At 62.0% G+C, this 445,164-nt stretch carries 430 protein-coding genes, 5 tRNA genes, 4 pseudogenes and 1 riboswitch (2 of these 440 running past the window's edge); of the genes and pseudogenes, 252 read left to right on the top strand and 187 right to left on the bottom strand.

The window, feature by feature from the left end:
• Together fabI and ACSQ3L_RS25430 are read left to right on the top strand one after the other, a co-directional pair.
• A protein-coding gene (fabI, locus tag ACSQ3L_RS25435) for an enoyl-ACP reductase FabI (RefSeq protein ID WP_292185271.1) crosses the window boundary here: on the top strand, positions 1–571 show its 3' portion. It extends 248 nt beyond the left edge of the window; only the last 571 of its 819 coding nucleotides appear in the window; its start codon lies off the left edge, out of view; its stop codon occupies positions 569–571.
• A gap of 46 nt (positions 572–617) precedes the next feature.
• Positions 618–1,205 (top strand): histidine phosphatase family protein, encoded by a 588-nt coding sequence (locus ACSQ3L_RS25430; RefSeq protein ID WP_436162407.1) that lies wholly within the window; start codon positions 618–620, stop codon positions 1,203–1,205.
• Positions 1,206–1,269: 64 nt separating this feature from the next.
• Here the strand turns inward: ACSQ3L_RS25430 and ACSQ3L_RS25425 are convergent, their stop codons facing one another.
• A complete protein-coding gene (locus ACSQ3L_RS25425; RefSeq protein WP_436162406.1) occupies positions 1,270–1,524 on the bottom strand; it encodes a DUF1344 domain-containing protein in 255 nt (84 codons plus the stop codon).
• Positions 1,525–1,804: 280 nt separating this feature from the next.
• On the opposite strand from ACSQ3L_RS25425, the gene aroC reads away from it, so the two are divergent.
• Both aroC and ribB read left to right on the top strand, forming a co-directional pair.
• A complete protein-coding gene (gene aroC / locus ACSQ3L_RS25420; RefSeq protein WP_436162405.1) occupies positions 1,805–2,920 on the top strand; it encodes a chorismate synthase in 1,116 nt (371 codons plus the stop codon).
• Between the two features lie 77 nt (positions 2,921–2,997).
• Positions 2,998–4,098: a 3,4-dihydroxy-2-butanone-4-phosphate synthase gene (gene ribB, locus ACSQ3L_RS25415; protein WP_436162404.1), complete on the top strand. Its 1,101-nt coding sequence runs from the start codon at positions 2,998–3,000 to the stop codon at positions 4,096–4,098.
• Between the two features lie 148 nt (positions 4,099–4,246).
• Here ribB and ACSQ3L_RS25410 read toward each other — a convergent pair whose 3' ends face one another.
• Positions 4,247–5,470, bottom strand: a complete 1,224-nt coding sequence (locus ACSQ3L_RS25410; protein ID WP_436162403.1) for an MFS transporter — start codon at positions 5,468–5,470, stop codon at positions 4,247–4,249.
• Positions 5,471–5,590: 120 nt separating this feature from the next.
• Between ACSQ3L_RS25410 and ACSQ3L_RS25405 the strand changes: the two genes are divergently transcribed.
• Positions 5,591–6,199: a TetR/AcrR family transcriptional regulator gene (locus tag ACSQ3L_RS25405; protein WP_436162402.1), complete on the top strand. Its 609-nt coding sequence runs from the start codon at positions 5,591–5,593 to the stop codon at positions 6,197–6,199.
• A 96-nt stretch (positions 6,200–6,295) separates the two neighbouring features.
• A complete protein-coding gene (locus ACSQ3L_RS25400) occupies positions 6,296–7,279 on the top strand; it encodes a hypothetical protein (RefSeq protein ID WP_436162401.1) in 984 nt (327 codons plus the stop codon).
• 104 nt (positions 7,280–7,383) lie between these two features.
• Here ACSQ3L_RS25400 and bluB read toward each other — a convergent pair.
• Positions 7,384–8,013 (bottom strand): annotated as a pseudogene (bluB, locus tag ACSQ3L_RS25395) (5,6-dimethylbenzimidazole synthase); the annotation flags it as partial.
• Positions 8,014–8,061: 48 nt separating this feature from the next.
• Positions 8,062–8,241: riboswitch (cobalamin riboswitch) on the bottom strand.
• A gap of 121 nt (positions 8,242–8,362) precedes the next feature.
• Here bluB and ACSQ3L_RS25390 point away from each other — a divergent pair.
• From ACSQ3L_RS25390 to ACSQ3L_RS25365, 6 genes are all read left to right on the top strand, one after another.
• A complete protein-coding gene (locus ACSQ3L_RS25390) occupies positions 8,363–9,289 on the top strand; it encodes a histone deacetylase family protein (protein WP_436162400.1) in 927 nt (308 codons plus the stop codon).
• 3 nt (positions 9,290–9,292) lie between these two features.
• Positions 9,293–9,544, top strand: coding sequence for an exodeoxyribonuclease VII small subunit (locus ACSQ3L_RS25385; protein ID WP_436162399.1), 252 nt, complete (start codon positions 9,293–9,295; stop codon positions 9,542–9,544).
• 109 nt (positions 9,545–9,653) lie between these two features.
• Positions 9,654–9,920, top strand: a complete 267-nt coding sequence (locus tag ACSQ3L_RS25380) for a DUF2277 domain-containing protein (RefSeq protein ID WP_027035955.1) — start codon at positions 9,654–9,656, stop codon at positions 9,918–9,920.
• A gap of 38 nt (positions 9,921–9,958) precedes the next feature.
• Positions 9,959–10,879, top strand: a complete 921-nt coding sequence (locus tag ACSQ3L_RS25375) for a pirin family protein (protein ID WP_436162398.1) — start codon at positions 9,959–9,961, stop codon at positions 10,877–10,879.
• Between the two features lie 142 nt (positions 10,880–11,021).
• Positions 11,022–12,935, top strand: a complete 1,914-nt coding sequence (dxs, locus tag ACSQ3L_RS25370) for a 1-deoxy-D-xylulose-5-phosphate synthase (protein ID WP_436162397.1) — start codon at positions 11,022–11,024, stop codon at positions 12,933–12,935.
• Between the two features lie 149 nt (positions 12,936–13,084).
• Entirely contained in the window at positions 13,085–13,372 is a 288-nt protein-coding gene (locus ACSQ3L_RS25365) for a hypothetical protein (protein WP_436162396.1), read from the top strand.
• Positions 13,373–13,439: 67 nt separating this feature from the next.
• Here ACSQ3L_RS25365 and ACSQ3L_RS25360 read toward each other — a convergent pair whose 3' ends face one another.
• Positions 13,440–14,588 (bottom strand): GNAT family N-acetyltransferase, encoded by a 1,149-nt coding sequence (locus ACSQ3L_RS25360; protein WP_436162395.1) that lies wholly within the window; start codon positions 14,586–14,588, stop codon positions 13,440–13,442.
• Positions 14,585–15,580, bottom strand: coding sequence for a sterol desaturase family protein (locus tag ACSQ3L_RS25355; RefSeq protein WP_436163524.1), 996 nt, complete (start codon positions 15,578–15,580; stop codon positions 14,585–14,587). The genes ACSQ3L_RS25360 and ACSQ3L_RS25355 overlap by 4 nt, the downstream gene beginning before the upstream one ends.
• A gap of 322 nt (positions 15,581–15,902) precedes the next feature.
• On the opposite strand from ACSQ3L_RS25355, the gene ACSQ3L_RS25350 reads away from it, so the two are divergent.
• Positions 15,903–16,667, top strand: coding sequence for a TlyA family RNA methyltransferase (locus tag ACSQ3L_RS25350; RefSeq protein ID WP_436162394.1), 765 nt, complete (start codon positions 15,903–15,905; stop codon positions 16,665–16,667).
• A complete protein-coding gene (locus ACSQ3L_RS25345) occupies positions 16,664–17,905 on the top strand; it encodes a class I SAM-dependent RNA methyltransferase (protein ID WP_436162393.1) in 1,242 nt (413 codons plus the stop codon). The genes ACSQ3L_RS25350 and ACSQ3L_RS25345 overlap by 4 nt, the downstream gene beginning before the upstream one ends.
• Before the next feature lie 67 nt (positions 17,906–17,972).
• Here the strand turns inward: ACSQ3L_RS25345 and ACSQ3L_RS25340 are convergent, their stop codons facing one another.
• From ACSQ3L_RS25340 to ACSQ3L_RS25320, 5 genes are all read right to left on the bottom strand, one after another.
• Positions 17,973–18,362 (bottom strand): type II toxin-antitoxin system VapC family toxin, encoded by a 390-nt coding sequence (locus ACSQ3L_RS25340; protein ID WP_436163523.1) that lies wholly within the window; start codon positions 18,360–18,362, stop codon positions 17,973–17,975.
• Positions 18,349–18,624 (bottom strand): AbrB/MazE/SpoVT family DNA-binding domain-containing protein, encoded by a 276-nt coding sequence (locus ACSQ3L_RS25335; RefSeq protein WP_436162392.1) that lies wholly within the window; start codon positions 18,622–18,624, stop codon positions 18,349–18,351. The genes ACSQ3L_RS25340 and ACSQ3L_RS25335 overlap by 14 nt, the downstream gene beginning before the upstream one ends.
• 73 nt (positions 18,625–18,697) lie before the next feature.
• Entirely contained in the window at positions 18,698–20,110 is a 1,413-nt protein-coding gene (tldD, locus tag ACSQ3L_RS25330) for a metalloprotease TldD (RefSeq protein WP_436162391.1), read from the bottom strand.
• An 85-nt stretch (positions 20,111–20,195) separates the two neighbouring features.
• Positions 20,196–20,687, bottom strand: coding sequence for an N-acetyltransferase family protein (locus ACSQ3L_RS25325; protein ID WP_436162390.1), 492 nt, complete (start codon positions 20,685–20,687; stop codon positions 20,196–20,198).
• 11 nt (positions 20,688–20,698) lie between these two features.
• Positions 20,699–21,223, bottom strand: a complete 525-nt coding sequence (locus ACSQ3L_RS25320; RefSeq protein ID WP_436162389.1) for an invasion associated locus B family protein — start codon at positions 21,221–21,223, stop codon at positions 20,699–20,701.
• Between the two features lie 376 nt (positions 21,224–21,599).
• Between ACSQ3L_RS25320 and coxB the strand changes: the two genes are divergently transcribed.
• From coxB to ACSQ3L_RS25255, 13 genes and pseudogenes are all read left to right on the top strand, one after another.
• Positions 21,600–22,499 (top strand): cytochrome c oxidase subunit II, encoded by a 900-nt coding sequence (gene coxB, locus ACSQ3L_RS25315; RefSeq protein WP_436162388.1) that lies wholly within the window; start codon positions 21,600–21,602, stop codon positions 22,497–22,499.
• Positions 22,500–22,537: 38 nt separating this feature from the next.
• Complete coding sequence (gene ctaD, locus ACSQ3L_RS25310) at positions 22,538–24,190, top strand: cytochrome c oxidase subunit I (protein ID WP_436162387.1); 1,653 nt, start codon at positions 22,538–22,540, stop codon at positions 24,188–24,190.
• A gap of 75 nt (positions 24,191–24,265) precedes the next feature.
• Positions 24,266–25,210 carry a heme o synthase gene (locus ACSQ3L_RS25305; protein WP_436162386.1) on the top strand — a complete coding sequence of 315 codons (945 nt, stop codon included), beginning with the start codon at positions 24,266–24,268 and terminating at the stop codon, positions 25,208–25,210.
• Between the two features lie 2 nt (positions 25,211–25,212).
• Positions 25,213–25,371, top strand: coding sequence for a hypothetical protein (locus ACSQ3L_RS25300; protein WP_013532777.1), 159 nt, complete (start codon positions 25,213–25,215; stop codon positions 25,369–25,371).
• Positions 25,371–26,003 carry a cytochrome c oxidase assembly protein gene (locus ACSQ3L_RS25295; RefSeq protein ID WP_436162385.1) on the top strand — a complete coding sequence of 211 codons (633 nt, stop codon included), beginning with the start codon at positions 25,371–25,373 and terminating at the stop codon, positions 26,001–26,003. The genes ACSQ3L_RS25300 and ACSQ3L_RS25295 overlap by 1 nt, the downstream gene beginning before the upstream one ends.
• A gap of 1 nt (position 26,004) precedes the next feature.
• Entirely contained in the window at positions 26,005–26,886 is an 882-nt protein-coding gene (locus ACSQ3L_RS25290; RefSeq protein WP_436162384.1) for a cytochrome c oxidase subunit 3, read from the top strand.
• Positions 26,887–27,013: 127 nt separating this feature from the next.
• Positions 27,014–27,172: pseudogene (locus ACSQ3L_RS25285) on the top strand (L,D-transpeptidase family protein); the annotation flags it as partial.
• A gap of 21 nt (positions 27,173–27,193) precedes the next feature.
• On the top strand, positions 27,194–27,580 hold the full coding sequence (locus tag ACSQ3L_RS25280; protein ID WP_436163522.1) for a DUF983 domain-containing protein: 387 nt from the start codon (positions 27,194–27,196) through the stop codon (positions 27,578–27,580).
• The gene (locus ACSQ3L_RS25275) at positions 27,577–28,332 is read left to right on the top strand and encodes an SURF1 family protein (protein WP_436162383.1); all 756 of its coding nucleotides are present in this window, start codon (positions 27,577–27,579) and stop codon (positions 28,330–28,332) included. The genes ACSQ3L_RS25280 and ACSQ3L_RS25275 overlap by 4 nt, the downstream gene beginning before the upstream one ends.
• An 88-nt stretch (positions 28,333–28,420) precedes the next feature.
• Entirely contained in the window at positions 28,421–29,431 is a 1,011-nt protein-coding gene (ispH, locus tag ACSQ3L_RS25270; protein ID WP_436162382.1) for a 4-hydroxy-3-methylbut-2-enyl diphosphate reductase, read from the top strand.
• A gap of 5 nt (positions 29,432–29,436) precedes the next feature.
• Positions 29,437–30,399: a homoserine kinase gene (locus tag ACSQ3L_RS25265; RefSeq protein ID WP_436162381.1), complete on the top strand. Its 963-nt coding sequence runs from the start codon at positions 29,437–29,439 to the stop codon at positions 30,397–30,399.
• Between the two features lie 11 nt (positions 30,400–30,410).
• The gene (gene rnhA / locus ACSQ3L_RS25260; protein WP_436162380.1) at positions 30,411–30,941 is read left to right on the top strand and encodes a ribonuclease HI; all 531 of its coding nucleotides are present in this window, start codon (positions 30,411–30,413) and stop codon (positions 30,939–30,941) included.
• A gap of 40 nt (positions 30,942–30,981) precedes the next feature.
• The gene (locus ACSQ3L_RS25255; RefSeq protein ID WP_436162379.1) at positions 30,982–31,566 is read left to right on the top strand and encodes a histidine phosphatase family protein; all 585 of its coding nucleotides are present in this window, start codon (positions 30,982–30,984) and stop codon (positions 31,564–31,566) included.
• Between the two features lie 4 nt (positions 31,567–31,570).
• Here the strand turns inward: ACSQ3L_RS25255 and ACSQ3L_RS25250 are convergent, their stop codons facing one another.
• From ACSQ3L_RS25250 to ACSQ3L_RS25240, 3 genes are all read right to left on the bottom strand, one after another.
• Entirely contained in the window at positions 31,571–32,047 is a 477-nt protein-coding gene (locus ACSQ3L_RS25250) for a DUF2938 domain-containing protein (protein ID WP_436162378.1), read from the bottom strand.
• Between the two features lie 82 nt (positions 32,048–32,129).
• Positions 32,130–32,612, bottom strand: coding sequence for a peroxiredoxin (locus ACSQ3L_RS25245; protein ID WP_436162377.1), 483 nt, complete (start codon positions 32,610–32,612; stop codon positions 32,130–32,132).
• Positions 32,613–32,696: 84 nt separating this feature from the next.
• Positions 32,697–33,503, bottom strand: coding sequence for a protein-disulfide reductase DsbD domain-containing protein (locus ACSQ3L_RS25240; protein ID WP_436162376.1), 807 nt, complete (start codon positions 33,501–33,503; stop codon positions 32,697–32,699).
• 171 nt (positions 33,504–33,674) lie between these two features.
• Between ACSQ3L_RS25240 and ACSQ3L_RS25235 the strand changes: the two genes are divergently transcribed.
• Entirely contained in the window at positions 33,675–34,283 is a 609-nt protein-coding gene (locus ACSQ3L_RS25235; RefSeq protein WP_292185166.1) for a YqgE/AlgH family protein, read from the top strand.
• A gap of 5 nt (positions 34,284–34,288) precedes the next feature.
• Here ACSQ3L_RS25235 and ACSQ3L_RS25230 read toward each other — a convergent pair whose 3' ends face one another.
• The 4 genes from ACSQ3L_RS25230 to thrC are packed head-to-tail and all read right to left on the bottom strand — an operon-like array spanning position 34,289 to position 40,497.
• On the bottom strand, positions 34,289–37,177 hold the full coding sequence (locus ACSQ3L_RS25230) for an EAL domain-containing protein (protein WP_436162375.1): 2,889 nt from the start codon (positions 37,175–37,177) through the stop codon (positions 34,289–34,291).
• A gap of 3 nt (positions 37,178–37,180) precedes the next feature.
• On the bottom strand, positions 37,181–37,777 hold the full coding sequence (locus ACSQ3L_RS25225; protein ID WP_436162374.1) for a GNAT family N-acetyltransferase: 597 nt from the start codon (positions 37,775–37,777) through the stop codon (positions 37,181–37,183).
• 15 nt (positions 37,778–37,792) lie between these two features.
• Entirely contained in the window at positions 37,793–39,085 is a 1,293-nt protein-coding gene (locus ACSQ3L_RS25220) for a M16 family metallopeptidase (RefSeq protein ID WP_436162373.1), read from the bottom strand.
• A 14-nt stretch (positions 39,086–39,099) separates the two neighbouring features.
• Entirely contained in the window at positions 39,100–40,497 is a 1,398-nt protein-coding gene (thrC, locus tag ACSQ3L_RS25215; protein ID WP_436162372.1) for a threonine synthase, read from the bottom strand.
• 128 nt (positions 40,498–40,625) lie between these two features.
• Here thrC and ACSQ3L_RS25210 point away from each other — a divergent pair, with 128 nt between their 5' ends.
• Positions 40,626–41,354, top strand: a complete 729-nt coding sequence (locus tag ACSQ3L_RS25210) for a hypothetical protein (protein WP_436162371.1) — start codon at positions 40,626–40,628, stop codon at positions 41,352–41,354.
• 26 nt (positions 41,355–41,380) lie between these two features.
• On the opposite strand, the gene ACSQ3L_RS25205 is transcribed toward ACSQ3L_RS25210, so the two are convergent.
• From ACSQ3L_RS25205 to ACSQ3L_RS25195, 3 genes are all read right to left on the bottom strand, one after another.
• Positions 41,381–41,665: a type II toxin-antitoxin system RelE/ParE family toxin gene (locus ACSQ3L_RS25205; RefSeq protein WP_436162370.1), complete on the bottom strand. Its 285-nt coding sequence runs from the start codon at positions 41,663–41,665 to the stop codon at positions 41,381–41,383.
• A complete protein-coding gene (locus tag ACSQ3L_RS25200; protein WP_436162369.1) occupies positions 41,665–41,901 on the bottom strand; it encodes a CopG family ribbon-helix-helix protein in 237 nt (78 codons plus the stop codon). Before ACSQ3L_RS25200 ends, ACSQ3L_RS25205 begins: the two co-directional genes overlap by 1 nt.
• A gap of 267 nt (positions 41,902–42,168) precedes the next feature.
• Entirely contained in the window at positions 42,169–42,858 is a 690-nt protein-coding gene (locus ACSQ3L_RS25195) for an HAD family hydrolase (RefSeq protein WP_436162368.1), read from the bottom strand.
• Between the two features lie 163 nt (positions 42,859–43,021).
• On the opposite strand from ACSQ3L_RS25195, the gene ACSQ3L_RS25190 reads away from it, so the two are divergent.
• Complete coding sequence (locus ACSQ3L_RS25190) at positions 43,022–44,155, top strand: site-specific DNA-methyltransferase (protein WP_292185146.1); 1,134 nt, start codon at positions 43,022–43,024, stop codon at positions 44,153–44,155.
• Positions 44,156–44,376: 221 nt separating this feature from the next.
• Here the strand turns inward: ACSQ3L_RS25190 and ACSQ3L_RS25185 are convergent, their stop codons facing one another.
• On the bottom strand, positions 44,377–44,988 hold the full coding sequence (locus ACSQ3L_RS25185) for an HAD family hydrolase (RefSeq protein WP_436162367.1): 612 nt from the start codon (positions 44,986–44,988) through the stop codon (positions 44,377–44,379).
• Positions 44,981–46,183, bottom strand: a complete 1,203-nt coding sequence (gene mutY / locus ACSQ3L_RS25180; protein WP_436162366.1) for an A/G-specific adenine glycosylase — start codon at positions 46,181–46,183, stop codon at positions 44,981–44,983. Before mutY ends, ACSQ3L_RS25185 begins: the two co-directional genes overlap by 8 nt.
• 54 nt (positions 46,184–46,237) lie before the next feature.
• Between mutY and ACSQ3L_RS25175 the strand changes: the two genes are divergently transcribed.
• The 5 genes from ACSQ3L_RS25175 (at position 46,238) to ACSQ3L_RS25155 (ending at position 53,022) form a co-directional block, all read left to right on the top strand.
• Positions 46,238–46,738: a DUF721 domain-containing protein gene (locus tag ACSQ3L_RS25175; protein ID WP_436162365.1), complete on the top strand. Its 501-nt coding sequence runs from the start codon at positions 46,238–46,240 to the stop codon at positions 46,736–46,738.
• Positions 46,739–46,901: 163 nt separating this feature from the next.
• Complete coding sequence (locus tag ACSQ3L_RS25170) at positions 46,902–47,645, top strand: DsbA family protein (protein ID WP_436162364.1); 744 nt, start codon at positions 46,902–46,904, stop codon at positions 47,643–47,645.
• Positions 47,646–47,750: 105 nt separating this feature from the next.
• Complete coding sequence (gene smc, locus ACSQ3L_RS25165) at positions 47,751–51,209, top strand: chromosome segregation protein SMC (protein ID WP_436162363.1); 3,459 nt, start codon at positions 47,751–47,753, stop codon at positions 51,207–51,209.
• A 401-nt stretch (positions 51,210–51,610) separates the two neighbouring features.
• Positions 51,611–52,114 (top strand): SRPBCC domain-containing protein, encoded by a 504-nt coding sequence (locus ACSQ3L_RS25160; RefSeq protein ID WP_436162362.1) that lies wholly within the window; start codon positions 51,611–51,613, stop codon positions 52,112–52,114.
• 95 nt (positions 52,115–52,209) lie between these two features.
• Complete coding sequence (locus ACSQ3L_RS25155; protein WP_436162361.1) at positions 52,210–53,022, top strand: SDR family NAD(P)-dependent oxidoreductase; 813 nt, start codon at positions 52,210–52,212, stop codon at positions 53,020–53,022.
• A gap of 68 nt (positions 53,023–53,090) precedes the next feature.
• On the opposite strand, the gene ACSQ3L_RS25150 is transcribed toward ACSQ3L_RS25155, so the two are convergent.
• The 3 genes from ACSQ3L_RS25150 to ACSQ3L_RS25140 form a co-directional block, all read right to left on the bottom strand.
• The gene (locus ACSQ3L_RS25150) at positions 53,091–55,181 is read right to left on the bottom strand and encodes an O-antigen ligase family protein (RefSeq protein WP_436162360.1); all 2,091 of its coding nucleotides are present in this window, start codon (positions 55,179–55,181) and stop codon (positions 53,091–53,093) included.
• A gap of 157 nt (positions 55,182–55,338) precedes the next feature.
• Positions 55,339–55,413: transfer RNA gene (locus tag ACSQ3L_RS25145), tRNA-Gln, on the bottom strand.
• 130 nt (positions 55,414–55,543) lie between these two features.
• A complete protein-coding gene (locus ACSQ3L_RS25140; RefSeq protein WP_436162359.1) occupies positions 55,544–55,888 on the bottom strand; it encodes a VOC family protein in 345 nt (114 codons plus the stop codon).
• A 223-nt stretch (positions 55,889–56,111) separates the two neighbouring features.
• Between ACSQ3L_RS25140 and ppdK the strand changes: the two genes are divergently transcribed.
• The 3 genes from ppdK (at position 56,112) to ACSQ3L_RS25125 (ending at position 60,927) form a co-directional block, all read left to right on the top strand.
• Positions 56,112–58,790, top strand: a complete 2,679-nt coding sequence (ppdK, locus tag ACSQ3L_RS25135; RefSeq protein ID WP_436162358.1) for a pyruvate, phosphate dikinase — start codon at positions 56,112–56,114, stop codon at positions 58,788–58,790.
• A gap of 122 nt (positions 58,791–58,912) precedes the next feature.
• Entirely contained in the window at positions 58,913–60,016 is a 1,104-nt protein-coding gene (locus tag ACSQ3L_RS25130; protein WP_436162357.1) for a glycosyltransferase family 9 protein, read from the top strand.
• Between the two features lie 164 nt (positions 60,017–60,180).
• Positions 60,181–60,927, top strand: coding sequence for a polysaccharide deacetylase family protein (locus tag ACSQ3L_RS25125; protein WP_436162356.1), 747 nt, complete (start codon positions 60,181–60,183; stop codon positions 60,925–60,927).
• Positions 60,928–61,042: 115 nt separating this feature from the next.
• Here ACSQ3L_RS25125 and ACSQ3L_RS25120 read toward each other — a convergent pair whose 3' ends face one another.
• Entirely contained in the window at positions 61,043–61,432 is a 390-nt protein-coding gene (locus ACSQ3L_RS25120; protein ID WP_436162355.1) for a DUF427 domain-containing protein, read from the bottom strand.
• 137 nt (positions 61,433–61,569) lie between these two features.
• Positions 61,570–61,926 carry a hypothetical protein gene (locus ACSQ3L_RS25115; protein WP_013532740.1) on the bottom strand — a complete coding sequence of 119 codons (357 nt, stop codon included), beginning with the start codon at positions 61,924–61,926 and terminating at the stop codon, positions 61,570–61,572.
• A gap of 180 nt (positions 61,927–62,106) precedes the next feature.
• Here ACSQ3L_RS25115 and ACSQ3L_RS25110 point away from each other — a divergent pair, with 180 nt between their 5' ends.
• Entirely contained in the window at positions 62,107–63,735 is a 1,629-nt protein-coding gene (locus ACSQ3L_RS25110) for a fatty-acid--CoA ligase (protein ID WP_436162354.1), read from the top strand.
• 80 nt (positions 63,736–63,815) lie between these two features.
• Positions 63,816–64,601, top strand: coding sequence for a DUF1499 domain-containing protein (locus tag ACSQ3L_RS25105; protein WP_436162353.1), 786 nt, complete (start codon positions 63,816–63,818; stop codon positions 64,599–64,601).
• Between the two features lie 24 nt (positions 64,602–64,625).
• On the opposite strand, the gene ACSQ3L_RS25100 is transcribed toward ACSQ3L_RS25105, so the two are convergent.
• Positions 64,626–65,534, bottom strand: a complete 909-nt coding sequence (locus ACSQ3L_RS25100) for an MBL fold metallo-hydrolase (protein WP_436162352.1) — start codon at positions 65,532–65,534, stop codon at positions 64,626–64,628.
• A 124-nt stretch (positions 65,535–65,658) separates the two neighbouring features.
• Here ACSQ3L_RS25100 and ACSQ3L_RS25095 point away from each other — a divergent pair, with 124 nt between their 5' ends.
• Positions 65,659–66,249, top strand: a complete 591-nt coding sequence (locus ACSQ3L_RS25095) for a biotin transporter BioY (protein WP_436162351.1) — start codon at positions 65,659–65,661, stop codon at positions 66,247–66,249.
• A 72-nt stretch (positions 66,250–66,321) separates the two neighbouring features.
• Here ACSQ3L_RS25095 and ACSQ3L_RS25090 read toward each other — a convergent pair whose 3' ends face one another.
• A complete protein-coding gene (locus tag ACSQ3L_RS25090) occupies positions 66,322–66,561 on the bottom strand; it encodes a hypothetical protein (RefSeq protein WP_436162350.1) in 240 nt (79 codons plus the stop codon).
• A 454-nt stretch (positions 66,562–67,015) separates the two neighbouring features.
• Between ACSQ3L_RS25090 and ACSQ3L_RS25085 the strand changes: the two genes are divergently transcribed.
• The 25 genes from ACSQ3L_RS25085 to ACSQ3L_RS24965 all read left to right on the top strand — a co-directional run bounded on the left by ACSQ3L_RS25085 (position 67,016) and on the right by ACSQ3L_RS24965 (position 94,840).
• Complete coding sequence (locus ACSQ3L_RS25085) at positions 67,016–68,338, top strand: sugar transferase (RefSeq protein WP_436162349.1); 1,323 nt, start codon at positions 67,016–67,018, stop codon at positions 68,336–68,338.
• A gap of 43 nt (positions 68,339–68,381) precedes the next feature.
• Positions 68,382–68,588 (top strand): hypothetical protein, encoded by a 207-nt coding sequence (locus ACSQ3L_RS25080; protein WP_436162348.1) that lies wholly within the window; start codon positions 68,382–68,384, stop codon positions 68,586–68,588.
• Positions 68,588–69,613: an NAD-dependent epimerase gene (locus tag ACSQ3L_RS25075; protein WP_436162347.1), complete on the top strand. Its 1,026-nt coding sequence runs from the start codon at positions 68,588–68,590 to the stop codon at positions 69,611–69,613. Before ACSQ3L_RS25080 ends, ACSQ3L_RS25075 begins: the two co-directional genes overlap by 1 nt.
• 50 nt (positions 69,614–69,663) lie before the next feature.
• Positions 69,664–70,551: a glycosyltransferase family 2 protein gene (locus ACSQ3L_RS25070; RefSeq protein ID WP_436162346.1), complete on the top strand. Its 888-nt coding sequence runs from the start codon at positions 69,664–69,666 to the stop codon at positions 70,549–70,551.
• Positions 70,548–71,816: a lipopolysaccharide biosynthesis protein gene (locus tag ACSQ3L_RS25065; RefSeq protein ID WP_436162345.1), complete on the top strand. Its 1,269-nt coding sequence runs from the start codon at positions 70,548–70,550 to the stop codon at positions 71,814–71,816. The genes ACSQ3L_RS25070 and ACSQ3L_RS25065 overlap by 4 nt, the downstream gene beginning before the upstream one ends.
• Positions 71,809–72,051, top strand: a complete 243-nt coding sequence (locus ACSQ3L_RS25060) for a hypothetical protein (protein WP_436162344.1) — start codon at positions 71,809–71,811, stop codon at positions 72,049–72,051. Before ACSQ3L_RS25065 ends, ACSQ3L_RS25060 begins: the two co-directional genes overlap by 8 nt.
• A gap of 5 nt (positions 72,052–72,056) precedes the next feature.
• Complete coding sequence (locus tag ACSQ3L_RS25055; protein ID WP_436162343.1) at positions 72,057–72,866, top strand: class I SAM-dependent methyltransferase; 810 nt, start codon at positions 72,057–72,059, stop codon at positions 72,864–72,866.
• A 13-nt stretch (positions 72,867–72,879) separates the two neighbouring features.
• Complete coding sequence (locus tag ACSQ3L_RS25050; protein WP_436162342.1) at positions 72,880–74,001, top strand: glycosyltransferase; 1,122 nt, start codon at positions 72,880–72,882, stop codon at positions 73,999–74,001.
• Positions 73,998–75,140: a glycosyltransferase family 4 protein gene (locus ACSQ3L_RS25045; RefSeq protein WP_436162341.1), complete on the top strand. Its 1,143-nt coding sequence runs from the start codon at positions 73,998–74,000 to the stop codon at positions 75,138–75,140. Before ACSQ3L_RS25050 ends, ACSQ3L_RS25045 begins: the two co-directional genes overlap by 4 nt.
• A 588-nt stretch (positions 75,141–75,728) precedes the next feature.
• On the top strand, positions 75,729–75,956 hold the full coding sequence (locus tag ACSQ3L_RS25040; protein ID WP_436162340.1) for a hypothetical protein: 228 nt from the start codon (positions 75,729–75,731) through the stop codon (positions 75,954–75,956).
• A 138-nt stretch (positions 75,957–76,094) separates the two neighbouring features.
• Positions 76,095–76,589 carry a hypothetical protein gene (locus ACSQ3L_RS25035; protein WP_436162339.1) on the top strand — a complete coding sequence of 165 codons (495 nt, stop codon included), beginning with the start codon at positions 76,095–76,097 and terminating at the stop codon, positions 76,587–76,589.
• A gap of 79 nt (positions 76,590–76,668) precedes the next feature.
• Positions 76,669–77,445 (top strand): polysaccharide biosynthesis/export family protein, encoded by a 777-nt coding sequence (locus ACSQ3L_RS25030; protein WP_436162338.1) that lies wholly within the window; start codon positions 76,669–76,671, stop codon positions 77,443–77,445.
• A gap of 39 nt (positions 77,446–77,484) precedes the next feature.
• Positions 77,485–79,863 carry a GumC family protein gene (locus ACSQ3L_RS25025; protein ID WP_436162337.1) on the top strand — a complete coding sequence of 793 codons (2,379 nt, stop codon included), beginning with the start codon at positions 77,485–77,487 and terminating at the stop codon, positions 79,861–79,863.
• Positions 79,751–81,010, top strand: a complete 1,260-nt coding sequence (locus tag ACSQ3L_RS25020) for a tetratricopeptide repeat protein (RefSeq protein WP_436162336.1) — start codon at positions 79,751–79,753, stop codon at positions 81,008–81,010. The genes ACSQ3L_RS25025 and ACSQ3L_RS25020 overlap by 113 nt, the downstream gene beginning before the upstream one ends.
• A gap of 20 nt (positions 81,011–81,030) precedes the next feature.
• The gene (locus ACSQ3L_RS25015; protein WP_436162335.1) at positions 81,031–82,335 is read left to right on the top strand and encodes an O-antigen ligase family protein; all 1,305 of its coding nucleotides are present in this window, start codon (positions 81,031–81,033) and stop codon (positions 82,333–82,335) included.
• 147 nt (positions 82,336–82,482) lie between these two features.
• Positions 82,483–83,364, top strand: coding sequence for a glucose-1-phosphate thymidylyltransferase RfbA (gene rfbA / locus ACSQ3L_RS25010; RefSeq protein ID WP_436163521.1), 882 nt, complete (start codon positions 82,483–82,485; stop codon positions 83,362–83,364).
• Positions 83,365–83,919, top strand: a complete 555-nt coding sequence (gene rfbC / locus ACSQ3L_RS25005) for a dTDP-4-dehydrorhamnose 3,5-epimerase (RefSeq protein ID WP_436162334.1) — start codon at positions 83,365–83,367, stop codon at positions 83,917–83,919.
• A gap of 31 nt (positions 83,920–83,950) precedes the next feature.
• The gene (rfbB, locus tag ACSQ3L_RS25000) at positions 83,951–85,021 is read left to right on the top strand and encodes a dTDP-glucose 4,6-dehydratase (protein WP_436162333.1); all 1,071 of its coding nucleotides are present in this window, start codon (positions 83,951–83,953) and stop codon (positions 85,019–85,021) included.
• Complete coding sequence (rfbD, locus tag ACSQ3L_RS24995; protein ID WP_436162332.1) at positions 85,018–85,923, top strand: dTDP-4-dehydrorhamnose reductase; 906 nt, start codon at positions 85,018–85,020, stop codon at positions 85,921–85,923. The genes rfbB and rfbD overlap by 4 nt, the downstream gene beginning before the upstream one ends.
• On the top strand, positions 85,920–88,547 hold the full coding sequence (locus ACSQ3L_RS24990; protein ID WP_436162331.1) for a glycoside hydrolase family 99-like domain-containing protein: 2,628 nt from the start codon (positions 85,920–85,922) through the stop codon (positions 88,545–88,547). Before rfbD ends, ACSQ3L_RS24990 begins: the two co-directional genes overlap by 4 nt.
• A gap of 7 nt (positions 88,548–88,554) precedes the next feature.
• Positions 88,555–90,243 carry a rhamnan synthesis F family protein gene (locus tag ACSQ3L_RS24985; protein ID WP_436162330.1) on the top strand — a complete coding sequence of 563 codons (1,689 nt, stop codon included), beginning with the start codon at positions 88,555–88,557 and terminating at the stop codon, positions 90,241–90,243.
• 88 nt (positions 90,244–90,331) lie between these two features.
• Positions 90,332–91,111: an ABC transporter permease gene (locus tag ACSQ3L_RS24980; protein ID WP_436162329.1), complete on the top strand. Its 780-nt coding sequence runs from the start codon at positions 90,332–90,334 to the stop codon at positions 91,109–91,111.
• Positions 91,101–92,501, top strand: a complete 1,401-nt coding sequence (locus ACSQ3L_RS24975; RefSeq protein WP_436162328.1) for an ABC transporter ATP-binding protein — start codon at positions 91,101–91,103, stop codon at positions 92,499–92,501. Before ACSQ3L_RS24980 ends, ACSQ3L_RS24975 begins: the two co-directional genes overlap by 11 nt.
• 168 nt (positions 92,502–92,669) lie before the next feature.
• The gene (locus tag ACSQ3L_RS24970; protein WP_436162327.1) at positions 92,670–93,473 is read left to right on the top strand and encodes a sulfotransferase family protein; all 804 of its coding nucleotides are present in this window, start codon (positions 92,670–92,672) and stop codon (positions 93,471–93,473) included.
• Complete coding sequence (locus ACSQ3L_RS24965; RefSeq protein WP_436162326.1) at positions 93,470–94,840, top strand: sulfatase; 1,371 nt, start codon at positions 93,470–93,472, stop codon at positions 94,838–94,840. Before ACSQ3L_RS24970 ends, ACSQ3L_RS24965 begins: the two co-directional genes overlap by 4 nt.
• A gap of 162 nt (positions 94,841–95,002) precedes the next feature.
• On the opposite strand, the gene ACSQ3L_RS24960 is transcribed toward ACSQ3L_RS24965, so the two are convergent.
• On the bottom strand, positions 95,003–95,734 hold the full coding sequence (locus tag ACSQ3L_RS24960; RefSeq protein ID WP_436162325.1) for a methyltransferase domain-containing protein: 732 nt from the start codon (positions 95,732–95,734) through the stop codon (positions 95,003–95,005).
• Positions 95,735–95,738: 4 nt separating this feature from the next.
• A complete protein-coding gene (locus ACSQ3L_RS24955; protein WP_436162324.1) occupies positions 95,739–96,503 on the bottom strand; it encodes a class I SAM-dependent methyltransferase in 765 nt (254 codons plus the stop codon).
• Positions 96,504–96,780: 277 nt separating this feature from the next.
• On the opposite strand from ACSQ3L_RS24955, the gene ACSQ3L_RS24950 reads away from it, so the two are divergent.
• The 3 genes from ACSQ3L_RS24950 to ACSQ3L_RS24940 all read left to right on the top strand — a co-directional run bounded on the left by ACSQ3L_RS24950 (position 96,781) and on the right by ACSQ3L_RS24940 (position 100,484).
• Entirely contained in the window at positions 96,781–98,769 is a 1,989-nt protein-coding gene (locus ACSQ3L_RS24950; RefSeq protein ID WP_436162323.1) for an SDR family NAD(P)-dependent oxidoreductase, read from the top strand.
• 120 nt (positions 98,770–98,889) lie between these two features.
• Positions 98,890–99,822, top strand: a complete 933-nt coding sequence (locus ACSQ3L_RS24945; protein WP_436162322.1) for a glycosyltransferase family 2 protein — start codon at positions 98,890–98,892, stop codon at positions 99,820–99,822.
• Between the two features lie 122 nt (positions 99,823–99,944).
• Positions 99,945–100,484 carry a sugar transferase gene (locus tag ACSQ3L_RS24940; RefSeq protein ID WP_436162321.1) on the top strand — a complete coding sequence of 180 codons (540 nt, stop codon included), beginning with the start codon at positions 99,945–99,947 and terminating at the stop codon, positions 100,482–100,484.
• Positions 100,485–100,510: 26 nt separating this feature from the next.
• Here the strand turns inward: ACSQ3L_RS24940 and ACSQ3L_RS24935 are convergent, their stop codons facing one another.
• Both ACSQ3L_RS24935 and ACSQ3L_RS24930 read right to left on the bottom strand, forming a co-directional pair.
• Positions 100,511–101,446, bottom strand: a complete 936-nt coding sequence (locus ACSQ3L_RS24935) for an NAD-dependent epimerase/dehydratase family protein (protein ID WP_436162320.1) — start codon at positions 101,444–101,446, stop codon at positions 100,511–100,513.
• Positions 101,443–102,765, bottom strand: a complete 1,323-nt coding sequence (locus tag ACSQ3L_RS24930; protein ID WP_436162319.1) for an O-antigen ligase family protein — start codon at positions 102,763–102,765, stop codon at positions 101,443–101,445. The genes ACSQ3L_RS24935 and ACSQ3L_RS24930 overlap by 4 nt, the downstream gene beginning before the upstream one ends.
• A 488-nt stretch (positions 102,766–103,253) precedes the next feature.
• Here ACSQ3L_RS24930 and cysD point away from each other — a divergent pair, with 488 nt between their 5' ends.
• The 3 genes from cysD to cysQ are packed head-to-tail and all read left to right on the top strand — an operon-like array spanning position 103,254 to position 106,895.
• Positions 103,254–104,159: a sulfate adenylyltransferase subunit CysD gene (gene cysD / locus ACSQ3L_RS24925; RefSeq protein ID WP_436162318.1), complete on the top strand. Its 906-nt coding sequence runs from the start codon at positions 103,254–103,256 to the stop codon at positions 104,157–104,159.
• Positions 104,160–104,161: 2 nt separating this feature from the next.
• Positions 104,162–106,099, top strand: coding sequence for a sulfate adenylyltransferase subunit CysN (gene cysN / locus ACSQ3L_RS24920; RefSeq protein ID WP_436162317.1), 1,938 nt, complete (start codon positions 104,162–104,164; stop codon positions 106,097–106,099).
• A gap of 10 nt (positions 106,100–106,109) precedes the next feature.
• Positions 106,110–106,895 carry a 3'(2'),5'-bisphosphate nucleotidase CysQ gene (cysQ, locus tag ACSQ3L_RS24915; RefSeq protein WP_436163520.1) on the top strand — a complete coding sequence of 262 codons (786 nt, stop codon included), beginning with the start codon at positions 106,110–106,112 and terminating at the stop codon, positions 106,893–106,895.
• Between the two features lie 159 nt (positions 106,896–107,054).
• Here the strand turns inward: cysQ and ACSQ3L_RS24910 are convergent, their stop codons facing one another.
• The 4 genes from ACSQ3L_RS24910 to ACSQ3L_RS24895 all read right to left on the bottom strand — a co-directional run bounded on the left by ACSQ3L_RS24910 (position 107,055) and on the right by ACSQ3L_RS24895 (position 111,038).
• Complete coding sequence (locus tag ACSQ3L_RS24910) at positions 107,055–108,197, bottom strand: DegT/DnrJ/EryC1/StrS family aminotransferase (protein WP_436162316.1); 1,143 nt, start codon at positions 108,195–108,197, stop codon at positions 107,055–107,057.
• A gap of 248 nt (positions 108,198–108,445) precedes the next feature.
• The gene (locus ACSQ3L_RS24905) at positions 108,446–109,369 is read right to left on the bottom strand and encodes a carbohydrate kinase family protein (RefSeq protein WP_436162315.1); all 924 of its coding nucleotides are present in this window, start codon (positions 109,367–109,369) and stop codon (positions 108,446–108,448) included.
• Positions 109,366–109,812 carry an RbsD/FucU family protein gene (locus tag ACSQ3L_RS24900; protein ID WP_292182043.1) on the bottom strand — a complete coding sequence of 149 codons (447 nt, stop codon included), beginning with the start codon at positions 109,810–109,812 and terminating at the stop codon, positions 109,366–109,368. Before ACSQ3L_RS24900 ends, ACSQ3L_RS24905 begins: the two co-directional genes overlap by 4 nt.
• The gene (locus ACSQ3L_RS24895) at positions 109,812–111,038 is read right to left on the bottom strand and encodes an ROK family protein (RefSeq protein ID WP_436162314.1); all 1,227 of its coding nucleotides are present in this window, start codon (positions 111,036–111,038) and stop codon (positions 109,812–109,814) included. The genes ACSQ3L_RS24900 and ACSQ3L_RS24895 overlap by 1 nt, the downstream gene beginning before the upstream one ends.
• Positions 111,039–111,306: 268 nt before the next feature.
• On the opposite strand from ACSQ3L_RS24895, the gene ACSQ3L_RS24890 reads away from it, so the two are divergent.
• The 10 genes from ACSQ3L_RS24890 to bglA all read left to right on the top strand — a co-directional run bounded on the left by ACSQ3L_RS24890 (position 111,307) and on the right by bglA (position 127,531).
• Positions 111,307–112,284, top strand: coding sequence for a sugar ABC transporter substrate-binding protein (locus ACSQ3L_RS24890; RefSeq protein ID WP_436163519.1), 978 nt, complete (start codon positions 111,307–111,309; stop codon positions 112,282–112,284).
• Positions 112,285–112,443: 159 nt separating this feature from the next.
• A complete protein-coding gene (locus ACSQ3L_RS24885; RefSeq protein WP_292641466.1) occupies positions 112,444–113,505 on the top strand; it encodes an ABC transporter permease in 1,062 nt (353 codons plus the stop codon).
• Positions 113,506–113,507: 2 nt separating this feature from the next.
• On the top strand, positions 113,508–114,290 hold the full coding sequence (locus tag ACSQ3L_RS24880) for an ATP-binding cassette domain-containing protein (protein WP_164762554.1): 783 nt from the start codon (positions 113,508–113,510) through the stop codon (positions 114,288–114,290).
• A gap of 235 nt (positions 114,291–114,525) precedes the next feature.
• The gene (locus ACSQ3L_RS24875) at positions 114,526–116,988 is read left to right on the top strand and encodes a glycogen/starch/alpha-glucan phosphorylase (RefSeq protein ID WP_436162313.1); all 2,463 of its coding nucleotides are present in this window, start codon (positions 114,526–114,528) and stop codon (positions 116,986–116,988) included.
• Between the two features lie 107 nt (positions 116,989–117,095).
• Positions 117,096–119,309: a 1,4-alpha-glucan branching protein GlgB gene (gene glgB, locus ACSQ3L_RS24870; protein WP_436162312.1), complete on the top strand. Its 2,214-nt coding sequence runs from the start codon at positions 117,096–117,098 to the stop codon at positions 119,307–119,309.
• A 51-nt stretch (positions 119,310–119,360) separates the two neighbouring features.
• Positions 119,361–120,626 (top strand): glucose-1-phosphate adenylyltransferase, encoded by a 1,266-nt coding sequence (glgC, locus tag ACSQ3L_RS24865; protein ID WP_436162311.1) that lies wholly within the window; start codon positions 119,361–119,363, stop codon positions 120,624–120,626.
• A 3-nt stretch (positions 120,627–120,629) separates the two neighbouring features.
• Positions 120,630–122,075, top strand: coding sequence for a glycogen synthase GlgA (gene glgA / locus ACSQ3L_RS24860; protein ID WP_436162310.1), 1,446 nt, complete (start codon positions 120,630–120,632; stop codon positions 122,073–122,075).
• A 3-nt stretch (positions 122,076–122,078) separates the two neighbouring features.
• Entirely contained in the window at positions 122,079–123,707 is a 1,629-nt protein-coding gene (locus tag ACSQ3L_RS24855) for an alpha-D-glucose phosphate-specific phosphoglucomutase (RefSeq protein WP_436162309.1), read from the top strand.
• Positions 123,708–123,915: 208 nt separating this feature from the next.
• Positions 123,916–125,919 carry a glycogen debranching protein GlgX gene (gene glgX / locus ACSQ3L_RS24850; RefSeq protein ID WP_436162308.1) on the top strand — a complete coding sequence of 668 codons (2,004 nt, stop codon included), beginning with the start codon at positions 123,916–123,918 and terminating at the stop codon, positions 125,917–125,919.
• Positions 125,912–127,531 carry a beta-galactosidase BglA gene (gene bglA / locus ACSQ3L_RS24845; protein ID WP_436162307.1) on the top strand — a complete coding sequence of 540 codons (1,620 nt, stop codon included), beginning with the start codon at positions 125,912–125,914 and terminating at the stop codon, positions 127,529–127,531. The genes glgX and bglA overlap by 8 nt, the downstream gene beginning before the upstream one ends.
• A gap of 9 nt (positions 127,532–127,540) precedes the next feature.
• Here the strand turns inward: bglA and ACSQ3L_RS24840 are convergent, their stop codons facing one another.
• The gene (locus tag ACSQ3L_RS24840) at positions 127,541–129,307 is read right to left on the bottom strand and encodes a hypothetical protein (protein ID WP_436162306.1); all 1,767 of its coding nucleotides are present in this window, start codon (positions 129,305–129,307) and stop codon (positions 127,541–127,543) included.
• Positions 129,308–129,754 (bottom strand): TadE/TadG family type IV pilus assembly protein, encoded by a 447-nt coding sequence (locus ACSQ3L_RS24835; protein ID WP_436163518.1) that lies wholly within the window; start codon positions 129,752–129,754, stop codon positions 129,308–129,310. It lies immediately after the preceding gene.
• A 283-nt stretch (positions 129,755–130,037) separates the two neighbouring features.
• Between ACSQ3L_RS24835 and ACSQ3L_RS24830 the strand changes: the two genes are divergently transcribed.
• The 4 genes from ACSQ3L_RS24830 to ACSQ3L_RS24815 all read left to right on the top strand — a co-directional run bounded on the left by ACSQ3L_RS24830 (position 130,038) and on the right by ACSQ3L_RS24815 (position 135,454).
• Complete coding sequence (locus tag ACSQ3L_RS24830; protein WP_436162305.1) at positions 130,038–131,630, top strand: peptide ABC transporter substrate-binding protein; 1,593 nt, start codon at positions 130,038–130,040, stop codon at positions 131,628–131,630.
• Between the two features lie 165 nt (positions 131,631–131,795).
• The gene (locus tag ACSQ3L_RS24825) at positions 131,796–132,719 is read left to right on the top strand and encodes an ABC transporter permease subunit (RefSeq protein WP_436162304.1); all 924 of its coding nucleotides are present in this window, start codon (positions 131,796–131,798) and stop codon (positions 132,717–132,719) included.
• Positions 132,712–133,833, top strand: a complete 1,122-nt coding sequence (locus ACSQ3L_RS24820; protein WP_436162303.1) for an ABC transporter permease — start codon at positions 132,712–132,714, stop codon at positions 133,831–133,833. The genes ACSQ3L_RS24825 and ACSQ3L_RS24820 overlap by 8 nt, the downstream gene beginning before the upstream one ends.
• Before the next feature lies 1 nt (position 133,834).
• Positions 133,835–135,454, top strand: a complete 1,620-nt coding sequence (locus ACSQ3L_RS24815; protein ID WP_436162302.1) for an ABC transporter ATP-binding protein — start codon at positions 133,835–133,837, stop codon at positions 135,452–135,454.
• A 24-nt stretch (positions 135,455–135,478) separates the two neighbouring features.
• On the opposite strand, the gene ACSQ3L_RS24810 is transcribed toward ACSQ3L_RS24815, so the two are convergent.
• From ACSQ3L_RS24810 to ACSQ3L_RS24795, 4 genes are all read right to left on the bottom strand, one after another.
• The gene (locus ACSQ3L_RS24810) at positions 135,479–135,823 is read right to left on the bottom strand and encodes a hypothetical protein (protein WP_436162301.1); all 345 of its coding nucleotides are present in this window, start codon (positions 135,821–135,823) and stop codon (positions 135,479–135,481) included.
• A gap of 273 nt (positions 135,824–136,096) precedes the next feature.
• Positions 136,097–136,531 (bottom strand): hypothetical protein, encoded by a 435-nt coding sequence (locus ACSQ3L_RS24805; RefSeq protein WP_436162300.1) that lies wholly within the window; start codon positions 136,529–136,531, stop codon positions 136,097–136,099.
• 6 nt (positions 136,532–136,537) lie between these two features.
• Positions 136,538–136,753 (bottom strand): hypothetical protein, encoded by a 216-nt coding sequence (locus tag ACSQ3L_RS24800; protein WP_436162299.1) that lies wholly within the window; start codon positions 136,751–136,753, stop codon positions 136,538–136,540.
• Positions 136,754–137,407: 654 nt separating this feature from the next.
• Positions 137,408–137,484 (bottom strand) — tRNA-Pro (locus ACSQ3L_RS24795).
• Between the two features lie 200 nt (positions 137,485–137,684).
• Between ACSQ3L_RS24795 and ACSQ3L_RS24790 the strand changes: the two genes are divergently transcribed.
• The 3 genes from ACSQ3L_RS24790 to ACSQ3L_RS24780 all read left to right on the top strand — a co-directional run bounded on the left by ACSQ3L_RS24790 (position 137,685) and on the right by ACSQ3L_RS24780 (position 142,278).
• Entirely contained in the window at positions 137,685–139,205 is a 1,521-nt protein-coding gene (locus tag ACSQ3L_RS24790) for a phosphomannomutase/phosphoglucomutase (protein WP_436162298.1), read from the top strand.
• Between the two features lie 11 nt (positions 139,206–139,216).
• Positions 139,217–141,454 carry a mannose-1-phosphate guanylyltransferase/mannose-6-phosphate isomerase gene (locus ACSQ3L_RS24785; RefSeq protein ID WP_436162297.1) on the top strand — a complete coding sequence of 746 codons (2,238 nt, stop codon included), beginning with the start codon at positions 139,217–139,219 and terminating at the stop codon, positions 141,452–141,454.
• A 176-nt stretch (positions 141,455–141,630) separates the two neighbouring features.
• The gene (locus ACSQ3L_RS24780) at positions 141,631–142,278 is read left to right on the top strand and encodes a glutathione S-transferase family protein (RefSeq protein ID WP_436162296.1); all 648 of its coding nucleotides are present in this window, start codon (positions 141,631–141,633) and stop codon (positions 142,276–142,278) included.
• 9 nt (positions 142,279–142,287) lie between these two features.
• On the opposite strand, the gene betB is transcribed toward ACSQ3L_RS24780, so the two are convergent.
• From betB to betI (ACSQ3L_RS24755), 5 genes and pseudogenes are all read right to left on the bottom strand, one after another.
• Positions 142,288–143,751: a betaine-aldehyde dehydrogenase gene (betB, locus tag ACSQ3L_RS24775; protein WP_436162295.1), complete on the bottom strand. Its 1,464-nt coding sequence runs from the start codon at positions 143,749–143,751 to the stop codon at positions 142,288–142,290.
• A gap of 57 nt (positions 143,752–143,808) precedes the next feature.
• Entirely contained in the window at positions 143,809–145,461 is a 1,653-nt protein-coding gene (gene betA / locus ACSQ3L_RS24770; protein ID WP_436162294.1) for a choline dehydrogenase, read from the bottom strand.
• A pseudogene (locus ACSQ3L_RS24765) lies at positions 145,454–146,457 on the bottom strand (threonine/serine dehydratase). Before ACSQ3L_RS24765 ends, betA begins: the two are co-directional and overlap by 8 nt.
• Entirely contained in the window at positions 146,454–147,983 is a 1,530-nt protein-coding gene (gene betC, locus ACSQ3L_RS24760) for a choline-sulfatase (protein WP_436162293.1), read from the bottom strand. The pseudogene ACSQ3L_RS24765 and the gene betC overlap by 4 nt, the downstream one beginning before the upstream one ends.
• Positions 147,980–148,570, bottom strand: coding sequence for a choline-binding transcriptional repressor BetI (gene betI, locus ACSQ3L_RS24755; RefSeq protein ID WP_292182115.1), 591 nt, complete (start codon positions 148,568–148,570; stop codon positions 147,980–147,982). The genes betC and betI (ACSQ3L_RS24755) overlap by 4 nt, the downstream gene beginning before the upstream one ends.
• A gap of 200 nt (positions 148,571–148,770) precedes the next feature.
• Between betI (ACSQ3L_RS24755) and ACSQ3L_RS24750 the strand changes: the two genes are divergently transcribed.
• Both ACSQ3L_RS24750 and ACSQ3L_RS24745 read left to right on the top strand, forming a co-directional pair.
• Positions 148,771–149,937: an acetyl-CoA acetyltransferase gene (locus tag ACSQ3L_RS24750; protein ID WP_436162292.1), complete on the top strand. Its 1,167-nt coding sequence runs from the start codon at positions 148,771–148,773 to the stop codon at positions 149,935–149,937.
• A 28-nt stretch (positions 149,938–149,965) separates the two neighbouring features.
• Positions 149,966–150,970 (top strand): asparaginase, encoded by a 1,005-nt coding sequence (locus ACSQ3L_RS24745; protein ID WP_436162291.1) that lies wholly within the window; start codon positions 149,966–149,968, stop codon positions 150,968–150,970.
• On the opposite strand, the gene ACSQ3L_RS24740 is transcribed toward ACSQ3L_RS24745, so the two are convergent.
• The gene (locus ACSQ3L_RS24740; protein ID WP_436162290.1) at positions 150,963–152,339 is read right to left on the bottom strand and encodes a TIGR03808 family TAT-translocated repetitive protein; all 1,377 of its coding nucleotides are present in this window, start codon (positions 152,337–152,339) and stop codon (positions 150,963–150,965) included. The two genes, ACSQ3L_RS24745 and ACSQ3L_RS24740, sit on opposite strands and share 8 nt — an antisense overlap.
• A gap of 121 nt (positions 152,340–152,460) precedes the next feature.
• On the opposite strand from ACSQ3L_RS24740, the gene greA reads away from it, so the two are divergent.
• Positions 152,461–152,934 carry a transcription elongation factor GreA gene (greA, locus tag ACSQ3L_RS24735; protein ID WP_436162289.1) on the top strand — a complete coding sequence of 158 codons (474 nt, stop codon included), beginning with the start codon at positions 152,461–152,463 and terminating at the stop codon, positions 152,932–152,934.
• Here greA and ACSQ3L_RS24730 read toward each other — a convergent pair.
• The 4 genes from ACSQ3L_RS24730 to ACSQ3L_RS24715 all read right to left on the bottom strand — a co-directional run bounded on the left by ACSQ3L_RS24730 (position 152,931) and on the right by ACSQ3L_RS24715 (position 157,172).
• Positions 152,931–153,320, bottom strand: a complete 390-nt coding sequence (locus ACSQ3L_RS24730; RefSeq protein ID WP_436162288.1) for a type II toxin-antitoxin system death-on-curing family toxin — start codon at positions 153,318–153,320, stop codon at positions 152,931–152,933. The two genes, greA and ACSQ3L_RS24730, sit on opposite strands and share 4 nt — an antisense overlap.
• Positions 153,317–153,538 (bottom strand): AbrB/MazE/SpoVT family DNA-binding domain-containing protein, encoded by a 222-nt coding sequence (locus ACSQ3L_RS24725; RefSeq protein WP_436162287.1) that lies wholly within the window; start codon positions 153,536–153,538, stop codon positions 153,317–153,319. Before ACSQ3L_RS24725 ends, ACSQ3L_RS24730 begins: the two co-directional genes overlap by 4 nt.
• Positions 153,539–153,612: 74 nt before the next feature.
• The gene (gene scpA / locus ACSQ3L_RS24720; RefSeq protein WP_436162286.1) at positions 153,613–155,733 is read right to left on the bottom strand and encodes a methylmalonyl-CoA mutase; all 2,121 of its coding nucleotides are present in this window, start codon (positions 155,731–155,733) and stop codon (positions 153,613–153,615) included.
• A complete protein-coding gene (locus ACSQ3L_RS24715) occupies positions 155,730–157,172 on the bottom strand; it encodes a methylmalonyl-CoA mutase subunit beta (protein WP_436162285.1) in 1,443 nt (480 codons plus the stop codon). The genes scpA and ACSQ3L_RS24715 overlap by 4 nt, the downstream gene beginning before the upstream one ends.
• A 280-nt stretch (positions 157,173–157,452) precedes the next feature.
• Between ACSQ3L_RS24715 and ACSQ3L_RS24710 the strand changes: the two genes are divergently transcribed.
• The gene (locus tag ACSQ3L_RS24710; RefSeq protein WP_436162284.1) at positions 157,453–159,000 is read left to right on the top strand and encodes a helicase HerA-like C-terminal domain-containing protein; all 1,548 of its coding nucleotides are present in this window, start codon (positions 157,453–157,455) and stop codon (positions 158,998–159,000) included.
• A 229-nt stretch (positions 159,001–159,229) separates the two neighbouring features.
• Here the strand turns inward: ACSQ3L_RS24710 and ACSQ3L_RS24705 are convergent, their stop codons facing one another.
• On the bottom strand, positions 159,230–159,640 hold the full coding sequence (locus ACSQ3L_RS24705) for a DUF1761 domain-containing protein (protein WP_436162283.1): 411 nt from the start codon (positions 159,638–159,640) through the stop codon (positions 159,230–159,232).
• 88 nt (positions 159,641–159,728) lie between these two features.
• On the opposite strand from ACSQ3L_RS24705, the gene ACSQ3L_RS24700 reads away from it, so the two are divergent.
• Complete coding sequence (locus ACSQ3L_RS24700) at positions 159,729–160,364, top strand: TetR/AcrR family transcriptional regulator (RefSeq protein WP_436162282.1); 636 nt, start codon at positions 159,729–159,731, stop codon at positions 160,362–160,364.
• 393 nt (positions 160,365–160,757) lie between these two features.
• Here the strand turns inward: ACSQ3L_RS24700 and ACSQ3L_RS24695 are convergent, their stop codons facing one another.
• Together ACSQ3L_RS24695 and ACSQ3L_RS24690 are read right to left on the bottom strand one after the other, a co-directional pair.
• The gene (locus ACSQ3L_RS24695; RefSeq protein ID WP_436162281.1) at positions 160,758–161,582 is read right to left on the bottom strand and encodes a L,D-transpeptidase; all 825 of its coding nucleotides are present in this window, start codon (positions 161,580–161,582) and stop codon (positions 160,758–160,760) included.
• A gap of 176 nt (positions 161,583–161,758) precedes the next feature.
• Positions 161,759–162,421 carry a haloacid dehalogenase type II gene (locus tag ACSQ3L_RS24690; protein WP_436162280.1) on the bottom strand — a complete coding sequence of 221 codons (663 nt, stop codon included), beginning with the start codon at positions 162,419–162,421 and terminating at the stop codon, positions 161,759–161,761.
• A gap of 157 nt (positions 162,422–162,578) precedes the next feature.
• On the opposite strand from ACSQ3L_RS24690, the gene ACSQ3L_RS24685 reads away from it, so the two are divergent.
• From ACSQ3L_RS24685 to ACSQ3L_RS24670, 4 genes are all read left to right on the top strand, one after another.
• On the top strand, positions 162,579–163,457 hold the full coding sequence (locus ACSQ3L_RS24685) for a branched-chain amino acid aminotransferase (RefSeq protein WP_436162279.1): 879 nt from the start codon (positions 162,579–162,581) through the stop codon (positions 163,455–163,457).
• 107 nt (positions 163,458–163,564) lie between these two features.
• Positions 163,565–164,164 (top strand): superoxide dismutase, encoded by a 600-nt coding sequence (locus ACSQ3L_RS24680; RefSeq protein ID WP_013532667.1) that lies wholly within the window; start codon positions 163,565–163,567, stop codon positions 164,162–164,164.
• Between the two features lie 156 nt (positions 164,165–164,320).
• Complete coding sequence (locus ACSQ3L_RS24675) at positions 164,321–164,758, top strand: c-type cytochrome (protein ID WP_436162278.1); 438 nt, start codon at positions 164,321–164,323, stop codon at positions 164,756–164,758.
• A gap of 9 nt (positions 164,759–164,767) precedes the next feature.
• The gene (locus ACSQ3L_RS24670) at positions 164,768–165,721 is read left to right on the top strand and encodes a c-type cytochrome (RefSeq protein WP_436162277.1); all 954 of its coding nucleotides are present in this window, start codon (positions 164,768–164,770) and stop codon (positions 165,719–165,721) included.
• On the opposite strand, the gene ACSQ3L_RS24665 is transcribed toward ACSQ3L_RS24670, so the two are convergent.
• From ACSQ3L_RS24665 to ACSQ3L_RS24655, 3 genes are all read right to left on the bottom strand, one after another.
• On the bottom strand, positions 165,718–166,251 hold the full coding sequence (locus ACSQ3L_RS24665) for an SET domain-containing protein (protein WP_436162276.1): 534 nt from the start codon (positions 166,249–166,251) through the stop codon (positions 165,718–165,720). The genes ACSQ3L_RS24670 and ACSQ3L_RS24665 overlap by 4 nt on opposite strands.
• A gap of 110 nt (positions 166,252–166,361) precedes the next feature.
• A complete protein-coding gene (locus tag ACSQ3L_RS24660; protein WP_436162275.1) occupies positions 166,362–166,988 on the bottom strand; it encodes a LysE family translocator in 627 nt (208 codons plus the stop codon).
• A complete protein-coding gene (locus ACSQ3L_RS24655; protein ID WP_436162274.1) occupies positions 166,985–169,108 on the bottom strand; it encodes a S9 family peptidase in 2,124 nt (707 codons plus the stop codon). The genes ACSQ3L_RS24660 and ACSQ3L_RS24655 overlap by 4 nt, the downstream gene beginning before the upstream one ends.
• A gap of 117 nt (positions 169,109–169,225) precedes the next feature.
• On the opposite strand from ACSQ3L_RS24655, the gene ACSQ3L_RS24650 reads away from it, so the two are divergent.
• Together ACSQ3L_RS24650 and ACSQ3L_RS24645 are read left to right on the top strand one after the other, a co-directional pair.
• Complete coding sequence (locus tag ACSQ3L_RS24650; RefSeq protein WP_436162273.1) at positions 169,226–169,594, top strand: SH3 domain-containing protein; 369 nt, start codon at positions 169,226–169,228, stop codon at positions 169,592–169,594.
• Positions 169,595–170,009: 415 nt separating this feature from the next.
• Positions 170,010–170,435 carry a MucR family transcriptional regulator gene (locus ACSQ3L_RS24645; protein ID WP_013532660.1) on the top strand — a complete coding sequence of 142 codons (426 nt, stop codon included), beginning with the start codon at positions 170,010–170,012 and terminating at the stop codon, positions 170,433–170,435.
• 166 nt (positions 170,436–170,601) lie between these two features.
• Here the strand turns inward: ACSQ3L_RS24645 and ACSQ3L_RS24640 are convergent, their stop codons facing one another.
• Together ACSQ3L_RS24640 and ACSQ3L_RS24635 are read right to left on the bottom strand one after the other, a co-directional pair.
• The gene (locus ACSQ3L_RS24640) at positions 170,602–171,030 is read right to left on the bottom strand and encodes a SufE family protein (protein WP_436162272.1); all 429 of its coding nucleotides are present in this window, start codon (positions 171,028–171,030) and stop codon (positions 170,602–170,604) included.
• Between the two features lie 101 nt (positions 171,031–171,131).
• Positions 171,132–171,485 (bottom strand): DUF5330 domain-containing protein, encoded by a 354-nt coding sequence (locus ACSQ3L_RS24635; protein WP_436162271.1) that lies wholly within the window; start codon positions 171,483–171,485, stop codon positions 171,132–171,134.
• Between the two features lie 536 nt (positions 171,486–172,021).
• Between ACSQ3L_RS24635 and ACSQ3L_RS24630 the strand changes: the two genes are divergently transcribed.
• The 3 genes from ACSQ3L_RS24630 (at position 172,022) to ACSQ3L_RS24620 (ending at position 175,016) form a co-directional block, all read left to right on the top strand.
• Positions 172,022–173,770, top strand: coding sequence for a PAS domain-containing sensor histidine kinase (locus ACSQ3L_RS24630; RefSeq protein ID WP_436162270.1), 1,749 nt, complete (start codon positions 172,022–172,024; stop codon positions 173,768–173,770).
• Positions 173,745–174,542, top strand: coding sequence for a peptidoglycan-binding domain-containing protein (locus ACSQ3L_RS24625; RefSeq protein ID WP_436162269.1), 798 nt, complete (start codon positions 173,745–173,747; stop codon positions 174,540–174,542). Before ACSQ3L_RS24630 ends, ACSQ3L_RS24625 begins: the two co-directional genes overlap by 26 nt.
• A 126-nt stretch (positions 174,543–174,668) precedes the next feature.
• Complete coding sequence (locus tag ACSQ3L_RS24620) at positions 174,669–175,016, top strand: DUF1491 family protein (protein ID WP_436162268.1); 348 nt, start codon at positions 174,669–174,671, stop codon at positions 175,014–175,016.
• Here the strand turns inward: ACSQ3L_RS24620 and ACSQ3L_RS24615 are convergent.
• From ACSQ3L_RS24615 to ACSQ3L_RS24545, 15 genes are all read right to left on the bottom strand, one after another.
• Positions 174,994–176,031: a hypothetical protein gene (locus tag ACSQ3L_RS24615; RefSeq protein ID WP_436162267.1), complete on the bottom strand. Its 1,038-nt coding sequence runs from the start codon at positions 176,029–176,031 to the stop codon at positions 174,994–174,996. The genes ACSQ3L_RS24620 and ACSQ3L_RS24615 overlap by 23 nt on opposite strands.
• A gap of 434 nt (positions 176,032–176,465) precedes the next feature.
• On the bottom strand, positions 176,466–177,035 hold the full coding sequence (locus ACSQ3L_RS24610; protein WP_436162266.1) for a DUF1254 domain-containing protein: 570 nt from the start codon (positions 177,033–177,035) through the stop codon (positions 176,466–176,468).
• A complete protein-coding gene (locus ACSQ3L_RS24605) occupies positions 177,028–177,612 on the bottom strand; it encodes a DUF1214 domain-containing protein (protein ID WP_436162265.1) in 585 nt (194 codons plus the stop codon). The genes ACSQ3L_RS24610 and ACSQ3L_RS24605 overlap by 8 nt, the downstream gene beginning before the upstream one ends.
• A 102-nt stretch (positions 177,613–177,714) precedes the next feature.
• Complete coding sequence (locus ACSQ3L_RS24600; protein ID WP_436162264.1) at positions 177,715–179,868, bottom strand: transglycosylase domain-containing protein; 2,154 nt, start codon at positions 179,866–179,868, stop codon at positions 177,715–177,717.
• A 204-nt stretch (positions 179,869–180,072) separates the two neighbouring features.
• Positions 180,073–181,317 carry a Zn-dependent hydrolase gene (locus ACSQ3L_RS24595; protein WP_436162263.1) on the bottom strand — a complete coding sequence of 415 codons (1,245 nt, stop codon included), beginning with the start codon at positions 181,315–181,317 and terminating at the stop codon, positions 180,073–180,075.
• Positions 181,314–182,156 (bottom strand): BtpA/SgcQ family protein, encoded by an 843-nt coding sequence (locus ACSQ3L_RS24590; RefSeq protein WP_436162262.1) that lies wholly within the window; start codon positions 182,154–182,156, stop codon positions 181,314–181,316. The genes ACSQ3L_RS24595 and ACSQ3L_RS24590 overlap by 4 nt, the downstream gene beginning before the upstream one ends.
• A complete protein-coding gene (locus ACSQ3L_RS24585) occupies positions 182,153–183,064 on the bottom strand; it encodes a ribokinase (RefSeq protein WP_436162261.1) in 912 nt (303 codons plus the stop codon). The genes ACSQ3L_RS24590 and ACSQ3L_RS24585 overlap by 4 nt, the downstream gene beginning before the upstream one ends.
• A 2-nt stretch (positions 183,065–183,066) precedes the next feature.
• The gene (locus ACSQ3L_RS24580; protein WP_436162260.1) at positions 183,067–183,837 is read right to left on the bottom strand and encodes a glutamine amidotransferase; all 771 of its coding nucleotides are present in this window, start codon (positions 183,835–183,837) and stop codon (positions 183,067–183,069) included.
• A 31-nt stretch (positions 183,838–183,868) separates the two neighbouring features.
• Positions 183,869–184,957, bottom strand: a complete 1,089-nt coding sequence (locus ACSQ3L_RS24575) for a phosphotriesterase family protein (protein ID WP_436162259.1) — start codon at positions 184,955–184,957, stop codon at positions 183,869–183,871.
• 1 nt (position 184,958) lies between these two features.
• Positions 184,959–185,978, bottom strand: coding sequence for an ABC transporter permease (locus ACSQ3L_RS24570; RefSeq protein WP_436162258.1), 1,020 nt, complete (start codon positions 185,976–185,978; stop codon positions 184,959–184,961).
• Entirely contained in the window at positions 185,975–186,775 is an 801-nt protein-coding gene (locus tag ACSQ3L_RS24565; RefSeq protein WP_436162257.1) for an ATP-binding cassette domain-containing protein, read from the bottom strand. The genes ACSQ3L_RS24570 and ACSQ3L_RS24565 overlap by 4 nt, the downstream gene beginning before the upstream one ends.
• Positions 186,776–186,869: 94 nt before the next feature.
• A complete protein-coding gene (locus ACSQ3L_RS24560) occupies positions 186,870–187,811 on the bottom strand; it encodes an ABC transporter substrate-binding protein (RefSeq protein WP_436162256.1) in 942 nt (313 codons plus the stop codon).
• Between the two features lie 141 nt (positions 187,812–187,952).
• Entirely contained in the window at positions 187,953–188,570 is a 618-nt protein-coding gene (locus tag ACSQ3L_RS24555; RefSeq protein WP_436162255.1) for a cupin domain-containing protein, read from the bottom strand.
• Positions 188,571–188,731: 161 nt separating this feature from the next.
• On the bottom strand, positions 188,732–189,664 hold the full coding sequence (locus tag ACSQ3L_RS24550) for a dimethylarginine dimethylaminohydrolase family protein (RefSeq protein ID WP_292642029.1): 933 nt from the start codon (positions 189,662–189,664) through the stop codon (positions 188,732–188,734).
• A complete protein-coding gene (locus ACSQ3L_RS24545) occupies positions 189,651–191,273 on the bottom strand; it encodes an amidohydrolase (protein ID WP_436162254.1) in 1,623 nt (540 codons plus the stop codon). Before ACSQ3L_RS24545 ends, ACSQ3L_RS24550 begins: the two co-directional genes overlap by 14 nt.
• Before the next feature lie 84 nt (positions 191,274–191,357).
• On the opposite strand from ACSQ3L_RS24545, the gene ACSQ3L_RS24540 reads away from it, so the two are divergent.
• The 5 genes from ACSQ3L_RS24540 (at position 191,358) to ACSQ3L_RS24520 (ending at position 196,441) form a co-directional block, all read left to right on the top strand.
• Positions 191,358–192,242 carry a LysR substrate-binding domain-containing protein gene (locus ACSQ3L_RS24540; protein ID WP_436162253.1) on the top strand — a complete coding sequence of 295 codons (885 nt, stop codon included), beginning with the start codon at positions 191,358–191,360 and terminating at the stop codon, positions 192,240–192,242.
• Between the two features lie 259 nt (positions 192,243–192,501).
• Positions 192,502–193,596 (top strand): ABC transporter ATP-binding protein, encoded by a 1,095-nt coding sequence (locus ACSQ3L_RS24535; protein WP_436162252.1) that lies wholly within the window; start codon positions 192,502–192,504, stop codon positions 193,594–193,596.
• Between the two features lie 67 nt (positions 193,597–193,663).
• Positions 193,664–194,779: an ABC transporter substrate-binding protein gene (locus ACSQ3L_RS24530; protein WP_436162251.1), complete on the top strand. Its 1,116-nt coding sequence runs from the start codon at positions 193,664–193,666 to the stop codon at positions 194,777–194,779.
• A 25-nt stretch (positions 194,780–194,804) separates the two neighbouring features.
• Positions 194,805–195,638, top strand: coding sequence for an ABC transporter permease (locus ACSQ3L_RS24525; RefSeq protein WP_436162250.1), 834 nt, complete (start codon positions 194,805–194,807; stop codon positions 195,636–195,638).
• Positions 195,638–196,441, top strand: a complete 804-nt coding sequence (locus ACSQ3L_RS24520) for an ABC transporter permease (RefSeq protein ID WP_436162249.1) — start codon at positions 195,638–195,640, stop codon at positions 196,439–196,441. Before ACSQ3L_RS24525 ends, ACSQ3L_RS24520 begins: the two co-directional genes overlap by 1 nt.
• Here the strand turns inward: ACSQ3L_RS24520 and ACSQ3L_RS24515 are convergent.
• Positions 196,438–197,499 (bottom strand): glycosyltransferase family 2 protein, encoded by a 1,062-nt coding sequence (locus ACSQ3L_RS24515; protein ID WP_436162248.1) that lies wholly within the window; start codon positions 197,497–197,499, stop codon positions 196,438–196,440. The genes ACSQ3L_RS24520 and ACSQ3L_RS24515 overlap by 4 nt on opposite strands.
• Positions 197,500–198,021: 522 nt before the next feature.
• Here ACSQ3L_RS24515 and ACSQ3L_RS24510 point away from each other — a divergent pair.
• The 9 genes from ACSQ3L_RS24510 (at position 198,022) to ACSQ3L_RS24470 (ending at position 206,023) form a co-directional block, all read left to right on the top strand.
• Positions 198,022–198,429: a DUF3168 domain-containing protein gene (locus tag ACSQ3L_RS24510; RefSeq protein ID WP_436162247.1), complete on the top strand. Its 408-nt coding sequence runs from the start codon at positions 198,022–198,024 to the stop codon at positions 198,427–198,429.
• 175 nt (positions 198,430–198,604) lie between these two features.
• Positions 198,605–198,904, top strand: a complete 300-nt coding sequence (locus ACSQ3L_RS24505; protein WP_436162246.1) for a hypothetical protein — start codon at positions 198,605–198,607, stop codon at positions 198,902–198,904.
• Between the two features lie 91 nt (positions 198,905–198,995).
• A complete protein-coding gene (locus tag ACSQ3L_RS24500) occupies positions 198,996–199,661 on the top strand; it encodes a response regulator transcription factor (RefSeq protein WP_023812809.1) in 666 nt (221 codons plus the stop codon).
• Positions 199,645–201,078 carry an ATP-binding protein gene (locus ACSQ3L_RS24495; RefSeq protein WP_436162245.1) on the top strand — a complete coding sequence of 478 codons (1,434 nt, stop codon included), beginning with the start codon at positions 199,645–199,647 and terminating at the stop codon, positions 201,076–201,078. The genes ACSQ3L_RS24500 and ACSQ3L_RS24495 overlap by 17 nt, the downstream gene beginning before the upstream one ends.
• Positions 201,079–201,206: 128 nt before the next feature.
• Positions 201,207–201,644: a hypothetical protein gene (locus ACSQ3L_RS24490; RefSeq protein WP_436162244.1), complete on the top strand. Its 438-nt coding sequence runs from the start codon at positions 201,207–201,209 to the stop codon at positions 201,642–201,644.
• Between the two features lie 323 nt (positions 201,645–201,967).
• Entirely contained in the window at positions 201,968–203,101 is a 1,134-nt protein-coding gene (ccmI, locus tag ACSQ3L_RS24485; RefSeq protein ID WP_436162243.1) for a c-type cytochrome biogenesis protein CcmI, read from the top strand.
• Between the two features lie 8 nt (positions 203,102–203,109).
• On the top strand, positions 203,110–203,553 hold the full coding sequence (gene ccmE / locus ACSQ3L_RS24480) for a cytochrome c maturation protein CcmE (RefSeq protein WP_292185892.1): 444 nt from the start codon (positions 203,110–203,112) through the stop codon (positions 203,551–203,553).
• Positions 203,554–203,576: 23 nt separating this feature from the next.
• The gene (locus ACSQ3L_RS24475; protein WP_436162242.1) at positions 203,577–205,562 is read left to right on the top strand and encodes a heme lyase CcmF/NrfE family subunit; all 1,986 of its coding nucleotides are present in this window, start codon (positions 203,577–203,579) and stop codon (positions 205,560–205,562) included.
• Positions 205,559–206,023, top strand: a complete 465-nt coding sequence (locus ACSQ3L_RS24470; protein WP_436162241.1) for a cytochrome c-type biogenesis protein — start codon at positions 205,559–205,561, stop codon at positions 206,021–206,023. Before ACSQ3L_RS24475 ends, ACSQ3L_RS24470 begins: the two co-directional genes overlap by 4 nt.
• Here the strand turns inward: ACSQ3L_RS24470 and ACSQ3L_RS24465 are convergent.
• Positions 206,020–206,328, bottom strand: a complete 309-nt coding sequence (locus ACSQ3L_RS24465) for a type II toxin-antitoxin system RelE/ParE family toxin (RefSeq protein ID WP_436162240.1) — start codon at positions 206,326–206,328, stop codon at positions 206,020–206,022. The two genes, ACSQ3L_RS24470 and ACSQ3L_RS24465, sit on opposite strands and share 4 nt — an antisense overlap.
• Positions 206,325–206,594 (bottom strand): CopG family ribbon-helix-helix protein, encoded by a 270-nt coding sequence (locus ACSQ3L_RS24460; protein ID WP_436162239.1) that lies wholly within the window; start codon positions 206,592–206,594, stop codon positions 206,325–206,327. Before ACSQ3L_RS24460 ends, ACSQ3L_RS24465 begins: the two co-directional genes overlap by 4 nt.
• A gap of 194 nt (positions 206,595–206,788) precedes the next feature.
• Between ACSQ3L_RS24460 and ACSQ3L_RS24455 the strand changes: the two genes are divergently transcribed.
• From ACSQ3L_RS24455 to ACSQ3L_RS24435, 5 genes are all read left to right on the top strand, one after another.
• Positions 206,789–208,339 (top strand): Do family serine endopeptidase, encoded by a 1,551-nt coding sequence (locus ACSQ3L_RS24455; protein WP_436162238.1) that lies wholly within the window; start codon positions 206,789–206,791, stop codon positions 208,337–208,339.
• Between the two features lie 325 nt (positions 208,340–208,664).
• Positions 208,665–209,339 (top strand): response regulator transcription factor, encoded by a 675-nt coding sequence (locus ACSQ3L_RS24450; RefSeq protein ID WP_378923024.1) that lies wholly within the window; start codon positions 208,665–208,667, stop codon positions 209,337–209,339.
• A 7-nt stretch (positions 209,340–209,346) separates the two neighbouring features.
• Positions 209,347–210,822 (top strand): ATP-binding protein, encoded by a 1,476-nt coding sequence (locus tag ACSQ3L_RS24445; RefSeq protein WP_436162237.1) that lies wholly within the window; start codon positions 209,347–209,349, stop codon positions 210,820–210,822.
• Positions 210,822–213,770: a bifunctional [glutamine synthetase] adenylyltransferase/[glutamine synthetase]-adenylyl-L-tyrosine phosphorylase gene (locus ACSQ3L_RS24440; RefSeq protein WP_436162236.1), complete on the top strand. Its 2,949-nt coding sequence runs from the start codon at positions 210,822–210,824 to the stop codon at positions 213,768–213,770. The genes ACSQ3L_RS24445 and ACSQ3L_RS24440 overlap by 1 nt, the downstream gene beginning before the upstream one ends.
• Before the next feature lie 153 nt (positions 213,771–213,923).
• Positions 213,924–214,403 carry a hypothetical protein gene (locus ACSQ3L_RS24435; RefSeq protein ID WP_436162235.1) on the top strand — a complete coding sequence of 160 codons (480 nt, stop codon included), beginning with the start codon at positions 213,924–213,926 and terminating at the stop codon, positions 214,401–214,403.
• Positions 214,404–214,448: 45 nt separating this feature from the next.
• Here the strand turns inward: ACSQ3L_RS24435 and ACSQ3L_RS24430 are convergent, their stop codons facing one another.
• On the bottom strand, positions 214,449–216,770 hold the full coding sequence (locus ACSQ3L_RS24430; RefSeq protein ID WP_436162234.1) for a PAS domain-containing sensor histidine kinase: 2,322 nt from the start codon (positions 216,768–216,770) through the stop codon (positions 214,449–214,451).
• 385 nt (positions 216,771–217,155) lie between these two features.
• On the opposite strand from ACSQ3L_RS24430, the gene ACSQ3L_RS24425 reads away from it, so the two are divergent.
• Positions 217,156–217,461 carry an addiction module antidote protein gene (locus ACSQ3L_RS24425; protein WP_127270971.1) on the top strand — a complete coding sequence of 102 codons (306 nt, stop codon included), beginning with the start codon at positions 217,156–217,158 and terminating at the stop codon, positions 217,459–217,461.
• A gap of 24 nt (positions 217,462–217,485) precedes the next feature.
• Here the strand turns inward: ACSQ3L_RS24425 and pepN are convergent, their stop codons facing one another.
• Positions 217,486–220,131 carry an aminopeptidase N gene (pepN, locus tag ACSQ3L_RS24420; RefSeq protein ID WP_436162233.1) on the bottom strand — a complete coding sequence of 882 codons (2,646 nt, stop codon included), beginning with the start codon at positions 220,129–220,131 and terminating at the stop codon, positions 217,486–217,488.
• 156 nt (positions 220,132–220,287) lie between these two features.
• On the opposite strand from pepN, the gene ACSQ3L_RS24415 reads away from it, so the two are divergent.
• A complete protein-coding gene (locus ACSQ3L_RS24415; RefSeq protein WP_436162232.1) occupies positions 220,288–222,594 on the top strand; it encodes a xanthine dehydrogenase family protein molybdopterin-binding subunit in 2,307 nt (768 codons plus the stop codon).
• On the top strand, positions 222,591–223,568 hold the full coding sequence (locus ACSQ3L_RS24410; RefSeq protein WP_436162231.1) for a DMT family transporter: 978 nt from the start codon (positions 222,591–222,593) through the stop codon (positions 223,566–223,568). Before ACSQ3L_RS24415 ends, ACSQ3L_RS24410 begins: the two co-directional genes overlap by 4 nt.
• A gap of 396 nt (positions 223,569–223,964) precedes the next feature.
• On the opposite strand, the gene ACSQ3L_RS24405 is transcribed toward ACSQ3L_RS24410, so the two are convergent.
• The 3 genes from ACSQ3L_RS24405 to ACSQ3L_RS24395 all read right to left on the bottom strand — a co-directional run bounded on the left by ACSQ3L_RS24405 (position 223,965) and on the right by ACSQ3L_RS24395 (position 226,639).
• Positions 223,965–224,777 (bottom strand): helix-turn-helix domain-containing protein, encoded by an 813-nt coding sequence (locus ACSQ3L_RS24405; RefSeq protein ID WP_436162230.1) that lies wholly within the window; start codon positions 224,775–224,777, stop codon positions 223,965–223,967.
• A 292-nt stretch (positions 224,778–225,069) separates the two neighbouring features.
• Complete coding sequence (locus ACSQ3L_RS24400; RefSeq protein WP_436162229.1) at positions 225,070–225,945, bottom strand: uracil-DNA glycosylase; 876 nt, start codon at positions 225,943–225,945, stop codon at positions 225,070–225,072.
• 49 nt (positions 225,946–225,994) lie between these two features.
• Positions 225,995–226,639 carry a hypothetical protein gene (locus ACSQ3L_RS24395; RefSeq protein WP_436162228.1) on the bottom strand — a complete coding sequence of 215 codons (645 nt, stop codon included), beginning with the start codon at positions 226,637–226,639 and terminating at the stop codon, positions 225,995–225,997.
• 10 nt (positions 226,640–226,649) lie between these two features.
• Between ACSQ3L_RS24395 and ACSQ3L_RS24390 the strand changes: the two genes are divergently transcribed.
• The 3 genes from ACSQ3L_RS24390 (at position 226,650) to ACSQ3L_RS24380 (ending at position 229,279) form a co-directional block, all read left to right on the top strand.
• A complete protein-coding gene (locus ACSQ3L_RS24390) occupies positions 226,650–226,796 on the top strand; it encodes a hypothetical protein (RefSeq protein ID WP_436162227.1) in 147 nt (48 codons plus the stop codon).
• Between the two features lie 63 nt (positions 226,797–226,859).
• Positions 226,860–228,539, top strand: coding sequence for an electron transfer flavoprotein-ubiquinone oxidoreductase (locus ACSQ3L_RS24385; protein ID WP_436162226.1), 1,680 nt, complete (start codon positions 226,860–226,862; stop codon positions 228,537–228,539).
• Between the two features lie 140 nt (positions 228,540–228,679).
• Positions 228,680–229,279: a DUF922 domain-containing protein gene (locus ACSQ3L_RS24380; protein WP_436162225.1), complete on the top strand. Its 600-nt coding sequence runs from the start codon at positions 228,680–228,682 to the stop codon at positions 229,277–229,279.
• A gap of 4 nt (positions 229,280–229,283) precedes the next feature.
• Here the strand turns inward: ACSQ3L_RS24380 and ACSQ3L_RS24375 are convergent, their stop codons facing one another.
• The 5 genes from ACSQ3L_RS24375 to ACSQ3L_RS24355 form a co-directional block, all read right to left on the bottom strand.
• Positions 229,284–230,321, bottom strand: coding sequence for an endonuclease/exonuclease/phosphatase family protein (locus tag ACSQ3L_RS24375; protein ID WP_436162224.1), 1,038 nt, complete (start codon positions 230,319–230,321; stop codon positions 229,284–229,286).
• A gap of 63 nt (positions 230,322–230,384) precedes the next feature.
• On the bottom strand, positions 230,385–231,848 hold the full coding sequence (locus ACSQ3L_RS24370) for an AMP nucleosidase (RefSeq protein ID WP_436162223.1): 1,464 nt from the start codon (positions 231,846–231,848) through the stop codon (positions 230,385–230,387).
• 108 nt (positions 231,849–231,956) lie between these two features.
• Complete coding sequence (locus ACSQ3L_RS24365; protein ID WP_436162222.1) at positions 231,957–232,151, bottom strand: hypothetical protein; 195 nt, start codon at positions 232,149–232,151, stop codon at positions 231,957–231,959.
• Positions 232,152–232,191: 40 nt separating this feature from the next.
• The gene (locus ACSQ3L_RS24360; protein ID WP_023812838.1) at positions 232,192–232,350 is read right to left on the bottom strand and encodes a hypothetical protein; all 159 of its coding nucleotides are present in this window, start codon (positions 232,348–232,350) and stop codon (positions 232,192–232,194) included.
• Between the two features lie 219 nt (positions 232,351–232,569).
• Complete coding sequence (locus tag ACSQ3L_RS24355; RefSeq protein ID WP_436162221.1) at positions 232,570–232,911, bottom strand: DUF2147 domain-containing protein; 342 nt, start codon at positions 232,909–232,911, stop codon at positions 232,570–232,572.
• Positions 232,912–233,359: 448 nt separating this feature from the next.
• On the opposite strand from ACSQ3L_RS24355, the gene ACSQ3L_RS24350 reads away from it, so the two are divergent.
• Both ACSQ3L_RS24350 and ACSQ3L_RS24345 read left to right on the top strand, forming a co-directional pair.
• Positions 233,360–233,626: a sel1 repeat family protein gene (locus ACSQ3L_RS24350; RefSeq protein WP_010915070.1), complete on the top strand. Its 267-nt coding sequence runs from the start codon at positions 233,360–233,362 to the stop codon at positions 233,624–233,626.
• 451 nt (positions 233,627–234,077) lie between these two features.
• Complete coding sequence (locus ACSQ3L_RS24345) at positions 234,078–235,199, top strand: ABC transporter substrate-binding protein (protein ID WP_109662624.1); 1,122 nt, start codon at positions 234,078–234,080, stop codon at positions 235,197–235,199.
• Between the two features lie 275 nt (positions 235,200–235,474).
• On the opposite strand, the gene ACSQ3L_RS24340 is transcribed toward ACSQ3L_RS24345, so the two are convergent.
• Positions 235,475–235,885, bottom strand: coding sequence for a hypothetical protein (locus tag ACSQ3L_RS24340; RefSeq protein WP_436162220.1), 411 nt, complete (start codon positions 235,883–235,885; stop codon positions 235,475–235,477).
• A gap of 76 nt (positions 235,886–235,961) precedes the next feature.
• Between ACSQ3L_RS24340 and ACSQ3L_RS24335 the strand changes: the two genes are divergently transcribed.
• Positions 235,962–236,174, top strand: a complete 213-nt coding sequence (locus ACSQ3L_RS24335) for a hypothetical protein (RefSeq protein ID WP_436162219.1) — start codon at positions 235,962–235,964, stop codon at positions 236,172–236,174.
• A gap of 79 nt (positions 236,175–236,253) precedes the next feature.
• Here the strand turns inward: ACSQ3L_RS24335 and ACSQ3L_RS24330 are convergent, their stop codons facing one another.
• The 7 genes from ACSQ3L_RS24330 to ACSQ3L_RS24300 all read right to left on the bottom strand — a co-directional run bounded on the left by ACSQ3L_RS24330 (position 236,254) and on the right by ACSQ3L_RS24300 (position 243,261).
• Positions 236,254–238,215, bottom strand: coding sequence for an acetyl/propionyl/methylcrotonyl-CoA carboxylase subunit alpha (locus ACSQ3L_RS24330; RefSeq protein WP_436162218.1), 1,962 nt, complete (start codon positions 238,213–238,215; stop codon positions 236,254–236,256).
• Between the two features lie 286 nt (positions 238,216–238,501).
• Positions 238,502–238,870 carry a hypothetical protein gene (locus tag ACSQ3L_RS24325; RefSeq protein ID WP_436162217.1) on the bottom strand — a complete coding sequence of 123 codons (369 nt, stop codon included), beginning with the start codon at positions 238,868–238,870 and terminating at the stop codon, positions 238,502–238,504.
• A gap of 120 nt (positions 238,871–238,990) precedes the next feature.
• Positions 238,991–239,518 carry an O-acetyl-ADP-ribose deacetylase gene (locus ACSQ3L_RS24320; protein ID WP_436162216.1) on the bottom strand — a complete coding sequence of 176 codons (528 nt, stop codon included), beginning with the start codon at positions 239,516–239,518 and terminating at the stop codon, positions 238,991–238,993.
• Position 239,519: 1 nt separating this feature from the next.
• Positions 239,520–241,127 carry a carboxyl transferase domain-containing protein gene (locus ACSQ3L_RS24315; RefSeq protein WP_436162215.1) on the bottom strand — a complete coding sequence of 536 codons (1,608 nt, stop codon included), beginning with the start codon at positions 241,125–241,127 and terminating at the stop codon, positions 239,520–239,522.
• Between the two features lies 1 nt (position 241,128).
• Positions 241,129–242,292 carry an isovaleryl-CoA dehydrogenase gene (locus ACSQ3L_RS24310; RefSeq protein ID WP_436162214.1) on the bottom strand — a complete coding sequence of 388 codons (1,164 nt, stop codon included), beginning with the start codon at positions 242,290–242,292 and terminating at the stop codon, positions 241,129–241,131.
• On the bottom strand, positions 242,261–242,905 hold the full coding sequence (locus ACSQ3L_RS24305; RefSeq protein ID WP_436162213.1) for a TetR/AcrR family transcriptional regulator: 645 nt from the start codon (positions 242,903–242,905) through the stop codon (positions 242,261–242,263). The genes ACSQ3L_RS24310 and ACSQ3L_RS24305 overlap by 32 nt, the downstream gene beginning before the upstream one ends.
• Before the next feature lie 71 nt (positions 242,906–242,976).
• Complete coding sequence (locus ACSQ3L_RS24300; protein WP_436162212.1) at positions 242,977–243,261, bottom strand: acylphosphatase; 285 nt, start codon at positions 243,259–243,261, stop codon at positions 242,977–242,979.
• A gap of 165 nt (positions 243,262–243,426) precedes the next feature.
• On the opposite strand from ACSQ3L_RS24300, the gene ACSQ3L_RS24295 reads away from it, so the two are divergent.
• Positions 243,427–244,419: a bifunctional helix-turn-helix transcriptional regulator/GNAT family N-acetyltransferase gene (locus tag ACSQ3L_RS24295; RefSeq protein ID WP_436162211.1), complete on the top strand. Its 993-nt coding sequence runs from the start codon at positions 243,427–243,429 to the stop codon at positions 244,417–244,419.
• 29 nt (positions 244,420–244,448) lie between these two features.
• Here the strand turns inward: ACSQ3L_RS24295 and ACSQ3L_RS24290 are convergent, their stop codons facing one another.
• A complete protein-coding gene (locus ACSQ3L_RS24290; protein ID WP_436162210.1) occupies positions 244,449–245,561 on the bottom strand; it encodes a pyridoxal phosphate-dependent aminotransferase in 1,113 nt (370 codons plus the stop codon).
• 108 nt (positions 245,562–245,669) lie between these two features.
• On the opposite strand from ACSQ3L_RS24290, the gene ACSQ3L_RS24285 reads away from it, so the two are divergent.
• Positions 245,670–247,349: a tetratricopeptide repeat-containing sulfotransferase family protein gene (locus ACSQ3L_RS24285; protein WP_436162209.1), complete on the top strand. Its 1,680-nt coding sequence runs from the start codon at positions 245,670–245,672 to the stop codon at positions 247,347–247,349.
• A 170-nt stretch (positions 247,350–247,519) separates the two neighbouring features.
• On the opposite strand, the gene ACSQ3L_RS24280 is transcribed toward ACSQ3L_RS24285, so the two are convergent.
• From ACSQ3L_RS24280 to ACSQ3L_RS24270, 3 genes are all read right to left on the bottom strand, one after another.
• Positions 247,520–248,683: a porin gene (locus tag ACSQ3L_RS24280; protein WP_436162208.1), complete on the bottom strand. Its 1,164-nt coding sequence runs from the start codon at positions 248,681–248,683 to the stop codon at positions 247,520–247,522.
• 125 nt (positions 248,684–248,808) lie between these two features.
• Positions 248,809–249,051: a GIY-YIG nuclease family protein gene (locus ACSQ3L_RS24275; protein ID WP_436162207.1), complete on the bottom strand. Its 243-nt coding sequence runs from the start codon at positions 249,049–249,051 to the stop codon at positions 248,809–248,811.
• Positions 249,052–249,228: 177 nt separating this feature from the next.
• Positions 249,229–249,319 (bottom strand) — tRNA-Ser (locus tag ACSQ3L_RS24270).
• Between the two features lie 452 nt (positions 249,320–249,771).
• Between ACSQ3L_RS24270 and ACSQ3L_RS24265 the strand changes: the two genes are divergently transcribed.
• Together ACSQ3L_RS24265 and ACSQ3L_RS24260 are read left to right on the top strand one after the other, a co-directional pair.
• Positions 249,772–250,938, top strand: coding sequence for a porin (locus ACSQ3L_RS24265; protein WP_436162206.1), 1,167 nt, complete (start codon positions 249,772–249,774; stop codon positions 250,936–250,938).
• 241 nt (positions 250,939–251,179) lie between these two features.
• Positions 251,180–252,265, top strand: coding sequence for a tyrosine-type recombinase/integrase (locus ACSQ3L_RS24260; protein WP_436162205.1), 1,086 nt, complete (start codon positions 251,180–251,182; stop codon positions 252,263–252,265).
• A 59-nt stretch (positions 252,266–252,324) separates the two neighbouring features.
• Here the strand turns inward: ACSQ3L_RS24260 and ACSQ3L_RS24255 are convergent, their stop codons facing one another.
• The 3 genes from ACSQ3L_RS24255 to ACSQ3L_RS24245 form a co-directional block, all read right to left on the bottom strand.
• Entirely contained in the window at positions 252,325–253,224 is a 900-nt protein-coding gene (locus tag ACSQ3L_RS24255) for an alpha/beta fold hydrolase (protein ID WP_436162204.1), read from the bottom strand.
• A gap of 261 nt (positions 253,225–253,485) precedes the next feature.
• Entirely contained in the window at positions 253,486–254,649 is a 1,164-nt protein-coding gene (locus tag ACSQ3L_RS24250) for an IS4 family transposase (RefSeq protein WP_436158411.1), read from the bottom strand.
• Between the two features lie 194 nt (positions 254,650–254,843).
• The gene (locus ACSQ3L_RS24245) at positions 254,844–256,916 is read right to left on the bottom strand and encodes a lytic transglycosylase domain-containing protein (RefSeq protein WP_436162203.1); all 2,073 of its coding nucleotides are present in this window, start codon (positions 256,914–256,916) and stop codon (positions 254,844–254,846) included.
• Positions 256,917–257,164: 248 nt separating this feature from the next.
• On the opposite strand from ACSQ3L_RS24245, the gene dapA reads away from it, so the two are divergent.
• The 3 genes from dapA to ACSQ3L_RS24230 are packed head-to-tail and all read left to right on the top strand — an operon-like array spanning position 257,165 to position 259,277.
• A complete protein-coding gene (gene dapA / locus ACSQ3L_RS24240; RefSeq protein ID WP_436162202.1) occupies positions 257,165–258,046 on the top strand; it encodes a 4-hydroxy-tetrahydrodipicolinate synthase in 882 nt (293 codons plus the stop codon).
• Between the two features lie 25 nt (positions 258,047–258,071).
• Complete coding sequence (gene smpB / locus ACSQ3L_RS24235) at positions 258,072–258,551, top strand: SsrA-binding protein SmpB (RefSeq protein ID WP_013532594.1); 480 nt, start codon at positions 258,072–258,074, stop codon at positions 258,549–258,551.
• Positions 258,552–258,566: 15 nt separating this feature from the next.
• Positions 258,567–259,277, top strand: coding sequence for a glycoside hydrolase family 25 protein (locus ACSQ3L_RS24230; protein WP_436162201.1), 711 nt, complete (start codon positions 258,567–258,569; stop codon positions 259,275–259,277).
• Positions 259,278–259,301: 24 nt separating this feature from the next.
• Here ACSQ3L_RS24230 and ACSQ3L_RS24225 read toward each other — a convergent pair whose 3' ends face one another.
• Positions 259,302–259,958 carry a uracil-DNA glycosylase gene (locus tag ACSQ3L_RS24225; RefSeq protein WP_436162200.1) on the bottom strand — a complete coding sequence of 219 codons (657 nt, stop codon included), beginning with the start codon at positions 259,956–259,958 and terminating at the stop codon, positions 259,302–259,304.
• A gap of 11 nt (positions 259,959–259,969) precedes the next feature.
• Positions 259,970–260,551, bottom strand: a complete 582-nt coding sequence (locus tag ACSQ3L_RS24220) for a LabA-like NYN domain-containing protein (protein ID WP_056580489.1) — start codon at positions 260,549–260,551, stop codon at positions 259,970–259,972.
• A 328-nt stretch (positions 260,552–260,879) separates the two neighbouring features.
• Between ACSQ3L_RS24220 and rpoZ the strand changes: the two genes are divergently transcribed.
• The 14 genes and pseudogenes from rpoZ to ACSQ3L_RS24150 all read left to right on the top strand — a co-directional run bounded on the left by rpoZ (position 260,880) and on the right by ACSQ3L_RS24150 (position 275,776).
• Complete coding sequence (gene rpoZ / locus ACSQ3L_RS24215; RefSeq protein ID WP_436162199.1) at positions 260,880–261,281, top strand: DNA-directed RNA polymerase subunit omega; 402 nt, start codon at positions 260,880–260,882, stop codon at positions 261,279–261,281.
• 211 nt (positions 261,282–261,492) lie between these two features.
• Complete coding sequence (locus tag ACSQ3L_RS24210) at positions 261,493–263,721, top strand: RelA/SpoT family protein (RefSeq protein WP_436162198.1); 2,229 nt, start codon at positions 261,493–261,495, stop codon at positions 263,719–263,721.
• 30 nt (positions 263,722–263,751) lie between these two features.
• Positions 263,752–264,330, top strand: coding sequence for an orotate phosphoribosyltransferase (gene pyrE, locus ACSQ3L_RS24205; protein WP_436162197.1), 579 nt, complete (start codon positions 263,752–263,754; stop codon positions 264,328–264,330).
• A gap of 10 nt (positions 264,331–264,340) precedes the next feature.
• Positions 264,341–264,724 carry a VOC family protein gene (locus tag ACSQ3L_RS24200; RefSeq protein WP_436162196.1) on the top strand — a complete coding sequence of 128 codons (384 nt, stop codon included), beginning with the start codon at positions 264,341–264,343 and terminating at the stop codon, positions 264,722–264,724.
• Positions 264,725–264,982: 258 nt separating this feature from the next.
• A complete protein-coding gene (locus tag ACSQ3L_RS24195) occupies positions 264,983–265,582 on the top strand; it encodes a DUF2062 domain-containing protein (protein ID WP_436162195.1) in 600 nt (199 codons plus the stop codon).
• Positions 265,579–265,992, top strand: coding sequence for a holo-ACP synthase (gene acpS / locus ACSQ3L_RS24190; RefSeq protein WP_292185926.1), 414 nt, complete (start codon positions 265,579–265,581; stop codon positions 265,990–265,992). The genes ACSQ3L_RS24195 and acpS overlap by 4 nt, the downstream gene beginning before the upstream one ends.
• 78 nt (positions 265,993–266,070) lie before the next feature.
• Positions 266,071–266,820 (top strand): signal peptidase I, encoded by a 750-nt coding sequence (gene lepB / locus ACSQ3L_RS24185; RefSeq protein ID WP_436162194.1) that lies wholly within the window; start codon positions 266,071–266,073, stop codon positions 266,818–266,820.
• Entirely contained in the window at positions 266,820–267,575 is a 756-nt protein-coding gene (rnc, locus tag ACSQ3L_RS24180) for a ribonuclease III (RefSeq protein ID WP_436162193.1), read from the top strand. Before lepB ends, rnc begins: the two co-directional genes overlap by 1 nt.
• Positions 267,572–268,498, top strand: coding sequence for a GTPase Era (gene era / locus ACSQ3L_RS24175; protein ID WP_436162192.1), 927 nt, complete (start codon positions 267,572–267,574; stop codon positions 268,496–268,498). Before rnc ends, era begins: the two co-directional genes overlap by 4 nt.
• A 5-nt stretch (positions 268,499–268,503) precedes the next feature.
• Positions 268,504–269,395: pseudogene (locus ACSQ3L_RS24170) on the top strand (aminoglycoside phosphotransferase family protein).
• 731 nt (positions 269,396–270,126) lie between these two features.
• Positions 270,127–271,221 (top strand): porin, encoded by a 1,095-nt coding sequence (locus ACSQ3L_RS24165; RefSeq protein WP_436162191.1) that lies wholly within the window; start codon positions 270,127–270,129, stop codon positions 271,219–271,221.
• 402 nt (positions 271,222–271,623) lie between these two features.
• Positions 271,624–272,400 carry a DNA repair protein RecO gene (gene recO, locus ACSQ3L_RS24160; protein WP_436162190.1) on the top strand — a complete coding sequence of 259 codons (777 nt, stop codon included), beginning with the start codon at positions 271,624–271,626 and terminating at the stop codon, positions 272,398–272,400.
• Positions 272,397–272,915 (top strand): PaaI family thioesterase, encoded by a 519-nt coding sequence (locus tag ACSQ3L_RS24155; RefSeq protein ID WP_436162189.1) that lies wholly within the window; start codon positions 272,397–272,399, stop codon positions 272,913–272,915. Before recO ends, ACSQ3L_RS24155 begins: the two co-directional genes overlap by 4 nt.
• A 113-nt stretch (positions 272,916–273,028) precedes the next feature.
• Complete coding sequence (locus ACSQ3L_RS24150) at positions 273,029–275,776, top strand: DUF2339 domain-containing protein (RefSeq protein ID WP_436162188.1); 2,748 nt, start codon at positions 273,029–273,031, stop codon at positions 275,774–275,776.
• Positions 275,777–275,825: 49 nt separating this feature from the next.
• On the opposite strand, the gene ACSQ3L_RS24145 is transcribed toward ACSQ3L_RS24150, so the two are convergent.
• Together ACSQ3L_RS24145 and ACSQ3L_RS24140 are read right to left on the bottom strand one after the other, a co-directional pair.
• A complete protein-coding gene (locus tag ACSQ3L_RS24145) occupies positions 275,826–276,221 on the bottom strand; it encodes a hypothetical protein (protein WP_436162187.1) in 396 nt (131 codons plus the stop codon).
• Positions 276,214–276,465 (bottom strand): prevent-host-death protein, encoded by a 252-nt coding sequence (locus ACSQ3L_RS24140; protein ID WP_436162186.1) that lies wholly within the window; start codon positions 276,463–276,465, stop codon positions 276,214–276,216. Before ACSQ3L_RS24140 ends, ACSQ3L_RS24145 begins: the two co-directional genes overlap by 8 nt.
• 349 nt (positions 276,466–276,814) lie before the next feature.
• Between ACSQ3L_RS24140 and ACSQ3L_RS24135 the strand changes: the two genes are divergently transcribed.
• The 7 genes from ACSQ3L_RS24135 to ACSQ3L_RS24105 all read left to right on the top strand — a co-directional run bounded on the left by ACSQ3L_RS24135 (position 276,815) and on the right by ACSQ3L_RS24105 (position 282,001).
• On the top strand, positions 276,815–277,057 hold the full coding sequence (locus tag ACSQ3L_RS24135; protein ID WP_436162185.1) for a type II toxin-antitoxin system VapB family antitoxin: 243 nt from the start codon (positions 276,815–276,817) through the stop codon (positions 277,055–277,057).
• Positions 277,057–277,473: a type II toxin-antitoxin system VapC family toxin gene (locus ACSQ3L_RS24130; protein ID WP_436162184.1), complete on the top strand. Its 417-nt coding sequence runs from the start codon at positions 277,057–277,059 to the stop codon at positions 277,471–277,473. Before ACSQ3L_RS24135 ends, ACSQ3L_RS24130 begins: the two co-directional genes overlap by 1 nt.
• A gap of 162 nt (positions 277,474–277,635) precedes the next feature.
• On the top strand, positions 277,636–278,154 hold the full coding sequence (locus ACSQ3L_RS24125; protein ID WP_436162183.1) for a sigma-70 family RNA polymerase sigma factor: 519 nt from the start codon (positions 277,636–277,638) through the stop codon (positions 278,152–278,154).
• Positions 278,151–278,942 (top strand): anti-sigma factor family protein, encoded by a 792-nt coding sequence (locus ACSQ3L_RS24120; RefSeq protein ID WP_436162182.1) that lies wholly within the window; start codon positions 278,151–278,153, stop codon positions 278,940–278,942. The genes ACSQ3L_RS24125 and ACSQ3L_RS24120 overlap by 4 nt, the downstream gene beginning before the upstream one ends.
• 203 nt (positions 278,943–279,145) lie before the next feature.
• Positions 279,146–280,243, top strand: a complete 1,098-nt coding sequence (locus tag ACSQ3L_RS24115) for a peptidase C39 family protein (RefSeq protein ID WP_436162181.1) — start codon at positions 279,146–279,148, stop codon at positions 280,241–280,243.
• 5 nt (positions 280,244–280,248) lie between these two features.
• Positions 280,249–281,712: a RimK family protein gene (locus ACSQ3L_RS24110; RefSeq protein WP_436162180.1), complete on the top strand. Its 1,464-nt coding sequence runs from the start codon at positions 280,249–280,251 to the stop codon at positions 281,710–281,712.
• A gap of 16 nt (positions 281,713–281,728) precedes the next feature.
• Positions 281,729–282,001 carry a DUF3303 domain-containing protein gene (locus ACSQ3L_RS24105; RefSeq protein WP_436162179.1) on the top strand — a complete coding sequence of 91 codons (273 nt, stop codon included), beginning with the start codon at positions 281,729–281,731 and terminating at the stop codon, positions 281,999–282,001.
• An 18-nt stretch (positions 282,002–282,019) separates the two neighbouring features.
• Here the strand turns inward: ACSQ3L_RS24105 and ACSQ3L_RS24100 are convergent, their stop codons facing one another.
• Positions 282,020–282,931 carry a LysR substrate-binding domain-containing protein gene (locus ACSQ3L_RS24100; protein WP_436162178.1) on the bottom strand — a complete coding sequence of 304 codons (912 nt, stop codon included), beginning with the start codon at positions 282,929–282,931 and terminating at the stop codon, positions 282,020–282,022.
• Between the two features lie 114 nt (positions 282,932–283,045).
• Here ACSQ3L_RS24100 and ACSQ3L_RS24095 point away from each other — a divergent pair, with 114 nt between their 5' ends.
• Positions 283,046–283,936 carry a fatty acid desaturase family protein gene (locus tag ACSQ3L_RS24095; protein ID WP_436162177.1) on the top strand — a complete coding sequence of 297 codons (891 nt, stop codon included), beginning with the start codon at positions 283,046–283,048 and terminating at the stop codon, positions 283,934–283,936.
• Between the two features lie 12 nt (positions 283,937–283,948).
• Here the strand turns inward: ACSQ3L_RS24095 and ACSQ3L_RS24090 are convergent, their stop codons facing one another.
• From ACSQ3L_RS24090 to ygfZ, 3 genes are all read right to left on the bottom strand, one after another.
• Entirely contained in the window at positions 283,949–286,087 is a 2,139-nt protein-coding gene (locus tag ACSQ3L_RS24090) for a putative bifunctional diguanylate cyclase/phosphodiesterase (RefSeq protein WP_436162176.1), read from the bottom strand.
• A 165-nt stretch (positions 286,088–286,252) separates the two neighbouring features.
• Complete coding sequence (locus tag ACSQ3L_RS24085) at positions 286,253–286,888, bottom strand: hydrolase (protein ID WP_436162175.1); 636 nt, start codon at positions 286,886–286,888, stop codon at positions 286,253–286,255.
• A 34-nt stretch (positions 286,889–286,922) separates the two neighbouring features.
• Positions 286,923–287,783 (bottom strand): CAF17-like 4Fe-4S cluster assembly/insertion protein YgfZ, encoded by an 861-nt coding sequence (ygfZ, locus tag ACSQ3L_RS24080; RefSeq protein WP_436162174.1) that lies wholly within the window; start codon positions 287,781–287,783, stop codon positions 286,923–286,925.
• A gap of 75 nt (positions 287,784–287,858) precedes the next feature.
• Between ygfZ and ACSQ3L_RS24075 the strand changes: the two genes are divergently transcribed.
• Positions 287,859–289,217, top strand: a complete 1,359-nt coding sequence (locus ACSQ3L_RS24075) for a dihydroorotase (RefSeq protein ID WP_436162173.1) — start codon at positions 287,859–287,861, stop codon at positions 289,215–289,217.
• A 25-nt stretch (positions 289,218–289,242) separates the two neighbouring features.
• The gene (locus ACSQ3L_RS24070; protein WP_436162172.1) at positions 289,243–289,470 is read left to right on the top strand and encodes a hypothetical protein; all 228 of its coding nucleotides are present in this window, start codon (positions 289,243–289,245) and stop codon (positions 289,468–289,470) included.
• A gap of 41 nt (positions 289,471–289,511) precedes the next feature.
• Here the strand turns inward: ACSQ3L_RS24070 and ACSQ3L_RS24065 are convergent, their stop codons facing one another.
• From ACSQ3L_RS24065 to ACSQ3L_RS24050, 4 genes are all read right to left on the bottom strand, one after another.
• Positions 289,512–290,288, bottom strand: coding sequence for a hypothetical protein (locus tag ACSQ3L_RS24065; RefSeq protein ID WP_436163517.1), 777 nt, complete (start codon positions 290,286–290,288; stop codon positions 289,512–289,514).
• Between the two features lie 82 nt (positions 290,289–290,370).
• A complete protein-coding gene (locus ACSQ3L_RS24060) occupies positions 290,371–290,628 on the bottom strand; it encodes a hypothetical protein (protein ID WP_027164925.1) in 258 nt (85 codons plus the stop codon).
• A 361-nt stretch (positions 290,629–290,989) separates the two neighbouring features.
• Positions 290,990–291,367, bottom strand: a complete 378-nt coding sequence (locus ACSQ3L_RS24055; protein WP_436162171.1) for a TIGR02301 family protein — start codon at positions 291,365–291,367, stop codon at positions 290,990–290,992.
• 42 nt (positions 291,368–291,409) lie between these two features.
• Positions 291,410–291,844, bottom strand: a complete 435-nt coding sequence (locus ACSQ3L_RS24050) for an NUDIX hydrolase (protein ID WP_436162170.1) — start codon at positions 291,842–291,844, stop codon at positions 291,410–291,412.
• 148 nt (positions 291,845–291,992) lie between these two features.
• On the opposite strand from ACSQ3L_RS24050, the gene ACSQ3L_RS24045 reads away from it, so the two are divergent.
• Complete coding sequence (locus ACSQ3L_RS24045; protein ID WP_436162169.1) at positions 291,993–292,754, top strand: SOS response-associated peptidase; 762 nt, start codon at positions 291,993–291,995, stop codon at positions 292,752–292,754.
• 69 nt (positions 292,755–292,823) lie between these two features.
• On the opposite strand, the gene ACSQ3L_RS24040 is transcribed toward ACSQ3L_RS24045, so the two are convergent.
• Positions 292,824–292,979 (bottom strand): hypothetical protein, encoded by a 156-nt coding sequence (locus ACSQ3L_RS24040; protein ID WP_109662740.1) that lies wholly within the window; start codon positions 292,977–292,979, stop codon positions 292,824–292,826.
• A 392-nt stretch (positions 292,980–293,371) separates the two neighbouring features.
• On the opposite strand from ACSQ3L_RS24040, the gene cysS reads away from it, so the two are divergent.
• The 9 genes from cysS (at position 293,372) to ACSQ3L_RS23995 (ending at position 301,215) form a co-directional block, all read left to right on the top strand.
• Positions 293,372–294,808, top strand: a complete 1,437-nt coding sequence (gene cysS, locus ACSQ3L_RS24035; protein ID WP_436162168.1) for a cysteine--tRNA ligase — start codon at positions 293,372–293,374, stop codon at positions 294,806–294,808.
• A 178-nt stretch (positions 294,809–294,986) separates the two neighbouring features.
• On the top strand, positions 294,987–295,394 hold the full coding sequence (locus ACSQ3L_RS24030; RefSeq protein ID WP_436162167.1) for an endonuclease domain-containing protein: 408 nt from the start codon (positions 294,987–294,989) through the stop codon (positions 295,392–295,394).
• Positions 295,391–295,777, top strand: a complete 387-nt coding sequence (locus ACSQ3L_RS24025; protein WP_436162166.1) for a VOC family protein — start codon at positions 295,391–295,393, stop codon at positions 295,775–295,777. Before ACSQ3L_RS24030 ends, ACSQ3L_RS24025 begins: the two co-directional genes overlap by 4 nt.
• A 6-nt stretch (positions 295,778–295,783) precedes the next feature.
• Positions 295,784–296,275 carry a GFA family protein gene (locus ACSQ3L_RS24020; protein ID WP_436162165.1) on the top strand — a complete coding sequence of 164 codons (492 nt, stop codon included), beginning with the start codon at positions 295,784–295,786 and terminating at the stop codon, positions 296,273–296,275.
• Positions 296,272–296,748 carry a GFA family protein gene (locus ACSQ3L_RS24015; RefSeq protein ID WP_436162164.1) on the top strand — a complete coding sequence of 159 codons (477 nt, stop codon included), beginning with the start codon at positions 296,272–296,274 and terminating at the stop codon, positions 296,746–296,748. The genes ACSQ3L_RS24020 and ACSQ3L_RS24015 overlap by 4 nt, the downstream gene beginning before the upstream one ends.
• A complete protein-coding gene (pip, locus tag ACSQ3L_RS24010; protein WP_436162163.1) occupies positions 296,745–297,704 on the top strand; it encodes a prolyl aminopeptidase in 960 nt (319 codons plus the stop codon). The genes ACSQ3L_RS24015 and pip overlap by 4 nt, the downstream gene beginning before the upstream one ends.
• Positions 297,705–297,901: 197 nt before the next feature.
• Positions 297,902–299,518: a citramalate synthase gene (cimA, locus tag ACSQ3L_RS24005; RefSeq protein WP_436162162.1), complete on the top strand. Its 1,617-nt coding sequence runs from the start codon at positions 297,902–297,904 to the stop codon at positions 299,516–299,518.
• Between the two features lie 83 nt (positions 299,519–299,601).
• Positions 299,602–300,519, top strand: coding sequence for an EamA family transporter RarD (gene rarD / locus ACSQ3L_RS24000; protein ID WP_436162161.1), 918 nt, complete (start codon positions 299,602–299,604; stop codon positions 300,517–300,519).
• Positions 300,520–300,528: 9 nt separating this feature from the next.
• Positions 300,529–301,215: a glutathione S-transferase family protein gene (locus ACSQ3L_RS23995; RefSeq protein ID WP_436162160.1), complete on the top strand. Its 687-nt coding sequence runs from the start codon at positions 300,529–300,531 to the stop codon at positions 301,213–301,215.
• Between the two features lie 17 nt (positions 301,216–301,232).
• Here the strand turns inward: ACSQ3L_RS23995 and ACSQ3L_RS23990 are convergent, their stop codons facing one another.
• Together ACSQ3L_RS23990 and ACSQ3L_RS23985 are read right to left on the bottom strand one after the other, a co-directional pair.
• On the bottom strand, positions 301,233–302,231 hold the full coding sequence (locus tag ACSQ3L_RS23990; RefSeq protein WP_436162159.1) for a transporter: 999 nt from the start codon (positions 302,229–302,231) through the stop codon (positions 301,233–301,235).
• Positions 302,232–302,409: 178 nt separating this feature from the next.
• Positions 302,410–302,700 carry a muconolactone Delta-isomerase family protein gene (locus tag ACSQ3L_RS23985; RefSeq protein ID WP_436162158.1) on the bottom strand — a complete coding sequence of 97 codons (291 nt, stop codon included), beginning with the start codon at positions 302,698–302,700 and terminating at the stop codon, positions 302,410–302,412.
• 110 nt (positions 302,701–302,810) lie between these two features.
• On the opposite strand from ACSQ3L_RS23985, the gene ACSQ3L_RS23980 reads away from it, so the two are divergent.
• Positions 302,811–303,707 (top strand): LysR substrate-binding domain-containing protein, encoded by an 897-nt coding sequence (locus ACSQ3L_RS23980; RefSeq protein ID WP_436162157.1) that lies wholly within the window; start codon positions 302,811–302,813, stop codon positions 303,705–303,707.
• A 125-nt stretch (positions 303,708–303,832) separates the two neighbouring features.
• Here ACSQ3L_RS23980 and ACSQ3L_RS23975 read toward each other — a convergent pair whose 3' ends face one another.
• Positions 303,833–304,444 (bottom strand): TIGR00730 family Rossman fold protein, encoded by a 612-nt coding sequence (locus ACSQ3L_RS23975; protein ID WP_436162156.1) that lies wholly within the window; start codon positions 304,442–304,444, stop codon positions 303,833–303,835.
• A 124-nt stretch (positions 304,445–304,568) separates the two neighbouring features.
• Between ACSQ3L_RS23975 and ACSQ3L_RS23970 the strand changes: the two genes are divergently transcribed.
• The 4 genes from ACSQ3L_RS23970 to ACSQ3L_RS23955 all read left to right on the top strand — a co-directional run bounded on the left by ACSQ3L_RS23970 (position 304,569) and on the right by ACSQ3L_RS23955 (position 309,077).
• Complete coding sequence (locus ACSQ3L_RS23970) at positions 304,569–306,062, top strand: LysM peptidoglycan-binding domain-containing protein (RefSeq protein WP_436162155.1); 1,494 nt, start codon at positions 304,569–304,571, stop codon at positions 306,060–306,062.
• A gap of 295 nt (positions 306,063–306,357) precedes the next feature.
• Positions 306,358–306,690, top strand: coding sequence for an ArsR/SmtB family transcription factor (locus ACSQ3L_RS23965; protein WP_436162154.1), 333 nt, complete (start codon positions 306,358–306,360; stop codon positions 306,688–306,690).
• A gap of 20 nt (positions 306,691–306,710) precedes the next feature.
• Positions 306,711–308,591, top strand: coding sequence for an ABCB family ABC transporter ATP-binding protein/permease (locus ACSQ3L_RS23960; protein WP_436162153.1), 1,881 nt, complete (start codon positions 306,711–306,713; stop codon positions 308,589–308,591).
• Between the two features lie 138 nt (positions 308,592–308,729).
• Positions 308,730–309,077, top strand: a complete 348-nt coding sequence (locus tag ACSQ3L_RS23955) for an antibiotic biosynthesis monooxygenase (RefSeq protein WP_436162152.1) — start codon at positions 308,730–308,732, stop codon at positions 309,075–309,077.
• Between the two features lie 55 nt (positions 309,078–309,132).
• On the opposite strand, the gene ACSQ3L_RS23950 is transcribed toward ACSQ3L_RS23955, so the two are convergent.
• The gene (locus tag ACSQ3L_RS23950; RefSeq protein WP_436162151.1) at positions 309,133–310,005 is read right to left on the bottom strand and encodes an SMP-30/gluconolactonase/LRE family protein; all 873 of its coding nucleotides are present in this window, start codon (positions 310,003–310,005) and stop codon (positions 309,133–309,135) included.
• Positions 310,006–310,390: 385 nt separating this feature from the next.
• Here ACSQ3L_RS23950 and ACSQ3L_RS23945 point away from each other — a divergent pair, with 385 nt between their 5' ends.
• The 3 genes from ACSQ3L_RS23945 (at position 310,391) to ACSQ3L_RS23935 (ending at position 313,278) form a co-directional block, all read left to right on the top strand.
• A complete protein-coding gene (locus ACSQ3L_RS23945; RefSeq protein WP_436162150.1) occupies positions 310,391–311,647 on the top strand; it encodes a DMP19 family protein in 1,257 nt (418 codons plus the stop codon).
• Between the two features lie 110 nt (positions 311,648–311,757).
• Positions 311,758–312,456, top strand: coding sequence for a phosphatidylserine decarboxylase (locus tag ACSQ3L_RS23940; protein WP_436162149.1), 699 nt, complete (start codon positions 311,758–311,760; stop codon positions 312,454–312,456).
• Between the two features lie 3 nt (positions 312,457–312,459).
• The gene (locus tag ACSQ3L_RS23935) at positions 312,460–313,278 is read left to right on the top strand and encodes a CDP-alcohol phosphatidyltransferase family protein (protein ID WP_436162148.1); all 819 of its coding nucleotides are present in this window, start codon (positions 312,460–312,462) and stop codon (positions 313,276–313,278) included.
• Between the two features lie 3 nt (positions 313,279–313,281).
• Here the strand turns inward: ACSQ3L_RS23935 and ACSQ3L_RS23930 are convergent, their stop codons facing one another.
• The 4 genes from ACSQ3L_RS23930 to ACSQ3L_RS23915 all read right to left on the bottom strand — a co-directional run bounded on the left by ACSQ3L_RS23930 (position 313,282) and on the right by ACSQ3L_RS23915 (position 317,679).
• Positions 313,282–313,875 (bottom strand): TetR family transcriptional regulator, encoded by a 594-nt coding sequence (locus ACSQ3L_RS23930; RefSeq protein WP_436162147.1) that lies wholly within the window; start codon positions 313,873–313,875, stop codon positions 313,282–313,284.
• An 82-nt stretch (positions 313,876–313,957) separates the two neighbouring features.
• The gene (locus ACSQ3L_RS23925; RefSeq protein ID WP_436162146.1) at positions 313,958–314,758 is read right to left on the bottom strand and encodes an SDR family oxidoreductase; all 801 of its coding nucleotides are present in this window, start codon (positions 314,756–314,758) and stop codon (positions 313,958–313,960) included.
• A gap of 149 nt (positions 314,759–314,907) precedes the next feature.
• Positions 314,908–317,130 carry an AMP-binding protein gene (locus ACSQ3L_RS23920; RefSeq protein WP_436162145.1) on the bottom strand — a complete coding sequence of 741 codons (2,223 nt, stop codon included), beginning with the start codon at positions 317,128–317,130 and terminating at the stop codon, positions 314,908–314,910.
• Between the two features lie 141 nt (positions 317,131–317,271).
• Positions 317,272–317,679 carry a tautomerase family protein gene (locus tag ACSQ3L_RS23915; protein WP_436162144.1) on the bottom strand — a complete coding sequence of 136 codons (408 nt, stop codon included), beginning with the start codon at positions 317,677–317,679 and terminating at the stop codon, positions 317,272–317,274.
• A gap of 113 nt (positions 317,680–317,792) precedes the next feature.
• Between ACSQ3L_RS23915 and ACSQ3L_RS23910 the strand changes: the two genes are divergently transcribed.
• Positions 317,793–318,650 carry a LysR substrate-binding domain-containing protein gene (locus tag ACSQ3L_RS23910; protein ID WP_436162143.1) on the top strand — a complete coding sequence of 286 codons (858 nt, stop codon included), beginning with the start codon at positions 317,793–317,795 and terminating at the stop codon, positions 318,648–318,650.
• Positions 318,651–318,812: 162 nt separating this feature from the next.
• On the opposite strand, the gene ACSQ3L_RS23905 is transcribed toward ACSQ3L_RS23910, so the two are convergent.
• The 3 genes from ACSQ3L_RS23905 to ACSQ3L_RS23895 form a co-directional block, all read right to left on the bottom strand.
• Positions 318,813–319,739 carry a DMT family transporter gene (locus tag ACSQ3L_RS23905; protein WP_436162142.1) on the bottom strand — a complete coding sequence of 309 codons (927 nt, stop codon included), beginning with the start codon at positions 319,737–319,739 and terminating at the stop codon, positions 318,813–318,815.
• A gap of 60 nt (positions 319,740–319,799) precedes the next feature.
• On the bottom strand, positions 319,800–320,687 hold the full coding sequence (locus tag ACSQ3L_RS23900) for a DMT family transporter (RefSeq protein ID WP_436162141.1): 888 nt from the start codon (positions 320,685–320,687) through the stop codon (positions 319,800–319,802).
• A 180-nt stretch (positions 320,688–320,867) separates the two neighbouring features.
• Positions 320,868–322,385 carry a S10 family peptidase gene (locus tag ACSQ3L_RS23895; RefSeq protein ID WP_436162140.1) on the bottom strand — a complete coding sequence of 506 codons (1,518 nt, stop codon included), beginning with the start codon at positions 322,383–322,385 and terminating at the stop codon, positions 320,868–320,870.
• 153 nt (positions 322,386–322,538) lie between these two features.
• On the opposite strand from ACSQ3L_RS23895, the gene ACSQ3L_RS23890 reads away from it, so the two are divergent.
• The gene (locus tag ACSQ3L_RS23890) at positions 322,539–323,246 is read left to right on the top strand and encodes a response regulator transcription factor (protein ID WP_436162139.1); all 708 of its coding nucleotides are present in this window, start codon (positions 322,539–322,541) and stop codon (positions 323,244–323,246) included.
• Positions 323,247–323,261: 15 nt separating this feature from the next.
• Here ACSQ3L_RS23890 and ACSQ3L_RS23885 read toward each other — a convergent pair whose 3' ends face one another.
• On the bottom strand, positions 323,262–324,365 hold the full coding sequence (locus ACSQ3L_RS23885) for a polyamine ABC transporter substrate-binding protein (protein WP_436162138.1): 1,104 nt from the start codon (positions 324,363–324,365) through the stop codon (positions 323,262–323,264).
• A gap of 40 nt (positions 324,366–324,405) precedes the next feature.
• The gene (gene aguA / locus ACSQ3L_RS23880; RefSeq protein WP_436162137.1) at positions 324,406–325,512 is read right to left on the bottom strand and encodes an agmatine deiminase; all 1,107 of its coding nucleotides are present in this window, start codon (positions 325,510–325,512) and stop codon (positions 324,406–324,408) included.
• A gap of 211 nt (positions 325,513–325,723) precedes the next feature.
• Here aguA and ACSQ3L_RS23875 point away from each other — a divergent pair, with 211 nt between their 5' ends.
• A complete protein-coding gene (locus tag ACSQ3L_RS23875) occupies positions 325,724–326,230 on the top strand; it encodes an OsmC family protein (protein WP_436162136.1) in 507 nt (168 codons plus the stop codon).
• 3 nt (positions 326,231–326,233) lie between these two features.
• Here ACSQ3L_RS23875 and ACSQ3L_RS23870 read toward each other — a convergent pair whose 3' ends face one another.
• The 13 genes from ACSQ3L_RS23870 to rpsF all read right to left on the bottom strand — a co-directional run bounded on the left by ACSQ3L_RS23870 (position 326,234) and on the right by rpsF (position 338,508).
• Positions 326,234–326,455 carry a hypothetical protein gene (locus ACSQ3L_RS23870; RefSeq protein ID WP_436162135.1) on the bottom strand — a complete coding sequence of 74 codons (222 nt, stop codon included), beginning with the start codon at positions 326,453–326,455 and terminating at the stop codon, positions 326,234–326,236.
• Between the two features lie 168 nt (positions 326,456–326,623).
• A complete protein-coding gene (locus ACSQ3L_RS23865; RefSeq protein WP_436162134.1) occupies positions 326,624–327,253 on the bottom strand; it encodes a hypothetical protein in 630 nt (209 codons plus the stop codon).
• A gap of 136 nt (positions 327,254–327,389) precedes the next feature.
• Positions 327,390–328,130, bottom strand: coding sequence for an SDR family NAD(P)-dependent oxidoreductase (locus ACSQ3L_RS23860; protein ID WP_436162133.1), 741 nt, complete (start codon positions 328,128–328,130; stop codon positions 327,390–327,392).
• Between the two features lie 216 nt (positions 328,131–328,346).
• Positions 328,347–329,816, bottom strand: coding sequence for an amidophosphoribosyltransferase (gene purF / locus ACSQ3L_RS23855; RefSeq protein ID WP_436162132.1), 1,470 nt, complete (start codon positions 329,814–329,816; stop codon positions 328,347–328,349).
• 104 nt (positions 329,817–329,920) lie between these two features.
• The gene (locus ACSQ3L_RS23850) at positions 329,921–330,589 is read right to left on the bottom strand and encodes a CvpA family protein (RefSeq protein ID WP_436162131.1); all 669 of its coding nucleotides are present in this window, start codon (positions 330,587–330,589) and stop codon (positions 329,921–329,923) included.
• A 63-nt stretch (positions 330,590–330,652) separates the two neighbouring features.
• Positions 330,653–332,056, bottom strand: coding sequence for a DNA repair protein RadA (gene radA, locus ACSQ3L_RS23845; protein ID WP_436162130.1), 1,404 nt, complete (start codon positions 332,054–332,056; stop codon positions 330,653–330,655).
• 222 nt (positions 332,057–332,278) lie between these two features.
• Positions 332,279–333,769 carry a replicative DNA helicase gene (locus tag ACSQ3L_RS23840; protein WP_127261333.1) on the bottom strand — a complete coding sequence of 497 codons (1,491 nt, stop codon included), beginning with the start codon at positions 333,767–333,769 and terminating at the stop codon, positions 332,279–332,281.
• A 219-nt stretch (positions 333,770–333,988) separates the two neighbouring features.
• Positions 333,989–334,957, bottom strand: coding sequence for a small ribosomal subunit Rsm22 family protein (locus tag ACSQ3L_RS23835; protein ID WP_436162129.1), 969 nt, complete (start codon positions 334,955–334,957; stop codon positions 333,989–333,991).
• A 1-nt stretch (position 334,958) separates the two neighbouring features.
• Positions 334,959–335,282: a YnfA family protein gene (locus ACSQ3L_RS23830; protein ID WP_436162128.1), complete on the bottom strand. Its 324-nt coding sequence runs from the start codon at positions 335,280–335,282 to the stop codon at positions 334,959–334,961.
• 68 nt (positions 335,283–335,350) lie between these two features.
• Entirely contained in the window at positions 335,351–336,655 is a 1,305-nt protein-coding gene (locus ACSQ3L_RS23825; RefSeq protein ID WP_436162127.1) for a class I SAM-dependent methyltransferase, read from the bottom strand.
• Positions 336,656–336,954: 299 nt separating this feature from the next.
• Positions 336,955–337,539: a 50S ribosomal protein L9 gene (gene rplI, locus ACSQ3L_RS23820; RefSeq protein WP_436162126.1), complete on the bottom strand. Its 585-nt coding sequence runs from the start codon at positions 337,537–337,539 to the stop codon at positions 336,955–336,957.
• Positions 337,540–337,759: 220 nt separating this feature from the next.
• Positions 337,760–338,008, bottom strand: a complete 249-nt coding sequence (rpsR, locus tag ACSQ3L_RS23815) for a 30S ribosomal protein S18 (protein ID WP_006203718.1) — start codon at positions 338,006–338,008, stop codon at positions 337,760–337,762.
• The gene (gene rpsF / locus ACSQ3L_RS23810) at positions 338,008–338,508 is read right to left on the bottom strand and encodes a 30S ribosomal protein S6 (RefSeq protein WP_436162125.1); all 501 of its coding nucleotides are present in this window, start codon (positions 338,506–338,508) and stop codon (positions 338,008–338,010) included. The genes rpsR and rpsF overlap by 1 nt, the downstream gene beginning before the upstream one ends.
• Positions 338,509–338,995: 487 nt before the next feature.
• On the opposite strand from rpsF, the gene ACSQ3L_RS23805 reads away from it, so the two are divergent.
• Entirely contained in the window at positions 338,996–340,642 is a 1,647-nt protein-coding gene (locus tag ACSQ3L_RS23805; RefSeq protein WP_436162124.1) for a pilus assembly protein TadG-related protein, read from the top strand.
• 48 nt (positions 340,643–340,690) lie between these two features.
• On the opposite strand, the gene ACSQ3L_RS23800 is transcribed toward ACSQ3L_RS23805, so the two are convergent.
• Entirely contained in the window at positions 340,691–342,643 is a 1,953-nt protein-coding gene (locus tag ACSQ3L_RS23800; protein ID WP_436162123.1) for an LTA synthase family protein, read from the bottom strand.
• Between the two features lie 252 nt (positions 342,644–342,895).
• Between ACSQ3L_RS23800 and fabD the strand changes: the two genes are divergently transcribed.
• From fabD to gmk, 8 genes are all read left to right on the top strand, one after another.
• Positions 342,896–343,849 (top strand): ACP S-malonyltransferase, encoded by a 954-nt coding sequence (fabD, locus tag ACSQ3L_RS23795; RefSeq protein ID WP_436162122.1) that lies wholly within the window; start codon positions 342,896–342,898, stop codon positions 343,847–343,849.
• Positions 343,850–343,914: 65 nt separating this feature from the next.
• Positions 343,915–344,139, top strand: a complete 225-nt coding sequence (gene relB / locus ACSQ3L_RS23790; protein ID WP_436162121.1) for a type II toxin-antitoxin system RelB family antitoxin — start codon at positions 343,915–343,917, stop codon at positions 344,137–344,139.
• A 30-nt stretch (positions 344,140–344,169) separates the two neighbouring features.
• Positions 344,170–344,907, top strand: coding sequence for a 3-oxoacyl-[acyl-carrier-protein] reductase (gene fabG / locus ACSQ3L_RS23785; protein ID WP_436162120.1), 738 nt, complete (start codon positions 344,170–344,172; stop codon positions 344,905–344,907).
• Positions 344,908–345,118: 211 nt separating this feature from the next.
• Positions 345,119–345,355 (top strand): acyl carrier protein, encoded by a 237-nt coding sequence (locus ACSQ3L_RS23780; protein WP_006203723.1) that lies wholly within the window; start codon positions 345,119–345,121, stop codon positions 345,353–345,355.
• Between the two features lie 34 nt (positions 345,356–345,389).
• The gene (gene fabF, locus ACSQ3L_RS23775; RefSeq protein ID WP_436162119.1) at positions 345,390–346,652 is read left to right on the top strand and encodes a beta-ketoacyl-ACP synthase II; all 1,263 of its coding nucleotides are present in this window, start codon (positions 345,390–345,392) and stop codon (positions 346,650–346,652) included.
• A gap of 102 nt (positions 346,653–346,754) precedes the next feature.
• On the top strand, positions 346,755–347,981 hold the full coding sequence (gene mltG / locus ACSQ3L_RS23770; RefSeq protein WP_436162118.1) for an endolytic transglycosylase MltG: 1,227 nt from the start codon (positions 346,755–346,757) through the stop codon (positions 347,979–347,981).
• Between the two features lie 161 nt (positions 347,982–348,142).
• Positions 348,143–349,033 (top strand): YicC/YloC family endoribonuclease, encoded by an 891-nt coding sequence (locus ACSQ3L_RS23765; protein ID WP_436162117.1) that lies wholly within the window; start codon positions 348,143–348,145, stop codon positions 349,031–349,033.
• 3 nt (positions 349,034–349,036) lie between these two features.
• The gene (gmk, locus tag ACSQ3L_RS23760) at positions 349,037–349,693 is read left to right on the top strand and encodes a guanylate kinase (protein WP_013532512.1); all 657 of its coding nucleotides are present in this window, start codon (positions 349,037–349,039) and stop codon (positions 349,691–349,693) included.
• A 43-nt stretch (positions 349,694–349,736) separates the two neighbouring features.
• On the opposite strand, the gene rsmA is transcribed toward gmk, so the two are convergent.
• The 6 genes from rsmA to lptF form a co-directional block, all read right to left on the bottom strand.
• The gene (rsmA, locus tag ACSQ3L_RS23755) at positions 349,737–350,576 is read right to left on the bottom strand and encodes a 16S rRNA (adenine(1518)-N(6)/adenine(1519)-N(6))-dimethyltransferase RsmA (protein WP_436162116.1); all 840 of its coding nucleotides are present in this window, start codon (positions 350,574–350,576) and stop codon (positions 349,737–349,739) included.
• Between the two features lie 10 nt (positions 350,577–350,586).
• On the bottom strand, positions 350,587–351,615 hold the full coding sequence (gene pdxA / locus ACSQ3L_RS23750; RefSeq protein WP_436162115.1) for a 4-hydroxythreonine-4-phosphate dehydrogenase PdxA: 1,029 nt from the start codon (positions 351,613–351,615) through the stop codon (positions 350,587–350,589).
• Position 351,616: 1 nt separating this feature from the next.
• Positions 351,617–352,552 (bottom strand): peptidylprolyl isomerase, encoded by a 936-nt coding sequence (locus ACSQ3L_RS23745; protein WP_436162114.1) that lies wholly within the window; start codon positions 352,550–352,552, stop codon positions 351,617–351,619.
• Between the two features lie 91 nt (positions 352,553–352,643).
• The gene (locus ACSQ3L_RS23740; RefSeq protein ID WP_436162113.1) at positions 352,644–355,061 is read right to left on the bottom strand and encodes an LPS-assembly protein LptD; all 2,418 of its coding nucleotides are present in this window, start codon (positions 355,059–355,061) and stop codon (positions 352,644–352,646) included.
• On the bottom strand, positions 355,061–356,146 hold the full coding sequence (lptG, locus tag ACSQ3L_RS23735) for an LPS export ABC transporter permease LptG (protein WP_436163516.1): 1,086 nt from the start codon (positions 356,144–356,146) through the stop codon (positions 355,061–355,063). The genes ACSQ3L_RS23740 and lptG overlap by 1 nt, the downstream gene beginning before the upstream one ends.
• Positions 356,143–357,345 (bottom strand): LPS export ABC transporter permease LptF, encoded by a 1,203-nt coding sequence (gene lptF, locus ACSQ3L_RS23730; RefSeq protein WP_436162112.1) that lies wholly within the window; start codon positions 357,343–357,345, stop codon positions 356,143–356,145. The genes lptG and lptF overlap by 4 nt, the downstream gene beginning before the upstream one ends.
• Before the next feature lie 351 nt (positions 357,346–357,696).
• Between lptF and ACSQ3L_RS23725 the strand changes: the two genes are divergently transcribed.
• Together ACSQ3L_RS23725 and ACSQ3L_RS23720 are read left to right on the top strand one after the other, a co-directional pair.
• A complete protein-coding gene (locus ACSQ3L_RS23725) occupies positions 357,697–359,208 on the top strand; it encodes a leucyl aminopeptidase (RefSeq protein WP_436163515.1) in 1,512 nt (503 codons plus the stop codon).
• A 28-nt stretch (positions 359,209–359,236) separates the two neighbouring features.
• Positions 359,237–359,686, top strand: coding sequence for a DNA polymerase III subunit chi (locus ACSQ3L_RS23720; protein WP_109662848.1), 450 nt, complete (start codon positions 359,237–359,239; stop codon positions 359,684–359,686).
• 123 nt (positions 359,687–359,809) lie between these two features.
• On the opposite strand, the gene ACSQ3L_RS23715 is transcribed toward ACSQ3L_RS23720, so the two are convergent.
• Positions 359,810–360,328 carry a DUF995 domain-containing protein gene (locus tag ACSQ3L_RS23715; RefSeq protein ID WP_436162111.1) on the bottom strand — a complete coding sequence of 173 codons (519 nt, stop codon included), beginning with the start codon at positions 360,326–360,328 and terminating at the stop codon, positions 359,810–359,812.
• Positions 360,329–360,460: 132 nt separating this feature from the next.
• Positions 360,461–361,384 (bottom strand): glycoside hydrolase family 26 protein, encoded by a 924-nt coding sequence (locus tag ACSQ3L_RS23710; protein ID WP_436162110.1) that lies wholly within the window; start codon positions 361,382–361,384, stop codon positions 360,461–360,463.
• A gap of 585 nt (positions 361,385–361,969) precedes the next feature.
• Between ACSQ3L_RS23710 and ACSQ3L_RS23705 the strand changes: the two genes are divergently transcribed.
• Positions 361,970–363,844, top strand: coding sequence for a glycosyltransferase family 2 protein (locus tag ACSQ3L_RS23705; protein ID WP_436162109.1), 1,875 nt, complete (start codon positions 361,970–361,972; stop codon positions 363,842–363,844).
• A 297-nt stretch (positions 363,845–364,141) separates the two neighbouring features.
• The gene (locus tag ACSQ3L_RS23700; protein ID WP_436162108.1) at positions 364,142–364,540 is read left to right on the top strand and encodes a hypothetical protein; all 399 of its coding nucleotides are present in this window, start codon (positions 364,142–364,144) and stop codon (positions 364,538–364,540) included.
• 138 nt (positions 364,541–364,678) lie between these two features.
• On the opposite strand, the gene ACSQ3L_RS23695 is transcribed toward ACSQ3L_RS23700, so the two are convergent.
• From ACSQ3L_RS23695 to ACSQ3L_RS23685, 3 genes are all read right to left on the bottom strand, one after another.
• Positions 364,679–365,728: a glycosyltransferase family 2 protein gene (locus ACSQ3L_RS23695; protein ID WP_436162107.1), complete on the bottom strand. Its 1,050-nt coding sequence runs from the start codon at positions 365,726–365,728 to the stop codon at positions 364,679–364,681.
• Positions 365,725–366,642 carry a lysylphosphatidylglycerol synthase domain-containing protein gene (locus ACSQ3L_RS23690; RefSeq protein WP_436163514.1) on the bottom strand — a complete coding sequence of 306 codons (918 nt, stop codon included), beginning with the start codon at positions 366,640–366,642 and terminating at the stop codon, positions 365,725–365,727. The genes ACSQ3L_RS23695 and ACSQ3L_RS23690 overlap by 4 nt, the downstream gene beginning before the upstream one ends.
• A 227-nt stretch (positions 366,643–366,869) precedes the next feature.
• On the bottom strand, positions 366,870–368,498 hold the full coding sequence (locus ACSQ3L_RS23685) for an ArnT family glycosyltransferase (RefSeq protein ID WP_436162106.1): 1,629 nt from the start codon (positions 368,496–368,498) through the stop codon (positions 366,870–366,872).
• Between the two features lie 324 nt (positions 368,499–368,822).
• On the opposite strand from ACSQ3L_RS23685, the gene ACSQ3L_RS23680 reads away from it, so the two are divergent.
• Complete coding sequence (locus ACSQ3L_RS23680) at positions 368,823–369,326, top strand: DUF995 domain-containing protein (protein ID WP_436162105.1); 504 nt, start codon at positions 368,823–368,825, stop codon at positions 369,324–369,326.
• Positions 369,327–369,992: 666 nt separating this feature from the next.
• Here the strand turns inward: ACSQ3L_RS23680 and galE are convergent.
• Together galE and ACSQ3L_RS23670 are read right to left on the bottom strand one after the other, a co-directional pair.
• The gene (gene galE, locus ACSQ3L_RS23675) at positions 369,993–371,072 is read right to left on the bottom strand and encodes a UDP-glucose 4-epimerase GalE (protein ID WP_436162104.1); all 1,080 of its coding nucleotides are present in this window, start codon (positions 371,070–371,072) and stop codon (positions 369,993–369,995) included.
• Entirely contained in the window at positions 371,069–372,106 is a 1,038-nt protein-coding gene (locus ACSQ3L_RS23670; protein ID WP_436163513.1) for a UDP-glucuronic acid decarboxylase family protein, read from the bottom strand. Before ACSQ3L_RS23670 ends, galE begins: the two co-directional genes overlap by 4 nt.
• A gap of 454 nt (positions 372,107–372,560) precedes the next feature.
• Between ACSQ3L_RS23670 and ACSQ3L_RS23665 the strand changes: the two genes are divergently transcribed.
• The 5 genes from ACSQ3L_RS23665 (at position 372,561) to ACSQ3L_RS23645 (ending at position 376,196) form a co-directional block, all read left to right on the top strand.
• Positions 372,561–373,175: a hypothetical protein gene (locus ACSQ3L_RS23665; RefSeq protein WP_436162103.1), complete on the top strand. Its 615-nt coding sequence runs from the start codon at positions 372,561–372,563 to the stop codon at positions 373,173–373,175.
• Positions 373,172–374,026, top strand: coding sequence for a 23S rRNA (adenine(2030)-N(6))-methyltransferase RlmJ (locus ACSQ3L_RS23660; protein ID WP_436162102.1), 855 nt, complete (start codon positions 373,172–373,174; stop codon positions 374,024–374,026). The genes ACSQ3L_RS23665 and ACSQ3L_RS23660 overlap by 4 nt, the downstream gene beginning before the upstream one ends.
• A 167-nt stretch (positions 374,027–374,193) precedes the next feature.
• Positions 374,194–374,646: a hypothetical protein gene (locus ACSQ3L_RS23655; protein WP_436162101.1), complete on the top strand. Its 453-nt coding sequence runs from the start codon at positions 374,194–374,196 to the stop codon at positions 374,644–374,646.
• A 135-nt stretch (positions 374,647–374,781) separates the two neighbouring features.
• On the top strand, positions 374,782–375,363 hold the full coding sequence (locus ACSQ3L_RS23650; protein WP_436162100.1) for a TetR/AcrR family transcriptional regulator: 582 nt from the start codon (positions 374,782–374,784) through the stop codon (positions 375,361–375,363).
• Positions 375,360–376,196, top strand: coding sequence for an EamA family transporter (locus tag ACSQ3L_RS23645; protein WP_436162099.1), 837 nt, complete (start codon positions 375,360–375,362; stop codon positions 376,194–376,196). Before ACSQ3L_RS23650 ends, ACSQ3L_RS23645 begins: the two co-directional genes overlap by 4 nt.
• Before the next feature lie 99 nt (positions 376,197–376,295).
• Here ACSQ3L_RS23645 and ACSQ3L_RS23640 read toward each other — a convergent pair whose 3' ends face one another.
• Positions 376,296–376,607 carry a transcriptional regulator gene (locus tag ACSQ3L_RS23640; RefSeq protein WP_436162098.1) on the bottom strand — a complete coding sequence of 104 codons (312 nt, stop codon included), beginning with the start codon at positions 376,605–376,607 and terminating at the stop codon, positions 376,296–376,298.
• Between the two features lie 283 nt (positions 376,608–376,890).
• On the opposite strand from ACSQ3L_RS23640, the gene ACSQ3L_RS23635 reads away from it, so the two are divergent.
• The 3 genes from ACSQ3L_RS23635 (at position 376,891) to ACSQ3L_RS23625 (ending at position 378,588) form a co-directional block, all read left to right on the top strand.
• Positions 376,891–377,061 (top strand): hypothetical protein, encoded by a 171-nt coding sequence (locus tag ACSQ3L_RS23635; RefSeq protein ID WP_436162097.1) that lies wholly within the window; start codon positions 376,891–376,893, stop codon positions 377,059–377,061.
• Positions 377,062–377,267: 206 nt separating this feature from the next.
• Positions 377,268–377,642: a hypothetical protein gene (locus ACSQ3L_RS23630; RefSeq protein ID WP_436162096.1), complete on the top strand. Its 375-nt coding sequence runs from the start codon at positions 377,268–377,270 to the stop codon at positions 377,640–377,642.
• Between the two features lie 349 nt (positions 377,643–377,991).
• Positions 377,992–378,588 (top strand): glutathione S-transferase family protein, encoded by a 597-nt coding sequence (locus tag ACSQ3L_RS23625; RefSeq protein WP_436162095.1) that lies wholly within the window; start codon positions 377,992–377,994, stop codon positions 378,586–378,588.
• A 127-nt stretch (positions 378,589–378,715) separates the two neighbouring features.
• Here ACSQ3L_RS23625 and ACSQ3L_RS23620 read toward each other — a convergent pair whose 3' ends face one another.
• Positions 378,716–379,372: an outer membrane protein gene (locus ACSQ3L_RS23620; protein ID WP_436162094.1), complete on the bottom strand. Its 657-nt coding sequence runs from the start codon at positions 379,370–379,372 to the stop codon at positions 378,716–378,718.
• A gap of 411 nt (positions 379,373–379,783) precedes the next feature.
• Here ACSQ3L_RS23620 and ACSQ3L_RS23615 point away from each other — a divergent pair, with 411 nt between their 5' ends.
• From ACSQ3L_RS23615 to ACSQ3L_RS23585, 7 genes are all read left to right on the top strand, one after another.
• Positions 379,784–380,548, top strand: a complete 765-nt coding sequence (locus tag ACSQ3L_RS23615; protein ID WP_436162093.1) for an SDR family oxidoreductase — start codon at positions 379,784–379,786, stop codon at positions 380,546–380,548.
• Positions 380,545–382,614 carry an excinuclease ABC subunit UvrC gene (uvrC, locus tag ACSQ3L_RS23610; RefSeq protein WP_436162092.1) on the top strand — a complete coding sequence of 690 codons (2,070 nt, stop codon included), beginning with the start codon at positions 380,545–380,547 and terminating at the stop codon, positions 382,612–382,614. The genes ACSQ3L_RS23615 and uvrC overlap by 4 nt, the downstream gene beginning before the upstream one ends.
• A 98-nt stretch (positions 382,615–382,712) precedes the next feature.
• Positions 382,713–383,309, top strand: coding sequence for a CDP-diacylglycerol--glycerol-3-phosphate 3-phosphatidyltransferase (gene pgsA / locus ACSQ3L_RS23605; protein ID WP_097573323.1), 597 nt, complete (start codon positions 382,713–382,715; stop codon positions 383,307–383,309).
• A 1-nt stretch (position 383,310) separates the two neighbouring features.
• Positions 383,311–383,568 carry a molybdopterin converting factor subunit 1 gene (gene moaD / locus ACSQ3L_RS23600; RefSeq protein ID WP_183453784.1) on the top strand — a complete coding sequence of 86 codons (258 nt, stop codon included), beginning with the start codon at positions 383,311–383,313 and terminating at the stop codon, positions 383,566–383,568.
• A 1-nt stretch (position 383,569) separates the two neighbouring features.
• The gene (locus tag ACSQ3L_RS23595) at positions 383,570–384,046 is read left to right on the top strand and encodes a molybdenum cofactor biosynthesis protein MoaE (RefSeq protein WP_436162091.1); all 477 of its coding nucleotides are present in this window, start codon (positions 383,570–383,572) and stop codon (positions 384,044–384,046) included.
• Between the two features lie 110 nt (positions 384,047–384,156).
• Positions 384,157–384,921, top strand: coding sequence for a YbaY family lipoprotein (locus ACSQ3L_RS23590; RefSeq protein ID WP_436162090.1), 765 nt, complete (start codon positions 384,157–384,159; stop codon positions 384,919–384,921).
• Between the two features lie 161 nt (positions 384,922–385,082).
• On the top strand, positions 385,083–385,352 hold the full coding sequence (locus ACSQ3L_RS23585) for a hypothetical protein (RefSeq protein ID WP_436162089.1): 270 nt from the start codon (positions 385,083–385,085) through the stop codon (positions 385,350–385,352).
• Positions 385,353–385,382: 30 nt separating this feature from the next.
• On the opposite strand, the gene ACSQ3L_RS23580 is transcribed toward ACSQ3L_RS23585, so the two are convergent.
• Together ACSQ3L_RS23580 and ndk are read right to left on the bottom strand one after the other, a co-directional pair.
• A complete protein-coding gene (locus tag ACSQ3L_RS23580) occupies positions 385,383–385,991 on the bottom strand; it encodes a class I SAM-dependent methyltransferase (protein ID WP_436162088.1) in 609 nt (202 codons plus the stop codon).
• 147 nt (positions 385,992–386,138) lie between these two features.
• Entirely contained in the window at positions 386,139–386,561 is a 423-nt protein-coding gene (gene ndk / locus ACSQ3L_RS23575; RefSeq protein WP_023761556.1) for a nucleoside-diphosphate kinase, read from the bottom strand.
• A 161-nt stretch (positions 386,562–386,722) separates the two neighbouring features.
• Here ndk and ACSQ3L_RS23570 point away from each other — a divergent pair, with 161 nt between their 5' ends.
• Positions 386,723–386,971, top strand: coding sequence for a DUF2934 domain-containing protein (locus ACSQ3L_RS23570; RefSeq protein WP_436162087.1), 249 nt, complete (start codon positions 386,723–386,725; stop codon positions 386,969–386,971).
• An 83-nt stretch (positions 386,972–387,054) separates the two neighbouring features.
• On the opposite strand, the gene ACSQ3L_RS23565 is transcribed toward ACSQ3L_RS23570, so the two are convergent.
• Positions 387,055–387,747, bottom strand: coding sequence for a glutathione S-transferase family protein (locus ACSQ3L_RS23565; RefSeq protein WP_436162086.1), 693 nt, complete (start codon positions 387,745–387,747; stop codon positions 387,055–387,057).
• A gap of 60 nt (positions 387,748–387,807) precedes the next feature.
• Between ACSQ3L_RS23565 and ACSQ3L_RS23560 the strand changes: the two genes are divergently transcribed.
• The gene (locus ACSQ3L_RS23560; protein ID WP_436162085.1) at positions 387,808–388,320 is read left to right on the top strand and encodes a DinB family protein; all 513 of its coding nucleotides are present in this window, start codon (positions 387,808–387,810) and stop codon (positions 388,318–388,320) included.
• A gap of 50 nt (positions 388,321–388,370) precedes the next feature.
• Here ACSQ3L_RS23560 and ACSQ3L_RS23555 read toward each other — a convergent pair whose 3' ends face one another.
• The gene (locus ACSQ3L_RS23555) at positions 388,371–389,015 is read right to left on the bottom strand and encodes a GNAT family N-acetyltransferase (RefSeq protein ID WP_436162084.1); all 645 of its coding nucleotides are present in this window, start codon (positions 389,013–389,015) and stop codon (positions 388,371–388,373) included.
• Positions 389,016–389,034: 19 nt separating this feature from the next.
• Positions 389,035–389,994: a LysR substrate-binding domain-containing protein gene (locus tag ACSQ3L_RS23550; protein WP_436162083.1), complete on the bottom strand. Its 960-nt coding sequence runs from the start codon at positions 389,992–389,994 to the stop codon at positions 389,035–389,037.
• Between the two features lie 110 nt (positions 389,995–390,104).
• Here ACSQ3L_RS23550 and ACSQ3L_RS23545 point away from each other — a divergent pair, with 110 nt between their 5' ends.
• From ACSQ3L_RS23545 to ACSQ3L_RS23520, 6 genes are all read left to right on the top strand, one after another.
• Complete coding sequence (locus tag ACSQ3L_RS23545) at positions 390,105–390,938, top strand: hypothetical protein (RefSeq protein WP_436162082.1); 834 nt, start codon at positions 390,105–390,107, stop codon at positions 390,936–390,938.
• Positions 390,939–390,983: 45 nt separating this feature from the next.
• Positions 390,984–391,910, top strand: coding sequence for a DMT family transporter (locus ACSQ3L_RS23540; RefSeq protein WP_436162081.1), 927 nt, complete (start codon positions 390,984–390,986; stop codon positions 391,908–391,910).
• Positions 391,903–392,106: a hypothetical protein gene (locus tag ACSQ3L_RS23535; RefSeq protein ID WP_292642507.1), complete on the top strand. Its 204-nt coding sequence runs from the start codon at positions 391,903–391,905 to the stop codon at positions 392,104–392,106. The genes ACSQ3L_RS23540 and ACSQ3L_RS23535 overlap by 8 nt, the downstream gene beginning before the upstream one ends.
• Before the next feature lie 162 nt (positions 392,107–392,268).
• A complete protein-coding gene (locus ACSQ3L_RS23530) occupies positions 392,269–392,718 on the top strand; it encodes a MucR family transcriptional regulator (RefSeq protein ID WP_436163512.1) in 450 nt (149 codons plus the stop codon).
• Positions 392,719–392,841: 123 nt separating this feature from the next.
• On the top strand, positions 392,842–394,719 hold the full coding sequence (locus ACSQ3L_RS23525; RefSeq protein WP_436162080.1) for an ABC-F family ATP-binding cassette domain-containing protein: 1,878 nt from the start codon (positions 392,842–392,844) through the stop codon (positions 394,717–394,719).
• A 156-nt stretch (positions 394,720–394,875) separates the two neighbouring features.
• Positions 394,876–396,984 carry a molybdopterin-containing oxidoreductase family protein gene (locus ACSQ3L_RS23520; protein ID WP_436162079.1) on the top strand — a complete coding sequence of 703 codons (2,109 nt, stop codon included), beginning with the start codon at positions 394,876–394,878 and terminating at the stop codon, positions 396,982–396,984.
• A 27-nt stretch (positions 396,985–397,011) separates the two neighbouring features.
• On the opposite strand, the gene ACSQ3L_RS23515 is transcribed toward ACSQ3L_RS23520, so the two are convergent.
• Both ACSQ3L_RS23515 and ACSQ3L_RS23510 read right to left on the bottom strand, forming a co-directional pair.
• Positions 397,012–398,154, bottom strand: a complete 1,143-nt coding sequence (locus ACSQ3L_RS23515; RefSeq protein ID WP_436162078.1) for a flavin-containing monooxygenase — start codon at positions 398,152–398,154, stop codon at positions 397,012–397,014.
• Positions 398,155–398,239: 85 nt separating this feature from the next.
• Complete coding sequence (locus ACSQ3L_RS23510; protein ID WP_436162077.1) at positions 398,240–398,749, bottom strand: Lrp/AsnC family transcriptional regulator; 510 nt, start codon at positions 398,747–398,749, stop codon at positions 398,240–398,242.
• Positions 398,750–398,823: 74 nt separating this feature from the next.
• Between ACSQ3L_RS23510 and ACSQ3L_RS23505 the strand changes: the two genes are divergently transcribed.
• The 8 genes from ACSQ3L_RS23505 to ACSQ3L_RS23470 all read left to right on the top strand — a co-directional run bounded on the left by ACSQ3L_RS23505 (position 398,824) and on the right by ACSQ3L_RS23470 (position 407,087).
• Positions 398,824–400,032 (top strand): diaminopropionate ammonia-lyase, encoded by a 1,209-nt coding sequence (locus tag ACSQ3L_RS23505; protein ID WP_436162076.1) that lies wholly within the window; start codon positions 398,824–398,826, stop codon positions 400,030–400,032.
• Positions 400,029–401,255 (top strand): Zn-dependent hydrolase, encoded by a 1,227-nt coding sequence (locus tag ACSQ3L_RS23500; protein ID WP_436162075.1) that lies wholly within the window; start codon positions 400,029–400,031, stop codon positions 401,253–401,255. The genes ACSQ3L_RS23505 and ACSQ3L_RS23500 overlap by 4 nt, the downstream gene beginning before the upstream one ends.
• Positions 401,256–401,272: 17 nt before the next feature.
• Positions 401,273–402,439, top strand: a complete 1,167-nt coding sequence (locus tag ACSQ3L_RS23495; RefSeq protein ID WP_436162074.1) for a M20 aminoacylase family protein — start codon at positions 401,273–401,275, stop codon at positions 402,437–402,439.
• A 399-nt stretch (positions 402,440–402,838) separates the two neighbouring features.
• Entirely contained in the window at positions 402,839–403,012 is a 174-nt protein-coding gene (locus ACSQ3L_RS23490) for a hypothetical protein (protein WP_292637738.1), read from the top strand.
• A gap of 88 nt (positions 403,013–403,100) precedes the next feature.
• Positions 403,101–405,194: an ATP-dependent helicase gene (locus ACSQ3L_RS23485; RefSeq protein ID WP_436162073.1), complete on the top strand. Its 2,094-nt coding sequence runs from the start codon at positions 403,101–403,103 to the stop codon at positions 405,192–405,194.
• A gap of 16 nt (positions 405,195–405,210) precedes the next feature.
• Positions 405,211–405,990, top strand: a complete 780-nt coding sequence (dapB, locus tag ACSQ3L_RS23480) for a 4-hydroxy-tetrahydrodipicolinate reductase (protein ID WP_436162072.1) — start codon at positions 405,211–405,213, stop codon at positions 405,988–405,990.
• Between the two features lie 392 nt (positions 405,991–406,382).
• Complete coding sequence (locus ACSQ3L_RS23475) at positions 406,383–406,640, top strand: DUF680 domain-containing protein (RefSeq protein WP_436162071.1); 258 nt, start codon at positions 406,383–406,385, stop codon at positions 406,638–406,640.
• A gap of 222 nt (positions 406,641–406,862) precedes the next feature.
• Positions 406,863–407,087 carry a DUF680 domain-containing protein gene (locus ACSQ3L_RS23470; RefSeq protein ID WP_436162070.1) on the top strand — a complete coding sequence of 75 codons (225 nt, stop codon included), beginning with the start codon at positions 406,863–406,865 and terminating at the stop codon, positions 407,085–407,087.
• A 31-nt stretch (positions 407,088–407,118) separates the two neighbouring features.
• On the opposite strand, the gene ACSQ3L_RS23465 is transcribed toward ACSQ3L_RS23470, so the two are convergent.
• The 5 genes from ACSQ3L_RS23465 to purM are packed head-to-tail and all read right to left on the bottom strand — an operon-like array spanning position 407,119 to position 410,078.
• Complete coding sequence (locus ACSQ3L_RS23465) at positions 407,119–407,628, bottom strand: SixA phosphatase family protein (protein WP_436162069.1); 510 nt, start codon at positions 407,626–407,628, stop codon at positions 407,119–407,121.
• Positions 407,629–407,676: 48 nt separating this feature from the next.
• Positions 407,677–407,970: a type II toxin-antitoxin system RelE/ParE family toxin gene (locus tag ACSQ3L_RS23460; RefSeq protein ID WP_436162068.1), complete on the bottom strand. Its 294-nt coding sequence runs from the start codon at positions 407,968–407,970 to the stop codon at positions 407,677–407,679.
• A gap of 4 nt (positions 407,971–407,974) precedes the next feature.
• Complete coding sequence (locus ACSQ3L_RS23455) at positions 407,975–408,250, bottom strand: type II toxin-antitoxin system ParD family antitoxin (RefSeq protein ID WP_436162067.1); 276 nt, start codon at positions 408,248–408,250, stop codon at positions 407,975–407,977.
• Between the two features lie 53 nt (positions 408,251–408,303).
• On the bottom strand, positions 408,304–409,017 hold the full coding sequence (gene purN, locus ACSQ3L_RS23450) for a phosphoribosylglycinamide formyltransferase (RefSeq protein ID WP_436162066.1): 714 nt from the start codon (positions 409,015–409,017) through the stop codon (positions 408,304–408,306).
• Positions 409,014–410,078 carry a phosphoribosylformylglycinamidine cyclo-ligase gene (gene purM, locus ACSQ3L_RS23445; protein ID WP_436162065.1) on the bottom strand — a complete coding sequence of 355 codons (1,065 nt, stop codon included), beginning with the start codon at positions 410,076–410,078 and terminating at the stop codon, positions 409,014–409,016. The genes purN and purM overlap by 4 nt, the downstream gene beginning before the upstream one ends.
• A 212-nt stretch (positions 410,079–410,290) precedes the next feature.
• Between purM and ACSQ3L_RS23440 the strand changes: the two genes are divergently transcribed.
• The 7 genes from ACSQ3L_RS23440 to ACSQ3L_RS23410 all read left to right on the top strand — a co-directional run bounded on the left by ACSQ3L_RS23440 (position 410,291) and on the right by ACSQ3L_RS23410 (position 415,325).
• Complete coding sequence (locus ACSQ3L_RS23440) at positions 410,291–411,280, top strand: methyltransferase (protein ID WP_436162064.1); 990 nt, start codon at positions 410,291–410,293, stop codon at positions 411,278–411,280.
• Between the two features lie 217 nt (positions 411,281–411,497).
• Entirely contained in the window at positions 411,498–411,935 is a 438-nt protein-coding gene (locus ACSQ3L_RS23435; RefSeq protein WP_436162063.1) for a YybH family protein, read from the top strand.
• A 179-nt stretch (positions 411,936–412,114) separates the two neighbouring features.
• A complete protein-coding gene (locus ACSQ3L_RS23430; RefSeq protein ID WP_436163511.1) occupies positions 412,115–412,642 on the top strand; it encodes a CDP-alcohol phosphatidyltransferase family protein in 528 nt (175 codons plus the stop codon).
• Between the two features lies 1 nt (position 412,643).
• Positions 412,644–413,852 carry an AI-2E family transporter gene (locus ACSQ3L_RS23425; protein WP_436162062.1) on the top strand — a complete coding sequence of 403 codons (1,209 nt, stop codon included), beginning with the start codon at positions 412,644–412,646 and terminating at the stop codon, positions 413,850–413,852.
• Between the two features lies 1 nt (position 413,853).
• Positions 413,854–414,558, top strand: a complete 705-nt coding sequence (gene hdaA / locus ACSQ3L_RS23420) for a DnaA regulatory inactivator HdaA (RefSeq protein ID WP_436162061.1) — start codon at positions 413,854–413,856, stop codon at positions 414,556–414,558.
• A gap of 129 nt (positions 414,559–414,687) precedes the next feature.
• Positions 414,688–414,945 (top strand): type II toxin-antitoxin system Phd/YefM family antitoxin, encoded by a 258-nt coding sequence (locus ACSQ3L_RS23415; protein WP_436162060.1) that lies wholly within the window; start codon positions 414,688–414,690, stop codon positions 414,943–414,945.
• On the top strand, positions 414,942–415,325 hold the full coding sequence (locus ACSQ3L_RS23410) for a type II toxin-antitoxin system VapC family toxin (protein ID WP_436162059.1): 384 nt from the start codon (positions 414,942–414,944) through the stop codon (positions 415,323–415,325). Before ACSQ3L_RS23415 ends, ACSQ3L_RS23410 begins: the two co-directional genes overlap by 4 nt.
• 50 nt (positions 415,326–415,375) lie before the next feature.
• Here the strand turns inward: ACSQ3L_RS23410 and ACSQ3L_RS23405 are convergent, their stop codons facing one another.
• Positions 415,376–415,657, bottom strand: coding sequence for a hypothetical protein (locus ACSQ3L_RS23405; protein ID WP_436162058.1), 282 nt, complete (start codon positions 415,655–415,657; stop codon positions 415,376–415,378).
• Between the two features lie 116 nt (positions 415,658–415,773).
• Positions 415,774–415,850, bottom strand: a tRNA-Pro gene (locus ACSQ3L_RS23400).
• A gap of 140 nt (positions 415,851–415,990) precedes the next feature.
• Here ACSQ3L_RS23400 and ACSQ3L_RS23395 point away from each other — a divergent pair.
• From ACSQ3L_RS23395 to ACSQ3L_RS23375, 5 genes are all read left to right on the top strand, one after another.
• The gene (locus ACSQ3L_RS23395) at positions 415,991–416,296 is read left to right on the top strand and encodes an ETC complex I subunit (protein WP_436162057.1); all 306 of its coding nucleotides are present in this window, start codon (positions 415,991–415,993) and stop codon (positions 416,294–416,296) included.
• Between the two features lie 49 nt (positions 416,297–416,345).
• Positions 416,346–416,422: transfer RNA gene (locus ACSQ3L_RS23390), tRNA-Arg, on the top strand.
• Between the two features lie 238 nt (positions 416,423–416,660).
• The gene (locus ACSQ3L_RS23385; protein WP_436162056.1) at positions 416,661–416,882 is read left to right on the top strand and encodes a hypothetical protein; all 222 of its coding nucleotides are present in this window, start codon (positions 416,661–416,663) and stop codon (positions 416,880–416,882) included.
• Positions 416,883–417,114: 232 nt separating this feature from the next.
• The gene (locus tag ACSQ3L_RS23380) at positions 417,115–417,903 is read left to right on the top strand and encodes a GGDEF domain-containing protein (RefSeq protein ID WP_436162055.1); all 789 of its coding nucleotides are present in this window, start codon (positions 417,115–417,117) and stop codon (positions 417,901–417,903) included.
• A 137-nt stretch (positions 417,904–418,040) separates the two neighbouring features.
• A complete protein-coding gene (locus ACSQ3L_RS23375; protein ID WP_436162054.1) occupies positions 418,041–419,267 on the top strand; it encodes an anion transporter in 1,227 nt (408 codons plus the stop codon).
• 2 nt (positions 419,268–419,269) lie between these two features.
• Here ACSQ3L_RS23375 and ACSQ3L_RS23370 read toward each other — a convergent pair whose 3' ends face one another.
• On the bottom strand, positions 419,270–419,851 hold the full coding sequence (locus ACSQ3L_RS23370) for a TetR/AcrR family transcriptional regulator (protein WP_436162053.1): 582 nt from the start codon (positions 419,849–419,851) through the stop codon (positions 419,270–419,272).
• A gap of 84 nt (positions 419,852–419,935) precedes the next feature.
• On the opposite strand from ACSQ3L_RS23370, the gene ACSQ3L_RS23365 reads away from it, so the two are divergent.
• Positions 419,936–420,817 carry a crotonase/enoyl-CoA hydratase family protein gene (locus ACSQ3L_RS23365; RefSeq protein WP_436162052.1) on the top strand — a complete coding sequence of 294 codons (882 nt, stop codon included), beginning with the start codon at positions 419,936–419,938 and terminating at the stop codon, positions 420,815–420,817.
• On the opposite strand, the gene ACSQ3L_RS23360 is transcribed toward ACSQ3L_RS23365, so the two are convergent.
• The 5 genes from ACSQ3L_RS23360 to ACSQ3L_RS23340 all read right to left on the bottom strand — a co-directional run bounded on the left by ACSQ3L_RS23360 (position 420,778) and on the right by ACSQ3L_RS23340 (position 424,913).
• Complete coding sequence (locus ACSQ3L_RS23360) at positions 420,778–421,086, bottom strand: cupredoxin domain-containing protein (RefSeq protein ID WP_436162051.1); 309 nt, start codon at positions 421,084–421,086, stop codon at positions 420,778–420,780. The genes ACSQ3L_RS23365 and ACSQ3L_RS23360 overlap by 40 nt on opposite strands.
• 10 nt (positions 421,087–421,096) lie before the next feature.
• Positions 421,097–421,621, bottom strand: coding sequence for a DUF4142 domain-containing protein (locus ACSQ3L_RS23355; RefSeq protein WP_436162050.1), 525 nt, complete (start codon positions 421,619–421,621; stop codon positions 421,097–421,099).
• Positions 421,622–421,735: 114 nt separating this feature from the next.
• Positions 421,736–422,410: an RNA polymerase sigma factor gene (locus ACSQ3L_RS23350; RefSeq protein WP_436162049.1), complete on the bottom strand. Its 675-nt coding sequence runs from the start codon at positions 422,408–422,410 to the stop codon at positions 421,736–421,738.
• A gap of 127 nt (positions 422,411–422,537) precedes the next feature.
• Positions 422,538–423,599, bottom strand: coding sequence for an HPP family protein (locus ACSQ3L_RS23345; RefSeq protein WP_436162048.1), 1,062 nt, complete (start codon positions 423,597–423,599; stop codon positions 422,538–422,540).
• 129 nt (positions 423,600–423,728) lie between these two features.
• Positions 423,729–424,913 (bottom strand): cystathionine beta-lyase, encoded by a 1,185-nt coding sequence (locus tag ACSQ3L_RS23340; RefSeq protein ID WP_436162047.1) that lies wholly within the window; start codon positions 424,911–424,913, stop codon positions 423,729–423,731.
• 608 nt (positions 424,914–425,521) lie between these two features.
• On the opposite strand from ACSQ3L_RS23340, the gene ACSQ3L_RS23335 reads away from it, so the two are divergent.
• From ACSQ3L_RS23335 to ACSQ3L_RS23305, 7 genes are all read left to right on the top strand, one after another.
• Positions 425,522–426,157 (top strand): DUF1326 domain-containing protein, encoded by a 636-nt coding sequence (locus ACSQ3L_RS23335; RefSeq protein WP_436162046.1) that lies wholly within the window; start codon positions 425,522–425,524, stop codon positions 426,155–426,157.
• A gap of 9 nt (positions 426,158–426,166) precedes the next feature.
• Positions 426,167–427,030, top strand: coding sequence for a DUF2182 domain-containing protein (locus tag ACSQ3L_RS23330; protein ID WP_436162045.1), 864 nt, complete (start codon positions 426,167–426,169; stop codon positions 427,028–427,030).
• Positions 427,031–427,473: 443 nt separating this feature from the next.
• Positions 427,474–428,502 carry an amino acid ABC transporter substrate-binding protein gene (locus ACSQ3L_RS23325; RefSeq protein WP_436162044.1) on the top strand — a complete coding sequence of 343 codons (1,029 nt, stop codon included), beginning with the start codon at positions 427,474–427,476 and terminating at the stop codon, positions 428,500–428,502.
• A gap of 63 nt (positions 428,503–428,565) precedes the next feature.
• Positions 428,566–429,753 carry an amino acid ABC transporter permease gene (locus tag ACSQ3L_RS23320; protein WP_436162043.1) on the top strand — a complete coding sequence of 396 codons (1,188 nt, stop codon included), beginning with the start codon at positions 428,566–428,568 and terminating at the stop codon, positions 429,751–429,753.
• Positions 429,754–429,762: 9 nt separating this feature from the next.
• Positions 429,763–430,920 carry an amino acid ABC transporter permease gene (locus ACSQ3L_RS23315; protein WP_436162042.1) on the top strand — a complete coding sequence of 386 codons (1,158 nt, stop codon included), beginning with the start codon at positions 429,763–429,765 and terminating at the stop codon, positions 430,918–430,920.
• Positions 430,921–431,122: 202 nt separating this feature from the next.
• Positions 431,123–431,872 carry an amino acid ABC transporter ATP-binding protein gene (locus tag ACSQ3L_RS23310; RefSeq protein WP_031260969.1) on the top strand — a complete coding sequence of 250 codons (750 nt, stop codon included), beginning with the start codon at positions 431,123–431,125 and terminating at the stop codon, positions 431,870–431,872.
• A 114-nt stretch (positions 431,873–431,986) separates the two neighbouring features.
• Positions 431,987–432,655 (top strand): TIGR02117 family protein, encoded by a 669-nt coding sequence (locus ACSQ3L_RS23305; protein ID WP_436162041.1) that lies wholly within the window; start codon positions 431,987–431,989, stop codon positions 432,653–432,655.
• A gap of 186 nt (positions 432,656–432,841) precedes the next feature.
• Here ACSQ3L_RS23305 and ACSQ3L_RS23300 read toward each other — a convergent pair whose 3' ends face one another.
• The 3 genes from ACSQ3L_RS23300 to ACSQ3L_RS23290 form a co-directional block, all read right to left on the bottom strand.
• Positions 432,842–434,005 (bottom strand): IS4 family transposase, encoded by a 1,164-nt coding sequence (locus ACSQ3L_RS23300; RefSeq protein WP_436163350.1) that lies wholly within the window; start codon positions 434,003–434,005, stop codon positions 432,842–432,844.
• A 200-nt stretch (positions 434,006–434,205) separates the two neighbouring features.
• Complete coding sequence (locus tag ACSQ3L_RS23295; protein WP_436162040.1) at positions 434,206–435,444, bottom strand: FAD-dependent monooxygenase; 1,239 nt, start codon at positions 435,442–435,444, stop codon at positions 434,206–434,208.
• Between the two features lie 19 nt (positions 435,445–435,463).
• A complete protein-coding gene (locus ACSQ3L_RS23290) occupies positions 435,464–435,709 on the bottom strand; it encodes a zinc-finger domain-containing protein (RefSeq protein WP_436163510.1) in 246 nt (81 codons plus the stop codon).
• Between the two features lie 207 nt (positions 435,710–435,916).
• Here ACSQ3L_RS23290 and ACSQ3L_RS23285 point away from each other — a divergent pair, with 207 nt between their 5' ends.
• The 3 genes from ACSQ3L_RS23285 (at position 435,917) to ACSQ3L_RS23275 (ending at position 440,353) form a co-directional block, all read left to right on the top strand.
• Positions 435,917–438,118: an RNA degradosome polyphosphate kinase gene (locus ACSQ3L_RS23285; RefSeq protein WP_436162039.1), complete on the top strand. Its 2,202-nt coding sequence runs from the start codon at positions 435,917–435,919 to the stop codon at positions 438,116–438,118.
• A complete protein-coding gene (ppx, locus tag ACSQ3L_RS23280) occupies positions 438,118–439,653 on the top strand; it encodes an exopolyphosphatase (protein ID WP_436162038.1) in 1,536 nt (511 codons plus the stop codon). The genes ACSQ3L_RS23285 and ppx overlap by 1 nt, the downstream gene beginning before the upstream one ends.
• Positions 439,654–439,726: 73 nt before the next feature.
• The gene (locus tag ACSQ3L_RS23275; protein WP_436162037.1) at positions 439,727–440,353 is read left to right on the top strand and encodes a hypothetical protein; all 627 of its coding nucleotides are present in this window, start codon (positions 439,727–439,729) and stop codon (positions 440,351–440,353) included.
• 19 nt (positions 440,354–440,372) lie between these two features.
• Here ACSQ3L_RS23275 and ACSQ3L_RS23270 read toward each other — a convergent pair whose 3' ends face one another.
• The 5 genes from ACSQ3L_RS23270 to betI (ACSQ3L_RS23250) all read right to left on the bottom strand — a co-directional run bounded on the left by ACSQ3L_RS23270 (position 440,373) and on the right by betI (ACSQ3L_RS23250) (position 444,876).
• On the bottom strand, positions 440,373–440,786 hold the full coding sequence (locus tag ACSQ3L_RS23270; protein WP_436162036.1) for a DoxX family protein: 414 nt from the start codon (positions 440,784–440,786) through the stop codon (positions 440,373–440,375).
• Between the two features lie 157 nt (positions 440,787–440,943).
• On the bottom strand, positions 440,944–441,363 hold the full coding sequence (locus ACSQ3L_RS23265) for a DoxX family protein (RefSeq protein ID WP_436162035.1): 420 nt from the start codon (positions 441,361–441,363) through the stop codon (positions 440,944–440,946).
• A gap of 520 nt (positions 441,364–441,883) precedes the next feature.
• The gene (fumC, locus tag ACSQ3L_RS23260) at positions 441,884–443,281 is read right to left on the bottom strand and encodes a class II fumarate hydratase (protein WP_436162034.1); all 1,398 of its coding nucleotides are present in this window, start codon (positions 443,279–443,281) and stop codon (positions 441,884–441,886) included.
• 159 nt (positions 443,282–443,440) lie between these two features.
• Positions 443,441–444,199, bottom strand: a complete 759-nt coding sequence (locus ACSQ3L_RS23255) for an SDR family NAD(P)-dependent oxidoreductase (RefSeq protein ID WP_436162033.1) — start codon at positions 444,197–444,199, stop codon at positions 443,441–443,443.
• A gap of 71 nt (positions 444,200–444,270) precedes the next feature.
• On the bottom strand, positions 444,271–444,876 hold the full coding sequence (gene betI / locus ACSQ3L_RS23250) for a choline-binding transcriptional repressor BetI (protein WP_436162032.1): 606 nt from the start codon (positions 444,874–444,876) through the stop codon (positions 444,271–444,273).
• 118 nt (positions 444,877–444,994) lie between these two features.
• Here betI (ACSQ3L_RS23250) and choX point away from each other — a divergent pair, with 118 nt between their 5' ends.
• A protein-coding gene (gene choX, locus ACSQ3L_RS23245) for a choline ABC transporter substrate-binding protein (protein WP_436162031.1) crosses the window boundary here: on the top strand, positions 444,995–445,164 show its start. It continues 769 nt past the right edge of the window; only the first 170 of its 939 coding nucleotides appear in the window; it begins with the start codon at positions 444,995–444,997; the stop codon falls past the right edge of the window.

Here is a 445,164-nt window from a genome sequence, read left to right as displayed (position 1 = left end):
CAAACACTGGGGCAAACTTGATTTCCTCGTCCATGCCATTGCCTTCTCCGACAAGGACGAGCTGACCGGCCGTTACGTCGAGACGACGCGCGACAATTTCCTGCGCACCATGGACATTTCGGTCTATTCCTTCACCACCATTGCCAAGCGTGCCGAAGCGCTGATGGCCGATGGCGGTTCGCTGCTGACGCTGACCTATTACGGCGCCGAAAAGGTGATGCCGCACTACAACGTCATGGGCGTCGCCAAGGCGGCGCTCGAAGCCAGCGTGCGCTATCTGGCCGTCGACCTCGGCGCCAAGAAGATCCGCGTCAACGCCATCTCGGCCGGCCCGATCAAGACGCTTGCCGCCTCCGGCATCGGCGATTTCCGCTACATCCTGAAGTGGAACGAGTACAATTCGCCGCTGAAGCAGACGGTGACGCAGGAGGAAGTCGGCGATTCCGGCGTCTATTTCCTGTCCGATTTGTCGCGCGGCGTTACTGGCGAAGTGCATCACGTTGATTCGGGCTACCACGTCGTCGGCATGAAAGCGGTCGATGCGCCCGACATTTCGACGGTCAAGGATTAACTTCCCGCCACACGTCGTCCGTCCCGATTCCGCACCGGAAGACCTGATGTACCCGCTGGTTTATATCGTGCGCCACGGCCAGACCGCGTGGAATGCCGAAGCCCGGCTTCAGGGGCAGGCCGACACCGATCTCAACGCTCTTGGCAGCGAACAGGCGACCGGAAATGGCCATCGGTTGGCCGAACTGGTGCAAAATCCCGAGGATTTTGATTTCGTCGCCAGCCCGATGAAGCGGACGCGCGAAACGATGCAACGCATCCGTGCCGCGATGAAACTCGATCCGGATGCCTATCGAACCGATCCTCGCCTGGTCGAAGTCAATTTCGGCGATTGGCAGGGGTTTACCTTTGCCGAGCTCGAAACGCTGTATCCGGGGGCTAGACGGACACGGGCGCGGGACAAATGGAACTTTCAGCCGCCCGGCGAAGGCGCCGAGAGTTATCAGATGTTGCTCGTACGGGTGAAGCCCTGGTTCGACGCGATAGAACGCCAGACGATCTGCGTGGCGCATGGCGGGGTTATGCGGACCTTATTTCGCTTCGTGCTTGGGGTGGCAGAGGACGAGGCCGCGAAGCTGGAAATTCCGCACGATCGCCTGCTCAAGCTTGAGGGCAAGAGTCTGGAGTGGCTATAGCCCTGGGCCGGCTCAACGAAACGCTGAGTCCGGCGGCACTGCACCCAATTCAGGTTGAAAGCTCTTATTCGGTGTCTGGCAGTTCCATATCCGTGATGACGTTTTCGCCATTGGTCACGTCGTAGGCGATGACGATGTCCATGCCCGGCTTCAGCGAGTCGAGATCTGTCTCGGCATTCAGCTTGTAGGACTTGCCGTCATCCAGCGTCAGCGTCGCCGTGTCCTTGTCGATCTTCTTGATCAGACCTTCTGTCTGGCCGGCGAAAGCGGCGGTGGAAAGCAGCAGCGTGGCGGCAACGGCGCCAATCAGGGTACGCATAATCGTTCCTCTTTATCATTGCACCGGCATGGCGGCGGGCGTTCAACAGCGGATGGAGCAGAGCAGAAACCAACCGAATGTGTCAAAACTAAATCCGCCAGATCACAGTTTGACCCCTGTGAAAAACGCCAATAGAACGCAACCTACAGCGTCGCGCGTCCTCTTGGACGCGCAAAGGACGCTGTAGCATTTTTGATTTTGCGCATGATCCTTTCCGAAAATCGCTCCGATTTTCGGGGTCATGCGCCAAGCCGGCTCCGATGCCGGGCAGGGTCATTTCATGTCTCACAACACGTTCGGCCATCTTTTCCGCGTCACCACCTGGGGCGAAAGCCATGGCCCGTCGCTCGGCTGCGTCGTTGACGGCTGTCCGCCCGGCATTCGCTTCACTCGATCCGACATCCAGGCCGAACTCGACAAGCGCCGGCCGGGACAGTCACGTTTCGTGACGCAGCGTCGCGAACCAGATGAAGTGAAGGTGCTGTCCGGCTTCATCCTCGACGAGGACGGCGAGACGATGATCACCACCGGCACGCCGGTGTCGATGCTGATCGAGAATGTCGACCAGCGCTCGAAGGACTATGGCGAGATCGCCCGCCAATACCGGCCCGGCCATGCCGACTACACCTATGACGTCAAATACGGCGTGCGCGATTATCGTGGTGGTGGCCGCTCCTCGGCCCGCGAGACGGCCGCGCGGGTGGCAGCCGGTGCCTTGGCGCGCAAGGTGGTGCCGGGTGTGGTGGTGCGCGGTGCGCTGGTGTCGATGGGCGAGAAATCGATCGACCGCGCCAACTGGAACTGGAATTTCGTCGGCGATGCCGAAAATCCGTTTTTCACCCCAGATCCGGCTTCCGTTCCCGTGTTCACCAGCTATCTCGACGGGATCCGCAAGGCGGGATCGTCGGTCGGTGCGGTGATCGAAATCGTCGCCGATGGCGTTCCCGCAGGCCTCGGCGCACCGATCTATGCCAAGCTCGACCAGGACATCGCGTCCGGCCTGATGTCGATCAACGCCGTCAAGGGCGTCGAGATCGGCAATGGCTTCGAAGCAGCCCGTATCACCGGCGAGCAGAATGCCGACGAGATGCGCATCGGCAATGATGGCAAGCCGGTGTTCCTGTCCAACAATGCCGGCGGCATCCTTGGCGGCATCTCGACCGGCCAGGCGATCGTCGCCCGTTTTGCCGTCAAACCGACGTCATCGATCCTGACGCCACGAAAATCGATCGACAAGGACGGCAAGGACGTCGAGATCATGACCAAGGGCCGCCACGATCCATGCGTCGGCATTCGCGCCGTGCCGATCGGCGAAGCAATGGTTGCCTGCGCCATCGCCGATCATTATCTGCGTCATCGAGGACAGACAGGGAAGGGAATAGGCAGTAGGGAATAAGCAGTAGGCCGCACGATACAGCCTTTTTCCTTTCCCTACTGCCTACTGCCTACTCCCTGCGAGCGAAGCGAGCGTTCATGCCTTACGACCAGAAGAAAATCGTCGAAGCCCTGCGTGCTTTCGAACGTGGCGAGATCGTCGTCGTCATGGACGATGACGGGCGCGAGAACGAGGGCGACCTGATCGTCGCCGCCGTCCACTGCACGCCCGAAAAGATGGCGTTCATCGTCCGCCACACCTCCGGCATCGTCTGCACGCCGATGCCGCGCGAGGAAGCCAAGCGGCTCAACCTTGCGCCGATGGTTGCCGACAATGATTCGGCCCACACCACTGCCTTCACTGTCAGCGTCGATTTCAAGCACGGCACCACGACAGGCATTTCGGCTGAGGACCGCACGCTGACCGTTCGCAATCTTGCCAACGGCAATGTCGGCGGATCGGATTTCGTCCGCCCCGGTCACATCTTCCCGCTGATCGCGCGCGAGGGTGGCGTGCTGATGCGCTCCGGCCATACCGAAGCAGCGGTTGATCTCTGCAAGCTCGCCGGCCTGCCGCCGGTCGGCGTCATTTCCGAACTGGTCAACGATGACGGCACCGTCAAGCGCGGCCCGCAGGTGCAGACTTTCGCCGAAGAGCATGGGCTGAAGCAGGTTTCGGTCGCCGACCTCATCGCCTACCGGCAACGCAAGGAAACGCTGGTCGAACGCGTCGCCTGCTCCGACATCGACACGCTCGGCGGCAAGGCGCAGGTCTTCACCTACACGCTGCCGTGGGACTCCATGCATCACGTTGCCATCGTCTTCGGCGACATTCGTGACGGCGAGGAAGTGCCGGTGCGGCTGCATTCCGAGGATGTGGTGACGGATGTTTTCGGCACCAGCCATCGGCTTGACGGCATCATGAAGGCGATGGGCGAGCGCAGGCGTGGCGTCATCGTCTATTTGCGCGAAGGCTCCGTCGGCGTCGCCCACCAGGAGCGCAAGCGACCGGCGAGCGGCGACCGCGAGGATCACGAAGAAGCACGCCGCCGCGAAAACGAGTGGCGCGAGATCGGGCTCGGCGCGCAGATACTCAAGGATCTCGGCATCTCATCGATCAACCTGATCGCTTCGCGCGAACGCCACTATGTCGGCCTCGAAGGTTTTGGCATCCACATCGCCAAGACCGAGATCCTCTAGGATATGTCGATATTCAGGTGAGGCCGGCCTGCAAATGACGGCTTTCTGCGCTTCCGGTGCTCACGGACCGGAAAGTCCGCTGCGCTCCGGTTCTCGAAATCCATCATTTTCGACTCGGCCTGACCTGAATCTCAACCTATCCTGGCTGTCACTCGGCCGGAACGACGGCCGCTTCGCATCCTTCCAGTTCGCACTCATGCGTGGCAAGGCTGCGTTGGCCGAGCAGCACCGTGGCCAAAGCGATCGTGCCTGAAGCCACCGACACCCAGAACCCGTTCTGGGCGCCGAACGCGTCCACCACCGCACCCGCGGCGAAGGAGCCCAGCGCCATGCCGATGCCGATCCCGGTGGTTACCCAGGTGATGCCCTCGGTCAGCATCGCTTCCGGCACGTGCCGCTCGATCAGGCCGAAGGCGGTGATGAAGGTCGGCGAGATCGCGACGCCGCTGACGAACACGGTCAGCGCCAGCAGTGGCACGCTGTCGGCGGTGAGCGGCAGCAGCGTGCCGAGCGCGACGAGGGCGACTGCGATGGCCAGTTGGCGTTGCAGCGGCGCCTTCAGGCTGAGCGCGCCGACAATAATGCCCAGCACAAAAGACCCCAGCGCATAGACGCCGATGACCAGGCTCGCCGCCTCCGGCTGTTCAAGCTCCTTGGTGATCGCCACGGTGCTCACTTCGGTCGTCGCGAAGGTCGCGCCGATAAAGATCAGGGCGAAGGTGATGATCTGAACCGGCCGCAGGCGGATCGCCGACCCGCTTGAGCCCTGTTCCACCGGCCGCACTTGCGGCTCTGTCGAACGTTGCAGGATGAAGGCTAATGATCCGAATGCGAGAAACAGCGTGCTCACCAGAACACCGGCTTCCGGGAAGAGGGCGGCACTGAGGCCCACCGACAGCGATGCCCCCGCGATATAGACCAGTTCGTCCGCGGCCGACTCAAAGGCGAATGCGGTGTTCATCTGCGGCCGCCCGCGGAAGATCTCGGTCCACCGCGCCCGCACCATTGCCGGCATGCTGGGCATCGCCGCGGCGAGAAATGCCGACATGAACAGTGTCCACACCGGCCAGTCCTGGTTGGCCGCCGCAATCAGAACGGCGAAGGCCAGCACCGCGATGATGGTGGTTGGCACCACGATCCGCGTCTGGCCCAGGCGGTCCACCAGTCTCGATATCTGCGGCGCGACAAATGCGTTGGCCAGCGCGTATGTCGCGGAGACAGCTCCGGCCAGCCAGTATTCGCCGCGTGTCTGCGACAGCATCGCCACGATGCCGATCGGCGCCATGGCGATCGGCAGGCGCGCCACGAAGCCGGCTGCGGCAAAGCCCTTGGCTCCGGGGGCGCGAAAGATTTCCGAGTAGGGATTTTGCATGGGTGGTTCCTCGACAAAGGACGATTCGACAATTACATACGAAGCGTATGATTGTTAAATAGAGCATACGCTGCGTATGTCAATTGGCATACGTAACGTATGTGAGTAGGTCCAGAAGCCATGCACAAGCCCCGCAAGGAGATGATCGCCGAGACGCGCGCCAAGCTGATCGCGGCAGCCCGCCATGCTTTCGGCACAACAGGCTATGCGGAAGCCTCGATGGATGATTTCACCGCGTCGGTCGGGCTGACGCGTGGCGCGCTCTATCATCATTTCGGCGACAAGAAGGGGCTGCTGCAGGCGGTCATAGCCCAGATCGACGGCGAGATGGCGGCGCGCATCAATGAGGTCGCGTCGAGAGCGCCGACCCGCTGGCAGCATTTCGTCGACGAATGCTCGACCTATATCGAGATGGCGCTGGAGCCGGAAATCCAGCGCATCATGTTCCGGGATGGCCCGGCCGTGCTGGGGGATCCAGCGCAATGGCCGAATGCCAGTGCGTGCATCGTTTCGATGACCGACCATCTGACCGCGCTGCAGGAGGAGGGGGTCGTTGTCTCCAGCCTCGACCCCGAGACTGCCTCGCGACTGATCAACGGAGCGAGCAGCCAGGCGGCGCAACGGATCGCCAATTCGAACGACCCCGAAGCGACGTCGAAGAAGGCGGTAGCGGCATTCAAGCAACTGCTCGAGGGTCTGCTTAGAAGGCCGGGTCCGCAACCAAACTGAAGGCCCAGCGGTGGCCCGGCGCCATGGTCGGCAATTGACAATCGCCGGGTTGAGTTCATCCTCTGCCACCATCTCTGAGGCGGAGATTCGGGGCGCATGTGGGATTTCGATATCGGCAGGTCGGTGTCCATCATGATGCGGACCTGGCCGTTCATTGTCTTTCGCATGATCGTCTATTTCGGCATCACGCTGGCCTACATCATGGCGACCGGCACCGGCGCCTCCGTCGGCTATGGCGTCGGCCATATCTCCACCGATCCCGACGGGCCGCTGTCATTTGCGCTGTGGGGCGGCGTGGTCGGCTTCGGCATCGTTTCGATCGCCGTCTACTGGATCCGCGAATACATCCTCTATGTCGTCAAGGCCGGCCACATCGCCGTTATGGTCCATCTGATCGACGGCCGCGACATTCCGGGCGGCCAGGACCAGATCGCCTATGCCAAGGATATCGTCACCCAGCGCTTCGCCGAGGCCAACATCCTTTTCGCCGTCGACCAGCTGGTCAAGGGCGCCATCCGCGCCATCACCGGCCTGCTCGGCGGCATCGCAGCCTTCCTGCCGATACCGGGCCTGAACGGCCTGGTCTCCTTCATCAACACGGTGATCCGCCTGTCGCTGACCTATGTCGACGAGATTATCCTCGGCTACAACATCCGCATCAATTCAGCCTCGCCGTTCGAGACGGCGCGCCAAGGCGTCGTGCTCTATGCCCAGAACGGCAAGGTCATGGTCAAGAACGCCGTCTGGCTGGCGGTCATCATGTGGGGCGTGTCCTTCGTCATCTTCTTGGCTATGCTGGCGCCCGCCGGCGCCATTCTCTTCCTGATGCCTGGCCAACTCGCCGGCTGGGCCTTCGTGCTCGCCATCGTCTTCGCCTGGGCCTTCAAGGCGGCTTTCATCGAGCCCTTCGCCATCGCTTGCCTGATGCAGGTCTATTTCAAGACCATAGAGGGCCAGGTGCCTGATCCCGCCTGGGACACCCGGCTGGCCGAGGCGTCGTCGAAGTTCAGGGAGCTCAAGGACAAGGCACTCGCCTCCTTCGGCGGCTCGCGCTGGGGGACGGCCGACGCGACACCCTGATCCGGCGCGGTATCGACGGCGTTGAGACGCGCCACGGTTGACTTCAGCGGCGCCTCACCTTGCCCGCAAAAAGTCTCGCTCATGATCAGCTCCGGCAGCGGCAGCCGCCGTCCCCAGCCATGCGTTTCAAGATCCGGCTTTGGCGCGAACTCGGAAACCCGGCCGACGCAGAGATAAGCGACCGGCGTCACATGCTCGGGAATCGACAGCAGGCTTTTCAGCGCCTGCGCCTCGATGATGCTGACCCAGCCGACACCGACGCCCTCAGCGCGCGCCGCCAGCCAGAAATTCTGCACCGCGCAGACCGTGCTGTAGAGATCCATCTCCGGATTGTGCAAGCGTCCCAGCGGCGAGCCCTTCGAGCGCTGCCGGTCGCAAGTGATGCAGATGTTGAGCGCGCTTTCGCAGATGCCTTCCAGCTTGAGCTTGCGGTAGAGCGCCTGCCTGTCTTCCTCAATGGCCGGCAGCTCCTGCTCGCGCGCTGCCAGGAACAGGTCGCGCACCTTTTCGCGTCGTCCGGCATCGCGGATGACGATGAAGTTCCACGGCTGCATGAAGCCGACCGACGGCGCGTGATGGGCGGCAAGCAGCAGCCGCGCCAACACCTCATCGTCAAGTCCGATGGGCAGGAAATGGCTGCGCACATCGCGCCGCGTGAACATGGCGCGATAGACCGCATCGCGCGCACTCTGGTCGAATCCTTCGTCAATGGCAGCGGTCAAATGTTCCGGCATCGCTTGTCCCCTTGCGATTGCAATCGATGTCATCCGCCTGACCATGCGGATAACGATGCCTGCCAGGCCGGTCTTCTGGCTCGGGATCAACCCGCGTCCGGTGCCTTCCCGTCATCGACAGTGGCATTTACCGGCGCGGTCCCCCTTACAGCGTTGGGCACGCCACGGAGTTCAACCGTGTTCCCGATTCTCCCGCTTGCGGCGGGCACCAGGCAGTGCGAGGGACCTTACGCCGAAGCGCTGAGGACGCCAATGCCTGCACCGACACGAACGGACGCAGACGCGATTTTCCCCAGTCATTGGCCGCCCGTGCATGGCCTTTGTCGATCCGGGTCACTAGATTAGGACGATGACCACTCGTCTCTACACCCATCCTATCTTCCTCGAGCACCTTACGCCGCCCGGCCATCCCGAGCGGCCGGACCGCTTGCGCGCTATCGAGCGTGTGCTGGACGACGAAGCCTTTGCCGCGCTCGATCGTGTCCAGGCGCCGGAAGGCGACGAGGCCACCATTCTCTACGCGCATCCCGCCGATTTCGTCGCCCGCGTGCGCGCCGCCATTCCCGACGAGGGGATTGCGCGCATCGACGGCGACACGTCAGTCAGCCCGAAAAGCTGGCAAGCGGCGATCGCTGCGATCGGCGCCTCCAACGCCGCCATCGACGACGTCTTTGCAGGCCGCGCCGACAACGTCTTCGTCGCCGCCCGGCCGCCCGGCCACCATGCCGAAAAAACCACGGCCATGGGTTTCTGCCTGTTCAACACGGCAGCGATCGCGGCGCGTTATGCGCAGAAGAAGCATGGCATCGAGCGTGTTGCCGTCGTCGACTGGGATGTGCATCACGGCAACGGCACGCAGGATATTTTCTGGGACGATCCGTCGGTGCTCTATTGCTCGACACACCAGATGCCGCTTTATCCCGGCACCGGGGCAAAGAACGAAACCGGCGCCGGCAACATCGTCAACGCACCATTGGCGCCGCAGACTGGCAGCGAGGTCTTCCGCGACGCTTTCCTGTCGCGTGTGCTGCCGGCGCTCGACAATTTCGCGCCCGACCTGATCATTATTTCGGCGGGGTTCGATGCGCACCACCGCGACCCGCTGGCGGAGATCAACCTGACCGAGGATGATTTCGACTGGGCGACCGGCCAGCTGATGCAGCGTGCGGCGCGCCACAGCGGCAATAGGCTCGTCAGCCTGCTTGAGGGTGGCTACGATCTGCAGGGATTGGCATTTTCGGTCGCCGCCCATGTCGGGCGGCTGATGAAAGGATGAATAATGGGCGATGAGATCAACGAAGACGTCAAGGCGATGAGCTTCGAACAGGCACTCGACGCGCTGGAAAAGATCGTCGATGATCTGGAGCGTGGCGACGTGCCGCTCGATCAGTCGATCAGGATCTACGAGCGTGGCGAGGCGCTGAAGGTGCATTGCGACAGGTTGCTCAAGGCCGCCGAGGACAAGGTCGAGAAGATCAGGCTGTCGCGCGACGGCAAGCCGGTTGGAACGGAGCCGCTCGACGCGGACTGAGGCGCGATCCGAATGATGGTCTTGCCTTACCGGTTTTTGGACATGATCGTGATCGAGAATATCATCCGTCGATTGAAAGCGCTCCAGGACAAGAGGAGATACGGAAGCGATGTGCAGAAACATCAAGACCCTGTTCAATTTTGATCCGCCGGCAACCAACGACGAAGTCCGCGACGCGGCACTTCAGTTTGTCCGCAAGCTGAGCGGAACGACGCGGCCCTCGAAGCAGAACCAGCATGCCTTCGACCACGCCGTCGAAGCCATCGCGGCATCGGCGCGCGAACTGCTCGATTCCTTGGAAACCCATCAGCATCCGCGCAATCGTGAAGAAGTGGCGGCCAAACTGCGGGCAAAGGCAGCCATCAGGTTTGCCTGACGTGGCGAAAGCGGCATTGCCGCCGACAAGGAGAGTCCATGAGCTTCTTCCCCGGCAAAGACCCTGAAGTCGGCGACGCCTTTGCCAGCGATCAGATCGAGCTGATGGTCATCCCGAACGCCAAGGACATCGGTGGCTTTCAGGTGCGCCGCGCCCTGCCGACCGCCAAAAGGCGGCTGGTCGGGCCTTTTATCTTCTTCGACCGCATGGGTCCGGCGATCCTGCGGGCCGGCCAGGCGCTGGATGTTCGTCCGCATCCGCATATCGGCCTGTCGACGGTCACCTATCTGTTCGACGGCAAGATCAGGCACCGCGATTCGCTTGGCACCGAAATGGTCATCCAGCCTGGTGACGTGAACCTTATGACCGCCGGCCGCGGCATCGTCCATTCCGAACGCACGCCGGAGGAATTGCGCGGGGCGCCGATGTCGGTCTCCGGCCTGCAGACATGGCTGGCGCTGCCGGACGACAAGGAAGAGGTGGCACCGGTTTTCGAGAACACCGCAGCGCTTAGGCTTCCCGAGATCGACGCCGAAGGCGTCAGCGGGCGCATCGTCATCGGTGATTTCCAGGGGCTGCGCTCCCCGGTAAGGGCCGATTCCGAGACGCTCTATGCCGACCTGCGCCTCGCTCCCGGCGCCAGCGTGAAAATCCCGGCCGATGCGGAAGAGCGCGCGATCTACACGCTGGAAGGCGAGGTCTCGATTTCAGGCGACATCTTTCCGGCTGAGCGCTTGCTGGTGTTCCGGCCCGGTGACGAGATCGTCGTGTCGTCGCGGACCGGCGCGCATTTCATGCTGTTCGGCGGTGCGTCGCTCGGTTCGAAGCGTTACATCTGGTGGAATTTCGTCTCGTCGTCGAAAGAGCGTATCGAACAGGCGAAAGAGGAATGGAAGACGGGCCGCTTCGACATCGTTCCCGGAGATGAAGAAGAGTTTATTCCGCTACCGGAAAGCTAATGCATGTCGCCCAAAGTGGCCCGGTTTTGGGAGAACGACATGGATAAAACAAAGACCACAGCCTGATCCGCGTCACTGGCACGCATTTACTTTCGCTGGCCGGCGGCCTATTTCGCCCCATCAACCGAAAGCCTGAGCACCCGTGAACGCAACGCCGCATACGCCGCTTCTCGACAAGGTCCGCATCCCGGCCGACCTGCGCACGCTTGCCGAGAGCGAACTGCCGCAACTGGCGTCCGAGCTTCGCGCCGAGCTGGTCGACGCCGTGTCCCACACCGGCGGTCATCTCGGTGCCGGCCTTGGCGTGGTCGAGCTGACGGTGGCGCTGCACTATGTCTTCAACACCCCGGATGACCGGCTGATCTGGGATGTCGGCCACCAGGCCTATCCACACAAGATCCTGACCGGCCGCCGCGACCGCATCCGTACGCTGCGCCAGGAAGGTGGCCTGTCCGGCTTTACCCGCCGAGCCGAGAGCGAGTACGACCCCTTCGGCGCCGCCCACTCCTCGACATCGATATCGGCCGGCCTCGGCATGGCCGCCGCCCGCGACCTGTCCGGGCGCCGCAACAATGTCATTGCCGTCATCGGCGACGGCGCCATGTCTGCCGGCATGGCCTACGAGGCGATGAACAATGCCGGCGCGCTCGATGCACGGCTGATCGTCATCCTCAACGACAACGATATGTCTATCGCGCCGCCGACCGGCGCGATGAGCGCTTATCTGGCCCGTCTGGCCTCGGGCAAGGCCTATGTCGGCCTGCGCGACTTCGGCAAGAAACTGACCTCCTATCTCGGCAAGCGCGCCGACCGTGCGATCACAAGGGCGGTCGAGCATGCACGCGGCTACGTTACCGGCGGCACGCTGTTCGAGGAGCTCGGCTTCTATCACATCGGCCCGATCGACGGTCACAATCTGGAGCACCTGATTCCGGTCCTGAAGAATGTCCGCGACAACGGCGAAGGCCCGGTGCTGATCCATGTCGTCACCCAGAAGGGCAAGGGCTACGCGCCGGCCGAAGCCGCCGCCGACAAATATCACGGCGTCAACAAGTTCGACGTCATCACCGGTGCGCAGGCCAAGGCGCCAGCCAACGCGCCGGCCTACACCAAGGTGTTCGCCGAAAGCCTGGTCCAGGAGGGCCGCGAGGACGACCGCATCGTCGCCGTCACCGCAGCCATGCCGAGCGGCACCGGCCTCGATTTGTTCGGCGAAGCATTCCCGTCGCGCATCTTCGATGTCGGCATCGCCGAACAGCACGCGGTGACCTTCGCCGCCGGTCTCGCCACCGAAGGCTATAAGCCGTTTGTCGCGATCTATTCGACCTTCCTGCAGCGCGCCTACGACCAGGTCGTCCACGACGTCGCCATCCAGAAACTGCCGGTGCGCTTTCCCATCGACCGTGCCGGCTTCGTCGGTGCCGATGGCGCCACCCATTGCGGCGCCTTCGACACCACCTTCCTGGCGACATTGCCGGGCTTCGTGGTGATGGCGGCTGCCGACGAGGCGGAGCTGCGCCATATGGTGCGCACCGCGGCAAGCTATGATGATGGTCCGATCGCCTTCCGCTATCCGCGCGGCAATGGTGTCGGCGTCGACATGCCGGAGCGCGGCTCGGTGCTCGAAATCGGTAAGGGCCGGATCGTCAAGGAGGGCACCAAGGTCGCCCTGCTGTCCTTCGGCACGCGGCTGCAGGATTGTCTGATCGCCGCTGAGGAGCTAGGTGCTGCCGGGCTTTCCACCACGGTTGCCGATGCCCGTTTCGCCAAGCCGCTCGACGAGGATCTGATCCGGCGGCTGGCCCGCTCGCACGAGGTTCTGGTGACGGTGGAGGAGGGCGCCGTCGGCGGCTTTGCAAGCCACGTGCTGCAGTTCCTCGCCCATGAGGGCTTGCTGGAAAGCGGCCTGAAGGTGCGTCCTCTGGTGCTGCCTGACGCGTTCACCGACCACGCCAAGCCGGAAAAGATGTATGCCGATGCCGGCCTGGATGCCGCCGGCATCGTTCGCACGGTATTCGTCGCCCTCGGCCATGCAGAACGCGCCCAGCGCGCCTGAATCAAAATATCAACGGCTTGCATCAGTTTGCCGGCTTGATGTCTTAAAGCATTGTTAACGCTGACGTTTGGCGCTTTGCTTGCCGTGTCTCTTGGCCGTTTTTCAACGGCGCCCTGCTAGATCGTTGATCAGGCAGGGAAACAACAACAATGAAAACGCTTCTGTGCGGCGCAGTGCTTTACGTCGCCATCGTCGCGCCGGCCGCAGCCGAAACGCGTTATGATCGCAGCCTTGAAAAGGCGGCCATGGGCATCATCGCAGGCAAGATGGGCGGCATCCGCGGCGGCTTTTCCTACAAGCAGGTGCCGCAGCTTGTGGTCGTGCCGGCGCCGGCACCGGCGGCCGTGATCGAACACCCACGCGAGGAAGCCACGGGCAAGCCCGACCACGGTCTATCGCCCGCCGTGGAACGGCAGGTTTCGCGAACCATTTTCTAAAATCGATCGGAGTCGGCCTGCCGATGCCTTTTCGTTGTCCATGCCGCCATTCGGCGATCTGAAAAGGTTAGTCCTCCGCCAGCTCCGCCTCTTTCGCCGGTTTCCCGGAGCGCCAGGATTTGGCGGCGTGGCGTGCGCGGTCGGCCAAGATGGCGAGGCGTCCGCGCAGGCTCCGCCCACCCATCACCGACGACAAGATCACCGAATGCGTCGCAAAGCGGCGCTTGAAATCCTCGCCGCCGCAGAGAAAGTCGATCGTGGTCAAGCCCCGGTCAAGCGACCACTGGATGTAATCCATCATCAAGACCATGCCCGGCGACGCCCGCTCGAAGGCCGGATCATAGGTCGTGACGAAAGCCATCATCGTTCCATGCTGCTCGAAATTGATCGAGATGGCGATGATCTCGTTTTCGCGTTCGAGCACGAAGATGCGCAGCAATCCGAGCCCGGCCAGGACGGAGATCAGCGCTGCCAGAGCGGGGGAACCTTCGTCGAAGAGGTCCGAAACGCGGCCATGCTTTGCCAGCCACAACCGCTTCAGCGCCGCGACGCGCTCCAGCACCGGCTCGCGGGCTTCGTGCGCTTCCATCAGGCGGAAGCGCAGCGCGCCACCTTCCTCCATGAATTTGTTGCCGCGGCGATAGTTTTGGCGGGCTTTTTTCGATTGGCTTTCGAACCATTGTGCGCCGCCTTGCCACGTGCCAGCGACACGATAGCTGATCTCGCTGCGGTGGTTTGGCTCCAGGATCGTGCCGCTGCGTGGGGCGGCGGGACCGAGCAGGGCCTGGATTCGAGAATCGGGCAAAAGACGATTCAGATAGACGAGGTCGAAGCCGCCATCGTCGAGAATGCGTTGCCAGAGCTGGGGCAGGATCTGCGGGTCGCAATCGGGGGCAAGCAGGACATCGCCATAATCGCAGTGATCCTTCGCCGCCCATTCCAGGACGCGGATGCCCGAGCGCCTGAAGGTTGCGAGCGCAATGACGCCCTCGAGCCGCTCGTCGCTCCAGACCAACCCGATCCTGAGGCTGCGCCGATCCTGATGCGGCGTCGTGCGCCACCATGCCGAGATCCAGTCCGGATGCTGGAAAACGAGGCCGCCGGCGCGTTGCCAGAGCGCTGCCCAGGCGGGCGCGATTTCTGCCAGGCGCGCATCCGAAGTTGCGACTTCGATCCGGTGCGTTCGCGGCAGCCGGCACACGAAAGGTCCGTTCAAGGCTTGCCCCCTTGCGACGATTGCTGCGGCTCTGGCTTGTCGGTTCGGAAGTGTCTGGCGATCTGCCGCCACATCCGCTTCAGCGGCAGCACATAGAGGCCTGCGAGCGACTGATAATCGCGCACGTTGCGTTCGATCAACCCGAACTTGAAATCCTCGTCGGGTCTCGGAACGCATAGAGTTCCGAACAGCCGATCCCAGAACGAGAACAGCAGCCCGAAGTTCTTGTCGTAATGGCGTGGGTCCGTGCTGTGGTGCAACTGATGCCAGTGCGGGCACAGGATCAGGTTGTTCAGCGGCCCAAACGAGATCTTGAAATGCGTGTGCCTGACGAAATCCATCATCAGGATGTTGCGTATGATGTAGACGTTGACGCCAAAGACTGTCAGCTCAATGAGATTCAGCGACACCAGCGACCAGATGCCGAAGCAGATGCCGGGAATGACGCCATCCCAGGCCCGGTTCATCAATTCGTCGAGCGGGTGGACGCGATCCTTGGTGATGCCGACCATCACCTCGGCCGAATGGTGGACCTTGTGCAGTTCCCAGAGCACCGGATAGCGGTGCTGGGCGACGTGATAGAGATAATACGAGATGTCGTAGGCGAGCAGCATGGTGATGGTGAAGATCGTCACCGTCACCGGCCCTGCAGGACCCTCGATCAGGGGCGGCTGGATCGGCAGGAGCGTCGACAGCAGCCAGTTCGTCGCATAGCCGACCGCGCTGACGAAGACGATGCCGGCAGGCAGCATGAGGAATGGCATCAGGGCCTTCCGCGTCACCCAGAACAAAAGGTCGGCCCTCGCCGAGGGATGCGTGATGACCTCATGCGGGACCGCGAACTCGAAGAATTCTTTCCAGCTCTTTTTCTCGACCGTGCGCCAATAGGCGACCAGGGCGCTGACCAAAGCAGTCAGCAACAAAAGTCCGGTCGCCAGCAGGCCGGCGCCGGAAATCCGGTCAAGAACCTTGTAGACGATGTCGCTGGCCATTTCCAAGGTTGCCGCCTCTTCATCCGGTTTTGCCGGTCGTTGCGGTCATAACATTGAAGTACTCAAGCAAATGCGATCAAAACTGGTTAAGAAACCGTGAGGTTTTCTCGAATTCGGACACTTATCCGCAAACGGCGACGCTTCATGCTTCGGCAGTCACCCGCCTCAAACAGCGCAACGAACGGATCTTCAAAGGATGGTGGGCGCGACTGAACTACCCACCGTCGTCCCAAAGTCCAATATTGCTGGGCATGATGGTGGGAGACGAGATGCTTCCGGCCGGTGCCCTTGCCATCGTCGTTGGCTTTCGCCATGAAGGCCGATGAATTCGCCTCTGCCAGCCAGCACACGCCAGCGGCTCGACGACCTGCTCGTCCAGCGCGGGCTGTTTGCCAGCCGTTCGCGTGCCCGCGACGCGGTCGAACGCGGCACGGTGACGGTTGACGGCGTCCTTGCTCGCAAGCCCGGCCAAACCGTTTTGCCGCAATGCCTTGTTACCATCGATGATCCGGCGCGAGGCTATGTGTCGCGCGCGGCACTCAAGCTGATCGGTGGGCTTGACCATTTCGGCCTCGACCCCGCCGGCTGTGAAGCGCTCGATATCGGCGCCTCGACCGGCGGCTTTACCCAGGTGTTGCTCGAACGCGGCGCGGCCCATGTCACCGCCGTCGATGTCGGTCATGGCCAGATGCATCCTGATGTCGGCCAAGACCCGCGTGTGACGGTGATCGAGGGCCTGAACGCCCGCGATCTCACAGCCGCCGATCTTGGCGGGCGTATCCCGGATTTCATCGTCTCCGATGTCAGCTTCATCTCGCTGAAACTGGCGCTGCCGCCGGCGCTGGCCATGGCGAAGGCCGGCGCAAAGGCCATGTTTCTGGTCAAGCCGCAATTCGAGGCTGGTCGCGAAGCAATCGGCAAGGGTGGTCTGTTGAAAGATCCCTTCGATGCTGCCCGTGTCGCTGGCCTGCTGCAGGATTGGCTCGACGCCGTTTCCGGCTGGCGCTCGCTCGGCCTGCATCTGTCGCCGATCGAGGGCGGCGACGGCAATCGCGAATTCCTGCTCGGTGGGATCAAGGACCGATGAACGCGCGCTTCAGCATCAGGAAACTTGGCGCCCAGGGTGACGGCATCGCCGAGACCGAGAGCGGCGATCTGTTCATCCCCTTCACATTGCCTGGCGAAACGGTCACCGCGGCGCGCGAACGGGACCGCGCCATGCTGATGGCGGTGCTGGAAGCCTCGCCGCTGCGCATCGATCCGGCCTGCCGCCATTTCACCGAATGCGGCGGCTGCGCCCTCCAGCATTTCGAGGCCGAAGCATATCGCCAGTGGAAACGCGAAAAGGTGGTGCACGCCCTGAAGGGCAAAGGCATCGATTGCGAGATCGGCGACCTGGTCGCTTGTGCGCCGCAGACGCGCCGCCGTGTCGTGCTTGCCGCCCGGCGCACAGAGACAGGCATGCTGCTCGGCTTCCATCGCCATCTGTCGCCGGAGATCATCGCCATCGAGGAATGCCCGATCTCGCTGCCGGAGATCGTCGCCGCGCTAGATCGCTTGAAGGCACTCGCCGAACTGGTTTGCGCCACCACCAAATCGTTTCGGCTGGCGGTTACGGTGACCGGTTCGGGTCTTGATGTCGCGGTTTATGAATCCGGCAAGCTCGGGGAACACCAGCGCCGTATCGCCTCCAATTTCGTCATGGCTCAGGGCTTTGCCCGGCTTTCGATCGACGACGAGATCGTCATCGAACCCAAGAAGCCGGTTGTCATGTTCGGCGGCGTTGCCGTTGCCATTCCCCCGGGCGCCTTCCTGCAGGCAACCGAAGCCGCCGAACAGGCGATGGCCGATATCGTCTGCGGACATCTGAAGCGTGCCAAGAAAGTGGCGGATCTTTTCGCCGGCTGTGGCAGCTTTGCCTTGCGGCTTGCGGCAAGGTCGGAAGTCCATGCGGTGGAGGGCGATGCGGCAGCCCTTTCGGCGCTCGACAGGGGATCGCGCTTCGCCACCGGCCTGAAGCGGGTGACGGGCGAACGCCGCGACCTGTTCCGCCGGCCGCTGACATTCAAGGAGTTGAACGCCTTCGACGGTGTGGTGTTCGATCCGCCACGCGCCGGTGCCGAGGACCAGTCGAAGCAGATCGCCCGCTCGGATGTTCCTTATGTGGCTGCGGTGTCCTGCAATCCGGTGACGCTGGCTCGCGACCTGCGCATCCTCATCGACGGCGGCTACGCCCTGAAAAGCGTAACGCCGATCGACCAGTTCCTATGGTCGCCGCATGTCGAGGCGGTGGCACTGCTGGAGAAGCCGAAGCGGCGGCGCTAATCTGCCGATTTTCACAACGCCGTGCTTGAATTTGCCGCCCCAACCGCAAGACGTAGTCGGGCCGAAACTAGCCTTCGCGGACGCTTTCGTACCCGGCCGCTTGCGCGGTGTTAATGAACTTACGGTCGAAGGTCACAAACGCAGAGCAGTGCGAGGACCTGCCTAGATGGAGCGCATCGGCGAAATCCATTCCCGTCTCGGCTAGATCGAGCGCGGAAGAGACAATCGCTGCATCCTCTATCTCGACAGCGGGAAGTCCGCCGAACACCCGCAGTGCATTGACGATCGAGGCCTGATCATAACCATGGGCGCTACGCAGCACCCATTCAGCCTCCAGGATCACCGTGACGGTGACAAAAACGGGTTCAGCGTCGATTAGCCGCCGGGCTCGCGGGGACTGCTCGGGATCGTCGTTCGTCAGATACCTGACGACAACGTTGGTATCAATCGCGAGCATGGCGCCGTCGTGCTTCAGCAAGGACGCCCGCGTCCATTTCCTCCAGCGTCTTCGGCCTGCCACTGTGCGGCAGGACGCCAAAGACATCTTCTGGCCGCGTCGGGGCAAAGGCCGCCGCCGATTTCAAAAGTACTCCGTCCGGCGTGTCTTCGACCTGCAAGCGCGTGCCCGCGCCCCAGTTTCTCCGTTTCCGGATAGCGCTGGGCAGGATTACCTGTCCCTTGGTGGAGACGGTCGTTACAAGTTTTTCTGTCGCAGCCATCGCGGCACACCTTTGTGTAAGACAAAGGTAAGATAATCCTATCGCGGCAGCTATTCAAGTCTGCCCGCTCGCATCAAACCCTGGTGCCGCCCACCGTCATCTGGTTCATGCGCAGATGCGGCTGGCCGACGCCGACCGGCACGCCCTGTCCGGCCTTGCCGCACATGCCGATGCCGGTGTCGAGTTTCATGTCGTTGCCGATCATCGAGACGCGGTGCATGGCGTCCGGTCCGTTGCCGATCAGCATGGCGCCCTTGATCGGCTGCGTCACCTTGCCGTTTTCGATCATGTAGGCCTCGGTGCAGCCGAACACGAATTTGCCCGAGGTGATGTCGACCTGGCCGCCGCCGAAGGAGACGGCATAGATGCCGTTCTTGACCGAGGCGATGATTTCGTCCGGCTCCATGTCGCCCGATGTCATGTAAGTGTTGGTCATGCGCGGCATCGGCTGGTGCGCGTAGCCTTCCCGACGGCCGTTGCCGGTCGCTTTCATGCCCATCAGCCGGGCGTTCTGGCGATCCTGCATGTAGCCGACCAGCTTGCCGTCCTCGATCAGCACATTGCGGGCCGAAGGCGTGCCTTCGTCATCGACGGTGAGCGAGCCGCGCCGCTCGGGCATGGTGCCGTCGTCGATGACGGTCACCCCCTTGGCGGCGACCTGCTGACCGAGCAGGCCGGCGAAGGCCGAAGTCTTCTTGCGGTTGAAATCGCCTTCCAGCCCATGGCCGACGGCCTCGTGCAGCATGACGCCCGGCCAGCCGCTGGACAGCACGATGTCGAAGGTGCCGGCCGGCGCCGGTATGGCCTCGAGATTGACCAGCGCCTGCCGCAGCGCCTCCTTTGCGGCGTGCTTCCAGCTGTCCTCGACGAGGAATTCGCCAAAGGCCTTGCGGCCACCCATGCCGTAGGAGCCGCTCTCCTGGCGGTCGCCATCGCCGACCACGACAGAGACGTTGATGCGGACCAGCGGCCGGATGTCGCGCACCATTTGGCCATCGGCGCGCACGATCTCGACATGCTGCCAGGAGGCGGCGAGCGAGGCCGAAACCTGGCGCACGCGCGGATCCTCGGCGCGCAACCACGCATCGATTTCCTGCAACAGCTTTGCCTTGGCCTCGAAGGAAGGCGAGGGGATCGGGTTCTCGTCGCCATAAAGATGGCGGTTGGTGCGGGCGGGCGCGGCGGCGAGCGTGCCGGAATAGCCGCCCTTGACGGTCGAGACGGCGTCGGCCGCACGCAGCAGCGAGGCTTCGGAAAGATCGCTGGAATGGGCGTAACCGCTGGCTTCGCCGGCAACGGCACGCAGGCCAAAACCCTGGTCTGTATTGAAATTGGCGGTCTTCAGGCGGCCATTATCGAACATCAGCGCTTCGCTCTCGCTGTATTCGAGGAACAGCTCGCCGTCGTCGGCGCCGTTGATGGTCTCAGCGACGATCTGCTTGATGCGATCGTCTGAAATGTCGAATTGGCCGATCAGGCTGTTCATGGCGCGGGCCTTTCAATAAGCGGTTTCACGGGATGTAGGCGCCAGGGCGCCATTCGGCAATCCTCACGATGGAACACGGCAGACCCTATGTCAGGCGGCGCGCCATCACGATTTCGTCGATCTCCCGGCCCTCATGAAGAAAACCCGCAGGTATGCGGCCAATTTCCTGAAACCCTTCGCGTCGATAGAATCGGATCGCGGCGGGATTTTCCGCGCTTACAGCTAACTCGACCTGCCTTACACCCGATGCGCGGGCGTGATCGAGCAGCAGATCGAGCATCGCCACGGCTTGCCCGCCGCCACGCTCGCTGCCGCGCAAATAGACCATGATGATGGTGGCGCGGTGCGCCATCTTGCTGCCCTGCTGCCTCAGCAGGCCCATTATGCCGACAGGCTCCTCGCCCCGAAAGCTGACGACGACCGGGTTGGCCGTCAGGCGCCGACGCCATTCCTCGTCAGGGAGACTTTCCCAATCCGATGCGCTGCTGGCGAAGGCTTCGGGAGCTGCACGCAAAGCCTCCAGGCGAATTCGCTTGAAGATTTCGAAATCGTCCGGATCGAGCAGTTTCAAGGCCAAAACGGTCAGGCTCAGGGCAGAGCGGCGAAACCGTCGGCAAAACCCTTGAGATCGACCGGGATGCCGATGCCTTCTTCCGGTGTCTGGAAGACGATGAAGGTGGCCGACGTGCCAGTCTTCAACGTGTCGAGCAGCGGCTTTTCGAGAATGACCTCGGCATAACAGCCGTCCTGGAAGCAGCGCACGAAATAGGCGCGGCCGATATCCTTGCCGTCGACATTGAGGCCGAGCCCGTTGGGCAAAAGCACGCCGAGCGGCGCCAGCACGCGCAGGATCTCCGCCTTGTTGTCGGCGGTGCGCAGCACGACGACCGACAGCCCCATCTCCGGACGATCCTCGGCGACGACGTTCTGCATCATCACGCATTGTTCCGAGGTGGCACCGGCCGGCGTGTCGCAGATGATCGACCACGCGCCATGCGTCGAGCGGACCGTGCCGCTCGGCTGTGCGGCATTGGCCATGCCAGACGAGCCGATACCAGACAGGGCGGCGAGAAAGATGACCTTCGCCCAGTTTCTCGAAAGCCAAGAGTTCATAACGGCTCCATTGCGAATCACGGCACTTTAAGCCGCGCCAAAGCCAAGTAAAGGACGAGACCGCACCCGGTCTGCCCCGAAAAAGCCAATACGGCGCTTTTCCCTGCCAATTTCGCCCGAATTGCGACGTCCGGCCCGTGCTGCCCGCAGGAATATGACGGTTGGCCGGATATCGGCGATTCGAGGTCGTCGCCGCTGCCTTCAAAGGCACATCCGGGCTTGCGCGCAAAAATGCCGCACGGTTTCGCCCGCTCCTTTCTTGCGGAGGGAAAAAGAGTATGGTTTGAACCACCTTGAAACTGTCGGGATTCCCGTCCCGGCATTGTTCGTTATTCTCGTGGGTACAGCGGCGAGGAACTGGGAGACGATGAGGGCGATGAGAAATTTCCTGGCAAACGCCAAGGTTCCAGCAAGTGCCAAGTTTCTAAGTGCTTGTGCCGCTATCACGTTCTTCGCAGGCGCATCCGCCCATGCCGACCAGCCCAAGGACTGGGAGACAACCTTCCAGGCGCCGGCGACCGACATGATGCGGCAGATCGAATGGTTCGGAAACTACACGATGTGGTTCATCGTCCCGATCACCATCCTGGTGCTGCTCCTCCTCGCCTATTGCATCGTCAGATTCCGCGCCAGCGCGAACCCGGTTCCGTCCAAGACCAGCCACAACACGCTGATCGAAGTGATCTGGACTGTCGGCCCGGTCGTCATCCTGCTTTGCCTCGCAATTCCCTCGTTTCAGCTGCTGACCGCGCAATATACGCCGCCGGAAGAAGCAAAGCTGACCGTCAAGGCGACCGGCAACCAGTGGAACTGGGACTACGAATACCAGACCGAGAACACGCTTTCCTTCAACTCCGCGATCCTCCAGGACGGTGATCGGGCCGGCGCCGGCAAGGAGGACCGCAAGGTCTATCCGCGCCTGCTGGCCGTCGACAACGAGCTGGTGGTGCCGGTCAACACGATGACGCGCGTGCTCGTCACCGCGACCGACGTGATCCACTCCTTTGCCATGCCGTCGTTCGGCATCAAGACCGACGCCATTCCGGGGCGCACCAACGAGACCTGGTTCAAGGCGGAGAAGGAAGGCCTCTACTATGGCCAGTGCTCGCAGCTCTGCGGCAAGGACCATGCCTTCATGCCGATCGCCATCCGCGTCGTCTCCGACGCGCAGTTCAAGACCTGGCTGGCGGCAGCCAAGACCGATCTGCCCGGCGCCAACAAGACGCTGATGGCCGAGGTCGACGGCCAGAACAAGGTAGCGGCCGCCGGCAACTGATGCCGCGGGTTAGCAAGATTTAGGGAACGGAGCGGAACATGGCAGGCGCTGCAGCTCACGACGGGCACGACCACAAGCCTTATCACGGCTGGGTCCGCTGGGTTTATTCGACCAATCACAAGGACATCGGCACGCTCTACCTGATCTTCGCGATCATGGCCGGCATCATCGGTGGTGCCTTGTCGGTCGCCATCCGCATGGAGCTGCAGGAACCCGGCATCCAGATATTCAGCGGTCTGGCGCAGATGGTCTACGGCATGAACGGCGACGCCGCGATCGACGGCGGCAAGAGCATGTACAATGCCTTTGCCACCGCGCATGCGCTGATCATGATCTTCTTCATGGTCATGCCGGCGCTGATCGGCGGTTTTGCCAACTGGATGGTTCCGATCATGATCGGTGCGCCCGACATGGCGTTCCCGCGCATGAACAACATCTCTTTCTGGCTGCTGCCGCCGGCCTTCATCCTGCTGCTCACCTCGATGTTCATGCCGAGCGCGCCGGGCGCCTTTGGCGTCGGTGGCGGCTGGACGCTTTATCCGCCGCTTTCGACCTCGGGCCAGCCCGGGCCGGCCATGGATCTGGCGATCCTGTCGATCCACATCGCCGGTGCGTCATCGATCCTCGGCGCCATCAACTTCATCACCACCATCTTCAACATGCGCGCGCCCGGCATGACGCTGCACAAGATGCCGCTGTTTGCCTGGTCGGTGCTGATCACCGCCTTCCTGCTGCTGCTGTCGTTGCCGGTTCTGGCCGGCGGCATCACCATGCTGCTCACCGACCGCAATTTCGGCACGACGTTCTTTGCGCCCGATGGCGGCGGCGATCCGATCCTGTTCCAGCACCTCTTCTGGTTCTTCGGTCACCCGGAAGTCTACATCCTGATCCTGCCGGGCTTCGGCATCATCAGCCACGTCATCTCGACCTTCTCGAAGAAGCCGGTGTTCGGTTATCTCGGCATGGCCTATGCCATGGTGGCGATCGGCGCTGTCGGCTTCATCGTCTGGGCGCACCATATGTACACGACCGGCCTGTCGCTCGACACGCAGCGCTATTTCGTCTTCGCAACGATGGTCATCGCGGTGCCGACGGGGGTGAAGATCTTCTCCTGGATCGCGACGATGTGGGGCGGGTCGATCTCGTTCAAGACGCCGATGCTGTGGGCGCTGGGCTTCATCTTCCTGTTCACCATCGGTGGCGTCACCGGCGTCCAGTTGGCCAATGCCGGCCTCGACCGCTCGCTGCATGACACCTATTTCGTCATCGCCCACTTCCACTACGTGCTGTCGCTAGGTGCTGTTTTCGCCATCTTCGCCGGTTGGTACTACTGGTTCCCGAAGATGACCGGCTACATGTATTCGCCCGTCATCGCCAACACCCATTTCTGGGTCACCTTCGTCGGCGTGAACCTGATCTTCTTCCCGCAGCATTTCCTCGGCCTCGCCGGCATGCCGCGCCGCACCATCGACTATCCTGACGCGTTTGCCGGCTGGAACTATGTGTCGTCCATCGGCTCCTATATCTCGTCCGTCGGCGTCCTGATCTTCCTCTACTGCGTGTTCGAAGCCTTCCAGAAGAAGCGGATCGCCGGTGCCAACCCATGGGGCGAGGGCGCAACGACACTCGAATGGCAGCTGCCTTCGCCGCCGCCCTTCCACCAGTGGGAACAGCTGCCGAAGATCAAGTAAGGCGGCGCCCGCTCGAATACGAAACCGCCGGCTTGCCGGCGGTTTTGGCCAACGGAATGATGGACTTAAGTACGCATGGCCCTTGTCGACGACCCATTGATTGACGAAGCGGGCTTTCGCATGTCGGAAGCGACGGCGGGCGATTTCTTCGCCCTGCTAAAGCCGCGCGTCATGTCGCTGGTGGTGTTCACAGCCTTTGTCGGCCTGGTCGCGGCACCCGTGACCATCAATCCGCTGCTGGCGGTGATCGCCATCCTGGCTATCGCAATAGGCGCTGGCGCCTCCGGCGCGCTCAACATGTGGTATGACGCCGACATCGATGCGGTAATGACGAGGACCGCCAGCCGCCCGGTTCCGGCCGGTCGCATCCAGCCGCACGAGGCGCTGACTTTCGGGCTGGTGCTGTCGGTGCTGTCGGTGATGACGCTCGGCGTGCTGGTCAACTGGCTGTCGGCGACGCTGCTGGCGTTCACCATCTTTTTCTACGCCGTCGTCTACACGATGTGGCTGAAGCGCTGGACGCCGCAGAACATCGTCATCGGCGGAGCCGCCGGCGCTATTCCGCCAGTCATTGGCTGGGCTGCGGTGACCGGGACGGTCAGCCTTGAAAGCATTGTCCTGTTCCTGATCATCTTCCTGTGGACGCCGCCGCATTTCTGGGCGCTGGCGCTGTTCAAGTCCGAGGACTACGCCAAGGCCGGCATTCCGATGATGCCGAACGTCGCTGGACACGCTTCGACCCGCCGCCAGATCTTTGCCTATGCGCTGGTGCTGGCTCCCGTCGGCGTGCTGCCGTGGCTGCTTGGCTACACCACGCCGGTCTATGGTGTGGCCGCCCTGCTGCTCGGGGTCGGTTTTGTCTGGTACGCGTGGAAAGTGCTTGGCATGGCCGACGACGACCGCGTCATGAAGCCGGCCAAGGCCCTGTTCGCCTATTCGCTGCTTTATCTCTTCGCCATCTTCGCTGCCTACCTGGCCGACAGCGTTGTCGAACGCGCGCTTGCCATAGGTGGAGCATGACCATGATCGAGGAAAAGCTCGAGACTGTCACGTTGACCGAGCGTCAGAAGAAGGCCCAGCGCAGCCGTTCCATCGCCATCGGCGTGGCGCTGGCGCTGCTGGTCGTCATTTTTTACATCGCGACGATCGTGAAGTTCGGCCACAATCTAGGCACGATGTGATGAGCGTCGAGACGTCCAAAAAAACGACGGGCAATACCAGCAACGTCATTGTCGCGGCGGTCTGCCTTGCCTTCTTCACCGGCATGATCGGCATGGCCTATGCCGCGGTGCCGCTCTACAAGATGTTCTGCCAGGCGACGGGCTATGGCGGCGCGACGCAACGCGCCGAGAAGCAGTATGCCGGCCGCGTCCTCAACCGTGAGATCACCGTCCGCTTCGATGCCAACATCGCCGGCGTGCCGTGGGAGTTCCAGCCGGTCCAGCGCTCGATGACGATGAAAATCGGCGAGACGGTGCAGGCGCACTATCAGGCGACCAACAAGTTCGATCGCCCCGTGACCGGCCGCGCTACCTTCAACGTGCAGCCTGAACTGGCGGGTCCCTATTTCAACAAGGTCGAGTGCTTCTGCTTCACCGACACGACGTTGAAGCCCGGCGAGACGCTGGATATGCCGGTCCTGTTCTATGTGGACCCCGATATCGTCAACGTGCCGGAACTGAAGGACGTGAAGACGATCACTCTGTCCTATACGATGTTCCCGGTCGAGAAGACCAAGCCGGTCGCCTCTTCGGAGCCGGCCCAGGGCAACAGCAAGACAATTTCGAATACCGAAGCAAATCTCGGGGGTTGATATGGCCGACGCGCACGCAAAACCACAGCATGACTATCATCTCGTCGACCCGAGCCCGTGGCCTTTCCTGGGATCGGTAGGCGCACTCGTCACCGCTTTTGGCGGCGTCTGCCTGATGGAGTACCTGAAGGGCGGCTCGTTCCCGATCTTCGGCTTCAACATCGCCAATCCGTGGCTGTTCTTCATCGGCATCGTGATCGTCCTCTACACCATGTTCGCCTGGTGGTCGGATACGATCAAGGAAGCGCATGAGGGCCATCACACGCGCGTCGTGTCGCTGCATCTGCGCTACGGCATGATCATGTTCATCGCCTCGGAGGTGATGTTCTTCGTTGCCTGGTTCTGGGCCTATTTCGACGCCAGCCTGTTTCCGAGCGAAGCCCAGCAATATGCCCGCACCGCGTTCACCGGCGGCGCCTGGCCGCCGAAGGGCATGGAGGTTCTCGATCCCTTCCATCTGCCGCTCTACAACACTGTCATCCTGCTCCTGTCGGGCACCACGGTCACCTGGGCGCACCATTCGCTCATCCATGGCGATCGCAAGGGGCTGATCAACGGCCTGGTGCTGACCGTCGGCCTCGGCATGCTGTTCACCATGGTGCAGGCCTATGAGTACATGCACGCTCCGTTCGCCTTCAAGGATTCCATCTATGGCGCCACCTTCTTCATGGCGACCGGCTTCCACGGCTTCCATGTCATCATCGGCACCATCTTCCTGTTGGTCTGCCTGATCCGCGCGATCAAGGGCGACTTCACCCCCAAGCAGCATTTCGGCTTCGAGGCGGCCGCCTGGTACTGGCACTTCGTCGACGTGGTCTGGCTGTTCCTGTTCGCATCGATCTACGTCTGGGGATCGGTTGGCGCGGTGATCGAGAGCCACTGATCCCGGCCTGAGAGATTTCTATTTCTGGAAGGCGGCCGCGGCGACGTGGCCGCCTTCTCCTTTTCGGCGCAGTGATCGCCGATCGATGGAACATACGGCAGACGATTTTTCCGGGCGATTTGCCCTGGGCGGCATGATCATGATCCACGGCCAGCCGAATGGTTACGGCTGATGGCTGCTTCAATTGGTCGACTGGACTGACGGCTGTATTGCGGTTACGGACTCCGACATGGACGAAATCTGGGCAATGGTGGCCGATGGCACATCGATCGAGATCGAGCGGTAAGCAATGAGCGACGACGCTTCCATGGGGCAAGATAGGGCGATCTGGCCTCCGATAGACCCGATTTCGGCCGGCCTGCACGGCCGCTGTCCACGCTGCGGCGAGGGGAGGCTGTTTTCCGGCTTCCTCACTGTCGGCAAACGCTGCGTCAATTGCGGCCTCGATTATTCCTATGCCGATGCCGGCGATGGGCCTGCGGTCTTCGTCATCCTGATCATCGGTTTCATCATTGTCGGCCTGGCGCTCTGGGTGGAAGTCACGCTGAGCCCGCCGTTGTGGCTGCATCTGCTGGTCTGGATTCCGCTGGCTGTCGTGCTGTGCCTGACAGCGCTGCGGCTGATCAAGGGCGTGCTGCTCACCCTGCAATACCGCAACAAGGCGGCCGAGGGCCGGCTGGATCGCGGTGAATGAGCGATACATCCGTTAAAGCCGGCGGTCGTTCGCGGCCGAGATCGGCATTGCTGTTCGGCCTTGGCCTTGGGCTGTTCCTGATCCTGGTGGCGCTCGGCACCTGGCAGGTCCAGCGCCTGTACTGGAAGGAAGGTCTCCTGCAGACCATCGACCAGCGCACTCATTCGGCGCCACGGCCGTTGGTAGAGGTCGAGAAAGAGTTCGCCGCCACCGGCGACGTCGATTACACGCCTGTCACCGTCACCGGGACGTTCCTGCATCAGGGCGAACGGCATTTCTACGCGACCTGGGAAGGTGACGCCGGCTTCAACGTCTACACGCCGCTTGCCCTCGACGATGGCCGCTTCGTGCTGATCAATCGCGGCTTCGTGCCTTACGATCTGAAGGATGCCGCCAAGCGTGCCAAGGGGCAGGTGACGGGCAGGGTGACGATCACCGGCCTGGCCCGCAACCCGCTGCCGGCAAAGCCGTCGATGATGATTCCCGACAACGACGTGGCGAAGAACATCTTCTACTGGAAGGACCGCGACGTGATGGCGGCAAGCGCCGGGCTGCCGGCGGGCGCTGTACTGGTGCCGATCTTCATAGACGCCGACAAGACGCCAAATCCAGGCGGATTGCCGGTTGGCGGTGTCACCATCATCGACCTGCCGAACAGCCATCTGCAATATGCGATGACATGGTATGGGCTTGCGGCCGCCCTCGCCGCCGTGCTCATCCTGCGACTTCGCCGTCCCGCGAAAGAGGAATGAACGCGAGCGACAACCTGACAGGGCCATCGCCCTTGACAGGACGGGGGTAGGCACCTCATTTCGGCGCTGACGAACCGGCCAGGATTTAATGCTTCAGACAACCACCAAGCCTCCTTTGACGATCCGGCTCTGCCAGCCGCGCGGCTTTTGCGCCGGGGTCGACCGTGCCATCCAGATCGTCGTGCTGGCGCTGAAGAAATATGGCGCGCCGGTCTATGTCCGTCACGAGATCGTGCACAACCGCTACGTCGTCGAGGGGCTGCAAAGCCTTGGCGCCGTCTTCATCGAAGAACTCTCCGAGATCCCGGCCGAACACCGCCAGAGCCCGGTCGTGTTCTCGGCGCATGGCGTGCCGAAGTCGGTGCCGGCGGATGCACAGGCGCGCAACCTCTTCTATCTCGATGCCACCTGCCCGCTGGTGTCGAAGGTTCACAAGCAGGCGATGCGCCATCAGCGGCTTGGTCGCCATGTGCTGTTGATCGGTCACGCCGGCCATCCCGAGGTGATCGGCACCATGGGCCAGCTGCCGGACGGGGCGGTGACGCTGATCGAGACCGAAGCCGACGCCGCCAAGCTCGCACCCGCCGATCCGCAGGCGCTCGGCTTCGTTACCCAGACCACGCTGTCGGTCGAGGACACCGCCGGCATCATCCGCGCCTTGCAGGATCGCTTTCCAGCCCTGCAGGCGCCGGCGGCGGAATCGATCTGCTACGCCACCACCAACCGCCAGGAGGCGGTCAAGGATACCGCTTCGGGCGCCGATCTCTATTTGATCGTCGGCGCGCCCAATTCCTCCAATTCGCGACGCCTTGTCGAAGTGGCGGAGCGCGCCGGCGCCACCATGTCGCTTCTCGTGCAGCGCGCCGCCGAGATTCCGTGGAATGACATCGGCAACATTTCGACGCTCGGCCTGTCGGCCGGCGCGTCGGCGCCCGAAATCATCGTCGACGAGATCATCGACGCGTTCCGCCAGCGCTTCGATGTGACGATCGACCTGGCCATCACGGCCACGGAAACGGAGGATTTTCCGGTCATGCGGGTACTGCGCGATGTCGAACTGACGCGGGCCGACATGGCCTTCGTCAATGGAGCCGCGTAAGGCACATGGCGGTCTACACCGACGTTGCGGAAGGCGAACTCGGCGCATTCCTGAAGCACTATCCGGTTGGCGATCTCCTGTCCTACAAGGGCATTGCCGAAGGCACCGAAAATTCGAACTTCCTTCTGCACACCTCCAGCGGCTCCTACATTCTGACGCTCTATGAAAAGCGGGTCGAGAAGGCGGATCTGCCGTTTTTCCTCGGCCTGATGGGCCATCTCGCCAATAAAGGTGTGTCCTGCCCACTGCCGGTGACCGCGCATGACGGCAGCGTCATCGGCACGCTCGCCGGCCGGCCGGCGGTCATCATCACCTTCCTCGAAGGGCTTTCGCTGCGGCGGCCGACAGCGACGCATTGCGCAGAGGTCGGCAAGGCGCTGGCACAGTTGCACCTGGCCGGCGCCGATTTTTCGATGACGCGCCGCAATGCACTGGCCATCGACGGCTGGCGCAAGCTCTGGGACGCGTCCCGTGATCGCGCCGACGAGGTTGAGCCGGGCCTGGCGGCCGAAGTCGATGCCGATTTCGCCGATTTCGAGCGCAACTGGCCGAAAGACCTGCCGCAAGGCATCATCCATGCCGATCTTTTCCCGGACAATGTTTTCTTCCTTGGCGAAAAGCTCTCCGGCCTGATCGATTTCTATTTCGCCTGCGACGACCTCTACGCCTACGACGTCGCCACTTGCCTCAACGCCTGGTGCTTCGAGAAGGATTTTTCCTTCAACCTCACCAAGGGCAAGGCGCTGCTTGCCGGCTATCAGAGCGTGAGGCCCCTGAGCGAACAAGAAAAGGCGGCGCTGCCGATTCTGGCGCGCGGTTCGGCGTTGCGCTTCATGCTGACCCGGCTGTACGACTGGCTGACCGTTCCCGATAGCGGGCTGGTGATGAAACGCGACCCGACCGAATACATCAGAAGGATGCGGTTCCATCGGGCGATCAAATCTCCTTCGGAATATGGATTGGCCTGATATGGGGTATCATGAGCAAACAGGTTGAAATCTTCACCGACGGCGCCTGTTCGGGCAATCCCGGCCCCGGCGGCTGGGGCGCGATCCTGCGCTTCAACGGCACCACTAAGGAGCTTTCCGGCGGTGAGGCCGAAACGACCAACAACCGCATGGAACTTCTTGCCGCCATCTCGGCGCTGAACGCGCTGAAGGAACCGTGCACGGTCGAGCTTCACACCGACAGCAAATATGTCATGGACGGCATTTCCAAGTGGATCCATGGCTGGAAGAAGAACGGCTGGAAGACCGCCGACAAGAAGCCTGTAAAGAACGGCGAACTCTGGCAGGCGCTCGACGAGGCCAACAAGCGCCACAAGGTGACCTGGAACTGGGTCAAGGGCCATGCCGGCCATGTCGAGAACGAGCGCGCCGACGAACTCGCGCGCGAAGGCATGGCGCCGTTCAAGAAAGGCCCGTTCAAGCCTGCAGCAGCGCTAAAGCCGGCTGCGCAGGCAAAACAGCCCACAATTGCGAAGGTGCGGCGCTCGACCCAGAGTTATTGATCCGGAAGCGGAGCGGCTCTCGGGCAGGAAGATCTCTATCGTGCCGGTCTTGTATTATATCACGCATCCCCAGGTTCAGGTCGACGCTAATGTTCCCGTTCCGGAATGGGGGCTGTCCGAGATCGGACGCACGCGAGCGTTTGCAATGCTCGATCAGCCATGGCTCGGGTCGATCCGGCGTATCGTGTCGTCAGCTGAGCGCAAGGCGATGGAAACCGCCGAGATCCTCGCGGCGCATCTGCGTCTTGCCATCGAGGTGAGGCAGCGGATGCACGAAAACGACCGATCGGCGACGGGTTTCCTGCCGCCGCCGGAGTTCGAGATCGTCGCGGACCAATTCTTCGCCAATCCACACGAAAGCGTTCGCGGATGGGAGCGCGCCATCGATGCCCAGCAGCGTATCGTCAGCGAAGTCGACGCTGTGCTCCGCACCAATGACGCCGACGACATTGCCTTCGTGGGTCATGGAGGCGTGGGAACGCTGCTGTTGCTGTCTCTTAGTGGTAAGGAAATCAGCCGCGAAGCGGATCAGCCGGCCGGCGGCGGCAATTATTTCGCCTACGATATCGGCGCGCGCCAAATTATCCACGGATGGCGGCCGATCGACGGGTTGGCGCAGCCGTAGACGTTTATCGGATCAGCAGAGCCGTGCCGTACAGCCCGAGCGCGAACACCGTGTGCGACACCAGGTTCAGCGCCCGGACCTGCATCGGGTTAGGGCGCTTCGAAGCGGCCCAGCCGGCGCCCAGGCCTGGTGCCAGCAGGAACCAGCCGGCACCGACGGTGACGATGCCGAGGACGAAAGCCGGCAGGAATGTCGGCACGGCAAGCCAGCCTGCGCCGGCCAGCACCACCAGGATGATGCCATAGACGATGCCGACCAAATAATGAAAGGCCCAGCCTAGCGCCTGTTCATGCGCGTAAGGTGCCGCATCACCGATATCGTCGTGAAAGACCTTGTCGCTGAGGTGCCAGACCCAGCGACCGACCGGCCCCCAGTTCGGGCGCGGCTGGCCGAACGTCTTGTGCAGGAAGATGGCCCAGAGATCCATCGCCACGGTGGCGCCGATACCGATCGCGATGGCGCGCCAGAAGATGTCGAACATCGCTAGTGTTCCCCCAAAGGCAAAGCCTGGACTGCAGGCGCGATCGTCGTCGAGGGCTTATGCCCGGCGCCGTCGCTGAAGTTCAGAGCTGTCCCAGAATATGAGCCGCGCCGGACTCATCGACACCGGGCTTGGTCTCGACATTCAGCGCGGTGACCTTGCCGTCGTCTATGACCATCGAAAATCGCTTCGAACGCAGCCCCATGCCGCCGGCGGAAAGGTCATTGTCGAGGCCCACCGCCTTGGCGAAATCACCATTGCCGTCGGCGAGGAACAGGATCTTGCCCTCACCGCCAGTGAAGCGCGCCCAGGCACCCATGACGTGGACGTCATTGACCGAAACGACGGCGATCGTGTCGACGCCGCGCGCCAGGATGGCCTCATGGTTCTCGATATAGCCGGGCAAATGGTTGTTGCTGCAAGTGGGCGTGAAGGCGCCGGGGACCCCAAACAGCACGACCTTCTTTCCCGAGAAGATCTCGGCCCCGGTAATCGACTTGGCGCCATCGGCGGTCATCGTCTTGAAGGTCACGTCAGGCAGCTTGTCGCCAACGGAGATGCTCATGAATTCCTCGCTTGGGAAATTGGGAAGGATGTGTCTTTGCGTATCGAACTCGACGGCTTCCTGCAACCGTCCGGGCAGGCTGGATCAAGGGAAAGGCAGAAGCCCTTCGACCGCGCCGGCCGAACTCGTCAGCGTATAGTGAAGCCCGCCATCGGTCGGCGTCGTCGAGGGGCGATCGAGGATCGGCACGGTGAAAATCAGCTTGCCGTCCTTTTCGCTGCGGGCAGGGGTGCCGAACATGTAATCCCGCTCGCCGGCAACGAAGAAATCCGCCGCCGCCGGATCGCCGGGAAAACTCGCCTCGACAATCAGCGTCTCGTGGTCGCCTGGCAGTACGTTGATGCCGAAATCGGACCTCGCGGGCGTCGGCAGTGCCGTGAAACTTGCCCTCACCAGCGCCGCGTCCTCGGCATTGTCCGGATCGGAGGCGGGGTCGACGGTCAGCCGTGTCTGCACTGGAATGCAGATTGTTTCACAGATGCCGAGAAAGATGTCGGCATCGATGACCGCCGGCTGGTTCGGGGTCGTCAGCGTGAATGTCACCGGAAGCGAAACCGGATAGTTGTAGCCAGCCCATTTGCCGTAGCCGTCGTCATGGCGCTGCGGCGCCGGAAACGACAAAGTGGCGTCGGCGATGTTGGTGCTGGCCGAAACATCGAGCTGCGGCGGCACGCCCGCATCGCCGGGATCGCGCCAGTAGGTCTTCCAGCCGGGTTTGAGCGCTATGTCGAGAACGCCCTGGATGCGGCCGGCATCATCGGCTTTGCCTGATGTCACCAGGCGGACCTTGCCGCCTTCGCTGTTGTACCACGCCGATGAGGAGGCGGCGGCGGGAAGAGCGGTCGCCGATCCGATGGCGGCGCCGAGCAGCAGGATTTTCAAGCTTCGCATGGCGGTGATTTGATCGTCCGTTCGTGGCCGCGCAATGATTTCATGGCTTTGCCGGTATCATATTTGCGTGACCTTGAGGGAGAAGAATGCTCGAGCCGGCAGCATAGGCTTTCGTCGAATCCCGCACGGCGCATCTTTTCGGCGCTTTGGAAACGCGTTAGGCTCCCTTTCATGGACTTGTTGCGCCACAAGAAGACGGTCGCCAGCCGCGGCTTTCTTGACGATCAGTTCCTGATTGCCATGCCTGGCATGAAGGATGATCGGTTTACGCGCTCGGTCATCTATGTCTGCGCGCATTCCGATGAAGGCGCCATGGGCCTGATCATCAACCAGACACAGCAGATGCTGTTTCCCGACCTGCTCGTGCAACTGGGCATTATGAACGAACAGGAGGCGATCCGCTTGCCGGCGCAGGCGCGCGATTTCGTGGTGCGCAATGGCGGACCCGTGGACCGCAGCCGGGGCTTCGTCCTGCATTCGGGCGACTACCGGGTGGAATCGTCGCTGACCGTTTCGGACGACATCTGCCTGACCGCGACGGTCGACATATTGCGCGCCATATCATCCGGCCGCGGGCCTCGTCACGCGCTGATGGCGCTCGGCTATTCCGGCTGGGGCGCCGGCCAGTTGGAGACCGAGATCGCCGAGAATGGCTGGTTGACGTGTCCGGCCAATGCCGAGCTCCTGTTCGACACCGACATCGAACGCAAATACGACCGTATCCTCGCCGCGATCGGCATCGATCTCGCGCATCTCAGCCTCGCTGCCGGGCACGCCTGAGCCGCTTACGCCTGCGTCAGAGGATACTGCTCCTTCAGTGTCTTCAGCACCTGGTCGCCTGGCATCGGCGCGCCGAACATGAAGCTCTGCACATATTCACAGCCCATCTGGCGCAATTCCAGCGCATCGCTTTCGTCTGAAATGCCCTCGGCGACGACAGACAGGCCGAGCTCATGCGCCATGTTGACCATCGATTTGAGCAGCACCGCGCGCTTGGGCGTGTTGTCGTCGACGAAGCTCTTGTCGATCTTGATGGTGTCGAAGGGGAAACGCGTCAGATAGGCCAGTGACGAATAGCCGGTGCCGAAATCGTCCAGCGACAGGCCGATGCCGAGCTGCTTCAGCTTGGTCAGCACATGGGCGGTCTGTTCGGGATTGTCCATGACAAGCGATTCGGTGAGTTCGAGCCGGAAGCAGCGCGGCTTCAGATTGGCCCGCGCGATGACCGAGCGGACATCGCTGACCAGGTCGCGGCGGATCAACTGGCGGCTGGACAAATTGACCGAGACCGACAGCGGCGCGTCGCCGATCTGCTTTTGCCATGTGGCGAGGTCTTCCGCCGCCTGCTGCATGGCAAACAGGCCGAGCTGCACGATCAGCCCGCAGCTTTCGGCGACCGGGATGAAATCCGCCGGCGGGATCATGCCACGGCGTGGATGGTCCCAGCGCAGCAGGGCCTCGAAGCCGGCGACGCTGCCATCCTCCAGCCGCACGATCGGCTGGTAGGCAAGCGTGAATTCGCGCCGCTCGATGGCGCGACGCAGGTCGGATTCGAACTGCAGCCTGTCGGTGCCGACGGTGCGGAAAGCCGGGCGGAACGGCTCGATCCTGTCGCCGCCGAAGCGCTTGGCCTGATGCATGGCAAGCTCGGCATCCTTGACCATGTCCTCGGCCGACATTTGCGGCGAATTCCAGGTGATCAATCCGATCGACGCGGTCAGCACGATCTCGCGCTTGGCGAAGGTAATCGGGTTGTTGATCGCGTGCTTGATGGCGTCGGCGACGGCGGCGATGCGGGCCGGGTCCTGTTCGGAAAGCAGCATCAGCGCGAACTGGTCGCCGGCAAAGCGCGACAGCGAATCTTTCGGCTTGAGCAGCCGGTGCAGGCGGCGCGCGATGGTCAAAAGGATGGTGTCGCCGGCCGAGATGCCAAGCCCGTCATTGACCTGCTTGAAGCGGTCGATATCGATGACGAAGACGGTCGGCCGGACTTTTTCCTCGGTGCGGGCGATCGAGATGATCGCCTCCAGCCGGTTCATCAGCAATTCGCGGTTTGGCAGCCCGGTCAGATTGTCGTGTACGGCGTCGTGCAGCAGCCTTTCCTCGGACTTCTTCTGCTCGGTCACGTCGACCATGGTGCCGACGCAGCGGATGACCTCGCCGTCCGATCCGATCACCGGGCGCGCGCGCAGCGAGAACCAGTGATAGTGGCCGTCGGCACCGCGCAGGCGGAAGTTCTGCGACACCCGGCCGCGCCGGTGTTCGAGCACCACGTCGAGTGTCGTGCGGAACGTGTCGCGGTCGTCGGCATGCAGCACAGGCAGCCAGTTGCGCGCCGCGCCGCCAAGACTGTTGGGCGCCAGGCCGAGCTGGATGCTGACATCGGGCTTGGTGACGACGCGGTCGCGCAGCACGTCCCAGTCCCACACCGTGTCGCCCGACCCGGCGACAGCCAGCGCCTGCCGCTCGAGGTCGGAAAACAGGCCCTGGTGCAGCGCGCCGCCGGCAAAGGCATGCTGCATGACGGTGAAGCCGATCAAAAGGATGATCAGGATCAGCCCGCCACCCAGCGCCGGCTGGGCAATATCGTTGTCGAGCATGCCGGTGATCGCCATCCACGATCCGCATAGCCACAACAGCACCATGACCCAACTGGGCACCAGCATGATGGCGCGGTCGTAGCCGCGTATGCCGAGGAAGATGATCAGGCCGAGTCCGGTCAGCGCGGTGGCGGCGAAGGACAGCCTGGCGATGCCGGCGGCGACCGCCGGATCGACGATGGCGACACCGGCGATCAGCACCAGCCCGAGGATCCAAACCAGCGCGCCGTAGCTGAAATGGCCGTGCCATCGGTTGAGATTGAGATAGGCGAACAGGAACACCACGAAGGTTCCCGCCAGCGCCACCTCCGTTCCCGCTCGCCACATCTGCTCGTTGCCGGGCGATATCTCGATGATCTTGTTGAGGAAGCCGAAATCGACGCAGATATAGGCAAGGACCGCCCAGGCGAGTGCTGCGGTCGCCGGGAACATCGAGGTTCCCTTGACCACGAAAAGAATGGTCAGGAACAGCGCCAGCAGGCCGGCGATGCCAATGACGATGCCGCGAAACAGCGTGTAGGAATTGACTGAGTCCTTGTAGGATTCCGGATCCCAGAGATAGACCTGAGGCAGTTTGGGCGAGGCCAGTTCGGCGATGAAGGTGATCACAGTGCCGGGGTTCAGCGTCACCCGGAACACGTCGGCGTCGGGGCTGGTCTGGCGGTCGAGCGCGAAGCCTTCGCTGGGGGTGATGGCGGCGATGCGGGTCGAGCCGAGATCCGGCCAGAAGATGCCGGAATTCACCAGCCGGAAATGCGGTGCGACGATCAGCCTGTCGAGCTGCTGGTCGGTGGTGTTGGCAAGCGCGAACACCGCCCAGTCGCCGGTCGAGCGCGCATCATTTGCCTCGACCTCGATGCGCCGCACGATGCCGTCCGGTCCGGGAGCGGTAGACACCTGGAAATTCTCGCCCTGGTTCCGGTAGATCTCGACGGCGCCTGAAAGGTCGAGCGCGACGTCGTCGCGGGCGATCTTGATCGGCTCGACGGCGAAGGCCGACGATGCCGCGCACAGCGTTAGGATCATCGCTAGGACAAAGGCGAACAGCGGCCCGTTGCGCAGGAAATTCGTCAAAAATCAGTCCTTCGTTCCAACGCCCGGCGGATCGTCCGCGATCCGGGCGTAGAGGTAGTGGTCCTGCCAGATGCCGTTGATCCTGAGATAGGATCGCAGAAGTCCTTCGCGCCGGAATCCGGCTTTTTCAAGCACACGGATCGACCTGATATTGTCGGGAATACAGGCCGCCTCGATCCGGTGCAACCTCAGCGTATCGAAGGCGAAGCGGGTCACCACCTTGACCGCATCGGTCATCAGGCCGCGGCCGCCGAACCGCTCGCCAATCCAGTAGCCGACATGGCCGCTTTGCGAGACGCCGTGGCGTATGTTGCCGAGCGTAATGCCGCCCGCAAGCTTGCCGCTGCTCCTCTCGAAGATGAAGAAGGCGATCGCGGTTCCTTGCGCATAATCTTCGCGGTAGCGGCTGATGCGCAGCCGCCATGCGTTGCGGTCGAGTTCATCGGGAGTCCAGCGTGGCTCCCATGGCTCGAGGAAGGCGCGGCTTTCACCGCGCACCGCCGCCCACTCGCGGTAGTCGTTGGTGAACGGCACACGCAGCGTGACAAGGTCGCCTTTCAGTGCCGGCAGGTCACGGCGAAAGAAAGGGAGCGCGAACATGGCGCTTTGAGGGACTTAGACGGCGAGCTTGCGGGCCGTGGTCGGCGTGCCCGCGAGCGATTCGAGAATCGCCTCGTATGGCGCCAGCGTACCCACAGGCCCGACAGCGGTAAGCGTCGGCTTGGTCGAAAACAGCCGCGACGACAGATCGGTCAGCCGCTCGATCGTCAGCGCCGACAGCCGTTCCATCAGTTCCTCCTTGGCGATCGGCCGGCCGAACAGAAGCAATTGTCGAGCGATCTGCGAAGCGCGGCTGGCCGGGCTTTCGGCGGACATGATCAGCCCGGCGCGATATTGGGCACGCGCGCGGTCGAGTTCTTCCTGCAGGATGTTCTCGCCGGCCTTCTGCAGTTCGTCGATGATGACAGGAACCAGTTCAGCGATGTCGCTCTGGCCGGTGGCGGCATGGATGCCGAAGACGCCGGTGTCGGAAAAACCCCAGTGGAAGGCATAGACCGAATAACACAGGCCGCGCTTCTCGCGGACCTCCTGGAACAGGCGCGACGACATGCCGCCGCCGAGGATCATCGACAGCACCTGCGAAGCATAGAAATCGCGCACATGATAGGCGCGGCCTTCGAACCCGAGCACGATCTGCGCGTCCATCAGGTCGCGGTCCTCGCGAAAATCGCCGCCGACATATTGCGCATATTGCGGGATGGTGCTGTCGGCCTTCCTGCGGAAGCCGCCGAGCTGCTTCTCGACCTCGCGCACGAATTTGTCGTGCTTGATGTCGCCGGCAGCGACAATCACCATGCGCTCGGCGCCGTATTGCCGTTCGATGAAATCGTGCAACTGTTTCGAGGTGAAGGATTTGACGGTTTCCGGCGTGCCCAGGATCGAGCGGCCGATTGTCTGGTGGCGGAAGGCCGTCTCGGTGAACCTGTCGAAGACGATGTCGTCGGGCGTGTCGTGCGCGGCACCGATCTCCTGCAGGATCACATGCTGCTCGCGTTCGAGCTCCTGCGGGTCGAACTCGGACTCCTGCAGGATGTCGGCAAGAATGTCGACAGCCAGCGGCACATCGTCGGAGAGCACCCTGGCATAGTAGGAGGTGGTCTCGACGCTGGTGGCGGCGTTGATCTCGCCACCGACGTCCTCGATCTCCGAGGCTATTTCGAAGGCGCTCCGCCTTTTCGTGCCCTTGAACGCCATGTGCTCGAGCAGATGGGCCATGCCATGCTCGTCGTCACGTTCATTGCGGGCACCCGACTTGACCCAGGCACCAAGGGCAACCGATTCGATGCTTTGAAGGGTTTCGGTGGCGACTGTCAGGCCGTTCGACAGACGGCTTACCTCAACACCCATATGGCTAGTACTCCCTAACGCGCCGCCCGCGCGCGGCGGCCGACGTAATCTTCCACCATTTTCAGGTCGGATGGAAGTACCGTGTATTTTTCCTCCGATGTCATCAACCCCCCTAGCCATGCGGGCAGAGGGGGCGACACGCCGCTGGCGGCTTCGACAGCGGCCGGGAATTTTGCCGGATGCGCGGTGCCAAGCACCACCATCGGCACGGCGCCTGTCGCCTTGCCTGCCGCGACATGAACGGCTGCCGCGGTGTGCGGATCGAGCAGATAGTTGCTGGCCGCGAGCGTCGAGCGGATGGTGGCGGCGACCTCGTCCATGTCAGCGCGGCCAGCATCGAATTCGGACCGCATTCCGGCGATTTGCTGGGTTTCGATGGTGAAGGCGCCGGACTGCTTGAGGCCGTCCATGTAGCGCCGCACGGTCGCCGCGTCACGGCCGGAGGCCTCGAACAGCAGGCGTTCGAAATTGGACGATACCTGAATGTCCATCGACGGCGAGGTGGTCGCAAAGACGCCCTTGGTGCGGTATTCGCCGGTCGCGAAAGTGCGCGCCAGGATGTCGTTGTCGTTGGTGGCGATGACCAGCCGCTCGATCGGCAAACCCATCTTCTTGGCGGCGTAGCCGGCGAAGATATCGCCGAAATTGCCGGTCGGCACGGTGAAGGAGACCGGCCGGTCCGGCGCGCCGAGCGACAGCGCCGAGGAGAAATAATAGACGATCTGGGCCATGATGCGAGCCCAGTTGATCGAATTGACGCCCGAAAGCGAAACCCGGTCGCGAAAACCGTGATCGTTGAACATGTCCTTGAGCAGCCCCTGGCAATCGTCGAAATTGCCTTCGATCGCCAGAGCATGGACGTTTTCAGCCGTCGATGTCGTCATCTGCCGCTGCTGCACCGGCGAGACGCGGCCATGTGGGAAAAGGATGAAGATGTCGGTGCGGCTGCGCCCGGCAAAGGCGTCGATTGCCGCCCCGCCGGTGTCGCCCGAGGTGGCGCCGACGATGGTGGCGTGCTGATCGCGTTCGGTAAGCACGTGGTCCATCAGCCGGGCGAGAAGCTGCATCGCCACGTCCTTGAAGGCGAGCGTCGGTCCGTGGAAGAGTTCCAGGATGAAGGTGTTGGGGCCGGTCTGCACCAGCGGGCAGACGGCCTCGTGGCGAAAGGTGGCATAGGCTTCGCGCACCAGCCGTTCGAAGACGGGGGCCGGGATTTCGCCGCCGAGGAACGGCGACAGCACGCGGATGGCAAGATCGGGATAGGCAAGGCCGCGCATGGCGCGGATCTCGGCTGCGGAAAACTGTGGCCATTCGCGCGGCACGTAGAGCCCGCCGTCGCGCGCCAGCCCAGCCAGGACTGCGTCGGAAAATCCGAGAACGGGGGCTTCCCCGCGGGTACTCACATATTGCATGTCACAAATCCGTTACTGCTTGGCTTTTCCGCCCACCGCAAGGTGGTTAATTTCTGCGCTGGCTCAGTCGCATTTTTGCCGCGCGGTTGATATACGTCACCAGCTTTGCGAGAGGGAAGTGCAGTTTCATGGCGTTTCGTACATTCAGTGGTCGCTTTTTGGCGGGTCTTGCGCTCACCGGCTTTATGCTTGCCGCCGCCGGCTGCCAATCGGGCGACAATGGCATCCTGAACCTCGGCATCGGCAAGAAGGATCCAACGGCTCCGCCGCCGCCGCAGGATCCCAAGATACTGGCCAGCCAGTTGCAGGCCTATTGTCCCAGGGTGACGGTGCGGGACGGCACGGCCTTCTTCAACACCTATTCCAAGGATGCCCAAAAGCCCAAGCCCAGGATCAAGAAGACCGGCGACGCCGCGCAGGATGCCGCGGCCCAGGCCGAGGCTGATGCCGCCGCTGCTACCCCGCCCGACGAATCGGCCAACATCATCTACCAGGCGTCGGTCAGCGACGTGACGCGCGATTGCAGCCGTGCCAACGGCCAGCTGACGATGAAGATCGCGGTTGCCGGCAAGATCGTCCCAGGACCGAAGTTTTCTCCGGGCACCATCACGATGCCAATCCGCACCGCCGTGATGCATGGCACCGAGGTCCTCTACTCGCAGCTCCACCAATATCAGGTCCAGGTCACCGATCCTTCGGTCGCCACGCAGTTCGTCTTCACCGATTCCAATGTCGTCGTGCCTGAGCCGACCGCGCAGGACTATCAGGCCTTTGCCGGCTATGACGAAACCGCGCAGAAGGCAACGACCGACAAGCCGAAGAAGAAGCAGAGGAAGAGAGCCGCCGCGACGAACTAGGCGGCAAACACAAGATATGAGCTGGGCTATGTGAAGCTCTTCGGCCATTCTCTGGCCCCATGGACGACGGCGAGGACTTCAACGTCACCGCCACGCACGCGGTAGATGTAGGGCGTCCGCGATATCACCAGTTCGCGGGTTCCATTTGCGCGACCCTTGCGCCCAATTATTGGATTCGACACTAAGAGCTCATCCGTGCGGCCAATCAGGTCGGCTGCAAGCCGGTAAGCCGCAACGGGACTGTCTTGCGCTACAAAATCCTGAATCTGGTCGAGGTCACCGAGAGCGGCGTTCGTCCATGAAACCTGCATCAGGTGGGACGGTACTTGTTCAATACCCGTTCGATGTCGGCACGGCTGGCAAACTCGCCACGGTCGGCCGCTTCGATTCCTGCGTTCACCTTGTCTAAAAACCGCTCTTGCCATTCGAGGGAATGGCCGTTCTCAAGCGCATCCGCAATGACTTCCGACGCGGATAGGCTGGACCGCGCGGCGATCGCATCGATGCGAGCCTCTAGCTCTGGCGTGATTTCAAGCTCAATCGTCATCAGGCAATTATCGCATAGCCAGCAGGGTTTTGAAACGAAAACCCGCTCAAAAAATGCAGCACCGGATCCGACCACCCCGAAGCGCGGCGAAAGCCGAAGTCGAGCAAAAGGCGGGCTCGACGGGTCATCCACAACTCTCAGCGCTCAGCTCGACAATGCGGCCCGGCGTCTTATCGATGAAGCGCGCCGAAAACGAGAACCGGTAGGCCGGCCGGACGGTAGGAGTCCTGCCGCAACCAATCCATCAGCGGAATTCAGTCATGCGCTTCAGGCATCCGCTGACCACTCCGACAGCGCCGCAATCACGCTTTTCAGCTCCGCCCAGCGGCGGATCACCGTTTCGGCGCCGGCCTCGGTCAACGCGTCGGCATGGCCGGGATAGCTGTGTCCAGCGCCGGTGAAGCCGATCACCCGCATGCCAGCCGCCCTGGCGCCGTGCACGCCATGCACGGAATCCTCGATGACGAACGTGTTCGCCGGCTTGGCGTTGAGTTTCTCCGCCGCGAACAGGAACACGTCGGGGGCCGGCTTTGTTTTCCCGGTCGGTGTTTCCATCGCCGAAAAGATTCGGCCGGCGAAAAACGGCAAAAGATGCACCTTCTCCAGCATGAATTCGACCCGCTCGGAGCGTGAATTCGAGCAGACGCAGCGCGGCACGGTTACCGCGGCGACCGCCTCCCGCACCCCGTCGATGACGCGGACGTCGCTGCGCAGCTTGCGGTCGACCAGCTCCTCGGCGCGGTCGATGAGCGAGACCTGGAACGGGATGCTCGACTTCTCCTCGACCCGTATCATGATGTCCTTGAAGGTCAGTCCGGCATAGGTCTCCGCGAGCTCCTCGGCCGATATTTCATACCCGGCCAAGGTCAACAGCTCCGCCTCGACGCGGGCGGCGATGATTTCGGAATCGACGAGCACGCCGTCGCAATCGAATATGACAAGGTCTGGCTGGGGCATGGTGATCCGGACAATGGGAGGATGAAGTGGCCTCGGAAGGCTCAGGCGGCGCGGCATACACCAACAGGGCCACCTTCGCAAATTCAGCGGTCTTCACCGAATATTTACGCTGATCGGTAACCATAACAGGGAGTAAACAGCAACGCGTGCCTTGGGTGTCAGAATGTCTGCCGTGCGTCTTCTCGACGAGCTTTCCCACGCTCCCCAGCAATCCGAATGGCTGGACACGATCCTCAAGGGCGACTGCGTTGCAGCACTCGACCGGTTGCCGGAAAAGTCGATCGACGTCATCTTCGCCGATCCGCCCTACAATCTGCAGCTCGACGGCGACCTGCACCGGCCCGATCAGTCGAAGGTCGACGCCGTCGATGACGACTGGGACCAGTTCGAAAGTTTCGAGGCCTATGACGCCTTCACGCGGGCCTGGCTTCTGGCGGCGCGCCGGGTGCTGAAGCCCAACGGCACCATCTGGGTCATCGGCTCCTATCACAACATCTTCCGGGTCGGCGCCAAGATGCAGGATCTCGGCTTCTGGATCCTCAACGACGTGGTCTGGCGCAAGACCAACCCGATGCCGAATTTCCGTGGCCGCCGCTTCCAGAATGCGCATGAGACGATGATCTGGGCTTCGCGCGACCAGAAGGGCAAGGGCTATACCTTCAACTACGAGGCGATGAAGGCGTCCAACGACGACATCCAGATGCGCTCCGACTGGCTGTTTCCGATCTGCACCGGCGGCGAGCGGCTGAAGAACGACAATGGCGACAAGCTGCATCCGACGCAGAAGCCGGAAGCGCTGCTTGCCCGCATCATGATGGCCTCGACCAAACCGGGCGACATCGTGCTCGATCCCTTCTTCGGCTCCGGCACAACCGGCGCGGTCGCCAAGCGCCTTGGCCGCCATTTCGTCGGCATCGAGCGCGAGCAGGCCTATATCGACGCCGCCAACGAGCGTATCGACGCGGTGCGGCCGCTGGATGAGGCTGACTTGACAGTGCTCACCGGCAAGCGCGCCGAGCCGCGCGTCGCCTTCGTCAGCCTGATCGACACCGGACTGGTCATGCCCGGCGCCACGCTCTACGACGCCAAGAAGCGCTGGGCGGCCAAGGTGCGCGCCGACGGCACGGTGGCGATCGGCGACAGCGCCGGCTCGATCCACAAGATCGGCGCCGAAGTGCAGGGTCTGGATGCCTGCAACGGCTGGACCTTCTGGCATTATGAGCGCAGCGGCGGCCTGACCCCGATCGACGAGCTTCGCCGCATTGCACGGCTTGGCATGGAGCGGGCAGGGGCCTGAGGCCAGGGTGTAAAAGTCGGCGCTCTACGGCAGCCCCCCTCTGCCCTGCCGGGCATCTCCCCCTCAAGGGGGGAGATCAGCAGCGTCTGCGACCGCTCTCACCTTGCAACGTCAAAAATCGGCGAAGCGGTGATGACAGCCGATCTCCACCCTTGAGGGGGAGATGGCCGGCAGGCCAGAGGGGGGCGCCGTAGAGCGCTACCTTCGGCCCTCTGTGCGGTTCACACCGCGATGCCGTACCGCTCAAGGTCTGCTTGAAGCGTCTTGGCGTCGGTGAACAGCACCGACTGCCAGCCGGCTGCCTTGGCGCCATCGACATTCTTCTGGCTGTCGTCGATGAACAGCGTGGCTGACGGTTGGAGACCGAACGCGGCGACGTGGTGATCGTAGATGGCGCGGTCTGGCTTGATCTGGCGGATATCGGCCGACACCGTCACACCGCGCGGACGATTGAGAAAATCGAAGCGCTCGCGGGCCTCGGCCAGCGTGTCGCTGGCGAAGTTGGTCAGCATGGTGACGTCGTGGCCGCTCTCGATCAGGCCGATCATGATGGCGACGCTGTCGTCATAGGCATGCGGCACCATGTCGTGCCAGTGGCGGCGGAAACCGCGGATGTTTTCCGCGTGATCGGGGTGGTCCGCGATCAGCAGCGCCTCGGCCTCTTCCCATGTCCGGCCGCGATCCTGCTCGATGTTCCAGTCATGCGTGCAGACATTGTCGAAGAACCACTTTCTCTCTTCGACATCCGGAATGAGGCGGCTGAACGGAATGTTGGGATCGTAGTGGATCAGCACGCGGCCGATGTCGAAAACGATGTGGCGGATTTCAGTCATGGGGCCTCTTTGCACTGTGTGGCGACGGCTTCTTCGTCGCGCCGGGTATCGCAGCCTCGATTGCCTTTTTCATGACAGTCGGCAGGGCCTCGCCGGAAATTTCATGGGCGAGCGACCAGAAATGCCCGCCTGGCGCATCACCTTTGATGTGGGCGCGAAAGACTTCGAGGTCGAGAGCGAAATGCGTGAAGACATGTGCAATGCGGCCTGCATGCTGCCAGTCGGCGGGAAAGGGCGCGGCCGCTTCCGTGATCGCCCCGTCGATCCGCGCGGTCCAGCCCGTTGTCGGCACCTCGGTCATGCCGCCCAGCAAGCCCTTCTCCGCTCGCTTACGCAGAAGAATGGCGCCATCGTCCCGCACGGCGACGAAGGCCGCGCCGCGCCGCTGCGGTTTGTCGGCCTTGGGCAGGCGCACTGGGAAGTGCTCGGGATCGCCTGAAACGACCGCGTCGCAATCTTCGCGCAGCGGGCACAGCATGCAGCGCGGCCGTCGCGGGGTGCAGATGGTGGCGCCGAGATCCATCATCGCCTGGGCGAAATCGCCAGGCCTTGTCCTGGGCACCATGCGCTCGACATGGGCACGTATCTCGGGCTTGGCTTCGCTGAGCGGGGTTGCGATCGAAAACAACCGGGAGATGACGCGTTCGACATTGCCGTCGACAACGGCGGCGGGGCGGTCGAAGGCGATCGCCGTGATCGCCGCCGACGTATAGGCGCCGATGCCGGGCAATTCTTTCAAACCCGTCTCCGTGTCGGGAAACCGGCCGCCACGCTGGGCGACGAGATCGGCGCAGGCCTTGAGATTGCGGGCGCGGGAATAATAGCCGAGCCCGGCCCAGGCCTTCATCACGTCCTCGGTGGGTGCCGCGGCCAGCGCCTCGACGTCGGGCCATTTCTCGACGAAAATCCGGAAATAGGCCTTCACAGCTTCGACGGTGGTCTGCTGCAGCATGACCTCGGAGAGCCAGATGCGGTAGGGGTCAGGCCTTACGCCGCGCGCATGCTCGCGGGGTGTGACGCGCCAAGGCAATTCACGGTGATGCACATCGTACCAGCCGAGCAGGCGGGATGCGATACTTCCGGATGCAGCTATGTTGCTATCCCCGGATGCAACTCTGGTGCTATCCCCGGATGCAACCCTGGTGCTATCCCCGGATGCATCTACGGTCTTGCGGGTCTGGTCTGCTGATGCCATTGATCTTGTATTGGCCTGGCCGGTATCTGGTGGGGTCGTGGCTGGAGAACGTACATGGCAGGGAGAACGCCCTACGGCAATCCCGTCCCGGTCAGCGATCTCGCGACCAAGATCCTCGACCCGGTGCTGCGCAAGCGCGCCGGCATTTCGATCGGCCTCGTCCAGTCATGGGACGAGATCGCCGGGCCGAGGCTGGCCAGCCACTCGCGCCCTGAAAAAATCCAGTGGCCGCGCCGCATGCACGAGGACGACCCGTTCGAGCCGGCGGTTCTGGTCATCGCCTGCGAAGGCATGGCGGCGCTTCATCTGCAGCACGAGACGGGCGAGATCATCAACCGGGTCAACGCCTTCCTCGGCTTCACCGCCATCAACCGCATCAGGATCCTGCAGAAGCCGGTGATCGCCGACAAAGGCAGGCGCAAACCGGCCCTCAGGCCGCTGACAGCGGCCGAGAAGGTGAAATTGTCTGGAACCGTCGGCTTGGTCGACGATGATGGACTGCGCGCCGCATTGGAAAAACTTGGCGCGACCATTATCGGGGAGAGAAAGCCGTAGACCCCTTGAAGAAAGTCATGGATTTGTCGTCAATATCTCGCATTCGTGATCGCTCTTGTCAGGTTTCGCGATTGGATTGGGGATCGAGATGCCTTAATTCGCGCCAACTCTCGCCTTTTCGTGCCTTTGCATTGCAAAATCCAACTCTTGTCAGGTGATTCGTATGAACCGTCCCCCGTTTGGCCAAAGCTTGTCTCGCAGAAACGTCCTGTCTTCGCTGGTTGCCATTCCGGCGGTTGCCCTGCTCGCCGCCTGCAGCGACTCCGGCGAGGAGGCGAAGGCCGCGGATGTGAAGCCCGCGGCCCCGGCCGCCCCCGCAAAGCCGGCCACACCGGCCGCTGCCACCGCGCCGGAAGCCCAGGGCACCGTGGACATGGCGGAATTGCTGAAGCCGGGTGCGCTGCCCGACAAGCAGCTCGGCAAGGACGACGCCAAGGTCACCATCGTCGAATACGCCTCGATGACCTGCCCGCACTGCGCGCATTTCGCCGAGACCACCTTTCCGGAGCTGAAGACCAAGTACATCGACACCGGCAAGGCGCGCTACATTCTGCGCGAATTCCCGTTCGATCCGAGTGCCGAAGCCGGTTTCATGCTGGCGCGCTGCGCCAAGGATAACTATTACCCTATGGTCGATGTCCTGTTCAGGCAGCAGGCGAACTGGGTTGGCGTCCAGAATACCAAGGATGCGCTGCTGCAAATCTCGAAGCTCGCGGGTTTTACACAGGAGTCCTTCGAGGCCTGCTTGACGGACCAGAAACTTCTGGACGATGTGAGATCGGTCCAGAAGCGCGGCGCCAATGAATTCAAGGTCGACTCGACACCGACCTTCTTCATCAACGGTAAGACCTACAAAGGGGCGATGTCGATTGAGGAAATGTCGGCCATCATCGACCCGCTGCTCTGACGCTCAGTCAGCACCGAGGCGGCCGCGCTTCGGCGCGCGCGGCTTCTTGTCGTGCCGCGAATTCTTATCGCAAGACCGTGGAGACCCGCTTGATAGGCGGCGCGAATGAAATTTTCGCGCCTTCGCCTCCTCGGTTTCAAGTCCTTCGTCGAGCCCGGCGAGTTCGTCATCGAACGCGGACTGACCGGCATTGTCGGGCCGAATGGCTGCGGCAAGTCGAACCTTGTCGAGGCGCTGCGCTGGGTAATGGGCGAAAGCTCCTACAAGAACATGCGCGCGTCCGGCATGGACGACGTGATCTTTTCCGGCTCGGGCACGCGTCCGGCCCGCAACACCGCCGAAGTCACGCTTTTCCTCGACAACAGCGACCGCTCGGCGCCCGCTGCCTTCAACGATGCCGACGAACTGCAGGTGTCGCGCCGCATCGAGCGTGAGGCCGGTTCGCTCTACCGCATCAACGGCAAGGAGGCGCGCGCCAAGGACGTGCAGCTTCTGTTCGCCGACCAGTCGACCGGCGCGCGTTCGCCGTCGATGGTCGGTCAGGGCCGTATCGGCGAACTGATCCAGGCCAAGCCGCAGGCTCGCCGCGCCCTGCTCGAAGAGGCGGCCGGCATTTCCGGCCTGCACACACGCCGCCACGAGGCAGAACTGCGTCTGAAGGCGGCCGAACAGAACCTCGAACGGCTGGACGACGTCGTCGGCGAGCTGGAAAGCCAGATCGAAAGCCTGAAGCGCCAGGCGCGCCAGGCCTCCCGTTTCAAGAACCTATCCGCCGATATCCGCAAGGCCGAAGCCACGCTCTTGCATCTGCGCTGGACACTGGCCAAGACGCAGGAAGGCGAGGCGCGTTCGGCGCTGGCGGTTGCAACAGCGCTGGTCGGCGACCGCGCCGCCGCCCAGATGGCCGCCGCCAGGGAGCAAGGCATAGGCGCTCACCGCTTGCCGGACTTGCGCGACGCGGAAGCCGCCGCCGCCGCGGCCTTCCAGCGCTTGTCGATCGCCAAGTCGCAGATCGAAGAGGAAGCCGGCCGCATCCGCGCCCGTCAGAGCGAACTCGAGCGCCGGCTGCAGCAGCTCGACGGCGATATTGCGCGTGAGGAGCGCATGGTCCGCGACAATGCGGACATCCTTGAGCGCCTGCGCACCGAAGAAGCCACGCTGAATTCGGAAAATGCCGGCGCGGCCGAGCGCGAGGCCACCACTCGCGCTGCGTTCGAGCAGGCGGCTTCGACGCTTTCGCAAAGCGAAGCCAAACTCGCCGCGTTGACCGCCGAGCGGGCCGAGGCTGCCGCCTCGCGCAACCAGATCGACCGGACGCTGCGCGACACCGCCGAGCGGCGCGACCGCTTCGGGCGTCAGCTTGCCGACGTCGACCGCGAATTGTCCGACATTCTCTCTAAGGTCGCCGGCCTCCCCGATCCCGCCGAGAAGCGCGAACTGGTCGAACAGGCCATGGCGCTGCTGGAGGAAGCCGAGGCCACCGTGTCGCATGCGGAACAGTCGGTCATCGATGCCCGCGCCACCGAAAGCGCTGCCCGGCCGCCGCTGCAGGATGCCAGGGCCGAGTTGGCGCGGATCGAGACCGAAGCGCGCACGCTGGCCAAGATTCTGAATGCCGCCAGCGGCGATCTCTTCCCGGCCGTGCTGGAACAGATCAGCGTCGATCGCGGGTTCGAAACGGCGCTGGGTGCCGCCCTTGGCGAAGACCTCGACGTGCCGCTCGATCGCAGCGCACCGGTGAACTGGGGCCAAAGCGAAATCCAGCCCGGCGACGCGGCTCTGCCTGAGGGCGTGAAGAGCCTGGCCAGCGTGGTCCATGCGCCGGCACAGCTCGCCCGCCGCCTGGCGCAGATCGGTATCGTCGAGGCCGGCGACGGCCGCCGGCTGCAGGCGCTGCTCGCGCCCGGCCAACGCCTGGTCAGCCGCGAGGGCGCGCTGTGGCGCTGGGACGGCTTTACCGCCAGCGCCGACGCGCCGACCGCCGCCGCGCAAAGATTGGCTCAGAAGAACCGGCTGGCCGAGCTCGATGCCGAGGCGATCCAGGCGACGTTCGTCCTGCGCCAGGCCGAGGAGGCGCTGGGAGAGGCCGAACAGGCGCTCCGCCTGGCGAGCGAGGCCGAGCGCAATACGCGCCAGGCTGGCCGTGATGCCCAGCATCGGCTGGACGCTGCCCGCAATGCGCTGGCGGAGGCCGAGAGGGCTGGCGGCGAATTGCAGAGCCGGCGCGCGGCACTGGACGAGGCGCGCGCCCGCATCGTCGACAGCCATGAGGAGATTTCGGCGGCCTTCGCCGAGGCGGAAATGCTGCTGCAGGACGCGCCCGATCTCGGCGATCTGCAATTGCAGCTCGAACAGTCCTCGGCCAACGTCGCCCGCGACCGCGCCACGCTTGCCGATGCGCGTGCCGTGCACGAGGGGTTGCGGCGCGAAGCCGAGGCGCGCGCGCGCCGGCTCGATGCCATCGGCGCCGAGCGCAGCAATTGGCTGGAGCGGGCCGAAAACGCCTCGACGCAGATCGCATCGCTTGGCGAACGCAAGGCCGAGGCCGAGGCCGAACGCGAGCGACTGGCCGATGCGCCCGATGAAATCGACGCCAAGCGGCGCGCGCTGCTGTCGCAGCTCACCGAGGCCGAGACCTTGCGCAAGGCTGCGGCCGACCGTTTGCAGGAAGCCGAAAACAGGCAGTCCGAACTGGACAAGGCCGCCACCGGCGCTATCCAGTTCCTGGCCGAGGCGCGCGAGACCCGCGTTCGCGCCGAAGAGCGGCTGACGGCGGCCGACGAACGCCGGCTGGAGGTCGAGGCGCGCATCCAGGAAACGCTGAACACGCCGCCGCATCTGGTCATCCGCCACACCGGTCTGGAGGCCGACAGCCCGATGCCTGAGATGGCCGAGATCGAGCGTCAGCTCGACCGGCTGAAGATCGAGCGCGAACGGCTGGGCGCTGTCAACCTGCGCGCCGAGGAGGAGCAGAAGGAGCTGTCCGACCGGCTGGAGGCGATCGTATCCGAGCGCGAGGACATCATCGAGGCGATCCGCAAGCTCAGGCAGGCGATCCAGAGCCTCAACCGCGAAGGCCGTGAGCGTTTGCTAGCCGCCTTCGACGTCGTCAACGGCCATTTCCAGCGGTTGTTCTCGCATCTGTTCGGCGGCGGCACGGCGGAATTGCAGCTGATCGAATCCGACGATCCGCTCGAGGCCGGGCTTGAAATCCTGGCCCGCCCGCCCGGCAAGAAGCCGCAGACCATGACGCTGCTTTCCGGCGGCGAGCAGGCGCTGACGGCGATGTCGCTGATCTTCGCGGTGTTCCTGACCAATCCGGCGCCGATCTGCGTGCTCGATGAGGTCGACGCGCCGCTTGATGACCACAATGTCGAACGCTTCTGCAACCTCATGGACGAAATGGCCGCCACCACCGAGACGCGCTTCGTCATCATCACCCACAATCCCATCACCATGGCGCGTATGAACCGGCTGTTCGGCGTGACCATGGCCGAGCAGGGCGTCAGCCAGCTGGTGTCGGTCGACCTGCAGGCGGCCGAAGCGATGCGTGAGGCGAGCTGATCGCGCCGGGCTAATGCATGTCGCCTAAAATGACCCCGGTTTTGGGAGAACGACATGCATAAACAAAGACCTTAAGCGGTCGCGTGAATCCGTTCAGGCACGACACGCTTTAGCCGCTTCTCGCGGGTCTTGCAGTTTCCAGCGACGAACGGACGGCATCTTTATCCCCTAACGAACGACTCCGCGGTCGAAAGCGGATAGATGGACAAGCTTGCGATAGCGGCTATCCGCTTGGCTCGATAAGCGGCGCCGTATAGGCGGTGCATATATGCACAACCGATGTCGAGGATTCTGCGGTACCGCTCGGTCGTGCACTCCCCCAAATAACTCCACGATGAAGAGGTGGCCTGCGTAGTGCACCATTGATCTTCCAGGACCTGTTCAAAAAGGACAAATGAACGATGTACGACCATGTAATCTGGCCGGAGCGGTATGACCCTAGAACGTCGGCCATCTATGCGCTGAACGACATCGACATCAAGGCGCCGCCTGAAGTGGTCTGGAAGCTGCTCGTCGATGCCGAGAATTGGATGAGCTACTTTCCTGCCGAGGATCAGGTCAAGATCCTGGCAGGTGAGGCGGAACTGGCGCTCGGAACCAGGTACAGTCGAGTCACCGTCGGATTCCCGATGAGCCTTATAGTGACGGAGTTCGAGCCCTGGCGCCGGCTCGCTTGGGCGACGACAGTCGACGGCGATGGGACCGGCTCGAGCGCATATCACGGCTGGGTTATCACGCCGACCAACGATGGCTGCCATGTCCTGACCGAGGAGACCCAACAGGGGGCCTGGTTTCTGGACTTGCTCGGGCACAAGCATCCCGGCGCGCTCTACCGCTATCACCAGGAGTGGGTCGAAAGCCTCGCCCGCGCAGCGGAGGCTGAAGCAGCAAAGAAAGCGAGCTGACGCCCCTGTCCACGCTTCAACGCTGCGCAACGCTGCCTTCGTCCGGATGCTGCCGGTACTCGCCTTGTTCACCTATAATTTGGAGATGAAATACCATGAATATCGAACTCAAGGGCCGCAAGGCGATCGTTACGGGGTCAACGGCAGGCATCGGCCGTGCTACCGCGGAGGGACTGGCCCGTGCCGGCGCATCGGTCGTCATCAACGGCCGTGGAGAAGCCCGGATTGACGAGGCGGTGCGGCAGATGCGGCAGGCCTTTCCCGGAAGCGACATTTCGGGCATTGCCGCCGATCTTGCGACATCGGAGGGTGCCGAGACCTTGATCGCGCAGGCGCCAGACGCCGATATCCTTGTGAACAACGTGGGCACGGCTCACATCCGGGACTATAGCGGCGTCGAGGACATCGCGAAGATCCCCGACGAGGACTGGCTTGGCCTCTTCCAGTTGAACGTAATGAGTGGCGTGCGCGTGACCCGTCATTACCTGCCGCGGATGGTGGCGAAAGGCTGGGGCCGCGTCGTGTTTGTAAGTAGCGAGTCCGCGGTCAACATTCCCAAGGAAATGCTCGACTATGGCATGACCAAGACAGCTCAACTCGCGGTCTCGCGCGGGCTTGCCGAGGCGGTCGCGGGCACGGGCGTCACTGTCAACGCCGTCTTGCCGGGACCTACCCGCTCTGAGATCCTGGGCGACTTCATGGCGAAGCAGGCTGACGCAAATGGGATCACGCAGCAGGAAGCAGAGCAGGGCTTCCTGAAGGCGATGCGTCCGACCACCCTCATCCAACGCTTCGCGACCACCGATGAGGTAGCCAACATGATCATCTATGCATGCTCGGAGCAGGCTTCGGCGACAACCGGCGCGGCTTTACGGGTGGATGGCGGCGTGGTCCGTTTCGTCGCGTAGCAGGACGACCAAATTGTTCCGTTCGCGATCCTGCACCGGTGCCGCGCTGTTGCGCGACATGCCGGCCCCTAAAAATAGGTTCGCGGCGCGACAAGGTTGTTCTGCTGGCGAACATAAAAACAATAGAAGCCGAACGCTGCGGCGAACCACATGAAGGCCTCACCCATAGCCAGCCGGTTGTTTGAATTGGTAAGGATGGTCAGGGCGAAGAAGACCAGTGTCGAGATGTAGCAGGACCATGCGGCCGGAGCGATAAGCTTGGCCCGCGTGGCCAGCAGAACCTGCCTGGCCGACCAGGTGTAGAGAAAGGCAAAGAACGCCAGTCCGACCACACCATAGCGCACGGCAATCTCCAGATAACCGTTGTGGAAGATGTTGAAAATCATGGGATGATAGGTTCTGTGCTGCCATTCGGTCAGCCAGCTGGAGCTGGCTCCGAAGATCGGGTGGCGTTTCCAGATCTCGATCGCATCCGCCCACAGCATCAGCCGTTCCTTGGCCGCAAGCGGAACCGTATCGCTGGCGATGGCGCGGTCGAAGGCCGGGAGGACGCCATGCCTCAAGACATCCGGAACCAAGGCCTTGACGAAGATCATGGTGTCGCCGGCGGTGGACCAGAAGACGTTGTGTGTTGCGACAACGCCGGCCGCCACGATCGCCAGCACGCCGCCCGAAACCAACAGTTCGCGGCGATGGCCTCTCGCCAGGGTCATGACCGCCAGCAAGAGCAGGACGAGGGCAAGCGCAAGCCAGACGCCCTTTGACCGCATCTCGATGATGTTGACGAGGGCAAACAGCAGGACGGCTGTCGACAGCACCCAATGCAGGTTCTTGGTTGCTTTCCCCAGGTCCGTTCTTTGGGCGGTGTATGCCATGAATTGCAGCGTGCAAAGGAAGATGAAGCCGGCCGCCATCGAGGCATGGATGGGATTGTTGAAAAGCCGCGGAACCGGTTGGATACCTCTAAGCATGTCCGAATAGAAGGTGTCCGCCGCCAGGAAGACAAGACTGAAGATCATGAACCAGAGGACGAGCCGCGCGGGCTGCCTGACAAACAGCAAGAGCGCGAAGCCGGTCGTCGCATAGAACAGCGGAAACATGTAAATGCCTTCGGAGCCACCCAACTGGTGGGTGCCGAAATAGACGATCGCCAGCCGGATGAAGACGTAGAGCGACCAACCCACGCACAAACCGCCGACCCAACCGATCAGCGGTTTGCTGTAGGTCCACAAATCCACCCTCAACCAGCGGATGAATGCTACCAAGGTCAGCGCCAGACCCGCATAGCGATAGGTGTCGGCTTCGCGCCAGACAGCGGAGACCAAGGCGAGAATGGCGAGTGCCGCAAGCAACACAAGCAGGCTGTTGCGCGGCGCATCGTCCTTGGCGTAGTCCGGGATTTCCCGCGGCAAAGGGGGCCGCAGCAGGACGTGATGCAGGCGGCGCAGCTCGTCCCTGGCCCGCAACGCCCCGGCACTTAGTCGGCTCGACCCGCCAAGCCTTGCGAATTTGTAACTTCCCGAGGGGCCGGCTATGCCGGAAATCTTGCTGCTGGCGGCGAAGCCAAGCACGTTTTGGCGAACCGAATAGACTTTCAGGCCGGTATCCCAAAAGCGTTCGAGCGCGACGTCCCATGGCATTTTCATCAGGGCGAGCGCCGACAACAGCCCCTGTGCCCCCTCCCGCGTCACCAGATAGGCGGCCGCCGAGCCTTGCGGGCCATGCAGCGCGCGACCGATCTCGTCGCCTTCCGTCGTCTCGACGGCCCGCATGAAGAAGCTCATGCGATGGTTGGTCAGCTTGATGGCATCGAAATCCGGCACCGCCGCGATGATGGCCTCGATGCGCCGTAGGGTGTTTTCGCTGAAGAGGACATCATCCTCGACGATCAGGCCATAGGCGCCGCCACCCGCGAGGAACGTTTCAAGCGCCTGGATATGGCTGCGGTAGCAGGCATATTCGCCGGGCAGAATGTCGCGCCCGCTCAGCTTGCGTGCGGTTGGAAGATCGATCTCCGTCCAGTCCTCTTTGGCAAGCGTACGGCCGTCGATCGCGGCAATGCGCTGCAAGGTCAGGCCGGCCGCCTCGGCACTGGCGCACAATTCGCTCCAGCGACCGGTCTCGCGATCGAGGTTGATAGCGAAGATAGGAAGGCTCATTGAAGTTCCATGTTGGACCGCCACCCACTTGGTCGAATCCGACGACCTTGTATGGAAAAGGGGGAGATGTTCAAGGCAATACTGTTCAGGCCATGTGTAACGTGGCGGCCTTGATTTTCCGGCCCTCAGTTGTGTCCGGAACGGACACGGAACGGGATGGCTGGGGCGCCAGGATTCGAACCTGGGAATGTCGGTACCAAAAACCGATGCCTTACCACTTGGCGACGCCCCAATAGCCGTCAGAGTCGCTTGTGCGGCGCGTTATTAGCAGAGCAGCCGAAAAGCACAATCCTTATGAGTGACGGTGAGAACGCTCGAATTGGGCCGCAAACGCGGTTGCCGCCAGACGGCATGAGAACAGGCTATTCGGACCACACCGCCATCTCGTTGCCGGCCGGATCGACGAAGTGGAAGCGGCGGCCGCCGGGGAATGCGAAGATCGACTTGACGATCGTGCCGCCGGCACTTTCGACAGCGCGCAGCGTTTCCTCCAGATCCCTGCTGTAGAGCACCGGCAATGGCTTGGCGGGCGCTTCCGCGGCATCTGCCTGAAAACCTCCGTCCAGGCCTTCGGCAAAGGCCGAATAGGTCGGCCCATAATCGGTGAACGACCAGGCAAAGGCAGCGCTGTAGAAAGCCTTAAGCCGGTCCAGCGTTCCGCCGGTCGCCGGCATTTCCAGATAGTCGAGTTTTCCGGGCAGTTTCATGGCGCACCTGTTTGTTCACTTTATGTTCTAAAGCAAAAGCTCCGGAATGGCAAGTCATTTTGCCGCATCTTCGGACATGGCTTTTGCTTAATCGATTGTAGAAGCCGGACCGCTTTGCCGGCGCTTGCCTTTCGCACTGCAGCATCATATCGCTCCAGGGTCGGACACGGCGGAATTTTCGTTTCGCCAATCTTTCCAATCTCCTGCAACCGGAGAGCGATACATGACCAAATGGGTTTTCACCTTTGGCGATGGTGCGGCGGAAGGCCGTGCCGGCGACAGGAATCTGCTGGGTGGCAAGGGCGCCAATCTGGCCGAGATGTGCAGTCTGGGGCTGCCGGTGCCGCCGGGCTTCACCATCACCACGGAGGTTTGCAACGCCTACTACGCCAATGGCCGAATTTATCCGGCCGGGTTGGAAGCCGACGTCGCGCTCGCGCTCGACCACATCGGCCGGTTGACAGATCGTCGGTTCGGCGACCCGTCGAAACTGCTGCTGGTGTCGGTGCGTTCGGGCGCGCGCGCCTCGATGCCCGGCATGATGGATACCGTGCTCAATCTCGGGCTGAACGACGAGACGGTCGAGGCGCTCGCCGCCGATTCCGGCGATGCGCGCTTTGCCTATGACAGCTATCGCCGCTTCATCCAGATGTATTCCGATGTCGTCATGGGCCTCGACCATGAGGTGTTCGAGGAGATCCTGGAGGACCAGAAGGGCGGGCTCGGGCATGAGCTCGACACCGAACTCACGGCGCTCGAATGGCAGGGCGTCATCGCGCTCTACAAGGCCAAGGTCGAGGAAGAGCTCGGCAGGCCGTTTCCGCAGGATCCGCACGAGCAGCTGTGGGGCGCGATCGGCGCCGTGTTCTCGAGCTGGATGAACAACCGCGCCATCACTTACCGGCGCCTGCACGACATTCCCGAAAGCTGGGGCACGGCGGTCAATGTCCAGGCCATGGTGTTCGGCAATATGGGCGAAACCTCGGCCACCGGCGTTGCCTTCACCCGCAATCCGTCGACTGGCGAAAAGATGCTCTATGGCGAGTTCCTGGTGAACGCGCAGGGCGAGGACGTCGTTGCTGGCATCCGCACGCCGCAGAATATCACCGAGGCGGCGCGCATTGCAGCGGGCTCGGACAAGCCGTCGCTGCAGAAGCTGATGCCGGACGCGTTCCAGTCCTTCGTCACCATCTCCGACAGCCTGGAGAAGCACTACCGCGACATGCAGGATCTCGAATTCACCATCGAGCGCGGCAAATTGTGGATGCTGCAGACCCGTTCCGGCAAGCGCACCGCCAAGGCGGCGCTGAAAATTGCCGTCGAGATGGCGCGTGACAGGCTGATCACGAAGGAGGAAGCCGTCGCTCGCATCGACCCGGCCTCGCTCGACCAGTTGCTACATCCGACCATCGATCCTAAGGCCGCGCGCGACGTCATCGGCATCGGGCTGCCGGCCTCGCCCGGTGCCGCCACCGGCGAGATCGTCTTTTCCTCAGGCGATGCCGAGGAATTGAAGACGCAAGGCCGCAAGGCGATCCTGGTGCGCATCGAAACCAGTCCCGAGGACATTCACGGCATGCATGCGGCGGAAGGCATCCTGACCACGCGCGGCGGCATGACCAGCCATGCCGCGGTCGTGGCACGCGGCATGGGCAAGCCCTGCGTGTCGGGCGCCGGCTCACTGCGCGTCGACTACAAGGCCGGCACGCTGATGGCGATGGGCTCGACCTTCCGCAAGGGCGACATCATCACCATCGACGGCGGCAACGGTCAGGTGCTGAAGGGCGCCGTGCCGATGCTGCAGCCGGAACTTTCCGGCGATTTCGCCGCCATCATGGAGTGGGCGGACGCAGTACGTCGCATGAAGGTGCGCACCAACGCCGAAACGCCGCTCGACGCACGCATGGCGCGCTCGTTCGGCGCCGAAGGCATCGGCCTTTGCCGCACCGAGCACATGTTCTTCGACGGCGACCGCATCGTCGCCATGCGCGAGATGATCCTGGCCGACACCGAGAAGGACCGGCGCACCGCACTCGCTAAGCTTCTGCCGATGCAGCGCTCGGATTTCCTCGAGCTGTTCGAGATCATGGCCGGCCTGCCGGTGACGATCCGCCTGCTCGATCCGCCATTGCACGAATTCCTGCCCAAGACCGAGGAGGAGGTGGCCGAGGTCGCCGCCGCCATGAAGGTGTCACCGGACAAGCTCAGGCAGCGCACCGAGGCGCTGCATGAGTTCAACCCGATGCTCGGCCATCGCGGCTGCCGCCTGGCCGTCTCCTACCCCGAGATCGCCGAGATGCAGGCGCGTGCCATTTTCGAGGCGGCCGTCGAGGCCGGCAAGAAGGCGGGCGCTCTTGTGGTCCCCGAAATCATGGTGCCGCTGGTCGGCCTCGTGAAGGAGCTCGATTACGTCAAGGCGCGCATCGATGGCGTCGCCAAGAGCGTCATGGAGGAAACCGGCGTCAAGATCGACTATTTAACTGGCACGATGATCGAGCTCCCCCGCGCGGCCATCCGCGCCCATGTCATTGCAGAGTCAGCCGAATTCTTCTCGTTCGGCACCAACGATCTGACGCAGACGACCTTCGGTATTTCGCGCGACGATGCGGCCTCGTTCCTGGAAACCTATCGGCAGAAAGGCATCATCGATCAGGACCCGTTCGTCTCGCTCGACATCGACGGCGTTGGCGAACTGGTGCGCATGGCTGCCAAAAAGGGCAAGGCGACACGGCCCGACATCAAGCTCGGCATTTGCGGCGAACATGGCGGCGACCCGGCCTCGATCCGCTTTTGCGAAGAGGTCGGCCTCGATTACGTATCCTGCTCGCCCTATCGCGTGCCGATCGCCAGACTGGCGGCCGCGCAGGCAGCGGTGCTTGTCGCCAAGGCAGGCCGCGTATAGGATCAGCTGGGCAAGGCTTACCGTTTTGTAAGGCGAGTCACGCGAACGCGCTGCCGCGATCGCGTAATTTCGACATTGTTTGCGCCCAGTTTGTGGCGTCCCGCCAATTGTCTCGGAAACAGATGTTGCAGACTTCACCCGCACCGTTCCGATCTATTCTGGTCATCCAAACGAAGTTCATTGGAGACCTCGTCCTCGCCTCCGTACTTGCTGAGAACCTGCGGCTCGAATTTCCAGGCGCCAAACTTGTGTTTCTATGCGAGGCTCGCTTCGAGAGCTTCGTGATCTCCCATGGCATCGCTTCCGAGGTGGTCACGTTCAGGCGTGCCCGCACGCAGGGCACCCCCCTGGAGCGTGGGAAAGAGCTTTACGCCACGATACGGGCGTTGCGCCGCTACCACTTTGACCTGACGATCGACATCACCGATTCAAAGACGTCGCGCATCATCTCCAGGTTCGTCAACGCACCGGTCCGCGTCGGCTACAATCCCACCGAGAGACCCTTGCGTTTGCTGGAGCGGCAGCCCGCAAATGTCTTTGCCAGGCCGTTTGGTTTTGATGGCCAGCATTTTCTGTACCGCTACCTCTCACCGCTCGAAGCGCTCGGCGTCGAACCCCGCACCATGATCCCGAGCATCCAACCGCTGCCGATGGAGACGGCAGAGGCACTGGCGCTGCTGGACAAGCACCATCTGCGGCCGAACGCCTTCATCGCCGTGCATGCGGGTGCAAGCTTCGAGGGGCGACGTTGGCAGCCGGAGCGGTTTGCCGCGGCGATCGCCGAGATTGCGGGGGAAACCGGCCTGGACGTCGTCCTGGTGGGCGGCCCGGACGAGCGGGAGATTGCCGAGCGCATCGTCGCCAGGACCGCGCCGTCGGTGGTCGATCTCGTGGGAGCCATGTCGCTGGAAAGGCTGCTGGCGGTGCTGAAACAGGCCCGGCTGTTTCTCGGCAACGAGAGCGGCCCGATGCACATGGCCGCAGCCACCGGAACCCCGGTTGTCGGGCTGTTCGGTCTGACGGATCCGTCGCGATGGGGTCCCGTGGGCGTGCCCAGCATCTCGCTCCAGCCGCCGATGCCTTGCGTCTGCGTGGCCAAGGATCTCTGCCGCGCGCCGGATCCCAGCAGGGCTTTCTGCGTCTGGGGCTTGGAGGTCAAGCCCGTGGTCGATGCGGTGCGCGAGGTTCTTTCGCGCACCGAAGTGAAGCTGAACCGCGCTATCTGAGGTCATATGCGGCGCGGACAGCCAATACCGCCGGAATGGCCGGTTCACCGCACGAACAGTCAAATTGTCGCGCCGAGCGCTTTTCTGCCATGCACCGTCCCGATTTCCGCCTTCATGCGGGTCTTGGGATGCCGGCTTGAAATGACCGGCCAGGAATTCGGTTGATGCGCCTGCTGCACAAAAATCTCTGCATGATCGCCATGTCGTTGGCGATGGTCTCCGTCGGCCGTGCCGCGCCACTCGTCGAGCCGACGCTGCACATCAGGCCGCAGGCGAGCGGAGCCGGCCGCGTGGCGCTCACGCTTGACGCGTGCGGTGGACAGACCGACGACCGGATTCTTTCGGCGCTGGTGGAAAACAAGATTCCCGCCACCATTTTCGTGACCGGCATCTGGCTGAAGCGAAACGCCGCCGCGGTCGAGATCATGCGGGCGCATCCCGACCTGTTCGAGCTGGAAAATCACGGCGGCCACCATATCCCGGCGGTCGATACGCCGCAGAAGATCTACGGCATCCGCAGCGCCGGCAGCCCGGACGCGGTGCTGGCCGAGGTCGAGTCGGGAGCCGCCGCTCTTGCCGGGACCGGAGAGCCTGCGCCGAAATGGTTTCGTGGCGCAACCGCCGAATACAGCCCGTCGGCAATCGCCATGATCCGCAAGCTAGGCTTCAAGGTCGCGGGGTTCTCGATCAACGGCGACGGTGGCTCCTTGCTTGGCGCCAAGGAAACCGCGCGGCGCATCGCGGCGGCCAAGGACGGTGACGTGATTATCTCGCACATCAACCAGCCGACGCATGCGGCCGGCGAAGGCGTGGTGCAGGGCCTGCTGGCGCTCAAGGCCAAGGGCCTGACCTTTGTGCGGCTCGACGATGCCGATGCCGATGACATCGGCAATCATGGCACCACCGACTAAAGCGCGTCGCGTCGAAACGGAATCACGCGCCGCGCTTTAGGTCGTTGTTCCCATGCATGTCGTTGTCTCAAAACCGGGGCCACTTTTGAGCGACATGCATTAGGTATATTGATATTCAGCCAGGCGTGGCTTCGATCGTGACCTTGTTGGCGTAGAATGCCCCGTGGTTGCCGATTTCAGCCATCTCGTCGAAAGGCTGCTCGTAGGCCCACATGGCATTCTGGCCGATCTCGCCGGCAAGCAGCACGCTCCAATAGCTTGCGTCGCCCTTGTAGGGGCAATGGGTCGAGTGATCGGTGCCGCTGAGCTGGCCGAAATCGATGTCCGCGAACGGAATGTAGAAGGCCGCGGGGTAGGGGGGCTCGGTCAGCACCTTGGCGTTCGCCGATGAGGCGATGACCGTGTCTCCGGCGCGCACGGTGACAGTGCCGGCGTAGGGCTCGATGGTGATGACCTTGTCGGGATTGCGTTGAAAACCGGGGGCGGGGTTGGCGATCTGATCCATGCGGGGTCTCCTTGCATCGACTTTCAGATGTGTCGCGCAAGGGCGTTGTTCAAGGCCTGCTGTCGCCGTGCAACACGCAAGCCCCTGGCGCAGGCCAGCGATGACGGACCACGCCTCCGAAGTCAGTTCGCCAGCGGTCAGGCGGCGGCCTTGAACACGTCCATGAGACCGGCATAGGCAGCAGCGATGCCGGCGACCGGATTGCTGCTTCTCGACACGGTTTCGACTTTCAAGGAACCACCGCCGGTCGGCAAGGTGAGCAGCAGGAACTGGCGGTTTCCGCCGTCGCCGACTGACGCTGCCGCGACGTGCTGGTCCTCGCCCTGATTCTGGACGCACATCTTGAACAGCAGCGTGCCGCCGACCGCTTCCAGAGCGCCGCCGACAACTTCAACAAATTCATCTTCGGAAACAGTCTTCGTATCCGGCACCAGATCGGCCAGACTTTCGGCAAGCGTACTCTCGAGTGCCTTGTCGTCGAGCTGCGCGTCCATGCGAACCTCTTTCAGTCGCCAATCGCCCCTTGCCCGTTAACGAAACTTAACGCCGACGATGGCCGGATTGTGGCGGTTTTCCACCAATGCGGCGCTCAGTGGTGCTGACGGCTGGACAATCCGCCGGTTCGCTCCACAATGGCACAAAAAGTACAACGCAAAAGCGTGAGGGAGGATGGAATGCTGGGACTGATGCAGGAATGGCCGCTGCTTTGCCATAAGCTCATCGACAATGCCGAGCGGCAGCATGGCGTGCGCGAGATCGTGTCACGCTCGATCGAGGGGCCGATCGTGCGCACCACTTACGCCGACATCCATCGTCGCGCCTTGAAGGTCGCCCAGCGGCTGGAGCGCGACGGCTATCGCCTGGGCGACCGCATCGCGACGCTGGCCTGGAACACCGCACGCCACATCGAGGCCTGGTACGGCATCATGGGCATCGGCGCCATCTACCACACGCTCAATCCGCGGCTGTTTCCCGAGCAAATCGTCTGGATCATGAACCATGCCGAGGACGAGGCTGTCTTCGTCGACCTGACTTTCGTGCCGCTGCTCGAGAAGATCGCCGGTGCCGTAAAATCGCTGAAACAGGTGATCGTGCTGACCGACAAGGCGCACATGCCGCAGACGACATTGCCCAACGCGGTCGCTTATGAAGACTGGCTTGATGAGGCGGATGGCGACTTCGCCTGGAAGACCTTCGACGAAGGCACCGCCGCCGGCATGTGCTATACGTCCGGGACCACGGGCGATCCAAAGGGTGTCGTCTACAGTCATCGTTCGAACGTGCTGCACGCCATGATCGCCGCCATGCCCGACGCCATGGGCCTGTCGTCGCGCGATACGATCCTGCCGGTCGTGCCGATGTTCCACGCCAATGCCTGGGGTCTTGGCCAGAGCGGGCCGATGATCGGCGCCAAGCTGGTCATGCCTGGCTGCAAGATGGACGGCGCCTCGATCTATGAACTGCTCGACACCGAGAAGGTGACCTTCAGCGCCGCCGTGCCGACCGTCTGGATGATGCTGCTGCAGCATCTGGAGGAGACAGGCAAGAAGCTTCCCTATCTCAACAAGGTCGTCATCGGCGGCTCGTCCTGCCCCCGCGCGATCATGACGAAGTTTCAGCAGAACTACGACGTCCAGGTCATCCATGCCTGGGGCATGACCGAAATGTCGCCGCTCGGCACGCTGTGTACCTTGAAGCCGGACTATGCCGGCCTTGAGGGTGATGCCCGGCTCGATGTCCAGCAAAAACAGGGCTACCCGCCCTTCGGCGTCGAAATGAAGGTAACCGACGACGACAACAACGAGCAGCCCTGGGACGGCAAGACATTTGGCCGCCTGAAAGTGCGCGGACCGGCCGTTGCCCGCGCCTACTATGGCGGCGCCGGCCCGGAACAGTTCGACGAGGACGGCTGGTTCGACACCGGCGACGTCGCACACATCGACGCCGGCGGCTATATGCAGATCACCGATCGCGCCAAGGATGTCATCAAGTCCGGCGGTGAATGGATATCGACCATCGACCTCGAGAACCTGGCTGTCGGCCACCCCGATGTTGCCGAGGCGGCCGCCATCGGCGTCCATCATTCGAAATGGGGCGAGCGGCCGTTGCTGGTCGTGGTTCGCAAGCCGGGCAAGGAACCGAGCAAGGCGGATATTCTCGACTTCATGGACGGTAAGGTGGCCAAATGGTGGATGCCGGATGACGTCGCCTTCGTCGGCGAAATTCCGCATACCGCCACCGGCAAGATCCAGAAGATCACCTTGCGCCAGCAGTTCAAGGACTATCGCTTGCCGACGGATTGACGGGATGGTGCATGTTTCGGCTTCATGCCACCGCAAAAAGTCACTAAGTGTCCGTTCGGGTTGGGGCAGCGCAGAAAACGATGGTTAGTATTCCAGAACGGCAAACGTCGAGGGCGGCCGGCTGGTCGCGGCGCACGGCTGCTTTTTCGGCGGTTCTGCTGTTGACCGTCTTTGTCGGCCATCGCTTCGATCTCGTCGAAACACCTGTCTTCCTGTGGGTGCTGGGCATTGTCGCGCTGCTGGCCGCCCTGGCGCTGTTGTTTGCCGGGTTCGCCTTTTCGCGGCTGTGGAATTTTGGTGACCGCGGCGGTCGCGACCTGACAGTCGGCGCCCTCCTGGCGCTGCTGGTGCTCGCACCCTTTGGCGTCGCCGCCTATTGGGCGACAATCTATCCGCCGCTCAGGGATATCTCGACGGATTTCGACGAACCGCCGGCGCTCGATGTGAGCGATCGGACAAAGGATATGAACGTGCTCTCGCCATCGACACCGGGTGAACAGCGGCTGCAGACCGATAGCTATCCGCTGGTCAGCACACGCAGCTACGACCTACCGTTCGAGACTGTCGTCAATGCCGTCGAAACCGTGCTCGACCGGCGCGATTGGGATCTTACCGAACCCTATCCCGACCTCAGCGGGCAGAGCGAGGTGACCATCACCGCGCTGGCCAAGGGGTTCGTGATCGGCCTTCCGGCCGATGTGGCGATCCGCGTGACCGACGACGGCGACACGATCATCGTCGACATGCGGTCGGCCTCTCGCTACGGCCGCTACGACCTTGGCGACAACGCCGCGCGCATAACCGATTTCCTGGCCGAGCTGGACCAGGAAGTCGCCGGCCAGGTCGGCGCGGCGCCGGCCGAATAAGGAATCAGCCCATCTGGGGCAGCCCTAGCCAGCCGGCGTGAAAATGCCGTCGATGGCCGGTGAGGCGTCTGTCGTGACCAGACCGCGCGCCACCAGATCTTCCAGATGGGCAAGCACCGACAATCCGGCGGCGCCATGCAGCCGTGGGTCGGTATCCCTGTAGATCGCCTTGACCATGTCCACGATCGTGCGGTCGCCCCCTCTGACCCGCTCCAGAATGGCGCGCTCGCGCATTTTGCGATGTGTCTTCAGTCCGCGCATGAAGCTGCGCGGTGCCGTCACCGGCCCGCCATGTCCTGGCAACAGCAAACGGTCCCCGCGGTCGATCAGCCGGTCCAGCGAGGCCATATAATCGGCCATCGCTCCATCCGGCGGGGCGACGATGGAGGTCGCCCAGGCCATGACGTGATCGGCCGAAAACAGGATGCCGGTTCCTTCCAGCGCAAATGCCGCGTGATTGGCGGTATGGCCCGGGGTCAGGACCGTCCTGATCGACCAGCCGTCGCCGTCGACGACCTTGCCATCGGGCAGCGCAATGTCGGGGACGAAAGCCGTGTCGGCGCTCGCGTCGAGCGCATTGGTCTCGCCGATATGCAGGGGTCTCGCGGAGCGATGCGGCCCTTCTGCCAGCACGGCCGCGCCGGTGCGCTCCTTCAGCCGGGCCGCCAGCGGGGAGTGGTCGCGATGCGTGTGGCTGACGAAGATATGGCTGACCGGCCGTCCCGCGATCACATCGATCAGGGTCTGCAGATGCGTCTCGTCGTCCGGTCCCGGATCGATCACCGCAAGCGTATCGCGGCCAACAATGTAGCTGTTGGTGCCGTGAAAGGTGAAGGGGCTCGGATTGCGGGCCGTGATGCGCTGGACATCGAGCGCGACACTCACCCCCCGGCCATAGAGGGGGTCGAAGCCGGTATCGAATTTGAGTGCCATGGCGGATGCATCGGTGCCTTGTTTCAGGAAACGGCAAAACCGATTGCCGCATAACACGCAAGCCAATATAGGAGTACGTGAGGCCGCGAACATCTGATAGCGGCAATCGGATTGGGGAAATACCATGGCAATTGCAACTACGATGCGTCCGCTTGTTTCTCTGGCTCTGCCGCAAAATGGCGCTGCACGGCTGGCAACGCAGCTTTTCCTGGCGATCGCCGGAACGCTGGTGCTGACCCTGTCGGCCAAGACCAAGGTGATGCTCGGGCCGGTCGACATTTCGATGCAGACGCTGGCCGTCATGCTGATCGCCGCCGCCTTCGGCATGCGTCTCGGCGTCGCCACCCTGCTGCTCTACATGGCTGAGGGCGCCATGGGCTTGCCCGTCTTCCAGAGCACCCCGGAAAAGGGTCTCGGCATTGCCTACATGCTCGGCTCGACCGGCGGTTATCTCGCCGGCTTCGTGGTCATGGCGGCAATCGTCGGCTGGGCCGCCGATCGCGGCTGGGACCGCCATCCGATCAAACTTTTCAATGCCATGCTGGTTGCCGAGGTCGTCATGATGGCGATGGGCTTTGCCTGGCTGGCGCTGCTGATCGGCCCGGAAAAGTCGTGGCAGTTCGGCGTCGTGCCCTTCATCGTCGGCGACCTGATCAAGGTGGCTCTCGCGGCGAGCCTGGTGCCGGCCGTGTGGACGCTGCTGAAGCGCGACTGAACCGCGAGCAATCGAAGAAGCTGGAACGGCGTGATTGGTGGATTTCGGTCTGGTGTCCGCCAAGTGATCTCACTAGGTTTCCGGAAACAGCTTCGGAAGCGCATCCAATGCGTCGGCCGGGAAGCCTAGCGACACCGGGTCTTTGGGTGTCTCCGACGCCAACAGACCGAGCGCGATCACGTCGTCGAACACGCGACGCGCCGTGCGCTCGGGCAGTCCGCTAATGCGGGATGCTTCGCCGCGTTCAAATTCGCCGCGCGGCGGGCCGACGTGTAGGCGTGCTGGTTCGGTGCGCAGTACGCTTTCTTCCATGGCTGGCCGATCTTGGATCCCGCTAAATACATAATTATAAAGATATATTTCGAATTTTCTAAGGACATTTGGCCGATCTTCCGGCCGAACTTGGCGATCGGCGGGATAAGATCGGACGACAACACAAAATCCAGCGGCCTCGGGAATACAAAATCCTGCTCTCGAAATTGATCTGTCCAAGCTCCTACGCAACTCGCAAAGGGATGCGATCGCCGACGTGGTACTGAGAACTGCACTGTGTCATTGACTATCATCCCGGCATCGTCGTTGCGTACGCAGGAGTTTCAACAGCATCAACAATGCCGTTGATCAAAAAACTTCCAGAACTGTTGATGTGAAATAGATGCTTGCTGGTGTAGCCGCACTAGCGTAGCTGTTGGTCTTCGACTGTGTCGGATCGCCACAGGTGATACGCCGTTTACAAACGAGCGGACAAGCCAAGCAGATCATCGCAATGGCCCATCGCCTGCACGGCAACTTCGGGGGGAAGGGCAGGGCGTTGAATGTCGCGGCCTCAACTATTGTCGGAAGCCGGCATTTCCTGTTCCGGATTCGTTTTCAACTGCTTGGCGGACTGACATTCGCGATTTTTGCGCCGGCGATTATCCGGATAGCCTTCAATTCTGAGTTTATCTATTCGACCAACCTTCAGGTGACTGTGACCGCCGCGGCGATAGCGCATCTTGCGGGTTTTCTCTCCTATCGCCGCATCGGAAATTTCCCAGGCGTGGCCGCGGCCAGTTACATCTTGCCGACATTTGCCTTGTCCTACGGGGCTGTTTTCCTGACCATCTTCTTTTTCCGGTTCGAGTACAGCCGATTTCAGGCCGCTGCCAGCTTCACGCAGTCCACGCTCTGGTATTTCGGCCTGAGCCTGCTGACCCGGCGCCTCGACCCGCACCGGCTCGTCGTCATTCCTGGCGGAGATGTCGAGCGCCTCAAGGCGTTGCCGGGGGTGCACTGGTTCTGGATCAATTCGGCCAGCACCATCATCGAAAGAGCCAGCGGCGTCGTCGTTGACCTGCGTGCCGATCTCGGCGCGGAATGGGAACGATACATCGCCGACCGGGCTCTTTCGGGAACGCCGGTGTATCATGTCAAGCAGGTCAGGGAGTCGCTGACCGGTCGGGTCGAGATCGAGCATCTGTCGGAAAATACGCTCGGTTCGCTCAATCCAAACCAGGCCTATCTCAAGATCAAGCAGGCAGCCGACTGGGTCTCCGCATTTGTCTTGATTGTCGTTCTTTCCCCTGCTCTGGCGCTGATAGCGCTGCTGATCCGGCTGGATTCCGAGGGACCCGTGCTGTTTCGGCAGCAACGCGTGGGCTATCGGGGCAAGATCTGTACGGTCTATAAGTTTCGCTCGATGCGCCAGCACGCCGGCGCCGGCAGCGACAAGGAGAAAGCGATCACCAAGCGCGATGACGATCGCATCACCCGCGTTGGGCATTTCCTGAGAAAGTGCAGGATCGATGAGCTCCCGCAGGCCATCAACATTCTGCGAGGCGAGATGAGCTGGATCGGACCGCGTCCGGAAGCTGTCGTGCTGTCGCAGTGGTACGAGGCTGAGCTGCCATTCTACCGCTACAGGCATATTGTCAGACCGGGCATAAGCGGATGGGCGCAAGTAAATCAAGGGCACGTGGCCGCCGTCGACGATGTCATGGAAAAATTGCACTATGATTTCTACTACATAAAGAACTTTTCGCCTTGGTTGGATGTTTTGATAACTCTCAAGACAATGAAGACGATGCTTACTGGCTTTGGCGCCCGATAGCCAATGCGAGGCATGACTCTGGAATAGCAAGCGCAGGAAGCAGATGGATCTCGCCTTCAGGAAGATTGCGATCATCGGACTTGGCTATGTCGGCCTGCTGCTGGCGGTCGCCTTCGGCGCCATCAGGGTCGTCGGCCTTGACATCAGCCAGTCGAGGGTGGATGCGCTGAAGCGTGGCGATAAGACCCCGGGCGTCATCTACGACATCAAGGGTTTGTTCCCCAGGCATGTTACGGATGGGCTGTTCTGATGAAGGTTCTGGTCACCGGCGCTGCCGGCTTCATAGGCTATCACGTCTCGAAGCGGTTGCTGGAGCGCGGCGACGAGGTTGTCGGCATCGATAATGTCAACAGCTACTACGATCCTCAGATCAAGGAGGCGAGGCTGCGGCTGTTGGAGGAGGCGAGCCGCAAGACCAATGCGGGCTATCATTTCATCCGCGGCAATCTCGCCGACAGAAATGTTGTCGACGGCTGCTTTGCCGGCCACGCATTCGACCGGGTGATCCACCTCGCCGCCCAGGCCGGGGTTCGCTACAGCCTGGAAAACCCGCGGGCCTATGTTGAGAGCAACATCATCGCCTACACCAACATGCTGGAGGCCTGCCGCAACCATGCCGTTGCGCATCTGACCTATGCCAGCACTTCGAGCGTCTACGGCGCCAACACCGATATGCCGTTTTCCGAGCATCGGCCGGCCGACCATCCGCTGCAGTTCTACGCCGCTACCAAGCGCGCCAACGAACTGATGGCGCACAGCTACAGTCATCTGTTCGGACTGCCGACGACCGGGCTCCGCTTCTTTACCGTATACGGCCCCTGGGGGCGCCCGGATATGGCGCTTTTCCTGTTCACCAAAAACATCCTTGCCGGCGAGCCGATCAAGCTGTTCAACAACGGCAATCACACGCGCGACTTCACCTATGTCGAGGACATCGCCGAAGGTGTGGTGCGGGCCAGCGACAACCCGGCGACGGGCAATGCCGCCTGGGACTCCGGCCGTCCGGATCCGGCCACAAGTAGCGCCCCTTGGCGCATCTTCAACATCGGCAACAACAACCCGGTGAAGCTGACCGCCTATGTCGAGGCGCTGGAAAAGGCGCTGGGCCGGAAAGCCATCGTCGAACTGCTGCCGCTGCAGCCCGGCGACGTGCCCGATACCTTTGCCGACACATCGGCGCTGGAGCAGGCGGTCGGCTACCGTCCGACTACGACGGTGACCGAGGGCGTCGCGCGATTTGTGGAGTGGTACCTAGCTTTTTTTGGACAGGGATAAGCCTATCTGGCGATTCCCGGCTGATCCACGCGGAGCCTTGTTCCGCGACTATGCGACCAGGAGGAGATGGGATCGATACGGCTCGCAAACAGGCAGTCTGCAACCCATTGCAGTCCAAGGCGCTATTGAGCGTTTGCATCCCTACGTTCAATCGGCGGGATCGCATCAGCGCTCTGGTTCAGGAGCTGCTGCAAGTGCAATACCCATTGCAGATATGTGTCCATGTCGACGGCTCGACCGACGGAACCGGCGAAGCGCTTGCGGAAATCGCGTCTCGCGATGCCAGATTGGTGGTCACCACTGGCCCAAATGGCGGCAGAGGGGTCGCAATGTTTTCGGCGATCGCTTCCGCCACCGGCGACTATTGCATGATTTTCGATGATGACGACGATCTCTTCACCGGTCGCTTGCCGGAGGTTTGTGAGCGCCTCTCGCGGCAAGGTGCAGATGGGAAGATTGCAGGTTTTGTGTTCTCCATGGTTCTCGGTCAACCAGAGGCGACGGCAAGCCCGTTTCCGTCGGAGTGCTCAAACCTGATCAAGATGCGGGCCGACGAAGGTGTGGTCGGCGACAGGAAGGAGATCATAAGAACTCATTTGCTGAAACAGGTTGCCGTGCCTCCCGCGGGGCGGTTCCGCCGTGTTCCAACATCTCTTCTCTGGTCCAGATTGGCGATCGAACACGATGTTGTTTGCGTCAACGTCGATATCGGGCGAAAGCGGTATTTGCCGGAGGGAATGACGGCCAGAATTCGGCTTCTTCAGTGGCAAAATGCGTATCCGATGTTGTTGCTGAACTTGAACTACATCAGGGCATTCTGGCTAGGGCGATATCGGTCGGTCCGGTTCCTGGGCAAGGCGGTCCTTGCCTGTATGGGTTTTGGTGTCTTGAGTTTTCCATTCTTGCTCAAAAGGTCATTCGCACGGGTGACCTCATGAAAACAGCCAGCCTGTGGAAACTTGTGGAGTCCATTGCAATCCGAATTGTTCCTGGCCTTCTGAATATAGTGACCTTACTATACATCGGAGACCATCTGCAAACTGAACAATATGGTATTTTCAGCACGACAATTGCAACGGTTTCATTTATTTCGACGCTTGTTTTTGGCGCCGCGACCTATTCGATAATGCCGGTTTCTGCAAAAATGCATGCCGCAGGAATGGGTAGAGAGTACGTATCGTCAATTTTGACTGCCCTGGCCATTGTGGCGTTGTCTGTCGTTCTAGCCGGATTGGCACTGGCGTGGTTCGGATTTGGCGACGCCATTGCCGCAACCATCGTCGTTTCATTCGGCTTGCACACCGCACTTCAAGAGGTCCTGAGGTCGCAACTGCGTTTGTGGGCTTACGGTTGGTCGGCGATTGGCCAGGCTATCGCATACCAGGTGGGAGCTATAGTCCTGCTTGCCGGGGATGCCAAAGTAGGCTCGGCCCTTACGGCCTTTTCGCTCAGCTATTTCGCCGGAGCGCTGGTCTCATTTGCCTTACTCGGGCCGATGACTCTGAGGCGGCCACGCTTTTCCTACCTTGGAGGGTCGCTGGCCACAGGGTGGAGATTTGTGTTGAGCAATCTGGCCGAGAGCGGCGTGTATATCGGCATTCGATACATTATTTTGTTGTTTGGCTCCGAGAACCATCTCGGCGTCTTTTCGTTTTGTCTCGATCTCTCGCAACGCTCGGTCGGCTTCTTCATGAATGCGGCCAGCTTCGTGTTTGTGCCAAGGGCATTTCTCAGCGTCGTACATGGAAACGTCGGGGAGTTTCGGCGCGGATTGTTCGAAGGGGCGACCATCGCACTCATTTTTGCGATTGCGGCTGCGGCCGGAATAAGTGGCCTGTTTGTCTCAGGCTATGCATCCGGATGGCTGGGGACGTCATTTGATCCTGTGGTGTTCGGGATCGTTTCTTGTGCTGTTCTGGTCAACCGGACAAAAAAAGTGGTCATCGATCCGTTTGCGCTCCGCTCGAACAAGGCAATGACGCTGACCTATTCTTACGCGATAGGAGCGTTGGTTTGCTGTTGTCTGGCGGCAATGAACCTGTGGTGGCGGCTGCCGCTTGGCAGCGAAGTGGCTTTTCTGTCCGGATATGTGGTGGCGGCTGCCTGTTCGTTTTTCGCGTTGAGGAGCGTGATTGCAGACAACGGGCCTGATGCAACAGAGCGAGCTTTTTCGATGGCTGGGTCGGATGTCGGCAATGAATGAGAAGAAAACATTCTGTGACGAGAAGAACAGCCGCATCGTCCATGTCGGCATGATGGCCGACGACGACTATGGGGGTTCTCACTGGGGTGAAGGGAATGTCTTGAGACTGGATTGCTTTGTCGTCGGAACGACAAGGCGCGACAGCAGGGACGGCATTCTAAGGGGTTTGCGGGCCGCCGCGGATCGGTTGCTCCGTCCATTTTCGCATCATACGCGGCTCTTCCACAGGATTTAGCGCGGATGTCGAATCCGAGTGGCCGCAGATCGGCAAACGAGATCGACGTCGAAACAGTATCGATGTCGCGAAGGTTTGTTCGCGCGAACGTGGCCATTTCCGAGTTCCTGGACAGAACGTTGCCATTGCGCCTTCGCATCGACGGCAACCGAACCTTTGCGACGGAGATAGCGCCCGCTTTGCTGACCGCAGACGCTCGGGTTTACGATCTTGGCGGGGGTGCCAGGCCGTTCGTCAGCCTCCCGGAGAAGCGGCGCCTGAAGCTTTTTGTGGTCGGGCTCGACCTAGACGCGGTGGAACTGTCGAAAGCACCGCGCGGAATATACGACGAAGAGATTGAAGCGGACCTCACCTCGTTTGAGGGGAGGGGCGATGCTGATGTTGTGATCTGTCAAGCGACGCTCGAACACGTCCGCGACGGTGAGGGTGCCTTGCGTGGCATTGCCAGTTGCGTGAAGCCGGGAGGCATGGTTGCCATTTTCTCGCCCTCGCGCAACGCTGTTTTCGCCAGGCTCAATCGGGTCCTGCCGGAGGGGATGAAACGACGGCTGCTTTTTGCGATCTACCCCGAAAAGGGCAAGGGTCATGACGGGTTTCCGGCTTTCTACGACAAGTGCCTTCCCAGTGAGGTCGAGGTAATCGCAAAACGCAACGGCCTGGAACTCATCGAGCGTCGTCTGTTCTGGAAGAGTTCCTATTTCTATTTTTTCGTACCTGCCTTTCTCGTCTGGCGCATCTGGTTAGGCTTTTCGGCCCTGCTTCTCGGCAAGGATGCTGCCGAAACCTACGCCTATGTCTTTCGGCGCAAACCGTGACTCCTGGCGGCCCATGAAAAGCAAGCTCGCGCTGATCGCCATCCCGCTCGATGTCAGAGGTGGTGCCGAAAGCATCCTGAACCTTGTCGCGCGTGCACTCGCGAGCCGGCCCGACTGGGATGTCGAAATCGGCTTTCTGGGTGGCCAGCCAGCGGGGGACGCCGCTGGATCATACGAGGATGGAATTCGGCGCAGCTACGGCTTTGGCGACGGCAAAGCCATGAGCGAGGTTTTGCTCGCCCCACGACTGATCCGGCATCGGTACGATTTGGTGCTCTCAAGCCACGCGCGGGTGAATTCGTTCCTGGCCGCCGCGCGAAGCGTTGGCGTTCTTCGAAGCCGCAGACTGGTCGCTCGCGAGTCCACGGTCCTTCTGGATCGCTTCAAGGGTCCTCGCGCATTGGCCTACAGGGCGCTCTACGCTGCCTATGGCAGCCAGGACATGGTTGTCGCGCAAACGGGCTACATGAATGAACGCCTGCGCCATGTGTTGCCCCGGCGTGCCATTGCCAAGCTGTACACTTTGCCCAATCCGGTTGACGAAGATCTCATCGTCAAAATGTCCACCGAGACCTTGCCGGAGGATGACGCGAAGATGTTTTCCCGTCGCCCCCAGATCGTCTGGTGCGGCCGGCTTATCGAGGCAAAACGCCCGACGATCGCGATTGATGTACTCGCTGAGGTCAGGCGCAGAACCGGCGAAGATTATGAACTTGCGATGGTTGGCTCCGGACCCTTGGAAGCGGAGTTGAGAGCCCGCGCCAGCAGTCTTGATCTGGCCTCGCGCGTAAATCTGCTCGGCCAGAGAGACAATCCATTTCCGCTGTTTCGCGCATCGCGCGCCGGCGTGCTCACGTCGGTGACGGAGGGATTTCCCAACGTCCTTCTCGAAATGATGGCCTGCCGGATTCCCGGCATCGTCACCACGCCCTGTGCGGGAGATCTCCACATGTTGTCCGGCCTGGAGATTTCAGGCGGGTTTGGCGCATCGGAAATTGCGGATGCATTGCTGAAGGTTATTCGCGGCAGCGATCGGTCGGCCTTGTACGGAAAGACCTTGTCGGAAAGATCGCCGGGGCGTTTTGCGGATATGCTGTTGGGAGCGCCTTGGTCATATCCGGGTGGGCAGAGATGAAGCCTGCGGTTCGCAACAAGATAATCATCTCGATGAACACGTCCTGGAACGTCGTCAATTTCCGCAAGGGTCTGGTCGAGGCGTTGCAGAGCCGTGGTTATGACGTCGTCATCGTCGCGCCGAGAGACGAATATTCTTCGCTGATAGCGGCCATGGGCTGCCGCTATGTCGAACTCGAAATGGACAATTCCGGCACGTCGCCATTGCGGGATTTGGTCCTTCTGTGGCGCTATTGGCGTCTCTTGCGGCTTGAGGGGCCGTTGGCGTTTGTCGGCTTCACGATCAAGCCTAATGTGTTCGGCTCCATCGCGGCCAATCTGAACGGCATTCCGGTCATCAACAACATTTCGGGATTGGGGACGGCATTCGTCCGTGGCGGCCTCCTGCTCAGAATTGCCAAGGCTTTGTATCGGGTAGCACTGACCCGTTCCAAAATGGTTTTCTTTCAGAATGACGACGACCGGAGGCTGTTCGTCGACGAGCACATGGTTCGCAAGGAGCAGACCGGACTTTTGCCTGGCTCCGGCATCGACCTCGTGCATTTTGCCCCGCCGGCCGAGGTGCACACCCGGTCTGGCGCCATTGTCTTTCTTCTCGTGGCCCGGCTTCTCTGGGACAAGGGCGTCGGCGAGTTCATTGCGGCGGCACGTCGGGTTCGCCGGGAGGTGCCCGCTGTTCGTTTCCAACTGCTTGGCTTTCTTGATGTCGAAAACCGGACTGCGGTCAGCCGTGAGCAGGTGGAAAAATGGGTCGGCGAGGGATTGGTCGACTATCTCGGTTCCACCGACGACGTGCGGCCCTTCCTGCGTGCCGCCGATTGTGTCGTCTTGCCCTCCTACAGGGAGGGAACGCCGCGCTCATTGCTCGAGGCGGCGGCCATGGGCAAGCCGCTGATCGCGACCGATGTGCCCGGATGCCGGGAGGTGGTGGACCACGCCGTAAACGGCTTCCTGTGCAAGGTTAGGGACCCAAATGATCTGGCAAGCAAGATGATCGAGTTTGCGATGATGGATGATGCGTCGAGGGATCGAATGGGAGTGGAGAGCAGAAGGAAGGTCGAGCGGCAGTTTTCGGAAACGATCGTCATCGAGAGATACATTCGGCAGATAGAAAGACTGAGCGCCCTGGCGGTGAAATGACTGAATCTGCCCTGACGTCGGCCAGACCAGTTTCCTGCATTCGGGTATTTGTGGGTCTTTTATTGGGTAACACCGGCTCTTGAGTTTTGGGTATGACTCTGAAGATCGGTTCCTTGCAAAGAACGATCCCAGTCCGAAGCCCGGAATGGGTGCTCAACTGGCATACCCGTTAGCCGTGATCAGTATCGATTCGATCTCGAATTACAGGCTGTCAGCACGACAAATAGTCGAAATCGCACGGCTGCCGTCGAGGGAAGATCTAGAGAAAAAATGTATTGATAAATCAACAAATTAGGCGATTTTGGCGAAAATGGTTTGGCACGCTGGCTTTGATCAAATCATATCGACTCAGTCACGGGGGAAGGGACATCTCAATTTTCTACCCGAGAATAAGAAACCTGTGGCAGGCAGTCGAAAATTATACATGTGGTTTGGCTAAAGTACTGCGCTCGGGCAGGCACGAATCAGGTTAAATTGCCTCGATCGCGCGAAACGAGTTGGAATTGTGGCAAAAAACTGGTACGCGCTGATTTACTATCTTTGAATTGGTGCGTCGAAGGTGATGCAGCAAGAGGGGATCAAAGACAGATGAACCTTGTGATTAAAACCACGCTTGCCGTATTTGTGGCGTCAATCGGTTTTGATCCGGTTTCATCCTTCGCCCAGGACGCCTCGTGCAACTGCGCGACAGCCGCCATTCGGCTGTCCGGTGGTGGCGGCGGATTCGGTCCGCCGGAGGCGATTTTCGACGGGGTGCTTCTGACGAGTGGCGTACTTTCGGCGACGCAGGACGACGACAACAGCATCAGCCGCTGACGGAGAGGCAGCGGCGTTTGACGCCATGGTGGTGGGTTTGCCCGGACTGAATTGACTGGCAGCGGGCTGGGGATCTCTTGGGGTGGAGCGGGTGTAATTCGTCCCAGGAGGGTGAGTTGCAGGTTGGGTGGGGTAAAAATGACGAATCGTCATCGGTTCGGGGCTGCTTTCTCTCTTGCTGCATTTGCTGCAGAGAGCGTCCTGTTTGCCACACCCGCGGCTGTCGCTCAGCAAACCTGTTCCTGTCTCGCGACCGTGCCTTCGATCGCCGGTGCGGTTGGTCGTCTTACGCAGGTCCATGGTGATGTTCAGATGTCCCAGGCCGACGGCTATGCGGGGGTGGGCGCTGAGGCGCCGGTGTATTCAGGCGCGCGCATCATGACCGGGACGCAGGCGTCCGCTTCTCTGGCTGTCGGCACCAATTGCGCGTTCGATATTCCGGCCAACGCCACGATCAAAGTCGATCCTGTCGAAGGCGGCATGTGTGTTTCGCTCTACACGCCAGCTGCGACGGTCGTGCCTGGCACCTCGGAGCCTGGCATGCTCCCGGTTCTGCTGGGGGGCGCCGCGGTTGGTGGTGCCGCGGCACTTGCTATCGGCATGCAGGACGACGATGACGCCGTCAGCCGGTAGTCGAGAGCCGACCACCCGCTGTCGGCAGCGTGGGCCGTTTCGGTGGATTTGGCCGGCTGTTCAAGGGCGGATCTCTGTGATGGGCATTTTCGATCTCGCAAGACATCATGCCGGCACCATACCTGCGTTGCTTGTTTCGCTTGCGATATCAGCTTGCGCCAGCACTGCGTCGACATCGTCCACGCGCCCTGTCAGCGCGTTTCAACCGGTGTCGTCCTCCACGGCCCTTGCTGGCGGTGGCACGCTGCAGATGGTGAAGGATTTGGCTGCGCCGCAGAGTACCCACAATGGCAGCGAGCAGCCCCTGTCCGCCAATGATGTGCTCGAGGTCAGCGTGTTCCAGGTCGACAATCTGAACAGAACCGTTCAGGTCGACGCGGGCGGGCAGATTTCGCTTCCGCTGATCGGAACGATGACCGCGGCCGGTAAGACCGTTCGTCAGCTCGAGAAGGAAATCGAGACCGCTTATGGTGAAAAATACCTGCAGTCGCCTGATGTGACGATTTTCGTCAAGGAATCGGTTGGCCAGCGCATCACGGTCGATGGTGAAGTCAACAAGGCCGGCATTTATCCGGTCACCAGCAGCGCTTCCTTGCTGGATGCGATCGCCCTTGCCGGAGGCTTCAACGCGGTCGGTGATGCCGGCAAGGTCTTCGTCTACCGCAATGTCGGCCAGAACAAGCTCGTGGCAAACTACAATGTCGAGGAAATTCGCGCCGGCAAGAATAGCAACCCGCGCATCTATGGCGGCGACGTGATCGTTGTCTTTGCCTCGAAGTCGAAAATCGCAATGAACAATTTGAAGGATGCCCTCGGCCTCGCCTCCAGCGCGGCCCGCATTGCGGTCATTCCGTAGGACAGGTCACGATGCGGACAACCCAGGATCACCTCGCGCATGCTCGATCGTAACAGGCAGTCCGAACGTGCCGGACCCGGACATGGTGAGGCCCTGTCTGCGGATCTCTACTACGATGTGCCGCGAAACTACGGTCCCAATGGTCGCGACAATGCCAGTCAGGATGAGGGGTTCAATCCACTCAAGCTGCTTTTCTATATCGTCCAGTATCGTTGGCTGATCGTGACCATGGTGGCGGCCGGGCTTGTTGCCGGCGTCATCGTGACAATGATGCAGACACCAAAATATCAGGCAACGACGCAACTTGAAGTTCTGGTCCCTTCGGCGAGGGTCTTTCAGGACATCGAGGTCGTTTCCGAAAACAGCGACGTCCGGGCCTTCCTGACCGCGCGTGAAAAGTTGAGGAGCCGCACGCTGGCTCAGCGTGTGGTGTTCCAACTGGGGCTTAGCGAAAGGCCGGACTTCCTGTTTCCAACGCCGAGCTTTTCGCTGAGCAACATTGTCTATCGTGCATTCGGAATGTCCAAGTCGCCTTCCATCGAGGAGAAGACTCCCGAAGAGCGTGAGGCAATTGCCATCAAGCGCGTTCTGGAAGACCTGACGGTCAATCTGGTCACCAATACAAGCCTGCTGTCGATCACCTTTGTCGATCAGAAGCCGAAATATGCAAGTGACGTAGCCAATCAGGTCGCGCAGAGTTTTATCGATCAGCGGTTGGACCAGACGAGCGAGACCTCCGATTTGGCACGGCAGTTCATCCAGGAACAGGTTTTGCTGGTGAAGCAAAAGCTGCAGACCTCCGAGGAGGAATTGGTCGTCTATGCAAAAGATGCCGGCATCACGATCACGAGCGATGACAAATCGCTGATCGGCTCGAACATCGAAGCCCTGAACACGGCACTGGCCACGGCAATCCAGGAGCGCCTCGATGCGGGGCGGGTGGTGGATCAGGTAGAAAAGGGCCGCGGGTCGAGCCTCGGTCCGGTTCTGGAAAGCGAAGGTCTGCAGAAGCTCAGCGACAAGCTGGCGGATTTGACCAGCCAGTATCAGCAGAAACTGGGCATCCTGAAGCCTGGTTTTCCGGAAATGCAGCAATTGCAGTCGCAGATCAAGGAACTGCAGCGGCTCTATAACAACGGCGTTCTGGCGATAACCGATTCATTGCGACTGAAATACCAGGAAGCGCAGAACAAGGAGGCCGACCTCGAGTCCAAACTCGCGGAGATGGAAAGACAGCAGGTCGTCTTCAACGACAAGAATATCAAATACACGATCCTGAAGCGTGAGGTCGATTCCAATCGGTCGCAGTACGACAGCCTTATCACCAAGCTGAATGAAGTCGGGGTTAGCTCGGAACTCAAGACGCAAAGCGCTGCGATTGTCGATTTCGCATCGCTGCCTGTGGCCCCCTATTCTCCGCGCCTGAGCATCAATCTTGCAATCGCGTTGGCGCTTTTCATGGCTCTGGCTGCATCGGCCATCTACATCATCGAGTTGCTGAACAACACCTTCACCTATCCGGAGCAGATAGAGAAAGAGCTGGGATTGGCGATGCTCGGCATCCTGCCGCTTGTCGATGACCGCGAACTCATAGCCAGCATCGCCGATCAAAAGTCCGGGCTCTCCGAGGCCTATCGTTCGCTGCGGACATCGCTGCAGTTCTCCGGCGCGGAAGGCGCGCCGCGATCGCTGCTGGTGACCAGCTCGGAACCTTCGGAAGGCAAGTCGACCACATCGTTCAAGCTCGGCCAGGATTTCGCGGCGCTCGGTGCAAAAGTTCTGCTTGTCGATGGCGATCTTCGCAAACCCAACCTGCATCGGTTGTTCGGTCTCGATAATGCGATCGGTTTGAGCAACCTGCTGACAAATACCGTTCGCAAGGACGATCTGGCCGGCATTTTCAGGACGACAAAATACCCGGATGTCACCGTGCTGACATCCGGAACGATTCCGCCGAATCCGGCCGACCTGCTCTCGTCACCGAATATGGCGCTGATCTTGGCCAATCTCGGCAAACGCTTCGATCTGGTCATCATCGACGCCCCGCCGGTTGTCGGTCTTTCCGACGCCCCAATCCTCAGCAGGCTTGCCGAAGGCACCTTGATGGTCGTGTCCGCGAACCACGTCACACGCAAATCAGCCAAGACGGCGCTCAAGCGTCTGCGCGCGGCCGGTGCGAATGTGATCGGAGCGACGATGTCGAAATTTGCGGTGAACAAGTTCGACTACAACAACGCCTACAAATACATGAACTACCAGTACCACGACTACGGCGAGGGCATCCCGAAAATTGAGGGCAAAGTCGATGACGGAGCAGGCCAGTTCGTTCACGCAAAATCTCCGGCGTTCAGGCGTTTGGTTCGTCGCCTCCGTTCTGGTGTTGGCGACTTCGTCGATCGGGCTAAGTCGGCTCCTTGAGGCCGCAGCGCCGGCCGTCTCGCTTGCCCTCGATCCGTTGAACGTAGATGCCTTGATAGATGACATTGCCAGCGAACTGAACGGAACAGGTAACGGCTCTGATCTCAGCGTTTTGGACGCCAGAGCCAGGAGCGCGCTTCGCTTCAACGTCGCGGACGCCCGGCTCTACAGCCTGTTGGGCGAGATCAGGTGCCGGCAAGGCGAGCCGGACGAGGCTTTCAAATTCTTCGATCAGGCTCGAAAGCTGTCCAAGACCGAAATCCATGCGCTTCAGAGATCGATCGACCGTTCGATCGAGGTAGGTGATCTGTCAAAGGCCGTTGGCGAGATCGACACCTTGCTGCGCCGGTGGCCGGACCGGTTTCCAGTCATCGCCGCTGGCATGCCGGCCATTCTTTCAAATCCGGACGGATATCAGGCCGTCCTGGCAGCCATAAAGATAGAGCCCCCATGGAGAGCCAATCTTTTCTCGGCACTCGGCCAGGATCCGCGGGGCCTGAGCGCCGCAAATCAACTGCTGCTCGACCTTGCCGGATCGAACTCACCGCCGACATCGAAGGAACTGTCTGCCGTGATCAATGGCTTCATCAGGCAAAAGGACTACGAGCCGGCCTATCGACTGTTCCTTTTCAGCCTGTCCGATCAGCAGCGGACGCTGGGTGGTTACATTTTCAACAGCAGCTTTGAACCGGTCCTCAGCGGCAAGCCATTCGACTGGCAGGTTCACGATCGGTCCGGTTTGGAAATTACCTTTGCCGGGCCGCGCGATGCCGGCGAAAGCGACAGCGGAGCGACCGTTCGATTTTTGAATACGCCGGTGAGGAACGCAGCGCTCCAGCAATATATCGAATTGCCTCCCGGCTCCTACAGGATTTCCCTGATCGCCTCGGCGAGAAACCTCAAACTGCCAAAGCAATTGTTCTGGTCCATCAGATGCGTGGACCCGGCGGGGGAAATAGCCCGGTTCAACATCCCTGAAGGCACATTCAGCCGGCGGGATTTGAGCCTGGATTTCGCCATCGGACCAAGCGCATGTCCCATGCAATTGTTGCGGCTGGAAACAGCCGCCATCGCTGAGAGTTGGCGATTTCGATACGTCGGCACCTTGGTCATGCACAAGCTGAGCATCGAAAGAGTTTCATCTTGAGAGAGCGGTCAACACGGTCCATGGAGTGGGAAAAGTATCTGCTTGGCTCGGCTCTTTTCCTGTCGGTGCTGATTGGCGGCGGCACGGTAAGCGGCCTCTACACCGAAACGTTGATCGAAATTGCAGCTGTCGTCTCGGCCGCGGTCGTCTTGTCAAAGCCATCGAGGCAGAGGATCCCTCCTTCGGTTCTGTGGCTGCTTGCGCTAGCCCTTGCCCTGTTCTGTTTTCAAATCATGCCGCTGCCGGCAGTGTTGTTGAGCGGATTACGGCCAGAGGTGCTGCTCGCAGATCCATGGCTGATCGGCGAAACCAGGCTGCGCTTCGTCAGTGTCGGCGTCGGGCGCACGATAGAGTGTCTGTTGTATTTTGCGGCGGCGGCGGCATTCTTCCTGAGCGTGATCCGCTTGCGCGCAGATCAGGTGTCCGGGCTTCTGCCGTTCTTTTTCATGGGTGTCGTCTGTAACGGACTGGCCGCGGCGATCCAGTATTCGCTCTCCGATACCGTTGCCATAGAGGGGTTGTTGCCGTTCACGATCAATGCGGGGCTGTTTGCCAACCAGAATCATTTTTCAGCTTTGCTCTTCGTCTCCATCCCCTTCGTCGTCTACTACGGTCTGTTCCGTGGGCACCTTCTGTCTGGATCGCTGGGTTTGATGCTGCTGTTGGTGCTGCTTCTGGCCGCGGGTTCGCGCGCCGGTATTCTGATAGGGCTGGCGATCACCATAATATCGGTTGTCTTTCTGTCTGCTCGCTCGAGGCTGGGCGGGTATGGCATCCCCGCGGTCTTCATCGGTCTCTCGGTCTACACGATGGGCGCGTGGACAAAGATCGATGCGGAGGTGGTCGATCCGGCCTTTGGCCGAGCCGAATTTGCACGCACGACGATCGCAGGAATTGAAGACAACTGGGCGACAGGAGTGGGTTTCGGCAGTTTTCCGAAGGTCTACCAGATTTACGAAAGGGGTGAGATGATCTTCAAGCCTTACGTGAATCACGCTCATAATGATTACCTGGAACTGACACTTGAGGGTGGCGTGGCTGTTGTTTTTCTGGTCACAGCGTACCTGATATTGCTTCTCGCATCATCTGTCGGGGCGCGGCGGGATCCACTGCAGAAAGCGGCGTTTCTCTCAGTGTCGTTTCTGCTCGTTCATTCGCTGGTTGATTATCCGTTGCGAACGGCAGCGCTTGCGATGATTTTTGCCTATATGAACGGTATCATCTTTCACAGAGGCTTTGCCGAACGGTTGAGCCAAGGCCAGTCGACCCAGGCCCATGACGACAATCCGCTTGTTCCCGCCAGGTCGTCGGCCTTGGCAGGATGAGAGCTGCGGGTTCGCGAAATTGGGCTTGAGATTGGTGCCTCGACGTGATCCGCTCGTTTGTGGCGTGCCGAGATTGACAAGCCATTGCTTGGAACCTAAGCACGGGCAGCAAGGGCCAGGGGGCCTGGCATGAACAAGGAGAGCTTCTTGAAAGGAATTATCCTTGCTGGGGGCAGTGGAACGCGTCTTTATCCGCTAACATTAGCAATCTCTAAGCAGATTCTGCCGATATACGACAAGCCGATGATCTATTATCCGCTGAGCGTTTTGATGCTCGCGGGTATCCGCGAGATTCTGGTCATTTCAACGCCGCGTGATTTGCCGGTTTTTCGCGATCTGCTTGGCGACGGATCGGAGTTCGGGCTCGATCTGTCCTATGCCGAGCAACCGCAACCCAACGGGCTCGCGGAAGCCTTTATCATCGGCCGGGATTTCATCGGTAAAGACAGCGTGTCGATGATCCTCGGCGACAACATCTATTTCGGTGATGGGCTGTCGCAGCTTTGCCGTGCCGCGGCCTCGCGCGAAAAGGGGGCTTCGGTGTTCGCCTATCATGTCGAGGATCCCCAGCGTTATGGCGTGGTTTCCTTCGACAAGGCCACCGGAACGGCGCTGACGATCGAGGAAAAGCCGCAGGCCCCGAAATCCAATTGGGCTGTCACCGGTCTCTACTTCTATGACAACGACGTCGTCGACATCGCCCCTGCCATCCGGCCCTCGGAGCGCGGCGAGCTAGAGATCACGGCGGTCAACAATGTTTACCTCGAACGCGGCCAGTTGCATGTGCATCGGTTGGGGCGCGGCTATGCCTGGCTCGACACCGGCACGCATGACAGCTTGCACGAAGCCTCCTCATTCGTGCGCACCATCGAGCATCGCCAGGGCATTAAGGTCGCCTGTCCCGAAGAGATCGCCTTCGAGCAGGGTTGGCTGACAGCGGACAAGGTTCTGCGGCGAGCCGACCGCCTGGGCAAGAATGAGTATGCTGCCTACCTGCGCAAGCGGGTGGTGGAGCTGGCGGAGGGCTAGGTGCTGGAAGTCAGGTCCCTTGGCATTGATGGCGTGCTGGAAATCGTTCCGAAACGGCACGGTGACGCGCGCGGTTTTTTTGTGGAAACCTACAATGCCGAGCGCTTTTCGCAGGCCGGCATAGGCTTGAGTTTCGTACAGGACAATCATTCCTATTCCGCGGCGGCAGGTGTCCTGCGCGGGCTGCACTACCAGCTTGCGCCGCGAGCTCAGGACAAGCTGCTGCGTGTCATCCGAGGTGCGCTGCTCGACGTAGCCGTCGACATTCGCCGCAGCTCGCCAACATTCGGAAAATGGGTTGCGCTCGAAATTACGGCCGAAAAGGGCAACCAGATTCTGGTGCCGAAGGGCTTCGCGCATGGCTTCATGACGCTCGTGCCGGACACCGAAGTCCTGTACAAGGTGACGGATACCTATTCGCCTGAACACGACCGCTCGATCCGTTTCGACGATCCCGCCATCGGCATTGAATGGCCTTCATTGGCCGGTGGGTTTCAACTTTCTGACAAGGACCTCAAGGCGCCGCTGCTGGCCGCCGCCGAGGTGTTCGCCTGATGGATTGCCAAAGGGGTAGGATGAGGACAGCATGAATTTTCTAGTAACAGGCGGTGCCGGCTTCATCGGTTCGGCGGTGTGTCGGCATCTGTGCGCCAACCCGGCCTATCAGGTCACCAATCTCGACAAGCTCACCTATGCGGGAAACCTGGCCTCGCTGCGGCCGATCGAGAATGCGCACAATTACCGCTTCGCCCAAGTCGATATCTGCGACGAAAGGGCGGTGCTCGACATCCTCCACCGGGACGATATCGACATCGTCATGAACCTTGCCGCCGAGAGCCATGTCGACCGCTCGATCGATGGACCGGGCACGTTCATCGAGACCAATATCGTCGGCACCTACAAGGTTCTGAATGCCACCCTGGAATATTGGCGCGGCCTTGCGGACGACAAGAAAGGCCGCTTCCGCTTCCATCATGTCTCGACCGATGAGGTGTTCGGCGATCTGCCTTTCGATGGCGGCATGTTCGTCGAGGAAACACCCTATGCGCCGTCTTCGCCCTATTCAGCCTCGAAGGCGGCCTCGGACCATCTGGTGCGGGCCTGGCACGAAACCTATGGCCTGCCGGTCGTGCTTTCCAATTGCTCGAACAATTACGGCCCCTATCACTTTCCCGAAAAGCTGATCCCGCTGGTGATCCTCAACGCGCTCGACGAAAAGCCGCTGCCGGTCTATGGCGCAGGCGCCAATGTGCGCGATTGGCTGTTCGTAGAGGATCACGCGCGAGCGCTGGAAGTTGTCGCAACCAGGGGACAGCCGGGCGAAAGCTACAATGTCGGCGGCAATTCGGAACGGACGAACCTGGGCGTCGTCGAGACGATCTGCGATCTGCTCGACATCAGGCGTCCCCGCATCGGCGGCAAGAGCTATCGCGACCTGATCTCGTTCGTCACCGACCGCCCCGGTCATGACCGCCGCTATGCCATCGACGCATCGAAGATCAGCCGTGACCTCGGCTGGGCGCCGAAGGAGAACTTCGACAGCGGCCTGGCGAGAACCGTGGACTGGTTTCTCGACAACAAATGGTGGTGGGGGCCGATCCGCGAGCAGCGCTATGCCGGTGAACGGCTGGGCGAAGCACGCAAGGAGGTCGTGTGAGGCTCGTTGTTACCGGACGCGACGGCCAGGTCGCTGCAAGCCTTGTGGAGGCCGGCCAGGCGCGCGCCGGCGTGGAGGTCATCGCCATTGGCCGTCCGGAACTCGACCTGGCAAAACCCGACACGGTGATCGACGCCATTGTGGCCGCAAAGCCTGATATCGTCGTCTCGGCTGCCGCCTACACGGCGGTGGACCAGGCCGAGGATGAGCCCGATCTGGCATTCGCGGTGAACGCCGTCGGCGCCGGCAAGGTGGCGGAGGCCGCCGCGCGGCTTGGCGTTCCCGTCATCCATCTCTCGACCGACTATGTCTTCGACGGCAGCGCTCCCGGTGCCTATGTCGAGACCGACGCGACTGCGCCAGCCAGCGTCTACGGCGCCTCCAAGCTTGCCGGCGAGCAGGCGGTGGCTGCTGCCAATCCGCGCCATCTGATCCTGCGCACCGCATGGGTCTACAGCCCGTTCGGCAAGAATTTCGTCAAGACCATGCTACGGCTTGCCGCCGATCGCGACGAGATCGCCGTGGTGGCCGATCAATGGGGAAATCCCACCTCAGCGCTTGATATCGCCGACGCAATCCTGCATGCGGCAGCAATGATGCATGGCAATAAGAGTTTTGCTGCGTCAGGCACCTATCATCTGGCCGGAACCGGCGAGGCCAACTGGAGCGGCTTTGCCCGTCACATCCTGGACACAAGCCGCGTGTTTGGTGGCCCTTGGGCTCGGGTACGGGATATTGCTACGATGGACTACCCGACCAAGGCTCGCCGCCCCGCCAATTCCCGGCTGTCGAGCGCGAAATTTGCCGCTGCGTTCGGCTGGACGGCGCCGGACTGGCGGCAATCGACGGAAACGGTGGTGCGTCGGCTGGTGGACGACACGAAACAGGTACTGACGGCATGAACAAGCATCCCTCACCAGAAAATATGCAGGATGCGAAGCCGCAGGCAGTTCGCGAGACTGCGCCGAAAGTGCGCAATACAAAGTCGAAAGCTGCCAAGCGCACCTGCATCATGGTGCTCGGCATGCATCGCTCGGGCACCAGCGCGCTGACCAGGGCGATCAATCTGCTCGGCGCGGAACTGCCGAAGAATTTGCTTGGGGCCAATCCCTCCAATCCAGCTGGGCACTGGGAGCCGGCCCGCCTCATCGAACTGCACGACCAGATGCTGGCCGAAGCTGGAAGCAGCTGGGATGACTGGCGATCCTTTGATTCCAGCGATCTCGGCGCGTCGCGCCTGCGCTTCTACAAAGCTGAGATCGCACGGCTGATCGAGGAGGAATACGGCAGCGCGTCACTATTTGTCCTCAAGGAGCCGCGCATCTCACGTTTCGTGCCGCTCTACGCAGAAATCTTTAAACGCATGCGTATCGACGTGCGCTACGTGCTGATTGAGCGCAATCCATTGGCTGTGATCGCCTCCTTGGCGAACCGGAACGGTTTCACGATGGGCTTTAGTTCGCTTCTTTGGCTCCGCCATGAACTGGAAGCTGAGCGCGCAACTCGGGGACGGTCACGCATCTTGTTGTCCTACGAGAGTCTGCTTGATGACTGGCGACAGGGAATCGATGGGATCAAGAGTACTCTCGGGCTCAATTGGCCGCGGCCCGACATTGAGTGGCAATCCCTGTTGTCCACCCATTTCTCGGCCGACAATCAGCACTTTGCCGCCAGCACAGAGTTGCTCGACGCTGATCCGCGTATCATTGACTGGGTCAAGGACGCGTATACGGCACTTACAATGCTCAGGTCCGATGATGTTGATACAGTTGCGACAGAAAATCTCGATCGGGTCAGGGCAGAGTTCGATTCTGTTTCAAGAATTTTTGGCGACGCTTTTTTCCCCGAACTTGATAGCCGCCTTCGAGTGCTTCATCAGCAGAAGTTGGAGCAGCAGCAATTAGCCAAACAGCGCGGTGACGAGATCGAAAGATCGACGTTCGAGTACAATCAGAGGATTTCGGAAGTGCAGGCTGAGACAGCGCATCTCGAGGCAGAGCTTGCTGGACGGCAGAATCTCTTGGAAGAATCCGCTTCCTTGGCAGATGAGTTCAAAAAATCTCAGGAGCTTATTGTTGATCTAAATAGTCAAATACAGGCGCTTCAAGTCGAAAGGTTGGCTCAGGAAATTCAATTAAATAATGATCTGCCGACCCCCTCAACCGGTTTCGATCCCCATTCTCCTACGTTTCTAGCTCTTTCCAAGACTCCAGATGAACAAGAGCAAGTAAATATGTGCGTAGATGAAACAAAGCTTGTTGCCTTCTACCTTCCGCAGTTTCATAGAATAGATGAGAATTCAGAATGGTGGGGACCTGGTTTTACAGAATGGACGAATGTTGCGCGGGCAACCCCTAATTTCTCTGGGCACAATCAGCCGCGAATTCCTCGCGAACTAGGATACTACGACCTCACACACCCTCAGATAATGCGGGAGCAGGTCGAGATGGCGAGGCTCTACGGCCTGCATGGATTTTGTTTCTATCACTATTGGTTTAGCGGGAGAAGAGTATTAGAAAGGCCGATAGATTTATTTGTTAATTCTGATATAGATTTTAAGTTTTGCTTGTGCTGGGCTAATGAAAATTGGACCCGCGCATGGGATGGGGATACAAAAAACATTCTTCTGGAACAAAAGTACGCCGAAGGGGATGCTGAGGCTTTTATCGACACGATGCTCTGCTACTTCAACGACCAGAGGTACATAAAAATTAGCGGCATGCCGCTACTGGTGGTCTATCGGGCCAAGGATATCCCGGATCCGCAGCGCTGGTTTTCCCTATGGCGGGATCGCGTGGTTGCCAATGGGTTTCCGGGCCTCCACATCAGCGTGGTCGATTTCTATGACATATCCACGCCCGACGAGGTGGGGGCTGACTCTCTGGTCGAGTTTCCCCCGCATAAATTCAACGGACCTCAGAACCACCCTTCGGAATTTCCGACTTTCACAAATCCGAATTTCTCGGGCGGCGTTGTTGACTACCGGAAGATGATTGCTCAAAGCGCAAATCGCCCGAAGCCGTCTTTCAACATGTTCAGGGGTATTATCCCAGGATGGGACAACACCGCCCGGCGACAAAACAACCCGACAGTTGTGATTAATTCAACGCCCGAACTATATGGCGAGTGGCTTCGCTTCCTGCGCTTTCAGGCTCGGCAGAATCACCCCGACCCAGATAGCCGCCTCGTATTTGTCAATGCATGGAATGAATGGGGCGAGGGATGCTACCTTGAACCAGACCAGCGATGGGGGCTTTCTTATCTGGAGGAGACGCTTCGTGGCAAATTCTTCGACGCAGCAGAGGAGCCGGTCGATACAAATAGCGCACGGTCGCGGTTGTTCGATCGTCTGGTGGCTCCGACAGGGCACGAGGAACTTTCGGTTACGCAAATACCCAGAGAGATCCTAGCAGCCATTGTACCACCTAGCCCAATAGCCGTGAGGGCATCAAAGCTGCTGCGAAGATTGCCGCCGTTGCATTTTTTGGCGAGTTACTTCTACAGGCGTTTTCGGCTAGCGAGGTAGACAAGCGATGGACAATGTCGCTGTGGTGGCTCATTTTGATGCAAATGATCGCGTTGAGGCTAATTTTATCGAGTTGTTGACATGCTTATCGAAAAGATTTGATCACGTCATACTGGTAACGACGAGTGAGATAAGAGAAGATATTGCGAAAAATCTTCCCAAAGTTATAACCATAAGAAGGCCGAATTTTGGGTATGACTTCTTTAGCTACAGGGTTGGTTTGAATTATGCGGAGAAAAATTTCGAAGTACAAAGCATACTATTGGTAAATTCCAGCTTTGCTATTCTCTCATCTCAAATTTTTGATAGAACTTTGGCAAAGATGCTGGAGCTGAAATCTGAATATGATGTAGTTGGTTCAAGCGAGTCGTATCAATTCTCGTGGCATCTGCAGTCGTATTTGATTTTGTTGGGATCGTCGGTTCTGAGGTCGGCTTGGTTTGAAGATTTTCTCGCCGGTGTTGAGCCGACTGGCTCGAAATTTGAGACCATAACAAGGTTTGAAATTGGCCTATCTTCGGCATTTCGAAGCAATAACGTTAAGGCTACGGCGATCCTGCAGCCGTCGCCAGAACAGCTTGAGCGCGCTAGCCAGCAGTGGAGCGCTGGTGACAGGCAATACGCTTCCGGCCCTGCATTCCTTTCTAGTGCCACCTCACCGGCGCAACGGTTTAATCCCGTCCACCACCTTGCCGAGCTTGTCGCCCGCGAGTTGGGCTATGCCAAACTTGAGGTTCTGAGGGATAACCCCCATCACATCGATTTGGGCTTTGTCGATGAGGTTTGTGAGCAAGAGCGTCTTGGCGAAATACAAGAAATGCTCAACCGTAGCCAATCCAACTACACGCGCGGAAGTGACAACCTTTCTACTCTCAAGGCGGAGGTCCGTAGCGTTCCCAAAGTGAAGCTTGCCCGGTGGCGAAAAACGAGGGTTGGAGAGATTGAAATAGCGGTTATAGTCCACATACACTATATCGATATGATATCAGATATTAAAAACTTGCTAAAGAATATTGTTGTCCCATTTGATATTCATGTAACCACGGCGTCTGAAGGCTTTTGTAGTCAAATTTTTTCTGAATTCGCTGATTTGGCGCGAAGCGTTTCTATATTTTGTTCGGAAAATAGGGGGCGGGATATAGGGCCGTTTATATCGGTCTATCGTAGCGGTGCTCTCGATCACTATAAGGCTGTTCTGAAAATTCACTCAAAGAAAAGCGCTTACAGCGCTAATGGAATTCTTTGGAGGGATAGGTTGTACGGCTCAGTCGCTGGCGATTCACTAACTGTGTTGAGATCTGTGGAATTGATCAAATCGGGCGAAGTCGGCATTGTCGGCCCACATCGATACTATCTGACCAATGACCGGTTTTGGGGTGCGAACCGCGACACGGTACGTCGGCTGCTCAACGAGATGACCGCGTTCCCTCCGGAGGCGAATCTAGAACTAGGTTTCTTCGCCGGCTCGATGTTCTGGTTTGCGCCAAAAGCACTAATGCCGTTAAAGAACACCCCTGAGGACACGCTCGATTTTGAGCCTGAGAACGGCCAGCAGGACGGCACGCTTGCGCACGCGATCGAAAGGGTTTTTTGCCCTATCGTGCGCAGTCAAGGTTTTGCCGCATCCAGCGTCATCCTTCGTGGGGCAGATATTCACAGATACTCGTCAATCGGGAACGACGTTCCAGTGTTGTGACGTTCGGCGCCGTGAAAGCTGAAATCGCCTTAGAGAGCAACAGTTTGATTGGCCTCGGCCTCTAGTTGGAAGGAAGAATAGGTAGGTTATGACTCTGCTGCTGTCCCTCATTCGCCGCGAGGTTGTCGGCCGTTACCGCGGTTCTGCGCTCGGGTTGTTGTGGTCGTTTCTCAATCCGCTGTTCATGCTGGCCGTCTACACGTTTGTTTTCGGTGTTGTGATGAAATCGCGCTGGACGACTCCTGACCAGCAGAGCGCGACGCATTCGACAGGCGAGTTTGCAGTCATCCTGTTTTGTGGGTTGATCGTCTTCCAGTTTTTTGCGGAGGTAGTCTCGCTGGCACCCGGACTGATCGTAGCCAACGTTAACTATGTCAAAAAGATCGTATTCCCGATCCAGATACTGCCGGTAGTTTCTGCAGGCGCCGCCCTGTTTCATGCGGCCATCAGCCTTCTGGTTCTGATAGTTTTCGCCTATGTCGTTTTTGGCGATGTTCCTTCAACGGTGGTTCTGGCGCCGGTGGTTTTCGCACCGCTGATTATCCTTGTTGTCGGCATCGCGTGGATATTGGCCTCGATCGGGGTCTATTTCCGCGATATGAGCCAGATCGTGTCGCCGCTGGTAACCGCGACCATGTTCCTGTCGCCTGTGTTTTTCCAAAGAACGTCGTTGCCGGCTTGGCTGCAACCTTGGCTTTCGCTAAACCCGCTCGCCATCCCGGTCGAGAGTTTCCGCAATGTGATAATATTCGGAGTGCTGCCTGACTGGTCGGCGCTCTGTTACTATTCGCTAATCGCAATCGCGGTTGCGTTTCTCGGCTTTCAATTTTTTCAGAAGACCCGCAGAGGTTTTGCCGATGTCCTCTGACAGATCTACCTTTGAAGCTCTAGGCCTAACACCCGACGCAGCCATTCGCGTGCGCGACGTGTCGAAACGCTATGTGATGTTCGAGCGACCTGAGGATCGCTTCAAGCAGATGGTGGTGCCGCGGTTGGAGCGTCTGGTGGGCCGTCCCCCGCGTCGTTATTTTCGCGACTTCGCCGCCCTGTCGGGTATCTCCTTCGAGATAGGTCGCGGTGAGACAGTCGGCATCATCGGTCGCAACGGCTCCGGCAAATCGACACTGCTGCAGATTATCTGTGGTACGTTGCAGCCGACTAGCGGGTCGGTCGAGGTCAACGGCCGCATCGCTGCACTGCTTGAACTCGGCGCCGGGTTTAATCCGGAATTTACTGGGCGCGAGAATGTTTTTCTCAATGCCTCTATCCTCGGTGTGCCTCGCAGGGAGATGGAGTGGCGTTTCGACGACATCGCACGTTTTGCCGACATCGGCCCGTTCATTGACCAACCCGTGAAGACCTATTCGTCGGGCATGTATGTTAGACTCGCCTTCGCTACCGCCATTAACGTTGATCCGGACATCTTGGTGGTGGACGAGGCTTTGTCGGTCGGTGACGAGGCGTTTCAGCGCAAATGCTTCGCTCGGATCGAAGACATCAAGGATAGAGGTGGCACTATTCTTTTTGTCAGTCATGGCGCCCAGACCATAGTGCAACTGTGCACGCGGGCGATCCTGATCGATGGAGGTGAGAAGATTCTCGAGGGCAAGCCAAAGAAGGTCGTCGGCCAGTATCAAAGGCTTATCCATGCTCCTGCCCATCGAGCTGGGCCGATCCGATCAGAAATATTGAAAACAGTTGAAGAGGCGAGTGACGGCGATTCTCCTGAGTCTAGGGTGGATTTTGAAGCACCCCCAGCCGAGGACTTTTTCGACCCCAATCTCAGCCCACAGGGGACGATCGCTTATGAAGAGAACGGCGCAACGATTTTCGAATTAAAGATAACACGAACCGACGGACATCCGGCCAATGTGCTCGTTCAGGGTCAGACTTACCAATGTCGCTACAGTGTAAAATTTTCTCGGTCTGGCAAAGTCGGTTTTGCGATGTTGGTAAAGACGGTGCAAGGATTAGAACTTGCCGGACAAACCAGCCATCGCCCCGGTGAAGGACACTCCGCCAATGCCGGGGACGTTTTTGACATTTGTTTCCCATTCAAGGCCGTATTTTTGCCCGGTACTTACTTCGCAAATGCTGGCGTCTACATAAGTGGCGGCAGTGAGGAGTTTCAGCAATTGCACCGCCTCGTTGACGCTATAGCATTCAAAATCATGCCAAATCTGCCAACCCGTGCTCGCATCGGGATGATTGATATTGTGCCTGACGAGGCAGAAAACACCGTTGTGACCAAGAAGTAGCCCACCAATGCGCGAGGATGCTTTGCGTCAACGCAAAGTTTGTCGCCTATCGAGGAATTGCTTGCCGCGTGATCCTATCCTCCGAAAGGCGCGCCCAATGTTGACCTTCGTTAACCCAATTGTTGACGATAATTCCGGCCATGCAGTTATCTCGGAAAGTTAGGACGGATGAAAGTTGGATCGATGCGTGACGGCCGAGTCGGGTTTATGATTGCCGGCGTGCAAAAGGCTGGGACGTCGTCTCTCTTTTCATACCTTGCGCGCCACCCAGACCTGCAAGGTCCAACCGTTAAAGAAACCCACTTTTTTGACGACGAGACCGGAGTGGATTGGGCAAAGCCTGATTATGAACGGTTTCATGGCCTCTTTGCTGCCGCCGACGGCGACAATCGAATTGCCTTTGAGGCCACGCCAATCTCGATCTTCTGGCCGAATGCGCTGGAGCGCATCGCCAAGTACAATCCCGACATGCGACTGATCCTGATCTTCCGTGATCCCATAGAGCGAGCGTGGTCGCATTGGCGGATGGAGATCGACAGAGGCACGGACAATGTCCCATTCGGCTTTGCCATAAGGCAAGGTCGCTGGCGACTTCGCGACCTAGCGACAAACCACCCCGCTTGGCGGATCTACAGCTACGTGGAACGTGGCTTTTACGGACGGCAGATCGATCGGCTGCTCGGGCTTTTCGACCGCCAGAACGTTCTGTTCCTGCGATCCAACGACCTAAAGCGTGACCCTGCGGCGACGCTCGCGTCGGTCGCCACGTTCCTTGAGTTACGTCCCTTTCCGCCAGGCAAGCCGATCATCCAACATGTCGGTGAATCTGATTTCGGTCGCGTTAGCGATGTGGATTTCCGCTACCTGAAAAGCCTATATGCCGAAGATCTTGAAGATTTTGCCAAGACCTCTGGTATCCGGGTTGACGATTGGTCAACATGGCATTCGATGAATTATGAGGGGACCTCGTGACCTCCAACATTCTCTTCATCGTTGCCGACGATCTGAACTCCTGGATCAGCCCGCTCGGCCGTCATCCGGATGTCAAGACGCCAAATATCGAGAAACTGGCACGTCTCGGGACGACGTTCACGCATACTTACTGCACCGCCCCCTACTGCAATGCCAGCCGCATGTCCGTTTTCACCGGCTGTCTACCCTCAACCACTGGGGTCTATGCGAACGAGCCGTTCTGGGACGCTCCGTTGCGACGTCCGACTTTCCTTGAGAAATTGAGGGAGCGCGGTTATTTCTGCTTTGGCGCGGGTAAAGTGTTTCATGGATATTTCGACTACGCCACGGCTGGACGCGACAGACACCGCCACGCTGGTTGGGTAGATGCGGAGAACCGTCCGGCCATGTGGGACGCGTTCGAGACCGTCAATCCGGAGCCTCTACCGCCCAACCGTCCGCTGAACAAAATGTTCGATTTTAACCGCTTTGAGGCACTTGATCCCCGCAACCATCATTTTGACTGGGGTCTGCTGCCGGATGAGCAAGAAAGCCTCATGCCGGACATGCTCACGACGCAGGCGGTCACAAGATTCCTGGCGGCCCCACCCCAACAGCCATTCTTCTGTGCGACAGGCTTCTATAAACCACATCTACCTTGGTATGTTCCGAAGCGCTTTTTCGATCACTACGATCGAGACGCCCTTTCATTGCCCTTCGTCAAGGCTGACGACCTCGATGACGTGCCTGACATAGCCAAGGCATGGGCATTGTCGCCGCCGGATCACGAGACGATAACTTCCCATCATCAGTGGCGAGACGCCGTGCACGGATATCTGGCCTCGATCTCTTATTGCGACCACCAAATCGGAGCCATCCTGCGCGCTCTTGAAAGCTCTCCCGCTGCCGACGATACGGCGGTCGTACTCTGGGGTGACAACGGTTTTCATCTTGGCGAAAAGCTGCATTGGCGCAAGTTTGTGTTATGGGAGGAAGCAACGCGTGTGCCTTTCATCGTGATCCCGCCAAAGTCAAAGGCGCAGGCGGCCAAATCACGCATCAGCGAGCCGGTAAGCCTTATCGACTTATTCCCGACGCTGTTCGATCTTTGCGGTCTGGATGTGCCGCAACAAATTGATGGCCGATCGCTTGTTTCCGCAATGTACGGAGCCCAGCCTGTGGAGACGCCGGTAACCACGACTTGGCTAGCGGGAAATCATTCCTTGAGGTGGAAGAATTGGCGATTCACACGATATGTCGATGGCAGCGAAGAGCTTTATGACCACGCGGCCGACCCGCACGAATGGAACAATCTTGCCGGCGACAACCGATTTTCCAATGTATCGGCATCTCTCAGGGCTCGCCTTCCTGAAGAGGGAGCGAGTTGAGTGACGGTCGCAATCTTCTGAGAACCGCCCAGTGTGATAGCGCAAGGTGTTGTGCAGCCAGAACTCTGGGCGAACGACCACCGAACCGTAGCGCATACTGCCAGAGGGCATGCGCTGGGTCGAGTGGCGGTATGCGACAGCTTCGAAAGTCGCACCCACGGTTTACTCAGACCTGATCAGCCTCGCAAACATGTCTATCTCTCCACGTGGCGTGCGCGTGACGATATCGAGCGTGAATGGGATGAAGTGGTCCTTGCAGAGCGCTTCTATCTCATCGTGGAATGACTCCGGATCGAACACCCAGCAATGGCAGTCCACATATTCACCGATCGCCTTTGTCGCCATGTGGATAGTGTAATCCAAGGTATGCACGAGCCGACCATTGATGTCGTGCCAACGATAGCTGTCAAACACCTGAATAGGGGCAGGTTTCTGCCTTCTCTCTATATAGGCGGCAAAGAAGTCCTTTTGCGCGGAGAGCGCGCGTCTGACATCGAACGTACAGTGCTTGTTGGGGACGATGAGCGAGAGGACGCCGCCAGGCTTCATGACACTGCCAACATCCTGAAGCCACGAAATGATGTCGGGCACATGCTCGATGACATGGGACGCAATGACGTAGTCGAAACGAAGTGCCATCGGCACCACGGCATGAAGCGGTCCGCCACCGGTGACGAAATCGACCTCGACAAAACTATCAACCGATACAGTGGGATTGCTCCGGTGGTTATCCCGCAACTGTGCGGTTGAGCAGTAGTCGGCGTAGTAGACCTTGCCGACCAAAGGCAGCGCAGCTGGATTCCCGAGTGCCCCGATTTCGAGGCCTATTCCGTTGCGCTGATCGATGTTTTCAAACAATTGCGCGGGGCGAGACAGAGTCCGGTCGATGATCATGCAATCAGCCTGCCAATTCCAGAATCACAGCATCTTGACCCGCACCAGGTTGAGGGCGTCGACCACTCCAAATCCCCCATATCGGAGGTCTAGCCATTCGGAGATTCGCACTAGCGACTAGTGCGGCTATGGCGTTCTCTTCGTAGGCTACAGCGTGTGTCGGTTTCTCAAGTTCGTGGACATAGCACCCTCCACCCAGTGGGTGATAAAAAGTGATATACGATTTTGGGCCTTGGTTCTGGAGGATGTCACCGTTGACGATGAAAAATGTGGCGAGAACCTTGCCGTTAGGCTTCAATATCCTTGCGAATTCGCTGAGGTAGTGCGCGACGTCTTGCTTCATCATATGAGTGAAAACTGAGTGCAGGATGATGGCATCAACCGACGCATCAGGTACAGGGATTTTGCACTGCTGAAGGGTCACCGAGCCGTTTGGATTGTACCATTTCTCTGCCACATCAAAGTGTACGAAGCGAAAATTAGGATGTTTCGCCGTGATGGCCCGCTGGCACCAGTCGATCATTGGCTTCACTACATCGATGCCGAGATATTGACCTTTTGAGCTAAGGCGCTCGGCTAAAGGGATAGCATCTCGGCCGATGCCGCAGCCAATCTCTACAATGGAGTTGTCTGGCGAAATACCGATATGATCGTCAGCTTGCTGCATGTGTTCCTTGGAAATGTGGTCGAACGTGTCTTCGCCGCCACCAGTCATATGCGCAAGATCGACGGGGATATCGAAGCCTTTGTAACGGAATGTGGCAGCCATTCTTCCTTGATCCTCGCCTTTTGTTGGTCACGTTTCGCACTGTCACCGATTGTGCGCAAGTCTCGATCGTCAAAACCCACAACCCAACGTGCAACACGTGACCTGAGATTCGGCTCCAAAAAACATCTGGCTATGCCTCGCCCCCCGCAGTATGCGATACAGAACGGTGGGGGCCGGGGATGGCGCCTTTGAGAAAGGTGATCGGCGACGAAGTATCTTCGTGTTCGCACTTCGCGGTGTCCATCATACCCTTGAGTCTGGAGTCTAGTGCCTTCAAATGAATTCTTACCTCGAATCAGTATTCGGGCTCAGGCCACAGATGCGGCGCGCCTTCATCATGGTCCAGGACGTGGTCATGGTCTTGGTGGCCGTGGCGCTCAGCCTCGTGCTTTCGCGGTCGAATCTTTCGTTCGAACCGCTCTCCAACGAGGGTCTGGCAACCTGGGCCGCCATTGTTCTCATCAGCCATTTTCTGTTCAGATATTGTGGCCTCTACACGACCGTCTGGCGCTTTGCCTCGACGCCTGACTTTTTCAATATCCTGAAGAGCTGCGCGATTTTGACACTCGCTCTTTATGCCACTTCGCTGCTGGCTCGTTCTTTCCAGCCGGTGCAAGGGCTCAACGAGCGTCAGTTCATCGTCTTCTTCCTCGTCTCCTTCACCATCATATCGGCGCCCCGGCTGTTCTACCGTTTCCTGCGTGACGGCGCGAGCTGGGGCATTCTGAGCCGCAAGACCGACGAGACGCAGACCAAGCGCGCGCTGTTCGTCGGCCGGCTCGGCGAAGCCGACCTGATCATTCGCTTCACGCGCACGGCGCAGCCGGCGGACCATTCCATCGTCGGTATCATGGCGACCGAGCGCGGCGCGCCGTTGGGGACGCGCATCCAGGGTGTTCCCGTGGTGGCGACACTGCCGCGCCTGATCGATGTCTTGGAAGACTACGCGAGCGGCACCAAAAGCCTGGACTTGCTGATTTTCGGCAGCGGCGCCGAGCACGAGATCGAGGACTATTCGGAACTCGTCCGCGTCGCCCGGCACGGCGACATAAATGTGGTGCAGTTCTCAGGTCTTTCGGAGCTGGAACGGCACGGAAAGCTGGTCCTCGACACCGTCGAGATGGAAACGATCCTGCGCCGCCCGACAGTCGCGTCCGATATCGAGCGCATCGGCGCCTTTGTAGGCGGCAAACGCGTTCTGGTCACGGGCGGTGCCGGCTCGATCGGCCAAACGCTGGTCAAACGGTCGCTGGAACTGGGAGCAGAATCGGTGCTGGTCGCCGACAACTCCGAATTCGGCATTTTCCAGCTGAGCCGGTATATCGACGAGAAGGATCATGACCGTCTCAAGGTCCGTATCGTCGATGTCGCGGACCGGCGCCAGATAACGCGGGTCGTCACGGAATTCCGGCCGGACATCATCTTTCACGCCGCGGCGCTCAAACACGTGCCGCTGCTCGAGGAAAACTGGGATTCGGCCATCCAGACCAATATTTTCGGAACGCTCGTCTGTGCCGAGGTCGCCGCCAAATGCGGGGTTGCGCAATTTGTCCTGATATCGAGCGACAAGGCGGTGGATCCGACATCCGTGCTTGGCATGACGAAGCGGGCCGCCGAACAGATCATCAGCGCCTTGCATGGCACGCCCTCGAGCGAGCCGGGCGGACGCCGCCCCGCCACCAAGTTCATTGCTGTGCGGTTCGGCAATGTCTTTGGCAGCAACGGTTCGGTAGCGACCATATTCCAGGCACAGATCGAGGCTGGGGGACCCGTCACCATCACCGACCGGCGCATGACACGCTATTTCATGACCGTGGCCGAAGCCGTCGATCTCGTCATCATGTCGGCGGCCGATGCCGCGTCGCGGCAGGGCGGAGACGATTATGCCGTCTATATGCTCGACATGGGTAAGCCGGTGCCGATTCTTGAAGTGGCCGAAACGATGATCCGTTTGTCAGGAAAAAGCCCATACAAGGACATCGCGATCCGGTTCACCGGCATAAGGCCAGGCGAAAAACTCCACGAAACGTTGCACGGCAACGATGAGGAGCTCGTCGAACTCGGCATTTCGAAGATTTTTGGCCTGAGCACCGATGTCGTGGAATGGTCGGATGTCCAGATCGCGCTCACGGCGCTGCAGCAGTCGGCGAAAAACCAGGACAAAGCCGCCGCGCTCGCCGTGATGGCAAACCTGGATCGCGCCAAGAAGGCCAGGGGAAGCATTCATCTGAGCGCGATCCCAAAAACGGTCGGGCAGGCGGGCTAGCGCAATTCCAGGAAAAGTGTGAAACGGTTTTCCCAGGAAAGCTCATAGCGCTTTCCCTTGGGAATTGTGTCAAATCAAAGAGATAGACCCGAGATCAGAATTTAGAAAGCGATCTTGCTCGTGAGCAAAGAAGATCTGCGCATTGCGGTCCTGATGGGCACGAAAGACGGCGCCGCCTTCATCGATGAGCAGCTGCAGTCCCTGCTCGCGCAGTCGCACCCGCTGGTCGACCTGTGGATTTCGGACGATGGCTCCGCCGATGGCACGACCGCCATCATCGAGACATGGAAATCCCGTTGGCCCAAAGGGCAAATGACCCTTGTGGAGGGGCCGCGGCAAGGCTTCGCCGCCAATTTCCGATCGATGATCCTCGACCGACGAATCGACGCGGACTGCTATGCTTTCTGCGACCAGGACGATATCTGGGAGCCCGACAGGCTGGAGAGCGCTATCAGCTGGATGCAGGCCCATGACGCAAAGATACCGCTGATGTTTTGCTCGCGAACCGCGACCATGACGGAAACGGGAAGCCTCGTCGGCCATTCGCCGCTGTTTGCCCGGCCGCCATCCTTTCGCAACGCGCTTGTGCAAAGCATCGCCGGCGGCAACACCGTCCTGCTCAACGCCGCGGCACGCGACCTGCTGGCCAGGGCCTCCGCGACGACCGGGTTCGTCAGCCACGACTGGTGGGCCTATCTCATCGTGACCGCCGCCGGCGGCATCGTCCGCTACGATCCGCGGCCGCTGGTGCGCTACCGGCAGCACGCTGCAAACCTGGTCGGCGCCAACGTATCGTGGAGGGCAAGGGTTTCCCGGCTTGGCCGCCTGTTCAAGGGTGAGTTCGCCAGCTGGACGGATCGCAACCTTGACGGACTTGCCGTCAATCGCGATCTCCTGAACGCAGACGCGGCGGCGTGCCTTGACCTGTTCGCAAACGGGCGGCGGGGCGGTCTTTTCCAGCGTTTGCGCGCCTTGCGCAAAAGCGGTGTCTATCGGCAGACTTTTTCCGGGAACCTGGGGCTCTATCTCGCTTTCGTCCTCGGGCGCATCTGAGCATTGGGACGGCTGCGTGGCGCGCTTGGTCGAGAGATGAGCTCATGCTACGTCGACCGGATTGACGGGCTTGGCCTGCGGCGTCGCCTCGGGACTTTGGCAGGGAGCACTATCGGCCACTCATGAAGGCAACCAAGCAAATCTTCGATCTTGCCGGTGCGGCTTTGCTGTTGGTGGCAACATCTCCTGTTTTGGTGCTTGCCGTCCTTGCCGTTCGGGCATCGTCGCCTGGTCCGGCTATTTTTTCGCAGATTCGGGTCGGCCGCGACGGCCGGCTTTTTCGCTGTCACAAGTTGCGCACGATGTATGTCGGGACGCCATCGTTGCCCTCGCATGAGGCGCCCGCGAGTTCCGTGACATCGGTTGGAAAGGTCCTGCGGAAGTTCAAGCTCGATGAGCTGCCGCAGTTCTGGAACGTGCTGAAGGGCGAGATGAGCCTGGTCGGGCCGCGCCCCTGCCTGCCGACCCAAACGGAATTGATCGAGTGTCGCAGGCGGCTGGGCGTTTTGGCAGCGCTTCCGGGCATAACCGGCCTAGCCCAGATCAAGGGCATAGACATGTCGAACCCGAAACTTCTGGCCGAAACGGACGCTGCCTATCTGCGCACAGCGTCGTTCGGGCTCGACCTTCGGATCCTGCTTGGAACGCTCTATCGAAGCTGAGCAGACCATCATGGTCAAACAAGGCGTCAGGATTTGCCGAGCCGCGCCAGTTCGGCCAGCCGCCCCAGTGGGTCGGTTTCAGGCTTCCATCCCTGCGATATCAGCAGGGCAGGGTCGCATATCTGTGTCGCGGTCAGGCTGTCCCAAAACGCCCGCTTGCCCAGCACGCTTGCTGCAGGCCGCATCAAGCCGGCCGGCACGGCCATCAGGCGCATCGGCCGTCCGAAACCTCTGCGAAAGGCGGCGATGATGGCCTCGACTGCGACCGGCGGCACATCGGCGCCAACATAGATCGGACTAAGTGGCTCCGAATGGCTCAGCAGGTGCGACACCGCTCGCACTGCGGCCTCGGAAGACATCAGCGAGCGGATTCCCGTCAAGGCGCCAGTCGGCAGCGGCAGCGCCGTATCGGCCAGCCGCATCAGCGTCGCCAGGTTTCCCTTCATGCCGATTCCGTAAACCGGAGGCAGGCGCAACACGGCGGCGTCGGAGCGGCCATGCGACGCATAAGCGTCCAAAACCTGGATCTCGCCTTCGCGCTTCGAACGTCCATAGACGCATTGCGGGGCAGCAAGCGTGTTCTCGTCGATCGTCGCGCTGACGCGAGCGCCGATCACGGCCCGGATCGAGGAGAGATGGATGAAGCGTCCGCTTGCCTGCGCGGCCGCGGCATGCGCCAGCCGTGCGCTCAATTCCACATTGGCGGTCCGATAGTCGGCTTCCGTGGCGTTGCCCTGATCATTGTTGAGGCCAGCACAATGGACAACGTGAGTCACATCCCTGGTGAGCGTCAGGAAGGCCTCGGCCGGCGCATCGAAATTGGGCATCAGCATCGCGCCGTCCCCCGAACCAAGCCTCTCCGGACGGCGAGAGGCAAGGCGAAGCTCGGCACCGGCTTCGCGAAGGTGGCGCGCGACAAGACGCCCGATGAAACCCGTCGCGCCCGTGACTAGGACCTTCATTGCCTTGCCCGGAACAGCTCTTGGGTGGCTGATGGTGCCCGCTCTTCCATCACTGGTGCAAGTACCCGCTCTTCCGACAAAGGAATCTGGCGTCCGGAAGCGAGATATGTCCCGCACACCAAGAAGACCATCAGCACCGAGTCAAGAATGTCATGGCCGACCAGGATGCCCGTCATCCCGGCCGTGAGATAGGTGATCACCGCGATGACAATCATGGTGGCGCCGAACCGCTCGACCGGATCGCCGCTGTTCCGTAGGACCCGGGCGGCATTCCCAGCCGCAACGGCAAAGATCGCCGCCAGCGTCACGGCGCCCAGAATTCCTGCTTGCACCAAGGCGGTGAGGAAGCCGTTGTGGAAATGGTTGAAGCCGGCGTCCATTGCGAACTGGTCATGAAAGCCCTGCTTTATCAGCAGCTGGGTCGCCCCCATACCATGTCCGAACACCGGCATGTCATGGAATGCTTTGAGGCCGATCTGCCAAAGCGCAACACGTATTCCCACCGAGGTGTCGTAGTTGCCGCCAACTCCAAGCGCACCCCAATCGGAGCGCAAAAAGTCGACGCGCCCGGATATCGCCTGGAAGCTGGAAGTGGCGATCACGACGCCGACCGCCGCCAGCAGCAGCAGCAGCCGAGCGGCATTCCTGCCTTTGAGCCTATGCCGGTTGATCAGCATAACGGCGACGCCGGCGATCAGCAGTGCCAACCAGACAACACGTGAACCGGAATAGATAATGGCAATCGTCCCGGCCAGTGTGGCGTAAAAGAGCGGGTTCCTGGCCTGCTCGATCCCTGACAGGGCGCCGGCCACACAGACCACCACGGCGAGGCAGACGACCGTCGCGAACACGATCGCATTGCCGGCTCCGCCCTCGGCCCTCATCCCCAGCCAATATTGCTGATAGATCGCCAGCAGCACTGCGACAAAACAGGCGGCCATGCTGGAGAGCACGATGGTACGGGCAAGCGTAGCTTTCTGCGTGATGCTCCAGGTCGAATAGGAGACGGGGAAAAACAGGAAGGTCACGAGCGGGATAAGATGTGGCGCATCGCGGGCGAACGAGTTGTTGATGATGGAAGCCAGGAGATTGGCTGCGCAGTAGGCATAGATCGCGACCGTAAGCCAGATCATGGGCCGGTCGGCGTTGAAGCGCCTTTTCCTCAAAGCAATCAGCAGGGTGGACCAAAGCCCTCCGCCGTTGAACACAAAGCTGACCACCGATCCCAGAACCGGTGGAAAAAAGAAGCAAAGGATGGAGAAGTAGATATTCACCTGCGAGGGCGTGAATTGCTGTCTCAGGGATGAAAGCCGGCTCAATTTTCGGGCTCGCTATTTTCGGCCAGTTTCATACAGCGGATCTTGTTTAGCGAAGTAGAATGCGCTCGCCTCGAAATTCCCCATAGCTCATCATGCATTGCCCGCTTCCCGAGGCTGTATAACGGCTGGGCTCTCTTTTCGATAGTGTGTCGGGACCGATTTGCTACCGAAAAATCGGTAGACGGCGCCGGCCGATCTGAGCACGTCCCCGGAAGGTCCGCAGCCAACCTATTCAAGCAATATTTTTCCGGTGTTTTCTCAGCCCTCGGGCTTGAGAGCAGGAATTTCCGGGTTTCGCGGGATTTATGGAAAATTCATTCCCGAACCATGTGTCGCCGGGTCAGTCCAGCATTGTTCTTGACAATGGCGATCTGGTAGAACGCCGGCACGAAAGATTGTCCGGAAGCAGGACTTGAACCGGGCACAAAAAGCTCGATGATTTGAGGCAAGGTCTTCTGTCGGAAGGTACGAAAGAACGCCCACAGTCCATGACAACAGCGCTTACGCATCTTCAGCGGCTTGAAGCCGAGTCCATCCACATATTCCGCGAGGTCGCGGCTGCCTTTGCCAAGCCGGTCATGCTCTATTCGGTGGGCAAGGATTCATCCGTGCTGATGCATCTGGCGATGAAGGCGTTTTACCCCGCCAAGCCGCCGTTCCCCTTTCTTCACGTCGACACGACATGGAAATTTCGCGAGATGATCGCATTTCGCGATCAGATGGCGCAGAAACTCGGCTTCGATCTCCTGGTTCATGTCAACGAAGATGGCGTGCGCGACAACATCAATCCGTTCGACCATGGCTCGAATACCCATACCCATGTGATGAAGACCGTAGCGCTGCGCCAGGCGCTCGACAAATACGGTTTCGACGCCGCCTTTGGCGGCGCTCGTCGCGATGAGGAGAAATCGCGCGCCAAGGAGCGCATCTTTTCCTTCCGCAACGCCCAGCATGTGTGGGACCCGAAGAACCAGCGCCCCGAGATGTGGAAGATATTCAACACCCGCGTCGCATCGGGCGAATCGATCCGCGTCTTTCCGCTGTCGAACTGGACCGAGCTGGATATCTGGCAATACATCCTGCAAGAGAATATCCCGATCGTGCCGCTCTATTTCGCCAAGGAACGGCCGGTGGTGGAACGTGACGGCATGCTGATCCTGCTGGATGACGAGCGCATGAAACTTCGCCCCGGCGAGACGGTGGAGAACCGCCTGGTGCGGTTCCGCACGCTTGGCTGTTATCCGTTGACCGGCGCCATCGAATCGGATGCCGACACGCTGGAAGCCATCGTCGGTGAAATGCTGACCGCGCGCACCTCCGAACGGCAGGGTCGGCTGATCGACCGCGATGAAGCCGGCTCCATGGAAAAAAAGAAGCGCGAGGGGTACTTTTGACCATGCGCCACATCATGGCAAAGAGCCTCGCACCCACTGACGGCGTCCGCGACTATCTGGCGGCGCAGGAGAGGAAGTCGCTGCTGCGCTTCCTGACCTGCGGCTCCGTCGATGACGGCAAGTCGACGCTGATCGGGCGCCTGCTTTCCGACACCAAACAGATTTTCGAGGACCAGCTCGCGGCGCTTGAACGCGATTCGCGCAAGCATGGCACGACGGGCGACGACATCGATTTCGCTTTGCTGGTCGACGGTCTCGAGGCCGAGCGCGAGCAAGGCATCACCATCGATGTCGCTTACCGCTTCTTTGCCACGCCGAAGCGGAAATTCATCGTTGCCGACACGCCCGGACACGAGCAATACACCCGCAACATGGCGACCGGCGCCTCGACTGCCGACCTGGCGATCGTGCTGATCGATGCCCGGCAGGGTGTGCTTCGCCAGACCAGGCGCCATTCGATCATCGCCTCGCTGCTCGGCATCCGCCACGTCGTGCTGGCCGTAAACAAGATCGATCTTGTCGATTTCGATCAGACGGTTTTCGACCAGATCGTCGAAGACTACGCTCAATTCTCGCGCGATCTCGGCTTCCAGACCATTGTGCCGATCCCAATGTCGGCCCGTTATGGCGACAATGTCAGCCGCCGATCGGACAGCATGAAGTGGTATTCCGGCCCGACGCTGATCGAGCATCTCGAAACCGTGTCGGTTGACGAAGCGGTGGTCGAACTGCCGTTCCGTTTTCCGGTTCAGTATGTCAATCGCCCCAATCTCGATTTTCGCGGCTTTGCCGGCACGATCGCCTCCGGCTCTGTTGCGCCCGGCGATGAGGTCGTTGTCGCCAAGTCCGGAAAATCCTCGCGCGTCAAGCGGATCGTCTCCTATGGCGGCGATCTCACCCAGGCGGCTGCCGGCCAGGCCGTCACGCTTGTCCTTGACGACGAGGTCGAGATCTCACGCGGCAACATGCTGGTTTCGCCTGCCGCAAGGCCGCAGGTCGCCGACCAGTTTGCCGCCAATATCGTCTGGTTCGACGAACACGCGCTGCTGCCCGGCCGCTCGTACATTTTGCGCACCGAGACCGATCAGAGCAGCGCCACCGTCACCGACCTGAAATACCGCATCAACGTCAACGATTTTGCGCATGAGGCGGCCAAGTCGCTCGAAATGAACGAAGTCGGCATCTGCAACATATCGACGCGGACGCCGATCGCCTTCGATCCCTTCGCCGAAAACCGCACGACCGGCGCCTTCATCCTGATCGATCGCATCTCCAACGCCACCGTCGGCGCCGGCATGATCCTGCACTCGCTGCGCCGCGCCGAAAACATCCATTGGCAGTCGCTCGACGTCGGCAAGCGCGTGCGCGCCGACATGAAGAACCAGCGGCCCGCGGTGTTCTGGTTCACCGGGCTGTCGGGCTCCGGCAAGTCGACCATCGCCAACCTGTTCGAAAAGAAGCTGTTCGCCACCGGCCGCCATACCTACATCCTTGACGGTGACAACGTCCGTCACGGGCTCAACCGCGATCTTGGTTTCACCGATGCCGACCGCGTCGAGAACATCCGCCGCGTTGCCGAAGTGGCGCGTTTGATGGCCGATGCCGGGTTGGTCGTCATCGTTTCGTTCATTTCGCCGTTCAGCGCCGAGCGGCGCATGGCGCGCGAATTGATGGCCGACGGCGAGTTCATCGAGGTGTTTGTCGACACGCCCTTCGAGGAATGCGCCAGGCGTGATCCAAAGGGCCTCTATGCACGCGCGCTGAATGGCGAGATCAAGAATTTTACTGGCGTCGATTCTCCTTACGAAGCGCCGGAAAACCCGGAAATCCATCTGCAGACACTCGGCAGATCGGCCGAAGAGATGGTAGACGCCCTGGAACACTGGCTGAACGAGCGCGACATTGCCGAAGACCAATACGACAGCGGCGGCGGCATCTGACGACAGGCTGATGCTCGAAACCTTCGAGCGGCTGGCGCTCGCGGCCGGGCGCGAGGTAATGCGTGTGTTCCACGCCGGCTGTGCGGTTGACCGCAAATCCGATTCGTCGCCGGTGACCGAGGCGGATCGAGAGAGCGAGAAGATCATTCTTGCCGGACTGCGCGCTGCCTTTCCCGATATTCCCTGCGTGGCCGAGGAGGAAGCATCCGCCGGCATTGTGCCGCCCGATCTGGACGGGGCGTTCTTCCTGATTGATCCGCTCGACGGCACCAAGGAATTCGTCAACCGCCGCACCGATTTCACCGTCAACATAGCGCTTGTCCGTCACGGCGTGCCGGAAGTCGGCGTCGTCTTCGCGCCTTGCACTGGCCGCTTCTTTTCCGGTCTGCCGGGCAGGGCGGAATCTCTCGAAGTCGATAGCGACTACCAGATCGTCGGACGCCGGCCGATTTCGGTGAGGACGGCCGTAGCGCCGCTGGCCGTTGTCGCCAGCCGATCCCACAACACGCCGGAAACCGAGGCCTATATTCGCGACCTGGGTGCCGCCGAAATTGTTTCGGTCGGCTCGTCCTTGAAGTTCTGTCTTCTCGCCAGTGCCGAGGCAGATGTTTATCCGCGCTTCGGCCGTACCATGGAGTGGGACACAGCGGCAGGCGACGCCGTGCTACGCGCGGCCGGCGGCATGACGCGCACGCTAGATGGCCAGCCGCTGGTCTATGGCAAGCGCAGGCAAAGCGATGATGAGGATTTTGCCAACCCGCATTTCATTGCGAGCGGGAAGGGCGCCAGCGCCTAATCTCCCTCCTTGAGGGGGAGACTAGGCGCTGGCGACAGAGGGGTCGGTACGACCGGACGCCACGCCATCTGCTGCGAAAGAGGAGGCTGGCGCTCCACGTGCGGCGACCCTCTCTGGCCTGCCGGCCATCTCCCCCTCAAGGGGGGAGATTAGGCGCCTCTAAGCCGCCGCTACATGCGCTGAATTCGAGCCGATGTAGTTGCGGATCGTTTCGATGATGCGGTCCTGGTCGGCTTCGCTGAGATAGGGGTGCATCGGCAGGCACAGGATCCGCTTCGGCAGCTCTTCCGAAACGGCAAGGCCGGTCGGCGTGCGCGGGTAGTCGCGATAAGCGACCTGCGCATGCAGCGGCTTCACATAGTAGATGACCGATGGGATACCCTTTTCGCCGAGATGCGCCTTCAGCCCGTCGCGCTTGGGCGTCTCGATGGCGTATTGCGCCCAGGCCGAACGGCTGCCGTCCAGATTGCGCGCGGCAGTAACGATGTCACCAAGCCCGTCGGCATAGCGCTTTGCCACGACCTGCCGGGCGACCATCTCGTCTTCGAGAATGGCCAGCTTCTCGATCAGGATCGCCGCCTGCAGCGTGTCGAGCCGCGAATTGATGCCGACGCGGACATTGTCGTATTGCGTCTCGCCCTTGCCGTGGAAGGCGAAGGAACGAAGCTGTTCGGCCAGCGCATCGTCATTGGTGAACATCGCACCGCCGTCGCCGTAGCAGCCAAGCGGCTTTGCCGGGTAGAAGCTGGTCGATCCGACGGCACCGAAGGAACCGCACATCTTGCCGTCGAGCGAACCGCCCATCGACTGGGCGGCATCCTCGATAACCATCAGCCCTTCGCGGTTGGCGATCGCCATGATCGCCTCGTAATCGGCGGCAAGGCCAAACAGATCGACGGGAATGATCGCCTTCGGCTTCAGCCGGCCTTCCTTCTTGATCATGGCGATGGCCGCTTCGAGGCTGGCAATGTCGATGTTGTAGCTATGCGGGTCGACATCGACGAACACCGGCTCGGCCTTGGCCAGCGCCACGACTTCGGCGGTGGCGGCAAACGTGAAGCTTGGCACGAACACCGCGTCGCCCGGGCCGACGCCGGCCGCAAACAGCGGCAACAGCAATGCGTCAGTGCCGTTGGCGCAGGCCACGACATGCTTGGTGCCGATATAGGCGGCGAGCTTGTTCTCGAATTCGGTGACTTGCGGCCCGAGAATATAACGGCCTTCGTCGACGACATGGTCGATCGCGGCCTTCAGCCGGTCGCGGATTCGTTCGCGCTGCGCGCCAAGATCGATGAACTGCATGTCGGCCTCAAAACGGGTTAGCCAGATAACCGGCCGCTGGTACCAGAGTTGCGCCTGCCGAGAAAGCCGGGCAGGCGGAGCCCTAAATTGCCCAAGTGTCGCAGTCCGTTACCAGTATTTCCCGGCGAATGTCAGCCAGATGCCGGAAATCCGGGCTTCGTCGGGCGCCATCCCGCCCTTGTAGCCCTGGAGAGAGCCTCTGCGAAACATAAAGTGATCGATTGGGCTCAACTTATGTTGAGCGTTGCTCAGGCGATTTCGTGCCGCCAGGGCGGGTTGGCGCCGGCCCGCGATACGGTCACCGCCGCCGCCTTGGCGCCGAGCGTCAGCGCCTTGTGGATGGCGTCTTTCGACAGGCCGGAAATCGCCGCCTTCGTCAGCAGGCCTTGCTCATGCAAGGAAGCGAGGATGCCGGCGTTGAACGTATCGCCGGCGCCGACCGTATCGACCACTTCGACCCTTTCCGGCATGACGGTGATGGCGTGCTCCTTGCTGTAGCCGACGGCGCCCTCGCTGCCATGGGTGACGACGATCAGCTTCGGGCCGCGATCGAGCCAGTTGCGGATGACATCCTCGTGCGAGCCGGCTTCGCCGAACCAGTTCAGGTCTTCGTCCGACAGCTTCACGATGTCGGCCATGGCCATCATGGCGCGGATGCGCCTGAGGTGCTTGGCCTTGTCCGGGATGAAGTTCGGCCGGATGTTGGGATCGAGCATCATGACGCGGTTTTCATGCTCGCGCCGCATGAACTCTTCATAGGCACTGCCGGCGGGCTCGGAGATCAGGCTGATGGCCCCGAACAGCATGGCTTCGATCTCGCTGCCGAGCTGCGGCAGGTCGTCGATGGTCAGCATGCGGCCGGCGGTGTTCTCGTCATAGAAGGTGTAGGTCGCCTGGCCGTTGGTGAGCTTGACGAAGGCCAGCGTCGTCGGCCGTGGCGAGGTGTGCGCATAGGTGGAACTGACCTTGCTAGCCCCAAGCGCATCCCGGAACTGGCCGCCGAACAGATCCGACGACAGGCCGGAAAAGAAGCCGGCCGGCGCGCCGAGCCTACCGAGCGCTATGGCCGTGTTGAACACGGCGCCGCCGACATAAGGCGCAAACGCGGGCTCGCCCGCTGTCGTCGTGCGCGGCAGCATGTCGATAAGGGCTTCGCCGCAGCAGAGGATCATGGCTTCCTGGTCTCCGGCGGATAGATCACGCCCTTGCGGATGATGATGTTGGCATAGAGCCGCGGCTCGCTGGTCGCGACGATGGCATGCGCCGATTTGACCCGTGCATAGAAGTCGGCGCCGGCCAGCGCAACCACCTTGCGGCCCGGTGCGCGTTTGGCGCAGATCGCCTCGATCTCATGGTGGACGGGATCGGCAAGCGAGGGGTCGCCCTTGACAGAGGCGCGAAACAGCGCCTCCGGCACGGCGTCGTCCACCGGCAGCACGCTCAAGATCGCGTCGAGCACCGGGATGAGATGGTGACCATCGGCCCGCACCAGCCGGGCTGCCTGCTGTTCCGCCGGATAATTGCCGTCGACAAGGGCGATTTCGTCGCCATGGCCCATGGCGCGCAATGTCGCCAGAAGCTCCGGACCGAGCAGCGCCGGGATTCCGATCAGCATCAGGCGCTCCTGGAAATCGTCGTCGAGCCGATCAGGAAACGTTCGGAAAGTGGCAGGCTGGCGCCGCCGAGTGCCCTGGCATGAATGCCGACAGTTCCCTCGCGAACGGCGGGTAGCTTCAAGCCTTCGCCGTCAATCGTGGCGATTGCCGCGATGATGGCGTTGACCAGCCGGCGGCGCACCGCCTTCGGCATCCAGCCGTCGATCACCGCCGCTTCGAAATCGATGACCGAGGATGCGGCGACGATGGCGTAGGCGAGGGCTTGCGAGGCGCTGGCGATCCAGTCGTCGAGTTCGGAGCCGATCTCGCCCCAGTCTTCCGGCGATGTCCACAGATGCGAGGCCTCGACGCCGCGCGCATTGAGCGCCTTTTCGAGCATGGCGATGGACGCAACGTCGATCAACTGGGTCGGCTTGCCGTCCGGCCCGGGCACGGGCATCGAGCCGAGCGCGCCGGCATTGCCGGTCGGCCCGCCGAAAAGCCGGCCATTCAGCACGATGCCGCCGCCGGCAAAGGCGCCGATGTAGAAATAGACGAAGTCACGCGCGCCGCCCGCCTGGCCGAAGACGAGCTCGGCGCCGCAGGCCGAAGTCGCATCGTTCTGCAAATAGACCGGAAAATCGCATTGCGCCTGGATGTCGGCCCTGATGTCGCGGTGACGCCATTCGTCCATGACGTCGCGCGGGGCGCCGGCAGTATCGGCCCAGTTCCACAATTCGAATGGCATGGCGATGCCGAGCCCGGCGATGCGCTTGTCCTGTGCGGACGTCAGCTCACCGCGCATCTGCCGCATGCCGTTGCTGACGAAGTCCACCGTCTCGCGCGGCGCCGGGTAGCGATAGGAATGCTGCAGCATCGAGCGCACATTGCCGAGAAAGTCGATGAGCACCAGTTCCGCGCTGCGGCGGCCGATCTTCAGGCCGATGAAGAAGGCGCCTTCGGGATTGAGCGCCATCGGGATGGAAGGCTGGCCGATCTTGCCGCGCAACGGCGCTTGGCGCAGCAGAAGGCTTTCTTCCTCCAGCTCGCGCATGATGACCGAAACGGTCTGCGCCGAAAGTCCGGTCATGCGGGCGATGTCGGATTTCGCCAGGCTGCCGTGCTGGCGCACCAGCGAGAGCACCAACCGCTCATTGTGGTCGCGCATGCCGCTCTGGTTGGTGCCGCGGTGAATGAGGCTGTCATTCATCTCGGGCGAACCGTGCCTCGCAATGGCGGTTTCCACCCTGTTCCTCCCGTCGTTTCCCCGCAATGCTTTTGGGCCAGAATGGGTGAACGAAGCAAGGCTGTCAATAATAAATAAGAGTGATTTAATTATTGACAGAGGCTTCGGCCTAGTGTCTGTTGAGGCAGCGTCCACGCTGGGAGAATTTCGTTGGACGCACTGCAGGTGCCGGTTGGCCGGCATCCGGAATGGTTCCATTGGGAGGAAAATCGTGACCAATACAAAACTGTTGAAATCGACCGTGTTTGCCGCCGCGGCGCTGGGTCTGATGGCGTTTGCCTCGTCCGCATCCGCGGCCGGTGTCGGCGCCTGCCTGATCACCAAGACCGACACCAATCCCTTCTTCGTCAAGATGAAGGAAGGCGCGACCGCGAAGGCCAAGGAACTCGGCGTCGACCTCAAGACCTACGCCGGTAAGATCGACGGCGACAGCGAGAGCCAGGTCGCGGCGATTGAAAGCTGCATCGCCGACGGTGCCAAGGGTATTCTGATCACCGCATCCGACACCAAAGGCATTGTGCCAACCGTGAAGAAGGCGCGTGATGCCGGTCTGCTGGTGATCGCGCTCGACACACCGCTCGATCCGATCGACGCGGCCGACGCGACCTTTGCGACGGACAACCTCGAAGCCGGTAAGCTGATCGGCGCCTGGGCGGCCGCCACACTCGGAGACAAGGCCAAGGATGCCAAGATCGGCTTCCTTGACCTGACGCCTTCGCAGCCGACCGTGGACGTGCTGCGCGACCAGGGCTTCATGATGGGTTACGGCATCGACGTGAAGGACCCCAACAAGATCGGCGATGAGGACGATGCTCGCATCGTCGGCCACGACGTCACCAACGGCAACGAAGAGGGCGGCCGCAAGGCGATGGAGAACCTTCTGCAGAAGGACAACACCATCAACGTCATCCACACCATCAACGAGCCGGCCGCTGTCGGCGCCTACCAGGCGCTCAAGGCCGTCGGCCTCGAAAGCCAGGTGCTGATCGTTTCCGTCGACGGCGGCTGCCCCGGCGTGAAATCGGTGACCGAAGGTGTCATCGGCGCCACCTCGCAGCAATATCCGTTGCAGATGGCGGCGCTCGGCATCGAGGCGATCGCTGCTTTCGCCAAGGATGGAACCAAGCCAAAGCCGACCGAAGGCAAGAACTTCTTCGATACCGGCGTCAACCTGGTGACCGACAAGCCGGCAACCGGCGTCAAGTCCATCGACACCAAGGAAGGCCTCGCCAAGTGCTGGGGCTGATGCCGGTCTGACAGGCATCTAAGGAACCTGGGCGGTCGGGGCTTGATCCCCGGCCGCTTCGGGTGGACGATGGCTCGCGTGACCGCGAACAATCCCGGCGACAGACCGGAAAGGCGTGGACTGGCGTTGGCGTTTGGCTGAAGCCTACGGGGAGAAAACATGGCTCAAGCTCAGGAATTCGAGAAAGTTCTTTCGAGCAGCGATACAAGTGTTGCCGCTTTCGACGAGCACAAATCAGCCGTCAAGCGCATCCAGCATTTCCTGCATTCGACGCCGGCCGCGGTGCCGCTGATCGTGCTCGTTCTGGCAATCATCGTCTTCGGCATCACCATCGGCGGGCGGTTCTTTTCGTCCTACACGCTGACGCTGATCCTGCAACAGATCGCCATTATCGGCATTCTGGGTGCTGCGCAGACGCTGGTCATCCTGACCGCCGGCATCGACCTGTCGATTGGCGTGATCATGGTGATTTCAGCGGTGATCATGGGCAATTGCGCGGTCAGCTACGGTATGCCGAGCGTGCTCGCCGTGGCGATTGGGCTTGCTGCCGGCGCGGCCTGCGGGCTGCTCAACGGGGTGCTGGTCGCCTATATGAAGCTACCGCCCTTCATCGTGACGCTTGGCACGTGGAACATCGTCATGGCCACGAACTTCATCTATTCGGCCAATGAGACGATCCGCGACACCGACGTCGACACGCAGGCGCCGCTGCTGCATCTGTTTGCATTGAGCTTCAAAGTCGGCACGGCGGTGCTGACGCTCGGCGTCATTGCCACGGTCGTGCTCGTGATGATCCTCTGGTATGTGCTCAATCACACGGCGTGGGGCCGGCATGTCTATGCCGTTGGCGACGACCAGGAGGCGGCGAAGCTGTCGGGCATCCAGACCAAGAAGGTGCTGATGACAGTCTACACCTTGGCGGGGCTGATCGCCGCTTTCGCTGCCTGGGTCTCCATCGGCCGCAACGGCTCGATCTCGCCGTCCGCCGCCGTCACCGACTACAATCTGCAGGCGATCACCGCGACGGTGATCGGCGGCATTTCCCTCTTCGGCGGACGCGGCTCGATCCTGGGCACGCTGTTCGGCGCGATGATCGTCGGCGTCGTCTCCATGGGCCTCAACATGCTGGGCGCCGATCCGCAATGGAAGGTGCTGCTCACCGGTGTGCTGATTATCGGCGCCGTGGCAGTCGATCAATGGATCAGAAAGGTTTCGGCATAGTCATGACCCAGGAACCCATTCTCACCGCTCGTGGACTGGTCAAGCGCTATGGCCGCGTCACCGCCCTCGACAATGCCGACTTCGACCTCTACCCCGGCGAAATCCTTGCCGTCATCGGCGACAATGGCGCCGGCAAATCGTCGCTCATCAAGGCGATATCCGGCGCGGCCGTGCCCGACGAAGGCGAGATCCGGCTCGAAGGCAAACCGGTCTCCTTCAAATCGCCGATGGAGGCCCGCGAGGCCGGCATCGAGACCGTCTATCAGAATCTGGCGCTGTCGCCGGCGCTGTCGATCGCCGACAACATGTTCCTTGGCCGCGAGATCCGCAAACCGGGTTTTCTGGGCGATTGGCTTCGTATGCTCGACCGTCCGGCGATGGAAAAGCGCGCCCGCGACAAGCTCACCGAGCTTGGCCTGATGACCATCCAGAATATCAGCCAGGCGGTGGAGACGCTCTCAGGCGGCCAAAGGCAGGGCGTGGCGGTGGCGCGCGCCGCCGCCTTCGGCAGTCGCGTGGTGATCATGGACGAACCGACGGCCGCCCTTGGCGTCAAGGAAAGCCGCCGCGTGCTCGAACTGATCCTCGACGTCAAGAAGCGCGGCCTGCCTATCGTTCTGATCTCGCACAACATGCCGCATGTCTTCGAAGTGGCCGACCGCATCCACATTCATCGCCTTGGCCGTCGCCTCGCCGTCATTGATCCCAAGCAATATACGATGTCCGATGCCGTCGCCTTCATGACCGGAGCCAAGGCTCCACCGGAAGCGGCGCTGGCGGCCTGATGCACATCGCCCAAAGTGCGTGGCGGTTTTGGGGACGACGACAAGCACGGAACAGCAATTTGAAGCGCGTCGCGCGGATCGTCTGGGCGTGCCGCGCTTCAAATTGTCAAATTGCCGCAGGGTAAGCCGGAGCGGGGTTATCTAAATCGATTGAACATATGGCAGTATCGGCTAGCATGGGCTGGGAGGAATGGTGAAAGCCGGTATGATCATGGCAAATGCACGAGAAGGCGATATGGCAGACGCGATGACATCCAAAGCCTCCATTCTCGAAATCCCCGATCCCAAGACGCTCGCCGACGAGGTCCTGCTGGCTCTCAAATACCGGGTCGGCAAGGGCACTTCCGTCGCCACCCAGTACGACTGGTTGACCGCCTCGATCAAGGTTGTGCGCGACCGCATTGTCGATCACTGGATGCAGGCGACGCAGGAGGCCTACGCCCAGCAGGAAAAGCGCGTCTATTACCTGTCGCTCGAATTCCTCATCGGCCGGCTGATGCGTGACGCCTTCTCCAATCTCGGCCTGATGGACAATATGCGCGAAGCGCTGAAGTCCCTCGGCGTCGATCTCGACCTCATCGCTGCGCTAGAGCCGGATGCGGCACTCGGCAATGGCGGCCTCGGTCGGCTAGCCGCCTGCTTCATGGAAAGCATGGCGACCGTCGATATTCCCGCGCATGGCTACGGCATCCGCTACGCTAACGGTATGTTCCGCCAGGAGATTCACGATGGCTGGCAGGTCGAACTGCCCGAGACCTGGCTCGATCACGGCAACCCTTGGGAATTCGAACGCCGCGAACGCTCTTTCGAGGTCGGTTTCGGCGGTTCGGTGGAATCGGTCACCTCCAAGGACGGCCGGCTCGAGCGCCATGTCTGGAAGCCGACCGAGCATGTGCTGGCCGTCGCCTATGACACGCCCGTGGTCGGTTGGCGGGCAAACCGCGTCAACACGCTGCGGCTGTGGTCGGGCATGCCGATCGATCCGATCTTGCTCGACAAGTTCAATGCCGGCGACCACATCGGCGCGCTTGCCGAAAGCAACAAGGCAGACGCGCTGTCGCGGGTGCTCTATCCCGCCGATTCCCACAAGGCCGGACAGGAACTGCGGCTCAGGCAGGAATACTTCTTCTCCACCGCTTCGCTGCAGGACATCGTCCAGCGCCATCTCAGCCAGTATGGCGACCTGAAGTCGCTGCCCGACAAGGCTGCGATCCACCTCAACGACACCCACCCGGCCATCGCCGTGCCGGAATTGATGCGTCTGTTGATGGACGTCCACGGGATGGATTTCGATCAGGCGTGGGATATCACCAAGCGCACCTTCGGCTACACCAACCACACGCTGCTGCCCGAGGCGCTGGAAAGCTGGCCGGTGCCGTTGTTCGAGCGGCTTTTGCCGCGCCACATGCAGATCGTCTACGCCATCAATGCGGAGGTGCTGCTGGAGGCGCGCGCGTCCGACCAGTTCTCGGACGAGCAGATCGGCCGCATCTCGCTGATCCAGGAAAATGGCGACCGCCGGGTGCGCATGGGCAATCTGGCCTTTGTCGGCTCGCACTCGATCAACGGCGTTTCGGCGCTGCACACCGACCTGATGAAGGAGACGGTGTTCGCCGACCTGCACAAGCTCTATCCCGAGCGCATCAACAACAAGACCAACGGCATCACGCCGCGGCGATGGCTGATCCAGTGCAACCCCGGGCTGACGTCGCTTGCCCGTGAGGCGATCGGCGACCGTTTCCTCGACGATATCGATGCCATCAAGGATCTCGATGCCTTCGCCGGCGATGCTGCCTTTCGTGACAAGTTCGCCGCCGTCAAGCGCGCCAACAAGGCGCGGCTGGCCAACCTCGTTGCCGACCGGCTCGGCATCAAGGTCGATCCCTCGGCGCTGTTCGATATCCAGATCAAGCGCATCCACGAATACAAGCGCCAGCTTCTGAACATCCTTGAGGCGATCGCCCTCTACGACCAGATCCGTTCGCATCCCGAGCGAGACTGGATGCCGCGTGTAAAGTTCTTCGGCGGCAAGGCGGCGCCGAGCTACCATAACGCCAAGCTGATCATCAAACTCGCCAACGACGTCGCCAAGGTCATCAACCGCGATCCGGCCGTTCGCGGTCTGCTGAAGGTGGTGTTCCTGCCGAACTACAATGTCAGCCTGGCCGAGGTCATGATGCCGGCTGCAGATTTGTCCGAGCAGATCTCGACCGCCGGCATGGAAGCGTCGGGCACCGGCAACATGAAGTTCGCGCTGAACGGCGCGCTGACCATCGGCACGCTCGACGGCGCCAATGTCGAGATCAAGGAATGCGTCGGCGACGACAACATCTTCATCTTCGGCCTGAGCACCACCGAGGTCGCCGATCGGCGCAACAATGGCTACAACCCGCGCGCTGTCATCGAAGCATCGCCGGAGCTGGGGCAAGCAGTTGCCGCCGTTTCGTCAGGCGTCTTCTCGCCGGACGATCCGGAGCGCTACCGCGACCTCATCAACGGTCTCTACAACAGCGACTGGTTCATGGTTGCCGCCGATTTCGATGCCTATGCAGCCGCCCAGCGCGAGGTCGATGCGGTCTGGCGCAACAGTCCCGACTGGTATGCCAGGGCGATCCGCAATGTTGCGCGTGTCGGCTGGTTCTCCTCCGATCGCACGATCCGCCAATATGCGAAAGAAATCTGGAACGTGCCTGCCTGATGTGATTGCATGAGGCCGCGAACAATGTGGTCCCGGTGGTGTGAATTTGAAAGTCGGATCACACCACTAGAAACCAACACTCGGTGCCTGGGGAGGGACACTGCCTGATGAAGAAGCCGCGCGCGACCGCTGCGACAAGCGGGCCGGACGGACTGGCGCCAGCCAGCGATGTTGCGGCGATTGTCGCCGGCACGCATGGCGATCCGTTCGCGGTCCTCGGCGTCCATGAGGTCGGCAAGGGCCTGTTTGCCCGTTGCTTCGTTCCGCATGCGGAGTTCGTCACCGCCTACACGCTGACCGGCATCGTCGCCGGTGAACTGTCGAGGCGCGACGACGGTGGTTTCTTCGAAGGCAAGCTGTCGATCCGCAAGCGTCAGCCGCTGCGTTATCATGCCAGGAACGCCGGCGGCGACTGGTGGCTGACCGATCCCTACTCGTTCGGTCCGGTGCTCGGTCCGATGGACGACTACTACATTGCCGAGGGATCGCATCTCAGGCTGTTCGACAAGCTCGGCGCCCATGTCATCGAGCACGAGGGCGCCACGGGCGTGCATTTCGCCGTCTGGGCTCCTAATGCGCGGCGCGTCTCCGTGGTTGGCGATTTCAACGAATGGGACGGCCGCCGGCACACGATGCGTGATCGCCGCGACACCGGCATCTGGGAACTGTTCGTACCCGACATCGGGGCCGGACGACCCTACAAATACGAGATCATCGGCTCCGATGGCGTCAGGCTGCCGCTGAAGGCCGACCCGTTCGCCTTCAAATCTGAATTGCGTCCGGCCACCGCTTCGGTCGTGGCCGTGCCGCCGGCGCATGAGTGGGGCGACGAGGCGCACCGCAATTTCTGGCGCAATGCCGATCACCGGCGCGAAGCCATCTCGATCTACGAGGTCCACGCCGGCTCCTGGCAACTTCGCGATGACGGCACCTTCCTGTCGTGGGATGAACTGGCCGACCGGCTCATCCCCTATGCCGTCGAGACCGGTTTCACCCATATCGAGTTCATGCCGATCTCCGAACATCCCTATGACCCGTCCTGGGGCTATCAGACGACCGGCCTCTACGCGCCATCGGCCCGCTTCGGCGATCCGGACGGCTTTGCCCGTTTCGTCGATGGCGCCCACCGTGCCGGCATCGGCGTTGTCCTCGACTGGGTGCCGGCGCATTTTCCCGTCGATGAGCACGGCCTGGTTCATTTCGACGGCACCGCGCTCTATGAGCACGCCGATCCACGCAAGGGTTTTCATCCCGACTGGAATACCGCGATCTACAATTTCGGTCGCCGCGAGGTGGTGTCGTTCTTGGTCAACAATGCGCTGTTCTGGGCCGAGAAATACCATGTCGACGGTTTGCGCGTCGATGCGGTCGCCTCGATGCTCTACCTCGATTATTCGCGCAAGGCCGGCGAATGGATCCCCAACGAGAAGGGCGGCCGCGAGAACCTTGAGGCGGTCAGCTTCCTGCAGAAGATGAACAAGGAGGTCTACGGCCACCATCCGGGCGTGATGACGATCGCCGAGGAATCGACCTCATGGCCGAAGGTCTCGGCACCGGTGCATGAAGGCGGGCTGGGCTTCGGCTTCAAGTGGAACATGGGCTTCATGCACGACACGCTGGAGTATTTCTCCAAGGAGCCGATCTTCCGCAAGCACCACCACAACGACCTCACTTTCGGCCTGACCTACGCCTTTTCGGAGAATTTCGTGCTGCCGCTCTCACACGACGAGGTCGTGCACGGCAAAGGCACGCTGCTTGGCAAGATGGCCGGCGACGACTGGCAGAAGTTCGCGACGCTGCGTGCCTACTACGCCTTCATGTGGGGCTATCCCGGCAAGAAGCTGCTGTTCATGGGGCAGGAGTTCGCGCAGCGCCGCGAATGGAGCGAGGCGCGCGCGCTCGACTGGAACTTGCTTGAGTTCCGCCCGCATCGCGGCGTCTGGCAAACGGTGCGCGACCTCAACTACCTCTACCGTTCGCGCCCGGCGCTACATGGCCGTGATTGCGAACCGGAAGGGTTTTCCTGGCTGATCGTCGACGACAGCCAAAATTCGGTTTTTGCCTGGCTGCGCAGCGCACCGGGCGGCAGCCCGGTGGCCGTGGTTTCCAACTTCACGCCGGTGCCGCGCGACAATTATCGCGTGCCGTTGCCGACGGCCGGCAAATGGCGCGAGATCATCAACACCGACGCTTCGGAATATGGCGGTTCCGGCAAGGGCAATGGCGGCATGGTCGAGGCGCGGGCGGAAGGCGGAAGCATCTCTGCGACGATGCTTTTGCCGCCGCTGTCGACGATCATGCTTGAACTCGTTGCGGACTAAATCCGTCAACTCGTCGCGGACTGAGAGACTGAGTAACTTGGGAGGGTAGAAATGGCAGACTTGAAACGGACCCAGCCGCTGGCGCGCGATGCCATGGCCTATGTATTGGCCGGCGGCCGTGGCAGCCGCCTTAAGGAACTGACCGACCGGCGTGCCAAGCCGGCCGTCTATTTCGGCGGCAAGACGCGCATCATCGATTTCGCGCTCTCCAATGCGCTGAATTCCGGCATTCGCCGTCTTGGCGTCGCCACCCAGTACAAGGCGCATTCGCTGATCCGCCATCTCCAGCGCGGTTGGAACTTCCTGCGCCCCGAGCGAAACGAGAGTTTCGACATCCTGCCGGCCAGCCAGCGCGTCTCGGAAACCCAGTGGTACGAAGGCACGGCCGACGCCGTCTATCAGAACATCGACATCATCGAGGCCTACGGCCCCGAATACATGGTCATCCTGGCTGGCGACCACATCTATAAGATGGACTACGAGATGATGCTTCGCCAGCACGTCGACGCCAATGCCGATGTCACAGTCGGCTGCCTCGAAGTGCCGCGCATGGAAGCTACCGGCTTCGGCGTCATGCATGTCGATGCCAAAGACAACATCATCGCCTTCGTCGAAAAACCCGCCGATCCGCCCGGCATTCCCGACAGGCCGGAGTTCGCTCTGGCCTCGATGGGCATCTATGTGTTCAAGACCAAGTTCCTGATGGAACAATTGCGCCGCGATGCGGCTGAGCTGGGCTCGAGCCGCGACTTCGGCAAGGACATCATCCCCTATATCGTCCAGCACGGTAAGGCGATCGCGCACCGCTTCGCCAAGTCCTGCGTCCGCTCGACCGCCGAGAACGAAGCCTACTGGCGCGATGTCGGAACTGTCGACGCCTATTGGGAAGCCAATATCGACCTGACCGATGTCACGCCGGAACTCGACCTCTACGACCGCGACTGGCCGATCTGGACCTATGCCGAATTGAAGCCGCCGGCAAAGTTCGTGCATGACGAGGATGGCCGCCGCGGTTCGGCCGTGTCCTCGCTCGTCTCAGGCGATTGTATCGTCTCGGGGGCTTCTCTGAAAAGAAGCCTGATCTTCACCGGCGCGCGCATCAACTCCTATTCGACGCTGGAAGAAGTCGTCATGCTGCCCGACGTTCATGTCGGCCGGAACGCAAAGTTGAAGCGCGTGGTCATTGACCATGGCGTTAGGATACCGGAAGGGCTGGTAGTCGGCGAAGATCCCGTTCTCGACGCCAAGCGGTTCCGCGTTTCCGAAAAAGGCATTTGCCTGGTCACGCAGGACATGATCGACAAGTTAGGGCTCTAACGCATGCAGGTTCTGTCGGTCACGCCCGAGATTTTCCCCCTGATCAAGACCGGTGGGCTTGCCGACGTGACTGGCGCGCTGCCCATTGCACTGGCGGCCAAGGGCGTGACGATGCGCACGCTCATTCCCGGTTTTCCGACCGTCATGGCCGCCTTCAAGAAAAGGAAGGCGGTTCTGCAATATCCCTTGCTGCAGGGCGGCAAGGCCGCCGTCCACTCCGTCCAACTCGCCGGGCTCGAACTGTTCGTACTCGACGCGCCGCATCTGTTCGACCGTCCGGGCGGCCCCTACGGCAATGCGACCGGCGTTGATTGGCCAGACAACTGGCGGCGCTTCGCGGCGCTGAGCCAGGTTGGCGGCGACATCGCCGGTGGCGCCATCTCTGGTTACCAGCCCGACATCGTCCATGCCCATGACTGGCAGTCGGCGATGACGCTGGCCTATATGCGCTACGGCAAGGCTGTCGGCGTACCCTCGATGATGACCGTGCATAACCTTGCCTTCCAAGGCCAGTTCGGTGCCGGCATCTTCGGCGAGCTTGGCTTGCCGGCGGCGGCGATGGCGCTTGACGGCGTCGAATATTATGGCGGCGTCGGCTTCCTAAAAGCCGGCCTGCAGGCCGCCTGGGCGATCACCACGGTCAGCCCGACCTATGCGCAGGAGATCCGCTCGGCTGAATTCGGCATGGGCCTCGACGGCCTCATCAACATGCGCTCCAGCGATCTCTATGGCATCGTCAACGGCATCGACACCGGCATCTGGGATCCGGAAGCCGACAAGCATCTGGTGTCCAACTACACGGCCAGCACGCTGAAGGCACGCGCCCCCAACAGGGTTGCCGTGGAAGACCGCTTCAGCCTCGAGCGCGACGGCAGTCCGATCGTCTGCGTCGTCAGCCGGCTGACCTGGCAAAAGGGCATGGACATCCTGGCGACAGCGGTCGACGGTATCGTTGCCACCGGCGCGCGGCTGGTCATCCTCGGCTCGGGCGATGCCGGCCTTGAGGGCGCGTTGCTTGCCGCCGCCGCCCGGCATCGCGGCCGCATCGGCGTCGTCGTCGGCTACGACGAGGGACTGTCGCACATCATGCAAGGCGGCTGCGACGCCATCGTCATCCCCTCGCGCTTCGAACCGTGCGGGCTGACCCAGCTTTACGGTCTGCGCTATGGCTGCGTGCCGGTGGTTGCCCGCACCGGCGGCCTGGCCGATACGGTCATCGACGCCAATGAGGCCGCCGTTTCGGCCGGCGTCGCCACCGGCTTCCAGTTCGCGCCCAACAATGGCGGCGCCTTGCTGCACGCCATGCGCCGCCTCGTCGACGCCCATGCCAGTCCCGCGGTCTGGGAATCGCTGCAGCGCCAGGGCATGAAGGCCGATGTGTCGTGGGACAAGAGCGCGGAAAAATATGTCGAACTCTATCGCTCGCTGCTTTCGAAAAGGGTTGCCTGAAGCATGATACGCACCGTCCCCACCAAGCCCTATTCCGATCAGAAGCCCGGCACGTCGGGCCTGCGCAAGAAGGTGCCGGTGTTCCAGCAGGAGCACTATGCCGAGAATTTCATCCAGTCGATCTTCGACGCGCTTGACGGTTTCAAGGGCAAGACCCTGGTGATCGGCGGCGACGGCCGCTTCTACAATCGCGAGGTCATCCAGAAGGCCATTGCCATGGCGGCCGCCAACGGCTTCGGCAAGGTGATGGTCGGGCAGGGCGGCATCCTGTCGACGCCGGCCGCTTCGCATGTCATCCGCAAATACGAGACCTTTGGCGGCATCATCCTGTCGGCCAGCCACAATCCGGGCGGCCCGCACGAGGATTTCGGCATCAAGTACAATGCCGGCAATGGCGGCCCGGCGCCGGAAAAGCTGACCGACGCGATCTTTGCCAAGACCAAGACGATTTCGAGCTTCAGAACCGCCGACATCGACCCGATCGACATCGACACGACAGGCACGGTCAAGGCCGCCGGCATGACGGTCGAGATCATCGACCCGGTCGCCGACTATGCCGAGCTGATGGAAAGCCTGTTCGATTTCGACGCCCTGCGCAAACTGTTCAAGTCAGGCTTTCGCATGCGCTTCGACGCCATGCACGCGGTGACCGGCCCCTACGCCAAGGAAATCCTCGAAAACCGGCTCGGCGCGCCCAACGGCACCTGCCGCAATTTCAAGCCGCTGCCGGATTTCGGCGGCCACCACCCGGACCCGAACCTTGTCCATGCCAAACACCTCTATGACGAGATGATGGGACCTGACGCGCCGGATTTTGGCGCCGCCTCGGATGGCGACGGCGACCGCAATCTGATCATCGGCAAGGGCATTTTCGTCACCCCGTCGGATTCGGTCGCCATGCTCGCCGCCAATGCCCGCCTGGCGCCCGGCTACAAGGCCGGTTTGAAGGGCATTGCCCGCTCGATGCCGACCAGTGGCGCGGCCGATCGTGTTGCCGAAAAGCTCGGCATCGGCATTTATGAGACGCCAACCGGCTGGAAGTTCTTCGGCAATCTGCTCGACGCCGACATGGCGACGATCTGCGGCGAGGAAAGTGCCGGCACCGGCTCCAACCATGTCCGCGAAAAGGACGGCCTGTGGGCGGTTCTCTTGTGGCTCAACATCCTTGCCGCGCGCGGCGAAAGCTGCAAGCAGATCGTCACCGAGCACTGGGCAACCTATGGCCGCAATTACTATTCGCGGCACGATTATGAGGAGGTCGAGAGCGACCGCGCCAACGCGCTCGTCGACGAATTGCGCGCCAAACTCGGCACGCTGCCAGGCACCAGCGTGAGCGGCATGACAATCGCCAGCGCCGACGATTTTGCCTATCACGATCCGGTCGATGGTTCGACCAGCGAGCACCAGGGCATCAGGGTGCTGTTCGAAGGTGGTTCGCGCGTCGTCTTCCGGCTCTCGGGCACCGGCACGTCGGGTGCGACCCTGCGCGTCTACATCGAGCGCTACGAGCCGGACACGTCGAGGCACGATCTCGACACGCAAGAGGCGCTCGCCGATCTGATCGCGGCCGCCGATGATATAGCCGGCATCAAGAGTCACACCGGTCGCAACGAGCCGAGCGTGATTACTTGAGAGTGGCTGTGCGCGCCTTTCCTTCTCCCCTTGTGGGGTTCGAAGGACGGGGCGAGACCCGTGGCTCGCCCCAGGGCGGTGGATCGGCGCGCAGCGCCGAGACAGTTGAGGGGTGCGCGAAGGATCGCCGTCCTTGCCAAGCTGGAGCACCCCTCATCCGTCGCCTTTGGCGACACCTTCTCCCACAAGGGGAGAAGGTGGAGTCCGCATGACCCCCCTCGGCGCCACCGCTACTCCGGAAGGCATTCGCTTTGCCGCGTGGTCACAAGCCGCCCGTCGGCTCTGGGTCTCGATCTTTGACGAGCAGGGCGGCCGGGAAATCCAGCGCCTTGAACTGCAGCCGGAGGGCGAGGGCGTCCATGCGCTGTTCGTTGCGGGGCTTGGCTCCGGAACCCGCTACGGCTTTCGCGTCGATGGCGACTATGCGCCGGAGCGTGGACTGTGGTTCGACCCCGATAAATTGCTGACCGATCCCTACGCCGTCGAGATTGATAGGCCCTATGCCTATGACTGGCGGCTGGCCAATCGCCGGGGCGAGGGGGGCGATACCGCGCCGCTGATGCCGAAGGCGATCGCGGCTGCCTTGCCGAAGCCTGTGCAGGCTGCGCCGCCGCTCTTCCGCGCCGGCGGCCTGGTCTACGAAATTCCGGTGCGCGCCTTCACGCTGCTGCATCCGGAGGTTCCCGAAAAATTGCGCGGAACGGTCGCCGCACTTGCTCACCCGGTGGTTGTCGAGCACCTGAAAAAACTTGGCGTCGGCGCGGTCGAGCTGATGCCGGTGACCGCGTCGATCGACGAGCGGCATCTGCCGCCGCTCGGGCTGCGCAACGCCTGGGGCTACAATCCTGTCACCTTCATGGCGCTCGATCCGCGTCTGGCGCCGGGCGGCATCATGGAATTGCGAAACACGGTCGCCGTGCTGCGCCAGGCCGGGATTGGCGTCATCCTCGACCTTGTCTTCAACCACACCGGCGAGAGCGACAGGCTTGGTCCTACGCTGTCGCTGCGCGGCCTCGACAGCCAGGCCTATTACCGGCACACGCCTGACGGCGGGCTGGCCAACGACACTGGCACCGGCAACACGGTCGCTTGCGACCATCCTGTCGTCCAGGAAATGGCTCTCGACACGCTTCGCCATTTTGTCCGGTATGCCGGCGTCGACGGCTTCCGCTTCGACCTGGCGCCCATTCTCGGGCGGGTCGAGGGCACATTCGACGCCGAGGCGCCACTGCTGAGGTCGATGCACGAGGATGCGCTGCTGGCCGACCGCGTGTTGATCGCCGAGCCCTGGGACATCGGTCCGGATGGCTATCAACTCGGCAATTTCCAGCCGCCTTTCCTTGAGTGGAACGACAAGTACCGCGACGATGTCAGGCACTTCTGGCGTGGTGACGCCGGCATGGTCGGCGCCTTGGCCACCCGGCTCGCCGGCTCGTCCGATGTGTTCGCAACGAATGGGCAAAACGCCAGCCGCACGGTCAATTTCATCGCCGCCCATGACGGCATGACGCTCGCCGACATCGTGCGCTATGAGCGCAAGCACAACGAGGCCAATGGCGAGCAGAACCGCGACGGCCACGATGAAAACTTGTCTTGGAACAACGGTGTGGAAGGCGATGCGGACGACCCGGTCGTGGCAGCGGCTCGCCTCAACGATCAGCGCGCGCTGCTCGCCACGCTGTTTGCCTCGCGTGGCACCATCATGCTGACCGCAGGCGACGAATTCGGCCGCAGCCAGCGGGGCAACAACAACGCCTACGCGCAGGACAATGCGATCACCTGGCTCGACTGGGCCGGTCGCGACCAGGCGCTGGAGCGCTACACGGCAGAACTCTCGACGCTGCGCCGCGCGATGCCGGCATTCTCCGACACAAGCTTCCTCACTGGCCGGCCGCGGGCAGGTTCCGAGGTTCCGGACGTCGCATGGCTGACCGAAACGGGCGCGCCGCTCGATGAACAGAGCTGGCAGGATCCGCAACGGCATCGTCTTGTCATGATCCTGGCCGCCGATGACGGACCCCGCCTTGCAGTGGCCGTCAACGGCGATCGCCGGACCTGCATGTTCACCTTACCTGAGCGAGACGGATTCTTCTGGGTTCCAGCCATCGAAACCCCGGATGCAGTAGACATATCGCGACCGGTATCGGGGCGGACGGTGATCTTCATGATCGAACGAGCGCGGATCGGTGCAAGGGAGAAGCGCAATGGGTGACAAGGCCGGATGGTGGCGCGGCTGCGTCATCTACCAGATCTATCCGCGCTCGTTCCAGGACACGACCGGCGATGGCAGCGGCGACCTCGCCGGCATCACATCGAGGCTCGCTCATGTCGCTTCGCTCGGTGTCGACGCAATCTGGCTGTCCCCCTTCTTCAAGTCGCCGATGGCCGATATGGGCTACGACGTGTCGGACTACTGCGATGTCGATCCGATGTTCGGCACGCTTGAGGATTTCGATGCGCTGGTCGCCGAGGCGCATCGTCTCGGCCTGAAGATCATCATCGACCAGGTGCTGTCGCATTCATCCGACAAGCACGACTGGTTCTTAGAAAGCCGCGCCAGCCGCGATAATCCCAAGTCCGACTGGTATGTCTGGGCCGATGCCAGGCCTGATGGCGGTGCGCCCAACAACTGGCTCTCCGTTTTCGGTGGCCCGGCCTGGGAATGGGATTCGACCCGCCGACAATACTACATGCACAATTTTCTCGCCTCGCAGCCCGACCTGAATTTCCACAATCCGGAGGTTCAGGATGCGCTTCTGGACACGGTGCGGTTCTGGCTGGAGCGCGGTGTCGACGGTTTCCGGCTCGATACGGTCAACTACTATGTCCACGACCGCTGGCTGCGCAGCAATCCGCCGCTGGCATCAAGCGTCGCCGGCACCAACAGCGAGACCAACACCTACCTTTACCAGGAGCATCTGTTCGATAAGACGCAGCCCGAAAACCTGGCGCTCCTCCGCCGCTTCAGGGCGCTGCTCGACGAGTATGAGGACCGTGCCGCCGTCGGCGAAATCGGCGACGAAGGTCGCTCGCTGCAGACGCTCGCCGCCTACACCTCCGGCGGCGACAAGCTTCATATGTGTTACACCTTCGACCTGCTTGGCCCGCAGTTCTCGGCGGCGCATGTGCGTGGCTGCGTCGAAGCCTTCGAGGCAGCCGTTTCCGATGGCTGGGTCTGCTGGGCGTTTTCCAACCATGACGTGGTGCGCCATGTCAGCCGCTGGACAAGACCGGGCAGCGATCCCGATGCGGTGGCCAAATTCTCGATCATGCTGCTGTCCTGCCTGCGCGGCTCGATCTGTCTCTATGAGGGCGAGGAACTCGGCCTGGAGGAGGCGGAGCTCGCCTATGAGGATCTGCGTGACCCCGTCGGCATCCGCTTCTGGCCGGGCGTCAAGGGCAGGGATGGGTGTCGCACGCCGATGGTCTGGGAGGCCGGCGCCGACAATGCCGGCTTCTCCACCGGCAAGCCCTGGCTGCCGGTGCCGGCAAGCCATCGCGCCCGCGCGGTCGACGTCCAGAATGCCGATACAGCCTCAGTGCTGACTTCCTATCGGGCCGCGCTGGCCTTGCGCAGGGGGCATGAGGCACTGGTAACGGGCTCGATCCGCTTTCTTGACGCCGAGGGCGACGTGCTCGCATTCGTCCGCGACGGCGGCAGCGAGAAACTGCTCTGTGTCTTCAATTTCGCTGAGGAACCGGGCAATTGGCCGTTGCCGCCTGATATCGGAGCGGTTGCAAAGCTTGACGGCGATGCTGCGGTCATCGAGGAGGCCGAACTTTCGTTGCCCGCGCTCGGATACTTCCTTGGTCGCCTCGATTGATGGCCGTCTTTACTGGACGAGGACCGAGCGTCCGCAAGTCGCGCCGGTGACCCGGACATCGGCTTCACCGACACCGACACCCAGTGCTGAAAGCACATTGTAGAGCAGGTCGTCGACGGGCGCCGTTACACCGTTCAGCACGGCCACCACCGCTGGCTTCACTGCTCCGAGCAGGGCGGTCAAGTCGATTCCCAGGCCGAGCGCGTTGACCGAAAGCGACAGGTTGCTGACCAGCGACGTGGTGAGCGACTGTGTGATGTTGCGCGTCGAAACGGTCTTGATCGTCTTGTTGGTGATATCGGTCGCGTCGAAGGTCAGCGTCGTCGGACTATTATTGGTGATCGCGGTGGCGGCGGAGCCCATCACCTGTATCAGCGGAATGTTGATCAGCAGCAGTTTGAGGCTCACATCCGCGATGTTTGCGTCTGTGAATGTCTGCGGTTGGCTGAAGTCGCCAAAGCCTGAACTGTTGCTGTTGGCCAGATGCAGCGAGGCAATGCCTGGGTGTGCGGCGATGGAAACCTTGATGCTGGAAGGCCCCGTCGGACAGGTGATGTCGGTCAGTTTGGCTTCGGCATAGGCGACTTCCACATTGAGTGGCAGATTGACCGCCAGCAAGCTGATGCCTCCACCGAGACTGGGGGTGCCGACCCCGACGGTGGCCACCAGTTTGATACGTGTCTGGGCTGTGCGCACCGTGGTGCCGATTCCACCGACCGCGAGCCATGGCGAAAATTGTGCCGGCTCACCGATGGCGATGGTAAGCGCGGTGGACAAAAGCCCGGGTACGGCGGCTCCGAGATTGACCTGAGCCTGGTTGGTGCCGTTCGCCAGCACGGCGGCGGCAGTCAGCATTCCCATGGCGCTTGCATCGACCCCAAGGCCTGTTGGGGTTTGTCCCAGTCCCAGGCTGCCCACGGAGCCAAGGTCGACAAGGCTGCTGAGCGGGATTTTGACCGTACTGGTCGACCTGGACGCGATCGTCTGCAGGGCGACCTTGGCCGTATTGCCGAGCCCGGGCACATTGGCCATAGCCGTGGCGATCTGACCGACGGTCGCTTGCGACGCTAGAACATCCGAATAGGACACACCGGTCAGGTTCAGCTGGGTGGCAAGGCCGTCGACGAAGGAAAGTACGCTCACATCCGCGGAGAGCAGAGAGTTATAGTCCATGACGCTGAGCGAGATGTTTCCGCCGAGAAGTCCACTGAGAAGCGCGTTCAGAATGCCGCCATTGACGCTGGCGAGCCTCGACCCGACCGAGAAGGTCGCCTGCGGCGTCATGCTGGCGGTGGCCTGGGTGCCGATAACGGGAGAGGGGATCAGCGAACTCGCGAAATAGCGGGCGGGGATCTTCTTCAGGGTGACACGGACGGCATTATAGGGTGTAACGCTGGCCTGGAAGCGCTGGCTCACATTGGCGCCGGATGCCACATACCGCCCAGGCGTGACTGTCACGACGGTTTTGCCGACGGCCGGAGCGATTGTTTGTCCCGAACCCTGAACGACAACATTTGGCATGCCGTTGTCGGTCAACGTGGTCACGACTGCAGTATCGATGTTGGTGATGTTCGAGGCCGCGGTGATCGCCGCCAGGTCGACCATTGCCTGCGCTTCGCGGCGCTCGCCATAGATCGAAGCCTCGTCAATTGCCACCGCGGCCAGCGCCAGCGCCACCGGCGCGCTCAGAGCCGCCATGACGGTGAAGTTCGCTTTCCTGTCGGCCAGCATCAACCGCGCCAGCCGGCCGATTCCATTGCCCGCACGCAGCAGCATTCAGATGCCCCCGACCCTGATCGTTGATTGGCGCCTTATCGTGGTTCCAGGCATGGCTATCCCTGGGAAAAGGTTCCAGATCGGCAGGTTGCGGGCATCATACTGTACGGACACCACGAACTGGCTCCCATCGGCCGTGCTGTCGTTGGCCTGGTAAGTCAACTTGCTGGCATCCACGAAAGGGTATCCGCCGGCATTGTTGGTGACGAAGCTGGCAACGAGCGTCTGGCGCTCGGTCTGGTTCAGCCCGGCAATCGCCGTACGGGCCGCGTCCGCCGCGATCTGCTGGATCGAGTTGGCGGCACCGAAATATATACCGTATGCAACCATTCCGAGCAGAAGAAGGATGAAGATCGGTGAGAGCAAGGCGAATTCAACCGCCGAAGTTCCCGAAACATTTCTCCGGAATCTGCGACCTTGAGCCATGTCGATGAGATTGCGAACCATAGCGCCGAGCATGCCAAAGTTCGCATGCAGAAAGCGAAAACCCTATGTGCAACCTGAGGGTGCATGCAATTGAAAGGCATCTCTAATTTAGCGGCTACTTCTTTGATTCTGGCTATTGACTTAGGGTCAATCAGTACTCAGTTGAAAAGAGCTTACCTCCTGTCTAGTCTCCTGCCACCAGCCACCGGCGGGAACCGGTGGCGCGCTCAAAGGGGTCAGATATCGGCTCCGGGGCGTCAACACATAAAGGCGCGCCGACGGCAGCGCCGACAGGGAGAACTTCATGCTGAAAAATATGCTGAAGGCGACGGTGCTCGCCACAACCATGGCGGTGGCCGCCGGCACGTTCTACACGCCGGCTTTCGCCGAGACCGTCTATAACAGGGGATCCGCCGCCGAAGCGGAGACGCTCGATCCGCACAAGACCTCGACGGTCTACGAAGCCGATATCATACGAGACCTGTTCCAGGGCCTCGTCATGCATGACCAGAAGACGAACCTGATTCCGGGCGCCGCCGAAAGCTGGACGGTATCCGACGACGGCACGGTCTACACCTTCAAGCTGCGCAAGGACGGCCTCTGGTCGGATGGCAGCCCGGTGACGGCGGACGACTTCGTCTATTCGTTCCGTCGGCTGGAAGATCCGGCCACCGCTGCCGAATACGCTTCAATGCTCTATCCCGTGAAGAACGCCGAGGAAGTCAACACCAAGAAGGGCAAGCCGGAGGATATGGGCGTCAAGGCGCTTGACGCAAATACCCTCGAAGTCACGCTGAAGGCGCCGACGCCTTACTTCCTGGAGATGCTGACCCATCAGGCGACATACCCGGTCAACAAGGCGTCTATCGAAAAGCTTGGCGCCGACTGGATCAAGGCAGGCAAGCTGGTGTCCAACGGGGCCTATACAGCGGCGGAGTGGATACCCAACGACCATCTGAAGCTGGTCAAGAATCCGAAATTCTGGGACGCCGCGACCGTCAAGCTTGACGTGGTCAACTACATCCCGACCGAGGATCGCTCGTCGGCGATGAAGCGCTTCGAGGCCGGCGAACTTGACAGTTACGGTGACCTGCCGACCGAACAGCTCAACGATCTCAAGGCCAAATTCGGCGACCAGGTTCGTGTCGGGCCGTATCTCGGCACCTACTATTATGCAATCAAGACCGACAAGGCGCCGTGGGACAATGTCGAACTGCGCAACGCCATCTCGATGGCGATCGATCGCGACTTCCTCGCCGAAAAAGTCTGGCAGAATTCGATGCTGCCCGGCTATTCGATGGTGCCTCCCGGCATCGAGGGCTACACGCCGGCGCTGGCCAAATACGCTGACATGCCGCAGATCGACCGCGAGGACGCTGCCAAGAAGATCCTTGAGAAACTCGGCTATACACCCGAGCATCCGTTGAAGATGGAGATCCGCTACAACACCTCGGAAAACCACAAGAACACCGCCGTGGCCATCCAGGAACAGTTGAAGCCGCTTGGCGTCGAGGTCACGCTGCTCAACACCGACACCAAGACCCACTACGGTTTCCTCGAGCAGAAGGGCGACTACGACGTGGCGCGTGCCGCCTGGATTGCTGACTACAAGGACCCGGAAACCTTCCTCGGCATCTCGCGCAAGGCCAGCGGCAACAATTATTCGAGCTACAACAGCCCGGCCTATGAGGCGGCCATGGACAAGGCGGCCGCCGCCGGCGGCAAGCCCGAACAGCGCATGAAGGAACTCGCCGAGGCCGAGCGCATCCTCGTCGACGACGTCGGCGAGATCCCGCTTCTGTACTACAGCTACCACGACATCGTTTCCTCGAAGCTGCATGGCTTCGACGACAATGTGATGGACATCCATCCGTCCCGCTTCATCAGCAAGGACTAAATCCCTGGCCAAGCCGCCGCGCCCTCAGGGCGCGGCGGTGCTGGTTTGCCATCGCATCGGCCCGGGAACCGGATTCGATTTTCGGCAATGTCGGTGCGAAGATTTGAAGGCTAGAGCGCAATCGTCCCGCTGGACGCGCGTTGCTCTGGATCAAGCGGGGCACCGATGCTGCGATATGTATTAAGGCGGCTTTTGACCGCCATTCCGACGCTGTTCGTCATCGTGACCATGGCGTTTTTCCTGATGCGCGTCGCGCCAGGCGGTCCCTTCAACCAGGAGCGGGGGTTGAGTCCCGAGATCAGGGCCAACCTTGAAGCCCAGTTCGGCCTCAACGATCCGCTCTGGCTGCAATTCGTCCATTATCTCGGCAATCTTTTGCGCGGCAATTTCGGCCCGAGCTACAACATGCCGGATTTCACCGTCACCGAGCTGTTCGCCAAGGGCCTGCCCATTTCGGTCCAGCTTGGCGCCTCTGCGCTCGTCCTGGCACTTCTGCTCGGTTCCATGCTCGGCACCATTGCCGCGCTCAATCAGAACAAGCTTGGCGACTATGCGGTGATTGCGCTGGCGACCGCCGGCAGCACAATCCCCACCTTCGTTATCGCGCCGGTAATCCAGCTCCTGTTCGGGCTGACCTGGCGCCTGTTACCGATCGGTGGATGGGGCGACGGCGCTTTCATAAACAAAGTTGGCCCGGTTCTGACGCTCGCTCTGCCGCAGATCGCCATTGTCGCCCGCCTGATGCGCGGATCGATGATCGAATCGCTGCGATCCCATCATATCCGCACGGCACGCGCGCTCGGCCTCTCCGATTGGTCGGTGGTGGTCAAGCACGCGCTGCGCGGCGCCATCCTGCCGATCGTCTCCTTCACCGGTCCGGCCGCCGCAGCACTGCTGACCGGTTCGGTCATCGTCGAGACGATCTTCTCCATTCCGGGCGTCGGCCGCTATTTCGTCGATGCCGCGCTCAACCGCGACTACACGCTGGTGATGGGGACGGTGGTCGTGATCGCCATCTTCACCATCGTCTTCAACCTGATCGTCGACGTCATGTACGCGGTCGTCGATCCGAGGGTGCGCTATGACTGACATCGCAGCCACGGCTCCCGCCGTCATCGGCCGCTCGCTCTGGGGTGATGCCTGGGCGCGCCTCAAGGCCAATCGCGCCGCCATGTTCAGCCTCTTTTACCTCGCTTTGATTGCGGTTATCAGCGTGTTCGGACCCTCGTTCGTGCCGCATCAATACACGACCATCTATGGTGACTATGTGCGCACGCCGCCGAGTCTGTCGGCCTATCCGAAGGCCGACACGATCGAGACGGCGCTCACAGAAGCGATCAAGCGCATGCGGGTCGACATCAAGGAGTGGCGGCAGGAAGGCAACCAGGTCTTCGTGACCGTCAAATCGGCCAAGCCGATCGACGACCGCAACATACGCTATCTCGACCGTTCCGATGCCTTCGATGACACCAAGATCGAAAGCAAGTCCCCTGACGGCCTTGAAGTGACGATGAGCGCCTCGATCAAGCAGCAATATTTCCTGTTCGGCACCGACAACACCGGTCGCGATCTTCTCTCGCGTACGCTGATGGCCGGGCGCATATCGCTGGCCATCGGCCTGCTCGCCGGCGTCGTGGCGGTGGTCATCGGCGTTGTCTACGGTGCCGCGGCCGGTTTCGCCGGCGGCAAGGTCGACGAGGTGATGATGCGCATCGTCGACGTGCTCTATTCCTTGCCCTTCATCTTCTTTGTCATCATGCTGGTGGTGTTCTTCGGCCGCAACTTCGTGCTGATGTTCCTGGCGGTCGGCGCCGTGTTGTGGCTCGACATGGCGCGCATCGTACGCGGCCAGGCGCTGTCGATCCGCCGGCAGGAATATGTCCAGGCGGCGGAGGCGATGGGCGTCGGCCAGCGCGGCATCCTGCTGCGCCACGTCATTCCCAATCTGCTTGGTCCTGTGGTGATCTACATGACGCTGCTGGTGCCGCAGGTCATCATCCTGGAAAGCTTCCTGTCGTTCCTTGGCCTCGGCGTGCAGGAGCCGATGACCAGCTGGGGCGTGCTGATCTCGGTCGGCGCCAAGAATATCGGCACCGCCAACTGGCTGCTCCTGTTCCCCGCTTTCTTCCTTGTCACGACTTTGTTCGCCTTGAATTTCGTTGGCGACGGCCTGCGCGACGCGCTCGACCCAAGGGATCGCTAAGATGGCTGCTTCTGAAACGATCCTCAGCGTCAAGGACTTGCGGGTCCGCTTCCGCACGCTCGACGGCGCGGTCGAGGCGGTGAAGGGTATCAACATCCACGTCAACGCGGGCGAGACCGTTGCCGTGGTCGGCGAATCCGGATCCGGCAAGAGCCAGACGATGATGGCGGCGATGAGCCTGCTGGCATCGAATGGCGAAGCGACCGGCAGTGTCGACTATCGTGGCCGCAACCTGCTGACGCTGAGCAAATCCGAACTGAACCAGGTCCGTGGCCGCAAGATCAGCATGATCTTCCAGGAGCCGATGACCTCGCTCGATCCGCTCTATTCGATCGGCAACCAGCTGATCGAACCGATCCGCCGACATCGGGGCCTGAAGGCCGCCGAGGCGCACGAAGAGGCGCTCAAGCTGCTGCGGCTGGTGCATATTCCCGATCCCGAGCGGCGGATGAAATCCTATCCGCACGAAATGTCGGGCGGCCAGCGCCAGCGCGTGATGATCGCCATGGCGCTGGCCAACGACCCCGACATATTGATCGCCGACGAGCCGACGACGGCGCTCGACGTGACCATTCAGGCGCAGATCCTGATGCTTTTGGCCGAATTGCAACGCAAGCTCGGCATGGCGATCGTCTTCATCACCCACGATCTTGGCATTGTCCGCCGCTTTGCCGACCGGGTCTATGTCATGCGCCAGGGCGAGGTTGTCGAGGAGGGCGAGGCCGAAGCCATCTTCGTCAACCCGCAGCATGCCTATACGAAAATGCTGCTGGCGGCCGAGCCGACCGGCAGCAAGGCGCCACCACCTGCCAATGCCCCGGTGCTGCTCGAGGGCCGGAATGTCGAAGTGACGTTCAGGATCGGCGGTGGATTTCTCGCCGGCGAGCCGCTGATGCTGCGTGCCGTCGACCACATCTCGATCCGGCTGCAGCGCAATCAGACCATCGGCATCGTCGGCGAATCGGGCTCGGGCAAATCGACGCTCGGCCGCGCCTTGCTGCGGCTGTTGCCCAGCGACGGCCTCATCCGTTTCGGCGATCGCGACATCTCCCAGGCCGACCGGCAGACGATGCGGCCGCTGCGGCGTCAGATGCAGCTCGTCTTCCAGGATCCGTTCGGCTCGCTGTCGCCGCGCATGACGGTCGGTCAGGTCATCACCGAAGGGCTTCTGGTGCATGAGCCGAACCTTTCGGGCAAGCAGCGCGACCAGCGCGCGGTCGAGGCCTTGCGCGAGGTCGGCCTCGATCCCAACGCCCGCAACCGCTACCCGCACGAATTCTCCGGCGGCCAGCGGCAGCGCATCGCCATTGCACGGGCCATGATCCTGAAGCCCAAACTGGTGGTGCTGGATGAGCCGACCTCGGCGCTCGACCGCTCGGTGCAGAAGCAGATCGTCGAACTGCTGCGCAAGCTGCAGGCCGACCACGAACTGTCCTACCTCTTCATCAGCCACGATCTATCGGTCGTGCGCGCCATGGCCGACTACATCATCGTCATGAAACAGGGCAAGATCGTCGAGGAGGGGCCGACCGAGGCCATCTTCAGCAATCCGCAGCACGCCTACACACAGACGCTGATGGCCGCGGCGATCGACGTCACGCGGTTTCGCCTGAGCGCCTGACGCTGCCACGGGGCGCAATGAAGCTCATTGCGCCGGCGAGGTGCATCTGCGCGCTCTCGCGCTGGCAATAGCCGCTTCCTGCTGCTTCAGCCGCTCGATCCTGGCCGTTTCGCGGTCGGCAACCGCGGTCTTCACGCGCGAGCCGCCCAGCAGCCAGCGCGGAACGCTGGTGTTTGCAACCTTGCCGCGGGTGACCGCGGTTTGCGAGATGTCACGCGCAACGTCACCCAGCGCGCTGTTGAGCTCGGTACACGTCATCGAATTGTATTTCGCCGGATCGACGGTTCTGCCGATCGATGAACAGGCGGCGACGAGAAACAGCGCAATCATCAGGGCCGGCGGCGAGGCTGTCGTGGAATTCAAACGCATGTCGCATCCGGCTCGCCGTTTCATCGACCCCATCATATCCATCGAATTACCTAGGGCCGATGGTCATTTCGTCAAAATTTGCGCTCGCGAAGGACCTGTCAATGAGCTGAGCCTTTCCGGCCAATGCAGGCCATTCAGTCACGGGCAAACGGAGAAACCCGCCCCGGCGCTGACGCCGGGGCGGGCTTTTTCGCTGTAAGCCAGCCTTCGCGCCGCGCCCGCCACCTCCATCACGGTTGTCGGGTCATTTATTGAAAATTTCCCTGGAAGGTCTCAAGCTGCTTCAGCGACGCATGTCCTCGGAGGGCAACCGCCGAGCACTGCCTGAGCGATGTCGGTTTCATTTTCATCGACATGCGCCGTCACCAAAACGACCCCCTCGGCAACGCCCCGATCACCCGCCTCTGTGGTGATCGGGGCGAATGTTCCGAGTAGACCGCCGGCAACGCCGCCACAGACCGCGCCAGTTGCCAATACGCCGGCGGCAAGAAGATTGACGCCGTGGGTTGCAACAGTGCTCAGGCAAGCCAATCCGCCGACGACGGCACCAAGAACAGACCCCAAAACGGAAGCCCATAGAGGTCCCACTTCGTCATTGTAGGGTCCGATGATGGCAATCTGTACGCGAGGAATTCCAGCTGCCACCAGGTCGCTGGCGACCCGGGCCGCTTCGGCAGGGGAATCAAAAAGTCTGCTGATTGTTCGCATGGTCGCTCAGGCCGTTTTCTTGTCCAGTAGGGTATCGGCAACGAAAGATGCGGCAATCAAGTCGTCGCCCTCGATTCGGCCCTCGTCGCCCTCCAGGATGGCGGCGACCTTCTGGAAGGTCTTCATCTCGCCTTCAGTAATCCGGGCTTCCTGCATCCTGGCCTTGATCTCGGCCACGCGCATGCCCAAGGCATGGGATCTTGTAGTCTCGCGGTTCGACATGGTGATGCTTATCCGTTTTTTTCGATTGTCCCCGCGCCCAACCAACTGAACTTGGGGCAGGTGCAAACGTTCCCAGGGCTGGGCTTCGGTCGGGCGGGGTGCAGGACCTAAGTCCGATCGCAACGCGCAATGGTCTCACTGGCGGCGCTGCTTGGAACGGCCATCGTTTGCAGCCGTTGTCCGCTGCGAGTTTGCGGGAGGAGGCTGATCGAGAGAAGTGTTGGCCAAAGCGCGCTGATTGCCGGCAACTGTCTTCGCGTTGGCCTTGCTGGTGATTGGAACAGCCCTTGGCTGGGCATCCAGGAGAATCGCCTACGAAGATTTTGCATATCGGCGCAGCTACGTCCCCTCTTGCGTCGATAGGGTTCGCTCGCCGGTCCTGTACCTGAGTATGGCGGGCGAACCTCATTTCCATAGGCAACCGATGGCAAAAAAGCATGCCGGCTCCAGCCAGCATGCAACCGACGTTTCAGATTTGGCCTAATCAGTCCAAGGCCGAATCGTCAGCGTCTTGGAGGGGCTTATCGGCGCGTCGGGCCGACGACGAAGGACAAGATTCTTAGCACGTCTCACCAAGGAGCACGCAATCTCGCTCTATCAGCCGGAATAAGAGTTTGAGCGCCGAAGTCGGGATGCGCTAACACTTTGTTTTTCTGGTCGGAGTGGCAGGATTTGAACCTGCGACCCCCTCGTCCCGAACGAGGTGCGCTACCAGGCTGCGCTACACTCCGTGACCAGACCGCGGGCTTATAGCCGCCGCACTTCGTTCCTGCAAGCGGCAATGGCAGCGCTTCTGTCGCATTTCGTCCGCTTTCGTCAGGCATTTCCGCAACGCTCGGATTTCGGTTCGGAATAAACGTGGCTTAAAGCCTTGTGTGCTAAGCCGCAGCCCTCGACAACCTTATTTTCCGCCGCTCGGAGTTTTCCAGTCTTGCCCCTCAGGATCGTTGGCGACGCCCGGCCCAACAGTTTCGAATTCGAAACCGAAGCGCTGATCAAGGCGTCCGGCTTTCGCGAATACGATGCGCGCTGGTGGTTTGGCCATCCCGGCTCCGCGCAACGACCGGAACTCAATCTGATCGGCGTCCAGGCGCTCGGCATGGGGCTTGGCACGCTGATTCGCCGTCTCGGCACCGGTCCCGATATCGTCACCGGACATGATTTTCGCTCCTATTCGCTGTCGATCAAGCTGGCGCTGGTGTCCGGCCTGATGGCTGCCGGTGCGCGCGTCAGGGACATCGGCCTGGCGTTGTCGCCGATGGCCTATTTCGCTCAGTTCGCTTTGGATACTTCCTCGGTCGCCATGGTCACCGCTTCGCATAACGAGAACGGCTGGACCGGCGTCAAGATGGGCGCGGCGCGGCCGCTGACCTTCGGCCCGGAAGAGATGAGCGCGCTGAAGACGATCGTGCTGGCCGGCGATTTTGACCTTGTCGGCGGCGGCTCTTATGATTTCGTGCGTGATTTCCGCGCGACCTATCTCGACGATCTAACCGGCGACAAGCGCATCACGCGAAAGCTGAAAGTGGTCGCGGCCTGCGGCAATGGCACTGCCGGCGCCTTCGCCCCGGAGGCGCTGCGGCGCATCGGCTGCGAGGTCATACCCCTCGATGTCGAACTCGATCACACTTTCCCGCGCTACAATCCCAATCCAGAGGACATGCAGATGCTGCATGCCATCAGGGACAAGGTGCTGGAGACCGGAGCCGATGTCGGACTTGGCTTCGACGGCGATGGCGACCGCTGCGGTGTCGTCGACAATGAAGGCAATGAGATTTTTGCCGACAAGGTCGGCGTGATGCTGGCACGGGATATTTCCAGCCGGCACCCGGGCTCGACCTTTGTCGTCGACGTCAAGTCGACCGGCCTGTTCAATACCGACAGCGTGCTGCGGGCTAACGGCGCCGTCACCGATTACTGGAAGACCGGCCACTCCTACATCAAGCGCCGCGTCGCCGAACTTGGCGCCGTCGCCGGTTTCGAGAAGTCTGGCCATTTCTTCTTCAACCCGCCGATCGGCCGTGGTTACGACGATGGGCTGGTCACCGCCATCGCCATCTGCCAGATGCTGGATCGCAGTCCCGGCAGGTCGATGGCCGATCTCTACCGCGCGCTGCCGCTGACTTTCGGCACGCCGACCATGTCGCCACACTGCGCGGACGACATGAAATATGGCGTGGTCGAGCGGGTGGTTGTCGACTTTCAGGCCATGAAGCGGGATGGAGTGGTTTTCGCTGGGCAGAAGATTGCAGACCTCATCACCGTCAACGGCGTTCGCGTTGTCGCCGAGGACGGCACCTGGGGGCTGGTGCGCGCTTCATCCAACAAGCCGGAACTGGTGGTCGTCGTCGAAAGCCCGGTGTCGTCGCAGCGCCGCCGGCAGATGTTCGAGGCCGTCGACGCCGTACTGCGCCGCAGCCCGGAAGTGGGCGCCTACAACCAGACCTTTTGAATGGTAACCGAATGACCGAGCGGATTGTCAGTTTTGTCATGAGCGGCGGCGTCGGCTCGCGGTTGTGGCCGCTGTCGCGGGAGGACAATCCCAAGCAGTTCCACGATCTGTCGGGCGACGGCTCGATGCTGGCCAAGACCTTGCGCCGGCTGACCGCGCGGCCGGAAGGCGAAACGCCGATCTTCCTGATCGCCGCGGAGCGTCACGCCGATCGTGTCCACGCCGATCTGGCCGGCCTCGATCTCGCCGGCGGCGGTCCGCTGTTCGAGCCGGCAGGGCGCAACACCGCCGCCGCCGTCGCACTGGCGACACTGCGCACACTGTCCGAGTTCGGCGACAGCCTGGTGCTGGTGGTGCCGTCAGACCATGAGATATCAACGCCGCGCCAATTCTGGCAGAGCGTCGAAGCCGGCACCGAGGCCGCCCGCACCGGCCGGCTGGTGGTGTTCGGCATAAAGCCGACGCAACCCGAGACCGGCTACGGCTATATCGAGGTCGCAGCCGAAAGCGGCGGCACCTTCGATGTCTCACGCTTTGTCGAAAAGCCGGACCTTGCCACTGCGCAAAATTATCTTGAGGACGGAAATTTCTACTGGAACACCGGTATCTTCCTCTTTCGCGCCGGCGCCATGCGCGACGCCTTCGCGGCTTTCCAGCCCGATATCTGGCAGGCCACCGAAACAGCCTACAAGGCTGCGACATCGGATCTGTCCGGTCTCTATATGCCGCTTGAGCTCTACACCGCCATCCCGTCGAACTCGATCGACTACGCCATCATGGAGCGGGCGAAAGACATTGCCATGGTGCCGGCGGGCTTCCGCTGGAACGATCTCGGCTCGTGGCAGTCGCTGCTCGATGTCGGTCCAGCCGACGATCAGGGCAATGTCATCATCGGCGATGTCGTCGCCATCGACTGCGAAAACTCCTACATCCGCAGTGACGGTCGCCTGCTGTCGGCGATCGGCATGAAGGACGTCGCCATCGTCTCGACAGCGGACGCCACCTTCGTCGCCCCGGTCAGCCACAGCCAGCACGTCAAGAAAATCGTCGAGCAGCTTGAAAAATCGGGCCGGCTGGAGACCCGGTTCACGCCGGCGCATGACCGTGTCATCGAAAGCGGCGCATGGCGCCGGCGCGTGCATCACTGGCTGTTTCAGGAGACCTTGCCGCTGTGGTCGACATCGGGCGTCGACGAGCGTCACGGTGGGTTTCATGAGGCGCTCGGCCTGGACGCCTCGCCGTTGATGAAGCCCAAGCGCATGCGCACCATGGCCAGGCAGGTCTATGCCTTCGCCGTCGCCGGGGCGCGCGGTTGGGACGGTCCGGCCGACCGGCTGATCAGCCATGGCATCGCGTTCATGGCCGGGAAGGGCCGCACCGACAAAGGCGGCTGGGTTCGCACGCTGAATGTCGACGGTTCGGTCGCCGACGCCACCGAGGACGCCTACGATCATTCCTGCGTGCTCCTGGCGCTGGCGCATGCGCATATGTCGGGCAATCCCGACGCCTTGCGTCTCGGCGAGGAAACCTTCGCCTTTCTCGACGCGCATCTCGAGGATAGCCGCATGACCGGCTTCCTCGAAACGTCGGACGGGGAGGGCGAGCGTCGCTCCAACCCGCATATGCACCTGCTCGAGGCGTTTCTTGCCTGGTATCAGGCGACCGGCGAGCGCGCCCATTTGCGCCGCGCGGCGCGCATCATCGACCTCTTCCGCAGTCATTTCTTCGATCCGGAAAGCTGGACGCTTGGCGAGTATTTCGATGCCGAATGGAAGCCATCCGCCGGCGACAAGGGCTCGTGGACCGAGCCCGGCCACCATTTCGAATGGGCTTCGCTGCTGGTCGATTTCGCCGGACGCAGCGGCCAGGCCGAGTTGAGCGGCTTCGCCAGGAAACTCTACGCCTCGGCGATTGCCAATGGCCTCAACCGTGCCACCGGCCTTGCCTATGGCGCTGTCTCGCGGCAGGGCTTGCCGCTCGAGCTGACATCGCGCAGCTGGCCGCAGGCGGAAGCAGTAAAGGCGGCGATCGCACTCGACGGTTCGGGCGGCCCCGATCTCAAGCCCGAGATCGAAGCGCGCGTCGGCCGGCTGTTCCGCTGGCACATCGACCCGGCGCCGCTCGGCCTGTGGATCGACCGCATCGACGAGCGCGGCCGCTCGCTGGCATCGGACGTGCCGGCCAGCATCTTCTATCATCTGGTCTGTGCGCTGACTCAGTATCTGGACAGCACGGCGGAGAAGGCGTGAGGCCCTACGCGGCCTTGCGGAATTGGCCACTCGCGCCATCACGACTTTTGATCGGAAGTGGGCATTCGCGATCTGTACCCATCGATGAAAATAGTTCAGGACCGATGTCGATTTCCGGGAGGCTCATTCGTCTTCACGATAGGAAGCCGAAGAACCCAAGCAAGGAAACGGATGCGATGACAATCACCATCACGGCATTTGAACGATCGCCCGATGGCGGCAAGGGACTGGCGCGCGATACGCGCGTTCGCTGGGCGCTCGAAGAAGTGGGGCAGCCTTATGAGGTTCGTCTTGTTTCCTTCGCGAATATGAAGGCGCCTGACCATCTGGCCATCCATCCCTTCGGCCAAATCCCTACCTATGAGGAAGGTTCTCTCTCGCTGTTCGAGACCGGCTCGATCGTCTTTCATCTTGCTGAGCAGCATGCGGGCCTGCTGCCTGGGGATCGCAATGCGCGTGCGCGCGCGATCACGTGGATGTTTGCCGCACTCAACACTGTCGAGCTGCCGATCCTTGAATTGACGACGGCAAGAATATTCGAAGCTGACAACCCTTGGAGCGAGGAGCGCTTGCCGTTGGTAAAGGACCGTGTTCGCGCTTGTCTCGACAAACTCTCTGCTCGCTTAGGCGTCGCCGACTGGCTCGATGGTGAATTCAGCGCGGGCGATTTGTTGATGGTATCGGTGCTGCTGCGACTAAGAATGTCAGGCATTTTGGACGAGTATCAGAACTTGGCTGACTATGTTGCTCGCGGGGAAGCTAGGCCCGCTTATATCAGGGCTTTCGCGGCGCAATTTGCGATCAACGCCCCCGAGCGCTTATGAGCCTACGAGCTAGTAAGGGCTCGCCACATCCCCGGTCTCGACATAGACCGACTTCAGCTGCGAATAGAGCGCCAGCGCCGCCAGCGAGTTCTCGCGGCCAATGCCTGACTGCTTGAAGCCGCCGAACGGGATTTCCACCGGCGTCAGATTGTAGGCATTGATCCAGCAGGTGCCGGCTTGCAGCTCGGCGATGACCCGGTGGGCGCGCGGCAGGTCGCGCGTGAAGACGCCGGCAGCAAGGCCGAATTCAGTGTCGTTGGCGCGGTCGATCACCTCGTCCTCGCCGTCGAACTTCAGCACGCTCATGACAGGCCCGAAGATCTCCTCGCGCGCGATGCGCATGGCGTCGGTGACCCCGGTGAACACCGTCGGCTCGACGAAAAAACCACCCTGAAAACCCTGCAGTGAGGGCAAATTGCCGCCGCAGGCGAGAACGGCGCCATCCTGCTTGCCGATTTCGATATAGCCGACGACCTTGTCGTGCTGCGCTTTCGACACCAGCGGCCCCATCTGGGTTTCGGGGTCGAGCGGATCGCCGATGCGGATTTTTTTCGTCCGCTCGACCAGCCGTTCGACGAAGCGGTCATGGATACCGCTCTGCACGAAGACGCGTGTGCCGTTGGAGCAGATCTGGCCGGTCGAATAGAAATTGCCGAGCATGGCGCCGCCAATGGCGTTCTCGATGTCGGCATCGTCGAACACGATCAGCGGCGACTTGCCGCCGAGCTCCATCGTCGCGTGCTTCATCTTCGAACCGGCGAGCGACAGCACCTTGCGACCGGTTGGCACCGAGCCGGTCACCGAAACCTTGGCGACGACATCGTGGCCGACAAGGCCGGCGCCGACATCGCCATAGCCCTGCACCACGTTGAACAGCCCATCGGGCAGGCCGGCCTCGCTGTAGATCTCGGCCAGCGCCAGTGCCGAAAGCGGCGTGTTCTCCGACGGCTTGAACACCATGGCATTGCCCATGGCGAGCGCCGGTGCCGATTTCCAGCCGGCGATCTGGATCGGGTAATTCCACGCGCCGATGCCGACACAGACACCGAGCGCCTCGCGCCTTGTGTAGGCGAAGGACCCGCCGAGATCGACCGACTCGCCATTGTAGGCGGCGACCGCACCGCCGAAATATTCAAGGCAGTCCGCAGCCGACGGCGCATCCGCTACAAGCGTCTCCTGGATCGCCTTGCCGGTATCAAGCGTCTCGATGCGGGCGAGGTCGGCGTTGCGGGCGCGCAATATGTCGGCGGCGCGGCGCAGGATGCGCCCGCGCTCGACCGGCTTCAGCCGCGCCCAGGCGGGCTGTGCCGCCCGCGCTGCCTCGACGGCGAGTTCCAGCACGTTCGGCGTCGCCGAACGCAGCATGGCGATGGTCTCGCCGGTTGCCGGATAGATGACCGGCAGCGGCGCGCCGCCTTCGTCTTCGATGTAGCGTCCGTTGACATAGTGCGATGCCGTGGGCTGAGCGCGCATGGAAGTCTCCAGATTGTCTTTCGCGGCATGCGGATCGTGCAGTCACACGATAATGCTCTATCTGTCGGAGGCCTGCCAGCGCGGATTGATCCATGGTTCCTGGTTGGACGGCGCCAGCGGCGTGCGGCCAAGGATGTGGTCGGATGCCTTCTCGCCGGTCATGATCGACGGCGCATTGAGGTTGCCGTTGGTGACGCGCGGGAAGATCGAGGAATCGGCGACCCGCAAGCCGTCGACGCCGATGACTCGGCATTCCGGATCGACGACGCTCATCATGTCGTCGGCGCGGCCCATCTTGCAGGTGCCGCAAGGATGGTAGGCGCTCTCGGCGTGGTCGCGAATGAAGACGTCGAGATCATCGTCCGACTGCACCTGGCTGCCGGGCGAAATTTCCTGTCCCCGATAGGGGTCGAATGCCGATTGGCCGAAGATTTCGCGCGTCAGCCGGATGCAGTGGCGGAACTCCGCCCAATCGTCCGGATGCGACATGTAGTTGAAGCGGATCACCGGCTTCGATTTCGGATCCGGCGAACGCAGCGTCACCGAGCCGCGCGACTTCGAGCGCATCGGTCCGACATGCGCCTGGAAGCCGTGCGACTTCGCCGCCGCCTTGCCGTCGTAGCGGACTGCTGCCGGGATGAAATGGTACTGGATGTCGGGGTAGTCGACGCCGGCTCGCGAGCGCACGAAGGCCGCCGCCTCGAAGTGGTTGGTGGAGCCTAGGCCAGTCTTGAAGAACAGCCATTGCGCACCGATGAGCGCTTTCGAAAACGGGTTCAGCACCGAATTGAGCGTGATCGGCTGTGTCGATTCCTGCTGGATGTAGAGTTCCATATGGTCTTGCAGATTGCGGCCGACACCGGGCCGGTCGGCCACCACCGGAATGCCGTTTTCGCGCAAATGCTCGGCCGGGCCGATGCCGGAGAGCATCAGGATCTTGGGTGAATTGATCGACGATGCGGCGACGATAACCTCACGTCGTGCCTTAACGACCTGAATCTGTTTGTGAGCTTCGATCTCGACGCCGATGGCGCGTTGATTCTCGATGATCACCCGCCGCGCAAAGCCCTTGACCAGACTCACATTTTTGCGCCCGAGTGCCGGCTTCAGATAGGCCGATGCCGCCGACCAGCGGCGGCCGCCGCTAATGGTCTGCTCCATCGGCCCAAACCCCTCCTGCTTGGAACCGTTATAGTCGTCGGTCAGCTCGAACCCGGCCTGGCGGCCGGCCTCGACGAAGGCACCGTAAAGCGGATTGCGCCGCGAGCCACGCTGCACATGCAGCGGACCACTTTTGCCACGCCAACCATCCTCGCCACCGTTCGAGTCTTCCATGCGCTTGAAATAGGGCAGCACGTCGGCGAAGCCCCAGCCGGCCGCACCCTCTTCGGCCCAATGATCGAAGTCGCGGGCGTGGCCGCGCACATAGACCATGCCGTTGATCGAGGACGAGCCACCGATCACCTTGCCGCGCGGCGTCGCCAGCACGCGGCCGCCGAGATGCGGTTCCGGCTCGCTTGCAAAGCCCCAGTCATAGAGGCTCATGTTGAGTGGGATCGACAGCGCCGAAGGCATCTGGATCAGCGGCCCGATATCGGTGCCGCCGAACTCGATGACGATGACCGAATGCTTGCCGTCCTCCGACAGCCGGTAGGCCATGGCAGAGCCGGCCGAGCCGGAGCCGATGATGACGAAATCTGCTTCAAGCATGGTTCATATGCGCCATAAAATCGGCGAGCGAGACATTGCCGCCGGTAGCCACAACAAGGACGGTTTTGTCCTTCACATCCACCTTGCCGCCGAGCAGTGCGGCGAGCGACGCAGCACCCGACGGTTCGAGCACCAGCTTCATCCGCTCGAAAGCGATCCGCATGGCGCTACGCACCGATTGATCGTCGACGGTGATGCCGCGAACGCCCGCGGTCTTGACCGCGGCAAACGGCGCGTCGCCCGCCGTCGCGACATCAGCCCGTCGCAGATCGATTTCGGCGCGATCGGCATCGTCTCGATGCTGCCATGTGCGAGCGATGAGCCCATGCCGTTGAAACCTTCCGGCTCGACGCCGATGATCTCGGTGGCCGGCGACAGATAGTGGAAAGCAAGCGAAACGCCGCCGATCAACCCACCGCCACCAACCGAACAGAACAGAAGGTCAGCGCTGGCGTCCTTGGCGGCAAGCTGGTCGAGCGCTTCGAGGCCGGCGCCCGCCTGGCCGGCTACGATCTCCGAATCGTCGAATGGATGCAGCAGGGCCAGACCTTCCGTCTCGGCGATCTCACGCGCCTTGGCGGCGGCGACTTCCTCCCGCGCGCGCTCGCCATGGTCGGTCAGCACGACGCGGGCGCCGTAGCCCGCCGTTGCGTCGCGCTTGGCAGCCGGTGCATCGATCGGCATGACGATGGTGACGGGAATGCCAAGCGCCTGGCCGGCGGCCGCCAGCCCTTGCGCGAAATTGCCGGAGGAATAAGCGACGACGCCTTTCCTGGCCTCGTCGGCCGAAAGCTGCTTCAGCCGCCAATAGGCGCCACGCACCTTGAACGATCCAGCCCATTGCAGCGATTCCGGCTTGATGAAGACGCGGGCTGCTCCCGTCTCTCGGGCCAGTGCCGCCGATTCCAGCAGCGGCGTAATCTGCGTCGCCTTGGAGGTGACGGCGTAGGCCTGCTTGAGATGGTCGAGGGTGGGCACGAAAAGATCTGACATCATTCGCCTCGCGGATACCGTTTGCTCTCTTCGAGATTGTCGAGGTTCATGTGGTTGCGCATGTAGCGCTCGGACGCTTTTTGCAGGGGCTGGAAATCCCAGGGGTAATAGGCGCCGTTGCGCAGCGCCGGATAGACGACCCAGCGGCGCGCCTGGCTTTCGCGGACAGCGGCATCGAAGCCGGCCATGTCCCAGCGCCCCCGGACCTTTTCCATGAATGCCGCCACCAAGTCCGCATTGGCGGGATCGCCAGCCAGATTGTCTCGCTCGAGCGGATCGGTTTCGAGATCGAACAGTTGAGGCGGATCGAGCTCGCAATGGACGAATTTGTATCTGCCGTCGCGGATTGCCACCAAGGGCGCGTTGGACCCTTCGGCGGCATACTCCATCAACACCGGCGCGGCGCGCTTGATGCCTTCGGTGAGCGGCAGTAGCGACTGGCCGTCGGTCCACGGCGCGATCGCAGCGATGTCGATGCCGGCGAGGTCGCAAAGCGTCGGCGCCACGTCGAGATTGGAGACCGGCGTCTCGATCCGTCCGGCGCGAACACCCTTGCCGGCAATCATCAGCGGCACCCGCGCCGAACCCTCGAAGAAGCTCATCTTGAACCACAGGCCGCGCTCGCCGAGCATGTCGCCATGGTCCGAGCAGAACAGGATGATTGTGTCGTCGGCCATGCGGGTGCGCTCGAGAACGTCCAGGATCTCGCCAAGCTTGTCGTCGACATAGGAGATGTTGGCGAAATAGCCCTGTCGCGAACGGCGCACTTGTTCCGGCGTGATCTCGAAAGAGGGGTAGTCGCTGGCGTGGTACAGCCGCTGCGAATGCGGGTCCTGCTCGTCATGCGCGATGAACCTGGTTTCCGGGTCCAGCGCCTGGCAATTCTCATAGAGATCCCAATATTGTTTGCGCGCGACATAGGGATCGTGCGGGTGCGACAGCGAGACAGTGAGGCACCACGGCCGATGGCTCGCATCGTCTTGTTCGCGCGAAAGCTGATAGAGCTTTTGCGTGGCCAGGAACACAACCTCGTCGTCATACTCCATCTGGTTGGTGGTCTCGGCGACACCGGCGCCGGCGACCGAACCCAGATTGTGGTACCACCAGTCGATGCGCTCGCCGGGCTTGCGGTAGTCCGGCGTCCAGCCGAAATCGGCCGGATAGATGTCGGTGGTCAAGCGCTCTTCGAAACCGTGCAGCTGATCCGGCCCGACGAAATGCATCTTGCCCGACAGGCAGGTGTAATAGCCGGCGGCGCGCAGATGGTGGGCGAAGGTCGGGATCGATGAGGCGAATTCGGCGGCGTTGTCATAGACGCCGGTGCGCGACGGCAACTGGCCGCTCATGAAAGAAGCACGGCCCGGCGCGCAGAGCGGCGACGCCGTGTAGTTGTTGGCAAAGCGCGCCGAACGCGCGGCCAACGCTTTCAGATGCGGTGTGTGCAGAAACTCCGCCGGCCCGTCCGGAAACAGGGTTCCGTTGAGCTGGTCGACCATGACGATCAGGAAATTGGGTCGCTTCGTTGTCACTGTTTGCGCCGCTCACCGAGTTTGGTTTCGAGATAGTCCTCGACCAGCGCGATCGCGGTCGCGGCGTCGGGCACGCCGTCCTTCAGTGCGCGCCTGATGTAGAGCCCGTCGATCATTGCCGCCGTCGCTTCTGCGACGCGGTCGGCTTCGGCTCTGGGCAAGATGCCGGTCAGCCCGCTCATCAGGTTCGAATGCAGCCGCCGCGCGTAGACCCTGAGCAGCCGGCGCAAGGCCGAGGATTTCTGGGCCTCGACATAGAAGGCAAGCCAGGCGGCAATGGTTTCCGGCTGGAACTGGATGTCGGAGAAGTTGACGGCAACCACGGCCGAGACGCGTTGCCGCGCGGTACCGGCCGAACCAAGGGCGCGCAACGTATCGGCGGTAAGCTCGGCCAGGATGTGCCGCATCGTCGCCAGCAGCAATTCGTCCTTGGCGCCGAAATAGTGATGGGCAAGAGCCGACGAAACGCCGGCGCGCCCGGCGATCTCGGACATGGTCACGTCGAGCGAGCCGCGCTCGCCGATCGCCGAGATCGTCGCGTCGATGAGCGCCTTGCGGCGCAGCGGTTCCATTCCGATTTTCGGCATCTCGCAATGATCCTTTCGAACAGGATTATTTTTTATTGACGGGTCAATCAACAAAAAAATCGGCACCGGCTTCGTCTGCACCAAGCGATTGTCTAGCTTCAGCCCTTCACGAAGCGGGCAGGATTGTTTATATTTGAACAATAAAGGCGAACTGCGCCATGAGCCCATATGCTAGGCTGGCGCCAAGGATGGAGACCGCCATGACCGCATGCATCGTTGGCTGGGCGCATTCGCGCTTCGGCAAGCTTGAGGGCGAAACGCTCGAAAACCTCATCGTCAAGGTGGCAACGGACGCGCTCGACCATGCTGGCATCGGCCCGGACGAAGTCGACGAAATCGTGCTCGGCCATTTCAACGCCGGCTTTTCGGCGCAGGATTTCACCGCCAGCCTGGTGCTTCAGGCCGACGACCGGCTGCGCTTCAAGCCGGCGACGCGCGTCGAGAACGCTTGTGCCACCGGATCGGCGGCGGTCCGCCAAGGCATCCGTGCCATCGAGGCCAATGCCGCCCGCATCGTGCTGGTGGTCGGTGCGGAGCAGATGACGACCACGCCCGGGCCGGAGATCGGCAAGAACCTTCTCAAGGCGTCCTATCTGCCCGAGGATGGCGAGACGCCGGCGGGTTTCGCCGGCGTCTTCGGCAAGATCGCGCAGGCCTATTTCCAGCGCTATGGCGACCAGTCGGATGCGCTGGCGATGATCGCCGCCAAGAACCACAAGAACGGTGTCGACAACCCCTATGCGCAGATGCGCAAGGATTTCGGCTATGAGTTCTGCCGCCAGGAGAGCGAGAAGAACCCCTTCGTCGCCGGTCCGCTGAAGCGCACCGACTGCTCGCTGGTCTCCGACGGCGCCGCCGCCCTTATCCTCGCCGATACCGCGACGGCATTGAAGATGCGTCGCGCCGTTGCCTTCCGCGCCAACGAGCATGTGCAGGATTTCCTGCCGATGTCGAAGCGCGACATCCTCACCTTCGAAGGCTGCGAGCAGGCCTGGACCCGGGCGCTGAAGAACGCCGGCGTGACGCTCGACGATCTCTCCTTCGTCGAGACGCATGACTGCTTCACCATAGCCGAGCTGATCGAATATGAGGCCATGGGCCTGGCCAAGCCGGGAGAGGGCGCCAAGCTGGCGCTGGACGGTACAACGGCCAAGGATGGCCGCCTGCCGGTCAATCCCTCAGGCGGGCTGAAGGCCAAGGGCCATCCGATCGGCGCCACGGGCGTATCGATGCATGTCTTGACTGCCATGCAGCTTGTCGGCGAGGCAGGCGGCATCCAGGTGCCGGGCGCAAAACTCGGCGGCATCTTCAATATGGGCGGTGCGGCGGTCGCCAACTACGTTTCAATATTGGATCGGATCAGGTAGAAGCAGCCCGTATTTTTACGGGGTAGCCATGACAAATCCGGTTCTGATCGAAGTCTTGCGCGGAGCGATCGTCGAGAGCGCACATCGTGGCGCGGTTGCGGTCTTCGATGCCGACGGTAAGCCGGTCTGGGAAATCGGCGACACCTCGAAGCCGGTGTTCCCGCGCTCGGCGGTCAAGGCGATCCAGGCACTGCCGCTGGTCGAGAGCGGCGCGGCCGACGCCTATGGCTTCGGCAACCGCGAACTGGCCCTCGCCTGTGCGTCACATTCGGGTGAGCCGGCCCACGTCGAACTGGCGCGATCCATGCTGGCCAAGGCCGGGCTGGACGGATCGGCGCTCGAATGCGGCACGCATTGGCCGTCCAATCATGACGCCGAGATTGCACTCGCCCGCGCCGGCGGTTCGCCGAACGCATTGCACAACAATTGCTCCGGCAAGCATTCAGGCTTTCTCTGCACATGCGTCCACGCAGGGATTACGCATCGCGGCTATGTCAAGCCGGGACATGGCCTGCAGGAGATGGTGCGCGACGCCATGCAGGCGGTGACTGGCGCCGTCCATGGCGCGGATGAGCGGGCCATCGATGGTTGCTCGATCCCGACCTATGCGGTGCCGCTCAGGAGTTTTGCGCTCGGCTTCGCCCGCATGGCCACGACAAATGGTTTTGGCCCCGAGCGAGCCAAGGCCGCAAAGCGTCTGCTGGCCGCCTGCATGGCAGAACCCTTCTTCGTTGCTGGCAGCGGCCGCGAAGACGTCGCGCCGATGGGAGCCGCACCAGGGCGGATTTTCACGAAAGGCGGCGCCGAGGGCGTCCACTGTGCCGCAATTCCGGAACTTGGTCTCGGCATCGCACTCAAATGCGACGATGGCGCCGGCCGCGCCGGCGAAGCCATGGTTGCCGCCGTTCTTGCCAAATTGCTGCGCGCTGACGAGGCCATGGCGGCAAGGTTGAACGAGCTGGCAAACACGCCCATCGAAAACCGCAACGGCGCCAAGGTTGGGGCACTGAGGCCGACAGCAGCCCTCAGCTGACGTGATTGCGCTCGACGGTCAGATGCGGATAACCGGTATCGTTTGACGAAGCGAGATCGCCGGTCGCAGGCTCGGCCCAGCGCTGGCCGACAACCGCACCGTTGAGCGCGCCATCGATGACATTGTCTGAAATGACGGCCGTGCCTGCACCCTCGACCACGGACACGACGATGCCGGTTCCGGCCTTGCGGATGATGTTGCCCGTAGCGACGACATTGCGCAGGTAGGGACCCCAGCCGATCTGCATGCCGTAGAGCGGCGCGTTCTCGATGACGTTGTTGGAAACCGTGGTGTCGGCTTCGACGCCGATGCCGACGCCAAATCCTGGCGAGTCGGCAGGGTAGGGGCCGCTGGTCGACAGACTGCGCACGATGTTGCCCGAGCAGACACCCATGCGGCCGCCTTCGTTGAAATTGACGATCGAGATGCCGTTGGCGGCACCGTCGACGATGTTGTTGCTGATGATGGCGCCTTCGAACGAGAATTCGGAATAGACTGCCGTTTCGCCCGAGCGCGAGCAGGTGTTGCCTGATACCTGCAGATTGCTGGAGCTGTTGGCGCGGATCGCCGAGAACGCGCAATCCGAGACGATATTGCCCGAGATGACGACATTGCCGGCGCGAAAGGCGTTGATGCCGTTGCCGTTTTGCCCGGTTCCGCCGCTCCGCGCCGTGATCCGTTCGATCCGGTTGCCGGTGACCATGGTGCCGTCTTCCGCCGCCTGCCAACGGTGCACGAGGATGCCGCCATTGGCGCAGTCAGAGACGGTGTTGCCTGATATCGCCAGCCCGCCGGCTTCGACCGAATAGATGCCGGCATCGGCGGCGCCCGATATCTCGCAGCGCTCGACCCGGCCCGTCGCGCGTTCCAGAGCCACCCCGTTCTTGCCGCTGCCGGTTATCTGGCAATTGTCGATGGCGAGGTGCGCGACACGGCGCAGATCGAGCAGCCCTTGCGTATAATCGCCCATCGTGCGGTTCGAACCATCGAAGACCAGCCCGCTGAGTTCAATATGGTCGGCCTGTTCGGCCATGAACAGGTGTCCGTCGCCGCCATAAACAATGCGCGTTGCGCCCGGCACGCCCGAAAGCCGCACGCGACCGGGCAGCGAGAGGTTGGACACCACATAGGTGCCCGGCGGCAGGAACACTGGCATATCGCGGCCGTGTGCGTCACGCAGCAGCTTGGCGAAAGCCTTGCTCTGATCGTCGAAGGTGCCGGGCTGCACACCGAGTTCGGTGGCATTGATCGAGCCGCGCATCGAGGCTTTCTCGATGCCGCTTAGACTTGCGGCTGCCGCCTTGCCAAGCGAAAGGCCCACGATGGCAAAGCCGGCGGTTCCGGTCAGCAGCATTCGTCTGTTCAACATTGGCACAGAATCCCAGCGTTCACCCCAGGCACCGCAGGATTCGTGCCAGGCGGGCTGCCTCTCCTCTCCGGGGCAGCGACAATGGCTTGTCGAGCAGCCTCTCCGCGCCTAAGTTCAAGGAATGAGCAGAGCTTTCACGCGCGAGGAAGACAGCGAAAACGCCATTGCCGGTGTTGGTGAGCGACCGATCAGTCAGCACCGTAACCTGGTGACGGAGCGTGGCCTGGCGCAGATCGGGGACAATCTGGCCGAGCTGCGCGACATATTGGCGAAGGCCGAGAGGAAGGCCGACCGCGAGCGTATCGCGGTGGTATCGCGCGACCTGCGCTACTGGACCGCCCGGCGTGAAAGCGCCGAGCTCTCTGTGCCAGAGCCGGGCAGTGACCTGGTGCGTTTCGGCATGGGCGTCACGCTTGAGGGCGACGACGGCAGAAAGGTGCACTGGAAAATTGTAGGCGAGGATGAAGCCGATCCCACCAAGGGTAGCATTTCGCATGTTTCGCCGATGGCCGTCGCCCTGTTCGGCAAAAGGGTCGGCGACGTGGCTGTGGTCAACGGCAAGGAATGGGAAATCGTCAAGCTCTCGGACAGCTAATCCTCGAGCTTGACGACATGGTCGCGGAAAAAGGCCGTGGCTCCGGCTTCGTCAATTTCTCCCGATGCGACCGCCATGACAAATTCGTAGAGCGTGCCGTTGTCGGCTGTCAGGACATGGCCGTTCACGATCAAAAATGCACCGGCTGCCACGATGGCCGTGCGCTTGTTGCCATCGACAAAGGCATGATTTCTGGCAATGCCGAAGACATAGGCGGCTGCCAGATCTTCGACCGAAGGATCTTCGTAATTGGCCTTGTTCTCGGCACGGGCGAGCGCTGATTCAAGAGCGTTTTCATCTCTTAAACCTTGCGCTCCACCATGCCTGCGCAATTGTTCGGCATGCATCGCCTCAACCGCGCGACGTGACAGAAACTCCCAGCTCATTCGGCGAGCTTCTGGAGTGCGACCTTGTATTTGTCCATGACCTTACGAGCAGCTTCCATCTGCCGCTCGAAACTGTCGTCCACCGGCTCAAGGGCAATGCCCTTGTCCGTTTCGACGATCTGAAGCTGATCACCTGTCTTCATGTTCAGACGCTCAAGCAGATCCTTAGGCAGGATCACGCCTTCGGAATTGCCGATCTTGCGAATGGTCGTGTTCATGATGGATCATCCTGTTGCAACGCCAATTATAACTCGACAGGGGTTCTGTTGCAACAGGTATTATAACAGACGTGTTAAGCCGACAGCAGCCGGTCCAGCAAGCGATCCGCTGCTTCCGGAATCACCGTGCCCGGTGGGAAGATTTCCGCAGCGCCGGCTTGCCGCACCGCATCATAGTCCTGCGGTGGGATGACGCCGCCGGCGACGATCAGCATGTCGCTCCGGCCGAGCTTCTTCAGCGCGTCGCGCAACTCGGGGATAAGCGTCAGATGCCCCGCCGCCAGCGACGAGGCACCGACGATATGGACGTCCTGCTGAACCGCGAGTCTCGCGATCTCCTCCGGCGTCTGGAACATCGCGCCGACGGTGACGTCGAAGCCGAGATCGGCGAAGGCCGTGGCGATCACCTTCTGGCCACGGTCGTGGCCGTCCTGTCCCATCTTGGCAACAAGAATACGCGGCTTGCCGCCGGTTTTCTTCTCGAAGGCGTCAAGCTTGTCCTGCAGCCCATCGACTACGGGATGATCGCCAAGTGCCTTGCGATAGACGCCGGAGATGGTTTGAACCGTAGCGACATGGCGCCCAAAGGCTCTTTCCAACGCGAATGAAATCTCGCCGACCGTGGCATTGGCGCGCGCGGCCCGGATAGCGAATTCCAGCAGGTTTTCATTGCCTTGCGCGGCACGGGTCAGCGCATCGAGGGCGCTTTCGACGGCGCCGACGTCGCGTGTGCCCTTCAGCCGTTGCAGCTTCGACAATTGCCGCGCCCTGACCTCGGCATTGTCGATCTTCAGCACGTCGACCTCGATGTCGGTCTCGGGCCGATGGGCATTGACGCCGACCAGCATCTGCTCGCCGGAATCGATGCGTGCCTGCGCGCGTGCGGCGGCTTCCTCTATGCGCAGCTTGGGAATGCCTTGTTCGGTCGCCGCCGCCATGCCGCCAAGCGCCTCGACTTCCTCGATGTGAGCAAGCGCGCGCGCCGCCAGATCATGCGTCAGCCGTTCGAGATAGGCGGAGCCGCCCCACGGATCGATGACGCGCGTCGTGCCGGATTCCTTTTGCAGGATGAGCTGCGTGTTGCGGGCGATGCGCGCCGAATGGTCGGTCGGCAGCGCCATCGCCTCGTCGAAGGAATTGGTGTGCAGCGACTGCGTGTGGCCCTGCGTCGCCGCCATCGCCTCGATCATGGTGCGGATGATGTTGTTGTAGGGATCCTGCGCCGTCAGTGACCACCCCGAGGTCTGGCAATGGGTGCGTAGCGATAGCGAGCGCTCGTCCTTGGGCGAAAAGTTCTTCTCCATCAGGGTGGCCCACAGCAGGCGCGCGGCCCGCAGCTTGGCGACTTCCATGAAGAAGTTCATGCCGATGGCCCAGAAGAAGGACAGGCGTGGCGCGAAGCGGTCGATGTCGAGGCCCGCCGCGACGCCGGCGCGGGCATATTCGATGCCGTCGGCGATCGTGTAAGCGAGCTCCAGGTCGGCCGTCGCACCGGCCTCCTGCATATGGTAGCCGGAGATCGATATCGAATTGAACTTCGGCATGTTCTTCGACGTGTACGAGAAGATGTCCGACACGATCCGCATCGAGGGTTTCGGCGGATAGATGTAGGTGTTGCGGACCATGAACTCCTTCAGAATGTCGTTCTGGATGGTGCCGGCAAGATCCTTCTGCGCAACGCCCTGTTCTTCCGCCGCGACGATGTAGAGCGCCATGATCGGCAGCACCGCGCCGTTCATCGTCATCGACACCGTCATCTCGCCGAGCGGAATGCCGTCGAAGAGCTGGCGCATATCGAGAATGGAATCGATGGCGACGCCAGCCATGCCGACATCGCCGGCAACGCGTGGATGGTCGCTGTCATAGCCGCGATGCGTGGCGAGATCGAAAGCGACCGATAGCCCCTTCTGGCCGGCGGCAAGGTTGCGCCGGTAGAAAGCGTTTGATTCCTCGGCCGTCGAGAAGCCGGCATATTGCCGGATGGTCCAGGGCTGCTGGACATACATGGTCGGGTAGGGGCCGCGCACGAAGGGCGGCAGGCCCGGATAGGTGTCGAGATGCGGTAAACCCTTGAGGTCGCTTTGATTGTACAGATGCTTGGCGACAAGGCCTTCCGGTGTCGTCCGCTGGCCCTTGACCTCGACAGCTGCGCGGCGTGGCGGGACCCAGCCGATCTGGCTGAAATCGGGGATCAAGAGGCGGCTCCGATCGATTGGTCGATGCGGACCGGAAACAGCGGCTCGCAGACGGCAACGCCTTCGGTGAAGGCCGGCCGCCGTTCCGCCGCCAGCGTCTCGACCGGACGTTCGCCTTTCAGGGGATAGAGCGTGGTGCCGACGATGTCCCGCTCGCCTGCCTGGTAGGCCACATTGCGCCGCGCTGCCGCTGCGTGAACGCGCTTCTGGATATGTCCGTCCTGAAGGCTGGACAGGACGCCGCCCTCGGCCTCGATCGTCTGCAATTCCGCCCAGGCCAGCTCGCACAATTCCGCGGTCAGCGCCTCAACCGCGCCGGAACCATAGGCAGGATCGGCGACATGATCGATATGGCTTTCATTGGCTATGATCAGTTGCGCGTTGCGGGCAACGCGACGGGCAAACCCGGCCGGCAAGCCATGCGCGATGGTGTGCGGCAGGATGGAGATCGAATCGGCGCCGCCGGACGCCGCGGCAAAGCAGGCGATCGTGGTGCGCAGGATGTTGGTCTCCGGATCCATGGCCGTCATCATGCGAAACGACGTCTCGGCATGGATATTGGCGGTGGATGTCGGGATCGAACAAGCTTCCTGCACCCGTGCCCAGAGCCTGCGCAGTGCCCGCACCTTGGCCACCGACAGGAACTGGTCCTGGTCGACGCTGAGCGCGAAGCCGATATGGGGTGCGGCATAGACAAGCGGCTGCCGCGCCGTCTCGAACATCCTGAGGTAGGAGACCGCCGAAGCCAGCATGATGCCGAGCTCCTGCGCTTCCGTGGCGCCGGCATTGTGGAACACACGCCCGTCCGCCTCCAAGAGCACGCCCGGAACGCCCATCGAGAAGAAATGCGCCAGCGATTGCGGCATCGAGGCCTGCAGCGCCTCGATCGACATGCGCAGCCGGCCGGTTCCGGCAAAGATCGCCGCTGGATCGATGCCGAAGGAGAGGTTGAGCTTTGCAGGGTCCGACCGGCGCTTGCCCAGGAACGCCACCAGCCAGTCGGCTACGGCGCGGCTCCAGGGATGGGCGTCGATGCGAACCTGGATGCGGTTGAGCGGCACGCCGTCCAGCACCGTCTCCAGCGCTTTCGCCGTCCTCGGCAAGCCATAGCCGAACGCATTCGGCGCCCCCTCGAAGACAAGCGACAATCCCGTAGCGCCTTGAGCCACGTCCTCCAGAGCCTGGGTTCTGGCGCGGTCGATGTCCGGATCGTCGACGCGCTGGCTGACGATCCATGGCGATTTCGGGTTTGCGCGCACGATCGGTTCGGCTGCGGTGCTGCGGTCGTAGAGCGGTTCGATGCGGATGTTGTCGTCGCTATGCGAGACCAGCTTTTCCTCGAACGAAGCGCCTGCCAAGGCTTTTTCCGCCAGGGCCAGCCATCGCTGGCGCTCGGCGTTCTGTGGTTCAGCATCCTGGATCAAGGCTCCGGCGCCCATCCGTCCTCCTCGTTTCATGCGGCCGCACCAGCCGGGAGCGGTTCAGTCTACGGTCGCCGGTCCGATATCGCAAATGCAATGCGCTTTCAGAGACCGGATTCGATCTATCAGATATAGGTCAGCCTGCGTGGACGAACCATGAACGATTGCCAAACCCCAGCAAAATCCGCAAGCTCCAAAAAACCGATTTGAGGATTGGCATTGTCGCTGTGCGATGGCCTCACTATACCTGCGGCAAGGCCACTGGATTTAGACACATCAGTTTGCGGAGACCGGACATATGGCTGACGACACCAGTATTTTCATCGGCGCCAGCCGCAAGCCCGACGACAGCTATCAGCGTGCCGAGCAACTGTTGCTGCAATATGGGAATCGTCACGGCCTGGTGACCGGCGCCACTGGTACCGGCAAGACAGTCACCTTGCAGATTCTGGCCGAAGGTTTTTCCAATGCCGGCGTGCCGGTGTTCTGCGCCGACATCAAGGGCGATCTGTCCGGCATTGCCATGATGGGCACGGCGCAGGATTTCCTGGTCAAGCGGGCCGAGCAGGTCAAGCTCGACCCCTACGACTTCCAGGAATTCCCGGTCATCTTCTGGGACCTGTTCGGCGAACAGGGTCACCCAATCCGCGCCACGGTCTCGGAAATGGGGCCGTTGTTGCTGTCGCGCCTGATGAACCTGACCGAGGCGCAGGAAGGCATCATGAACATCGCCTTCCGCCTGGCGGACGAGGAAGGCCTGTTGCTGCTCGACATGAAGGATCTGCAGGCGCTGCTCGCCAACATCGCCGCACGCGCCGACGAGATCGGCTCGCGCTACGGCAATGTGACGAAGCCGTCGGTCGGGGCCATCCAGCGCACGCTGCTGGTCCTGGAGCAGCAGGGCGCGGCAAACTTCTTCGGCGAGCCGGCACTGCGCATCGCCGACATTATGCGCACCACACGCGACGGACGCGGCGCCATCAGCGTGCTTGCCGCCGACAAGCTGATGATGAACCCGCGGCTCTACGCGACCTTCCTGCTGTGGCTGATGTCGGAACTGTTCGAGGTGCTGCCGGAAGTCGGCGATCCCGACAAGCCGAAGCTGGTGTTCTTCTTCGACGAGGCGCATCTCCTGTTCGACGAAGCACCCAAAGTGCTGATCGATCGCGTCGAACAAGTCGTCCGCTTGATCCGCTCGAAAGGCGTTGGCGTCTATTTCGTCACGCAGAACCCTCTGGATATTCCTGAAAAGGTGCTGGCCCAGCTCGGCAATCGCGTGCAGCACGCGCTGCGCGCCTATACGCCGCGTGAGCAGCAGGCGGTGAGGACAGCGGCCGAGACGTTCCGGCCAAATCCCGATTTCGACTGCATGACCGCCATTACCCAGCTCGCCACCGGCGAGGCACTGGTTTCAACGCTGGAGGCCAAGGGTGTTCCGTCCATGGTGCAGCGGACACTGATCCGCCCGCCATCCTCGCGGCTTGGGCCGATAACGGCCGCCGAGCGACAAAAGCTGATCCAGGAAAGCCCGGTCGTCGGCCAGTACGATCAGGTCATCGATCGCGAATCGGCTTTCGAGATGCTGCAGAAAAAGGCCAAGGACGCGCAGGATGCCGAAGAGCAGGCCCAGCAGGCCGGCAGCGGCGGCTCTCGCTGGACCATTCCGGGCTTCGGCAATGACGATCCCGCGCCGCAATCCGGTGGCAGGCGCGCCCCTGCACCGCGCCCGTCCAATCGCCAGACCGTGGCCGAGGCGGCGATCAAGTCGGTGGTGCGCTCGGTCGGCTCGTCCGTCGGACGTGCGATCGTGCGCGGGATACTGGGGAGTTTGTCGCGCGGGCGGTAAGGAGCGGCGGCTATGCGCCAGAGGCGCTAGGCGCCGATGTGCCGAAAGTCTTGATTGGGGCCGACGAACGGACTGGCAGCTTCCAGGCTCCGAATGTCAGAAGCGGACCTTCAGTTTAGTTTAGTTCGAGTATCGTCGTGACGTGACCCAGAGCGGACATTCAAGCGGCCGCCCGAGCGACGGCGACAAGCTTTGCGGCGCCTCCTCGTCCTGCCGGGTGGGCCTTTGGTTACCGCAACACCGTCAGAACCACGCCCATTGCCACCATGCTGACCAAGCGATAGCTAGCATTGATCGCATAATAGCGCAGAGGCCGGTGCTCATAGGTCACCGAATGCAACAGCGTGACCGCGATGAAGCCGAGCCAGAGCAGGAACGTGCAGAGGACGGCCGGGATGATCGTCAGCGCGTCCCAGGCGTGAAGTACCTGATCGAGGATAAGCGCCATGACCGCAAACGAGGCAAGGTCGACCGCAATCGCTCGCCGCAGGCCGGCAGCGAATTTCGCGCCGTCGACGCCCGACATCTCGGCCCACGGCCGGATGAACAGCAGCGGCGAATACCAAAGTCCAGCGACAACCCAGGCTGCGAGGACCGCAGCTCCGATCCCCCAGAGGTTTATCGGTACAAACTCGATCATCCTGCCTCTCTCTTCCAGCATACTGATCCCAATGATCTAGCGGTCATATTGGATATAGCTTACTATATCCAATATGAATGACAAGCCAATGAATCACAAGCCAAAGACCCGCAGGCGCTACGACGCACGGCTGCGGTCGGAGCGCGCTTCCGGCACGCGCCAACGCATTCTCGATGTGGCGAAAAAGCTCTTCACTGCGCGCGGCATGGAAAAGGTCACGATTAGTGACATCGCATCGGGCGCCGGTGTTTCGGCACCGACCCTCTATGCCCTGTTCCAGTCGAAAACTGGCATTCTAAGAGCCGTGGTCGAGCGTTCCTTCTTCGGCCCGCGCTATGCGGAGATGGCTATGCAGGTCGAGAACGCGAGAGACCCCGAGGAGATTTTGCGTATTACTGCCTCGATCTCTCGGGTCATCCTCGATACGGAAGGCGAGGAGATCGGCCTTATGCGCGGCGTCTCGGCCCTGTCGCCCGAGCTGAAGGCGATCGAGACGGAGTTGGAGACCGTCCGCTTCAAGCTCCAGGAAGCGCGTGCCAAGCTTCTCGTCGAATCCGTCACTGTCGCGCGCCAACTTGGCTTAGCCCGCGTGCGCGACATCCTATGGATGTATACCGGCCGCGACGTTTATCGCATGCTCGTGTTGGAGCGCGGCTGGTCTTCGGACGAATATGAAAGCTGGCTCGCCGAGACGCTGATCAAAGCGCTGATGAGGCGAGATTAAGTTGGAGCATGCTCATCAGTGCGTGGAGGTGGTCAGGCGGCCGCAGCAAGGCCCCGGGATCGGATCAATTTTCATGCCCCAAAGGCCCGGCGGCGCTTATCTCACACCGCTCCAAACGTCGACTTTTGGCGCGACCACGACCGCCAGCATCGTCACCCGGATGTCTGCTTCCGGGCGGAGGTAAAGTCCGCCTCAACGGCCGACATCAGGAGCAAAGCGGCCATCCGCTGTGCGCAAGACATAGATCCTCTTCGGATCAACAGCTGTCATCCGGGCGTTTGCCACCTGTCAGAAGCCCATGCCCGGCGCAAAGCGCCGGACTTGAGATCTTGATATATTGGCCGGGTGAGGCAGATGAACCCCGCAGTTGGCAAACCTTCGCACGCCGCAGCTTTAGAAAATCGAATTCGTGATCGCCTTTACCGGGCCGAGCAGCACTGATCCGTCCGGCACGCCGGCGTCGATCGGAATAGCCTTGCGGTTGGCCGTCGCCACCATCGGCTGGCTGGCGTCGCTGGTCACGACGACCGGGGTCTTCGACGGCACGCGGTCATAGAGGTCGATGATATCCTGGTTCATCAGCCGCACGCAGCCCGACGAGACCGACTTGCCGATCGACTTCCATTCCGGCGAGCCGTGCAGGCGATAAAGCGTGTCGACGTTGCCCTGGAAGAGATAGAGCGCGCGGGCGCCAAGCGGGTTCTTCAGCCCGCCGGGCATGCCGCCATTGTCGGCGCTGTATGGCTTCAATTCCGGCTGCCGGGCGACCATCTCATCCGGCGGCGTCCATTTCGGCCATTTCTGCTTCCACTGGACGACGGCGTCGCCGGACCACTCGAAGCCGGCGCGGCCGAGGCCGACGCCGTAGCGGATCGCCTGGCCGCCCGGACGAACCAGATAGAGGAAATGGCCAGTCGTATCGACGACGATGGTTCCCGGCTTTTGCCCGGTGGGATCTGAAACGATCTGGCGCAGGAACTGCGGATCGATCTTGTCGAACGGGATGGCCGGAAGGTCGAAGCCGCCATCGCTGACGGCAGCATACATCATTGCATAGTCCTGCAGCGGCGGCTCGACATAGGCCGGCGGCGGCGGCTCGACCGGCTCCGGTCCGGTGGCGGCGCATGCTGAAACCGCGATCGAGGCGGCGCCCAATGCAGCGGCGTTGAGAAAGCCGCGACGGCTCAGGCGATAGGATTCGATTTCGGTTATGGACATGGTTGCCTTCTTTAAGTCTCAAATCGCAACAAAGCATAAATTCGGCGCCGCTGTTGCGGGTGCCTGACAACACCTGGGGCGATAGGCGGTTCCGATTCTGGCCCGAACGTGGACAAACAAAGGCGAAGCTGTGACCGCACCGCTACTGTGGCGATAGCGCCACAGGGTGCGGTCGGCTAGTTGCCGGGCGCCAACGCTTCGAGCGATGGCAGGATCAGGGCCGGCGGGAAGTCCCGGTATTCCTCGGGCTGGTTTGTGCGGTTGATCCACACCGTGCGAAAACCGAATTTGGTGGCGCCTGCGACGTCCCAGCGATTGGAGGACTGGAAGGAAACCGCGCTGGGGTAGAGGCGCCAGCCGGTGGCGACCATGTCGTAGACCGATGGATCGGTCTTGAAGCGCCGCACCGTGTCGACCGAATAGATGTCGTCCAGAACCTGATCGAGTGCGGCGGATTTGACGGCTGCCTCCAGCATTTTAGGCGAGCCGTTGGATAGGATCGCCAACTTCGCTCCCGAAGCCTTGAGCGCCTTGAGCACCGCCGGAACCTCCGGATAGCAATCCAGCCGCCAGTAAGCGTCGAGCAATGTCGCCCTGAGGGCGGGATCGGCGGAGGGAACCTTGCGCAAGGCGAAATCGAGTGCTTGTTCTGTCAGCTGCCAGAAATCGGCATAGGCGCCCATCAGTGTGCGTACCCAGGAATATTCGAGCTGCTTGGCGCGCCAGATTTCCGACAGCAATTGGCCGTCCGGCCCGATCCGGTCGGCATGACGGCGCACGGCGGCATGCACGTCGAACAGCGTGCCATAGGCGTCGAAAACATAGGCGGCGTATTGCATGACAACAGTTTTGGGGGCAGGCGCGACAAGGTGCAAGCTTTGATTGCACCGCGCTTGTCGCTGGCCTCAACAAAACTCCATGATGCCCGTTGACGGCGCCTGCCAAAGCATCTTCCAATGGCCGTCACACGACACCGATTGAGACGGGACAACGCGAATGACACTGGCGGCTGCGGCGCAATCCACGACATGGACTTTCGTCGATGGTGATTGGCACGAGGGCAATGTCGCCATTCTGGGGCCGCGCAGCCACGCAATGTGGCTCGGCACCAGCGTCTTCGACGGCGGCCGCTGGTTCGAGGGCGTGGCGCCGGACCTCGAGCTTCATGCGGCCAGGGTGAATTCCTCGGCGATTGCGCTTGGCCTCAAGCCATCGATGACCGCCGAAAAGATCGTCGGGCTGACATGGGATGGGCTGAAGAAGTTCGATGGCAAGACCGCGGTCTACATCAGGCCGATGTATTGGGCCGAGCATGGTGGCTACATGGGCGTGCCGGCCGATCCCGCCTCGACCCGCTTCTGCCTTTGCCTCTACGAATCGCCGATGATCCCGCCGACCGGCTTTTCGGTGACCGTGTCGCCGTTCCGCCGCCCGACCATCGAAACCATGCCGACCAACGCCAAGGCCGGCTGCCTCTACCCCAACAACGGCCGTGCCATTCTCGAAGCCAAGATGCGCGGCTTCGACAACGCTATGGTGCTCGATATGCTGGGCAACGTCGCCGAGACCGGGACATCGAACATCTTCCTCGTCAAGGACGGTCATGTGCTGACCCCGGCGCCGAACGGCACCTTCCTGTCCGGAATCACCCGTTCGCGCACGATGACGCTGCTTGGCGAATATGGCTTCAAGACCACCGAAAAGACGCTGTCGGTGCGCGACTTCCTCGAGGCAGACGAGATTTTCTCGACCGGAAACCATTCCAAGGTGGTGCCGATCACCCGTATCGAGGACCGCGACCTGCAACCCGGGCCGGTGGCCAAGAAGGCGCGCGAACTCTATTGGGATTGGGCGCATTCGACTTCCGCCGCCTGAGCGGATAAAAAGGCGATCGGCGCTTCATTCCGGAGTTGCCCCAACCCATTCCAGACCTATCTTAGTCCGGTATCGACACCGGCTTTTTTCACGAGGGAGTACCATCCATGGCTTTTGAATTGCCCGCTTTGCCTTACGACTATGAGGCCCTGCAGCCTTACATGTCGAAAGAGACGCTGGAATATCACCACGACAAGCACCACAAGGCGTATGTCGACAACGGCAACAAGCTCGCCGCCGAGGCCGGCCTGGGCGATCTGTCGGTCGAAGAGGTGGTCAAGCAGTCGTTCGGCAAGAATGCCGGCCTCTTCAACAATGCCGCCCAGCATTACAACCACATCCATTTCTGGAAGTGGATGAAGAAGGGCGGCGGCGGCAACAAGCTGCCAGGCGCCCTGCAGAAGGCAGTCGACAGCGATCTCGGTGGCTACGACAAGTTCAAAGCCGATTTCATCGCCGCCGGCACGACGCAGTTCGGCTCCGGTTGGGCCTGGGTTTCGGTCAAGGATGGCAAGCTGGCGATCTCGAAGACGCCGAATGGCGAGAATCCGCTCGTCCATGGCGCGTCGCCGATCCTCGGCGTCGACGTCTGGGAGCACTCCTATTACATCGACTATCGCAACGCCCGGCCGAAATATCTCGAGGCGTTCGTCGACAGCCTGATCAATTGGGATCATGTGCTGGAATTGTACGAAAAGGCGAAATGATCGATTTCCAGAAAGCCCCGGTATCACCCGGGGCTTTCTTTTTCTGCGTCCCGTAAATGAAAAGGTCCGGCAAAAATCGTCAGGGGAAGGGAATTTTCCCCCTGCAGCATCCGTTAACGCCTTGTCCCGAAATGCCTTCATCATGGAGCCAATTGAATGAGAAAGCTTGTTATCGCCATCTCTATGCTCGCACTCGCGGCTTCGGCGGCCTTTGCCGACCCGATCCTCGATCGGCAGGCTTTGATGAAGGAACGTGGAAAGATCGTTGGCGGCCTGTCGAAGGTGGTCAAGGGCGAGGAGCCCTTTGATGCAGCTGCCGTGCTGACACAACTGCAGGCGCTGCAGACGAATGCCGAGAAATTCGACGCCGACGCTTTGTTCCCGGCAGGCAGTGACAAAGGCGACACGACAGCCGCGCCGAAAATCTGGGAAGACACGGCTGGCTTCAAGGCCGCCGGAGGCAAATATCTCGCCGACGTCAAGGCTGCGGTCTCTGCCTCCCCTGCCGATGTCGACGCGCTTAAAGCGCAAGTCGGCGCCATCGGCTCGGATTGCGGCACCTGCCATCAGGGCTACAGAATCAAGAAGAGTTGATCGCCAGCCATGGCATGGCTGAAAAAACTCGTCGGCGCCCTCGTCATTCTGGGCGGCGTCGGCGCGGTTACAGGATGGGTCCTGTCGGCGCCGGCGCGGCTCGACAGTCAGACCCCGGCCAAGCTCGGGCCTGGCGATGCGGTCAAGGGCAAGCGCATCTTCTATGCCGGCGGCTGCACCTCTTGCCATGCAAAGCCGGGCTCGCAGGGCGATGCGCGGCTTCAACTCGTGGGTGGCCTCGAACTCAAGACGCCGTTCGGAACCTTCGTGCCGCCCAACATTTCGCAAGATCCCACGGACGGCATCGGCGCCTGGTCGGTCGAGGACCTCGCCAATGCCATGCTGAAGGGCGTCTCGCCCTCGGGCGAGCATTTTTATCCGGCGTTTCCCTATGCGTCCTACGCGCGCATGAACCCGGCCGACATTGCCGACCTCTACGCCTTCCTGAAGACGCTGCCGGCCGTCGCCGGCAAGGCGCCGGGCAATTCGCTCAGTTTCCCCTTCAACATTCGTCGCGGCATCGGTCTTTGGAAACTGCTCTACCTCCGCGATCAGCCGGTCGTTGCGTTCCCCGAAGGCACGCCTGATCCGGTGATGGCCGGTCGTTATCTGGTCGAGGGACCAGGCCACTGCGGCGAATGCCACACGCCGCGCGACTTTGCCGGCGGCACGAAAAAGAACGATTGGCTGGCCGGCGCCGTGGCCGCCGAGGGCCGCGGCACCGTGCCCAACATCACATCGGGCGAGGGCGGTCTCGGCGATTGGTCGGAGGCCGACATCGCCAACTATCTCGAAACCGGCTTCACGCCAGAGTTCGATTCGGTTGGCGGCGCCATGGTCGACGTGCAGCGGAACATGGCCGAACTGATGCCGGAGGACCGTGCGGCCATCGCCGCCTACCTCAAGGCGATACCGCCGCATCCAAACGGCTATCCGGCACGCAAGAAGACGGCGGCGAACTAGTTTTCCGGCGACAGGTGGCGGTCGCCGAGGAAATCGAAGCCGGTTTCAAAGAAATGATTGTAGTCGCAGGTTAGTTCTTCGCCAGGCGCGATATCGCGCAAGGCGTATGTTTCCTCAGGTGAGGAGACGTCGCAATTCGGCTCATCCGCATGGTTCATAAAGCGCGCGTCGTCGGCTTCGAAGACGATGTAATTCGGGTCGCGCCGGTCGGGGTAGGAATAGCGGTCGAGATAGCTCTTCACCGATCCGCTTTCGCTCTCATACGTTTCCAAGTCGATGATCCGATCGAATCTCGGGTCCAGCTTCCAGATCAGCGTGCCGCGCGGAATGTGGGCCTTGGCAAACACACCGATGCCCTGGATGGACGATTTGTCGAGATAGACGTCAACGAGCAACATGGCGGACCCTTGCGAGATAGTACTGGAGTCGCGGCTTTGAAAAAGCCGGGCATTGGGTAGCGCGCGATGGTGACAATTGCGAGCAGAAAATCGCGGCGCATGACCGCGAAATGGAGCCTCGAAAAAGATCATACGCAAATCAAAATTCATGACCTTGGAAATCCGTCGAGGAACAGCGGCGGTCGGTTCGCTACCCGTTGCGCTGACCGATGGCGAGGTTGCTTTGAATAGGGATGAAAAGGTCAGCGCTGCTGCAGCGCGAGCCGAACGCCCAGCGCGCAGTAGATGCCGCCAACAACCTTGCCCTGCCAGCGCAACACCGTCGGATTTCGGCGCAGGAAGGTGCCGAGCCGACCGGCGCTTACTGCAAAAACGACCGTGCTGAAAAGACCAAGTACGACGAAAATGATCCCCAATGTGGCCAACTGAAGCATCGCCGATCCGTTTTCAGGCCGCACGAACTGAGGCAGGAAAGCGAGGAAGAAAAGCGCGGTCTTGGGATTGAGCACTTCGGTCAGGACAGCCTGTCGAAACGCCTTGCCGGCGGAGATCGCGAGCGCACCGGCAGCCGGGTTGGCCGGTATCTTCTCGATGATCGCGCGAATGCCGAGATAAACCAGATAGGCCGCGCCGATGTACTTTACGATGCTGAACAGCGTCGCCGACGCGGCGATGATCGCCGAGATGCCGACCATAGCCATGATGGTATGAAACACGTCGCCGGCCGCGATCCCGGCGCCGGTTGCGATGCCGACCCTGGTTCCGGAGCTCGTTGCCCGGGCGATCGTCAGCAGGGTGGCGGGGCCTGGAATGAAGACGAAGCCGAGCACGACCGCGATGTACGCGATCAGGGTGGTGAGGTCGATCATTTGTTCGTTGCTCCCGTAAGCTGCGCCTTGCCCATCACTTTCAGCGCGAAGGAATAAGTGTAGGCGATCTCTTCCAGCCGCGAAAACCGGCCGGAGGCGCCGGCGTGGCCGGAATCCATGTTGATCTTGAACAGCACCGGATTGTCGCCGCTCTTGCGGTCGCGCAGCCGCGCCACCCATTTGGCCGGTTCCCAATAGGTAACGCGTGGATCGGTGAGACCGGCCAGCGCCAGGATCGGCGGATAGTCGAGTGCCGCGACATTGTCGTAGGGCGAATAGGCGGCGATGGTTCGGTAATCGTCCGCTGACGCGATCGGATTGCCCCATTCAGGCCATTCCGGCGGTGTCAGCGGCAGGCTTGCGTCGAGCATGGTGGTGAGCACATCGACGAAGGGAACCTCGGCAACGATGCCGCCGAAACAATCCGGCGCCATGTTGGCGATGGCGCCCATTAGCATGCCGCCGGCCGAACCGCCTTGCGCGACGATGCGATCATGGGCCGTGTAGCGCTCAGTGACCAGATGGCGCGCGACGGCGATGAAATCGGTGAACGTGTTCATTTTGTTCTCCCGCTTGCCGTCATCGTACCAGCCGTAGCCCTTGTCCTTGCCGCCGCGGACGTGAGCGATGGCGAAGACAAAGCCGCGGTCGACCAGCGAGAACCAGTTGGTGTTGAAGGCGGCCGGAACGGTGATGCCATAGGAGCCGTAGCCGTAGAGCAGGCAAGGTGCGGATCCATCCAACGGCGTGTCGCGATGGTGCAAGAGAGAGATCGGCACCAACTCGCCATCGCTGGCCGGCGCCATCAGCCGCCGCGTGACATAGTGGTCCGAATCATGGCCGGACGGCACTTCCTGGGTCTTGAGCAGCACTCGCTCGCGGGTGCGCATATTGTAGTCGAAAACCTGGGCCGGCGTTGTCATCGACGAGTAGGAAAAGCGCATGATCTCGGTGTCGTACTCATAGGAGCCCGACAGGCCGAGCGAGAAAGCCTCCTCGTCGAGGGACAACAGATGCTCCTCGCCACTGGTACGGTCGCGCACTACGATGCGCGGCAGGCCTTCCTTGCGCTCGAGCCGGACCATATGGTCCCTGAAGCCGATCACCGACAGGATCAGCCGACCGGGCTCGTGCGGCACCAACTCCTGCCAATTGGCACGCACCGGATCGCTCACCGGTGCCGTCATGACCTTGAAGTCCTTGGCGCCGTCGGCATTGGTCAGGATGAAGAAGATGTCGCCGCCTTCTTCCAGATCATATTGAAGGCCAATCTCGCGCGGCGACACCAGTTTCGGTTCGGCAAACGGATCGTCGGCGCGCATCAGGCGATATTCCGACGTCTCGTGATCGTTGATGCCGATCATGATCCATTCGTTGTTGCGGGTGCCGCCGACATTCATGAAGAAGCCGGGATCGGTTTCCTCATAGATCAGCCGGTCGCTTCCCGGGCTGTCCCCCAGCGCATGAAACAGCACCTTGGACGGGCGATGATTGGGGTCGAGCCGGGTGTAGAAGAAGCCGTCATTGCTGGCATTCCAGACGCCTGAACCGCCGGTGTCGGGTACCAGATCGGTAAGTTCCTTGCCAACCTCAAGGTCGCGCACGCGAAGCGTGTAGAATTCGGAGCCCTTGTCGTCGAATGCCCACAGCAGCTTGGCATGGTCGCCCGAATGATCGACGCCGCCAAGGCGGAAATAGGCCTTGCCCGCGGCCTCCGCGTCGCCGTCGAGCAGGATATGCTCGGCGCCGCCGTCGCGCGGCATGCGGAAATAGCGCGGCTGCTCGCCGCCAAGCTTGAAGGATGAACCATAGGCATAGGGTCCGTCCTTCATCGGTACGGAAGAATCGTCTTCCTTGATACGCCCCTTCATCTCCTTGAAAAGCTGCTTCTGCAGCTCGACCGTGTCGGCCATCAGCTTTGACTGGTAGGCGTTCTCTGCCTCGAGTTCGGCGCGGATCCCCGCATCGAGCAAGGACGGATCCCGGAACATCTCCTGCCAATTGTCGGCCCGCAGCCAGGCATAGTCGTCGGTTCGCGTGATGCCGTGATGCGTGTCGAAAACCGGTCGCTTCTCGGGCGTTGGCGGGCTGACGATCGGAAATACGGACATCTTGGTCATTGCGTCTCGCTTTTGGAATATCTTGAATGGCGAATGAACACGCCGATCAGGGCGGGTTCAAGAGCCGCAGTCTATTGGTTGTGTCGGGCTCCAGGAGATGAGCTGGGAGGAAAGATGATGACTATCTGGTCTCGGACTGCTGCGGCTTTCACCGTTGCTTCGCTAACTCTGGCCTTTGCCGGCCAGTCTCATGCGACCGTATTCGCGGCTTGGCAAGTGGCCAATGTGCCGTTCGGCGACACGCTCAATGTGCGCAATTACCCGTCGGGCACCTCCCAGAAGCAAGCGGCTTATCCAAACGGGACCGTTCTGCAGATGACCGGGCGATGCACCGGCGGGACAAATCTGCTCGACATCGCCAATCAGCCGGCGTGGAAGCAGGAACAGACGGTTCGCTATCGCTGGTGCGAAGTCTGGCATGACCCGGCCCAAAACGGCAACTTCGTCACCGGGTGGGCTTATGGCAAATACATCACCTCGCATTGATTGACGCGGTAGCGATCAACGATCCAGCCGGCGCGCCGGGCGGCAACCTGTGGTTTTGTGGACAGATGTGAACAACCAAGATCGCGCGTGCAATAGCCAAGCAAAATCAAGCATTGAAACCCACTTTGTGAGTTGCCGCGAATGTAAAGGCGATCTGACGTTACGTCAGCCGCTACCGGTTCGCGCGCGAAATATCGATAAATTACACAATGCACGAAAGATTGAAGCTGATCAGGGAATATTTGATCAATATCGTTCAATATAGCGCAAAGGACGAATTGACTTACTTGGTCGGCAGGGTCATTGATGTCCCCGCGACACGAATCGTAGAAGCTCTGCCGCACAAAACTCGTGCAATGCCCTGCCTGTAAAAAAGGGCGCAGATCGAAGTAACTCTTGTTGGGGCCTGAAGACCATGGATATTGTCGAAACACCTTCCAGAAACAGCGATGCGCTGATCGAATTGACCGCCGATGTGGTGGCGGCCTACGTCAGCAACAATCCCGTACCAGTCGGCGAGTTGCCGAACTTGATATCCGATGTCCATGCCGCCCTCGGGCGTGTGGGCGGAACCGCCGAACAGCCGCCTGCCGACAAGCAAAAGCCGGCGGTCAACCCGAAGCGCTCGGTTCATGACGACTACATCGTCTGCCTTGAAGACGGCAAGAAGTTCAAGTCGCTGAAGCGCCATCTGATGACCCACTACGACCTGACGCCGGATCAGTATCGCGAAAAGTGGAACCTCGACCCGACCTATCCGATGGTTGCACCCAACTATGCCGCCGCCCGGTCCCAACTCGCCAAGAAGATGGGTCTCGGCCGCAAGCGCAAGGCGCGGTAATCGCTGCCAGAGCAATTCCAGGAAAAGTGTGAAACGGTTTTCCCGGGAAAAGCGCATAGCGCTTTCCCTTGGGAATTGCGTCAAAACAAGCCAGATCGAATCGAAAAACGGCGCCTTCGGGCGCCGTTTTGATTTCGCGGGGCAGCGGCACGATGATCGAGGAGTGTCAGGCAGTTTGCTTGAGCGCCGCCTCGGCGTCGCGCTTGATGCGCTTGACCATCGAGCGAAGGCCGTTGGCGCGCTGCGGCGAAAGATGTTCGTCGAGGCCGAGTTCTTTCAATGTCGCTTCCGCATCGGTCTTCTGGATCTCGCCGGCCGTCCTGCCGGAAAACAGCGCCAGCATGATAGCGACCAGCCCACGCACGATATGAGCGTCCGAATCGCCGGTGAAGATGATGACCGGATCGGCTCCCGGCCCCTGTTCGGTGGTCAGCCAGACCTGGCTGACGCAGCCCGGCACCTTGTTGGCGGCGCTGCGCTGCTCGTCGGGAAACGGAGGCAGCGCCTCGCCGAGTTCGATGACATAACGATAGCGGTCTTCCCATTCCTCGAGGAACGAGAAGTCGTCGCGGATCGTCTGGATCGTGGTGGTCATGCCTGGGATATAGTCACGAGGCGGCGCCGCGTCACGGAAAAAAACAAGAACACCGCAGGCGTCGAGAGGCCAGACAGCCCGCGGTGCGCCGTCGAAACGGCTTAATTCTGAGGCGGCAGGTCGACCGTCTCGGGCAAGACGATTTCTTCGGGCAGGCTGCCGGTCATCGTCGATGTGTCGGGTCCAGCGGTGGACTTGTCGTCCATCATCGCTGCCGCGATCTTGGCGGTCTCCTTGGCGCGGGCGGTGATGGTGTGCATCGCCGACTTGCCGGTCTCGCAGACATCGGGCTTGCGTTCGCAAATGCCGGCGATGTCGCCAACCGCTTCGCGTGCCGCAAACAGGGCTTGGATCGGTCCGACGCTTTCGCGGCCCGATTCGTCGGGGCCGACAGTCAGTGGCAGCGCCAGCAGCACCAGCGAAAACCAGAAAGCCATTCTTATAAGAAAGACCATGCCCTTGCCCTCTCGTCGTGACCGGATCATGCATCCATATGGCATGACCTCTTTTGTGGGCAGGATGTTGGCACACAGGCGCAAAGGACGGCTTGCAGCTTAGCCGACAATTTTCCTCAAATTTTAGGCAAATGCGAAACGAGCCGTTGTGCAATCGGTTTGTCTCAAATCCGAATGGTTTTTATTAACACCGGATAACCATCTATCTCCATGCTTTTCCTTCATTTTTCCCGAAAGCCGGGAGTCCGAGCGCTGCGTGCATCCACCCGATGGGTGCCGCCGCCGAATAACCCTCCGTTTACTATGGCTGCATTTGCCCGTGCTTTCGGCTGCCGGCATCCCGATATTTGCCGTGGGTCGGGGTCTTGGTCGGCCCCGCCTTATCCATTCCTTAAACGCTGAATGCGAGTTTCAAAGCCAACCAGAACCATCTGCAAAGCAGAGCTGTCCACGACAAGTGCGAGTGCGTTGAGTTGAGTTCAATCAAGGCCAGATACGTTGAATTGCCTGGCGCGATTTCAGCCGGTTGCGAACGTATGGTCCATCCGTCCATTCTCGAGCGGAGCGACCGCGAGCGCCAGCGGCGCTTCATTGGCGTCATGCTCGCCGCTCCTTTCTTTGCCGCCGGTGCTGCGGTCACGCTGATCACTTCAGGTATGGGCGCCGCCGTCACCATGGCCGCTATCTTCGCGGCCTTTGGCCTGTGCTGGTTCGTCGCCTTGCTTGTCGCGGCGACCGGCAAGATGACTGCGGCCGCTCAACTCGCCCTGGCGATGGCGGGCATTGCTCTTGCTGGTTTGATCGCCGCCGCCGGAGGGCTGAGCTCGCCTGTCGCCATGCTTGTCGTGGCGCTGCCATTCGAAGCCTGGTGGATCGGCGCCTCGCGGCGTGCGGCACTTTGGGGAACCGTGTCGGCCGCTGTCGCCATCCTGGCTCAGCCTCTGGCCGCAACTCTGTTCCCATTCACGGGGACGCAGATTGCCGCCTGGCACTGGCTGGTGCCATTGGCATGGGCGCTCACACTGATCCCGCGCGCATCGGCGTTTCAAAACACGGCCGATGCGGCTGACGTCGCCGACAAGGCCGACCGTCTCGAAGACATCATCGATGCGGTGATCTTGCGCGTCGCCCGTCATGGCGAGGTTCTGGACGCTTCGCCAAAGGCGCGCACCCTTCTGAAATTGCCGCCCGAACTGCTGTCCGGGAACGGCCTCTTCGATCGCATCCATCTGTCGGATCGTGTCTCCTATCTCAGCGCACTCGCCGACATGCGCGATGGCGCGCTGTCGCGCCGGCTCGAATTGCGCATCCGGCTGCCTCAGAACGGCAGTGGCCAGAATGAAAATCGCTTGGCGGCGGACAATTACCGGCCGTTCTCGCTTGATCTGGTGCGCGGTGAGGAACAGGACGACGCCTTCACACTTGTCCTGCGCGAGAATGACGAGATTGCCCGGCTGCGCGAGGATCTCGCGGCGGCCAACGAGGCGGCGGCAACCGCCGAGGTGGCGAAAGGACGCTTCCTGGCTGTGGTCAGCCACGAACTGCGCACGCCGTTGAATGCCATCATCGGTTTCTCGGACATGCTGCTGCATGAGATGTTCGGCGCCTTCAAGGATCCGCGCCAGAAGGAATATGTCGGCCTGGTGCGGGATTCGGGCCAGCATCTGCTCGCCGTCGTGACCTCGATACTCGACGTGTCGAGGATCGAATCGGGCGTCTATGCGACCGAACCGGAGCCCTTCCGGTTCGCGGAGGCGGTCGAAATGTGCCAGTCGATGATGCGGTTGCAGGCACAGGCCAAGAACATCGATCTGCAAACGCAGATCGCGCCGGACGCCGGCGACATCAATGCCGATCGGCGCGCCGTGCAGCAGATGCTCATCAACCTCGTCTCCAATGCGATCAAGTTCACCCCCGATGGCGGCGATGTCGTCGTTGGCGCCAAGCGTATCGGTTCGCGTCTGCATTTCTGGGTCAGGGACACCGGCATCGGCATCGCCGAGGAGGATTTTGCCAATCTCGGCAAGCCCTTCATGCAGATCCAGAACGACTACACCCGCCGTTTCGAGGGCACGGGTCTCGGCCTTTCGCTGGTCAAGGGTCTGGTGGCACTGCACGAAGGCACGATGTCCATCGAAAGCATGCCGGGCGAGGGCACCACGGTGACCATCAGCCTGCCGGTGAACGGACCGAAGGGACGTCAGGTGGAGAAGGCCGGCGTGCTGACCATGCCTGTGGCGATGGCGAAAGGGGACAGAGATGGCTCGCTCCGCAAAACGGCCTAAGGCGGTCAAGCGCCGCAGCAACGCCTTTCAGGACGGCGCCGTCGCTGTCGGCGGCATGATCTCGCGCAATCCCGTCCTGTTGGGCGGCTCGACGGCATTCCTGGTGACGCTGTTCTACGTCTCCGCCAATGCCTTGTGGTACCAGCCTTTCCCGCATGCCGGCGCGTTCTTCGCAACCCGCAGCATCGAGGGCTTTCCGCGCGCGGCGTCCGACGAACCGGAGACGACGTTCAACATCGTGCGGCCATCCGGCACGCCGGCACCGATCAAGGGCGATCCGGTGATCGAGCAGGTGCAAGGCATACTGAAGGATCTCGATTTCTATTCCGGAACGGTCGACGGCATTTCCGGCCCCAACACGCGCAAGGCCATTCAGGCTTATCAGCAGAAGGTCGGGCTCAGTGCGTCCGGCGAGATCGACGCGCTTCTGCTGGATCAACTGGGCGCGACGCCGAAAACCGCTTCCGTCGTACCCAGGCCGCAGCCGCGTCCTGATACGCCTGTCACCGTTCCGGTGTCTTTGCAGACAGGTTCGGGGCAGACAAACTCCGGGCAGGCGAATGCCGAGACGCAAGCGCCCGATGCCCGCATCGTCAAGATCCAGGCCGGGCTCAAGGCGTTCGGCAATGACGACATGCAGCTGGACGGCGTCGTCGGCGCGCGCACCAAGGCAGCGATCAAGGAATTCCAGTCGCTGTTCGGCCTGCCGCAAACGGGCGAGCCCGATGAGATCGTCTACGTCAAGATGCGCGAAATCGGCCTGACCAACTGACGGCTGAAACGACGGCTCGCCCAGCGGCGGAAATATCGATAGAGAGCCCGCTTGCCTTGTTTTCATGCATGTCGTTGTCCCAAAACCGGACCACTTTTGGGCGACATGCATCAGCGGAGTTCTCTTATGCGCGTGACATCGGATCTGTGGGTATCGGCCCTGTTGCGCCGGGTTTTCGGTGCCGGCGGATTTGCCGCCGTGGTCAAGCGCGGTGCAACCGAAGCCGGCGCTGTTTTCGTGCTGGCGCGGGGCAGGCTGGGCGAGGTTGCCCTGTTCGGGCCGGCGCCGCAGACAAGCTACGATTCGGCCAAGCCCGACGACCGGTTTTTCAGTCTGCTCGCGGCCGGCGACGATGCCGCAATGCTCGATGCCAGGCTGGAGAGGGAGAAAAAATTCGACCCCGACATCTGGGTGGTCGAGATCGAGACCGGCACTGTGCCCGTCGAGGAGCTTATTTCCGTGAAGACGCCCTGAGGCCGGAGGAAGCCTCCGCGTCGTCACTGTTCGATGCCGTTCGGCTATCGCTGTTTGCCGGCATGGCGTCACGAACAACCCTTGCAACGGTTTCGGCTTTCCAGAGGCGCACCTTGTCGACGGCTGCTTCACGATGCAGGAGCCGGTAGCGGTCGAGGAAGGCGCGGATAGCCTGCGGATGCGGGAACTGACTGGGATAGACCGCGACCGTGATCAGGAAGGCCCTGTCTTCGCTGAGGTCGAGAGACCGCAGTGCGGCAAGCAGCGAGGCATAATTCTGGTTGGCGATGAGTGATCGCGCGGTCGAGAAATCGATATCGAGCGCATCGGCCAGCGCGGTCTGGAAGAAGGCGGCGTTTCCCGTCAGCGCCGTCTCGCGCAATTTGACATAGGTGTCCGCGCCGGTGAAAGGATCGGCGTTCGTTGCCGCCGCCTCATCGCCCGTGCGCATCATCGAGCGCAGCCTGCGCCGTGCATTCTCGGCCGCGATGCCCAGCGCCTGTTCTCGGGCGGGTTCGTCGGCGGCAGTCTCCGTGCTCAACGGCGCGATCTTGTCTGCCGCGGCGGCGTTCGCATCCGGCTCCCGCACGCGCACCAGGGTCGGCCTTTCGAGCGCCCGGATCAGGTCGGCGATGGTTGGGTTCAAGCCCTTGCGCCGCGCAATGGCACGGGCATGCGGCAGGCCATGTCGCCCGATCAGCGCGATGAGATCGATGTCGGTGACCGCGCGTGAGCGGATGAGCAGCGGCGCGGCGATGTCGACCGGTTCCTCGCAGAGCCGGCGCACCAGGGCGGCGGGGGCATATTCGCATTCGGAAAGGGCGGCTGCGACATAGCGGCGTGATTCGACGGAGACGTCATTGAACAGCGGCAGCGTTAGGTCTTCGAGTTGGCCGATCTCGCGACGTGAAGGGCGGGTGAGCGAACAGAATGCCGACACCGCGGCGCGGAACAGCCTTTCGGCCTTTCCCGAGTCTTTTCGTACCGCGATTTGCCTGAAGTCCGAAGATGACACGAAGGATACGCCCGTACTCGACACAATCTTGACCACGCTCGACCGGGACCGTGTCGGTTTCGCGGGTGCCTCGGTCAGAACGTCCTGACCTCAAGACAAAGATCAAGTTAGCGACGATCCGTTAGCGCTCCGTTAACCCTCTGCCTGCCTTAATGATATTTGGAGGCGTTGCGTTGTGCTCCGGGGAAACCGAGAGGAATGCGCGAACCATGGGCATGGTACTGTCTTTCGTGCCGCGAACGGCACCAAGCAATCGGACAAAGCAAACCGCCGAAATGCCGGCGGCGGTGATCATCTTTCCCGGCATCCGCTATGAGCGATCGGCCGCTGGCGAAGTACGGCCGATCGATCCCGACAAGCCAGGATCGCCAGGGACGAAGCCGTTTCCTCACCACTGAGTTTCGGCGGCCACGGACCGCTGATCTGGCGCATATCTAGAAGTCCTGCAACTCGCAGGAACTCTGCTCGAAGAAGCGCGATACGATCGGCTTCCAGCTGTCATCGGGCACGAAGGCGCGGATGACGAAGATGCCTTCCTCGATTGGCGCTTCGACGAAGATCGCTCCCTGAAGGTCTTCGGGAAGATCCTTGCGCACGTCGATCATCTGCGCCGGTGTCAGCACGACGGCATCCAGCACGCTGCCGGTCGCGGTGTGGTCGTTGAAGGAATAGATGTTATGGCCGCTGCGGTCGTAGACCGAGACCGACCAGAACGGGACATGTCCAGGCGCCTTGATGCGGACCATGCCTTCGCCCAGGTCGAACCGGCACGCCGTTGCGTAAAACAGGGGGTCGACGGATTTCACCACGGGCGCGCCACCGGCCTCGGCATCGAGCCGCGTCATCTTGTAGAGATCCGACGCCATGGACAGCCGCGACCAGGCGTCGCGTTCGGAAAACTCGGGCACCAGAAGCAGCACGGCGATGTGCACGATGCCGGCGCCGAGCAAGCCGAGCAGGACGGCATGCAAAAGTCTGCGCATCGCCGCGGAAAAACTACGCATCGCAGCCGACCTTGACGATATTCGGCAGCGAGACATCCGACAGGCCGGTGCTGCTGGCGATCGGCGTGTCGTAGAAGGTCAGCACGAAATACATCCTGCCGAAACCGTCGGTCAAAAGCCAATTGCCCGGCATCGGGTGATGGCCGGCGGAAATGACGACCGAATTGTCGGACTGGCGCACCACCCCATAGGATTGTAGCGCCGCGAGCCGGGGTTTGCCTGTTTCGACGACGCCGAGCGACTGGTCGGCGGCATAGAGCGTCCAGAACCGCGCCGTCGGAAATCCACCCTCGATGGTATAGGTGCATTCGCGCTTGAGTTCGCCGCCGCCCGCATCGCGCTCGGCAACGAAGGACAGCCCTTCGGCGCGCCCGAGCGCAAGCACGCCCTCACGCGCCACACGGGCTTTGGAGTAGGGATCTGCAGACGGCGTACCTATGTCGGGAAAGGCTGTCCATTGGCCGATCCGGATGGCGCCGACACCATCCTGGACTTTCAGCGCATACCAGACGCTGCCGCCACCGCCGACGATGGCTATGGCAAGCGAAAGCAGCGTCAGGAAGGCATTCTTGAGCATGAGGGGCCGGGGACGTGAAGAGTTGCCGCTCGGGATATCGCGGCGCAGGGCCTTGTGGCAAGCGGGCCGATGGATTTGCCTGCCCAGACCAGTCGGAAAGGATCACAGTGCCGACAGCGTCTCCGGCGGTTGAGGCGCATCGAGGACGGGCGCCGACTGGAACAGCCTGGTCATGTCCCGCAGCGTCTGCGTGGTCCGGCTGGATAGCACCGCCGGCCGTTCGGCCGCGGCGTCGGCCGCTGCCTGTGCATCGCTCTTCTTCTGCGCTTCCTCGGCCTTGGCCGCGACCTCCTCGTCGACGAAGGGTTTGTCGATGCCCGGGATCGGTTTGAGGTCGATATTCTGGTGCGCATAAACCATCAGTCGCTGCCACACCATTGCCGGCAGCGAGCCGCCGGTCATGTTCTTGGTCGGCGTGAAGTCGTCGTTGCCCATCCATACCGCCGCCGTGTAGTTGCCGGTGAAGCCGACAAACCAGGCGTCGCGGTAGGACTGCGTCGTGCCGGTCTTGCCGGCGACGACGATGTTGGGAAGTTGAGCGCGCCGCGCCGTACCCATCACCGGCACCGCGGCCAGCATGGTGTTCATCGATTTCAGCGCCTGCTCCGACAGCACCCGGTGTGGCGGCGGCGCATCCTTGGCGAAATCATAAACCACCTCGCCGGTGCGGGTGACGAGTTGGCTGATGCCGTGCCGGGAGCCGACGAAGCCGTTGTCGGCGAACACGCTGTAGCCCGTCGCCTGGTCCATCACCGTCATGCCCGAGGTGCCGAGCACCATTGTCTTGTGCGCTTCGAGCGGCGATTCCACACCCATCGCCTCGGCCATGGCCTTGATCGGGCCGATGCCGAGATGGTCCTTGGCCAGCCGCACCGGCACGGTGTTGATCGATTTGGCCATTGCCATGATCAGCGTGACGTTGCCTGCCGATCCGCCGCTGTAATTGTGCGGCGACCAGGAGCCCCAACTGATCGGGCCGCCGGAAATGATGGAGTTGGGGGTGAAGCCGTGTTCCATCGCGGTTGCGTAGACATAGGGTTTGAACGACGAGCCGGTCTGGCGCAGCGCCTTGGTGGCGCGGTTGAACTGGCTGGCGCCGTAATCGCGGCCGCCGACGATGGCGCGTACGGCGCCGTTGGTCTCGATGACGACGACCGCGCCCTCGGTGACGTTGTACTCCTTGCCGAACTGGCGCAGGTGGAACTCCACCGATTCTTCCGCCGCCTTCTGGATGTTGGCGTCGAAGGTGGTGTGGGCGACAAGCGAGTGCTGGCCCGGCTTGGCGATCTTCTTGACCTCGTCGAACGCCCAGTCGAGGTAATAATCCGGGCTTTTCTGTTCGCCGCGGTCAACGACATCGGCCGGGTGCAGCCTGGCCTGGAGGACCTGACCTTCGGTCATGAAACCGGAATCGACAAGGTTCGACAGCACCACATTGGCGCGCGCACGCGCCGCCGGCAGGTTGATGTGGGGAGCATATTTGGTCGGCGCCTTGAACAGCCCGGCCAGCATCGCCGCCTCGGCGAGGTTCAGGTCCTTGACGCTCTTGCCGAAATAGAAGTCGGCGGCCGCCTCGATGCCGAACGTGCCGCCGCCCATATAGGCGCGGTCGAGATAGAGCTGCAGGATTTCCTTCTTCGACAGATTGGCCTCGAGCCACAGCGACAGGAAGGCTTCCTTGATCTTGCGCTCCAATGTGCGCTCATTGGTGAGGAACAGGTTCTTGGCCAGCTGCTGGGTGATGCTCGAGCCGCCCTGGACGACGGAGTTCGCCCGCACATTCTCGAATATGGCGCGCGAAAGACCGAGCACGTCGATGCCGTAGTGGTCGAAGAAGCGGCGATCCTCTGTGGCAAGCACCGCCTTGATCACGTGATCGGGCATCTCGTCGACCGGCACCGAATCGCGCTGGATGATGCCGCGCTGGCCGATCTCGTTGCCATAGCGGTCGAGGAAGGTGACGGCGAAGTCGCCCTGGGCGCGCCAGTCGCCGGCCGTGTCCTGGAAAGCCGGAATGGCCAGCGCCAGCATCACCACAATACCGCCGGCGCCGAGCGTGAAACCCTCGCTCAGCAATTCGACGACGCGGCGGCGCCAGCCGGATACGCGAAAGCGCCGCGAGAAGATCGTCGCGGATTCCCAGAATTGGCGCGCCTTGAAACCGATTTCGTAGAGCGAGGAATCGATCCACGCATCGAGCGCCAGCAGCCGGGTGGCGATCGGCCCTCTTCTCTTGCGCGGTTCAGGACTGGCCATTCAAAAACCCGGCTCGGCTGTGGCGTGACCTGAAAACCGCAAGCCGGCAATTTCAGGGCGATGCACCGTCCCGACTATTCATCCATTTTGCGGACGCTCACAAGGGCGGTGAGGACACAACTGCATAGTTTGTTGGTGCGAAGGGCAGGAGAGTCAGGAATGGGGATTGGCGCGCTCAGCCTGCCAGAGCAGTGCCTTGAATGATCATCGCGGCGAGGCTGCCGCGATGGCCGCCTGCAGCAGTACCCGCGCGCCGGTAACGGCGTAGGCAGGTTCCACATATTCTGCCTCGTTGTGGCTTAGCCCGTCACGGCACGGCACAAAAATCATCGCGGCGGGCGCCACCCGTGCGAGGAACAGCGCGTCATGGAATGCCCCCGATATCATCTGCTTATGCGGCAGCCGCAGCGAATTGACGGCCTCCTGGACAGTTTTGACCATATCGGGAGAGAATGCCGCCCCGGGCATGTCAAACGACCGCGTGATCGTTACCGTGCAATGCTGAGCCTCTGCTTCCGCTGCGCAGACCTGACGCAACTCGGCTTCGATGGCATCGAGCCGCTCTACCTGCGGATGCCTGATGTCGACGGCAAAGACCACGGACTGCGGTATGGCGTTGATCGAGCCAGGCTTGGCGGTGACCCGGCCCACCGTCAGCCTTGCGCTGCTGTCGAACGGCATGATCGTCGTCTGCAGGCGGTGCATTGCGGCAGCTGCCGCGACCATCGGATCCTTGCGATAGGCAAGGCCGGTTGTGCCGGCATGACCGGCAGCGCCCTCGATGGAAACTTCCAGCCAGCGCGTGCCTTGCACGGCGGTGACGATACCGATCGGCAACCGCTCCTTTTCCAGCGATGGCCCCTGTTCGATATGGAGCTCGATATAGCCGGAGATCGGCATGCCAAGGGGGCGAAGGGTTGCCTCTGGCAAGGCGGAGATTGTTGCCCCGAGCTCCCCTGCGAGGGACGCACCGTCGCTGCCGATTATGGACCGCCATGCGGAAGTATCGGCTCCAGTGAAAGCCATGGAGCCCATCACACCGGGCGCGAACCGACTGCCCTCTTCATTGGCCCAGGCGACGACCTCGATCGGCATTCGAGTTTCGGCCTTCGCGTCCTCCACGGCTTCGAGCGTCTCGAAGGCGGAAAGCGTGCCGAGCGCTCCATCGAAGCGCCCCCCGGTCGGCTGGCTGTCTAAGTGGCTGCCGATCAGCAGCGGCGGCAGCGTGGCATCCGTGCCTTCGCGGCGGATGAAGAGGTTCGCCATGGCATCCTGAAAGACCGCGAAACCGCGCTCGATCGCCAATTCCGCCAGCAGGCGCCGGGCGCTGCGATCCTCAATGCTGAACGCCTGTCGGTTCACGCCTCCGGCAGGCGTCGCGCCAATCCGGGCGAAGGCATCGAGTCGGCTCAGCAGCCGTTCGCCGTCGATCTCCGGTACCAAAGTCACCGCTTGAGGCCTCGGATAAAGGCGTTAACCCGTTGGGGGTCGACCTGATTCCACCACACGCCATCATACTTGAGCGAGCTGGCGACAATCACGCCGTCGACGATGTCGAGGATATCGTTGGCGTTGTCGGGCGTCACCCCGCTCCCGACAAGCGTCGGCAGCCCGGCGGCATCCTTGATCATCCTGATATAGCCTAGATCAGCGGCATGGCCGGTGCGTTGGCCGGTGGCGATCACGGCGTCGGCATCGAAGAACACCAGGTCCTTGACTTGTTCCTCGACTGGCCGGTCGCCGACGATGGCGTGGGCGCCATGCTTGACATGCGCGTCGGCGAAGATGCGGATGCCGTTGGCCCGAAGCTTGGCGCGGAAGCGCATGGCACGCGCCGCTTCGCCTTCGATAAAGCCCTCATTGGCAACATAGGCGTTGGCCCATTGATTGACGCGGACGAAGGAAGCACCGGAGGCACTGGCGATCGACAGCGCGGGAATTGAAGCATTGGCAAGCACATTGATGCCGATCGGCCGGCTGAGTTCCTTTCGGATCCGGTCTGAGACGACGGACATGTAGGCGGAGGTTTCCGGCCCGATATCGTCGGGCTTGGCAAACGGAACGTCGCCGTGGTTTTCGACGATCACGCCATCGCAACCGCCATGCAAATAGGCTTTGGCGTCGTCGAGGCCGCGCTGATAGATAGCCTCGACCGCTTCGCCATTGTAGCGCGGCGCACCTGGTAGAGGTGCCAGATGAATGACGCCGATCACCACCTTGCTTCGGCCGAAGATCGACTGCAGGGCATCATTCGTCACCCGGCCGACCGGTTTGGGGGATTTTGTCATGCGGTTTGCGCTTCCGTCGTTTCCATGAGCAGTTTCATCTCCCGCCTGTCAGGGCAGGAGCCGAGCGTCCCGGCGCGTCCAACCGAGATGGCTGCGGCGTGGACCGCGATCCGCGCCGCCGCGGTGAGGTCCATCCCGGCCGCAAGGCAGCCGGCGAGGCAACCGCAAAAGACATCGCCCGCGCCGCTGGTGTCTACCACGGCCACGCTCGGCGCCCCGATCCGGTCGACCCGACCGTTGTCATCGGCGACCAGGCAGCCAAGCGCGCCAAGCGTCACGACAGCGGTGTCTGCGCCTTGACTGATTAGTTCGCGGGCTGCCGCGTCGGGACCATTTATTCCAGTCAGTTGCTCCACTTCGCCTGCATTGGCGATGGCCAGGCTGACGTCGCTCAAACCCGGTGTATGGCCGGCCGCAAGCGGGCTTGGATTGAAGACCGTCATCGCTCCCGCGCTGCGGGCCGCCTTTAGGCAAGCGGTCGTTACATCCGGATCCAGATTACCCTGGACCACCACGATGTCGCCGCGTTCGACCGATCGGATAAAATCGCTGTCGGCCAGGGGATCGAAGGCGGCCGCGCAACTGGCGCCGGTGACGATGAGGTTCTCGCCACGGGCATCGACTATGATCGTCGACCGGTCGCTGGGCAGCGGCAGCATCGTTACATGGCTGGTGTCGAGATCGCGGCTCAACTGCTCTTTGATCCAGGCTCCGGCGGCATCGTTGCCGATCGCCGTACGGAAGCGGACATCGGCTCCGGTGCGCGCCGCGGCCACCGCCTGGTTCGCACCCTTGCCGCCAAGTCCGTCGGCATGCTCCGACGCATTCAGCGTCTCGCCTGCAGCCGGAAACCGGTCCAGCCGAAACGTCGTATCGACGCAAACATTGCCGACGACATGGACGCGCATGGCTAATCCCTGGCTGTTGCCCAGCCCAGCATCTGTTCGAACAGTGTCTTGTAGCCATTCCAGGCGATGAAGCCCGGCGGCAGCCAGTGCGGGCCGACATCGGAGGTCCAGGCGACGGTGCGACCCCGCCCATATTTACCAGTCACGAGCAGTGGCAGCGAACGGTAGTCCGAGGAAACGGTGGCGAGAACTTCCGCACCGTCCTTGACCGTGACTTCGTTGAAGCCGAGCAGGATCGGCCAATCCTTGCCGAGACCCTCAAGGATCGGATGGTTCTGCGGGCCTACAACGACCGGCGCATAGCCTTCCGGGACCTCGACACGGTCGTCCACGGGCAGGCAGGTGACCGGCAAAACGTCCTCGACCGGCGTCTTGTGGTAGCGCGCGCCACCATTGATGCCCTGGAAGCTGTAATAGCCACCGAACATCAACAGGCCGCCGCCATTGCCGACATAGTCGCGTAACAGGCGCAGTCGATTCGGCGTCGGTTTGGAATGAACCCAGGTGTCCGGGTGGAGCAGCAGCGTGTTGGCACCAAGATCGGAAAGCACGACCGCGTCATAGGCGGAAAGCGTTTCCATGGACTGCGGGAAATTCCGCTGCGCCTCATGCGCCGGCATGAAGGTGACATCGAACGGACTGTCCTTCAGCGCGGCCAGCAGCTCATCGGCACCGGTGTGATAGGTTACGGTCGGAAACTGATCGAAGCCTTTGATGTGGGTCGCGGTCGAGACCCAGGACTCGCCTGCGAGAAGAACCTTCTTCCTGGACATGTAGTCTCCCTATCTTGTTTGGAGCCGCGGCTCAGACGCCCTCGGCGAACACGGTCTTTGGATTGTCGACGAGCATGATGTCGATTGCCGACTGCTCGACACCATGGCGTTTCAGTCTCGGCACGAAATGCTTCAGGATGAAGCCGTAGCCGAAACCGCCGAAGCGGGTCAGCATGATCTTGAGAAAGACGTCCTGCGACAGCAGGATCCGGTCGAGCAATCCCATGTCGATCAGCGAGCGGATCGCCCGTGCATTCTGCTCGTCGGACGGCGATTGAGCATCCTGGTCGGCATAATAGAAATCCATGCCGATCATGTCGTATTCCAGGAATGCGCCGCGCGCGGCGAGGCTTTGCTGGTAGGCAAGATCGTTGTGGCTCGGGTTCATGTGGCAAAGCACCGTATGCCGGAGATCGGCGCCTTCCGCCTCGACCACGTCGAGCACGTCATGAGCCAGTCGCTCCCAGCCAGGCAGATGAATGGTCAGCGGCACGCCGGTGATCTTGGCCGCGCGAGCCGAACCCCGCAGTGACTTGCGTTCCTCGTCGGTGAAATCCTTGCTGACACCGACCTCGCCGATGATGCCGGCCATGATTTCGGGCTGCGTCGACCCGCCGCCGACATCGTTGACGAGGAATTCGGTGACGTCGTCGACGTCCATCGCTTTCAGCCAGTCGGGATGGGTGTGCTGCAGGTAGAAGCCCGTACCCATGATGATCCGCAATCCTGACGCACGGGCGATCCGCGCCAGCTTCACCGGATCGCGGCCAATGCCGATATTGGTCGCATCGACCACGGTATGGCCGCCGAGTGCCCGGTATTTTGCCAGCTCCGAAAGCGCCAGGTCGCTGTCGTCGAGGGAGACGTTGTCGCGGTTCATGTAGGGGTTCATCCGCAGTTCGCCGATGATCTCCATGCTGACCGGCTGCTCGGCGATCTTCTTCTCGTCGGGATGACAGGGGCATTTCCAAGATGTCGCGCCATCGAGCAGGATGTGTTCATGCATCAGCGTCACGCCCATGTCGGCAATCGAGACCGGGCCGGTAACGGTCATCACGGTGCCGGAGCGAACACCGATCGGCGCCCGTTCCCTTGGCTTGTCGTCGAACAAATGATCCATGTCAGCGGCTCCGCGTTGCGCCTTTGAACAGGCGGAAATTCAGCCAGATGGCAACGAGGATGATTGTGCCGGTGACGATCGGCGTCAGGAAGGGCGACATATGTGCGAGGATCAGGCCGTTGCCGATAACCGCGACGGTCAACGCGCCGAGCACGGTGCCGATGATCGTGCCGCGCCCGCCGAACAGGCTGGTGCCGCCAAGCACCACGGCGGCAATGACATCGAGCTCGAAACCCTGGCCGGAATTCGATGAGCCGGAACCGAGCCGGGCGGCAAGAACAATGCCGGCCGCCGCCGCCGCCATGCCCGACAGGACATAGACGAACAGCGTCATAAAGCGCGTATCGACACCGGCGCGGCGCACCGCTTCGGCATTGGCCCCGATGCCGGTGACATAGCGGCCGAACGGCGTCTGGTTGAACGCGAGATAGGCGACGACCAAGACGACAAGGGCGAGCAGAGCCGGTACCGGCACACCAAGAAACCAGGCCCTGCCGATGTTGACGAAGAAGCTGGTCGGCTCAACCGGGATCGAATAGCCGCCGGTGATCAGCAAGGCCACGCCGCGGATGATGGAAAGACCGGCAAGCGTAACGATGAAGGCCGGGATCCGCTCATAGGCTATGAAGAAGCCCTGCAAAGCGCCGATCGCCGCGCCAAGAGCCAGCATGGCGACGACGACCAGCGGCCACGGCAGGCCGGACTGCAGCAAGACAGCCGACAGCGTTGCCGTCAGAGCCAGCACCGACCCGACAGAAAGGTCGATGCCGCCAGTGGTGATGACGAAGGTCATGGCTGCCGCAACGATCAGCAGCGGCGCCGACTGGCGCACGATGTTGAGCAGATTGGGTGTCGTCAGGAAGGAGCCGGTGGTCAGCGAAAAGACCACGCAGACGACGAGGAAAAACAGCGTAATCGAGACAACGCTGCCATTGGCTATCGCCACATCCTTCCATGTGCTGTTGTGGGTGCGTTTGGACGGCGAGGCGCTGATTTCCTTGGGCGATGATGTGACGTTCATGGCTGAACTGCTTCATCACGGCTGGCGCGGGCAGAGCGCGCCGTGAATTTACGGCCGACGATCAGGTTGACAACCTCCTCGATGCTGGTGTCGCCGATCTTGCGTTCGGCGACATTGCGGCCCTCATACATGACCTGGATCCGGTCGCAGACGAGGAACAGATCCTGTAGCCGATGGGTGATGAGGATGACGCTGACGCCGCGGGCGCTGACGGTTCGGATGAGCTCCAGAACCGCCTCGACTTCGGCAACCGCAAGGGCCGCCGTCGGTTCGTCCATGATCAGCACCGACGGATCGAACGAGGCGGCGCGGCCGATGGCAATCGACTGGCGCTGCCCGCCGGAAAGGTTTTCGACCTTCAGTCTGGTATCGGTGATGACTATGCCGAGCCGGTCGAGCATTTCGCGCGTCTGGTCATGCATACGCTTGTTGTCGAGAAAGGGGACGCCGAGAAGGCGGCGGCGCGGCTCGCGGCCGAGGAATAGATTGCCCGCCACATCCACCGTGTCGCAGAGCGAAAGGTCCTGGTAGACCATCTCCACCCGTGCGGCGCGGGCATCGGCCGGTGAGGAAAAGAAGATAGCCTTGCCGTCGATCTCGATGCTGCCGGAATCCGGAATGACCGCACCGGACAGAACCTTGCTCAGGGTGGATTTGCCGGCGCCATTGTCGCCGACCAGCCCGAGCACCTCGCCCGGCTTCAGGTTCAGCGAAACATCATCCAGTGTCTGGATAGGGCCGTACCGTTTGGAAATACCGGTCATCCTGACGCGGTAGGTCTCGCCATCGCTCATCATGGTTCCAGTTCTAGAACGCAAGAAGTTCAATCGGTCGCCGGGCCGTGCAGGCAACCATAAGGTCATTGAGCGGCCCGGCGCTCTGGGGAGGATATTACTTGAACATGTCCTTGAACTGGCCGACATTTTCCTTGGTCACGATGGTGATCGGAACATTGATGATCGGATCGATCTTCTCGCCCTTCTTGAGCTTGCCGAAGGCTTCGATCGCCGCCTTGCCTTCACCAGCCGGATCCTGCTGGACGACTGCGATCACCCAGCCCTCTTCCAGACCTTGCACCGCCGACTTGGTCAGGTCCCAGCCGAACACCTTGACGTCGCCGGTACGGCCCTGGCTGGTGACGGCAGAGACCGCGCCGAGCAGAGCCGGCTCGCCCGTCGCATAAAGCGTCGTCATGTCGGGATTGGCGGTCATGAGGTTCTCGGAGGCGGACAGCGCTACGTCCTGGACGTTCTGGCCGTCGACCGTGTCGAGGAAGATGACCTTCTGGCCACTATCAGTGACGGCCTTCTTGAAGCCGTCGAGCCGCTGGTTCTGGATGAACGAATTGAGCGCGCCGACGACGCCGATCTTGGCGGTTCCGTTCAGCTTGGTCTTGACGTATTCGGCGTAGAACTTGCCGATATCTTCGCCGGCCTTCGTGTTGTCGACGCCGACGAATGCGACGTTGTCGCCGTTTGGGATCTGCGCGTCGATGGCAATGACCGGAATTCCGGCGGCCTTGGCCGCGGTTATGGCCGGCTTCACACCGTTGACATCGATGGCGACGAGAATGATGCCGTCGACCTTCTGGGTGATGTAGTTCTCGATCGCATCGTTCTGCGCGCTCGGTACATTGTTTGCGTTGAAGATGACGAGGTCGACGCCGGCAGCCTTTGCAGCAGCCGTTGCACCGTCATTGATCTGGTTGAAGAACAGGGCCTGCTGGTTGATGGTCACCAGCGCATAGGTCTCGGCCATGGCGGAAGCAGAGCCGAGGGCGAGGGTCATGGCGATGGCTGCGGCGCAGCCTGAAAGGATCTTGGTAAGACGCATTCCGGTTCCCCTTGGTTTTATGGAAAAGGCCCTTGATCGGGCTCACCTGGCGCCTGAGCGCAGAGACATAATTCAAGATACTTGATTTCTTGTCAAGTGACTTGAATTAGCACCAAGGAAAGGAAATGGGGGTGCGCCGGATCAGAATGTTGCCGGGGTGTTCACCCAGAAAATGCTGGCGCGCTCATCGCCGACATTGCGGTACCAGTGCGGCAGCTCGGAGTTGAAGACGAAGGAATCACCGGCGGACAAGCGAAACGTTTTTTCGCCCACCATCAATTCGATCGCACCTTCCAGGAGATAGCCGACTTCCTCGCCGGCATGCTGGATCGGACCGGCGCTCTCACCGCCCGCCTCGATATGATGGATGTTGCACTGCAGGAGATGGCCGGGCGAATACGGTATGACACGCTCGAGCGAAATACCTTCGCCGCGCCGAAGCGGATCGAGCGCGATCAACGGCCGCGATCCGGCTCGAAAAACGATGCCTTCCTCGCCATCGGACTCCTCGAACATCCAGCCAATGTTCGTGCCGAGCACCTCGACAAGCCGGTGAAGCATGGGAAGCGAGGGCGAGACCTTGCCGTTCTCGACCTTGGAAAGCAGGCTTTCAGAGCAGTTCGCGGCGGCAGCGAGCACTTTCAAGGTCAGCCCACGCGTCTGCCGGGAGAGTTTCAACCTTGTGCCGAGCCGCAAGAGGCTGGTGGCGGTCGAGCGCTCGTCGCCGCCCTTGCTGTTGTGGGTATCGATCTTGTTCATTGGGGCGCGCGAACATCTCCGCTGGTTGGGCTGACTCGTAAAACTGATCTTATGCGATGTCCATCCTATGAAAAATGGAGGAATACGCTGGATCGGAATCACGGACCCGTGCATGGCAAGCGCCGCGCCACCGTTTCAACACTCGCGAATGGGCTTTACCCTCAGGCCGGTTCGCGCTTCAGCGCCTGCGCCATGCAGTGGATGCCGCCGCCGGTCTTCGAGATCTCGCTCATGTCGACGGCAGCGACTTCGAAACCGCGCGCCTTGAGCTGGCCGATCAGCGTCTGGCTGGAGGTCGGCGCGATCACCCGGTCCTTGCCAAGCGACATGAAGTTGCAGCCGAGCGCCATCGTGTCCTGGAACGGCACGTCGATGATCTCGTGGCCCTTGCCCTTCAGCCAGTCGACAATGCCTGGCTCCGTACAGGCGAGGCAGACGGCGGTCAGCTTTTCGGCGATCGGCACCACCATCAGGTCGATGTGGACGTAGTACTCGTCGATGAAGGCGATGCGGGTTTCCCAGCCTTCCTTGTCGAACCAGGCCTGGACCTGGCGCGCGCCTTCTTCCTGCGTGCGGGCGCCGCCACAACCGATCAGCACGACGCCGTCCTCGATGACGTTGAAGTCGCCGCCCTCGAAGGTACCAGCCGTGACCATGTCGTAGATCGGGATGCCGAGCTTTTCGTAGGTGCGGATCGCGGCATAATTCTCGCCACGCCGCCACCAGTTGGCCATGGCGGTGATGAAGGCGCCGTAAGGCGTCATGACACTGGAATCACGGGAATAGACCTGCATCGGCAGTTCCGGCGTTGGCTCGTGCCAGTGGATATTGACGCCGAAATGCTCGTAGGCGGCGACGAGGTCCTTGTGCTGCGCCTGGGCGATCTGCACGTTGCAGGGCGCCTCGCGCAGATGCTTTCGCGACAGCGAGCTGGTCGAGAGATGCCGCAGGAAGTTCGGCGAGCCGAGCAAGACATCGGTCAGCACGTCGGTCTCGTTGGCGAAGCCCCAGGCGGTCAGCGGCTTGGTGCCGCCGGCCGGGTTGCGGCGCTGCAGCGAAAACGGCTCGGCGACAATGCGGTCATGAACGGTCATGGGATGCTCCTCGTGAGGGTGTCTGATTGCTCGGGATCCACCAGTCGCGTCCGCGCGGGGTGGTGACATATTCCGGCCAGCGAAATCCAATCGGCGGCTCGTAGTCGCAGAGCGGCGCGACCCAGTTCGAACCGCCGATGCCACCGCCGGTGCGGGTGACGAATTCATTCATCGCCGCATCGCGGGCGGTCTGGTCTTCCAGCAGGCGAAGGGCGGCGAGCGCGATCGTGCGGGATGCGCAGGCCACCATCGGGTCGATGGTTGCGGGAATACCGCCCAACGCGTTCATTACCCATGACGGATAGGGGTAGCCGGTCTCCGAACGCAGTGCCGGGCGGGCGACATAGAAGCGCGCCGTCGGCGTATGCCAGCTCATGTCGGTGTAATCGTCGGAGGTCGAATTGACCTGCGAGGGCGGCAGATCGCGGCGCAGGATCGCTTCCGCCGCCTGCGGCTCGATCAGGCGCTCCAGCTCTTCGATGAACGGCTCGTCGCTCGCCATGCGCCCGGCATTGACCTGTATCTCGCGCGCGACTGCCTTGGCCTCTTCGTCCCAGTGCGGTGGCCCGACGGTCGACAACGCTTCATAGGCGATTTCGGCCATGGCATGGTTGGCCAAGCCCGGCCGTGACTTCGACACCCAATGCCGCTCATGGCGGCAACCGCTGATGCTGGCAGCGGCCTCGGCGTTGCGGTCGAGCACCGCGGTGACCTGCTCGGCCATGGCAAGCGTCGGCACGCGGATCATGTACTGGATCTCGGCCAGCCCCGCCGGCAGGTTGTCGGCGGTCGCCTGGCCGGCAGTCAGGATCGCCTCGCTGATCGACCAGCCGCCCTGGTGCGGCAGCATGGAATCACGCAGCGCCTTGGAGGCCATATACATCATCGACAGTGCGTCGTTGGCACCGGGCGCGCGCGCCGCCGAATGCGCTTGCGGAATGGGTGCCGCACCTGCCGCCGCCCGCGCCCAGCGCTCCGGCTGGTCGCAGATGAAGCGATAGATCATCGCGTAGGCCGCACCGCAATGCGTGTCCCAGCGCGCCGTGTTGCAGAGCGGCAGCATGTAGAACGGATGGAAGGAGATCACGCCGGCAAGGCCGTCATAATAGCCCTTGGCGGCATGGATCGGCTTGGATCCGCGCACCTTTTCCGCCGGCTCGCCGGTGAAGCGCAACGTACCTGATATGCCATGGTGCTGCATCGCCGCCTTGGTCGCCAGCAGCCCGCCGAGGCTCGAAATGCCCAGCCCGGAATGCGGATCGGTATGACCACCGGCATGTTCGGAGAGCCCCCGGCGCGGACGCTCGACCGTAGCGGCATCCTGGCAATTGCCCGGCACCGCGTCGTATTCGGCGTACATGCCGATGGTCGGGCCGGGGCCGTTGGTCCAATGCGCGCAGAAGGCGGTCGGCATGCCGCCGGAACCTTCTTCGACGGAAAAGCCCTCGCGCTTCAGTCGCTCGACATACCAGGCGGCGGATTGATACTCGCGCCATGCGGTCTCGCCGAAATCGAAGATGGTGCGTGTCCACGCGGACAGCAACGGTTGGATGCCGTCAAGACAGGCAAGGGCGGTTGCTTGCGCCGAGGTGGCCACCGGGTTCTCCATGGCATGAGAAGAAAGCAGTGAAGCGGTTCGCTAGAAAGTGATATGTTTTCCCGGTTCATGCAAATTCGGTTCACCTGAGGCTCCTTGCGCATACCATCGACACAAGCGCTGCGCGCGCTCGACAGCTTCGCCCGTCACGGCAGCGTCTGGCGCGCCGCCGACGAACTGCACCTGACCCGCAGCGCCGTCAGCCACCAACTCCGCCTGCTGGAGCGCGACCTCGGCTTCGACCTGCTCGAACGCATCGGCAAGGGCGTGGCGCTGACGCCGCGCGGCCAGCGCTACGCCAGCGACGTGCGCAAGGCGCTCACCGTTCTCGGCGACGCGGTGACACGCCATGCCGGCACCGGCGTTGGCGGCTCGTTCAGCGTCAGCTGCACGCCGGGCTTCGCCTCGCTGTTCCTGTGCACCCATATCGGCGAGTTCCGGCAGATGTACCCTGACGTGGCGCTGCGCATCCTGACGCCGCGCCGGCTCGACGATGTCAGCAACGCCGACGCCGATGCCTTCATTGCTTTCGGTGTCGGCAATTGGCCGAACCGGGCGGTCGAACCGCTCTGCGAAATCTCGTTCACACCGCTCTGCAGCCCGACGCTGCTCAATAAGGTCGGTGGATTCTCCAAGCCAGCCGATGTTTTGCGCGCCAATCTTCTCCATCTCGGCGATACCGAGGATTGGGGGCGCTGGCTGGCGCTGTCCAAGGTGGAAAACCCCGACACAGAGCGCGGCATCTTCTTTTCCGACATGAACCTGGTCTTTTCGGCGGCGATTGCCGGCCAGGGCATCGCCATGGGCGACGAATTGACAAGCCGCCGGGCGCTGAGCGAGGGTCGGCTGGTACGCCCCTTCGACATCGCGATCAAATCGCCACGCTCCTATTTCCTGGTCTCCGAACACGCCAAGGCTTCGCATCCGGTGCTGGAAGCGTTCGCGGGTTGGCTGAGGTCGAAGCTCTCGGAGGTCAGCTAATCTCCCCCCTTGAGGGGGAGATGGCCGGCAGGCCAGAGGGGGTCGCTTCGACTGGGCTCAGCCCTCATTTTTCAAAGAAAGAGGAAGTTGGCGCTTCACGCGCGGCGACCCCCCTCTGTCGCCTTCGGCGACATCTCACCCTCAAGGGGGGAGATCAGCTCCATAGATGAATCAAATTTGCCGATCACGCGAAAACTATTCGGTTGCGGTGAGCCGGCACCCTGCCTACGATTTCGACAAGCGTTAGGGAAAGGGCAGTATGCAGCAACCCAGCCGTGCCGCAGAGATCAAGGCAATCGGGATCGGCAAGAGCTTCGGCTCGTTCCGGGCGCTGGACAATCTGTCGCTCGATATCGGCCGTGGCGAGTTCCTGACCCTGCTCGGGCCGTCCGGTTCGGGCAAGACCACCTTCCTGATGATCCTTGCCGGCTTCGTGCAGCCGACCGAAGGCAGGCTGTTCAGCGACGGCGTCGACATCACCGACCGGCCGGCCGAGCAACGCGCCGCCGGCATGGTGTTCCAGGGCTACGCGCTGTTCCCTCATATGAGCGTCGAAGCCAACATTGCCTTCCCACTCAAGGTACGCAAGAAATCGGCCGCCGACATCAAGCGCCGTGTCGGCGAGATGATCGAACGCGTCGGCCTCAAGGGCCACGAGAAAAAACTGCCGGCGCAACTGTCAGGCGGTCAGCAGCAGCGCGTGGCGCTGGCGCGCGCGCTGGTGTTCGAGCCGGGCGTGCTGTTGCTCGACGAACCGTTTTCCGCACTCGACAAGGGCCTGCGCGGCCAGATGCAGGCCGAGATGAAGCGGCTGCACCAGGAGACCGGCACCACCTTCGTCTTCGTCACCCACGATCAGAGCGAGGCGCTGGCGCTGTCGTCGCGCGTTGCTATCTTCAACCATGGCAAACTGCTGCAGGTCGGCGCTCCCGACGAGGTCTACGACCGGCCGGACAACCGCTTCGTCGCCGAGTTCCTCGGCGAGATCAACATGCTGCCGCTGAAGGGGGTGCGCCCGGCCGACAATGGTTCGACCGGCCTCTGTGAAGACCGTGCGGTCTCCATGCACTGCAAGGCCGAACTGGTGCGCGGCGATGCAATCCTGGCGATCCGGCCCGAATACATGTCGATATCGGGCGAGGCGGCAGCCGGCGAGAACGGCATTGCCGCGACAGCCACCAACTCGACCTATCTGGGTGCTGCGACGCGGCTTGACCTGACGACACGGCAAGGCGCCAAGGTCACGGTTTCGGTGCCCAACGAGGTAGCGGCCGCGGCGCTGAGCAAGGGCAACTCCGTCTGGCTCACGTGGCCGGCGGAAAAGGGTTTCCTCCTTCCGCATGGAGGACAATGACGAACGGTGGCGAAACACGCGCACCACCGTTTTCCGGCACTATCAACGACAAAAAAGGGGAACTGACATGACACATGATACCAAAAAACAAGCCATCGAGAGCCTGTCCGTTAGGGCAGGTCGCGGCGAGATCTCGCGCCGGCAGTTCACGCAGCTGGCGGCGCTCGTTCTGGCCGGCACGCCGATGCTGCTGCGCTCGACCGGTGCCTTTGCTCAGGCCAAGGAACTGGTGCTGGTCAACTGGGGCGGCGACGCCATCACCGCCTATGACGCCGCTTACGGCCAGGCCTTCACCAAGGAAACCGGCATTACCGTCAAGATGGACGGCTCGGGTCCGACCGAAGGCGCCATCGCCGCTCAGTTCAAGAGCGGCGCGCCGACCTGGGACCTCGTCGACGTCGACCCGTTCTCGGCCATCACGCTCGGCGCTCAAGGAGCTCTCGAGCCGATCGACTATACGATCGTCGACAAGAAGAAGATGCGCGAGGGCTTTGGCTGGGAATACGCCGCCTCAACCTATTTCTTCTCCTATGTCATCGCCTACGACTCCGAGAAATACGGCAAGGACGCGCCGACCGGCATGGCCGATTTCTTCGACGTGAAGAAATTCCCCGGCAAGCGCTCGCTCTACAAATGGGGCGTGTCGAGCTGGGAGGCCGCGTTGCTGGCCGACGGCATCGCGCCGGCGTCGCTCTACCCGCTTGATCTCAAGCGCGCGCATGACAAGATCGCCGCCTTCAAGGAAAACGTCGTTGCCTATTGGGGCGGCGGCGCCGAGAGCCAGAGCGTGCTGCTCAATGGCGAGGCCTCGATGGCAATCGTCTGGTCGACGCGTGCCTCGCTGATCGAGCAGGATAGCGGCGGCAAGATCAAGTTCATCTGGGACCAGGGGCTGATCTCGCCCGGCGCGCTCGCCGTGCTCAAGGGCAATCCCGGCGGCAAGGATGCGGCGATGAAGTTCATCGCCAGCACGCAGGACCCGGAAAAGGAGCTGGTCATGTTCGACAAGCTCGGTCAGGGTCCCGCCAATCCGGCAGCCGACGCGCTGATTCCCGCCGACAAGAAGCGCATCAACCCGGTCGATCCCGAGAACATGAAGAAGCAGATCGCGCTCGACATGGACTGGTACGCAAAGAATTACGGGCCGGCGCTCGACGAATACACCAAGATCATCTCGGCCTGACCAGGGCCGGGACAGTCGGGTCGAAATGAAATCCTATCTCTCCGACAGGATGGGCGCGGCGCTGTTGATGGCGCCGCTGCTCCTGTTTCTTGTCCTGGCCTATGCCTGGCCATTCCTCGGCGTCGTCAAATGGAGCTTTACGCTGCCGACGCCGGGGCTCGGCCAGTATGAGGCGCTGCTCACCGACGATCTGGTGCAATCGGTGTTCATCCGCACGCTGCGCATCGCGGCGGTCGTCACCGTGGTTTCGGTGGCCGCCGCCTACGCCATCACCGTCGTCTGGGTGCGCGGAACCCCGGTACAGCGTCTGATCGCCGAGTTCTGCATCCTCGTTCCCTTCTGGATTTCCGTGCTGACCCGTGCCTTCGGTTGGGTGGCGCTGCTCTCCAATCGCGGCCTGATCAACACCTGGTTGCAGGCGATCGGCTTCATCTCCGAACCGCTGGCGCTGGTGCGCAACGAATTCGGCGTCATCGTCGGCATGACGCATTTCCTCATTCCTTTCGCTGTTTTTCCGCTGGCATCGGCCATGCGCAGCCTCGACGACCGCGTGCTCCTGGCGGCGCGCGGGCTCGGCTCCAGCCGCATGCGCACCTTCTGGACCGTGTTCGTACCGATGACGCGCTCCGGCATCATCGGCGCGGCGATGATCGTGTTCGTTTTCTCGCTCGGTTTCTTCGTCACCCCGGCGATCCTCGGTGGTGGCCGTAGCGTCATGATCGCCGAGCTGATCTATCTCAGGATATTCCAGAGCCCGGATTGGGGTCTGGGTGCGGCGATCAGCGTCGTGCTGGTGCTGTTCGTCGGCGCGCTGATGGCGCTTTTGTTCCGCTATGTCAGACCGAAGCAGTTGATCTGATGCCGACCTACCGCCCCGGTCCCGTCTCGCTGATCATCGCCGCCTTCGTGGCGCTGTTCCTGCTGATGCCGCTGCTTGCAGTCATCCCCGTCTCGCTGACGCCGAGCCGCATGCTGGCCATGCCGTCGGGCGAACTGTCGCTGCGCCACTACCGGGCGCTGATCGAGGATCCGCGCTGGCTCCAATCGATCCTGCTCAGCATTCGCATCGGCATCGTCAGCAGCGCCTTTTCCACGGTGCTTGCGCTGTGTTTCAGCCTCGGCGTCTGGATGTTCCAACCGCGCTTCACGGCGGCACTCGTCGGCTTCGTGCTGCTGCCGATGGTGGTGCCGCCCGTGGTCTCGGCGATCACGCTCTACTTCCTTCTGACCTCGATCTCGGGCTTCAGCTCGTTCTTCGGCTATGACACCTGGCTTGGCGTCGCCATGGCCCATTCGGTGATGACCGTGCCCTTCGCCACCGTGCTGATGCTGGTCTCGCTCAGCCAGCTCGACCGCCGCATCGACCTTGCCGCGCGCGGCCTTGGCGCAACTGTCTGGGAGCGCGCCACGCGCATCATCATGCCCAACATCAAATTCGGCATCGTCACCGCGGCGTTGCTGTCGTTCGTGCTGTCCTGGGAAGAAATCGGCGTCACCCTGTTCATCACGTCGGTCAATGCCATCACGCTGCCCAGGCTGATGTGGATGGGCCTGCGCGACAACATCGACCCGGCGATCGCGGCCCTGTCGGTGATCCTGATCATCATCACGGTGCTGGTGCTGGCGGTGCGCAGTTTCTTGGCCAGGCAGGCTTCGGGCTAGCCCATCGCGCGGCGGATTGTCCTGGACAGGCTGGCAAGGAATGCCGGTCTGGACGATGCGTCGAGCTTCCACGACAGGACCGCCATGGCCATTTGCCGCGGCAGCATGCCGACCGACAGGAACCAGGCGGCAAGCACGGCACGGCGGCGCAGGGACGCCGTCATTTCGAGGCTGGCGACGGCGCCCGCCGCCGCGAGCGCCAGCCGGGAATCGTCGGCCACGGGGTGCCGGTGCCTGTCCGCGCAGAGCGACGCCAGCCGTTCTTCTAGGTGGACCGGATCATGGCGAACAACGTCTTCCGGCACGACGGTCAGGCCCGCCTGCGATGCCTGGTCCGACAGCGCCTCCATGCGGTGGAAATCGTGCTCTACCCGCCAGCGTGCCCGCTCGGCGAGCTTTTCACCGAAAACCGAATGGTTGGCGCCGTGGATCCGGTAGGCGCCGACACATTCGTCGATCGACTGGACGTGGCCATAGAGCGGCGCCAGCGTCGCAAGATAGCCGTCGGCGCCCTGTCGGAAATCCGTTTCCGGAATCGGCATGATCGATTCCAGGATCGTCCGGTCAAAGGCCAGCCCGCTGGTCACGGTCGTCTGGTAGCGCCCCTTGTGCAGCAATTTCGGCATGACATCGCCGCTGTCGAAGGGCAGTTCCGGCCGCGGAAAGACGTCCTTGATGCGTTGCCGGTCATCGACGATGTGCAGTCTTGATTGCACCTGGGCGGTTGCCTCGTCCCAGGTGTCGACGATTGTGGAGACGGCTTCCGGATAAAGATAATCGTCGGCGTCGAGGAAGAGAATGATTCTGCCCGAGCTCGCGGCAAAGCCTGTGTTGAAAGCGGCCGCATGCCCGCCATTCTTTGGTCGCGGACAAGCGACGATCTTGTCGCCATAGGATTCCATGATGGTCGTGGAATTGTCCTGCGATGCATCGTCGACGACGATGACTTCGACGTCGTCGTGGTCCTGCTCCAGGGCGCTGTCGATGCTGCGCTCGAGGAACCGCGCGTAATTGTAGTTCGGAATAATGATGGAAACCGGGATTTTGTGGGACTGCATCGCATTCGACCTCGCATCTTGCTTTGGTTTCGGCAAAATCCGCTCGTGGGCTGCTTCCTCTTCAAGCTGGCTCCGTGAGTTTCCCGAGGAAAGCGCCCGCCTTTTCGTCGGGAGGCGGATCACGCCTCTCTTTCGCGACTTCATGCACAGCCGCCATTGCCTTCGAGGATCGCGGTGGCCGACTGGGTCAGGTGTGTCGCTGGCCGGTAAAAGCTCCGACGCCCCGGCCATAGATCAAGCGCGACGGAAATGGCATCGTGTTCGGTCGCAGCGGGACCGAAGCGGACGCCCTGAAGGCATGTCCGATACTGGCCTTCGAATGCGGCTGGAACAAGCCCCCATCCGAAAATTGACGTGCGGACGCGTCGCCAGGCAATGTCAGGCGAACCAGACAAACCTCACTGAGATGACGAATCGCCATCGCCTCAGCGTGTCGAATGGCTATATCTGTCAAAACATGCAGGACGCGGACAGGCTTGCGAAAAGCGATGATCGGCAGCGCAACGGCTAGAGGGAAGAACGATGACGGCGTCCGGCGATTTGCAGCAGGCATTGTTCCAGAGACTGCGAAGCGATGCATCGCTGTCGGCGCTGCTGGGCGGCGCCGGATTGCTCGAGCAGCCAGCCGACAATGCCGCCTTTCCCCACGTGACTTGTGGCCAGACCAGTGCCTTCGACTGGGACACCGGCGCCGAGAACAACGACGATCAGTTGATCACGCTGCATGTCTGGTCGAAGGCCCAGGGCGAAGCTGAAACGCTTGCCATCATGGATGCCATCAAGGCGCGCCTCGCCGATGCGGTGCTGGTGATTGGTCCTCGCGGCCAGACACGACTGTCGCTCGAATTCACCGAGGCCCGCCATGACGAGGATCTGCTCGTGCATCACGGGCTGCTGCGTTATCGCGCGATAACGCAGGAAAATGCCTGATGCGCTTTCAATATGGTCGAAACGGAGTCTAGACTGGACCTTCGCGGGATTTCGCCGGGTTGGGGCGGTGAAATCTCAGGTTGACTGTCTCGCGTTGCAGGGGTGTGGCGAGGATGTTTTCGGCGGCGTTCACTGTTCATTTCACGTTCAGCACCGATGCGTTACAACGCCGACTATGAAAACGCTTCGCTCCCACTTCCGAACCGCGACACTGGCGCTTTGTGCTGCCGGGCTGTTTGCGTCGCAGGCGATGGCGATGCCGGTCGTAGCGCCTGATCAGGCAAGCCCAATGGTATTGGCGGCGGCCGATTGCTACGCCATCGGCCAGCAGGTTGCCGAACAGAATGGCGGAACGCTGGCCAAGGCTTCGCAGTCGACGCGCGGCGGCCAGCCGGTTTGTGTCATCGTCGTGCTCGTTCCGGGCAAGGACGGACAACGTCCGCGCCGTTCCGAAATCATCGTCCCGCAAAACTGATCCACTCTTCCAACTTAAAGGCCTCCGTTTCCCAGGCCGCCGGAATCGGCCTATATCTGACCCTAGTTCTTCAACAGGTATCGAACTCCGCATGCGCGTACTCGTCGTCGAGGATGACAAGGATCTCAATCGGCAGATATCGGATGCGCTGGTCGATGCCGGCTATGTCGTCGACCGTGCCTTCGACGGTGAGGAAGGTCATTTCCTCGGCGACACCGAGCCCTACGACGCAGTGGTGCTCGACATCGGCCTGCCGCAGATGGACGGCATCAGCGTGGTCGAGCGCTGGCGGCGCGGCGGCCGCAAGATGCCGGTACTGATCCTGACGGCGCGCGACCGCTGGAGCGACAAGGTCTCCGGCATCGATGCCGGCGCCGACGACTATGTCACCAAGCCGTTCCACATCGAGGAGGTGCTGGCGAGGCTGCGGGCCTTGATCCGCCGTGCTGCCGGCCATGCCTCGTCCGAACTGACCTGCGGGCCGCTACGCCTCGACACCAAGGCATCGAAAGCCGACGTCGACGGCGTGCCGCTCAAACTGACGTCGCACGAATTCCGCCTGCTTGCCTATCTGATGCACCATATGGGCGAGGTCGTTTCGCGGACCGAACTGGTCGAGCATCTCTACGATCAGGATTTCGATCGCGATTCCAACACCATCGAAGTCTTCGTCGGGCGGCTGCGCAAGAAGATGGGCATCGACATGATCGAAACCGTGCGCGGCATGGGCTACCGCATGCGTGAGCCGGAGGCGTAACTCGGAACCGCTCAAACCAACCGCAAGGACGCCGCTTTCGCTGCGTTTGTGGCCGCGTTCGCTGACGTTCCGCGTCATCGCCTTTTCCACGGTCTGGGCGATCGTGACGCTCGTTGTCATCTTCACCCTGATCACCACGCTCTACCGCCAGGCCAGCGAGCGCGGTTTCGACAGCCTGCTTTCGGCGCATCTGTTCAACCTGATCGGCTCCATCGGTATTTCCGACAGCGGTGCGCTCACCGGCGCGCCCGACCTCGGCGACCTGAGGTTCTCGGAGCCGAATTCGGGCTGGTACTGGTCGGTTGAGCCCGCTTCGGAAGGTGTGCATGGCGATCTCCACTCGTCGTCGATGACCACGACGATCCCATCGCCAAGCGTTGCGGATGTGCCTTTCAACGCCAGCTTCCAGCGCAGCTATCCGGCCGAAGGCATCGATGGTGAGCAACTCGAAGTGTTCGAGAGCGAATTCGTTCTCGATGCCAAGAACCGCGCCGCGCGCTTCCGCGTCATGGGCAACCAGAGCGAACTCGAACAGGAAATCGCCACCTTCCAGCGCCGCCTGCTGACCTATCTCTCGTTGTTCGGCGTCGGCATGATCGCCATCAATGCGATCGCCATCCTGCTCGGCCTGCAGCCGCTGCGCCGGGTCAGGAACGCGCTTGCCATGGTGCGCGAAGGCACCGCGCAGAGGCTCGACGGCCGCTTCCCGGCCGAGATCGAACCGCTTGCCAACGAGACCAATGCGTTGATCGAAAACAACAGGCGCATCGTCGAGCGGTCGCGAACCCAGGTCGGCAATCTTGCCCATTCGCTGAAGACGCCGCTCGCGGTGCTGCTCAACGAGGGCCGGGCACTTGGCGGCGCCAAGGGACAGCTGATCGCCGAACAGGCCGCTTCCATGCAGAAGCAGGTCGAGCACTATCTGCAACGCGCCCGCGTCGCCGCGCAACGCGACAGCGTCGTCTATCGCACGCCGGTGGCGCCGCTGGTGCAGCGCATGGTGCGGGTTCTGCAGAAGCTCAACCCGCGGACAAATCTGTCGCTGTCGCTGCCGGCGACCGAGATCGTCTTTGCCGGCGAGCGCGAGGACCTTGAGGAATTGCTGGGCAATCTTCTCGAAAATGCGATGAAATGGGCAAAGAGTTCGGTGCTGGTCTCGGTCGTGCCTTTGACCGGCAAGGACGATCCGGCCGGCCTGTTCGAGATCGGCATCGAGGATGATGGCCCGGGCATTCCCGAGGACAAGGCGCGCGAGGCGCTGAAGCGCGGACGGCGCCTGGACGAGACAAAGCCCGGAACAGGTCTGGGGCTGGCCATTGTCGCCGACCTCGTCAACGAGTATGGAGGCATTCTGGCGCTCGAACGGTCCGGCATGGGCGGATTGAAGGCGGTGGTGCGATTGCGGAGCCTTCAATAATGCTTAGCCCAGCGACCAGCGGCCAAATTTCCGACAAATATCAACACTATGGCCACGCCGACTTCTCCGGTGACGCGGCCCCCGGCTCATCCATAACAGGCTCCAACTCAAGAAAACCGGTTGTTGGCATGAAGATTCGCGTCGCGCTCGTTTCCGCATTGCTGGCCGTTTCCGGCTGCACCACCTTGGGCGGAAAGGGACCTACCGTCGCGCCGACACCGGCCTCGACGCCACCTTCCAGCGGCAAGGTAACCACGACGATCATCTCGGCGATGGGCGGTGGTCTCGTCGGTGGATCGATGGGCGCCAGCCTCAGCGAGGCCGAGAAGCGCAGTGCGCTCGAGGCTGAATACAAGGCGCTCGAATATACGACCAGCGGCCAGAAGGTGACGTGGAAGGGCGCCCAGGCTTCGCGCTACGGCGAGGTGGTTCCGGCGCAGCCCTATCGCGTTGGTTCGCAGGACTGCCGCCAGTACACACAGACGGTGTTCACCGGCGGGGCCGGGGTGACGGCGCGCGGGACCGCTTGCCGCAATGCCGATGGCAGCTGGACGCCGCTGACCTGACGACCGTCTGCCGGCGGCAGGCTCCGAACTCAGGTTAACAAGGACCTGACGACAGCCAGTTCGGCGGTGTCGGCAGCTTTTGTGCCGGTCGCTTCTCAGGATAGGAATTTTTTCTTGACCCCGTGCCCTCAGTTATGGTACATATTTACCTATGGTGCTGATTTGCGCCAGTGACCCGCCGCTCAGGCGGGTTTTTCGTCTAATACTCCGTCAGCCAACGCGCCGGCGAAGGCTCCGAAGGAACCCGTTAACCCGCGTCCCCGTCAAAGCGTCGCAGGATGCATGTGTTGGCAGGGCAGGGCTCCGCCTTTATTGGAAGTACCATGCTGTTCTGGGTCATAGCCGCAATCCTCACGCTGGGCGCAAGCCTGGCGGTGCTGCTGCCGCTGGCCGGTGGCTCGAAGAGCGCGTCGTCGAGCGGCGATCACGATCTCGAAGTCTATCGCGACCAGTTGTCCGAGCTTGACCGCGACGCCGCACGTGGCTTGATCCAGCCGGCGGAAGCCGCCGAGGCGCGCGCCGAGATCGCTCGCCGTATCCTTCGCATCGATGGTTTGGCCGGCAAGACGCCCGTTGGCCGAGCCTCGGTCGCGGCAAGGCTGGTGGCAACCATGGCCGTGCTGGCGGTCCCGCTGGTCAGCTGGGGCCTTTATGTCAAGCTCGGTTCTCCCGACCTGCCGTCGCAACCGCTCAGCGAGCGGTTGGCCAAGAATCCGGCCGACAGTTCGGTTGACGAACTGGTCGCGCGGGCGGAAGCCCACCTTGCCGCCAATCCTTCCGACGGCAGGGGATGGGACGTGCTGGCGCCCGTCTATCTGCGCATGCAGCGCTTTTCCGACGCGGTGGCCGCCTATCGCAACGCCATTCGCCTCGACGGCGACAGCGCTGTTCGCCGGGCCGGTCTCGGCGAGGCCATCGCCGGAGCGGCGGGCGGCATTGTCTCGGCCGATGCCCAGGATGCTTTCGAGGCGGCCCTGAGGCTCGATTCGGCCAATGCGAAGGCGAGCTTCTATTTGGCCATGGCCTTGGCGCAGGAGGGCCGCGCCAAGGAGGCGGCCGCGGCCTGGCGAGCGCTGCTGGGCAGATTGCCGCCGGAGTCGCCATGGCGCGGTGCGGTCGAGCAGGCGCTGGCCAAGTCCGGCAGCCCCGAAGTCGCGTCCGGTGGCGCCACCAATGGTCCCGATGCCGGCGATATCGACGCCGCATCCTCGATGTCGCCGCAGGATCGGGAAGCCATGATCAACACCATGGTCGCCGGCCTCGACGACAAACTGCGACAAAATCCGCGTGATGCGGAAGGATGGATGCGGCTTGTTCGTTCCTACGTCGTGCTGGGCAAGGCCGATCAGGCGCGTGAGGCGCTCGGTCGCGCCATTGCCGTCTTTGGCGCCGACAGTGACGAAGCCAGGAAATTCACCGCCTTTGCCGCCTCGCTTGGCCTGACGGCGACGGAGTAGAACAAGACATGACGCGCAAACAGAAACGATTGTCGGTGATCGCCGGCGGGCTGGCTTTCCTGGGCGCTGCCACCGGGCTGACCTTCTACGCGCTTGGCCAGAAGGCGTCCTATTTCTACATGCCGGCCGATCTGACCACCGCCAGTGTCCAGCCAGGCCAGCGCATCAGGCTGGGCGGGTTGGTCGAAAAGGGCACGATCCAGCGCGAGCAGGGAGCGACGGTCGCCTTTTCCGTCACCGACACGCACAAATCGGTCAAGGTCACCTACACCGGCATCCTGCCCGACCTTTTCCGCGAGGAGCAGGGCGTCATCACCGAGGGCACTTTCGGCCCGGACGGGGTTTTTGTTGCCGACAGCGTGCTGGCCAAGCATGATGAGCGCTACATGCCCAAGGAAGTGGCCGACGGTCTGAAGGCAAAGGGCGTCTGGCAGGAGAGCAAGAGTGAATAGCTCTGGCACGAGAGCAACAGTCCATGGTTGAAACCGGCCATTTCGCCCTGGTCCTGGCGTTTGCGCTGTCGCTGGTGCAGACGATCGTGCCGGTGTTTGGCGCCCGCCTGAACAACCAGCGCCTGATGGCCGTCGGTGGCCCGGTTGCTGTGACCGGCTTCGCCCTGACGGCGCTATCCTTCGCAGCACTTGCGAGCGCCTATGCGAGGTCCGATTTCTCGGTGGCGAGCGTGTGGGAGAACTCGCATTCACTGCAGCCGCTGATCTACAAGATCACCGGAACCTGGGGCAATCACGAAGGCTCGATGCTGCTCTGGGTGTTGATCCTGACTTTCTTCGGCGCGCTTGTCGCGGCCTTCGGCTCCAACCTGCCGGCGACGCTGCGCGCCAATGTGCTTGCCGTGCAAGGCGCGATCGGCGCTACCTTCTTCCTGTTCATCCTGGCGACGTCCAATCCCTTCATCCGGCTCAATCCAGCGCCGATCGAGGGCCGCGATCTCAACCCGATCCTGCAGGATCTCGGCCTCGCCATCCACCCGCCGCTCCTCTATCTCGGCTATGTCGGCTTCTCGATCTGCTTTTCCTTCTCGGTCGCGGCCCTCATCGAAGGCCGCATCGACGCGTCCTGGGCGCGCTGGGTGCGGCCGTGGACGCTGGTCGCCTGGATGTTCCTGACCGGCGGCATCGCCATGGGATCGTATTGGGCCTACTATGAGCTCGGCTGGGGCGGTTTCTGGTTCTGGGATCCGGTCGAGAACGCCTCCTTCATGCCGTGGCTGGCCGGCACCGCACTGCTGCACTCGGCCATCGTCATGGAAAAGCGCTCGGCGCTGAAGATCTGGACGCTGCTGCTCGCCATCCTGACTTTTTCGCTGTCGCTGCTCGGCACCTTCCTGGTGCGCTCGGGCGTGTTGACCTCGGTGCACGCCTTCGCCACTGATCCGACGCGCGGCGTGTTCATACTGTGCATCCTGACGCTGTTTATCGGCGGCTCGCTGGCGCTGTTTGCGCTGCGCGCTTCTCGATTGACAGCCGGTGGCCTGTTCCATCCGATTTCGCGCGAAGGAGCGCTTGTCCTCAACAATCTGTTCCTGACCACGGCGACCGCGACCGTGCTCGTCGGCACGCTCTATCCGCTGGTCGTGGAAGCTTTTTCGGCCGATAAGATCTCGGTCGGCGCGCCATTCTTCAACCTGACCTTCGGACCGCTGATGGTGCCGCTGCTTCTGGTGGTCCCGTTTGGGCCGCTGCTGGCCTGGAAGCGCGGCGATGTCTTCGCCGTCGCACAACGCCTGATGGTGTCGTTCGCCGCGGCGCTCCTGGCAACGCTGGTCACCGCCCTGTTCATCGACGGCGCCTCGGTGTTCGCGGCCTTGGGTGTCGGCCTTGCCGTCTGGCTGATCCTTGGCGCGCTTACCGACCTCGCCGTCAAATCCGGATTTGGCAATGTTGCGGCGGGAATCATGGTCAGGCGCCTGCTTGGCTTGCCGCGCTCGGTTTTCGGCACCGCCTTCGCTCACCTTGGCCTTGGCCTGACCACGCTCGGCATCGTCGGGACGCTTTGCTTCGGCACCGAGAAGATCCTGTCGATGCATGCCGGCGAGACGGTCGAACTGTCCGGCCATACGCTGCGTTTCGTCGGGCTTTATCCGGCCCAGGGACCGAACTACGCCGAGAACCGCGGCCGCTTCGAACTGATCGGCGTCAGCGGCAGTCCTGTTGGCGAAATCAGCTCCGCCAAACGATTTTATCCGGTGCGGCAGATGACGACGACGGAATCCGGCATCAGAACGATGGGCCTCTCCCAACTCTACATTTCGCTCGGCGACGAGGGCAAAGACGGCTCGGTTGTGGTGCGTCTGTGGTGGAAGCCGCTGGTGACGTTGATCTGGGGCGGCGGCCTGGTGATGATGGCGGGTGCCGCCATGTCGCTGATGGACCGGCGCCTGCGCGTCGGCGCGCCGTCGCGGCGGCGCAAGCAGGCCGTGGCCTCCGCTGGTGTGCCATGAGCACGAGACTTTCGCTAACCTCGATTGTCCTGCTGCTGGCGCTGTTCTTTGCCGGCACGGCGTTGGCGGTGAAGCCCGACGAGATGCTGGCCGATCCGGCGCTGGAAGCGCGGGCGCGGGCGCTGTCGGAAGGCTTGCGCTGCATGGTTTGCCAGAACCAGTCGATCGACGAATCCGATGCTGACCTTGCCCGCGACCTGCGCGTCCTTGTGCGCCAGCGCCTCGTCGCCGGCGATACCGACCAGCAGGTGATGGACTATGTTGTCTCGCGCTATGGCGAGTTCGTGCTGCTGAAGCCGCGTTTCGACCTGCGAAATGCGCTGCTTTGGGGCACGCCTGTCCTGCTGTTGCTGGTGGGCGGCGTTTTCATCGTGCTGACCGCGCGGTCCCGCCGCACGCTGGCGACCAATGCGTTGACCACTGAGGAACAGGCGGCGCTGGACAAGATACTAGGCAATTAGCTCGGCCATTCCTCCGAGGGCCAGTCCTGCGACGTGTGAATGACGCGCAGGATAACGACGCTCTGACGGCCAGCGATCGGGCGCAACTCATAGGCAATGATGTAGGGCAGGCGGCCGATGAGCTTCTCATAGGTGCCTGTTACTCGGCCTGGCCGGCCCGTCGCCATATCACCAAGGCCCCGGCCCATTTCACGAATACGATCCGCTAGGCGTCGGGCGGCTGCAGGATTGTCCTGAGCGATAAAGGCAACTTGCTGCTTAAGATCGTCCAGCGCTTCTCGCGACCAGGCGACGAACCGCTTCACGCCTTGCCCGAGCGCCTGGCTTCCGCCGATTCGATGACCGCGTTGATTTCCGCCATGGCATCGTCGTGAGGCACGACACGGCCAGCCGCCGCGTCTTCCATGCCGCGTTTGATGCCTTCAATGATATCGAGTTCGCGATCGACGTAGGCCGAGACCGCCTCGGCGGCGAGGAACGATTTGCTACGCCGGGTGTCGGTGGCGATCCGCTCCAGCTTCAGCTTGGTTTCGGAAGAGACCCGGATGGTCATGGTGGTGCTTGCTGTCATTTATGAAAGCCTTGTGGTGGGCTGTGTACAAGATAGTACATCGGACCATCGCAGCCAAGGGGTTTGTGCGTCCCCTGACCCAAACATTACCAAAGTTTCATGTGTCGGAAATGGCGCTGTAATGTGCGCCTCTCTAATTCTCCTCCCCGAGGATGCCGATCAGCAGCGTCCATTTGAAAGAGGATACGAAATCCATGAATATTGCCCCCAATTCATATTCCGTCACCCGCAAGCGCCTCCTGGCTGCCGTCGCGTCGATCGCCGTGGCAGGTGCGATCGGTGTCGGCGCGCTGACCAGTGGAACCAGCCCTGTTCTGGCAGACGCCGTGCGCGTCGAGGCGCCGCAGGTGCCGGGTTTCGCCGACGTCGTCGAGCGCGTTTCTCCCGCCGTTGTCAGCGTCAAGGTCAAGGCCAAGATCAGCCCGGCGGCAGACGACGGCTCCGACCAGTCCGACGATCAGGACGGCATGAACAACCTGCCTGACAATCCGCAGTTGCGGCGCTTCTTCAGGGAATTCCGCGGCTTTGGCGATCAGGACGGCCAAGGCGGCAACAGGCGTTTCAGCCACCGCGACCACAACAACGACCAGCCGCGGCCGGTTGCTCAAGGGTCGGGCTTCTTCATCTCCGATGACGGCTATCTCGTCACCAACAATCACGTCGTTTCGGAAGGCTCGGCCTTCACCGTGGTGATGAATGACGGTAAGGAGCTCGACGCCAAGCTGATCGGCACCGACGCGCGCACCGATCTCGCCGTGCTCAAGGTCGACGGCGTCGGCAAGTTCACCTATGTCGACTTCGCCGACGATTCCAAGGTTCGCGTCGGCGACTGGGTGGTGGCGGTCGGCAATCCGTTCGGTCTCGGCGGCACCGTCACCGCGGGCATCGTCTCGGCCCGCGGCCGCGACATCGGCGCCGGCCCCTATGACGACTTCATCCAGATCGACGCTTCGGTCAACCGCGGCAATTCGGGCGGCCCGACCTTCAACCTCAACGGCCAAGTCGTCGGCATCAACACCGCGATCTTCTCGCCGTCTGGCGGCAGCGTCGGCATCGCCTTCGACATCCCCGCCTCGACCGCCAAGCAGGTCGTTCAGGACCTGATGAAGAGCGGTTCCGTGCAGCGTGGCTGGCTCGGGGTCGAAATCCAGCCGGTTACCTCCGAAATCGCTGAATCGCTCGGTCTGAAGTCCAACAACGGCGCGCTGGTTTCCAGCGCCCAGGACGACGGTCCCGGCAAGAAGGCCGGCATCACGGCCGGCGACGTCATCACCCAGGTCGACGGCAAGGACGTTGCGTCGCCGAAAGAACTGGCGCGTCTGATCGGTGCCTACTCGCCCGGCAAGTCGGTCGACGTCACCGTGTGGCGCGACGGCAAGAGCCAGGCGGTCAAGGTCGATCTCGGCAAACTGCCCTCGAGCGACAAGCAGGCTTCGAACGACCAGCAGCAGCCCGCCGCTCCGGTCAAGCCCGACACGCTGGCCGATCTCGGCCTGACCGTCACCAAGTCGGAAAACGGCAAGGGACTGGTGGTGACCGACGTCGATCCCGACAGCGATGCCGCCGATCGAGGTATCCAGCCGGGCGACGTCATCACATCAGTCAATTCGACCGAAGTGAACGGCACCGACGACGTCACCAAGGCGATGACCGATGCAGTCAAATCCGGCCGCAAGGCAGTGCTGATGCAGATCACTCGCGACGACACCAATCGTTTCGTCGCGCTGCCCGTCGCCAAGGGCTGACGCCGGCTCCGGGACCGGAGTTCGGTTTCGGAGGCTGTTCGACTTTTCCAGTGCGGCAGTTTCAAACACCCCCGAGCCGCCGCACGGGAAGCATGGAGGAGGGCGCGTTAGTCAGTCATCGTGCTCTCCCCCGGCGGCAGCGGGCTTCCCATCGCCCGCTGCCGCACAATTCAAAAGCCCTTCAGCGGTCTGATGCAGCGACATTGGGAGCGAGGACTTTACCGCGCACGGCTATCGGATGATCTTGATCGCGATGCGCTTGGCAAAGGCCACAATGCAGATGTCTGCCACTCAACCTTCCGGCGAAATCGCGTATAACAGCCCTATGAAGATTCTCGTCATAGAAGACGATCGCGAGGCTGCGGATTACTTGCAGAAAGCCTTTACCGAGGCCGGCCATACCGCGCATGTCGCCGGTGACGGTGAAACCGGCTTCGCGCTCGCCGATGCCGGTGACTACGACGTGATGGTCATCGACCGGATGATGCCGCGCCGCGACGGCCTGTCGGTCATTGCCGGTCTGAGATCCAGGGGCAACACGACGCCGGTGCTGATCCTGTCGGCACTCGGCGAGGTCGATGACCGGGTTACGGGCCTGCGCGCCGGCGGCGACGATTATCTGACCAAACCTTATGCTTTTTCCGAACTTCTGGCCCGCGTCGAGGTTCTCAACCGCCGCGCCAGCGCCAAGGAAGCCGAAACCGTCTACCGCGTCGGCGATCTCGAACTCGACAGGCTGTCGCATTCGGTCCGTCGCGCGGCGCGTGAGATTACGCTGCAGCCGCGTGAATTCCGTCTGTTGGAGTATCTGATGCGGCATGCCGGTCAGGTGGTGACCCGTACCATGCTGCTCGAAAATGTCTGGGACTATCATTTCGATCCGCAGACCAACGTCATCGACGTCCATATCTCGCGGCTGCGCGGTAAGATCGAGAAGGGCTTCGACAAGCCCATCCTGCACACGGTTCGCGGCGCCGGCTATATGCTGAAGAGCGGCTAGCAGCAGCATGGCCCTTTCCGTGCCAGCCATCATGAAGACGACGGCAGCGCGGCTTTCGGCGCTCTACCTCCTGCTCTTCGCGCTCTGCGCGGTGGCGCTCGTCTTCTACATGACCTCCCTGTCGGCGCGCATGCTGACCGCGCAGACCCAGGACACCATCAATGACGAGGTGCTCGGTCTGGCTCGCGCCTATCAACGCGGCGGCCTGCCGGTGCTGGTGCGTGTGGTCGAGGCGCGCTCGCGCCAGCCCGGCGCAAACCTCTATCTGATCGCCGACGCCAACGGCCAGATCCTGACCGGCAACGTGCAGAGCCTGGAGCCGGGCGTACTCGAAACCGAAGGCTGGACCTCGAGCCCGTTCTCCTATCAGCGCTTTGGCGAGGGAGAGCTCGAGCGGCAGCGCAATCTGCAGACTGACCAGGGCACCCCGCCATCCGATCAGAGCGATACGCAGGTGCAGGGCGAGAAGGGCCACAACGCCATCGCGCTGGTACTTCGCCTGCCGAACCAGATGATCATGCTGGTCGGCCGCGATCTGGGCGAACCGGAGCGGTTTCGCGCTGTCATTCGCCGCGCCCTGATGCTGGCGCTGGGCATGATGGGGCTTGGCGGGTTGCTGATCTGGTTCTTTGTCGGCCGCGCCGCGCTGAAGCGCATCGACAGTGTGTCGGAAGCCAGCCGCCGCATCATGGGCGGCGACCTGTCGGGCCGGCTGCCAGTGACCGGCACCGGTGACGAGTTCGACCGGCTGTCCGAAAATCTCAACGTCATGCTGGCCAGGATCGCCACACTCAACGAAGGCTTGAAGCAGGTTTCCGACAACATCGCGCATGATCTGAAAACGCCGCTGACCCGATTGCGCAACCGGGCCGAAGCGACGCTTTCGGGTAAGCACAAGCCCACCGACTACCGCCAGGCGCTGGAAGGCACCATTACCGAGTCCGACCAGCTGATAAAGACCTTCAACGCCATCCTGATGATCTCTAGGCTGGAGGCTGGCTACTCCTCGGAGAACACGGACCGCGTCGATCTGGCGGAGGCCGTGCGCGATGTCGTCGAGCTCTATGAGCCGGTAGCGGAGGAGGCGGGGGTGTCGCTCAAGGCAGACGTGCGGGAGGCGGTCTTCGTCAACGGCAACCGCGAACTGATCGGCCAGGCGCTATCCAATATCGTCGACAACGCCATCAAATATTCGACCGACGCCAATGCCAAGCCGGCCGTGCGCGTGGCACTTGGGCGGGCCGGTGCGAACATCCGTCTGTCGGTTACCGATAATGGCCACGGCATTCCCGACGATAGCGACCGCGCCCGCGCGACGGAACGTTTCGTGCGGCTGGAGAAGAGCCGTTCGCAGCCGGGCTCCGGCCTTGGCCTCAGCCTTGCCAAGGCCGTCATGACTTTCCACAACGGCCGGCTTGATCTCCTGCCCGGCAATCCCGGACTATCCGTGGTCATGAGTTTCCCGGCACGGGAGGATCACTGATGGGCACGGCTGTGAGGGCGACAGATTGGCTGCTGAAGCCGGCGATCAGCCTGGCTCCGTTGGACGAGGACCGTTCGCGGCAGGAACTGGCCGGGATCGCTTCAGCCGCAGGCGAACAAGGGCTGACGCGGCTGGCCAAGTTCCTAGCAGGCAAAGGGCCAGCTCAGGACTTCCTCGCCGCGGTCTTCGATCTGTCGCCGTTCCTGCGCGATACCGCACGCCGCCGGCCGCAAATCCTGGACGGGCTGTTCGACCAGACGGTCGAAGATCGGCTGAAGGCGATCGGTGCCGCCGTCGACCAGGCGCATCTGGCCGAAGCGGTGTCGGAATCCGGGCTGATGATGGAACTGCGCCAGTGCAAAGCCGAGGCGCATTTCCTGATCGCGCTGGCCGATCTTGCCGGCGAAGCCGAAACGGCGCTGACGGTGCGGCGGCTGAGCGATCTTGCCGATCGCTGCACCCGTGCGGCCGTCGACTTCCTGCTGCGCGATGCGCATAGCCAGGGCAAGCTCAAACTGCCGGATCTCGACAACCCGTCGAAGCAATCGGGCTGGATCCTGCTCGGCATGGGCAAGCTTGGTGCGCATGAGCTGAATTTCTCCTCGGACATCGATCTCGTGGTTTTCTTCGATCCGGAAGCGCCCGCCGTCGTTGACCCGCTCGATGCCACCGAGCTGTTTTCGCGGCTGACGCGCCGCCTGGTACGCATCCTGCAGGACCGCACCGAGCACGGCTATGTCTTCCGCACCGATCTGAGGTTGCGCCCCGATCCCGGTTCGACACCGCTGGCGATCCCGGTCGAAGCCGCATTGCGCTACTACGAGGCGCGCGGCCAGAACTGGGAGCGCGCCGCCATGATCAAGGCGCGTCCGGTGGCTGGTGATCTGGCCGCGGGCGCTGCCTTCCTCAAGGAGTTGCAGCCCTATATCTGGCGCAAATACATGGACTACGCGGCAATTGCCGACGTCCATTCGATCAAGCGCCAGATCCATGCCCACAAGGGACATGGCGAGATCGCGGTCAAGGGCCATAACGTCAAGCTCGGGCGCGGCGGCATCCGCGAGATCGAGTTCTTCGTCCAGACCCAGCAGCTTATCGCCGGCGGCCGTTTCCCGGAACTGCGCGGGCGCGAGACCGTGCCGATGCTCGGCCAACTCGCCGCACGCAGCTGGATCACCGCCGATGCGCGCGATGCGCTAGCTCGCCAATACTGGTTTCTGCGTCGGGTCGAACACGCCGTGCAGATGGTTGCCGACGAGCAGACGCACACGCTGCCGGAAGACGATGAGGGGCTTGAGCGCATCGCCCGCATGCTGGGCTTTGTCGATGCTGCCGCCTTTGCCCTGGCGTTCCGCGCCTCGCTGCAGCAGGTCGAACGCCACTACGCGGCACTGTTTGAAACAGCACCCGAACTTTCAACCGGCATCGGCAATTTGGTCTTCACCGGCGATGTCGACGATCCCGATACGTTGCAGACCTTGCACGGCCTCGGCTTTCTGCGCCCAAGCGACATCTGCCGCGTCATTCGCGGCTGGCATTTCGGCCGCTATCGCGTCACCCAGTCGGCGGAAGCGCGTGAGCGGCTGACGGAACTGACGCCGGCGCTGCTGCGGGCGTTCGGCCAGACGCGCCGGGCCGACGAAGCCCTGATGCGCTTCGACGAGTTTCTCGCCGGCCTGCCGGCCGGCATCCAGCTGTTTTCCCTGCTGCAGTCCAATCCGGCCCTGCTCAAGCTTTTGGCGACGATCATGGGCGCGGCTCCCCGGCTGGCGGCGATCATCACGCGCCGGCCGCATGTCTTCGACGGCCTGCTCGACCCGGCCTTGCTGACCGAATTGCCCGATCGCGCCTATCTGTCGGCGCGGCTTTCCGCCTTTGTCGAGGGCGACCGGCTCTATGAGGACGTGCTCGACCGGCTGCGCATTTTTGCCTCCGAGCAGAAATTCCTGATCGGTGTTCGGCTGCTGGCCGGCTCGATCGATCCGGCGCGGGCCGGTCGCGCCTTTTCCGATCTGGCGGATCTCACCATCGAGGCGGCGTTGCAGGCGGTGGCGGCCGAATTCGCGGCACGCCACGGCACGATTGCCGGCGGCGTGGTTTCGCTGCTCGGCATGGGTAAGCTCGGCAGCCGGGAGCTGACCGCCGGATCGGATGTCGACCTCATCCTGCTCTACGACCACGATCCCGATGCCGAGGAGTCCGATGGCGACAAGCCGCTGGCGCCTTCGCATTACTACACCCGCATGACGCAGCGGCTGATCGCGGCCGTGTCCGCGCCGACGGCGGAGGGCGTGCTCTACGAGCTCGACCTGCGCCTGCGGCCATCCGGCAACAAGGGGCCGGTGGCCACCCATATCGATGCCTTCAAGAAATACCAGCGCCAGGAAGCCTGGACCTGGGAGCACATGGCGCTGGCCCGCGCGCGCGCCATAGCCGGCGACGCCAGCCTGTGCAGTGAGGTTGAAGCGGAAGTGGCGGCGGTGCTTGGCCAGCCGCGCGACGCTACAAAGGTGATGGCCGAGGCCTCGGACATGCGCGCCATGATCGAAAAGGAAAAGCCGCCGCGCGATCTGTGGGACATCAAGCTGATCTCCGGCGGCCTGATCGATCTCGAATTCATCGCCCAGGTGGCTGTCATCACCGGGCAGGTAGGCGCCGGGCCGCGCGTTACCGGCACGGCCGAGATCCTGTCGCGTCTGGCACCGGGCTTTGCCGATGCCGGGGTCAGGCAGGAGCTTGGCGACGCCTACGCGCTCTATCTGGCGCTGACCCAGATGACGCGGCTGTGCCTTACCGGAGCCTTTGAGCGCGACGACGTTCCGCCGGGGCTTTCGGATCTGCTTCTGGCGGTGACCGACCTGCCGGATTTCGGTGTGCTGGAAGCACATCTCAAAGAGACGTCGCAAAAGGTCAGGAAGGACTTTGATCTTTTGCTCCGTACGCGATGACCGCGACGAGCGGCTATCCCGGCTAGAGCATCGGACCCAAAAGTGGAAACCGGTTTTGGGAAAATCCGATGCTCAAACAAAGAGACAGAGCGGCAACTGGATCGAAGATCCGCCGCTCTGGCATCGGGGGTGACGATGCAACAGGAGAAGACCATGAGAAAGACGACCAAACTTGCCCTTGCCTTCGTAGCCTTGGCCGGCGCCGTCGGCACCACGGCCTATGCCGAAAACAATGCCAGCGCAAAAATGCGCGAAGGCACGATGATGCGCCTCGACAAGGCGATGAGCGCTTCCGATGGCACCATCAACTTCGACCAGTTTTCCGACGCCATGAACGCTCGGCTGAAGAAGCTCGTCGCCGACAATGGCGGCAAGCTGACCGTCGCTCAGCTAGCCGATGCGCTCGAGAAGGCGCGTTTCGAGCGGATGGCCAAGCGCATCATCGCCCGCTACGACACCAAGGGCGATGGCACGCTGACGTCAGACGACATCGCCAGTCGGGAGAAGAAGGTCTTCGCCATGCTCGACAAGAACAACGACGGCAAGATCGAGAAGCGCGAACTGCCCAAGGGCGGCCGCTTTGGTCGTCACCGTCAATGGGGCGACGACGGCGAAGACGGCGGCATGGAGTGAGATCCGATGCAGGCTCCGGCGATCTCAGTCGGAGCCTGTGTTTACCTAGGCCGCAACTTTGACCGCCGGCGCGCTCTTCTTCACCGGAATGCGCACCGATACGATCGTGCCGACACCTTCGGTCGAACGGATCTTCAGCGCCCCACCCTGAAGCTCGGCCAGCGAGCGCGAGATGGCGAGGCCAAGGCCGGACCCGGCGTGGCTCTTGGAGAACTGGTTCTGCACCTGTTCGAAAGGCCGTCCGAGCTTGCCGAGCGCCTCCTTGGGGATGCCGCAGCCATTGTCCTCGATCGTCAGCACCAGCGCGCCGGATGTGTTGCGGGCTCTTACCGATATGTGGCCGCCCTGGCCGGTGAATTTCACTGCGTTGGATAGCAGGTTGATGACGATCTGCTTGATCGCACGGCGATCCGCGACCAGCGTCAACGCGTCGGCGATACGCGTTTCCACGGTGATGGCCTTCTGCGCCGCCTGCAGCGAGACGACGCGAACGGTCTCGCTGATCAGCGGGCCGAGATCGATCTCTTCCCGGTCCAGCGAGAACTGGCCGGCCTCGATCTTGGACATGTCGAGAATGTCGTTGATGACGCCCAGCAGATATTTGCCGCTGCTGTTGATGTCGGTGGCATATTCCTCGTAGCGCTCTGATCCGAGCGGGCCGAACAGCCCCTGTTCCATCAGTTCGGAGAAGCCGATGATCGCGTTCAGCGGTGTGCGCAACTCATGCGACATGTTGGCCAGGAATTCGGATTTGGCCCGGTTCGCCGCTTCGGCCCGTTCGGTTTCCTTCATGTATTTGCGGTTGAGGTCGACCAGTTCGCGCGAACGCTCCTCTTCCGCCCGGCGGGCGAGGCTGAGATCATGGATCGTCGCCATCAGCCGGCGCTCGCTGTCGACCAGCTTCTCCTGGTGCAGCTTGATCTGGGTGATATCGGAACCGACCGAGACGATGCCGCCGTCGCGGGTCTTCAGCTCGTTGACCTGCAGCCAGCGGCCATCGGCCAGCTGCCGTTCGAAAGTGGCGCCGCCTTGCAGGCCGCTGGTGTGGGCAAGCCGCCGTTCGGAAGCAAAGGCCAGCATGCGTTCTTCCAATGCCGCGCGCGCGACGCCCGGCATCACGTCGCGGTCCGAAAGCCCGTTGTCCTGCTGGTACTTGGAATTGCACATGATCAGGCGCTGCGCCGAATCCCACAGCACGAAGGATTCGTTGATGTTCTCGATCGCCGTTCTGAGACGAAGGTCGGCCGCCTCGGAACGCAGCGCCAGATGACGCTGCTCGGTAACGTCGACGGCGATGCCGATCAGCTGGATCTCCGGCGCTTCCGGATCGATGACTTGTGCCCGTGCGCGCATCCATACCCATTGGCCGTCGGCATGCCGCATGCGGAACACTTGGTCGATATGGTCGATCTCGCGTGCGACGATTCTGTTGGCGAGCGCAAACAGGTCGCCGTCCTCGGGATGGATGATCTCGTCAACCTCGCCGAAGGACAGCATCGAGTCGCAGGGCTTGTAGCCGAGCATGTCGTACATCGAACGCGACCAGTACATCTTGCCGCGCACCATGTCCCAGTCCCACAGGCCGCAGCGGCCGCGAACCAGCGCCATGTCGATGCGCTGATGCGCTTCGAGGTAGATGCGGTCGGCCGCCTGCGCGCGTGCGGCCTGGCCGAAATAGGCATAGAGGATGATGATCAGCACGCCGGCCGTCAGCACGAACAGGGTGACGTTTAGCGAAACGGTCTTGCGCCAGGCATCGAAAACCGCGTCCTGCGGCACCAGGGCCGCCGATGCACCCTTTCCGTCATTCGCCAGGCTGACCGCCGCGTACCAGTCCCGTCCGTCGATGTTGACGTCCATGACGCCGGCACGATCGCCGAACATGAACAATGGCTGGCCGCCCTCGACGAGGCCGTCGAGCGAACGGCCCTGCCATGGCGTCGAGCGTGGTGTCACGGCGACGATCCTGAAAGCGCTGTCGGTGACGACGAGCACATGGCTGCGGCCCATCGCGCCCTGACGGCTGGTGGTCTCCAGCAGATCCTGGATGGCGCCGGGCACCGTTTCCGAGGTGGTGGCGAGCGAACTGGCCAACTGGCCCGCCGCCAGCGTCAGGATCGCCTTGGCATTGCGCTCGACATCGTCGCGCTCGTTCATCAGCGACAGCACGCGCAGCGCCGCGATGACGATCAGGAAGGTGATGATGAGGACGGGTATCGATCGGCGCAGCAGCGGCTCGGCGGCCAAGAGCCGCCGATAGGCCGGTTCGGCGATGAGCCGCGTATTCCCGGCAAGGCCGTCGCTGCGCGTCTCGCGACGCGCAAAAGCCGTCCCTCCGGGCGCGCCCCACGCGTCCGCCTTCGCCATAAATGGCACTCCCCGAATTTGCCTATGCTGCTTGGTGATCCGGCAAACGCCGCACATCCGAATCGTCAGTAAAGAATCAAAGGTGATTCGCCTTGTCCAGTGGCTCGGCGAAAAAAGATTAAAAATCGACTAAAATAACGGCGAAACGTGCCAATGCCCCTTGTCGAGCGCACGGCTGTCCCTCTGCGTTGCTTGACAGGCTGTAGTTTATAAACTACATTCCCTCATGATCGATCTGAAGCAGACCGAAACGTTCCGAAAATGGTGGACGCGACTGAGGGATGAGCGCGCCCGATCATCGTCCTCCTGTGCGGCGGCGACAAAGGCACCCAGAAGAGGGACATCACGACGGCGAAACGTCTGGCGAAAGAATGGAGTGAATGACATGGCTGAAAAACTAACAACCTTTGATCCGGCCGAGGGCCTGACCTCCGATGAGGCCATTGCCGCATTCATGGCGGAAGCATTTGCTTCCGAAGATTCCGGCTATATCGCGCACGCGCTGGGGGTCGTAGCCCGCGCCAAAGGCATGGCCCAGATAGCGAGCCAGACGGGACTTTCGCGTGAGCAGCTCTATCGCTCGTTCAGCGAGAACGGCAATCCGACCCTGAAAACGACGATTGCTGTGATGAAGGCGCTCGGGATCGAGTTGACCGCTAAGCCCCAGTCCCATCAGCCGGGACTGATTTAACGGTCGCTTGAAGAGATTGGGTATTCACGCCAGTGTGCGCTCGACGATATCCCGCAGATCCGCTGACAGGTTTTCGGCGCCGGCGATCGAAAGCAGCGCTTCCCGGGCCTTGGCTTGCCGGCCAGGTTCGAGCGAACGCCAGGATCTGAGCGCCGTCGCCAGCCTTGCCGCCACTTGCGGGTTGCGCTTTTCGACCTCGAGCACTGTTTGCGAAAAGAACCGGTAGCCTTCGCCGTCTGCCCGGTGGAAGCCGGTCTGGTTGGCGCTGGAGAAGGTGCCGATCAGCGATCGTACCCGGTTCGGATTGCCCATCGAAAAGGCCGGGTGGCTGGTCAAGACCCTCACGGTGTCGACGGTCCGCGGTCCCGGAACGCTGGCCTGGATCTGGAACCACTTGTCCATAACCAGCGGGTCGGACCCGTAGGCCGTCTCGAAAGCCGCCAGCGCCTCGATCGCCTCTGGCGAACCGTGGTGACGATGCGCGAGCACGGCAAGCGCTGCCGCGCGGTCGGTCATGTTGGTCGCCGACTGGGAATGCGCGGCGGCGAGTGTTGCTCCGCCCGGCTGCAGCGCCAGATAATCCAGCAGCGTGTTGCGCAAGGCGCGTCGCCCGGCGCTCGCCGCGTCGGGGCTGAACGCTGCCTTGTCGGCAAGGCCGTCGTAGAGGCTCGAAAAAGCGTCGCGGTTCGCGGTGCCGATCGCCAGCGCCAACGCCTCGCGGGCGGCATAGATGGCATCGGGATCGATATTCCTGCCGATGTCGCGGGCAATGTCGGCTTCGCTGGGCAAGGCCAGCGCCAGCGCCCGATAGGCCGGCTCCAGCGTCTCGTCGCCGGCGATGCTGCCGGCGAGTTCGCTCAGCCGCGCCGCGAAACCGGGCTGCTTGCCGCCGAGGGTCTCGCGGAAGGCCAATATCAGCGCATCGGTCAGCAATGTGTTGAAGGCCTGCCAGCGCGAGAAGGCGTCGCTGTCATGGCGGGCGAGAAAGAACTGGTCGTCGGCCTTCTGCTCGACTGACAGCGTCACCGGCGCCGAAAAGCCTCGGTTGAGCGACACGGCCGGGCGCTCGGTCACGCCGGAAAACCGCACGAGGTGGCGGCGCTTGCGGACATGGATGACGCCGTCCTCGACGCTGGCGCCCTCGACGCCGCTATACGCCACGGGCTTGCCGCCGGTGCCGATCAGGCCGAAGGCGAGCGGGATGTGCATCAGCCGCTTGCGGCTTTCGGAGGGTGTCGGCGGCACCGACTGCTCGATTTCGAGCGTGAATTCCTGCGCGGCCGGATTGTGCGTCGAACTGATCGTCAGGTTCGGCGTGCCTGCCTGATGATACCAGAGCGCGAACTGCGACAGGTCGCGGCCGGACGCATCCTCGAACACCTTGATGAAATCCTCGATCGTCGCCGCGTCACCGTCGTGCCGCTCGAAATAGAGGTCCATGCCGGCGCGAAAGACGTCGGCCCCGAGAATTGTGCGGATCATGCGCACCACTTCGGAACCTTTCTCGTAGACCGTCGCCGTGTAGAAGTTGTTGATCTCGCGGTAGCGGCGCGGCCGCACCGGATGCGCCAGCGGACCCTGGTCCTCGGGAAACTGGTGGGCGCGCAAAGTGCGCACTTCGGCGATGCGCTTGACCGCGCGCGAGCGCTGATCGGCGGAGAATTCGTGGTCGCGGAAGACCGTCAGCCCTTCCTTCAGGCAAAGCTGGAACCAGTCGCGGCAAGTGATTCTGTTGCCTGTCCAATTGTGGAAATACTCATGCGCGATGATCGCCTCGATGTTGGCGAAATCGGCGTCCGTCGCGGTCTCCCGATCGGCCAGCACATATTTGTCGTTGAAGATGTTGAGGCCCTTGTTCTCCATCGCGCCCATGTTGAAGTCGGACACGGCGACGATGTTGAAGACATCGAGATCGTATTCCCGGCCGAACGCCTCTTCGTCCCATTTCATCGATCGTTTCAGCGCGTCCATCGCGTAGACGGCCAACTTGTCCTTGCCGGGCTCGACATAGATGCCGAGCTCCACCGTACGACCAGACAGGGTGACGAAACTGTCGGCGAGCTGGCCGAGATTGCCGGCCACCAATGCAAACAAATAGGACGGCTTGGGGAAGGGGTCGTGCCAACTAGCATAGTGCCAGCCATCGCCGAGATCGCCGCTGTCGAGCCGGTTGCCGTTGGACAGGAGCAGCGGCGCCTCCTCACGCAGCGCTTCGATCCGCACCGTGTAGACGGACAGGATGTCGGGTCGATCGAGGAAATAGGTGATGCGGCGAAAACCCTCGGCCTCGCATTGCGTGCAGTAGACGTGGCTCGAGCGGTAGAGACCCATCAAGGCTTCGTTGCCCGCCGGCGCCAGCTCGGTCTCGATGAGCAACTGGAAGCGACGTGCCGCCGGTGGCTTGAGAATGGTCAACTGGTCAGGCGTCGCCAGCAGATCCGCCGGTTTCACTTTCCTGCCGTCGATCTCGATGCGCTTGAGCGTCAGCCCGTCGCCGTCGAGCACCAATGGTGCCGACACGGAGACGCCGTCACGACGCTCGATCGTAAGCACGGCGGTGACGTGCGTTGCGTCTGGCGAAAGGCGGAAGGTGAGGTTGGTTTGCGGAATGAGATAGTCGTTGGGGCGATAGTCTTCGAGTTTGAAGACCTGGCCGGTGTCCGTGCGCATTCCGTGGGTTTTCCTGTCGATTGCGTTGGCGGCGGATTGTGTCCGCTGGTCCAAGAAATTTGAAGTCCGCGCTCTTTACACGAAACGGCCCCTCGACAAAACTGAGGCAATGCCTATTTCAGGCATTCCTTCTCCCGTCATCATCACGAGGCATCCATGACCGTCGTCACACCGAAATTCGGCATGGGCGCATCAGTACTGCGGCGCGAGGATGCCGCCTTCATCCAGGGGCAGGGCCGCTATACCGACGACATCCAGCCAACTGGCGTCTTGCATGGCTACGTCCTGCGCTCGCCTGTCGCCAAGGCCAGCTTCACCATCGGCTCGACCGAGGCGGCGAAGGCAGCACCAGGCGTCCATCTGGTGCTGACCGGCAGGGACTTGGCCCATCTCGGCGATCTCAAGTCCGGCGTCATGCAAGAACAGCCGGACGGCACCAAGGCGCCGACGCGTGACATCCCGATCCTGTGCCGCGACCGGGTCAACCATGTCGGCGATGCCGTCGCCTTCGTCGTCGCCGACAGCCGTGCCTTGGCGCAGGATGCCGCTGAACTCATCGACGTCGACTATGACAGCGAAGATGCGGCCTCCGGGACGGCAACAGCATTGGCCGAAGGCACGCCGCTGGTCTGGCCGGAGCTTGGTTCCAACCGCGCCTTCACCTACCACATGGGCGACAAGAAAAAGACCAAGGCGGCTTTCGCCAAGGCCGCCCATGTCACCCGCATCGAATTCGTCAACAACCGGCTGGTCTGCAACTACATGGAGCCGCGCTCGGCGATCGGCGAGTGGAACGCTGAGGAGAAGCGCTTCGTGCTGACCACGGGGTCGCAGGGCGTGCATTCCATGCAGTACATCCTGGCCGGCGTGTTCAAGGTCAAGAAGGACCGGCTGCGCGTTATCACGCCGGACGTCGGCGGCGGTTTCGGGCCGAAGAGCTTCGTCTACCGCGAATATCCGCTGGTGCTGGAGGCGGCAAAGCGGCTTGGCCGTCCGGTGAAGTGGGCCGGCGATCGCACGGAACACTTCCTGACCGACGCGCAAGGCCGCGACAATTTCGTGACGGCCGAGATGGCGCTGGACAAGGATGGCCGCTTTCTCGGCATGAAGGTGAACCTGCTCGCCAACATCGGCGCCTATATCTCGCAATACGGCCCGTTTATCCCCTATATCGGCGTCACCATGTCGACCGGCGTCTATGATATCCAGGCGCTCGATGTCTCGGTCACCGGCCTCTACACCAACACCTGCCCGGTCGACGCCTATCGTGGTGCCGGCCGGCCGGAAGCAGCGTTCCTGCTGGAAAAGCTTGTCGATGCCTGCGCCCACGATCTCGGCCTGCCTGTCGAGGAGATCCGCCGCCGCAACTTCATCCGGCCTGAGCAGTTTCCCTACCGGACGCAAACTGGCCGCCTCTACGACACCGGTGAATTCGAAGGCCATATGGAGCGCGCCATTGAGCAATCCGAATGGAAAGCGTTTCCGGAGCGGCTGGCGCAGGCGAAAGCCGACGGAAAGATCCGCGGCCTCGGCATGGCGACCTATATCGAGGCCTGTGCCTTTCCCGGCTCCGAACCAGCCTTTGTCGAACTCAACGGCGACGGCACGGTGACGCTGAAGATCGGCACCCAGACCAACGGGCAGGGGCACGCCACCGCCTATGCGCAGTTCCTGTCGGAAAAGCTCAATCTAGACATCGACAAGATCCATGTTCGCCAGGGCGATACCGACGAGCTGAAGGCCGGCGGCGGCACCGGCGGCTCGCGTTCCATTCCGCTGGGGGGTGTGTCAGCTTCCCGCGCGAGCGAGGATCTGGCCAACAAGATCAAGCGCATCGCAGCCGACGAGCTTGAAGCCTCGGCTGCCGACATCGAGCTGTCTGATGGCGTTGCCCGCATCGTCGGCACCGATCGCTCGATTGATTTCTCCACCATCGCCAAGGCCGCCAAGACGCCCGAAGATATCAAGGGCTTTGGCGAGTTCGTGCAGGACGAGTGCACCTATCCCAACGGCACTCACATCTGCGAGGTCGAGATCGATCCCGAAACCGGCGCGACCGATATCGTCCGCTACACCATCGTCGACGATTTCGGTGTCACCGTGAACCCGATCCTGCTCGCCGGCCAGGTGCATGGCGGCGTCGTGCAAGGCATTGGCCAGGCGCTGACCGAGGACACTATCTATGGCGAGGACGGACAGCTTCTGACGGCGAGCTTCATGGATTACGCCATGCCGCGCGCCGACAATTTCCCGTTCTTCCATTTCGAGACCCGCAACGTGCCTTCGACCACCAATGCGCTCGGCATCAAGGGCGCAGGCGAGGCCGGCACCATCGGCTCGACGCCGGCGGCACTCAATGCGGTGACCGACGCGCTCTGGCGCGCCTACGGCGTCAGGCACATTGACATGCCAGCAACGCCGGCGCGCATCTGGGCCACGATCCGGGAAGTGTCGGGAGCGTGACAGCAGGCCCCGGCAACCCTTCGGCCACAGCCAGCGATCATGCCGATGGGCACGGCACGCTCACCGGCATTACGCTCAAGATCATCTCGGTAGCGGTCTTTGTCGGCATGCAGACCTGCATCAAGTCGGCAGGCACCGTTCCGGCGGGCGAGATCGTCTTCTTCCGCTCCTTCTTCGCGATCTTCCCGATCATCGCCTTCCTTGCCTTCAGGAAAGAACTCGGCACTGCCTTCACCACCAAGCGTCCGCTCAACCATATCGCCCGCGGCCTAGTCGGCGTCGGCGCCATGGGGCTTGGCTTTTTCGCGCTGACGCGGCTGCCGCTGCCGGAAGCGATCACGCTGAACTACGCACAGCCGCTACTGGTCGTGGTGTTTTCCTCGATCTTTCTCGGCGAAGCCATCCGCGTCTATCGCTGGAGCGCGGTCGCGGTCGGGCTGGTCGGCGTGCTGATCATTTCCTGGCCGGAACTGACGCTGCTGAGTTCCGACGAAGCGCTCGACGACCAGGAAGTGCTTGGCGTCATCGCCGCCCTTGTCGCGGCGGCGATCTCGGCCGTCGCCATGCTTTTGGTGCGCAATCTCGTGCAAAGCGAGCGCACCGCGACCATCGTGTTGTGGTTTTCGGTGACGGCGAGCGCCATGTCGCTGCTGTCGCTGCCGTTCGGCTGGCAGGCGCTGACACCGCTCCAGGCGGCTCTCCTGGTTGCGGCCGGCTTCTGTGGTGGCCTCGGCCAGATCCTGATGACGGCGGCCTATCGCCATGCCGAGGCCTCGGTCGTAGCGCCGTTCGAATACACCTCGATGATCCTCGGCGTCGTCGTTGGCTATCTCGTCTTTGGCGACGTCGCCACGCTGAACATGCTCGTCGGCGGCCTGATCGTCGTTGCCGCAGGGATCTTCATCATCTGGCGCGAACGTCAGCTTGGCCTGGAGCGCACCCGCACGCGGAAGGCGGCCACGCCGCAGGGGTGACCGGCATGATTATTGGTATACGATGAGAGCAACGACAGAACAGGTTGGGGTAACCATTTGATCTGCATTCTCGCTCTATCCGGAGCGTATCTGTTCGTAGGATTCGTCCTCGCGTCGTTTGCTACGGCTTGGGTATCAATAGCTGTGGTAATCTTCAGACAGCCCTGGGATGAAGAAGATTCTGATTTCTGGAGGATCGGCCACGGCACTTTCCTGTGGAGGGAAATGCGACGACCGAAGGACGAACATTCAAATACGGGATTTTCGGACTTCTGACGTGCTTGGCGTTGGCGTTGATATTCGCTCTGATGCTGCTCGCGGCTCAGCGGCTTGGAGTTGCCTTCACTGTGTGTGGAGTCTCCGGTTGAACCGAGTGCGCCGGATTTGAAGCACCAATCAGGAGCGTTCGGCGCGTTCCTTCGCCAATCGCACCAGCTCCGTCCTCGTCTGTTCATCGGCGGGGAAAAACGATTCGATCGCCAGTTCCGACAGGGTCACTTCGAGCGGCGTACCGAACACGGTGATGGTGCTGATGAATGACAGCACCTGATCGCCATGCGCCAGCCTGAGCGGGTGCACGATGGCATTCGGCTCGACCGGCGCCGGCCGGCTGCCTTTCAAGCCGGCCGGATAAGTCTTCAGCTCACGTTCGAGCTCGACCAGCACCGGGTCGCCGCTGGCGTCATTCTGGTGCTTCAGGCGCTCGAGCAGATGCGTCCGCCATTCCTGGAGGTTGACGATGCGCGGGGCGATGCCGCCGGGATGCAGGCTGAGGCGCAGCACGTTGACCGGCGGCGCCAGCAGTGAAGCCTCGCTGACGTCGGCAAGGAAGGGAGCGATGGCGGCATTGGCCGAAACCAGGTTCCAATGCCGGTCGACAGCGAGTGCAGGGAACGGTTCGTGTCCCTTAAGCACAATCTCCACCGCCGCCATCGCCGGCGCCATCGTGGTGTCGGTCAGCGAGCGTTCGCTGAAGCTCGGCGCAAAGCCTGCCGCCATCAGCAATTGGTTGCGCTGCCTGAGCGGGATCGAAAGCTGCTCGGCCAGATGCAGCACCATGTCGCGCGAGGGCGCGGCGCGCCCGCTTTCGACGAAGCTCAGATGCCGCTGCGAGATCTCGGCCTCCATGGCGAGGTCGAGCTGCGACATGCGGCGGCGCGTGCGCCATTCGCGAATGAGGCTGCCGGCGGAGGTTTGGGATGTCGTCATGGGGCCATGGTTAGGCGGAGGGAGGCGCATTTCAATTACCTGGGAGGTTATCGGTACTGCATCTGCGTTGGACATTAGCGAAAGCGGAGATGACAGCCAATCTCCCCCCTCGTGGGGGAGATGCCCAGCAGGGCAGAGAGGGGCGCTGTCCCGCCGACCTCTCGATCAGCATCCCGGCATCCTCATTCGTGTGGGGCACAAGGTAAAACAAAGGCTGGCGATCCTTCGCGCCCCCCTCTGTCTTGCCGGACATCTCCCCCACGAGGGGGGAGATTGGCTAATCGCTAATCCCTCAGCCAACTTCCCGCAGCTTAGCCTTCACTTCAAGAAAATCCCGCCACGCCAGCTTCTTGTGCGACGGCGTCCGCAGGAGATAGGCCGGATGCAGCGTCGGCATGGCCGGGATGGCGATGCCAGATGCCGCGGTGTGGACGCGCCAGTTGCCGCGCAGCCGCAGGATGCCTTCGCTCGTATTGAGCAAGGTCTTGGCCGACGGGCCGCCGAGATTGATCAGCACCTTCGGATTGACCAGCTCGATCTGCCGCTCGATGAACGGCCGGCAGATCTCGGTTTCGTGCGGCGTCGGCGTGCGATTGCCCGGCGGCCTCCACGGAATGACATTGGCAATATAGACAGATGTGCGGTCGAGCCCGATCGCGGCCAGCATGCGGTCGAGCAGCCGGCCCGAGCGGCCGACGAAGGGCAGGCCCTCGATGTCCTCGTCGCGGCCTGGCGCCTCGCCGACCAGCATGACGGCGGCTTCCGGGTTGCCGTCGGCGAACACCAGGCTCTTGGCGGTGGTCTTGAGATTGCAGCCGTCGAACGCCGCCATATGCTGGCGAAGCTCGTCGAGGGTCGTTGCTGTCGTCGCCAATTGGCGAGCCAGCGCCGCTTGCGCCTCGTCGGGAACGGTGGCCGATGTTGCGCGCGCAGTCGGCGGCGCATTTGGTCTGCCACCTGCTTCGGGGCGAGACATGTTCGTCGAACGCTGCGGTGCGGCGGTGTCGCCCGAAGGCGCAGCAGTCGGTGCGCGCTCCATTGGCTTTGGCGTAACCTCGGCGAACCGGTTCACCGGCTGCTCTTCAAGCGCCTCGTCGACGCCCACGCTGGCATAAAACGCCAGCAGGTCGGCGATATCAGGTCTGTTGTTTGGGGAAGCGGCAGTCATGTCGGCACATTCGTCCGCATGACGGCAATTTGCAAGGCTGGCCGCTGCTCTACCCCGTCGGTATGCGGGGATCCTGCACCAGGTAAAAGGTCCAGCGCGGGGTGTAATCAGTCATCAGGAATTCGAACCTGGCGGTTTTCAGCGGGTCGACCTTGCCATTCCGGAACAGCAGCCGGTCATAGGGTTCGAAATCGCGATCGAAATCGGTGAAATTGCTCGACCAGATGTTGTCGGGCGTCTTGTTGCGCTGGTCGAACGAAAGTCCGTCACCGAACACGCTTGGCCGGTTCAGGATTTCCTGCAGCTCGAACTGGAACTCGACCCAGGCCTGGCCGCTGTTGTTGAGCACGTCGATGCGCATATACATGATGCCATTGGCGAATTCGCTGGCCTTGCCGAAAGCCTGGATCGGCTTGGTCGTGCGGATTGTTAGCGTCACCGGCGTTGACGCATTCAGCTCCTCGGTGATGACCAGCGGGTCGTCCCGCGTTCCCGTGCCCGAAGCGCCGGTGATGTGGAAGCCGCCAAGCTCGTCGGAGAAGGAGTAGGCGCCCGCTGCCCAGACTTTGACTTCGTCCGCGGCAGCGTAACCCGGTGCCAGTACCAGAAGGGCCAAAAGGAGCGCCCGGCGGACCCGGCCGGGCGTCGATAAAAAGCGCGTCGATGAAAAGCCGGCTGGCCCAGGAATGCGCATGGCGTGAAGTATGGCCGATAAGCAAGCCGTCGAACAATTAAAAACGCAAACGCTGCGGACCATGCTAAGCGAAAAACACTCGCAGAGCCTCGCAATGCGCGACTTTTTGGCCAAAACCGCATTGTCACGTATGCGCCGGTTTCCTGTCGCCAATTGATGCGCTATGCAGCGCAGGAGCCAGCAAGATACCCGAATGGGATAAGCCAGTGCGGAGGGGTTGATGAGCGACATCGAACGCGAAAGCATGGAATTCGACGTGGTTGTCGTCGGCGCCGGACCGGCCGGCCTCGCTGCCGCCATCCGCCTCAAGCAGGTCAATCCCGAACTCTCGGTCGTCGTCCTGGAAAAGGGCGGCGAGGTCGGCGCCCATATCCTCTCCGGCGCCGTCGTCGATCCGATCGGCATCGACCGGCTCTTGCCGGGCTGGCGCGACGAGGATGACCATCCTTTCAAGACGCCGGTCACCGCGGACCACTTCCTCGTCCTTGGCCCCGCCGGCTCGTTCCGCCTGCCCAACATGCTGATGCCGCCGCTGATGAACAATCATGGCAATTACATCGTCTCGCTCGGCAATGTCTGCCGCTGGCTGGCGACCAAGGCCGAAGCGCTCGGCGTCGAGATCTATCCGGGCTTTGCCGCGGCCGACCTACTCTACAATGAGGAAGGCGCCGTTACCGGCGTCGTCACCGGCGACATGGGCATCGAGAAGGACGGCACGCACGGCCCGGGCTTCGCGCCGGGCATGGCGCTGATGGGCAAATATGTGCTGATCGGCGAGGGCGCGCGCGGCTCGCTCGCCAAGCAGCTGATCGCCAGATACAAGCTTTCCGATGGCCGCGAGCCCGGCAAATACGGCATCGGCCTCAAGGAACTCTGGCAGGTCAAGCCGGAGAACCACCGGCCGGGCCTGGTCCAGCATTCCTTCGGCTGGCCGCTCGACATGAAGACCGGCGGCGGCTCCTTCCTCTACCATCTCGAGGACAACCAGGTGGCGGTCGGTTTCGTCCTCCACCTCAACTACAAGAACCCCTGGCTGTCGCCGTTCGACGAGTTCCAGCGCTTCAAGACCCATCCGGCGATCCGCGGCACCTTCGAGGGCGCCAAGCGACTGGGCTACGGCGCACGCGCCATCACCGAAGGCGGCTGGCAGTCGGTGCCGAAACTGTCATTCCCCGGTGGGGCGCTGATGGGCTGTGCGGCCGGCTTCGTCAACGTGCCGCGCATCAAGGGTTCGCACAACGCCGTGCTGTCCGGCATGCTGGCGGCCGAGCATGTCGCCGAGGCGATCGGTGCTGGGCGCGCCAATGACGAGCTTTCCTCCTACGAGGCGGCCTGGCGGGCGACCGATATCGGCAAGGACCTGAAGAAGGTTCGCAACGTCAAGCCGCTGTGGTCGCGCTTCGGCACCATCGTCGGTGTCGGCCTCGGCGGCCTCGACATGTGGCTGAACACGCTGTTCGGTGTCTCGCCTTTCGGCACGCTGAAGCATGGCAAGGCCGACTACGCAACGCTCGAGCCTGCCGCCCAGCACAAGAAGATCGCCTATCCGAAGCCCGATGGCATACTGACTTTCGACCGGCTGTCCTCGGTGTTCCTGTCCAACACCAACCACGAGGAAAACGAGCCGGTCCACCTGCTTGTCGGCGACATGGAGTTGCAGAAGCGTTCCGAACACGATGTCTTCGCCGGACCATCGACGCGCTACTGTCCGGCCGGCGTCTATGAATGGGTCGACAAGGACGGCAACGCCGCCGCCGACCCCTCCGCCAAGGACGTGCGCTTCGTCATTAACGCGCAGAACTGCGTGCACTGCAAGACCTGCGACATCAAGGATCCGAACCAGAACATCAACTGGGTGCCGCCGCAAGGCGGCGAAGGCCCCGTCTACCAAGGTATGTAAGCCACGCGCCGACGGGCCGTCTCGGCCGCCGCAAGCAAAATTCCGACGAAGGCCGGATCTGCCGGGACATGTGAATATTAGAACTGTTGAAACTGCCGCGCCTTTATGGTTCCATTCCCCTGAGGATACGGAGATGGCCAATGCGCGTGGCGGTTCTGGCATGCCTTGTGGCGATCGGCGCGGTGTGCGGTTCCGCTCCGGCGGCCTCGGCCGGCACAAGGGTGCTGGTCATGACGCGGACCTATGACATCACCGGGACCACAGGCCTGGCGCTGATGCAGGCGATGGACCGCAAGGGGCCGAAGCACGGCTTCATGACGCACGCCATCGCGCTAACCGGCTACACAGTGGATTGGGACCTTGACGCCGGCCAGGACAATGGCGTCTGCCGCATGCGGCGCGCCAACGGCACGCTCAATCTCTTCTATACGTTTCCGCGTGTCGGTTCGACCGCCACGCCGGCGCTCCAGAAACGCTGGACGCGGTTCTTCGCCGGCGTCCGCAGGCATGAGGAAACCCATGGCCGCATCGCCAGGGAGATGATGCGCGCCACCGAAAGATCGATCTCCGGTCTCAGGATTGCCGACGACCGGTCTTGCTACAAGACACGCCGCGAGGCACAGCGGCGTATCAAGGCCACCTATGCCGCATATGAGGCGAAACAGCTCGCTTTCGACGCTCGCGAGCATCGCGACGGCGGTCGCGTCGAGCATCTCGTCGCCGCTTTGATCAAGCCTTGATCTTTTAGCCTGGCGTCCTGCCGGTCTGGGCCATCGCTGCGGTCGCGGTTTCATGCTCGTCGACCGGCTTCTGTCGTTCCAGCCTGAGCGAGAACTCCACTATGACCGGTAGGTGATCCGAGCCGGTGTCTTCCAGCCGTGTCGCGGAATGGATGGTCACGCCGCCCTTGCTGAAAACCTGGTCGATCGGCAGCCCGGCGAAGCGCCGCAGGAAATCCGGCAGCTTGATGCGGATCCAGGTCGGGCCGGCGGACGGCATGACGGTCAGCCTGCCGAGCGAGGCGACGCGGCGCACGGCCGCACTCCATGGCACGGCATTGCAGTCGCCCGCCATGATCGCCGTCTCGCCAAGTGAAGAGAGGGTCGGCGCCAACTCGCCGATCTGCCAGTACTGCTCACGTGGCCAGGGCCAACTGAGATGGATCGCGGCGACATCGACGTCGATGCCGCCGAAGTCGACGGTGGCGACCGCCATCGCGCCCCGCCGCTCGCACCGTGCCTCTGATCCTGCGGCGAACGGCCGCCGCGACAGCAGCGCGACGCCGAATATGCCATTGGGATAAGGGCACAGGATCCGGTAAGGATATGCGCTGGAGATATAGCCAAGCTCGGTCGCCCACATCGCCGACACCTCATCGAGGGTGATCACGTCGGGATTGGTCCGGCCGATCAGCGACAGCACCTTCTTCGGCGTCGGATTGTCGTAGCGCAGGTTCATCTGCAGCAGCTTGTAGACCGCGCGATCTTCGTTCCTGGCTTCATAGGCGGCCTGAACCGGCCACAGGCGGGAGAATGACAGCGTGGTGGCAAAGGCCGCCACGGCAAAAAGCAGTGCCACAACCGCTTGCAGGCGAAATGTCGTGGCCAGCAGCGGCAGCGCGCAAAGCGCCATCAGCACGGCAAGGTGGACGCGGAAATGCGAGAAGGAATCGAAGGCCGGATGCAGCGTTCCGAAAAACCCGGCCACCAGCGCAACCGAACAGGCGAGCATTGCCAGGAATGCTACCGAAATCAGCAATGTCCCGAAGCTCGCTCTCTCCATGTCGCCTGCTTATCGGCAGAAATGCGGCCCAATCAAGATGACGAAATGATGCGTGGAACCGGCCTACTGGAACGCCGTCTCCGAAAAACTCCTGAGCTTACGCGAATGCAGTCGCTCCATCGGCATTTCCGCAAGCTTCTCCATCGCCCTGATGCCGATTGTCAGGTGCTGCGCCACTTGGCGTTTGTAGAATTCGGTCGCCATACCGGGCAGTTTCAGCTCGCCATGCAAAGGTTTGTCCGAAACGCACAGCAGCGTGCCGTAGGGCACGCGGAAGCGGAAGCCATTGGCGGCGATGGTCGCCGATTCCATGTCGAGCGCGATGGCGCGTGACTGCGACAGACGCTGTACCGGGCCGCGCTGGTCGCGCAGTTCCCAGTTGCGATTGTCGATGGTGGCGACGGTGCCCGTGCGCATGATGCGCTTCAAGTCGTAGCCGGACAGACCGGTGACTTCGGCGACGGCCTCCTGCAACGCCACCTGGATTTCGGCCAGCGGCGGGATCGGCACCCAGACCGGGAGATCGTCGTCCAGCACGTGGTCCTCGCGGACATAGGCATGCGCCAGCACATAGTCGCCCAGCGCCTGGGTATTGCGCAGTCCGGCGCAGTGGCCGAGCATGACCCAGGCATGTGGCCTCAATACCGCGATGTGGTCGGTTATGGTCTTGGCGTTGGAAGGCCCAACGCCAATGTTGACCATGGTGATGCCGCCATGCCCGGGCTTCTTCAGGTGATAGGCAGGCATCTGCGGCAGCCGCGGCGGCGCGACGCCTTCACTCGGCGCGCTTTGCCCGACCCTGGTGATGACATTGCCCGGCTCGACGAACTCGGTGTATTCGCCGCCGCCATTGGCCATCAGGTCGCGGGCGCGGGCGACGAACTCGTCGATGTAGAACTGGTAGTTGGTGAACAGCACGAAATTCTGGAAATGCTGCGGCGTGGTCGCCGTATAGTGCGACAGGCGATGCAGCGAATAGTCGATGCGCTGTGCCGTGAAGGGCGCCAACGGCCTGGGTTCGCCGAAGGCAACTTCGAAGGTGCCGTTGGCGATCTGGTCGTCGGTGCCGTCGAGATCCGGCACGTCGAACAGGTCGCGGATCGGCCGCTTGATGCGCTCGGCCGCCGCGCCGTCGACATGAGTGCCTTCGAGAAAGGCGAAATGCAGTGGGATGGGGGTGGTCGATTCCGAGACGGTGACCGCAACCCCATGATTGCGCATGATCAGGCGCAACTGCTCGACAAGATAGCTTTCGAAAAGATCCGGCTGGGTGATTGTGGTGGAAAAATGCCCCGGCGTCGGCATATGGCCATAGGCTTGGCGCGAGTCGATCTGAGTGAACGACGTGGTGGTGACGCCGATCTCCGGGTAGAAGGCCCGGTAGCGCTTGCCATTGTCGCCGCCCGCTGCCGCCAGTGCCGCAAAGGAGTCGCGCAGGAACCTGGTGTTGCGATCGTAAAGCGTCTGCAGTGCCGCGACGGCCTTTTCGGCGCTATCGAAGCTCTTCCGGCCAAAAGGCTCCGGCATGACGACAGATTCGATGGCTTGTGGGTAGATTCGCTTTTCCATGGCTCAATATAGAGACTTGGATCGGCACTTGGGAGGGGTGTCGCGACCGAAGACCGTCCTTTTCTTTTATCCGCGCTGCAAGCTGACCAGGAGCACAAAGCCGACGCCGGACTTCTTCAAAGCCGGTGCGTCGATCGTTGAACCGGCGCCAGTGCGCATCATCGGCACGGCCAGAACCGGCGCGGCCAGAACCGTCAGGATAAGAGCCGCCCGCGGCAGAAGCCGAAGGGTCTTGAGAGCGTTGGCGGCGATGCGGTTCATGGTCTTTCAGCTTTTCTTTTCGAGGTCTTGGTTTCTTTGTTCAGTTGCGAAGATGGGTGGGGCAGGCGAGGCGGCAGGTTCTGGAACTGGCCTCGTCCCAGGCGCGGGCCGGACGGCCCGCTTCGGCGACGAGGATGGCGAAGAACATTCCAAACAGGCTCACCAGCAGGCAGACGATGGTAAAGCGGCGAGCGAGCATTGGGTCATGTCTCCGTCAACACGCCGGAGAATGCCCTGATGCAACTGAACCGGCTCTGATGCCGGCGTTCATCTGCGGTTCAAAATAGTTGACGGGATTTGGGCGCGGCGGCGCTGGTTTCGGCAGGCGCTGCGTGAGGCCAAGGAGGCGCGGGCGCCTCGACAAACGGAAAACGGGACCCGTCGGGGTCCCGTCTTCAGGTCAGAAGGATACGGTCGATCAGAGCTTGTGCCAGGTCTGGCTCTTGCAAATCAGTCCGCCCAGCACGCAGCCGCTCATCTTGAGCGAGGTGCCCGACAATGTCGCCTTGCCCGAATAGGTCTTGTCGTTTGCCGGATCGGTGATGTTGCCGGCATATTTGTTGTCGCCTGCCGCCTTGAGCGAGCCGATGGTCTTGCCGGCATATTTGCCGGACTTGAGCGTGATGGAAAACGAACCACCGCCAGCGATGGCCGCGGTGTCGCCGGCCTGAGTCTTCCAATTGCCTTCGATCGGGTCGGCCCATGCCGCACCCGCCATGATCAACGTGGCCGCCAGGGCCAGGCTCACTTTTCGAAACATGCTTTCCTCCCTTGGATGTCCGGCCGGATGCTCCGCCTCGCCGGTCTGCCGCTTACGCAAACGTAAGCTAATCCAGCTCCCAGAAAAACAAAAGCGGTGCCGTAGCGGAAGACTTTGGGATTTTGAAGGTGCCCGAATGCACCTCGCCGATGAGGAAATGAAACGATCGGCATGTTGCCTTTGGTTTCCGTGGTTAGCAGAGTCTTGCTTTCCTCGTTTGAAATTTTTGTCAAATTTGATGCAAGCAGGCTGAATTGCTGACTTTGTATCCTTAACGAATTTTCGCGTTTACCTCTTGTTTTAGCTTTGTTTTCCTCAAATTAAGCACGCCATTTAACGACGGATTCAAGCCTGCACGGCATTCTCGAAAGCATCGGAAGAGCAGCCGGCAAGGACGAAAGAAGGCAGCTCTCGGGAGCCTGACAGGGGCCACAAACAGGGGACTGAAATGGCACGTTTTGAAATGCTTGAAGCAGGTTTCGGCGCCATGGGAGCAACTGCCCAGGCCGACATTCTTTTCGAACTGGGCATGATGTATGCGACTGGCCGCGATTGCGAGACCGATGTCGTTGCCGCCCACAAATGGTTCAATATCGCCGCGATCAAGGGCTCGGCCCGCGCCGCGGAACTGCGCTCGGAACTGTCGGCGGCCATGTCGAAGGTCGAGATTGCCAAAGCGCTGCGCGAAGCCCGCGAATGGATGACCATGCACTGAGATCCGCCAATCGCAGGAAGGCATGTCGAAGACAGGGAAGCTCCGGGATCAAGACCGCACAGACGGCCAGACCCGGTGGAATTGAAGGCCGCGCAAGACAGTCGACGACCTGGAGCGTGATCCGGTTTTCTCGAACAAACGGAGACCGTTTGTCCAGAGATCATGCTCTGAAGAAAGAGAACGCGGCAGGCCGCAGGGTCCAGTCGTGCACCATACGGGGAAGGCGAGCGGGATTCTTGGCTGCGGGGCGCCTGGAGATTGCTCGACGGACAAAAAAGCCACGACCGGCCGGAACAGGCTGGCGTGGCTTTTTTGCGTGGATGACGCCTTGCAGGCCCAATCGAGCGCCGCCAATGCGCCTAGACAGGCCCAATGAAGGGTGAAATTGTCCCGCCTCTCTGGAAGAAGCGCGGCCGGGGCGGCCGCGCGTGAGTGGAGGAGTTCTACCATCATGAAAAAATTGAGTATTTTGAACGCGGCTATTTTCGGCCTGATGATGAGCACGCCGGTCGCATTCGCCGACGACATCACCTTTGCGGTGATCGGCCCGATGACCGGACAGCTCGCCACTATCGGCGATCAGTTCAAGCAGGGCGCACAGGCCGCTGCCGACGCGATCAACGCCGCTGGCGGCGTCAACGGGTCGATGATCAAGCTCGATATCGAAGACGACCAGTGCGATCCCAAGCAGGCCGTGTCGGTTGCCAATCGCGTCGTCGCCGACGGCGTCAAGTTCATCGACGGCCATGCTTGCTCCGGCTCCAGCATTCCGGCCTCGGCCGTCTATGCCGAAGCCGGCGCCTTGATGATGAGCCCGGCCTCGTCAAACCCGGTGCTGACCGACGCGGCGGCCAAGGCCGGCTGGCCGACGATCATGCGCCTTTATACGCGTGACGATGCGCAGGGCGCCTTCATCGGCCCGTGGATCGCCAAGAAGTTCGCCGGCAAGAATGTCGTCGTCCTGCATGACAAGAGCGCCTACGGGCAGGGCGTGGCCGACGCCGTCAGGGCAACCATGAATGCCGGCGGCCTCAAGGAGGTCTATTATGACGGCATCAACGCTGGCGAGAAGGACTATTCGGCTCTCGTCACCAAGTTGAAGGATCTGAAGGCAGACGTCGTCTATTTCGGCGGCTACCATCCTGAAGCCGGCCTGATCCTGCGTCAGTCTGCGGAACAGAACCTGAAGTTCCAGCTTATCATGCCGGACTCCATCGCATCGCCGGAATTCTGGCAGGTTGCCGGCCCGGCCGGCGAAGGCACCATGTTCGTCTTCCCGTCGGATCCCCAGGCAAAGCCCGAAGCCAAGGCAGCCGTCGAGAAGATCAAGGCCGGTGGTTTCGTGCCGGAAGGCTTCACGCTGTTCTCCTACGCCACCATCCAGGCTTTCGCTGAAGGCATTAAGCGCGCCGGCAGCGACGATCCGGCCAAGGTGGCCGAAGCGTTGAAGAACGGCACGCCGATCAGCACCGTTGTCGGTGATGTCACCTTCGACGAAAAGGGCGACCTCAAGAATGCCAGCTACGACATCAACCAGTGGCACGACGGCAAATACGCGCCGATCGCTCAGTAATCGCCGACCTGGCGACTGCATAACATAGAGAAATGGCCGGGCTCGTCCCGGCCATTGAACCATTTATGCTGGTATTGCGCGACCGTGATCGGCTTGGATCCAGGCCAAAACTAGTCTTTCGTAGTCCGCAAACAAAATGTTTTGGTCATCGATACCTGCTTGCGCCATAAGATCGGGCAAAGCCGCAAGGAATCTATCATAGCTGTCCAGAGCCAAGTTGGGTGATGGAATCGATTTGCGTCGCGAAACTGTCGCGAGCCAATCGCGCACCCGCGTTACATGGTCCTAGGAACACCTTGGTGTGCGGTAATATCCATCCCAGCAAGGTCCGAAATGAACTGTTGATATCGGTACTGAGCCACATCTAGTATCAAGCATCGCTTTTTCTTCTGCTCATCATCGCCATATCGCTTGGCGCCAAGAAACAATCCAAGTTCCAGCGGCATGTTGAAGCGAGGCAGATTGTTTATCGGATCCAGTTCGGTGCGTGATAGGTCATGGACACCATAGCGGCTTTCTTCCACAATCCTGTAGAGCTTATCTATGCGCGTTTCAGCCCCATCATCCATCTCGCGAGCACATCTCGCACGGAATCCGCATGCCAAGACACCAAATACTAGAGCGTGGAAGCTTGGTGCAAAGGCGACATCAAAAGGGCAATTGATGAAAACATCACGCGCGCCCATAGGTTAGCGAGCGTATTTGCTTATATAGTGAGTAACGACGTCCAAAGCTTTTCGGTCGGATATCCTACCTGGCTTTGTGATTGGTTTCTGGGCCAACGTGTGGGCTGCCGCCGCCTTTGCTGGCGCCGCCTTTGCCTTGGCCGATGCTGCCTTCTTGAGGATCGTTGGCTTAGCTACCTTCGGCCTGACAGACGGCTTCGTTACCGAAGATACTGTTGTTTCAACAATCCTTCCGGCGGGGGACGTCGTCACGATCTCCCAAGATCCCGACTTTTTCGAACTCAGCTGAGTATTAGGTGACTTGCTCATGATCATGCAGATAGCATCTTCAAACCCAAAATTAAACGGGTTCAATCAAAGATATCGCTCTAGACAGCCTCGTCCGCGAACCGCACCAGCACCGTTCCGTCGGTGACCTGTGCACCCTCGGTGGCGATCTCCGCGATCACACCGTCATGTGGCGCGGCGATGCTGTGTTCCATCTTCATCGCCTCGAGGATCAGCAGCGGCTGGCCCTTGATCACCGCATCGCCTTTTGCCACGCGCACCAGCTTGACCAGTCCGGGCATCGGCGCGCGCAGGCTGCCGGCGCCTGCCGCCGCCTCATCGGCACGTGCCAACGGATCCGACACCACGAAAGTATAGCCAACGGCGCCTTCGAAGACGGTGATGTGGCCTGGCCAGCGGGCGAGGCGCGGCGCGGCGCGAAAATCATGCGAATTGGTGTTTTCATAAGGTTTGTCGAGCGCCACCTGGAACCGCCCATCCGGCCGCACCGAAACCTTCGCCGCGATATCGTCCTCGCCGAACTTCAGCCATGTACGTCGCGCCACGCTGTGGAAATGCGCATAGCCGGCCAGCGACGACCACGGATCGTCGGATGGCGGCAATACTCCGGCACCGGAAGCCGCAAGGGCGGCTGCCGCCACGGTTTCGCCACTCGGCGGCGCGACCTCGGTCAAAGCCTCCTGGTGCCTGGCGATCAGGCTGGTGTCGACGTCCCCTGCGGCAAAATCCGGATCAGCGGCAAGGGCGGCAAGAAAAGCGGTGTTGACGGTCGAGCCGGCGATCTCGGTTCGCGACAGCGCCGTGCCAAGCGCTTCCAGAGCCGCCTGCCTGTCCTTGGCGTGGACGACTAGCTTGGCGATCATCGGATCGTAATAGGGCGAGATCGCGTCACCGGCTCGCACGCCGGTCTCGATGCGCATGGTAGCGCCTTCGGCGCCCGCGCCCGGAAATTTCAGATGATGCAGCGTGCCCGTCGCCGGCAGGAACCCCTTTGCCGCATCCTCGGCATAGATGCGCGCCTCGAAGGCATGGCCGGCGAGCGCGATCTCGCTTTGCGTCTTCGGCAGCTTTTCGCCGCTGGCCACCCGCAACTGCCACTCGACCAGATCGGTGCCGGTGACCATTTCGGTGACCGGATGTTCGACCTGCAAGCGGGTGTTCATCTCCATGAACCAGAAGCGGTCGGCCTTCAGGCCTTGCGAGGCATCGACAATGAACTCGATGGTGCCGGCGCCCGAATAGTTGATCGCCTTGGCAGCCTTTACCGCTGACTCCGTCATCGCCTTGCGCAGCGCCGGCGTCATGCCCGGCGCGGGCGCTTCCTCGATCACCTTCTGGTGGCGGCGTTGTGCCGAGCAGTCGCGCTCGTAGAGATGCACCGCATTGCCGAAGATATCGCCGAACACCTGCACCTCGATGTGCCGTGGCTTGTCGACATATTTTTCGACAAGCACGCGGTCGTCGCCGAAAGCGGCTTTCGCCTCGCGCCGCGCGCTGGACAGCGCCTCGGAAAATTCGTCGGGATGTTCGACCCGGCGCATGCCTTTGCCGCCGCCGCCAGCACGCGCCTTGATCAGCACGGGATAGCCGATCTCGCGTGCCTTGGACGCCAGCAGCACGATCTCCTGCGCCTCGCCATGATAACCCGGCACGACCGGCACGCCGGCTTTTTCCATCAGCCGCTTGGCGGCGTCCTTCAGCCCCATGGCACGGATCGAGGCCGCCGACGGCCCGATGAAAATGAGCCCCGCCGCCACCACCTGGTCGACGAAGTCGGGATTTTCCGACAGGAAGCCGTAGCCGGGATGAATGGCTTCAGCACCCGTCGCCAGGGCTGCCGCGATGATCTTGTCGCCGCGCAGATAGCTTTCGCCGACGGGCGAGGCGCCGATATGCACCGCCTCGTCGGCCATCTCGACATGCAGGGATTTCGCGTCGGCATCCGAATAGACGGCGACAGTGCGCACGCCCATCTTGCGCGCCGTGCGGATCACCCGGCAGGCGATCTCGCCGCGATTGGCGATCAGGATCTTGGCGAACATGGAGCCTCCGCAAGTAAGGTTCGAAGTTCGCGGGAAACAGGGCGCTTGAACACCCCCCTCTGGCCTGCCGGCCATCTCCCCCGCAAGGGGGGAGATTGGCAGCTTCGCCCTCGCTGCGAACTTTCAATGTTGGAATTTGGCGAAAGCGATAGCGACAGTCGATCTCCCCCCTTTCGGGGGAGATGTCCGGCAGGACAGAGGGGGGTACTGTCCCGCGAGCCATTCCAGCCTTCGGCGTAGACCTCTCCCTTACCAAGGGAGTGCTCTACCTTGCGGTCGGTTGTATCTATTTCGATGCCGAGATCGCGCAGCCGCCGCTCGCTGTCTTGAGTTTCCATCGCGTCAAGCCGGCCTGGCAGTTGCGCAGCGCCATTTCTTCCGCTGCCTTCTGGGACGGCGCGTTGAGCTTCGTCCCGCAGATGATGTAGAGGTCGACAACGCGCGAATAAAAGGTCGTGGCGTAGGCCGAATGACCGCTCGCCGCGACGTAGCCCTTGTAGGCAACGTTGCATTCGCCCGAACCTAGCGTCGGCGGAAAACGCACGTCTCCCTTGCTTCCTGCGAGCGATTCCGCCTGACTGGCACCAGTCGTTGCGAATATTAGTAAGCTTGCAAGTATCGAGACAGACGTCCCCCGGCAATATTTCAGTTCCATTTCCACCCTGTCCCCATTGCATTGCGCGGGACAAGCAGTAGCGAATATTTTTCCTCGTCGCCAGTTTATTGGTGGAGATTCGAAGCCGCCTATGCTGAGGAATCGATTGGCCCATTCAGTTCAGCCTTCTCGCAAGGCAGCAACGGCCCGTTGGTATAGTTCTGCCATCTGGCCATCGAAGCAGCAGAAAATGACGGTTTCGGGCATTGTTTTCTCTTTGATGAACGCGCTAATCGTGCTGACAGCGATCCGCGTCGCCTCATCTTTCGGGTAGCGGTAGATACCGGTCGAGATCGCCGGGAACGCCACCGTGCGGCAGTCATTGGCGGCGGCCAGTTCGAGCGAACTGGTATAGCAGGAGGCCAGCAATTCGGCTTCGCCTTTGCCGCCACCTTGCCAGACCGGACCGACCGTGTGGATGATGTGTCGCGCCGGCAGTTTATAACCCTTGGTGATCTTGGCTTCGCCGATCTTGCATCCATTCAACATGCGACATTCGAACTCGAGCTCACGGCCGGCCGCGCGGTGGATGGCGCCGTCGACCCCGCCACCACCGAGAAGCGAGGTGTTGGCGGCGTTGACGATGGCATCGACCGCCAGCTTAGTGATGTCGCCGATATGAACCTGAATCCGCGGACTATCGTTCATGTTACATCCGGAACACGCCGAAGCGCGTCTCCTCGATTTCGGCGTTGAGCGCGGCGGACAGGCTGAGCGCCAGCACGTCGCGCGTCTTCGCAGGGTCGATGATGCCGTCGTCCCAGAGGCGTGCGGACGAATAGAGCGGGTGGCCCTCATGCTCGTATTTCATCAGGATAGGCTTCTTGAATTTCGCCTCCTCTTCGGCGCTCCATTCGCCGCCCTTGCGCTCGATGCCCTCGCGCTTGACCATGGCCAGCACCGTTGCCGCCTGTTCGCCACCCATCACCGAGATGCGGGCATTCGGCCACATCCACAGGAAGCGCGGTGAATAGGCGCGGCCGCACATGCCGTAATTGCCGGCGCCGAACGAACCGCCGATGATGACCGTCACCTTCGGCACCTTGGCGGTGGCGACCGCCATCACCAGCTTGGCGCCGTCCTTGGCGATGCCGCCGGCTTCGTATTTTCTGCCGACCATGAAACCGGTGATGTTCTGCAGGAAGACCAGTGGGATCTTGCGTTGGCAGCATAGCTCGATGAAGTGCGCGCCCTTCAACGCGCTCTCGGAAAACAGCACGCCGTTGTTGGCGATGATGCCGACCGGCATGCCATGGAGATGGGCAAAGCCGGTGATCAGCGTGGTGCCGTAGTTCTGCTTGAACTCATCGAATTCGGAACCGTCGACGATGCGGGCGATCACCTCGCGCGCGTCATAAGGTTGGCGCAGGTCTGTCGGCACGATGCCGTAGAGTTCATCCGCCGGATGAAGCGGCGGAATCGACTTCTGTAAGTTCAGGCTTACAGTCTTGTTCCGATTCAGGTTTTTGACGATGCGCCGGCAGATGGCCAGCGCATGCTCGTCGTCCAGCGCATAGTGGTCGGCGACGCCGGAGAGCCGCGTGTGCACATCCGCCCCGCCCAGATCCTCGGCACTGACGTCCTCACCGGTGGCCGCTTTTACCAGTGGCGGGCCGCCGAGGAAGATGGTCGCCTGGTTGCGCACCATGATCGTCTCGTCCGACATCGCCGGCACATAGGCGCCGCCCGCCGTGCAGGAACCCATGACGCAGGCGATCTGCGGGATGCCGGCTGCCGACATGTTGGCCTGGTTGTAGAAGATGCGGCCGAAATGCTCGCGATCGGGAAACACCTCGTCCTGGTTGGGCAGATTGGCGCCGCCGCTGTCAACGAGGTAGATGCAAGGCAGATTGTTCTGCAGCGCGATCTCCTGCGCCCGCAAATGCTTCTTCACGGTCAGCGGATAATAGGTGCCGCCCTTCACCGTGGCGTCGTTGACGACGACCATCACCTCGGTACCTTCGACGCGGCCGATGCCGGCGATCATCCCGGCCGCCGAAATCTCCTCGCCATACATCGACCATGCGGCGAACTGGCCGATCTCGAGGAAGGGCGAGCCGGTGTCGAGCAACTGGGCGAGGCGCTCCCGCGGCAGGAGCTTGCCACGGGAAACGTGGCGCTCACGCGCTTCCTCCGAACCGCCACGCTCGACCATGGCTGCCTTCTCCGCAATGTCGGCGACCAGCCCCCGCATGCGCTCGGTATTGGCACGAAAGGTTTCGGTGGAGGGCGAGATCTGGGTTTGGAGTACGGCCATGCTACACCCCCTCCGCCATGATCTCGCGCCCGATCAGCCAGCGCCGTATCTCGCTGGTGCCGGCGCCGATCTCGTAGAGTTTTGCGTCGCGCAGCAGGCGGCCGGTCGGATAGTCGTTGATATAACCATTGCCGCCAAGCAGCTGGATGGCGTCAAGCGCCATCAGCGTTGCCTTCTCGGCGGCAAACAGCACGCAGCCGGCGGCGTCCTTGCGCGTCGTCTGGTCGCGATCGCAGGCGGCGGCGACGGCATAGACGTAGGCGCGCGCGGCGTTCAGCGTCGTGTACATGTCGGCCAGCTTGCCCTGCACCAGCTGGAACTCGCCGATCGCCTGGCCGAATTGCTTGCGTTCATGCACATAGGGGATCGCCACGTCGAGGCAGGCCGCCATCAGGCCGATCGGGCCACCGGCGAGCACGGTGCGCTCATAGTCGAGGCCCGACATCAGCACCTCGACACCTCGCCCTTCCTCGTGCAGCACATTGTCGAAGGGGACTTCGACATCCTCGAACACCAGTTCGCCGGTGTTGGATCCGCGCATGCCGAGCTTGTCGAGCTTTTGCGCCACGGAAAACCCGGCAAAAGCCTTCTCGACGATGAAAGCGGTGATGCCACGCGATTCCCGCTCCGGATCGGTCTTGGCATAGACGACCAGCGTCTCGGCATCCGGCCCGTTGGTGATCCACATCTTGGTACCGTTGAGCACATAGCGGTCATTGCGTTTTTCGGCGCGCAGCTTGAGCGAGACGACGTCGGAGCCGGCACCGGATTCCGACATCGCCAGCGCACCGACACGCTCGCCCGAGCATAAAGCAGGGAGATACTTCTCCTTCTGCGCCTTCGTCGCCCAGCGGTTGATCTGGTTGACACAGAGATTGGAATGGGCGCCGTAGGAGAGGCCCACCGAAGCCGAGGCGCGGGAGATTTCCTCCACCGCGATCACATGCGCAAGATAGCCCATACCGCTGCCGCCGAAATCGGGGTCGGCGGTAATCCCAAGCAGCCCAAGCGCACCAAGTTCGCCCCATAGATGCGCCGGAAATTCGTTCGAGCGATCGATATCGGCGGCGATCGGCGCGATGCGGTCCTGGGCGAAGCGCCGCACCATGTCGCGCAGCGCCTCGATCTCCTCATCATGCCCGAAGCTGAGCGTGTTCGTGTACATGTCGTTCCTCCCTGCCGTCGATCTTCGCGCCGACGAGCCGCATTGTCATTGAAAGATATGTCGCCGTGACTTCGGCGATCGACAGGCGTTCGCCCGGCCGAAACCAGACGATAACGCCGGTCATCATCTGGATCAGCGCCATCGCTGTGAGCCCGGTGTCGTCGATGCTGAACACACCCGTCTCGGCGCCATCGCGCAGGATGGCGCGCAGCTCCTTTTCGTAGGCTGTGCGCATCCGCAGGATCTGCGTCAGCCGTTCGGGCGACAGGCTGCGCAATTCCATGTTCGATACATGCGTGGCATGCCGACGCCCGATATGGAACGCGATGTGGTTTTCGACATAGGCCGAGAGCCGCTCCTCAGGGCCTGCACTTATCGGCGCGGCTGCCTCCCACGCTTCGGTCAGACCTTCCATATGTTCGCGCATCAGCGTGAACAGAAGCTCTTCCTTGGTCGGAAAATAGCGGTAGAGCGCGGCTGCCTGGACGCCGACTTCAGCGGCCAGCTGGCGCATCGACATCGCTTCGTAGCCAAGGCGCGCGATGAGGTTGACCGCGGCCTCGCGGATGGCCGCCTCGGTCTTTTCGCCATCGGATCCGGTGGTGCGTGCCATATTAGCCCCTTCGCGGGACAATAATAAAACGAACGTTCAATTAATTCAAGGTGTCCGACTCAGATTCGCTTTCATGCAACAATCCTGAACCCGACGAAAGTGTCTCCGGCTGCCAGCTCCTTGACGTCGACCCTGGAAACCGAAGCCCCGGACGGCCCATTCCAGAGGCGCTCGATCATTGTCGAGACCGCTTCATCGAGGCCTGCAATCTGGGCCGTTACAGACCCATCCGCTTCATTGCGGACCCAGCCCGCAACACCAAGGCTCGTGGCCTCGTCCCGAACCCAGATTCTGAAGCCGACGCCTTGCACATTGCCGTAGACACGTGCCCGCACTTCCCTGCGAAGACCAGCCATGAACCTCTCCAAGCCTGTCTCATTGGAATCTGGCGCATGGCTCAAGGAATGCAACCCGGGAATTGCCGCGCAGGACGCACTAGCTGGGCTTTCCGACTTCTGAAATTAATTGACTCAGTCCATTAATTTTGGAAAATGGTGCTGGCTATTGGGAGTTGGACGCAGATGTTGGACGAACGAAACGCATTGGTGGCCGATATCAGGCGCTTCAATCGCTTCTACACGCGCACCGTTGGTCTTCTCGACGAGACGCTGACACAAAGCGCCTTCACCCTGACCGAAGCCCGTGTGCTGTTCGAACTCGGCCACCTTAATCGTACGGCGGCTTCTGAAACTGCTGGGGAGCGGGGTTTTCTCGCCAAGGCTTTTCATCTGGAGATGGGTCCCATTGCTTCCGACATCGCCAGGCAATTGCGTGTCGATGCAGCCTATCTGACACGAATTCTGCGTAAATTCGCCGCCGAGGGCCTGACCGAGACCCGGACCGATCCGGCCGACAAGCGCCGGCGGATTCTGTCGCTAACGGCAAGAGGCGAGGCAGCCCTTTCAGGGCTCCAGGCTGCGGCCGATCGGGACACGGCGCGGTTGATCGAAAGCGTACCCGACGACAGGTTGCAGGAACTGGGCAGCGCCTTGCGCAAGGCAGGGGAATTGCTGGGCGATCCCGCCCGTGAGAACTGCGAGGTGGCGCTGCGGCCGCATCGCGTCGGCGACGTTGGCTGGGTCGTGCAGCGGCAGGCCCAGCTCTACGCCGAGGAATATGGCTGGACGATCGAATTCGAGGCCATGCTTGCCGAGATCGGCGCCGATTTCATCCGCAATTTCGTGCCCGGCCGCGACTTCTGCTGGATCGCCGAGCGCGGCGATCAGCCGGTCGGCGCGGTGTTCCTGGTTCATCAGGACGACGAAGTGGCCAAGCTTAGGATGCTGCATGTCGAGGCGTCGGCGCGCGGCCTCGGCATCGGCAAGCGCCTGGTCGCGGAATGCGTGAACCAGGCCCGCGCTTGCGGCTATACCAGGCTGGTGCTGTGGACCAACGACATCCTCGTCGCGGCGCGCGCAATCTACGAGCGCGCCGGCTTCAGGCTGGTCTCGCAGGAACACCACCACAGTTTCGGCAAGGATTTGACCGGCCAGACCTGGGAGATGGATTTGTAAGTGCCGCTGGTTTGCTCGCCAGCGGTTTCCTAGTTCCCCCGCGCTGCCGCCAGCGCACCGGGCAGTTCCTCGGCGAAGATGTCGAGTTCGTGATCCAGTCCTACGCTGACGCGGATGCAGCGGTCGAGCACCGGCACCATCGGCTTGCGGATGAAGACGTCGCGTGACAGCAGGCCCTGCAGAACTTTCAGCGCAAAAGCGCCATCGCGACCACAGTCGATGGTGACGAAGTTGGTTGCCGACGCCAGTGGCTTCAGCCCGTTCGCCTCGGCAATGCCGGCGATGCGTCCGCGGCCGGCCGAGACCCGCGCCACCACGCTCTGCAAATAGTCCTGATCGGCAAGCGCCTCGACGCCGGCGATCTGCGCCATGCGGCTGACGCCGTAATGGTTGCGGATCTTCTCGAAGTCGCGGATCACCTGGGCCTCGGCCACCGCATAGCCGCAGCGTATGCCGGCCAGCCCATAAGCCTTGGAGAGGGTGCGCATGCGGATGACGTTTGGCCTGGAGATATCGATCGGCGGCAGTGCCGAGGCCGGTCCGAGTTCACCATAGGCCTCGTCGAGCACCAGCATGGTGGTTTCCGGCAGCGCTTCGATAAAGCGGATGAGCTCGCCCGCCTCCCACCAGCTCCCCATCGGATTGTCGGGGTTGGACAGATAGACCAGCGGCGCCTTGTTCTTGCGCACCGCCGCCAGCAGCCCGTCCAGGCTTTCCCTGTCGTTCTCGTAGGGGACCGTCACCAGCCGCCCGCCGACACCGGCAATATGGAAGTTGAAGGTCGGATAGGCGCCGAGCGAGGTGACGACCGCATCGCCAGGCGCCACATACATGCGTGCCACCAGGCTGAGCAGGCCGTCTATACCTTCGCCGACAACGACGTTCTCGGCCTTCACGCCATGATGCGCGGCGACCGCCACCTTCAGATCGTAATTGTCGGGATCGCAATACATCCACATGTCGCGGGCAATTCCAGCCATGCGCTCGATGACGCGAGGTGAAGGCCCAAAGCTGCTCTCATTGGCGCCAATGCGGGCGCGGAAAGCACGCTCACGCTCGCGCTCCTGCGCTTCGGGGCCGACGAAGGGCACGGTCGACGGAAGCGCTGCGATGAGCGGCGTGAGGGGAGGGCGCTGGCGCATGATAAGGCTCGCTCGAAAAACGGTCTTCTTGCTAGCGTGGAGGCATGTTGGGCGCAAGATGACAATGCCGCGCTGGATTTCGCCGATCCGTTTTGCTAGCAAACTAGAATGAGCAACCGATTGCCGCCCGCTTGGGCCAAGCACCTTAATACGCAACCAGCGCCGAAGGGCGCACCGCCGAAGGTTGGGCAACCGAAACCTCAGCCCGTAAAGGCGGCTCCGTCTCGCGCTCAGGCCAACGATATGATGTTGAGGCAGGCGCTCGAGTTCCAGCAAGAGAATCGATTGCCTGAGGCGGAAGAACTCTGTCATCGCGTTCTGGCGAGAACGCCCGAACATCCGCTGGCCCTTTATATACTGGGGACGCTGGGGATCGGGTACGACGACGAAAAGGTCCTGCGGTATTTTGCCAGGGCGATCGCGCAGGAGCCTCTAAATCCCTACTACCACCTAAGCCTCGGTCAAGCCTATTTGAGGCTCAGCGAGTTTACACCGGCGATCAAACACATTCAGTACGCACTGGCATTGAAGCCGGATCTGGTGGAAGCGCTTTGCGCCTTGGGCGATGCATACAATTCGTTTGACAAGGGGGAAATGGCGCTGCCGCTCTTTGAGAAGGCGCTCAGGGTCGACCGAGATCATCCTATGGCCCGGTTGGGGCTGCCTCGTGCGCTGGCAAGCCTCGGCCGTATGGACGAAGCCGCGGTTCATCTCAAAGAGGCAATAGATCGGCGCATCGAGGTACCTGCCGCCTACAATGCACTTGTACGCACGCACAAATTCACTGAAGAGCCACCAGAACTCGCGGCGATCCTGACGGAACTTCAAGACCCTGACCACGGGTCCAAGGGAGCGACGGCGCTCCATCACGCGGCCGGAAAGCTACTCAACGACCTCGGTTGCTACAAGGAGGCGATGGAGCACTTCAAGAAAGGAAATCAAGCCGGCGGCAACAGGTTCGATCTGCAATCCTACCGTCGTTGGGTCGACGCCCTGATCGAGACCTTTACACCGGATTTTGTGGCTTCAAGGACTGCTTCTGGCAATGTCTCGGAGGTGCCCGTGTTCGTAGTCGGGATGCCTCGCTCGGGCACAACACTGACTGAGCAGATCTGCGCCAGCCATCCCAATGTTCATGGCGCTGGCGAGTTAACAAAGCTTAGACGCACATCGAATGGGCTCGATCTTAGGTTTGGATCCGGCATAAGCCCGGGTGAGGCGATTGCATCGATGACTCCACAGCTGTCCAGGGCGCTGGCTGCGGAGCATCTTGCCTATCTGCGCGAGCGGGCTCCTGATGCACTTCGAATTGTCGACAAGATGCCTCACAATTTCGAGCTGGTCGGCCTGATTGGCATCCTTTTCCCCAACGCCCGCATCATTCATTGTCGCCGCGACGCCATTGACAACTGTATCTCTTGCTTCGTCCTGCAATTCAGTGAAGCGCATAGCTACAGCGCCGACCTGGAGACACTGGGGCTTTACTACAGGGAGTATGATCGTCTGATGCGGCATTGGGACAAGATTTTCCCGGGCCGTATCTTCGAAAACCGGTACGAGACGTTGATTGAAAATCAAGAGAAGCAGTCGCGCTGTCTCATAGATTATCTCGGACTACCCTGGGACGATACCTGCTTGCGCTTTTTTGACAGGGCCGGCTCCGTAAATACCTATAGCAATTGGCAGGTCCGCCAGCCGATCTATACGTCGTCCGTCAAGCAGTGGAGGAATTACGAAAGCGAGATCCAGCCCTTGATCGAGACCCTCGGCGATTTGGCCGATATCTGATCTGAATCTGGAAATCCAGGCATCGTGAGTCCACACCGCGTCGCCTGTTCTGGCAATCTGGGCAGCCCAGCCATTGAGCAGGTCGACATCTGCAAGGTCTGAAAAAGGCGCGACGGACGAAAAACCCGGCGGTTGCCCGCCGGGTTAGATTTTCAGCCAGGCTCGGTCCGTTAGAACGAGCGCTGGAAGCGGAGAAGACCGCCGACGCTGCTCTTCTTGTCGGCATTGGTAAAGTTGGAGAAGTCGACGTCGTCGAACTTGCCTGCATTGAGGTAGTCGACTTCGGCCGTGATCGTCATGCCAGGAACGATGTCGTAGGCGATGTTCGCCGCGACGCCGAGGTTCTTCCAGTCGTCATACGAAATCTGGGTGTTGAACGAGGTCTTCTCGTTGAACTTGTAGGTGCCGCCGCCCCACACTGCCCAGTTGCCGCCCCACGTCTTGTAGAAGCCGCGGCCGCCAGCCGGAATGGCATAGGTCGGGTCGTTGAGGTTGTCATCCGTGCCGTAGCCGCCCATGACCCACAGCTGTATGGCATCAGAGACGTTCACGTCCAAGCGAACCTTGCCAGCGACTTCTTCGTAGTTGCTGTCGTAAGCAACGACGCCGGTGATCGCGCCCCAGCCCTGTGTCCACTTCACGCCGCCGACGACATGCGGAACGTAGCTGTCGATCGTGCCGACGACGCCCGCGCCTTCTTCGAGAGAGAGAACGGCCGAGAAGCCGTTACCAGCGTCGAAATAGTACTGAACGACGTTGGTGTCGAAATCGCCGTAGGGAACCAGCGTATCCTGGATGACGTTGCCGGCGTAGCCGATGAACGTATCGAAGGCCGATTCGTCCTTACCGACGCGCAGACCGCCGAGCTGGATCCAGGCGAAGTTCAGCGATACGTCCTTGTTGCCGGCGGGGTTGCCGATCGGATCGCCGTCGGCGTCAAAGGCGCCGTAGTTGTTGCGGTTGCCGAAGTTGAAGCGGGTCTCGGTGTAGGTCTTCAAGGTGCCGAGCTCGGTTTCCTGGCCGGTCCAGGTCTTCAGCGTGAAGCGGGCGTTCTTGTACCAGGTGTCTTTTTCTTCACCGTCCTCGTGATCGAAGCTGCGAGCGCCATCGAACGAGCCGACGTCGCCGCCGCCGATGTCGTAACGGATGTAGCCGCCGATGCGCAGGCAGGTCTCGGTGCCGGGGATATAGAAGTAGCCAGCGCCGTAGACGTCGCAAATCTTGACGTATTCAGCGGGTTCCGGCTCGGCGACGACGACGGCGTCGGCGGCGCGCGCACCGGAAACTGCGATCAGGGCCGCAGCGGAGCCGAGGAGAAGGCTCTTGATGTTCATTTTCTGACCTCCAGTCAGAATCGAACGAAACAACGGTTTTGGCGATGCCTGCTTCTGCAGCAAGCAATTGTTATTTCTGCGTTTTCTCGGGAAACCTCTGGATTTTTCACAAAGGAAGCGGGCAGTCACCACAGACGTTTGCTGGCGAAGGCGTGCCCGGAACCTGATTTGAGATAGCGCTCGAATGAAGTGGCCTTGGCTTGATTCGAGAAGGCGACATAGGTCACGATCCGCCATGGCAGGAACTTGGATGTATGACTGGATTTTCCGTCGTTGTGCTCGGCAAGCCGTCGCTTCAGGTCGGAAGTCACGCCGATATAGCGTTCACCTTCCACAGCCTTGCTTTCCAGCAGATAGACGTACCACATCAGCCGCTCCCCTTCGCCAAAGGCGAGGCATCCTGCTTTGCAGAAGGGCGACTGCCAACCCTATTCTATAAGGAATTCAAGGCTTTTGAGGCCCTCCTTCGCTACGGCTTCGGAGGGCATCCTGCTTCGCTCGGAGGGTTTGGGCTTGTCCTGCGAAGCGCGCGGCGCGAAGCAGGATGGCGGAGAGGATGGGATTCGAACCCACGAGAAGCTTTTGACCTCTACTCCCTTAGCAGGGGAGCGCCTTCGACCACTCGGCCACCTCTCCGTTGCGCCGCTGGATAAAGAAAAGCGCCGGCACAATCAACAAGCTCGCGTCATTAAATGAAAAAATAAGGAAACGCGCCAAACCGCGGCTTTCCGCGGATGCGGCGGTTCTGCGGCAGTTCCTGGCCAGCGACTCGGGATCTCGCCATGATTCCGTCGGGCGATCGCCGGATTCGCCCGCAAACAAGGGGTTGCGGAGGGGCAGATGGTTAACGAGAGCTTTCTGAGTGAGGCCAAATCGTGTCATTTGTGCAACAACGCCAGGGGATAGCAGCCGAACAGCCCTTTCGCCGGTACGATCGTGGTTGAACGCCGCCGCCTCATGGGTAATGTCGATTTCGAAGGAGCGGCGCGGTGCGCATCTTTTTCGGTAGTGGGGATGGGGCAGGGAACGCTGTCCTTCAGCAAAGAATACCCAGACCCGTTTTTTAACTTTTGACTGGAGGTCAGAAAATGAACATTAAGAGCCTTCTCCTCGGCTCCGCTGCGGCCCTGATCGCAGTTTCCGGTGCGCGCGCCGCCGACGCCGTCGTCGTCGCCGAGCCGGAACCCGCTGAATACGTCAAGATTTGCGACGTCTACGGCGCTGGCTACTTCTACATCCCCGGCACCGAGACCTGCCTGCGCATCGGCGGCTATGTGCGTTACGACATCAGCGGTGGCGACGTCGGTTCGTTCGATGGTGCGGAGTCCCGTGACGTGAAGGACGGTGATACGCAGGATACCTGGCGCAAGAAGGCCCGCTTCACGCTGAAGACCTGGACCGGCCAGGAAACCGAACTCGGCACCTTGAAGACCTACACTGAGACTCGCTTCAACTTCAACAATGCCAACAACTATGCCACCTACTATGGCAATCCTGCTGGCAACAGCGGCGCTTCGCTGAACTTCGCCTGGATCCAGCTCGGTGGGCTGCGCGTCGGTAAGGACGAATCGGCCTTCAATACGTTCATCGGCTACGCCGGCAACGTCATCCAGGATACGCTGGTTCCCTACGGCGATTTCGACACCAACGTCGTCCAGTACTACTTCGACGCCGGCAACGGCTTCTCGGCCGTGGTGTCGCTCGAAGAAGGCGCGGGCGCTGGCAAGTTTGGTTCCTACGGCGTGGGCACGATCGACAGCTACGTTCCGCACGTCGTCGGTGGCGTGAAGTGGACACAGGGCTGGGGCGCGATCACCGGCGTCGTTGCTTATGACAGCAACTACGAAGAAGTCGCCGGCAAGGTCCGCTTGGACGTGAACGTTTCTGACGCCATACAGCTGTGGGTCATGGGCGGTTACGGCACCGACGACAACCTCAGCGACCCGACCTATGCCCTTCCGGCTGGCGGTCGCGGCTTCTTCAAGCAGTGGGGCGGCAGCTGGGCAGTGTGGGGCGGTGGCACCTACAAGTTCAACGAGAAGACCTCGTTCAACGCCCAGATTTCGTATGATGACTGGAAGAACCTCGGCATCGCCGCGAACATCGCTTACGATGTGGTTCCCGGCTTCACGGTCACGGCCGAAGTCGACTACCTCAACGCAGGCAAATTCGACGACGCCGACTTCTCCAACTGGACCAATGCCGACAACAAGAGCAACATCGGCGGCATGCTCCGCTTCCAGCGCTCGTTCTAAGGGCTGGTTCCTTACAGATGAAATCCAGCCCGGGCGCGCAAACGCCCGGGCTGTTTTTGTTTCGTGACTGGGTCAAGGAAAACAGAAGGAACAGGGGGTAACGGTAGCTGAATAGGGTCCGTGGGATGGTTTCGTGGGATCCGCTGATGGGCGGATGAAATCACAACTGCGTGATTCATATCTCTTGAAAGGACGCCTCCAAGCGGATAGGGCTGATCTATCCCACTCGGGGGTGTGGCAAATGATGACGACCGAAGCGATTCAAGAGGGTGAACCCTCCGATCATTTTTCGATGTTTTCTTCTCAAAATTCGACGATACGATACAGTTACAACAAGATCAGAGAAGTAAAGTCGTACAGGGTTGGAGAGCTCTTTTTAGCATACCGGGACATATTGTGGGATGATGGGCGGCATAAATACAATGTCAGCTCTTTCATCGGCGAGATAGATGAGCTTCTCCTTGGGGAGCGATTCAGCGCCTTCGACCAGAGTACCCTGGACAACCTTATTGGTACCTTGCGCCAGCGCGGCAACAGCAACGCAACCATCAATCGAAAGATGGCTGCCCTCAGCAAACTGCTGCGCAAGGCTCATAAGATGGGAGATATCCACAGCCTGCCCGAGTTCCGCCGCCAGAAGGAGCGGGCGGGACGGATTCGTTTCCTCGAGAGGGACGAAGAGGCCAGGCTGTTCGCCGCCATCAAGAGCCGCAGCGAGGATGCCTACAGGCTTTCAGTCTTCCTGGTCGATAGCGGATGCCGTCTCGGTGAGGCGCTCGGGCTGATCTGGAATGACATCCAGGAGCACCGCGTCAGTTTCTGGATCACCAAATCCGGCCGCAGCCGCACCATTCCAATGACCGAGCGGGTCAAGGAGGTCATCAAGCTGCCTCCCACTGAAGGCCGCCGGCCCAAGGGTCCGTTCACCAAGCTCAGCCAGGCACAGTTCCGTGCCATCTGGAACGACGCGAAGGCCGAAGTCGGCCTTGGCGCCGACGACCAGGTGGTGCCGCACATCTTGCGCCACACCTGCGCCTCGCGTCTTGTCCAGGGCGGCATCGACATCAGGCGCGTGCAGATGTGGCTTGGCCACCAGACCCTGTCGATGACCATGCGTTACGCGCATCTGGCCACCAACGATCTCGATGGTTGCGTCATCGTGCTGGAAACGCCTCGATCGACTCAGCCGGCTGGCAACTGCGCGGAAGGCTCCGTGTTTTCATCGCCCGTGACGACGCCTTCGTCGCCGACGGCGGAGCGGAAACAGAGGGACGCTGCGGCAAGGGAATTGCCGAAGGCTCCTCGGAAAAATTCAAAAGCCAAGTAGGCTGGAGAACCTTGCCTATACTATTGTAGCTGTCCCGTGACCTTGTTTGGTCATGGGATTTACTTTGGAATATTCTTCCGTTCGGCTCGATCGAGAAAAGCAGCGATGTCGCTGGGTAGACCGCCGGTCTCGAGGAATGGCGCATGGCCCTGGTCCTCGACGATGATCGTTTCCATCATGGAATGGTGCTTTCCCATCTGCTCCAGCGTTCCCGCCGACAGAAGCCTCGAATTGGCACCACGTATGGCCAGCAGAGGAATGGCGGCCAACGCCTCGAATTGCGGCCATAGATCAGGCAGCTTCTGCGTCAGATCGAGACTGGCAACGGTATCGACAAGCTTCGGGTCGAAATCCGGCATCAGGCCTTGATCCGTCTCACGGTAGAGCGCCCATACCATCCGCGCCCAATCCGCATCGGTGAGTGCGGAAAAGTCTTCGCCGTGAACGCTGCGCTGGATATCCACGGCCTCGGCGAAGGTCTTGGGCGTCGGGTCGCGCTCGAGATAAGACTGGATATGGGCAAGCCCTGCCACCTCGATCACCGGTCCAATGTCGTTGAAAACAATCGCTTTCAGGACAGCCGGCCGTATCATGCCCAGAACATGCACGATCAGCCCGCCGCGCGACGTGCCGATGAAGGCTGCTTCCGCGATGTCCAGCGCCGCCAGCCCAGCTAGGACGTCGCCGGCTTCGACGCCGACATTGTAGTTTTTGACATCGGGATCATACGCTGACTGCCCCCGCCCGCGATAGTCGAAGGCGATGACCTTTCGCGGATTTGCCGCATGCGTCGACAGATGGAGCGCCAGCTCATGAAAATCGCGAGCATTGCGGGTCAGACCTGGCAGGCAGACGACCGGCCAGCGGCCGGTATTGGTTTCGCCATAGACGCGCGCATGGAGCTGGAGCCCGTCCGGTGCGCCGTAGAAAAAGTCAGAAAAACCTTGGTCGTTTGGCATACCGATTCGCTTCCCCACCGTCATCAGATCGCCTCCAACTGCTATAGGCGAGGGCAGGGGTGGTCAAATCGGGCCAAAGTGCAGGCGTTGAAACTTTGAGATGCTGGAGGGACAGCGCCCCCCTCTGTCCTGCCGGACATCTCCCCCTCAAGGGGGGAGATCGGCTATCCGCTTTGGTTTCGCCAATATCAAACGTAGCAGAATTGGCGGCACGGCCGTGCTAGCCAATCTCCCCCCTTGAGCAGGGCTGTCCGGGGAAAGTCATTCATAGGTGAAGCACATCTGGTTTGGGGAGTAATTGGGTTTTCGTTGACTTGGGTTGACGGGTGGCGGTTTGTCGATGGCGGCGATGTTTCGGCGCTCGAAGAGGCATCGGTTGACCAGATCGGTGAACCTGAGGATTGGCATGGCGATACGGTAGGCGCGAGCGGCGATGCGCAGCAGCGCATAGGCGACCATGGCGGCGAAGAGTTGCAGGCGGATGGCATTGTCGTTGTTGCCGAGGAACTTGCGGATTTTGAGATGCTGCTTGATCCAGCGAAACAAGAGTTCGATCTGCCATCGGCCTTTGTAGAGCTGTGCGATCTCGACGGCGGTTCGCTTGAGGTCGTTGGTCAAGAGCGTGATGGTGTCGCCGTCATTTCGCTTGAGGATGAGCCGGCGCAACGGGATTGCCAGTTTGCTGTTGGTTTTGCTGGCAAGACTTACGTTAGCATCCTCCAGAATGGTGAAGCCATCACCCTGAGTTTGGGCGATGCGACGCTGGCGCTCGACCTTGAGACCCATATTGGATTTGGGCCGCGTGACGAAGAAGGCCTTGGCGGTGGCGATCGCCGTCCACCAGCCGTAATGGCAATAGCCCTTGTCGAACACGTAGGTGGCGCCCTTCTCGATGGTGATCGTGCGGCCGATCTGGGCATCGTTGACGTTGGCATCGGTGATGTCGAGGACGCGCGGGCAATCGCTGTCGGGATCGTAGACGACATGCATCTTCATGCCACGAATGCGGCCGTTCGACTTGGCCCAGGCGCAGGTCTTGCCGAGCGGAATAGGCGTGGAATCGATCAGCCGCAGCATGGCCGTGCCCTCACGGCGCGTCTGCCGGTCAAGTTGGCCGGCAAGCAGACCGAAAGTCTCGGCAAAGAGACCAACGGGGCGGCGGCGGTTGGCATCCGACAAGGTCGAGCGGCGCAACCGGTCGGTGCCCAGATGATAATGGTGCTGGCAGTTGGCGTTCCAGCCGGCTTCCAGGCTACGCAGGCTGTCGGCGCCACTGAGCTGCGCATAAACCAGCACCATCAGGTGGTCCCAACTCTTGAACGACTTGTCGTAGGCATCCCCGTCATGGCTATCCACAACCGTCTGAAAGCCGCGCCGATTGATCGGTTCAACCAGCTTGCCAAGAATGCTAGGTGTAAAGCGCATGCTCCGTTCCCTTTCTGAGTCTCGACAACCAGAAGGTAGACGGAAAACCGCCGTCTTACGGGGCATGCGCATGCGGCATTTCGATTCAGCTGACGTTTTCCCCGGACAGCCCTGCCCCTTGAGGGGGAGATGTCCGGCAGGACAGAGGGGGGCGCCGTAGAGCGCCAGCCTTTGACTTACCCGTCGCTGTCCCCTCAACTCCGCCCGTTCACCAGATCCCCGACAATATCGTATTTGCCGGAAATACGCATCTTGTAGACTTCGTAATTCTCCATCACGCGCTGCACGTAACTTCTTGTTTCCGTGTAGGGAATCCGCTCGATCCAGTCGACGACGGCATCGATGTCCTTGCCACGTGGGTCGCCATATCTGGCCACCCACTGGCTGGCCCGGTTGGGGCCGGCATTGTAGCCGGCGAAGGTCAGCACATAGGAGCCGTTGAAGCGATCGAGCTGTTCGCCGAGGAAGGCCGAACCAAGCGTCGCATTGTAACCGGCGTCGGTGGTCAGCCGTGTCTGCGAAAACTGCAATCCGGCCTTCTTCGCCAATTGCCTGGCGGTGCCCGGCATCAGCTGCAGCAGGCCGCGCGCGCCGGCGCTGGACACGGCGCCGATGTTGAATTCGCTCTCCTGGCGGGCGATCGCGTAGGCCAACGCCTTGCCAGAGCCGGAAATGTCGGCCGAATCGGGAATGACACCGAGCGGATGCGACAGTGCGCCGACATCGATGCCACGTGCGCCGGCGATCTTGCCGATTTTCAGCGCCATGAAATGATTGCCTTGCTTTTCCGCAAGGACAGCCAGCAGCGCCAGTTCGCCCGGACTGGTCAACTGCCCGGCAAGGTCGCGATAGAGCGTTTCGGCATAGCGGTCGTAGCCTGCCTCCTGCAGCCGCTTGATGGCGCCGACGGCTTCGCGGCCGCCAAAATTCTGCCGGTCGGCGGCACTTGGCTGGGGATAGACGATGTTCAGCGCCTGCCGGCCGACGCGTTCGGCGGCAAGCTGACCGTAAAATGTCGTGCCGTAGGCAGCGGCGCGCGCAAAATAGTCCCTGGCATTGCCTGGGCCGCCGACTTCCGCCGCACGGCCGAGCCAGTAGTAGGCACGCGACAGCGTCATCGGCCCCTGCGCGAGGTCGGCAATGCGGGCGAAATGGGTGGCCGCGGTTTTTGGGTCGTTCAGCCCGCGCAGCGCATACCAGCCGGCATGGAATTCGGCCTCCGCCGCATTGGCGGCGCTTTCAGCGGCGTGCGTGGCGACGATCTTGTACGCGGTCTTCATGTCGCCCTGGTCGACCAGTTCACGCGACAGCACCCGGCGCTCGACCCACCAGGCATCTGGATCGACCAGAGCGTCGCGATCGGTCGGCGCCTGCATCACAATGGCGGCGGCGCCGGCAAAATCCTCTTGCTTGCGCAGATACTCGGCCTGCGCGAAGAAGTAACCGGCCGAACGCTGTGTCGCCGGCACGGCCTTCAGCAGTTTGGCGGCGTTCTTGTCGCCTTTGTCGGCCGCCGCCCAGGCATCGGCGAGCTGCCGGGCGCCGGCGAGGCCGGCGACGCGCAGCGCGGAATTCGCGCGGTCGGCATAGAACATGCGCTCCATGCGAAAACGGTGGTCTGCGGCCGGGATTAGGCTGCCGAACTCCTTGACCAGCGCCGTCTCGTCCTTGGCCTCCAGGGTCGCCGTGCGCCAGAATGGCGACAGCACCGAACGCGCCGCCTTGACGTTGCCCGACGCCACATAGGCGCGGGCGAGAACCATCACGCCTTCGAATGTCTGCGGCTGGCTGCCGTCGAACGCCCTGATAACGATGTCTGGAGCAGGGTTCTCGCGATAGAGCGCGCGCTCGCTGTTCTTGCGCAGGGCGACGGTGCCCGGCCAGTTGGGTAGCATCTTTGCCGCGGCGGCGATGTCGCCGCTCGGAACCTTGTCGCCGCCATAAAGCGCTATCGCCCAGGCAAGGATATGCTGGTCGAGCGAATGAGCGGGAAGGGCGTCGCGCACGCCACGGGCGCCGGGACTATCGCCCGCCGCCAGCGCATCCAGCCCGCTCTTCAAGAGGGCGACATCGGGCGAGGGCGCCTGTTGCGTCCTGTCCTGCAGGTTGGGCATCGGGAGGGCCGAGCCTGGCATTGCGATGGTCGAGGCCAGCATCGGAATGGTCGAAGTGACCTGTACATCGACGCTACCGCTCGTCGCCATGCCCGGCATCAGCGCGAGCGTGGCGCCAAGCAGCGCGAAGAGGTGAGGCCGACTGCCCGGCATGATCCCTAGGTCTTTCCTTGTCCTGACATTCTACCAGCAGCCGAAGATGCCTCGAAGCCTAAACTTAGGTCGTGAAGAGCCCGTAAACAAAGAGTTAGCGAGGCCGTTCGAATTGCGCTTGCTGGCACCATGGCAATGCTTGCCGCGCGACCATGTCGAGACTATGGTGCGCCGCTTCGCTTTCGGCTAGAAGGCGCGCACGATAACCCGAACAACAAAATTCAATAAGTCCCAAGGAGTTGGACGATATGCTGAGAGGCTCGCTTACTGCGCTCGTGACACCGTTCGAAAAGAGCGGGCGTTTCGACGAGAAAGCCTTTCGCGCGTTCGTCGAATGGCAGCTTGGTGAGGGCACGAGAGGCCTGGTGCCTGTCGGCACCACCGGCGAGTCGCCGACGCTGTCGCATGAAGAGCACCGCCAGGTCGTCAAGGTGTGCATCGAGGTTGCCAAGGGACGCGTTCCGGTCGTCGCCGGCGCTGGTTCAAACAACACCGAGGAAGCCGTCGGCCTCGTGCAATATGCCGAGAAGGCCGGCGCCGATGCCGCTCTGGTCGTCACGCCCTACTACAACAAGCCGACACAACGCGGCCTGTACGAGCACTTTGCGGCTGTCGCCAGGGCGACCAAGCTGCCGATCATCATCTACAACATCCCGCCGCGCTCGGTCATCGACATGATGCCGGACACGATGGGGCGGCTCGTGCACGACTTCAAGAACATCGTCGGCGTCAAGGATGCCACCGGCAAGGTCGAACGCGTCTCCGAACAGCGCGCCACCTGCGGCAAGGATTTCATCCAGCTTTCGGGCGAGGACGCTTCGGCGCTTGGTTTCAACGCGCATGGCGGCGTCGGCTGCATTTCGGTGACGTCGAACGTCGCGCCGCGGCTGTGCGCCGAATTCCAGGAGGCGACGCTGTCCGGCGACAGCGCCAAGGCACTGGACTTGCAGGATCGCCTGCTGCCGCTGCACAAGGCGATCTTCATCGAGCCTGGCGTTTCCGGCGCGAAATATGCGCTGTCGAAGCTGGGCAAGGTCGAGAACGTGCTACGCTCGCCGCTGGTCACGATCGAACAGTCGACTGCCGACAAGATCGATGCGGCGATGAAGCACGCCGGCTTGATTAATTAGGGATGAGGCGCCACCTCTCCACATCATGAATCAAGTCAGAAAAGCCGATCCCAACAACAAGACCGTTTCGGAAAACCGCAAGGCGCGGTTTTCCTACGAGGTGCTCGACACGGTCGAGGCCGGCTTGGTGCTGACAGGCACCGAGGTCAAGTCGCTGCGCCAGGGCCAGGCCAACATCCAGGATAGCTACGCCTCGGTCGAAGGTGGCGAGATCTGGCTGATCAACTCCTATCTGCCGGAATATCTGCAGGCCAACCGCTTCAACCATGAGCCGCGCCGGCGCCGTAAGCTGCTGCTCAACAAGCGCGAAATGGCGAAACTGTCGCAGAGTGTCGACCGCGAAGGCATGACGCTGGTGCCGCTGAAAATCTATTTCAACGACCAGGGCCGCGCCAAGCTGCTGCTCGCTGTCGGCCGTGGCAAGAAACTGCACGACAAGCGCGAATCCGAGAAGCAGCGCGACTGGTCGCGCGAAAAGGGCCGGCTGCTAAAAGAGCGTGGGTAGGCTGGGGCCATTCGTTTGAAGAACCGGATTGTCCTCCTTGGTTTGGCCAGCCTGGTTTCTGTGTGCCTCGTCGCCGCGGGCGGCTATCTCTATTTCAGGTCATATTCCCCGGATCGCGACAAATATCCGGTCAGGGGCATCGACGTCTCTCACCATCAGGGCCAGATCGACTGGCGCCGTGTTGCCGCCGACGATGTCGCCTTCGCTGTCATCAAGGCGACTGAAGGCGGCGATCATATCGACGATGCCTTCTCCACCAATCTGCGTGAAGCCCGCGCCGCTGGTCTCGTCGTCGGCGCCTATCATTTCTTCACCTTCTGCCGGCCGGGTGCTGACCAGGCGAAGAATTTCATCTCGGTGGTCCCGCACGATCAGCCGTTGCTGCCGCCGGTTGTCGACATCGAGTTCGGCGGCAATTGCCCACAGCGGCCGACACCGGAGCAATTGAGCGCCGAACTGGCGGCGTTCCTGGCTCCAGTCGAAGCAGCGTTCGGCAAGCCTGCTATCGTCTATCTGACCGACGAGGCGGCACAGACCTATGCCGGGCGCATCGCCGCCCGTCCGCTCTGGCTGCGCTCATTGCTTCTGGAGCCGAACCGCGGCGACTGGGTCTACTGGCAGTATCACAACAGGGGACGCGTCGACGGCATCAACGGCGATGTCGACCTGAATGTGCTGCAGGGTGGGCCGGCGGTATTGGCTGCGCTGTCTGCGCCGCCACGCTGAGCTGATATGTCTGCCGGCACCGCTTTATGTCCGCAGAAACGCTGCTATCTGACTGAAAACACTAACGAACATCGCCTCGGTCAGCACGCCGGTATTGGTGTTGTAGCGTGAGCAGTGATAGCTCGAAAACAATGTTACGTCTCCAGCACGCAACTGTCCGCCATGCTTGAACGGGTAGGCGGCGACGCGCCCACCCAGCGCCCGCACGGTCGACTGGTGCGCGATTGATCCCAGTGCCAGCACGGCGCGCAAGTTCGGGAACCGCGCGATCGTCGGTACCAGGAATGTCCGGCAGGTGGCGATCTCGGCACCCACCGGCTTGTTTTCCGGCGGCACGCAGCGCACCGCATTGGTGATCGCCGTGCCGACAAGCTCGAGCCCGTCATCTGGCCGCGCCTTGAATTCACCGCGTGCAAAACCGTGCGAAATCAGCGTCGAGTAGAGCAGGTCGCCGGCATAGTCGCCGGTGAAGGGACGTCCGGTGCGGTTGGCGCCGCGCAGCCCGGGCGCCAGCCCGACGATCAGCAGCTGGACCGCCGCGTCGCCTTCGGGAGGCAAAAAAGTCGGCACCGGTGCGTTGAACCAGGATGGCTCGCGCTGCCGCCACTCGGCGATGAAATCGTGCAGCCGCGGGCAGAGCGGGCAGTCGCGATTAGGTTCGGAGGCGCAAAGGGCGGTCAAGGCGACCGGCCTCAGTAGTCGTCCTCGTCGACTTCGGCCGGCTCGGGCCGGCGCACCGGCCGCTCGGACGGATCGCGTCCGACCTCGTTCTTCAGCGTTGCCAGGTCGATGAAATGGTCGGCCTGGCGGCGCAGATCGTCGGAGATCATCGGCGGCTGCGATGCCATGGTCGAGACGATCGACACCTTGCGGCCGCGCCGCTGTAGCGCTTCGACCAGCGTGCGGAAATCGCCGTCGCCGGAAAAGATGACGTAGTGGTCGACGACGTCGGCGAGTTCCAGCGCATCGACGGTGAGTTCGATGTCCATATTGCCCTTGATCTTGCGGCGGCCGGTCGAGTCGGTGAATTCCTTGGCTGGCTTGGTGACCACCTTGAAGCCGTTATAGTCGAGCCAGTCGATCAACGGACGGATCGAGGAGTATTCCTGATCCTCGACCAGTGCCGTGTAATAATAGGCGCGCAGCAGATAGCCGCGCTTCTGGAAGCTAGACAGAAGCTTGCGATAATCGATGTCGAAGCCGAGCGCGCGCGACGTCGCGTAGAGATTGGCGCCGTCGATGAATAGGGCGATTTTTTCACGAGGGTCGAACATGGAAAATATTCCTTCTCGAAATAAACGGCCGTCTAAACGAAATGCGAAAGCGAGTATCGGTCAGCCTCACAATAAACCGGCTGACCTCTGCGTCATCCGAGATAGCGCCAGTTTTGCGGCAATCCAAGGGCGTGTTGCGGCACTGCAAGCAATTGTGATCGGGACCCGGAACGTATAAGTACAGAGCTGGTTTTGCCGAATCCGGTGTTTGAGCCAGGGATTGGGCGGCTTGCAACTCCGCCATTGCCATGATGCTTGTATTTTGACGGCGTTCGGGTTATGGACCGCGCCTGTTTTCCATCAAATCCATCGCATGAAAGGGGCATCCATGGCCCGCGTAACCGTTGAAGATTGCATCGACAAGGTCGACAACCGCTTCGAGCTGGTGCTTTTGGCTGGCCACCGCGCCCGGCAGATCAGCCAGGGCGCGCCGATCACCGTGCCGCGTGACAACGACAAGAACCCGGTCGTGGCGCTGCGCGAGATCGCCGATGAGACACTGTCTCCCGACGACCTCAAGGAAGATCTGATCCATTCGCTACAGAAGCATGTCGAGGTCGACGAGCCCGAAGCCGACGGCGAGGCGATTGCCGATCAGACCGGCGCTGCCGTTACGGCCACCGACGCCGATGACACCGAGGAGAACATCACCTTCGACCGGATGACCGAGGAAGATCTCTTGGCCGGCATCGAAGGCTTGGTGCCCCCGGAAAAAAGCGACGACTACTAAGCGAGCGATCTGGACCTGCCTGGAATACGTTTCCAGCACTTCCGTCCAGTCAGTTTCGTGGCTATCTAGTACCAACTGTCGCAAATACCAGATGCAGTTTTGGCCGCGCTTAGCATAATGCCTGAATCTGGTATTTGCGACAGTTGGTACCGGGGGTGCGCCGTACGCTAGTGCGGCGCATCAATCATTTCACCGCTGCGAGATCCCGCCCATGATGCGTCAGTATGAGCTTGTCGAGCGCGTCCAGCGCTACAAGCCTGACGTCAACGAGGCTTTGCTCAACAAGGCCTATGTCTATGCCATGCAGAAGCATGGCCACCAGAAGCGCGCTTCCGGCGACCCCTATTTCTCGCACCCGCTCGAAGTCGCCGCCATCCTCACCGAAATGCACATGGACGAGGCGACGATCGCGGTCGCCCTGCTGCATGACACCATCGAGGACACGACCGCGACGCGGGCCGAGATTGACGATCTGTTCGGCCCCGAAATGGGCAAGCTGGTCGAGGGTCTGACCAAGCTGAAGAAGCTCGATCTCGTCTCGAAGAAGGCCGAGCAGGCGGAAAACCTGCGCAAGCTTCTGCTGGCGATCTCGGAAGATGTCCGCGTGCTTCTGGTCAAGCTTGCCGACCGCCTGCACAATATGCGCACCCTCGACCATATGCCGGAGGCCAAGCGCCTGCGCATCGCCGAGGAGACAATGGATATCTACGCGCCGCTGGCCGGGCGCATGGGCATGCAAGGCATGCGCGAAGAGCTGGAGGAGATCGCCTTCCGCTTCATCAATCCTGAAGCCTATCGCGCCGTCACCGCCCGGCTTGCCGAAATCTTCGAGCGCAACAAGGGCGTGCTGACGGATATTGAAAAGGCGCTGTCCACGCTGTTCGAGAAGCATGCGATCAACGCCAGCGTGAAGAGCCGGCAGAAGAAGCCGTGGTCGGTGTTCCGCAAGATGGAGGCCAAGGCGCTGTCCTTCGAGCAACTATCCGATATCTTCGGCTTCCGGGTCGTTGTCGACAGTGTCGAAGATTGTTATCGCGCGCTTGGCGCCATTCACACGGCGTGGTCGATGGTGCCCGGCCGCTTCAAGGATTACATTTCGACGCCGAAGCAGAACGACTACCGGTCGATCCACACCACCATCGTCGGGCCGTCGCGCCAGCGCGTCGAGCTGCAGATCCGCACCCGTGAGATGAACAAGATCGCCGAATACGGCGTTGCCGCCCATTCGATCTACAAGGATACGGGCGGCAAGACGAACGGCGCCGCTCACGCCATCTCGAAGGAGACCAACGCATATGCGTGGCTGCGGCGCACCATCGAGCAGCTTGCCGAGGGCGACAATCCGGAGGACTTTCTCGAAAACACCAAGCTGGAGCTGTTCCAGGACCAGGTGTTCTGCTTCACCCCGAAAGGCATGCTGATTGCGCTGCCGCGCGGTGCTACGCCGATCGACTTTGCCTATGCGGTGCATACCGATGTCGGCGACACCTGCGTCGGCGCCAAGGTCAACGGCCGCATCATGCCGCTGATGACGGAATTGAAGAACGGCGACGAGGTCGAGATCATCCGCTCCAAGGCGCAGGTGCCGCCAGCGGCGTGGGAATCGGTCGTCGTCACCGGCAAGGCGCGCTCGGCCATCCGCCGTGCCACCAAGAACGCCATCCGCAAGCAATATTCGGGTCTCGGCATCCGCATCCTGGAACGCGCCTTCGAACGCGCCGGCAAGACCTTCACCAAGGAAAGCCTGAAGCAGGTGCTGCACCGGCTGGCGCGCAAGGACATCGAGGACGTGCTGGCCTCTGTCGGTCGCGGTGAGCTTGCCTCCACCGACGTCATGAAGGCGGTATTCCCCGACTACAAGGACGAGCGCGTTACTACGGCCGTCCCCAAGCCGCGAGAAGAGGGCTGGTCGAAGATCCGCAATGCCGCCGGCATGCTGTTCCAGATTCCGGGTCGCGCCGCGCGCAAGGACAAGGACCAGCCGCGCGACGGCGCCGTGCCGATCCGCGGCGTGCGCGGCGACCTGCCGGTGCGTTTCGCGCCGGAAGGGGCAGTGCCTGGCGATCGCATCGTCGGCATCGTCCAGCCGGGCACCGGCATCACCATCTACCCGATCCAGTCGCCGGCGCTGCAGGCTTTCGACGACCAGCCCGAGCGCTGGATCGACGTACGCTGGGACATTGACGAGCGCACCAAGGAGCGCTTTCCGGCGCGCGTCTCGGTCACCGCCATCAACGCGCCGGGTTCGCTAGCCGACATAGCCCAGGTGGTCGCCTCGAACGACGCCAACATCCACACGCTGTCGATGGTGCGCACCGCGCCCGACTTCACCGAAATGCTGATCGATCTCGAAGTCTGGGATCTCAAGCACCTTAACCGGCTGCTGTCACAGCTCAAGGACAATTCGAGTGTCAGCGATGCAAGGCGCGTCAATGGCTGACACGGCTGACCTGTATGGGGATATGCAGAAATGAACACCGATGAAGTGCTGGGCATTTTCCGCGAGGCGGGTGCTGTTCTGGAAGGGCATTTCATTTTGACCTCTGGCCTGCGCAGTCCGGTCTTCCTGCAAAAGGCGCGCGTGTTCATGCATGCCGACAAGACCGAGCTTCTGTGCAAGGCGCTGGCCGAGAAGATCCGAGCGGCGGTGCCGGGCAAGATCGATTATGTCGTCGGTCCGGCGATCGGTGGGTTGATCCCGGCTTACGAGACGTCGCGCCATCTCGGCGTGCCGGCCATCTGGGTCGAGCGGGAAGGGGGCGAGTTCCGCTTGCGCCGCTTCGAGATCGCCAGGGGATCGCGCGTCGTCATCGTAGAGGACATCGTCACCACCGGCCTGTCGATCCGCGAGACCATCGAGTGCCTGCGCGATCTGGGCGCCGAGGTAGTGGCCGCCGCGTGCATCATCGACCGTTCGGCCGGCAAGACCGATGTCGGCGTGCCGCTGATCGCGCTCGCCGAATACGAGGTTCCGGCCTATCCGGCCGACCGGCTGCCGCCGGAATTGGCCGCCATCCCGGCGATCAAGCCCGGCAGCCGCAACATCTGACGAGGAGTCCGTGATGATCGCCGGCATCGATCATTTCGTGCTGACCGTTGCTTCGCTGGAAGTGACCTGCGCCTTTTATCAGCGCGTGCTAGGCGTTGAACGCATCGATACGCCTGGCGGGCCGACGGCGCTGGCTTTCGGCCCCCAGAAGATCAACGTGCATGAGATCGGGCGGACCTTCGAACCGAAAGCGAAGACGCCAACGCCGGGATCCGGTGATTTCTGCCTGATCACCGACCGACCGCTCGCCGAGATATGCGCCAGCCTGGCCGTCAATGGCGTTGACGTGGAGCTCGGTCCGGTCGAACGTGTCGGAGCGAGAGGTCCGATGATGTCGGTTTATTTTCGCGACCCGGACGGCAATCTGGTCGAGGTCAGCGAATACCTGCCGTAGCCGCCTGCGACACTGCGCCTTTCGGCGAGGCGACTGTCGTTCCTTAAATTCGCCGCGATTGTCCAATGTTCGAAGCGAGACCTGCCATCCCCGAAGGGTGACAACGAGCGCGCGCTGCGCAGACGGTGTTTGGTTGTTCTTGCGCCGGCGCGTCGCTATATGAAGGTTGCGATTGCCATAGGGTGATCGTCAAGCGCAAGATGTGGCTGTCACGCCCGGCTGAAGCTGCCGGTGCGAGAGCTGTGGAACGGGAACAGAGTGCTTTTTCGACGCCGCAAGCCTGATGGTCTTTACGAGCGGGTGCGTACCTATCTTTGGCCGCGCCGCTCGTTCTCGCGTTCGCTTCAGTATTTTTCCAAGCGCATCCTGCGGCTGAAGGCCACGCCGCATGCGGTGGCGGCCGGCGTCGCGGCCGGCGTCTTCGCTTCGTTCTTTCCCGTCGGTTTCCATTTCATCATTGCCGCCGTCCTGTGCTGGGTGATCGCCGGCAATCTGGTGGCGGCGGCCTTGGGCGCGGTGTTCTTCGGCAACCCGCTGACCTTCCCGTTGCTGTGGGGTGCCTCTTGGGAAACCGGCAAGCTCATCCTCCACGATCGCCTGCCGGCGCATGGCCCGCCGGCGCATCTCGGCGAGATGCTGCACAACCTCTCTTTTGCGCAATTGTGGAAACCTATCCTTGAGCCGATGCTGATAGGCGCCGTTCCGCTCGGGCTGGTCTTCGGGCTGCTGTTCTACGCCCTCACGCGCTGGGGCATGACCGCTTTCCGGGAACAGCGGCGCAAACGCCTGGCCGAGCGCGCAAGCCGGCATGCACAATCGTCCCATCCCAGCGCAAGCATCGGTTCCGCTGCACGATGATCATCGGCATCGGCAGTGACCTGATCGATATCAGACGCATCGAAAAGTCGCTGGAGCGTCACGGTCAGCGTTTCATCCAGAGAATCTACACCGAGGTCGAACAGGCCCGCTCCGAGAACCGCCGGGCGCGTGCGGCGTCCTACGCCAAGCGCTTCGCTGCCAAGGAGGCCTGCGCCAAGGCGCTGGGCACCGGTCTGGCACAAGGCGTGTTCTGGCGCGACATGGGTGTCGTCAACCTGCCCAGCGGCGCCCCGACCATGGCGCTGACGGGAGGGGCGCAGGACCGGCTCGACAAAATCCTGCCAAGGGGCCATCGGGCGGCAATCCACCTCACCATCACCGATGATTTCCCACTCGCTCAAGCCTTTGTGATCATCGAGGCGTTGCCGGTCGAAGAAGCGCCACATTGATTGCATCTGACGACCGGCATTGACGTTGCCCAGCGCGCGCCGAGACTCTATACCATCCAACGCACAATCGAGGACGACATGAGCGTGGCTGAAAAATCTGAGAAGAAATCCGGCGGCCTTGGCGAGACCGTCAGCGTCATCGTCCAGGCGCTTTTGCTCGCCCTGGTCATCCGCACGCTGTTGTTCCAGCCCTTTTCGATCCCATCGGGATCCATGCGGCCGACGCTTCTGGAAGGCGACTATCTGTTCGTCACCAAATGGTCGTACGGCTATTCGCGCTACTCGCTGCCTTTCGGCCCGGACATTTTCTCCGGCCGCATCTGGGGCTCCGAGCCGAAGCGTGGCGACGTGGTGGTGTTCAAGTTCCCGCCCGATCCGTCTGTCGACTATATCAAGCGCGTGGTCGGCCTGCCCGGCGACAAGATCCAGGTCAAGGACGGGCAGCTGTTCATCAATGGCGTCGGCGTGCCGCGTGTGAAAACCGGCCAGATCGACAATCCCGACATCACCGAGGAATCGCGCCCGATCGATGTCTATCGCGAGACCTTGCCCAACGGCGTCAGCTACGACACGCTCGACCTGAATTCGAACTCGATCGGCGACAACACGCGCGAATTCGACGTGCCGCCCGGCCATTATTTCATGATGGGCGACAACAGAGACAATTCCGCCGATAGCCGTTTCACCGTTGGCTATGTTCCCGAGGAAAATCTGGTTGGCCGCGCCAATCTTGTTTTCTTCTCGATCGCCGGCAAGGCAAGCCCGCTCGAAATCTGGAAATGGCCGTCGCTGATGCGTGCTTCGCGCCTGTTCCACTTCGTCAATTGATGGCTTTGAAGCGCCCGACAGGCGAAATACTGGCCGGTTTGGTGAAGGCCAAGACCGGCCACGTCTTCAAGGATACCCGCTTGCTCGAGACCGCCTTGACACATTCCAGTGCGGTCAAGGCGGCAAGCAACAATCAGCGCCTCGAATTCCTTGGCGATCGCGTGCTCGGGCTTGTCGTCGCCGATATGCTTTTCGAGAAATTTCCTGACGCAGCAGAGGGTGAAATCGCACCACGCTTCAATGCGCTGGTGGATGCGCGGACATGCTCCGAGATCGGCATTGAAATGCAGCTCGAGGACCTGGTCCGGGCCGACGCTGCCTTGAAGATGCGGTCGCGTGGTTCGGGCGGAAACTATCTGGCGGATGCGGTCGAGGCTCTGATCGCGGCGGTTTACGTCGACGGTGGCATCGAGGCCGCACGGCGGTTCGTCCTGCGCTATTGGGAACCGCGCTCGCACACGGTGATTGCAAAGCCGCTCAATCCGAAATCCGATTTGCAGGAATGGATCGCCAAGACCAGCGATGCGCGCCCTGAATATGTGATCGAAAAGCGCGAAGGACCCGACCACCAGCCCATCTTCACGGTGTCCTTGCAGGTCCGCGGCTTTGCGCCGATAAGCGGCACCGGCGGCTCCCGCAGGGCCGCCGAAGAGGCGGCGGCTTCGGCATTTCTTTTGCGCGAAGGCGTCTGGGCCACCGCATCGGTCCAAAAATCGGAGCGCGCGCGGCGCTCTAGTGAAGGGAGCGCGGCATGACCGCCACCGAAGAGCCGGCAACGCAAGCTGCCCCGACGCATTCGGGCTTCGTCGCGCTGATCGGCGCGCCCAATGCGGGCAAGTCGACGCTGGTCAACCAACTGGTCGGCGCCAAGGTGTCGATCGTCACCCACAAGGTGCAGACGACGCGCGCCATCGTGCGCGGCATTGCCACGCATGACAATGCGCAGATCGTCTTCGTCGACACGCCCGGCATCTTCAAACCGAAGCGTCGGCTGGACACGGCGATGGTGACCACTGCCTGGGGCGGCGCCAAGGACGCCGACATCGTGCTGCTTTTGATCGACGCCGAGCGCGGCATCAGGGGCGACGCCGACGCCATCCTCGAACGGCTGAAGGATGTGCGCCAGCCGATGGTGCTGATCCTCAACAAGGTCGACCGCGTCAAGCACGAGGCGCTGCTGGCCTTGTCGGCGGCAGCCAATGAGAGGGTGCCATTCAAGCGCACCTTCATGGTTTCGGCGCTGACCGGTTCCGGCTGCAAGGATGTGCTCGACTATCTGGCCGAGGCTCTGCCGGCCGGCCCCTGGTATTATCCGGAGGACCAGATCTCGGACCTGCCGATGCGCCAGCTCGCGGCCGAGATCACTCGTGAGAAGCTGTATCTGCGGCTGCATCAGGAATTGCCCTATTCCTCGCATATCGAGACCGAGAAATGGGAAGAGAAGCCGGACGGCTCGGTGCGCATCGACCAGACCATCTATGTCGAGCGCGACAGCCAGAAGAAGATCGTTCTCGGCCATAAGGGCGAGACCATCCGCGCCATCGGCCAGGCGGCGCGCATGGAGATAGCAGGCATCCTCGAACAGAAGGTGCACCTGTTCCTGTTCGTCAAGGTGCGTGAGAACTGGGGCGACGACCCCGAGCGCTACCGCGAGATGGGGCTCGAGTTCCCGCGCTAGGGTCCATGGACAGCAAGCCGAACATCGACACAGCGCTTGTCAGCCGATTGGTCGCCACGCAATTTCCCCACTGGAAGGAGCTTGCGGTCAGGCCGGTAGAATTTGGCGGTTGGGACAACAGGACCTTCCATCTCGGCGACGATCACCGTGCGGCTGCCGAGTGCCGCGGCCTACTCCCTGCAAGTGGAAAAGGAGCATCGCTGGCTGCCAAGGCTGGCGCCCCTGCTGCCGCTGCCGATCCCCGTACCACTGGCGATCGGAGTGCCGGCCGAAAACTATTCCTGGCACTGGTCTGTCTACCGCTGGATAGAAGGCGAGACGGCAAAGCGCGAGCGTATCGCCAACCTGCAGCAATTCGCGACCGACCTGGCCGCGTTCCTGGTCGCCTTGCAGCGGATCGATCCCACCGGCGGACCGGCGCCGGGACAGCACAACTTCTTTCGCGGCGGACCGCTAACCGTCTATGACGGCGAAGCCAGGGACGCTATTGCCGCCCTCGACGGCAAGATCGATACATCAGCCGCGAGCGCGGTGTGGGAGGCGGCGCTCGCCGCCACGTGGCACGGCGCGCCGGTCTGGTTCCACGGTGACGTCAGTTGGGGCAATCTGCTGGTCAGGCAAGGCCGGTTGAGCGCGGTGATCGACTTCGGCACTTCGGGCGTCGGTGACCCCGCTTGCGATCTTGCGATCGCCTGGACGCTGTTCGGAGGTAAAAGCCGCGAAGCGTATCGCGCTGGTCTTCCGGCCGACGAGGCGATGTGGGCGCGCGGTCGTGGCTGGACGCTGTGGAAAGCGCTGATCACGGTCGCCGGACAGATAGGCGTCAACCCGGGCGAAGTCGAAAAATCGCGTCATGTGATCGATGAGGTGCTTGCCGATCACGCGCGGTGGGCGTGAGACGTCAAACGATCAAGCCGCTCTCGCCTACCAGATCCTAATCCTGTCGCCGAAATCATCCGCCATCGTATGGCGCGACCAAGGATGTTCTGGCCGAAGCGATGCTTTTCCGGGCTTATGGAGTGCCGATCCGCCTGATCGAGGCGGCGGGCCACATCGCCTGCGTCGTTCAGGTCGACTGAGAGGCGTCACGAAGGAATCGTCTTCAACGGTTGGCTGCTGTCACAATCAGCAACACGACAGCGCTCCAGCGAGTTTCGATCGCCTAAGAAGAGGCAGACAGGCTTGGCAGGCCTCACCCGCGTTTCGCATCAATGACAGCGTGCGATTGGCGGTTGGACGCCATCCGTCGGTGGACAGGGCCGGTGGGAATCAGGTCATTTTCGAAGGAAACCAGCTGGATATTCCGTATTTTGACCGTCCTGGTAGAAATATGATGCGTTGAAAGTATATTTAGCCGCGAAAGTATATGAATATATATTTAATATATGACGATGTTCCGATTGTGCCATTCGCCATATGCATAAGTGTTATTTGTGCAACACAACATTAAACTGTTTAGAGATTTGGTGTTATTTCGGAAATCGTCATTGAAGGCGGAAGATCGATGGGTATGTTCGCGCTCGAAAAGGGGGAGCGGTGCGAGCCTTTTTCGTTGTGGGGGTGAGGCGGGAAAACATTGCCGCCAGCCCCGAAGCCATTTTTTAAACTATGACTGGAGAGGTCAGAAAATGAACATCAAGAGCCTCCTTCTCGGCTCAGCCGCGGCCCTGATCGCGGTCAGCGGCGCGCGCGCTGCGGACGCTGTCGTCGTCGCCGAACCGGAACCGGCCGAATACGTCAAGATCTGCGACGTCTACGGCGCCGGCTACTTCTATATCCCGGGCACCGAGACCTGCCTGCGCATCGGCGGCTACATCCGTTACGACGCTAGCTTGGGCGACGGCAATCGCGTGCTCGACGGCACCAAGGCCATCGATTCCCAGGATGGCGGCGTCAACGACACCTGGAGCAAGAACGCGCGCTTCACGCTGAAGACATGGACCGGCCAGGAAACCGAACTCGGCACGTTGAAGACCTATACCGAGACGCGCTTCAACTTCGGCAGCGTGACCACGGCCAAGGGCGCCGATGGCTTCGCGATCGACAGCGAGGCCGGCAACAAGGCCACCGATCTGCATTTCGCCTGGATCCAGCTTGGCGGGCTGCGCGTCGGCAAGGACGAAACGGCCTATGATTCCTTCATCGGCTATGCCGGCAACGTCGTCCAGGACACGATCATTCCTTACGGCCTCAAGGACACCAACCTGATCAGCTACTACTTCGACGCCGGCAACGGCTTCTCGGCGGTGGCTTCGCTCGAAGAAGGTTCGGGCGCCGATACCATCGACAGCTATGTTCCGCATGTCGTCGGCGGTGTGAAGTACAAGGGCGATTGGGGTGCGATCACCGCGGTCGGCGCTTACAACAGCAACTGGGAAGAATGGGCCGGTAAGGCTCGCCTCGACATCAAGGCGACCTCGGACCTGACCCTGTTCGCTATGCTGGGCTACGGCACGGACGACAACAAGGCGACCAACTTCTACAAGCCATGGACCGGCAACTTCGCCGTCTGGGGCGGTGGCACCTACACCGTCAACAAGAAGGTCCAGCTCAACGCCCAGGTCTCCTACACCGACTTCGAGGACTTCGCGGTTGCCGCGAACGTCGCCTACACCATCGTCCCCGGCTACACGATCACGGCCGAAGTCGATTACTTCAAGAATTTCGACGACAAGTTCAAGGACGGCGTCGGCGGCATCGTTCGCTTCCAGCGCTCGTTCTGACGGATCGACTGACCTTACCAGACCGCCCGCAGCACATCGCTGCGGGCGGCTTTTTGTATGCCGATGCGAGGTGACGGCCTGCCGGGCGCCAAACAGGGCTCCGAACTCAGGTTAACAAAAGACCTGACGACAGCCAGTTCGGCGGTGCCGGCAGCTTTTTTGCCGGTCGCGCTTCATGCGATAGGAATTTTTTCTTGACTCGGTGAGGGCAGCTATGCTACATATTTGCCTATGGTGCTGATTTGCGCCAGTGACCCGCCGCACAGGCGGGTTTTTCGTTTGAAGCTCCATCAGCCGACGCGCCGGCGAAGGCTCCGAAGGAACCCGTTAACCCGAGTTCGTAGCCCTGGGCGCCAAACCCAACCCTTGATTTCGCCATCCAACCGGTGAAAAGCTTTGGGGATGGAATGGCGCGACGAGGGAATCATTCTCGGCACCCGCAAGCATGGCGAAACCAGCGCCATTCTCGAGGTGATGACGCGCGCGCATGGCCGTCATCTCGGCCTTGTTCGTGGCGGCCGTTCGCGCAAGCAGCAGCCTGTGCTCCAGCCCGGCAATCGCGTCGACCTGTTGTGGCGGGCGCGGCTTGACGAGCATCTCGGTACGTTCCAGGCCGAGGCGATCGAGATGAACGCGGCCCGGCTGATGGATAGCGCCGTCGCGGTCTATGGCTTGCAGACCATGGCCGCGCATCTGCGGCTGTTGCCCGAGCGCGACGCGCATGAAGGTCTCTACGAAACGCTTGCCGTGATGATCGTCCATCTCGACGATGCCGACGCTGCCGGCGAACTGGTGGCGCGCTTCGAGCTTCTGGTGCTGGACGAACTCGGCTTTGGCCTCGATCTCAGTCAATGCGCCGCCACCGGCACGCGGCAGGACCTTGCCTATGTCTCGCCGAAGTCGGGACGGGCGGTATCGCGCGAGGCCGGCGAGCCATGGCGTGACAAGATGCTGGCCTTGCCGGCCTTTCTGCAGCGCGGCTCCGGCCTGCGCGCGGATCCGGCCGCGGTCGACGACGCCTTCCGGCTGACCGGTTTCTTCTTCACGCGCCACGTCTATGAGCCGCGCGGCATCGAGCCGCCCGACGCCCGCGCCGGCTTCCTCGCCGCCTTGCGCAAGCACCACGCGCGCGGCAGGGCCACAGCCGGTGGGAATGCGGCCAGAGAAATCATCACATGAGCGAAGTCGAACTTTATCCTGGCCGGGTCTCGCCCCTCGGCCTCGGCACCATTCCGCACATCGACATCCTGAAATACACCGGCCTGGAGCTGCTGCAGCGCATTGTCGATGGCAAATATCCGGCGCCGCCGATCTCCTTCCAGCTCAACTTCGCGCTGACCGAAGTGTCGGAAGGCCGTGCCGTGTTCCGTGGCCTGCCCAACGAGCGCCACCTCAACCCGCTGGGCAGCGTGCATGGCGGCTGGGCGGCGACGCTGCTCGACTCGGCGCTAGCCTGCGCGGTGCAAACGCTGCTCGAAAAGGGTGAGGCCTACACCACAGCGGAGTTCAAGGTGAATTTGACGCGGCCGATCACGCCGAAGACCGGCGAGGTGGTCTGCGAGGGCAAGGTTGTTCACAAGGGCCGCACGCTGGCGGTGTCGGAAGCGACGCTAAAGGATGCCGGCGGCAAGCTGCTGGCTTTCGGCACCGAAACATGCTCGATCTTTCCGGCGGCCAATCTGGCGGCGCGTTGACTGGCGGCGCATCGAGTTTTCCGAGCTTGGATTTTCTGGCCGTTTGGCCGCCGCATTTGAATGTCAATGAGACTGAACGTCAGTGAAAACTGGCCTGGTTTGGGGGAACCGCCATGTTTGAGAGCCTGATCGGCCTTGTCGCCATCATCGCTTTGTTCGTCATCATTTCGCGCCAGCAGAGCCGCATCGGGCTTGTCGAGCGCGAGCTTGGCGCGCTGCGCAGCCTTGTGCTCTCGGGAGCCTTGCCACCGGCGGCCAAGTCGTCCGAACAGGCCGCGCCCGTTGGCACTCCCGCCGATGTGGCTCCAGCCGAAGCGGCCGCGGCCGATATCGTCCCGCCAGTGGTAAGCGAAGCGGCCACCGCGCAGGCGCCAGCCACGGAAACGGAAGCTCCAACCGATGAGGTCGTGTCCGGGCCGTGGGCCGCCGCGGAAGCGGCCCTGAAGGCGGCGGAACCTGTGGCGCCAACTGCTGCGCCGAAAGCCGCCCGCCAGACCGATGTCGAAACCGCGCTCGGGACCCGCTGGGCGGTCTGGGTTGGCGGCATCGCGCTGGCGCTGGGCGGCCTGTTCCTGATCCGCTACACCATCGAGGCCGGCATTTTCGGCCCCGGCGTGCGACTGACCATGGCTGCGGTTCTCGGCCTGATACTGATCGCCGGCGGCGAGTTCATCCGCCGCACCGGCTTCAAAGTGCCGGTGCAAGGCGCTGCCGGCGCCTATATTCCAGCGATCCTGACCGCGGCCGGTGCCTTCATCCTGTTCGGCACCGTCTATGCCGCGCATGGCATTTACGGCTTCATTGGCCCGGCACTCGCCTTTACGCTGCTCGGCGCCATTGGCGTGGCGACGATCGCGGCAGCCCTGGTCCATGGCCAGGCGCTGGCCGGCATCGGCCTCGTCGGCGCCATGGTGACGCCGGTGCTGGTCGCCTCGCAGGCGCCCAATCCCTGGGCGCTGTTCGGCTATCTCGCGATCGTGCTTGCCGCCACCGGCGTCATCGCCCGCATGCGCGACTGGAAGTTGCTGATGGCGGCTGCCTTTTTCGGCACAGGTGTCTGGACCATCCTCTACATGACCGATGCGCCGGGGGCGAACCTCTCCGCCATCCTGTTCATCGATGCCGTCACGCTGGCGGTGCTTGCCCTTGTCTGGCTCGCTCGCCGTGGTGACGAAACCGGGCCAGCCCGGGCTTTCGACTGGCCGTCCATCGTGCCTGGCCTGTTCGTTGCATTCTCGGCGCTGGGCCTGTCGGTCGACCCGGTCTTCGCCGCTGCCGGCTATGCCTTGCCGGGCGCCGTGATCCTCGCCGCTATGGTGGCTGTCGCGCTCTATCGTCCACTTGCGTTGCCGCTCCTCTACGCCGCGGGATTGGTCACGGTGCTGATCTATCTCGGCATTATCCCGCCAACCTCGATCGTTTCCGATTTTTCGGGCGGCGCCCTGAGCGTCGACGGACTGCCCGTGGCCACCTCCAATGCGCTGACATTACGCATCGGCATCGCGCTTGGCCTGGTCTTCATCGGCGCCGGTTTCTGGGCCGCCCGCAGGTTCGCCGGCGGCATGGAGATCCGCGCGGCCTCATGGGCAGCGTGGGGCGTCGTCGTGCCATTGGTCATCCTGCTGGCGCTCTGGTTCACCTTCGGCAATCTCGATCGTGACTTTGTCTACGCCGCCGCAGCAGTACTGCTGATCGTCGTTTTCGCCGCCGGCGGCGAGTGGATCGCACGGGCCGAAGAGCCGCCGCTCAACGGCGGTATCGCGGTATCGTTTGCCGTGGGTGGCGCGGCCATCGCCGGCCTTCTGCTGCTGCATATGGCTTTCGATTCCGGCTGGACCACCATCCTGCTCGGTGCGGCGGCCATCGTGCCGGCGCTGGCCACGCGTTGGCGCTCCTATCCGGTGCTCGGCTGGATTTCGGTTGGCGCGGTGATCGCGGTGCTAGGCCGCGCCGCCTTCGACCCAACCATCGTCGGTGCCGAGTTCCTCTCCACGACACCGGTGTTCAACTGGCTGCTGCCGGGCTACGGCGTACCTGCGCTGGCCTTCGGCTTTGCCGCCTGGCAGCTCGCCCGCACCACCAATGGCCGGCCGCGCCTCGCCATGGAAGCGGCGGCGGCACTGTTTGCGCTGCTCACGCTGGCCATGCTGGTGCGCCATGCCATGCACGGCGGCGTCATCGACACGGGTGCCATGACGCTCGCCGAACAGGCGATCTATACGCTGATCGCCATCGGCGCCGGCGCCATCCTGGTCGCCATCGACATGCGTTCGCCAAGCTCGGTGCTGCGCTATGGTTCGATGGCCGCCGGCGTGGTCTCCGTCGCCTTCATCATTATCCGGCACTTCGTGGTGCTGAACCCGCTTTTCACAGACGAATCGACCGGCCGCATCCCGGTGTTCAACCTGTTGTTCCTCGCCTATCTCCTGCCGGCGATCGCCGCAGGCGGGCTGGCGCTCTATGCCAGGGACAAGCGGCCGAAATGGTATGCGCAGATGCTGGCGCTGGTGGCTGCCGTGCTTGCCTTCGCCTATGCCACGCTGTCGGTGAGGCGGCTGTTCAAGGGCGAGTTCATCGGCCTGTGGAGCGGCCTCGGCCAGTTGGAAACCTACACCTATTCGGCGCTCTGGCTGGTGATCGGCGTGGCACTGCTCACGGCCGGCGTCTGGCTGAAGTCACAGGTGCTGCGCATTGCCTCGGCCGCGCTGATAGCGATCGCCGTGCTGAAGGTCTTCATCTTCGACATGTCGGAGCTGGAAGGCGTGCTCAGGGCGCTGTCGTTCATCGGCCTTGGCGCCGTGCTGATCGGTATCGGTCTGTTTTATCAGCGGCTGCTGACGCGGGCGGCGCGGGAGGGATGATATTCTTGCTTCCGTGAACAGTTCTTACCGGTCATGGACCGGTTATCCGCTATTTTCGGATGGTGCCACGCACGCGGCGTTGTACGATTGCCTCTTTGATGAGGCCAGCGATACTGCGGACAAACGCCGGGCTGAAGGAGCCGATTGGTTTCGTCGTGACGAGATCGTAAGCTTCGTCGACTTGTACGCGGTTGTACTCGTCTAGAATCAGCCACGACGGAAAATCGAGCCCACCTCTGCGGCACTCTATTTCGCTCACAGCAACATGCGTGCGGGACTGGTCGGGCTTTTGCGAAGTGAGCGGGAACAAGAAGAGTGCGGCAGGCGTCGTCGGCGTTCTAACCACAATGCAGACCGGCCGCGCCTTGCGGCCGGATTCCTCGCCGGCATCAGCCTGCCGCGCCCATAGATAGTAGTATCGAAGCAAATCGCCTGGCTTAAGCATCCGGCTTGTCGCCGGTTGTGATGGCTTCCAATCCGGACAGGAGTTCATCGTGAATCTCGTCCGGCGCGTCCTCAAGCGTGTAGGCTACGGCATGAGGCGAACTGACGAGCTGCCGGTATTGGGTGGCTGAGAGGATGATCAGCTTCTCCTTGCCGCGTTTCGTGAGCGCGACAGGCTCGATCATTGCCGTTTCGAGAATTTCGCCGGACGCCCGGTTCATGTCTGAAAAGGTGAATTGCTTCATCGAGTGGTCCTCATACGTATTTTACCTATTGTGCATATTTTACGTATTTAAGCAATCGATTTTGCCACTGCCTTTCCGGTCGAGAATAAATCGGCACCAGCGAGCGCTATTGCATTGCTTGGGTGAACGGGGCGGCGGACCGCTTGCGCCGCGCCGAGAAGGCGCGTTCAATTGGGATCGATAGCAATCCTTGGTGAAGTACCGCGCCTGCGCCGACCTCGGTGCGGTGCTGATCGGCATCGGCCTGTCCTACCAGCGGCTTTTGACACGGGCGGCTAAGGGATATGAAGACGCTTCTTGAAAGAATATGCAGAATGGAATATCTGAATATCATTTTGGAGATATTCAGATGCCGCTTTATATCCGTGACGACGAAGTGGATGCGCTGGCCGCCAGATTGCAGCGTGAGACGAATGCTCCGAGCAAGACGGAGGCGGTGAAGACCGCACTTGTGCACGAACTTGAGCGCAATCGCGCCAAGGTGCCGTTGCGCGACCGGGTCGCGAGGCTGCAGGCGGAGGCCGCGAAGATAGGCCTGCCAAATCCCGATTTCGACATGAAGAAATTCACCGACGAGATGTGGGAGGACTGATGTTTGTCGATGCGTCGGTGATTGTCGCCATTCTCAACCGGGAGCCGGGTTGGGAGGAACTGGTCAAGCGGCTCTCTGGTTTTGCCGGCCAGTCCTACGTTTCCCCATTGGTGCGTTTTGAGGCGACACAGGCGCTGGCGCGCGCAGCCGCTGGCTCCCGTAAACCTACGGCTGAAGCCCTCCTCAAGGCTCGCGATCTGGTCGATCAGTTCATAGTGGAAATTGGTGGAGAGAATGTGGTGATCGGCGAAGACATCGGTTTCCACGCCATCAATGCCAGCGCTCGCTATGGCAAGGCCGTTGGTCATCAAGCCGATCTCAATTTCGGCGACTGCTTCGCCTATGCCTGTGCAAAAAGCCTCGATGTTCCGCTGCTCTACAAGGGCAATGATTTCCTGCTAACGGATTTGGGATAATTCGGCTTTCTCCTTGATTGGTGGGAATAAATCGGCACCAGCCAGCGTTATCTCCTTGCTTGGGTGACCGGGGCGGCGGACCGCTTCGCGCTGGCCGCTTGCGCCGCGCCGAGAAGGCGCGTTCAATTGGGATCAACAAGGGCGACCTCGAAACCAGCGGTCATGGACGAAAAGAAGGCAGCAATCCTTGGCGAAATACCGCGCCTGCGCCGCTACGCACGCTCGCTTTTGCGCGACCGCGACGCTGCAGACGATCTCGTCCAGGATTGCCTCGAGCGGGCGCTTGTGCGGCTCGACAACTGGCAGACAGGAGAAAGCCCCCGGAGGTGGCTGTTTACGATCATGCATCATTTGTTCATCGACCAGATGCGCAAGGTGAACCGTCGCGGCGACGCGGCGATGCTGCCGCTGGAGGCGGGCGAGGTCGTTGCCCAGCCCGCCGAGCAGGTGGAGAGTATTGCCTCACGCGAGATCATCGACGCGCTGCAAGCGATCAGCCCCGACCGCCGCGCAGCCCTTGTCATGGTTGCCATCGAAGGTTTTTCCTATGCCGAAGCAGCCAACATTCTGGGCGTGCCGGCCGGCACGCTGATGTCGCGCATTGCGCGCGGGCGCGAGGAATTGCGTGGGCTGCTGGACGACACGGCGCGTCGCCGCGCGATAAGGATCGTCGAGAAATGATCCGCCGAGACTTCTCCGAACGTGACATCCACATGGCGCTCGATGGCGAGCTGCCCGGCGACGAGCGCGCTGCCTATGACGCCTGGCTCGACGCCAATCCCGAGATGAAGGCCAAGAGCGCCCGCTTCACCGCCGATCGGACGGCGCTGCAGACCGCCTTCGCCGGCGTGCTGGACGAAGCGGTTCCCGCGCGGTTGCGCAAGGTCGTGCTCGGCGAGGCGCAGGTCAAGCCAGCTGTGCCGCGCTCGCGCTGGTGGCTTGCCGCCGCGGCCGCCGTGCTTGTGGTCGCCGGCGGGCTTGGCGGCTACCTTGCCGGCATCGACCGCATCGGACAGGAGGATCAGGCGGAAGATCGACTGGCGGAGCAGGCAATCGCGGCCCATGTCATCTATGCCGCCGAAAAGCGGCATGCGGTCGAAGTGCCGGCCAGCGACATGGATCATCTGCAGACCTGGCTGTCCAACCGGGTAGGTTTGAAGCTGGTGGCGCCGAACCTGACCGCGAATGGTTTCCAACTGGTCGGCGGCCGGTTGCTTCCCGCTGGTGAAAGCAAGGCCGCAATGCTGCTCTACGAGGACGACAAGGGGGAGCGTATATCCCTTTTCGTCACGGCGGAATCGGCGGAGAATGCCAAGGGAACCTATGCATCGGCACAAGACGGTCCGCGGGCCGTCTACTGGATGGACAAGGGCTATGGCTGCGCTGTCGTCGGCTCGCTGCCGCGCGAACAATTGGCCGTCGTGGCAAAGAACGCCTACGGCCAGCTTCTGGCCGGCCTGGCCAGTTGAAGGTGCCACTTTTGACGGCGACTCCAATCCATAAATTGCGATCCTGTCAAAGCGTTTCCATGGCTGAGCTGCCGCCGAATCTGTCACAATTCGGCCCTATTCGAGGTGCGATAGCGCTTTGTGGCCATCGGTATTTCGGCTGATGTCCTGAACGTCTTCGAGTAGGGCATTTCCCACCACCAATCGAGGTTTTCTCAACCCGCATGCCTGCCGAGATCCGCACGGCCCGCGCGTCTGACGTCGATGATCTCGCCGCCATCGAGAAAGCTGTTTTCTCAAGCGACCGTATTTCCCGCCGCTCCTTCCGCCTGTTCATCGAGCGTGAAACCGCCGAGACGCTGGTCGCCGAAGTCGATGGCCGCGTGGCCGGCTATGCGATCGTGCTGTTTCGCAAGGGTAGCGGCGTGGCACGCCTCTACTCGATCGCGACCGGTCCGTTTTTCGGTGGGCTGGGTGTCGGCCGCATGCTGCTCGGATCCGCCGAAGACGCCGCCTTCGAGCATGACCGCATGATGCTGCGTCTCGAGGTGCGCGAGGACAACAGCCGCGCGATCCGCATCTACGAACAGGCCGGCTATCGCAAGATTGGCCGTGAACCCGGCTACTATGAGGATGGCGGGACAGCACTTCGTTATGAGAAGACCTTGCGCGGCGACATTCCGATCGCCACCAAGGTACCGTTCTACCCGCAGACCTGCGAATTCACCTGCGGCCCGTGCTGCCTGATGATGGCGATGGCCAATTTCGATCGCGGCTTCGTGCCGGATCCGGTCATGGAAATCCGTCTGTGGCGTGAAGCGACGACCGTCTTCATGATGTCGGGACCCGGTGGTTGCGAACCGTTCGGCCTCGCGGTCTCGGGGTACGAAAGCGGACTTGCGGCGGAGATCTATGTTTCCTTCTATGGCGCGCTGTTCCTGCAATCGGTGCGCAGCCAGGACAAGCGCCGGGTGATGGAACTTGCCCAGGTCGACTTTCGCCGGCGCGCGGAACTTTGCGGCATCCCGGTGAATTACCGTTCGTTCACTATCGACGACATCCGCGCCGCGATCGCTGGGGGAAAGCTGGTGCTGGTGTTGATCAGCGGCTTCCTGATGTTCGGCAAGAAGGTGCCGCATTGGGTGCTGGCTATCGGCGATGACGGCGACCATATCCTGATCCACGACCCCTGGGTCGAGGACGAAAGACAGGAGACCATCCTTGATGCCGCCAACATTCCCGTGCCTTACGGCATCTTCATGAACATGGCGCAGTTCGGCCGCGACGGACTGCGTGCCGCCATCACTCTGGGAAAGCGCTGATAACAATGACCTGGGTTATTCTTACAGGCAGGCAGAGCGATCTCGACCAGGTGGCGACACCACACAAGATCATCACCAATCGCGACTATCTCGCACATCCCTCGCTGTTTCGCGGCCAGCGGCCGAAGGTCATCAACCTGTCGAACAACTACGGCTACCAGAGCCGCGGCTACTATGCCTCGCTGCTGGCGGGCTCGCGCGGCCACAAGGTGATCCCGACCGTCGAGACGATGATCGACCTCTCGGAGCGCAAGCTCTACGAGCACGCGCTGCCGGAACTGGAGCTGGCGCTCAACAAATGCCGCAAGGATCTCGGCGGCGCCTTTCCGCAAAAGGTCTGCATCTTCTTCGGCATCGGTCCGTCGAAGATCTGGGACCGCTTCGCCAAGCTGTTGTTCGACTGGTTCCGCGCACCGGCGCTCGAAGTCCACATCAAGGACAGCGCCGAATGGGCCTCGATCCGCAAGATCGGCTTTCATCCGCTGGCGCGTATGACCGAGGACGAGGAAAAAAGCTTCATCCAGTGCCTGGAGACCTACACCAACCGGGAGTGGCGCGACACCAAGGGCCGCACGCCGGCGCGCTACACCTTCGCCACGCTGGTCGACCCGCATGAGGAATTGCCGCCGTCGGAAATCTCGTCGCTGCGCTACTGGGCCAAGATCGCCGAGAAGATGGGCGTCGAAATCGAGCCGATCACCAAGCGGGACCTCGCCAAGCTCGCCAATTACGACGCGCTGTTCATCCGCGAGACCACCTCGATCTCCAACCACACCTACCGTTTCGCCCGCCGCGCGCAGCAGGAAGGCATGCCGGTCATCGACGACCCGCTGTCGATGATCCGCTGCACCAACAAGGTCTATCTCAACGAGCTGATGGCCTACAACAAGGTGCCGGTGCCGCCGACGGTTATGATAGCCGGCACCTCGGATCTCGAACTGGCGGCGCAGACACTGGGTTTTCCGCTGGTGCTGAAGATCCCGGATTCGTCGTTCTCGCGCGGCGTCAAGAAATGCGCCAACTTCGAGGAACTGAAGACGCTTGCCTCCGAATGGCTGGAGGATTCCGACCTTCTGATCGCGCAGAAGTTCATCCCGACCGAATACGACTGGCGCGTCGGCGTGCTCGGCGGCCAGCCGCTGTTTGCCGTGCATTATCTGATGGCCAAGAAACACTGGCAGATCGTCAACCACAAGGCCAACGGCAAGCCCGACCAGGGCGGCATCAAGACCTTCACGCTGAAGGAGACGCCGGCGCACGTCGTCGAGACGGCGGTGAAGGCGGCGCGCTGCATCGGTGACGGACTCTATGGCGTCGACCTCAAGGAGACCAAGGACGGCGTCTTCGTCATCGAGGTCAACGACAATCCCAACCTCGACCATGGCTGGGAGGATTCCGGCGAAAAGGACGAGGTCTGGGTGCGGCTGACGCATTGGTTCCTGGAGCGGCTGGACCGGCCGGGGCGATAATTTGATCGGGGAGAAGATGCTGTTCATCGTGATCGAGGATTTCACCGGCTGTGATCGCAAGGAGATCTACCGCCGCTTTCGCGACCGGGGCCGCCTGAAGCCGGACGAGCTTGTCGTGCATCACAGCTGGATCGCGGCGGACATGAGCCGCTGCTTCCTGCTGGTGGAGGCCGATGACGTTACGCTGCTGCAGCGCTGGGTCATCGAATGGGCGGATCTGGTGGAATTCGAGATCGTTCCCGTGGCGACGAACAAGGACATGGCAGAGGCATTGAGCACCCACCTCTGACAATAGCCGCCTGTCAGGTCAACGCAGTGCCGGCGAGCCCACTGCGCGCCGGCATTCGTCGATCAGCCACTGGCGAAATGCAGCCACGACATCGCGTCTCGCGCTGCGATCCGGGATCGTCAGGCAATAGGGCTGGCGCAGTTCCAGTGCTAGGGGCAGGGGCCTGACGAGCCGGCCGTACTCCAGCGCCTGGGCACAGTAGATCCCTTGCGCCAGCGCCACGCCCAATCCCGAAATGGCAAGGTCGAGCGCTGCGCGCGATGAGTTGGCCGAGAGGCCGCGCTGCGCTGTGCGACCGGGCTCGATATCGGCCGCTTCGAACCAGTTCCGCCATGACGGAAACGATGCGCCGGTCGGCCCCCAGTCGGTGTGGATCAGCGGCAGGCTGGCGAGGCCTTCGGGTTTGATCGTGCAGGCCAGCCCGGGCGAACACACGGGATAGACTGCGTCCTGGACGATATCCTCGGTCGGGTGCTCGCGATAATGCGGGCCATAAGAGAGCCTGATGTCGATCAGCTCGCGGTCGAACGGCACCGGGTCGTCGTCGCCTCTGAGCGATATGTCGACGGCGCCATGGCTTGCGACAAAACCGGCGAGACGCTGCGAAAGCCAGCCCATAGCCATGGATGGCGGTACCGATACCACCAGGCGCGGGCGGAATGCATCGCCGCCCAGCTGGCGTGCAACGCTGCCGATCTCCTGGAAGGCCATGGTCAGCCTAGGCAGCATCTCGACGCCGGCTTCGGTGAGGACGACGCGCCGGTTGACGCGGTGGAACAGCTTGCGACCCATCTGCTCCTCCAAGCTGCGGATGAGCTGGCTGACGGCGGCGGCCGATACCGAAAGCTCTTCCGCCGCCGCGGCAAAGCTGCCTGCTCGCGCCGCGGCCTCGAAGGCCTGAAGTCCCTTGAGAGATGGAAGTGTGACCATGATCACCAGATAGATAAGCTCAGCTTTTCAAAGTTGCAGAAATCGTCGTTTTTGGAAAGTTTTTTCATGGGATACAGTGAAGCTACATCAAATCCCAGCCCAGGATCGAAGCCGGTGGATCATCGCGACGTAACCTCATCGTTGACGCAGGAGGAGCGCAATCGCCTGACCGCCAAGTCGGATGTCGCGGGTCTTGTTCAGCTTGCCGCTCATTGGGGTGCGATCGTGATCATCGGATCGCTAATCGCCGCCAAGGTGCCGTTCTGGCCGCTGCTGATGCTGCCGCAAGGCATCCTCATCGTGTTCCTGTTCACGCTGCTGCACGAGACGGTTCATCGTACGGCTTTCGAAACGCAATGGCTGAACGATGCCGTGGCACGGGTGTGCAGCCTGGCGATCGCGCTGCCGGCGGACTGGTTCCGCTACTTCCATTTCGCTCACCATCGATACACCCAGGATCCCGACAATGATCCGGAGCTGGCTTTCCCCAAGCCGGAGACTTGGCGGCAATACATCGTTCATGTGTCGGGCATTCCGCTATGGCGCGGGCATTTGCTGACGCTCTATGCCAACGCGATGGGCCGCGGCCGGGAAAGCTACGTTCCGCCAAAAGGCTACGACAAGGTGCGCGCCGAGGCGCGTGCCATGATTGCCTTCTATGCCGTCGTGCTCGTGTTGGCGCTATGGTTCAAGGCGACGGTGTTGCTCTATGTCTGGATCCTGCCGGCACTGCTCGGACAGCCGTTCCTGCGCCTCTATCTCCTGGCCGAACATGGCCGCTGTCCGTTCGTCGCCAACATGCTGGAGAACTCCCGGACGACGCTCACCAACTGGTTCGTCCGCAAGCTGGCCTGGAACATGCCGTTTCATGCTGAACATCACGCCTACCCCGGAGTACCGTTCCATCAACTGCCGCGGTTTCATGCGCTGATCGAGCGGCATTTGAAGGTGGTCGAGCCGGGTTATGTCAGCTTCCACGAAAAATACATCGAGACACTGCATTGACGATGGCCGACCTCAGCCGGTCTGGCTGTGCAACCCACGGGATTTCAGCAGACGCTGAATATCCACCGCCTTCGACGGCACGCCGATGAGGTAGCCCTGCGCCTCGACGCAGCCATATTTGCGCAGCGTGTCGAGCTGGCCATCGGTCTCGACGCCTTCAGCGGTTACGGTGATGCCAAGCTCCTGGCCAAGCCCGATGATGCTGCGCACGATCGCCGCGGTGTCGCGATTGCCGATGTCGCGAATGAACGAACGGTCGATCTTGATCTTGTCGACGGGAAAACGCCTGAGGTAGCCGAGCGAGGAGTAGCCGGTGCCGAAATCGTCCAGCGCGATACGAATGCCCAGTCCGCGTAACTGGCGTAGTGTCTTCAGCACCGCGTCACTCTCGTCCATCAGCACGGTTTCGGTGATTTCCAGTTCCAGCCGGCCGGCTGGCACGCCGGAGAAGGCCAGCGCCGAGATGACGTTGCGGGCAAAGCCGCCGCTTTTGAGCTGCACGGCCGAGACATTGACCGCGATGCGCAGGCCGGCAGGCCAGCTTGCAGCCGCCGTGCAGGCTTTCCTCAGCGCCCACTCGCCAAGCGGTACGATCAGCCCGGTTTCCTCGGCGACCGGAATGAACTTGTCCGGCGCCACAGTGCCGCGCGCTGGCGAATGCCAGCGCATCAAGGCTTCCGCGCCGACGATCTCGCCGGAGGCGATGTTCATAATGGGCTGGAAATCGAGATCGAATTCATGGCGCGGCAGCGCTGCCTCGAGGTCGCTCTCGAGTGCGCGTCGTTCCTGCGCCATGGCGTCCATACCGGGCTCGAAGAAGCGATACAGGTTGCGCCCTTCGCTCTTCGCCCGGTAAAGCGCCGTATCGGCGTTTTTCAGCAGCGTGTCGGCATCCCCGCCATCGTCAGGGAAAATGGCGATGCCCAGGCTGATGCCGACATGCATCTCGCGGTTCTTATCGCGGAACGGTTTTGTGATCGCCTCGACGATCCGCTTTGCCAGTTTTTCGGCATCGGCGGTGTTTTTGAAATTGAACTCGATGATGACGAACTCGTCGCCGCCGAAACGGGCGACGATGTCTGTTTCATCGCGCAGGCAGCGCTGCAGCCTCTCAGCCACGCTCTTCAGCAGCCAGTCGCCGGCCGGATGTCCCCAGGTGTCGTTGACGGTCTTGAAACGGTCGAGATCGAGCGAGAAGATTGCCAGCGGTGCCGTCGCATCCTCCAACGCTTGGTCGAGCCGCTCACGAAACATCTGTCGGTTGGGCAACCCGGTAAGCGGGTCATGATGCGCAAGGTGGGTCATGCGCTCTTCGGCCAGCCTGCTTTCAGTGACATCGTCGAATGTGGCGACCCAGCCGCCGCCGCTCATCGGCCGGCGCGCGATCATCAGCGTTCGTCCGTCGGCAAGCTGGCTCGGGGTCGATCGCGTCTGCCCCGCCCGCAGGCGAGTCTCGGTTTTGGAGACTTCGCTGTCGATGTCGATGGACGCATAGACTCCCAGGCGCACGAGTTGTTCGAGCAATTCGCGGTGGCCCATGCCAAGCGGTAAGTCCGCCGCGCTAACACCATAGAGTTCCAGAATGCGCTGATTGCGCACGATTAGCCGGCCGTCGGCGTCGTACATCAGCAAGCCTTGCGACATGTTGGCGAGCGCTGCGTCGAAACGGCGGTGCTGCTCCTTGAGATCCTCTTGCGCGCGTCGCTGTTCGGTGATGTCCTCGTAGATCGAGACCCAGCCGCCCAAGGCCAGCGGACGATGCGAGATGCTGATGATGCGGCCGTCCGACAATTTTTCCTCGTATGTCGAGGGCTTTGCCTGGTCGATATAGGGCTTGCGGATGGCGTAGAGTTCGTCGGCGCTTTGCGAGGCAATGCCGATATCGACGCTGTGGCGCAGAATGTCGAGGAACCGGATGCCGGGCCGTATCACTCTGGCGTCGAGGCAGAAGATGTTGATGTAGTTGCCGTTGCAGATGATCATTCGTTCGTCGGCGTCGAACATGCACAGGCCATGCGACATGTTCTCGACCGCGGCCGAAAAACGTTGGTTCTGCTCGCGCAGTTCGTCTGCCACGTGGCGGGAGCGGTCCATGCCTTCGGCCTCCCGTTCCGGGACGGCCGGACCATCCTTGGCATCAGCGACGGGCATGAGCGCGCCTGCAGACCGTGATCGAACGCCCTACTGTGGTCGCCGCCGGTTAATTTAGCGTTTTAATGTATGTCGCCCAAAAGTGACCTCGGTTCTGGGAGAACGGCATGCGTAAAAATAAAGACCTGAAGCGTGTCGCATGAATCCGTTTCAGCGCGACGCGCTTTAGCCGATGGCGGGTGCCGAAACCTGGTGCCGCGACTTCTCGATCGCGGAAAATCGCTTGAGGAACGCATTCTGCGCCCAGGTCACCGAGCGTGGCGTGAAATCGAAGCGGTCGGCATTGAAGCCGCGCGGACGGCCGAAGAACTCGGTCGCCTCGGCGGTCGAAAAGCCTGCGAGCAGCGTTGCCTCGAAATAGGCGGCGATCTGGTCGGCGCGCTTGATCTCCTTGCGCAGCGCAGCACCTGGTTCAGGCGGCAGTGAGAAGCGCAGATGGATGGCGCGCTGCAGCCGCAATTCACAGTCCTTGTAGCTGCCGCCCATCACCGATTTGAACGGGGAGATCATGTCGCCGATGACATATTCGGGGGCGTCGTGCAGCAGCGCCGCCAGTTGGGCGTCGGCTGAAGCCTCAGGCACCAGGTCGCAGAACAGCGCTTCGACCAGCAACGAGTGCTGGGCAACCGAAAAGGCATGCTCGCCGCTGGTCTGGCCGTTCCAGCGGGCAACGCGGGCGAGCCCATGCGCAATGTCTGAAATCTCGATGTCGAGAGGCGAGGGGTCGAGCAGGTCGAGCCGGCGGCCCGACAACATGCGCTGCCAGGCGCGTGCCGGCGCGCCGACGCGGTCCGCGGCCATCAGGCCTCCTCCGCGCCGACGCGGTCCGCGGCCATCAGGCCTCCTCCGCGCTGACGGCTTCCTGCGGGAAGCTGAATTTGGCCCACGAGGGAATGGCCAGCGCAACCGGCACATGTCCCGCCAGGATCGACTGGCCGGCGTCGAGCGCCGCCTTGATCCGGTCGATGCGGGCAATCGCCAGGCCTGTCGCGCCGGCGATCGAGCCGAGCGTGCCGACCGGCCTGCCATCGACGGTTAGCTCGGTGCCCGGAGCGGGCAGGGGACTATCGGCCGATGCAATCATAACGCGCCGCCTGGCCGTGCCGCGATGCTGCATACGCGAGACAACTTCCTGGCCGACATAGCAACCCTTCTTGAAGCCGACGCCGCCGGTCTCGTCCAGCAGCACGTCATGCGGGAAGGCATCTCCAAGCTGGTAGTCGCTGCCGCTTTCAGCAATGCCGCCGGCTATGCGGAAGGCTTGCCATGCGGCAAGGTCGCTGCGCTCATCTGTTTTGCCATAGCAACGCGTGACGGCGCCACTGCGAAAGCGCGTGTCTGTGACCAGCGTTGAATCAGATTGTGAGGCTGTTGACTCATTTCCCCACGCGACGGTGACAAACACCTGATCGACCTTGGCAATCTCGACCTTCGCACGCAGTTTGTAGAGCGTCAGCCGGCGTACGAAATCGTCCGATATATCGGCACGGCATTCGAGCTGGAATGAATTCTCGCCGGCACGAGAGATGAGGAAATCGAACAGGATCTTGCCTTGCGGCGTCAGCAGCGCACCGGGCTTGGCTTCGCCGGGAGCCAGGATGTCGAGATCGGTGGTCAGGATGTTCTGCAGAAAATGCTCGGCGTCGGGACCCGAGACGGAAATGAGGGCGCGGTCTTTGAGCTGGGCAAAGGGCATGGGCGGAAAAGCAGCCTGATCTTGCAAAATGGTCGGCCTTTACGTAAGCCGCTGGCACTCCCCCCGCAAGAGAGCATGGCCATGAACTACGACCTCATCCTGACAGGCGGTACCGTGGTCAACCATGACGGCGAAGGGGCTCGCGACATCGGTGTGAAGGACGGGCGTATCGCCGCCATCGGCGATCTCCGCCGGGCCTCGGCCGGTGAGACGATCGACTGCCGCGGCCTGCACATCCTGCCGGGTGTCATCGACAGCCAGGTGCATTTTCGCGAACCGGGGCTGGAGCACAAGGAAGATCTGGAAACGGGTTCGCGCGCGGCCGTGCTTGGCGGTGTCACCGCCGTGTTCGAGATGCCCAACACCAATCCTTTGACCACCAGTGAGGCGGCGCTTGCCGACAAGGTTCGGCGCGGCACTGGTCGCATGCATTGCGATTTTGCCTTCTGGGTCGGCGGCACCCGCGAGAACGCGAAAGACGTTGGCGAGCTTGAGCGGTTGCCGGGCGCGGCCGGGATCAAGGTTTTCATGGGCTCGTCGACCGGCGACCTGCTGGTCGAGGATGACGAAGGCGTGGCATCGATCCTCAGAAACACGCGCCGCCGTGCCGCCTTTCATTCGGAAGACGAGTTCCGGCTGCGCGAGCGTCTGGGTGAACGCATCGAAGGCGACCCGTCATCGCATCCGGTATGGCGCGACGAGATCGCCGCCTTGCGCTGCACCGAACGGCTGGTGCGCATCGCGCGAAACACACGCGCCCGCATTCATGTCCTGCACATCTCGACGGCCGAGGAGATCTTGTTCCTCGAACAGCACAAGGATGTCGCGACCTGCGAGGCGACGCCGCACCATCTGACATTGAGCGCCGTCGACTATGCGCGACTTGGCACGCTGATCCAGATGAACCCTCCGGTCCGCGCTGCGCGCCATCGCGACGGCATCTGGCACGGCGTTGCGCAAGGCATCGTCGACGTGCTCGGCTCCGACCATGCGCCTCACACGCTGGCCGAGAAGGCCAAGCCCTATCCGGCCTCGCCGTCGGGAATGACCGGCGTGCAGACGCTGGTGCCGATCATGCTCGACCACGTCAATGCCGGCCGGTTGACCTTGCAGCGCTTTGTCGACTTGTCCAGCCACGGCCCGCAACGCATTTTTGGCATGGCGAGAAAAGGCCGCATTGCTGCCGGCTACGAAGCCGACTTCACCATCGTCGATATGAAGCGGCGAGAAATCATCACCAATGCGCAGGCCGGCTCAAAAGCCGGCTGGACGCCTTACGATGGCAGGGAAGTGACAGGCTGGCCGGTCGGCACCGTCATTCGCGGCCGCCGCGTCATGTGGGAAGGCGAGATCGTCACGCCCAGCCAGGGCAAAGCGGTGGAGTTTTCAGAGGCTTTGGTGGGCCAGTTGTTTCCCCAGCGTTGGATTTCTTAAGTACGATCCACTAAGTTAGGGGATTATGAACGCAGATATCGCGCCCATGATTGTCCCCGCAGAGTTTCCGGAGCTCCAGGCGCTCGCTTGGAACCGCGATGCGGAACGCCCGATCCCTGCCGAGGAGGCTTTCGCGCTGTATGAGCGCAATTGGCGTTTTGTCGATCAAAAACGCCTTACGACGCGTGAAAAGCTGCTTATCCAGACCCTGGCGGACAAGTTCGGTCGTGGCATCCTTTTGACCACTGTCTGAAGTTCGTTCGCTGTCCTGATCCTTACCTCGCAGATGGAACATCAATCCCCGGCGACGAAGAACGACCACTGTCCGGCAGGCGTGATGCCGACGCGGTAGAAGATATAAGCGCCGAACTGCTTCATGTCGTCGAAGTCGCCGGCGGTGACGATCTTGAACAGTTCGACCCTCTGCTTGGCGTCCAGCTTGTCCAACGGCAGGGCGAAGAAATATGGCCACACATAGAGCTCTTCCGGCTTGCCGGCATCGAGGTGGACGTAGCCCGCATTGAGCACCTCCTCGAGGATGGCCAGGATCTCCTGGCCGTCGGGATCGCCGGAGAGGCCCTTGAGGAAGGCGATGGCGTCTCCGTCAATGTCGGTCAGCGATATTTGCGTCATGCTGTCGCCGGTGCCGATCAAGGGCCGCAGCTTTTCGATGTCGCCGCCCTTGCATGTCTCGACGATCAGGTCGTGCATGCGCCGTACCGGTTCCGGTAGTTTGCCGAGATCGTAGACAACCTCGGGTGCCGGCGTGTCCGGATCGACGCGCGGTCTGGTCACGCCGCCATCCGCTGGGCTGTCCGGCTCGGCTTCGGCAGGAGCGGCTGGCTGACTGGCCGGAGGCGGCGTTCCGACAGGGTTGGGCATTGGCACGGTGCTTCCCGGCGGCGACATGTCGTCATCCGCCGGCGGCGTTACTGTTGGGGGGAGCTCTTCGCGCTTGATCTCGCTTAGCGCGTAAGCGGGACTGCTCGCGAGACACACACCCAGGGGAATCGCGGCACAGCTAGCAGCGAAGGAGATGCAGAGGACCAAGCCGCGCGGCTTGCCTGACATCGAAAAACTCACTGCCCGTTTCTCCCTGCTTCCGGGCATGACGCCCGAGCGGCATTTTGCCGTCAAAGAACCGGAGGTCGGTTCAGTGCCGCAGCCGTTCGGGCTCGAAGGCGCCAGCAATCACCTTTTCACGCATACGGTCGAGCAGGGCAAGGGCCGAGGTCTCGCCATTGGCACGCAACATTTCGCCGAAGGCGGTTTCGAGCGCCGCTTCGGCAATGATCTCGGGCTCAATGCCGGCAGAGAGACCTTCCGCCCAGGCCTCGCTGTGGCTTTCCACGGCGGTCAGGCGCTTCTCTTCCCTGACCAGCGCGTCGATGTCGCTGACACCATGTTCCATATGCGATGTCCACCCTTTCAAGCGGCGATCCGTCGATGCGGATCAGGCTTGATCTGTTCATTTCACACGCAAGGTCAATTAAGTATTTGTAAATACGACATTTTTTTGATCGTCTTTTACAAAGCCCGATTGCCTTGTGCGAAGTTGCGTTCAACTCGGGTCAAACTTAGCCGATTAGGGCGGCCCGCGGGGCGAAAACCTTCAGTTTGAGTTAATTCCGCATTCGCGCGGTAAGGTTTCGTTAATACTGTTGCAGAAGCGCCACACGAGGATTGCACCAAGATATCGCCCGGCACAAGCCGGATATATCGGCTGTCACCAGCAATGGTGCGGATAGTTGTTGATGAGCAGCTCGAAATGCCTAGTTCCCGTAACGCGAGGCGATGTCGCGCGAGAGTGTCTCGCCTTCCTTCATGTAACGGCTGATGGCTTCGGTCGCCGAAGGGGTGCACCGCGTGTAGGTGCCGCCGAAGGAACGGTAGCCGCGGTTGAAGCTGGCGATGAAACGGGCGCGCCGTTCGGCGTCCGGATTTTCCGAATCAAGCAGCTTCTGCATTTCGACACGCCACTGGTCGCCTTTCTCGCCGCACAGATTGCGCAGGAAATGCAGCGATCCCAGAACTTCCGCCAGCCGCATCAGCCCAGGCTCGAACGGCGACCCGGCGCTGAGCGCAGGCCCTGCCGAGACGGCCATGCTGACGGCCAGACATGCAGCGAGGAATGGAGAGAGGCGGTTCATAAGCCTTTGTGACGAAACAATTTGTCGCCCGCAAGGCGATTTTCAGGGCTGCGGCCTGGCGCTTCCGCCAAGGCCCAACAATTCCTCGGCGACCGCGAACACCGAGCCGGCGAGCGGCAGTGCAGCCATCTCGCTGAGCGTATAGAAGGCCGCCGTCTCGGCGTCGTCGCTGGCCACTGCTTCGCCGCCGGCATAGGCGGCGCCGAAGACCGTGAGGAGATAATCGACCGGATGGTCGTCGTCCCTGCCGTCGATGTGGATTTCCCGAAGCGGGCGGTAATCGATGGCCCGCAAGCCGGTCTCTTCCAGCAGTTCGCGTTCGGCTGCATCCTGTAGCGTTTCGCCGGCTTCGACCTTGCCGCCTGGGAAGGCGTAGAGCCCCTGTGAGGGCTGCCGCGCCCGCTTGACCAGAAGCACGGTGTCTGCGCGTACGACGGCGACCGAGACTGCCGGAAGTGTCTTGCGCGCGTCGTTCATGGATTCCCGATCAGGCGTGAAGGGCAGGTCCGTTGTGGACCGCCCAACATGGGCAAGCTTTAACGGTTGCGCAACGCCGGTTCCATCGCCACTTTCAACCATTCGACCGAACCATTCGGCCAAATCATTCGGAAGGCCACCAACGACCATGTGCGGACGTTTTGCCTTGACCGCGACACCGGATCAGACCGCTGCCTTTCTGGACGTGGCGGGGCTTGATGATTTCCCGGCGCGCTACAACATCGCGCCGACACAGCCGATCCTGACGGCGGTCGCCGGCGCTCCGCGGGCGCCGGGTTCTAACCTGCCCGACCGCCAGCCGATGCTGGTGCGCTGGGGGCTCATCCCCACCTGGGTCAAGGATACCAGGGAATTTCCGCTGCTGTTCAACGCGCGCTCGGAGGGCGCTGCCGAAAAGGCCTCGTTCAAGGCCGCCATGCGCCATCGCCGTGCGCTGGTGCCGGCGTCAGGCTTCTACGAATGGCGGCAAACCGGCGGAAAGAAGGGGCAACCCTACTGGATCCGGCCCAGGCATGGCGGGCTGATCGCCTTTGCCGGCCTGGTCGAGACCTACGCCGAGCCGGGCGGTTCGGAGATGGACACCGGCGCCGTCCTGACCATCAACGCCAATGCCGACATCGCGCATATCCACGACCGCATGCCGGTGGTGATCGACCCCGGGGATTTCGCCCGCTGGCTGGATTGCCGCACGCTCGAGCCGCGTGATGTCGCCGACCTGTTGCGGCCGGCACAGCTCGATTTCTTCGAGGCAATTCCCGTCTCCGACCTCGTCAACAAGGTCGCCAACACCGGACCGGAGATTCAGGAGCGGGGCGAGATCGGGCCGGAGCCCGAGAAGGTCAGGCGCCAGAAACCCGGCGCGGACGACAGTCAGATGACGTTGTTCTAGCTGAACTGTTCTTCAGCGGCGCATGTCGGCGCCATTTTGCCTGGCGCCTTGGAGCCGGCCGTACCCACTTCAGGCAGCGCGTGGCGACACGATCTTCTGTGCCGGCTTCTTCTTCTTCGCGGTGTGGAGAAGGGCGGCGACGATCGCGGCCGGGCCGATCGCGCGATAATGGTTGGCCAGCGCCGGTTGCTTGGCGCGGTTGGATTCCTGCTTGCTGCGAGGCATGTCTCTCTTCCCAGATAACATTTTCGTGTCTGCGTTTGATGGCCGATTCTGACCAAATCGTGACGCCTGCTGATCTAGCCGGCGAATGTTTCATGACTGTGCCGACATGTTTAATAAAATGTTTCAGTGCATCATTACCTGTGATCCAGCAACGTTTTTGCCGAAACTTGCGACTTGACGGCAACACAAGCCAAGGCGATAAAGCCGCCCATGAAAACGTCTTTCGCCATTTGTGGCATTTGCATTATTGGCTAGCCTCGCGCTGGTCCGGACGTTTTCGCCTCATCTTTCCCCAGATTGGACAAACGCCCCGGCCAGCAGGCTGGAGCTTGATTTGCGTCTCGCGCAGGGCTGGCTCCATTCAAATTGAGTTCTGAACCGGGAAGGCACGAATGTCTGACGCATCGCAGGGCCTGCGCCTCTACAACACGCTAACGCGGACGAAAGAGGATTTCGTCCCTATCGATCCGGACAATGTGCGCATGTATGTCTGCGGCCCGACGGTCTACGACTTTGCCCATATCGGCAATGCCAGGCCGGTGATCGTCTTCGACGTGCTGTTCCGTCTGCTGCGTCATGTCCATGGGCAGACGCACGTCACCTATGTGCGCAACATCACGGACGTCGACGACAAGATCAACGCGCGCGCTCTGCGCGATTTCGGCGGCGAGATCGCTTCCAGCACGCTTTCGTTGAACGAGGCGATCCGGCGGGTCACCGAAAAAACCGCCGATCAGTTCCATAGGGATGTCGCGGTTCTCGGCTGCCTGGAGCCGACGGTCGAGCCGCGCGCCACCGAATTCGTCGAGCCGCGTGCCGACGGCAAGGTCGACATGATCACCTTGATTCAAAGCCTTATCGAACGCGGCCATGCCTATGTTGCCGCGGGCGAAGTCCTGTTCGACACGGCGTCGATGCCGGACTATGGCCAGTTGTCGAAGCGCAATCTCGACGAGCAACAGGCCGGCGCACGCGTTGCCGTCGACGCGCACAAGAAAAATCCCGGCGATTTTGTCCTCTGGAAGCTGTCGTCGCCGGAGGAACCGGGCTGGAATTCGCCATGGGGCAGGGGCCGGCCGGGCTGGCACATCGAATGCTCGGCGATGTCGGCCGCCTATCTCGGCGAGGTGTTCGACATCCATGGCGGCGGCCTCGACCTGATCTTCCCGCACCATGAGAACGAGATCGCCCAGTCGCGCTGCGCGCACGGCACGGACGTGATGGCCAACATCTGGATGCACAACGGCTTCCTGCAGGTCGAAGGGCAGAAGATGTCGAAGAGCCTCGGCAATTTCTATTCGATCAACGAACTGCTGGAGACCGACACTTTCGGCGGCCGCAAATGGCCGGGCGACGTGCTGCGGCTGGCAATGCTGATGACGCATTATCGCGAGCCGATCGACTTTTCCGTGCGCAAGCTGGAAGAGGCCGACAACACGCTGCGCAAATGGAAGCGGGCGGCGGACCTCGCGCCGGCGACGCCGGGACAATTGCCCGCGGAGGTCATCGATGCCTTGTCGGACGATCTCGCCACCTATGCCGCCTTCCAGGTCCTGACCCAGTTGGCCGGCGAGGCAGCGGACGGCAACGATGCCGCCGCTGCGCTAAAGGCGTCGCTGCTGTTCCTCGGCTTCGATGTCGCGTCGGCGAAGGTTGATGAAGACCACGTTGCCAAGGCCATCGCCAAGCGTCTCGCATTCATCGCCGCCAAGAACTGGACCGAAGCCGACCGCATCCGCGACGAATTGCTGGCACAAGGTATACAGTTGAAGGATGGCAAGGACTCGGTCACTGGCGAGCGCGTGACGACTTGGGAGGTGAAGAGGTGAGGGTGGCGCCAAGCACCCCCCTCTGCCCTGCCGGGCATCTCCCCCTCAAGGGGGGAGATTGGACGTCATTTCGGCTTTCGCCAATCGCCCCCGTTGATCATTGCGCGTCTCCTGCGAAGCTGCCGATCTCCCCCCTTGAGGGGGAGATGTCCGGCAGGACAGAGGGGGGCGCCTCGCGATGACCCATTATCGCGTTTCTCCCGTCAACCGTGGCAATGCGCGCAAGATGCGCAAGGGCATGACCGATGCCGAACTGAAGCTTTGGAATGAGATCAGAGCGCACAGACTCATGGGACTGGCGTTTCGACGCCAAATGCCGATAGCTGGTTACATCGTCGATTTTGCTTGCTCCAACAAGAAGCTGATTGTTGAGCTGGATGGCTCCCAGCACGCTTCGCATGAGGTTTCGGCGTCAGATGCCGCGCGGACAGCCAAGCTTGAAGCGTTGGGCTGGACCATCCTGCGCTTCTGGAACGACGACATCATTCGCGATATCGACAATGTCTGCCAGCATATCGTGATCGAGGCCGGCCTGGCCGGTGCCGAAATGCCAACACGTGAACCAGCAAGGGAGTCCGTCTCATGATCGACCATCTCGGCATCACCGTTGCCGATTTCGACGCTTCGAAGGCTTTCTATGATAAGGCGATGGCGCCGCTTGGTGCCGCGCTGCTCTACATGGTGCCGCTGGAATACACCGGCGGCGCCAAGGTCGGTGGCTACGGCCGCGACCGGCCGGTGTTCTGGCTGAGTACCGGCAAGGACAAGCCCAGGGATCACCAGCACGTCGCCTTCACCGCGCGCAGCCGCGCCGAGGTCGATGCCTTCCATGCCGCAGCGCTCGCCGCCGGCGGCAAGGACAATGGCGGACCGGGCCTGCGCCCGCACTATCACCCGGACTACTATGGCGCTTTCGTCTTCGATCCCGACGGCAACAATGTCGAGGCCGTCTGCCATGCCCCGGAGTGAGCAGCGATGAGCCTCGACAACCGGCCGGTCTACACCGGCGGCTGCCAGTGCGGCGCGGTGCGCTTTCGTGTCGAGGGCGCGCTTGGCGACGCTTCGGTCTGCCATTGCCGCATGTGCCAGAAGGCATTCGGCTCGTTTTATGCCCCACTGGTTTCTGTACGTGGCGCCAGGCTCGACTGGACGCGGGGCGAGCCGAAATACTTCCGCTCCTCCAACCATGTCGATCGTGGCTTTTGCGCCGATTGCGGCACGCCGCTGACCTTCACCGCGCCGGATGGTGTTGGCCTCGCCATCGGCGCGTTCGACAATCCGGCGGAGATCGTGCCGCTGATCCAGTGGGGCACCGAGGCAAAGCTGCCTTATGTCGATACGATCCCGCAATTGCCGGGCGAGGAGACGATGGCCGACGTGTCGTCGGCCTCTTATCTGGCCGATCTCGTCTCCTATCAGCATCCGGACCACGACACCGAACAATGGCCGCCAAAGGAAAAGCCATGACCGATCAGATAAGAACCGGTGGCTGCCAATGCGGCGCCGTACGCTTCCGCATTCATGGAGCGCTCGGCCGTCCGTCGATCTGCCATTGCCGCATGTGCCAAAAGCAGTTCGGCTCATTCTTCGGCGCGCTGGTCACGGTGCCCAAGGATGGCGTCGAATGGACCCATGAAGAGCCGAGCTATTTTCAGTCGTCGGTCAACATCGATCGTGGCTTCTGCGCCCGCTGCGGGACGCCGCTGACCTACCGGCAGCCTGGCGGACTTGAGATCGCCATCGGCGCCTTCGACGACCGCTCGGACCTCGCACCGCAGATCCAGGTCAACTACGCCGCGCGGCTGCCTTGGGTGGAGACGATCTTCGATCAGCCCATCCATCAGGATCCCGACTACTATAACAGGCAGGAATCCATCATCTCTTTCCAGCACCCTGACCACGAAACAGTGGACTGGCCGACCAAAGGTTTGCAGCTATGAGCAGTCAATTGCGTACCCTCTATCCCGAGATCGAAGCCTTCGATTCCGGTATGATCGACGTCGGCGACGGCCATCAGATCTACTGGGAGCGTTCCGGCACCAAGGGTGCCAAGCCGGCCGTCTTCCTGCATGGCGGGCCGGGCGGCACCATTTCGCCAAAACACCGGCGTCTGTTCGACCCGAAGCTTTACGATGTCATCCTGTTCGACCAGCGCGGCTGCGGAAAATCAACGCCCAACGCCTCGCTCGAAGCCAATACGACCTGGCACCTGGTTGCCGACATCGAACGCCTGCGCGAAATGGCCGGCTTCGACAAGTGGCTGGTGTTCGGCGGCTCCTGGGGCTCGACGTTGGCGCTTGCCTATGCCGAAACGCACCCCGAACGCGTCAGCGAACTGGTGGTGCGCGGCATCTACACGCTGACGCGTGCGGAACTGGAATGGTACTATCAGTTCGGCGTTTCGGAGATGTTTCCTGACAAATGGGAGCGGTTCCTGGCGCCGATCCCGGAGGCCGAGCGCGGCGACATGATGGCCGCTTACCGCAAGCGGCTGGTCGGTATAGATCGCAAGGCGCAGATCGAGGCGGCCCGCGCCTGGAGCCTGTGGGAAGGCGAAACCATCACGCTGTTGCCGGAGCCGGAGACCAGCGGCCCGTTCGGGCAGGACGACTATGCCATTGCCTTCGCCCGCATCGAAAACCACTATTTCGTCCATGCCGGCTGGCTGGAGGAAGGGCAGCTGCTGCGCGACGCGCACAAGCTGAGCGACATTCCCGGCACCATCGTCCACGGCCGCTACGACATGCCGTGCCCGGCGCGCTATGCCTGGGCGCTGCACAAAGCCTGGCCCAAGGCGGATTTCCACCTGATCGAGGGCGCCGGTCATGCTTATTCGGAGCCGGGTATCCTTGACCGGCTGATCCGCGCGACGGATCGGTTCGCGGGGAAGGTATAGTCGATGCACGGCGATCCTTCACACCCCCCTCTGTCCTGCCGGACATCTCCCCTGCAAGGAGGGAGATTGGATGTCGCCTTCGCTTTCGCCAATCGCCGACGATGCAGGACCAGTGTTATCGTTAAAGCTGCCGATCTCCCCCCTTGCGGGGGAGATGGCCGGCAGGCCAGAGGGGGGTGCTCAGGCACCTTGCTGTCATGAAAAAGGAAAGACTGTTCCTCTTCGACACCACGCTCCGCGATGGCCAGCAGACGCCGGGGATCGACTTTTCCGTCGAGGACAAGATCGCCATCGCGAAACTGCTCGACGCTTTCGGCCTCGATTATGTCGAAGGTGGCTATCCCGGCGCCAATCCGACCGACACCGCTTTCTTCCAGGAGAAACGCACGTCGCGCGCCAAATTCGTCGCCTTCGGCATGACCAAGCGGGCAGGAGTATCGGCGTCCAACGATCCCGGCCTTGCGTCACTTGTGCAATCGAAGTCGGATGCCATCTGCTTCGTCGCCAAGAGCTGGGACTATCATGTCCGTGTCGCGCTCGGCTGCACCAATGAGGAGAACCTCGACGCCATCAAGGCCTCCGTCGAGGCGGCGATTGGCGCCGGCAAGGAGGCGCTAGTCGACTGCGAGCATTTCTTCGACGGCTTCAAGGCCAATCCCGACTATGCATTAGCCTGCGCCAGGACCGCTTACGATGCCGGCGCACGCTGGGTGGTGCTGTGCGACACCAATGGCGGCACGCAGCCGTCGGAAGTTCGCGTCATCGTCGAGAAGGTTATTGCGTCCGGTATTTCAGGCGATCATCTCGGCATCCATGCCCATGACGACACCGGCCAGGCGGTCGCCAATTCGCTGGCCGCTGTCGAGGCCGGCGTGCGCCAGATCCAGGGCACGCTCAACGGCATCGGCGAGCGCTGCGGCAACGCCAACCTGATCTCGATCGTGCCAACCTTGGCGCTGAAGCCGGCCTTCGCCGATCGTTTCGAGACGGGCATTTCGACTGAAGCACTGACCGGCGTTTCCAGGTTGTCCCGCGCGTTCGACGAACTCTTGAATCGCGCCCCGGAAGCGCAGGCGCCTTATGTCGGCGCCTCTGCCTTCGCCACCAAGGCCGGCATCCATGCTTCCGCGCTGGCCAAGGAACCGGCGACCTATGAGCACGTCCCCCCGGAAACGGTCGGCAACCGCCGCCGCGTCATGGTTTCGGACCAGGGCGGCAAGGCCAATTTCCTCGCCGAGCTGAAGCGGCGCGGCATCGACGTGCCTAAGGACGATCACCGGCTCGACGCGCTGATTGCGGTGGTCAAGGAACGCGAGGCCGAGGGCTATGCCTATGAGGGTGCCGACGCCAGTTTCGAGCTTTTGGCGCGCAAGATGCTGCACGGCCTGCCGGAATTCTTCAACGTCACCTCGTTCCGCTGCATGGTCGAGCGCCGCTTCGACGCCAACGGTCAGTTGAAGACGGTGTCCGAAGCGATCGTCAAAGTGCTGGTCGACGGCGAGGAGAAGATGTCGGTCGCCGAAGGGCATGGCCCGGTCAACGCACTCGACATCGCGCTGCGCAAGGATCTCGGCAAATACCAGAACGAGATCGCCGACATGGAGCTCGCCGACTTCAAGGTTCGTATCCTCAATGGCGGCACCGAGGCGATCACCCGCGTTCTGATCGAATCGTATGACGGTACCGGCGCGCGCTGGTGGACGGTCGGCGTCTCCGAAAACATCATCGACGCCTCGTTCCAGGCGCTGATGGATTCCATCGTCTACAAGCTAATGAAGAACCGCGAGATGGCCGGGCTGGTGGCGGCCGAATAGGGTTGAACCATCAGCGAAAGTCCATTGATCCATCAGAACTTTGCGATGGTCTTGGCAAGGTGGCTGGGCCATAGCGTTGGCCCATGGCCACTGAAGCAATTGTACTGGACGCGGATTCCAAGGCCCGGCGCGGTTTCCTGCTGGCGCTGGGCGCCTATCTCTTATGGGGATTGCTGCCCTTCTACATGAAGGCCGTGGCGCATCTGCCGCTCGCCGAAGTCATTGCCCATCGCATCGTCTGGTCGGTGCCGATCGCCGCCGCCGTTCTGGTCTGGGCCGGCCGCACGGCGGATTTCAAGGCGGCGCTTCGCTCACCCCGCACCATCGCCATGGCGGCGCTGACGGCGGCGCTGATCTCGGTCAACTGGGGCATCTATGTCTGGGCGATCGCCGTCGACCGCACCGTCGAAACCGCGCTCGGCTACTACATCAATCCGCTGGTTAGCGTCGTCGTCGGTGCGCTGCTGCTTGGCGAACGGCTCGACCGGCTGCAGATCGCGGCGGTGGTTCTGGCGGCGGTCGCCGTCGCCGTGCTGACCATCGAAGGCGGCAAGCTGCCTTGGGTGTCGCTGGCGCTGGCGTTTTCCTTCGCCGCCTACGGCTTCTTCCGCAAGACGCTGCCGATCGGCCCGAGCCAGGGTTTTCTGCTCGAAGTGCTTTTGCTGTCGGTGCCGGCGCTCGGCTACATCGTTTATCTCACAGCGACCGGACAGGACCACATCATATCCAGCAGTGGTGCCGATACGGCATTGCTGATCGGCTGCGGTCCGATTACATCGGTGCCGCTGCTGCTTTTCGCCTTCGGCGCCAAGCTGCTGCGCCTCTCCACCATCGGCATCATGCAGTATATCGCGCCGACCATGGTGTTCCTGATCGCCGTTTTGATCTTCGACGAGCCTTTCGGCACCACCCAGGCGGTTGCGTTCGCGCTGATCTGGGCGGCACTAGCGATCTATTCCTGGTCTATGCTGACGACGGCGCGCAGGGCTTCTGCTCGATAAGGAGTTTCGATGTATCTGCTGCATATCGCCAACAAGAACTATTCCTCATGGTCGCTGCGGCCCTGGGTGTTGATGCGAGAGTTGGATATTCCATTCGAGGAGCGGCTGACGCCATTCCCGACCGGACCGAGCTGGGAACTCTACCGGTCGTTTTCGCCCAGCGGGCGGGTGCCGTGCCTGATCGAGGACGGCTGGGCGGTCTGGGATTCGCTCGCCATCGCCGAATATCTCGCCGAGCGCCACCATGGCGTGTGGCCCGTCGAGGCCAAGGCGCGCGCCTGGGCGCGCTCGGCCGCCGCCGAGATGCATTCGAGCTTCACCGCATTGCGCGACGCCTGTCCTATGAGTTGCGGCGTGCGGGTAAAGCCGTTCCCGATGTCCGACGCGCTGAAGCAGGATCTTTTTCGCCTCGGCGATCTCTGGAACGACGGCCTTGCCCGTTTCGGCGGGCCGTTTCTCGCCGGCGCTCATTTCACCGCCGTCGATGCTTTCTTTGCTCCGGTGGCGTTTCGCGTCCAGTCCTATGAGCTCTCCTTCGAGGGAGCGGCTGCCGCCTATCCGGGACAACTGCTCGATCTGCCGGCGATGCGCGAATGGTACGCAGCGGGCCTTGCCGAGACCTGGCGCCAGCTCGATCACGAAGCGGAGGTCGCCGCCGCCGGCACCATCATCGAGGATCTTCGCGCCACGGCGTGAAAGCCGTCAGGCAGCCGCTACATCTGTCCGAGCCGCCTGGCAAAGAGATAGGTCGCGCCCGCGATTACCATCGACACCGCCGTCACCACCCAAAAACCCATCGGCGTGTCGACCAACGGCAGGCCGCCGACATTCATGCCGAACAGGCCGGAGATGATGGTCATCGGCAACAGCACCGCCGTCATCACCGACAGTACGTACAATAGCCGGTTCGACTGAGTCGTCAGCTTGGCCATCAGCTCGTCCTGCAACAGCCGGGCGCGCGCCTGCAATTGCTCGCCGTCATAATGCAGCGTCTGCGCCCTGTGTGAAAGTCGCGCCGCCATGTCGTTGATGGAATCCGGCAGGTCGTTGCGGTGCGAATGGTCGAGATGGCGGAACAGATTGGTCAGCGTCGCCATCTGCCTGTGGATCACCACCAGATGCCGCCGAGCGTCGACGAGGGACTGCCGCTCATTGTGCCATGCGTCGCAGACGATGCGATCCTCGATGCCGTCGAGACTGTCGCCGAGTGCCGCGAGTTCAGCCACCATGCCGTCGAAAGACTGGCCGACAACCGCCTCGATCAACTCGGCCGGCGAGCGGAACTTGCGCGATCCGCTTTCGATCGCCTTGCGGATGTTGTCGACCGACTGCAGCGGCTGCTTGCGGGCGCCGACCAGCATAGTGTCGTTGAGCGCGAAACGGAAATGGCCGAGCCCGCCTGCCTCCACCGAATAGTCATGGCGCAGGTCCGGCAGGTCGCCGTAGAGCCAGTCATCCTCCAGGTCGATGTGGCAGCCATGGCTGGCGGACAGGAAGGCTTCGCGCACCGGTGCCGGCAAAGCCTGATCGGCGCCGATCTCATGGCGTGCGCGCATGTCGGAAAGCTGGTAGCTGCGCCATGTCCAGTGCGCGGCCGAGGCGTCCCTGGTTCGCACGCCCTCAGCGGTGAAGTGATAGATGAAGAACAACCCGTGCTCGTCGGGCAGGTAAGGCGACAGATCGGTGCCTTCCGGGGCGAGAGCGATATCCATGGACGTCGTGCCAGATACAGGTTTCGAACATGGCGCCGCTTGATCGCCGCCAGACCTTCGATGTCTAGCACGAGCGAACCCGCTTTCGTGTGACGGTTTTTTGACAGTCGATCACAGTCTGTCGATTGGCCGCGGCAATGCGGAGGTGACGCCTTCGTCACCCCCGGATTGTGCCCTGTCAGTGCTTCGGGCCGAAGCCGGGATAGGGCTTGAGCGGCACGATTGCGACAATGTCCATCATGCCGGCCTTGACCAGTGGCAAGGTCGCAAGACGGTCGCGAACCTCTGCGTCATCAGCGGCCTCGAACATCATGCCGCTGCCCGGGATGTCGCCTCGGTTCCACACTTGGCGCACCGCGCCTTCGGAATAGAGCGTGCGCCGCTGTTCGGCTTCGCCGGGCAGAAGCGGGGCGAAATCGGCATCGGTAAATTTTTCGGTGTTGCGGGTGAGAAGGGCAAAGAACTGCATGGCGGTCTCCTTTGGTTGGGATGGCCGACTATCACTTCCGCTGGTTAGACTGTCCAAGACTGGTTAGGCTAAAGTTGAGACCCAAAAGGACTTTACGCTTCGGAGAAAAAATGTTCGACCTGCGTCAGCTCCGGTATTTCGTCACCGTCGCCGAAACCGGCAATGTCGGGCGCGCCGCCGAAATGCTGCATATCTCGCAATCGCCGCTCAGTCGGCAGATCATGCAGCTCGAGGAGCAGGTGGGTGTCTCCCTGTTTGAAAGGTCGAAACGGCGGGTCCATCTCAACGCGGAGGGTCGCGCCTTCCTCGCCGAGGCCCGCGCGCTGCTGTCCAATGCGCGGCGGCTGGAGGAGTTCGGCCGCAACCTGGCCAGCGGCGCCGTCGGCCGTCTCGCCATCGGCTATGTCGAAGGGGCCGTGCATGCCGGGCTTGTCGCCGGCATGCTGCGCCAGTTCCGCCGCGACCGGCCGGCTTTCCACCTGCAGCTGAGAAGCCTGCGTTCGGCCGCACAGCTGGAGGGGCTACGGCAGCAGTCACTGGACCTGGGCTTTGTCTATTCGCCGCCGCCCGACGATGATCCGGATGTCGCAGCCATAGCGCTGCGCCACGAACCGCTGGTGCTGGCGATCCCCGAAGATGATCCACTTGTTGAAGTGTCAGAGATCGAGCCGCATCACCTCGACGGCCGCACCTGGATCACCGTCGTGCGTCAGCCCGACGACACAAATCGTGGCCAGTTCCTGGCCGCATGCGCCAAGGCCGGCTTTCTGCCCGACATCGCCTATGAGACGGCGGATCCGCTGACCTCGCTCGGTCTGGTCAGCGCGGGGCTCGGCCTGGCGACGGTGCAAGCCAGCCTGCGTGCCGCCGCACCGGCGCGAATCGTTTTTCGCGACCTGCCATGGTTCGAACGCACGGTCTCCATCTATCTTGCCTGGCGGCGTCATGATCGCCGCGCGGTGATCGACGGCTTGCGGCAGGCTGCACAGGAGGGCAGTAGGCAGTAGGCAGTAGGCAGTAGGCAGTAGGCAGTAGGCAGTAGGCAGTAGGCAGTAGGCAGTAGGCAGTAGGGGGGCAGTTCACGAGGACAGTTTCCGGCGCCCCTATTTCCTACTCCCTACTCACTACTGCCTTACAGTTTGTCTATGACCGACTGCACGCCCTCCGTCGGGGCGTCGACGGAGGATCCAGCCACCATGATGGCGGCGACGATCGCTTCGGGGTCGTCGACCACCAGCGGCTTGACCCTTTGCGCGGTGTGGATGAAGCCCTCGGCGGCCATGTGATCGAGCAACGCTAGCATCGGATCCCAGAATCCTCCGACATTGCCGAAGACAATCGGCTTGCGGTGATGGCCGAGCTGCGCCCAGGTCATGACCTCGACGATCTCCTCGACCGTGCCGATGCCGCCCGGCAGCGCCACAAAGGCGTCGGATTTCTCGAACATCTTGTGTTTGCGCTCGTGCATGTTGTCGGTGATCAAGAGCTCGTCGAGCCGGCCAAGCGCGGTTTCGGTCGCCTCCTTGTTGATCAGGAAGCGCGGAATGATGCCCGTAACCTTGCCGCCGGCCTTGAGCGCGCCTTCGGCGACGGCGCCCATAATGCCTTTGGTGCCACCGCCGTAAATCAGCCGCAGACCCGCTTTGGCAATGGAGCGCCCGAGCAAGTGTCCGGCCTTGATATAGATTTCATCGCGGCCCGGAGACGAGCCGCAATAGACGCAGACGGATCGAATCGTGTTCATGCCGATGATTGGTGATTGGGTCTGAAAGCGCGGTCAAGCCCCAAGGGTTAACAGGCTGGGCTTTTTCTTGTCGGTATTGGTAAAACAGGCTAGACCGGCGTTAGGTGGCTAAGGGGTAGGGAATATGGCAATTAATCCATTGAAGGCGTTCCTGTTCGCGGCGGGTGGGACCGTTGCGGCCGCGGGAACCGCCTATGTATCGGGCGCGCTCGACCCGTATCTCAATCCCACGCTGCCCGCGCAAGTGGCGGCGCTTACACCGCCCGCGGCGCCGAAACCGGCTGATCCCGGCACGGAAGCGCGGCTGCCCCCGGCGGAGGTCCCGGCCGCTCCCGCTGCGGTGCCCCAGGCAACCGCACCGGATGCGGCGGCGCCGGCAACTGCAGCTGGGGCCGGTCCGATTGCACCGTCTTTCGACGTCGTGCGCGTCGAGGGCAATGGCTCTATCGTCATTGCCGGCAACGCGGCGCCCAACGCGAAGGTCGAAATTCTCAACGGCTCGACGGTGCTTGGATCGACGGTCGCTGGCCCCGATGGCGCTTTCGTTATCATTCTCGATGATCCGCTGAAGCCTGGCGACTACACAATTGCTCTGCGTGCGACCACCGGCGATGTCGTAACGCCCTCGGTGCAGACCGCTGTCGTCTCGGTTCCCAAGGATGCGGCCGGCCAAGTGCTGGCCATGGTCGAGGAGCCGGGCAAGCCGGCCGAACTGCTCACCGTTCCCGCGCCCGAGACAAAGCCCGCTGCCGCTCAGGCCGCCGGCGACCAGGCTGCCGCGCCGGGCGCGCCTGCAGCCGAAGCGCCTGCAACCGCTGCTCCGGCTCCCGCGGCTCCAGCGCCGGCCGTGGTTGAAGCAGCACCCGCTCCAGCAGCGCCGGCGACACCGCCCGCCGTAGCAATGGCCGAGCCCAGGATCGTCGTCGAGGCGGTCGAGATCGATGGCAACAAGATCTTTGTCGCCGGCCTCGCCGATGCCGGCCGCAAGGTGCGCGCCTATGCCAACGACATCCTGCTCGGTGATGCGCAGACGTCGCCGGATGGTCATTTCCTGGTCGAGGCGACACGCGACATTCCGGTCGGCAGCTACACCATCCATGTCGACGGCCTCGATGCCGACGGCGTGACGGTGGTGGCCCGTGCAGCCGTACCGTTCGAGCGTGAGCCGGGCGAAGCGGTCGCCGCCGTGGCCAAGCCTGCCGAACCTGCCGCCGCTGAAGCGCCCCCGGCTGCCGAGGCGCCGGCCGTTGCCGTCGCACCGGCCGCCGAGACGGCACCGGCGACGGCGTCCGCTCCCGCAGCCAAGGCTCCGGCCACCGTGGCAGAGGCGACGCCGCCAAGCGATGTGCCCGAAACCGTGGCGCCCAAGCTTGAACATGCCGACGGCGCGGTCATCATCCGCCGCAACGACACGCTGTGGCGGATTTCACGGCGCGTCTACGGCCATGGTGTGCGCTATTCGACAATCTACCTCGCCAACCAGGACCAGATCAGCAACCCCGACCATATCTGGCCCGGACAGGTGTTCAAGGTTCCGGAAAAGTCGAAGGAAGGCGAAGCCGCCGACCTCAAGGCGATGGGCGAGCAGGCGACGACAGCGCCGGTGAAGACGAAGTAGGGCAGCACGGGACGCACGCTTTCGTCGCGTTCCGTCACCCCCCCTCTGTCCTGCCGGACATCTCCCCCGCAAGGGGGGAGATTGGCAGCTTCGACGTCTCGGCTCATTTTGCGGCAATGGCGATTGGCGAAAGCCTATGTGACGTCCGATCTCCCTCCTTGTGGGGGAGATGGCCGGCAGGCCAGAGGGGGGTGCTGTCCCTCCAGGGTTGAAAGGTTCATCGACGGGCGGCACGCCAATCTACCCATCGGGGTAGCTTGCCCCACAGCCGGTCATCGTCTATCGCCGATGAACGATGACAGAATCCTCTCCGGAAACAAACGCACCCGGCTGCAGCCCGGACAGCCGTGCCGTCGCCGCCCGACTTGCAGCGCTCTCCCATCCGGCACGGATCGAAATCCTGAAACATCTGTCGGCCAGAAACTCCTGCTGCTGCCGCGAAGTCGTCGATCATTTCGATCTCGCGCAGTCCACCGTGTCGCAGCATTTGAAGATACTGGTCGAAGCCGGGCTGGTCCGCTTCGAGCCCGATCGCCAGCGCTCGCGCTACGCGATCGACCACGCCGCGCTGGCCGATGTTTCCGCATCGGTCGCCGCGCTCGTCGATTCCTGCTGCTCCGGCCGCTGAAATAAGAAGAAGGAATAAAAATGGCCGAAAAAACCGTCTCGGACTCCTCGACCTTCAAGACGCTGCTCAACCTTTGGCCTTACATGTGGCCGGCGGACCGCGCCGATCTGAGAGCCCGCGTCACCTGGGCGACGCTTCTGCTGGTCGTCGCCAAGCTGACGCTGGTCGCCGGTCCTTATTTCTTCAAATGGGCGACCGACGCGCTGGCCGGCGACGCCAAATCGGTGCCGCCGCTGCCGAGTTTTCTGCTGGCGCCCGTCATGCTGGTCGTCGCCTACAATGTCGTGCGCCTGGTGCAGCTGGGCTTCAACCAGCTGCGCGATGCGCTGTTTGCCCGCGTCGGCCAGTACGCTGTGCGCCAGCTCGCCTTCCGCACCTTCGTCCACATGCACCAACTGTCGCTGCGCTTTCACCTGGAGCGTCGCACCGGCGGCCTGTCGCGCATCATCGAACGCGGCACCAAGGGCATCGAGACGATCGTGCGCTTCATCATGCTCAATACGGCGCCGACCATCCTCGAATTCGCGCTGACCACCGGCATTTTCGCCTATACCTATGGTTGGAAATATGTGGCCGTCGTCGCGGTCACCGTCTGGGTCTATGTCTGGTTCACGGTCCGCGCCAGCGACTGGCGCATCTCGATCCGCCGCGACATGAACGACAGCGACACCGACGCCAACACCAAGGCGATCGACTCGCTGCTCAATTACGAGACCGTCAAATATTTCAACAACGAAGGCATGGAGGCCGAGCGCTTCGACCGCTCCATGGCGCGCTATGAGATATCGGCGACGCGCATCTGGACTTCGCTCGGCTGGCTGAACTTCGGCCAGGGCATCATCTTCGGCCTCGGTACCGTCATCGTCATGTGCATGTCGGCGCTGGAAGTGCAGGCAGGCACGCAGACGGTCGGTGACTTCGTCTTCATCAACGCCATGCTGATGCAGCTGTCGGTACCGCTCAATTTCATCGGCTTCATCTACCGCGAAATCCGCCAGGGACTGACCGATATCGAGCAGATGTTCGACCTTTTGGATGTTCCGCAGGAGATCGTCGACAAGCCGGATGCCAGGCCGCTCGCCGTCAGCGCTGGCAAGGTCGAATTCCGCGACGTGCATTTCTCCTATGATCCGAACCGCAAGATACTGAAGGGCATCAGCTTCGAGGTGCCGGCCGGCAAGACCGTTGCCATTGTCGGGCCTTCGGGTGCCGGCAAGTCGACCATCTCGCGGCTTCTGTTCCGCTTTTACGACGTGCAGGGCGGTCAGGTGCTGATCGACGGCCAGGATATCAGGGACGTGACGCAGGAGAGCTTGCGCGGCGCGATCGGCATGGTGCCGCAGGACACCGTGCTGTTCAACGACACCATCGCCTACAACATCCGCTACGGCCGCATCGGTGCCAGCGAGGAGGATATGCGCAAGGCGGCCGAACTCGCGCAGATCGGCCCCTTCATCGAACGGCTGCCAGACGGCTACAAGTCGATGGTCGGCGAACGCGGGCTGAAGCTTTCCGGCGGCGAGAAGCAGCGCGTGGCGATCGCCCGCACCATCCTGAAAGCGCCGCCGATCCTGATGCTCGACGAAGCGACTTCGGCGCTCGACAGCCACACCGAGCAGGAGATCCAGGCGGCACTCGATCTGGTCAGCCGCGGCCGCACCACCATCGTCATCGCCCACCGCCTGTCGACGGTGATTACGGCCGATGAGATCATCGTGCTGCAGGACGGCCAGATCGCCGAGCGCGGCACCCACGCCGAACTGATGCGCAAGCATGGCCTTTATGCCTCGATGTGGGACCGCCAGCGCGAGGCGACCGAAGCCGAGGAACGGCTGCGCATCGCCCGCGAGGGCGACGAGTTTGGCGTCATCGTCCGCCGGCGGACGTCGGAGGTGTCATAGGCGATGGAGCTGCTCTCCCTTCTCCCACAAGGGGAGAAGGAAAAGATTTCAGAAATTCCGCTTGACCTCAACTTAAGTTGAGATTGTAGGCCATTCCTGGAGCCCAAAGCACCATGATCCAAGAACGGAACAATCGAAATGAGCACAATAAATCAGAACGTTAACGGCGGCAGCGTGTTCAGGGTGGACAAATTCGTCGTCCCGGCCATCGCCCGCGAGGAGATACTCGCCAAGGTCCGGACAACGCATGAATTGCTGCGCCTGCAACAAGGCTTCGTGCAGGATTTCCTGCTCGAGCAATTCTCGGGGCCGGGCGAATTCAACCTTGTGACGATCGTCGAATGGGAAAGCCAGGCTGCCGTCGACAATGTCGTGCCGATCGTCAAGGCCGCGCACGAGCGCATCGCCTTCAACCCGCAGGAGACGATCGCCCGGCTCGGTGTGCGGGCCGACATCGCCAACTATCAGCGGATTCCCGGGCTCTGATCTTTGTTGAGCATGATCTTTCCGAAAACCGGTTTCCACTTTTCGGGACCATGCTCTAGCCGGGCCAGCCGACGCCAGGTGCCGGCGCTTCCACGCTGAGCACCTGGCCGGTGCGGGCGTCGCTGACCATATGCTCGAAGCCACGCCATTCGGCGGCGGCGATGAACAATGTTTGCCTGTCCGCACCGCCCAGCATGCAGGCAAAGCAGCCGCGATCGACAGCGACCGTCTGCAGCACCTCACCGCCTTCGCGCACCCGCACGCAATGCTTGTTGGGAACATCCGCATACCAGGCCGCCCCTTCGGCATCGAGGCAGATGCCGTCGGGATATCCGTCGAGATCGGCCCAGACCCGTCGGTTGGCGAGGCGGCCGTCGGCGGCGATGTCGAAGGCGGTCAACCGGTTGGCGTGGGATTCGGCGACGATCAGCGTCTTGTTGTCCGGGGTCACCGCCATGCCATTGGCAAAGGCGATGTTTTCCGCCACTTGCCGGGCCGTGCCGTCTGGCGTGATCAGCACGATGGTGCCGGGGCCGAAATGCTCGCCAGGTGCCGGCACCGGCCCTCCGCCGTTGACATAGATGTTGCCGCGCCCGTCGACGACGATCTCGTTCCATGGGCTTTTCGAGAGGCTGTGCAGATCGGCATGGGTGACGAGGCTCCCATCTGTTTCCTGCCGCAGCAGCAAGCCTTCGCGACCAGAGACGACGAGCAGGCGGCCATCCGGCAGCCAGTCGATGGAGTAGGGCAGGACGGCCGGGACGGTGAGCACGATTTCTTTGTTGCCGTCGGCATCGACAGCTATGATCTCGCCCGTACCCCAGTTGCAGAGCCACAGGCGTCCGTCATGCCAACGCGGGGATTCCCCGAAGGCGAGGCCGCTTACGACGATCTGGGCTTTCCTGGTTGCTGATTGCTGCGATGGCATTGCGGGCTCCACGGTTGGTTCGATGGGCGCTTTGCACTCCTTTGCGGGGTCGATGCAAAGCGTTGACTCTTCAAGGACGGCCGAACATAGCTCGTCCCGACAATGGCAATGGTTTTCCGGAGCGATGTCGACAAAGTCTGACACCGAGGAGCGGCCCCCCGGCGTAAAGGCCGACATCGCCAACTATCAGCGCTTGCCGGAACTGTAGGGAGGCATCCCTCATAGCGGCGCCCGGCGTTTGTCTGACGCGGGGCATCGTTCAGATATCGGAATATGCTAACTGTTACCGGTAGATCTGCCTGGGGCTTTTATCTCTAAGGGCAGCTGATATTGTCTCGCTGGAAGTAACCATCCATTTTCTTTTGGGGCTACGGAAGCATTTTCGATGTTTGGGTTTTTCTCGCGCAAGTCCAGAGGAGCTTCCGGGAAGACATCGCCCACTTTCGAAAATCAGCCAGTCAACCTCCTCGTGCCACTGGTTGTGGTGTCTCGTTCGAAGGCCGAAGAAGCTGGTGGGCAGCCGTTTGGTCTCGTCTTCGCTGTCATGCAATTCGCCACAACGATGGTTTCCAAAGGCCTCTATCGGTATCCAGAGATCAACCCTAAGGCGATGCAGGTCTATCACGCCCACTGGTACTCCTCGGAGGTAAAGAACGGCGGCCACAGTCAATTCATTCGCAATGCGGGCCTGGAAATCGATACGATGATTGCCAACGCTCGAGCTGGCCTCACCGCTAGTGGTGCGAAGGGGCAACTGGCAACTCTGGAAAAGATGTCCGCCTGGGTTGCCGAGCATCCGGATAAGGCCGCCAAACAGACGGGCTTTGAGGGCGGTCGCGACGATTTTCTGGATACGCTTGACGATGCGTTCTACGACGCGGATGAAGCCGCGCCGATGGTGAATTTGCTCGCGCGCTGGATCGCTTCTTGGCCCGATTTGCAACTTGTCGATGATGACAATTGCGACGATGCCATCAATCGACTGGCGATGGCTAACCCCCAGCGCGAAGGCAGGCTTCTTCACAAGTCGGTTGGCGACCTGGTCCGCCAGATGTTGGGCCGGCGCGATGTCGGCGCCGGCCTTGCTTGCGCAAAGATATCGCTACCGGAAATCAAGGGGGCATTCGGCATGGCAAGGGTGCTGACTGTCGACGGGCAGAAGCAGATGGTCTCCCAACTCCGAACCAGTGCAAAGGAGCTCCGGCTGTGCGTCGCGACAGAGACACACGTGGCTGTTTATGAGCAGATCGCGCCGGAAGACCCTCCAGTCGTACGCTCGGGGGAGAATCTAGTCGGAGCTAATGCCCCGCGAGTCGGCATAAGGCTTGGTCGCGCCGAAGACTCAGAGATCAGCACGGTGATCGATCTGGCGGAAAGGTATCATGCTCCCGTCGCTGTCGATCTTCTGCTGCGCAAGGCCGGGTTCGACCCCGCTGAAGCCGCTGTTTCAGGGAACTCAATAGTGCAAACCGCGGAAGGGCCAATCGTGTACTGGGTGGTGCTGGCGTCTGGCCAGGCCTTCCTTTTCGTATCTTCGCCGAATGGCAGTGTGCTCTTGCGGGGCAAAGACGACAAAAAGCTCGCCGAGGCTACGATGTCTGAACTCGACGAGCACTTTGATCGGTCCGCTGCCGCGGGCTAGGTTCTCCAGCCGCCCAACCCAGCCACCCCCGCCTCGCCGATTGTTGCGTTGCGGCGAAGGGGTGTTTCCGCTATTGAGGCCGGACCTGAAACAGGGACTGCCCCCATCCCATGAGCCTCGTCGACTCGATCAAGAACGCGTTCGTACCGATCCATCGCGAGGGCTATCCCTTCATCGCGGCCTTTGGCGCGGCGACGCTTTTCCTCGGCTATTTCTCCTCGATCCTGTTCTGGATCGGTCTGATCCTGACGGCTTGGTGCGTCTATTTCTTCCGTGATCCTGAGCGCGTTACACCGGTTGATGATCGCCTGGTGGTCAGCCCCGCCGACGGCATCATTTCTGCAGTCGGACCGGCCGTACCGCCGCGCGAACTCGGCCTCGGCAATGTCGAAATGACCCGTATCTCGGTGTTCATGAACGTCTTTTCCTGCCACGTGAACCGCGCTCCGGTGCGCGGCCGTATTGCGAAAATCGAACATCGGCCTGGGAAATTCCTCAATGCCGAACTCGACAAGGCCAGCACCGAGAACGAGCGCAACGGCCTGGTCATCGAGAGCCCCAACGGCACGGTCGCCGCAGTCCAGATCGCCGGCCTGGTGGCGCGGCGCATCGTCTGCTGGGCCGAGGCCGGCGGCTCGATCGCCATCGGCGAGCGTTTCGGCCTGATCCGCTTCGGCTCGCGTGTCGATGTGTTCCTGCCCCTGGCCGCCACGCCGCGTGTTGCCGTCGGCCAGACGGCGGTCGGCGGCGAAACCGTGCTGGCCGAATTCGGCGGTGTCGCCGGCACGCCTCTTGTTCGGATTTCCTGACCGGTGGGCACGCAATACAAAAAGTTCGAGGCCCATGCCAGCGGCGGTCCGCGCATCCGCGAGATTCCGATGCGCATGGTGCTGCCCAATCTGGTCACCGTGCTTGCCATCTGCGCCGGCCTGTCCGGCATCCGCTTCGGCTTCGAAGGCCGCTTCGAGCCGGCGGTGGTGATGGTGCTGCTGGCGGCTTTCCTTGACGGCATTGACGGCCGCCTGGCGCGCATGCTGAAGGCGACCTCGAAGTTCGGCGCTCAGATGGATTCGCTGGCCGACATCGTCAATTTCGGGGTGGCGCCGGCTCTGGTGCTCTATGCCTTCCTGCTCGACCGCGCCGGCTCGCCGGGCTGGATAGCAGCACTTCTGTTCGCCATCGCCTGCGGGCTGCGGCTCGCCCGTTTCAACGTGCTCGATGACGAGAAGGCCGATCGCCCCATATGGCAGTCCGAATATTTCGTCGGCGTGCCGGCGCCGGCGGGCGCCGTGCTGGTGATGCTGCCGCTCTATCTCTATTTCCTGCGCACAGGTCTGGAACCCAGCCGTCCGGCCGCCTTCGTCGCCACCGGCTTCACCATCCTGGTCGCCTTCCTGCTGGTCAGTCGGCTGCCGGTCTATTCCGGCAAGAGCCTGAGAATCCCGGGCGACAGGGTGTTGCCGATCATCCTTGGTGTCGTGCTCTACGTGCTCCTGCTGATGACCTATCCCTGGTACACGCTGACCGCCTCGGTCGCCGGCTACCTGATCTTCCTGCCCTTCAGCGTGCGCGCCTACTCCAAACGCGCCAAGCGAGAGGGCGAGAAAGTGCCGCCTTCGGATATAGGGTAGCCGCTAGAGCCGCAGGCCCCGCAGCAACAGATCGCTCCAGGCGGACGCAAAGCGTTCGTCGCTGATGTCGATCGCAGTTTCGCCCCAGATCGCTTCGAAGACCCGGAACATGGCGACGCTGCCAACAATGACGGCGGCGACCGCCTCACTATCATGTGGGCGCAGTTCGCCCTGACGCTGATGTTCCCGCAGCCATTCGGCGACGGCCAGGTACGTGCTTTGCATGATCTCGACACGTGCCGAAGCCTTCAATCCGGGAAAATGCTCCAGATCGCGCCACAGGATACGAAGCACATCGCGATTGGCGCCGAGCTTTTCAAGCATACCTTCCACAAGCCGCCGCGAACTCTCGTCTATGGGAAGCGCGGCACCGCCGAGTTCTGCCCGGCCTTCCCGTGCCGTGCCGACAAACTCTTCGATCGCAGTGGCAAGCAGGTCCTGTTTTGAGGGAAAGTGCTTGTAAAGTGCGCCGGAGCCGCGCGACAGACCTGCCGCCTCCTGAATGTCGGGAACGCTCGTTCGGTCGTAGCCGCGCTCGGCAAACAGGCGGATAGCCTCGCGCAGGATGCGCTCGCGTCCGGGTGATGGCGACTTCATGGCTGCTCCTGGCTCAATGAACGTGGTGACAGGGATTGGCGATGGGCCGATAGCATCCGGCGGACAATCGGATACGGATGGATCACCGCGCGCGCTCGCATTGCTCGGAAAGCCACGCCTTCCAGGTCCTTTTGCCAAGGCGCTCGCCGGTTTCGACCAAACCCATTCCGAGGCTCATCTTGCGGCCTATCGGCAGCGGCAGGATGAGACGCCTGAGCCCAAGCGCATCGCAGTATTGTCGTGCGAAGCTCGAGAAGGGCATCATGTCAGGACCGCCGATCTCCGGGCGCACGCCGCGTTTTCCATCGGTGACAGCCCGGCTGAGATAGAAGGCTACGTCGCGTGTATCCACCGGATTTGAGGGCGAGGTCGGCAGCGGCCAAACCGGCAGCCATTTCAACCCGCCGAGCATCTGCGCGAGAAGGTAATAGAACGGCGTCGCGCGGATAACCGACCACGGAAGTGAGGACTCCCGCACAAGCCGTTCGCCCGCCAGTTTTACCCGGGCATAGGGCAGGCGGCTGAATTCGAGACCGACGATGGACACGAAGATGAAGTGCGAGACGCCGCTATGCTCCGCGGCGGCGAGCAGATAGCGTGTGCCGTCGACATCGACGCTGGAAGGGCTCGAAAAGAAGTCGACCAGCCTCATCCCGCGCTTGGCGATGGGCGAGAGCGTCGCGGCATGGATGACCGTGTCGATGCCGCGCAGCGCCTCTTCGATGCCATCTCCGGTCGCGAGATCGCCCATTACCCATTCAACGGAATTGTCTTGCCCAGTCTTTCGGGCAAGCAATCGGACGGTGTGGCCCGCTTCGGTCAATGCAGGTGCGAGATCGCGGCCCAGATGCCCAGTCCCTCCGGTAACAAGGATTTTTGCCATTCGAAACCTCCTCATGCCGGCACATGATTGGTAAGTGAATGATCACTCACCAATAAAATGCCGATAGGGCAAAAACGTGGCAGCGGCGCTTATTCGCGCCTCCGGGGTGTTGCTCGGAGGGACGGCTTTCCTTTCGAGATGGAACGGGCCTACGCCGCGACGCCGAGCCCCAGCCGGTCGATCGCCAGCTTTCTGGCAGAGACATAGTCGGTCTTGCCCGAACCCAGCACCGGGATTTCCTCTACCTTGACGATGTCGTTGGGCACCATCAGCTCGGCGGCACCCGCCTGTTTGCCAAACTTGCGCAACTCGTCGGGATTGGCGTCGTCGGCGGTGGTCACCAGCACGATGCGCTCGCCGCGCCGCTTGTCCGGTACCGCCACAGCCGCGTGGCGCTCCTCTGGCCATAGAGACTGCACCAGCATCTCGACTGCGCCCAGCGACACCATCTCGCCGGCGATCTTGGCGAAACGCTTGGCGCGGCCGCGAATGGTGATGAAGCCTTCGCGGTCGACAGCAACGATGTCGCCGGTGTCGTGCCAGCCGGTCAGCGGCTGCAGCTCGCCGGGGCGGTCCGATGTCATGTAGCCCATCATCAGGTTCGGTCCGTCGAGCCACAATTGGCCGGCGTCGGAGATGCCTTCGACCGGCTCCAGCTTCATGCGCATGGCCGGCAGCAGCCGACCGACCGTGCCGTCGCGGCCATGGATGGCGGTGTTGACGGCAACCACCGGTGCTGCCTCGGTCAGCCCGAACCCTTCGATGATCTCGGCCTGGAAGCGTTCGCGATAGACGCGGCGGGTTTCCGGCTTCACCGCCTCGGCGCCGGCGACGACGAAGCGCAGGCTGGAAAAATCGCCGTCCTTGGCAGTGCGCGCATAGTTGGCGAGGAACGTGTCGGTTCCGAACATGACGGTCGGCTTCACCTTGCGCGCGACCTCGGGGATGAGCTTGTAGTGCAGCGGCGAGGGATAGAGGAACAGCTTTACCCCGGTGACCAGCGGCAGGATGGTGCCGCCCGTCAGGCCGAAGGAGTGGAACACCGGCAGCACGTTGAGCAGGATATCGGCGGGCGAAATCGTGATCCGCGCCTCGGCCTGCATGGCGTTGGCAAGCAGGTTCCTATTCGACAGCACGACTGCTTTCGGTGTGCCTTCCGAACCCGAGGTGAACAGGATCACCGCCGGCTTGCCCGCATCCTGCCGCTGCAGCGGCCAGCGCCACATCAAGGCAGCGGCAAGCTTGTCGAGCGCGCTGACGCCTTCCCGCACATCCTCCAGCCAAAGCAGCCTGGCGCCGCCTTTTTCGACCGCCGCGACGATGTCGGCGATGTCGGCCTTCTCGATGAAGGCACGCGATGAGACAACCGTGCGGATCACCGCGGTGCGCACCGCGGCGGTCACGCTCGCTGGCCCGGCCGTGTAGTTGATCATCGCCGCCACCCGGCCGGCCGACAGAAGGCCGACAAACGACAGCACCACGCCATTGGCGTTGGGCAGAAGCAGCCCGACCGCTTCGCCGGGCGCCGTCGCCGCCTCGAAGCGCCTGCCTAGGACGCGGGCGCCGATAAACATCTTGCGGTAGCTCAGCGCGCCCGAGATCACATCCTCGATGATCGGGTGCGAGCCGCCGAAGCGGCTTGCGGCATCGCGGATGGCCAGGAACAGCCCACGATCGAGATCGGTGCCGAACAGACGCGCCTCGGCAACACGGTCGAACAGCGCGTTGGTGTTCGAGGCCTGGTCCGGATTGCGCGCCACCAGTTCGGCGATGGTCATCGGCTCCAGCACGCTGATCGACAGCTGCGGAAACCAGCGGCGCGGTGCCTTGTCCGCTGACGTCAGCGACACCGGCAGACTGCGCGCGCCGCCGACAAAGATCGGCACGATCTTGGCGTCGGCCTGCATGGCGATGCGGGTGACCGCACGAAACAGCCGAAACGTCTTGACGTCAGGCTCGACCGCATCCGGCAGATAGACGGCGAGCCGGCCCTTGCCCTTCAGCACGCGCACCAGCCGGCGGCTGACGAAGAGATGTTCGGCGTTGAAGGCGATGGTGCGGCCAAGCTCGCGCCACGGTTCGAGCCATGGCGAGCGCGCCGAGACCTCATCGAGAATATGGAGCGTGTCGTCCGGCAGCAACGACAGCATCAGCGCCGGCTCGAAACGCGATTGATGCGAGATGACGTAGATGACAGGGGCCTGCGCCTTGCGGGCGATCTTGATGCGGCTATCTCCGATCCGGTAGGCGAGCTTGAACGGCACATAGAGCAGCGCCTGGGTGAAGCGCAGGCCGAGGCGGAATTTTTCCACCACGCCGATCAGCAACCAGGCCAGAACAAGACCCGCAAGCAGCGCCAGTGTCAGGATCATGCCGCGTCTCTCCCAACGATTTTATCACCTCGGCTCTTTTGCGGCCGCTTCGGCCAGAACCTAGACGATGTGGGAGCAACGTCAATGCGGATGAGTGCGCCTCTTGCTTTCCCACTCAAGGGAGAGGGAAGTCGGAGCTCCTCACGCCGCCTGCAACCGCCCGCTGATGAAACGAAACTCTTGCGTCTTGCCGCCATAGCCGTAGGCGGCCGCCGGCACTTCGTGCACGAAGGCATAGCTTTCCTCGTGCACGCCGCCCAGCAGGCGGCCGAAGGCGGCGAAGAGCGCCTTCAGATACGCTTCCAGCTCGAGCTTGGTGTTGGTCCCGTCGACCACCTTGATATCCAGCCAGAACGTATTGGTGCCATGCCCGGCCAACGACTTGCCGCCAGCGAACCAGTGCTGCGGATCGACATAGGACACGGCAACGGCTGTGATCGTCGGATCCTTGCGCAGCTGCGTCGCGGTGATTTCGGTAATTTCCCTGGCGATGCTGGCGGACAGGGTGGTGTCAGGCTTGCCGGTCACGCTGATGTTGATGATGGGCATTTCTCTTCTCCTTGGTTCGAGCGACGTCCGATCGCCGTTGGAAGAACCATGCCATTATCTTTAGGTCAAAAAAATCGAATTGTTTTAAAATAAAGATTCGATAATATCGAAGTATGGAAACACTCGATCCCGATCTGCTTAAAACCTTCCTCGCTTTTGTGGACAGTGGCTCGCTGGCCCAGGCGGCCTCAACCGTCGGTCGTTCGCCCTCGGCGGTGACCGCCCAGATGCAGCGGCTGGAGGAAATCGTCGGCGAGCCGCTGCTGGCGCCGCAAGGGCGGGGGCGTGGCTTGACGCCGGCGGGTGAGGACCTCGTCGGCCATGCCAGGCGCATCCTGGCCGCCCATCGCGAGGCATGGCTGGCGTTGAAGGGCGCACGCGCCGCCGGACGCGTCGCCATCGGCACGACACAGGATTTCGCCGACAGCGGCCTGCCGAACCTGCTGCGTGCCTTCGCCGTCAGTCATCCGCGCGTCAGGATCGAATTGCGGGTCGGCCGCTCCGCCGAATTGGCGCAGGCGCTGCAGTCTGGCGGTCTCGATCTGGCGATCGTCATGCGGCAGGCGGTGGCGCCAGACGAAGTGGGCGTGCTGCGCGAGCCCATGATGTGGCTCTGCTCACAAAAGGGCCTTGTTTCGCGGCAGGAAGAACTGCCGCTGGCACTGCTCGATCCCTACTGCGGCTTTCGCGAAGCAGCACTTGCCGCACTCGATGCAGCCGGCCGCCGCTACCGCATCGCTGCCGGTAGTGCCAGCCTGGCTGGCCTGCGCACGGCGGTGAACGCCGGTGTCGCGCTGACGCTGCGAACGGCCCGCTTTGCCCATTCCGGCATTGTCGAGGCGCCGCGCGAGCTTGGCCTGCCGCCAGTTCCGATGGCTGAGTTCGCCATCCGGCTGCGTGCCGGTGCCGATGGTTCTGCAGCTGATCTGGCAACTCTGCTCAGTGGTAACCTCGCCTTGTCGGCTGGCTGATGCCAAAGCCAACCCTTGCGATCGGTCGACCGGCAAAGAAAAAGCCGACCTTGCGGTCGGCTCAGGAGTAAGACGGGCCGAGGGGTTTGGGGGGACTTGGGGATGGCCCGTCGCACCAATAATGCCTGACCCCGATGATGGTTCCGTGACTGTGTCACTTTTTTAAGAAATATTTGACGCCACGCGTTGCGAGCCGGCCATGCGTTGCGAGCGGGCTGTCAGCCAATCCCGCCCGGCATGGGCAAACACCGCGCACAACACGATGGCGCCGCCGATCATGCTGGCGACTGGTGCAATCTCGCCCAGGAACAAGAAGGCAAACAGGATGGCGAACGGCACCTCGGCCGAGCCGAGCAACCCTGATTCTGCCGGCGGAATGAGCCGCGCACCCTCCGTCCACAGGATCGAGGACAGTGCGAAGGATGCGCCGAAGGTGGCGAGCAGAACGGCGTCCCTTGGCGAAACCGCCAGCGGATCGGTGACGAACCAGCCGAGCACGAACAACAGGAACGCCGAAACCGCACCGGCCCACACCACCGGCGTGTCGCGGAAGGCGCGCACCATGATCATGTAGAGGCCGCTGCCGATGGTCATCAGCAGTGCCAGCCCGTCGCCGAATAGATTGCCGCTGCCGAAGCCGGACCAGACCATGATCGCCACGCCGCACAGCGACACGGCGGCGGCGACCATCGTCTGCAACCGGAACGGTTCGCGCGTCAGAACCCAGGCCAGCAGTGCGGTAACGAAAGGTGCCGTGGCATAGATGACGGCGACATTGGCGACGAAGGTGAACTTGAACGCCGAGATGAAGGCGATGCTGGCCAGCGCTCCTTCCACCGCCAGCAGCCATCCGCGCCAGCCCAATCGCAGAGTCTCACGCCCGCCTGAGCGGTAGCGCCGCCACAAAACGTAAAGAGTGACCAGGATCGAGCCGACGAAGCCGCGCCAGCAGATGATGGTCAGCGGGTCGGCATGGATCGACTTGGTCAGCACGCCGGTCAGGCCGAACACAGCCGCCGAGGACGACACCAGGACGATGCCCAGCGTGCGCTCCGCGGCGATGTCGTTGGCGGCTGCAATGTCAGTCATCCCGTCAGCCTAGGTCGTTCCGTGCTGACATCGTAGTGTCAGCAGTCATGGTCATGCACATCATAGCCGTTTGCGGAAATGCTCGGTGCCGACGATCAACAGGCCGGCGGCGATGATCAACGCGGCACCCAGGAACACTTCGCGCCGCGGCACGTCGCCCCAGATCGTAAAGCCGAGCGCGAATGCCCACAACAGCGAGGTGTATTCCAGCGGTGCCAGCACCGAGGCCGGTGTGCGCTTCATACCTTCGAACAGAAGATATTGCGCCAGGCCGCCGAGCGCCCCGACGCTGCCAAGCATCAGCAATTGCTGCGGGTTTGGCGTATGCCACCAATGCAGCGCCGGCACCGCCGAAAACAGCAGGAAATAGAAATTGTTGAGCAGGAGCTGGATCATCGAGCGCTCGGCAAGAGCGGTCCTGCGCAGGAGCACGATGGCGATGCCCCACAAAAAGGCGGCCGCCAGCACCAGCAGCACCGGCACGGACAGGCCGAGATGGGTCGGGTCGCAAGCGACGAACACGCCGGCAAAGCCGACCAGCACCGCCAGCCAGCGCAGCATCGGCACCTTTTCGCCGAGCATCGCCACGGAAAGCACGGTGACGATGATCGGCGCCGCATAATAGACGGTGGTCAGTTCGGCCAGTTGCAGGCTACGTGCGGCGTTGTAGTAGCAGAGCCAGGCGGCGAGCGTGAAGGCGCTGCGCACCAGCATCGGCCGCACGATCGGCGAGCGCATCGTGTTGGCAAACAGCCGTCGCCCACCGATCGCCGCGCAGGCGCCCAGAATGGTGATGCTGCGGAAGAACATGATCTGCCAGACGCTCATGCCAACGACCAGCAGCTTGATCGAAGCATCCTGCGTCGAAAACAGCAAATAGGCCGCACCGGTCAGCAGGATGCCTGCAAGAACCCGCTCGCGTGTTTCGAGAATGGCGATATCGGCCATGAGGCGCGTGGGACCAAAAATTGCCGGAGCGGCAGAATGCTGTGAGGAGCGACACGAGCGAGCTGGGAATTCAGCTCTCTCGGCACCAAGCTATACGGGCGAAAAGTCGGTGCGGCGCTGCGCCAGCCCCGCGCTTATGTTGGGGCAGGGGTTCCATGGCAAGGCGCACTGTCGCAGCGCTTATTGCGTCGCCTGGTAAAGCTCCGAAGCGGCCTCTTTCAGGGCGCGCCGACCATCGGATCGGAAATACATCATGTGCCCGCCCTCGACGACATCCAGACGGATAGGCTTGGCGTTGGCGAGCGACGGGATCTGGTTCACCAGATAGCGCGAGGCGAGGTATGGCGTGACCAGGTCGGTGTAGCCGTTGACGATCAACACGCCGAGCGATGGGTTGAGCGAGCGTGCTCGCTGCAGATCATCCATCACCCCGGCATAGCCTTGCCGTGATGCGCTGGTCCCGTAATCCCAATTGTGGCTGATTTCGCCATTGAGCAGCCGATAACTGATATCGGTGCGGAAATTCAGTTCGTCGCTGATGTAGCCGACGAAAGCCGACGTCAACGCCGGAACACTGCGGTCGAGCACTGGATCCGGGCCGGCGATGCGGGCGCTCTCGGGCGCGATGTCGGCCGTGCCGATCATGGCGTCGTAGGGGCTTAGCACCTTGCCGCTGGCACGGGCGAACTCCCTCGCGAACAGGCCGGTCGGTATGCGGGCGGAGTTCCGCTGCACCAAGTCGAGCGGCAGGCCAGTAATGTCAGCCACGCGTTGGCTCGCCTGCCGCCTGCCTTGCTCCAGTCCGCTGGTGATCGCCGTAAGGTAATCGCCCAGCGCATAATGCTCGACTTCGGCCAGCTTCTCTCGCAGCGCGTCGCCGCTGACGCCTTCGGCGCGCAGGCGCACCGCCGCCAATGAAGGCAGTTCGAGCGCCCAATGCAGCGGCTCGAATTCGTCGGGCTGCACCAGCGTGAACTCCAGCGCCGGCGAGATCAGTACGATGCCGTTCGGACTGATGCCGATATCTTCCTGCAATGTCCTGGCGAGCAGTGCCGCGCGGAACCCGCCATAGCTTTCGCCGGCGAGGAACAGCGGCGACCCGGTGCGGCCATTCTGCGCGAGATAGAGCCGGATGAAGGCGCCTATCGAGCTGGCATCCTGGTTGACGCCCCAGAAGTCGCGCGTGTCCTGACCCGGCGCCTCGCGGCTATATCCGGTTCCGACCGGATCGACGAAGACGAGATCGGTTATGTCGAGCCAGCTGTCCGGATTGTCGATGAGTCTTTGCGGTGAGGGCAGGAATTCGCCGTCGGCTCCCGTTGCGATGATACGCGGACCGAGGGCGCCGATATGCAGATAGGCGGATGCCGCTCCAGGGCCGCCGTTGAACACGAAGGTGATCGGCCGCTGCGGGTCTTTGGCCACGCTTGCCGGTGGTTCCAGCGTGTAAGCGACGTAGAAGATCTCCGCCGTGACGTCGCCCTTGCCCGAAAGCAGCGACAGGGTGGCGGCCTTTGCCTGATAATCCAGCTTGCGCCCGGCAAGCGTGATCGAATGGTTGGTGGTCTGTGGTGGCGGCAGCAGCGACAGAACACCGCCCGAGGGTCCTGGCCGCTCCGCCGTTTCAGCCAGGACGGGCTGCGCCAGGGCGGCAAGGATCGGCAGGAGAAGGAAGATCAGCTTCAGCTTGACCGGCATGATGGCTCCGCGAGAACGACTCCCGCATAGGTATGGCCGAGATGATCGAAGTCAAAGGAAATGGCTGTTTTGAACCTGCAACGGCTTGCGCTAGTGTGAGCCGGAATGCAGTCGAACATCTCTCTAGATCGGTTTGGACACTGGAGCGGCGGCGTGGCCGCCGCGGCCATGGCTGCAACGCCCGAAGAATTGTCGGCTCGCTTCACGGCGGCGGCGAGCGGGCTGCTTGGTTCCGACCGCGTCTATGTCGGTTTCTATCGTCGCGATATAACATCCCTGACCATCGATGATGCCGGCCCCGATCGCTGGAACCGCCACTACGACGCCCACATCTATCGCCAGGATCCGTTCTTCCAGAGGTTCGCCAGCACAAGACAGGATTTCCTGTTGCCGCTATCGGCCCTGCGAAATAGCGACTTCCAGTTCACCCCCTACTATCGCGAATTCTACGGCCCTTCCGATAGCTTCGACGAGATAACCGGCGTGTTCAATCTCGACAGGCTGACCGCAGGCTATGTCACTTTTCTCAGGCGAAACGGGGCAGCACCCTTTGGCGAGCGGGATGTGGCGATGGCTTGCGCGACAAGCAGCGCGACACGGCTCATTCTGGAAAGACTGCTTCATCTGTGCCGCTCCCGGGACAAAGGCGTCGCAATCGGTGACGCCCGCTCGCGTTTGAGCACGCGTGAGACCGAGATTGCACGACACCTGCTCGACGGCGGCAATGCCAAGACGATTTCGCGAAGCCTCGCCATATCGCCCGGCACCGTCCGCAACCACATCAAGCAGATCTATCGCAAGCTCGGCGTACACTCCCAGGTCGAGCTTCTGGCGGCGATCGGCGCAGCCGCTCGGGACTGACGGCTTCCGCGGGCTCTATTGCCCCGTCACGATGCGCGTCCACATGCGGTTTTGCGATCGCAGCAGCTTTGGGTCGTTGTTGTCGACCACGAACAGCCTGGCCTTGACGGCATCTGGCGGAAAGACGCCGGGATCGCTGGCTATTGCCTTGTCCATCAGCGGCAGGGACTCCGGTATCGCATTGGCGTAGGAGACATAGCTGGAATTGGCCGCGGCGATATCGGGCCGCAGATTGAAATTGATCCAGGCCTGGGCGTTGTCGGGATGCGGCGCGTCCTTCGGCACCGCCATCGTATCGAAGTTGATGAGCGTGCCTTCCCTAGGAATGGAATAGGCGATCTCCAGCTTCTTCACGGATTCCGCCGCGCGGGTCCTTGCCTGGAGGATGTCGCCCGACCAGCCCAGCACCACACAGATGTCGCCGTTTGCCAGGTCATTGATGTATTTCGACGAGTGGAAATAGCGGATGTAGGGCCGCACCTTGCCCATCAATTCCTCGACCTTGGCGAGGTCGTCGGGACTGGTGGATTTGGGGTCGATGTGAAGGTAGTTCATCGCCATCGGGATGACTTCAGCCGGCGCATCGATCATGGCCACGCCGCAATCGGAGAGTTTTTTGACCACGTCCACGTCGAAGACCATGGCGAAGGAGTCCGTCGGCGCGTCCGGCAGCCGCTGCTTGACCGCGGCTACATTGTAGCCAATGCCGTCGGTGACTGCCATATAGGGCACGGCATGCAGGTTCCGCGGGTCGGCGCCAGCGATCAGCGCCAGGGCTTGCGGATCGATCTTCGAGTGGTTTGAAAGCTTCGACTTGTCGAGTTCCAGGAAAGCGCCTGCCGTCACCTGGTTCTTCAGGAACGGATAGGCCGAGGGGTAGACCACGTCATATCCCGAGCCGCCGGTGAGCAGCTTGGTTTCAAGCACCTCGTTGCCGTCATAGACATCGTAGCGAACCTTGATGCCCGTCTCCTTCTCGAATTTCTCGGCGGTATCCGGCGCGATGTAATCGGACCAGTTGTAGACGTTGACGATTTTTTCCTCATCCGCCGAGGCCGCGCCGGCGCAGATGCCGCAAGCAAGCCCCGCAAGCAGGGTTGAGACGATCACAGCGCGCATGAGTGTTCTCCTTTTCGCTGCTGGTTTTTGGCGTCATCCGTCAACGCCGTTGCGGGGCATAGACCGGCAAGGTGATGCAGGCGACATTGCCGCCGCCCAGCAAGATCTCGCGCGAGTTCTCGATGCCGATGATCTTGTGCTCGGGAAACAGCGCGGCCAGCGTCTGCTTGGCCGCTACGTCGAGATCGCAGCCGAACTGCGGCACGACCACGACGCTGTTGCCCGGATAGTAGTTGATGTAGCTCGCCGCGATCCGGTTCCCGGCCGGCCGCGCCCAGGTCGAATCCAGCCGGTCCACGCTTTCGCTCTCTTCCGGCGTCATTTCGATCGGCAGGGGATGGGGCAGCCGGTGGACCTCCAGCGCGCGGCCACGCCCGTCACGGACCGAACGCAGCACCTCTTCGGCTTCGCGCACGATCTCGTATTGCGGGTCGTCCCGATTGTCGGTCCAGCTCAGCACGACCACTCCGGGGCGCACGAAGCAGCAGAGGTCGTCGACATGACCGTCGGTCTCGTCGAAGGCGAGGCCTCGTGGCAGCCAGATGACGGTGTCGACACCGAGATAGTCGCCGAGCTGGCGCTCCACCTCGGCCTTGCCGAGATAGGCATTGCGATTTCGGTTGAGCAGGCATTGCTCCGTGGTGATGAGGGTGCCCTGGCCATCGCATTGCAGCCCACCACCCTCGGCGATCAGAGGCGCCCGGTAGCGATCCATGTTCTCGATTTCGAGCACTTTTTGCGCCGCCAAATCATCCAGGTCCCATGGTGAATAGAGGCCGCCGTCGAAACCGCCATAGGCGTTGAAGATCCAATCGACGCCACGCACGTCGCCTTGATCGTTGACGACGAAATTGGGTCCGCTGTCGCGCAGCCAGGAATCGTTGGTGGACATCTCCACGACACGTACATGACCAGGCAATCGCGCCCTGGCATTCTGCCACTGGCGAGCGGATGCCGCCACGGTCACCGGCTCGCTCTGCGCGATCGCCGCGGCGACATCGACGAACAGCTTTTGCGCCGGCTTGGCGCCGAGGCGCCAGGTGTCTGGCCGCTCCGGCCAGATCAGCCAGCAGCCTGACTTGGGTTCGAATTCGCCAGGCGCGCGAAACCCATCCTGTTTCGGCTTTGTCGAGAGGGTACGGGGCATCTGGGGTCCGCCGGGAAATGGAGTGATGACTGCACGGATCAGACGTTTTTGAGACCTTGTCCGTCAATGTCCCATTTGGGATATCGGTGTTCGCGCCGGCGGCGGCTGGCCAGTATTGCTGAACGGCATTGCCATCCATTGGCGATCGGCGCAAATCTCGACCGGACGGCGTCATGCCGAGGTGGAAACAGTCGACGAAAGGGGACAGCGGATGGATGCGACCGAACTGAAGGCCATGCAAGCGCCGCTGAAGCAGGCCTATCGTGACGATGCTTCGCAGGCCCTGATCACGCTTCGCGCCAAGGGGTCTATCGACGACCAGTCGGTCGCCTGCAAGGTGGAGACAGGCAGGGCTCTCGCCATCGCCGGACTGCATCCGGCAACAGGCGGCTCAGGCCTTGAGCTTTGCTCGGGCGACATGCTGCTGGAGGCACTGGTGGCCTGCGCCGGGGTGACGCTGAAGGCAGTGGCGACGGCGCTCGAGTTCAAACTCGGCGCCGCCACGGTGGAGGCCGAAGGCGATCTCGATTTTCGCGGCACGCTCGGCGTGGCAAAAGATGCGCCGGTCGGCTTTCGCGCTATCCGGCTCAATTTCAAGCTCGACACCGACGAGCCGCAGGAGCGCATAGATTCGCTGCTGAAGCTGACCGAGCGCTATTGCGTGGTGTTCCAGACCATCAACAGCAGGCCCGAGCTGACGGTCAGCGCACGGCGCTGACGCTTATTGTGCTGACGGCTCTTCTGCGTCGCCCTCGTCGGAGAAGGGCGAGGCGCTAGGCACGCATTGTACCGACCAGCCGGCCGGTGTCGGCTGCTTCTGATATTCGGTGATGGCGGCGGTGCACTGTTCGCGCTTGTCGAAAGTGCTGGGCAGCACGACCATGCCGCCCTGCGGGCCGGCGATTACCAGATACCAGACCAACGCTGCTGCGGTCGTAGCCATGGGGATTTCCTTGTTCTGCCAGTTGGGCGCTTGTTGTGGGAGTCGCTGTGACCCTACCAACTCCACGGAAATGACGAAAGCATGACCGCCGCGCAGCTTCCCGCCGTCACATCACAGCCGCGTGATCTGACAGCGGGTTCTTGCCTCGATTGTTAAAGCCCAATCGGCTCAGTTGGTGGCAAAACAATAGAACAGGCCATCGCCCCCGGTGCCCCTCAGCGCTTCCTGGCTGCAGCCGCCGCGCGAGGCGTGCGAGGAATTCCAGGATTTGGCGGCAGCCGAATCGTCAAGGCCGGTGCGGTCATGATGGCCCATCATTGCGGCCCCTTCCGCCCCGCTCATCGTCCAGTCCCCGCAGGTCTGATCGGCGATCTTAGTGCCGTCGGGCTTGGAGCCGGTCAGTATGTCGTGGCGGTTCGGCGTATCGCCGCGACCGTTCACGACCTCCCCCTTCTCGTTCAGTGCCGTCTGCTTGGTGATGCCGTTGGCATCGCTGTGCAGCGAGGCGACGTCGTCGGCGATTTTGACGCCCTTGGCGTTCACCCACGGCCCCTTGCCGATACGGTCGCGCGCATCGGTGTCGCTGGTCGACAGATAGGCGGCCCAGCTCTTGCCGGTGACACCGGCGGCTTCCGCCAGCGACGCGCAATGCGCGTCGGCGCCCTTGAGGCCACCGAGGTCGGCACCCTTGCCGGAACCGACACTGGTGACGAAGAAGCTCATCGTGGCATCTTGCGAGTAAGCGGCGTCCGAGGCTGCGATCAGTGTGGCGGCGGTGGCGAGAAGCAGTTTACGCATGTCGGTCCTCCGGTTTGGTCTTCGACGGGTTACGTCAGAAGAAACGTTGCCGGAGGCCTGTTTAATCCCTACGCATGTCGCCCAAAAGTGTGCAGCGGTTTTGGGAAAACCGACATGCGTCAAGAAGACTCAAGTTTTATTCCGGCTGACGATAGGCGACGAAGCGATTGTGCTTGGCCTGGAAGATCAGCCCGGTCTCTTTCAGCTCCGGGCTGGCCAGCGGCACGATGCGTTTGGCGACCTCCGAGGGGTGCGGCAGCGTCTCGGGATCCTCGCCTGGCACCGCCTGCGCCCGCATGGCGGTGCGCGTGGCGCCGGGGTCGGCGGCATTGACGCGCAGTGGCAGGCTCTGCGTCTCATGCGCCCAGGAGCGCATCATCGTCTCGACGGCCGCCTTGGACGCCGCATAGGGCGCCCAGAAGGCGCGCGCCGAGTGCGCCGCATTGGAAGACAGGATGATCGCGCGGCCGGCATCGGAGAGCCGCAGCAGCGGGTCGACCGAGCGGATCAGCCGCCATGTCGAGGTGACGTTGATGGTCATCACCTTCTCGAAGGTTTTTGCTTCGACATGGCCGATCGGCGAGATGACGCCGAGCACGCCGGCATTGGCGACGAGAATGTCGAGCTTGCCCCAGCGCTCGTGGATGGCGCCGCCCAGCCGGTCGATGCCCGCCATGTCGGCGAGGTCGAGCGGCACCAGCGTTGCCTGGCCGCCAGCTGCCTTGATCTGGTCGTCGAGCTCTTCCAGCCCACCGACGGTGCGCGCCACCGCGACGACATGCGCGCCGGTGGCAGCCAATTCCTTGGCGATGAAATAGCCGATACCGCGCGAGGCACCGGTGACGACCGCAACGCGGCCGGTGAGGTCGAGGGTCATGCTATGGATTCCGTAAGGTCGGTGTGAAACACCCCCCTCTGCCCTGCCGGGCATCTCCCCCTCAAGGGGGGAGATCGACTGTACGCGACGGTTTCGCCAATTGCGAACGGTGCAGAACTGGCGTTAAGCCCAATACCGGCTAATCTCCCCCCTTGAGGGGGAGATGTCCGGCAGGACAGAGGGGGGCAAACTGGCGAAAACAAATGACGGTCCGGCCTAAGTCCCGCTCGTCGCCAGCAACGATAGCGTGCGCACATTGTCGTGGCCTTCGAAGTCGAGCAGGCGGGTCGGGTACTGGCCGGTGAAGCAGGCGTCGCAGAATTGCGGCTGGTCGTTGTCGCGGCTGGCCTCGCCGACGGCGCGGTAAAGTCCGTCGATGGTAAGGAAGCCGAGAGAATCGACGCGGATGAATTCGGCCATCTCCTCCACCGACATGCGCGATGCCAGGAGTTTCGACTTCTCCGGCGTGTCGACGCCGTAGAAGCAGGAGGCGCGTGTCGGCGGCGAGGCGATGCGCATATGCACTTCCTTGGCACCGGCGTCGCGCACCATCTGCACGATCTTCTGGCTGGTGGTGCCGCGCACGATACTGTCGTCGACCAGCACCACGCGCTTACCTTCGATCATGCGGCGGTTGGCGTTGTGCTTCAGCTTGACGCCCATGTGGCGGATCGAATCGCCGGGCTGGATGAAGGTGCGGCCGACATAGTGGTTGCGGATGATGCCGAGTTCGAAGGGAATGCCGGCGGCTTGGCTGAAACCGATCGCCGCCGGCGTGCCCGAATCCGGCACCGGCACGACGATATCGGCCTCGACAGGGCTTTCGACCGCCAGTTCGGCACCGATGCGCTTGCGCACCTCATAGACGTTGCGGCCTTCGACCGAAGAATCCGGCCGCGCGAAATAGACATATTCGAAGATGCAGAAGCGGGTCTTCTGCGGCTCGAAGGGGAACATGCTCTCGATGCCCTTGGACGTGACGACAACCATCTCGCCGGGCTTCAGGTCGCGCACGAAACGCGCGCCGATAATGTCGAGCGCGCACGTTTCGGAGGCCAGTATCCAGGCGCCGTCGAGATCGCCGAGCACCAGCGGCCGGATGCCGAGCGGATCGCGGCAGCCGATCATCTTCTTGGCCGTCATCGCCACCAGCGAGAACGCGCCCTCGACCTGCCGCACCGCATCGATGAAACGCGAGTTGAGGTCGCGCTCCTTGCTGGTGGCAACGAGGTGCAAAAGCGTCTCGGTATCGGAGGTGGAGGAGAAGATCGCGCCTTGCTTCTGCAGCGCGCGCTGCACGGTCATGGCGTTGGTCAGATTGCCGTTATGTGCGACGGCGAAGCCGCCGTCGGCGAGTTCGGCGAAGAAGGGCTGGATGTTGCGCATGCCGGCGCCGCCCGTCGTGGCGTAGCGCGTATGGCCGATGGCGCGGTTGCCTTGCAGGCTGTCGATGACGCGCTGCTTGGTAAAGGTGTCGCCGATCAGGCCGACATGGCGTTCGACATGGAACTGGCTGCCGTCATAGGAAACGATGCCGGCCGCTTCCTGGCCGCGATGCTGCAGCGCATGCAGGCCCAGTGTGACGATGGCTGCCGCGTCCTGGCGGCCAAAAATGCCGAACACACCGCATTCGTCGTGGAAATGGTCGTCGGCCTCGGCGGAAAGCACGTCGTCTGCGTCTGCCATCTTAAGCTCCGCTAAAATCGCCATATAATGCGGGTTCGCGCCGAAAGCAACGCGGGCCGTGCAGTCGTTCACACCATCGTCAGGTCCTGACGCCGTTTTCGGCGTCAGTTTGCCGGTGCAGCCGGTGCCGGATTGGCCGGGGCGTTGTCCGCCGGTGGTGTTGCGTCATTGTCGTCAGGCGCCGGCGTGTTGGCATCATCGCCACCGGCCGGGGCATCCGCCGCCGGTGCGTCCGGAGCAGCGGGCGTCTCTGCGGCCGGCTGATTCGGGTTGAGCTTCTTGAGGATCGCGTTTTCCGGATCCTCGGGCAGCAAGCTCTCGAGCTTGGCGCCGATCTGCTCGAGCAGCGGCCGCGACTTGGCCTCCGTGACCCAGGCCGGTGCCTTGGCGCCGGCCAGCCAGTTGAAGAACAGCAGGGCGACGGCGACGACCAGAATGCCGCGCGCGGCGCCGTAGAGGAAACCGAGCGTACGGTCGAGCGCGCCTATCCGGGAATCGATGATCCAGTCGGCGAGCTTCATGGTGATGACCGAGACGACGATCAGCGCGATGATGAAGACGACGCCGGCGGCGGCCGCCATGGCGACCTTTTCATTCTCGATATAGGGCGCGAGGTAAGGCACAACCGGCTTGTAGAAGAAGAACGCCGCCGCTGCCGCTGCTGCCCAGGAGACAACGGACAGGACTTCGCGCGAGAAGCCGCGAACCATGGCGAGCATCGCCGAGACCAGAGTGAAGCCGACGAGAATTCCGTCAAGCAGCGTAATCGGCATGTCTTTCGCCCCACTCCATGAGCCGCATTATAGCGCGGAGCATCGGGTTCTGGGTCCGATGCTCTAATCTTCTTCGTCCACGCGGCTTCGGCGTGAGCCGGCTATGCGTGCCACGAGGTCGGCAAGCTCGGTCGGCTGGAAAGAACCGGCTCCGATCCCTCCGGCCAGTTCCCCGCTGCCCGAGGGCAGAACCGCGCTTCCAAAACCCAGCTTTTCGGCTTCCTTGAGGCGCTGTTGCGCATGCGCAACGGGCCTCACGGCGCCCGAAAGGCTGATTTCGCCGAAATAGACGCAATCGGCGGGAAGGGCAAGACCGGTGAGCGAGGAAACCAGGGCCGCCGCTACCGCCAGATCGGCCGCGGGCTCCGAAATCCGGTAGCCTCCGGCGACGTTGAGATAGACATCGTGTGTGCCGAAGCGCACGCCGCAATGGGCTTCGAGAACCGCCAGGATCATCGACAGCCGGGCTCCGTCCCAACCGACAACGGCGCGGCGCGGCGTACCGAGCGAGGAGGGCGCAACCAGCGCCTGGATCTCGACCAGCACCGGCCTCGTCCCTTCCATACCGGCGAAAACCGCGGCACCGGGCGATTTGGCATGGCGTTCGCCAAGGAAAAGCTCGGACGGGTTGGCGACCTCGCGCAGGCCCTTGTCCGACATTTCGAAGACACCGATCTCGTCGGTCGGTCCAAAACGGTTCTTCACCGTGCGCAGGATGCGATAGTGGTGGCCGCCTTCGCCTTCGAAGTAGAGCACGGCGTCGACCATGTGCTCGACGACGCGCGGCCCGGCGATCTGGCCTTCCTTGGTAACATGGCCGACGAGCACGATCGCCGCCCCTGTGGATTTCGCATAGCGGATCATCGCCTGCGCGGCGGCGCGCACCTGGGTGACGGTGCCCGGCGCCGAATCTGCAAGGTCGGTCCACAGCGTCTGGATCGAATCCAGAATGACGAGGTCGGGCCGCTTGCCGTCCGCGATCGTCGCAAGAATATCCTCGACATTGGTTTCGGCCGCGAGTTCGACCGGCGTGGAAGCGACACCGAGACGCTGCGCACGCAGCCTGATTTGCGCGACGGCTTCCTCGCCCGAGACATAGACGATGCGGTGGCCTCTCGAGGCAAGTGCGGCAGCCGCCTGGGTGAGCAGCGTCGACTTGCCGATGCCGGGATCGCCGCCGACCAGCAACGCCGAGCCACGCACGAAACCGCCGCCGGTGGCGCGGTCGAGTTCGCCGATTCCCGAGACGATGCGCGGCGCGTCCTCGATGTCGCCGGACAGCGTGGTCAGCACCACCGCGCGGCCCTTGCGGGCGTTGCGCGTGTTGGCCGGCCCCGAGCCGATGCCCCCGGACGTGCCTTCCTCGACCAGCGTGTTCCACTCGCCGCAGGCATCGCATTTGCCGGCCCAGCGCTGATGCACCGATCCGCAACGCTGGCAGATGAATTGGACCCGGGATTTGGCCATTAGAGGGATGCCACGTGGTGGCATGCTGGCGGGGCAGCGCCCCCCTCTGGCCTGCCGGCCATCTCCCCCTCTAGGGGGGAGATTTGCAGCTTCAGCGCTTGCCTCTTTTTTTCTGCCTCAAAAATTGGCGAAAGGGGTGATGACATCCAATCTCCCCCCTGGAGGGGGAGATGTCCGGCAGGACAGAGGGGGGCGCCAAGGAACGAGACCTGTCTCAAGAGGTCACTCGAACCTTTCTGGCAAATGATGCTCCTCGGCGAGGTCGGAGAAGCGGGTGAACTCGCCCTGGAAGGCGAGGCTGACCGTGCCGGTCGGGCCATGGCGCTGCTTGGCGATGATCACTTCGGCCTTGCCCTGGACCTCGATCATCTTTGTTTCCCAGGCTAGGTGCTCGGGCGTGCCTTTTTCCGGCTCCTTGTTCTTGATGTAATATTCCTCGCGGTACACGAACAGCACCACGTCGGCGTCCTGCTCGATCGAACCCGATTCGCGCAGGTCGGACAGCTGCGGATGCTTGTCGTCGCGGCTTTCGACCTGACGCGAGAGCTGTGAAAGGGCGATGATCGGCACGCCAAGCTCCTTGCCGAGCGCCTTCAGTCCGGTGGTGATCTCGGTGATTTCCTGGACGCGGTTCTGCGACGCCTTGGCGGACGAACCCTGCATCAGCTGGATATAGTCGATCACCATCAGGTCGAGCCCGCGCTGGCGCTTGAGGCGGCGGGCGCGCGCCGCGAGCTGCGCGATCGAAATACCACCCGTCTGGTCGATGTAGAGCGGGCGCTTGTGGTTCTCCTGCGTGTAGGCGACGAGCTTGCCGAAATCGGCCTCCGTCAGGTCGCCGCGCCTGATTTTCGACGATGGGATCTCGGTCTGCTCGGAAATGATGCGGGTGGCCAGCTGCTCCGACGACATTTCGAGCGAGAAGAAGCCGACGACGCCACCATTGGCCGCCTTGACGGAACCATCGGCCTGCTGGGCGGGCTCATAGGCGGCAGCGATGTTGTAGGCGATGTTGGTGGCCAGCGACGTCTTGCCCATGCCTGGGCGGCCGGCGATGATGATCAAATCGGATGGCTGCAGGCCACCCATGCGGTGGTCGAGATCGCGTAGGCCCGTCGCAATGCCGGACAGGTGACCGTCGCGCATGTAGGCCGCACTGGCCATGTCGACGGCATTCTTCAACGCATCGGAAAAGCTTTCGAACCCGCCATCGTAGCGGCCGTTTTCGGCCAGCTCGAACAGCCGCCGCTCGGCGTCCTCGATCTGCTCGCCCGGCGCCATGTCGACCGGGGCGTCATAGGCGATGTTGACCATGTCTTCGCCGACGGTGATCAGTGCCCGGCGCGTGGCAAGATCATAGATGGCGCGGCCATAGTCGGTAGCATTGACGACGGTGACGGCTTCCACCGCCAGCCGCACGACATATTGCGCCATCGTCATGTCGCCGACCTTCTCGTCGGCCGGCAAGAAGGTTTTCAGCGTAATCGGCGTCGCCACCTTGCCCATGCGGATGAACTCGGACGCCACCTCAAAGATCTTGCGGTGCAGCGGCTCGTAGAAATGGCTGGCCTTGAGAAAATCCGAGACGCGGTAGAAGGCGTCGTTGTTGACGAGGATGGCGCCGAGCAACGCCTGCTCGGCCTCGATGTTGTTTGGCGCTTCACGATAAAGCGGTGTTTCCGCGACGCCGAATTTTCGCGCTGCTTCTGCCATGATATCCCCGATTTCGATCCCGGCTTTTCGATAACAGAATGGGAGAAGTCAGTGCTGACTTATCTGCAACAGTGCCGATGCCAACCAACATCGATGCTCGCTTGTTCACAGGAACGACAAATCGTCCACAGGACAGAATTCCCGTGTCCCGATTTCAGTTGACTCGGCAGGGTGGCAATTTACGCGAAAAGCAAGAACAAATCAAGAACATTTGCATGGTCAAATCTCCAGGATGTCGCCCCAGTCCGACCGCCGCGCGACCTTGAACGTCTCGCCGTCACGCTTGGTGAACAGCTTTTCGCCGGCGCTGCCGTCGCTCTCGCAAAGTTTCAGCAACACCTTGCCGGAGCCGGATTTCGGCGGCGCAAGAACCCGCGCCTGGTGCGAAATCGGCGGGTCTCGGGACGCCGCGACATAGATGAACTTCTCGTCCTCCCATGGCACATCGGCATCCTTGGCCAGCCGGTGCAGGCGCGAGCGGGCGACGCGGCGGGAAAAATGGCACCAGTCGGGCGGAGCGAGCGGGCAGGGAGCCTGATGCGGACAAGGCGCAAGCACATGCGCGCCCGCCTCGATCAGCCGCCGGCGCACGGCAAGGATGCGCTGCCAGCCGGCAGGCGTGCCTGGCTCGACGACCAGCAGCGTATCGCCAGTGAGTTGCCAGAGCCGGTCGATGAGCTTCGGCAGGGATGCGGGGGCAATTTCGTCCAGCACATAGGCGCAAGTGACCAGATCGGCCGGCTTGAGATCGGCAAGGTCGATGGTGGCGTCACCCGCCAGCCATCTGGTTTGGGTGGCAATCGCGCCGGCGGCAAGTGTCTCGCCGACCTTGCGCACCGCCGCGCTTGCCTCCAGCAGCACCGCCTGTTCGAGATCGGGCCACTGATCGGTCGTGGCCCAAAGCACCGTACCAGGGCCGGCGCCGACATCGAGCAGGCTCCTGGGTTGAAAGCTGGGCTTGGTGTCGCTCAGCGCGTCGAGGCTGGCTCGAATCGCGGCATAGGTCGCCGGCAGCCGCGTCGCCAGATAGGCCTTCACCGCCAGATCCTCGGCCATGTGTAGGCGACCGTCGCGCAACTCGGCACGATAGCGGTCGGACAGCGTTTTTGCCGCTTGCTTCAACGTCGCCAAGGGGACGTTTTCGAGCAGGCGCTCCACACCTTGGCGAAGGGACGCCGGCAGCTCCATCTCACGCGCCCCGAGGGGCGAGGAGGATCACCGAAGCGCCGGCAATACAGAGCGCGGCACCGGTAAAATCCCAGCGGTCGGGACGCACGCCCTCCACCAACCACAGCCAGCCAAGCGACGCCACGATGTAGATGCCGCCATAGGCGGCGTAGGCGCGGCCGGCGGCTGACGTATCGACCAGCGCCAGTAGGAAGCCGAACAGGGCAAGCGAGGCGAGGCCGGGAAGCAGCCACAGCGGCGACTTCTCCAGCCGCCACCAGGCCCAGAACGAAAAGCAGCCGGCGATCTCGGCCAGAGCGGCAGCGGCATAAAGCACGTAGGTCATGAAAAAGGTCCCGAGACGATCACGGGACCTTTTTCAGTGCAGGCGCCGGCAATGGCAAGCGGCAATGCTTATTCCTGGTCAGCAACCTTGCGGCGGCGAACCGGCTTGGCGGCAGGGCTCTTCTTGACCGGTGCCGTTTCACGATGCCCCATATCGCGCATCTCAAGCGCCTTTTCGCACTTGGCTATGTAGTCGCGCGACATCGGCAGTGTATCGTTCTTCTTGGCGATCTGGATCTGGAAGATGACTAGGTCCTGCCAGCGGAAGGCGGCTTCCGAGGCAGCCAGATAGAACTCCCACATGCGGCAGAAGCGTTCGTCATAGATCGCCTTGGCCTTGTCGCGGTTGGCGGCGAAGCGCTGGCCCCAGTGCTTCAGCGTATCGGCATAGTGGAGTCGCAGGATCTCGACGTCGGTGACAACCAGGCCCGACTTTTCGATAGCCGGCATGACTTCCGACAGCGCGGGAATATAGCCGCCCGGGAAGATGTACTTGCGGATGAAGGCACTGGTCGCCCACGGCACGCCGGAGCGGCCGATCGTGTGCAACAGCATGACACCATCCGGCTTGAGCAGCGTCGCGCTTTTGTCGAAGAAGGTGCGGTAATGGTTGACGCCGACATGCTCGAACATGCCGACCGAGACGATGCGGTCGAAACGCTCGTTGAGCTCGCGGTAGTCCTTGAGCTCGAAATGCACGCGGCTTTCCAGCCCTTGCGCGTGCGCCCGGTCGGTGGCGACGCCATGCTGCTCGGTCGACAACGTCACGCCCTGCACGTCGACGTCGAAAGCCTTGGCGAGATAGAGGCCGAGCCCGCCCCAGCCGGAGCCGATGTCGAGCACCGTCTGGCCGGCCTTCAGCCGGAGCTTGGCGGCAATGTGGCGCTTCTTGGCGGCCTGCGCTTCGTCCAGCGTCATGTCCGGCTGCTCGAAATAGGCGCAGGAATATTGCATGTCCTCGTCGAGGAAGAGCCGGTAGAGGTCGCCCGACAGATCGTAGTGGCGCTGCACGTTGCGGCGCGAGCGCGAGGCGGTGTTGATCTGCTGCAGGCGGCGGAAGGCGTGGCGCAGCCCTTCGATGGCCTTCGACCAGGTGGCGTCGATGCCGCCGCTGCCCATGTTCTGGAAGGCGATGCGCATCACGCCCAGCACGCCACCTTCGAGAATGTCGAGTTCGCCGTCCATGTAGGCTTCCGGCACCGCCAGCATCGGATCGAAGGTGATGGCGCGCTCTGCATGCGCGGTCTTGATGTGCATGTGCACCGGTTCGCCGCTGCCGTCGCCGAAAACCACCGCCGTGCCCTTGGGGCCGGTCACTTTGAGATTGCCGGTGCGCACCAGCCGGTCGAGAACGCGCTTCAACAGAATATTCATGACCAATGTCCCCTCTCGGCCAGACAGGCTGTCTCGGCGCGTGACCCGAAAATCGGCAACGGTTTTCGCCGGAGGTCTTGCGCCGAACCAAAGTTGTACAGCGTAGTTAGCGCGGCCAAAGGACGCGCGACGCCATAGTCTGCAACAATATATAGGGATTCGAAAAGTTCCATTTGGCACAAAAAAGCCCGGGCGAGAGGCCCGGGCGTTGGTCCAGCATGGCTGGATGACGGCAAAGTGATCGAAGCAATGCTTCAATCGAGATCGGAGCACAGCTCCAATCCCCTTGCGACGTACGATCAGGCGTTGTCTTCGCCGCCTTCGAACTCGGTGTTCGGGTCGAAGAAGTTTTCCGGCCGGGCATTGTCGTTGATGTCGTCGCCATAGATGGCTTCGGCGGTGGTCAGCGTCTCGCCCTTGGCCTGGCGTTCGGCTTCGTCGGCCGTGCGGGCGATGTTGAGCGTGATGGTGACTTCGACTTCCGGATGCAGCGCGATCGCCACATTGGTGAGGCCGATGGTCTTGATCGGCTGGTTGAGCAGGATCTGGTTGCGGTTGATCGAGAAACCTTCCGCAGTCAGCAGGTCGGCGATGTCGCGGGTCGAAACGGAACCGTAAAGCTGCCCGGTTTCACCGGCGGAGCGAACGGCGATGAAGCTCTTGCCGTCGAGCTTTTCGGCAACCTGGGCGGCTTCCGACTTGCGCTCGAGGTTGCGGGCTTCGAGCTGCGCGCGCTGGCCTTCGAACTTCTTCTTGTTGGCTTCGTTGGCGCGCAGCGCCTTGCCCTGCGGCAGCAGGAAGTTACGGGCAAAGCCGTCCTTGACCTTGACGGTATCGCCCATCTGGCCGAGGCGGGAAACGCGTTCGAGAAGAATGACTTCCATGGTTTTGTTCCTTCTGTTGGGCGCCAATCGATCGATGAGATCGACGCCGAATGTCTCTGGAACAGGTCAGGAAGCTTGAGCGCCTGAGGCGCTGGTGTCGCTGTCCTGCCTGTCGCGGCAGTTAGAGGTTTTTAGCCTCAACCCGGGATTTGATATTCAATCCTGCGGCGCCCGTCGCCGTGGGAGAAGAGCGGGCGGCGAGCCGCCCGCATTGGAGATATTAGCGAACCACGTAGGGCAGCAGACCGAGGAAGCGGGCGCGCTTGATCGCCTTGGCGAGTTCGCGCTGCTTCTTCTGGCTGACGGCGGTGATGCGCGACGGCACGATCTTGCCGCGCTCTGAAATGTAGCGCTGCAGCAGACGCACGTCCTTGTAGTCGATCTTGGGCGCGTTGGCACCCGAGAACGGGCAGGTCTTGCGGCGGCGATGGAACGGGCGCCGGGTCGGGATCTGGTTGATGTCGACCATTATTCTGCACCCCCTTCAAAGCCTTCGCGCGGACGGCGCGGACCACGATCGGCACCAGCGTCGCCGAACGAGCGCGGCGGACGATCGCCGCGGTCGCCGCGATCGCGGTCGCCGAATGAGCGCGGGCCACGATCGCCACGGTCGCGGTCGCCGAAGCCGCCGCGGTCCGAGCGCTCTTCGCGCTTTTGCATCATGGCCGAGGGGCCTTCCTCATGCGCCTCGACCTTGATGGTCAGGAAACGCAGCACGTCTTCGGACAGGCCCATCTGGCGCTCCATCTCGTTGAGCGCGGCCGCCGGGCAATTCAGGTCCATCAGCGTGTAGTAAGCCTTCCGGTTCTTGTTGACCCGGTAGGTGAGGGACTTCAGTCCCCAGTTCTCGACCCGACCGACGGACCCGCCATTTGCGGAGATGACACCCTTGTACTGTTCGACAAGCGCATCGACCTGCTGCTGCGAGAGGTCCTGCCGGGCAAGAAACACATGTTCGTAAAGAGCCATTATGTCTTATGCCTTTCTTCGTTTCTCTCCCGGTTCCCGGCGGCAAAAGCCTCTGCAACTTCTCTGACCCGCAAACCCTCGAAGGGTACGGGGAAGAAAGGAGCATAACGAGACGGTCGAGAGCGGAGACACGGGAGGCGGAAGCACTTCTGGCTTCACACGAAGGTTTTCGAGAAAACCTCCGGCCCTCCGTTCAGCCCCCAGCAAGGACCGGCAGATTGCGGGCGTCTATATAGCAATCCGGCTACAACGCAAGGGCAGGCGATGTCGTTTGTCGTAAGCAGATGATGTCGTCCGCGTCGCAGGCGGCCAAAAATCAAACAGCAATAACGGCTAGGCTTCGGGGTTTTCCGGCAACTGCGCCTTAACCACAATGTCAGGTCGTGCGGAGTTGAAACCCAGCGTCAACCGTCGATTCATCATGCGAGGCGCAGAAGCCGGATAACCCGCGCACAAAAAGCGCGGCAAGCATTTTCCGGGGGTATGGATGCTTCTCAACAAGTTCTGGCGCTCGACGAGCGGCAATTTCTCGCTAGTGCTGGGATTGGGCTTGCCGGTCATCCTGACGGCTGTCGGTTTTGCAACCGATGTCTCGACCCTGATGCGGGCCAAGGGCAATCTGCAGAATGCCCTTGATTCGGCAAACCTTGCTTCTTCGCATCTTGGCGATCTCGACATCAGCCGCAATGACGCTTTCAACCGCTATTTCCAGGCCAACATCGTCGGTCATGGCGAACTCAGCAATGCGCAGGCGACATTGACTGTCGACAAGGGCGTCAACTTCGTCAAGACAAAGGCGGTTGCCTCGGCGGACGTCAATCTCAACTTCGCCTTCCTGTTCGGCAACAGCAAGCACATCGCGGTCGATGCCTCCGCGGTCGAATCGAACAATCAGCTCGAAGTCGTGCTGGTGCTGGACAACACCGGTTCCATGGCCGGCGCTCGCATGACGGCGCTGAGGACGGCGACGAAATCGTTGCTCGACACGCTCGAGTCGGCAAAATCGCCGACGCGCCAGGTCCGGGCTTCGCTGGTTCCATTCGTCACGGCCGTCAATGTCGATGGCGATGAATTCGACCCGTCCTGGATCGACATGGACGGCAAGTCTTCCACCAACGGTGTCAATTTCCCGGTCATCGACGGCAAGCGTCCCCATCATATGGCGCTTTTCAAGCAGCTCAAGGCGACCGGATGGACAGATGCGGGATGGAACGGCACCGGATGGAAAGGCTGCGTCGAGGCGCGGCCGGGCGCTTACAATATTTCCGACACGCCGCCCGATCCGGACAAGCCCGACACGCTGTTCGTGCCGTATTTTGCGCCGGACGATCCGGAAATTGCCCAAACGCCGTCTGCCTCGTATGGCAACTCGGCCAGGCACTACAACAATTCCTATCTCGACGACGGCTACGACAAGACCAAGCTCGATAAGCAGAAAGGCAACCGTCTCGGCATCGATTTCAGCGATCTCGAAGATCCGTTGACGCCCGGCAAGGCTGCCAAGGAGAAGGTCGCCAAATATGTGGCGCCCGTCAAGGAGCTCATCACCGAGACGGGCACCCCTGTCACCGTTGGCCCGAACCGCGCCTGCCCCACACCGGTCGTTCCCCTCACCGACGATTTCGACAAGTTGCGCAAGGCAGCCAGCGAGATGACCGAGTGGAACGGTTCAGGCACCAATGTCTCCGAAGGCCTGTCGTGGGGCATGCGGGTGCTGTCGCCCGCCGCGCCCTACACCGATGGAGCGCCGTGGAAGACGCCTGGCATCAGCAAGATCGTGCTGTTGCTCACCGATGGAGAGAACGTCGTCTATGGCGCAAGCGAAGAACTTGCGACAAAGTCCGACTACACATCCTATGGCTATCTGGCGGGTGGCCGTTTCGGATCCGACAACCAGATCACCGCGGCGCGCAATGTCGACGGCTGGACCAAAAGCGTTTGCACGCAATTGAAGAACGAGGGCGTGCAAATCTACACCATGGTGCTGCAGTCCGACACCGCCGCCAACCGCGAGCTTTACAGCGCATGCGCCTCTGATCCGAGCGGCTATTATGCCGTCAACGATCCGGCAAAACTGCCGAACGTGTTCCTGCAGATCGCCAACAAGTTTACGAAACTGCAATTGACGAATTGAACACTTGGTCCGAGAGAGATGGGCCGGCCCTGACGGGATCGATCCGTCTCAACTCGTATGGGCGACAACCTTGTCGACCGTTTCGGGGAAGAAGTCAGGCGCTGCCCGACGCTTGCCGAACATCATATCGTACTGCAGCAGGCGGAAGTCGCGGATTGCCGGGTCGATCTCCTTCTGCCGCGCCCAATCGGGCGTGGCCTCGCCAGTCGGCGTCAGCAGCAAATTGCGGTCGACGACACGGTAACGTTCGCGCATCTCGCCCAGGAAGCCGGTGTAATAGGGATGGCTGATGCCGGCCGTCTTCAGGATATGATAGGGCAGGAAGGCCGGGCTGACGGCGCCCATGTCCTCAGCCGGGCCGGTGCGGTTCGACCAGATGACCAGAGGCGTCTCGTGATGTTCGAGTGCAGCCTCGGGCGACGCTTCCTTGCGCGGCGCGACATTGTCCTTCAGGAAACCGGTTTCGACATAGACCGGCCCCAGCGGCGGCAGGTGGTCGCCGAAAAAGGCGATCACGGTGGGGCGGGAGCGTTTCTTCGCCCACTCGACGAGGCGTTCAAGACCGCGATCGGCATCGGCTGAGCCCTCGGCGTAGCTGAGCAGCGATTCGCGCGCCCACTGGCTGATCGGCGCCTGCACCTTATGTGTCGGATTGTAATAGCGGTTCGGCTCGTAGGGACCATGGTTTTGCAGGCTGACCGCAAAGAAGAACACCGGCTCGTCGCTGGCGTCGGCCTCGCCGATGATCTCGTCGGTCATCGCCGCGTCCGATGCCAGCGGCCCGCGCTTTTGCATGGGCGGCAGCGTTTCTTCCGACTTGAAATCGTTGAAGCCGAAATCGGCGTAGACCGCGCCACGGTTCCAGAACCAGTTGGTGCCGGGATGGATGGCGCGCGCCCGGTAGCCCTGGCTCTTCAGGAAAGTCGCGAGCGAAGGCGTCGGCGTGCGCACATATTGCTGATAGGGGATGCTGCCGGCGGGCAGGAAAGCGTTGGAAAAGCCGGTCAGCGCCTCGAACTCGATGTTGGCGGTCATGCCGCCGAATTCCGGCGAGAACATCGAGCCAGAGCGCAGCGCCCGCACATTGGGGATCGGATCGGGCGTGATGCTGACGCCGGGCAGCTTGGTCGGATCCCAGAAGGACTCGCTCATGACGATGATGATGTCGGGCTTTTCGGCGGGCACCGAGGCGATCACATCAGTCCTGCCGATCGCGGCGATTGCCTTGTCGGAATAGCCCGGCGGCGCCGAAACGTGCGCCATAGGCACGTTGAGAGCAAAGGCCAGCGCAAAGCCGTTGGAGGCATAGTTTTCCTTCTGATCCCACATGATCGGGATGATCTGCAGCCGATCCCTGGTCCAGGAGAAGGTGGCGTAGTCCATGATCGAAACGAAGAAGGCGAGCAGCGGTACTGCCAGCGTCAGCCGCGCAAGGCGGCCCTTGCGGCTGAGTGCGGGAACCTTGCGGCGCCATAGCCGCCAGCCGTAGACGAGCAACGACAGGCCGGCGACGATGCCGACGACCATGGCAAGCGCGGTCATCGGCCGTTCGCGCACCAGCAGCGGCAACAGCGCGAAGATCTGGCGGGCATAAAGGAAATCGGTCGGATAGAGCGGATCGCCGAGATAGTGCGACTTTTGGTGACCGACGAAAGCAAGCGACAGGGTCAGCGGCGCGACGATCATCAGGCTCTGGTGGCTGCGGCCGAGCACCGCATCGAAGCCGATCAGGAGCAGCGCGAACACGACAATGGTGGTCCAGCCGGGCTTGAACGGCTGCAGGAAGAAGGAGACGGTGCCGGCGAAGTCGCCGCGCACGATCAGCTCGATGGCAAACACCAGGACAGCCGCGATTGCCAGGCTGATCAGCCCATAGCGCACGACCGGCCATCTCCTGCCTGGCAGATAGCCGGTGGACGGATCGTCTTCCAGGAACTGTGGCGCGGCTTTTCCGGCGCGTTTCGAACTCTTTGCCACTTTAACTTCCCCACCCAGCGACAACACGTCACTCGATTGTCATGGAATTGTCACGCAAAGCTAGCGGCTGTAGCGAAAATAAGAAGAGCCAGCAAACGAATCGTGAGCGGTTTTCATCAGGAGTGATCGCCAAAAACCCTTTCGCAACAGGGGCTCGGCAGGCAAAGTCGCCGTCGGGCAGCGGTGAACCGGGCTTGACTTGGCGGCCTGCCTTGCGTCACAGGCAAGAAAAACTCGTCTATCAGGCAAGCAAAACCAGCCCTTGGGAGCCCTCGCATGGCCGTTGCATTCACCTTTCCTGGACAAGGCAGCCAGGCTGTCGGCATGGGCAAGGATCTTGCTGACACCTTTCCGGAGGCGCGCAGGGTCTTCCAGGAGGTCGACGACGCGCTCGGCGAAAATCTGTCGAAACTGATCTGGGAAGGGCCAGAAGAGGTGTTGACGCTGACCGCCAACGCGCAGCCGGCGCTGATGGCCGTGTCGCTGGCCGCGATCCGGGCGCTGGAATCGCGCGGCTTCTCGCTGAAGGACAAGGTCACCTATGTCGCCGGCCATTCGCTGGGCGAGTATTCGGCGCTCGCAGCCGCCGGCTTTGTTTCGGTTGCCGATGCCGCCCGGCTGCTGCGCATCCGCGGCAATGCGATGCAGGCGGCGGTGCCGGCGGGCGAGGGCGCGATGGCGGCGATCATCGGGTTGGAACAGGCCGATGTCGAAGCCGCCTGCGCAGAGGCTGCCCAAGGGACCGGGAAGGGCTCGGTCTGCCAGATCGCCAACGACAATGGCGGCGGCCAACTGGTCATTTCCGGCACCAAGGCCGCGGTCGAACTGGCGGCCAAACTGTGCACCGAAAAGGGCGCCAAGCGCGCGCTGATGCTGCAGGTCTCCGCGCCGTTCCACTCCGCGCTGATGACCCCGGCCGCGAACGTCATGCGCGAGGCGCTGGCCGGGGTGGCGAAGGCCACGCCGGTCGTCCCCATCGTCCCCAATGTTACAGTCACCCCGACCAACGACCCGGACGAGATCGCACGGCGTCTGTTCGAGCAGGTGGTTGCCCGTGTGCGCTGGCGCGAGACGGTGGAATGGTTCGGCGCAAACGGCGTCACAACGCTCTACGAGATTGGCGCCGGCAAGGTGCTTTCAGGCTTGGCGCGGCGCATCAACCGCGACATCGCCACTGCCTCGGTCGGTTCCGCGGCCGAGGTCGAAGCGGCACTGGCGGCGCTTGGTTGAACCGCCTGGCTTGAATTCACCAACGCCCGGCCACATGAATACGGGCATCGCAACCAAGGTGCGGCATGTCCACCTCGATCCGTCTTTCTGCAGAAGTCTGGCAGCGCCTGGATGCTCTTGCGTCTAGGACCGGCCGGAGCAAGGCCTATCATCTACGTGAGTTCATCGAGCGTGGTCTTGAGGATATAGAGGACTATTATCTTGCAGCCGAGGTGTTGGCGCGGATCAGGAGCGGCGAGGAAGACACGATGAAAGCCGGCGACTTCTGGTGCGGCGATGTTTACAGATAACCGTTGTCCGGTTTGAGAGAAGGAAGAGACATGTTCGAATTGACTGGCCGCAAGGCGCTCGTCACCGGTGCATCGGGCGGCATCGGCGAGGCGATCGCCAGGGTCCTGCATGCGCAAGGCGCCATCGTAGGCCTGCATGGCACCCGCGTCGAGAAACTGGAAGCGCTGGCCACCGAGCTTGGCGACCGGGTCAAGCTGTTTCCAGCCAATTTGTCGAACCGTGACGAGGTTAAGGCGCTCGGCCAGAAGGCGGAGGCCGATCTCGAAGGCGTCGACATCCTGGTCAACAACGCCGGCATCACCAAGGACGGGCTGTTCGTGCGCATGTCGGATGCCGACTGGGACACCGTGCTCGAGGTCAACCTGACCGCCGTGTTCAGGCTGACCCGCGAACTCACCCATCCGATGATGCGCCGCCGCCATGGCCGCATCATCAACATCACCTCGGTCGTCGGCGTCACCGGAAACCCAGGCCAGACCAACTATTGCGCCTCCAAGGCCGGCATGATCGGCTTTTCCAAGTCGCTGGCGCAGGAGATCGCCACCCGCAACATCACCGTCAACTGCGTCGCCCCTGGCTTCATCGAATCGGCGATGACCGACAAGCTTAACGACAAGCAGAAAGAGGCGATCATGGCGGCGATCCCGACGCGCCGCATGGGCACCACCGCTGAAGTCGCGTCCGCCGTCGCCTATCTCGCCTCCAACGAAGCAGCCTATGTCACCGGCCAGACCATCCATGTGAATGGCGGCATGGCGATGATTTGAACGAGGTCCGGCAGCAACACCACAGGGTTGTGAAAAGAGACCGTTTCGGCTTGGACCTCGGCTATTTTTCGTGTAATGCGGCCCGCAACCCGGCGGTTCGGGCAAAAACCGGTCCGTAGCCGTTGCGTTTCCGGCAGGACCATCTTTCAGCTTGATTAGCGGCATTCTGCCCGCTAACGAAGACAGACAAACAAAAGACGAGGATGCCCAAATGAGTGACACCGCAGAGCGCGTCAAGAAGATCGTCATCGAGCACCTTGGCGTCGATGCCGACAAAGTGACGGAGCAGGCGAGCTTCATCGATGATCTGGGCGCCGACAGCCTCGACACGGTCGAACTCGTCATGGCGTTCGAAGAAGAATTCGGCGTCGAGATTCCCGACGACGCGGCCGAGACCATCCTGACGGTCGGCGATGCCGTGAAGTACATCGACAAGGCTTCGGCCTGACGCTTTCTGCAGTCATCACCGGGGAGGACCTGCGATGAGGCGTGTCGTCGTCACGGGCCTTGGGTTGTTGTCGCCGTTCGGCATGGGCTTTGAGCACAGCTGGAAGGAACTTCTGACCGGCCGCAGCGCAGCCAAGCGCATCACCGAGTTCGAGGTGGAGGATCTTGCCTGCAAGATCGCCCACGTCGTTCCGCGTGGCGACGGCAGCAATGCCACCTTCAATCCCGAGGCCGTGCTCGAGCCGAAGGAATTGCGCAAGATCGGCGACTTTATCCTGTACGGGATTGCCGCCGCCGATGAGGCGATGAAGGATTCCGGCTGGGAACCAAAGACGCATGAAGAGCAATGCGCCACCGGCGTCCTGATCGGCTCCGGCATTGGCGGTATCGAGGGCATCGCGGAGAACGCGATGATCCTCAGGGAACGCGGTCCGCGCCGCATCAGTCCTTTCTTCATCCCGGGCCAGATCATCAATCTCGTTTCCGGGCAGGTTTCGATCAGGCACGGGCTGAAAGGCCCGAACCATGCCGTCGTCACGGCCTGTTCGACCGGCGCGCACGCCATTGGCGATGCTGCCCGGTTGATCATGTGGGGCGATGCCGACGTGATGGTCGCCGGTGGCGCCGAAGCGCCGGTGACGCGGCTGTCGATCGCCGGCTTCGCCGCATGCCGGGCGCTGTCGACCGATCGCAACGATGCACCGCAAACGGCGTCGCGCCCCTATGACCGCGACCGCGACGGCTTCGTCATGGGCGAGGGCGCCGGCGTCGTCGTGCTCGAGGAGCTCGAACATGCCAAGGCGCGCGGCGCCAAGATTTACGCAGAGGTGACCGGCTACGGTCTCACCGGCGACGCCTATCACATCACCGCGCCCGCCGAGGATGGCGATGGCGCCTTCCGTTGCATGACGGCGGCACTGAACCGGGCCAAGCTGACGCCTGCCGATGTAGACTACATCAACGCGCACGGCACCTCGACCATGGCCGACACGATTGAGCTTGGCGCGGTAGAGCGGCTTGTCGGCAATGCCGCGTCGAAGATTTCGATGTCGTCGACCAAGTCGTCGATCGGCCATCTCCTGGGGGCGGCCGGTGCGGCCGAAGCGATCTTCTCGATCCTTGCCATCAGGGACAATGTCGCGCCGGCGACCATCAACCTCGACAACCCGGAGCGCGAAACCGCGATCGACCTGGTGCCGAACAAGCCGCGTGCCCGCCAGATCGATGTGGCGCTGTCCAATTCCTTCGGCTTTGGCGGGACCAACGCGTCGCTGGTCTTCCAGCGCTACAATGGATGATCGTCCGGCCGCCGGGCGATGCTTCGGCGTGCCGTCAATTTTGCCATATTCGCCCCTACTCTGCCGCTGGGGATTCGTTGGGCGATCGAACGGTAGGGCGAAATGAACACAAATCCGGCAGATAACGGAGAATTCGGGCAACGGCCGGCGACATCCGGACCGATAGTGCCGAAAACGGCCAGCGAGGCGTTGCGGCCGGAGGCTGGCACGCCGCCGCCGAAGCGCTCGCGTGCGTCACGCAGCCAGGTCGTCGTGTTCATGAACTTCGTCATCTCCTCGGTGATGCTGATGGTTCTGGCTGCCGGCGTCGCGGTCTATTTCGGCAAGCAGGAATTCACCGAACCCGGCCCCTCGGCCAATGGCGACACCTTCCTGGTCAAGCCGAGCACCGGCGTCCAGGATATTGCCGACCAGCTCGAACGCCGCGGACTGATCAGCGATGCCCGGATATTCCGCCTCGGCGTGCGCGCCTTCGGCAATGATTCGGCGCTGAAGGCCGGCGAATACGAGATCAAGCCCAGGGCCTCCATGCGCGACATCATGGAGCTTCTGAAGAGTGGCAAGTCGGTGATGTATTCGCTGACCGTTCCAGAAGGGCTGACGGTCGAGCAGGCATTGCAGCGCATCGCCGACGAGCCTGCCTTGAGCGGCGATATGCCGGCGACCACGCCTCCCGAGGGCAGCCTCGCCACCGACACGCTGCGCTTCACGCGCGGCGCGACGCGCCAGCAGATGGTCGACAAGCTGCTGGCGGATCAGAAGAAGCTGGTCGATGATGTCTGGCAGCGGCGCGCGCCGGACCTGCCGCTGGCCAACGTCGAGGAGTTCGTTACGCTGGCCTCGATCGTCGAGAAGGAGACGGGCAAGGGTGACGAGCGTTCGCGGGTCGCCGCCGTCTTCCTGAACCGGCTTGCCAAGGGCATGCGCCTGCAATCCGATCCGACCATTATCTACGGTCTGTTCGGCGGCAAGGGCAAGCCGGCGGACCGGCCGATCTACCAGTCGGACATCCAGAAACAGACGCCCTACAACACCTATATGATCAGCGGCTTGCCACCGACGCCGATCGCCAATCCGGGTCGTGCGGCGCTGGAGGCGGTGGCCAATCCGTCGAAGACCGACGACCTCTATTTCGTCGCCGATGGCACCGGCGGGCATGTCTTTGCCGCGACGCTGGACGAGCACAATGAGAATGTCGCCCGCTATCGCGCCTTGCTGAAGAAACAAGCCGATGACGCCGCTAAGGCCGCCAACACCACTGGCGCCAGCGACGGCAATGCCGACAAGCCGGTTGATGGCGGCGAAGGCGATGCGGGCGCTGCCCAGTAGGATGAAGAAAGGCGTTGCCGACCGGGCAACGCCCTGACATGTGGAAGAGCGCCCCGCGTCCGTTTTCGACGCGCCTGGGCGCGCAGTCATTTTCAAGTCGTATTTACTCCGCTCCGGAAAGCCGGTTTCGGGGCTGATGCGCCAGGGGACACGTGGGCGATATGAATTTGCAGAGCATGACCGGTTTTGCGCGAGCCGTCGCCGAGCATGAAGGCACCTCGATCGCCTGGGAGGTCAAGTCCGTCAACGGCAAGAGCGTCGAGGTGCGGCTGCGGCTGCCGCAAGGCTTCGAGCGGCTGGAACCGGCCGTCAGGCAGATACTTCAGAAGCGTTTTTCGCGAGGCAATTTCCAGGCGACGCTGAGCATCGGCCGTGCCGCCGGCACGCAAGCGCAGCCGATCGTCAATGAGGCCTTCCTGAAAGACCTGGCGGGGCTCGCCAAAAGGCTGCAGGAGCAATTCGGCGTTGCTCCCGCGACATCGGACGGATTGCTTTCGCTGCGCGGCGTGCTCGACATTCCCGAAACTGTCGAAACCGAAGAGGCGCGAGCTGCGCTCGATGCCGCGATCATGGTCGCGCTCGAGGTGGCCCTTAAAGGGCTCGAACAGGCACGACAGAGCGAGGGTGCCGCGCTTGCTTTGCTACTGTCGGGTCATATCGACATGATCGAAGCGCTGACGCTGCGGGCCGAGGTGGATCCGTCACGCGAGACGGTGGCGATCCGCGAGCGCATCGCCGAGCAGGTCAGGATGTTGATGGATGCTTCCGCCAATCTGGACGCGACCCGACTGCATATGGAGGCGGCATTCCTGGCCACCAAGGCCGATATTCGCGAAGAGATCGACCGGCTGAAAACGCATGTCGCATCCGGCCGGGCATTGCTGAAGGGCGGCGGCGCGGTCGGCCGCAAGCTTGATTTTCTGGCACAGGAATTTAACCGCGAATCGAATACGCTGTGTTCGAAGTCGAATGCCGCCGCTGTCACCGCGATCGGGTTGGAGCTGAAGGCGGTGGTCGACCAGTTTCGTGAACAGATCCAGAATCTGGAGTAGCCAATGGTTGCCAAGGATTTGGGGTCCCGCATTCGCCGCCGGGGCCTGATGCTCGTTCTGTCGTCGCCGTCCGGTGCTGGCAAGTCGACGATCGCGCGCAACCTTCTGGAAAGCGATTCCAGCCTCGAACTGTCGGTCTCGGTCACCACCAGGCCGCGCCGCGGCAGCGAGATCGAGGGCGTCCACTACCATTTCCGGACGATGCGCGAGTTCGAGCGGCTTCGTGATTCCGACGCGCTGCTCGAATGGGCCGAGGTGCACGGCAATTGCTATGCGACCCCGCGCGAACCGGCCGAATTGGCGCTTTCCGAAGGGCGCGACATGCTGTTCGACATCGACTGGCAAGGTGCACAGCAGCTCAAGGAGAAGATGCGCGCCGACATCGTCTCGATCTTCATCTTGCCGCCGTCGATGAAGGAATTGAAGGCGCGGCTGAAGCGCCGCGCCGAAGACCAGGAAGCGGTGATCGAGACGCGGCTGAAAAACGCCCGCAACGAGATCGAGCACTGGAAGGAATATGATTTCGTCATCGTCAATGACGATCTCGACCGCGCCTTCGCCGAAGTGCGCGGCATCGTCGTCGCCGAGCGTCTGAGACGCGATCGCCGGCCTGGCCTGTTCGATTTCGTCTCGGGACTGCTGGACGAGAAGACGGGCTGAGGCGGTGAAGCGCCAATCTCCCCAGTGGGAGATTGGCAGCTTCCTACACCGCGTTGGTCAGCCGGACGAATTCCTCGACACTGAGCGTTTCGGCGCGGCGTGTCGGATCGATCCCGGCGCGTTCGAGCAGGGCCTCGCCGCCGAGGCTTTTCACGCTCTGCCGCAGCATTTTTCGGCGTTGGCCGAAGGCGGCTTCGGTGACGCGGCCGAGTTTTTTCACCTCGGCGGGCAGGGGCGCCGGGCGCGGCACCAGATGCACCACCGAGGATGTGATCTTTGGCGGCGGCGTGAATGCCTGGGGCGGTACGTCGAAGGCGATCCTCGCCTCCGTCCGCCAGCCGGCAAGAACCCCGAGCCGGCCATAGCTGTCGCTGCCGGCGGGCGCGACGATGCGCTCGGCCACCTCGCGTTGGAACATCAATGTCATCGAGGTGTAGAAGGGCGGCCAGTCGCTGACCGTCAACCAGCGTAGCAGAAGCTCCGTGCCGATATTGTAGGGCAAGTTGGCCACGATCTTTACCGGACCGCCATCCCGGCTCGCTCGACTGGCAAGGGCAGCGAAATCCGTCTTCAGCGCATCGCCGGACACAATCTCCAGCCGGCCAGGATAGTGATCGGACACTTCGGCAAGGGCAGCCAGACAGCGTTCGTCCCGCTCGATGGCAATGACATGGTGCGCGCCGTTGGAGAGCAAGGCGCGTGTCAGCCCACCAGGTCCGGGGCCGACCTCGATCACTGTCGCATCGGTCAAATCGCCGGCGGTGCGGGCGATCTTGCCGGTCAAATTGAGGTCCAACAGGAAATTCTGGCCGAGCGCCTTCTTTGCCTGCAGCCCATGACGCTCGATCACCTCGCGCAGCGGCGGCAGCCCGTCGATGCTCATGCCTGCGGTCTCATGCGGCAACCGGCCTCGTGTTCGTGTCGGCCAATTGCCGGGCAAGCTTCAATGCCGCCATCAGGCTGTCGGGCCGCGCCACACCCTTGCCAGCGATGTCGAAGGCGGTGCCATGGTCGGGCGACGTGCGGATGAAGGGCAGGCCGAGCGTGACATTGACCGCCTCATCGAAGGCCAGCGCCTTGGCCGGGATCAGCGCCTGGTCGTGATACATGCAAAGGGCCGCGTCATAACCGGCCCGCGCCCGGGCATGGAACAACGTGTCGGCCGGAAGGGGGCCGAAAGCGTCGATGCCTTCGGCACGCAGTATGTCGACCGCCGGACGCACGATGCGCTCGTCCTCGAGGCCCATGGCGCCGCCTTCGCCGGCATGTGGATTGAGCCCGGCAATGGCGAGCCGTGGCCTGGCAATGCCGAAGCGGCCGGTGAGATCGGCGGCGGTGATACGCGCGGTGGCGACGATAAGCTCGGTGGTCAATGCCTTGGGCACCTCAGCCAGCGCGATATGGATGGTGACGGGAACGGTGCGCAGGTCCGGCCCTGCCAGCATCATCACCGGCATCGCTTCGACGCCGCTGTGCTGGGCTGCCAGATGCGCCAGATATTCAGTGTGGCCGGGAAAGCGGAAGCCGGCATCATAGAGCGGCTTCTTGGCGATGGGGCAGGTCACGATAGCCGAAGCTTCGCCGGCAAGGCAGTCGGCGACGGCGCGGTCGATGGCTTCGATGGTTGCGGTCGCATTGGCCGGGGCGGGCCGGCCGGGGCTGTCGATGCAGCGGGCGGCGAGCGGAACGACCGGCAGGGCGCGGGCAAAGACTTGCGCCGCTCGTGCTGGTGTCGTTTCGACGATCGGCAGCGAAATGCCGAGGAGGCGCGCCCGCGACGCGATCAGCGCCGGATCGGCAAGCAGATAGAAGGCGGGCAGGGCGGCAGCCTCGCGCGCCATAAAGGCGGCGATGGCGATCTCCGGCCCGATGCCGGACGGATCGCCGGCGCTCAATGCGAGCGCAGTCACTGTGCTGGCCACGTCAGCGCTTGACGATGCGGGCTTTCGCCTTCAGCTCGTCGACATATTTCTTGCTCAGCTCGTCGGCGTTCTTGTCGCCGGAGCTTTCGCCCTGGAAGACCATCTGCGCGACCTTGTCGTCGGACACTTCGCGCGACGAGCAGATGCCGATGAATTCGACGCCGCGTTCGGTTTCGCGCGTGACGGTGGCGCCGCCGACCTTGGTAGCCTTGATCTGCTCGGCCCAGTCCTGCGGCAGTTGCGGCGCCAGCACCCGGCCCAGATCTCGAACGGTGACGTCGATCAGGCCCTTGGCGAATTCGCGCGTCGTGTTGCAGCCGCTGAAGCGGGCTCGCATGGCGTCGGCCTCGCGCTTGCGCTTGCCCAGCGTCGCGCTGCGTTCGGCCGCCGGCACCACGAAGATGACTTGCTGCAGCATGTACTCGGTGGCGCTCGGCTTGGAGCCGCCTTTTTCGAGCATCTTCCTGACGAGATCCTGTTCGCTGACGGCACCGGTGCCGTCGCCGGAACGGTAGCGCGCGCTCAAGGCCTGGTTCCAGGCCATCTGAGCGCGGATGAATTCCTTGAAGTGGCTCTTGCCGACGCCTGACTTCTCCATGACGCCGTCGAGCTGGCCGAGTTGCATTTTGTTGCTCGAGGCGAAGCGCTGATAGGCGGCCTCGACCTGCGCGTCGGTGATGCGGATACCAAGCCGCTTGGCCTCAGCCATGCGCAGCGTCTGGTCGATCATTTCCTGGCCGGCATCACCCTTCTTACGCTGCAGCTTCAGGAAGGCGGCGCGATGGGCGATATCGCCGGTGGTGACCGGAATGTCGTTGACGACGTATTTGATTTCGCTGGCGAAAGCCGGTGGTGTCATCACTGTGAGCGACACGGACGTTGCCGCCACCAGCAACGCGAACCCTGCTGAAAAGAGGTATTTCCTCATCGTTGGCATCCCAATTCTATCCCGGTTCCGCCCAATTCTTATCTTTTCAGGTGCGCGAAATCCGTGCCAGCCCTATGCGGCGAAACGATGTCGCCGATTGTTACTGGATCGAGTCGATGGCACTGCTCGACGAGCCGAAATCGCCGAGGGTGCGGAACGACAGATTGAAGCCGATCGTCTGCGACACCTCCCTGGTGTTCAGGTCGCGCGACTGCGAGTAGGTCATCAGATAGGTGAAGCAGGAATCGTTGTAGGCGAAACCGACGCCATCCCTGACCAGAAGGCTTTGCTGCAGGTCGTAGGTTCCGGTGCCGAAGACGCGCCAGTTCTCGGCGAGATGCGTCGATGCACCAAGCGTGACCTCGTGACGGTCGGTGGCGAAACCGTACAGTGGCTGGGCCTGGATGAAGGCATATTTGGCGCTCAGCGACACCGGCAGGCCGGAATAGGCAGCCTTCACCTCGGCGCGGCGGATTTCAAAGCTCTGTTCATCGAAACGGCCACTGACCGACGCCGCGAAGCCGTTGGGGCTGTTGATGCCGAACAGGCCGACATAGTCGGACTTGGTCGTGTCGAGACCGGAATTGGCGCCGACATTGACCAGATCCGGTGTGGCGAAGGAATTCTCGCCGCCGATCTGATAGGATTGGCCGAAAATGGCATTGGTGCCCCAGCCATTGTTGTAGGAGCCGGAATAGCGGAAGCCGACATTGGCGCGCGAACCGCCTTCGACACGGTCGTAACCGGAGAACTTGTCGCGTTCGAACAAGGTGGTCGCGTCGAAGACCATGCTTTGGGCGTCTTCGTTGGGAACGGCGAGACCGCCGACATACTGCTCGTTCGGGCGCATGAAGAGCTGCGCCATCGGCTCGATCACGTGACTGGACCCGCTGGCCATGGAAAACAGCATCGGCCAACGCATCTCAAGCCCGGCTGTTGCCATGTAACGGGCAAACGACGACCGCATGTCGGCCTGCTCACCCAAATTCGTGGCCATATCGTTGACGGCGTCGAGCGAAGCCGATGACGCTTTGAGGTAGTCGACGTCGCCCTGCAGCGCGAGCAACGGCGTCAGCACCAGCCCGTCATCGGTGACGAAGCTCCGCTTCCATTCGGCCTCGGCGGTGAGACGACCCGATTCGCCTTCGATGCCAGGGACGCGTTGCGTGGGGGTGAAGAAAGTCTTATCGAGATCGTCACGGCTGATGACCCGCGTATTGACATTGAGCGACAGCTGGCCACCGCCGACCGACGCGTCGGGAATATAGGCGTAATCCAGCGACGGCAGCGCCCAGGGCTGCTGGCCGCTTCGGGCGAAGGGATTGCTGTCGAGCGCATCCTCCTGCACATCGAAATGCATGGCGCGTACGTCGAAATAGTTGCGGCCATTGAGACCCGTCAGATACACCGACGACTGGTGGACTGAGGCATTGTACTTGGCGATGTCGTAGGTGTTCGAGAAATTCTTGTCGGTCTGCAACAGTACGTCCCAGCCGAAATTCCAGCGCGAATTGATAGCGAACTGGCCTTGGGTACCCATCATACCGCGGAATTTGTTGGGATCGCCCGCCGCACCCGAATTTACATTGTTGCCGTTGGGGGGAAAGGCGGTCGTGTCGAGGAAGGCATCGGGATCCTGCTGATGGATTCCGGCGATTTTCAAACTGTACTGGCCATTGTTAAAGCGCTGGCGCCACTCGGCCTCGCCGAGGAAGCCCTGCTTGGTGTAGCCGGTGCCGGTGACGGTCAGGTCATAGGTCGGTGACAAGGCGAAGTAGTAGGGAACTTTTACGCCGACGCCGAGATCGTCGTTGAAGACGACGCCTGGGATCAGGAAGCCGCTCTTGCGCTTCACCGTCGGGTCGGCAATCTCGAATGCAGGCAGATAGGCGAGCGGAAAACCGAAGAACTCGAAATTCGCATTCTCGAAGCGAACCGTCTTCTTCTCGCCGTTCCAGATGATCTTCCTGGCCTTGACGCGCCAGGTCGGCGCTTTGTCGGGCTTGTCTTCGCACGGTTCGCAGGCGGTGTAGACGCCGTTGTGGAACGTGGTCAGCACGCCGCCCATGCGCTCGGCGCTTTCGGCGGCGAAATAGGCCTTGTCGATGGTTTCGACGCGCAACGCGTTGACGAAGCCGTCGGCGAAATCATCGGTGATGTCGATATGTTCCGAATTGATCTTGGTGCCGTCGCTGTTGATGACTTCGACATTGCCGCTCGCCACCATCCGCTTGGTGTTGCGGTTGTATTCGACCCGCTGGGCGACAAGGCGATTGCCGCCATAATCGATCTGCACGCCACCGACGGCGGTCACCGTCTGGTTGTCGTTGTTGTAGACCAGCGTATCGGCCGCCAGCAGCATCTGCGAGCCGGACGGAACCGACGTCGCCATGTCGCCGACCTCCTGCGCAAGCGCCGGTGCCGGAACGGCGTAGGCAAGCACGCACGCCAAGGCGGTCGCCGCATAGAGGCGCGCCAAACCGGCCTGCCTGTTGCTGGGCAAAAACGCCTCCCTCACTAGCCGTCTTCCTTGTATAACAGGAAAGTCACCCCGAAGAACATAGCCACCACGACCGGCACCCAGGCGGCTACGACAGTCGGCACGAACCCCGCCACGCCGAATGCCTTCACCAGCACCGAAACGACATAAAGCAGAAAGCCAGCGATGATGCCACCCAGAATCATCGTCGCCGACTGCCCCATCCTAGCAAATTGCATTGAAACCGTTGCCGCAATCAGCGTCATGGCGACGAGAAGGAACGGCAACGCCAGCAGCGAATCAAACTGCATGGCAAAGGCATTTGCCTTGAGGCCAAAGGAGCGGGCAACCTCGATTTTTCCGGGCAGGTCGTAGAAAGGGATGGTTTCGGGGCGCGCCAGCCGCTCTTGCACGAATTCAGGCTTCAGATTGGTCGGCACGCGATCGCTTGCCGATGCCTGGATGGTGCCGTTCTGGAGCGTCTTGACGTCCTGCAATTCCCAATAGCCGTCACGCAAGAAGGCGCGCGCGGCGTCCTTGCGCTCGACGATATTTCCTTGCGGGTCGAGAATGAAAAAGACGACATCGGCCATCTCCAGGCCCTGGTTCAGGATGGCCCGCGCACCGATGATGGTGTCCCCCGAACTGGTCTTCTGCCGAATCCAGGGCGCGGCATCGGCCGAAACCGTGTTCGATTTGCCGGAACGCAACTGGGTTTCGATCTGCTCGGACCAGGAGAATGCGTGCGCGGCGAGCGGATTGATGACGCCTACAGACAGGGCGCCGAACAGCAAGGCTCCGATGCAGCATGGCAACAGGAATTGCCAGGCGGAGACGCCGGCGGAACGCGCGATGACCAACTCGTAACGCCGGTTGAGCGATACCAGCGTCGCCATCGCCGAGAACAGGCCGACAAACGGCACGGTCTGGAGCATGATCATCGGCATTCGCAACCCCGAAATGGCCACTGCCGTCCCGTAGGTGAAGCCTGGCAGGCCCGTGGTGCGTCCGGAGAGCTCGGTGAAATCGATCAGGAACACCAACGCCAGCAGGCCGATGAAGAACCAGATGGTGATCGTCACATAGCGGAAGAAGAAATAGCGGCCCAGCGTCCAGCCCATCAGCTGACCCCTTGCCCTGAAGTGCCGCGCCTGGAGAAGCGCAGCTTGAAAGCGTTCCAGCTGTCGCCGATACGGGTGGCGAAATTTGTCATCCAGTCCGCCCAGGCCACCGGCAGTTCCATGGTCCGGTTGGAGACGATGAACCAGATCGCCACCGCGGAAGCCACGATCGGCACGCCATAGACCATATAGGCATATTGCGGGATTTCATCGGCCTTGCTGGCTGCAAAGAAGCCCAGCCAACGCACGAACAGCGATATCGCGATGGCCGTGATCAGCGGGTTGACGCGCGCCTCGCGGTGCGAGCGCGCATCTCCGGCGACCGCAAGCGCGATCAGCGCGAAGACCATGGAGTAGGTCCATTCCGAAAACCTTTGGTTGACCTCGGCCCGGTATTCATTTGGAATTTGCTGGTAGTTCTTGTCGTTGGGGTTTGGATTGAGCAGGTACTGGGTCGTCTGGTCCTTTGGCAGCAGCGTCACCTCCGAAGCCGCCGCCATGAAGGCCGACATGTCGAAGGCATAGGAGGTGAAGCGGATGACGGAGAGATCGCCGGTCAGCGTCTTGCGATGGATGACACCGTCATTCATCATCAGCACCTTTTCGCCGCCGCGTTCGATGATGCTGCCGGTCTTGGCGTAGTAGACGAGGTTGACGCCTTCTTCGCGCGAATCGGCGACGAAAATGCCGCCCAGCCGATTGTCGGGAAGCCGCTCGCCAACCTGCAGGAACAACCCGTCCTCGATCTTGCGGAAGGTGCCTTCCTGGATGATCAGCGACAACAAATCCGCGCGCGATGACGCCACTAGGGCGCGGTTTTTCTGCCGTGCGTAAGGGTCGATGCCATTGTCGACGGCAAAGGAAAAGACGGCGGCGGCGAGCGCCAGCAACATGATTGGCCGCACGATCGTCCAGCGCGAGGCGCCCGCGGCGTTGACGACGACGAGTTCGGAATCCGAATTCATGACACTGAGTGTCTGTGCGACCGCCACCACCAGCGCAAAAGGCACCACGATCGGGATGATGGACGGAAGAATGAGGGCGGCGACTTCGAAGAAGGTCAGCGCCGACTGGCCGCTGTCGGTGACCAGATCGATCTTTGCCAGCACTTGCGTCGTCCACACGATGGCCAGCGTCCAGACAAGCGCGGCCATGAAGACCACGAAAGTGCGGCGCATGATGTAGCGTTCAACGACCTTCATGAAGGCTTTTCTCGATTTTTTCGAACGGCATCATGCCACCGAACAAGGTAGCTGTCCGGCAGCGCCTGCACAACTGGCTCCATAAGATGGTCGATCCGGGTCACGTCCCAATCACGCCCCCCGGCGGGTCGGAGTGTCGGCGGGAATGGATAAGAAAGGGCGAACATCGATGGTTAACAACAGGTTGCGGCAAAAAGCGGGGCCGTGCCGCGACGAATCGTCATCGATTCCGTAGGTCATATGGGATGCGAATTCGGCAAAGTCTTGCCAAATGCCGGAAAACGACCAAATGTCGCGCATCGTTTCGAACCACTTCCCCAAAAGCCGCGCATTCCCTGAAAGCAGGACATGATGAATCAAAGACCGTCGATCGCCTTCGTCAAATTTTCTGCGCCACAGACCGCGGCGAACAAGAAGGGCACGGTCTTCGTGCTCTCGGCGGATGAGGGCGGCCTAAGCGACGCCGCCAAGGCCTGCGATCCCGGCAAGACGCTGGAGCGAGCCTTTCCCGTGGCTGAGTTTACGGGCAAGTTCGCCAGCACGGTGGAAGTTCTGGCGCCCCAGGGAGCGTTGCTCGACAGGCTGCTGGCGATAGGCGCCGGCAAGGTGTCTGGGCTCGACGACTATGCGTGGCTGAAGCTTGGCGGCACCATCGCCGCGTCGCTGCGCAAGGCAACCGACGTGACTGTGCTGCTCGATCTCGCCGGTGCATCGCCGAGTGGCAAGGATGCGGCAAGCCTTGCGGCGGGCATTCTTCTGCGCAGCTATTCCTTCGACAAGTACAAGACCAGGAAGGACAAGGACGACGGCAAGGCAGAGCCGAAGAAGCCCGTCAAGGTGACCATCCACACCGCCGATCCTGCCGCTGCGAAGAAGGCCTTCACCGATGCCGAGGCGGTGATCGACGGCGTGCTTCTGGCACGCGACCTCGTCAACGAGCCGGCAAACGTGCTTGGGCCGGTCGAGTTCGCGGCCAAAGCCAAGGAGCTCGAGGCGCTTGGCGTCAAGGTCGAGATATTGGCCGAGAAGGAGATGAAAAAGCTCGGCATGGGCTCGCTGCTCGGCGTCGCGCAAGGCTCGCCACGTGGCGCCCGCATGGCGATCATGCAGTGGAACGGCGGCAAGCCGAAGGATAGCCCGGTCGCCTTCGTCGGCAAGGGCGTCACTTTCGACACCGGCGGCAATTCGATCAAGCCGGCCTCGGGCATGGAGGACATGAAGGGCGACATGGGCGGTGCGGCCGCGGTCACCGGCCTGATGCATGCGCTGGCGGCTCGCAAGGCGAAAGCCAATGTCGTCGGCATCATCGGACTGGTCGAAAACGCCGTCGACGGCCATGCCCAGCGCCCCGGCGATATCGTCACCTCGATGTCGGGCCAGACCATCGAGGTGCTCAATACGGACGCCGAGGGCCGTCTCGTGCTGGCCGACGCGCTGTGGTACTGCAACGATCGCTTCCAGCCGAAATTCATGGTCAATCTGGCGACGCTGACCGGAGCCATCATGGTGGCGCTCGGCCAACATTATGCCGGCCTGTTTTCCAACAATGACGAACTGGCCGAAAAGCTCACGGCGGCGGGGCAGGCAACGCAGGAGCGGCTGTGGCGCATGCCGCTCGGCGCCGAATACGACAAGCTGATCGATTCCAAGAACGCCGACATGAAGAACATCGGCGGCCGCTATGGCGGCGCCACCATTGCCGCACAATTCCTGCAGCGCTTCGTCAAAGAGACCCCATGGGCGCATCTCGACATTGCCGGCACGGCGATGGGTGCGCCGTCGAACGAGATCAACCAATCCTGGGGTTCCGGTTTCGGCGTCAGGCTGCTCGACCGGCTGGTGCGCGACAATTATGAGCAGTGAGCGAATTCAATGACTATAGACTGAAGCGATGGCCGACGTCCTGTTCTACCACCTGACCGAATCGACGCTCGAAGATGCGCTGCCAGGCCTCCTGGAACGCAGCGTCGATCGTGGCTGGCGCGCGGTGGTGCAGACCGGCACCGAGGAGCGCCGCGATGCGCTCGACCAGCATCTGTGGACTTTCCGCGACGATTCGTTCCTGGCGCATGCGACCGATCGTGAGGCTTATCCCGGCGAGCAGCCGATCCTGTTAACCACCGGCGACGGCAATCCCAACCAGGCCAAAATAAGGTTCCTCGTTGACGGCGCGGTGCCGCCTGACCTTGGCGGCTATGAGCGTGCGGTGTTCCTGTTCGACGGCCACGACGCCGCCCAGGTCGAGGCGGCGCGGGGGCACTGGAAGGTGATGAAGGATGCCGGCCATGCCGTGACCTACTGGCAGCAGACGCCAGACCGCCGCTGGGAGCGCAAGGCCTAGTGCCGCTCAGAGGTGACCTCGGTTTTGGAAGAACGGAATCATAAAAGCAAAAATCCAAAGCAGGTCGCCTGAACCGTTCAGTCGACCTGCTTTGGACCAGCGGCTTGTCGCAGAAGACAGTATCTACTGCTTTGCCTTGATCCGGTTCATTTTCCTTGTGACGTAGTCGCCATATTTCAATTTCATCGACTCGTCCGACCGGTTGCGATGCGAGCTCTTGAAAACGTACCATTCGCCATCAGGCGACTTACGCTTGTAGATGACCTTGCCCACCTGGCGGTGCTCGAAGCAGGTCATCGAGCCCTTCACACCCCAGGAGCCGTGCCATTGCGCGCGGTAGCACAACTTGCCGCCTCCGGGGATGAACCACATGCCGTCGCCATAGCCCGACTTACCCTTGTTGTGGGTCCAGGCGTCGAACTGCCGCTGCTTGACGGCAAAGTACCCGGCGCCCTTCTTGCCCCACAGCCACGAATGGTTCTGATAGATCTGGTAGACGCCTTCGTCAGGAACCACTGTGGCCTCTTGCACCTGCTCGGCGATTTTCGTCGCCGCCTTGGCTGTCGCAGGGACCTGGAAGGCAAGAACAAGAACGGAGCAGGCAAATGCCGCTCCGAGACAATTTCCCACTACCCGTTTCACGAAACTTCTCCACAGACTGATTTACGCCACGCCTCAACCCTCATCCCGAACCGCTGGTTCGGGATGGATCACGATCAAACAAGGAGATGGAGATCCGTCCCGATCGCGTCGGGATGGATCGGCACGATGCGTCTACGGCAGGACGTGCTGGGTCACCCTCCAGTCCGGCAGGCCATAGCCATCCAGCCACGGCCACACTTCCTTCTGGTTGAAGTAGACAACCGAAGTCAGCGCCGGGAATTCCGCGTAGGACTTGCGGGTATCTTCCTGCCACTTCGTCACATAGTCCTGCTTTCCGACATAGCCGAGTTCCGCCACCACGATCGGCTTGTTGAAAACCGCGACGCGGTCATAGCCGGGCTTCAGCATCTCGGCGAACGTACGGTCACGACCGGCCTCGTCATTATCCTTTTTCTGGAGACCGAACACAGACAGGCCGATGACATCGACGTAGTCGTCACCAGGGTAATATTTTTCCAGACCCTCTTCGCCTTTGGGTGACCACATGTATTTGGCGGCGGGGGCAGCCTTGCGGCAGACATCGACTTCGCGCTTGTAAGCCGAGATCCAGTCCTTGGGAGCCCAGTTGGCCCAGGTGAAGCGGCCGTTCGTGTCCTCCATTTCCTGAGCCCAGCGAATGGTCACCGGGCTCTTCATCTGTCCCGCCAGGCTGCAGATTGCCTGCATGTTGGCGTCATATTTGCCGCTCAATATGCCGTCGCGCAATTCGGGTGGGGTGATGCGCCAGTCCTTCGACCAGGTCCACGGCTCAACCGTGATCAACAGCGAACGGCCGCGCTGCAGCGCATAGGTGTCGGCTAGCGGCAGCGTTGCCAGATCGACGTCTTCCCAAGGCAGGAACAGCTCTTCGATGCTGGCACTCTTGTCGGTGCTGAAGTCCCCGTAAGGATCATAGGATCCAAACGCCGAGGCGGCGCTGCTCGTCTGGACGGGGTCCGTCACGGCTACGGAGCCAGCGCCTCCTGCAGTGGGGAAAGCGGCGCTCCCGCCCAATACCAGCGCGATTGCAAGTGCATTTGCTGCAGGGTGTTTCATGTAGACCTCCCATGGCCTCAACTTCCTGCGGAAGCTAAAGCTTCGCCCGTGCGCATCGACGCTTGATCGACGCGGCTATCCAAAACCAATCGGCTCTATTGGCGGAATCCGCGGGATTTCGGAGCGACCACTGGCGGGTGTATGAGCTTTCGCACAGAGCCCACCTAAGAATTATCTCTCAAGGCGCCGAGACGTAGGGGCCGTCGAGAGAAAAGTTCGCCGCGATACTCACAAATTCGCGTCAACATCCCGATACATTATCCCTAGCTAAATTAAGAGCCGGTCGCGGCCAAGAGTCAAGGACAATTAACGGTTGCTTAACCTTGACGGCCACAACATGGTTAACGCTGATCGAGTCGAAACCACAGCTCACGGCGTCGACCCCCGCCTGGAATTTCCAACGTTGAAAAATGAGCAGGCTCGCCGCCGCCCAATTCAAGGCCTTAAGTTAACCAGATATCAAGAAACTAAATTAAGTAAAAACTAATTTAGTTGACACTAAGCAAGCGACGGCCGATTCTGCGCCTGGGACTTGAGAGCTTCGGCCGTCTGTCGGCGGAAGCCCAAAGTGGCGGCGAGTAGCGTATGAGTGCTTCGGTTCATGCCGGCATCAGCGGCCATACCAGCAAACGGGCGCATCGATCCGAGCTGGCCGCTGCTGCGCACAAGGGACCCTTTCTGGTGCCCGTGCTGTCGGCCACTCAGCAATGGACATTGAGACTGGGGCTGGCTTTCTGGTTCGTCACGCTCGGGTTTTTCTGGACCTGGTGGCTAAAGCCAGAGCATGTCGAGCATCTCGGGCCATACGCATTCGCGACACTTATTCTGGCATGGCTCACGCTGATGCCGTTGTACTTCCTCTTGAACGTGCATGCGTCGAAAAAACCGTCCAAGCTTCACACGATCCCGAAGCGGTCGCGGGTCGCGATGGTGGTCACCAAGGCCCCGTCCGAACCGTTTGCCGTGGTTGCGCGCACGCTCGAAGCGATGCTGGCGCAGGATTATCCACACGACACCTGGCTGGCGGACGAGGACCCAGCCGAGGAGACGGTTCGCTGGTGCGATGCCCGCAACGTCATGATTTCGACGCGGCGCGGCCGGGAAGATTATCATCGCAAGGTGTGGCCGCGCCGGACGCGATGCAAAGAGGGGAACCTGGCGTTTTTCTACGATCATTATGGCTATGAACGCTATGATTTCGTCGCTCAGATGGATGCCGACCACGTACCGACACCAACCTATCTGAGGGAAATACTGTTTCCCTTCGCCGATCCCTCGGTTGGTTATGTCTCCGCGCCGAGCATTTGCGACAACAATGCCGCCGAGAGCTGGGCGGCGCGCGGCAGGTTGTTTCCGGAAGGGATGTTTCACGGACCCCTGCAGTCCGGCCATACGGGCGGTGGAGCTCCGCTCTGCATCGGCTCGCACTATGCCGTGCGGACCAAGGCGCTGAAGCAGGCGGGCGGTCTCGGTCCGGAACTGGCCGAGGACCATTCCACGTCGATGCTGATCAACGCGGCCGGATGGCGCGGGGTGCACGCGCTCGACGCCATCGCCCATGGCGACGGCCCGCAGACCTTCGCCGATCTCATCACCCAGGAATTCCAGTGGTCGCGCAGCCTGATGACGATCCTGCTCGAATACTCGCCGAGCTATCTTCCCAAGCTGTCGCCGCGGCTGAGGTTCCAGTTCCTCTTTTGCCAGCTCTGGTATCCGCTGTTCGCCGTCTTTGCGTTGTTGATGTACGTCATGCCGATCTATGCGCTGTCCACCGGGCGCAACTTCGCAAATGTCATGTATCTCGATTTCCTGTTCTACTATCTGCCGAACGCCGTCGCCCTGGTCGGCCTGGTGATGCTGCTGAAGGCGTTCGGCGTGTCGCGGCCGATCACGGCCAAGACGATCAGCTGGGAAGGCACGCTATTCCTCTTCTTCGCGCGCTGGCCGTGGGTGCTCGCCGGCACGCTGTCGTCGATCCGCGACTATCTGACCAAATCGTTTGTCGATTTCCGCGTCACGCCCAAGGGCAGCGGCCCCAAGCACCTTCTGCCCGCCCGCGCCTTCGCTCCCTATGTGGCGCTGGCGATCGGTGCGGCGCTGCCGGTGCTGCTGGTGGAGCACCCCTTCGATGCCACCGGCTTCTATTGGTTCGCCGCCTTCAACGCCTTCCTCTATGGGCTTCTGGTGGTGGTTATCGTCGTAAGGCACGTCATCGAGAACAGAATCCCGCTGCGTGCCAATGCCGCGAAAGTCGCCTTTCAGGGGGCGCTTGCCGTGCTGGCGCTGATCGTGCCGGCAGCAGGCTTCTACGATCGTGGCCTGGAAGGCGTCTACGGGCTGCAGCAAGGCGCCGGCGGCTTCCGCATCGTTCGCATCGCTTATGTGGTTTCCGGCGCCGGCCAAGGCAACATTGGTGCCCGCAATTTCTACTTCGACCCAGGTTGGGAAACACGGCGCTGACGCCCAGAGGCATCCGCGCGCAACCAGCTCCTCTGAAACTGCATACGCCTAGATAGTCTGCCTTCATAGCCGACCGACAAGTTGGAACGGCTGCAGGCCAAAAGATCAAATTTTAATAATATCCGATCGAGCGCTGAAAGACCGCGCTCATAATGTCGTTTGCACGAATTTTAATAAGTTCCCGCTAATATTCGGGCTGTGATGTGAGCGGCCAGGGCTACTCACATGGCGCGGAAAGCAAACAAGAGAAAATAGGTCTCCGCGCTCCAGCGACTATATTTGTGGCAGGGGATGGCAATGAAAAAAATTATGAAAAAAGGGGCAAGGATAGGCAAGAAGTACGCCTGTGCATTTGCCGCTATTGCATTGATATCGATGATGTCCGGTTGCCAGAGCATGGATACGACCAAGACCGGCTCGATCGGCACCAAGCCCGTGGTTCATTCGCTCGGTAAGAAGGTGCACCAGAAGCGGCTGCATCTGGTCAACCGCAAACCGCTCACCCGAATGTCCAGTGTGATGCGCACCAGGGAGGTAGCCTATGCGGCCTTCGTACGGACGCAGCGGGTCGGCAGGCCCGCGCCGGTGAAGGTCTCCTACAGCTTGGGCAAGAGCGGCCCTCTTCTGGGGCATTCACCCTGGATTTGTGGTCCGAGCGGTTTTGGGCAACGCGCCAGCTGCCGGTCGCGCTACTAGAGCATCAGACCTGAGGTGGCGGCCGATTTGACCGCCGCCTGGTCTTCGCCGGGGGGCGCGAGTCGAGGGCGAGAGGTTGGGGCGGGCTTTGCGCCTTGCCTCTTGCCCTCCGACCACCATCGGTTCGTTCCGATCAGCTCATGATGGTCGGCCTGGGCGATGCCAGCCGTCATTGTCGCCGGCCGGTGGCCGCGGTCGCGCGACATAGGCCGATGCTCCGTTCGCCTCGTGATAGACGCGCGCCAGCATTTCCGCCAGCACCCCCGACGTCACCATCTGCACCCCGGCGATGAGCAGGAAGAAGCCGGTGAACAGCATCGGGCGTGTTCCGATGTCTTCGGCGAAAAACAGCTTCAGGCAAAGCAGATAGGCAAGGATCAGCGAACCGAGTGCGCCAAGTACGATGCCGATGCCGCCGAAGAAATGCCCGGGCCGTGTGCGATAGCGCATGAAGAAATACATGAACACCAGATCGAGCACGACCCTGAAGGTGCGCGAAATGCCGTATTTGGACTGGCCGTGGATGCGGGCATGATGCGTCACCACCTCCTGCGCGATGCGCCTGGGCGTCGTCACCGTGGCCAGCCATGCCGGGATGAAGCGGTGCATCTCACCATAGAGCTTGACGCTGCGGATGACGTTGCCGCGATAGACCTTGAGGCTGCAGCCATAGTCCTTGAGGCGCACCCCGGTGACGCGCGCGATCAGCGCGTTGGCGATGCGCGAGGGGAGCCTGCGCATGAAAAACCCTTCCTGGCGATCCTTGCGCCAGCCGACCACCAGGTCGAGATCCTCGCTCAGCAAGCGGTAGACCATACGTGGAATATCATACGGATCGTTTTGCAGGTCGCCGTCGATCGTGGCGATGACGTCGCCGCGCGCCGCGTCGATGCCGGCCTGCATCGCGGCGGTCTGCTTGTAGTTGCGTACCAGCTCGACCGCATGCACATGCGGGCCGTAATGCGCTGCCAGGCGCCTGATCTCGCTGACCGTGGCGTCGGTGCTGCCGTCATCGACCAGCACGACCTCCCACGGCTGCTCATAGCTTTCCATCGCCTGGTGAATCCGTGCCAGCAGCGGCTCGACGTTTTCGGCCTCGTTGTACATGGGTACGACGATGGACAGCGTATGGTTCGGCATCACCGCGCCGTCAGGCAGTCCCGAGGCAGGGACGGGCAATATGTTCATTGGGATGGTTTCCTTGCAGGTCCGACAGCCGGGTTCCCGGGCAGCGTCGATTTCGAGGGAAACAGCCAGGCGATCGCACCGGTGACGATGGCCGAGCAGAAGATGAACAGGTGCAGCGCCAGCGCCGCCTGCAGGCCATTCTTCATCGCGATTCCGGAGGTGAGCAGCGCCGCCGCCGCTCCTGCTTCATAGGTGCCGAAGCCGGCGACGCCTTGCACCGGCAATATGGCGGCGCCTTCGGCCCCGACCGCGCCGGGAAAGGCGGTCGAAAAGGATGTCCCCAGCAGCATTGCCAGCAACCATCCCTGCACGGTGAGCTTCAGCGACCAGTTGGCGATCGTCCACCACCAGCCGTAGCGCGAGCGCCCGGTCGCCTCGGTGAAGGTGTCGCGAAGCAGGCCGAGCTTCGCCACGATCCTGCTGCGCCCGGCCCAGTCATGCGGCGCGCGCGCCCAGCGCGGCAGGTACCAGGCGGCGGCGATCAACGCGGCGACGCCCGCTATCCTTATCGCCGGATGCAGGCCCGGCCACACCGCCAGGGCCAGCACGCCGACGACGAAGCCGTCCTGCAGTCTGAACCACAGCAGAGAGGCGCTGGCGCGCATGATCGGTATGCCGAAGACCTGCCGCAGGAGCAGGGGAAAGGCCGTCTCGCCGCCGCGGAAGGGCACGACGTTGATCATCGCATTGTGGATCAGGATGACGCGCAGGCAGGCGCCGAAACGGCCATGCACCTCGTCGCGGAACTCGTCGCAGACGCGCAGCGCGCGCAGCACGTAGGTGACGAACAGGGCAAAAGTGACAGCCGCGAATGCGCCGGGCGTGATGCGTGCGAAAGCGTCGCCGACCATCTCCCAGCGCGAATCGCTGACGACCCAGGCCAGCAGGGCCAAGGTCACGACAATCGAAATCACCCGTTTCAACAATTCAACAATTCCTTCGCAGGCTTTCGCCCTCGAGTTCCGTCGGACGCGGCGTGCTGTATCTCAAGATCCGCGGCATTGGTAGCGGATCGGGTCGCCGGTCGACCACATTGCCTGGCATGCGGGGGACGAACGGCCGTTTCGCGCAACCGCCGGCGGCCGTCACATTCCGGCCCTTGCCTGATCTCCGGCCCAGGCCGCTTGCCGGTCCGGCTCCATCAGGGGAGGCCAAGTCTATAGATCAGCAGCCTATCCGAATCCACAAGCTTGGTCGCGGTTTTGTCCAGATACTCGACCACCCCTTTATGATGCTCCATGAACAGCCGGTCCTTCTTGTCGGCCGCGTTCTTGGCGACACCGAACAGGTCGGCGCCTTGCGCGCGCAAGTCCTCGAGCTGCGCGACTGCGGTGGCGTCATCGGCGACGAATTTGGACCATTCGACGTCGCCGCCGCCTGGCGGGAACACCCAGCCGCGCGTTCGGCTGTAATAGACGGGGACGGGATCGCCGACCTCGGGTGCAATGGCGATGACGAGATCGCCGGGCCTGGCGAGCCGCGCCAGTTCCTCGCCGAGCAACTTGCCGTCCATGGCGATCGGCGCCTTCATAGTCGCGACGAGCGGGAAGGTCGACCAGACGAGCGTGACGGCAGCGAGGCAGACCGCGCGCAGCACGACAGCCGGCGACAGGACGGCGCCGGACCCAAACGTTACCAGCAAAAGCGCGCCGCGGCCGCAGAACATCGCGAACGGCACATGGAAGATGTGATAGTTCCACGGATTGCTGGTGATCTCGCGCGCCGCGGCCAGATAAACGACCATGGCAGCGGCCAGCCAAACATAGGGAATGGCCGAAAGGGTACGTTGCTTCGGGTCCTCGACGGGTCTGGGCGGCATCCAGAAGCCGACCGCGATCAGCACCATGAACGGATAGCCGTAGAACCACCAGACCGAGGTGTTCCATACGGATTTGAAGTAGAAGCTGTTCCTGAAGAATGTCCAGAAACCGGAATCCCAGATATAGCCGCTGCCCGCGACATGAAACGGCGGGTAGCTGCGGCCGAGATAGATCGCCCAGCTGAAATAGGCGCCTATGATGGCCAGGCTCAAAAACCCCGACAGGAGGACCACGGTCGCCTGCTTTCGCTTCTTCTGCAGAATCCAGCAGACCATCAGGTAGAAGATGACGGCGCCGGCGGCGAGACCCGGTGGCTTTGCCAGCACGCCAAGCGAAAAGCTGGCCGTTGCGAGCGGCAAGAGCCAGCCGCTGCCGCCGGCCCAGAATTTGGCGAACAGCCAGACGCCGAGTGTCACCAGGGCCAGCATCGCGGGATCGGGAAGAAACGAGCTGTCGATCATGATCGCCGCCGGCATCAGCGCATAGGCAAGGGCCGCGGCGTGGGCGTGCGTTTCGCCCCAGCACAGCGCCGTTAGTCTGTGCAGCGAAAAGACCGTCAACAGGCCGAACAAGGCCGCGACCATCCGGCCGAACCAGTCGTGCCAGCCGAAGAGTTGGTAGAGCAGGGCGGTCAGATAGCTGACGATCTGGAACTCGCGGCCCTGATAGCTCGGCCCTGGTCCGGTCCAACTGATCTCAGGGAAAAAGATGTTCCAGCTGCGCTGCTGGAAATTGTCCGCCATCATTGCCGTACTTGTCTCGCGCCAGCTGAAGGCGTCGACTAGCGGCAAGGTGATGTTGTGGAACCTGAACACCACTGCAATGAAAAGGATTCCCAGTAAGATAGCCGTGTTTGAGCTCAGGGTGTTGCGAGCAGCCATGTCCCGGTCGGTCGACTGCTGCAGGTATTGTTGAACTTCGGCCTGATTCAATTCCGGGTCGTCCGTCATTTGAAACCGCGTCCTCCCTGACGCTTGCGGATTGCTTTTTGCGCGCGATTGTCAAAGGTGCAGCAGTATACGGCGCAATCCTTAATTTTGGCGACACAGGTTGCGTGCGTCTCGAATAGTTGCTGTCCGTCCGCTTCGTGAAAGTTGACATCACGGTTCTCGCGGCTGTTAAGTAGTTCGCATGGCTGTCGCTGATAGCGCTGCCCGGGGTCAAAGGACATGCGAACGCCAATTGTGCCGATAGCTCCGACCAGATTGCCGCCGCTTGGTGGCGGTGGTCGGCGACACAAGGAACGTCGTCGGTCCGCAAATTGCACGCAGCTCGTGTTTCTCCTCGCCCTCTGCAGCCAGACGGCGCTTTCGGGAACGGCGCAGGCGGCTGCGGCTAGGGAAAACAGGCCTGCGGAAGCGGTTGCCGCCACCGTTCCGACTGCCTACGAGTTATCGCTTCTTTACGCCGACCGCACATGGGTGTGGAAAAACGGAGCCGCCTATTTCGCACAGGCCAATCGACGCCTCGAGGCCTGGACGTCCGGGCAAGACACGGCATCTTTCGCCGGGGGCAGATGGCTGGTGACCGACGGAGGCAAGATGTGCATGGAGCTCGCCTGGCGGTCGACGAGCTACACCGGCAAGCAAAACCGTACCTGCTACAGCCACCGGATCCAGGGCGGGAACATCGAGAAACGCAAGGATCCAGACGGGGAATGGTACAGTTTCAAGCGATCTCCCGAGGGTCTTTCCGACGAATACCGGAAATTCGAAGTGGGCAACACGAAGGGCGCGCAGTTCGAAGAGGCCCGCAAGCTGGTCGGGTCCAAGAAGTAGCTTGTGTTTCAGCCGCGCCTGTCAAGCAACCGGCGAATCGCTTATGATGAAGCCTTGAGCGGTTCGGCTGGCGCGATCAGCGCGCCGAACGCCGATTGATCGCATTCAGTCGCATTCCATTCCATCTGCCAGAACGACGAGACGACGAGCCTACCATACGGGTTTCATGAAATTTAATAATTAGTGATGTCTAATATTCCTGCGTGATATGCGAGTGGTTGCTTATGCGGCGTGGAAGCGACGAGTGTGTCGCGACGCGCCGTTGGCTTATACTTGATAACAAGGGACACATGATGAACAATTCCGCAATGGGCGCATTTCGCCCAGGCAAAAATATAGTATCCATCGTCGCGGCCGCGGCGATGATCTCTACGATTGCAGGCTGTCAGGGTATGGATACGACCGAAACCAATTCGGTCCTCATCAAGCCCGTGGTCCACACGGTCCGCGGCCAGCCTACAGTCCAGCCGGTCCAAGCTAGCTTCGTGCGTTCGCTCAGAGCCGAGCCGACGATCCAGATGACCAGCACAGTACGGACGGCTGAAAGAGATTACGCCTTTGCATCGGTGCAGCGGATCAAAGTCCGCACGCCGACACCGGTGAAAGTCTCATTCAATCCGAGCAATGGTGGCACGTTCTCGGGCGGTTCGCCTTACATCTGCAGCCCTAGCGGGTTTGGCCAACGCGCGAGCTGCCACCCCCGTTATCTCTGATCTGTCGAGCGGCGATAGACGCTGTCGCCGCGGTCGGCGGCAGTCTCATCGGCTTCGTCTTCAGCCCAAAGAATGGGGCAGCCGTCCTGACGATCGTGTCGATGTCGGAAAGCTCCGGCACAAAACCAAGCTGTTCGCGTGCGCTTCCCGGATCGGCGTAGAGCTCCGCCGGATCGCCCGGGCGCCGGCTCCTGTAGACGGCCGGAACCGGTCTTGACGTCATGCGGCTGACCGCTTGGACGATCTCTTTGATGGACACGCCTCGTCCGGTGCCGAGGTTGACCGCCAGGCTCCGTCCGCCGCCCTCGAGATGCATGAGAGCCTTCAGATGGGCGCGGGCAAGGTCGCTGACATGGATATAGTCGCGTACGCAGGTGCCGTCCGATGTATCGTAGTCCGTGCCGAAAACCTCGATCTCGTCGATGATGCCCGATGCGGCCATGAGCACCCTGGGGATCAGGTGGGTTTCCGGCGAATGCCACTCACCAAGCTCGCCGTCGGGGTCGGCGCCGCAGGCGTTGAAATAACGCAGGATCGCGAATTTCATGCCGTATGCCGACGCGTAGTCGCTGATGATCTGTTCGCCCATCAGCTTGCTGCGTCCGTAAGGGCTGATCGGGTTTTGCGCGGAGGTCTCGCGCACGGGCAGTGCTTCCGGCACGCCATAGGTAGCGCAGCTGCTGGAGAAGATGGTGTTCTCGATTGAGTTCGCGCGCGCCGCATCGAGCACCGCGATGGTGCCTGTTACGTTGGTCGAATAATATTCGGCCGGCTCGTGAACGGACTCGCCGACATAGGCCAGCGCCGCAAAGTGGATCACCGCCGTCGGCCGATACGCCTTCATCGCCGCCCGCAGTGCCTCCTGGTTCCGGATATCGCCGACGACTAGCGGACCCCAAGCGACGGATTTCTCGTTGCCGCGGCTCAGATTGTCGAAAACCACCGGCATATAACCGGCTGCGGCCAGCAGCTTGCAGGTGTGGCTGCCGATGAAACCGGCCCCACCCGTCACCAGGATTGCCGGCAAGGTCATGAAGCCGCGGCCCCTTTGGCCATCCGGCTTCCGTAGAGCAGAGTGTCGAAATACTCGACGGTATGTGCGAGCCCCTGGCGCAGGCTGACTTTCGGCTCCCAGCCAAGATTGGCCCTGGCAAAGGAAATGTCCGGTTTGCGCTGTCTGGGATCGTCTATCGGCAGCGGTCGATGCACGATCTTCGATCGGGAGTTGGTGTAATCGACGACCAGTGTCGCCAGTTCCATGATGGTGAATTCAGCGGGGTTGCCAAGGTTGACCGGGTGCGCGGGCGCTTTCGGCGCATTCATCAACCGGACAAAGCCCTCGATCAGGTCGTCGGCATAGCAGAAGGAACGCGTCTGCAGGCCGTGGCCATAGACGGTCAGGTCTTTGCCGCGCAGCGCCTGGACAACGAAGTTCGAAACCACGCGCCCGTCATCGGGTTGCATGCGGCGGCCGTAGGTGTTGAAAATGCGGGCGACGCGGATATCGAGGCCATAGGTTCTCGAATAGTCGAAGAACAGGGTTTCGGCCGAGCGCTTGCCCTCGTCGTAGCAGGACCGTGGTCCGTGTGTATTGACGTTGCCGAAGTAGCTCTCGGGCTGTGGGTGCACGAAGGGGTCGCCATAGACTTCGGACGTCGAGGCTTGGAATATCTTGGCCTTGTTCTGTCGCGCGAGCTCCAGAAGGTTCAGCGAACCAAACACGCTTGTCTTGAACGTATGAATCGGGTCTGCCTGGTAGTGCGGCGGAGAGGCTGGGCAGGCGAGATTGTAGATCTCGTCGCACTGAAGATCCAAAGGCAGTGCATTGACGATATCGTGCTCGATGCACGTGAATCTCGGATTACGCAGAAGGGCATTGAGATTGTATCTCTTGCCGGTGTGAAAATTGTCCAACACGACAACGTCGTATCCGTCTCGCAAAAGACGTTCGCACAGATGCGATCCTAAAAATCCCGCGCCTCCGGCGACCAAGGCGCGGCTTCGGTTTTGGTTGGCGCCCCTTTGACTGCCGGATTCCAGTTTCAGAACCTTGACAAGCTTACTCATGCTGCCCTCGCACGCACACGCTACCGCCAAGCCGGACAAAGCATCGCCCGGCCACGTCCCTGAGAACGCGGCAAACCCTCCGCATCTGCGGAATCGCCATCGCTGATGTGCGTTAGTTGTTCTTTGGGTTCGCGAAGCTGGTGCGGCTACACGACCAATGTGCTGCCGTTCAGCATTCTCTGCGCCCGGAAATCGCGATCACACGCCTTTTGCCATCATCGTCGATTGCTCGCCCAAATTGCACATCCCAACGCATCGAAAATATACCTGTGAAGATCATAGTCAACTAAATTAGCAATTCCTTAAGCATATCCGTTTACGAATGGTTAATCATGAGGCCAGCGCCTTGCCCAAGGCGCACAAGCTCCGGAAGCTGGATGGCTGCCGCAACTGGCCATCGCCTTTTGATCGTCAGGACGCTATTGGCAAGGTCCGATACCTTGTGGTGGTGCGAATGCGCTTTCTGTTTGTCCTGATCCTGCTCGCCGGCACCGGCATCGGTGTCATCTATCCCTGGGCGATGAGCAATTTCTCCGGCCATGAGATCGGCATCTGGCGGGTCTATGAGCAGGGCCGCTTCAAGCCGCTGACGGTTCCGCTCTCCGGCCGCGACGAGCCGGTGCGGGTGCTGGTCGACCTGACCGCAAGAGCCGAGCGCATCGTTTCGCAGCAGCGCACCGTGCTGACGCTGACCGCCGCCAGCAATGGCCGAACGGTGCTCGCCTCGACGCTGCAGTTCAACCATTCCGAGAACCCTCGCCAGGCAAGCCCGCAACTGCCCGACAAGATCTTTCGTGACGAGGCCGGCGTGATCGCGACCGTCAGCCCTGGCCCCTATACCTTTACCGTCGGGCCAGGTGATGCCGACGACATACCGATGCGAGCGGTCGATCTCATCTTGCGCTCCGGTGTCGGCGAGATCGACAGCCGCGCGCGGCCGGTCGGCTACGCGCTGATGGCGATCGGCTTTCTCGGGTTTTTGCTGACCTTGCGTTCTGGCGGCGGCGGCCGGCCGGGAAATCCGAACTCACAGCCGCCACCGCCGCGCTGGGGCAGGGGATCCAAGTGAACTACCGCCACGCCTATCATGCCGGGAATTTCGCCGACGTCGTCAAGCATGTCGTACTGACGCGATTGCTCGAATATCTGAAGCAGAAGGACAAGGCGTTTCGCGTCATCGACACCCATGCCGGCATCGGCCGCTACGATCTGTCGTCGGTCGAAGCGCAGAAGACCGGTGAGTGGCAAGCCGGCATCGGCAGGCTGATCGATGGCTCGTTTGCGGCGCCGGTGGCGGCACTGCTTGCGCCTTATCTGGAGACGGTACGGTCGCTCAACCCCGAGGGCGGCATCCAGAAATATCCGGGCTCGCCGCTGATCGCGCGTCATCTCATGCGCAAGCAGGACCGGCTGACGGCGATCGAGCTGCACCCCAAGGATGTCGCGAAGCTGAGGACGTTCTTTGCCGGCGATTTCCAGGCCCGGATCATCGAGCTCGATGGCTGGCTGGCGCTCGGCGCGCATCTGCCGCCGAAGGAAAAGCGCGGCCTGGTGCTCATCGATCCGCCATTCGAGGAAGCGGGCGAGTTCGAGCGCCTCGTCGACGGGCTCATGAGGGCGCACAAGCGGTGGCCCGGCGGCATCTATGCGCTGTGGTATCCGATCAAGGACCGCAAGGCGATCATCGCCTTCCGCAAGGCGCTGAAGCAGTCCGGCATCCCGAAGCTGCTCGACATCGAATTCGAGATCAGACCCGCTTCTTCGGAACCCAGCCTCGATGGCAGTGGCCTGCTGGTGGTCAACCCGCCATTCACGCTGGAGGGTGAGCTGCGGACGCTGCTGCCGGCTTTGCACCGACTGCTTGCCGTGGAAAAGCCGGCGCACTGGTCGCTGGAATGGCTGGCCGGAGAGCAGGCTTGACGGCGAAGGGGCTCGCCCTCCCTCGGTCCAGTTGTCGATGTGCCGGTCCCACGCCAGTCTGGCTTTGGCCAACGCCGTTCCAGACTGGGAAACCATTGTTTCGGCAACCGCTTGACCGCCGCCAAGCGAATCCGCACAGTGCGCGCAATCGACCTTGAGAGGCTGCCATGACTCGCTTCGCCAAATCCGCACTTGCCGCTCTGATTTCGCTTTGCACTCCGCTTGCCGCGCCTCTCGGCGTCACCCAGGCCGCGCAGGCCGCCGATCTTACGGTCTATACCGATGAGGACAGCGGCGTCTGCGGCGAAGCCTGGGTGCTGAACAAGATCACCAGCCGCTTCTCCTACCAGGTGCACCACGTGCCGCATCTGCCTGATGTGCAGATCACCGATTTCCGGCGCATCCACCAGCATCGCTATCTGGCGGCCAGCGACACCTGGCCGATCGGCCGCCGTTATTGCGGCGCCACCGTCAGCCTGTCCGACGGCCGCGATCGCACCATCTGGTACCTGATCGAGGAAGGCCAGGGCTTTGCCTCGATCGGTGACAATGTCGAATTCTGCGTCTCGGGCTTCGACCGCTGGATGGTCTACAACGGCCGCTGCCGCGTTCTGCGCTGAACTCGGCTTTCCGTTCCAATCTCTTCGCGCCCGCGGCTTGATCGGCTGCGGGCGTTTTTCCGTGCTGTATTGACAGAAAGGTGCGATCCGCCGCATAGCTATGAGACAGACCTGTCTCATCACTCGGTAGGTGTCATGACATCATCGCCTGCTTCCGACAAACGCCAGCATATCGTCGAAACGGCCTACGCGCTGTTTAAGCGCGCCGGCTTCCATGCCACCGGCATTGACCGGATCATCGCCGAGGCCGAGGTGGCCAAGATGACGATGTATCGCCACTTCCCCAGCAAGGACGAACTGATCGTCGAGGTGCTCGACTATCGCGCCATGCGTTTCGACCGCCAGCTCGACCGGCTCGCCCAAGAAGGCGCCACGCCGGAGCAGAAAATCACCAGAATCTTCGACTGGCATGAACGCTGGTTCCGCAGCCCGGATTTCCACGGCTGCCTGTTCGCGCATGCGCTGGCCGAATTCGGCGATCCCAGGCATCCGGTGTTCAAGGCCGTTGCCAGGCAGAAGAACGGCCTCAAGCGGCGCATGCAGTCGATCCTCGAAGAGGTGATGCCGCGTGGCCGCGCCGAGAGTGTGGCGGCGACACTGCTTATGTTGATCGAAGGCGCGACCTTGCTGGCGCAGATGGGGCAGGCGGGCACCGCCATTCGCGACGCCCGCAAGGCGGCCCTGGGCATCATCGCTGCTTCGCGCAGGCCGCAGTGAGCCCGCTGGTTATCGGGCTCGCGCTGTTTGCCGCTGTTCTGCACGCGACCTGGAACGCCTTCCTGCGAACCGGGGCCGACAGGTTGTGGACCGTCACCGTCATGAGCTTTTCCAGCACGGCGCTCGCCATTCCCTTCGCTGCGTTGCACGCTCTTCCGGCCGCGCCGGCCTGGCCCTATGTCATGCTCTCGGCCTGCCTGCAGGTCGGCTACAGCGTGTTTCTGGTGGCCGCCTACAGATATGGCGAGCTGGGACAGGTCTATCCGATCGTTCGCGGCAGCGTGCCGCTGCTGGTCACGCTCGGCGGGTTCCTCCTGGCCAACCAGCAGCTCACCATGCCGCAGACCGTCGGCGTCGCGCTGGTCGCTGGCGGCATCATGGGTCTTTCGCTCGGACAAGGCAGGGCCGCCACAACGTCGATACTCTATGCGCTGGCAACGGGAGCGATCATTGCCGCCTATGCGACGGTCGACGCGATCGGTGTTCGCGCGGCGGGAAATGCCGCCGCCTACACCGCCTGGGTGCTGCTGCTCTACGGAGCCTTGCTGCCGGCGACCTTCGTCGCCTGCCGTGGCCGGCTCATCGTCAACCCGCGGGCGCCCGAAACCTGGAAGGCGCTGGGCGGCGGCATGTTCGCTCTTCTGGCCTATGGTGTCGTGGTCGCCGCCTTTGCGCTTGGGCCGGCAGGTCCGATCACCGCGATCCGCGAAACCAGCGTCGTCTTCGCGGCCTTTATCGGACGCCTGTTTCTCGGCGAGATGCTGACGCCCAGGCGCGTCGGCGCCTGCGCCATCGTCGCACTCGGCGCCATCTGCCTCGGCTATCAGCCGTGACGGAAATGCGTATCGCTCGCCGGCACAGGCAGCAGGCACACCAACGGCACCTGCGTTACAGTGTTCGTCACACGCTGAGATTTCGCCCGATCGCCCACGCTATTTTCTGGGCGGCGCCGCCTCGGCCTGATCGAGGATATTGCGCAGGAACGCGGCGTGGCCGCGGAACGCACGCCGTCCGCTCGTCGTCGCCCTGACGCGCGTCTGCGGCCGGCGGCCGACGAACAGCTTTTCGATGTCGACATAGCCGGCCCTGGCCAGCGTATCGAGATGCGCGCCGAGATTGCCGTCGGTAACGTCCACGATGGCCTTCAACTGGCTGAAGTCCAGCGTTTGTCGCCTTTCCAGCATGTTCAGGGCAGCCATGATCCTGAGCCGTGTGCTCTGGTGGATGATTTCGTCGGCACTCATAAATCAGCTCCGATGCGACCAGAGATCACCGACGACGAGGCCGCTGCCATGGGTCGCCGTCTCCGCAATCTCGAACAGCGAAGGCGCCGCTTGCTCCCGTGCGATCGACATTGAAGCGGTACGACACATCACGCAGAATACTCTGTGATGTAGAGTAATCTGTCAACACACGCGCAAGTGGGTGGTGCGATCATGCTTGACAAGGTGATGCTGCGATCAGCCGTCACATTGCCGTGTAGATCGTCTGCTTGCACGAGATGATCGCACCGATGAAGCAGCGGTCATGACGTCAGCGAGCGAAGATCGATGCGCAAAGCTGCCGGATGATCTTCAGAGCTTTGCAGGTGGAGTGGTCTCGCAGCGCGTGGAGAATGTCGACGGCACACTCTGGGCAATGGTAAAAGATCAGCACTGGTTTTTTGCGGCGATCGACACGATCGCGTGCGATCCGTAACCAAAATTTAAGCTGCGAAAATCAGTCTGTTGCTTCGCTGGCTAGCAAGCCGCGAGTCAGATATGCATGAGCGCGCCGGGTCATTACGACCGTCGGCACAACGGAAGGGGCATCGCATGGCTAAGCAGTCATCCAAAGCGCCGGCGTCCAAAGCACCGGCAAAGAAAGCACCCGCAAAAGCAGCGACGGCGAAGGTCGCAGCTGCAGTGAAGAAAGCAGCACCCGCTGCCAAGCCGAAGGCCGCGGCGGCCAAGGCAAAGGCAGCGCCGGCCAAGAAGCCGGTCGCAAAAGCTGCGGCAAAACCGGCAGTGAAGAAGGCAGCACCTGCCAAGGCAGCGGCGAAGCCGGCTGCGAAGGCAGCACCGGCCAAGAAGCCTGCTGCAAAGGCCGTGGCCAAACCTGCTGTGAAGAAAGCAGCACCGGCCAAGAAACCGGCTGCGAAGGCAGCGCCTGCCAAGAAGCCGGTTGCGAAGGCTGCACCGGCAAAGAAGGCAGCGGCGGCGAAGTCTTCGGCACCTGTGAAGAAAGCGGCGCCTGCGGCCAAGCCGAAGGCGGCACCCGCCAAGGCCGGCAAGAAGTAGTCGCGTTCTCCCTCGTCGGGGGGAGTGCCGAGACAGTCAAGGGCGGGTGCCCGACAGGGCGCCCCGCTCGTTGTTTCGGGACTTGGAAGGCGAGAACAGAGGCGGACGGAGGATATCTTTTCGCAGCTCCCAGGACTTCGCCACAAGGCGGAGTCCGGTGGGGCTCTTTTTGTGTCGGCGTGGGGCTTTTCAGCGCTGGTTGTTGACCACCTGATCCGAGTGCTGTTTGCGCCGTAGATTTCGGATTTGCCGAACGTCGCTCGCTGGCGGCTGGGTTTTCCGCTTCTGGCCATTGCTCGATCGCGCCCGATCGGTCAACACTGCCCGCCAGCAAACAGGAAACCGATCCATGCCGAAGCTGCTCTACGCGTCGACTTCTCCGTACAGTTCCAAGGTGCGAATGGCAGCAGCCTATGCCGGCATCGCCGTCGATCTGGTGCCGATCAAGACCGAGGAGAAGCCAGCCGACTTGATGATCGCCAACCCGCTCGGCAAGATCCCGGTTCTGGTGCTTGAGGACGGACGCTCCATCCACGACAGTCGCGCCATCACCCAGCACCTCAACCGTTTGTCGAAGAACGCGCTGTTTCCGCGCAATCCCGACAAGCGGCTCGAGGCGGAAGTGCTGGAGGCATTGGCGGACGGCATTTGCGACTGTGCGCTGTCGATGGTCTATGAACGGCGCACGCGGCCCGAGGAGATGGTCTATCAGCCCTGGCTCGACCGGCAATGGGCGAAGATCACGGCAGCGCTCGACCTGCTCAACGCCAACCCGCCGAAGCTGCCGAAGAAAATCACTGCCGGCCAAATGGCGCTGCGCGCCTGCCTTGGTTATCTCTCGCTGCGCTTTGCCGGAAAATGGGAAAAGGGTCGCGCCCGGCTGACGCGCTGGGCAGCGCGCTTCGACGAGAAGTTTCCAGAACTGAAGCCCTGCATTCCGGGTTGATCGGCCCGATCAACCCAGGTGATTGACTCAATCAACCCGGTTGATCGACGCGATCACGCGGGATCACACAGACACAAAAAAAGCCGGGCGCGAGGCCCGGCTCTTTTGTGTCGTGGCTTTGAACGACTTAGAACTTCATGCCGACGCCGAAGGTGACGCGGTTGTCGGTGGCCTTGACCTTGCCAATGCCATCGAAGCTCTTGCTGCCGAAGTCGGTGTAACGATACTCGACACGGCCGAAGACATTGTCGGTCAGCTTGATGTCGGTGCCGAGGCCAGCGGTCCAGCCGAGCATGGTTGCGGTATCGCTGGCGCCAAGAACGCTGTCCTCCACCTTCAGGCTCCTGCCGGCGAGACCGCCGGTGCCGTAGAGCAGGATTTCCGGGGTCACGGCGTAGCCGAGACGGGCACGCAGCGAGCCTTCGAAGCCGCCCTTGGAGTCGATGCCGTTGTCGTCGCCCTTGACGCCGTTGTAGCCGAGTTCGGCTTCAGCGCCGTAGACGAAGTTCTCCTGCTGCCACTGGTAGCCGCCGAAGACGCTGCCGACGAAACCCTTGGTATCGGTCTCAACGCCGAAGTCCTTTTCCTTGGTACGGCCGCTGAAGCCATAGCCGACGTTCAGACCGGCATAGGGACCAGCCCACGAAGCGACCGGGAGTTCAGCGATCGGCGCGGGTGCCGGCGGCTCTTCCTGGACAACGTCCGCGGCATAAGCGGTTCCGCTGAGGGCGAAGAGCCCGAGCGCCACGGCCAGCGGCCGAGCGAATTTGAGATTGGCTTGCATTGTTCTTTACTCCTTAAGCCACAGGACACAGGCTTGTTTCTCACGATCGCCATCTACCCGTCCGGGGGGTGAAACGGATCTGGCGTTCGTCGGTTCCAAATGTCGTGTCAAAATGCGGCTGAAGCGAACCTGAACTTGGGTCATTCCCCGGCGCGAATGAGGCAGAACCTTGACGTTGCATCTTCGCAACAGCGAAATGGCAGGAGCCATCCCGCGCTGCGCTGCACACCGCTTGGTGCAAGGAGTCCAGCGCCCTATATTCCGGTCCGGCACTCCCGAGTCCAGGACGGCTCGGGACGCCAACCGGCGGTTTCGCCACAATGCTGCCCAAGGTGCAAACGCCATTTAACGCATGCCGGGCCATATTTCGCCGGCACCGTGTTTTCGGGCCGAAATTGAGGATTGACACCTATGAGCAAAGCCACTGCCACGGTGCTGGTGACGGGCGGGGCGAAACGGATCGGCAGGGCAATCGTCGAGGATCTCGCCGCCCACGGTTTTGCTGTCGCCATCCATTGCAACCGCTCGCGTATCGAGGCCGATGCGTTGGCTGCCGCAATCAGTGCCGGCGGTGGCCGCGCCGCCGTGGTCGCCGCCGACCTGACCGATATGGACGCCGCCAGCGACCTAGTCGGCCAGGCGCAAGCGGCGCTCGGACCGATCTCGCTGCTGGTCAACAATGCGTCGCTGTTCGTGGATGATTCGGTTCTTGATTTCGACTGGCGGGCCTGGGATCGGCACTTTGCCGTGCATGTGAAGGCGCCGGCGCTGCTGGCGCGGAACTTCGCCCGGGCGTTGCCGGTGGGGCAGGAGGGTCTGATCGTCAACATGATCGATCAGCGCGTCTGGCGGCCGACGCCGCGCTATTTCTCCTATGCGCTGTCCAAGTCGACGCTGTGGTCGGCGACGCAGATGATGGCGCAATCGCTCGGCCCCCGCATCCGCGTCAATGCCATCGGTCCGGGGCCGACCTTGAAGAACACACGCCAGGACGACAGCGATTTCGCCGCCCAAGTCGAGGGTCTGATTCTCAAGCGCGGCCCGGAATTGCCGGAATTCGGCGCCACAATCCGCTATCTCTGGAAAGCGCGCTCGGTCACCGGCCAGATGATCGCGCTTGATGGCGGCCAGCACCTTGCGTGGCAGACGCCCGATGTGACAGGCATGACGGAATGAGTCCTTTGGATCACAAAAACAAGCCGCGCGGCGGCGCCGACGATCTGCCTCCCGATATCGACCTCGAGGACGAGGCGGTCGAGGAGATCGTCGAACCTGCCGGTCCCGATGTCGCCTTCACCGCCATCGACTGGACGCCGCATGCCGGCGACGCCGAAGGCATGGTCGGCGCCGAGGTGATCCAGACGCTGGTCAAGCGACTGCCCAACGCGCCCGGCGTCTACCGCATGATGAACGCCGCCGGCGATGTGCTCTATGTAGGCAAGGCGCGCAGCCTGAAGAAGCGCGTCACCAACTATGCGCAAGGCCGTTTCCACACCAACCGCATCGGCCGCATGGTGCGCGAGACGTCGACGATGGAGTTCGTCGTCACCCGCACAGAGATCGAAGCGCTGCTTCTCGAAGCCAACCTCATCAAGCGCTTGCGGCCGCGATTCAATGTGCTGATGCGCGACGACAAGTCGTTTCCCTATATCCTCTTGACCGGTGACCATGTCTCGCCCGGCATCTACAAGCATCGCGGCGCGCGCTCGCGCAAAGGCGATTATTTCGGCCCCTTCGCCTCGGCCGGCGCCGTCGGCCGCACCATCAACTCGCTGCAGCGCGCCTTCCTGCTCAGGAGCTGCACCAACTCTTTCTACGAGAACCGCACACGGCCGTGCCTGCTTTACCAGATCAAGCGCTGTGCCGGGCCTTGTACCGGCGAAATCTCACACACCGACTATGCCGAGCTGGTCGATGAGGCGAAGGACTTTTTGTCCGGCCGCAGCCAGAAGGTGAAGACGGAAATCTCGGCCGCCATGCAGCAGGCGTCGGAAGCTCTCGATTTCGAGCGCGCCGCCATCTATCGCGACCGGCTGGCAGCTCTGTCGCATGTGCAGAGCCACCAGGGCATCAACCCGGCGACCGTCGACGAGGCCGATGTTTTCGCCATCCATCAGGAAGGCGGCCAGGTCTGCATCCAGGTGTTCTTCTTCCGCACTGGCCAGAACTGGGGCAACCGGGCCTATTTCCCCAAGGCCGATCCGGCGCTGGAGGCGGCGGTGGTGCTGGGTTCTTTCCTGGCGCAATTCTATGACGACAAGCCGACGCCGCGCGCGATCCTTCTTTCGCATGGCGTCGAGGACCAGGAATTGCTGGCCGAAGCGCTCTCCACCCGTGCCGGCCGCAAGGTGGCGATCTCGGTGCCGCAGCGCGGCGAAAAGAAAGACCTGACCGACAACGCCCTGCAGAATGCCCGCGAAGCGCTCGGCCGCCGACTGGCTGAAACATCGACGCAAGGACGCCTGCTGGCGGGTTTCGCCGAAACCTTTGGTCTCGCCAAGCCGCCGGTGCGCATCGAAGTTTACGACAATTCGCACATCATGGGCACCAATGCGGTCGGTGCCATGGTGGTCGCCGGGCCGGAAGGTTTCGTGAAGAACCAGTATCGGAAATTCAACATCCGCTCGACCGAGATCACGCCCGGCGACGATTTCGGTATGATGCGCGAGGTGATGGAGCGGCGGTTTTCGCGGCTGCTCAAGGAGCATGGCAATGTTGTCGCGGCCGGCGATGCGGCGGCAGGCGAGGCGGCCGATGACATCGAAGACGATATCTCCGGCACTTTCCCGGCTTGGCCCGACGTCATCCTGATCGACGGTGGCCAAGGCCAGATGACGGCGGTGCGCAAGATCCTCTCGGATCTGGGCATCGAGGATCGGGTGGTGGCCATTGGCATCGCCAAGGGCCAGGACCGCGATGCCGGCCGCGAGCGCTTCTTCGTCAAAGGGCGGGATTCGTTTTCGCTGCCGGTGCGCGATCCGGTGCTCTATTTCGTCCAGCGCCTGCGCGACGAGGTCCACCGTTTCGCCATCGGTTCGCACCGTGCGCGCCGCAAGAAGGAGATGGTCAAGAGCCCGCTCGACGAGATCAGCGGCATCGGTCCCGGCCGCAAACGCGCGCTCCTCATGCATTTCGGCACCGCCAAGGCGGTCAGCCGTGCCGCAATAGAGGATTTGAGGAAAGTCGACGGCATTTCCGAACAGATCGCCAAACTGGTCTACAATCATTTCCACGAGAGTTGATGGATTCGGCTATTTTCGGCTGGCCAATCGATTCTGGCCTGTTGACCCCCCACATTCGTATCTGATTTGAGTAGGCAGGCAGAAAGAGTCCCCCGGATATGGCCCAGCGCGCGTTCAACCTGCCCAACATGCTCACTTACGCCCGCATCATCGCGGTGCCGCTGGTGGTGCTGTGCTTTTTTCTCGAAGGGCATCTGAAGTCGAGCGACTTCGCCCGCTGGTCGGCGCTGATCATTTTCCTGCTCGCCTCGATCACCGATTATCTGGACGGTTATTTGGCGCGTGCCTGGCAGCAGACCTCCAACATCGGCAAGATGCTCGACCCGATCGCCGACAAGCTGCTGGTCGCCACCTGCCTGCTGCTGCTGGCCGCCGACACCGATCGCCATGCGGGCATTGCTGGCTGGTCGCTGTGGGCGGCGATCATCATCCTGTGCCGCGAAATTCTGGTCTCGGGCCTGCGCGAGTATCTGGCGGCGCTGAAAGTCTCGGTGCCGGTGACGCAACTGGCAAAATGGAAGACCGCCATCCAGATGGTTGCCATCGCCTTCTTGCTGGCCGGGCCGGCCGGCGACAAGATCTTCCCGCTGACCACGCAGACCGGGCTGGTGCTGCTGTGGATCGCGGCGTTGGTTACGCTCTATACCGGCTACGACTATTTCCGCGCCGGCCTCAAGCACATCATGGACGAGTGAGATGACGACCCGGCTCATCTATTTTGCCTGGGTGCGCGAACGCATCGGCATGCCGGAGGAAGACGTCGACTTGCCGGCAGGCATCGAGACGGTCGCCGATCTCCTGCGCTGGCTGAAATCGCGCGGCGAGGGCTATGAGCATGCGCTGCAATATCCCGACGTGATCCGCGTCGCCATCAACCAGGAGCATGTCGAGCACGGCGAGAAGATCGCGGGTGCCCGCGAGATCGCGCTGTTCCCGCCGATGACCGGAGGCTGACATGACCGGCGAGGTCGTACCTGTCGTGCGCATTCAGGCGCAGGATTTTGATGTCGCCGCCGAGATCGCCAGACTGACGCAAGGCCGCGCCGATATCGGCGCGGTGGTGACTTTCTCCGGCCTTTGCCGCGACGAGCAGGGCACACTCTCCGCGCTTGAACTCGAGCACTATCCCGGCATGGCCGAAGCAGAAATCGCCCGCATCGCTGCTGAAGCGATCGAGCGTTGGCCGCTGCAAGGCCTCACCGCCATCCACCGCCACGGCAAGATCGCGCCCGGCGAGAACATCGTGCTGGTGGTGGCCGCCTCGGCGCATCGCCAGGCTGCTTTCGAGGCGGCGAATTTTCTCATGGATTATCTCAAATCGCGCGCGCCCTTCTGGAAGAAGGAGCATCGCGTTGACGGCTCCGAGGGCGGCTGGGTCGAGGCCAAGGAAGCCGACGCCAGGGCCGCGCAACGCTGGAAACCGTCCGAATAAATCCTGCCGCAGCCATGCATTGACCGCAATCCTTTGGCCAATTGACGGGATTGGTCAGCCTGGGCATTGGCAGCCCTGGGCATTGACAGCCCGGGGTGAGGGAGATGGTCATGCTGGACAAGATCGCGGAGTTCTTCGTCTTCGGTTTCGTGCCTTTGGTCGTCGGCATATTGGCCGTGCCGGAACCGTCCCTAGCCGCCGAAAATTCCGTGAGAGGCGAGGTGATTTATCGCGAGCGCATTGCCTTGCCGCCCAGTGCCGTCCTCTCCGTCCAGCTAGCCGACGTGTCGCTGGCCGATGCGCCGGCCACCATCATCGGCGAGCAGAAAGTGACGCCAGCCGGCCAGGTGCCGATCAGCTTCGAGATCAAATTCGATCCCTCCGTCATCCGCTCGCAGATGACCTACGCGCTGCAGGCCCGTATTACCGTCGACGACAACCTTCTGTTCATCTCCGATACGCGCCATCAGGTCGATCCGCTGACCGATGTGCCGCAGACCATAGTGCTGAAGATGGTCACTCCGAGCGCCGAGCCGACGGTTTCCGTCTTTGATCAGCTCTGGCTGGTCGACTTTGTCGACGGCATCGGCGCCGTCACCGCGCCGCAAGCGACGTTCAAGGTCAGCGAGGCCGGCAAGGCAGGTGGCAACGGCCCCTGCAACAGCTATTTCGCCACCGCCAAGGTCGAGGGCCAGGCGATCGCGATCGGCGACATCGGTTCGACCTACAAGGCCTGCGCGCCTGAGGTGATGGCCGAGGAAAAGGCACTGTTCGATGCCTTGGCCAAGGCGGCGTCATTCCGTGTCGATGCCGGCAAGCTCGTCATATCAGACAAGGATGGCCGCGAGATCCTGCGCTTCAGCGCAGCAAGTTAGCGCGTATTTCGATCGCCGAACTTTTCGGGAATAATCCGGCCAAGGGAAGCGTTTCTCTCAGACATGGCGGGTAAGGCAAAAGGGATATTTTCGAATATCCTTCGTTGAAGCCGCCAGACCTGCTGCGGCTCGTTCTGGCCTTAACTCAAAGGAGTCCAGAGATGAAAACGCACGCGCTTATCCTTGCTGCCGCAGGCGCATCGCTCCTTGCTTTCACCGGCCTTGCGAAAGCGGACGACCATCTGTTCAATGCCCTGCAGCATGGTCTCAGCGACGATGGCCACCCGTTCCAGACCAACAAGGCCGGCCACAGCGGCGACCTCGCGCCTGGGCAGGGCAGTCCGTTTACCGGTGAGGATACACAGACACCGGCCACCGATACGGCGGCGGCCAATGACCATGCGAACGTAAAAGATCGCCAGCCGAAGTGACCAGAACCCGTCGCGGGCGGCGGGCGCGTCTCAAGCCTTGGTCAGTTCGAATACAGCGCCGTAGTGATAAGGCGGCACCTCGACCAGTTCGGCAAACCTGAGGCCACCCGCCTCGGCGGCCGCTATCGTCTGCTCCGGAGACAACCTCAATTCGGTCTTCGGTCCGCGCGGCTCGCCCAGCACAGTGGTTTTGTCCCGCGGATACTGGTGCCAGTTGACGATGGCGAAACGGCCGGCCGGGCCAAGCGTCGCGCGCACCGCACGGGCGAGGCGCGGCCGGTCCGGAACGCCGTGAAAGGCGTTGGCCATGAAGATGAAGTCGACGGGTCGAGGCACGAGCCCTGCAAGCTCGTAGGCGTCGCCCGCGACAAAGTCGCAATTCGTCGCGCCGCATTCGACCAACCGGTGTCGGGCGATTTCGAGCAGGTTGGCATCGATATCGATGGCTACGACATGGCGGGCAACTTTGGCGATCGGCAGCGTGAACCAGCCGTCGCCGCAGCACAGATCGATCACCTCCATGCCTGGCTTGATCCCCGTTGCCGAAAGCACCGCGGCGGGCTCAGGCCACAGCGCTTCCCACCAGCCGCTGTCCGGCATCTCTGTGCCTTGGAAGAAGCCCGGAATGGCACTGGTCATGCTGAGGTCCGCTCCATTGTCGGATACATCAGTTCAATGTCTCACCCTAATACAGGCAGTTCGCAAGGGAACCCGACAGTTCGGCCATGAAAAAAGGCCGGCGAAACACCGGCCTTTCTACGGGATCCAGGGGTTTGGATTATCGGCTCAGCCGACGATCTCGGTATCCGAGAACCAGTACTTGATCTCTTCCGCCGCGGTCTCCGGCGCATCGGAGCCATGCACCGAGTTTTCGCCGATCGACAGCGCATGCACCTTGCGGATGGTGCCTTCGGCGGCGTTGGCCGGGTTGGTGGCGCCCATCACTTCGCGGTTGCGCGCAATAGCGTTCTCGCCTTCCAGCACCTGCACGACGGTCGGTGCCGACGACATGAATTCAACCAGTTCGCCGAAGAACGGACGGTCCTTGTGGACGGCATAGAAGCCTTCCGCCTCACGGCGGCTCATCCACACCCTGCGCGAGGCGATGACGCGCAGGCCGGCCTCTTCCAACATCTTGGTGATGGCACCGGTGAGGTTGCGCCGGGTTGCGTCCGGCTTGATCATGGAAAATGTGCGTTCGAGCGCCATGGGTCGTCCTTGTCTGAGAAATGGAATTGAGGGTGGCGGGCTCTATACAAGCCGCCCGGCCCATTGCCAAGGGGCGCCGATCAGACGGCTGCACAGCAACGCTTTGCTTGCTATAGTCACCGTGTCGGCGCCGCGCTGAAGTCGGCCCGCATGGAGACAACATGACCATGGCAGACGATCGTCAGGAACGCATTCGCAACCGCGCTCATCAGATCTGGCTGCAAGAGGGACAGCCGGCTGGACACCACGAGCGCCATTGGCATCAGGCGGCGGCAGACGTCGACAAGGAGGATGCCGCGGGCAAGTCCGCAGCCAAGAAGCCAGCTGGCGCCGGCAAGGCAAAAGCGGCCCCCAAGGCGGCAAAGCCTGCCGCTAAGGCCAGCAAGCCAAAGAAGGCGGCGACCAAGTAAGGCCTGGCTATCGCCTCGGCTGACCTTTTTTGCAGCACATTGGCGGCTCGTGTTGCCTTGCGGCAGGGGCAGGCGTTGCGGCGTCACGCTGCCGCGGCCACCTTTCGTCCCAGCCCGCCATGCAGGTCGAGGCAGCGGGCGAACCACTGCGCCACCACGTCGCCGTCGTCGAGCAGTTGGTAAGGCGAGGCTATGCGTGCCCATTGCAGCGCGCCGAAGACGATATAGTCGGCAAACAGCGGCGACGTGCCGCCGATGAATGGCTGATAGAAGAGCGTCGAGCGCAATGGTTCCAGCGAGGCCCTGAAGGTGCCGAGCCCAGCCTCCCGGGCGGCCATCACGTCTTCCAGCCGCTTGCCGAGACGCTGCTCCCGGCTCCGACGGAAATAGGCGGCGTTTTCCGCGTCCTGCATGGTGTGGAGGTCCATGATCGCCGCGCTGGTCACATAGGGGTGAATGGTCAGTTGCGACCAGCGTTCGACGAAGCGCGCCGTCGCCTTGCCACCTTCACCGCCAAACAGCGTCGGCCGGTCCGGATAGGCTTCGTCGAGATAGAGCGCGATGGCGAAGGAATCCGCGACGACCGTCTCGCCATCGCGGATCACCGGAACGGTTTTCGAAACGCCGCCTTCGACAGCAGGCACCTCGAGAAAGCGCGTTGGCGCGGTCGATGTGTCGAGCCCCTTGTGGGCAAGCGCCATCGCCACCTTCCAGCAATGCGGGCTGAATGGACGTGTGGCGTCACGTCCGACGAGGTCATAGAGCAGAATGGTCATTGGCGGCGGCGTTCCTGCGGGTTAGGTAGGCCTCGCATCGACGCGAGCCGAGGGAAAGCCATGAGACAGCATTTCATGATGTTTGCGGCCTATAATCAATGGGCCAATGGCCGCATCTACGATGCCGCCGCCGAGCTCGACGAAGAGGAATTCAACCGCGATGTCGGCGCTTTCTTCGGCTCGATGATGGGCACGCTCAACCACCTTTTGACAGCCGACCGCATCTGGATGAAGCGCTTCACTGGCGAGGGCGATGCGCCGACGACACTGGACGCTATCCTGCATCGGGGGTTGGCCGGCCTGCGGATGGCGCGTGAAGCCGAGGACAGGAGGATCATCGATTGGGTCGGCGGCCTCAGCGACAGGGCGTTGACGGGCCGCTTCACCTACATGACCGTGTCGGACATGCGCACCGTCTCGCAAAGGCTGGCGCCGGCGCTGGACCATGTCTTCAACCACCAAACCCACCATCGCGGTCAGGCGCATACGATCCTGACCATCCTGGGACGGCCAAGCCTGGGGTTGGACCTGATGCTTTTCCAGCGGACCGAGGAGGGCAGGGCTTTCGCCTGATCCGGTGGCGTTTTGCGTAGTCAGTCCGAAGGTTGAAGAGCTTGCGCCGACTATCGCTGCATTTTGTGCTGCAGCATGATCTTTACGTCCGGCCACTCGGAATCGATGATGCTGAACCGGACGGAATTGCGCTTCCGACCGTCCGGCATGATCCGCTCGTTGCGAACGATCCCTTCCTGCTTGGCCCCAATTCGCAGGATGGCTGCCCTTGACGCGTCGTTCAGTTCGTCTGTGGTGAATTGCACACGGACACATCCCATGACCTCGAATGCATGGGCCAGGAGAAGATACTTCGCCTCGGTATTGACCCCGGACCGCTGAACCGAACTGCTGAGCCAGCTATGCCCGATCTCCAGCTTTCTATTCGCGCGATCGATCTTCCAAAACCGCGTACTTCCGCAGATCACTCCCGTACTGCGCATGACGATTGCATAAGGCATGACAGTGCCAGCCCGTCGTCCAGCCAAGGCATTGGCGACATATCCATCGATCGTGTCTGGCCCAGGGACCACGGTAGCCTTCAGGTTCCACAGCGCACCATCCGCTGCTGCGCTGAGAAGCCCCGACGAATGGTCCTGCTGAAGCGGCGTGAGCTCAACAAGCGTACCGACCAAGGCAAGCTGTATGGATAGGACGTCCATTAACCGATAGCTCTCAACTCGCGTGTTGCCGGTTCGAATCTCATCGGCGAACAACCAGATGCTTGCCCGAAATTCAGACAGCCATCGAAACCTCGCCGCGGATCTCGCTGTCGAGCTCGTTCTGCGTCGTAGCCGCTTCCGTCATGACCCACTGTTTGAACAGATGCACCTTGCGGGCGGAAAGGCTCTTTTGCGGGGAAACAAAATACCAACCAGCCGTGTTCGGATGGTGGACGGCGAAGGGAGCCACCAGCCTTTCGGCGCGGATGTCGCTGGCCATATAGGCACGGTTGGCCACCGCAAACCCCATCCCGGAATTGGCTGCCTCGTAGGACATCATACACGAGTCGAAATAGATGCTCTTGGTCTCGCTGAGCTCGAAGCTGGCGCCGGCGAAACCGAGCCAGGATTGCCAGTTCTGGGTGCAGGTATCGGAATGCAGCAGCGTGAAGTGCTTGAGGTCGTCCGGTGTCACCCTCGACGGCGGCTTGTCGCCGAGAACTTCACGGAACAGCTTGCGGCTGCACACCGGTGTCAGGTCTTCCCGAAACAGCAGGTCGGACTGCAGCCCGTGAAAGTGGCCGTCGCCATAGCGGATTTCTAGATCGAATTCGGAAGTCGTGAACTCGTGGGTCGCATAGGACGTCGAGACCCGCATCACGATATCGGGATATTGCCGCTGGAACAGCGGCAGGCGCGGAAACAGCCAGCGTGCCGCGAAGGTCGGCAGCACCGATATTTTTAGCACATGCTCCTGCGATTCCCCGGTCGCTTCCATGCTGGCGGCGACGATTCTCTCCAGCGCCTCGCGAACGCGCGAAACATAGGTCTCGCCCTCCGGCGTCAAAGACACCGCATTGCCGCCGCGCTGGAAGATCTTGAAACGAAGCTGGTCCTCCAAGCTTTTGACGCGCTGGCTGACCGCTGAAGCGGTGATAAACTGTTCTTCGCCGGCGCGCGTGAAATTCCCGTGCCGCGCAGCACTCTCGACGATTTTCAGCGAATTGAGGTTGACCTGACTGAGCAGACGCACGGTTTCGACCTTAAGCTGGGCTTACACTAGCACCAGCATTCCTAATTTTACAGGGGTGGGTGAATTAATCGACTGTTTACCAAGTGTTGCCCCCATCCTGGAGAAGTAGAATGAACGCCCATACCATTCCCGAACTGCGTTACGCGATGAGTCGTGAAGCCATTATCGGCCATGAAACCGCCTGGAAAGTGTCGAGTTTCGGTGTCGCGCAATATCTGCACGGCTATGACCCGGCGCTGCTAGCCGCGATCGAGGAGGCTGCTCTGAAGCTCAAGGCCAGCCACGCCGTGCACAAGCACCTCGATCTGACCTTCATCACCGGGGCCGACCGTTTCATCCCCGAGATCAAGGAATTGCTGCACGACAAGCTGCGCCTGGAGCGGCTGTCCGACATGATGGGCACAAAGCTGGAGCCCTATCCGCTGTCGATCGTCGGCTCGACAGTCACCTTCATGAACCCGAAGGACGGGGCGGTGGAATGGCATTGCGACGGCGTTCCGGTCACCGAACTCATTCCGCTGTCGATCAGCAATCCGCTGGTTGGCGGCCATCTCGAAATCTACTGCGACGACTCCGAAACCGGCCGCGCCATCCTCGAATCCGGCGGCGAGATTCCGCGCAACCAAGTCATGCGCATCGATCACAAGATGAACTACGCGACGCTCGGGCAGTTCCTGGGCGTCTTGCATCGTACCGCGCCGATCCGGTTCGGCGAGCGCGTCACACTGGTGCTCAACCAGCGTTCGGTCGCCAAACCCTATGTCGACGATAACCGCATGTTCTATCTCGCCGCCGACAACGATCATGACCGTGAGTGGGTGAATGAACTGGCCGAAGATGTCTGGACCAACCAGCTGCCGGCCTATCGGCGCTTCGAGGCTGAGCATCCCGTGCCTACTCCCGTCGACGCGCCCGTTCCGGGCGGGGCAAGGGAATCATGGTGATGAACCTTGATCCCGAAAAGTGGCAACCGGTTTTCGGACAGGATCATGGTCGAACAGCGAAATAGAGCCCCGCGCCGATTGTTTCGACATGGATCAGGCTCGATATCCGCGCTGGTCTTCGCTGCCGGCGCGGTGGCGTTGTGGTCGACAAATGCGCTGGTCGGCAAGTCCCTGCTGGCCAGCCACCCGGTGTCGCAGGTGCAGTTCCTGCAATTTACAGGCGCTGCACTCGTCTTTGCCGCCATCCGGCTGACGAGCCGCGAAAGAGTAGCACCGGTCACGGCCGGGGCTGCGCTCATCCCTCTTGCGGTCGGCTTCATCGGCCTCGTCGGCACCATGGTGCTGCAATACATCGCCTTCGCTTCGATGCCGGTGATCGAGGCCAATCTTGTGGCCTACACCTGGCCGTTGATGGTCGCTGCTGCGGTCATCGCCTTGGAAAATCCGCCACGCCCGGCACTGCTGGGCCTTGCCGCGGTGGTGGGTTTCATCGGCGTTGCGCTGGTGATTTCGGGAGGGCGCAACCAATCTTGGCTCCAGGGCGATCTCGTTGGCTATCTCGCGGCATTCGGGTCGGCGCTGTGTATGGCTTTCTATTCGATCATGGTGGGACGGGTCGTCACCTCGCCGGATCGCCTGTTGCTGCCCTCGGCGCTGGTCGGTGTCGTCTTGACGTTTCTGTGGTGCGTTCGCGATGGCGGTGCCTGGCCCGTCGGCTCGGACCTGGCTCTCGGCCTCTATCTCGGCGCCGGCCCGATGGGCTTGGGCTACTATTTCTGGTCACGCGCCCTGAAACTCGAAGGCAGCGGCAAGATCGCGGTCGTCGCCTATCTCACGCCGATCACTTCGACCCTGCTTTTGACCCTGTCCGGCGAGCGGCTGACGATGACGGCCATTGCCGGAGCTGTCCTCGTCATCGGCAGTTGCGTCGCGGTCGGTGTGGAACGTTCGGAGGCCGAAAACCATGTTTGACGAAAATGAACGCCTTGCTATTCAGGAAGCGCACTGGCTAATCAAGGAATTTGGCGCCGAGGCGCCGCTTTACGCCGCGATGAAGGCCGAAAAGGCGATAGAACAGAAGGATTTCGGGCGTTGCGCCCGCTGGAAGCGTATTCTGGAGATATTGGCCGATAGCCCTGCCACGAAGTCTGCTAGTTCCAAGTATTAGATTTTCTAATTTGCATAGCGCCGATTTCGCATGAAAGCTATTTTTGCCGATTCTTAATTCCTTTATGAGACTTGGCGGTCCGTCGGGGGACGCGGTTAAAGAGATACATCGACACAAGTCTTCGCTGGGGTGGAGGATTTTGTCGCAAATAAGGTGAAAGAATTGTCAAATATCGATGATAAGACGGTTATCGAGCTGACGGCCGATATTGTCTCGGCCTATGTAGGCAACAATCCGCTTCCCGCTTCCGGTTTGCCCGAGTTGATTGCCAGCGTCAGCGCTTCGGTTCGCAAAATCGCTGGCGCGGCTGTCACGGAAACCCCAAACCTGGTTCCGGCCGTCAATCCGAAGAAGTCGGTGTTTCCCGACTACATCATCTGCCTTGACGACGGGAAGAAGTTCAAGTCGCTCAAGCGGCACCTGCGGACCGACTATGGCCTGAGCCCGGACGACTACCGGGCCAAGTGGGGCTTGCCGCCGGACTACCCGATGGTTGCGCCAAATTACTCGGCGACACGGTCGGCGCTGGCAAAGTCGACAGGACTTGGCCGCAAGCCGGCAGCGGTGCCGGCCACCGTGGCCAAGGCGACGAAGCGCAAGGCGACTGCCTGAGGGTAGGCAAGCCGCTGATCGGCTGCTTGACGACGCCCTCGCGGGCGTCGTTTCGAGGCCTTGTGCGGCCAACTGGCCCGCAAGGCCTTGCGAAGCGTTGATGTCCAGTGCAAAAGCGCGGCCATGCTGATCATCAACGACCTATCGCTCCGCATGGCCGGACGCTTGCTTCTCGACCATGCCTCGCTGACCTTGCCGGCCGGCACCAAGGCTGGCCTTGTCGGCCGCAACGGCACCGGCAAGACGACGCTGTTCAAGGCCATCACCGGCGATTTTCCCTCGGAGACAGGCTCGATCAGCCTGCCGAAGAGCACCCGTATCGGTCAGGTGGCGCAGGAAGCGCCAGGCACCGAGGATCCGCTGATCGAGATCGTGCTCAAGGCCGATCTCGAACGCACGGCACTCCTTGAAGAGGAAAAGACCGCCACCGATCCGCATCGTATCGCCGACATCCATATGCGATTGGCCGATATCGACGCGCACTCAGCCGAGTCCCGCGCCGCCACCATTCTTGCCGGCCTCGGCTTCGATGACGCCGCGCGGCGGCGCCCGGCCTCGTCCTTCTCCGGCGGCTGGCGCATGCGCGTGGCGCTTGCCGCGGTGCTGTTTGCCGAGCCCGATCTTCTGCTGCTCGACGAGCCGACCAACTATCTCGACCTCGAAGGCACGCTATGGCTGGAAAACTACGTGTCGAAATACCCGCACACAGTGCTGTTGATCTCGCACGATCGCGACCTGCTCAACCGCGCCGTCAACTCGATCGTCCATCTCGACCAGAAGAAGCTGACCTTCTGGCGTGGCGGTTACGACCAGTTCGAGCGTCAATATACAGAGCAGAAGGAATTGCAGGAGAAGGGCCGCGTCAAGCAGGAGGCCGCCCGCAAGCACATGGAATCCTTCGTCGAGCGCTTCCGCGCCAAAGCCTCCAAGGCCAGGCAGGCACAGTCGCGGATCAAGGCGCTGGAGAAGATGAAGCCGATCGCGGCCATCGTGAACGATTCGGTGCGGCCATTTTCTTTCCCCGAACCGGTCAAGACGGTGGCCTCACCGATCGTGGCGTTGAACAACGTCAATGTCGGCTACACCGAAGGGCAGCCGATCCTCAAGAAGATGACGCTGCGCATCGACGCCGACGACCGCATCGCGCTGCTCGGCGCCAACGGCAACGGCAAGTCGACCTTCGCCAAATTGCTGTCCGGCCGGCTGAAGCAAGAGAACGGCACCATGACGGTAGCGCCCGGGCTGAAGGTGGCGATCTTCGCCCAGCATCAGCTCGACGATCTCCGGCCGGACGAAAACGCCTATGAGCATGTCCGCCGGTTGATGCCGGAGGCGCCGGAATCGAAGGTGCGCGGCCGCGTCGCCCAGTTTGGTCTCACGACCGAGAAGATGAACACCGCCGCCAAGGATCTGTCGGGCGGCGAGAAGGCGCGGTTGTTGATGGGCCTGTCGGCCTTCGAGGGGCCGAACCTGTTCATCCTCGACGAACCGACCAACCATCTCGACATCGACAGCCGCGAATCGCTGATCCATGCGTTGAATGAATTTCCCGGCGCCGTCATCCTGATCTCGCACGACCGCCATCTACTCGAAGCGACCGCCGACCGGCTGTGGCTGGTCAAGGATGGGGCAGTCAACCCGTATGATGGCGATCTGGAAGACTACAAGACACTGGTCACCGGCGTCTCCGGCGACCGCCGCGGCAAGCGCGAGGCCGACAAGGCGTCAAAGGCCGACCGCCGCCGCGATGCGGCCGCGCGCCGCGCGGCCTTCGAGCCGCTGGCCAAGGAGATCCGCGCCACCGAAGCGCTGATGGACCGCATCCGCAAGCGCATTGACGGCATCGAGGACGAACTGTCCAATCCGGCGGTCTACGAGAAAGATCCCTCGACAGCGACACGGCTGGCCAAGGAGCGCTCGCAACTGGCCCAGACACTGGCCGGCCACGAGGAGAAATGGCTGACGATGTCGGCGGAGTACGAGGAAGGCACGGCGGAGTGATTACCCTCCCCCTTGTGGGGAGGGTCGATCCGCGAAGCGGAGCGGGGTGGGGGTCTGCGCCGCACCCCACCCCGGCGCTACGCGCCGACCCTCCCATCAAGGGGAGGGTAAGATCTGGCCCTACACGCTGCATTCGAAACCCGCTAACCTCATCCCATGAACCAGCACGCCAAGCTCCGCATCGGCCATTCGGCCTGTCCGCATGATTGTCCTTCGACCTGTGCACTCGAAGTCGAACTGCTCGACGGCAATCGCATCGGCCGCGTCCATGGCGCCAAGTCCAACAGCTATACGGCCGGTGTCGTCTGCGCCAAGGTCGCGCGTTATGCCGACCGCGTCCACCATCCCGACCGTTTGCTGAAGCCGCTGATCCGCGCCGGTGCCAAGGGCAACGGCGCCTGGAAGGAAGCGAGCTGGGAGGTCGCGCTCGATCTCGTCGCCGAAAAGTTCATTGCGGCTGAAGTGAAATACGGCTCGGAGACGGTCTGGCCCTACTATTATGCCGGCACGATGGGGCTGGTGCAGCGCGACGGCATCGACCGGCTGCGCCACGCGAAAAGATATTCCGGCTTCTTTGGTTCGATCTGCACCAATCTTGCCTGGACCGGCTGGATGATGGGAGCCGGCGCGCTGCGCGGGCCGGACCCGCGCGAGATGGCGAAATCCGATTGCGTGGTGATCTGGGGCACCAATGCGGTGGTCACGCAGGTCAATGTGATGACCCACGCCATCAGGGCACGCAAGGAGCGTGGTGCGAAAATCGTCGTCATCGACGTCTACGAGAACGCGACGATGAAGCAGGCCGATCTCGGCTTGGTGCTGAAGCCCGGCACCGATGGCGCTCTGGCCTGCGCGGTCATGCATGTGCTGTTCAGGGAAGGCATGGCCGACCGCGCCTATCTCTCGAAATACACTGACGACCCGAAGGGGCTAGAGGCGCATCTCAAGACGCGCACGCCGGACTGGGCGGCTGATATCACCGGCTTGACGGTCGCCGAGATCGAGGCCTTTGCCCGTCTCGTCGGCACGACGAAGAAGACTTATTTCCGCCTCGGCTATGGCTTCGCACGCCAGCGCAATGGCGCCGTCAACATGCATGCCGCCTCTTGCATCGCCGCGGTTACCGGCAGCTGGCAATATGAGGGCGGCGGCGCCTTCCATTCCAATTCCGGCATCTTCAAGCTCAATCAGGATGTGCTGGAAGGCACCAAGATGCGCGATCCCTCGATCCGCCATCTCGACCATTCGCGCATCGGCCCGGTGCTGACCGGAGCCAGCGATGCGCTTTACGGCGGCCCGCCGGTGACGGCGATGCTGATCCAGAACACCAACCCGGTGAATGTGGCGCCGGAGCAGCGGCTGGTGACGCAGGGGTTTATGCGCGACGACCTGTTCTCCTGCGTGCATGAGCAGTTCATGACCGACACGGCCAAGCTTGCCGATGTCGTGCTGCCGGCGACGATGTTCCTGGAACATGACGACGTCTACAAGGGCGGCGGCAACCAGCACATCACGCTCGGCCCCAAATTGATCGAGCCGCCGGAAGGGCCGCGCACCAACCATTTCGTCATCGAGGAACTGGCTGAGCGCCTCGGCGTCGCCGATCGTCCCGGCTTCGGCCTGACCGAGCAGCAGCATATCGACATCATCCTTGGCAAGCGCGGGCTGGGCAGCTTCGACAGCTTGAAGGAAGACAAGTGGGTTGACCTGCAGCCGGATTTCGACACCGCGCATTTCATCAAGGGATTTGGCCATGCGGATGGAAAATTCCGTTTCCGCGCCGACTGGACCGGGCAGGCGGCGCCCAACAGGCCGCCCAAAAGCATGGGCCTGTTCGGCCCGGTGGCGCTTCTGCCGGAATTTCCAGACCATGTCGACCTGATCGAGGTCGCCGACGAGGCGCATCCGTTCCGGCTGACGACCTCGCCGGCACGAAACTTTCTCAATTCGACCTTTTCCGAGACACCGGTGTCGAAGGCCAGGGAAGGCCGGCCGGAACTCTTGCTGCACCCCGATGATGCCGCAGCACTTGGGCTGGCCGACGGCGACCGCGTCGAGGTCGGCAACCAGCGCGGCGAAGTCGTGCTGCATGCAAAGCTCTTCGGCGGCATCAAGCGTGGCGTCGTCATCGCCGAAGGCATCTGGCCAAACAGCGCCCATGAGCGCGGCGAGGGCATCAACGTGCTGACCGGCGCTGATGCGCCGGCGCCCTATGGCGGCGCTGCCTTCCACGACAACAAGGTCTGGCTGCGCGCGGCAGGCTGAGATTGGCGAGAACTCAATCTCGCCAAATCATACCGGCAGGGTTTCAGCCGCTTTCTTTCGATTTCGCCGGAGACCGATGTCGTCGGCGATCTGCTTTGCCTCGATCGAGATTTCGCGCAACAATCCGGTGACCGGATTGTGAAAGCCGATGAGATAAAGGCCGAGCTCTGAAGCCCTTGCATTGACGCCGCTGCGGCCTGGCTGGACGCCGGGCTCCAGCAATCTTGCATGGCCCGGCCGGAAGCCTGTGGCGAAGATGATCGCGTCGAACTCGCCATGCCTGCCGTCGGCAAAACGGGCGCCTTGTTCGGTGATCTCGGCAATGTCGGGTACGACCTTGATCGCCCCTTCGCGGATTTTGCGCACCGTGCCGATATCGATCGTCGGAATGCGCGACGCCTCGGAGATCTGCTGCAGCATTCCTTGCCTTGGCCGCCTGAGCCCGTATTTCTCCAGCCTGCCCAACGCCAGATCGAGGATGACCGGGAACAAGGCATCGTTGATGCGTTGCGGCATCAGGCGCGCCGCCATGCCGATCATCTGGATGGGCACGCCGAGTAACTCGCGCGGGACGATATGGACGCCGCCGCGCACCGAGATCGTCGGCCGCGCGCCGCCTTCCACCAGATCGAGTGCGATCTCGGCGCCGGTGTTGCCCATGCCGACGATCAGTACCGGCCGGCCGGCGAAAGGCATGGCGTTGCGATAGTCGGCGCTATGCAGCTTTTGGCCCTTGAAGGTATCGGCGCCGGCAAATCCGGGCATCAGCGGCTCCGCGTTGTTGCCAGACGCAATCACAACGTTTGAAGCATGCAAGGGACCAGTCGTCGTATCCACGAACCAGCTTCTGCCCCGCCGGGTGATCGCGCGCACCGTTTCTCCAAATCGGGGCCGCAGATCGAAGCGCTGCGCGTAGGCATCGAGATATGCGGCGAAGAGATCGCGCGGCACATAACGCGGATATTCCTTGGGAAAGGGCACGAAGGGCAGCGAGGAGTAGCGCTTGGCCGTGTGCAGATGGACGCGCTCATAGTGGCGTCGCCAGGCGGGTGCGGCTTGCTGCTCTTTTTCCAGGAGGACGAAATCCTGCCCGCTCTGCCGCAGGCACGCGGCAATGGCCAGGCCGGCAGGCCCGGCACCGATGATCGCAACTGGGGTGGTGTCGTCCAAGCGCGCCTCCGCAGCAGAATTCACAGCCCGAGAATGTCAAAAACATGGTGGGCAAGTAAAGGGCCTGCCGCCGCGCGGCAAATGCTTAGACAGGTAAAGGCACCGTCAACCCGACCTTGACCCGGTCCATGGCAACGAAAGTGCGGAATTTGCGGACATTGTTGCTGTCGAAGAACAGTTTTCGCGTTAGCGCCTCATAGGCGCCCATGTCGGCCACTGTGATCACCAGGATGAAGTCGGCCTCGCCGGTGACGTAGTAGCATTGCTGGACCTCAGGGGTCGCCGAGAACTGCCGCTTGGCCGCGTCGATCAGTTCGGCACGTTCGCTCTCGAGTTCCACCTCGACGAAGATGGTGATGGGCTGGCCGACCGCCGCCGGCTCGATGACCGCGACATTGCCGGCAATGACGCCGGTCTGTTCCATGCGCTTGATACGGCGCTGCACCGCCGGCGCCGACAGGTTGACCGCCTCGCCGATCAGCCGTTGCGGCGTCGTGTTGTCGCGCTGCCGGATGGCAAGGATGGCGAGGTCGAAACTGTCGAGCGAGGGCGGCAATACAGGCAATGGAATATCCCGGACGAAACAAACTTGCATTTGGGAAGCCATATTACAGCGCTCTTTGCGACAGTCCTGCAATATGTTCTCGCTGAACACCAACGAGGCCGCCAATGTTCCTGCTCAACCGCAACGCATCGCACCGCCGGCCGCTCGATCCGATCGATGCCGAAACCCTTGGCGTGACTGGAGCCGACACGGTCGAACATTTTCTTTCCCATCGCGACAATCACCGGATGACGCCGCTGCATGCGCTGCCGGCGCTCGCCGCCGAGCTCGGACTGGGCGCCATCCATATCAAGGACGAGGGCTTTCGCCTTGGCCTCGGCAGCTTCAAGGCGCTTGGCGGCGCCTATGCGGTCTTCCGCCTTGTGCTTGAGAAGGCTGGAAACCGGCTTGGTCGGCTCGTCGATGTGGCCGATCTCGATCGGCCTGATGTGCGGGCCGTCGCCGCGGCGATGACATTTGCCTGTGCTACCGACGGCAATCATGGCCGTTCGGTCGCGCAAGGCGCGCAACTCGTCGGTGCCAAGGCGGCGATCTTCGTCCATGCCGGCGTCAGCGAGGAGCGTATCGCGGCGATCGCCCGCTATGGCGCCGAGATGATCCGTCTCGACGGCAATTATGACGATTCGGTCAGGCAAGCCGCCCAGGTTTCGGCCGAGAAAGGCTGGACCGTGGTCTCCGACACCTCGTGGCCCGGCTACGAGCGCATTCCCGGCCTGGTCATGCAGGGCTATACGGCGATCGTGCGCGAAGCCTTGCGTCAGCTCCCTCGGGTGCCAACGCATGTCTTCGTGCAGGCCGGTGTCGGCGGCATTGCCGCTGCGGTGGCCGGCCATCTCGCCATCGTGCTCGGTGATGCCAGGCCGACCGTCATCGTGGTCGAGCCGGCGCGTGCTGCTTGTGTTTTTGCCGCCGCCCAGGCCGGGCACCCGGTCAAGGTCGCGCACGGCCAGCCGACGGTGATGGCCATGCTTGAATGCTACGAGGCCTCTCCGGTCGCCTGGCGGGTGCTGGAGCGTGCCGCTGATGCCTTCATGACAGTGGACGAGGCCGACGCCATCGCGGTGATGCGGCGGCTGGCGCGGCCGGCGGCCGGCGACCCGGTGATCGTCGCCGGCGAAAGCGGCGGCGTCGGCCTTGCCGGGCTGATCAGGGCAATGGCCGACAACAAGGCCGACCTTGGGCTCGACCAAAAATCGCGGGTGCTGGTGATCAACACCGAAGGCGCCACCGACCCGCATCGCTATGCCGAGCTGGTTGGCATGAGCCCGGCCAATGTGCTGGAAGGCAAGATAACAGCCGAGGCAACGTCATGATCGCCATCGATGCACAGCGGCTGCTTGGCCGTATCCGCGAACTCGGTGCCGTCGGTCGTGACGGTGAGGGCAGGCTGATCCGGCTGGCCGCCTCCGACACCGATAGGCAGGGCCGCGACCTCTTCGTCGGCTGGCTGCGGCAGGCCGAGCTCGATGTCGCCATCGACCGGGTCGGCAACATTTTCGGCATCTGGCAAAGCCCGGAAAATATGGAGCGGGCGCCGCTGCTCATCGGCTCGCACATCGACACTGTCATCGATGCCGGCATCTATGACGGCTGCTATGGCGTGCTTGCCGGGCTGGAGGTGATCGAGACGCTCAAGGCATCAGGCTTTTCGCCGTCGCGCCCGGTCGCGGTCGCCGCTTTCACCAATGAAGAGGGCGTGCGCTACACCCCCGACATGATGGGCTCGCTGGTCCATGCCGGCGGCATCGATGCCGAAACGGTGCTGGCGGCTGTCGGCACCGATGGCAGCGTGCTTGGGCAGGAGCTCGCCCGCATCGGCTATGCCGGCGACCGGGAGCCCGGCTTCCTCAAGCCGCATGCCTATCTCGAACTGCATATCGAGCAAGGGCCGGTGCTGGAGCGTGAGGGCGTCCCGATCGGCGCGGTGGAGAATCTGCAGGGCATCTCCTGGCAACGCATCACCATCGAAGGCGTTGCCAACCACGCCGGCACCACGCCGATGTTGATGCGCCACGATGCCGGCCACGCCGCCGCCCGGATCATCACCTTCCTGCTTGACCGGATCAAAGCCTCGAACGCGCCGACCGTCGCCACCGTCGGCACGATCCGCTTCGAGCCAAATGCCATCAATGTCATTCCCTCCCGTGCGGTCTTCACCGTCGATCTGCGCGATCCCGACGAACAGCGCCTGCAGGCGGAGGAGGCGGTGCTTGCCGCCTATATCGAGCAGCTTGCCGCCGTCGAGAACGTGGCAGTTTCGGTCGAGCAACTGGCCCGCTTCGAGCCGGTGATCTTCGACCTCGGCATCGTCGAGCTGATCGAGGCCGCCGCGAAAACCCGTGGCCTCGGCGTCCGGCGCATGACGTCCGGCGCCGGCCATGATGCACAGATGCTGGCGCGCATCGCTCCGGCGGCGATGATCTTCGTGCCGAGCATCGGCGGCATCAGCCACAGTCCGCGCGAGCACACCGACGATGCCGAGCTTGTTGCCGGCGCCAACATCCTGCTTGATGTGGCCGCGCAACTTGCAAAGTAGGTCAACAGGGCAAAGAAATGTCTGAACTCAATCGCGACGCGCTGAAGCAGGAGATGATTTTCTGGCGGCGCGATCTGCATGCGCATCCCGAATTCGGCTTCGAGGAGAAGCGTACAGCCGCCTTCGTCGCCGCCAAACTGCGTGAGTTCGGCCTCGACGATGTCACCGAGGGTGTTGGCGGCACCGGCGTCGTCGGCACGCTGAAGCGCGGCAGTGGCAATCGGGCGATAGCACTCAGGGCCGATATGGATGCGCTGCGCATCACCGAACAGTCGGACGCACCCTACCGTTCCGGCAATCCCGGCATCATGCATGCCTGCGGCCATGATGGCCACACCACCATGCTGCTCGGCGCGGCAAAGCTGCTGGCCGGTGAGGGCGGTTTCGACGGCACCGTGCGCTTCATCTTCCAGCCGGCCGAGGAATGGGGCAGGGGCGCACTCGCCATGCTCGACGATGGGCTGATGCAGCGTTTTCCTTTCGACGAGATCTTTGGCCTGCACAACATGCCCGGCCTGCCGATCGGGCATTTCGAGACCCGCGCCGGCGCCATCATGTCGGCCGAGGATATCTTCGAGATCGTGCTGAAAGGGCTCGGTGGCCATGCCGCGCGGCCGCACGCCGGCAACGAAACGTTGGTCGCCGCTTGCGCGCTGGTCACCAATCTGCAGTCCATCGTCTCGCGCCGGCTGAGCCCGGCCGACATATCGGTGGTGTCGGTGACCGAACTGATCACCGACGGCACCCGCAACGCTCTGCCCGGCCTTGCCCGCATCCTCGGCGATGCGCGCAGCTTTCGTTCCGAGGTCAGCGCCGAGATCGAGCGGCAGATGCGCATCATCGCCGAGGGCACCGCCGCGGCCTACAATGTCACCGCCGAGGTCAAATACAGCAGGGAATTCGTGCCGCTGCGCAATGATGGCGAACTGGTCGATGCCGCGTTCGCCGCCGCCAGAAACGTGTTCGAGCCCGGCAACATCGCCGTCGCCCGCGAACCGATGACCGCCTCCGAGGATTTTGCCCGTTTCCTCGATCACGTGCCGGGCTGCTTCGTCTTCCTCGGCAATGGCGACGCTTCCGCGCCGCTGCACAATTCCAGCTACGACTTCAACGATGACGGGCTGTTGTTCGGCACGAATTTCCATGTCGCCGTGGTCAGGCAAAGGCTCGCAGCCGGGAGATGATCGCGGCGTGACTGCCAGGCCGTGCTCGCCGCTGGCCCGGCGTGGCGGCAAAACTCCTCAAGGAGATTGCCGGCATGATGGTCAAAACACGCGTTTGTCGCGCCGGATATGCGTAGCGTCACGCGGATCGGTACGCTGTTAACAAAGACAATGGACCGATGACGCAAGGGAAAGACTCAGCTAGTCTTGCTGTGCGGCGGACCTAATTATCCGCTTGGCCGGCGCTTCATTCCTCCCAAGCGGCGCCGGCCTTCTTCTCCAAAAGCGTATCGAGGAATGCATTGCGTCGACGTTGGCGAAGCTATAGCCGCCCCTCGATCTCCACGCGGTCGAGACAGTCGGCAGGGGAACCAAATGCCGTTTCCTCGGTTGGTTCTGCTCCAACGGAGTGCTGCAGCCATGTTTCGTCTGCTAGTCGCCGGCGCTTTGGCCTACGTCGCCTATCGCATCGCTAGGAAGATGGTCGAGGACGTGCCCGATACAGTCGACCCCTTGCTATTGCCGCCGTCGCAACATGATCGTGAGACCCTGCGCCGGCAGTCGGCCGCGATGGGCGTCGATCCGCAACGCTAAAGAAACGGACGTCGCGCTTCGGCCTATCAGGCATGAGCCATCCTCGCATCGACGTTGCGAACAAAGCAGAAACGATGCTTGATGGGCGATGAACCTCGCCACTGCTGATTCGACTTTTCGGGAACCGACCGTCCAGCCAGCCTATCTCGCCCGGCTGAACGACGCCCAGCGCATGGCCGTCGAGCACGGCGACGGCAAGATCGCCGGCCCGTTGTTGGTCATTGCCGGCGCCGGATCTGGCAAGACCAATACGCTCGCGCATCGCGTCGCCCATCTGGTCGTCAAGGGTGCCGACCCGCGCCGCATCCTGCTAATGACCTTTTCGCGTCGCGCCGCGTCCGAAATGGCGAAGCGGGTCGAGCGCATTGCCGGCGAGGTGCTTGGCCGCGACGCCGCGGTGATTGCCGATGCACTGACCTGGGCTGGAACCTTTCACGGCATTGGTGCGCGACTGCTGCGCGACTACGCGCTGGAGATCGGCCTCGACCCCGCCTTCACCATCCATGACCGTGAGGATTCCGCCGATCTGATGAATCTGGTCCGCCACGAACTCGGCTTCTCGAAGACGGAAGCGCGTTTCCCGACCAAGGGAACCTGCCTTGCCATCTATTCGCGCGCCGTCAACGCACAGGCGCCGCTTAACGAGGTGTTGGGGTCGGCTTTTCCCTGGTGCGCCGGCTGGGCGGAGCAACTGAAAGAATTGTTCGCCGGTTATGTCGAAGCCAAGCAGGCGCAAAACGTGCTCGATTACGACGATTTGCTGCTCTACTGGGCGCAGATGGCGGCCGAGCCTGAAATAGCAGCGCATCTGGGTGGACGGTTCGACCATGTGCTAGTCGACGAATACCAGGACACAAACCGCCTGCAGGCTTCGATCCTGATGGCGCTCAAACCCGACGGTGCCGGGCTGACCGTGGTCGGCGATGATGCGCAGTCGATCTATTCGTTCCGTGCCGCCGAGGTGCGCAACATCCTCGACTTCCCCAACCAGTTCGCGCAAGCCGCCGATGTGGTGATGCTGGAGCGCAATTACCGCTCCACCGAAACCATTCTGGCCGCCGCCAATGCGGTGATCGGCGAGGCCTCGGAGCGCTTCACCAAGAACCTGTGGTCGGAGCGCAAATCCAACGACAGGCCGAGGCTGGTGACCGTGCGCGACGAGGTTGAGCAGGCCAATTTCGTCTGCGACACGATCCTGGCCGAGCGCGAGGCCGGGACGGCGCTGAAATCCCAAGCGGTGCTGTTTCGCGCCTCGCACCACAGCGGGCCGCTGGAGATCGAACTGACGCGCCGCAACATTCCCTTCGTCAAGTTCGGTGGCTTGAAATTCCTCGATGCCGCGCACGTCAAGGACGTGCTGGCGGTGCTGCGCTTTGCCGAAAACCCGCGCGACCGGGTCGCCGGCTTCCGCGTGCTGCAACTGATGCCGGGCATCGGCCCTTCGGCTGCCGCACAGATCGTCGAGACCATGACGACGGCGCTGGATGAGGCGATGGGCCTGGCCGGCTGGCGCCCGCCGCAACGCGCCGCGGATGACTGGCCGGGCTTCGTCTCGCTCTATTCCGGCCTGCGGGCCGGCGCCAAATGGCCGGCCGATCTCGAACAGATCAGGTTGTGGTACGAGCCGCACCTTGAGCGCATCCACGAGGATGCGACGACGCGGCGCGCCGACCTGTTGCAGCTCGAGCAGATCGGTTCGGGCTATGCCTCGCGCGAACGGTTTCTCACCGAACTGACGCTCGATCCGCCGGACGCCACCAGCGACCAGGCCGGGCCGCCGCATCGTGACGAGGATTATCTGATCCTGTCGACCATCCATTCGGCCAAGGGCCAGGAATGGAAGAATGTCTTCGTGCTCAACACGGTCGACGGCTGCATCCCGGCCGATCTCGGCGTCGGCACCAAGGAAGACCTCGAGGAGGAGCGACGGCTGCTCTACGTGGCGATGACCAGGGCCAAGGACAATCTCAACCTGGTCATGCCGCAACGCTTCTTTCCGCACGGCCAGGCGGCGCGCGGCGACCGCCATCTCTATGCCTCGCGCACGCGCTTCATCCCGGCTTCGATCCTCGCGGCATTCCAGCAGGTGTCCTGGCCGAGCGCGCAGGCGGCACAGGGCAGGGCGGCCAGGCCGGAGGTGCGCGTCGACATTGGAGCGCGCATGCGCGGCATGTGGAAATAGCCGCTGGGATAGCGCCATGCTCCAACCACCGATCAGGATAGCCCTCGCCGGCGCGCTGGGGCGCATGGGCCGCCAGATGGCGGAGGCTGTGCGGGGCGATGCGCGGCTGGCGCTCGCCGCCCGCTTCCACCGGCCGGGCGCCGTCGGCGAAGGGCTGGTGAGCCGCGACGAGGCACTTGCCATTGCCGACATCGCGATCGATTTCACCACGCCGGCCGCCTCGGCCGACCTGGCCAGGATTTGCGCCGAGCGCGGCGGGCCGGCCCTGGTCATTGGCTCGACGGGCTTCAGTGCAGCTGAGTTAGCTGATATCGCCGACGCCGCGAAAACGGTTCCCATCGTGCGCTCAGGCAGTTATTCGCTTGGGCTCAACATGCTGGTCGGATTGGTCGAGCGGGCGGCGAAGGCGCTCGATCCCAACGACTGGGATGTCGAAATTGTCGAGGCGCATCATCGCCACAAGATCGATGCGCCGTCAGGCACCGCCCTGATGCTGGGGCAAGCTGCCGCTGGCGGGCGCGGCATCGACCTGGACACAGTTGCAAGGCGCGTCCGCGACGGCGTCATCGGCGCGCGGCCGGCTGGTGAGATCGGTTTTGCGGCGATGCGCGGCGGCAGCATCGTCGGCGAACACAGCGTTAGCTTTTGCGCCGAGGGTGAGACCGTGACCTTGTCGCATGCGGCCGGCGACCGCATCATGTTCGCCCGCGGCGCCATCGCCGCTGCACTTTGGTTAGCGGGACGCCCGCCCGGCGAATATGACATGCGCGACGTGCTGGGCCTGACCGGCCAATAGCTGCCGATTTGTCGTTCTGGGTGGATGTCCGGATCCATACCTCGCCCACTTCCGCACCGTAAAATGAAGCTGGGCGGCTCAGACTCGTTCAAACCGAACCGTTCGGTTCGATTTATGTTGACGCACTGTGTAGCAGATGGTGAACATTGGCTTGGCTAACGGCCTCACTGGCGAGGGGCGGTATCCACCTAACGACCTGATATTTAATCATAAAATTATGACCGCCGGAGGCCATCACCGAATTTCAAGGCCCGGATTCGGGTCGCAAGGGAACATCTTCGTGATTGGAATCCGCGGCAGGGCAAACCCATCTCGGTGTGGTCCGAGTGACGCGAAATTCCTCCCAAGCGCGCCACTAGACGGACAGAGCAAAGAAATACTGGAATAAAATAATGACCAAGATCGCACTCACCGCCACTGCTCTGCTTGTTGCCACGGGCAGCGCCTTTGCCGCCAGCGACAACTATGGCTCTTACAATGCCAACCAGCCGGTTCCGAACCAGTCGGTTACCAGCCAGTCGGTTACTGGCCAGTCGACTTTCAACCTCGATACCTCGCACACCGGCTCGATCCTCAAGCCCTCGAAGGCACAGGGCGACGCCAATGCCAAGGTGCCAGCTCAGTCTGGCCAGGGCATCTGGGGCCGCTGATCAACGCAGGCCTTGACGACAAAGAGCGGTGGGCCTAGCCCGCCGCTCTTGTTTTTTGCGCATGACGACGCCGATGCCCAGGCGGCGACCGATCTCCGAATTCCACCGATGATCCACAAAGTATCGCCGCTTCCTGGAATAAAACCGGATGGCATCTGGTCTTGTCGTTAGCGGAACCGTCCTCCCAAGACGCCGCCTAACGGAAAACCAGGAGACTTGAAAATGCACAAGATCGCTCTCACCGTCGCCGCCATCTTCGTTGCCACCGGAAGCGCCTTTGCCGGCAGCGACCACTACGGCTCCAACAATGCGAGCCAGCCGGTTGTCAGCGTTGACCACGCCGTCACCGGCTCGGTGAAGACCATGGCTGGGCACAAGGCTGCGGATGCCAGGATGAAGGCCACAACCAACTGGCCAGACCCCGGCCAGGGCATCTGGGGCAACTGATTATCAAGCGGAAGGTTTGGCCTCCTGGATTCTAGCCCAGATCCTTCGGCCGCAGACAATGTGTCAGCCGGGTGGAGGACAGGCCGGACCAGTCGCCTTCGAAGACAAAGCGCGCAAGGGCTGCCGTCGGGAATTTTTCCTCGAGCTTCTTGCGCGCGTTGGTCTCCGATCCTGGCCCGGCAAGCTGCCTGGCCAAATCCTCCAGGCCCGGATTGTGGCCTATCACCAGCAAGCTGCCGCATGACGGGTCCGTTTGATGAACCTGGCTCAGAATGTCCTTCGCTGAAGCGCCATAGAGCGCCTCGATGAACGCGATCCGAGGGTGCGTGGGTAGCTCAGCCGCCACTAGCCGCCAGGTGTCGCGAGTTCGCCGCGCCGCCGACACCAGCACCAGGTCCGGTAGCCAGCCGCGCGCCGCAAGCTCGCGCCCCATCAATCGTGCCGCCTTCAATCCACGTTCGGCGAGCGGCCGGTCGAAATCATCGAGATCAGGGCCGTCCCAGCTCGACTTGGCGTGACGCAGGAGGAGCAGCTGTTTCATTGGTTTCTGTTCAATCCAAGGGATGTCGTGCCGGGAGGCCGGTATGCATCAGAGCAACGTCGACACATCGCGCGCGCCATGCACGATGCGTACAATTTCGATCCGGCCGTCGGCGCGACGATAAAGAATTAGATAATTGCCGATGGTCAGCGCTCGCGTATCGGCGCCGATGTCGGGTCTTCGGGGTCCGGACTCGGGAAAAACGGCAAGCTGCAAGATGCGCTCGGCGATGGCATCCAGAAAATGATCGGCGGCACGGGGGCTGTGCTCGGCAATGGCGAGCCAGATGCCGATAAGATCATTTTCCGCCGCCGGGCTGCGAATGATCTGCACGCCTGCCATTGGCCTATTTCTTGACAGCGTCGACGAGCCGGTTGCGGGCCTTCCGCTTGATGTCCTCGATGTCGAAAGCAGCGAACGGGCCGCTCTCCAGTCCCTCCGTCCATGCCTTGCGCAATCGCTCCATTTCGGCCTCGCGAAGCGGCTGGCGCAACTGCCACTCGCGTAGCGCTTCACGGATCACTTCGCTTGCAGACCCATAGCGGCCGCTGTCAACGGCCTCCTTGACCATCCCTAGCAGTTCCGGGGAAAGCGCCACGCTGACTTTTTCGACTGTCGCCATCGAACTGTCTCCTTGGCCAGAAGGTAGCAATATTTGCTACCGCGCTCAAGGATTCAAGGCGTGATGCGCGCCAGATGCTCGAGGTCGGTTTCTTCGCGCAGCGGGTCGGGCGCCATCACCACCGAAGTGCTGTTGTCGGCATCGTCGGCAAAGTGGGCAAGCACGGTGCGGCCGGCCTCCATGCGCGCCTTGCCTTCGGCGACCAGCCCCAGCGCCAGCGGATAGAGCCGGTGCTCGGCCTTCAGCACACGGGCAGCCAGCGCATCCGCGGTGTCGCCGACCATCACCGGCACGGCCGCCTGGGCGATGATCGGGCCGTCATCCATCTCGGAGGTGACGAAATGCACGGTGCAGCCATGGATGCGCATGCCGGCGGCCAGTGCGCGCGCATGGGTGTCGAGCCCCTTGAACGCGGGCAGCAGGGCAGGGTGGATGTTGATCATGCGGCCCTGCCATTTCTGGACGAAGCCGGGTGTGAGGATGCGCATGTAGCCGGCCAGCGCCACGATCTCGGCATTGAAGGCCGCGAGCGCTGCGTCTATCGCGGCGTCATGCGCCTGCTTGCTGGCATGGTCGGCGCGCGAGACGACCTGTGTGGCGATGCCACGCGCCTTGGCGATGCCGAGGCCGGCAGCGTCGGCCTTGTCGGAAATGACGCCGACGATCTCGGCCGGGAAGGCCGGGTCGCTGGCCGCCGCGATCAGCGCGGTCATGTTGGAGCCGCGCCCCGAGATCAGGACAACGGTACGTTTCCTCTGCGCGCTCATAGGCCGATCGAGCCCCGATAGATGACGCCGGCGTCGCGGCGCGGCACGATGCGGCCGATCGGCGTCACGGTTTCGCCGGCCTCCTGCAGGACAGCCGCGACCTGCGCTGCCTGGCCGGACGCGACCACCAAAATCATGCCGATGCCGCAATTGAAGGTGCGCATCATCTCTTCCGGCGCCACGCCGCCGGTCTTGGCCAGCCACGAAAACACTGGAGGGACGTCGATCGCCTCGAGGTCGAGCTCGGCCGAAAAATCCTTGGGCAGCACGCGCGGAATGTTTTCCGGGAAGCCGCCGCCGGTGATGTGGGCGAGCGCCTTGATGCCATGCGTGTTGCGGATCGCCTTGAGGATCGACTTGACGTAGATGCGGGTCGGCTCGAGCAGCGCCTCGGCCAGAGTGGCTTCGTCGTTGAACGGCGCCGGATCGCTCCACGCCAGGCCGCTGACGGCAACGACGCGGCGCACCAGCGAAAATCCGTTCGAATGCAGGCCCGAGGAAGCCAGACCCAGCAGCACGTCGCCCTCGACGATATCGTCGGTGGGCAAGAGCTGGCCGCGTTCGGCGGCACCCACCGCAAAGCCGGCAAGGTCGTAGTCGTTGCCGTGATACATGCCGGGCATTTCCGCCGTCTCGCCGCCGATCAGCGCGCAGCCGGCCTGGCGGCAGCCCTCGGCGATACCGCCGACGATCGCGGCACCCTGATCGGGATCGAGCTTGCCGGTGGCGAAATAGTCGAGGAAGAACAGCGGTTCGGCACCTTGCACGACGATGTCGTTGACGCACATGGCGACGAGATCGATGCCGATCGTGTCGTGCTTGCCGGCATCGATGGCGATCTTGAGCTTGGTGCCGACGCCGTCATTCGCCGCCACCAGCACTGGATCGGTAAACCCGGCCGCCTTGAGGTCGAACAAGCCGCCAAACCCACCGATCTCGCCATCGGCGCCCGGCCGGCGCGTCGCGCGCACCAGCGGCTTGATCTTCTCGACCATGAGATTGCCGGCATCGATATCGACGCCAGCCTCGGCATAGGTGAGCCCGTTCTTGCGCTTGGTCATTTCTGACGCTTGCTCATCGCTGTTTCCACTCGGTTGCGGGCTCTTCGCATGAACGGCCTCGCCTCGCAAGGATAACGGCAGAATGGTAGGGCTTTTGCCCCCTGATAAAAGCGTGGGCGACAAAACCTCGCGTCTCCATCTTCGCCTCGTATCCTTGTGTCTAGCCGTTGTTGGTGCTCTGTTGCCATCCATCAGGCATATGGGGACAAGCCATGCTCAATCCGTCGCAACAGATCATGAGGCTGGGGTTCGGATTCGCCGTGTCACAGGCACTGCGCGTCATTATCGAACTCGGCATCCCCGATTTCCTGGCTGCCGGCGAACGGTCGGTGGATGAACTGGCGGCCGCCACCCAGTCAGATGCTGACTCGCTCTATCGCGTAATGCGGCTTCTCGCGCCCGAAGGGATTTTTAGGGAAGTGCTGCCCCGTCATTTCGAGTTGACGGAGGTTGGCGCCGCGCTGCGCTCCGATCGGCCGGGTCCCCGTGACTTCGTCCGTATGATCAACAGCGAGGCTTATCTTGCCTTCGAGCAGTTGCTGCATTCCGTGCGCACCGGAAAGCCGGCCTTCGACAAGGTGTTCGGAAGCCCAAGGTTTGACTGGCTGTCGGAACACCCGGTGCAGGCCGCCCTGTTTCAGCGTGCCATGATCGCCATGAGCCAAGGCAGCAACGAGGCCGTCGCGGAAGCTTATGACTTCAAGCCTTTTACACGCGTCGTCGATGTTGGCGGCGGACATGGCCAGCTTCTCTCGGCGATCCTGGCCGGCAACCCTCATCTGAGCGGCGTGCTTTTCGATCTGCCTTCGGGCGTCGCGGCGGCACGCGAGGGCGCCGGAGGCGACCTGCCGCGCACCGAATTTGTCGCAGGCGACTTTTTTGAAAGCGTCCCCACCGGTGATATCTACGTCATCAAGAAGGTCGTTCACGACTGGGATGATGGGCGTGCCGTGAGGATACTGCAGAATTGCCGCGAGGCGATGCCGACGAACGGGAAGGTGCTTGTGGCCGAGACGCTCGTGCCGCCGGGTGACGAACCGAACCCGATCAAGGGTATCGACGTGGTCATGCTCGCCGTGACCGGCGGCCTGGAGAGAACGCAGCTCCAATATGCAAACTTGTTCGAAGCCGCTGGGCTACGCCTTGAACGGGTGATTCAGACCCGAGGACCCATTTCCATCCTTGAGGCGTCCGCGGTCTGACCAAAGAAGGTCTCGCCGCGAGATCAGGTCGGTACTTCGAGTGGAGAGCGGCCATTACCGAACTGTCTCAAAACGCCGTCGCGAAACTTGTCTCGCGCAGTGCTATACTGACCAAGCCAACCTGCACTCGCCGCAGTCAAGGAAAATGCATCATCGCTGCGGACACCCTGCGGGAGTCGCCGGTCCGGATCAGAAATAAGACGACAGGGAGGATGACGTGTCCCTTGACGCCAATGACTTCGATCAAGCAGTTGAAGAATACCACCTGGCTCTGGATGAGTTCATGAAAGGAAACCCCGCGCCTGCGAAGAAGCTCTATTCCCAACAAGACGACGTAACTCTGGGCAATCCCTTTGGCCCTTTCGCACATGGATGGAAGCAGGTCGTTGAGACGATGGAGCGAGCGGCATCGAATTACACGGACGGCGACGCTACCGGCTTCGAGAACATAGCGAAGTGTGTGACGTCTGAGCTGGCATACCTCGTCGAAGTAGAGCGGCTCAGGTCCAAGGTTGGCGGCCGGAGCGACGTCACCCCTCTGGCGTTACGCGTGACGAGCGTCTTTCGCCCAGAAGATGGTCTCTGGAAGATTGTGCATCGTCATGCCGATCCGATAATGACGGCTCAGCCGGCCGATTCGGTACTCCGCCGATAGACACGGTTGTGGTTTGGAGAAGCGGTTCGATCTCGCAAACCCTGCGGCAGCGCCGCTATTCTTCAGTCCGTTCTTTGTTAAGGGTCGGCCCGCGTCATCGGGCTCGCAGCATCGGACGGCCGCTCTGGGTCGTGAGCCGAAATTCAAATTGAGACACTACCAAGCGATGGGACATGCGTTTGACCATCCCCAATCTGATCACCATCCTGCGCCTTGTCCTAGTGCCGGCAGTGGTGCTGGCGATGCTGCAGGCGCGCTGGGACTGGGCCTTTGCCGGGTTCCTCGTTGCCGGCATTTCCGACGCCGTCGACGGCTTCATTGCGCGCCGTTTCAAGCGGCAATCCAGGCTCGGCGCCTATCTCGACCCGGTGGCCGACAAGCTGCTGCTGGTTTCGGTGTTCGTCGTCATGGGCTTCAACGGGCAATTGCCGCTCTGGCTGGTCGTCACCATGGTGTCGCGCGACGCATTGATCGTCTGCGCTGTTGTGTTGTCTACCGCCATGGCCCGTCCGGTCGAGATAAAACCGCTTTTCGTGTCGAAGGCCAACACCGCCATCCAGATCGTATTGGCCGCTGTTGTGCTGGGTGAGCTCGCGCTTGCCGTGCACCTCGACCCGCTGCGGCCGGCCCTCATATTGCTGTCCGGGGTCTTGACCGTGGCTTCGGGCGCGGCCTATCTCGTGGCTTGGCTGAGGCATATGAGCTGACATGGCGAAGGCTCCAAACCGAGCACCTGACCAAGGATCCATCGAAGCGGCCGCCGAGGCCGCGGCGGCAGGCGAAACTGCGTCTCTGGTGTTCCGCAGGCAGATCTTCTTCTGGCTGACCGGATTGGCCGTGCTTGCGCTCTTTCTCTATGTCTTCAGTGCCATCCTGCTGCCCTTCGTCGCCGGCATGGTACTTGCCTATTTCCTCGATCCCGTTGCCGACCGGTTGCAGCGGCTCGGCCTGTCCCGTTTCATGGCGACGGTGGTCATCCTCATCACCTTCCTCATCGTGCTGGTGCTGGCCTTCGTCATCCTCATACCGGTTCTGGCCACGCAGATGGCCGATTTCGCCGGCAAATTGCCGGAATACCTGACCCGGCTGCAAAGCCTGATCACGTCGTTCGATCCAAAATGGCTGGAACAGAAATTCGGCGTCAACGCCAATGGCCTGCGCGATGGGCTGAATTCGCTACTGACCTCGGGCTTCGGCCTGATCACCACCGTGTTCACCTCGCTGTGGAGTTCCGGCATGGCGCTGGTCTCGGTGGTCAGCCTGTTCGTGGTGACGCCGGTGGTCGCCTTCTACATGCTGCTCGACTGGGACCGCATGGTTGCGGTCATCGACAGCTGGGTGCCGCGCGACAATGTCGCGACCGTGCGCGCCATCGCACGCGACATCAACACCGCCACGGCCGGCTTCGTGCGCGGCCAAGGCACGCTGTGCCTGGTGCTGGGCGCCATGTACGCCACCGGGCTGACGCTGACCGGACTGAATTTCGGCATCCTCATCGGCCTGTTCGCCGGGCTGATTTCCTTCATCCCCTATGTCGGCTCGCTGACCGGGCTGGTGCTGGCCGTCGGCGTCGCCTTCGTCCAGTTCTGGCCGGACTGGACGATGATCGTCGCCGTCGCGGTCGTCTTCTTCATCGGCCAGTTCATCGAGGGCAACATCCTGCAGCCGCGGCTGGTCGGCAAAAGTGTCGGCCTGCACCCGGTATGGCTGATGTTTTCGCTGTTCGCCTTCGGCGCGCTGTTCGGCTTCGTTGGCTTGTTGATCGCGGTGCCGGCTTCGGCTGCCGTTGCCGTGCTGGTGCGGTTTGGCATAGCCCGCTATCTCGAATCGCCGCTCTATAAGGGCCACGGCGCGGCGCCTGTGCCGCAGCTTCCGGCCGATCGCGGCGGCGGCCACCGCACGCAACCGCGTCGCTGAAGTGACTGCCCAGCCAACCGACCCGCCGCGCCAGTTGCCGCTCGATCTCGGCCATGGCACCGGCTATTCGCGTGACGAGCTCGTCGTCTCCAGCACCAATGCCCAGGCGGTGGCGCTGGTCGATCGCTGGCCGGACTGGCCCTCGCCGGTCGTGGTGCTGGCCGGTCCCGCCGGTTCGGGCAAGACGCATCTCGCCTCGATCTGGCGCGTGCGCGCCAAGGCGGTGGCGGTCGACGCCGGGCGCATTGGCGACTGCATCGCCGATCTCGGCGCAAGGCCGGCACTGATCGACGATGTCGATACCGGGGCGGTCGATGAACAGGGCCTGTTCCACCTGATCAATGCGGTGCGTGGCGCGGGATCGACGTTGCTGCTGACGGCGCGGCGCTTCCCGTCGGCCTGGGGTGTCAGGCTGCCCGATCTCGCCTCGCGGTTGAAGGCGGCGGCGACAGTCGAGATCCATGAGCCCGACGATCTCCTGCTCGCCGGCGTCATCACAAAACTGTTCGCCGATCGGCAAATCGAGGTCGAACCGCATGTCGTGCAGTATCTGGTGCGCCGCATCGAGCGCTCACTGGCGACAGCGATGCGCGTGGTGGAACGGCTGGACCGCACCGCGCTCGAACGCAAGACGCCGATCACGCGCACGCTGGCGGCCGAAACCGTCAACGCCATGGACGAAGGGCAGGGCGAGTTCGAGATCTAGGCCGTTGCGTGGCATGCTGCTCCGGGTTGGCCAACCACGCGCTTACACTGTCGGATCTTGAAATGGACCATTTAATGGTCTATTTTCGGATAAAATGTGGACCAGAGAATGGTCCATGAGGAGCAAGCAATGCAGGTATCCGTCACCGATGCCAAGGGACAACTGACCGAATTGGTGCGCCGCGCGGAGGCAGGCGACGAGGTCATTCTGACCCGTCACGGCCATGCGGCGGTGCGGCTGGTTCCCATCAAGCCTGCAACTGACAAGGATGGCCGTCGGGCGCTCATGGAAGCGGCGCGGGCAGCGGGTGCCGCCAAGGCGAAGGCCGGACCGTCGGCCGCGCGCAGCCAGGATTTCCTTTATGGCGATGACGGCATGCCCGAATGATCGCGGTCGACACCTCGGCGCTGATGGCGATCGTGCTTGATGAACCGCAGGCCAGCGCCTGCATGGCCGCGCTCGAAGCCGAGAACGACCTTCTGATTTCCGCCGGCACTGTCGCCGAGGCGCTGATCGTCGCGGCCCATCGTGGCATCGCCGCCGAGATGTCCGGCCTGATCGACGGGCTTGGTTTCGAGGTGGTGGCGGTGACGCCGGCGTCAGCCCGGCGCATCGCTGAGGCCTATGCGCGGTGGGGCAAGGGTATCCATCCGGCCGCGCTCAATTTCGGCGATTGTTTCTCCTACGAGGTGGCGAAGGAGCACGCTTGCCGTCTGCTTTATGTCGGAGCCGATTTTTCCAGGACCGACATCGAAGGTGTGTATTGAACGTCGCGAGCCGGGAGATGTCGTTGTCGGGCCGGTGAGTTCGGCCAGTCTCACAACCACATTCTGGCAAAATGGCGGACCGCCAGGTAGACGGCCGAGTGGGCGGCGATATAGCCAGCGGCGACCAGCACGAACATCCCGATGCTGGCACGCCAGGAGCGGGAGACGACGGCGCTTGGGGCCTGCCTTGCCTGTCTGCGGCTTTCCCAGTTGTTCCACATCGCCAGCGCTGAGCAGGCAATCGCCCATGTCACCATGAATGGAACCGTTATGCCGGCATAGGCAAAGTATGCCGGTCCGAACAGCGACACCCACGCATCGATCCCAAGCATAGCCTATCCCCTGTTTGCCGAAGTTTTGCACCGCAAAACTGTGGCGGCAAGTGCACGACCAGAGCCGGCGCGGATGACCGCACGGTCGCGCCGAAGGCATTCGCATTTTCCAGGGATGGTCGGAGTGGAGAGATTCGAACTCCCGACCCTCTGGTCCCAAACCAGATGCGCTACCAGGCTGCGCTACACTCCGAACGGTCTGTTGCCTATTCATTTCGGTGTTGCATGGCAAGAGCAAAATCCTGCGAGAGCAAAATCCTTGCCGCCGTGCCCATTGCGCAGTAATGACGGGCGAAGGGTGGCGATGCTGCCTTGCACAAGAACGAGGTGGCCATGTCCGCGCGCATTTTCAGCCCAGCCAAAACCGCGATGCAGTCCGGCAAGGCCAAGACCGGCTACTGGGTGCTGGAATTCGACCCCGAGTCGCGCAAGAAGATCGACCCGCTGATGGGCTACACGACGTCGGGAGACATGAGAAGCCAGATCAGGCTCACCTTCGATACGCGGGAAGAGGCGGTGGCCTACGCCGAAAAGCAAGGGCTCGCCTACCGCGTCGAGGAGCCGAAAGAGACCAAGCGCCGCCAGATTTCCTATGCGGAGAATTTCCGCTATGACCGCAGGACGCCCTGGACGCATTGATCGCGGCGGCCAGCGCCAAAACATCCAGCCGGGCCAACGGCTGGCCAGCGGTCCCGTAGCTCAGCTGGATAGAGCACCGGCCTTCTAAGCCGATGGTCACAGGTTCGAATCCTGTCGGGATCGCCAATATTTCCAGTGTCCGACCCGGAGACATGGTTAACAGAACGTACCTAAGACATGGGTAACACTTTTGGCCCGAAGGGTTCCGAGTGGATCGCGCGGCCGCCCTGGGTCGTCGTATTATTTCGTGACTCAACCTTTTCGGAACCTTCCCGCGCACGGTGCGTTTCGGCGCCTGTATTCGCAAAGCCTCATACAAAAGCGGATCGGTGGGAGGCAAACACGGGTGGGGAGGAGTGTTGCCATGTCGAAGCGAGAGATAGGAATGTCCCCGGCCCTGGATCGGCGCATAGCTGACCTCAGGGCGCGGATGCAGGACGCACGGATCACGGAATACGAAATAAAGACCTTTCAGAAAGTGGCTTCCGTCATGGGAGGCGGCGAAGGCTCCCTACGTCTTGATGCCGATGACCTGATCGCGGCATCTTTTGTCACCGACGTGCTCGGTGAATCGACGCTCAACTGACGGCGGGCAGTCCCTCCAGTTTCGAGCGTCGTCTGTCCTAGCTCAGCCAATAACTGGTCCGGGCCTTCAAGCCGGGAAGAAGTCGGGCGGTCGCCTTTTTCGGCGGCCGTCCCGTGGCGTCCGTGCGCCCCTGGAATTGCTCGATGTCGCCCGACATTGAATTGGAGGGAAAGTCTTATCAATTTGTTTGCGTTGGTGCCGCATAGTAGCGACGGCTAACGGAGTGAACGCGATGAAGCTCGATCTGTCACCGACGAGCTGGGGCAGGGTGATCGCTGTCACGGCAGCCGGTACGGCATTCTTCATTGCCGTGGCCTTCTTCGTCGATTCCTTCAATTTCCCCTATCTTTCGCGCGAGGCCGTGTGGCGGGCGCAGATGACCGATTTGATGCTGCCTTTGGTGCTGGGCGGCTCGTTTCTGTTTTTTCTCATGTGGAAGATCCGCCAGCTGGCCATCGCGCAACGCGACCTCAGCGTCGTTGCCGCGACCGACAGTCTGACTGCGGTGCTGAACCGTGGCGCCTTCTCGATGCTGGTCGAAGCCTATCTCGAAGAAACCCGCAAGCAGGAGCAGACCCGTTCGGGGGCGCTGCTGATCATCGACGCTGACCACTTCAAGTCGATTAATGACCGCCTCGGCCATGACTGCGGCGACCAGGCGCTCAAGCTGATAGCGCAGGCAATCAAAGGTCAGCTGCGTGGTGGCGATATCGTCGGCCGCATCGGTGGCGAAGAATTCGGCGTGTTTCTTCCAGGCGTCGATCCCTCGCAATCCTGGGTGGTTGCCGAAAGCATCCGCCGGCGCATCAGGGAGATGGAGTTTTCGCCCGGCGGCAGGCCTTGCCCGCTTTCCGTCAGCATCGGCGGCACGAGCTTCACCGGCCCGATCACCTATGAGGAGATATTTTCTGCCGCCGACAGAAGGCTTTACACCGCCAAGTCGAACGGACGCGACCAGGTCAGCTTCGATCCGGCGGGCGCCGTTCCGGTGCCTCTGCCCAGCGTTGCTACGGTGCATTGACAGGAGGCCCGGCTCCGACAGCACGATGATTTGTCCAGGCTGTTGCACGGACGGCGCTTTCGCTTTGCCGACATCACGCTAAAGGTAGTGCCCGGTGCCCCGACGGGGCTGGATGAATCGGGCAGGGCCTTCTTCGCATGACATTGATGGGCGCGGCGGCTCTTCTGATCCTGGTCCTGACCTACGCCGGTGTCGCCATTGGCCGCATACCCGGCCTGCGCCTCGACCGGGCCGGGATCGCACTGCTCGGCGGGGCCGCGATGATCGCCATCGGCGCGCTCAGCATGGAGGATGCCTACCGGGCGATCAATTTCGACACCATCACGCTTCTGCTCGGCATGATGATCGTGGTGGCGCACCTGAAAGTGTCGGGCGCCTTTCGCGGCCTTGGCGCCGTTGCCATCGAGCACGCGCACGCGCCCTTCATGCTTTTGGTGATGGTGACGCTGCTCACCGGCGTTCTGTCGGCCTTCCTTGTCAACGACGCCATCTGCCTTGTCATGGCGCCGATCGTCGTCCACGTCACCCGTGTGATCAAGCGCAACCCGATCCCCTATCTGATCGCCACGGCCACCGCGTCGAATTGCGGCAGCGTCGCCACCATCACCGGAAATCCGCAAAACATGGTCATCGGCGCGCTGTCGGGCATTTCCTATCCGGCCTTTTCGGCAGCGCTCGCCCCGGTCGCCCTGTTCGGCCTGGTCGCGGTGGTTGTCATCATCCGTGTCGTCTACCGGGCCGAATTCGCCCGCACGGTCCAACTGACGCCCGAGGTTTCGCGTGGCCGCATGCACAAGGGGCAGGTGCTGAAGGCGGTGGTGGTGTGCATCGGACTGGCAATCGCCTTCTTCGATGGCGTGCCGGTCGCCAAGGCCGCACTCATCGGCGGTGCCATCCTCTTGCTTACCCGCGCCATCAAGCCCGAGCGCATCTATCGCGAGATCGACGGTCCGCTGCTGTTCATGTTCGCCGGCCTGTTCGTGGTCGTCGCCGGCGCCGAAAAGACGCTTCTTTCGCCCGACATGATCGCCTCGGCCAAGAACCTCGGGCTGGACGATGTCTGGCGGCTGTCCGGCTTCACCGCGGTGCTTTCCAACATCATGAGCAATGTTCCGGCCGTGCTGGCGCTCCGGCCCTTCATACCCGGCCTCGAAAACCCCGAGCGTGCCTGGCTGGTGGTTGCGATGAGTTCGACGCTGGCCGGCAATTTCACGCTGCTCGGTTCCGTCGCCAACCTGATCGTCGCCGAACAGGCACGGGCCGCCGGCACGCCGCTGTCATTCGGCGCCTTCTTCAAGGTCGGCTTGCCGCTGACGCTGATAACGCTGACGGCCGGCACGGCGTGGCTGGCGTTTGGGTTCTAGATCTAGTTGCTTGAAGTTCGCGCCCGCACAAGCGTTGCGGCGGCGTGCCCTGCCGCCCCGATATAGTCGGGGTTGTGGTGGATCAGCATGCTCGAGAAGGCGCCGTCCATGAGCAGCACGATCTCGCGCGCCAGCATATGCGGCGCCGTGACGCCGTGGGCCGACAGTTCGGCTGCGAGCCATTTTTCGAAATTTGTCTTGTGCCGCGATCCGGCCTTGACTGCCGGGTGTCCAGGCATCGAGGCAAGCTCCGCGGCAGTGCGCAGGAAGCCGCATCCTTTCCATTTGGGATGGCGGGCGACACGCGCCAGATTGGTGAAAATCGCTTCCACCTTGCGGTCGGCACCACCTTCAGCGGCATCGAACCAGCCGGCCATCTGCTTCAGATTGGGCTGGTCGCGGGCATCGAGATAGGCAGCGATCAGATCGTCCTTGCTCTTGAAGTGATAGTACAGCGTCCGCTTGGTCAGCCCGGCTTTTTCGGCGATGGCATCGACGCTGACGCGGCCAATCCCTTCGGCATAGAAGAGCTTCGTCGCGGCATCGACGATGCGTTTGCGGGTGGGGCTGGATGCTTCAGGCATGGCGCCAAGTATACCGACTAGTGAATATACAAGCAAACGAAAACCTGATCCTTTCCGGTCAACGCATGCTGGAAAGGAAGCCAAATGACCGATCTTGTCTTAGGCGAGACACATGACGGGGTAACCGTCCTCACTCTCAATCGTCCCGAAAAACTCAACGCGCTGAACTATGCCCTGATCGATCGCCTGCTTGCGATCCTCGACGACATCGAAGTCGACGACGGCGTTCGGGCGGTCATTCTTACCGGAGCAGGGGAACGGGCGTTTTCGGCGGGTGGCGACATTCGCGAGTTCGCGGCCAGCGTGGCGCTCGGCGTCGATGTCGCGATGCGGGACTTCGTCATGCGCGGGCAGCGGCTGACGGCGAGGCTGGAAGCGTTTCGCAAGCCCATCATCGCCGCCGTCAATGGCATTGCCTTTGGTGGCGGCTGCGAAATCACCGAGGCCGTGCCGCTCGCCATCGCCAGTGACCGTGCTTTGTTCGCCAAGCCGGAAATCAACCTTGCAATGCCGCCGACCTTTGGCGGAACGCAACGCCTGCCCAGGCTTGCCGGGCGCAAGCGGGCGCTCGAATTGCTGTTGACGGGCGACTGGTTTCCACCGCCGCGCGCCCTTGAACTGGGCCTCGTCAACGAGGTTGTGCCGCATGCCAAGCTGATGCCGGCAGCCATTGCCTTGGCCAAGCGTATCCTGCGGCACTCCGATCTGGCGATCGCGAGCATCCTCACGGCCGTGGCGAAGGGCCTCGACCAGAGCATCGCCGATGGATTGCTGGTCGAGGCCGGCCAGTTCGCCGGCATGGTCCCGACCGCCGATCTTCGCGAAGGACTCGATGCCTGGATCGAGCGGCGCGAGCCTCGCTATGACGGCTCATGGACGCATATCAGCCGGCCGGACGAAGCCAGGCGGGCTTCGTTGGCGCTGGATCAGGGCGCTACCACCAAGCGGCCTTTCATGTTGGGGTGAAAGCGGCAGAAATAGTCGACCGGTCCCGCCGCCTTCAATGTCAGGCTTGCGGACTTCTTCGGCGGGATCATCACCTCCCAGCCACCCCCGGCGGTGGCCGTGTGGGCGAACACGTCCTTGTTCACCCACATGATCGTGTCGCCGACCTTCGCCTCGACGGTGGCTGGCGAGAACACCAGTCTGTCGATCGTGACCTGGATGGTTTCGGCCCGCGCCGGAACGATGCCGACGGCCAGCGTCAACGCAATCCACGGATGGCGTCTCGACATGCTCCTCTCCTTACTTGAGCGTGCCGGCGACATGTTCAGCGTGCTGCTCATGGCCCTGGAATATCTTTAGGCCGGTTTCCAGCAGGCTCTTCAGCTCGGCATTCTGCGCCGACGGAATGAGCAGCGTTTCGAGCGCGCCGTTGACCTGCTTGTGGTAGGCGACCTCATTGTCGACATAGGCCTTGTCGAAGGCAGCACCGTCGAGCTTGGCGAGTTTGGCCCGCTCCTCCGCCGCAGCTTTGGTCAGCGCCTTGCTGGTGGCGTTGTCTTCCGGCGTGACCTTGAGCTTCTTCACCAGGTCGAGCGCCTGCACGTTGACGGCCTCGTGGTCGCGCACCATGTCGTTGGCAAAATCCACGACCTCCTTGTTCTTCGATTTTTCGATCGCCAGCTTGGCCGTCTCGACGTCGATGACCCCGGCCGTGTAGGCGATGTGGGCGATCTGCGGATCGGTTGGTTTGTCGGCTGCTTGTGCGAACGGGGCAGTGCCAAGCAGCAGCATGGCGGCAAGCACGGTGGTGTGTCGGATAGACATGGCATCTCCTTCGCCGGACGCTGAAATCGCGCCGGACTTTGCTTTTCGGTTGACGGTTATTGGATGCGGGGTATCGGCAAACGTTCCCGTAAAAATCGACTGAATCCGATGAGATCAGCTTTCCAGCCCAAGCCGCCGCATGACGGCGCTGGTCAGCCTTTCGCAACGCCGGCCGGCGAAGGGGAAAGCATCGAGCAGAACCGGCCCGATCTGGTCGTCGAGTGCCTTGCGCACCAGGGCGCGGGCGCGGTGCAGCCTTGTCTTGACGGTTTGCGGCCGCACGCCGAGAAGATCGGCCGTCTCTTCGATGCTCAGCCCCTCGATTACCCGCGCCATGAACACCGTCCGGTAGACGTCGGGAAGGCTGTCGGTGGCCTGTTCGACCAGTTGGAGGATCTGCCGTTGCGCCATCGTCCGTTCCGGGTCGTCGCTGGGGTTGAGGGGAAACCGGATGATCTCGGCTTGCGGATTTTCCGGCAGTGCCACCGTTTTGCGCCTTTTGCGCAGGCGGCCAAGTGCCTCGTTGATGACGATGCGCGACAGCCATGTGGCGAGCGAGGAGTCGCCGCGAAAGGCGTCTAGATGGGCGAAGGCCCTGACATAGGCCTCCTGGACGATGTCCTCGGCTTCACTGTCATTGCGCACGACGCCGCGCGCGATCCTGTAGAGCCGCTGATTGTGTGTCTTGATGATGGTGCGGAAGGCATCGCCGTCGCGCGCCAAGGCGCGGCGCACGAGCTGCATGTCGCCTGACGCAAGAGAAGGCACGGCCGTCAAGACAGCAGGCATGGCCAGTTTCCTCAACCCAATCTTCAAAACCTCGATTGAGAGATTGGACGCTGTTGCCGGCAAAAGGTTCCCGAAGATTTTTCGCCGGGTCCGGCGGCGGCTATCCTACCGCCCCGGTGAAGGCTTGTCAGGCAGCCTGCAGGCGCGCCGTGGCCGCCAGCAGGTCGGTCTGCGTGATCAGCCCGAGAATCCGCTTGTCGTCGTCGACGATGATCACCGCATGGCTGCGGCCGTCTGTGAGCACGGGCAGCAGACCCATGGCGGCGGAGCCGGCGGCGGTTGTCGCCGCCGGCGATATCACGGATCCAACCGTGCCGGAGGCTTGGGTCAATTCCCGCAATCCCACGGTGCCTGCCAGCCTTGCCTCGGCGTCGACAACCGGCAAGGTGCGGATGTTGTGGTCGAGCAGCAATTGGCGGGCCGCTTCGGCCGGGGTGTGGGCGTCGACCGAGATCACATCGCGCGACATGATGTCCTCGCACAGAAGGGTCTTGTGCGCGCGCACCATCGCCTGCAATTCGACCTGCCTCAACAGTCGGTCGAGATCGTTGCGATCGATATCGAACGTTTCTTCAAGCGCACCAAGCGCGGCGTCGATGTCTTCGGGCTGGAAACCAACGCGCGACTGTGCCGGCGGATCGGCGGTGCCGTGGCTGTTCGCTGGGGTAGGAACCGGCACATGCGGATAATTGCGCCGGGCCAATCTGTGGAAGCCGTAGCCGAGCGCCACCAGCAGGATCGAGTTCAGCGCCACCGGCACGAATGGAAACAGGAAGCCGGCGCTGATGACGGCAGGGCCTCCCAAAACCGCGGTCAGTGCGGCCGCCCCGCCCGGCGGATGCAGGCAGCGCGTGAACGACATGGCGGCGATGGCCAGCGCCACCGCGATGCCGGAGGCAAGGGCGGTTTCGTGGATGAAATGCGCCACGATCACGCCGACAAGTGCCGATATCGTGTTGCCGCCGATGATCGACCATGGCTGCGCCAGCGGGCTGGCCGGCACCGCGAACAGGAGCACCGCCGACGCCCCCATCGGCGCCACCAGCAGCGGCACGTGGGGACCGTTGCCGAGCACAAGGCTGGCTATCACACCGGTGAGCGCAATGCCGATGGTCGCGCCGATACAGGCAACGAGGCGCTCGCGTAGAGTCGCGCCCGCAAGAATGGGAACAAAGAGGCGGAAAGCCATGGGGTCGGGAACTCTGCCGGTATTCCAGGGAGGTCGAAAATGTGCTGATCGCACCGCAATGACGCGGCATCGTCGAATTTGAAAGCCAAACTGATCCGGGAAACTATAATTTGAGGGAATAGAATTCCGCTACGCAGCCGCCGCGGCGGCCAGACCGCGCGAAATGTCGGCCTTCAGGTCGTCGACGTCCTCGAGGCCGATCTGCAGGCGGATCAACGGACCCTCATAGGGACCCTTCGCGACAACGCGGTCGCCGAGCCAGACCGGCACCGCAAGGCTCTCATAGCCGCCCCAGGAGTAGCCGAGGCCGAAGATCTGCAGCGCGTCGAGAAAGGCGTGCTGCTGCTTCTGTCCGCCGCCGGCAAGGACGATGGAAAAGATGCCGCTCGAGCCGGAGAAGTCCCGCTTCCACAGCTCGTGGTCCGGGTGGCTGGGCAGGGCCGGGTGGAGCACGCGCGCCACGCCTGTCTGGCCCTCGAGCCAGGAGGCGATGGCAAGCGTGCTGCGCTGATGGTGTTCGAGCCGCACGCCCATGCTGCGCAGGCCGCGCAACACCTGGTAGACATCGTCAGGCCCGGCGCAGCAGCCAAGCGTGCAGAAGCTTTCATAAAGATGCTTCCAGCAGCTCTCATTGGCCGACACCGTGCCAAGCAGCACGTCGGAATGGCCGGCCGGGTATTTCGTCGCCGCATGGATCGAGATATCGACGCCATGGTCGAGCGGACGGAAATACAGCGGTGTCGCCCAGGTGTTGTCCATCATGACGATAGCGCCCGCGGCGTGCGCCGCCTTGACGATGGCCGGGATGTCCTGCACCTCGAACGTGTTGGACGCTGGCGATTCCGTGAACACCACCTTGGTGTTGGGCTTGATCAACGCCGCGATGCCGGCGCCGATCTCGGGGGCGTAGTACTCGACCTCGACACCCAGCCGCTTCAGCATCGTGTCGGCGAAGTTGCGGGTCGGGTGATAGACCGAATCGACGATCAGCAGATGGTCGCCGGCCGACACGAAGGCGAGCAGCGGCACGGTCACCGCCGCAAGGCCCGACGGCACCACGATCGTGCCGGCCGAGCCTTCCAGCGCGTCTATGGCCTGGGCAAGCGCATCGGTCGTCGGTGTGCCGCGCGTGCCGTAAGTGTATTTCTGGCTGCGTGCCGCCATCGAAGCCGCATCGCGGAAAAGCACGGTCGAGGCATGCACCACCGGCGGATTGACGAAGCCGAAATAGTCGTGCGGATTGTTGCCTGAATGGGCAAGGCGCGTGTTGATGCCCATCCTGCCGCTAAAGTGCTCGCTGCCGTCTTTCGCCATTCTGCGTCGCCTTGTTTGACAAGCCGCTAGCCATAGTGCGGCGGCATGGACCGTGCAACAGCCACCGTCCGCCAGGAGATGGACTTCGAATATGCCAATTCGTCGCGGCAAAAACAGCGATGCGGGGAGGGCGGCGTGACACCGGCGGTCATCATCGGCAACTGCGCCAGTCTCCGCCGACAGGGCTACGAACTCGGGTTGACGGGGTTCCTTCGGAGCCTTCGCCGGCGCGTTGGCTGACGGAGTATCAAACGAAAAACCCGCCTGTGCGGCGGGTCACTAGCGCAAATCAGCACCATGGGCAATTATGTACTATAGCTGACGGCACCGAGTCAAGAAAAAATTCCTATCGTGGGAAAACTACCGGCACAAAAGCTGCCGACACCGCCGGACTCGCTGTCGTCAGGTCTTTTGTTAAACCTGAGTTCGGAGCCCCTATCTCCGCCTGCCTATTGTGGGCGGCTGTGAACGGTATATGATCTGCAACTAATATTAATCGCCGGATTGCTTCGATCAGATGCTGCCGGATGGTTGCTGCCGGTTGACCTCTGGTCCCCACGATCCGGATCGCGCTCACGAAGCGTGAGCGCGGCAAGGGGAGGAATGCCATGCCGGACGTCAAATGGACAATGAAGGCGCGCGAATTCATCAACTGCAACTGCGCTTATGGCTGCCCGTGCCAGTTCAACGCCATGCCGACATACGGGTTCTGCCAGGCGGTCGCCGGCATGGAAATCGAGAGCGGCCATCACGGCGACACCAAGCTCGACGGATTGCGGTTCGTCGGGATTTTCAGCTGGCCCGGCGCGATACACCAGGGCAGGGGCGAAGCCGCGGTGGTGATCGACGACAGGGCGACGGAAGCCCAGCGTGGAGCGCTGCTTCGCATATTGGGCGGTCTGGACACCGAACCGGGTGCAACGATATTCCAGGTCTTCTCGACCACGCTGGAGAAATTCCACGATCCGATCTTTGCGCCGATCGAATTCAAGATCGACGTCGACGCGCGAACCGGGCGGCTGCACGTCAAGGGCGTAACCGACGGCCGTGGCGAGCCGATCAAGAATCCGGTCACCGGCGCCGAGCATCAGGCACGCATCGACCTGCCGCATGGCTTCGAATACGCGATCGCCGAGGTTGGACGAGGCTGGACCAAGGCGACAGGCCCGATCAAGTTCGAGCTGGCCGACACCCACAGCCATTTCGCCAATCTGCATCTCTCGCAGAGCGGCATCGTGCATTGACCTGATCGAATGGGCGACACGGCCCTCGAGGCGGTGCTGCGGCGCGACCGTGCGGTCGTGACGGCCGCGCTCGTCGTGATCGCCGTGCTCGCCTGGGCCTATGTGCTGTGGCTCTCCGTCGACATGGTCATGCCCGGCGACAGCGCAGGCGGCGACATGGCCGGAATGGACATGTCGAACATGGACATGTCGACCACGGACACGGGCAGCATGGATATGGGCGCCGCCGTGGCGCCCGCTTTCAGGACCTGGGCATCGGCCGATTTCGCTTTCATCTTCACAATGTGGGCGGTGATGATGGTCGGCATGATGACGCCTTCGGTCGCGCCGATGTTGCTGCTCTATGCCGGCGTCGGCCGCAAGGCGCGGGCGGATGGCCGGCCGATCGCTGCGACGGGATGGTTTTTTGCCGGCTATCTCGCCGTATGGATCGTCTTCAGCGCCCTGGCGACCGGGGCGCAATGGCTGCTTGCCCGTCTTGCCTTGCTTGATCCCTCGATGGCGACCGACAGCGCGATCCTCGGTGGCCTCGTCCTGATCGCCGCCGGCCTCTATCAATGGACACCGATGAAGGGTGTCTGCCTGCGCCAATGTCAGGCGCCGATCGCGTTCCTGGCCAGCCATGGCGGGTTCCGTTCCGCTCCGCTCGGTGCGCTTCGGCTCGGCATCGAGCACGGCGTCTATTGTCTCGGTTGCTGCTGGGCGCTGATGGCGCTGCTGTTCGTCGGCGGCGTCATGAACCTGCTGTGGATCGCCGGCATCGCCATCCTTGTTCTGCTGGAGAAGACGGTTCCGACCGGGCAAGTGATTCCGCGCGTTTCAGGCCTGTTCATGGTCGTGATCGGAGTCTGGCTCATCTTTCGAGCCCTTTGAGAACAGTCCTTGTCCGCGGCGGTATTGGCCTACTGCCGCTAGGTAAACCATCAGATGACAGTCTTTGGGCATGGCAATTCATTGCGCTCTTAGGTCAACAACGCCGGGGCGTTGCCCGGGATGGATTTCGCCGCTGCGGCACGTATTGACCCCGCATTGGCGTTTGCGTGAGCTTTGCCGCCTTTATTGGCGCTGCTGACCAAATCGCGGGCGCTTTTGTCTGCAATTCAGGCATTTGCGGCAATCGGTTTTCAAACTCTTTGGGTTTCGGTCATTTTCCTTGACCTCACGGGAATTATCGCCTTCGATGACATTCGTGAATGGGAGGCGGCGCGTCGGTTACGATGCGGGGTTCCGGAAATGGGCCGGAATGGGAGCTGCGTTCACGCGGGAGAAAAGATCAGGGTTTGCCCCTGGAAAACAGAGAAAAGGGTCTGTGGGTCATGAAACATACTGCTATCGGCATTCTTGGCGCCGCCACGCTTGGGTTGATGGCGTCGGCCGCGTCGGCAGCCACGCTCGACACGGTCAAAGCGAAGGGCTTCATCCAGTGCGGTGTCTCGACCGGCCTGGCCGGCTTTTCGGCGCCGGACGACAAGGGTGACTGGCAAGGCATCGATGCGGATTTCTGCCGCGCTGTCGCGGCCGCCGTCTTTGGTGACGGCACCAAGGTCAAGTTCACGCCGCTCAGCGCCAAGGAGCGGTTCACCGCCCTGCAGTCCGGCGAGATCGACATCCTGTCGCGCAACACCACCTGGACCATCAACCGCGACACGGCACTTGGCCTGAATTTCATCGGCGTCACCTATTATGACGGCCAGGGTTTCATGATCAACGCCAAGAAGCTGCCGGGCGTCAATTCGGCGTTGCAGCTCTCCGGCGCCGCCGTCTGCGTGCAGAGCGGCACGACCACCGAGCTCAACCTCGCCGACTATTTCAAGGCCAACAAGATGGAGTACAACCCGGTCGTCTTCGAAAAGCTGGAAGAGGTCAACGCCGCCTATGATGCCGGCCGCTGCGACGTCTACACCACCGACCAGTCGGGCCTCTATGGCATCCGCCTGACGCTGGGATCGCCGGCCGACCATGTCGTGCTGCCCGAGATCATCTCGAAGGAGCCGCTCGGACCAGCCGTTCGCCAGGGCGACGACCAGTGGTACCACATCGTCAAGTGGACCTATTTCGCACTGCTGCAGGCTGAAGAACTTGGCATCACCAAGGCCAATGTCGATGAAATGAAGAACTCGCCCAGCCCCGAGATCAAGCGCGTGCTTGGCCAGGAAGCCGACACCAAGATCGGTACCGATCTCGGCGTCTCCAATGACTGGGTCGTCAACATCGTCAAGGCCGTCGGCAATTATGGCGAAATGTTCGAGCGCAATGTCGGCTCGGGCAGTCCGTTGAAGATCGCGCGCGGCATCAACGCGCTGTGGACCAAGGGTGGCCTGCAGTACGCTCCGCCGATCCGCTGATCGAAATGTGATCCGGGAGGCAGGTCGTCTGCCTCCCGGTTTCTCTTTCCAGGGGACGGTCGAATGGCATCTCAGGAAGTTCTTCGCGAGGAGCCCAGCCGGGGCTCCTTCATCAACGATCCAAAGATCCGGGGCATATTCTTCCAGGCGCTGGTCGTCGTCTTGCTGGTGGCGGGCGTCTGGTGGATTGCCCACAACGTCATCGACAACCTGACGCGCCTGCACATTGCTTCCGGCTTCGGCTTCCTCAAGGGCCGCGCCGGTTTCGACATCAGCGAGAGCGCCATCGCCTATTCATCGGATTCGACCTATGGCCGCGCCATTCTGGTTGGCTTCCTCAACACGGTGATCGTCGCCATCGTCGGCATCATCACCGCGACGATCATCGGCTTCATCATCGGCATCGGCCGGCTTTCGCAGAACTGGTTGATCCGGAAGATCTGCACGGTCTATGTCGAGGTCTTCCGCAACATCCCGCCGCTGCTGGTCATCTTCTTCTGGTATTCCGGCGTGCTGGCCGTGCTGCCGGCGCCGCGCGACAGCATCAATTTACCGTTCGGCTCCTTCCTCAACCAGCGTGGTTTCTATTTTCCACGCGCCGTCTGGGGCGACGGCTCCTGGCTGATCTTCGTCGCTCTGCTTGTCGGCATCGCCATGGCGTGGTTCGTCGCGCGCACGGCGCGGCAGCGGCAGATGGCGACCGGCCAGCAATTTCCGGTGTTGTGGACAGCCCTGGCGCTGATCGTCGGGCTGCCGCTGCTGGCCTATGCGCTGAGCGGCTTTCCCCTGACTTTCGACTACCCGAAGCAATCGACTTTCAATCTGACCGGCGGCTTCCAGGTCAGGCCGGAGTTCCTTTCGCTTTATCTGGCGCTGTCCTGTTACACCGCCGCCTTCATCGCCGAGATCGTGCGCGCCGGCATCAGGGGTGTCAGCACGGGCCAGACGGAAGCCGCCGGTGCGTTGGGGTTGCGGTCCGGATCGATCCTGCGGCTGGTCGTCGTGCCGCAAGCCATGCGCATCGTCATTCCGCCGCTGACCAGCCAGTATCTCAACCTGACTAAGAACTCGTCGCTCGCCATCGCCATCGGCTATCCGGACCTGACGGCGACCGCCGGTACGGTGCTGAACCAGACCGGCCAGGCCGTCGAGGGCGTGGTGATCATGATGGTGATCTATCTGGCCATCAGCCTTCTGACCTCGCTTGTGATGAACTGGTTCAACGCCAAGATGGCGCTGGTGGAGAGGTGAGGTAAGGACATGCAAGAACACGATATGTCCTGGGTGCGCACCGAAATGGTGCTGGCGCAGCCGGCGCCAGCCGGCGTCACCGGTCTCGGTGCGTGGGTGCGCAAGAACCTGATCGCCTCCGCCGGCGACACCATTTTGACCATCGTCGGCATCGCATTGGTGGCGATGATCCTGCCGCAAATCATCAACTGGGCGTTCATCAACGCCGTGTGGACGGGACCCGACCGGACCGTATGCGCCACGGTGGCGCAAGGCGGCGTCCAGCCGGATGGCTGGACCGGCGCCTGCTGGGCTTTCGTCAATGCCAAATTCGGCCAGTTCATGGTCGGACGCTATCCCCTCGAGGAGCGCTGGCGGCCAATCCTGGTCGCCATCCTGTTCGTGGCGCTGCTGGTGCCGATGCTCATCCCGAAAGTGCCGCGCAAAGGGCTGAACGCCATTCTGCTGTTCTTTGTGCTGCCGATCGTCGCCTTCGTCCTTTTGGTCGGCGGCATGTTCGGCCTGCCGCATGTCGAGACCTCACTGTGGGGCGGGCTGCTGGTAACGCTCAGCCTGTCCTTCGTCGGCATTGCCGTGTCGCTGCCGCTTGGCATCGTGCTGGCGCTCGGCCGCCGTTCCAAGATGCCGATCATCAAGACGCTGTGCGTCGTCTTCATCGAGACGGTGCGCGGCATCCCGCTGATCACCGTTTTGTTCTTTGCCAGCGTCATGCTGCCGCTGTTCCTGCCGGCCGGCGTCTCCTTCGACAAGTTCCTGCGCGCTTTGATCGGCGTGTCGCTGTTTGCCGCCGCCTATATGGCCGAAGTGGTGCGTGGCGGACTGCAGGCGATCCCCAAGGGCCAGTATGAAGGTGCCGACTCGCTCGGCCTCGGCTACTGGCAGAAGATGTATTTCATCGTCATGCCGCAGGCGCTGAAGCTGGTCATCCCGGGCATCGTCAACACCTTCATCGGCATGTTCAAGGACACCAGCCTGGTCATCATCATCTCGATGTTCGACCTGCTCGGCATCGTCAAGCAGAACTTCTCCGACCCGAACTGGGCAACAGCGCAGACGGCCAGGTCCGGCCTGATCTTCGCGGCCTTCGTCTTCTGGCTGTTCTGCTTCGGCATGTCGCGCTATTCAATGTACACCGAACGCCGGCTCGACACCGGCCACAAACGCTGATGCATGTCGCCCAAAAGTGTATAGCGGTTTTGGGGTAACGACATGCATCACAACCAACGATAAAATGCATGTCGCCCAAAAGTGTATAGCGGTTTTGGGATAACGACATGCATCATAACCAACGATAAAAGAACAAGGGGATCCCATCATGGCCACCGAAAATGCCGTCAGTGCGGAAGAGATCAAGGTCAACGCCGCCAAGATGCAGATTTCCACCACCGATGTCGCCATCGACATCATCGCCATGCACAAATGGTACGGCGAGTTCCATGTGCTGAAGGACATCAATCTGAAAGTGATGCGCGGCGAGCGCATCGTCATCTGCGGCCCTTCGGGCTCCGGCAAATCGACGATGATCCGCTGCATCAACCGCCTGGAAGAGCACCAGAAGGGCAAGATCATCGTCGACGGCAAGGAGCTGACCAACGATCTCAAGAAGATCGACGAGGTGCGCCGCGAGGTCGGCATGGTGTTCCAGCACTTCAACCTGTTCCCGCATCTGACCATCCTGGAGAACTGCACGCTGGCGCCGATCTGGGTTCGCAAGACGCCGAAGAAACAGGCCGAGGAAATCGCCATGCATTTCCTCAAGCGCGTCAAGATCCCGGAACAGGCCCACAAATATCCCGGCCAGCTGTCCGGCGGCCAGCAGCAGCGCGTGGCGATCGCCCGTTCGCTGTGCATGAACCCGCGCATCATGCTGTTCGACGAGCCGACCTCGGCGCTCGATCCGGAAATGATCAAGGAAGTGCTGGAGACGATGGTCGGGCTCGCCGAAGAAGGCATGACCATGCTGTGCGTCACCCACGAAATGGGCTTTGCCCGCAAGGTCGCCAACCGCGTGATCTTCATGGACCAGGGCCAGATCGTCGAGCAGAACACGCCGGCCGAGTTCTTCGACCACCCGCGCCATGAGCGCACGAAGCTGTTCCTGTCGCAGATCCTGCATTAGGCCTCGACGGTCACGAAGAGCCCGGCTGAAACACCGCCGGGCTCTTTTGCGTATGGATGATGGGCAGGCGGGCGGTTTATGTCGCGCCGAAGCGCGTTTGCGGGGCCGCCTTTCGTGAAAAGACTGGGACGTTTTCTTGGCCTTCTGCTGATGGCCGTCGCGCTCGCCGTGACGATGGGCGCACTCGTGCCGCGACCGCTGTGGCCGCCGGCCGCCGCCGCGCCCGCCGTGACCCGCCACATCCTGGTGCTGAACAACCCGATCCACACGGACATCGCCATCCCGGTCGACGATGCCGTGCGCCGGCGCTTCCACTTCCTGGCCGACGCCGGCATACCGGCCGACAGTCCGGAGGTCCGCTACATCGTCTTCGGCTGGGGCGGCCGCGCTTTCTACCTGGAGACGCCGACATGGTCTGAGCTGAAGGCGGTGCCGGTGATGAAGGCACTGACCCTCGACGCGTCGGTCATGCATGTCGATGTCGCCGCTGACATCGTCGAACCGCGCGCGGACGTTGCGGGTTTCGACATCGGCGAGGATCGCTTCGCAGCGCTGCTCGATTTCATCGATGCGAGTTTCCAGCGGGGTCCGAAGGGTCCGATCCTTGTGCCGGATGCGGCCTATTCCAGCTTCGACGGCTTCTACGAAGCCAATGGCCATTTCAACGCGCTGGTCGGCTGCAACACCTGGACGGCGGCGGCGTTGCGTACAGCAGGCCTGCGCACCGGCTGGTGGAACCCGCTGCCGGCTTCGCTCGGCCTGTCGATGCGGCTGTATAATTAGCGTGGGCATTCCGCGAATTGGCAAGCGTCGTGTTCCTTCACACCCCCCTCTGTCCTGCCGGACATCTCCCCCGCAAGGGGGGAGATTGGCAGCTTCGGCATTCCGCTCCCTTCTGCGACGACGGAGATTGGCGAAATCGGCGGTGCCGGCTGATCTCCCCCCTTGCGCAGGGCTGTCCGGGGAAAGTCATTCATATATGAAGGCCATTTGATTGGGGGAGGCTCGGTCTCTTGGTCGGCTTGGATTGACCGGTGGCGGCTTGTCGATGGATTGCATTTTACGCCGCCCAAACAAGTATTGAGCGACCAGTTCTGTGAACCTCAAGATTGGAATAGGGACACGGCGAGTGCGCGCGACAATGCGCAGCAGCGCATATGCGATCATTGCTGCGAAGAGTTGCAGGCGGATCGCATTGTCGTTGTTGCCCAGGAACTTGCGGATCTTGAGGTGCTGCTTGATCCAGCGGAACAGAAGCTCGATTTGCCAGCGACCTTTGTAGAGCCGGCCAATCTCGACGGCCGAGCGCTCCAGATCGTTGGTCAAAAGCGTAATGGTGTCGCCCTCTTGGCGCTGAACGCGCAGGCGGCGCAGGCGCATCGGCAGCTTGCAAACACCCTTGCTGACCAGGCTTACCTCACTGTCTTCCAGAACCAGGAAGCCATCGCCCTGCGGCTCGGCTATGGGGCGATCACACACCAGCGCCAGCCCCATGTTGGCCTTGGGCCGCGTCACGAAGATCGATCCGGCTTCGGCGATCGCCGTCCACCAGCCGTAGTGGCAGTAGCCCTTGTCGAACACGTAGGTCGCCGCAGCTTCGATCGTGATCTGGCGGCCGATCTGGGCGTCGTTGACGTTGGCGTCGGTGATGTCAAGCACGCGCGGACAGTCGACCTTCGGGTCATAGACGACATGCATCTTCATGCCGCGGATGCGCCCATTCGACTTGGCCCAATCGCACAGTTTGCCGAGCGGAATGGGGGTCGAGTCGATCAGCCGCAGCATTTCTTTGCTCTCGCGGCGCATCTGCCGGTCGAGTTGGTCGGCCACAAGGCCGAACGCCTCGGCAAAGACGGCCACCGGACGCCGTCTGTTGGCGTCCGACAAGGTCGAACGCGTCAGGGGACCGCTGCCCAGGTGATAATGATGCTGGCTGTTGGCGTTCCAGCCGGCTTCCAGGCCACGCAAGCCGCTGCTGCCGCAGAACTGGGCATAGATCAGCGCCACCAGATGATCCCAGCTCCTGAACGATTTGTCGTAGGCATCCCCGTCGTGGCGATCCACAATCGCTTGGAATCGACGCCGATCGATGGCTTCAAGAAGCTGCCCGAAGATGCTAGGTGCAAAGCGCATGCCCCGTTCCTTTTCTGAGTCTCGACAACCAGAGAGAAGACGGACAAAACCCGTTTTACGGGGCATGCACATGCGGCATTTCGATTCACTCAATAAGTTCCCCGGACAGCCCTGCCCCTTGCGGGGGAGATGTCCGGCAGGACAGAGGGGGGTGCTGTCCCGCCGGCCGATTGTGCTTTTAGCTAGCGGTTCCGGCACGCTTAGCGTCGGATGATCTGCGGTTGCCACCCATAGAGCCAATCCAAATCCGCCGCGAGTTTTTCCGACGAGCGCACCTTCAGGAACAGATTGCGGGCGATCGCTACCGGACCCGCGGCATGCCAGGCGAGCCGGTTGACAGCGCCGCGTCTGGTGACCTGCGCTACACGAGGCCGCCGCAACTGTTCCCAGACCGCAAGCCCAGCTAGAGGGTCTGCGGGCAAGTCGGCAACGACAGCTGCAAGCGTCGCCGCATCCTCGATCGCCATGGCCGCACCTTGCGCCGCGAACGGCGTCATCGCATGCGCGGCGTCACCGATCAGCGCGATGCCGGTCGGTGTTGTCCAGGACTGTTGCGGATCGACAGTATGGATCGGCCACGCCGTCCACGGGCCGGCCTGCTCGACCAGACGGGTAAGTCCTGCCGCGGTGCCGCGCAGGGCACCGGTCAGGATTCCGGCATCGCCATTGCCGGACCAGCCCTCGGCGATACGGTCCCCCTTGGTGAAGGCGGCGAGATTGAAGGCAGCGCCCTTGCTGACGGGATAGGCGACCATATGGAAGCCGGGATGCAGGAAGGTGGTGACACAATTGGTTGCACCGATCGCGGCAAAGGCCTGTCCGGCAGCGCTGTCGGCGCGAATGGTGGCACGCCAGGCCAGTTCGCCCGAAAACCGGCTTCTCGACGAGGTCGCTCTTTGGGCCGAATCGACAAGCCTGCGCACCGACGACCAGACGCCATCGGCGCCGACCAGCAGGAGGCCCTCGGCCTCGATGGTCCTGCCGTCGATCTCGGCCGTCGCGGTGATGCCATGCGGGCCGGTGGCGACGCTGCCGACGCGCGCGCCGGTGGTGAGATGGATATCCGGCATCTCTGCAACCCGTGCCATCAACGCACTCTGCAGGTCGGCGCGATGCGCCACGAGATAGGGGGCTCCCCAACGCCTTTCTCCGGCTTGTCCCAGCGGCACCCGCGCGAGTTCGCGCAGCGTTGCGGCGTCCTTCAAGACCACGGCTTCCGGCCGCACCGCTGCCGGCAGCAGCCTGTCGAGCACACCAAGCTGGCGAAGGATGCGTGTCGCGTTGGGAGAAAGCTGGATGCCGGCGCCTGCTGCTTCCAGGCGCGGTGCCTGTTCGAACACACGCACACAATAGCCGCGTTCGGCGAACGCAACGGCCGCGGTCAGCCCGGCGACGCCCGCTCCGGCGATAACGACTTGCCGGGATCGCGTGTCGTCCATCGGGCCTGCCGCGGAAGGGTCAGGCGGCCTGATCGATATAGAGGCAGCCTGCCGGCAGCGTTTCGGTCGCCTTCAGCTTCGGCGAATAACGGTAGAGCGTCGAGCAATAGGGGCAGACTTTTTCGTTGTCGTCGCCCATGTCGAGAAACACATGCGGGTGGTCGAAAGGCGGATTGGCGCCCGTGCACATGAATTCCCTGACGCCGATGTCGATCGCCGGATAGCCCGCATCGTTCTGAAAATGGGGAATGGAACCGCCTGCCATCGTCGTCTCCTTAATCTCGTAGAATTGCATCTGGATCATAACCCATCTCTTTGCAAGATCGATGAAATGAAACTGTCGCAAAAGCCTGTCAGAGGATAAGTTAAGCCGGTTAACCCATGATCCGAAAACCGATTTCGGTTTTCGGGAGGGACCATGTGTCGCTATAGAGACTAGCTAACCGGCCAGTGCGCGGGAAGAGCGGGAATCATGAACGAACTGAAGCCGGTGCAAAGCGAATTCATCGACGGCGAGGCGGCAAGCCCGGAAGGCGGCAATCCGGACCGTTTCGTCAACCGCGAATTTTCCTGGCTGCAGTTCAACCGGCGCGTTCTTGAGGAATCGCTGAACCTCAATCATCCATTGCTGGAGCGTGTCCGCTTCCTGTCGATATCGGCTGCCAATCTCGACGAGTTCTTCATGGTGCGCGTTGCTGGCCTCGCCGGCCAGGTGCGCGAAGGCATCGTGCTGAAGAGCCCCGACGGGCGCACCCCAGAACAGCAGCTCGAACAGCTGCTGCGTGAGGTCGAGCGGCTGCAGGAGGACCAGCAGAAGAGCCTTTCGGCGCTCACCGTGCTGCTCAACAAGGAAGGCATCGAGAGCATCACCCGCGATGCGCTGACCAAGGACGAGAAGGTCTGGCTGGAAGACCATTTCCAGGAGCAGGTGTTCCCAGTGCTCACCCCGCTGTCGATCGACCCGGCGCATCCGTTCCCGTTCATCCCCAATCTCGGCTTCTCGATGGCGCTGCAATTGCGCCATCGCAAGAACGGCGAAGAGATGAGCGCGCTGCTGCGCCTGCCGGTGGCGCTGAAGCGCTTCATCCGCCTGCCGGACCGCAAGCGCCATGTCCGCTTCATCCCGCTGGAGGAGGCTGTCGGCCTGTATATCGGCAAACTCTTCCCTGGCTACGAGGTCAAGGGCTCCGGCACATTCCGCATCATCCGCGACAGCGATATCGAGGTCGAGGAGGAATCGGAAGATCTCGTGCGCCTGTTCGAGACGGCGCTGAAGCGCCGCCGCCGCGGATCGGTGATCCGCATCGAGTTCGACGTACTGATGCCGGCGGAACTGCGCGACTTCGTCGCCGGCGAACTTGGCGTGTCGTCGAGCCGCATCAGCGTTCTGACCGGGCCGCTGGCGCTCAGCCAGATTTCCGAGATCGTCGCCGTCCCCCGCGATGACCTCAAATTCACGCCCTACAATCCGCGCTTTCCCGAACGTATCCGCGAGCATGGCGGCGACTGTTTCGCTGCCATCCGCGAGAAGGACATCGTCGTCCATCACCCCTACGAATCGTTCGACGTGGTGGTGCAGTTCCTGCGCCAGGCGATGGCCGACCCGGAAGTGGTGGCGATCAAGCAGACGCTTTACCGCACCTCCAACGATAGCCCGATCGTGCGCGCGCTGGTCGACGCAGCGGAGGCCGGCAAGTCGGTGACGGCGCTGGTAGAGCTCAAGGCGCGCTTCGACGAGGAGGCCAACATCCGCTGGGCGCGCGACCTGGAGCGCGCCGGCGTGCAGGTCGTGTTCGGCTTCCTCGAACTGAAGACGCATGCAAAGATGTCGCTGGTGGTGCGGCGCGAGGACGGCAAGCTGCGCAATTACGTGCATCTCGGCACCGGCAACTACCACCCGGTCACTGCGCGCATCTACACCGACCTGTCCTTCTTCACCACCGATCCGACGATCGCGCGCGACGTCGCCCAGCTGTTCAATTTCATCACCGGCTATGCCGAGCCGACCGACGAAATGCGTCTGGCGATCTCGCCGTTCACGCTTCGAAACCGCATCTTGAAGCATATTTCCGCGGAAGTCGCCCACGCCCTGGAGGGCCGGCCGGCGCGCATCTGGATGAAGATGAACGCGCTCGTAGACCCGATCATCATCGACGCGCTTTACGACGCCAGCCGCGCCGGCGTCGAGATCGACCTTGTCGTGCGCGGCATCTGCTGCCTGCGGCCGCAGGTTCCGGGCCTGTCGGAAAACATCCGCGTCAAATCCATCGTCGGCCGTTTTCTCGAGCACAGCCGCATCTATTGCTTCGGCAACGGCCATGGCCTGCCCTCGGACGAGGCGATCGTCTATATCTCCTCGGCCGACCTGATGCCGCGCAATCTCGACCGCCGCGTCGAGACCATGGTGCCAATCACCAATCCAACTGTGCATGAACAGATCCTGGGCCAGATCATGCTGGGCAACATCATGGACAATCAGCAAAGTTTCGACGTATTGGCTGATGGAACCTCCCGGCGCGTCGTGCTTGAGGAGGGCGAGGAACCGTTCAACGCGCAGGAATATTTCATGACCAATCCGAGCCTGTCGGGACGGGGTGACGCGCTGAAGTCGCACGCGCCCAAGCGCATCGCGCAGTTCAAGCGTCGCAAGAAGAACGCCGCAGCGTCCGGCTGATGCTGTCTGATTCCCAAGGCCGGCTGCAGGACCGCCGACCGCTGTCCATCATCGACATCGGATCGAACTCGATCCGTCTCGTCGTCTATGAGGGGCTGGCGCGCTCGCCGACCATGCTGTTCAACGAAAAGATGCTGGCCGGTCTTGGCCGCGGCATCGTTTCGACCGGCAAGCTCGACCCCGAGGCGGTGACCCGCTCGATGGAAGAGTTCCGCCGCTTTCGCGCGCTCTCCGACCAGGCCGGCGCCGAACATATGTACGTGCTGGCGACCGCCGCCGCCCGCGAGGCGATCAACGGTCCTGATTTCATCCACCGCGCCGAGGATGTGCTGAAGACTGAAATCCGTGTCATCAGCGGCCGTCAGGAAGCCTATTATTCGGCGCTCGGCGTCATTTCCGGCTTCCACCCGGCCGACGGCATCGCCGGCGACCTTGGCGGTGGCAGCCTCGAACTGGTTGACGTCGACGGCGAAGCGATCGGTGACGGCATAACGCTGCCGCTGGGCGGCCTGCGCCTGCAAGACATGGCGAAGAACTCGCTGACCCAGGCGGCAAGGATCGCGCGTGACGAACTGGCGAAGGCGAAGCTGTTGAAGGGCGGGCAGGGGAGGCCCTTCTACGCCGTCGGCGGCACCTGGCGAAATCTCGCCCGGCTGCACATGGAAATGACCAACTACCCGCTTGGCGTCATGCACCACTACGAGATATCGGCCGAAAGCGCGGCGAACTTCCTCAAGCAGGTGGCCAAGGCCGAGATCGAGAAGGTCAAGGGGATCGAAGGCGTTTCGAAGAACCGCCGTTCGCTGCTGCCTTACGGCGCCATCGTGCTGCAGGAGATCATGGCGGCGATGCAGCCGTCGAAGATCATCGTCTCGGCGCTCGGCGTGCGCGAAGGCTTCCTCTATTCGCTGCTCGACGAGGCCGAGCAGAAGGCCGATCCCTTGATTTCGGCCTCGGAGGAGCTAGCCCGCTTGCGCTCACGTTCCGTCACTCATGCGCATGAGCTTGTCGACTGGACCGCCAAAACCTTTGCCGCCTTCGGCATCGACGAGACCGAGGACGAGGCACGCTACCGCCACGCGGCCGCATTGCTGGCCGACATCGGCTGGCGCGCACACCCCGAATATCGCGGCAAGCAATCGCTCAACATCATTGCGCACGCGTCCTTCTTCGGCGTCGACCATCCCGGCCGTGCCTTCCTGGCCATGGCCAACGCCTATCGTCACGACGGCATCTTCAACGAAGCCATCGCCCCCGAAATCAAGGCGCTGGCGCCGCCGCGTTATCTGGAGCGCGCCCGCGTGCTCGCCGCCATGATGCGCGTCGTTTACCTGCTGACGGCGTCGATGCCCGGCATCATGCCCAGGCTGAAATGGGAACAGCGCGGCAACGGCGTGTTGGCGCTGGTCTTGCCGGCATCGCTGGCCGATCTATATGGCGAACGGCCGGCCGGGCGCCTGGCGCAACTGGCAAGGATCACCAACCGCCGGCTGGTGCTGGCCGTCGAGGGCGGGCCGAGCGTTTCGGTGAAGTAGTTTCTGGTGCGGCGTTCAGTCGACCATGTTGGAGGCCATTCGCGACAGCCGAGAAACTCGATGGAGAAAATCCATGAAATGCAGCCAGACACTGTTGTTGGTGCTTTCAGGCTTATGTTTTTTGAGTGTCGGGTCAGCCGGAGCGCAGACGCTATACACCTTGTCCATCGAGTCCAAAGGGACATTCGAATTCGATCGATCCTATCCAAAGGGCCATGGCCAAAGAATGCCATTCAATTTTCATGGAATGCGTCGCGCGCCCAAGGACGGAGAAAAAATAAACTACTTCGTGTTCAAGCCAAGCGCCGATGTATTCAAGTTCATGAAATCCCTGACGAAGGACGATTTGTCCTCGCGCCTCGAACCATGTTCGCGGGGCATTGATCAGACGCTATCCGAGAGAGCTCAGACAATAGAAGGGCCGATCCAGCCCATTCTTGGCCGGATTGATCTGCTGCCCTATCTGAAGAGAAAAAAGCTTGTTGAATCAGATGGCTACATCTACGTCGCGATAGACAGAAATCTTCGAAATTATGTCAGAGATAGAGATGATTTCGGATGGGAGTGGGTGGCGGTAGCGGCAGAAAAACAGCAACTTTGTCTGTATGTTGGCGTCGGTCGGATGGGCTTATTCAGCGCCATGGCGTCGGTGCCGGTCAACGTAAGTCGTCTCGCAAAGTTCGTGTTTGTGGACGAATGAACCGAGTCGGGTTACCCGCTCAGGAGCCTCCTGCAATTATCCGCCCGTCGACCGACCAGGCTCCCGCACCGGCCATTGCCAGCGCCAGGAAACCGCCAGCTATCGCAATGTCCTTCATCAGCATCTGCTGGTGCAGGAAGGCGAGCATCGCGTCGCCACCGCCCTGGCCGTAATGGCCGATGAAACCGGCGGCAATGCAGAAGGCGGCAAGCAGCAGCGCCGTGATCCGGGTCTGGAAACCAACCAGGATGAGCAGCCCGACGATCAGTTCGAACAGGCCGGTGCCCCAGGCGGCAAGTGTCGGCAGCGGCAGGCCGAGGCCGGCGAAATAGCCTGTCGTGCCGGCAATGTCGCTCAACGCCTGGAAACCGGAGGGCACGAACAGGGCGGCGAGCAGCAGCCGGGAAAGCAGGAGAAGCGCGTTGCGGGGCATGGTCACCTCCGTTGTCGGCCCACTGGTTGGCCTCGGCCCCGATGCTCTCGATCCTAGCAGAAATTCCGGCCGATAGATCGGCGGGCATACACCGACAACGAAAATGCGGCGCGGAAAATTCCGCGCCGCCTTTTGTTCGGCTGTCGTCAGGCTTGACTCAGCCGCGCTTGGCGTCGACCGAATAGGCACCGGCGCCCGAGGAAGCCAGCACGAGGAAGCCGCCCGCGATGGCGAGATTCTTCAGAAACTGGATCATCTGCATCTGGTCGGCCCAACCGGTGTGGGCGACCAGGCCGGTGGCGACGGTGAAGACCGCCAGCACCAAGGCAACAATCCGGGTCTTGAAGCCGACGAGGATGGCGAGACCGCCAAGAAGCTCGATCAAGCCGACGACAATGGCCGTTACGGTCGGCAAGGGCAGGCCGAGGCTGCCGAAATAACCGGCTGTGCCGGCGATGGCGGTGAGCTTGCCGAAACCTGAAAGCAGGAAGATGACCGCAAGCAGAACACGGCCGAGGAGGATGGTGGTTGAGGCATTGGATGCGCCGGAACCGGCGACTGAAGTGTTGGTGGACATGGCGAGTCTCCGAATGGGGTTGAATGCCCACTCAGATAGACGACGAGGACTGTTCACCAAAGCCGCTTATGCGGCGACACATTGTTCACAGGCGTTGCGTTCTAAGCTCATCAGGTCGACGCGAAATTCATGTCGCGAGAAGAGGCTGCGGGAGCAAATTTTCCCGCCTCAGTCCACCGCGCTTGAAGGTTGGATAGTGCAGATTGCCTTGAAGATTGGCCGAAACGCCCATCGCTTCGTCATCCTCGGGCGGAGCAAGGAGCGTAGCGACGCGGCGCAGACCCGAGGATCCATGCCGTGACCTTAACCAAGGAATGCAGCGGAGCAGAATTTGAACCGCGGCAGCGCTCTGAAGTCACGGCATGGATCCTTGGGTCTTCGCTCCGCTTCGCGTCGCTACGCCCAAGGATGACGAAGTTTGGGAGGCTTCGGCCAATCTCAAGCGTTTGCGACGGTTCACCGAAATGAATGGTGAAATCCCGGTTGCCGACAAATCCGCAACCTTTCCCTGTGTCGAGCGCTACCCTGGATGCGTCATGTCCTCCGGCCGAACCAGCCGGTCGTAGTCGGCTTCGCTGACCAGCCCGGTGGCGAGCGCTTCCTCGCGCAGCGTGGTGCCCTTCTTGTGGGCGGTCTTGGCGATCTTGGCCGCATTGTCGTAGCCGATGGTCGGCGCCAGCGCCGTCACCAGCATCAGCGAGCGGTCGAGTGCGGCCTTGATGTTGTCTTCGCGCGCCTCGATGCCGACGACGCAATTGTCGGCGAAGGAGATCGAGGCGTCGGAGAGCAGTTGCACCGACTGCAGGAAGTTGTAGGCCATCAGCGGATTGTAGACGTTGAGCTCGAAATGGCCCTGGCTGCCGGCGAAGGTGAGCGCCGCATTGTTGCCGAACACCTGCACGCAGACCTGCGTCATCGCCTCGCACTGGGTCGGATTGACCTTGCCCGGCATGATCGAGGAGCCCGGCTCGTTTTCCGGCAGCGACAGTTCGCCGAGGCCCGAACGCGGGCCGGAACCGAGGAAGCGGATGTCGTTGGCGATCTTGAAGAGTGCCGCAGCAGCCGCGTTGATGGCGCCGTGCGAAAACACCATGGAATCATGGGCCGCCAGCGCCTCGAACTTGTTCGGCGCGGTGACGAAGGCGATGCCGGTAATGGCGGCGATGCGATCCGCCACCCTTTCGGCGAAGCCGACCGGTGCGTTGAGGCCGGTGCCGACCGCGGTGCCGCCCTGCGCCAGTTCCTGCAGGCCCGGCAGCGTCAGCTCGATGCGCTTGATCGACGAGGCGACCTGTGCGGCATAGCCTGAAAATTCCTGACCGAGGGTGAGGGGGGTGGCATCCTGCGTGTGCGTGCGGCCGATCTTGATGATGTGCGCGAAAGCCTTGGTCTTGGCTTCAAGTGCCTTGTGCAGATGTTTCAGCGCCGGCAGGAGGTCGTGCACGATGCGCTCGGCGCAGGCGATGTGCATGGCCGTCGGATAGGTGTCGTTCGACGACTGGCTCATATTGACGTGGTCGTTGGGGTGCACCGGCTTCTTGGAGCCCATGACGCCGCCCAGCATTTCGATCGCCCGGTTGGAGATCACCTCGTTGGCGTTCATGTTGGACTGGGTGCCCGAGCCGGTCTGCCAGACCACCAGCGGGAAATGCTCGTCGAGCTTGCCGTCGATCACCTCTTGCGCCGCCTCGACGATCGTCTTGCCGATAGCCGGATCAAGCCGCTGAAGGTCCATGTTGGCTTCGGCCGCCGCCCGCTTGACGATGCCCAGCGCGCGCACGATCGACGCCGGCTGCTTCTCCCAGCCGATCTTGAAATTGCCAAGGGAACGCTGCGCCTGCGCGCCCCAGTACCGGTCGGCGGCGACTTCGATGGGGCCGAACGTATCGGTTTCGGTTCTGGTCTTTGCAGCGGTCACGGGTCTCTCCTTGTCGAAGTCGGCAACGGCGTATCGCGTTGCACAAACGGCTTCAAGCGGAGATTGCGGGCAGCAAGGATGCAAATCGGTTGAAGATGCGGCGCTTTCCTTCTCCCCTTGTGGGAGAAGGTGGATCGGCGCGTAGCGCCGAGACGCTTCTCACCCAGCCGTGTACCCTCCGTCGATGGCGAAGATCCCACCGCTGGTCCAGGCTGCCTCTTCGCTGGCCAGATAGACCGCTATGCCGGCCAGGTCGTCGGGGCGGCCGATTCTGCCGAGCGGATAGCTGCGCTCGACATAGGCCTTCAGTTCCGCCTTTGCCTCGGCCGGCAGATTGTCGACGGTCTTGCGCCGCATGGCCGTGTCGACCGTGCCTGGCGCGATGGCGTTGACGCGGATGCCGCGCGGGCCGAGTTCGAAGGCGAGTGACTTGGTCAGCGAGTTCAGCGCGCCCTTGGACAGCGAATAGAGGCTCGACGGCCGCTTCGGGATCATCTTGTTGGCGAAATAGGACGAGATGTTGATCACCGATGCACCGGTCGCCAGATGCGGCAGCAGGCCCTGGGTGAGGAAGAACACCGCCGTCACATTGAGCGCGAAGGATTGCTGGAACTGCTCTTGGCTGACGGTTTCGAACGGCACCAGGAAAGCCACCGCTGCATTGTTGACGAGGATATCGAGCGGCCGAGCGGATCTTTTCACCTGCTCGACGACGGCTGCGATGCCGGCCGATGTCGCAAGATCGGCCGACAGCGTCTCGACATTGCCGCCGAGGTGCTTGCGGGCGGCGTCGAGCTTGTTGGTGTCGCGGCCGACGATCAGGACGTCAGCGCCCTCGTGCAAAAAGGCTTCGGCGATCGCCAGGCCGATACCGTCCGACCCACCGGTGACCAGCGCGCGCTTGTTGTGAAGTCTCATGGAACGCTCCGAGGCAGCTTTGGCTACCCGCGAGAGCACCTCATATCGGCGGCCGAGGTCAAGCGGCCAGCCTATCCCACGGTATGAACTTCGGGCTCTCGCAGGGCCAGCCGCCCGGCGACATAATTCTTGACCTGGCGGATCGCCTGCTCGCGCGAGACGCTGCCCGGCTGCAGGCCGAGCCGCAGCCAAAGCCCGTCGATGAGCGCGGTAACGCCAAGCGCGATGTCGTCGGCTTCTCTAGGTGAGGCGAGGCCATGCAGGCCCGACAAAAGGTTCGAGCGCATGCGCGCGTGAATTACCCTCTGGATGCGGGCCATCTTCGCGTCGCGCGGCACCTCGGCGCAGAGCGACAGCCAGGCATGGCAGAGAGGAGGCTGGAACAGATGCTCCTCGAAATTGCCCTCGATCACCGCATCCATGCGCTCCATCGGCGTCTTCGCCCGACGAAGCCGCGCGACCACCGCCTGGCACAGGACGGCATTGGCCTCGCGCATCGCGTGCTCGAACAATTCCTGCTTGTTGCGGAAATAGTGCAGCACGATGCCCTTGGAGGCGCCGGCCTGGGCGGCCACTTTTTCCAGTGTCGCGCCGGCAATGCCTTCGCGCTCCAGCACCGCGAAGGCAGCCTGCCGCAATTCCTTACGGCGTATGTCACTGAGGCGCTTGAGTTTCACGGGTTAGGTCCATGCATCGCGAATCCATGTTGACATCTTCGCCCGTCCAGATCAAGAATTGACCCATGGGACAATAAAAAGACCAATTGGTCAATTTTAGACAATGAGGAGAACCGAAATGTTGCGCATCCTTGCAAATGGCATCTGTCTTGCCGCCCTGATGTTGGCCTCTCATGTGGCCCAGGCGGCCGAGGCCGAGCAGTGCAGGACGGTTCGCATGGCCGAACCCGGCTGGAACGACCTTGCCTTCACCGCGGGAGTAGCCAACGTCCTGCTGGAGGCGCTCGG

This window comes from Mesorhizobium sp. LjRoot246, from assembly GCF_964254115.1.
In the GTDB taxonomy this organism is placed as follows: Bacteria; Pseudomonadota; Alphaproteobacteria; order Rhizobiales; family Rhizobiaceae; genus Mesorhizobium.
This window is presented reverse-complemented; position numbering and strand designations above follow the sequence as displayed.

What these genes read in the sequence shown, in the direction of transcription:
- ACSQ3L_RS25430 (WP_436162407.1), top strand. Translation starts at nt 618, where the DNA reads ATGTACCCGCTGGTTTATATCGTGCGCCACGGCCAGACCGCGTGGAAT.
- ACSQ3L_RS25425 (WP_436162406.1), bottom strand. Translation starts at nt 1,524, where the DNA reads ATGCGTACCCTGATTGGCGCCGTTGCCGCCACGCTGCTGCTTTCCACC.
- aroC (WP_436162405.1), top strand. Translation starts at nt 1,805, where the DNA reads ATGTCTCACAACACGTTCGGCCATCTTTTCCGCGTCACCACCTGGGGC.
- ribB (WP_436162404.1), top strand. Translation starts at nt 2,998, where the DNA reads ATGCCTTACGACCAGAAGAAAATCGTCGAAGCCCTGCGTGCTTTCGAA.
- ACSQ3L_RS25410 (WP_436162403.1), bottom strand. Translation starts at nt 5,470, where the DNA reads ATGCAAAATCCCTACTCGGAAATCTTTCGCGCCCCCGGAGCCAAGGGC.
- ACSQ3L_RS25405 (WP_436162402.1), top strand. Translation starts at nt 5,591, where the DNA reads ATGCACAAGCCCCGCAAGGAGATGATCGCCGAGACGCGCGCCAAGCTG.
- ACSQ3L_RS25400 (WP_436162401.1), top strand. Translation starts at nt 6,296, where the DNA reads ATGTGGGATTTCGATATCGGCAGGTCGGTGTCCATCATGATGCGGACC.
- ACSQ3L_RS25390 (WP_436162400.1), top strand. Translation starts at nt 8,363, where the DNA reads ATGACCACTCGTCTCTACACCCATCCTATCTTCCTCGAGCACCTTACG.
- ACSQ3L_RS25385 (WP_436162399.1), top strand. Translation starts at nt 9,293, where the DNA reads ATGGGCGATGAGATCAACGAAGACGTCAAGGCGATGAGCTTCGAACAG.
- ACSQ3L_RS25380 (WP_027035955.1), top strand. Translation starts at nt 9,654, where the DNA reads ATGTGCAGAAACATCAAGACCCTGTTCAATTTTGATCCGCCGGCAACC.
- ACSQ3L_RS25375 (WP_436162398.1), top strand. Translation starts at nt 9,959, where the DNA reads ATGAGCTTCTTCCCCGGCAAAGACCCTGAAGTCGGCGACGCCTTTGCC.
- ACSQ3L_RS25365 (WP_436162396.1), top strand. Translation starts at nt 13,085, where the DNA reads ATGAAAACGCTTCTGTGCGGCGCAGTGCTTTACGTCGCCATCGTCGCG.
- ACSQ3L_RS25355 (WP_436163524.1), bottom strand. Translation starts at nt 15,580, where the DNA reads ATGGCCAGCGACATCGTCTACAAGGTTCTTGACCGGATTTCCGGCGCC.
- ACSQ3L_RS25350 (WP_436162394.1), top strand. Translation starts at nt 15,903, where the DNA reads ATGAATTCGCCTCTGCCAGCCAGCACACGCCAGCGGCTCGACGACCTG.
- ACSQ3L_RS25345 (WP_436162393.1), top strand. Translation starts at nt 16,664, where the DNA reads ATGAACGCGCGCTTCAGCATCAGGAAACTTGGCGCCCAGGGTGACGGC.
- ACSQ3L_RS25340 (WP_436163523.1), bottom strand. Translation starts at nt 18,362, where the DNA reads ATGCTCGCGATTGATACCAACGTTGTCGTCAGGTATCTGACGAACGAC.
- ACSQ3L_RS25335 (WP_436162392.1), bottom strand. Translation starts at nt 18,624, where the DNA reads ATGGCTGCGACAGAAAAACTTGTAACGACCGTCTCCACCAAGGGACAG.
- tldD (WP_436162391.1), bottom strand. Translation starts at nt 20,110, where the DNA reads ATGAACAGCCTGATCGGCCAATTCGACATTTCAGACGATCGCATCAAG.
- ACSQ3L_RS25320 (WP_436162389.1), bottom strand. Translation starts at nt 21,223, where the DNA reads ATGAACTCTTGGCTTTCGAGAAACTGGGCGAAGGTCATCTTTCTCGCC.
- coxB (WP_436162388.1), top strand. Translation starts at nt 21,600, where the DNA reads ATGAGAAATTTCCTGGCAAACGCCAAGGTTCCAGCAAGTGCCAAGTTT.
- ctaD (WP_436162387.1), top strand. Translation starts at nt 22,538, where the DNA reads ATGGCAGGCGCTGCAGCTCACGACGGGCACGACCACAAGCCTTATCAC.
- ACSQ3L_RS25305 (WP_436162386.1), top strand. Translation starts at nt 24,266, where the DNA reads ATGGCCCTTGTCGACGACCCATTGATTGACGAAGCGGGCTTTCGCATG.
- ACSQ3L_RS25300 (WP_013532777.1), top strand. Translation starts at nt 25,213, where the DNA reads ATGATCGAGGAAAAGCTCGAGACTGTCACGTTGACCGAGCGTCAGAAG.
- ACSQ3L_RS25295 (WP_436162385.1), top strand. Translation starts at nt 25,371, where the DNA reads ATGAGCGTCGAGACGTCCAAAAAAACGACGGGCAATACCAGCAACGTC.
- ACSQ3L_RS25290 (WP_436162384.1), top strand. Translation starts at nt 26,005, where the DNA reads ATGGCCGACGCGCACGCAAAACCACAGCATGACTATCATCTCGTCGAC.
- ACSQ3L_RS25280 (WP_436163522.1), top strand. Translation starts at nt 27,194, where the DNA reads ATGGGGCAAGATAGGGCGATCTGGCCTCCGATAGACCCGATTTCGGCC.
- ACSQ3L_RS25275 (WP_436162383.1), top strand. Translation starts at nt 27,577, where the DNA reads ATGAGCGATACATCCGTTAAAGCCGGCGGTCGTTCGCGGCCGAGATCG.
- ispH (WP_436162382.1), top strand. Translation starts at nt 28,421, where the DNA reads ATGCTTCAGACAACCACCAAGCCTCCTTTGACGATCCGGCTCTGCCAG.
- ACSQ3L_RS25265 (WP_436162381.1), top strand. Translation starts at nt 29,437, where the DNA reads ATGGCGGTCTACACCGACGTTGCGGAAGGCGAACTCGGCGCATTCCTG.
- rnhA (WP_436162380.1), top strand. Translation starts at nt 30,411, where the DNA reads ATGAGCAAACAGGTTGAAATCTTCACCGACGGCGCCTGTTCGGGCAAT.
- ACSQ3L_RS25250 (WP_436162378.1), bottom strand. Translation starts at nt 32,047, where the DNA reads ATGTTCGACATCTTCTGGCGCGCCATCGCGATCGGTATCGGCGCCACC.
- ACSQ3L_RS25245 (WP_436162377.1), bottom strand. Translation starts at nt 32,612, where the DNA reads ATGAGCATCTCCGTTGGCGACAAGCTGCCTGACGTGACCTTCAAGACG.
- ACSQ3L_RS25240 (WP_436162376.1), bottom strand. Translation starts at nt 33,503, where the DNA reads ATGCGAAGCTTGAAAATCCTGCTGCTCGGCGCCGCCATCGGATCGGCG.
- ACSQ3L_RS25235 (WP_292185166.1), top strand. Translation starts at nt 33,675, where the DNA reads ATGGACTTGTTGCGCCACAAGAAGACGGTCGCCAGCCGCGGCTTTCTT.
- ACSQ3L_RS25225 (WP_436162374.1), bottom strand. Translation starts at nt 37,777, where the DNA reads ATGTTCGCGCTCCCTTTCTTTCGCCGTGACCTGCCGGCACTGAAAGGC.
- ACSQ3L_RS25220 (WP_436162373.1), bottom strand. Translation starts at nt 39,085, where the DNA reads ATGGGTGTTGAGGTAAGCCGTCTGTCGAACGGCCTGACAGTCGCCACC.
- thrC (WP_436162372.1), bottom strand. Translation starts at nt 40,497, where the DNA reads ATGCAATATGTGAGTACCCGCGGGGAAGCCCCCGTTCTCGGATTTTCC.
- ACSQ3L_RS25210 (WP_436162371.1), top strand. Translation starts at nt 40,626, where the DNA reads ATGGCGTTTCGTACATTCAGTGGTCGCTTTTTGGCGGGTCTTGCGCTC.
- ACSQ3L_RS25205 (WP_436162370.1), bottom strand. Translation starts at nt 41,665, where the DNA reads ATGCAGGTTTCATGGACGAACGCCGCTCTCGGTGACCTCGACCAGATT.
- ACSQ3L_RS25200 (WP_436162369.1), bottom strand. Translation starts at nt 41,901, where the DNA reads ATGACGATTGAGCTTGAAATCACGCCAGAGCTAGAGGCTCGCATCGAT.
- ACSQ3L_RS25195 (WP_436162368.1), bottom strand. Translation starts at nt 42,858, where the DNA reads ATGCCCCAGCCAGACCTTGTCATATTCGATTGCGACGGCGTGCTCGTC.
- ACSQ3L_RS25190 (WP_292185146.1), top strand. Translation starts at nt 43,022, where the DNA reads ATGTCTGCCGTGCGTCTTCTCGACGAGCTTTCCCACGCTCCCCAGCAA.
- ACSQ3L_RS25185 (WP_436162367.1), bottom strand. Translation starts at nt 44,988, where the DNA reads ATGACTGAAATCCGCCACATCGTTTTCGACATCGGCCGCGTGCTGATC.
- mutY (WP_436162366.1), bottom strand. Translation starts at nt 46,183, where the DNA reads ATGGCATCAGCAGACCAGACCCGCAAGACCGTAGATGCATCCGGGGAT.
- ACSQ3L_RS25175 (WP_436162365.1), top strand. Translation starts at nt 46,238, where the DNA reads ATGGCAGGGAGAACGCCCTACGGCAATCCCGTCCCGGTCAGCGATCTC.
- ACSQ3L_RS25170 (WP_436162364.1), top strand. Translation starts at nt 46,902, where the DNA reads ATGAACCGTCCCCCGTTTGGCCAAAGCTTGTCTCGCAGAAACGTCCTG.
- smc (WP_436162363.1), top strand. Translation starts at nt 47,751, where the DNA reads ATGAAATTTTCGCGCCTTCGCCTCCTCGGTTTCAAGTCCTTCGTCGAG.
- ACSQ3L_RS25160 (WP_436162362.1), top strand. Translation starts at nt 51,611, where the DNA reads ATGTACGACCATGTAATCTGGCCGGAGCGGTATGACCCTAGAACGTCG.
- ACSQ3L_RS25155 (WP_436162361.1), top strand. Translation starts at nt 52,210, where the DNA reads ATGAATATCGAACTCAAGGGCCGCAAGGCGATCGTTACGGGGTCAACG.
- ACSQ3L_RS25150 (WP_436162360.1), bottom strand. Translation starts at nt 55,181, where the DNA reads ATGAGCCTTCCTATCTTCGCTATCAACCTCGATCGCGAGACCGGTCGC.
- ACSQ3L_RS25140 (WP_436162359.1), bottom strand. Translation starts at nt 55,888, where the DNA reads ATGAAACTGCCCGGAAAACTCGACTATCTGGAAATGCCGGCGACCGGC.
- ppdK (WP_436162358.1), top strand. Translation starts at nt 56,112, where the DNA reads ATGACCAAATGGGTTTTCACCTTTGGCGATGGTGCGGCGGAAGGCCGT.
- ACSQ3L_RS25130 (WP_436162357.1), top strand. Translation starts at nt 58,913, where the DNA reads ATGTTGCAGACTTCACCCGCACCGTTCCGATCTATTCTGGTCATCCAA.
- ACSQ3L_RS25125 (WP_436162356.1), top strand. Translation starts at nt 60,181, where the DNA reads ATGCGCCTGCTGCACAAAAATCTCTGCATGATCGCCATGTCGTTGGCG.
- ACSQ3L_RS25120 (WP_436162355.1), bottom strand. Translation starts at nt 61,432, where the DNA reads ATGGATCAGATCGCCAACCCCGCCCCCGGTTTTCAACGCAATCCCGAC.
- ACSQ3L_RS25115 (WP_013532740.1), bottom strand. Translation starts at nt 61,926, where the DNA reads ATGGACGCGCAGCTCGACGACAAGGCACTCGAGAGTACGCTTGCCGAA.
- ACSQ3L_RS25110 (WP_436162354.1), top strand. Translation starts at nt 62,107, where the DNA reads ATGCTGGGACTGATGCAGGAATGGCCGCTGCTTTGCCATAAGCTCATC.
- ACSQ3L_RS25105 (WP_436162353.1), top strand. Translation starts at nt 63,816, where the DNA reads ATGGTTAGTATTCCAGAACGGCAAACGTCGAGGGCGGCCGGCTGGTCG.
- ACSQ3L_RS25100 (WP_436162352.1), bottom strand. Translation starts at nt 65,534, where the DNA reads ATGGCACTCAAATTCGATACCGGCTTCGACCCCCTCTATGGCCGGGGG.
- ACSQ3L_RS25095 (WP_436162351.1), top strand. Translation starts at nt 65,659, where the DNA reads ATGGCAATTGCAACTACGATGCGTCCGCTTGTTTCTCTGGCTCTGCCG.
- ACSQ3L_RS25090 (WP_436162350.1), bottom strand. Translation starts at nt 66,561, where the DNA reads ATGGAAGAAAGCGTACTGCGCACCGAACCAGCACGCCTACACGTCGGC.
- ACSQ3L_RS25085 (WP_436162349.1), top strand. Translation starts at nt 67,016, where the DNA reads ATGGCCCATCGCCTGCACGGCAACTTCGGGGGGAAGGGCAGGGCGTTG.
- ACSQ3L_RS25080 (WP_436162348.1), top strand. Translation starts at nt 68,382, where the DNA reads ATGGATCTCGCCTTCAGGAAGATTGCGATCATCGGACTTGGCTATGTC.
- ACSQ3L_RS25075 (WP_436162347.1), top strand. Translation starts at nt 68,588, where the DNA reads ATGAAGGTTCTGGTCACCGGCGCTGCCGGCTTCATAGGCTATCACGTC.
- ACSQ3L_RS25070 (WP_436162346.1), top strand. Translation starts at nt 69,664, where the DNA reads ATGCGACCAGGAGGAGATGGGATCGATACGGCTCGCAAACAGGCAGTC.
- ACSQ3L_RS25065 (WP_436162345.1), top strand. Translation starts at nt 70,548, where the DNA reads ATGAAAACAGCCAGCCTGTGGAAACTTGTGGAGTCCATTGCAATCCGA.
- ACSQ3L_RS25060 (WP_436162344.1), top strand. Translation starts at nt 71,809, where the DNA reads ATGAATGAGAAGAAAACATTCTGTGACGAGAAGAACAGCCGCATCGTC.
- ACSQ3L_RS25055 (WP_436162343.1), top strand. Translation starts at nt 72,057, where the DNA reads ATGTCGAATCCGAGTGGCCGCAGATCGGCAAACGAGATCGACGTCGAA.
- ACSQ3L_RS25050 (WP_436162342.1), top strand. Translation starts at nt 72,880, where the DNA reads ATGAAAAGCAAGCTCGCGCTGATCGCCATCCCGCTCGATGTCAGAGGT.
- ACSQ3L_RS25045 (WP_436162341.1), top strand. Translation starts at nt 73,998, where the DNA reads ATGAAGCCTGCGGTTCGCAACAAGATAATCATCTCGATGAACACGTCC.
- ACSQ3L_RS25040 (WP_436162340.1), top strand. Translation starts at nt 75,729, where the DNA reads ATGAACCTTGTGATTAAAACCACGCTTGCCGTATTTGTGGCGTCAATC.
- ACSQ3L_RS25035 (WP_436162339.1), top strand. Translation starts at nt 76,095, where the DNA reads ATGACGAATCGTCATCGGTTCGGGGCTGCTTTCTCTCTTGCTGCATTT.
- ACSQ3L_RS25030 (WP_436162338.1), top strand. Translation starts at nt 76,669, where the DNA reads ATGGGCATTTTCGATCTCGCAAGACATCATGCCGGCACCATACCTGCG.
- ACSQ3L_RS25025 (WP_436162337.1), top strand. Translation starts at nt 77,485, where the DNA reads ATGCTCGATCGTAACAGGCAGTCCGAACGTGCCGGACCCGGACATGGT.
- ACSQ3L_RS25020 (WP_436162336.1), top strand. Translation starts at nt 79,751, where the DNA reads ATGACGGAGCAGGCCAGTTCGTTCACGCAAAATCTCCGGCGTTCAGGC.
- ACSQ3L_RS25015 (WP_436162335.1), top strand. Translation starts at nt 81,031, where the DNA reads ATGGAGTGGGAAAAGTATCTGCTTGGCTCGGCTCTTTTCCTGTCGGTG.
- rfbB (WP_436162333.1), top strand. Translation starts at nt 83,951, where the DNA reads ATGAATTTTCTAGTAACAGGCGGTGCCGGCTTCATCGGTTCGGCGGTG.
- ACSQ3L_RS24990 (WP_436162331.1), top strand. Translation starts at nt 85,920, where the DNA reads ATGAACAAGCATCCCTCACCAGAAAATATGCAGGATGCGAAGCCGCAG.
- ACSQ3L_RS24985 (WP_436162330.1), top strand. Translation starts at nt 88,555, where the DNA reads ATGGACAATGTCGCTGTGGTGGCTCATTTTGATGCAAATGATCGCGTT.
- ACSQ3L_RS24980 (WP_436162329.1), top strand. Translation starts at nt 90,332, where the DNA reads ATGACTCTGCTGCTGTCCCTCATTCGCCGCGAGGTTGTCGGCCGTTAC.
- ACSQ3L_RS24975 (WP_436162328.1), top strand. Translation starts at nt 91,101, where the DNA reads ATGTCCTCTGACAGATCTACCTTTGAAGCTCTAGGCCTAACACCCGAC.
- ACSQ3L_RS24970 (WP_436162327.1), top strand. Translation starts at nt 92,670, where the DNA reads ATGAAAGTTGGATCGATGCGTGACGGCCGAGTCGGGTTTATGATTGCC.
- ACSQ3L_RS24960 (WP_436162325.1), bottom strand. Translation starts at nt 95,734, where the DNA reads ATGATCATCGACCGGACTCTGTCTCGCCCCGCGCAATTGTTTGAAAAC.
- ACSQ3L_RS24955 (WP_436162324.1), bottom strand. Translation starts at nt 96,503, where the DNA reads ATGGCTGCCACATTCCGTTACAAAGGCTTCGATATCCCCGTCGATCTT.
- ACSQ3L_RS24950 (WP_436162323.1), top strand. Translation starts at nt 96,781, where the DNA reads ATGAATTCTTACCTCGAATCAGTATTCGGGCTCAGGCCACAGATGCGG.
- ACSQ3L_RS24940 (WP_436162321.1), top strand. Translation starts at nt 99,945, where the DNA reads ATGAAGGCAACCAAGCAAATCTTCGATCTTGCCGGTGCGGCTTTGCTG.
- ACSQ3L_RS24935 (WP_436162320.1), bottom strand. Translation starts at nt 101,446, where the DNA reads ATGAAGGTCCTAGTCACGGGCGCGACGGGTTTCATCGGGCGTCTTGTC.
- cysD (WP_436162318.1), top strand. Translation starts at nt 103,254, where the DNA reads ATGACAACAGCGCTTACGCATCTTCAGCGGCTTGAAGCCGAGTCCATC.
- cysN (WP_436162317.1), top strand. Translation starts at nt 104,162, where the DNA reads ATGCGCCACATCATGGCAAAGAGCCTCGCACCCACTGACGGCGTCCGC.
- cysQ (WP_436163520.1), top strand. Translation starts at nt 106,110, where the DNA reads ATGCTCGAAACCTTCGAGCGGCTGGCGCTCGCGGCCGGGCGCGAGGTA.
- ACSQ3L_RS24910 (WP_436162316.1), bottom strand. Translation starts at nt 108,197, where the DNA reads ATGCAGTTCATCGATCTTGGCGCGCAGCGCGAACGAATCCGCGACCGG.
- ACSQ3L_RS24905 (WP_436162315.1), bottom strand. Translation starts at nt 109,369, where the DNA reads ATGATCCTCTGCTGCGGCGAAGCCCTTATCGACATGCTGCCGCGCACG.
- ACSQ3L_RS24900 (WP_292182043.1), bottom strand. Translation starts at nt 109,812, where the DNA reads ATGCTGATCGGAATCCCGGCGCTGCTCGGTCCGGAGCTTCTGGCGACA.
- ACSQ3L_RS24890 (WP_436163519.1), top strand. Translation starts at nt 111,307, where the DNA reads ATGGCGTTTGCCTCGTCCGCATCCGCGGCCGGTGTCGGCGCCTGCCTG.
- ACSQ3L_RS24885 (WP_292641466.1), top strand. Translation starts at nt 112,444, where the DNA reads ATGGCTCAAGCTCAGGAATTCGAGAAAGTTCTTTCGAGCAGCGATACA.
- ACSQ3L_RS24880 (WP_164762554.1), top strand. Translation starts at nt 113,508, where the DNA reads ATGACCCAGGAACCCATTCTCACCGCTCGTGGACTGGTCAAGCGCTAT.
- ACSQ3L_RS24875 (WP_436162313.1), top strand. Translation starts at nt 114,526, where the DNA reads ATGGCAGACGCGATGACATCCAAAGCCTCCATTCTCGAAATCCCCGAT.
- glgB (WP_436162312.1), top strand. Translation starts at nt 117,096, where the DNA reads ATGAAGAAGCCGCGCGCGACCGCTGCGACAAGCGGGCCGGACGGACTG.
- glgC (WP_436162311.1), top strand. Translation starts at nt 119,361, where the DNA reads ATGGCAGACTTGAAACGGACCCAGCCGCTGGCGCGCGATGCCATGGCC.
- glgA (WP_436162310.1), top strand. Translation starts at nt 120,630, where the DNA reads ATGCAGGTTCTGTCGGTCACGCCCGAGATTTTCCCCCTGATCAAGACC.
- ACSQ3L_RS24855 (WP_436162309.1), top strand. Translation starts at nt 122,079, where the DNA reads ATGATACGCACCGTCCCCACCAAGCCCTATTCCGATCAGAAGCCCGGC.
- glgX (WP_436162308.1), top strand. Translation starts at nt 123,916, where the DNA reads ATGACCCCCCTCGGCGCCACCGCTACTCCGGAAGGCATTCGCTTTGCC.
- bglA (WP_436162307.1), top strand. Translation starts at nt 125,912, where the DNA reads ATGGGTGACAAGGCCGGATGGTGGCGCGGCTGCGTCATCTACCAGATC.
- ACSQ3L_RS24840 (WP_436162306.1), bottom strand. Translation starts at nt 129,307, where the DNA reads ATGCTGCTGCGTGCGGGCAATGGAATCGGCCGGCTGGCGCGGTTGATG.
- ACSQ3L_RS24835 (WP_436163518.1), bottom strand. Translation starts at nt 129,754, where the DNA reads ATGGTTCGCAATCTCATCGACATGGCTCAAGGTCGCAGATTCCGGAGA.
- ACSQ3L_RS24830 (WP_436162305.1), top strand. Translation starts at nt 130,038, where the DNA reads ATGCTGAAAAATATGCTGAAGGCGACGGTGCTCGCCACAACCATGGCG.
- ACSQ3L_RS24825 (WP_436162304.1), top strand. Translation starts at nt 131,796, where the DNA reads ATGCTGCGATATGTATTAAGGCGGCTTTTGACCGCCATTCCGACGCTG.
- ACSQ3L_RS24820 (WP_436162303.1), top strand. Translation starts at nt 132,712, where the DNA reads ATGACTGACATCGCAGCCACGGCTCCCGCCGTCATCGGCCGCTCGCTC.
- ACSQ3L_RS24815 (WP_436162302.1), top strand. Translation starts at nt 133,835, where the DNA reads ATGGCTGCTTCTGAAACGATCCTCAGCGTCAAGGACTTGCGGGTCCGC.
- ACSQ3L_RS24810 (WP_436162301.1), bottom strand. Translation starts at nt 135,823, where the DNA reads ATGCGTTTGAATTCCACGACAGCCTCGCCGCCGGCCCTGATGATTGCG.
- ACSQ3L_RS24805 (WP_436162300.1), bottom strand. Translation starts at nt 136,531, where the DNA reads ATGCGAACAATCAGCAGACTTTTTGATTCCCCTGCCGAAGCGGCCCGG.
- ACSQ3L_RS24800 (WP_436162299.1), bottom strand. Translation starts at nt 136,753, where the DNA reads ATGTCGAACCGCGAGACTACAAGATCCCATGCCTTGGGCATGCGCGTG.
- ACSQ3L_RS24785 (WP_436162297.1), top strand. Translation starts at nt 139,217, where the DNA reads ATGACCGAGCGGATTGTCAGTTTTGTCATGAGCGGCGGCGTCGGCTCG.
- ACSQ3L_RS24780 (WP_436162296.1), top strand. Translation starts at nt 141,631, where the DNA reads ATGACAATCACCATCACGGCATTTGAACGATCGCCCGATGGCGGCAAG.
- betB (WP_436162295.1), bottom strand. Translation starts at nt 143,751, where the DNA reads ATGCGCGCTCAGCCCACGGCATCGCACTATGTCAACGGACGCTACATC.
- betA (WP_436162294.1), bottom strand. Translation starts at nt 145,461, where the DNA reads ATGCTTGAAGCAGATTTCGTCATCATCGGCTCCGGCTCGGCCGGCTCT.
- betI (WP_292182115.1), bottom strand. Translation starts at nt 148,570, where the DNA reads ATGCCGAAAATCGGAATGGAACCGCTGCGCCGCAAGGCGCTCATCGAC.
- ACSQ3L_RS24750 (WP_436162292.1), top strand. Translation starts at nt 148,771, where the DNA reads ATGACCGCATGCATCGTTGGCTGGGCGCATTCGCGCTTCGGCAAGCTT.
- ACSQ3L_RS24745 (WP_436162291.1), top strand. Translation starts at nt 149,966, where the DNA reads ATGACAAATCCGGTTCTGATCGAAGTCTTGCGCGGAGCGATCGTCGAG.
- ACSQ3L_RS24740 (WP_436162290.1), bottom strand. Translation starts at nt 152,339, where the DNA reads ATGTTGAACAGACGAATGCTGCTGACCGGAACCGCCGGCTTTGCCATC.
- greA (WP_436162289.1), top strand. Translation starts at nt 152,461, where the DNA reads ATGAGCAGAGCTTTCACGCGCGAGGAAGACAGCGAAAACGCCATTGCC.
- ACSQ3L_RS24730 (WP_436162288.1), bottom strand. Translation starts at nt 153,320, where the DNA reads ATGAGCTGGGAGTTTCTGTCACGTCGCGCGGTTGAGGCGATGCATGCC.
- ACSQ3L_RS24725 (WP_436162287.1), bottom strand. Translation starts at nt 153,538, where the DNA reads ATGAACACGACCATTCGCAAGATCGGCAATTCCGAAGGCGTGATCCTG.
- ACSQ3L_RS24715 (WP_436162285.1), bottom strand. Translation starts at nt 157,172, where the DNA reads ATGGGCGCCGGAGCCTTGATCCAGGATGCTGAACCACAGAACGCCGAG.
- ACSQ3L_RS24710 (WP_436162284.1), top strand. Translation starts at nt 157,453, where the DNA reads ATGGCTGACGACACCAGTATTTTCATCGGCGCCAGCCGCAAGCCCGAC.
- ACSQ3L_RS24705 (WP_436162283.1), bottom strand. Translation starts at nt 159,640, where the DNA reads ATGATCGAGTTTGTACCGATAAACCTCTGGGGGATCGGAGCTGCGGTC.
- ACSQ3L_RS24700 (WP_436162282.1), top strand. Translation starts at nt 159,729, where the DNA reads ATGAATCACAAGCCAAAGACCCGCAGGCGCTACGACGCACGGCTGCGG.
- ACSQ3L_RS24695 (WP_436162281.1), bottom strand. Translation starts at nt 161,582, where the DNA reads ATGTCCATAACCGAAATCGAATCCTATCGCCTGAGCCGTCGCGGCTTT.
- ACSQ3L_RS24690 (WP_436162280.1), bottom strand. Translation starts at nt 162,421, where the DNA reads ATGCAATACGCCGCCTATGTTTTCGACGCCTATGGCACGCTGTTCGAC.
- ACSQ3L_RS24685 (WP_436162279.1), top strand. Translation starts at nt 162,579, where the DNA reads ATGACACTGGCGGCTGCGGCGCAATCCACGACATGGACTTTCGTCGAT.
- ACSQ3L_RS24680 (WP_013532667.1), top strand. Translation starts at nt 163,565, where the DNA reads ATGGCTTTTGAATTGCCCGCTTTGCCTTACGACTATGAGGCCCTGCAG.
- ACSQ3L_RS24675 (WP_436162278.1), top strand. Translation starts at nt 164,321, where the DNA reads ATGAGAAAGCTTGTTATCGCCATCTCTATGCTCGCACTCGCGGCTTCG.
- ACSQ3L_RS24670 (WP_436162277.1), top strand. Translation starts at nt 164,768, where the DNA reads ATGGCATGGCTGAAAAAACTCGTCGGCGCCCTCGTCATTCTGGGCGGC.
- ACSQ3L_RS24665 (WP_436162276.1), bottom strand. Translation starts at nt 166,251, where the DNA reads ATGATCTTTTTCGAGGCTCCATTTCGCGGTCATGCGCCGCGATTTTCT.
- ACSQ3L_RS24660 (WP_436162275.1), bottom strand. Translation starts at nt 166,988, where the DNA reads ATGATCGACCTCACCACCCTGATCGCGTACATCGCGGTCGTGCTCGGC.
- ACSQ3L_RS24655 (WP_436162274.1), bottom strand. Translation starts at nt 169,108, where the DNA reads ATGACCAAGATGTCCGTATTTCCGATCGTCAGCCCGCCAACGCCCGAG.
- ACSQ3L_RS24650 (WP_436162273.1), top strand. Translation starts at nt 169,226, where the DNA reads ATGACTATCTGGTCTCGGACTGCTGCGGCTTTCACCGTTGCTTCGCTA.
- ACSQ3L_RS24645 (WP_013532660.1), top strand. Translation starts at nt 170,010, where the DNA reads ATGGATATTGTCGAAACACCTTCCAGAAACAGCGATGCGCTGATCGAA.
- ACSQ3L_RS24640 (WP_436162272.1), bottom strand. Translation starts at nt 171,030, where the DNA reads ATGACCACCACGATCCAGACGATCCGCGACGACTTCTCGTTCCTCGAG.
- ACSQ3L_RS24635 (WP_436162271.1), bottom strand. Translation starts at nt 171,485, where the DNA reads ATGGTCTTTCTTATAAGAATGGCTTTCTGGTTTTCGCTGGTGCTGCTG.
- ACSQ3L_RS24630 (WP_436162270.1), top strand. Translation starts at nt 172,022, where the DNA reads ATGGTCCATCCGTCCATTCTCGAGCGGAGCGACCGCGAGCGCCAGCGG.
- ACSQ3L_RS24625 (WP_436162269.1), top strand. Translation starts at nt 173,745, where the DNA reads ATGGCTCGCTCCGCAAAACGGCCTAAGGCGGTCAAGCGCCGCAGCAAC.
- ACSQ3L_RS24620 (WP_436162268.1), top strand. Translation starts at nt 174,669, where the DNA reads ATGCGCGTGACATCGGATCTGTGGGTATCGGCCCTGTTGCGCCGGGTT.
- ACSQ3L_RS24610 (WP_436162266.1), bottom strand. Translation starts at nt 177,035, where the DNA reads ATGCGTAGTTTTTCCGCGGCGATGCGCAGACTTTTGCATGCCGTCCTG.
- ACSQ3L_RS24605 (WP_436162265.1), bottom strand. Translation starts at nt 177,612, where the DNA reads ATGCTCAAGAATGCCTTCCTGACGCTGCTTTCGCTTGCCATAGCCATC.
- ACSQ3L_RS24600 (WP_436162264.1), bottom strand. Translation starts at nt 179,868, where the DNA reads ATGGCCAGTCCTGAACCGCGCAAGAGAAGAGGGCCGATCGCCACCCGG.
- ACSQ3L_RS24590 (WP_436162262.1), bottom strand. Translation starts at nt 182,156, where the DNA reads ATGACAAAATCCCCCAAACCGGTCGGCCGGGTGACGAATGATGCCCTG.
- ACSQ3L_RS24585 (WP_436162261.1), bottom strand. Translation starts at nt 183,064, where the DNA reads ATGCGCGTCCATGTCGTCGGCAATGTTTGCGTCGATACGACGTTTCGG.
- ACSQ3L_RS24580 (WP_436162260.1), bottom strand. Translation starts at nt 183,837, where the DNA reads ATGTCCAGGAAGAAGGTTCTTCTCGCAGGCGAGTCCTGGGTCTCGACC.
- ACSQ3L_RS24575 (WP_436162259.1), bottom strand. Translation starts at nt 184,957, where the DNA reads ATGGATCATTTGTTCGACGACAAGCCAAGGGAACGGGCGCCGATCGGT.
- ACSQ3L_RS24570 (WP_436162258.1), bottom strand. Translation starts at nt 185,978, where the DNA reads ATGAACGTCACATCATCGCCCAAGGAAATCAGCGCCTCGCCGTCCAAA.
- ACSQ3L_RS24565 (WP_436162257.1), bottom strand. Translation starts at nt 186,775, where the DNA reads ATGATGAGCGATGGCGAGACCTACCGCGTCAGGATGACCGGTATTTCC.
- ACSQ3L_RS24560 (WP_436162256.1), bottom strand. Translation starts at nt 187,811, where the DNA reads ATGCGTCTTACCAAGATCCTTTCAGGCTGCGCCGCAGCCATCGCCATG.
- ACSQ3L_RS24555 (WP_436162255.1), bottom strand. Translation starts at nt 188,570, where the DNA reads ATGAACAAGATCGATACCCACAACAGCAAGGGCGGCGACGAGCGCTCG.
- ACSQ3L_RS24550 (WP_292642029.1), bottom strand. Translation starts at nt 189,664, where the DNA reads ATGACCGTTCATGACCGCATTGTCGCCGAGCCGTTTTCGCTGCAGCGC.
- ACSQ3L_RS24545 (WP_436162254.1), bottom strand. Translation starts at nt 191,273, where the DNA reads ATGGAGAACCCGGTGGCCACCTCGGCGCAAGCAACCGCCCTTGCCTGT.
- ACSQ3L_RS24535 (WP_436162252.1), top strand. Translation starts at nt 192,502, where the DNA reads ATGCAGCAACCCAGCCGTGCCGCAGAGATCAAGGCAATCGGGATCGGC.
- ACSQ3L_RS24530 (WP_436162251.1), top strand. Translation starts at nt 193,664, where the DNA reads ATGACACATGATACCAAAAAACAAGCCATCGAGAGCCTGTCCGTTAGG.
- ACSQ3L_RS24525 (WP_436162250.1), top strand. Translation starts at nt 194,805, where the DNA reads ATGAAATCCTATCTCTCCGACAGGATGGGCGCGGCGCTGTTGATGGCG.
- ACSQ3L_RS24520 (WP_436162249.1), top strand. Translation starts at nt 195,638, where the DNA reads ATGCCGACCTACCGCCCCGGTCCCGTCTCGCTGATCATCGCCGCCTTC.
- ACSQ3L_RS24515 (WP_436162248.1), bottom strand. Translation starts at nt 197,499, where the DNA reads ATGCAGTCCCACAAAATCCCGGTTTCCATCATTATTCCGAACTACAAT.
- ACSQ3L_RS24510 (WP_436162247.1), top strand. Translation starts at nt 198,022, where the DNA reads ATGACGGCGTCCGGCGATTTGCAGCAGGCATTGTTCCAGAGACTGCGA.
- ACSQ3L_RS24505 (WP_436162246.1), top strand. Translation starts at nt 198,605, where the DNA reads ATGAAAACGCTTCGCTCCCACTTCCGAACCGCGACACTGGCGCTTTGT.
- ACSQ3L_RS24500 (WP_023812809.1), top strand. Translation starts at nt 198,996, where the DNA reads ATGCGCGTACTCGTCGTCGAGGATGACAAGGATCTCAATCGGCAGATA.
- ACSQ3L_RS24490 (WP_436162244.1), top strand. Translation starts at nt 201,207, where the DNA reads ATGAAGATTCGCGTCGCGCTCGTTTCCGCATTGCTGGCCGTTTCCGGC.
- ccmI (WP_436162243.1), top strand. Translation starts at nt 201,968, where the DNA reads ATGCTGTTCTGGGTCATAGCCGCAATCCTCACGCTGGGCGCAAGCCTG.
- ccmE (WP_292185892.1), top strand. Translation starts at nt 203,110, where the DNA reads ATGACGCGCAAACAGAAACGATTGTCGGTGATCGCCGGCGGGCTGGCT.
- ACSQ3L_RS24475 (WP_436162242.1), top strand. Translation starts at nt 203,577, where the DNA reads ATGGTTGAAACCGGCCATTTCGCCCTGGTCCTGGCGTTTGCGCTGTCG.
- ACSQ3L_RS24470 (WP_436162241.1), top strand. Translation starts at nt 205,559, where the DNA reads ATGAGCACGAGACTTTCGCTAACCTCGATTGTCCTGCTGCTGGCGCTG.
- ACSQ3L_RS24460 (WP_436162239.1), bottom strand. Translation starts at nt 206,594, where the DNA reads ATGACAGCAAGCACCACCATGACCATCCGGGTCTCTTCCGAAACCAAG.
- ACSQ3L_RS24455 (WP_436162238.1), top strand. Translation starts at nt 206,789, where the DNA reads ATGAATATTGCCCCCAATTCATATTCCGTCACCCGCAAGCGCCTCCTG.
- ACSQ3L_RS24450 (WP_378923024.1), top strand. Translation starts at nt 208,665, where the DNA reads ATGAAGATTCTCGTCATAGAAGACGATCGCGAGGCTGCGGATTACTTG.
- ACSQ3L_RS24445 (WP_436162237.1), top strand. Translation starts at nt 209,347, where the DNA reads ATGGCCCTTTCCGTGCCAGCCATCATGAAGACGACGGCAGCGCGGCTT.
- ACSQ3L_RS24440 (WP_436162236.1), top strand. Translation starts at nt 210,822, where the DNA reads ATGGGCACGGCTGTGAGGGCGACAGATTGGCTGCTGAAGCCGGCGATC.
- ACSQ3L_RS24435 (WP_436162235.1), top strand. Translation starts at nt 213,924, where the DNA reads ATGAGAAAGACGACCAAACTTGCCCTTGCCTTCGTAGCCTTGGCCGGC.
- ACSQ3L_RS24430 (WP_436162234.1), bottom strand. Translation starts at nt 216,770, where the DNA reads ATGGCGAAGGCGGACGCGTGGGGCGCGCCCGGAGGGACGGCTTTTGCG.
- ACSQ3L_RS24425 (WP_127270971.1), top strand. Translation starts at nt 217,156, where the DNA reads ATGGCTGAAAAACTAACAACCTTTGATCCGGCCGAGGGCCTGACCTCC.
- pepN (WP_436162233.1), bottom strand. Translation starts at nt 220,131, where the DNA reads ATGCGCACGGACACCGGCCAGGTCTTCAAACTCGAAGACTATCGCCCC.
- ACSQ3L_RS24415 (WP_436162232.1), top strand. Translation starts at nt 220,288, where the DNA reads ATGACCGTCGTCACACCGAAATTCGGCATGGGCGCATCAGTACTGCGG.
- ACSQ3L_RS24405 (WP_436162230.1), bottom strand. Translation starts at nt 224,777, where the DNA reads ATGACGACATCCCAAACCTCCGCCGGCAGCCTCATTCGCGAATGGCGC.
- ACSQ3L_RS24400 (WP_436162229.1), bottom strand. Translation starts at nt 225,945, where the DNA reads ATGACTGCCGCTTCCCCAAACAACAGACCTGATATCGCCGACCTGCTG.
- ACSQ3L_RS24395 (WP_436162228.1), bottom strand. Translation starts at nt 226,639, where the DNA reads ATGCGCATTCCTGGGCCAGCCGGCTTTTCATCGACGCGCTTTTTATCG.
- ACSQ3L_RS24390 (WP_436162227.1), top strand. Translation starts at nt 226,650, where the DNA reads ATGGCCGATAAGCAAGCCGTCGAACAATTAAAAACGCAAACGCTGCGG.
- ACSQ3L_RS24385 (WP_436162226.1), top strand. Translation starts at nt 226,860, where the DNA reads ATGAGCGACATCGAACGCGAAAGCATGGAATTCGACGTGGTTGTCGTC.
- ACSQ3L_RS24380 (WP_436162225.1), top strand. Translation starts at nt 228,680, where the DNA reads ATGCGCGTGGCGGTTCTGGCATGCCTTGTGGCGATCGGCGCGGTGTGC.
- ACSQ3L_RS24375 (WP_436162224.1), bottom strand. Translation starts at nt 230,321, where the DNA reads ATGGAGAGAGCGAGCTTCGGGACATTGCTGATTTCGGTAGCATTCCTG.
- ACSQ3L_RS24370 (WP_436162223.1), bottom strand. Translation starts at nt 231,848, where the DNA reads ATGCCGGAGCCTTTTGGCCGGAAGAGCTTCGATAGCGCCGAAAAGGCC.
- ACSQ3L_RS24365 (WP_436162222.1), bottom strand. Translation starts at nt 232,151, where the DNA reads ATGAACCGCATCGCCGCCAACGCTCTCAAGACCCTTCGGCTTCTGCCG.
- ACSQ3L_RS24360 (WP_023812838.1), bottom strand. Translation starts at nt 232,350, where the DNA reads ATGCTCGCTCGCCGCTTTACCATCGTCTGCCTGCTGGTGAGCCTGTTT.
- ACSQ3L_RS24355 (WP_436162221.1), bottom strand. Translation starts at nt 232,911, where the DNA reads ATGTTTCGAAAAGTGAGCCTGGCCCTGGCGGCCACGTTGATCATGGCG.
- ACSQ3L_RS24350 (WP_010915070.1), top strand. Translation starts at nt 233,360, where the DNA reads ATGGCACGTTTTGAAATGCTTGAAGCAGGTTTCGGCGCCATGGGAGCA.
- ACSQ3L_RS24345 (WP_109662624.1), top strand. Translation starts at nt 234,078, where the DNA reads ATGAAAAAATTGAGTATTTTGAACGCGGCTATTTTCGGCCTGATGATG.
- ACSQ3L_RS24340 (WP_436162220.1), bottom strand. Translation starts at nt 235,885, where the DNA reads ATGGGCGCGCGTGATGTTTTCATCAATTGCCCTTTTGATGTCGCCTTT.
- ACSQ3L_RS24330 (WP_436162218.1), bottom strand. Translation starts at nt 238,215, where the DNA reads ATGTTCGCCAAGATCCTGATCGCCAATCGCGGCGAGATCGCCTGCCGG.
- ACSQ3L_RS24325 (WP_436162217.1), bottom strand. Translation starts at nt 238,870, where the DNA reads ATGGAACTGAAATATTGCCGGGGGACGTCTGTCTCGATACTTGCAAGC.
- ACSQ3L_RS24320 (WP_436162216.1), bottom strand. Translation starts at nt 239,518, where the DNA reads ATGAACGATAGTCCGCGGATTCAGGTTCATATCGGCGACATCACTAAG.
- ACSQ3L_RS24315 (WP_436162215.1), bottom strand. Translation starts at nt 241,127, where the DNA reads ATGGCCGTACTCCAAACCCAGATCTCGCCCTCCACCGAAACCTTTCGT.
- ACSQ3L_RS24310 (WP_436162214.1), bottom strand. Translation starts at nt 242,292, where the DNA reads ATGTACACGAACACGCTCAGCTTCGGGCATGATGAGGAGATCGAGGCG.
- ACSQ3L_RS24305 (WP_436162213.1), bottom strand. Translation starts at nt 242,905, where the DNA reads ATGGCACGCACCACCGGATCCGATGGCGAAAAGACCGAGGCGGCCATC.
- ACSQ3L_RS24300 (WP_436162212.1), bottom strand. Translation starts at nt 243,261, where the DNA reads ATGGCTGGTCTTCGCAGGGAAGTGCGGGCACGTGTCTACGGCAATGTG.
- ACSQ3L_RS24295 (WP_436162211.1), top strand. Translation starts at nt 243,427, where the DNA reads ATGTTGGACGAACGAAACGCATTGGTGGCCGATATCAGGCGCTTCAAT.
- ACSQ3L_RS24290 (WP_436162210.1), bottom strand. Translation starts at nt 245,561, where the DNA reads ATGCGCCAGCGCCCTCCCCTCACGCCGCTCATCGCAGCGCTTCCGTCG.
- ACSQ3L_RS24285 (WP_436162209.1), top strand. Translation starts at nt 245,670, where the DNA reads ATGAGCAACCGATTGCCGCCCGCTTGGGCCAAGCACCTTAATACGCAA.
- ACSQ3L_RS24280 (WP_436162208.1), bottom strand. Translation starts at nt 248,683, where the DNA reads ATGAACATCAAGAGCCTTCTCCTCGGCTCCGCTGCGGCCCTGATCGCA.
- ACSQ3L_RS24275 (WP_436162207.1), bottom strand. Translation starts at nt 249,051, where the DNA reads ATGTGGTACGTCTATCTGCTGGAAAGCAAGGCTGTGGAAGGTGAACGC.
- ACSQ3L_RS24265 (WP_436162206.1), top strand. Translation starts at nt 249,772, where the DNA reads ATGAACATTAAGAGCCTTCTCCTCGGCTCCGCTGCGGCCCTGATCGCA.
- ACSQ3L_RS24260 (WP_436162205.1), top strand. Translation starts at nt 251,180, where the DNA reads ATGATGACGACCGAAGCGATTCAAGAGGGTGAACCCTCCGATCATTTT.
- ACSQ3L_RS24255 (WP_436162204.1), bottom strand. Translation starts at nt 253,224, where the DNA reads ATGCCAAACGACCAAGGTTTTTCTGACTTTTTCTACGGCGCACCGGAC.
- ACSQ3L_RS24250 (WP_436158411.1), bottom strand. Translation starts at nt 254,649, where the DNA reads ATGCGCTTTACACCTAGCATTCTTGGCAAGCTGGTTGAACCGATCAAT.
- ACSQ3L_RS24245 (WP_436162203.1), bottom strand. Translation starts at nt 256,916, where the DNA reads ATGCCGGGCAGTCGGCCTCACCTCTTCGCGCTGCTTGGCGCCACGCTC.
- dapA (WP_436162202.1), top strand. Translation starts at nt 257,165, where the DNA reads ATGCTGAGAGGCTCGCTTACTGCGCTCGTGACACCGTTCGAAAAGAGC.
- smpB (WP_013532594.1), top strand. Translation starts at nt 258,072, where the DNA reads ATGAATCAAGTCAGAAAAGCCGATCCCAACAACAAGACCGTTTCGGAA.
- ACSQ3L_RS24220 (WP_056580489.1), bottom strand. Translation starts at nt 260,551, where the DNA reads ATGTTCGACCCTCGTGAAAAAATCGCCCTATTCATCGACGGCGCCAAT.
- rpoZ (WP_436162199.1), top strand. Translation starts at nt 260,880, where the DNA reads ATGGCCCGCGTAACCGTTGAAGATTGCATCGACAAGGTCGACAACCGC.
- ACSQ3L_RS24210 (WP_436162198.1), top strand. Translation starts at nt 261,493, where the DNA reads ATGATGCGTCAGTATGAGCTTGTCGAGCGCGTCCAGCGCTACAAGCCT.
- pyrE (WP_436162197.1), top strand. Translation starts at nt 263,752, where the DNA reads ATGAACACCGATGAAGTGCTGGGCATTTTCCGCGAGGCGGGTGCTGTT.
- acpS (WP_292185926.1), top strand. Translation starts at nt 265,579, where the DNA reads ATGATCATCGGCATCGGCAGTGACCTGATCGATATCAGACGCATCGAA.
- lepB (WP_436162194.1), top strand. Translation starts at nt 266,071, where the DNA reads ATGAGCGTGGCTGAAAAATCTGAGAAGAAATCCGGCGGCCTTGGCGAG.
- rnc (WP_436162193.1), top strand. Translation starts at nt 266,820, where the DNA reads ATGGCTTTGAAGCGCCCGACAGGCGAAATACTGGCCGGTTTGGTGAAG.
- era (WP_436162192.1), top strand. Translation starts at nt 267,572, where the DNA reads ATGACCGCCACCGAAGAGCCGGCAACGCAAGCTGCCCCGACGCATTCG.
- ACSQ3L_RS24165 (WP_436162191.1), top strand. Translation starts at nt 270,127, where the DNA reads ATGAACATCAAGAGCCTCCTTCTCGGCTCAGCCGCGGCCCTGATCGCG.
- recO (WP_436162190.1), top strand. Translation starts at nt 271,624, where the DNA reads ATGGAATGGCGCGACGAGGGAATCATTCTCGGCACCCGCAAGCATGGC.
- ACSQ3L_RS24155 (WP_436162189.1), top strand. Translation starts at nt 272,397, where the DNA reads ATGAGCGAAGTCGAACTTTATCCTGGCCGGGTCTCGCCCCTCGGCCTC.
- ACSQ3L_RS24150 (WP_436162188.1), top strand. Translation starts at nt 273,029, where the DNA reads ATGTTTGAGAGCCTGATCGGCCTTGTCGCCATCATCGCTTTGTTCGTC.
- ACSQ3L_RS24145 (WP_436162187.1), bottom strand. Translation starts at nt 276,221, where the DNA reads ATGCTTAAGCCAGGCGATTTGCTTCGATACTACTATCTATGGGCGCGG.
- ACSQ3L_RS24140 (WP_436162186.1), bottom strand. Translation starts at nt 276,465, where the DNA reads ATGAAGCAATTCACCTTTTCAGACATGAACCGGGCGTCCGGCGAAATT.
- ACSQ3L_RS24135 (WP_436162185.1), top strand. Translation starts at nt 276,815, where the DNA reads ATGCCGCTTTATATCCGTGACGACGAAGTGGATGCGCTGGCCGCCAGA.
- ACSQ3L_RS24130 (WP_436162184.1), top strand. Translation starts at nt 277,057, where the DNA reads ATGTTTGTCGATGCGTCGGTGATTGTCGCCATTCTCAACCGGGAGCCG.
- ACSQ3L_RS24125 (WP_436162183.1), top strand. Translation starts at nt 277,636, where the DNA reads ATGGACGAAAAGAAGGCAGCAATCCTTGGCGAAATACCGCGCCTGCGC.
- ACSQ3L_RS24120 (WP_436162182.1), top strand. Translation starts at nt 278,151, where the DNA reads ATGATCCGCCGAGACTTCTCCGAACGTGACATCCACATGGCGCTCGAT.
- ACSQ3L_RS24115 (WP_436162181.1), top strand. Translation starts at nt 279,146, where the DNA reads ATGCCTGCCGAGATCCGCACGGCCCGCGCGTCTGACGTCGATGATCTC.
- ACSQ3L_RS24110 (WP_436162180.1), top strand. Translation starts at nt 280,249, where the DNA reads ATGACCTGGGTTATTCTTACAGGCAGGCAGAGCGATCTCGACCAGGTG.
- ACSQ3L_RS24105 (WP_436162179.1), top strand. Translation starts at nt 281,729, where the DNA reads ATGCTGTTCATCGTGATCGAGGATTTCACCGGCTGTGATCGCAAGGAG.
- ACSQ3L_RS24100 (WP_436162178.1), bottom strand. Translation starts at nt 282,931, where the DNA reads ATGGTCACACTTCCATCTCTCAAGGGACTTCAGGCCTTCGAGGCCGCG.
- ACSQ3L_RS24090 (WP_436162176.1), bottom strand. Translation starts at nt 286,087, where the DNA reads ATGCCCGTCGCTGATGCCAAGGATGGTCCGGCCGTCCCGGAACGGGAG.
- ACSQ3L_RS24085 (WP_436162175.1), bottom strand. Translation starts at nt 286,888, where the DNA reads ATGGCCGCGGACCGCGTCGGCGCGCCGGCACGCGCCTGGCAGCGCATG.
- ygfZ (WP_436162174.1), bottom strand. Translation starts at nt 287,783, where the DNA reads ATGCCCTTTGCCCAGCTCAAAGACCGCGCCCTCATTTCCGTCTCGGGT.
- ACSQ3L_RS24075 (WP_436162173.1), top strand. Translation starts at nt 287,859, where the DNA reads ATGGCCATGAACTACGACCTCATCCTGACAGGCGGTACCGTGGTCAAC.
- ACSQ3L_RS24070 (WP_436162172.1), top strand. Translation starts at nt 289,243, where the DNA reads ATGAACGCAGATATCGCGCCCATGATTGTCCCCGCAGAGTTTCCGGAG.
- ACSQ3L_RS24065 (WP_436163517.1), bottom strand. Translation starts at nt 290,288, where the DNA reads ATGTCAGGCAAGCCGCGCGGCTTGGTCCTCTGCATCTCCTTCGCTGCT.
- ACSQ3L_RS24060 (WP_027164925.1), bottom strand. Translation starts at nt 290,628, where the DNA reads ATGGAACATGGTGTCAGCGACATCGACGCGCTGGTCAGGGAAGAGAAG.
- ACSQ3L_RS24055 (WP_436162171.1), bottom strand. Translation starts at nt 291,367, where the DNA reads ATGAACCGCCTCTCTCCATTCCTCGCTGCATGTCTGGCCGTCAGCATG.
- ACSQ3L_RS24050 (WP_436162170.1), bottom strand. Translation starts at nt 291,844, where the DNA reads ATGAACGACGCGCGCAAGACACTTCCGGCAGTCTCGGTCGCCGTCGTA.
- ACSQ3L_RS24045 (WP_436162169.1), top strand. Translation starts at nt 291,993, where the DNA reads ATGTGCGGACGTTTTGCCTTGACCGCGACACCGGATCAGACCGCTGCC.
- ACSQ3L_RS24040 (WP_109662740.1), bottom strand. Translation starts at nt 292,979, where the DNA reads ATGCCTCGCAGCAAGCAGGAATCCAACCGCGCCAAGCAACCGGCGCTG.
- cysS (WP_436162168.1), top strand. Translation starts at nt 293,372, where the DNA reads ATGTCTGACGCATCGCAGGGCCTGCGCCTCTACAACACGCTAACGCGG.
- ACSQ3L_RS24030 (WP_436162167.1), top strand. Translation starts at nt 294,987, where the DNA reads ATGACCCATTATCGCGTTTCTCCCGTCAACCGTGGCAATGCGCGCAAG.
- ACSQ3L_RS24025 (WP_436162166.1), top strand. Translation starts at nt 295,391, where the DNA reads ATGATCGACCATCTCGGCATCACCGTTGCCGATTTCGACGCTTCGAAG.
- ACSQ3L_RS24020 (WP_436162165.1), top strand. Translation starts at nt 295,784, where the DNA reads ATGAGCCTCGACAACCGGCCGGTCTACACCGGCGGCTGCCAGTGCGGC.
- ACSQ3L_RS24015 (WP_436162164.1), top strand. Translation starts at nt 296,272, where the DNA reads ATGACCGATCAGATAAGAACCGGTGGCTGCCAATGCGGCGCCGTACGC.
- pip (WP_436162163.1), top strand. Translation starts at nt 296,745, where the DNA reads ATGAGCAGTCAATTGCGTACCCTCTATCCCGAGATCGAAGCCTTCGAT.
- cimA (WP_436162162.1), top strand. Translation starts at nt 297,902, where the DNA reads ATGAAAAAGGAAAGACTGTTCCTCTTCGACACCACGCTCCGCGATGGC.
- rarD (WP_436162161.1), top strand. Translation starts at nt 299,602, where the DNA reads ATGGCCACTGAAGCAATTGTACTGGACGCGGATTCCAAGGCCCGGCGC.
- ACSQ3L_RS23995 (WP_436162160.1), top strand. Translation starts at nt 300,529, where the DNA reads ATGTATCTGCTGCATATCGCCAACAAGAACTATTCCTCATGGTCGCTG.
- ACSQ3L_RS23990 (WP_436162159.1), bottom strand. Translation starts at nt 302,231, where the DNA reads ATGGATATCGCTCTCGCCCCGGAAGGCACCGATCTGTCGCCTTACCTG.
- ACSQ3L_RS23985 (WP_436162158.1), bottom strand. Translation starts at nt 302,700, where the DNA reads ATGCAGTTCTTTGCCCTTCTCACCCGCAACACCGAAAAATTTACCGAT.
- ACSQ3L_RS23980 (WP_436162157.1), top strand. Translation starts at nt 302,811, where the DNA reads ATGTTCGACCTGCGTCAGCTCCGGTATTTCGTCACCGTCGCCGAAACC.
- ACSQ3L_RS23975 (WP_436162156.1), bottom strand. Translation starts at nt 304,444, where the DNA reads ATGAACACGATTCGATCCGTCTGCGTCTATTGCGGCTCGTCTCCGGGC.
- ACSQ3L_RS23970 (WP_436162155.1), top strand. Translation starts at nt 304,569, where the DNA reads ATGGCAATTAATCCATTGAAGGCGTTCCTGTTCGCGGCGGGTGGGACC.
- ACSQ3L_RS23965 (WP_436162154.1), top strand. Translation starts at nt 306,358, where the DNA reads ATGACAGAATCCTCTCCGGAAACAAACGCACCCGGCTGCAGCCCGGAC.
- ACSQ3L_RS23960 (WP_436162153.1), top strand. Translation starts at nt 306,711, where the DNA reads ATGGCCGAAAAAACCGTCTCGGACTCCTCGACCTTCAAGACGCTGCTC.
- ACSQ3L_RS23955 (WP_436162152.1), top strand. Translation starts at nt 308,730, where the DNA reads ATGAGCACAATAAATCAGAACGTTAACGGCGGCAGCGTGTTCAGGGTG.
- ACSQ3L_RS23950 (WP_436162151.1), bottom strand. Translation starts at nt 310,005, where the DNA reads ATGCCATCGCAGCAATCAGCAACCAGGAAAGCCCAGATCGTCGTAAGC.
- ACSQ3L_RS23945 (WP_436162150.1), top strand. Translation starts at nt 310,391, where the DNA reads ATGTTTGGGTTTTTCTCGCGCAAGTCCAGAGGAGCTTCCGGGAAGACA.
- ACSQ3L_RS23940 (WP_436162149.1), top strand. Translation starts at nt 311,758, where the DNA reads ATGAGCCTCGTCGACTCGATCAAGAACGCGTTCGTACCGATCCATCGC.
- ACSQ3L_RS23930 (WP_436162147.1), bottom strand. Translation starts at nt 313,875, where the DNA reads ATGAAGTCGCCATCACCCGGACGCGAGCGCATCCTGCGCGAGGCTATC.
- ACSQ3L_RS23925 (WP_436162146.1), bottom strand. Translation starts at nt 314,758, where the DNA reads ATGGCAAAAATCCTTGTTACCGGAGGGACTGGGCATCTGGGCCGCGAT.
- ACSQ3L_RS23920 (WP_436162145.1), bottom strand. Translation starts at nt 317,130, where the DNA reads ATGATCCTGACACTGGCGCTGCTTGCGGGTCTTGTTCTGGCCTGGTTG.
- ACSQ3L_RS23915 (WP_436162144.1), bottom strand. Translation starts at nt 317,679, where the DNA reads ATGCCCATCATCAACATCAGCGTGACCGGCAAGCCTGACACCACCCTG.
- ACSQ3L_RS23910 (WP_436162143.1), top strand. Translation starts at nt 317,793, where the DNA reads ATGGAAACACTCGATCCCGATCTGCTTAAAACCTTCCTCGCTTTTGTG.
- ACSQ3L_RS23905 (WP_436162142.1), bottom strand. Translation starts at nt 319,739, where the DNA reads ATGACTGACATTGCAGCCGCCAACGACATCGCCGCGGAGCGCACGCTG.
- ACSQ3L_RS23900 (WP_436162141.1), bottom strand. Translation starts at nt 320,687, where the DNA reads ATGGCCGATATCGCCATTCTCGAAACACGCGAGCGGGTTCTTGCAGGC.
- ACSQ3L_RS23895 (WP_436162140.1), bottom strand. Translation starts at nt 322,385, where the DNA reads ATGCCGGTCAAGCTGAAGCTGATCTTCCTTCTCCTGCCGATCCTTGCC.
- ACSQ3L_RS23885 (WP_436162138.1), bottom strand. Translation starts at nt 324,365, where the DNA reads ATGCGCGCTGTGATCGTCTCAACCCTGCTTGCGGGGCTTGCTTGCGGC.
- aguA (WP_436162137.1), bottom strand. Translation starts at nt 325,512, where the DNA reads ATGCCCCGTACCCTCTCGACAAAGCCGAAACAGGATGGGTTTCGCGCG.
- ACSQ3L_RS23875 (WP_436162136.1), top strand. Translation starts at nt 325,724, where the DNA reads ATGGATGCGACCGAACTGAAGGCCATGCAAGCGCCGCTGAAGCAGGCC.
- ACSQ3L_RS23870 (WP_436162135.1), bottom strand. Translation starts at nt 326,455, where the DNA reads ATGGCTACGACCGCAGCAGCGTTGGTCTGGTATCTGGTAATCGCCGGC.
- ACSQ3L_RS23865 (WP_436162134.1), bottom strand. Translation starts at nt 327,253, where the DNA reads ATGCGTAAACTGCTTCTCGCCACCGCCGCCACACTGATCGCAGCCTCG.
- ACSQ3L_RS23860 (WP_436162133.1), bottom strand. Translation starts at nt 328,130, where the DNA reads ATGACCCTCGACCTCACCGGCCGCGTTGCGGTCGTCACCGGTGCCTCG.
- purF (WP_436162132.1), bottom strand. Translation starts at nt 329,816, where the DNA reads ATGGCAGACGCAGACGACGTGCTTTCCGCCGAGGCCGACGACCATTTC.
- ACSQ3L_RS23850 (WP_436162131.1), bottom strand. Translation starts at nt 330,589, where the DNA reads ATGCCGATTACGCTGCTTGACGGAATTCTCGTCGGCTTCACTCTGGTC.
- radA (WP_436162130.1), bottom strand. Translation starts at nt 332,056, where the DNA reads ATGGCCAAATCCCGGGTCCAATTCATCTGCCAGCGTTGCGGATCGGTG.
- ACSQ3L_RS23840 (WP_127261333.1), bottom strand. Translation starts at nt 333,769, where the DNA reads ATGGCAGAAGCAGCGCGAAAATTCGGCGTCGCGGAAACACCGCTTTAT.
- ACSQ3L_RS23835 (WP_436162129.1), bottom strand. Translation starts at nt 334,957, where the DNA reads ATGGAGCTGCCGGCGTCCCTTCGCCAAGGTGTGGAGCGCCTGCTCGAA.
- ACSQ3L_RS23830 (WP_436162128.1), bottom strand. Translation starts at nt 335,282, where the DNA reads ATGACCTACGTGCTTTATGCCGCTGCCGCTCTGGCCGAGATCGCCGGC.
- ACSQ3L_RS23825 (WP_436162127.1), bottom strand. Translation starts at nt 336,655, where the DNA reads ATGAATATTCTGTTGAAGCGCGTTCTCGACCGGCTGGTGCGCACCGGC.
- rplI (WP_436162126.1), bottom strand. Translation starts at nt 337,539, where the DNA reads ATGGAAGTCATTCTTCTCGAACGCGTTTCCCGCCTCGGCCAGATGGGC.
- rpsR (WP_006203718.1), bottom strand. Translation starts at nt 338,008, where the DNA reads ATGGTCGACATCAACCAGATCCCGACCCGGCGCCCGTTCCATCGCCGC.
- rpsF (WP_436162125.1), bottom strand. Translation starts at nt 338,508, where the DNA reads ATGGCTCTTTACGAACATGTGTTTCTTGCCCGGCAGGACCTCTCGCAG.
- ACSQ3L_RS23805 (WP_436162124.1), top strand. Translation starts at nt 338,996, where the DNA reads ATGCTTCTCAACAAGTTCTGGCGCTCGACGAGCGGCAATTTCTCGCTA.
- fabD (WP_436162122.1), top strand. Translation starts at nt 342,896, where the DNA reads ATGGCCGTTGCATTCACCTTTCCTGGACAAGGCAGCCAGGCTGTCGGC.
- relB (WP_436162121.1), top strand. Translation starts at nt 343,915, where the DNA reads ATGTCCACCTCGATCCGTCTTTCTGCAGAAGTCTGGCAGCGCCTGGAT.
- fabG (WP_436162120.1), top strand. Translation starts at nt 344,170, where the DNA reads ATGTTCGAATTGACTGGCCGCAAGGCGCTCGTCACCGGTGCATCGGGC.
- ACSQ3L_RS23780 (WP_006203723.1), top strand. Translation starts at nt 345,119, where the DNA reads ATGAGTGACACCGCAGAGCGCGTCAAGAAGATCGTCATCGAGCACCTT.
- fabF (WP_436162119.1), top strand. Translation starts at nt 345,390, where the DNA reads ATGAGGCGTGTCGTCGTCACGGGCCTTGGGTTGTTGTCGCCGTTCGGC.
- mltG (WP_436162118.1), top strand. Translation starts at nt 346,755, where the DNA reads ATGAACACAAATCCGGCAGATAACGGAGAATTCGGGCAACGGCCGGCG.
- ACSQ3L_RS23765 (WP_436162117.1), top strand. Translation starts at nt 348,143, where the DNA reads ATGAATTTGCAGAGCATGACCGGTTTTGCGCGAGCCGTCGCCGAGCAT.
- gmk (WP_013532512.1), top strand. Translation starts at nt 349,037, where the DNA reads ATGGTTGCCAAGGATTTGGGGTCCCGCATTCGCCGCCGGGGCCTGATG.
- rsmA (WP_436162116.1), bottom strand. Translation starts at nt 350,576, where the DNA reads ATGAGCATCGACGGGCTGCCGCCGCTGCGCGAGGTGATCGAGCGTCAT.
- ACSQ3L_RS23745 (WP_436162114.1), bottom strand. Translation starts at nt 352,552, where the DNA reads ATGCCAACGATGAGGAAATACCTCTTTTCAGCAGGGTTCGCGTTGCTG.
- lptF (WP_436162112.1), bottom strand. Translation starts at nt 357,345, where the DNA reads ATGAAGGTCGTTGAACGCTACATCATGCGCCGCACTTTCGTGGTCTTC.
- ACSQ3L_RS23725 (WP_436163515.1), top strand. Translation starts at nt 357,697, where the DNA reads ATGAATCAAAGACCGTCGATCGCCTTCGTCAAATTTTCTGCGCCACAG.
- ACSQ3L_RS23720 (WP_109662848.1), top strand. Translation starts at nt 359,237, where the DNA reads ATGGCCGACGTCCTGTTCTACCACCTGACCGAATCGACGCTCGAAGAT.
- ACSQ3L_RS23710 (WP_436162110.1), bottom strand. Translation starts at nt 361,384, where the DNA reads ATGAAACACCCTGCAGCAAATGCACTTGCAATCGCGCTGGTATTGGGC.
- ACSQ3L_RS23705 (WP_436162109.1), top strand. Translation starts at nt 361,970, where the DNA reads ATGAGTGCTTCGGTTCATGCCGGCATCAGCGGCCATACCAGCAAACGG.
- ACSQ3L_RS23700 (WP_436162108.1), top strand. Translation starts at nt 364,142, where the DNA reads ATGAAAAAAATTATGAAAAAAGGGGCAAGGATAGGCAAGAAGTACGCC.
- ACSQ3L_RS23695 (WP_436162107.1), bottom strand. Translation starts at nt 365,728, where the DNA reads ATGAACATATTGCCCGTCCCTGCCTCGGGACTGCCTGACGGCGCGGTG.
- ACSQ3L_RS23685 (WP_436162106.1), bottom strand. Translation starts at nt 368,498, where the DNA reads ATGACGGACGACCCGGAATTGAATCAGGCCGAAGTTCAACAATACCTG.
- galE (WP_436162104.1), bottom strand. Translation starts at nt 371,072, where the DNA reads ATGACCTTGCCGGCAATCCTGGTGACGGGTGGGGCCGGTTTCATCGGC.
- ACSQ3L_RS23670 (WP_436163513.1), bottom strand. Translation starts at nt 372,106, where the DNA reads ATGAGTAAGCTTGTCAAGGTTCTGAAACTGGAATCCGGCAGTCAAAGG.
- ACSQ3L_RS23665 (WP_436162103.1), top strand. Translation starts at nt 372,561, where the DNA reads ATGCGCTTTCTGTTTGTCCTGATCCTGCTCGCCGGCACCGGCATCGGT.
- ACSQ3L_RS23655 (WP_436162101.1), top strand. Translation starts at nt 374,194, where the DNA reads ATGACTCGCTTCGCCAAATCCGCACTTGCCGCTCTGATTTCGCTTTGC.
- ACSQ3L_RS23650 (WP_436162100.1), top strand. Translation starts at nt 374,782, where the DNA reads ATGACATCATCGCCTGCTTCCGACAAACGCCAGCATATCGTCGAAACG.
- ACSQ3L_RS23640 (WP_436162098.1), bottom strand. Translation starts at nt 376,607, where the DNA reads ATGAGTGCCGACGAAATCATCCACCAGAGCACACGGCTCAGGATCATG.
- ACSQ3L_RS23635 (WP_436162097.1), top strand. Translation starts at nt 376,891, where the DNA reads ATGACGTCAGCGAGCGAAGATCGATGCGCAAAGCTGCCGGATGATCTT.
- ACSQ3L_RS23625 (WP_436162095.1), top strand. Translation starts at nt 377,992, where the DNA reads ATGCCGAAGCTGCTCTACGCGTCGACTTCTCCGTACAGTTCCAAGGTG.
- ACSQ3L_RS23620 (WP_436162094.1), bottom strand. Translation starts at nt 379,372, where the DNA reads ATGCAAGCCAATCTCAAATTCGCTCGGCCGCTGGCCGTGGCGCTCGGG.
- ACSQ3L_RS23615 (WP_436162093.1), top strand. Translation starts at nt 379,784, where the DNA reads ATGAGCAAAGCCACTGCCACGGTGCTGGTGACGGGCGGGGCGAAACGG.
- uvrC (WP_436162092.1), top strand. Translation starts at nt 380,545, where the DNA reads ATGAGTCCTTTGGATCACAAAAACAAGCCGCGCGGCGGCGCCGACGAT.
- pgsA (WP_097573323.1), top strand. Translation starts at nt 382,713, where the DNA reads ATGGCCCAGCGCGCGTTCAACCTGCCCAACATGCTCACTTACGCCCGC.
- moaD (WP_183453784.1), top strand. Translation starts at nt 383,311, where the DNA reads ATGACGACCCGGCTCATCTATTTTGCCTGGGTGCGCGAACGCATCGGC.
- ACSQ3L_RS23595 (WP_436162091.1), top strand. Translation starts at nt 383,570, where the DNA reads ATGACCGGCGAGGTCGTACCTGTCGTGCGCATTCAGGCGCAGGATTTT.
- ACSQ3L_RS23590 (WP_436162090.1), top strand. Translation starts at nt 384,157, where the DNA reads ATGCTGGACAAGATCGCGGAGTTCTTCGTCTTCGGTTTCGTGCCTTTG.
- ACSQ3L_RS23585 (WP_436162089.1), top strand. Translation starts at nt 385,083, where the DNA reads ATGAAAACGCACGCGCTTATCCTTGCTGCCGCAGGCGCATCGCTCCTT.
- ACSQ3L_RS23580 (WP_436162088.1), bottom strand. Translation starts at nt 385,991, where the DNA reads ATGACCAGTGCCATTCCGGGCTTCTTCCAAGGCACAGAGATGCCGGAC.
- ndk (WP_023761556.1), bottom strand. Translation starts at nt 386,561, where the DNA reads ATGGCGCTCGAACGCACATTTTCCATGATCAAGCCGGACGCAACCCGG.
- ACSQ3L_RS23570 (WP_436162087.1), top strand. Translation starts at nt 386,723, where the DNA reads ATGACCATGGCAGACGATCGTCAGGAACGCATTCGCAACCGCGCTCAT.
- ACSQ3L_RS23565 (WP_436162086.1), bottom strand. Translation starts at nt 387,747, where the DNA reads ATGACCATTCTGCTCTATGACCTCGTCGGACGTGACGCCACACGTCCA.
- ACSQ3L_RS23560 (WP_436162085.1), top strand. Translation starts at nt 387,808, where the DNA reads ATGAGACAGCATTTCATGATGTTTGCGGCCTATAATCAATGGGCCAAT.
- ACSQ3L_RS23545 (WP_436162082.1), top strand. Translation starts at nt 390,105, where the DNA reads ATGAACGCCCATACCATTCCCGAACTGCGTTACGCGATGAGTCGTGAA.
- ACSQ3L_RS23540 (WP_436162081.1), top strand. Translation starts at nt 390,984, where the DNA reads ATGGTCGAACAGCGAAATAGAGCCCCGCGCCGATTGTTTCGACATGGA.
- ACSQ3L_RS23535 (WP_292642507.1), top strand. Translation starts at nt 391,903, where the DNA reads ATGTTTGACGAAAATGAACGCCTTGCTATTCAGGAAGCGCACTGGCTA.
- ACSQ3L_RS23525 (WP_436162080.1), top strand. Translation starts at nt 392,842, where the DNA reads ATGCTGATCATCAACGACCTATCGCTCCGCATGGCCGGACGCTTGCTT.
- ACSQ3L_RS23520 (WP_436162079.1), top strand. Translation starts at nt 394,876, where the DNA reads ATGAACCAGCACGCCAAGCTCCGCATCGGCCATTCGGCCTGTCCGCAT.
- ACSQ3L_RS23510 (WP_436162077.1), bottom strand. Translation starts at nt 398,749, where the DNA reads ATGCAAGTTTGTTTCGTCCGGGATATTCCATTGCCTGTATTGCCGCCC.
- ACSQ3L_RS23505 (WP_436162076.1), top strand. Translation starts at nt 398,824, where the DNA reads ATGTTCCTGCTCAACCGCAACGCATCGCACCGCCGGCCGCTCGATCCG.
- ACSQ3L_RS23500 (WP_436162075.1), top strand. Translation starts at nt 400,029, where the DNA reads ATGATCGCCATCGATGCACAGCGGCTGCTTGGCCGTATCCGCGAACTC.
- ACSQ3L_RS23495 (WP_436162074.1), top strand. Translation starts at nt 401,273, where the DNA reads ATGTCTGAACTCAATCGCGACGCGCTGAAGCAGGAGATGATTTTCTGG.
- ACSQ3L_RS23490 (WP_292637738.1), top strand. Translation starts at nt 402,839, where the DNA reads ATGTTTCGTCTGCTAGTCGCCGGCGCTTTGGCCTACGTCGCCTATCGC.
- ACSQ3L_RS23485 (WP_436162073.1), top strand. Translation starts at nt 403,101, where the DNA reads ATGAACCTCGCCACTGCTGATTCGACTTTTCGGGAACCGACCGTCCAG.
- dapB (WP_436162072.1), top strand. Translation starts at nt 405,211, where the DNA reads ATGCTCCAACCACCGATCAGGATAGCCCTCGCCGGCGCGCTGGGGCGC.
- ACSQ3L_RS23475 (WP_436162071.1), top strand. Translation starts at nt 406,383, where the DNA reads ATGACCAAGATCGCACTCACCGCCACTGCTCTGCTTGTTGCCACGGGC.
- ACSQ3L_RS23470 (WP_436162070.1), top strand. Translation starts at nt 406,863, where the DNA reads ATGCACAAGATCGCTCTCACCGTCGCCGCCATCTTCGTTGCCACCGGA.
- ACSQ3L_RS23465 (WP_436162069.1), bottom strand. Translation starts at nt 407,628, where the DNA reads ATGAAACAGCTGCTCCTCCTGCGTCACGCCAAGTCGAGCTGGGACGGC.
- ACSQ3L_RS23460 (WP_436162068.1), bottom strand. Translation starts at nt 407,970, where the DNA reads ATGGCAGGCGTGCAGATCATTCGCAGCCCGGCGGCGGAAAATGATCTT.
- ACSQ3L_RS23455 (WP_436162067.1), bottom strand. Translation starts at nt 408,250, where the DNA reads ATGGCGACAGTCGAAAAAGTCAGCGTGGCGCTTTCCCCGGAACTGCTA.
- purN (WP_436162066.1), bottom strand. Translation starts at nt 409,017, where the DNA reads ATGAGCGCGCAGAGGAAACGTACCGTTGTCCTGATCTCGGGGCGCGGC.
- purM (WP_436162065.1), bottom strand. Translation starts at nt 410,078, where the DNA reads ATGACCAAGCGCAAGAACGGGCTCACCTATGCCGAGGCTGGCGTCGAT.
- ACSQ3L_RS23440 (WP_436162064.1), top strand. Translation starts at nt 410,291, where the DNA reads ATGCTCAATCCGTCGCAACAGATCATGAGGCTGGGGTTCGGATTCGCC.
- ACSQ3L_RS23425 (WP_436162062.1), top strand. Translation starts at nt 412,644, where the DNA reads ATGGCGAAGGCTCCAAACCGAGCACCTGACCAAGGATCCATCGAAGCG.
- ACSQ3L_RS23415 (WP_436162060.1), top strand. Translation starts at nt 414,688, where the DNA reads ATGCAGGTATCCGTCACCGATGCCAAGGGACAACTGACCGAATTGGTG.
- ACSQ3L_RS23410 (WP_436162059.1), top strand. Translation starts at nt 414,942, where the DNA reads ATGATCGCGGTCGACACCTCGGCGCTGATGGCGATCGTGCTTGATGAA.
- ACSQ3L_RS23405 (WP_436162058.1), bottom strand. Translation starts at nt 415,657, where the DNA reads ATGCTTGGGATCGATGCGTGGGTGTCGCTGTTCGGACCGGCATACTTT.
- ACSQ3L_RS23395 (WP_436162057.1), top strand. Translation starts at nt 415,991, where the DNA reads ATGTCCGCGCGCATTTTCAGCCCAGCCAAAACCGCGATGCAGTCCGGC.
- ACSQ3L_RS23385 (WP_436162056.1), top strand. Translation starts at nt 416,661, where the DNA reads ATGTCGAAGCGAGAGATAGGAATGTCCCCGGCCCTGGATCGGCGCATA.
- ACSQ3L_RS23380 (WP_436162055.1), top strand. Translation starts at nt 417,115, where the DNA reads ATGAAGCTCGATCTGTCACCGACGAGCTGGGGCAGGGTGATCGCTGTC.
- ACSQ3L_RS23375 (WP_436162054.1), top strand. Translation starts at nt 418,041, where the DNA reads ATGACATTGATGGGCGCGGCGGCTCTTCTGATCCTGGTCCTGACCTAC.
- ACSQ3L_RS23370 (WP_436162053.1), bottom strand. Translation starts at nt 419,851, where the DNA reads ATGCCTGAAGCATCCAGCCCCACCCGCAAACGCATCGTCGATGCCGCG.
- ACSQ3L_RS23365 (WP_436162052.1), top strand. Translation starts at nt 419,936, where the DNA reads ATGACCGATCTTGTCTTAGGCGAGACACATGACGGGGTAACCGTCCTC.
- ACSQ3L_RS23360 (WP_436162051.1), bottom strand. Translation starts at nt 421,086, where the DNA reads ATGTCGAGACGCCATCCGTGGATTGCGTTGACGCTGGCCGTCGGCATC.
- ACSQ3L_RS23355 (WP_436162050.1), bottom strand. Translation starts at nt 421,621, where the DNA reads ATGTCTATCCGACACACCACCGTGCTTGCCGCCATGCTGCTGCTTGGC.
- ACSQ3L_RS23350 (WP_436162049.1), bottom strand. Translation starts at nt 422,410, where the DNA reads ATGCCTGCTGTCTTGACGGCCGTGCCTTCTCTTGCGTCAGGCGACATG.
- ACSQ3L_RS23345 (WP_436162048.1), bottom strand. Translation starts at nt 423,599, where the DNA reads ATGGCTTTCCGCCTCTTTGTTCCCATTCTTGCGGGCGCGACTCTACGC.
- ACSQ3L_RS23340 (WP_436162047.1), bottom strand. Translation starts at nt 424,913, where the DNA reads ATGGCGAAAGACGGCAGCGAGCACTTTAGCGGCAGGATGGGCATCAAC.
- ACSQ3L_RS23335 (WP_436162046.1), top strand. Translation starts at nt 425,522, where the DNA reads ATGCCGGACGTCAAATGGACAATGAAGGCGCGCGAATTCATCAACTGC.
- ACSQ3L_RS23330 (WP_436162045.1), top strand. Translation starts at nt 426,167, where the DNA reads ATGGGCGACACGGCCCTCGAGGCGGTGCTGCGGCGCGACCGTGCGGTC.
- ACSQ3L_RS23325 (WP_436162044.1), top strand. Translation starts at nt 427,474, where the DNA reads ATGAAACATACTGCTATCGGCATTCTTGGCGCCGCCACGCTTGGGTTG.
- ACSQ3L_RS23320 (WP_436162043.1), top strand. Translation starts at nt 428,566, where the DNA reads ATGGCATCTCAGGAAGTTCTTCGCGAGGAGCCCAGCCGGGGCTCCTTC.
- ACSQ3L_RS23315 (WP_436162042.1), top strand. Translation starts at nt 429,763, where the DNA reads ATGCAAGAACACGATATGTCCTGGGTGCGCACCGAAATGGTGCTGGCG.
- ACSQ3L_RS23310 (WP_031260969.1), top strand. Translation starts at nt 431,123, where the DNA reads ATGCAGATTTCCACCACCGATGTCGCCATCGACATCATCGCCATGCAC.
- ACSQ3L_RS23300 (WP_436163350.1), bottom strand. Translation starts at nt 434,005, where the DNA reads ATGCGCTTTGCACCTAGCATCTTCGGGCAGCTTCTTGAAGCCATCGAT.
- ACSQ3L_RS23295 (WP_436162040.1), bottom strand. Translation starts at nt 435,444, where the DNA reads ATGGACGACACGCGATCCCGGCAAGTCGTTATCGCCGGAGCGGGCGTC.
- ACSQ3L_RS23290 (WP_436163510.1), bottom strand. Translation starts at nt 435,709, where the DNA reads ATGGCAGGCGGTTCCATTCCCCATTTTCAGAACGATGCGGGCTATCCG.
- ACSQ3L_RS23285 (WP_436162039.1), top strand. Translation starts at nt 435,917, where the DNA reads ATGAACGAACTGAAGCCGGTGCAAAGCGAATTCATCGACGGCGAGGCG.
- ppx (WP_436162038.1), top strand. Translation starts at nt 438,118, where the DNA reads ATGCTGTCTGATTCCCAAGGCCGGCTGCAGGACCGCCGACCGCTGTCC.
- ACSQ3L_RS23275 (WP_436162037.1), top strand. Translation starts at nt 439,727, where the DNA reads ATGAAATGCAGCCAGACACTGTTGTTGGTGCTTTCAGGCTTATGTTTT.
- ACSQ3L_RS23270 (WP_436162036.1), bottom strand. Translation starts at nt 440,786, where the DNA reads ATGCCCCGCAACGCGCTTCTCCTGCTTTCCCGGCTGCTGCTCGCCGCC.
- ACSQ3L_RS23265 (WP_436162035.1), bottom strand. Translation starts at nt 441,363, where the DNA reads ATGTCCACCAACACTTCAGTCGCCGGTTCCGGCGCATCCAATGCCTCA.
- ACSQ3L_RS23255 (WP_436162033.1), bottom strand. Translation starts at nt 444,199, where the DNA reads ATGAGACTTCACAACAAGCGCGCGCTGGTCACCGGTGGGTCGGACGGT.